The sequence below is a fragment of the Alteriqipengyuania halimionae genome (assembly GCF_009827575.1).
Classification (GTDB): domain Bacteria; phylum Pseudomonadota; class Alphaproteobacteria; order Sphingomonadales; family Sphingomonadaceae; genus Alteriqipengyuania_A; species Alteriqipengyuania_A halimionae.
In genome coordinates this window covers 281046-734522 of sequence record NZ_WTYR01000001.1, presented here as the reverse complement: position 1 = coordinate 734522, position 453477 = coordinate 281046, and the positions used below count along the sequence as shown (strand labels likewise).

At 63.6% G+C, this 453477-nt stretch carries 440 protein-coding genes, 10 tRNA genes, 2 other RNA genes, 1 pseudogene and 2 riboswitches (2 of these 455 running past the window's edge); of the genes and pseudogenes, 199 read left to right on the top strand and 254 right to left on the bottom strand.

Annotated features, from left to right (window positions below):
• A protein-coding gene (locus GRI68_RS03605; RefSeq protein WP_160615958.1) for a M20/M25/M40 family metallo-hydrolase crosses the window boundary here: on the bottom strand, positions 1–847 show its 5' end (the start). The gene continues 860 nt to the left of window position 1, outside the view; the window shows 847 of its 1707 coding nt (coding positions 1–847); it begins with the start codon at positions 845–847; the stop codon falls past the left edge of the window.
• Positions 848–1122: 275 nt separating this feature from the next.
• On the opposite strand from GRI68_RS03605, the gene rpiB reads away from it, so the two are divergent.
• The 5 genes from rpiB to GRI68_RS03580 are packed head-to-tail and all read left to right on the top strand — an operon-like array spanning position 1123 to position 4277.
• The gene (gene rpiB, locus GRI68_RS03600; RefSeq protein WP_160615956.1) at positions 1123–1557 is read left to right on the top strand and encodes a ribose 5-phosphate isomerase B; all 435 of its coding nucleotides are present in this window, start codon (positions 1123–1125) and stop codon (positions 1555–1557) included.
• A complete protein-coding gene (gene glyA, locus GRI68_RS03595; RefSeq protein WP_160615954.1) occupies positions 1554–2858 on the top strand; it encodes a serine hydroxymethyltransferase in 1305 nt (434 codons plus the stop codon). Before rpiB ends, glyA begins: the two co-directional genes overlap by 4 nt.
• A 2-nt stretch (positions 2859–2860) precedes the next feature.
• Positions 2861–3088 carry a hypothetical protein gene (locus GRI68_RS03590; protein ID WP_160615952.1) on the top strand — a complete coding sequence of 76 codons (228 nt, stop codon included), beginning with the start codon at positions 2861–2863 and terminating at the stop codon, positions 3086–3088.
• A complete protein-coding gene (nrdR, locus tag GRI68_RS03585; RefSeq protein WP_160615950.1) occupies positions 3089–3565 on the top strand; it encodes a transcriptional regulator NrdR in 477 nt (158 codons plus the stop codon).
• Positions 3549–4277, top strand: coding sequence for an RNA methyltransferase (locus tag GRI68_RS03580; RefSeq protein ID WP_160615948.1), 729 nt, complete (start codon positions 3549–3551; stop codon positions 4275–4277). Before nrdR ends, GRI68_RS03580 begins: the two co-directional genes overlap by 17 nt.
• Before the next feature lie 16 nt (positions 4278–4293).
• On the opposite strand, the gene GRI68_RS03575 is transcribed toward GRI68_RS03580, so the two are convergent.
• Positions 4294–4635 carry a chorismate mutase gene (locus GRI68_RS03575; RefSeq protein WP_407643323.1) on the bottom strand — a complete coding sequence of 114 codons (342 nt, stop codon included), beginning with the start codon at positions 4633–4635 and terminating at the stop codon, positions 4294–4296.
• A 202-nt stretch (positions 4636–4837) separates the two neighbouring features.
• On the opposite strand from GRI68_RS03575, the gene rpsD reads away from it, so the two are divergent.
• Entirely contained in the window at positions 4838–5452 is a 615-nt protein-coding gene (rpsD, locus tag GRI68_RS03570) for a 30S ribosomal protein S4 (RefSeq protein ID WP_160615946.1), read from the top strand.
• 161 nt (positions 5453–5613) lie between these two features.
• Complete coding sequence (locus GRI68_RS03565) at positions 5614–8184, top strand: sensor domain-containing phosphodiesterase (RefSeq protein WP_160615944.1); 2571 nt, start codon at positions 5614–5616, stop codon at positions 8182–8184.
• On the opposite strand, the gene tgt is transcribed toward GRI68_RS03565, so the two are convergent.
• From tgt to GRI68_RS03540, 5 genes are all read right to left on the bottom strand, one after another.
• Positions 8181–9302, bottom strand: a complete 1122-nt coding sequence (gene tgt / locus GRI68_RS03560) for a tRNA guanosine(34) transglycosylase Tgt (protein WP_160615942.1) — start codon at positions 9300–9302, stop codon at positions 8181–8183. The two genes, GRI68_RS03565 and tgt, sit on opposite strands and share 4 nt — an antisense overlap.
• 19 nt (positions 9303–9321) lie before the next feature.
• Entirely contained in the window at positions 9322–10086 is a 765-nt protein-coding gene (locus GRI68_RS03555) for an ABC transporter permease (RefSeq protein WP_160615940.1), read from the bottom strand.
• A complete protein-coding gene (locus GRI68_RS03550) occupies positions 10083–11015 on the bottom strand; it encodes an ABC transporter ATP-binding protein (protein ID WP_160615938.1) in 933 nt (310 codons plus the stop codon). The genes GRI68_RS03555 and GRI68_RS03550 overlap by 4 nt, the downstream gene beginning before the upstream one ends.
• A gap of 46 nt (positions 11016–11061) precedes the next feature.
• Positions 11062–11940, bottom strand: a complete 879-nt coding sequence (locus tag GRI68_RS03545) for a DUF481 domain-containing protein (RefSeq protein WP_234028702.1) — start codon at positions 11938–11940, stop codon at positions 11062–11064.
• An 80-nt stretch (positions 11941–12020) separates the two neighbouring features.
• On the bottom strand, positions 12021–13412 hold the full coding sequence (locus GRI68_RS03540) for a cryptochrome/photolyase family protein (RefSeq protein WP_160615934.1): 1392 nt from the start codon (positions 13410–13412) through the stop codon (positions 12021–12023).
• Positions 13413–13452: 40 nt separating this feature from the next.
• On the opposite strand from GRI68_RS03540, the gene GRI68_RS03535 reads away from it, so the two are divergent.
• Positions 13453–14232, top strand: coding sequence for a phosphatase PAP2 family protein (locus tag GRI68_RS03535; RefSeq protein ID WP_160615932.1), 780 nt, complete (start codon positions 13453–13455; stop codon positions 14230–14232).
• A gap of 37 nt (positions 14233–14269) precedes the next feature.
• On the opposite strand, the gene GRI68_RS03530 is transcribed toward GRI68_RS03535, so the two are convergent.
• The 3 genes from GRI68_RS03530 to GRI68_RS03520 are packed head-to-tail and all read right to left on the bottom strand — an operon-like array spanning position 14270 to position 18231.
• Entirely contained in the window at positions 14270–15262 is a 993-nt protein-coding gene (locus tag GRI68_RS03530) for a metal-dependent hydrolase (RefSeq protein WP_160615930.1), read from the bottom strand.
• A gap of 12 nt (positions 15263–15274) precedes the next feature.
• Entirely contained in the window at positions 15275–16309 is a 1035-nt protein-coding gene (locus tag GRI68_RS03525; protein ID WP_160615928.1) for a 2-oxoacid:ferredoxin oxidoreductase subunit beta, read from the bottom strand.
• Complete coding sequence (locus GRI68_RS03520) at positions 16306–18231, bottom strand: 2-oxoacid:acceptor oxidoreductase subunit alpha (RefSeq protein WP_160615926.1); 1926 nt, start codon at positions 18229–18231, stop codon at positions 16306–16308. The genes GRI68_RS03525 and GRI68_RS03520 overlap by 4 nt, the downstream gene beginning before the upstream one ends.
• Before the next feature lie 109 nt (positions 18232–18340).
• Here GRI68_RS03520 and GRI68_RS03515 point away from each other — a divergent pair, with 109 nt between their 5' ends.
• Together GRI68_RS03515 and GRI68_RS03510 are read left to right on the top strand one after the other, a co-directional pair.
• Entirely contained in the window at positions 18341–19300 is a 960-nt protein-coding gene (locus GRI68_RS03515; protein ID WP_160615924.1) for an alpha/beta hydrolase, read from the top strand.
• Complete coding sequence (locus tag GRI68_RS03510) at positions 19297–19794, top strand: RNA pyrophosphohydrolase (RefSeq protein WP_160615922.1); 498 nt, start codon at positions 19297–19299, stop codon at positions 19792–19794. The genes GRI68_RS03515 and GRI68_RS03510 overlap by 4 nt, the downstream gene beginning before the upstream one ends.
• Before the next feature lie 13 nt (positions 19795–19807).
• Here the strand turns inward: GRI68_RS03510 and GRI68_RS03505 are convergent, their stop codons facing one another.
• The 5 genes from GRI68_RS03505 to GRI68_RS03485 form a co-directional block, all read right to left on the bottom strand.
• Positions 19808–20305: a hypothetical protein gene (locus tag GRI68_RS03505; protein WP_160615920.1), complete on the bottom strand. Its 498-nt coding sequence runs from the start codon at positions 20303–20305 to the stop codon at positions 19808–19810.
• Positions 20306–20370: 65 nt separating this feature from the next.
• On the bottom strand, positions 20371–21549 hold the full coding sequence (locus GRI68_RS03500; RefSeq protein WP_160615919.1) for an RsmB/NOP family class I SAM-dependent RNA methyltransferase: 1179 nt from the start codon (positions 21547–21549) through the stop codon (positions 20371–20373).
• Positions 21550–21552: 3 nt separating this feature from the next.
• Positions 21553–23010, bottom strand: a complete 1458-nt coding sequence (gene guaB, locus GRI68_RS03495; RefSeq protein ID WP_160617829.1) for an IMP dehydrogenase — start codon at positions 23008–23010, stop codon at positions 21553–21555.
• Between the two features lie 98 nt (positions 23011–23108).
• Positions 23109–24566, bottom strand: a complete 1458-nt coding sequence (locus GRI68_RS03490; RefSeq protein WP_160615917.1) for a M28 family peptidase — start codon at positions 24564–24566, stop codon at positions 23109–23111.
• Positions 24567–24577: 11 nt separating this feature from the next.
• A complete protein-coding gene (locus tag GRI68_RS03485; protein WP_160615915.1) occupies positions 24578–25333 on the bottom strand; it encodes a 3-hydroxybutyrate dehydrogenase in 756 nt (251 codons plus the stop codon).
• A 90-nt stretch (positions 25334–25423) separates the two neighbouring features.
• Here GRI68_RS03485 and ypfJ point away from each other — a divergent pair, with 90 nt between their 5' ends.
• Positions 25424–26272, top strand: a complete 849-nt coding sequence (ypfJ, locus tag GRI68_RS03480; protein WP_160617828.1) for a KPN_02809 family neutral zinc metallopeptidase — start codon at positions 25424–25426, stop codon at positions 26270–26272.
• A 31-nt stretch (positions 26273–26303) separates the two neighbouring features.
• Here ypfJ and GRI68_RS03475 read toward each other — a convergent pair whose 3' ends face one another.
• Complete coding sequence (locus GRI68_RS03475; protein WP_160615913.1) at positions 26304–28829, bottom strand: penicillin-binding protein 1A; 2526 nt, start codon at positions 28827–28829, stop codon at positions 26304–26306.
• A 59-nt stretch (positions 28830–28888) separates the two neighbouring features.
• Positions 28889–29764: an N-acetylmuramoyl-L-alanine amidase family protein gene (locus tag GRI68_RS03470; protein WP_160615912.1), complete on the bottom strand. Its 876-nt coding sequence runs from the start codon at positions 29762–29764 to the stop codon at positions 28889–28891.
• Positions 29765–30232: 468 nt separating this feature from the next.
• Between GRI68_RS03470 and GRI68_RS03465 the strand changes: the two genes are divergently transcribed.
• Complete coding sequence (locus GRI68_RS03465; RefSeq protein ID WP_160615910.1) at positions 30233–33010, top strand: Rne/Rng family ribonuclease; 2778 nt, start codon at positions 30233–30235, stop codon at positions 33008–33010.
• A 104-nt stretch (positions 33011–33114) separates the two neighbouring features.
• Here GRI68_RS03465 and GRI68_RS03460 read toward each other — a convergent pair whose 3' ends face one another.
• Positions 33115–33813: an SDR family NAD(P)-dependent oxidoreductase gene (locus GRI68_RS03460; protein ID WP_160615908.1), complete on the bottom strand. Its 699-nt coding sequence runs from the start codon at positions 33811–33813 to the stop codon at positions 33115–33117.
• Between the two features lie 230 nt (positions 33814–34043).
• On the opposite strand from GRI68_RS03460, the gene GRI68_RS03455 reads away from it, so the two are divergent.
• The 5 genes from GRI68_RS03455 (at position 34044) to GRI68_RS03435 (ending at position 37635) form a co-directional block, all read left to right on the top strand.
• Positions 34044–34826, top strand: coding sequence for a succinate dehydrogenase iron-sulfur subunit (locus GRI68_RS03455; RefSeq protein WP_160615906.1), 783 nt, complete (start codon positions 34044–34046; stop codon positions 34824–34826).
• On the top strand, positions 34827–35300 hold the full coding sequence (locus tag GRI68_RS03450; protein WP_160615904.1) for a PaaI family thioesterase: 474 nt from the start codon (positions 34827–34829) through the stop codon (positions 35298–35300).
• Positions 35297–36412, top strand: coding sequence for a cell division protein ZapE (zapE, locus tag GRI68_RS03445; protein ID WP_160615902.1), 1116 nt, complete (start codon positions 35297–35299; stop codon positions 36410–36412). Before GRI68_RS03450 ends, zapE begins: the two co-directional genes overlap by 4 nt.
• Positions 36413–36447: 35 nt before the next feature.
• Positions 36448–36843: an NUDIX hydrolase gene (locus tag GRI68_RS03440; protein WP_325063753.1), complete on the top strand. Its 396-nt coding sequence runs from the start codon at positions 36448–36450 to the stop codon at positions 36841–36843.
• A 93-nt stretch (positions 36844–36936) separates the two neighbouring features.
• A complete protein-coding gene (locus GRI68_RS03435) occupies positions 36937–37635 on the top strand; it encodes a pirin family protein (protein ID WP_160615898.1) in 699 nt (232 codons plus the stop codon).
• Between the two features lie 21 nt (positions 37636–37656).
• On the opposite strand, the gene GRI68_RS03430 is transcribed toward GRI68_RS03435, so the two are convergent.
• The 13 genes from GRI68_RS03430 to GRI68_RS03370 form a co-directional block, all read right to left on the bottom strand.
• A complete protein-coding gene (locus tag GRI68_RS03430; RefSeq protein WP_160615896.1) occupies positions 37657–38613 on the bottom strand; it encodes a crotonase/enoyl-CoA hydratase family protein in 957 nt (318 codons plus the stop codon).
• Between the two features lie 162 nt (positions 38614–38775).
• On the bottom strand, positions 38776–40671 hold the full coding sequence (locus tag GRI68_RS03425; protein ID WP_160615895.1) for an XrtA/PEP-CTERM system amidotransferase: 1896 nt from the start codon (positions 40669–40671) through the stop codon (positions 38776–38778).
• 9 nt (positions 40672–40680) lie between these two features.
• A complete protein-coding gene (gene xrtA, locus GRI68_RS03420) occupies positions 40681–42228 on the bottom strand; it encodes an exosortase A (protein ID WP_160615893.1) in 1548 nt (515 codons plus the stop codon).
• On the bottom strand, positions 42225–43430 hold the full coding sequence (locus tag GRI68_RS03415) for a TIGR03087 family PEP-CTERM/XrtA system glycosyltransferase (protein WP_160615891.1): 1206 nt from the start codon (positions 43428–43430) through the stop codon (positions 42225–42227). The genes xrtA and GRI68_RS03415 overlap by 4 nt, the downstream gene beginning before the upstream one ends.
• A 6-nt stretch (positions 43431–43436) precedes the next feature.
• Positions 43437–44501: a FemAB family XrtA/PEP-CTERM system-associated protein gene (locus tag GRI68_RS03410; protein ID WP_160615889.1), complete on the bottom strand. Its 1065-nt coding sequence runs from the start codon at positions 44499–44501 to the stop codon at positions 43437–43439.
• Complete coding sequence (locus tag GRI68_RS03405; protein WP_160615887.1) at positions 44498–45385, bottom strand: XrtA system polysaccharide deacetylase; 888 nt, start codon at positions 45383–45385, stop codon at positions 44498–44500. The genes GRI68_RS03410 and GRI68_RS03405 overlap by 4 nt, the downstream gene beginning before the upstream one ends.
• Before the next feature lie 19 nt (positions 45386–45404).
• Positions 45405–46661, bottom strand: coding sequence for an XrtA/PEP-CTERM system-associated ATPase (locus tag GRI68_RS03400; RefSeq protein WP_160615885.1), 1257 nt, complete (start codon positions 46659–46661; stop codon positions 45405–45407).
• A 12-nt stretch (positions 46662–46673) separates the two neighbouring features.
• A complete protein-coding gene (locus GRI68_RS03395) occupies positions 46674–48350 on the bottom strand; it encodes a preprotein translocase subunit YajC (protein ID WP_160615883.1) in 1677 nt (558 codons plus the stop codon).
• 2 nt (positions 48351–48352) lie between these two features.
• The gene (locus tag GRI68_RS03390; protein ID WP_199799706.1) at positions 48353–49492 is read right to left on the bottom strand and encodes an AAA family ATPase; all 1140 of its coding nucleotides are present in this window, start codon (positions 49490–49492) and stop codon (positions 48353–48355) included.
• 14 nt (positions 49493–49506) lie between these two features.
• Positions 49507–51030: an XrtA system polysaccharide chain length determinant gene (locus tag GRI68_RS03385; protein ID WP_160615881.1), complete on the bottom strand. Its 1524-nt coding sequence runs from the start codon at positions 51028–51030 to the stop codon at positions 49507–49509.
• A gap of 37 nt (positions 51031–51067) precedes the next feature.
• Positions 51068–51685, bottom strand: a complete 618-nt coding sequence (locus tag GRI68_RS03380) for an XrtA/PEP-CTERM system exopolysaccharide export protein (RefSeq protein ID WP_234028845.1) — start codon at positions 51683–51685, stop codon at positions 51068–51070.
• Positions 51686–51885: 200 nt separating this feature from the next.
• A complete protein-coding gene (locus tag GRI68_RS03375; protein ID WP_160615878.1) occupies positions 51886–53106 on the bottom strand; it encodes a pyridoxal-dependent decarboxylase, exosortase A system-associated in 1221 nt (406 codons plus the stop codon).
• Positions 53103–54563: an acyl-CoA ligase (AMP-forming), exosortase A system-associated gene (locus GRI68_RS03370; protein ID WP_234028844.1), complete on the bottom strand. Its 1461-nt coding sequence runs from the start codon at positions 54561–54563 to the stop codon at positions 53103–53105. The genes GRI68_RS03375 and GRI68_RS03370 overlap by 4 nt, the downstream gene beginning before the upstream one ends.
• Positions 54564–55045: 482 nt before the next feature.
• Here GRI68_RS03370 and GRI68_RS03365 point away from each other — a divergent pair.
• The 4 genes and pseudogenes from GRI68_RS03365 to GRI68_RS03350 form a co-directional block, all read left to right on the top strand.
• A pseudogene (locus GRI68_RS03365) lies at positions 55046–55504 on the top strand (GNAT family N-acetyltransferase); the annotation flags it as partial.
• Between the two features lie 171 nt (positions 55505–55675).
• Complete coding sequence (locus tag GRI68_RS03360) at positions 55676–55996, top strand: acyl carrier protein (RefSeq protein WP_160617827.1); 321 nt, start codon at positions 55676–55678, stop codon at positions 55994–55996.
• On the top strand, positions 55993–56661 hold the full coding sequence (locus GRI68_RS03355; RefSeq protein WP_160615874.1) for an alpha/beta hydrolase family protein: 669 nt from the start codon (positions 55993–55995) through the stop codon (positions 56659–56661). The genes GRI68_RS03360 and GRI68_RS03355 overlap by 4 nt, the downstream gene beginning before the upstream one ends.
• Positions 56658–57428, top strand: a complete 771-nt coding sequence (locus tag GRI68_RS03350; protein WP_160615872.1) for a hydrolase 1, exosortase A system-associated — start codon at positions 56658–56660, stop codon at positions 57426–57428. Before GRI68_RS03355 ends, GRI68_RS03350 begins: the two co-directional genes overlap by 4 nt.
• A 9-nt stretch (positions 57429–57437) precedes the next feature.
• Here the strand turns inward: GRI68_RS03350 and trxB are convergent, their stop codons facing one another.
• A complete protein-coding gene (gene trxB / locus GRI68_RS03345) occupies positions 57438–58397 on the bottom strand; it encodes a thioredoxin-disulfide reductase (protein ID WP_160615870.1) in 960 nt (319 codons plus the stop codon).
• Between the two features lie 71 nt (positions 58398–58468).
• A complete protein-coding gene (locus GRI68_RS03340; protein ID WP_160615868.1) occupies positions 58469–59245 on the bottom strand; it encodes a tyrosine-protein phosphatase in 777 nt (258 codons plus the stop codon).
• A gap of 119 nt (positions 59246–59364) precedes the next feature.
• Here GRI68_RS03340 and GRI68_RS13610 point away from each other — a divergent pair, with 119 nt between their 5' ends.
• Genes GRI68_RS13610 through GRI68_RS03330 form a run of 3 tightly spaced genes read left to right on the top strand, consistent with a single transcriptional unit; the run spans position 59365 to position 63697 of the window.
• Positions 59365–59943, top strand: a complete 579-nt coding sequence (locus GRI68_RS13610) for a hypothetical protein (protein WP_199799705.1) — start codon at positions 59365–59367, stop codon at positions 59941–59943.
• A 56-nt stretch (positions 59944–59999) separates the two neighbouring features.
• Entirely contained in the window at positions 60000–62297 is a 2298-nt protein-coding gene (locus tag GRI68_RS03335; protein ID WP_160615867.1) for a TonB-dependent receptor, read from the top strand.
• Positions 62297–63697 (top strand): PepSY-associated TM helix domain-containing protein, encoded by a 1401-nt coding sequence (locus GRI68_RS03330; protein WP_160615865.1) that lies wholly within the window; start codon positions 62297–62299, stop codon positions 63695–63697. Before GRI68_RS03335 ends, GRI68_RS03330 begins: the two co-directional genes overlap by 1 nt.
• Before the next feature lie 17 nt (positions 63698–63714).
• Here the strand turns inward: GRI68_RS03330 and ligD are convergent, their stop codons facing one another.
• Positions 63715–66240, bottom strand: a complete 2526-nt coding sequence (gene ligD, locus GRI68_RS03325) for a DNA ligase D (protein ID WP_160615863.1) — start codon at positions 66238–66240, stop codon at positions 63715–63717.
• A 1-nt stretch (position 66241) separates the two neighbouring features.
• Positions 66242–67081, bottom strand: a complete 840-nt coding sequence (gene ku, locus GRI68_RS03320; protein WP_160615861.1) for a non-homologous end joining protein Ku — start codon at positions 67079–67081, stop codon at positions 66242–66244.
• 138 nt (positions 67082–67219) lie between these two features.
• Here ku and GRI68_RS03315 point away from each other — a divergent pair, with 138 nt between their 5' ends.
• Both GRI68_RS03315 and GRI68_RS03310 read left to right on the top strand, forming a co-directional pair.
• The gene (locus GRI68_RS03315) at positions 67220–67975 is read left to right on the top strand and encodes a Crp/Fnr family transcriptional regulator (protein WP_160615859.1); all 756 of its coding nucleotides are present in this window, start codon (positions 67220–67222) and stop codon (positions 67973–67975) included.
• Positions 67976–68082: 107 nt separating this feature from the next.
• Positions 68083–68838, top strand: a complete 756-nt coding sequence (locus tag GRI68_RS03310; RefSeq protein ID WP_160615857.1) for a Crp/Fnr family transcriptional regulator — start codon at positions 68083–68085, stop codon at positions 68836–68838.
• A gap of 4 nt (positions 68839–68842) precedes the next feature.
• Here the strand turns inward: GRI68_RS03310 and GRI68_RS03305 are convergent, their stop codons facing one another.
• The 10 genes from GRI68_RS03305 to GRI68_RS03260 all read right to left on the bottom strand — a co-directional run bounded on the left by GRI68_RS03305 (position 68843) and on the right by GRI68_RS03260 (position 76852).
• Positions 68843–69382 (bottom strand): DUF421 domain-containing protein, encoded by a 540-nt coding sequence (locus tag GRI68_RS03305; RefSeq protein ID WP_234028701.1) that lies wholly within the window; start codon positions 69380–69382, stop codon positions 68843–68845.
• A complete protein-coding gene (locus tag GRI68_RS03300) occupies positions 69369–69959 on the bottom strand; it encodes a DUF1989 domain-containing protein (RefSeq protein WP_160615855.1) in 591 nt (196 codons plus the stop codon). The genes GRI68_RS03305 and GRI68_RS03300 overlap by 14 nt, the downstream gene beginning before the upstream one ends.
• Positions 69956–70678 carry a guanitoxin biosynthesis heme-dependent pre-guanitoxin N-hydroxylase GntA gene (gntA, locus tag GRI68_RS03295; RefSeq protein WP_160615853.1) on the bottom strand — a complete coding sequence of 241 codons (723 nt, stop codon included), beginning with the start codon at positions 70676–70678 and terminating at the stop codon, positions 69956–69958. Before gntA ends, GRI68_RS03300 begins: the two co-directional genes overlap by 4 nt.
• Before the next feature lie 89 nt (positions 70679–70767).
• A complete protein-coding gene (locus GRI68_RS03290) occupies positions 70768–73008 on the bottom strand; it encodes a TonB-dependent receptor (protein WP_160615851.1) in 2241 nt (746 codons plus the stop codon).
• Between the two features lie 163 nt (positions 73009–73171).
• Positions 73172–73453: a UvrB/UvrC motif-containing protein gene (locus GRI68_RS03285; protein WP_160615849.1), complete on the bottom strand. Its 282-nt coding sequence runs from the start codon at positions 73451–73453 to the stop codon at positions 73172–73174.
• A 150-nt stretch (positions 73454–73603) separates the two neighbouring features.
• A tRNA-Met gene (locus GRI68_RS03280) sits at positions 73604–73680 on the bottom strand.
• A gap of 79 nt (positions 73681–73759) precedes the next feature.
• The gene (locus tag GRI68_RS03275) at positions 73760–74290 is read right to left on the bottom strand and encodes a 2'-5' RNA ligase family protein (RefSeq protein ID WP_325063752.1); all 531 of its coding nucleotides are present in this window, start codon (positions 74288–74290) and stop codon (positions 73760–73762) included.
• Positions 74277–75248: an endolytic transglycosylase MltG gene (mltG, locus tag GRI68_RS03270; RefSeq protein ID WP_160615845.1), complete on the bottom strand. Its 972-nt coding sequence runs from the start codon at positions 75246–75248 to the stop codon at positions 74277–74279. Before mltG ends, GRI68_RS03275 begins: the two co-directional genes overlap by 14 nt.
• A 4-nt stretch (positions 75249–75252) precedes the next feature.
• Entirely contained in the window at positions 75253–76515 is a 1263-nt protein-coding gene (fabF, locus tag GRI68_RS03265) for a beta-ketoacyl-ACP synthase II (protein WP_160615843.1), read from the bottom strand.
• A gap of 100 nt (positions 76516–76615) precedes the next feature.
• Positions 76616–76852 carry an acyl carrier protein gene (locus GRI68_RS03260; RefSeq protein WP_006834437.1) on the bottom strand — a complete coding sequence of 79 codons (237 nt, stop codon included), beginning with the start codon at positions 76850–76852 and terminating at the stop codon, positions 76616–76618.
• Positions 76853–77020: 168 nt separating this feature from the next.
• On the opposite strand from GRI68_RS03260, the gene GRI68_RS03255 reads away from it, so the two are divergent.
• Positions 77021–77452, top strand: coding sequence for a PA2169 family four-helix-bundle protein (locus GRI68_RS03255; RefSeq protein WP_160615841.1), 432 nt, complete (start codon positions 77021–77023; stop codon positions 77450–77452).
• Between the two features lie 55 nt (positions 77453–77507).
• Here the strand turns inward: GRI68_RS03255 and aspS are convergent, their stop codons facing one another.
• Positions 77508–79325 (bottom strand): aspartate--tRNA ligase, encoded by a 1818-nt coding sequence (gene aspS / locus GRI68_RS03250; RefSeq protein WP_160615839.1) that lies wholly within the window; start codon positions 79323–79325, stop codon positions 77508–77510.
• Positions 79326–79513: 188 nt separating this feature from the next.
• Here aspS and rnd point away from each other — a divergent pair, with 188 nt between their 5' ends.
• From rnd to GRI68_RS03235, 3 genes are all read left to right on the top strand, one after another.
• On the top strand, positions 79514–80704 hold the full coding sequence (gene rnd, locus GRI68_RS03245; RefSeq protein WP_160615837.1) for a ribonuclease D: 1191 nt from the start codon (positions 79514–79516) through the stop codon (positions 80702–80704).
• A complete protein-coding gene (locus tag GRI68_RS03240) occupies positions 80701–81597 on the top strand; it encodes a hydrogen peroxide-inducible genes activator (protein ID WP_160615835.1) in 897 nt (298 codons plus the stop codon). The genes rnd and GRI68_RS03240 overlap by 4 nt, the downstream gene beginning before the upstream one ends.
• Positions 81598–81904: 307 nt before the next feature.
• A complete protein-coding gene (locus GRI68_RS03235) occupies positions 81905–83404 on the top strand; it encodes a serine hydrolase (protein WP_160615833.1) in 1500 nt (499 codons plus the stop codon).
• Between the two features lie 409 nt (positions 83405–83813).
• Here GRI68_RS03235 and pgsA read toward each other — a convergent pair whose 3' ends face one another.
• Positions 83814–84407, bottom strand: coding sequence for a CDP-diacylglycerol--glycerol-3-phosphate 3-phosphatidyltransferase (gene pgsA, locus GRI68_RS03230; protein ID WP_160615831.1), 594 nt, complete (start codon positions 84405–84407; stop codon positions 83814–83816).
• A 123-nt stretch (positions 84408–84530) separates the two neighbouring features.
• Here pgsA and GRI68_RS03225 point away from each other — a divergent pair, with 123 nt between their 5' ends.
• Positions 84531–85892: an MFS transporter gene (locus GRI68_RS03225; RefSeq protein WP_160615829.1), complete on the top strand. Its 1362-nt coding sequence runs from the start codon at positions 84531–84533 to the stop codon at positions 85890–85892.
• Here the strand turns inward: GRI68_RS03225 and GRI68_RS03220 are convergent.
• Complete coding sequence (locus GRI68_RS03220; RefSeq protein WP_160615827.1) at positions 85886–86086, bottom strand: hypothetical protein; 201 nt, start codon at positions 86084–86086, stop codon at positions 85886–85888. The genes GRI68_RS03225 and GRI68_RS03220 overlap by 7 nt on opposite strands.
• A 128-nt stretch (positions 86087–86214) precedes the next feature.
• Between GRI68_RS03220 and GRI68_RS03215 the strand changes: the two genes are divergently transcribed.
• Positions 86215–87891 (top strand): thiamine pyrophosphate-dependent enzyme, encoded by a 1677-nt coding sequence (locus tag GRI68_RS03215; RefSeq protein ID WP_160615825.1) that lies wholly within the window; start codon positions 86215–86217, stop codon positions 87889–87891.
• A gap of 71 nt (positions 87892–87962) precedes the next feature.
• Here the strand turns inward: GRI68_RS03215 and GRI68_RS03210 are convergent, their stop codons facing one another.
• From GRI68_RS03210 to GRI68_RS03200, 3 genes are all read right to left on the bottom strand, one after another.
• Complete coding sequence (locus GRI68_RS03210; RefSeq protein WP_160615823.1) at positions 87963–88133, bottom strand: CsbD family protein; 171 nt, start codon at positions 88131–88133, stop codon at positions 87963–87965.
• A 110-nt stretch (positions 88134–88243) separates the two neighbouring features.
• Positions 88244–88993: an SDR family oxidoreductase gene (locus GRI68_RS03205; protein WP_160615821.1), complete on the bottom strand. Its 750-nt coding sequence runs from the start codon at positions 88991–88993 to the stop codon at positions 88244–88246.
• Between the two features lie 87 nt (positions 88994–89080).
• The gene (locus tag GRI68_RS03200; protein WP_234028700.1) at positions 89081–89521 is read right to left on the bottom strand and encodes an EVE domain-containing protein; all 441 of its coding nucleotides are present in this window, start codon (positions 89519–89521) and stop codon (positions 89081–89083) included.
• 59 nt (positions 89522–89580) lie between these two features.
• Here GRI68_RS03200 and GRI68_RS03195 point away from each other — a divergent pair, with 59 nt between their 5' ends.
• The 6 genes from GRI68_RS03195 to GRI68_RS03170 all read left to right on the top strand — a co-directional run bounded on the left by GRI68_RS03195 (position 89581) and on the right by GRI68_RS03170 (position 95909).
• Positions 89581–90519, top strand: coding sequence for an isopenicillin N synthase family dioxygenase (locus tag GRI68_RS03195; RefSeq protein WP_160615819.1), 939 nt, complete (start codon positions 89581–89583; stop codon positions 90517–90519).
• 80 nt (positions 90520–90599) lie between these two features.
• Positions 90600–92261: a putative bifunctional diguanylate cyclase/phosphodiesterase gene (locus GRI68_RS03190; RefSeq protein ID WP_234028699.1), complete on the top strand. Its 1662-nt coding sequence runs from the start codon at positions 90600–90602 to the stop codon at positions 92259–92261.
• Between the two features lie 84 nt (positions 92262–92345).
• Positions 92346–93173, top strand: coding sequence for a diaminopimelate epimerase (gene dapF / locus GRI68_RS03185; protein WP_160615817.1), 828 nt, complete (start codon positions 92346–92348; stop codon positions 93171–93173).
• Positions 93173–94342, top strand: coding sequence for a MiaB/RimO family radical SAM methylthiotransferase (locus tag GRI68_RS03180; protein WP_160615815.1), 1170 nt, complete (start codon positions 93173–93175; stop codon positions 94340–94342). Before dapF ends, GRI68_RS03180 begins: the two co-directional genes overlap by 1 nt.
• Entirely contained in the window at positions 94339–95259 is a 921-nt protein-coding gene (ftsY, locus tag GRI68_RS03175) for a signal recognition particle-docking protein FtsY (protein ID WP_160615813.1), read from the top strand. Before GRI68_RS03180 ends, ftsY begins: the two co-directional genes overlap by 4 nt.
• A complete protein-coding gene (locus GRI68_RS03170) occupies positions 95259–95909 on the top strand; it encodes an inner membrane-spanning protein YciB (protein ID WP_160615811.1) in 651 nt (216 codons plus the stop codon). The genes ftsY and GRI68_RS03170 overlap by 1 nt, the downstream gene beginning before the upstream one ends.
• A 23-nt stretch (positions 95910–95932) precedes the next feature.
• On the opposite strand, the gene GRI68_RS03165 is transcribed toward GRI68_RS03170, so the two are convergent.
• The 10 genes from GRI68_RS03165 to GRI68_RS03125 all read right to left on the bottom strand — a co-directional run bounded on the left by GRI68_RS03165 (position 95933) and on the right by GRI68_RS03125 (position 104045).
• On the bottom strand, positions 95933–97885 hold the full coding sequence (locus tag GRI68_RS03165; protein WP_160615809.1) for a potassium transporter Kup: 1953 nt from the start codon (positions 97883–97885) through the stop codon (positions 95933–95935).
• A 95-nt stretch (positions 97886–97980) separates the two neighbouring features.
• A complete protein-coding gene (locus GRI68_RS03160) occupies positions 97981–98643 on the bottom strand; it encodes a tetratricopeptide repeat protein (RefSeq protein ID WP_160615807.1) in 663 nt (220 codons plus the stop codon).
• The gene (locus GRI68_RS03155; protein WP_160615805.1) at positions 98640–99050 is read right to left on the bottom strand and encodes a cytochrome c-type biogenesis protein; all 411 of its coding nucleotides are present in this window, start codon (positions 99048–99050) and stop codon (positions 98640–98642) included. The genes GRI68_RS03160 and GRI68_RS03155 overlap by 4 nt, the downstream gene beginning before the upstream one ends.
• Positions 99047–99580, bottom strand: a complete 534-nt coding sequence (locus GRI68_RS03150) for a redoxin family protein (protein ID WP_325063751.1) — start codon at positions 99578–99580, stop codon at positions 99047–99049. Before GRI68_RS03150 ends, GRI68_RS03155 begins: the two co-directional genes overlap by 4 nt.
• Positions 99577–101514 (bottom strand): heme lyase CcmF/NrfE family subunit, encoded by a 1938-nt coding sequence (locus GRI68_RS03145; protein ID WP_160615803.1) that lies wholly within the window; start codon positions 101512–101514, stop codon positions 99577–99579. Before GRI68_RS03145 ends, GRI68_RS03150 begins: the two co-directional genes overlap by 4 nt.
• On the bottom strand, positions 101511–101966 hold the full coding sequence (gene ccmE / locus GRI68_RS03140; protein WP_160615801.1) for a cytochrome c maturation protein CcmE: 456 nt from the start codon (positions 101964–101966) through the stop codon (positions 101511–101513). The genes GRI68_RS03145 and ccmE overlap by 4 nt, the downstream gene beginning before the upstream one ends.
• Positions 101963–102103 carry a hypothetical protein gene (locus tag GRI68_RS13605; RefSeq protein ID WP_199799703.1) on the bottom strand — a complete coding sequence of 47 codons (141 nt, stop codon included), beginning with the start codon at positions 102101–102103 and terminating at the stop codon, positions 101963–101965. The genes ccmE and GRI68_RS13605 overlap by 4 nt, the downstream gene beginning before the upstream one ends.
• On the bottom strand, positions 102103–102822 hold the full coding sequence (gene ccmC / locus GRI68_RS03135) for a heme ABC transporter permease CcmC (RefSeq protein ID WP_160615800.1): 720 nt from the start codon (positions 102820–102822) through the stop codon (positions 102103–102105). The genes GRI68_RS13605 and ccmC overlap by 1 nt, the downstream gene beginning before the upstream one ends.
• A gap of 38 nt (positions 102823–102860) precedes the next feature.
• On the bottom strand, positions 102861–103916 hold the full coding sequence (locus tag GRI68_RS03130) for a Leu/Phe/Val dehydrogenase (protein ID WP_234028842.1): 1056 nt from the start codon (positions 103914–103916) through the stop codon (positions 102861–102863).
• A gap of 52 nt (positions 103917–103968) precedes the next feature.
• A tRNA-His gene (locus GRI68_RS03125) sits at positions 103969–104045 on the bottom strand.
• A gap of 207 nt (positions 104046–104252) precedes the next feature.
• On the opposite strand from GRI68_RS03125, the gene GRI68_RS03120 reads away from it, so the two are divergent.
• Entirely contained in the window at positions 104253–104885 is a 633-nt protein-coding gene (locus GRI68_RS03120) for a prolyl hydroxylase family protein (protein ID WP_160615796.1), read from the top strand.
• A 70-nt stretch (positions 104886–104955) separates the two neighbouring features.
• Here GRI68_RS03120 and rpmE read toward each other — a convergent pair whose 3' ends face one another.
• The 10 genes from rpmE to pyrH form a co-directional block, all read right to left on the bottom strand.
• Positions 104956–105192: a 50S ribosomal protein L31 gene (gene rpmE / locus GRI68_RS03115; protein ID WP_160615794.1), complete on the bottom strand. Its 237-nt coding sequence runs from the start codon at positions 105190–105192 to the stop codon at positions 104956–104958.
• 97 nt (positions 105193–105289) lie between these two features.
• Entirely contained in the window at positions 105290–105745 is a 456-nt protein-coding gene (fabZ, locus tag GRI68_RS03110; RefSeq protein ID WP_160615792.1) for a 3-hydroxyacyl-ACP dehydratase FabZ, read from the bottom strand.
• A gap of 35 nt (positions 105746–105780) precedes the next feature.
• Positions 105781–106458 carry an OmpH family outer membrane protein gene (locus GRI68_RS03105; protein WP_160615790.1) on the bottom strand — a complete coding sequence of 226 codons (678 nt, stop codon included), beginning with the start codon at positions 106456–106458 and terminating at the stop codon, positions 105781–105783.
• Positions 106458–109181 carry an outer membrane protein assembly factor BamA gene (gene bamA, locus GRI68_RS03100; protein WP_160615788.1) on the bottom strand — a complete coding sequence of 908 codons (2724 nt, stop codon included), beginning with the start codon at positions 109179–109181 and terminating at the stop codon, positions 106458–106460. Before bamA ends, GRI68_RS03105 begins: the two co-directional genes overlap by 1 nt.
• Before the next feature lie 166 nt (positions 109182–109347).
• On the bottom strand, positions 109348–110487 hold the full coding sequence (rseP, locus tag GRI68_RS03095) for an RIP metalloprotease RseP (protein WP_160615786.1): 1140 nt from the start codon (positions 110485–110487) through the stop codon (positions 109348–109350).
• A gap of 2 nt (positions 110488–110489) precedes the next feature.
• Positions 110490–111647 (bottom strand): 1-deoxy-D-xylulose-5-phosphate reductoisomerase, encoded by a 1158-nt coding sequence (locus GRI68_RS03090; RefSeq protein ID WP_160615785.1) that lies wholly within the window; start codon positions 111645–111647, stop codon positions 110490–110492.
• Positions 111644–112393 (bottom strand): phosphatidate cytidylyltransferase, encoded by a 750-nt coding sequence (locus tag GRI68_RS03085; protein ID WP_325063750.1) that lies wholly within the window; start codon positions 112391–112393, stop codon positions 111644–111646. The genes GRI68_RS03090 and GRI68_RS03085 overlap by 4 nt, the downstream gene beginning before the upstream one ends.
• Positions 112383–113054 (bottom strand): polyprenyl diphosphate synthase, encoded by a 672-nt coding sequence (gene uppS / locus GRI68_RS03080; RefSeq protein ID WP_160615783.1) that lies wholly within the window; start codon positions 113052–113054, stop codon positions 112383–112385. Before uppS ends, GRI68_RS03085 begins: the two co-directional genes overlap by 11 nt.
• A gap of 26 nt (positions 113055–113080) precedes the next feature.
• On the bottom strand, positions 113081–113638 hold the full coding sequence (gene frr, locus GRI68_RS03075) for a ribosome recycling factor (RefSeq protein ID WP_160615781.1): 558 nt from the start codon (positions 113636–113638) through the stop codon (positions 113081–113083).
• Positions 113639–113640: 2 nt separating this feature from the next.
• Complete coding sequence (gene pyrH, locus GRI68_RS03070) at positions 113641–114363, bottom strand: UMP kinase (RefSeq protein WP_160615779.1); 723 nt, start codon at positions 114361–114363, stop codon at positions 113641–113643.
• Between the two features lie 240 nt (positions 114364–114603).
• Here pyrH and GRI68_RS03065 point away from each other — a divergent pair, with 240 nt between their 5' ends.
• Complete coding sequence (locus GRI68_RS03065) at positions 114604–115833, top strand: MFS transporter (protein ID WP_160615777.1); 1230 nt, start codon at positions 114604–114606, stop codon at positions 115831–115833.
• 85 nt (positions 115834–115918) lie between these two features.
• Here the strand turns inward: GRI68_RS03065 and tsf are convergent, their stop codons facing one another.
• The 6 genes from tsf to GRI68_RS03035 all read right to left on the bottom strand — a co-directional run bounded on the left by tsf (position 115919) and on the right by GRI68_RS03035 (position 121382).
• Complete coding sequence (gene tsf / locus GRI68_RS03060; protein WP_160615775.1) at positions 115919–116842, bottom strand: translation elongation factor Ts; 924 nt, start codon at positions 116840–116842, stop codon at positions 115919–115921.
• A 114-nt stretch (positions 116843–116956) separates the two neighbouring features.
• Positions 116957–117697 carry a 30S ribosomal protein S2 gene (gene rpsB, locus GRI68_RS03055; RefSeq protein ID WP_160615773.1) on the bottom strand — a complete coding sequence of 247 codons (741 nt, stop codon included), beginning with the start codon at positions 117695–117697 and terminating at the stop codon, positions 116957–116959.
• 534 nt (positions 117698–118231) lie between these two features.
• On the bottom strand, positions 118232–119020 hold the full coding sequence (gene pssA / locus GRI68_RS03050) for a CDP-diacylglycerol--serine O-phosphatidyltransferase (RefSeq protein ID WP_160615771.1): 789 nt from the start codon (positions 119018–119020) through the stop codon (positions 118232–118234).
• 28 nt (positions 119021–119048) lie between these two features.
• A complete protein-coding gene (locus tag GRI68_RS03045; protein WP_160615769.1) occupies positions 119049–119798 on the bottom strand; it encodes a phosphatidylserine decarboxylase in 750 nt (249 codons plus the stop codon).
• A 63-nt stretch (positions 119799–119861) separates the two neighbouring features.
• On the bottom strand, positions 119862–120830 hold the full coding sequence (locus tag GRI68_RS03040) for a LytTR family DNA-binding domain-containing protein (RefSeq protein ID WP_160615767.1): 969 nt from the start codon (positions 120828–120830) through the stop codon (positions 119862–119864).
• Positions 120831–120902: 72 nt separating this feature from the next.
• Positions 120903–121382, bottom strand: a complete 480-nt coding sequence (locus GRI68_RS03035) for a hypothetical protein (protein WP_160615765.1) — start codon at positions 121380–121382, stop codon at positions 120903–120905.
• A gap of 145 nt (positions 121383–121527) precedes the next feature.
• Here GRI68_RS03035 and GRI68_RS03030 point away from each other — a divergent pair, with 145 nt between their 5' ends.
• Positions 121528–122985 carry an alpha/beta hydrolase gene (locus GRI68_RS03030; protein ID WP_160615763.1) on the top strand — a complete coding sequence of 486 codons (1458 nt, stop codon included), beginning with the start codon at positions 121528–121530 and terminating at the stop codon, positions 122983–122985.
• 15 nt (positions 122986–123000) lie between these two features.
• Here GRI68_RS03030 and GRI68_RS03025 read toward each other — a convergent pair whose 3' ends face one another.
• From GRI68_RS03025 to GRI68_RS03005, 5 genes are all read right to left on the bottom strand, one after another.
• Positions 123001–123783 (bottom strand): sulfite exporter TauE/SafE family protein, encoded by a 783-nt coding sequence (locus tag GRI68_RS03025; protein ID WP_160615761.1) that lies wholly within the window; start codon positions 123781–123783, stop codon positions 123001–123003.
• A 5-nt stretch (positions 123784–123788) separates the two neighbouring features.
• A complete protein-coding gene (locus tag GRI68_RS03020; RefSeq protein ID WP_160615759.1) occupies positions 123789–124205 on the bottom strand; it encodes a DUF6691 family protein in 417 nt (138 codons plus the stop codon).
• Positions 124205–124651, bottom strand: coding sequence for a YeeE/YedE family protein (locus tag GRI68_RS03015; protein WP_160615757.1), 447 nt, complete (start codon positions 124649–124651; stop codon positions 124205–124207). Before GRI68_RS03015 ends, GRI68_RS03020 begins: the two co-directional genes overlap by 1 nt.
• Positions 124648–125574 carry an MBL fold metallo-hydrolase gene (locus GRI68_RS03010; protein ID WP_160615755.1) on the bottom strand — a complete coding sequence of 309 codons (927 nt, stop codon included), beginning with the start codon at positions 125572–125574 and terminating at the stop codon, positions 124648–124650. Before GRI68_RS03010 ends, GRI68_RS03015 begins: the two co-directional genes overlap by 4 nt.
• Positions 125575–125764: 190 nt before the next feature.
• Positions 125765–125850, bottom strand: a tRNA-Tyr gene (locus tag GRI68_RS03005).
• 103 nt (positions 125851–125953) lie between these two features.
• Here GRI68_RS03005 and GRI68_RS03000 point away from each other — a divergent pair.
• Together GRI68_RS03000 and GRI68_RS02995 are read left to right on the top strand one after the other, a co-directional pair.
• Positions 125954–126796, top strand: a complete 843-nt coding sequence (locus tag GRI68_RS03000; protein WP_160615753.1) for a TrmH family RNA methyltransferase — start codon at positions 125954–125956, stop codon at positions 126794–126796.
• Between the two features lie 26 nt (positions 126797–126822).
• Positions 126823–127884, top strand: coding sequence for a hypothetical protein (locus GRI68_RS02995; protein ID WP_160615751.1), 1062 nt, complete (start codon positions 126823–126825; stop codon positions 127882–127884).
• A gap of 80 nt (positions 127885–127964) precedes the next feature.
• Here GRI68_RS02995 and GRI68_RS02990 read toward each other — a convergent pair whose 3' ends face one another.
• From GRI68_RS02990 to GRI68_RS02975, 4 genes are all read right to left on the bottom strand, one after another.
• On the bottom strand, positions 127965–128237 hold the full coding sequence (locus GRI68_RS02990; protein ID WP_160615749.1) for an HU family DNA-binding protein: 273 nt from the start codon (positions 128235–128237) through the stop codon (positions 127965–127967).
• Positions 128238–128397: 160 nt separating this feature from the next.
• Positions 128398–130788: an endopeptidase La gene (lon, locus tag GRI68_RS02985; RefSeq protein ID WP_160615747.1), complete on the bottom strand. Its 2391-nt coding sequence runs from the start codon at positions 130786–130788 to the stop codon at positions 128398–128400.
• 310 nt (positions 130789–131098) lie between these two features.
• Entirely contained in the window at positions 131099–131437 is a 339-nt protein-coding gene (locus GRI68_RS02980; protein ID WP_160615745.1) for a YbaB/EbfC family nucleoid-associated protein, read from the bottom strand.
• A gap of 1 nt (position 131438) precedes the next feature.
• On the bottom strand, positions 131439–133334 hold the full coding sequence (locus GRI68_RS02975; protein ID WP_160615743.1) for a DNA polymerase III subunit gamma/tau: 1896 nt from the start codon (positions 133332–133334) through the stop codon (positions 131439–131441).
• Positions 133335–133420: 86 nt separating this feature from the next.
• Here GRI68_RS02975 and GRI68_RS02970 point away from each other — a divergent pair, with 86 nt between their 5' ends.
• Complete coding sequence (locus GRI68_RS02970) at positions 133421–133909, top strand: DUF4188 domain-containing protein (RefSeq protein WP_160615741.1); 489 nt, start codon at positions 133421–133423, stop codon at positions 133907–133909.
• 20 nt (positions 133910–133929) lie between these two features.
• Here GRI68_RS02970 and ffs read toward each other — a convergent pair.
• The 4 genes from ffs to hrpB form a co-directional block, all read right to left on the bottom strand.
• Positions 133930–134024: signal recognition particle sRNA small type (gene ffs, locus GRI68_RS02965), an RNA gene on the bottom strand.
• Positions 134025–134081: 57 nt separating this feature from the next.
• Positions 134082–134984 (bottom strand): class A beta-lactamase, encoded by a 903-nt coding sequence (gene bla, locus GRI68_RS02960; RefSeq protein WP_160615739.1) that lies wholly within the window; start codon positions 134982–134984, stop codon positions 134082–134084.
• Positions 134984–135262 (bottom strand): ETC complex I subunit, encoded by a 279-nt coding sequence (locus GRI68_RS02955; protein WP_160615737.1) that lies wholly within the window; start codon positions 135260–135262, stop codon positions 134984–134986. The genes bla and GRI68_RS02955 overlap by 1 nt, the downstream gene beginning before the upstream one ends.
• 14 nt (positions 135263–135276) lie before the next feature.
• On the bottom strand, positions 135277–137772 hold the full coding sequence (gene hrpB, locus GRI68_RS02950; RefSeq protein WP_160615735.1) for an ATP-dependent helicase HrpB: 2496 nt from the start codon (positions 137770–137772) through the stop codon (positions 135277–135279).
• 68 nt (positions 137773–137840) lie between these two features.
• Here hrpB and GRI68_RS02945 point away from each other — a divergent pair, with 68 nt between their 5' ends.
• A complete protein-coding gene (locus GRI68_RS02945) occupies positions 137841–137999 on the top strand; it encodes a hypothetical protein (RefSeq protein ID WP_160615733.1) in 159 nt (52 codons plus the stop codon).
• Here GRI68_RS02945 and GRI68_RS02940 read toward each other — a convergent pair.
• The 6 genes from GRI68_RS02940 to GRI68_RS02915 all read right to left on the bottom strand — a co-directional run bounded on the left by GRI68_RS02940 (position 137996) and on the right by GRI68_RS02915 (position 143336).
• Positions 137996–139009, bottom strand: coding sequence for a polyprenyl synthetase family protein (locus GRI68_RS02940; protein WP_160615731.1), 1014 nt, complete (start codon positions 139007–139009; stop codon positions 137996–137998). The genes GRI68_RS02945 and GRI68_RS02940 overlap by 4 nt on opposite strands.
• Before the next feature lie 70 nt (positions 139010–139079).
• Positions 139080–139820: a hypothetical protein gene (locus GRI68_RS02935; RefSeq protein ID WP_160615729.1), complete on the bottom strand. Its 741-nt coding sequence runs from the start codon at positions 139818–139820 to the stop codon at positions 139080–139082.
• A gap of 114 nt (positions 139821–139934) precedes the next feature.
• A complete protein-coding gene (locus GRI68_RS02930) occupies positions 139935–141311 on the bottom strand; it encodes a sensor histidine kinase (protein ID WP_160617821.1) in 1377 nt (458 codons plus the stop codon).
• An 82-nt stretch (positions 141312–141393) separates the two neighbouring features.
• A complete protein-coding gene (locus GRI68_RS02925; RefSeq protein WP_160615727.1) occupies positions 141394–142074 on the bottom strand; it encodes a response regulator transcription factor in 681 nt (226 codons plus the stop codon).
• A 129-nt stretch (positions 142075–142203) separates the two neighbouring features.
• Entirely contained in the window at positions 142204–142503 is a 300-nt protein-coding gene (locus GRI68_RS02920; protein WP_160615725.1) for a PepSY domain-containing protein, read from the bottom strand.
• Between the two features lie 98 nt (positions 142504–142601).
• A complete protein-coding gene (locus tag GRI68_RS02915) occupies positions 142602–143336 on the bottom strand; it encodes an SIMPL domain-containing protein (protein WP_160615723.1) in 735 nt (244 codons plus the stop codon).
• A gap of 131 nt (positions 143337–143467) precedes the next feature.
• Here GRI68_RS02915 and GRI68_RS02910 point away from each other — a divergent pair, with 131 nt between their 5' ends.
• From GRI68_RS02910 to GRI68_RS02900, 3 genes are all read left to right on the top strand, one after another.
• Positions 143468–145054 (top strand): amidohydrolase family protein, encoded by a 1587-nt coding sequence (locus tag GRI68_RS02910; RefSeq protein ID WP_160615721.1) that lies wholly within the window; start codon positions 143468–143470, stop codon positions 145052–145054.
• A 138-nt stretch (positions 145055–145192) separates the two neighbouring features.
• Positions 145193–146992, top strand: coding sequence for an ABC-F family ATP-binding cassette domain-containing protein (locus GRI68_RS02905; protein WP_160615719.1), 1800 nt, complete (start codon positions 145193–145195; stop codon positions 146990–146992).
• A gap of 48 nt (positions 146993–147040) precedes the next feature.
• Positions 147041–147826, top strand: a complete 786-nt coding sequence (locus GRI68_RS02900; protein ID WP_160615717.1) for a CDP-alcohol phosphatidyltransferase family protein — start codon at positions 147041–147043, stop codon at positions 147824–147826.
• Here GRI68_RS02900 and GRI68_RS02895 read toward each other — a convergent pair.
• The gene (locus tag GRI68_RS02895; protein WP_160615715.1) at positions 147811–148284 is read right to left on the bottom strand and encodes a DUF6456 domain-containing protein; all 474 of its coding nucleotides are present in this window, start codon (positions 148282–148284) and stop codon (positions 147811–147813) included. The two genes, GRI68_RS02900 and GRI68_RS02895, sit on opposite strands and share 16 nt — an antisense overlap.
• A 79-nt stretch (positions 148285–148363) precedes the next feature.
• On the opposite strand from GRI68_RS02895, the gene GRI68_RS02890 reads away from it, so the two are divergent.
• Both GRI68_RS02890 and GRI68_RS02885 read left to right on the top strand, forming a co-directional pair.
• Positions 148364–148936, top strand: a complete 573-nt coding sequence (locus GRI68_RS02890; RefSeq protein ID WP_160615713.1) for a helix-turn-helix domain-containing protein — start codon at positions 148364–148366, stop codon at positions 148934–148936.
• Positions 148933–150120, top strand: coding sequence for a glycosyltransferase (locus tag GRI68_RS02885; protein ID WP_160615711.1), 1188 nt, complete (start codon positions 148933–148935; stop codon positions 150118–150120). Before GRI68_RS02890 ends, GRI68_RS02885 begins: the two co-directional genes overlap by 4 nt.
• Here the strand turns inward: GRI68_RS02885 and secF are convergent.
• The 3 genes from secF to yajC are packed head-to-tail and all read right to left on the bottom strand — an operon-like array spanning position 150117 to position 153101.
• A complete protein-coding gene (secF, locus tag GRI68_RS02880) occupies positions 150117–151094 on the bottom strand; it encodes a protein translocase subunit SecF (RefSeq protein WP_160615709.1) in 978 nt (325 codons plus the stop codon). The two genes, GRI68_RS02885 and secF, sit on opposite strands and share 4 nt — an antisense overlap.
• 13 nt (positions 151095–151107) lie before the next feature.
• A complete protein-coding gene (secD, locus tag GRI68_RS02875) occupies positions 151108–152721 on the bottom strand; it encodes a protein translocase subunit SecD (RefSeq protein WP_160615707.1) in 1614 nt (537 codons plus the stop codon).
• 35 nt (positions 152722–152756) lie between these two features.
• Positions 152757–153101, bottom strand: coding sequence for a preprotein translocase subunit YajC (gene yajC / locus GRI68_RS02870; RefSeq protein WP_160615705.1), 345 nt, complete (start codon positions 153099–153101; stop codon positions 152757–152759).
• A 240-nt stretch (positions 153102–153341) separates the two neighbouring features.
• Between yajC and GRI68_RS02865 the strand changes: the two genes are divergently transcribed.
• From GRI68_RS02865 to accC, 11 genes are all read left to right on the top strand, one after another.
• Positions 153342–153418, top strand: a tRNA-Pro gene (locus tag GRI68_RS02865).
• 287 nt (positions 153419–153705) lie between these two features.
• Complete coding sequence (locus GRI68_RS02860; protein ID WP_325063749.1) at positions 153706–154596, top strand: hypothetical protein; 891 nt, start codon at positions 153706–153708, stop codon at positions 154594–154596.
• A gap of 11 nt (positions 154597–154607) precedes the next feature.
• The gene (locus tag GRI68_RS02855; protein WP_160615703.1) at positions 154608–155072 is read left to right on the top strand and encodes a hypothetical protein; all 465 of its coding nucleotides are present in this window, start codon (positions 154608–154610) and stop codon (positions 155070–155072) included.
• A gap of 87 nt (positions 155073–155159) precedes the next feature.
• Positions 155160–156272: a hypothetical protein gene (locus tag GRI68_RS02850; RefSeq protein ID WP_160615702.1), complete on the top strand. Its 1113-nt coding sequence runs from the start codon at positions 155160–155162 to the stop codon at positions 156270–156272.
• A gap of 60 nt (positions 156273–156332) precedes the next feature.
• Positions 156333–161348 carry an isopeptide-forming domain-containing fimbrial protein gene (locus GRI68_RS02845; RefSeq protein WP_160615700.1) on the top strand — a complete coding sequence of 1672 codons (5016 nt, stop codon included), beginning with the start codon at positions 156333–156335 and terminating at the stop codon, positions 161346–161348.
• Positions 161345–163435: a proprotein convertase P-domain-containing protein gene (locus GRI68_RS02840; RefSeq protein WP_234028698.1), complete on the top strand. Its 2091-nt coding sequence runs from the start codon at positions 161345–161347 to the stop codon at positions 163433–163435. Before GRI68_RS02845 ends, GRI68_RS02840 begins: the two co-directional genes overlap by 4 nt.
• Before the next feature lie 67 nt (positions 163436–163502).
• Positions 163503–164861, top strand: a complete 1359-nt coding sequence (gdhA, locus tag GRI68_RS02835) for an NADP-specific glutamate dehydrogenase (protein WP_160615697.1) — start codon at positions 163503–163505, stop codon at positions 164859–164861.
• 69 nt (positions 164862–164930) lie between these two features.
• Entirely contained in the window at positions 164931–165344 is a 414-nt protein-coding gene (locus GRI68_RS02830) for a holin family protein (RefSeq protein ID WP_160615696.1), read from the top strand.
• A gap of 56 nt (positions 165345–165400) precedes the next feature.
• Positions 165401–165835: a type II 3-dehydroquinate dehydratase gene (locus GRI68_RS02825; protein ID WP_160615694.1), complete on the top strand. Its 435-nt coding sequence runs from the start codon at positions 165401–165403 to the stop codon at positions 165833–165835.
• An 83-nt stretch (positions 165836–165918) separates the two neighbouring features.
• On the top strand, positions 165919–166413 hold the full coding sequence (gene accB, locus GRI68_RS02820; protein ID WP_407643320.1) for an acetyl-CoA carboxylase biotin carboxyl carrier protein: 495 nt from the start codon (positions 165919–165921) through the stop codon (positions 166411–166413).
• Positions 166414–166416: 3 nt separating this feature from the next.
• Complete coding sequence (gene accC, locus GRI68_RS02815; protein WP_160615692.1) at positions 166417–167766, top strand: acetyl-CoA carboxylase biotin carboxylase subunit; 1350 nt, start codon at positions 166417–166419, stop codon at positions 167764–167766.
• Positions 167767–167814: 48 nt separating this feature from the next.
• Here accC and GRI68_RS02810 read toward each other — a convergent pair whose 3' ends face one another.
• Both GRI68_RS02810 and GRI68_RS02805 read right to left on the bottom strand, forming a co-directional pair.
• Entirely contained in the window at positions 167815–168315 is a 501-nt protein-coding gene (locus GRI68_RS02810; protein WP_160615690.1) for a hypothetical protein, read from the bottom strand.
• Positions 168315–168791: an Lrp/AsnC family transcriptional regulator gene (locus GRI68_RS02805; protein ID WP_160615688.1), complete on the bottom strand. Its 477-nt coding sequence runs from the start codon at positions 168789–168791 to the stop codon at positions 168315–168317. Before GRI68_RS02805 ends, GRI68_RS02810 begins: the two co-directional genes overlap by 1 nt.
• A 221-nt stretch (positions 168792–169012) precedes the next feature.
• Between GRI68_RS02805 and GRI68_RS02800 the strand changes: the two genes are divergently transcribed.
• From GRI68_RS02800 to GRI68_RS02785, 4 genes are all read left to right on the top strand, one after another.
• Positions 169013–171055, top strand: coding sequence for a histidine kinase dimerization/phospho-acceptor domain-containing protein (locus tag GRI68_RS02800; protein WP_160615686.1), 2043 nt, complete (start codon positions 169013–169015; stop codon positions 171053–171055).
• Positions 171056–171150: 95 nt separating this feature from the next.
• Positions 171151–172134, top strand: coding sequence for a polysaccharide deacetylase family protein (locus GRI68_RS02795; RefSeq protein WP_234028697.1), 984 nt, complete (start codon positions 171151–171153; stop codon positions 172132–172134).
• 63 nt (positions 172135–172197) lie between these two features.
• A tRNA-Ile gene (locus tag GRI68_RS02790) sits at positions 172198–172274 on the top strand.
• Positions 172275–172315: 41 nt separating this feature from the next.
• A tRNA-Pro gene (locus tag GRI68_RS02785) sits at positions 172316–172392 on the top strand.
• Positions 172393–172411: 19 nt separating this feature from the next.
• Here GRI68_RS02785 and GRI68_RS02780 read toward each other — a convergent pair.
• The 3 genes from GRI68_RS02780 to GRI68_RS02770 form a co-directional block, all read right to left on the bottom strand.
• Positions 172412–172963, bottom strand: coding sequence for a DUF421 domain-containing protein (locus GRI68_RS02780; RefSeq protein WP_325063748.1), 552 nt, complete (start codon positions 172961–172963; stop codon positions 172412–172414).
• A gap of 21 nt (positions 172964–172984) precedes the next feature.
• The gene (locus GRI68_RS02775; RefSeq protein ID WP_160615684.1) at positions 172985–174247 is read right to left on the bottom strand and encodes a GGDEF domain-containing protein; all 1263 of its coding nucleotides are present in this window, start codon (positions 174245–174247) and stop codon (positions 172985–172987) included.
• 82 nt (positions 174248–174329) lie between these two features.
• Positions 174330–175724 carry a M20/M25/M40 family metallo-hydrolase gene (locus GRI68_RS02770; protein ID WP_160615682.1) on the bottom strand — a complete coding sequence of 465 codons (1395 nt, stop codon included), beginning with the start codon at positions 175722–175724 and terminating at the stop codon, positions 174330–174332.
• Positions 175725–175843: 119 nt separating this feature from the next.
• On the opposite strand from GRI68_RS02770, the gene ettA reads away from it, so the two are divergent.
• The 4 genes from ettA (at position 175844) to GRI68_RS02750 (ending at position 180336) form a co-directional block, all read left to right on the top strand.
• Complete coding sequence (gene ettA, locus GRI68_RS02765; RefSeq protein ID WP_160615680.1) at positions 175844–177517, top strand: energy-dependent translational throttle protein EttA; 1674 nt, start codon at positions 175844–175846, stop codon at positions 177515–177517.
• Between the two features lie 171 nt (positions 177518–177688).
• Positions 177689–178000, top strand: a complete 312-nt coding sequence (locus GRI68_RS02760; RefSeq protein ID WP_160615678.1) for a GIY-YIG nuclease family protein — start codon at positions 177689–177691, stop codon at positions 177998–178000.
• A 230-nt stretch (positions 178001–178230) separates the two neighbouring features.
• The gene (locus tag GRI68_RS02755) at positions 178231–179994 is read left to right on the top strand and encodes a methyl-accepting chemotaxis protein (RefSeq protein ID WP_160615676.1); all 1764 of its coding nucleotides are present in this window, start codon (positions 178231–178233) and stop codon (positions 179992–179994) included.
• A gap of 75 nt (positions 179995–180069) precedes the next feature.
• A complete protein-coding gene (locus GRI68_RS02750; RefSeq protein ID WP_160615674.1) occupies positions 180070–180336 on the top strand; it encodes an acylphosphatase in 267 nt (88 codons plus the stop codon).
• 165 nt (positions 180337–180501) lie between these two features.
• Here GRI68_RS02750 and GRI68_RS02745 read toward each other — a convergent pair whose 3' ends face one another.
• On the bottom strand, positions 180502–181236 hold the full coding sequence (locus tag GRI68_RS02745) for a carbonic anhydrase (RefSeq protein WP_234028696.1): 735 nt from the start codon (positions 181234–181236) through the stop codon (positions 180502–180504).
• A 516-nt stretch (positions 181237–181752) separates the two neighbouring features.
• On the opposite strand from GRI68_RS02745, the gene GRI68_RS02740 reads away from it, so the two are divergent.
• Entirely contained in the window at positions 181753–182190 is a 438-nt protein-coding gene (locus GRI68_RS02740; protein WP_160615672.1) for an FKBP-type peptidyl-prolyl cis-trans isomerase, read from the top strand.
• Positions 182191–182258: 68 nt separating this feature from the next.
• Here the strand turns inward: GRI68_RS02740 and GRI68_RS02735 are convergent, their stop codons facing one another.
• Positions 182259–182648 (bottom strand): winged helix-turn-helix transcriptional regulator, encoded by a 390-nt coding sequence (locus GRI68_RS02735; RefSeq protein ID WP_160615670.1) that lies wholly within the window; start codon positions 182646–182648, stop codon positions 182259–182261.
• A gap of 99 nt (positions 182649–182747) precedes the next feature.
• Between GRI68_RS02735 and GRI68_RS02730 the strand changes: the two genes are divergently transcribed.
• A complete protein-coding gene (locus GRI68_RS02730; RefSeq protein WP_160615668.1) occupies positions 182748–183317 on the top strand; it encodes an FMN-dependent NADH-azoreductase in 570 nt (189 codons plus the stop codon).
• Positions 183318–183358: 41 nt separating this feature from the next.
• Here the strand turns inward: GRI68_RS02730 and GRI68_RS02725 are convergent, their stop codons facing one another.
• Positions 183359–183928, bottom strand: coding sequence for a pyridoxamine 5'-phosphate oxidase family protein (locus tag GRI68_RS02725; protein WP_160615666.1), 570 nt, complete (start codon positions 183926–183928; stop codon positions 183359–183361).
• A gap of 168 nt (positions 183929–184096) precedes the next feature.
• On the opposite strand from GRI68_RS02725, the gene GRI68_RS02720 reads away from it, so the two are divergent.
• Entirely contained in the window at positions 184097–184975 is an 879-nt protein-coding gene (locus GRI68_RS02720; RefSeq protein WP_234028695.1) for an RcnB family protein, read from the top strand.
• 82 nt (positions 184976–185057) lie between these two features.
• Here GRI68_RS02720 and GRI68_RS02715 read toward each other — a convergent pair whose 3' ends face one another.
• Complete coding sequence (locus GRI68_RS02715; RefSeq protein ID WP_160615664.1) at positions 185058–185624, bottom strand: cytochrome b; 567 nt, start codon at positions 185622–185624, stop codon at positions 185058–185060.
• 94 nt (positions 185625–185718) lie between these two features.
• Here GRI68_RS02715 and GRI68_RS02710 point away from each other — a divergent pair, with 94 nt between their 5' ends.
• Positions 185719–186420, top strand: coding sequence for a prolyl hydroxylase family protein (locus GRI68_RS02710; RefSeq protein WP_160615662.1), 702 nt, complete (start codon positions 185719–185721; stop codon positions 186418–186420).
• 22 nt (positions 186421–186442) lie between these two features.
• On the opposite strand, the gene GRI68_RS02705 is transcribed toward GRI68_RS02710, so the two are convergent.
• Entirely contained in the window at positions 186443–188071 is a 1629-nt protein-coding gene (locus GRI68_RS02705) for a lysine--tRNA ligase (RefSeq protein ID WP_160615660.1), read from the bottom strand.
• Between the two features lie 73 nt (positions 188072–188144).
• Positions 188145–189194, bottom strand: coding sequence for a sensor histidine kinase (locus tag GRI68_RS02700; RefSeq protein WP_160615658.1), 1050 nt, complete (start codon positions 189192–189194; stop codon positions 188145–188147).
• 136 nt (positions 189195–189330) lie between these two features.
• On the opposite strand from GRI68_RS02700, the gene GRI68_RS02695 reads away from it, so the two are divergent.
• Positions 189331–192096 (top strand): ATP-dependent DNA helicase, encoded by a 2766-nt coding sequence (locus GRI68_RS02695; protein ID WP_160615656.1) that lies wholly within the window; start codon positions 189331–189333, stop codon positions 192094–192096.
• A 7-nt stretch (positions 192097–192103) separates the two neighbouring features.
• Positions 192104–192625 carry a SixA phosphatase family protein gene (locus GRI68_RS02690; RefSeq protein WP_160615654.1) on the top strand — a complete coding sequence of 174 codons (522 nt, stop codon included), beginning with the start codon at positions 192104–192106 and terminating at the stop codon, positions 192623–192625.
• Here the strand turns inward: GRI68_RS02690 and GRI68_RS02685 are convergent.
• The 5 genes from GRI68_RS02685 to rpmF form a co-directional block, all read right to left on the bottom strand.
• Positions 192622–193017, bottom strand: coding sequence for a MerR family transcriptional regulator (locus GRI68_RS02685; protein WP_160615652.1), 396 nt, complete (start codon positions 193015–193017; stop codon positions 192622–192624). The two genes, GRI68_RS02690 and GRI68_RS02685, sit on opposite strands and share 4 nt — an antisense overlap.
• Positions 193014–193310: an integration host factor subunit alpha gene (locus GRI68_RS02680; RefSeq protein WP_160615650.1), complete on the bottom strand. Its 297-nt coding sequence runs from the start codon at positions 193308–193310 to the stop codon at positions 193014–193016. Before GRI68_RS02680 ends, GRI68_RS02685 begins: the two co-directional genes overlap by 4 nt.
• A gap of 108 nt (positions 193311–193418) precedes the next feature.
• Positions 193419–194381 carry a beta-ketoacyl-ACP synthase III gene (locus GRI68_RS02675; RefSeq protein ID WP_160615648.1) on the bottom strand — a complete coding sequence of 321 codons (963 nt, stop codon included), beginning with the start codon at positions 194379–194381 and terminating at the stop codon, positions 193419–193421.
• Positions 194381–195430 carry a phosphate acyltransferase PlsX gene (gene plsX / locus GRI68_RS02670; protein WP_160615646.1) on the bottom strand — a complete coding sequence of 350 codons (1050 nt, stop codon included), beginning with the start codon at positions 195428–195430 and terminating at the stop codon, positions 194381–194383. The genes GRI68_RS02675 and plsX overlap by 1 nt, the downstream gene beginning before the upstream one ends.
• 31 nt (positions 195431–195461) lie before the next feature.
• The gene (rpmF, locus tag GRI68_RS02665) at positions 195462–195644 is read right to left on the bottom strand and encodes a 50S ribosomal protein L32 (RefSeq protein WP_160615644.1); all 183 of its coding nucleotides are present in this window, start codon (positions 195642–195644) and stop codon (positions 195462–195464) included.
• Positions 195645–195859: 215 nt separating this feature from the next.
• Here rpmF and GRI68_RS02660 point away from each other — a divergent pair, with 215 nt between their 5' ends.
• Positions 195860–196258 (top strand): MAPEG family protein, encoded by a 399-nt coding sequence (locus GRI68_RS02660; RefSeq protein ID WP_160615641.1) that lies wholly within the window; start codon positions 195860–195862, stop codon positions 196256–196258.
• 10 nt (positions 196259–196268) lie between these two features.
• Here the strand turns inward: GRI68_RS02660 and GRI68_RS02655 are convergent, their stop codons facing one another.
• Positions 196269–196934: an MBL fold metallo-hydrolase gene (locus tag GRI68_RS02655; protein ID WP_325063747.1), complete on the bottom strand. Its 666-nt coding sequence runs from the start codon at positions 196932–196934 to the stop codon at positions 196269–196271.
• Positions 196935–197134: 200 nt separating this feature from the next.
• Between GRI68_RS02655 and GRI68_RS02650 the strand changes: the two genes are divergently transcribed.
• Complete coding sequence (locus GRI68_RS02650) at positions 197135–197497, top strand: cytochrome c family protein (RefSeq protein ID WP_199799701.1); 363 nt, start codon at positions 197135–197137, stop codon at positions 197495–197497.
• Between the two features lie 15 nt (positions 197498–197512).
• Here the strand turns inward: GRI68_RS02650 and GRI68_RS13860 are convergent, their stop codons facing one another.
• Genes GRI68_RS13860 through GRI68_RS02635 form a run of 3 tightly spaced genes read right to left on the bottom strand, consistent with a single transcriptional unit; the run spans position 197513 to position 199199 of the window.
• Positions 197513–197857, bottom strand: coding sequence for an alpha/beta hydrolase family protein (locus GRI68_RS13860; RefSeq protein ID WP_267902078.1), 345 nt, complete (start codon positions 197855–197857; stop codon positions 197513–197515).
• Positions 197769–198530, bottom strand: coding sequence for an alpha/beta hydrolase family protein (locus GRI68_RS02640; protein ID WP_160615637.1), 762 nt, complete (start codon positions 198528–198530; stop codon positions 197769–197771). The genes GRI68_RS13860 and GRI68_RS02640 overlap by 89 nt, the downstream gene beginning before the upstream one ends.
• A 42-nt stretch (positions 198531–198572) precedes the next feature.
• Complete coding sequence (locus tag GRI68_RS02635) at positions 198573–199199, bottom strand: S24 family peptidase (protein WP_160615635.1); 627 nt, start codon at positions 199197–199199, stop codon at positions 198573–198575.
• Positions 199200–199296: 97 nt separating this feature from the next.
• Here GRI68_RS02635 and GRI68_RS02630 point away from each other — a divergent pair, with 97 nt between their 5' ends.
• Both GRI68_RS02630 and GRI68_RS02625 read left to right on the top strand, forming a co-directional pair.
• Entirely contained in the window at positions 199297–199488 is a 192-nt protein-coding gene (locus GRI68_RS02630; RefSeq protein ID WP_160615633.1) for a hypothetical protein, read from the top strand.
• Positions 199478–199834, top strand: coding sequence for a hypothetical protein (locus GRI68_RS02625; protein ID WP_234028693.1), 357 nt, complete (start codon positions 199478–199480; stop codon positions 199832–199834). Before GRI68_RS02630 ends, GRI68_RS02625 begins: the two co-directional genes overlap by 11 nt.
• Here the strand turns inward: GRI68_RS02625 and GRI68_RS02620 are convergent.
• The 3 genes from GRI68_RS02620 to cysS are packed head-to-tail and all read right to left on the bottom strand — an operon-like array spanning position 199831 to position 202693.
• On the bottom strand, positions 199831–200769 hold the full coding sequence (locus GRI68_RS02620; RefSeq protein ID WP_160615631.1) for a D-2-hydroxyacid dehydrogenase: 939 nt from the start codon (positions 200767–200769) through the stop codon (positions 199831–199833). The genes GRI68_RS02625 and GRI68_RS02620 overlap by 4 nt on opposite strands.
• Entirely contained in the window at positions 200766–201245 is a 480-nt protein-coding gene (locus GRI68_RS02615; protein WP_160615629.1) for a hypothetical protein, read from the bottom strand. Before GRI68_RS02615 ends, GRI68_RS02620 begins: the two co-directional genes overlap by 4 nt.
• A complete protein-coding gene (gene cysS / locus GRI68_RS02610; protein ID WP_160615627.1) occupies positions 201242–202693 on the bottom strand; it encodes a cysteine--tRNA ligase in 1452 nt (483 codons plus the stop codon). Before cysS ends, GRI68_RS02615 begins: the two co-directional genes overlap by 4 nt.
• A 113-nt stretch (positions 202694–202806) precedes the next feature.
• Between cysS and GRI68_RS13600 the strand changes: the two genes are divergently transcribed.
• Positions 202807–203331, top strand: coding sequence for a hypothetical protein (locus GRI68_RS13600; RefSeq protein WP_199799700.1), 525 nt, complete (start codon positions 202807–202809; stop codon positions 203329–203331).
• A 5-nt stretch (positions 203332–203336) separates the two neighbouring features.
• On the opposite strand, the gene GRI68_RS02605 is transcribed toward GRI68_RS13600, so the two are convergent.
• From GRI68_RS02605 to GRI68_RS02585, 5 genes are all read right to left on the bottom strand, one after another.
• Entirely contained in the window at positions 203337–203996 is a 660-nt protein-coding gene (locus GRI68_RS02605; RefSeq protein WP_160617810.1) for a nitroreductase, read from the bottom strand.
• Complete coding sequence (locus tag GRI68_RS02600) at positions 203983–204561, bottom strand: hypothetical protein (protein WP_160615624.1); 579 nt, start codon at positions 204559–204561, stop codon at positions 203983–203985. The genes GRI68_RS02605 and GRI68_RS02600 overlap by 14 nt, the downstream gene beginning before the upstream one ends.
• On the bottom strand, positions 204558–206372 hold the full coding sequence (cobT, locus tag GRI68_RS02595) for a cobaltochelatase subunit CobT (RefSeq protein WP_160615622.1): 1815 nt from the start codon (positions 206370–206372) through the stop codon (positions 204558–204560). Before cobT ends, GRI68_RS02600 begins: the two co-directional genes overlap by 4 nt.
• Positions 206373–206391: 19 nt before the next feature.
• Complete coding sequence (gene fsa / locus GRI68_RS02590; protein ID WP_160615620.1) at positions 206392–207045, bottom strand: fructose-6-phosphate aldolase; 654 nt, start codon at positions 207043–207045, stop codon at positions 206392–206394.
• 115 nt (positions 207046–207160) lie between these two features.
• Positions 207161–207859, bottom strand: coding sequence for a DUF4197 domain-containing protein (locus GRI68_RS02585; RefSeq protein WP_160615618.1), 699 nt, complete (start codon positions 207857–207859; stop codon positions 207161–207163).
• Between the two features lie 71 nt (positions 207860–207930).
• Here GRI68_RS02585 and GRI68_RS02580 point away from each other — a divergent pair, with 71 nt between their 5' ends.
• The 3 genes from GRI68_RS02580 (at position 207931) to GRI68_RS02570 (ending at position 213377) form a co-directional block, all read left to right on the top strand.
• On the top strand, positions 207931–210099 hold the full coding sequence (locus GRI68_RS02580) for a primosomal protein N' (RefSeq protein WP_160615616.1): 2169 nt from the start codon (positions 207931–207933) through the stop codon (positions 210097–210099).
• Positions 210100–210193: 94 nt separating this feature from the next.
• On the top strand, positions 210194–211747 hold the full coding sequence (locus GRI68_RS02575) for a hypothetical protein (RefSeq protein ID WP_160615614.1): 1554 nt from the start codon (positions 210194–210196) through the stop codon (positions 211745–211747).
• A gap of 61 nt (positions 211748–211808) precedes the next feature.
• A complete protein-coding gene (locus GRI68_RS02570; RefSeq protein WP_160615612.1) occupies positions 211809–213377 on the top strand; it encodes a cryptochrome/photolyase family protein in 1569 nt (522 codons plus the stop codon).
• On the opposite strand, the gene GRI68_RS02565 is transcribed toward GRI68_RS02570, so the two are convergent.
• A complete protein-coding gene (locus GRI68_RS02565) occupies positions 213374–214129 on the bottom strand; it encodes a siderophore-interacting protein (RefSeq protein WP_160615610.1) in 756 nt (251 codons plus the stop codon). The genes GRI68_RS02570 and GRI68_RS02565 overlap by 4 nt on opposite strands.
• Before the next feature lie 126 nt (positions 214130–214255).
• Between GRI68_RS02565 and GRI68_RS02560 the strand changes: the two genes are divergently transcribed.
• The 3 genes from GRI68_RS02560 (at position 214256) to GRI68_RS02550 (ending at position 217059) form a co-directional block, all read left to right on the top strand.
• On the top strand, positions 214256–215635 hold the full coding sequence (locus GRI68_RS02560; protein ID WP_160615608.1) for an NAD-dependent succinate-semialdehyde dehydrogenase: 1380 nt from the start codon (positions 214256–214258) through the stop codon (positions 215633–215635).
• Between the two features lie 94 nt (positions 215636–215729).
• Positions 215730–216044, top strand: a complete 315-nt coding sequence (locus GRI68_RS02555; RefSeq protein WP_160615606.1) for a hypothetical protein — start codon at positions 215730–215732, stop codon at positions 216042–216044.
• A 178-nt stretch (positions 216045–216222) separates the two neighbouring features.
• Positions 216223–217059, top strand: coding sequence for a cation diffusion facilitator family transporter (locus GRI68_RS02550; RefSeq protein WP_325063746.1), 837 nt, complete (start codon positions 216223–216225; stop codon positions 217057–217059).
• Here the strand turns inward: GRI68_RS02550 and GRI68_RS02545 are convergent.
• On the bottom strand, positions 217056–218078 hold the full coding sequence (locus tag GRI68_RS02545; RefSeq protein ID WP_160615604.1) for a bifunctional transcriptional activator/DNA repair enzyme AdaA: 1023 nt from the start codon (positions 218076–218078) through the stop codon (positions 217056–217058). The two genes, GRI68_RS02550 and GRI68_RS02545, sit on opposite strands and share 4 nt — an antisense overlap.
• A gap of 80 nt (positions 218079–218158) precedes the next feature.
• Between GRI68_RS02545 and GRI68_RS02540 the strand changes: the two genes are divergently transcribed.
• From GRI68_RS02540 to GRI68_RS02495, 10 genes are all read left to right on the top strand, one after another.
• Positions 218159–219709: a S1C family serine protease gene (locus GRI68_RS02540; RefSeq protein ID WP_160615602.1), complete on the top strand. Its 1551-nt coding sequence runs from the start codon at positions 218159–218161 to the stop codon at positions 219707–219709.
• A gap of 121 nt (positions 219710–219830) precedes the next feature.
• Positions 219831–221369 carry a S1 family peptidase gene (locus GRI68_RS02535; RefSeq protein WP_160615600.1) on the top strand — a complete coding sequence of 513 codons (1539 nt, stop codon included), beginning with the start codon at positions 219831–219833 and terminating at the stop codon, positions 221367–221369.
• A 4-nt stretch (positions 221370–221373) separates the two neighbouring features.
• Positions 221374–221928, top strand: a complete 555-nt coding sequence (locus GRI68_RS02530) for a hypothetical protein (protein WP_160615598.1) — start codon at positions 221374–221376, stop codon at positions 221926–221928.
• A gap of 148 nt (positions 221929–222076) precedes the next feature.
• A complete protein-coding gene (locus GRI68_RS02525; protein ID WP_160615596.1) occupies positions 222077–222640 on the top strand; it encodes a F0F1 ATP synthase subunit delta in 564 nt (187 codons plus the stop codon).
• 25 nt (positions 222641–222665) lie between these two features.
• The gene (gene atpA, locus GRI68_RS02520; protein ID WP_160615594.1) at positions 222666–224195 is read left to right on the top strand and encodes a F0F1 ATP synthase subunit alpha; all 1530 of its coding nucleotides are present in this window, start codon (positions 222666–222668) and stop codon (positions 224193–224195) included.
• A 3-nt stretch (positions 224196–224198) separates the two neighbouring features.
• Entirely contained in the window at positions 224199–224501 is a 303-nt protein-coding gene (locus GRI68_RS02515; RefSeq protein WP_160615592.1) for a hypothetical protein, read from the top strand.
• Between the two features lie 13 nt (positions 224502–224514).
• Positions 224515–225396 (top strand): F0F1 ATP synthase subunit gamma, encoded by an 882-nt coding sequence (locus GRI68_RS02510; protein WP_160615590.1) that lies wholly within the window; start codon positions 224515–224517, stop codon positions 225394–225396.
• Between the two features lie 21 nt (positions 225397–225417).
• A complete protein-coding gene (atpD, locus tag GRI68_RS02505; protein ID WP_160615588.1) occupies positions 225418–226875 on the top strand; it encodes a F0F1 ATP synthase subunit beta in 1458 nt (485 codons plus the stop codon).
• A gap of 3 nt (positions 226876–226878) precedes the next feature.
• Complete coding sequence (locus GRI68_RS02500) at positions 226879–227136, top strand: ATP synthase F1 subunit epsilon (protein WP_160615586.1); 258 nt, start codon at positions 226879–226881, stop codon at positions 227134–227136.
• 147 nt (positions 227137–227283) lie between these two features.
• Positions 227284–229437 (top strand): prolyl oligopeptidase family serine peptidase, encoded by a 2154-nt coding sequence (locus GRI68_RS02495; protein WP_160615584.1) that lies wholly within the window; start codon positions 227284–227286, stop codon positions 229435–229437.
• Between the two features lie 60 nt (positions 229438–229497).
• On the opposite strand, the gene GRI68_RS02490 is transcribed toward GRI68_RS02495, so the two are convergent.
• Positions 229498–229776 carry an HNH endonuclease gene (locus GRI68_RS02490; RefSeq protein ID WP_407643318.1) on the bottom strand — a complete coding sequence of 93 codons (279 nt, stop codon included), beginning with the start codon at positions 229774–229776 and terminating at the stop codon, positions 229498–229500.
• Positions 229777–229990: 214 nt separating this feature from the next.
• On the opposite strand from GRI68_RS02490, the gene GRI68_RS02485 reads away from it, so the two are divergent.
• Positions 229991–231535, top strand: a complete 1545-nt coding sequence (locus GRI68_RS02485) for a CpaF family protein (protein WP_160615580.1) — start codon at positions 229991–229993, stop codon at positions 231533–231535.
• Between the two features lie 25 nt (positions 231536–231560).
• Here the strand turns inward: GRI68_RS02485 and GRI68_RS02480 are convergent, their stop codons facing one another.
• The gene (locus GRI68_RS02480; RefSeq protein WP_160615578.1) at positions 231561–231800 is read right to left on the bottom strand and encodes a hypothetical protein; all 240 of its coding nucleotides are present in this window, start codon (positions 231798–231800) and stop codon (positions 231561–231563) included.
• Positions 231801–231879: 79 nt separating this feature from the next.
• Between GRI68_RS02480 and GRI68_RS13945 the strand changes: the two genes are divergently transcribed.
• Together GRI68_RS13945 and GRI68_RS02470 are read left to right on the top strand one after the other, a co-directional pair.
• The gene (locus GRI68_RS13945) at positions 231880–232782 is read left to right on the top strand and encodes a DMT family transporter (protein ID WP_160615576.1); all 903 of its coding nucleotides are present in this window, start codon (positions 231880–231882) and stop codon (positions 232780–232782) included.
• Positions 232783–232842: 60 nt separating this feature from the next.
• Positions 232843–232974, top strand: coding sequence for an entericidin A/B family lipoprotein (locus GRI68_RS02470; RefSeq protein ID WP_160615574.1), 132 nt, complete (start codon positions 232843–232845; stop codon positions 232972–232974).
• 49 nt (positions 232975–233023) lie between these two features.
• On the opposite strand, the gene GRI68_RS02465 is transcribed toward GRI68_RS02470, so the two are convergent.
• From GRI68_RS02465 to GRI68_RS02405, 13 genes are all read right to left on the bottom strand, one after another.
• Entirely contained in the window at positions 233024–233617 is a 594-nt protein-coding gene (locus GRI68_RS02465; protein WP_160615572.1) for a DUF938 domain-containing protein, read from the bottom strand.
• Positions 233618–233625: 8 nt separating this feature from the next.
• Positions 233626–234096 (bottom strand): methyltransferase family protein, encoded by a 471-nt coding sequence (locus GRI68_RS02460; RefSeq protein ID WP_160615570.1) that lies wholly within the window; start codon positions 234094–234096, stop codon positions 233626–233628.
• On the bottom strand, positions 234083–234544 hold the full coding sequence (locus GRI68_RS02455; RefSeq protein WP_160615568.1) for an ABA4-like family protein: 462 nt from the start codon (positions 234542–234544) through the stop codon (positions 234083–234085). Before GRI68_RS02455 ends, GRI68_RS02460 begins: the two co-directional genes overlap by 14 nt.
• Positions 234545–234548: 4 nt before the next feature.
• The gene (gene gcvPB, locus GRI68_RS02450; protein ID WP_160615567.1) at positions 234549–236150 is read right to left on the bottom strand and encodes an aminomethyl-transferring glycine dehydrogenase subunit GcvPB; all 1602 of its coding nucleotides are present in this window, start codon (positions 236148–236150) and stop codon (positions 234549–234551) included.
• Complete coding sequence (gcvPA, locus tag GRI68_RS02445) at positions 236147–237517, bottom strand: aminomethyl-transferring glycine dehydrogenase subunit GcvPA (protein WP_160615565.1); 1371 nt, start codon at positions 237515–237517, stop codon at positions 236147–236149. Before gcvPA ends, gcvPB begins: the two co-directional genes overlap by 4 nt.
• A gap of 136 nt (positions 237518–237653) precedes the next feature.
• Positions 237654–238025: a glycine cleavage system protein GcvH gene (gene gcvH, locus GRI68_RS02440; protein ID WP_160615562.1), complete on the bottom strand. Its 372-nt coding sequence runs from the start codon at positions 238023–238025 to the stop codon at positions 237654–237656.
• An 11-nt stretch (positions 238026–238036) separates the two neighbouring features.
• Positions 238037–239173 (bottom strand): glycine cleavage system aminomethyltransferase GcvT, encoded by a 1137-nt coding sequence (gene gcvT / locus GRI68_RS02435; protein ID WP_325063745.1) that lies wholly within the window; start codon positions 239171–239173, stop codon positions 238037–238039.
• Between the two features lie 38 nt (positions 239174–239211).
• Positions 239212–239313: riboswitch (glycine riboswitch) on the bottom strand.
• A riboswitch (glycine riboswitch) is annotated at positions 239314–239418 on the bottom strand.
• 51 nt (positions 239419–239469) lie between these two features.
• Entirely contained in the window at positions 239470–240156 is a 687-nt protein-coding gene (locus tag GRI68_RS02430; protein WP_160615560.1) for an NAD(P)H-binding protein, read from the bottom strand.
• Positions 240149–241309, bottom strand: a complete 1161-nt coding sequence (locus GRI68_RS02425; protein WP_160615558.1) for a deoxyguanosinetriphosphate triphosphohydrolase — start codon at positions 241307–241309, stop codon at positions 240149–240151. The genes GRI68_RS02430 and GRI68_RS02425 overlap by 8 nt, the downstream gene beginning before the upstream one ends.
• Before the next feature lie 4 nt (positions 241310–241313).
• A complete protein-coding gene (locus GRI68_RS02420) occupies positions 241314–242006 on the bottom strand; it encodes an aspartate/glutamate racemase family protein (protein WP_160615556.1) in 693 nt (230 codons plus the stop codon).
• Positions 242007–242093: 87 nt separating this feature from the next.
• Entirely contained in the window at positions 242094–243056 is a 963-nt protein-coding gene (locus tag GRI68_RS02415; protein ID WP_160615553.1) for an alpha/beta fold hydrolase, read from the bottom strand.
• Positions 243053–244069: an SO2930 family diheme c-type cytochrome gene (locus tag GRI68_RS02410; RefSeq protein WP_325063744.1), complete on the bottom strand. Its 1017-nt coding sequence runs from the start codon at positions 244067–244069 to the stop codon at positions 243053–243055. Before GRI68_RS02410 ends, GRI68_RS02415 begins: the two co-directional genes overlap by 4 nt.
• Positions 244066–245280, bottom strand: coding sequence for a parallel beta-helix domain-containing protein (locus GRI68_RS02405; protein WP_160615551.1), 1215 nt, complete (start codon positions 245278–245280; stop codon positions 244066–244068). Before GRI68_RS02405 ends, GRI68_RS02410 begins: the two co-directional genes overlap by 4 nt.
• 76 nt (positions 245281–245356) lie before the next feature.
• On the opposite strand from GRI68_RS02405, the gene GRI68_RS02400 reads away from it, so the two are divergent.
• Positions 245357–245788: a DUF2147 domain-containing protein gene (locus GRI68_RS02400; protein WP_160615549.1), complete on the top strand. Its 432-nt coding sequence runs from the start codon at positions 245357–245359 to the stop codon at positions 245786–245788.
• A 16-nt stretch (positions 245789–245804) separates the two neighbouring features.
• Here the strand turns inward: GRI68_RS02400 and GRI68_RS02395 are convergent, their stop codons facing one another.
• From GRI68_RS02395 to GRI68_RS13845, 5 genes are all read right to left on the bottom strand, one after another.
• Positions 245805–247256: an NAD(P)(+) transhydrogenase (Re/Si-specific) subunit beta gene (locus GRI68_RS02395; protein WP_407643360.1), complete on the bottom strand. Its 1452-nt coding sequence runs from the start codon at positions 247254–247256 to the stop codon at positions 245805–245807.
• An 83-nt stretch (positions 247257–247339) separates the two neighbouring features.
• A complete protein-coding gene (locus GRI68_RS02390; protein ID WP_160615547.1) occupies positions 247340–247624 on the bottom strand; it encodes an NAD(P) transhydrogenase subunit alpha in 285 nt (94 codons plus the stop codon).
• 140 nt (positions 247625–247764) lie between these two features.
• Entirely contained in the window at positions 247765–248343 is a 579-nt protein-coding gene (locus GRI68_RS02385; RefSeq protein ID WP_160615545.1) for a fasciclin domain-containing protein, read from the bottom strand.
• Between the two features lie 93 nt (positions 248344–248436).
• Complete coding sequence (locus GRI68_RS02380) at positions 248437–249564, bottom strand: Re/Si-specific NAD(P)(+) transhydrogenase subunit alpha (protein ID WP_160615543.1); 1128 nt, start codon at positions 249562–249564, stop codon at positions 248437–248439.
• Positions 249565–249574: 10 nt separating this feature from the next.
• Entirely contained in the window at positions 249575–249697 is a 123-nt protein-coding gene (locus GRI68_RS13845; protein ID WP_267902077.1) for a hypothetical protein, read from the bottom strand.
• 170 nt (positions 249698–249867) lie between these two features.
• Between GRI68_RS13845 and GRI68_RS02375 the strand changes: the two genes are divergently transcribed.
• On the top strand, positions 249868–251289 hold the full coding sequence (locus GRI68_RS02375; RefSeq protein WP_160615541.1) for a sigma-54-dependent transcriptional regulator: 1422 nt from the start codon (positions 249868–249870) through the stop codon (positions 251287–251289).
• Here GRI68_RS02375 and folP read toward each other — a convergent pair.
• Positions 251286–252407: a dihydropteroate synthase gene (gene folP / locus GRI68_RS02370; RefSeq protein ID WP_160615539.1), complete on the bottom strand. Its 1122-nt coding sequence runs from the start codon at positions 252405–252407 to the stop codon at positions 251286–251288. The genes GRI68_RS02375 and folP overlap by 4 nt on opposite strands.
• A gap of 229 nt (positions 252408–252636) precedes the next feature.
• On the opposite strand from folP, the gene cls reads away from it, so the two are divergent.
• A complete protein-coding gene (cls, locus tag GRI68_RS02365; protein WP_160615538.1) occupies positions 252637–254070 on the top strand; it encodes a cardiolipin synthase in 1434 nt (477 codons plus the stop codon).
• Positions 254071–254100: 30 nt separating this feature from the next.
• Here cls and GRI68_RS02360 read toward each other — a convergent pair whose 3' ends face one another.
• Positions 254101–254295 carry a hypothetical protein gene (locus GRI68_RS02360; protein WP_160615536.1) on the bottom strand — a complete coding sequence of 65 codons (195 nt, stop codon included), beginning with the start codon at positions 254293–254295 and terminating at the stop codon, positions 254101–254103.
• Positions 254296–254433: 138 nt separating this feature from the next.
• Between GRI68_RS02360 and GRI68_RS02355 the strand changes: the two genes are divergently transcribed.
• Together GRI68_RS02355 and GRI68_RS02350 are read left to right on the top strand one after the other, a co-directional pair.
• Positions 254434–254601, top strand: a complete 168-nt coding sequence (locus GRI68_RS02355; RefSeq protein WP_160615534.1) for a hypothetical protein — start codon at positions 254434–254436, stop codon at positions 254599–254601.
• Positions 254588–254989, top strand: a complete 402-nt coding sequence (locus GRI68_RS02350) for a DUF983 domain-containing protein (protein WP_160615532.1) — start codon at positions 254588–254590, stop codon at positions 254987–254989. The genes GRI68_RS02355 and GRI68_RS02350 overlap by 14 nt, the downstream gene beginning before the upstream one ends.
• Positions 254990–255013: 24 nt before the next feature.
• Here GRI68_RS02350 and GRI68_RS02345 read toward each other — a convergent pair whose 3' ends face one another.
• Both GRI68_RS02345 and GRI68_RS02340 read right to left on the bottom strand, forming a co-directional pair.
• Complete coding sequence (locus tag GRI68_RS02345) at positions 255014–256093, bottom strand: site-specific DNA-methyltransferase (protein WP_407643359.1); 1080 nt, start codon at positions 256091–256093, stop codon at positions 255014–255016.
• 323 nt (positions 256094–256416) lie between these two features.
• Positions 256417–257046 carry a ribonuclease HII gene (locus GRI68_RS02340; RefSeq protein WP_160615528.1) on the bottom strand — a complete coding sequence of 210 codons (630 nt, stop codon included), beginning with the start codon at positions 257044–257046 and terminating at the stop codon, positions 256417–256419.
• Between GRI68_RS02340 and GRI68_RS02335 the strand changes: the two genes are divergently transcribed.
• The 5 genes from GRI68_RS02335 (at position 257045) to GRI68_RS02315 (ending at position 261172) form a co-directional block, all read left to right on the top strand.
• The gene (locus GRI68_RS02335; protein WP_160615526.1) at positions 257045–258220 is read left to right on the top strand and encodes a PQQ-dependent sugar dehydrogenase; all 1176 of its coding nucleotides are present in this window, start codon (positions 257045–257047) and stop codon (positions 258218–258220) included. The genes GRI68_RS02340 and GRI68_RS02335 overlap by 2 nt on opposite strands.
• A gap of 71 nt (positions 258221–258291) precedes the next feature.
• Complete coding sequence (locus tag GRI68_RS02330; RefSeq protein WP_160615524.1) at positions 258292–258804, top strand: GNAT family N-acetyltransferase; 513 nt, start codon at positions 258292–258294, stop codon at positions 258802–258804.
• A 57-nt stretch (positions 258805–258861) separates the two neighbouring features.
• A complete protein-coding gene (locus tag GRI68_RS02325) occupies positions 258862–259410 on the top strand; it encodes a DUF1285 domain-containing protein (protein ID WP_160615522.1) in 549 nt (182 codons plus the stop codon).
• Positions 259407–260012 (top strand): CoA pyrophosphatase, encoded by a 606-nt coding sequence (locus tag GRI68_RS02320; protein ID WP_160615520.1) that lies wholly within the window; start codon positions 259407–259409, stop codon positions 260010–260012. The genes GRI68_RS02325 and GRI68_RS02320 overlap by 4 nt, the downstream gene beginning before the upstream one ends.
• A complete protein-coding gene (locus GRI68_RS02315; RefSeq protein ID WP_160615518.1) occupies positions 260009–261172 on the top strand; it encodes a CCA tRNA nucleotidyltransferase in 1164 nt (387 codons plus the stop codon). The genes GRI68_RS02320 and GRI68_RS02315 overlap by 4 nt, the downstream gene beginning before the upstream one ends.
• A gap of 36 nt (positions 261173–261208) precedes the next feature.
• Here GRI68_RS02315 and GRI68_RS02310 read toward each other — a convergent pair whose 3' ends face one another.
• Entirely contained in the window at positions 261209–263308 is a 2100-nt protein-coding gene (locus GRI68_RS02310; protein WP_160615516.1) for a malate synthase G, read from the bottom strand.
• Positions 263309–263498: 190 nt separating this feature from the next.
• Between GRI68_RS02310 and GRI68_RS02305 the strand changes: the two genes are divergently transcribed.
• The 4 genes from GRI68_RS02305 to GRI68_RS02290 all read left to right on the top strand — a co-directional run bounded on the left by GRI68_RS02305 (position 263499) and on the right by GRI68_RS02290 (position 267346).
• Positions 263499–264707: a hydrolase gene (locus GRI68_RS02305; RefSeq protein WP_160615514.1), complete on the top strand. Its 1209-nt coding sequence runs from the start codon at positions 263499–263501 to the stop codon at positions 264705–264707.
• Positions 264704–265717 carry an arginine N-succinyltransferase gene (locus tag GRI68_RS02300; RefSeq protein ID WP_160615513.1) on the top strand — a complete coding sequence of 338 codons (1014 nt, stop codon included), beginning with the start codon at positions 264704–264706 and terminating at the stop codon, positions 265715–265717. Before GRI68_RS02305 ends, GRI68_RS02300 begins: the two co-directional genes overlap by 4 nt.
• A complete protein-coding gene (locus GRI68_RS02295) occupies positions 265717–266964 on the top strand; it encodes an N-succinylarginine dihydrolase (protein WP_160615511.1) in 1248 nt (415 codons plus the stop codon). The genes GRI68_RS02300 and GRI68_RS02295 overlap by 1 nt, the downstream gene beginning before the upstream one ends.
• 133 nt (positions 266965–267097) lie before the next feature.
• The gene (locus tag GRI68_RS02290) at positions 267098–267346 is read left to right on the top strand and encodes a hypothetical protein (RefSeq protein WP_160615509.1); all 249 of its coding nucleotides are present in this window, start codon (positions 267098–267100) and stop codon (positions 267344–267346) included.
• A 49-nt stretch (positions 267347–267395) separates the two neighbouring features.
• Here GRI68_RS02290 and ssrA read toward each other — a convergent pair.
• Positions 267396–267751: a transfer-messenger RNA gene (gene ssrA / locus GRI68_RS02285) on the bottom strand.
• Positions 267752–268038: 287 nt separating this feature from the next.
• Positions 268039–268539, bottom strand: coding sequence for a large conductance mechanosensitive channel protein MscL (gene mscL / locus GRI68_RS02280; RefSeq protein ID WP_234028692.1), 501 nt, complete (start codon positions 268537–268539; stop codon positions 268039–268041).
• Between the two features lie 130 nt (positions 268540–268669).
• On the opposite strand from mscL, the gene GRI68_RS02275 reads away from it, so the two are divergent.
• Genes GRI68_RS02275 through GRI68_RS02250 form a run of 6 tightly spaced genes read left to right on the top strand, consistent with a single transcriptional unit; the run spans position 268670 to position 273759 of the window.
• Positions 268670–269269: a LemA family protein gene (locus GRI68_RS02275; RefSeq protein WP_160615507.1), complete on the top strand. Its 600-nt coding sequence runs from the start codon at positions 268670–268672 to the stop codon at positions 269267–269269.
• Positions 269270–269291: 22 nt separating this feature from the next.
• On the top strand, positions 269292–270122 hold the full coding sequence (locus tag GRI68_RS02270; protein WP_160615506.1) for a TPM domain-containing protein: 831 nt from the start codon (positions 269292–269294) through the stop codon (positions 270120–270122).
• 13 nt (positions 270123–270135) lie between these two features.
• On the top strand, positions 270136–270810 hold the full coding sequence (locus GRI68_RS02265) for a TPM domain-containing protein (protein WP_160615505.1): 675 nt from the start codon (positions 270136–270138) through the stop codon (positions 270808–270810).
• Entirely contained in the window at positions 270807–271346 is a 540-nt protein-coding gene (locus GRI68_RS02260) for an NUDIX hydrolase (RefSeq protein WP_160615504.1), read from the top strand. Before GRI68_RS02265 ends, GRI68_RS02260 begins: the two co-directional genes overlap by 4 nt.
• A gap of 29 nt (positions 271347–271375) precedes the next feature.
• Positions 271376–272158, top strand: coding sequence for an SDR family oxidoreductase (locus GRI68_RS02255; protein WP_160615503.1), 783 nt, complete (start codon positions 271376–271378; stop codon positions 272156–272158).
• A complete protein-coding gene (locus tag GRI68_RS02250; RefSeq protein WP_325063743.1) occupies positions 272155–273759 on the top strand; it encodes a fatty acid--CoA ligase in 1605 nt (534 codons plus the stop codon). Before GRI68_RS02255 ends, GRI68_RS02250 begins: the two co-directional genes overlap by 4 nt.
• A gap of 41 nt (positions 273760–273800) precedes the next feature.
• On the opposite strand, the gene mmsB is transcribed toward GRI68_RS02250, so the two are convergent.
• The 9 genes from mmsB to GRI68_RS02210 all read right to left on the bottom strand — a co-directional run bounded on the left by mmsB (position 273801) and on the right by GRI68_RS02210 (position 281423).
• Positions 273801–274667, bottom strand: coding sequence for a 3-hydroxyisobutyrate dehydrogenase (gene mmsB / locus GRI68_RS02245; protein WP_160615502.1), 867 nt, complete (start codon positions 274665–274667; stop codon positions 273801–273803).
• Positions 274668–274778: 111 nt separating this feature from the next.
• Positions 274779–275561, bottom strand: coding sequence for an enoyl-CoA hydratase-related protein (locus GRI68_RS02240; RefSeq protein ID WP_160615501.1), 783 nt, complete (start codon positions 275559–275561; stop codon positions 274779–274781).
• Between the two features lie 99 nt (positions 275562–275660).
• Complete coding sequence (locus GRI68_RS02235) at positions 275661–276707, bottom strand: enoyl-CoA hydratase/isomerase family protein (RefSeq protein WP_160615500.1); 1047 nt, start codon at positions 276705–276707, stop codon at positions 275661–275663.
• A gap of 8 nt (positions 276708–276715) precedes the next feature.
• Positions 276716–277861, bottom strand: a complete 1146-nt coding sequence (locus GRI68_RS02230) for an acyl-CoA dehydrogenase family protein (RefSeq protein WP_160615499.1) — start codon at positions 277859–277861, stop codon at positions 276716–276718.
• Positions 277858–278268 carry a RidA family protein gene (locus GRI68_RS02225; protein WP_160615498.1) on the bottom strand — a complete coding sequence of 137 codons (411 nt, stop codon included), beginning with the start codon at positions 278266–278268 and terminating at the stop codon, positions 277858–277860. Before GRI68_RS02225 ends, GRI68_RS02230 begins: the two co-directional genes overlap by 4 nt.
• The gene (locus tag GRI68_RS02220) at positions 278265–278567 is read right to left on the bottom strand and encodes an I78 family peptidase inhibitor (protein WP_234028691.1); all 303 of its coding nucleotides are present in this window, start codon (positions 278565–278567) and stop codon (positions 278265–278267) included. Before GRI68_RS02220 ends, GRI68_RS02225 begins: the two co-directional genes overlap by 4 nt.
• Before the next feature lie 11 nt (positions 278568–278578).
• A complete protein-coding gene (locus tag GRI68_RS13595; protein WP_199799698.1) occupies positions 278579–279061 on the bottom strand; it encodes a hypothetical protein in 483 nt (160 codons plus the stop codon).
• Between the two features lie 29 nt (positions 279062–279090).
• Positions 279091–279903 (bottom strand): glutamate 5-kinase, encoded by an 813-nt coding sequence (gene proB, locus GRI68_RS02215; RefSeq protein ID WP_160615497.1) that lies wholly within the window; start codon positions 279901–279903, stop codon positions 279091–279093.
• A gap of 17 nt (positions 279904–279920) precedes the next feature.
• A complete protein-coding gene (locus GRI68_RS02210) occupies positions 279921–281423 on the bottom strand; it encodes a CoA-acylating methylmalonate-semialdehyde dehydrogenase (RefSeq protein WP_160615496.1) in 1503 nt (500 codons plus the stop codon).
• Positions 281424–281569: 146 nt separating this feature from the next.
• Here GRI68_RS02210 and GRI68_RS02205 point away from each other — a divergent pair, with 146 nt between their 5' ends.
• The 3 genes from GRI68_RS02205 (at position 281570) to GRI68_RS02195 (ending at position 283679) form a co-directional block, all read left to right on the top strand.
• A complete protein-coding gene (locus tag GRI68_RS02205; protein WP_160615495.1) occupies positions 281570–282328 on the top strand; it encodes a 3'(2'),5'-bisphosphate nucleotidase CysQ in 759 nt (252 codons plus the stop codon).
• A gap of 129 nt (positions 282329–282457) precedes the next feature.
• Entirely contained in the window at positions 282458–283150 is a 693-nt protein-coding gene (locus GRI68_RS02200) for an OmpW/AlkL family protein (protein ID WP_160615494.1), read from the top strand.
• Between the two features lie 136 nt (positions 283151–283286).
• A complete protein-coding gene (locus tag GRI68_RS02195) occupies positions 283287–283679 on the top strand; it encodes a four-helix bundle copper-binding protein (RefSeq protein ID WP_160615493.1) in 393 nt (130 codons plus the stop codon).
• A gap of 19 nt (positions 283680–283698) precedes the next feature.
• Here GRI68_RS02195 and GRI68_RS02190 read toward each other — a convergent pair whose 3' ends face one another.
• From GRI68_RS02190 to GRI68_RS02175, 4 genes are all read right to left on the bottom strand, one after another.
• On the bottom strand, positions 283699–284925 hold the full coding sequence (locus GRI68_RS02190; RefSeq protein WP_160615492.1) for a DUF819 family protein: 1227 nt from the start codon (positions 284923–284925) through the stop codon (positions 283699–283701).
• Between the two features lie 169 nt (positions 284926–285094).
• Positions 285095–286516 (bottom strand): efflux transporter outer membrane subunit, encoded by a 1422-nt coding sequence (locus GRI68_RS02185; protein WP_160615491.1) that lies wholly within the window; start codon positions 286514–286516, stop codon positions 285095–285097.
• On the bottom strand, positions 286513–289716 hold the full coding sequence (locus GRI68_RS02180) for an efflux RND transporter permease subunit (protein ID WP_160615490.1): 3204 nt from the start codon (positions 289714–289716) through the stop codon (positions 286513–286515). The genes GRI68_RS02185 and GRI68_RS02180 overlap by 4 nt, the downstream gene beginning before the upstream one ends.
• 2 nt (positions 289717–289718) lie before the next feature.
• Positions 289719–290873: an efflux RND transporter periplasmic adaptor subunit gene (locus GRI68_RS02175; RefSeq protein ID WP_160615489.1), complete on the bottom strand. Its 1155-nt coding sequence runs from the start codon at positions 290871–290873 to the stop codon at positions 289719–289721.
• A gap of 115 nt (positions 290874–290988) precedes the next feature.
• Between GRI68_RS02175 and GRI68_RS02170 the strand changes: the two genes are divergently transcribed.
• Positions 290989–291555, top strand: a complete 567-nt coding sequence (locus GRI68_RS02170) for a TetR/AcrR family transcriptional regulator (RefSeq protein WP_160615488.1) — start codon at positions 290989–290991, stop codon at positions 291553–291555.
• 3 nt (positions 291556–291558) lie between these two features.
• Here GRI68_RS02170 and GRI68_RS02165 read toward each other — a convergent pair whose 3' ends face one another.
• The 6 genes from GRI68_RS02165 to GRI68_RS02140 form a co-directional block, all read right to left on the bottom strand.
• Positions 291559–293196 (bottom strand): carboxylesterase/lipase family protein, encoded by a 1638-nt coding sequence (locus GRI68_RS02165; protein WP_160615487.1) that lies wholly within the window; start codon positions 293194–293196, stop codon positions 291559–291561.
• Positions 293193–294500 carry a hypothetical protein gene (locus GRI68_RS02160; protein ID WP_160615486.1) on the bottom strand — a complete coding sequence of 436 codons (1308 nt, stop codon included), beginning with the start codon at positions 294498–294500 and terminating at the stop codon, positions 293193–293195. Before GRI68_RS02160 ends, GRI68_RS02165 begins: the two co-directional genes overlap by 4 nt.
• Before the next feature lie 10 nt (positions 294501–294510).
• Positions 294511–295206 (bottom strand): TetR/AcrR family transcriptional regulator, encoded by a 696-nt coding sequence (locus GRI68_RS02155; RefSeq protein WP_234028690.1) that lies wholly within the window; start codon positions 295204–295206, stop codon positions 294511–294513.
• Positions 295207–295216: 10 nt separating this feature from the next.
• Positions 295217–296845: an AMP-binding protein gene (locus GRI68_RS02150; RefSeq protein ID WP_160615484.1), complete on the bottom strand. Its 1629-nt coding sequence runs from the start codon at positions 296843–296845 to the stop codon at positions 295217–295219.
• Entirely contained in the window at positions 296836–298401 is a 1566-nt protein-coding gene (locus GRI68_RS02145; protein ID WP_325063742.1) for a carboxylesterase/lipase family protein, read from the bottom strand. Before GRI68_RS02145 ends, GRI68_RS02150 begins: the two co-directional genes overlap by 10 nt.
• Before the next feature lie 115 nt (positions 298402–298516).
• The gene (locus tag GRI68_RS02140; RefSeq protein ID WP_160615482.1) at positions 298517–300862 is read right to left on the bottom strand and encodes a TonB-dependent receptor; all 2346 of its coding nucleotides are present in this window, start codon (positions 300860–300862) and stop codon (positions 298517–298519) included.
• Between the two features lie 159 nt (positions 300863–301021).
• Here GRI68_RS02140 and GRI68_RS02135 point away from each other — a divergent pair, with 159 nt between their 5' ends.
• Entirely contained in the window at positions 301022–301786 is a 765-nt protein-coding gene (locus GRI68_RS02135; protein WP_160615481.1) for an SDR family NAD(P)-dependent oxidoreductase, read from the top strand.
• 23 nt (positions 301787–301809) lie between these two features.
• On the opposite strand, the gene GRI68_RS02130 is transcribed toward GRI68_RS02135, so the two are convergent.
• A complete protein-coding gene (locus GRI68_RS02130; protein ID WP_325063741.1) occupies positions 301810–303126 on the bottom strand; it encodes a spinster family MFS transporter in 1317 nt (438 codons plus the stop codon).
• Positions 303127–303426: 300 nt separating this feature from the next.
• Complete coding sequence (locus GRI68_RS02125) at positions 303427–305079, bottom strand: carboxylesterase/lipase family protein (protein WP_234028689.1); 1653 nt, start codon at positions 305077–305079, stop codon at positions 303427–303429.
• 225 nt (positions 305080–305304) lie between these two features.
• Between GRI68_RS02125 and GRI68_RS02120 the strand changes: the two genes are divergently transcribed.
• The 3 genes from GRI68_RS02120 (at position 305305) to GRI68_RS02110 (ending at position 310772) form a co-directional block, all read left to right on the top strand.
• The gene (locus GRI68_RS02120; protein ID WP_234028688.1) at positions 305305–306882 is read left to right on the top strand and encodes a carboxylesterase/lipase family protein; all 1578 of its coding nucleotides are present in this window, start codon (positions 305305–305307) and stop codon (positions 306880–306882) included.
• Between the two features lie 135 nt (positions 306883–307017).
• On the top strand, positions 307018–309990 hold the full coding sequence (locus tag GRI68_RS02115; protein WP_160615480.1) for a TonB-dependent receptor domain-containing protein: 2973 nt from the start codon (positions 307018–307020) through the stop codon (positions 309988–309990).
• 92 nt (positions 309991–310082) lie between these two features.
• The gene (locus GRI68_RS02110; RefSeq protein WP_160615479.1) at positions 310083–310772 is read left to right on the top strand and encodes a TetR/AcrR family transcriptional regulator; all 690 of its coding nucleotides are present in this window, start codon (positions 310083–310085) and stop codon (positions 310770–310772) included.
• 18 nt (positions 310773–310790) lie between these two features.
• Here the strand turns inward: GRI68_RS02110 and GRI68_RS02105 are convergent, their stop codons facing one another.
• Positions 310791–312314: an MmgE/PrpD family protein gene (locus GRI68_RS02105; RefSeq protein WP_160615478.1), complete on the bottom strand. Its 1524-nt coding sequence runs from the start codon at positions 312312–312314 to the stop codon at positions 310791–310793.
• A 166-nt stretch (positions 312315–312480) separates the two neighbouring features.
• Between GRI68_RS02105 and GRI68_RS02100 the strand changes: the two genes are divergently transcribed.
• The 7 genes from GRI68_RS02100 (at position 312481) to GRI68_RS02070 (ending at position 321891) form a co-directional block, all read left to right on the top strand.
• A complete protein-coding gene (locus GRI68_RS02100; protein WP_160615477.1) occupies positions 312481–313650 on the top strand; it encodes a DUF3089 domain-containing protein in 1170 nt (389 codons plus the stop codon).
• 264 nt (positions 313651–313914) lie between these two features.
• Positions 313915–315210: an acyl-CoA dehydrogenase family protein gene (locus GRI68_RS02095; protein ID WP_160615476.1), complete on the top strand. Its 1296-nt coding sequence runs from the start codon at positions 313915–313917 to the stop codon at positions 315208–315210.
• Positions 315211–315215: 5 nt separating this feature from the next.
• Complete coding sequence (locus GRI68_RS02090) at positions 315216–316733, top strand: MFS transporter (RefSeq protein WP_160615475.1); 1518 nt, start codon at positions 315216–315218, stop codon at positions 316731–316733.
• A 13-nt stretch (positions 316734–316746) separates the two neighbouring features.
• Positions 316747–318222, top strand: a complete 1476-nt coding sequence (locus GRI68_RS02085) for an MFS transporter (protein ID WP_160615474.1) — start codon at positions 316747–316749, stop codon at positions 318220–318222.
• A 52-nt stretch (positions 318223–318274) separates the two neighbouring features.
• The gene (locus GRI68_RS02080) at positions 318275–319483 is read left to right on the top strand and encodes an acyl-CoA dehydrogenase family protein (RefSeq protein WP_160615473.1); all 1209 of its coding nucleotides are present in this window, start codon (positions 318275–318277) and stop codon (positions 319481–319483) included.
• Between the two features lie 19 nt (positions 319484–319502).
• Positions 319503–320573: an acyl-CoA dehydrogenase family protein gene (locus GRI68_RS02075; RefSeq protein ID WP_160615472.1), complete on the top strand. Its 1071-nt coding sequence runs from the start codon at positions 319503–319505 to the stop codon at positions 320571–320573.
• A 4-nt stretch (positions 320574–320577) separates the two neighbouring features.
• Complete coding sequence (locus GRI68_RS02070; RefSeq protein ID WP_160615471.1) at positions 320578–321891, top strand: MFS transporter; 1314 nt, start codon at positions 320578–320580, stop codon at positions 321889–321891.
• On the opposite strand, the gene GRI68_RS02065 is transcribed toward GRI68_RS02070, so the two are convergent.
• The 3 genes from GRI68_RS02065 to GRI68_RS02055 form a co-directional block, all read right to left on the bottom strand.
• Positions 321888–323117 (bottom strand): TetR/AcrR family transcriptional regulator, encoded by a 1230-nt coding sequence (locus GRI68_RS02065; protein ID WP_160615470.1) that lies wholly within the window; start codon positions 323115–323117, stop codon positions 321888–321890. The two genes, GRI68_RS02070 and GRI68_RS02065, sit on opposite strands and share 4 nt — an antisense overlap.
• Positions 323118–323181: 64 nt before the next feature.
• Positions 323182–324933: a class I adenylate-forming enzyme family protein gene (locus GRI68_RS02060; protein WP_160615469.1), complete on the bottom strand. Its 1752-nt coding sequence runs from the start codon at positions 324931–324933 to the stop codon at positions 323182–323184.
• Complete coding sequence (locus tag GRI68_RS02055) at positions 324933–326111, bottom strand: acetyl-CoA C-acyltransferase (RefSeq protein WP_160615468.1); 1179 nt, start codon at positions 326109–326111, stop codon at positions 324933–324935. The genes GRI68_RS02060 and GRI68_RS02055 overlap by 1 nt, the downstream gene beginning before the upstream one ends.
• A gap of 203 nt (positions 326112–326314) precedes the next feature.
• On the opposite strand from GRI68_RS02055, the gene GRI68_RS02050 reads away from it, so the two are divergent.
• Together GRI68_RS02050 and GRI68_RS02045 are read left to right on the top strand one after the other, a co-directional pair.
• Positions 326315–326497 (top strand): hypothetical protein, encoded by a 183-nt coding sequence (locus GRI68_RS02050; RefSeq protein ID WP_160615467.1) that lies wholly within the window; start codon positions 326315–326317, stop codon positions 326495–326497.
• A 115-nt stretch (positions 326498–326612) separates the two neighbouring features.
• Positions 326613–328649, top strand: a complete 2037-nt coding sequence (locus tag GRI68_RS02045; protein ID WP_160615466.1) for a 3-hydroxyacyl-CoA dehydrogenase NAD-binding domain-containing protein — start codon at positions 326613–326615, stop codon at positions 328647–328649.
• Positions 328650–328719: 70 nt separating this feature from the next.
• Here GRI68_RS02045 and GRI68_RS02040 read toward each other — a convergent pair whose 3' ends face one another.
• The 3 genes from GRI68_RS02040 to GRI68_RS02030 form a co-directional block, all read right to left on the bottom strand.
• Positions 328720–330336: a carboxylesterase/lipase family protein gene (locus tag GRI68_RS02040; RefSeq protein ID WP_234028687.1), complete on the bottom strand. Its 1617-nt coding sequence runs from the start codon at positions 330334–330336 to the stop codon at positions 328720–328722.
• Between the two features lie 94 nt (positions 330337–330430).
• Positions 330431–333433, bottom strand: a complete 3003-nt coding sequence (locus tag GRI68_RS02035) for a TonB-dependent receptor domain-containing protein (RefSeq protein ID WP_234028686.1) — start codon at positions 333431–333433, stop codon at positions 330431–330433.
• 48 nt (positions 333434–333481) lie between these two features.
• Complete coding sequence (locus tag GRI68_RS02030) at positions 333482–334900, bottom strand: carboxylesterase/lipase family protein (protein WP_234028685.1); 1419 nt, start codon at positions 334898–334900, stop codon at positions 333482–333484.
• Between the two features lie 161 nt (positions 334901–335061).
• On the opposite strand from GRI68_RS02030, the gene GRI68_RS02025 reads away from it, so the two are divergent.
• The gene (locus GRI68_RS02025) at positions 335062–335910 is read left to right on the top strand and encodes a TetR/AcrR family transcriptional regulator (RefSeq protein ID WP_160615465.1); all 849 of its coding nucleotides are present in this window, start codon (positions 335062–335064) and stop codon (positions 335908–335910) included.
• 9 nt (positions 335911–335919) lie between these two features.
• On the opposite strand, the gene GRI68_RS02020 is transcribed toward GRI68_RS02025, so the two are convergent.
• Both GRI68_RS02020 and GRI68_RS02015 read right to left on the bottom strand, forming a co-directional pair.
• Positions 335920–336513 carry a TetR/AcrR family transcriptional regulator gene (locus GRI68_RS02020; RefSeq protein WP_160615464.1) on the bottom strand — a complete coding sequence of 198 codons (594 nt, stop codon included), beginning with the start codon at positions 336511–336513 and terminating at the stop codon, positions 335920–335922.
• Between the two features lie 186 nt (positions 336514–336699).
• Positions 336700–337878 (bottom strand): amidohydrolase family protein, encoded by a 1179-nt coding sequence (locus GRI68_RS02015; RefSeq protein ID WP_160615463.1) that lies wholly within the window; start codon positions 337876–337878, stop codon positions 336700–336702.
• A gap of 240 nt (positions 337879–338118) precedes the next feature.
• Here GRI68_RS02015 and GRI68_RS02010 point away from each other — a divergent pair, with 240 nt between their 5' ends.
• Positions 338119–338913 carry an acyl-CoA thioesterase gene (locus tag GRI68_RS02010; RefSeq protein ID WP_160615462.1) on the top strand — a complete coding sequence of 265 codons (795 nt, stop codon included), beginning with the start codon at positions 338119–338121 and terminating at the stop codon, positions 338911–338913.
• On the top strand, positions 338910–339317 hold the full coding sequence (locus tag GRI68_RS02005; protein WP_160615461.1) for a VOC family protein: 408 nt from the start codon (positions 338910–338912) through the stop codon (positions 339315–339317). The genes GRI68_RS02010 and GRI68_RS02005 overlap by 4 nt, the downstream gene beginning before the upstream one ends.
• 101 nt (positions 339318–339418) lie before the next feature.
• Here the strand turns inward: GRI68_RS02005 and GRI68_RS02000 are convergent, their stop codons facing one another.
• The 5 genes from GRI68_RS02000 to GRI68_RS01980 form a co-directional block, all read right to left on the bottom strand.
• On the bottom strand, positions 339419–340498 hold the full coding sequence (locus tag GRI68_RS02000; RefSeq protein WP_160615460.1) for a cytochrome-c peroxidase: 1080 nt from the start codon (positions 340496–340498) through the stop codon (positions 339419–339421).
• 9 nt (positions 340499–340507) lie between these two features.
• Complete coding sequence (locus tag GRI68_RS01995; RefSeq protein ID WP_160615459.1) at positions 340508–343036, bottom strand: TonB-dependent receptor plug domain-containing protein; 2529 nt, start codon at positions 343034–343036, stop codon at positions 340508–340510.
• Between the two features lie 163 nt (positions 343037–343199).
• Positions 343200–343883, bottom strand: coding sequence for an energy transducer TonB family protein (locus tag GRI68_RS01990; protein WP_160615458.1), 684 nt, complete (start codon positions 343881–343883; stop codon positions 343200–343202).
• Positions 343884–344079: 196 nt separating this feature from the next.
• On the bottom strand, positions 344080–346020 hold the full coding sequence (locus tag GRI68_RS01985; protein ID WP_160615457.1) for a S9 family peptidase: 1941 nt from the start codon (positions 346018–346020) through the stop codon (positions 344080–344082).
• A 111-nt stretch (positions 346021–346131) separates the two neighbouring features.
• Complete coding sequence (locus GRI68_RS01980) at positions 346132–349137, bottom strand: TonB-dependent receptor plug domain-containing protein (RefSeq protein WP_160615456.1); 3006 nt, start codon at positions 349135–349137, stop codon at positions 346132–346134.
• A 165-nt stretch (positions 349138–349302) separates the two neighbouring features.
• Here GRI68_RS01980 and GRI68_RS01975 point away from each other — a divergent pair, with 165 nt between their 5' ends.
• Complete coding sequence (locus GRI68_RS01975; RefSeq protein WP_160615455.1) at positions 349303–350211, top strand: LysR family transcriptional regulator; 909 nt, start codon at positions 349303–349305, stop codon at positions 350209–350211.
• A 173-nt stretch (positions 350212–350384) separates the two neighbouring features.
• On the opposite strand, the gene GRI68_RS01970 is transcribed toward GRI68_RS01975, so the two are convergent.
• Positions 350385–351101 carry an IS6 family transposase gene (locus GRI68_RS01970; RefSeq protein ID WP_160615454.1) on the bottom strand — a complete coding sequence of 239 codons (717 nt, stop codon included), beginning with the start codon at positions 351099–351101 and terminating at the stop codon, positions 350385–350387.
• 82 nt (positions 351102–351183) lie between these two features.
• On the opposite strand from GRI68_RS01970, the gene GRI68_RS01965 reads away from it, so the two are divergent.
• The 8 genes from GRI68_RS01965 (at position 351184) to GRI68_RS13700 (ending at position 355801) form a co-directional block, all read left to right on the top strand.
• Positions 351184–351576, top strand: coding sequence for a lipid II-degrading bacteriocin (locus GRI68_RS01965; RefSeq protein ID WP_160615453.1), 393 nt, complete (start codon positions 351184–351186; stop codon positions 351574–351576).
• Positions 351573–351857: a hypothetical protein gene (locus GRI68_RS01960; RefSeq protein WP_160615452.1), complete on the top strand. Its 285-nt coding sequence runs from the start codon at positions 351573–351575 to the stop codon at positions 351855–351857. The genes GRI68_RS01965 and GRI68_RS01960 overlap by 4 nt, the downstream gene beginning before the upstream one ends.
• A gap of 78 nt (positions 351858–351935) precedes the next feature.
• Positions 351936–352832: an RHS repeat-associated core domain-containing protein gene (locus tag GRI68_RS01955; RefSeq protein WP_325063740.1), complete on the top strand. Its 897-nt coding sequence runs from the start codon at positions 351936–351938 to the stop codon at positions 352830–352832.
• 10 nt (positions 352833–352842) lie between these two features.
• The gene (locus GRI68_RS01950) at positions 352843–353202 is read left to right on the top strand and encodes a tetratricopeptide repeat protein (RefSeq protein WP_160615451.1); all 360 of its coding nucleotides are present in this window, start codon (positions 352843–352845) and stop codon (positions 353200–353202) included.
• Positions 353203–353552: 350 nt separating this feature from the next.
• Positions 353553–354605, top strand: a complete 1053-nt coding sequence (locus GRI68_RS01945; RefSeq protein WP_199799695.1) for an RHS repeat-associated core domain-containing protein — start codon at positions 353553–353555, stop codon at positions 354603–354605.
• The gene (locus tag GRI68_RS01940) at positions 354606–354914 is read left to right on the top strand and encodes a hypothetical protein (protein WP_160615450.1); all 309 of its coding nucleotides are present in this window, start codon (positions 354606–354608) and stop codon (positions 354912–354914) included.
• Positions 354915–355173: 259 nt separating this feature from the next.
• Entirely contained in the window at positions 355174–355311 is a 138-nt protein-coding gene (locus GRI68_RS13590) for a hypothetical protein (protein ID WP_199799694.1), read from the top strand.
• Positions 355312–355555: 244 nt separating this feature from the next.
• Entirely contained in the window at positions 355556–355801 is a 246-nt protein-coding gene (locus tag GRI68_RS13700; RefSeq protein WP_234028684.1) for a hypothetical protein, read from the top strand.
• A gap of 154 nt (positions 355802–355955) precedes the next feature.
• On the opposite strand, the gene GRI68_RS01930 is transcribed toward GRI68_RS13700, so the two are convergent.
• Positions 355956–356045, bottom strand: a tRNA-Ser gene (locus GRI68_RS01930).
• Between the two features lie 167 nt (positions 356046–356212).
• Here GRI68_RS01930 and hspQ point away from each other — a divergent pair.
• A complete protein-coding gene (hspQ, locus tag GRI68_RS01925; protein ID WP_160615449.1) occupies positions 356213–356596 on the top strand; it encodes a heat shock protein HspQ in 384 nt (127 codons plus the stop codon).
• Between the two features lie 33 nt (positions 356597–356629).
• Here the strand turns inward: hspQ and GRI68_RS01920 are convergent, their stop codons facing one another.
• Positions 356630–357508 carry an ABC transporter permease gene (locus GRI68_RS01920; protein ID WP_160615448.1) on the bottom strand — a complete coding sequence of 293 codons (879 nt, stop codon included), beginning with the start codon at positions 357506–357508 and terminating at the stop codon, positions 356630–356632.
• A gap of 76 nt (positions 357509–357584) precedes the next feature.
• On the opposite strand from GRI68_RS01920, the gene GRI68_RS01915 reads away from it, so the two are divergent.
• Positions 357585–358295 (top strand): GcrA family cell cycle regulator, encoded by a 711-nt coding sequence (locus GRI68_RS01915; RefSeq protein WP_160615447.1) that lies wholly within the window; start codon positions 357585–357587, stop codon positions 358293–358295.
• 65 nt (positions 358296–358360) lie between these two features.
• On the top strand, positions 358361–358894 hold the full coding sequence (locus GRI68_RS01910) for a DUF1993 domain-containing protein (RefSeq protein WP_160615446.1): 534 nt from the start codon (positions 358361–358363) through the stop codon (positions 358892–358894).
• Between the two features lie 3 nt (positions 358895–358897).
• On the opposite strand, the gene GRI68_RS01905 is transcribed toward GRI68_RS01910, so the two are convergent.
• From GRI68_RS01905 to pspF, 15 genes are all read right to left on the bottom strand, one after another.
• The gene (locus GRI68_RS01905; RefSeq protein ID WP_160615445.1) at positions 358898–359578 is read right to left on the bottom strand and encodes a DUF3142 domain-containing protein; all 681 of its coding nucleotides are present in this window, start codon (positions 359576–359578) and stop codon (positions 358898–358900) included.
• The gene (locus GRI68_RS01900; protein WP_160615444.1) at positions 359578–361713 is read right to left on the bottom strand and encodes a hypothetical protein; all 2136 of its coding nucleotides are present in this window, start codon (positions 361711–361713) and stop codon (positions 359578–359580) included. Before GRI68_RS01900 ends, GRI68_RS01905 begins: the two co-directional genes overlap by 1 nt.
• 69 nt (positions 361714–361782) lie before the next feature.
• A complete protein-coding gene (locus tag GRI68_RS01895; protein WP_160615443.1) occupies positions 361783–362460 on the bottom strand; it encodes a spermidine synthase family protein in 678 nt (225 codons plus the stop codon).
• Between the two features lie 3 nt (positions 362461–362463).
• On the bottom strand, positions 362464–363507 hold the full coding sequence (locus tag GRI68_RS01890; protein WP_160615442.1) for a sensor histidine kinase: 1044 nt from the start codon (positions 363505–363507) through the stop codon (positions 362464–362466).
• 111 nt (positions 363508–363618) lie between these two features.
• The gene (pnp, locus tag GRI68_RS01885; protein WP_160615441.1) at positions 363619–365883 is read right to left on the bottom strand and encodes a polyribonucleotide nucleotidyltransferase; all 2265 of its coding nucleotides are present in this window, start codon (positions 365881–365883) and stop codon (positions 363619–363621) included.
• Positions 365884–366062: 179 nt separating this feature from the next.
• Positions 366063–366332 carry a 30S ribosomal protein S15 gene (gene rpsO, locus GRI68_RS01880; RefSeq protein ID WP_160615440.1) on the bottom strand — a complete coding sequence of 90 codons (270 nt, stop codon included), beginning with the start codon at positions 366330–366332 and terminating at the stop codon, positions 366063–366065.
• 6 nt (positions 366333–366338) lie between these two features.
• Entirely contained in the window at positions 366339–367328 is a 990-nt protein-coding gene (gene truB, locus GRI68_RS01875; protein WP_160617794.1) for a tRNA pseudouridine(55) synthase TruB, read from the bottom strand.
• The gene (locus GRI68_RS01870) at positions 367328–368020 is read right to left on the bottom strand and encodes a site-2 protease family protein (RefSeq protein ID WP_160615439.1); all 693 of its coding nucleotides are present in this window, start codon (positions 368018–368020) and stop codon (positions 367328–367330) included. The genes truB and GRI68_RS01870 overlap by 1 nt, the downstream gene beginning before the upstream one ends.
• A 57-nt stretch (positions 368021–368077) precedes the next feature.
• Entirely contained in the window at positions 368078–368653 is a 576-nt protein-coding gene (locus tag GRI68_RS01865; protein WP_160615438.1) for a thymidine kinase, read from the bottom strand.
• A 51-nt stretch (positions 368654–368704) separates the two neighbouring features.
• Positions 368705–369103 (bottom strand): 30S ribosome-binding factor RbfA, encoded by a 399-nt coding sequence (rbfA, locus tag GRI68_RS01860; protein WP_160615437.1) that lies wholly within the window; start codon positions 369101–369103, stop codon positions 368705–368707.
• A gap of 40 nt (positions 369104–369143) precedes the next feature.
• Complete coding sequence (gene infB, locus GRI68_RS01855; RefSeq protein WP_160615436.1) at positions 369144–371726, bottom strand: translation initiation factor IF-2; 2583 nt, start codon at positions 371724–371726, stop codon at positions 369144–369146.
• A 4-nt stretch (positions 371727–371730) separates the two neighbouring features.
• A complete protein-coding gene (locus GRI68_RS01850) occupies positions 371731–372447 on the bottom strand; it encodes a DUF448 domain-containing protein (protein WP_160615435.1) in 717 nt (238 codons plus the stop codon).
• Positions 372428–374128, bottom strand: a complete 1701-nt coding sequence (gene nusA / locus GRI68_RS01845) for a transcription termination factor NusA (protein WP_160615434.1) — start codon at positions 374126–374128, stop codon at positions 372428–372430. The genes GRI68_RS01850 and nusA overlap by 20 nt, the downstream gene beginning before the upstream one ends.
• Before the next feature lie 2 nt (positions 374129–374130).
• Positions 374131–374697: a ribosome maturation protein RimP gene (gene rimP / locus GRI68_RS01840; protein ID WP_160615433.1), complete on the bottom strand. Its 567-nt coding sequence runs from the start codon at positions 374695–374697 to the stop codon at positions 374131–374133.
• 136 nt (positions 374698–374833) lie between these two features.
• Positions 374834–375859: a phage shock protein operon transcriptional activator gene (pspF, locus tag GRI68_RS01835; protein ID WP_160615432.1), complete on the bottom strand. Its 1026-nt coding sequence runs from the start codon at positions 375857–375859 to the stop codon at positions 374834–374836.
• 166 nt (positions 375860–376025) lie between these two features.
• Between pspF and GRI68_RS01830 the strand changes: the two genes are divergently transcribed.
• From GRI68_RS01830 to GRI68_RS01785, 10 genes are all read left to right on the top strand, one after another.
• Complete coding sequence (locus GRI68_RS01830; protein WP_160615431.1) at positions 376026–376184, top strand: hypothetical protein; 159 nt, start codon at positions 376026–376028, stop codon at positions 376182–376184.
• Positions 376181–377074: a phage shock protein PspA gene (gene pspA, locus GRI68_RS01825; protein WP_199799692.1), complete on the top strand. Its 894-nt coding sequence runs from the start codon at positions 376181–376183 to the stop codon at positions 377072–377074. The genes GRI68_RS01830 and pspA overlap by 4 nt, the downstream gene beginning before the upstream one ends.
• Positions 377075–377077: 3 nt before the next feature.
• Positions 377078–377383: an envelope stress response membrane protein PspB gene (gene pspB / locus GRI68_RS01820; protein WP_160615430.1), complete on the top strand. Its 306-nt coding sequence runs from the start codon at positions 377078–377080 to the stop codon at positions 377381–377383.
• Positions 377380–377757: an envelope stress response membrane protein PspC gene (gene pspC, locus GRI68_RS01815; protein WP_160615429.1), complete on the top strand. Its 378-nt coding sequence runs from the start codon at positions 377380–377382 to the stop codon at positions 377755–377757. The genes pspB and pspC overlap by 4 nt, the downstream gene beginning before the upstream one ends.
• Before the next feature lie 22 nt (positions 377758–377779).
• A complete protein-coding gene (locus tag GRI68_RS01810) occupies positions 377780–378094 on the top strand; it encodes a hypothetical protein (protein ID WP_160615428.1) in 315 nt (104 codons plus the stop codon).
• 21 nt (positions 378095–378115) lie between these two features.
• Positions 378116–378466, top strand: a complete 351-nt coding sequence (locus GRI68_RS01805; RefSeq protein WP_160615427.1) for a hypothetical protein — start codon at positions 378116–378118, stop codon at positions 378464–378466.
• Positions 378466–378732, top strand: a complete 267-nt coding sequence (locus tag GRI68_RS01800) for a hypothetical protein (protein WP_160615426.1) — start codon at positions 378466–378468, stop codon at positions 378730–378732. Before GRI68_RS01805 ends, GRI68_RS01800 begins: the two co-directional genes overlap by 1 nt.
• Positions 378733–378743: 11 nt before the next feature.
• Positions 378744–378998, top strand: coding sequence for a hypothetical protein (locus GRI68_RS01795; protein ID WP_407643314.1), 255 nt, complete (start codon positions 378744–378746; stop codon positions 378996–378998).
• Between the two features lie 77 nt (positions 378999–379075).
• The gene (locus GRI68_RS01790; RefSeq protein WP_160615424.1) at positions 379076–379483 is read left to right on the top strand and encodes a SufE family protein; all 408 of its coding nucleotides are present in this window, start codon (positions 379076–379078) and stop codon (positions 379481–379483) included.
• Positions 379484–379493: 10 nt separating this feature from the next.
• Positions 379494–379844, top strand: coding sequence for a YbaN family protein (locus GRI68_RS01785; protein ID WP_160615423.1), 351 nt, complete (start codon positions 379494–379496; stop codon positions 379842–379844).
• A gap of 21 nt (positions 379845–379865) precedes the next feature.
• Here the strand turns inward: GRI68_RS01785 and GRI68_RS01780 are convergent, their stop codons facing one another.
• Together GRI68_RS01780 and GRI68_RS01775 are read right to left on the bottom strand one after the other, a co-directional pair.
• The gene (locus tag GRI68_RS01780; RefSeq protein ID WP_160615422.1) at positions 379866–380384 is read right to left on the bottom strand and encodes a sterol desaturase family protein; all 519 of its coding nucleotides are present in this window, start codon (positions 380382–380384) and stop codon (positions 379866–379868) included.
• 21 nt (positions 380385–380405) lie between these two features.
• Positions 380406–380807 (bottom strand): acyl-CoA thioesterase, encoded by a 402-nt coding sequence (locus GRI68_RS01775; protein ID WP_160615421.1) that lies wholly within the window; start codon positions 380805–380807, stop codon positions 380406–380408.
• A 91-nt stretch (positions 380808–380898) separates the two neighbouring features.
• Here GRI68_RS01775 and GRI68_RS01770 point away from each other — a divergent pair, with 91 nt between their 5' ends.
• From GRI68_RS01770 to GRI68_RS01725, 10 genes are all read left to right on the top strand, one after another.
• Positions 380899–381390 (top strand): DNA-deoxyinosine glycosylase, encoded by a 492-nt coding sequence (locus GRI68_RS01770; protein WP_160615420.1) that lies wholly within the window; start codon positions 380899–380901, stop codon positions 381388–381390.
• 38 nt (positions 381391–381428) lie between these two features.
• Complete coding sequence (locus tag GRI68_RS01765) at positions 381429–381590, top strand: isopropylmalate isomerase (protein WP_160615419.1); 162 nt, start codon at positions 381429–381431, stop codon at positions 381588–381590.
• Positions 381590–382588, top strand: coding sequence for an NADPH:quinone oxidoreductase family protein (locus GRI68_RS01760; RefSeq protein WP_160615418.1), 999 nt, complete (start codon positions 381590–381592; stop codon positions 382586–382588). The genes GRI68_RS01765 and GRI68_RS01760 overlap by 1 nt, the downstream gene beginning before the upstream one ends.
• A gap of 70 nt (positions 382589–382658) precedes the next feature.
• Entirely contained in the window at positions 382659–382985 is a 327-nt protein-coding gene (locus GRI68_RS01755) for a DUF1476 domain-containing protein (protein ID WP_160615417.1), read from the top strand.
• A 4-nt stretch (positions 382986–382989) separates the two neighbouring features.
• Complete coding sequence (locus GRI68_RS01750) at positions 382990–383223, top strand: BolA/IbaG family iron-sulfur metabolism protein (RefSeq protein ID WP_160615416.1); 234 nt, start codon at positions 382990–382992, stop codon at positions 383221–383223.
• Positions 383224–383256: 33 nt separating this feature from the next.
• A complete protein-coding gene (gene grxD / locus GRI68_RS01745; RefSeq protein WP_160615415.1) occupies positions 383257–383586 on the top strand; it encodes a Grx4 family monothiol glutaredoxin in 330 nt (109 codons plus the stop codon).
• A gap of 271 nt (positions 383587–383857) precedes the next feature.
• On the top strand, positions 383858–384637 hold the full coding sequence (locus GRI68_RS01740; RefSeq protein ID WP_160615414.1) for an NUDIX domain-containing protein: 780 nt from the start codon (positions 383858–383860) through the stop codon (positions 384635–384637).
• A gap of 104 nt (positions 384638–384741) precedes the next feature.
• Complete coding sequence (locus tag GRI68_RS01735; protein ID WP_160615413.1) at positions 384742–385659, top strand: ABC transporter ATP-binding protein; 918 nt, start codon at positions 384742–384744, stop codon at positions 385657–385659.
• Positions 385656–387143 carry an ABC transporter permease gene (locus GRI68_RS01730; RefSeq protein ID WP_160615412.1) on the top strand — a complete coding sequence of 496 codons (1488 nt, stop codon included), beginning with the start codon at positions 385656–385658 and terminating at the stop codon, positions 387141–387143. The genes GRI68_RS01735 and GRI68_RS01730 overlap by 4 nt, the downstream gene beginning before the upstream one ends.
• 225 nt (positions 387144–387368) lie before the next feature.
• On the top strand, positions 387369–387653 hold the full coding sequence (locus GRI68_RS01725) for a 1-deoxy-D-xylulose-5-phosphate synthase (RefSeq protein ID WP_234028682.1): 285 nt from the start codon (positions 387369–387371) through the stop codon (positions 387651–387653).
• Positions 387654–387805: 152 nt separating this feature from the next.
• On the opposite strand, the gene GRI68_RS01720 is transcribed toward GRI68_RS01725, so the two are convergent.
• Positions 387806–387882, bottom strand: a tRNA-Arg gene (locus GRI68_RS01720).
• A 61-nt stretch (positions 387883–387943) separates the two neighbouring features.
• Here GRI68_RS01720 and GRI68_RS01715 point away from each other — a divergent pair.
• Positions 387944–388675 carry a queuosine precursor transporter gene (locus tag GRI68_RS01715; protein ID WP_160615410.1) on the top strand — a complete coding sequence of 244 codons (732 nt, stop codon included), beginning with the start codon at positions 387944–387946 and terminating at the stop codon, positions 388673–388675.
• On the opposite strand, the gene ubiA is transcribed toward GRI68_RS01715, so the two are convergent.
• Positions 388672–389589, bottom strand: coding sequence for a 4-hydroxybenzoate octaprenyltransferase (gene ubiA / locus GRI68_RS01710; RefSeq protein WP_160615409.1), 918 nt, complete (start codon positions 389587–389589; stop codon positions 388672–388674). The two genes, GRI68_RS01715 and ubiA, sit on opposite strands and share 4 nt — an antisense overlap.
• A 90-nt stretch (positions 389590–389679) precedes the next feature.
• Here ubiA and GRI68_RS01705 point away from each other — a divergent pair, with 90 nt between their 5' ends.
• Together GRI68_RS01705 and GRI68_RS01700 are read left to right on the top strand one after the other, a co-directional pair.
• On the top strand, positions 389680–390432 hold the full coding sequence (locus tag GRI68_RS01705) for a 16S rRNA (uracil(1498)-N(3))-methyltransferase (RefSeq protein ID WP_160615408.1): 753 nt from the start codon (positions 389680–389682) through the stop codon (positions 390430–390432).
• 38 nt (positions 390433–390470) lie between these two features.
• A complete protein-coding gene (locus GRI68_RS01700; RefSeq protein ID WP_160615407.1) occupies positions 390471–391841 on the top strand; it encodes a glutamate--cysteine ligase in 1371 nt (456 codons plus the stop codon).
• 3 nt (positions 391842–391844) lie between these two features.
• Here the strand turns inward: GRI68_RS01700 and GRI68_RS01695 are convergent, their stop codons facing one another.
• The 5 genes from GRI68_RS01695 to GRI68_RS01675 form a co-directional block, all read right to left on the bottom strand.
• A complete protein-coding gene (locus GRI68_RS01695; RefSeq protein WP_234028681.1) occupies positions 391845–393182 on the bottom strand; it encodes a methyltransferase family protein in 1338 nt (445 codons plus the stop codon).
• Between the two features lie 43 nt (positions 393183–393225).
• Entirely contained in the window at positions 393226–394566 is a 1341-nt protein-coding gene (locus GRI68_RS01690) for an outer membrane protein assembly factor BamB family protein (protein WP_234028680.1), read from the bottom strand.
• 43 nt (positions 394567–394609) lie between these two features.
• Positions 394610–395392: a tetratricopeptide repeat protein gene (locus GRI68_RS01685; RefSeq protein ID WP_160615405.1), complete on the bottom strand. Its 783-nt coding sequence runs from the start codon at positions 395390–395392 to the stop codon at positions 394610–394612.
• 139 nt (positions 395393–395531) lie between these two features.
• Complete coding sequence (locus GRI68_RS01680; RefSeq protein ID WP_160615404.1) at positions 395532–396665, bottom strand: glycosyltransferase; 1134 nt, start codon at positions 396663–396665, stop codon at positions 395532–395534.
• Positions 396662–397555, bottom strand: coding sequence for an alpha/beta fold hydrolase (locus tag GRI68_RS01675; RefSeq protein WP_160615403.1), 894 nt, complete (start codon positions 397553–397555; stop codon positions 396662–396664). Before GRI68_RS01675 ends, GRI68_RS01680 begins: the two co-directional genes overlap by 4 nt.
• 59 nt (positions 397556–397614) lie before the next feature.
• On the opposite strand from GRI68_RS01675, the gene GRI68_RS01670 reads away from it, so the two are divergent.
• The gene (locus GRI68_RS01670; RefSeq protein ID WP_160615402.1) at positions 397615–399036 is read left to right on the top strand and encodes a protein adenylyltransferase SelO family protein; all 1422 of its coding nucleotides are present in this window, start codon (positions 397615–397617) and stop codon (positions 399034–399036) included.
• A gap of 74 nt (positions 399037–399110) precedes the next feature.
• Complete coding sequence (gene astD / locus GRI68_RS01665; RefSeq protein ID WP_160615401.1) at positions 399111–400535, top strand: succinylglutamate-semialdehyde dehydrogenase; 1425 nt, start codon at positions 399111–399113, stop codon at positions 400533–400535.
• Between the two features lie 21 nt (positions 400536–400556).
• On the opposite strand, the gene GRI68_RS01660 is transcribed toward astD, so the two are convergent.
• Positions 400557–401276 (bottom strand): hypothetical protein, encoded by a 720-nt coding sequence (locus tag GRI68_RS01660; RefSeq protein WP_160615400.1) that lies wholly within the window; start codon positions 401274–401276, stop codon positions 400557–400559.
• A gap of 156 nt (positions 401277–401432) precedes the next feature.
• Positions 401433–401756, bottom strand: coding sequence for a DUF3297 family protein (locus GRI68_RS01655; RefSeq protein ID WP_160615399.1), 324 nt, complete (start codon positions 401754–401756; stop codon positions 401433–401435).
• A gap of 121 nt (positions 401757–401877) precedes the next feature.
• Here GRI68_RS01655 and GRI68_RS01650 point away from each other — a divergent pair.
• Positions 401878–401952, top strand: a tRNA-Val gene (locus GRI68_RS01650).
• Between the two features lie 81 nt (positions 401953–402033).
• On the opposite strand, the gene GRI68_RS01645 is transcribed toward GRI68_RS01650, so the two are convergent.
• From GRI68_RS01645 to GRI68_RS01630, 4 genes are all read right to left on the bottom strand, one after another.
• Positions 402034–402678, bottom strand: coding sequence for a glutathione S-transferase (locus GRI68_RS01645; protein WP_160617790.1), 645 nt, complete (start codon positions 402676–402678; stop codon positions 402034–402036).
• Positions 402668–403645: an oxygen-dependent tRNA uridine(34) hydroxylase TrhO gene (trhO, locus tag GRI68_RS01640; protein WP_160617791.1), complete on the bottom strand. Its 978-nt coding sequence runs from the start codon at positions 403643–403645 to the stop codon at positions 402668–402670. Before trhO ends, GRI68_RS01645 begins: the two co-directional genes overlap by 11 nt.
• 38 nt (positions 403646–403683) lie before the next feature.
• Entirely contained in the window at positions 403684–404025 is a 342-nt protein-coding gene (locus tag GRI68_RS01635) for a hypothetical protein (protein WP_160615398.1), read from the bottom strand.
• A gap of 122 nt (positions 404026–404147) precedes the next feature.
• Positions 404148–404840: a helix-turn-helix transcriptional regulator gene (locus tag GRI68_RS01630; protein ID WP_160615397.1), complete on the bottom strand. Its 693-nt coding sequence runs from the start codon at positions 404838–404840 to the stop codon at positions 404148–404150.
• 95 nt (positions 404841–404935) lie between these two features.
• Between GRI68_RS01630 and GRI68_RS01625 the strand changes: the two genes are divergently transcribed.
• The 4 genes from GRI68_RS01625 (at position 404936) to GRI68_RS01610 (ending at position 409956) form a co-directional block, all read left to right on the top strand.
• Complete coding sequence (locus tag GRI68_RS01625; RefSeq protein ID WP_160615396.1) at positions 404936–406696, top strand: alpha/beta fold hydrolase; 1761 nt, start codon at positions 404936–404938, stop codon at positions 406694–406696.
• Positions 406697–406875: 179 nt separating this feature from the next.
• On the top strand, positions 406876–407652 hold the full coding sequence (locus GRI68_RS01620) for a hypothetical protein (protein ID WP_160615395.1): 777 nt from the start codon (positions 406876–406878) through the stop codon (positions 407650–407652).
• A 67-nt stretch (positions 407653–407719) separates the two neighbouring features.
• Positions 407720–407959, top strand: a complete 240-nt coding sequence (locus GRI68_RS01615) for a hypothetical protein (RefSeq protein WP_160615394.1) — start codon at positions 407720–407722, stop codon at positions 407957–407959.
• 95 nt (positions 407960–408054) lie between these two features.
• Positions 408055–409956 (top strand): hypothetical protein, encoded by a 1902-nt coding sequence (locus tag GRI68_RS01610; RefSeq protein WP_160615393.1) that lies wholly within the window; start codon positions 408055–408057, stop codon positions 409954–409956.
• Positions 409957–410066: 110 nt separating this feature from the next.
• Here GRI68_RS01610 and GRI68_RS13585 read toward each other — a convergent pair whose 3' ends face one another.
• Positions 410067–410216, bottom strand: coding sequence for a hypothetical protein (locus GRI68_RS13585; protein WP_199799691.1), 150 nt, complete (start codon positions 410214–410216; stop codon positions 410067–410069).
• Between the two features lie 156 nt (positions 410217–410372).
• Here GRI68_RS13585 and GRI68_RS01605 point away from each other — a divergent pair, with 156 nt between their 5' ends.
• On the top strand, positions 410373–411353 hold the full coding sequence (locus tag GRI68_RS01605) for a glycosyltransferase family 2 protein (RefSeq protein WP_160615392.1): 981 nt from the start codon (positions 410373–410375) through the stop codon (positions 411351–411353).
• Entirely contained in the window at positions 411346–411783 is a 438-nt protein-coding gene (locus tag GRI68_RS01600; protein ID WP_199799690.1) for a GtrA family protein, read from the top strand. The genes GRI68_RS01605 and GRI68_RS01600 overlap by 8 nt, the downstream gene beginning before the upstream one ends.
• Here the strand turns inward: GRI68_RS01600 and GRI68_RS01595 are convergent.
• Together GRI68_RS01595 and GRI68_RS01590 are read right to left on the bottom strand one after the other, a co-directional pair.
• Entirely contained in the window at positions 411780–413333 is a 1554-nt protein-coding gene (locus GRI68_RS01595; protein ID WP_160615390.1) for an ArnT family glycosyltransferase, read from the bottom strand. The genes GRI68_RS01600 and GRI68_RS01595 overlap by 4 nt on opposite strands.
• Before the next feature lie 115 nt (positions 413334–413448).
• Positions 413449–414972: an alanine/glycine:cation symporter family protein gene (locus tag GRI68_RS01590; RefSeq protein ID WP_160615389.1), complete on the bottom strand. Its 1524-nt coding sequence runs from the start codon at positions 414970–414972 to the stop codon at positions 413449–413451.
• Positions 414973–415237: 265 nt separating this feature from the next.
• Between GRI68_RS01590 and secE the strand changes: the two genes are divergently transcribed.
• Together secE and nusG are read left to right on the top strand one after the other, a co-directional pair.
• The gene (gene secE / locus GRI68_RS01585; RefSeq protein ID WP_160615388.1) at positions 415238–415432 is read left to right on the top strand and encodes a preprotein translocase subunit SecE; all 195 of its coding nucleotides are present in this window, start codon (positions 415238–415240) and stop codon (positions 415430–415432) included.
• Between the two features lie 23 nt (positions 415433–415455).
• Entirely contained in the window at positions 415456–415992 is a 537-nt protein-coding gene (gene nusG, locus GRI68_RS01580) for a transcription termination/antitermination protein NusG (protein ID WP_160615387.1), read from the top strand.
• A gap of 34 nt (positions 415993–416026) precedes the next feature.
• On the opposite strand, the gene GRI68_RS01575 is transcribed toward nusG, so the two are convergent.
• From GRI68_RS01575 to GRI68_RS13990, 3 genes are all read right to left on the bottom strand, one after another.
• Positions 416027–416362, bottom strand: a complete 336-nt coding sequence (locus tag GRI68_RS01575) for a response regulator (protein ID WP_160615386.1) — start codon at positions 416360–416362, stop codon at positions 416027–416029.
• 24 nt (positions 416363–416386) lie between these two features.
• Positions 416387–417421 (bottom strand): sensor histidine kinase, encoded by a 1035-nt coding sequence (locus tag GRI68_RS01570; protein WP_160615385.1) that lies wholly within the window; start codon positions 417419–417421, stop codon positions 416387–416389.
• Positions 417422–417548: 127 nt separating this feature from the next.
• On the bottom strand, positions 417549–417725 hold the full coding sequence (locus GRI68_RS13990; protein WP_407643358.1) for an OmpA family protein: 177 nt from the start codon (positions 417723–417725) through the stop codon (positions 417549–417551).
• Between the two features lie 421 nt (positions 417726–418146).
• Here GRI68_RS13990 and rplK point away from each other — a divergent pair, with 421 nt between their 5' ends.
• Both rplK and rplA read left to right on the top strand, forming a co-directional pair.
• Complete coding sequence (rplK, locus tag GRI68_RS01560; RefSeq protein ID WP_160615384.1) at positions 418147–418578, top strand: 50S ribosomal protein L11; 432 nt, start codon at positions 418147–418149, stop codon at positions 418576–418578.
• A gap of 2 nt (positions 418579–418580) precedes the next feature.
• The gene (gene rplA, locus GRI68_RS01555) at positions 418581–419282 is read left to right on the top strand and encodes a 50S ribosomal protein L1 (protein ID WP_160615383.1); all 702 of its coding nucleotides are present in this window, start codon (positions 418581–418583) and stop codon (positions 419280–419282) included.
• 177 nt (positions 419283–419459) lie between these two features.
• Here rplA and GRI68_RS01550 read toward each other — a convergent pair whose 3' ends face one another.
• From GRI68_RS01550 to GRI68_RS13940, 6 genes are all read right to left on the bottom strand, one after another.
• Positions 419460–420917 (bottom strand): YadA-like family protein, encoded by a 1458-nt coding sequence (locus tag GRI68_RS01550; protein WP_160615382.1) that lies wholly within the window; start codon positions 420915–420917, stop codon positions 419460–419462.
• A 254-nt stretch (positions 420918–421171) separates the two neighbouring features.
• Positions 421172–421906, bottom strand: a complete 735-nt coding sequence (locus GRI68_RS01545) for an anti-sigma factor (protein ID WP_160615381.1) — start codon at positions 421904–421906, stop codon at positions 421172–421174.
• A 10-nt stretch (positions 421907–421916) separates the two neighbouring features.
• Positions 421917–422501: an RNA polymerase sigma factor gene (locus tag GRI68_RS01540; protein ID WP_325063739.1), complete on the bottom strand. Its 585-nt coding sequence runs from the start codon at positions 422499–422501 to the stop codon at positions 421917–421919.
• Between the two features lie 67 nt (positions 422502–422568).
• On the bottom strand, positions 422569–423330 hold the full coding sequence (locus GRI68_RS01535) for a competence/damage-inducible protein A (RefSeq protein ID WP_160615380.1): 762 nt from the start codon (positions 423328–423330) through the stop codon (positions 422569–422571).
• Between the two features lie 10 nt (positions 423331–423340).
• Positions 423341–424846 (bottom strand): flavin-containing monooxygenase, encoded by a 1506-nt coding sequence (locus GRI68_RS01530; protein ID WP_160615379.1) that lies wholly within the window; start codon positions 424844–424846, stop codon positions 423341–423343.
• Positions 424847–424906: 60 nt separating this feature from the next.
• Positions 424907–425572 carry a helix-turn-helix transcriptional regulator gene (locus tag GRI68_RS13940; protein ID WP_325063738.1) on the bottom strand — a complete coding sequence of 222 codons (666 nt, stop codon included), beginning with the start codon at positions 425570–425572 and terminating at the stop codon, positions 424907–424909.
• Positions 425573–425612: 40 nt separating this feature from the next.
• Between GRI68_RS13940 and GRI68_RS01520 the strand changes: the two genes are divergently transcribed.
• Complete coding sequence (locus GRI68_RS01520) at positions 425613–425819, top strand: hypothetical protein (RefSeq protein WP_160615377.1); 207 nt, start codon at positions 425613–425615, stop codon at positions 425817–425819.
• A 15-nt stretch (positions 425820–425834) separates the two neighbouring features.
• Positions 425835–426077 (top strand): hypothetical protein, encoded by a 243-nt coding sequence (locus GRI68_RS01515; protein ID WP_160615376.1) that lies wholly within the window; start codon positions 425835–425837, stop codon positions 426075–426077.
• Between the two features lie 52 nt (positions 426078–426129).
• Here the strand turns inward: GRI68_RS01515 and GRI68_RS01510 are convergent, their stop codons facing one another.
• Positions 426130–426774 carry a helix-turn-helix transcriptional regulator gene (locus GRI68_RS01510; RefSeq protein WP_234028827.1) on the bottom strand — a complete coding sequence of 215 codons (645 nt, stop codon included), beginning with the start codon at positions 426772–426774 and terminating at the stop codon, positions 426130–426132.
• A 374-nt stretch (positions 426775–427148) separates the two neighbouring features.
• Here GRI68_RS01510 and GRI68_RS01505 point away from each other — a divergent pair, with 374 nt between their 5' ends.
• On the top strand, positions 427149–427682 hold the full coding sequence (locus tag GRI68_RS01505) for a hypothetical protein (RefSeq protein WP_160615374.1): 534 nt from the start codon (positions 427149–427151) through the stop codon (positions 427680–427682).
• A gap of 21 nt (positions 427683–427703) precedes the next feature.
• Here GRI68_RS01505 and rimO read toward each other — a convergent pair whose 3' ends face one another.
• The 4 genes from rimO to serS all read right to left on the bottom strand — a co-directional run bounded on the left by rimO (position 427704) and on the right by serS (position 432424).
• Positions 427704–429068, bottom strand: coding sequence for a 30S ribosomal protein S12 methylthiotransferase RimO (rimO, locus tag GRI68_RS01500; protein ID WP_160615373.1), 1365 nt, complete (start codon positions 429066–429068; stop codon positions 427704–427706).
• A gap of 68 nt (positions 429069–429136) precedes the next feature.
• Positions 429137–430237: a potassium channel family protein gene (locus GRI68_RS01495; protein ID WP_160615372.1), complete on the bottom strand. Its 1101-nt coding sequence runs from the start codon at positions 430235–430237 to the stop codon at positions 429137–429139.
• Positions 430238–430244: 7 nt separating this feature from the next.
• Positions 430245–431009, bottom strand: a complete 765-nt coding sequence (surE, locus tag GRI68_RS01490; protein WP_160615371.1) for a 5'/3'-nucleotidase SurE — start codon at positions 431007–431009, stop codon at positions 430245–430247.
• On the bottom strand, positions 431009–432424 hold the full coding sequence (serS, locus tag GRI68_RS01485; RefSeq protein ID WP_160615370.1) for a serine--tRNA ligase: 1416 nt from the start codon (positions 432422–432424) through the stop codon (positions 431009–431011). Before serS ends, surE begins: the two co-directional genes overlap by 1 nt.
• A 120-nt stretch (positions 432425–432544) precedes the next feature.
• Here serS and GRI68_RS01480 point away from each other — a divergent pair, with 120 nt between their 5' ends.
• Positions 432545–432817 carry a hypothetical protein gene (locus GRI68_RS01480; protein WP_199799688.1) on the top strand — a complete coding sequence of 91 codons (273 nt, stop codon included), beginning with the start codon at positions 432545–432547 and terminating at the stop codon, positions 432815–432817.
• A 73-nt stretch (positions 432818–432890) separates the two neighbouring features.
• Here GRI68_RS01480 and GRI68_RS01475 read toward each other — a convergent pair.
• Positions 432891–432966 (bottom strand) — tRNA-Trp (locus tag GRI68_RS01475).
• An 87-nt stretch (positions 432967–433053) separates the two neighbouring features.
• Between GRI68_RS01475 and aat the strand changes: the two genes are divergently transcribed.
• The gene (gene aat, locus GRI68_RS01470) at positions 433054–433767 is read left to right on the top strand and encodes a leucyl/phenylalanyl-tRNA--protein transferase (protein ID WP_160615369.1); all 714 of its coding nucleotides are present in this window, start codon (positions 433054–433056) and stop codon (positions 433765–433767) included.
• Here aat and GRI68_RS01465 read toward each other — a convergent pair.
• The 4 genes from GRI68_RS01465 to GRI68_RS01450 are packed head-to-tail and all read right to left on the bottom strand — an operon-like array spanning position 433707 to position 435688.
• A complete protein-coding gene (locus tag GRI68_RS01465; protein WP_199799687.1) occupies positions 433707–434210 on the bottom strand; it encodes a DUF2155 domain-containing protein in 504 nt (167 codons plus the stop codon). The two genes, aat and GRI68_RS01465, sit on opposite strands and share 61 nt — an antisense overlap.
• Positions 434210–434608, bottom strand: coding sequence for an NADH:ubiquinone oxidoreductase subunit NDUFA12 (locus GRI68_RS01460; RefSeq protein ID WP_160615367.1), 399 nt, complete (start codon positions 434606–434608; stop codon positions 434210–434212). The genes GRI68_RS01465 and GRI68_RS01460 overlap by 1 nt, the downstream gene beginning before the upstream one ends.
• A 52-nt stretch (positions 434609–434660) precedes the next feature.
• The gene (locus GRI68_RS01455; RefSeq protein ID WP_325063737.1) at positions 434661–435143 is read right to left on the bottom strand and encodes a DUF192 domain-containing protein; all 483 of its coding nucleotides are present in this window, start codon (positions 435141–435143) and stop codon (positions 434661–434663) included.
• A gap of 5 nt (positions 435144–435148) precedes the next feature.
• Positions 435149–435688 carry a regulatory protein RecX gene (locus GRI68_RS01450; protein WP_160615365.1) on the bottom strand — a complete coding sequence of 180 codons (540 nt, stop codon included), beginning with the start codon at positions 435686–435688 and terminating at the stop codon, positions 435149–435151.
• Positions 435689–435821: 133 nt separating this feature from the next.
• Here GRI68_RS01450 and GRI68_RS01445 point away from each other — a divergent pair, with 133 nt between their 5' ends.
• From GRI68_RS01445 to GRI68_RS01420, 6 genes are all read left to right on the top strand, one after another.
• Positions 435822–437561 carry a fatty acyl-AMP ligase gene (locus GRI68_RS01445; protein WP_160615364.1) on the top strand — a complete coding sequence of 580 codons (1740 nt, stop codon included), beginning with the start codon at positions 435822–435824 and terminating at the stop codon, positions 437559–437561.
• 142 nt (positions 437562–437703) lie between these two features.
• Positions 437704–438912 (top strand): toxic anion resistance protein, encoded by a 1209-nt coding sequence (locus tag GRI68_RS01440; protein WP_160615363.1) that lies wholly within the window; start codon positions 437704–437706, stop codon positions 438910–438912.
• A 10-nt stretch (positions 438913–438922) separates the two neighbouring features.
• Positions 438923–439699 (top strand): hypothetical protein, encoded by a 777-nt coding sequence (locus tag GRI68_RS01435; protein WP_160615362.1) that lies wholly within the window; start codon positions 438923–438925, stop codon positions 439697–439699.
• Complete coding sequence (locus tag GRI68_RS01430; protein ID WP_160615361.1) at positions 439699–440022, top strand: polyhydroxyalkanoic acid system family protein; 324 nt, start codon at positions 439699–439701, stop codon at positions 440020–440022. The genes GRI68_RS01435 and GRI68_RS01430 overlap by 1 nt, the downstream gene beginning before the upstream one ends.
• Before the next feature lie 81 nt (positions 440023–440103).
• Positions 440104–440700 (top strand): biliverdin-producing heme oxygenase, encoded by a 597-nt coding sequence (locus GRI68_RS01425; protein ID WP_160615360.1) that lies wholly within the window; start codon positions 440104–440106, stop codon positions 440698–440700.
• The gene (locus GRI68_RS01420) at positions 440697–443249 is read left to right on the top strand and encodes an HWE histidine kinase domain-containing protein (protein ID WP_160615359.1); all 2553 of its coding nucleotides are present in this window, start codon (positions 440697–440699) and stop codon (positions 443247–443249) included. The genes GRI68_RS01425 and GRI68_RS01420 overlap by 4 nt, the downstream gene beginning before the upstream one ends.
• On the opposite strand, the gene GRI68_RS01415 is transcribed toward GRI68_RS01420, so the two are convergent.
• The 7 genes from GRI68_RS01415 to GRI68_RS01385 all read right to left on the bottom strand — a co-directional run bounded on the left by GRI68_RS01415 (position 443246) and on the right by GRI68_RS01385 (position 452548).
• Positions 443246–444064 carry a class I mannose-6-phosphate isomerase gene (locus tag GRI68_RS01415; protein ID WP_160615358.1) on the bottom strand — a complete coding sequence of 273 codons (819 nt, stop codon included), beginning with the start codon at positions 444062–444064 and terminating at the stop codon, positions 443246–443248. The two genes, GRI68_RS01420 and GRI68_RS01415, sit on opposite strands and share 4 nt — an antisense overlap.
• Positions 444061–445122: a mannose-1-phosphate guanylyltransferase gene (locus GRI68_RS01410; RefSeq protein ID WP_160615357.1), complete on the bottom strand. Its 1062-nt coding sequence runs from the start codon at positions 445120–445122 to the stop codon at positions 444061–444063. The genes GRI68_RS01415 and GRI68_RS01410 overlap by 4 nt, the downstream gene beginning before the upstream one ends.
• Positions 445123–445130: 8 nt before the next feature.
• Entirely contained in the window at positions 445131–445841 is a 711-nt protein-coding gene (locus tag GRI68_RS01405) for a TonB family protein (RefSeq protein WP_160615356.1), read from the bottom strand.
• Between the two features lie 89 nt (positions 445842–445930).
• Positions 445931–447103, bottom strand: coding sequence for a M14 family metallopeptidase (locus GRI68_RS01400; RefSeq protein ID WP_160615355.1), 1173 nt, complete (start codon positions 447101–447103; stop codon positions 445931–445933).
• A gap of 11 nt (positions 447104–447114) precedes the next feature.
• On the bottom strand, positions 447115–450201 hold the full coding sequence (locus tag GRI68_RS01395; protein ID WP_234028679.1) for a TonB-dependent receptor domain-containing protein: 3087 nt from the start codon (positions 450199–450201) through the stop codon (positions 447115–447117).
• Between the two features lie 23 nt (positions 450202–450224).
• Positions 450225–451157, bottom strand: a complete 933-nt coding sequence (locus GRI68_RS01390) for an alpha/beta hydrolase (protein ID WP_160615354.1) — start codon at positions 451155–451157, stop codon at positions 450225–450227.
• Positions 451154–452548 (bottom strand): dicarboxylate/amino acid:cation symporter, encoded by a 1395-nt coding sequence (locus tag GRI68_RS01385; protein WP_160615353.1) that lies wholly within the window; start codon positions 452546–452548, stop codon positions 451154–451156. The genes GRI68_RS01390 and GRI68_RS01385 overlap by 4 nt, the downstream gene beginning before the upstream one ends.
• 205 nt (positions 452549–452753) lie before the next feature.
• Here GRI68_RS01385 and GRI68_RS01380 point away from each other — a divergent pair, with 205 nt between their 5' ends.
• A protein-coding gene (locus GRI68_RS01380) for a sensor histidine kinase (protein WP_160615352.1) crosses the window boundary here: on the top strand, positions 452754–453477 show its beginning. Its footprint extends 944 nt past the window's final position; 724 of the gene's 1668 nt are visible here — the first part of the coding sequence; its start codon is at positions 452754–452756; its stop codon lies beyond the right edge, outside the window.

Below are 453477 nucleotides of genomic sequence, written 5' to 3'. Positions count from 1 at the left end.
GCGTGGCGAGCGGCGAGTGATAGAAACCCGACCGGCCGATGAAGGCGATGTTGTAAGCCGTGTAGCCGCCGCGTTCGAGAGCGGGGGTCAGATCCGTATCGTTGGGCAGTACCGAATAAATATAGGCCGATAGCGAGGACGTCGCGGGACGCGGCACTGCGCCCGCATATACGCGCGCGGCCGCCGCATTGTCGGGCGAGGTCTGAAACATGCTGGCAATGCCGCCGCCGCCGCGGGCTTCGAGGTTGACGATCGCGCCGACGCGATCGGCCAGCGGGTCGGCGGCATAGAATGCCCTTGCGCCTTGCAGCCCGAGTTCCTCGGCATCGGTCAGCACCACCACGATATCGCGCTCGGTCTGCCCGCGCGCAGCGATGGCGCGCACGGTTTCCAGGATCGCGGCGACCCCGGTGGCATCGTCGGCTGCGCCGGGCGACCCCCAGACGCTGTCGTAATGCGCTATCAGCGCCACGGCCGGAAGCGACGGATCGCGCCCCGGCAACACGCCGATCACATTGGTGAAGGTGGCGGGTTCCGTCGATACGCTACCCTGCCAATAGTCGAGCTTGCTTTGGGCTTGTTCGTCGAGCTTGCCTTCGACCGTCTTGACGTCCAGCCCCATCCCCTCGAGCTGATCGACCAGATAGGCGCGGACCGTGGCATTGGCGGCGCTGCCGGTGACGTGCGGCTCGCTGGCGATCCGTTCGACATGGACGAAGGCCTCGCTCGCCGACGGCCCTTGCGGATCGATCGGGGCCTTGTCGGGCCGCGGGGGCGTCGTCGCGAGGATCGCGAACCCCACCGCCACGGCGATCGCCGTCAGCAGCCACCATCCCTTATTCGCCATTAACCATCCCTCCCCTGCGCCCTTTCAATGCGCGAGGCAGGGGGAGTCAATAGCGGTAAAGTAATTGTCAGCGCTGACCTGCGACCCAAAACAGTATCGCGGCAAGGCTCTAGGCGCCCGCAAACAAGAATGTTGCGCGCCATACCGCCATCTGTTCGGGCTGGCCGATAATGGCGATGATCACCTGTGCGGCCGCGATCCGTTGCAGCGCAAGTCTGGGCATGAGGCACGTCGAGTGGGTAGAAAGGCGGCGACGCACGACCTATAGGGGCGCCATGCGTATTGCCATTGCTTCCGATCATGCCGCCATCGAGATGAAGGCGGCCCTGCGCGAGTGGCTGATCGAGGAAGGTCACGAAGTGGCCGACCTCGGGCCGGACAGTCACGACAGCGTCGATTATCCCGATTTCGGCTACAAGCTCGCCAGCGTCATCGCCGACGGCACGGCCGAGCGCGGGATCGCCCTGTGCGGCTCGGGCATCGGTATCTCGATGTCGGTCAACCGCAACCCGCAGGTCCGTTGCGCGCTCGTGTCCGAGCCGCTCTCGGCCAGCCTCGCGCGCCAGCACAACGATGCGAATTGCCTCGCGATCGGCGCCCGGCTGACCGGGCTCGACATGGCCAAGGCTTGCGTCACCGCATTCCTCACCACCGAATTCGAAGGCGGTCGTCACCAGCGCCGCGTCGACAAGCTAGCGGATCCCCAATGAACGTCGAACGGACCTCCACCGCCCCCACCGGTTTCTTCACCGAGCATCTCGAAAGCGCCGATCCGGCGGTCCATGACGCGATTCGCAAGGAGCTCAAGCGCCAGCAAGACAAGATCGAACTGATCGCGAGCGAGAACATCACCAGCCTCGCCACGCTCGAAGCGACCGGCAGCGTGTTCACCAACAAATATGCCGAGGGCTATCCCGGCAAGCGCTATTACGGCGGCTGCGATTACGCCGACGAAGTCGAGACGCTCGCGATCGAGCGCGCGAAGGAACTGTTCGGCTGCAACTTCGCCAACGTCCAGCCCAATAGCGGCAGCCAGATGAACCAGGCGGTGTTCCTCGCGCTGCTGCAGCCGGGCGACACCTTCATGGGGCTCGATCTCAATTCGGGTGGTCACCTCACCCACGGATCCCCCGTGAACATGAGCGGCAAGTGGTTCAACCCGGTTGCTTACGGCGTGCGCGAGGATGACGAGCTGATCGACATGGACGCGGTTCGCGCGACCGCGCTCGAGCACAAGCCGAAGATCATCATCGCCGGCGGCACCGCTTATTCGCGGGTGTGGGACTGGGCCGCCTTCCGCAAGATCGCGAACGAGGTCGGGGCCTATCTGATGGTCGATATGAGCCATATCGCAGGGCTGGTTGCGGGCGGTGCCCACCCCTCGCCCGTGCCGCACGCCCATGTCGTCACGACCACCACCCACAAGAGCCTGCGCGGTCCGCGCTCTGGCGTAATCCTGTGGAACGACGAAGAGCTTTCCAAGCCGCTCAACATGGCGGTGTTCCCCGGCATGCAGGGCGGCCCGCTGATGCATGTCGTCGCGGCCAAGGCCGTGGCTTTTGGCGAAGCGCTGCAGCCGAGTTTCAAGGCTTATGCCGACGCGGTCGTCGCCAATGCCCGCGCGCTGGCCGCAAGCCTCGAAGAACATGGTTTGCGCGTCGTGTCTGGCGGGACCGACAATCACTCGATGCTGGTCGATCTTTCCGCCAAGGAAGTCACCGGCAAGGACGCCGAGAAGGGCCTCGATCGCGCCTGGCTGACCTGTAACAAGAACGGCATCCCGTTTGACAAGCGCAGCCCCTTCGTCACCAGCGGCATCCGCCTCGGCACGCCTGCGGGCACCACGCGCGGCTTCGGTGAACAGGAATTTTCAACCATCGGTCGATTGATAGCGGAAGTGGTCGACGGTCTAGCGCATAATGGCGCAGAGGGCGACGCACAGGTGGAAGAACGCGTGCGCGGCGAAGTCGCCGAGCTGTGCAAGGCCCACCCGATCTATCCGGAGTTGTAATCATGAGCGAACGCGAACCCAAGAACCACCAGGATCACGACCTGATTCCCGATGCCAAGGAAGAGATTTCGGACATGGCCAAACAGGGCATGGAGCACCCCTCGACCAAGCCGGTGCTGATCGGCGCGGCAGCGGGTGCCGTGGCCGGCGCGATTCTTCCGGTCATCGGTCCGGTGATCGGCGGCGTCGCGGGCGCGGGCATCATGCTGTACAAGCGATTGCGTCCGTAAATGCGTTGTCCTTTCTGTGCCTTTGACGACAGCCAGGTAAAGGATTCCCGGCCGACCGAGGACAACACGGCCATCCGCCGCCGGCGCCAGTGCACCCAGTGCGGCGCGCGCTTCACCACTTTCGAACGCGTGCAATTGCGCGATGTGACCGTAGTCAAGAACGGCGGCGACGGCGATCGTGAGCGGCGCGAACCGTTCGATCGCAGCAAGATCGAACAATCGGTGCTGTTGGCCTGCCGCAAGCGCGACGTCGCGCGCGAGAAGATCGACCAGCTCGTTTCGGGCATCCAGCGCCAGGTCGAAACCGCGGGCGATAGCGAAGTCTCCTCGCAGCGGATCGGCGAAATGGTGATGGACGGCCTGCGCCAGCTCGATAGCGTCGCCTATATCCGTTTCGCCTCGGTCTATCGCGATTTCAGCGAAGCGCGCGATTTCGAGGAATTCGCGAGCACGGTGCGCGATGTCGGCGCCGAATAACCGGCCCGTCATCGTTCTCGTCCGGCCGCAGCTGGGCGAGAATATCGGCAAGGCGGCACGCGCGATGCGCAATTTCGGGCTGACCGAGATGCGCCTCGTGACCCCTCGCGACGGCTGGCCCAACCCGGCGGCCGGTCCTGCTGCCTCCGGGGCCGACGACGTGCTAGAAACCGCCGAAGTGTTCGACAGCCTGGCCGAGGCGGTGAGCGATTGCGCGCATGTCTACGCCACCACCGTGCGCAAGCGCGGTGTCACCAAGCCGGTCATTACGCCCGAAGAAGCGGGGCGCGCAATCCATGCCGAGCCGGGCCGCTCGGCAATCGTGTTCGGTCCCGAACGCTCGGGGCTGGAAACCGACGATGTCGCCGTTGCCCGCACCATCGTGACCGTGCCGATCGATCCCGATTTCGGTTCGCTCAATCTCGCCCAGGCCGTGATCCTCTGCGCCTACGAATGGTCGAAAGGCCGTGACCTGGTCCAGCCGACGCAGGAGGACACCCTGCCCCCAGCCCCGCAGGCGGAGTTCGAAGGGATGTTCGCGCAACTGACCGCCATGCTCGAGCCGCGCGGCTATTTCCTGCCCGAAAGCCGCGCCGATTCGACGCGCCGCACCTTGCGCACGATGCTGACCAAGCCGGGCTGGAATCACCTGGAGATGCGGACGTTGCGCGGTGTGCTGTCGTCGCTCGCACGGCCCGAACGACGCGATTGAGCGACCGAGCCCGCGCTTAGCCGCGGGTGCGGTCGAAAACGTCCATTTCGTAGGCGATCGACGCTTCGACGAGGCGATCCCAGATATCTTCCAGCGCGGCTTCGGGCATGCCCGCCGCGCGCGCATCGGCCACCACATTGTCGATAACCTGACGCTTGCGTGCCTCGTCGCGCACGGCATCGCGATTGGGTTTGATCCGGGCCGCGGCGCGCATGTAGCCGAAGCGCCGATCGAGCAGCTTCATCAACGCGCGGTCGGTCGCATCGACCCCCGTGCGAACCTCGGCCATGGTGGTGCAGTCGTCGGGCAGTTTGAAAGCGTCGTCCATCGCGCTCCCCTGCCCCGTGTCGAGACCCATGTCGAGTGGCAGTGTCGAGACTTGACCGACAGGGCTTTCCTGCTAGATGGGCGCCTCGCTTCGCGCGACTTCCATAAAGTCGAACGAATTGGCCCCGCACCCCGGTGAAGCGGTGGCCGCATCATGGAATAACGCCATGATGGTGCGATGCCGGGTTGAATGGCCGCCAGCGGGGTGGTCCAGCAAATCGAAGGAAAGACTTATGTCGAAGCGCAAGAGCGCCAAGTACAAACTCGACCGCCGGATGGGCGAAAACATCTGGGGTCGTCCGAATTCGCCGGTGAACAAGCGTTCCTACGGTCCGGGCCAGCACGGCCAGCGCCGCAAGGGCAAGATGAGCGACTTCGGTCTGCAGCTCCGCGCCAAGCAGAAGCTCAAGGGCTATTACGGCGACGTGACCGAGAAGCAGTTCAAGGCAACCTACAAGAACGCTGCCGCGATGAAGGGCGATACCGGCCAGAACCTGATCGGTCTGCTCGAGCAGCGCCTCGACATGGTCGTCTATCGCGCCAAGTTCGCGCCGACGATCTTCGCCGCGCGCCAGATCGTCAACCATGGCCACATCAAGCTGAACGGCGTGAAGACCAACATTCCTTCGGCCCGCGTCAAGGTCGGCGACGTGATCGCCCTGGGCGACAAGGCCAAGGAAATGGCCCTCGTCATCGAAGCGCAGAGCCTGCCCGAGCGTGACATCCCCGATTACGTCGCGCCCGAAGGCAACGACGCGGTGACCTTCACCCGCGTCCCGAAGCTCGACGAAGTTCCGTACCCGGTGACGATGGAACCGAACCTTGTGGTCGAATTCTATTCGCGCTGATCGATCGCCGGTCTACCGGCCGATCCAGTGCGATCGAGAGACGAAGGGCGGCCTTGCGGGGCCGCCCTTTTTCGTTGGTCCGGCAATGCCTGCTCACGCCGACGAGAGATAAATTCGTCACAGTAAACGACTCGATAACCGTTCTGTTCTATGAGTGGAGGATGGGCGCGAAGAGCAAGTCTGACGACGGGCTGACGAGTGGAGAGGCAGATCGCCTCGCCGCCCTGGCAGATCTTGCCATTCTCGACACCGCTCCTGATCCCGAGCTCGACACACTTTGCCGTATCGCAGCCGATACATTGGGCGCGCAAAGCGCCGGAATCAGCTTCGTTGCGCGCGACCGCCAATGGTTCAAGGCGCGCCACAACCTGACATTGCGGGAAACTTCGCGCGACAACGCTTTCTGCGCGCACACCGTTGCCGCACGCAAGCCGGTCGTGGTGCTCGATTCGGAGCAGGATGAGCGCTTCAGCGCCAATCCCCTGGTTACCGACGCCCCGTATATCCGTTTCTATGTCGGCGCTCCGATCATCCTGAAATCGGGCTATTGCGTGGGCAGCCTTTGCGTCATCGATCAAACGCCACGCAAAGAGCTTAGCCAAAACGACATCGATACCCTCGAACGCCTGGCCATGCTTGCCGCGCAACTTATCGAACAGACACGTCGCAGACGATTCAGTGACATCGCCGGCAAGGTCATCGAGAGCAGCCTCGACGCCGTCCTCGCGGTCGACAATGCCGGAACGATCATCTTCCTCAACCCGGCAGCGGAGCAGTTGTTCGGTTATTCACGATCCGAAGCGATCGGCAGCCATGTCGGTCTGCTGATATCCGAGAAGCATGGGTCGGAAGAGCGGCAGGTCTTTCTCGATGCCGCTGCCGGTCGTCCGACGCCGCTCGATGAAAGTGCGCTGGAAATCTTCGCTCGACACAAATCGGGCAGTGAATTCCCCGCCAGGCTATCGCTTGCCCCGTGGGGAACCGATCGCCCCGATGGCGGGTATGCCGCGATTATACGCGACGTCACCCGGGAAAAGGCGCTTGAAGACGAAAAGAATCGGTCTCGCGCTTTCCTTGACGGCATCCTGGAAAACCTGCCCGTCATGTTGTTTGTGAAGGACGCAAAGACACGCAAATACCGTTTCGTAAACACGAAGATGGAAAAGGTGGCTGGTCGCACAGCCGAGCAAATGCTCGGACACAGCGATGCCGAGCTTTTTCCCGACGTGGGGGATGGGTTCGAAAACCGCGACAAACTCGCCATTCAATCGCGCGAACCGTTCGTCCATGAAAGTCAGTTCGAACGCGACGACGGCACGGTCTCGCATATCCGCACCACTCGCGTGGTCATGGCCGGGCCGGAAAGCGACGATCAGTTCATTCTCGGCATCGGCGAGGATCTTACCAAGACCCGTATTACAGAGGCGGAAAACTATCGTCTCGCCCGCTACGATACGCTGACCGGCCTGCTGAACCGAGCCAAGCTCGCCGATCTGCTCCGGGACCTTGTCGCCTCGAACAAGACCTTTGCATTGCTCAGCCTCGATCTCGATCGCTTCAAGTCGGTCAACGACCAGTTTGGTCACCTGGTGGGCGATGCCGTGCTCAAACAGGTCGGCGGCCGAATCGAATCGCTCGTCGGAAGCGAGGATTTTGCCGCCAGAATCGGCGGCGACGAGTTCATGGCCGTCCTGATTGGCGACGATCTGCGCCATCGGGCTGAAGCATTTGCCCACCGCCTCATCAGCCGGATCGAAGAGCCGATGGTGACACCGCGCGCGACCGTTCATCTGGGCGCTTCGATCGGGATCGCGATTTTCCCCGACGATGCCACGACGACGGAAAAGCTGAGGGAAAATGCTGATCTGGCCCTCTATCGTGCGAAAAATCGCGGACGTGGGGTTCCGTGTTTCTTCGACGACGGAATGGATGCCGCGGTGCGCGATCGACGCAAGCTGGAGCACGATTTGCGCCGCGCGGTGGAGCAGAACCTGATCGGGCTCGCCTATCAGCCGATCATGTCCACCGCCAGCGGACGGATCACCAGCGTCGAGGCTCTCGCCCGCTGGACTCATCCCGCCCATGGTCTTGTGCCTCCCGATCACTTCATTTCGCTCGCCGAAGAGACAGGCCTGATCGATCGGCTTGGCGATCATCTTATCCGGCTGGCCTGCGAGGATGCCTGCCACTGGCCCGAGCATGTTCGTGTCGCGGTCAACCTCTCGCCGCTGCAGTTTCGAAACCCGAGCTTCGTCGCGAATATCGAGGCGGTGCTCGAAAAGACAGGCCTCGCCCCCAACCGCCTCCAGCTCGAGGTGACCGAACGCGTCGTCCTGCAAAACGTCGAAGAGACGTTCGCGCAACTCGAGGCCCTGCGCGCGCTCGGCATCCAGATCCTGATCGACGACTTCGGGGTCGGCCACTCCTCGCTGAGCTATTTCCAGCGTTTCTCGTTCGACAAGGTCAAGATCGACAAGTCGTTCATCGCCGAAATCGAATCGTCGCGCGCCGCGAGGGCGATCGTCGAAGCGGTGGTCGGCCTGGGCCGCAAGCTGGATATGGGCATCGTCGCGGAAGGCGTCGAAACGATGGACCAGCAAGAGATTTTGACCAAGATGGGCTGCACCCACTTGCAGGGCTACCTGTTCAGCAAACCGACCGATATCGTTACACTACGGCTCATGCTCGATGCGCAAACCAAACCGCACAAGAGCGAGCACCGGGCCGCCTAACCGAGATAGTCGCGCCGAAAATCGGTGGCGAAGGCAGCGAAACGCCCCTCCCCGATCGCATCGCGCATCGCCTGCATGAGCTGCTGGTAGAACGCGATATTGTGCTCGGTCATCAGCATCGCGCCGAGGATTTCCTGCGATTTGACGAGGTGGTGCAGATAGGCGCGGCTGTAGGTCGCGCAGGTGTCGCACGAACAGCGATCGTCGAGCGGATCGGTGTCTTCGGCAAAGCGTGCATTGCGCAGATTGATCGGTCCGTTCCAAGTGAAGGCCTGCCCGTTGCGGCCCGAACGGCTCGGCAGCACGCAATCGAACATGTCGACCCCGCGCTCGACCGCGCCGACCAGATCGTCGGGCTTGCCAACCCCCATCAGGTAGCGCGGGCGATCGTCCGGCAACTGGCCGGGTGCGAAATCGAGGGTCGCGAACATCGCCTCCTGCCCCTCGCCCACGGCCAGCCCACCGATCGCGTAGCCGTCGAACCCGATATCGGCGAGCGCGTCCGCCGATTGCCGGCGCAGCTCCTCGTCGAGCGCGCCCTGCTGGATCCCGAACAATGCCGAGGTAGCGGCATGTTCGCCGCCTTGATCGAAAGCATCGCGGCTTCGCTTGGCCCAGCGCATCGACATCTCCATGCTCGCCGCGATCTCATCGCGCGGACGGTCGGCGCGTGGGCATTCGTCGAACGCCATGACGATGTCGCTGCCGAGCAGGCGCTGGATTTCCATGCTGCGTTCGGGAGTCAGCATGTGCTTCGAGCCGTCGATATGGCTGCGGAACTCGACGCCCTTCTCGGTAAGATTGCGCAGGTCCGAGAGGCTCATCACCTGATAGCCGCCGCTATCGGTCAGGATCGGGCGATCCCAGTTCATGAATTTGTGCAAACCACCCAGCTTCGCGACACGCTCGGCACCAGGGCGCAGCATCAGGTGATAGGTGTTGCCGAGGATGATGTCGGCCCCGGTCTTGCGCACGGTCTCGGGTTTCATCGCCTTGACCGTTGCAGCGGTGCCGACCGGCATGAATGCCGGCGTACGGATCGTCCCGCGGCGCATGGCGATTTTGCCGGTGCGCGCGGCACCGTCGCGGGCATGAATGGAGAAGTCGAAGCGCGTCATCGCCTCGCCGCCTAGCCCGTCAGGCGCGCAGTCGCCAGCCCGTCTTGAAGATGTAGGCGACGATTGCGACGCAGATCGCCAGGAATCCGAGCGTGATCGCGAACGAAATGCGGATATCGACATCGGCGCTGCCGTAAAACGTCCAGCGCAGCCCGCTGACGAGATAGACGATCGGATTGGCCAGCGCGATCGTGTCCCACGGCTTGGGCAGCATCTCGATCGAGTAGAACGTGCCGCCCAGGAAGGTGAGCGGGGTCAGGAACAGCATCGGGATGATGCCGAGCTTCTCGAAATTGTCGGCCCAGATGCCGAGGATGAAGCCGAACAGGCTGAACGCCGCGGCGACCAGCATGATATAGATCAGCGCGAGCAACGGGTGCGCGATCGAATAGTCGACGAAAATGCGCGCGGTTACGAGGATGATTGCAGCAAGGATCAGGCTCTTGGTCATCGCCGCCCCGACGAAGCCGATCAGCGTCTCCGCGACGCCCACGGGTGCCGAAAGCAGTTCGTAAATTGTGCCGGTAAAGCGCGGCATGTAGATGCCGAAGCTCGAATTGCTGGTGGTCTCGCCCAGCAGCGTCAGCATCAGCAGGCCCGGCACGATAAACGCACCGTAATCGACGCCGTTGAGATCGGGCATGCGCCCACCGATCGCGGCACCGAAAACGACGAAATAGAGCGCGGTGGTGAGCACCGGCGCGAGCACCGACTGGAATGCGGTGCGCAGGAAACGCAGCAATTCGCGGGTGTAGATCGACCAGGTAGAGCGCCAGTTGATCATGCGTTCTCTCCCAAAAGAGAGACGAAAATGTCTTCGAGGCTGCTTTCGCGGATGTCGATGCCGATATAGTCGATTCCGGCCGCGATCAGCGCCTTGGTAAGGTCGGCAACCTCCGCCTTGCCTTTTCCGGTGCCGTCGCCGCCGCGATAGCACAGCTTGGTGCCGCCCTCGGTCAGTTCGACCGGGAAGCGCGCGATGGCAGGGGGTATTTCAGCCATGGGCTGAGCGAGTTCGATATGCGCCTCGGTCCGCCCGAGCCGCTTCATCATCGCATGCTTGTCGTCGATCATCACGATCCGGCCGCCATTGATCACGCCCACGCGGTCGGCCATTTCCTCGGCTTCCTCAATGTAGTGCGTGGTCAGAATGATGGTGACGCCGCGAGCGCGCATCTCGTCGATCACCGCCCACATGCCTTTGCGCAGTTCGACATCGACGCCCGCGGTCGGCTCGTCGAGAAACAGCAGGTCGGGCTCGTGCGCCAGCGCTTTGGCAATCAGCACACGTCGCTTCATCCCGCCCGATAGCGCCATGATTTTCGCATCGCGCTTGTCCCACAGGCTCAGGCTTTTCAGGATCTGCTCGATCCGCGCCGGATCGGGAGCGAGCCCGAACAGCCCGCGCGAATAGGACACTGCGCGCAAGACGGGGTCGAACATATCGGTCGAGAGTTCCTGCGGCACCAGTCCTATCCGCCGCCGCGCCGCGCGCCAGTCGTTCGAAAGATCGTGACCGAACGCGTGCATCGTGCCCGAAGTCGGGCGAACGAGGCCGCAAACCGCACCGATCAGCGTCGTCTTGCCCGCGCCATTGGGGCCGAGCAGCGCGAACACCTCGCCCTTGCGGATCGTTAGGTCGACATCGTCGAGCGCCTTGAGGCCACCGGGATAGACCTTGGTCAGCCCTTCGATTTCGAGAATGTCGCCCATTCACCCCGGCTAGCGCGCATCGCGCCGCCGGGGAAGCGGAATCGGGTCAGAAGTCGTAAACCAGCGTGAAGCGCGTGATCGTATCGGTATCGACCTTGCCGACTGGCGGATCACTTTCGAAATCGACCTGGTACGATACCCGCGTACGGAGCCGATCGGTCACGCCGAATTCCACGCCGGTAAGCGAGGACAGCGTGGAGTTCTCTGCCGCAAGCACCGCGCTGGCATCCTGGGTCATCGAAATGCGCTCGGCCAGCTTCCAGTCGAAATCCACCGCAGCAAGCGCGGCGAGCCGCTCGCGATCATCGTCGGTGATGAAGTCGGTGTAGCGATAGGCGGGCCCGGCCCGCAGTGCGAACGACACGCCGCCACTATCGATCGCGGTCCAGCCGATCCCTCCCGAGGCGATGTAGCGGCCCGAGAAGCCCGAAATGCGATCACGCTCGAACTGGCCGAGACCGTAGGCGAACAGATTGTCGCCCAGTTGCAGCCGCGGTTCGTAGGCAAGCAGGAAACGCTCGCGCGTCGTGATGCCGCGGGTCTCCTGGTAATCGACATTGCCGCGCAGGAGATGCTTCCAGTCGACTCCTTCGCGTTCGAGCCGCACGGCTGCGGTCACCCCGACGTTCTCGCTATTGCCGGTCGAACGGAAGGCCCCGATCTGGCCCTTCCCGCCCCAGCGCTCGAACATTCCGGCTTCCTCGATCGCGAGGCGTTCCTGCTCCGCCCTTTGTTGGGCGGCCGCTTCCTGACCGGTACGAAACGCGGTTTCGAGCGCATCGATCTCGGCCGCGCCTTCGGGATAGGTCCGGCGCGCCAGTTCGATCACTGTCGCGACCTTTTTGGGATCGCCAGTGTCGATCGCTGCTTCGATCATAGCGCGCACCCCCTCGGGCAGGTCGAGAGCGGCAACAGGGGAGGTCAAAACCGCTAACGCAGCGGCAAACGGGAGAATCGTGCGCATCACGCCGCTCTAGCCTCGACATGCCAGCTGCGTAAACCCGCCTATTTGGCTGCGTGATAGGCCCCCAGCGCGCGCTCGCGAGCTTCCTTGTGCCCGATCATCTTGACCGGATAATCGCCCCGCCGGTCGTCCGCCGGATCGTGAATCTCGTCGTCGGACAGGTCGGCGAGTTCGGCGATGTATTCGCGGATGTAGTCCGCAGCGTCGAATTTGTCGCTCTGGGTCAGCGGCGCCATGATCCGGCTGAACATGTTGCTGTCGACCCCGGTCCCTGAAATCCACTGCCAGTTTACGCCGTTATTGCCGTAATCGGCATCGACGAGGCAGTCCCAGTACCATTTCTCGCCGTACCGCCAATCGATCAGCAGGTGCTTCACGAGGAAGCTTGCGGCGATCATCCGCACCCGGTTGTGCATCCACCCGGTCTGCCACAGCTGTCGCATCCCGGCATCGACGATCGGGTAACCGGTCATGCCCTTCTGCCAGCATTCGAGGTCCTGCCGGATCAGCTTGCCCGCATTCGGATTGCGCCACAGCGTGCGCTCGTCGTAATCGCGATAGCTCTCGCGCGCATAGTCGGGGAACTGGCAGATCACGTTCTGCGCGTAATCGCGCCAGATGATTTCCTTCAGGAAGGTCTGCCAACCATCCGATCGCAGGTGTTTCATCCGGTGGTAGACCTGCACGGGGCTGATCTCGCCCCAATGCAGATGCGGGCTGAGGCGCGAGGTGGTGTCCTGCGAGGGCAGGTTGCGGCCCTCGTCGTATTCGGCCACCTCGTCCGCCCACCAGTCGAGCCGCTCATGCGCGGCGTCTTCGCCGACGGTCCAGAAATCGCGAATGCCCGCGGCCCAATCGGGATCGGTCGGGAGCAGATCCCAATCGGCAAGCTCGTCGCTCTCGGGCCAGCTGTCGGGAGAATGAAGCGTCTCGGGCGCGTCCAGTGCATCGCGCGGAGGAAGGACTTCGAGCATCGATCGCGCGAAGGGCGAGTAGATCTTGTACGGATCGCCCGAACCGGTCGTCACACTGCCCGGCGGCATCAGGTAATTGCCGTCATGCAGCACGAGCTCGCAATCCTCACCCAGCGCATCCCGCAATTCGTCCTCGGCCTCTTTCCACCAGGGCTCGTAATGGCGATTGGCATGGATGGTGCCGGCCCCAACCTCGTCGGCAAGCGCCGCGAGCACCTGCGGCGCATCGCCCTGGCGCAGAACGATCTGCGAGCGACGCGCACCGAGCGATTTGCCCAGACTTTCAAGCGAATGGTGCAGCCACCAACGCGAGGCACCGCCATAGGCGTGGTCGCCCGCACGCCCATCGTCGAGCACGAAGACGGGAACCACCGGGCCTTGTGCTGCGGCGGCATGGAAGGCGGGCTGATCGGCCAGGCGCAGGTCGCGCCGCAGCCACACTATCTGGGGTGAACTCATTGCTTCGGAACGGGAGGCCGCGCGCACGGTTCCGATTGTCATGGAAGTGAAACAAAACGCGCAAGGGCAATCGGCCGAAACCGACGCGCCCCCCTCCACCACTGCCGATACGATCCGCCTGCCCGAACGCGGCTTCGCGATCGACCGGCCCAAGGCGCTGATCGCCGCCGCGATGTGCTGGGCCGGCTGGGCGATCATGGTCTGGCTGGTCACCACCGGCCGGACGCTCGACATCGACCAATGGGTGCTGTTGTCGTTCCGCACCGGCGAGGATCTGGGACTGCACGGTTCAGAACGGGTCCTGGAGACCGTACGCGACATCACCGCGCTGGGCGGTGTGTTCCTGCGCAACCTTTTCGCGCTGGCGGCGGTGGTGGCGCTGCTGTTCCTCAAGCTGCGGCGCGAGGCGGTGCTCTATGCCCTTACCGTTGCGAGCGGGTGGGTCGCCAATACCGGCATGAAGCTGCTCGTCGGGCGCGAGCGCCCCGAAATCGTGCCGCACCTCACCCATGCCGGCGGCGAGAGCTTTCCCAGCGGCCACAGCTTCAGCGCGGCGGTGGTCTATATCGGCATGGCAATCGCCTTCGCCGCGCTCAGCCGTCGCCACTCGGTGCGCTATACGGTGATCGGCTTCGCGATGGCGGTGTCGGCGCTGGTCGCCTTCAGCCGCGTGCTGCTGGGCGTGCACTTCCCCAGCGATGTGATTGCGGGCTGGCTCGGCGGCGCTGGCTGGGCGTTTCTGGCGGCCGCGCTGTTCTACGCCCCGGCCAAGGCAGCGGCGGAGAGCGAGACGGTGAAGAAGATGGATCCGTCCGAATAGTCGTTGTCGTTGCGAGCCGAAAACGCGGCAATTACGCTTAGGGAAGCGGCTCGCATTCCACATCGGGCATGGCGACGGTGAAGCGATCGCGCGCGCGCGGATCGTAGTAGCGCGCGTCTCGAACGAGGATTTTGCCACCAGAGCTGCACTCGACGAACGGCGTTCTGGACCAAAATATGAAAGCGGCGAGTTGGCGATCACCAACAGCGAGCTCCACTGCAGAAACTGGCGGATCGGCGCCATCTTCGATCCAGACGACTTTAGCTTGGAGACTCGTCATTTCTTTCGAAAGCCCGCTAGCGAGTGTCCATTGACCGGACACTGGCGATGCTGTCTCGACATCGCTGCCCGGAGCATACCAGATGATCTCGCGTTTCCAGATCGCCAGTGGGACAGGGGAGCCGATTGCATCAATACCAGGGTAATTATCGTAGAATGTCAGCGCATCGTTTTCAGATTTGACAGCAATCGCTGCATTCATGCCGATATATGCCAGCCCCACCGCCCCCGCGATCTGCGCCGTCCTCCGCCAATTCCGGCCGCGCTTCTCCTGCCGCAGCGAGAGCCACAGGCCGATGCCCAAAATCGCCCACAGCCACACATCGATGATGAACAGCACGTCGCCGTAGAACCAGCGGTGCGAGAACGGCTCAAGCAGACGGATGCCGTAGACGTTGAGCCAGTCGAGCGCCGGGTGAGTGAGGCAGCCGATAAAGCTCAGCGCATAGAGCCAGCCGAAATGCACCGGCAGCCGCCCCTCGGGCCGTTTTCCGCGCCGTGCCTGCCAGCGATCGAACCACCAAAGCGCGCCCGCCAGCAACAGCGGCAACAGCACCCAAGCGATCGGCCCATGCGTGATCCCGCGGCGGAAGGCGAGGTGCTCCACCCCGTCGAGCCACAGAAAGCAGGCCGCATCCACATCGGGCAGGTTCGCGCCGATGATCAGAGCCGCCATGCCGAGCCCGGTCTTTTTCTTCAGCCCCGCCTGCCCGATCACCGCGCCGACGAGGGAATGGGTGAGATTGTCCACCCCTCTCGGCCCTTACTGCGGGTCCTGCGCCGTGCCGTTGACGGTCCAAGTCTGGCCCGAGCCGAGCAGTTTGGCTAGGTTCGCTTCCTTGCCCGCGGTCGATTTCTCGCGCTCTGCGATGACGGCGCTTTCGTAGGTTGCGGCCGGATCGTCGTAGAGGACGCCAAGCGGCATCGGGAACGGGCCGAACGGCAGTTCGGCCAGCAGGTGCGCCATCACGCGATTGGTGACGTCGTGGACGCGCACACCGGCGGCCTGCCAGTCGTCGTTCTCCACATCGACCACCGTGAAGGCGAGCTTGTCCGTATCGAAGGCGAGACCCTTGGTGCCGCCTGCGAACAGCATGGGTTCGCCGTTTTTGAGCCAGAGCTGGCGATTTTCGGCGCCCTTGGGGGCGGCGAAATCGTCGAACACGTCCTTGTTGTAGACGATGCAATTCTGGAAGATCTCGATGAACGCCGCGCCCTGGTGGGCATGGGCGGCGGTGAGCACCTCGGGGAGGTTCTTCGAGACATCGAACCCGCGCGCCACGAAGCGCGCGCCCGCGCCCAATGCGAAGGCGCAGGGGTTGGCCGGATGATCGACGCTGCCGATCGGGGTCGAGGGGCTGCGCGTGCCTTCGCGGCTTGTGGGCGAGTACTGGCCCTTGGTCAGGCCGTAGATCTCGTTGTTGAACAGCATGATCTGCATGTTCACATTGCGCCGCAGCACATGCATCAGGTGGTTGCCGCCGATGGAAAGCCCGTCGCCGTCACCCGTCACCAGCCACACGTCGAGCTCGGGGTTGGCGAGCTTCGCCCCCGTCGCCACCGCCGGCGCGCGGCCGTGGATCGTATGGAAGCCGTAGGTTTCCATGTAATAGGGAAAGCGGCTCGAACAGCCGATGCCCGAGATGAACACTGTCTTCGCCGGATCGCAGCCCAATTGCGGCAGCGTGCGCTGCACAGCCTTCAGGATCGCGTAATCGCCACAACCCGGGCACCAGCGGACCTCCTGGTCGGTGACCCAGTCCTTGAGCGTGGTTTCGATTTTAACGGGTGCGTTCATTGGTCGGCCTCCACACTCGGCAACTGCTGGTCATTGGCGGCGACCTCTCCGCCTTCATTGCCGTCCACACCATCGAAGAACTTGGCGATCGCCTCTTCCAGCTCGGCGATCTGGAAGGGCTGGCCGCTGGTCTTTGTGAGCGGAATTGCGTCGATCAGGAACTGGTCGCGCAGCACAGTCTTGAACTGGCCGGTGTTCATTTCGGGCACCAGCACCTGATCGTAGCCGCGGAGCAGCTCGCCGAGATTGGCGGGCAGCGGCCAGATGTGGCGGACATGGATATGCGCCACGTCGCAGCCCTTCTTGAGCGCGCGACCGACCGCCTGGTGGATCGGGCCGTAGGTGCTGCCCCAGCCGACCACCGCAAGCTTGCCAGAGGTTTCGCCGCGGCAAACCTCCTGATCTGGTACGTCCACACCCAGCACCTTTTCCTTGCGGATATCGGTCATGTGCTGATGATTAGCCGGATCGTAGGAAATATTGCCGGTCCCCGCGTCCTTCTCGATCCCGCCGATGCGATGCATCATGTCGGGCGTGCCGGGCTTGATCCAAGGGCGCGAGCCCTTTTCGTCGCGCTTGTAGGGGAGCAATTGCTCGCCGCGCGGCTCGGTCAGGAATTCGACCGGGAACGGGGTGTAGTCGGCAGGGTTCGGCACTTTCCACGGCTCGGCGGCATTGGCGATGTAGCCGTCGGTCAGCAGCATCACCGGGGTCATGTACTGCACTGCGATGCGGCAAGCCTCGATCGCGCATTCGAACGCATCGGCAGGGCTGCGCGCGGCGATCACCGGCATCGGCGCATCGCCATTGCGACCATAGACCGCCTGGTAAAGATCGCTCTGCTCGGTCTTGGTCGGCAGGCCGGTGGACGGGCCGCCGCGCTGCGAATTGACGATGACGAGCGGCAGCTCGGTCATGATAGCAAGGCCCATCGCCTCGGTCTTCAAGGCGATGCCGGGGCCCGAAGACGAGGTAACGCCCAGGCTCCCCGCCCAGCTCGCGCCGATCGCGGCGCAGACGGCGGCAATCTCGTCTTCGGCCTGGAAGGTCGTGACGCCGAATTCCTTCAATCGCGCGAGATGATGCAGGATCGCCGAGGCCGGCGTGATCGGATAGCCGCCGAAGAACATCGGCAGTTCGGCCAGTTGCGCACCCGCGACGAGGCCGAGGCTGATCGATTCCGCGCCCGTCACCGTACGATAGAGGCCCGGTTCGCTCGGCACCGGAGGCAGTTCGACCTGCTTCAGCGGGCCGGAAATCTCCGCCGTCTCGCCATAGGCGTGGCCGGCATCGAGCGCGGCGATATTGGCATCGGCAATATCGGGCTTCTTGGCGAATTTGGCCTTCAGCCAATCGTGGATCGGCGTGCGATCGCGATCGAACATCCACAGCGCAAGGCCCAGCGTCCACATGTTCTTCGAACGCAGCGCATCCTTGTTGCCGAGGCCGAACGGCGCGACCGCTTCAATCGTGCGCGCGGAAATGTCGAACGCCAGCAGATCGAACTTGGCAAGGCTGCCGTCTTCCAGCGGGTTGCTGTCATAACCCGCCTTGTCGAGATTGCGCTTGGTGAAGGCGCCGGTGTCGGCGATGATCAGACCGCCCGGCTTCAAGGCCGCGAGGTTCACCTTCAGCGCCGCCGGGTTCATCGCGACGAGCACATCGGGCGCATCGCCCGCGGTGTTGATCTCGCGGCTGCCGAAATTGATCTGGAAGGCCGAAACGCCGAACAGCGTTCCCTGCGGCGCGCGGATTTCGGCCGGAAAGTCCGGGAAGGTGGCAAGATCGTTGCCTGCCAGCGCGGTCGAAAGCGTGAACTGTCCGCCGGTCAATTGCATCCCGTCGCCGGAATCGCCGGCGAAGCGCACGACGATGGAATCGGGGGCCGCGGAGGTGTCGGATTGGAGTGCAGCGGTAGCCATGGATGTCCCGTATCAGATGGCCCGTCCCTATGCTCTCCCTTGCGCCGTCAAACAAGTCTTGTGCGGAACGCGACAATGCGCGAGCGGTTGAATTGATAAAGGAGATACCATGTCCGATACCGAACATTTCGTGCGCGACGATGTCGCCGGATTCCTCGCCATGCTCGAACAATTGGGGCGCCCCGGCGTAGAGGAACTCCCGCTCGACGAAGGCCGCGCGGGGATGCGCGCGATGGGGACGATCGCCGAAGCCGAACCGCGCGAGCTTGCCGTGATCCGCGACCTCACTTGCCCCGGCCCGGATGGCGACATCCCGCTGCGTTTCTACGATACGAAGGAAACACGCGAGCCAGGCCCGGTGGTCCTGTTCCTCCATGGCGGCGGCTTTGTGATCGGCGATCTGGAAGTCTACCACTCGCTTTGCACCGAGATTTCGGCGGTGCTCGATCTGCCGGTCATCTCGGTCGATTATCGCCTCGCGCCCGAGCACCCCTTCCCCGCCGCGCCCGACGACTGCGAAGCGGCAGCGCGCTGGGTGGCGAGCTCACCCAAGGAGTTGGGCCGCGACGTCACCGGGCTGATCGTGACCGGCGACAGCGCGGGCGGCAATCTCACCATCGTGACCACCAATGCGCTCGGCGCGGACAAAGCCGATGTGCCGGTGGTGCTTCAGGCGCCGATCTATCCGGTCGCGGGCGACGTGGCCGAAACACAAAGCTTCCAGGATTTCGCCGAAGGCTTCCTGCTCACCGGCGCGGCAATGAGTTGGTTCACCCAGCAATATCGCGGCGATCCGCTGAGCCATCGAGTCAACCCGATGATCGAGGAAGCGAAGGACATTCCGCCCACCGTCGTCATCACCGCGGGGCTCGATCCCTTGCGCGATTCGGGCCGCGAATATGCCCAGCACCTGATCGCGCGCGGAGTCGATACGACCTATCTCGAAGCGCCCGGTTCGATCCACGGCTTCGCCACGCTGCGCAAGGCGATCCCGAGCGCGCAGGGCGATATCCATGCGTTGCTCGATGCGATGAAGCTGATGCTGCGCCGCCACGGACATATCGCATGAGCGCGCCCGACACCCAAGAGTCCAAGGACGCCACCCAGTACCGCCCCTGCGTGGGCGTGATGCTGATCAACGGCGAAGGCCAGGCCTTCGTCGGCAAGCGGATCGACACCAAGGAAGGCGATTGGTGGCAGATGCCGCAGGGCGGCGTCGATGAAGGCGAGGATGTCCGCGAAGCCGTCTATCGCGAGCTCTACGAGGAAACCGGCATTGCCCGCGAGCATGTCGAGATTCTCGGGCAGACCGAGAACGAGCTGTTCTACGATCTCCCGCCCGAACTCCATGGCAAGCTATGGGGCGGCAAATATCGCGGCCAGCGCCAGACCTGGTATTGCGCGCGCTTCACGGGCTCCGACGACGACGTGAACCTCGAGGCGCATACGCACCCGGAATTTTCCGACTGGCGCTGGGTCGATCGCGCCTCGCTGCCGGAACTGATCATCCCGTTCAAGAAGCCGGTTTATCGCACAGTGGTGGAAGAATTCCGCGAGTTCTGAGCGCCGGAAGGGCTCAATTCTCGCTCGGGCTTTCTTCCGCCGGTGCGGCCGCCATTTGCGGCGCGTTTTCGCGGGTCTCGATCAGCGCTGCGAGGTTCGTCGCTTCGCCGCAATCGCCGCAGATGGCTTCAGCGCGAGCGAGCCGGTCGCGGGCGAGATCGAACGCGCCCTTGTCGGCCAGAGCCATGCCCTCGCCCGCCAGCGCGGTGACGTTGCGCGGTTCGGCAGCGAGCACGACACGGTAATAACGGATCGCGCGGCCCGGCAGGTCCTTGGCGCGCATAGCTTCACCGAGCGCCAGATAGCCGTCGAGATTGCCTGGCTGGATCGCCAGTCCCGCTTCGATCGCATCGACCGCCGAGGCAATTTCGCCCGCGTCGAGCGCCGCTCGGCCATCTTCGATAAATGCAACCGCGCGCGGATCGGCTTCCTCGCGCTGGGCAGCGATGAGCGAGCTGGCGGTAAGCGCGAAAGCGGCGGAAATCGCCAGTGCGGCGGGCGTGAAACGCATGATTTGCTCCCAAAGGGTCGGCGTGGGCGTGAGGGCGGGGTCCTCGGTCATTTGCCCGCTTGCTATCACGGCGAAACAAAACCTGCGATGAAAAATCCGTCGGTCCCGTCGCGATGCGGGGTGAGCCGCCAGCCTTGCCCCCGCGCTTCGCCCGCTGGCAGCGCCAGCGGCAGCGCCGACCAGTCGGGATGCCGCTCGAGAAAGGCAGTCGCGCGATCCTTGCCCTCGGCGTCGAGCAGCGAGCACGTGACGAAATGCACCCGCCCTCCGGGACGCACCAGCGCGGCGGCGATATCGAGCAGCGTGTCCTGTGTCTTGGCGAACGCCTCGATCCGTTCGGGGCTCAGCCGCCAGCGCGTATCGGGCTTGCGCCGCCAGGTGCCCGAACCCGAACACGGCGCATCGACCAGCACGAGATCGGCCTCGCCCGCGACATCGGCCAGCATGTCCAGTTCCTTGCCAGGATCGAGCAGGCGCGCGGCGACATTGGCCACCCCGGCACGTTCGACACGCGGGGGCAGGTTCGACAAGCGCTTGCGATCGACGTCGCATGCCAGGATCGCGCCTTCGTTTCCCAACCGCGCAGCCAGCTGGAGGGTCTTGCCCCCCGCCCCGGCGCACAGATCGATTACGCTCTCACCGGGCGCGGCACCGGCCGACAGGCAGGCGAGCTGCGATCCGGTATCCTGGATTTCGACCAGTCCATCGCGGTACTCGGCCCAGTTCTCGACCGGCGCGTGGGCTTGAAGGCGCAGTCCGTTCGGCGCGACCGTCGGCTCGGTCTCGACTGGAAGCGTCACGGCATCGCGCGTCGTCTTGAGCGTGTTTACTCGCAAATCGAGCGGCGCACGGTTGAGCATTGCTGCCCCCGCAGTCTCGTTGACGCCCGACGCTGCGAGTTCGGCAACCAGCCATTCGGATGCGAAACCGCCTTCCGCTGACTTTTCACCGTCTGCAATCGCCGCCGGGCCGTATTGCGAGCCGTCGAAGAGCTCGGCGGCCACGCCCCCCGTCTCGACCAGGCGCAACATCGCCGCGCGCCCGCTCTCGGGCACGGGGCCGCAGGCGCGGATCGCGTCATAGACAAGATCGCGCAGCGCGCGGCGATCCTTCGATCCGGCGAAACGGTGATTGCGAAACCACTCGGCGAGAATGCGATCGGCGGGCGCCGCGCCTGTGCGCGCGCCTTCGATTACAGCGTCGAGGATCTCGATCGCCGACTGGACGCGGGCGGCAGGTGTCATGCCTCAGCGCGTCGGATAATTGGGAGCTTCGCGAGTAATCGCGACATCGTGGACATGGCTTTCTGCAAGCCCTGCGCCGGTGATGCGCACGAAGCGCGCCTTTTCGTGCAGGTCGGGAATGGTCGCGCAGCCGGTATAGCCCATTGCCGCCTTCACCCCGCCCACGAGCTGGTGGACCACGTCGCCCGCCGGGCCCTTGTACGGCACCTGCCCCTCAATACCCTCGGGGACGAGCTTGAGCGCGTCGGACACGTCCTGCTGGAAATAGCGGTCGGCACTGCCGCGCGCCATTGCTCCCACGCTGCCCATGCCGCGATAGGCCTTGTAACGGCGGCCTTGGTAAAGGAACGTTTCGCCCGGCGCTTCGGCGGTTCCGGCCAGCAGCGAACCGACCATCACGGTCGAGGCACCGGCGGCAAGCGCCTTCGCCGCGTCACCGCTGGTGCGCAGGCCACCATCGGCGATCACCGGCACATCGGCGTCTGCAGCGGCTTCGGCGCTGTCCATCACCGCCGTGAGCTGCGGCACGCCCACGCCCGCGACGACGCGCGTGGTGCAGATCGAGCCCGGCCCGATCCCGACCTTGATCGCATCGGCGCCGGCATCGATCAGCGCCTTGGTCGCTTCGCCGGTGGCGACATTGCCCGCGACGATCTGGACCGAATTGCTGATCTTCTTCACCCGCTCGACCGCGCGGGCGACGTCCTTGTTGTGGCCGTGCGCCGTGTCGATCACGATCACGTCGACCTCGGCATCGAGCAGCGCTTCGCTGCGTTCGAAGCCCGTGTCGCCCACCGTGGTCGCCGCGGCGACGCGCAGACGGCCGTTCGAATCCTTGGTCGCGTTGGGGTAATTAACCGCTTTCTCGATGTCCTTGACCGTGATCAGTCCGACGCAGCGATCGGCATCGTCGACCACGATCAACTTCTCGATCCGGCGCTGGTGGAGGATCCTGCGCGCTTCTTCCTGGCTCACCCCGGCCTTTACCGTGGCGAGGTTGTCGCTCGTCATCAGCTCGCTGATCGGCTGACGCGGATTCTCGGCGAAACGGACGTCGCGATTGGTGAGGATGCCGCACAATTTGCCCGCACCGTCGACCACCGGAATGCCGCTGATCTTGTGCTGGTCCATCAGCGCCTGCGCCTCGCCCAAGGGCGCTTGCGGGGCAATGGTGATCGGATTGACGACCATGCCGCTTTCATAGCGCTTCACCGCGCGCACGGCGGCCGCCTGCTGCTCGACAGTCAGATTGCGGTGCAAAACGCCGATGCCGCCCAATTGCGCCATGACGATCGCCATGTCGGCCTCGGTCACCGTGTCCATCGCGCTGGAAACCACCGGAATGTTGAGTGCGATCTCGCGAGTAAGGCGCGTGCGCGTATCGGCCTGGGTCGGCAGCACCGAGCTTTCGGCCGGGCGCAGCAGCACGTCGTCGAAAGTCAGTCCCAGCGGTATTTCAATGGCCACGCGCGAATCCCCTAAGGCAGTTTGTAATGGGCGGTTGAGTGGCGGCCCATGTAACCGCACTCAACCTCCGCCGCTAGGGGTCGCCCGGGGAATTATTCTTCGTTGTCGAAGGTCCAGCCTTCGGGCTTGGAATAGAGCGCAGGCGTGGCCCAATGGCGCATCAGCGCGACATAGACCGGCACGTCGCTCGCGGCGCCGCCGATTTCGAAACCTTCCCAGATTTCGTCGCTGGCGGCGTGATAGCGGCTCGACATGTAGGTGTCGGTCGCCTCGGCATCACCGAACGAACTGCTTACGAGAACCGAGGGCACGCCCTTGTTCATCAGCGCCCAGCCATCCTGGCGGCGGACATATTTGTCCGACTCGTCTCCCACTTCGACCGTGCGCCCGAGCGAGGCGGCCACGCCTTCGATCGACGCATCGAGCGGCGTGCGTTTCCAGCCGATCACCGAGAGTGGCGCATCGGCCGGGGCAATCGCGACCGTGTCGATATTGAGCGCGGCATGGATCTCGTCGAGCGGGCGCGGCGGGTTTTCGGCGAAATAGGTCGCGCCGAGCAGGCCCATTTCTTCGGCGGTGGTGCCCATGATGTAGACATCGCGCTCGAGCTGCGGGCCAGCGGCCAGCCGACGCGCGGTTTCGAGCATGGCGGCGATGCCGGACGCGTTGTCCACCGCGCCGTTGCAAATCCTGTCTTCGGCGTCTGGCTCGCCGCATTCGCCGATATGATCCCAATGCGCCATCATCACGATCGCGCCGGCTTCGGGACGCGTCCCGGGCAATCTGCCGATCACGTTAGCGCTTTCGAACCGCGTGCCGTCGCTGGTGTAGGCGGCGGAGACCATGTCGGTATCGGCAGCCTTGAACGCCGCGCTCGCATCGTCGCCGAGCAAGACGAACACCGGCTCGGCATCCCCGTTATCCATGTCTGCGAGCTTCACCCGCTCGCGCTGGGCCCCACCCGCGAAATTGGCAAGCAAGGCATCGCCCGCCAGCACGATCGCACCGCGCGCACCCGCCTCGAGACCAGCCTGCGCCGCTTCTCGCATCAGCATCGGATTCTCGATCACCATCAGCTTGCCCGCGATGGTGTCGTTGATGTCGTCCGTCGATGCGATCCGGACCAGTTCGACGCCGTCGAAATCGGTCGACCCGGCTAGGGAGACAACCCCCTCGCCTTCGATCACGGTATCGCCCAGGAGCAGCGCAACCTTGGGTGCGGCGGAACGCTCGAACACCACTTTCTGCTCGAAACTGCCGTTGTAGCCCGGCTCGAAGCCGTATTTCTCCAATTCGCCAGCCAGATAGTCGATCGTCTTGCGACCGCCTTCGGTGCCGGGCTTGCGGCCCATGTAGTCGTCGCTGGCGAGGACCTCGATATGCTTCATCAGGATATCTTCGGTCTGTTCGAGCGTCGGTGCCGCTTCGCTGGTCGCGGCGACAATCGCCGTGTCGGACGCGCTGGCGGGATTCGCTGCATCGCTCGTCGCTGCGCACGCCGGAAGCGCCAGCGCCGCCAGCGGCAGCGCAAAAATCGAAAATCTCTTCATCGGAAAGTCCCCTATTCGGCGGTCCAGCCGCCATCCACGCTCCAGTTCGCCCCGGTCACGTTCCCCGCCTCTTCGCGGCACAGGAACACGGCCAACGCGCCGATTTCCTCCGGCTGCACGAACCGTTTGGTCGGTTGCTTGGCGAGCAGCACGTCGTTCATCACCTCGTCGCGCGTCATGTTACGGGCCTGCATCGTATCGGGGATCTGGTTTTCGACGAGCGGCGTCCAGACATAGCCCGGCGATATGCAATTGGCGGTCACGCCGCTTTCGGCGAGTTCCAGCGCAACCGTCTTGGTCAGCCCGTCGAGCCCGTGCTTGGCCGCGACATAGGCGGTCTTGAACGGCGATGCCGTCTTCGAATGCGCGCTGGCGGTGTTGATGATCCGCCCCCAGCCCTGCTGCTTCATGTGCGGCACGGCGAGCCGGATCGTGTGAAACGCGGCGCCCAAATTGAGCGCGAGGATCTTTTCCCATTTATCGACCGGGAATTCCTCGACCGGGGCGACATGCTGCATCCCGGCATTGTTGACGAGGATATCGATCGGTCCGTGCTCTTCCATCATCGCTTCGATGGCGGCAGTATCGGTCATGTCAGCGCCCGAATGTTTCGCGCCCAGTTCCTCGCACAATTCGGCGATTTCGCTTTCGTCACCGAAGCCGTTGAGCACGATCTCTGCGCCTTCGGCATGGAGGGCACGGGCGACGGCAAGTCCGATGCCCGAGGTGGATCCGGTTACGAGTGCGCGGCGTCCTTCGAGAAACATTTCGCTTCCTTGGCTGTTATTGTTGCTGACGGTCCATCGCGCGGCATACCCGCGCTGTCCACCGAAAGGACCGTGACAGGGGAAAATATCATGCGGCTCAATCCGTTCGACACCAACAAGATCGATGTGCGCGGAGGCGGCGGCGGAAGGGCCGGAAAGCTCGGCTGCGGTGCCATCGTCATTGCCGCGATCGGCTCGCTGGTGTTCGGGACGGATTTCGTCAGCACGCTGGGTACGGTGCAGAGCATCGACCAGGCGACCACCAGCAGCCGCGGTTCGGATATGTCAGAGCAGGAATTGTGCTCGCAGAATGAATATTCGCGCGAGGCCTGCAGCGCCCTGCAATCGCTCAACCAGACATGGGAGCCCGAATTCCGTGAAGCCGATATCGAGTTCCGCCAACCGAGCCTGACCTTCTATTCGGGCCGTGTGCGTTCGGGTTGCGGCACGGCGAGCAGCGCGGCCGGACCGTTCTATTGCCCCGCCGACATGGGCATCTACATCGACACCAGCTTCTACGACCAGCTTGCGCGCCTATCCGGCGAGCGCGGCGATTTCGCGCGGCTTTACGTGATGGCGCACGAATACGGGCACCACATCCAGAAGCTGACCGGCATCGCCGACCAGATCCGGAGCGCGCAGCAGCAAAACCCGCGCCGCGCCAACGATCTCCAGGTGCGCATGGAATTGCAGGCAGATTGCTATGCCGGCGTATGGGCGGCCAAGAACCGCGACAAGGTCGAGCAAGGCGATCTCGAGGAAGGCATGAACGCCGCCGCCGCGATCGGCGACGACACGATCATGGAACGCGCCGGCCAGCGCGCCAATCCGGAAAACTTCACCCACGGCTCCAGCGCCCAGCGCATGCAATGGCTGCGCCGCGGCTTCGCGACCCAGGACGAGGACCAGTGCGACACCTTCGCGGATCTGCGGAGCTGATCCCTCCCCACCCGGGGGAGGACCGCAAACCTCAGTAAATGCCGCCCTGCTCTTCGGCGAAATCGCCTTCGACCACCTGCTCCTCCTGAGGAGCCTCGGTGCGACGGGGCGGATTGCGGGCGGCGCGAACGGCGGCGATGATCGCCTTGCGGCGGCTGTCGAACACGTCGGCATCGCCGCGGCGGGGCGGTTCGGTATCGGCCTTAAAGGCTTCCCAGATCACCGAGGCGCGACGCTCCTCGCTCGGCGTGCCAGCGAAGACGCGCTTGCCCGACAGGCGATCGATCCGGATCATTCGCACGCCATCGGGTGCGACGAAGGGCTGGTTGCCCCAGCGCGGCTTGGTTTCGGAGATCAGCTGGCGCACGATCGGCGCGGCGAAGGTGCCGCCCTGGACATATCCGCCCAGGTTCCGCGGATTGTCGAAGCCGATATAAACCCCCGCGACCAGATCCTGCGAACCGCCGACGAACCATACATCGGTCGGGCCGTTGGTGGTCCCGGTCTTGCCGAACAGCGGAATGTCGAGGCTGGCGAGCGCCAGCGCGGTGCCGCGCTGGACCACGCCGCGCAGCATATGGACGGTCTGATAGGCGGTGGCCGGGTTCATCACCTGCCGCCCGCGCGGCGCGAGGCGCGGCATCGGTTTGCCGTCCCATTCGGCCATGTTGCAGCCATCGCAGCGGCGCTTGTCGGCACGCCAGATCACCTTGCCCTTGCGATCCTGGACGAGGTCGATCGGGCTCGCATCATATTGCACGCCGTTATTGGCGAGCGCGGAATAGGCGTTGACCATCCGCTCGACCGTGGTTTCGCCCGCGCCAAGCGCGAAGGAATAATACGGATCGTAGGTCCCGATGCCGAGCCGCTGAAAGGTGCCGGTGACCTTTTCCATCCCGACTTCATCGGCGATGTGGACGGTCATCAGGTTTCGCGATTGCTCTAAGCCCCAGCGCATCGTGTGGCTGCCGCCGCCCGAACGGCTGTAATTGCGGAAGCACTTCTCGCCGAGCGCCGCACCCTGCCAGACGCAGAACGCCTTGTCGTCGACCATGGTCGCGGGGGTCATCCCGTTGTCGAGCGCGGTGGCATAAACGAAAGGCTTGATCGTCGAGCCGGGTTGACGTTCGGCCTGGGTCGCGCGGTTGAACGAGCCGAGCCGCGCATCGAAGCCGCCCTGCATCGCGACGATCCGGCCGGTCTGCGGCTGCTGGACCAGAAGGCCGCCCGATACCGAGGGAACGACCTCGAGCCGGAAGCGTGACTCGCCCTGGCGCGTCGCGGCGACCACGTCACCCGGTTTGAGGCTCGAGGGCGCGCGAGTCAGCGCTCCGGCATCGCCATTGGCAAAGGCGATCCGCGGCGCGCTGCCGCCTTCGGTGATGACGCCGACGCGCCAGTCCTTGTAATTGACCCCGAGATTCGACGAGGCGAGCTGGGAAACGAGATCGCCATTGTCCGGGTTGAGCGTCGCGACCGGGGAGGAGAATCCGCGCCCGCCCTGATAGCGCATCAACCCTGCGCGCAGCGAATCGCGGGCCGCGTCCTGCACTTCGGTATCGAGCGCGGTGCGCACCCACAGTCCGCCGGCATAGACGCTGTTCGGTCCGTCTTCGGCCTGTTCGCCATATTCCTCGATCAGCAGGCGGCGGACTTCCTCAAGGTAGTAACCCGCATCGGCGGTGCGGATATTGGTGCCCCCGGCCACCAGGCCGAGCGGCTTGGCCTTCGCCGCGGCGACTTCTGCCGCCGTCGCCCAACCATTGCGCTCCATCCGGTCGAGCACGGTCGCGCGACGGGCGAGGGCCATGTCTTCATAGCGCGCACGGCCATAGCGTTCGGGCGCCTTGGGCAGGATCGCGAGGAAAGCCGCCTCGTGCAGTTCCAGATCGTCCAGGTCCTTGTCGAAATAGGCGCGCGCGGCGGCCTGCACGCCGAAGCTGCGGCGGCCGAGCGGAATTTCGTTGAGATAAAGCTCGAGGATCTCCTGCTTGGTCAGCACTTCCTCGATCCGCTGGGCCAGCACCATTTCGCGCAGCTTGCGGGTGACCGAATATTCGTCGCCCAGCAGGATGTTCTTGGCGACCTGCTGGGTGATGGTCGATCCGCCCACCGCGCGCTGATCCGATCCGGCCTTGCGGGCATAATCGAAAACGGCATTGAGCGTGCCGGTAATATCGACCCCGCCATGCGACCAGAACGTCTCGTCCTCGGCCGCGAGGAAAGCGTTGGTCACTTCCTCGGGGAAATCCTCGAACTGAAGCTGCACGCGCCGGTCGCGGGCATAGGAATAGACCACTTCGCCATCGATCCCGCGCACCATGGTGGGCAGTTGCGGCTGATAGGTCACCAGCGTTTTGGCATCGGGCAGATTGCGCATCAGCGCGATCCACAACGCCAGCGCGAGGATCAGCAGCGCGAGCCCGATCCGCACCAGCCAGCGGAACTTGCGGTTGTCCGCCCAGGTCTCGCGGAATCCCTCCCACACCACACCGGGATCGCGGCGCAGGCGGTATTGCAGGTAGGCGAGGAAAGGCTGCTGGGTCGCTTCGGTCATGTTCCTGCTGCTTTAGCGTGGCCAAGCTATCGCGCAACTGAATGTCGGTGGAGCGACGATCAGCCGCCCGATTGGCGTGCGAAGTGGATGCGGATGGTGCGGGCGAGCATGTCGGCGATGGCCGCCCGCCCCTCTTCGGTGGCGAGCCGCGCGGCGTCGGCGTCGTTGGAAAGGTAGCCGGCTTCGAACAGGAGCGAGGGCATGTCGGGCGAATGGAGGACGATGAAATTGGCAGACTGGATCGCGCGCCGCCGCATCGGCACCTTTCCTTCGGCCTCGCGCACGATCAGTTCGGCCAGTGCGCGGCTGCGCGACTCGGTATCGCGCTGCGAAAGATCGACGAGGATCGCGTTGATCGTGTCTTCCTGCTCCGAAAGCTCGACGCCGTTGACTGTCACCGAGCGGTTTTCGCGCGCGGCGAAAGCTTCCGCCTGCTCGCTCGACCCCTCTTCGGACAGGACGTAGGCGGTGGCCCCGGTTGCAGCGTCGTTTTCTGCCGAATCGGCATGGATCGAGACAAACAGGTCCGCCCCCAGGCGGCGGGCGATATTGGCGCGCTCCTCGAGCACGAGATAGCTGTCGTCGTCGCGCGTCATCGCCACGCGGATGCCGCCACCCTCGAGCAACCGCTCGCGCACCGCCAAGGCGATCGCCAGCGTAATGGTCTTTTCGCGCAGGCCGTGGCCGCTCGCGCCGGGATCGCCCGCGCCATGGCCGGCATCGATCACCACCAGCGGGCGCGAGGAATCGGCAGGGCCCTGGATCGGCGGCAACCCGATCTCGCCACCCGCCTCGGGCAGCTTGAGCCGCACGATCGGTTCACCGCGATCGCGCACCGAGGTCTCGCCGCCGCTCTGCCAATAGCCCAACCCGGCACCCGCCAGCAGGCCGAGCGGGATCGCAACGATCAGGGCAAGGATGACCCGGCGGTTCATTGGGCCCCGCCTTAGCGCCCCGTTCGAAATGCGCAAAACCCCTCCGCGCGGCTGTGAACAGTGCTTGTGGCGACGACGCAGCGCTGCTAACCAATTGTCCACCGGGGCAGTTTACCCCCGAAAAACGAGAATAATCCGCGCCGGATGTGCCCTCCCGCCCAGACAATACTGGGGAGAGATCAGAAGCTTTCCGCCGCAACAGGTTGATGCAGGTGACTTCAAACATTGCGCTAGAGAACAGCACGCAGGGCCACATGGCCCGTGCGGCGTCCGGCGCATGGCACACTGCAGACACGCACACCGCCGCCGACATTTCGCGCGGCCTGTACCAGAACGCCCGGCACCGCACGACGGCACTCGCCAGTTCGAAAGCGCCGGGCCCCTTAACAATGCGCCCCCCTGCCCCGCCCCTTGCCAGGCCCAGTGTCTGGTTGGGAGCGCCGCCGCCGGGTGCACGGAGAATATTCAATGCCCACGCGTATGCTCATCGACGCGCGCCACCCGGAAGAAACACGGGTCGCAGTTCTTAAAGGCAACCGGATCGAGGAATTCGACTTCGAATCTTCCGATCACAAGCAGATCAAAGGCAATATCTACCTCGCGAAGGTAACCAGGGTCGAACCGAGCCTCCAGGCCGCGTTCGTCGATTTCGGCGGCAACCGCCACGGGTTCCTCGCCTTCAGCGAAATCCACCCCGATTACTACCAGATCCCCTCCGAAGACCGCGCCGCCCTTCTCGCCGAAGAGCAGGAAGCGGCCGAGGAAGAAGCCCGCCTGCGCGCCGAAGAGGAAGAGCGCGGCGAAATGCCGGGTGACGAGTACGACGCCGATGACGAGACCGGGGAATCGCTGGTCGAGGAAATCGCCGAAGACGGGCTCGAGGAAGTCGACGACGACAAGGACAAGGTCGCCACGCTCGAAGAGGGCGAAGCGGTCGAAGACCATGACGACGATGATGACGACGAGGACCAAGATGGCGACGAGAAGCCCCGCAAGGGCCGTGGTCGCGGTCGCGGCAAGGGTGGCAAGCGCCGCCAGGGTCGCTCGCGCGCCAAGGAAGTGGACGAAGTCCGCGAACGCCGCCGTGCGCTGCGCCGCCGCTACAAGATCCAGGACGTCATCCAGCGCCGCCAGGTCCTGCTCGTCCAGGTCGTGAAGGAAGAGCGCGGCAACAAGGGCGCCGCCCTCACCACCTATCTCAGCCTTGCCGGCCGCTACACCGTGCTGATGCCGAACAGCTCCAGCGGCGGCGGCATTTCGCGCAAGATTTCGAACGCGGGCGACCGCAAGCGGCTGAAGAAGATCGTCGGCGATCTGAGCCTGCCGAAGAGCATGGGCCTGATCGTGCGCACCGCCGGCATCAGCCGCAACAAAACCGAGATCAAGCGGGACTTCGACTATCTCGCTCGCCTGTGGGACGAGATCCGCGAAAAGACGATGGGTTCTTCGGCCCCGGCGCTGATTCATTCGGACAGCGACCTGATCAAGCGCGCGATCCGCGACGTCTACAATCGCGAGATCGAGGAAGTGCTGGTCGAAGGCGAGGAAGGCTACAAGGCCGCCAAGCAGTTCATGAAGCTGCTGATGCCCAGCCATGCGCGCCGCGTGAAAAGCTATGCCGATCCGGTGCCGCTGTTCCAGCGCTATGGCGCCGAAGACCAGTTGCGCGCGATGTACGACCCGCAGGTGCAGCTGAAATCGGGCGGTTACCTGATCATCAACCCGACCGAGGCCCTGGTCTCGATCGACATCAACTCGGGCCGCTCGACCAAGGAACACGGGATCGAGCAGACCGCGCTGCACACCAATCTCGAAGCGGCGCGCGAGATCGCCCGCCAGCTTCGCCTGCGTGACATGGCCGGCCTGGTGGTGATCGACTTCATCGACATGGAATACAATTCCAACGTCCGTAAGGTCGAACGCGCGATGAAGGATGCGCTCAAGAGCGATCGCGCGCGCATCCAGGTGGGCCGTATCTCGGGCTTTGGCCTGATGGAAATGAGCCGCCAGCGCCTGCGCACCGGCGTGCTCGAGGCGACCACCCGCGAATGCCCGCATTGCGACGGCACCGGCCTCGTCCGCACCGCTTCCAGCTCCGCGCTTTCGGCGCTGCGCCTGATCGAGGACGAAGCGGCCAAGGGCAAGGGCACGGTGATCAAGCTCTACGCCAGCCAGGAAGCCACGATCTACCTGCTGAACGACAAGCGTTCGGACCTGGCCGAGATTGAGGAGCGCTACGGCGTCACCGTCCACATCATGCCCGAGGGCGAGGACGAAGGCGCCAAGATGCGTGCCGAGAGCACCGGCCCCAAACCGAGCTCGCGCCCCAAATTCGAGCCGATCGTCGAGGATGACGAGCCTGAAGACGAGATCGAGGATTACGGCGACGAAGACGAAGATGACGACGACGACGATCGCGGCGGACGCGGTCGCGGTCGCAAGAAGCGCAGCCGCCGTGGTGGTGGTCGCGGTCGCAATCGGAACCAGCGAGATCGCAATGACGACGATGGCGACGATTCGGACGATGACGACAGCTCGGATGACGACACCCGCAACGATGACAACCGCAATGATGGCGGTCGGAACGACGACGAAGACGAAGACGGCAAGCCCAAGAAGCGTCGCCGCCGGGGTCGTCGCGGCGGTCGTGGACGCGGCAAGAAGAAGGATACGCCAACGAACGAGGAAATCGGTGAAGAAGCCGAGAACCTTGAACAGGTAAGCGAGCAGCTCGACAACGACATCGCGGTCGTCTCCGGCCCCGAAGGCGAGCCGGTCGATCCCGAAGCCGCTGCCGAGCAGGACAAGCCGAAGCGCACCCGTCGTAAACCGGCGGCAAAGAAGGCTTCCGCCGCCAAGGATGGCGACGACGCCCCGGTCCAAGAAAAGGCCGAGGAAAAGACCGAGGAGAAGCCGAAGCGTACCCGTCGCAAGAAGAGCGACGACAGCGCCGAAGCCGCAACCGAGGAAAAGCCCAAGGGCAAGCGCGCCCCGCGCAAGAAAAAGGCCGATGCCGAAGAGGCTCCGGCAGACGAGGCGAAGGCCGAAGAAAAGCCCAAGCGCACCCGTCGCAAGCCGGCGGCCAAGAAAGCCGAAACCGAAGCGGCCGTCGAGGCCGCTCCGACGGCCGGGGAACCCGCTGCGCCCACCGGCGACAAGCGCGAAACCGAGGCTGCCAAGCCGACCGTCGAAGACAAGCCCGCCAAACCGCGCCGCGGTTGGTGGCAGCGCACTTTCGGCGAGTAATGCGGGATTAAGCCGCGTCGTCCCGGTGAGAGCCGGGACGACGTGGCTCCCACGCCTTCAAATGGTCATTGGATCAATGGTGTCTTACTGACCGCACAATCCGGTCAATACGGCAATCGCTCGCCATCATAGGCGAGCAGCGCGCCGCTATCGTCCGGCGTCACTTTATCGAGCACCGCCAGCAGATCGTGCGCCGCTTCCGGCGCTGGCCGCACTTGTCCTTCCGGCAGGCCCTGCTGGAATGGTTCGCTCAGCCCGGTATTTACCGTTCCCGGATGCAGGGCCACCACCGCAGCTTGCTTGTGCGTGCGCGCCAGTTCGATGGCGAAATTCTTCACCAGCATGTTCAACGCCGCCTTGCTCGCGCGGTAGGAATGCCATCCGCCGAGGCGATTGTCCTCGATCGAACCGACCTTGGCCGAAATCGCCGCGAACACGCCACGTTCCTTGCGCGGCAGGAGCGGCAGCGCATGCTTGGCAATCAGCGCAGGGAGCACCGTGTTGATCCGCAGCACTTCGGTCATCGCCTCGGCATCGAGCGCGCGGTAGGTTTTCTCCGGCCCCGTCCCGTCGGCTAGCGTGAGGATACCACTGGCCACCACAACCAGGTCCGCCTCGCCGATGCCTGCCAGCTCGCTCGCGAGCCATTCCTCGTCGAACGGATCGCCGATATGCGCCGTGACACCCTCTGGCGCTGCGATCTCGCTGCGCGCGAAGGCGTGGACGGTCTCGCCGCGACCAGCGAGCGCCTCGACCAGCGCCGCGCCGATCCCGCCATTCGCTCCGAAGATCACTGCCGTCATCGCATCGCTGTCCTACAGGTTCGCCTTGCCCTATAATGGGACTCATGGGACGCAGTTTCTATCCGTATGCGCTTGCAAATCAGGAAGATCGCTTCCGCCCGGAATCTTTATGGCCTGGACAGTGTAACACCCGGTCCATGTCTCGCGACGCCACTCTCGCGCCCCGCCCCCTTGCCGCGCGCGATCAAGCCGCTAGAGAGGGCGCACACAGACCGAACACCGGATAGATCATGGCCACTTTCACGCTCCCCAAGAACTCCACCATCCGCAAGGACGGCAAAACCCACCGCGCCGAGGGCGCGAGCCGGGTCCAGAAGTTCAAGATCTATCGCTACGATCCCGATAGCGGCGAGAACCCGCGCTACGACACGTTCGAGATCGATCTCGACGATTGCGGCCCGATGGTTCTCGATGCGCTGTTCAAGATCAAGAACGACATTGATCCCACGCTGACCTTCCGCCGTTCGTGCCGCGAAGGCATTTGCGGTTCGTGCTCGATGAACATGAACGGCAAGAACGGCCTCGCCTGCACCACCGCGATCGAGGACCTGAAGGGCGAAATCCGCATCACCCCGCTGCCGCACATGGAAGTGGTGAAGGACCTCGTGCCCGATTTCACCCATTTCTACGCGCAATACGCCTCGATCCGTCCGTGGCTGCAAACCGTCAGCCCGACGCCGAACGGCAAGGAACGCCTGCAGTCGCCCGAACAGCGTGAACAGCTCGATGGCCTCTACGAGTGCATCCTGTGCGCCTGCTGCTCGACCGCCTGCCCCAGCTATTGGTGGAACAGCGACAAATTCCTCGGCCCGGCCATCCTGCTCCAGGCCTATCGCTGGATCGCCGACAGCCGCGACGAGATGACCGGTGAACGGCTCGCCGAGCTCGAAGACCCGTTCAAGCTCTATCGCTGTCACACGATCATGAACTGCGCGAATGTCTGCCCCAAGGGCCTCAGCCCGGCCAAGGCGATCGCCGAGATCAAGAAGCTCGAGGTCGAGCGGACCGCCTAAGTGTCGGACGTCGTTCCGGAATTCATCGATTACCGACCCTTGCCCGAAAGCCATACCGGCGAACCGGGCTGGCATAGCTGGGGCCTGGAAGACACCAGTCGCTACAACACCGCGGTGCTGGGCGAGATGTGGGTCCGGCGCGAAGGCGACCACTGCCGCCTCCGCATGTTTCCCGAGCGCAAGCACACCAACCTGGGCGACAACATCCACGGCGCGACCACGCTCGGCCTGATCGACATCGCCCTGTTCGCGACCATGCACATGGTCGGCAGCGGGCATGGCGGTTTCGCCGTCACCGTCGAACTCTCGACCCAGTTCGTGGGCTCGGGCGATCCCGAGCGGCCACTCGACGCGCTCAGCGAAATCGTGCGCGAGACCGGCAGCATGCTGTTCGTCCGAGGCAAAGCGGTCCAAGGCGACGATGTGGTGGCGAGCTATTCGGGCATCGTGCGCAAGCTGAAGAAACGCTCATGAGCGGTTTGCTTGCGGAATACGATGCGCTCGTCGCGCGCGACGAATTGCGCCCCGATGCTGATCAGCGCGCCGCCGCCGAGCGGCTCGACCAATTGCAGCAGGAACTCGAAGCCAAGCCCGATACCGGCGGCTTCTTCGGCAAATTGCTGGGCCGCGAGCCCGAGCCCCCGCGCGGGGTCTATATGTGGGGCGGTGTCGGGCGTGGCAAATCCATGCTGATGGACCTGTTCGTCGCCACGCTTGATAGCGACCGCAAGCGGCGAGTCCATTTTCACGCCTTCATGCTCGAAGTCGACGCAATGATCCGCGAAGAGCGCGAGAAGCAGGCCGAGGGCCCGGTGGCACGCGTGGCCAAGCGCATCGCGACCGATGTGCGCTGCCTCGCCTTCGACGAGATGGTCGTCACCAACACCGCCGATGCGGCGATCATGGCCCGCCTCTTTACCGCGCTGATGGTCGACGAAGGCGTGACGGTAGTGACGACGTCCAATCGCCCGCCGAAGGACCTCTACAAGGACGGGCTCAACCGTTCGCTGTTCCTCCCCTTCATCGCGCTGGTGCATGACCGGCTCGATGTTTTGCCGCTCAATGGCCCCACCGATTACCGGCTCGACCGGCTCGGCGGGATCGATGCCTGGCATACACCGCTGAGGGACGACGCCACCGCGCAGGTGCGCGAGGCCTTCTTCCGCCTGACCGATTACGCGCCCGAGGATGCCGAGCATGTGCCCTCCGGCGATCTCGATCTCGGAGGGGGGCGCACACTGCACGTGCCCAAGGCACTCAAGGGCGTCGCGGTGTTCAGCTTCAAGCGACTGTGCGGCGAAAATCGCGGCGCATCGGATTACCTCGCGATTGCGCGCGCCTTCCACACGGTAATCGTGGTCGGCATCCCGCAAATGGGCCCCGACATGCGCAACGAGGCGATCCGCTTCACCAAGCTGGTCGACGCGCTCTACGAACAACACGTGAAGTTCTTCGCCACCGCCGATGCCGAGCCGGATGAGCTGTACGAGGCAGGGGACGGAAGCTTCGAATTCGATCGTACCGTCAGCCGTCTAATGGAAATGCAGAGCGAGCAATATCTCGCGCTGGGGCATGGTGAAGGTTGAAAGACGCCAGTCCCGCGTTTTCGGGAGCCAAGATCGTGCTCCACACGGGCGGCGAACTGATCGCCTATCTTCGCGACGATAAGCCGGACATACCCTTCCCCGGCTCGTGGGACTTGCCGGGCGGCGGGCGCGAGGGTCACGAAACGCCGGCCGAATGTGCGATGCGCGAAGTCGAGGAGGAATTCGGACTAAAGCTCCCCGTAGATCGCGTCAGCTACTGTCGACGCTATTCCAGCCCTCGTTCGGGCGGAGCCGACAGCTATTTCCTCGCCGCTCCGCTCGAGCCCGGCGAAATCGAAGGAATTGCATTCGGTAGCGAAGGCCAGCGCTGGCGTATGATGCGTTTCGACGCATTTCTCGAGGAAGATCGCGCCGTGCCCGATTTGCAGTTGAGACTAAGGGATTTTTGCTCGACCCTCCGAACCGGCTGATGGTCGAGCGGCTCCGTGCCTTGCGGACGCGCGATCGCTTCCCACCTTATCGACTATTCCGGCGATAACACCCCGCCGATGCAGGAAATACCGATGATCGAAGTCCGCCCCTTCGCCTCTCTCGGCCATGCCAACCATGGCTGGCTCGATGCGCGCCATCATTTCTCCTTTGCGAGCTATCACGACCCCGAACGGATGGGCTGGGGCCCGATCCGCGTCTGGAACGACGATACGATCGCGCCGAAGAGTGGCTTCCCGCCGCATCCGCACGACAATATGGAAATCGTCACCTTCGTCCGCACCGGCGCGATCACGCATAAGGATTCGCTCGGCAATCAGGGGCGCACTGCAGCGGGCGATGTCCAGGTGATGAGCGCCGGCACCGGGATCACCCACGCCGAATACAATGTCGAGGACGAGGCCACGACGCTGTTCCAGATCTGGATCATCCCGAGCCAGCGCGGAGATGCGCCGGGATGGGGCCAGCGCAAATTTCCCAAGGCGGCGCGCGATGGCGGGTTCGAGATCCTCGCCAGCGGTATGCCCGAGGAGGACGATGCCCTCCCCATCCGCACCGATGCGAAAGTGGTCGCAGCCACTCTGAAGGCTGGCCAGACCGCCGAATGGTCCACCGACGGATCGCGCTATCAGTACCTGGTCGCGCCCACTGGCAAAATCCGCGTGAACGGCACCGAAGCGCAGTCCCGCGACGGCGTGGCGATCACCGGCGAAGATACGATCAAGATCGAGGCACTAGAAGACGCCGAGATCGTGATGGTCGACGCCCGCTAAGGGTTGCAGACGACGCGCGCGTTAGGCGACGCGCGCCTTGTCCACCAGCCGTGTCTGGGCCGAAGCGAGACGCTTCATCAGTTTGAGATCGGTCGGCGACAGTTCGAGCGCCGCATCGGCCCACACATCGACGATCTGGCAGAGTTCGGATAGCTGCGTGGGCGAGGCTATGCGGGTGGCCTTCTTCGATGCGACCAGTCCGGAATGCTTGCGCTCGGACTTGGCCATGAACTCCTTCGCCGCCTCGATCCCCTCGCCATCCTCGGCCAGCTGATGCACCAGCCCAAGCTCGTACATCCGTTCCGCCGACCAGGTTTCCTGCGACAGGATCAGCCGATCGGCCATCGCCGCGCCAAGCTTGCGGGTGAGGATCGCATGCGCGCCCATGCCCGGGAACAGGCCGAACATAATTTCGGGCAGGCCGAATGTGGCGCTTTTCTCGGCGATGATGAAATCGAAGCTCAGCAGCGCTTCGAACCCGCCGCCCAAGGCTTGCCCCTGCACCAGCCCGATCGTGATCAGCGGCAGGTCTAGCGCGCGAATATTGCGTTCGAGGATGCGCACGCAACGATAGCCGTAATGGCGCAGACCGTCGCGATCGCCGCGCTCGATCAGCTGAGCGAACAGTTCCAGATCACCACCAAAGCAGAATACGCCGGGCGCGCGGCTGCCGAGAAGGAGGTAGCGCAATGGAACCTTGTCGGGGCCGAAATTCTGCCCGATCAGATCTTGCCAGCGCTCGAAATCGCCCAGCATGTGCGGTGTGAAGCTCGGGCGCCCGCTGGGCCGCATGAACGTCCAGATCGCCGAACGATCCTCTTCGTAGAGGACATCCAGCTCTTCGAGCGAGGTCAGCTCGCGCGGCACGGCGAGGCGACGGTGGGAACGATCGACCAACTCCTCGGCAGCGGTTCCGCGTTCCTGCGAACGGTCTCCCGCATATTCGATGTTGCGTCCGTGGTCCTGAAATCCGTCCATCGCGACCTCCATCAGCCTGGTTGTCCAACCAGACCGCACGAAGCATAAGAGCGCGATCGATCGGTTGTTAACCAAAACTATTCTGGTGGGAGTCCCGGTGGCAAGGGAATTTTAACCACGATCAAAACGAGTGTCCTGAAAGCGGACACGTTTCGGGGCAAACTATTGTGCGTCGAGCCGCGCGATACCTTTTTCGAGCATCAACATCTGCCATAAAACGCGGGAATTATCGGCTCGTCCCGCAATATGTTGTTCCGCAAGCCGTTCGAGCGCTGCTGGATCGAACCAATTGGTGCGCGAAAGCCACGATCCGCACGAAATCGCGCGCGCCTGGCCTGCCAGCGGCCCGCGCAGCCATTGCGCGATCGGCGTGACGAAGCCCTGCTTGGGCCGATAGAGGATGTCGTCGGGCAGGAAACGACGCATTGCCTTCTTGACCAACCACTTGCCCTCGCCTCCACGCAACCGCATCCGGCCGGGCAAGGTGGCAGCGAATTCGACCAGTCGATGATCGAGCAGCGGTTCGCGCGCCTCGAGGCTCACCGCCATGCTCGCACGGTCAACCTTGGTCAGGATATCGCCGGGCAGGAAGAATTTGAGATCGGCATATTGCGCGGCATCCAGCCCGGTCTGCGCGGGAGCTTCGCGCATCAAGCGTTCGACCTGCTCTTCCGCACGATAATCGCCGCGCGCCCGCTTGAACGCATCCGAATAAAGTCGCGCGCGCATTTCTGGCGAGGTAACTCCGACGGCCTGCGCATAAGCGCTCGCCCCGTCCTCGGCGAGGGAGAGCAGCGTCGCTTTGGCGCGCAGCGGGCGCGGCAGCCAATCGGCCTTGGGATAGATCGCGCCGAGCGTGCCGAACAAAGGCTGGCGGAGGCCCGATGGCAGCACGCTGCGCGCGCGCTCCTCGGCGGCGTGGAATTTGTGGCGGCGATACCCTGCGAACGCCTCGTCCGCCCCGTCACCCGAAAGCGCTACTTTGACGTGTTCGCGCGCGAGCGAGGACACGGCGAGCGTCGGCAATGCCGAAGCATCGGCGAACGGCTCATCGTAGATCCCGGCGAGACGATCGACCATTGACCATTCGTCGGGCGAGACCGTGCGGGCATGATGCTCGGTCGCGAACAATTGTGCGACCTGCCGGGCATGGGCGCTTTCGTCGAGCGCGGCGACATCGAAACCGATCGAGCAGGTCGCGACCGGTGCCGCGCTCGCCTCGGCCATCAGCGCGACGACCGAGGAACTGTCGACACCGCCCGACAGAAAAGCCCCCAGCGGCACATCGGCGACCATCCGGCTGGTCACCGCCTCCCGCATCAGATGGAGCAATTCGGCCTCGAGGTCCTCGGCGTTCGCTTGGGCGCGGGCCGCAAAACTCACATCCCACCATTGGCGCGGCGCAGGCAGCGGCATGTCGTGGCCGGCGAGCAGGAAATGGCCCGGCATCAACTTGCGCACGTTCTTCAGGATGGAACGGGTCTCGGGAACGAAGCCCCAGGCTAGGAAATCCTCCACCGCCAGCGGATCGACTTCGCGGCGCAATTGCGGCAGCGCGAGGAGGCCCTTCATTTCTGACGCGAAGGCGATGCTGCCGTCTGACAAGTCCGCAATGTAGAGCGGCTTCACTCCCAGCCGGTCGCGCGCGAGGAAGATCTGTCGCTTCTGCAGATCGTAGATCGCAAAGGCGAACATGCCGTCGAGCCGCTGGAGGCAATCGGGGCCCCAGCGTTGCCAGGCTGCCAGGATCACTTCGCTGTCGCCGTCCGTCCGGAAGCGCGCGCCGAGTTCTTCCAACTCACGCCGAAGGGCGCGGAAATTGTAGATCTCGCCATTGAAGACCAGCATCGCGCGGCCATCGGCTGAGGGCATCGGTTGCGGCGAGCCGGCAAGGTCGATGATCGAGAGGCGCCGGTGGCCGAGGCCGACGCCCGGCGCCGTCCAGACACCCGCGCCGTCAGGCCCGCGATGGACCAGCGCATCGCACATCCGCTCGATCCGCGCGGGATCGACCGGTTTGGGCGTGCCATGATGGAAAATCCCCGCGATCCCGCACATGCGGCGTGCCTACTCGCCGATCGCGATCCGGTCCAGCCACGGTCCGATCGGTCCGGTCGCAACGCGGAAGTCCTTGATCGTTTCCGCGCCCGCTTGCGGATCGCGCGTTTCGGGCGAAAGGATCAGCACCGTCACCGCGCGCGGATCGAGCAACAGCCGGTCGCGCATCGCGGCGAGCTTGATCGCGGTGCGACTGCCGGTGAGTGTCTCCCCGATGCGGTAGAAGGTCGCTGCAGCCCGCCCCGCCGTGCCGTTGCCGAGCAACATCTCGCTGCGAGCATCCGGCACAGCCACGCCTTCGCCATTATAGGCCCAGCCGGTCGAGGGGTCGAGCGCGCCCTGCCCGTATCCGCCCGGCTCAGCGCCTTCGGTCTGTTCGGCATAGACCGCGACGAACACGTCGATCGTACGGCCGTCGGCATTGCGATAGCGGCCCATCAGGCGATGGCGCGCACCTTCCGCCTTCGGCTCCCACACAAGCTGCGGATCATAGGCGACCCGCTCCCACCCGGGGACTTCGGGCAACAGCACGGTATTGGCCACGTCGGCTTCCTGCGCATTGGCTGCGCTCGCCCAGGCATGGGCGGCGAGGACCATGGCGGCGAACGTGGCGAGCAGGATCAGCGGGCGCGCGGTGCCGCGCTCCAAAGGGCCCAGATTCAGCCGCTCGATCGCTTCGGCATCGATCATCGGATCGTCTGCCGCGCGGTCGAAGAAGCGCCACGAGATACCCAGCACCAATGCGAGCACCACGGCGAAGAACACCCAGCCATAGACGATGTGATCGAACCCGGCGGCGAACTCCAAACCCTGCGACTGGGCGATGTAGATCGTCCCCCAGGCGCGAATGCCATTGGCGACGATCGAGGTGACGATGGCAAAGGCGACGAATACCACGCGCCGTCGCCAGCTCTTGAGAAACAGGTTCGCGACGAAGGCGGAGAAGGCGACCATCGCGACGAGGAATTTCACTCCCGAACACGCTTCGGCCACTTCGAACAGGCCGACCGGCGTTTCGATGAACACGCCGTCTATCACCGCCGGAACCCCGCTGGCATGAACCAGCGCGATCGAGATCTTGGCGGTGATCATCTGGAGCGCGGGCACAAGCTCGTCGCCGAACGGCACCAGGAACATCAGGTAAGCGAGCGGGAACAGCGCACCGAGCGCCACACGCGGCCCCAGCAGTGCGACCGCACTGGCGGGCAGCAGTGCCACCGCGCCTAATTGCCGCGCAAGGTTGAGCCCGGAAAAGGCCCCCAGCAGCCAGACCATTGCGGCGCCCACCACCAGGATCATACCCGGCCACCAGGCGCGCGGTACGAGCTTGCGCAATTGGGGCAAGCGCAGGCTGACGAGCCATCCGGCGATGAACGGCACGAACAGCACGTGGTTGTAGGTCGAGGCATTCCACCACTGGTCGGCCATGTCGGCCCAATCGGGCAGGAACAGCACGATCAGTGCGAGCCAGGCCGCGGCGAGCCGGATCGCGGGAGCACGCCAGGGTTCGGGCAGCGCGTCCCAGATCGTACGCCGGCGGGCGGTCAGCGTATTCATGCCGCGTCCTCCATCCCAACCAGTTTCGGGAGGTCTGCGAGGGCCGCTTCCCAGCTGGCGTTTTCTAGGGTCCAGCGTCTTGCGGCGCGGCCCATTTCGAGGGCGGCCTCGGTGTCGTTGGCCAGGGCGACGATTGCGGCGACGGTATCCTCGGCGCTGGATGCGACGAGAAAATCGCGGCCATTGCGCGCCGGGATGCCGGTGGCTGCGCCTTCGCTGACGACGCACGGGAGCGCCATCGCCATCGCTTCGAGCACCTTGTTCTGCACCCCCCGCGCGATTTCGAGCGGGACGACGGCGATGTCCGCAGCGCCGAGAAAGTCCCGCATTTCCCGAACCTTGCCCCACACCCGAACGCCCTCGGATTCGAGCGCGCGGACCGCATCGGTCGGATTGCGCCCGACGATATGGAGCGTGGCATCGGGCACGGTTTCGCGCACTTGCGGGAGGATTTTTGTCGCCAAAAGCTCGGCTGCCGCGATGTTGGGCGGGTAGTCCATCTGGCCGGTGAAGATCAGGCGCGGATGGTGATATAGCGCGAGCGGATCGCTTTCCGTGCCCGCCGGATCGAACGCAGCGGCATCGATACCATTGCCGATCACCTGCAGATCATACGTATGATCGGACGGCAAACCGACGCCGAACGCCGCCGCCTCCTCTGCCGAGATCAGGAGGCAGTGATCGGCGCGCGCGGCGAAGCGTTCTTCCATCGAGCGCACCAGATTGGCCTCGCGGCGATAGACCCAACCCATCGGCCCGCCATCGTCTGCATAGGCGGCGAATTTGGCGCTGTCGGCATCGACGAAGTCGATCACCAGCTTTTGTTCGAGATGCTCGGGCAGATAGGCCGTCATCTGGCCGGAAAAGACGTAGATCGCATCGATCGTCTTTTCGGCCAGCGTGCGGTCGACCCAGTCCTGCAATGTGCGCGAATAGAAACTCGTCTCGCTGACCGGGCGGCCGGTTGCCAATGCCTTGATCCCGTCGAACGGGAGATTGCCTTTGCGCGTCGCCAGGCAATGGCTCGCCGCTATCGCCGCAAGCTCGGGCTCGTGCGCGCGATCCTCGTCGCTTTCCGCCAGGCAGCCGACATGCACGGGGGCAAGTTTCGCCAGCGCCTTGAGCACGTGGTGCGAGCGGATCTTGTCCCCGCGATCGGGCGGAAACGGGATGCGATGCGCGAGGAAGAGGATTTCGCCCATGCCCGGTCAACCCAGACCGTTGGCGATCACGGGGCCGAGGCGGTTCGCGACCGGGAGCGGTAGCTTCTGCCACAGCCGGATCGCGAGCCCGTGCCTGTCGCTGGTCGGATCGGCGTCGCGCCCCTCGTGGCCCGGCGCGGTCCAGCTGGCATACGTCAGCGGCTCGGGCTCGAAACCCCAGTTCTTCTTGAACGCGAACGCACCGCTATGCGTCTTCGAGCGTCCGAAATCGAAGCGGGTGCAACCGCGCTCGCGGGCATGGCCCATCAGGCGGTAATACATCGCCTCGTTGGCCCGCAGCGCGCGCGCATCCCACACCCCGCCGCCCCAATAGGGCATGGCGGTGCCGCGATGGTAAAAAGTCAGCGCGCTGGCGACCGGTTCGCCTTTGTGGCGGACAGTGAGGATATCGGCATCCTCCCCGAACGCTTCGAGCATCGCGTCGAACAGCGCGCGGGGGAACACCGGCGTGCCCAGATTGCGCACGCTCGCGGCATAGACCGCGTAATGCGCCTCGCGATCGCGCGGGCCGCTTCCGGTCTCGACCGTCAGGTCGTTCTTCAATCCCTTGCGCACCTCGGCGCGCTGCTTGCGCGGGATGGCGAGCAGTTCGGCTTCGTCGTTTTCGGCGAGATCGCGTGCAAAATTGGCGTGGCTGTCGCTGCGAATGGCCCAGCCCTCGCGCCCCTCGGGCATGGCACCGCCGCGCAGTTCGATCGTCGGGCAGGAGCGGCGCTGCGCCAGTTCCTCCAGCGCCTCGAATAGAAAGCGCGAGTCGGCATCGTCGCGCAACAGGATGCCGCCACCGATACCGAAAGCCGATCCGGCGAGAAGCCGTCCGAAGATCGGCGAATGGACGATGTTGAGCGGGACCAGCGCGGCGACACCGCGCGCATCCTCGGCCACCAGCGTCAGCGCGCGATGCCCGGTCGCGCACTCGACTGCCTGCGCCCATTCGGGCCGGTGGAACAGCGTGGCATCGGGATGATCGGCGATGAAGCGCGCCGCGGCCTCGTCGCTTGGGTCAGCGATCCGCAAGGAGCAGCGATCGGGCGAAAACGGCATGTTCACGCAGCCAGCCCGGTTGCGCGAGCCGCCTCCCGTTCGGCGAGCGCATCCATCCGCCCCCAATGAAACTCGTTCACCAGCCGGCGCAGCTTGCCGCCCATCCGCTCCAGATTGGTGTAATGGCGCAGCTTCGATTTGAGCGGCGCATCGTCGACCCGCGGCTGATCGGGATCGACTTCCCACGGATGGAAATAGAACACCGCCGGACGGCCATCGCGCGCATTGACCTGCCGGATCGCCCAGCGTGAAAACGCATAGGGCAGCACGCGGAAGAACCCGCCCCCGCCGGCCGCGAGCCGCCTGCCGGCAAACTCGACGGTGGTGACCGGGATCTCGACCAGATCGGATGCGGCTTGCGGCGCGAACGCGAAGCGCGGCGCCTCGCGCCAGCCGTAATGATCGTGCACGATCGGCGCGACCGACGACGAATAGCGATAGCCCTGCTCGGCCAGCACCTCGTAGGCCCAGGGCGTGCGCGCATCGATCGAGAAGCTCGGTGCGCGATAACCGGTCACGCGAGTGCCGCTCGTATCTTCGAGCACTTGCCGCGTTTTCTTCAGGTCTTGCACGAATTCTTCAGGCGACAGGGTGAAGACCCGCGCATGCTCCCAGCCATGGCTCGCGATTTCGTGCCCCTGTTCCGCGATCCGGCGCATCATCGCGGGATGCCGCTCGGCCACCCAGCCCAGCGTGAAGAAGGTCGCGAGGACGCCGGCATCGTCGAACAATTGCAGGATAACGTCGATATTGCGCTCGACCCGGTCACCGATCCCGCCCCAATCCTGGCGGTCGATCACATTCTCGAAGGCACCGACCTGGAACCACTCCTCGACATCGACCGACAGGCCGTTGACGAGGGTGGATGAAGGGGGACGCGTCGTGTCCATATCCGCGACCATACCGCGATCAGGCGATCTTGCGCGAGTCTTCGCCGCCTTCGATCCATTCGATCAGCATGGTGAGCGTGTGGCGTAGCGTCTGCTCCTGCTCGGATACGCGTTCGGAGAGCAGCGCATTGGCGTGTTCGAGCCGCTCGAAGCGCAATTCGATCTCAGCGATGCGCCGCGCGATTTCGGGATCGGGCTCCGCGCCCGTTTCCGCCTGCCGCTCCTCGAGCTTTTCTTCGAGCCGTGAAATCGCGGCGCGGACATCCTCGTCGTCGCCGGACGGCGCGGGTTGGTTCTGCTGCCCGGCGGTCAGCGCGGCCAGCCGCTCGGCCAGTTGGGCGAGCACATCGGGCGATCCGACTGTGGCCCCGCCCAGCGGAGCATCGGCTGCGGCGGCCTTCTCGACCCGCGTCGGTGCCATGACCGGTCGTTCGCGGCGATCGGCATCGGCCTCGACCGCCGAATGGCCCTCATGCTCCATCTCGTCGATCACGTGATCGAGCAATTCGGTGTCGATCGTGTCGCGATCTTCCAGGGCGGCGGCGATCATCATGCGCTGGCAGATCATGTTGACGCGGCGCGGCACGCCTTCGCTGGCCTCATAAAGCGCGGGGAACACATCGCCGTCGAACGACGGGTTTCCGTCCCAACCGACCTTGCGCAGGCGGTGCAGGACGTATTCGCCGACCTCATCCTCGGTCATCGGGCCGAGGTGATGGGTGGCGATCACGCGCTGGCGCAATTGTTCGAGGCTCTGCGTCTCGATCTTCTCGCGGAATTCGGGCTGGCCCAGCAGCAGCGTCTGCAACAGCGGGTGCGCACCGAGCTGGAAGTTCGACAGCATCCGCAATTCTTCGAGCGCGCCGATCGAGAGGTTCTGCGCTTCGTCGACGATCAGCAGGCAACGGCGGCCTTCGCGCGCTTCGTCATGCAGGAACGCCTCGATCGCGCCGAGCGCGCGCGGCTTGTCCCCGCTCGGCAGGTCGAGGCCGAAGGCATGCGCCACGACCGACAGCAGGTCCTTGTCTTCGAGCGATGTGGTCACGATCTGCGCCGCGGTCAGCCGCGCCGGATCGATCTTCTTCATCAGATGCGCGACCAGGGTGGATTTGCCCGCCCCGATCTCGCCGGTGATCACGACGAAGCCTTCGCCCTGCGACAGGCCGTAGCCGAGATAGGACAGCGCCTTCTTGTGCGTGGTGCTCTCGAAATAGAATTCGGGATCGGGAGCGAGCGCGAAGGGGCGCCCGGTCAGTCCATAATGTTCTTCGTACATATTGCCCCCGGATCAGAACGTGTAGCGCAGGCCGAGCCGCGCCGATGCGGTCCAGATATCGACCGTGTTTTCGAATTCCGCGCCATCGATGCCAACCGCCGCCGTGGCGGAAAGGTTGTCGATCAGTTCGCGATAGTAGGATGCCTGCGCGCCGACACCGCCATTGAGGCCGACTTCGGGCCGTCCGCTGTCGAAGATCGACAGATAGGCATTGGCGCTGAAGCCCGACCGGCGATCGATGCGCTGGTTGTAATAGGCTGTGGTGAAATAGTTCTCGTCGACGATGCCGGCGATCGGTTCGAGGATCGTGCCGTCGGCGCCGATCAGCTCGCGGCGCTCGTAACCCGCCGCGATGCCGGTCTGCGCGGTGCCGAAATCGAGATTGTAGCTCGCCGAGACACCGCGTGCGCGATAGGCGGCAGAGCGCAGATTGCCGAATGCGGCGTTGACGCAATTGGCATTGCCCTCGCCCACCACGCAGCCGGTCAGCTCGCCGGTCACGGGATTGCGCACCACGCCGAAATTGGTCGGCAGCGCGGCCAGCGAATTGACGAGGCCGCCGCCGAAGCCGGTCACCTGGTCGTAGACAGACACATTGATCAAGGTGCGCGCGCTCGGCTGCCAGCTGAAACTGCCGGTCACGCTGAGCGATCCGTATTTCTTGCCGATCGAGGCCTGCAATGCGGTGCGACGGCTCGGCTTCCACAGCACGCCGACATCGTAGATCACGCCTTCGACATCGTAGGCGACCAGGCGCGGGCTGGCCGGATCGGCCTGATAGCGTCCGTCGGCCCCGATCACCGGCGCGCCGGTATCGTCGCGCAGCACGTCGCGGCCCGACACCTCGACCTGTTCGTATCCGGCCCCGGCGACCACGGCGAGCGTGGGCGACACCGGCACCGTCACATCGGCGCGCAGTCGGATATCCTCGACCCGCTGGTCGAGATTGGACACGTCTTCGCGGTAATAGGACCCGCCGACACCCACGCCCACGGGCAGCACGCCGCCCGGCGCCGAGCCAACCCGCGCGCTTGCCTGATGGGTGTAGCTTTCATCGAACAGGTCGAGCGGATCGCTCGCATCGGGCGCAACCACCACGCCGGGCGATTCGACCTTGGAATAGCCCGCGCGGTAGCTTGCCTGCACCGAAACGTCGTCGACCTGCGTCTGGAAGCTGGGCCCGACATAGACCGAATAGATCTGGCTCACCCGGTCGCCGATATCGAGCTGGCCGGGAATCGAGACGCCATCGGCGCGGGTGCGCGCGGCGAGGCCACCGACTTCGACCTGCAACGTATCGGGCACCACCGCGATCGCCGCGCGGCCGATGCCGCTCAGCGTATCGCTGTCGCCGATATTCTCGTCGTCCCACCGGATGCGGCGTTCGTAACGCAGCGACAGGCCGCCCTGCACGCGGCGGGTCGCAGCGGTCATGTCGACGCCCGCAGCGAGCACGCTGTAAGTGGCGAAATCGTCACCCGGGCGGATCTGGTAGAGCGCGACCTGCTGCGCCTCGATATAAGGCTGGACCGAATAGCGCGGACCGCTGCGGCCTTGGCTTGCGACCTCGCCATCACCGTCGACATTCTCGTCGACGACGCTCTCCGCACCGATCGTTTGCGCCGCCACCGGCGCGGCGTGCAGCGCGGCCACGCTCGCAGCGGTCAGCAGGAGACGAACGATATGCATGGTTACACCTCGTATCCGTAATAGGATCCGAACCGGCGGCCCGAGGGGCTGAATTGCACCGCGTTGAGCAGCAGTTCGATAGCCTTGCAGCCGGACAGCAACGACACCGTATCTTCAAGCGCGCTGCGCCCTGTCGTATCGGCACGGCACACCACCAGCGTCTGGCCGACCAGCTTGGCCAGTTCGGCCGCGGGCGATGCGGCCAGCGCGGGCGGGCTGTCGAAAATCACGATCCGCTGCCGCGCGCCGCGACCTAGGCTCTCGATCGTCTCGCGCGCATGGCGGGTGGTGAGGTATTCGGTGTCCGACCCGGTGCTCTGTCCGGCAGGCAGCACGAACAGGCCCGGAAGATCGGTCGGGATCACGCAGTCCTCGACCTTGATGTCGCGATCGACCAGCGCGTCCATCAACCCGCAATCGCTTTCGAGGCCGAGCGTCGAGAGGATCGACGGCTTGGCGAAATCTGCATCGACCAGCAGGACTTCGCTTTCCTTCTCCGCCGCGATGGCGAGCGCGAGATTGGCCGCGCAATAGGTCTTGCCCTCGCCCGGCAGCGGGGAGGAGATCAGCACGCGATTGGCCTTGTTGCGCGTCCGCGGATCGTCGCTGCCGCGCAGCAGGGTCGCCTTGGCGAACAGCTCGCGCTTGATGATGCGGAATTCCTCGAGCAGCGCCGACACGCTGCCATCGGGCACGATCATCCCGGTTTCCCAGAGATGGTCGCGATCGAGGCGCTGCATCTTGCCTCCGAAGACCAGCGGCGGACCGACCGGGGCGCGGTCGTTGCGCTGCGTTTCGGCGCGCTTCCTCGCCTCGTCCATCGCATTGCCTGCGGGAACGGGAGCGGGAGCGGGAGCCGGAGCCGGAGCCGGCTGGCGGACTTGTGGCTCGGGCGGCTCGGGTGCGCGCGGAGCGACGGGTTCCGGGTCGACCTTCGCTTCCGGTTGCGGCGCGCGGCGGCGCTTCTCAGGCACCTCGACCTTGGGCAGGCCGGGCGAGGCGAAACCGTCGAGGCCGAAGCGCTCCGAAGCGCGTTCGAGCAGCGAGGGACGGCTTTCCCTGCGCGGCGCATCGGACGCCGCGTCGGACTCGGCGTCGTCATTGGTCGCTTCGGGGCGGCGGATGGGAGTGGGATCGTTCATGTCGTCCTTGTCCTTCACGCCACCATGCCGCGCTGGATGAATTCGGCCACCATCAGCAGCGCGCACACTCCGCCCAGCGCAGCGCCACCGGCATAGAACAGCTTGAGCCGCTTCTTGCGCAAGGCGCGGGAAGCGTCGGTCCAGGTATGCGTGATCGCGCCCAGCACCGGCAGGCCCATTGATTTTTCGAGCTGGGCGGTCGTCGCGAAGGTCGAGCGCAGCTGGCCCAAAGCGAAGGCGATCGCGATGCCGGCGCCGATCCCGGCGATCAGCACGCCGACCAGCAGCAAGGGACGGTTGGGCGCGGCAGGCGATGCGGGCGTGGTCGGCGGATCGATCACCTGGAACTTCACCGAGCTGCGCTCGGTCTCGACCTGGCCGCGCAAACGCAGTTCCTCGCGGTCCTGCAAGAGCTTGTCGTATTGTTCCTTGAGCACGTCGTAATCGCGCCCGATCCGCTGCGCCTCTGCGGCAAGCTGCGGGTTGCTGTATTGCTTGGAAGACAGGTCGGCGATTTCCGCCTGCAGCCCGGCCTTGCGCGTCTGGAGGGCAAGCACGCTGGCCTGGCGATCGGCGCGCATGCTCTCGACCGCGAGGTAAGCGGGATTCAACTGACCCTGCGTGCTGCCACCGGCCGCCTTGGCCTGCGCTTCCATGCTCGCGATCTGGTTCTTCAGCGCGATGACGTCTGGATGGTTGTCGGTCAGCCCGCGCGCCTTCATCCCCGAAAGATCGGCCTTGGCCTTGGCGATCGCGCCGCCGATCGAATTGTCCGACCCGCTGCCGACGATCCGGCGCGGCGTGGCGGAAAGCTGCGAATTGATCGAGGTCAGCGCGCTCTGTGCCGCCTGCAGATCGGCGTCGACGCCGCGCAGTTCGGACCGCGCGGCTTCGAGCCGCTGGGTCAGCGCACCGCCGCCCAATGCGAATTCGGGGTTCGCGGTTTCGAATGCCAGACGACGCTGCTCGGCCGCTTCCAGCTCCTTCGAGCGATCATCGAGCTGCTGGTTCATGAAATCGAGCGATTCGGTCAGCTCTCCGCGACCGCCGGCGATGTTCTCCTCGCGGAAGATGTCGATCATCTTCTGCACGACATCCTGTGCGAGCAGCGCGTTCTCCGAATCCGACAGGCTCGGATCGCCGCTCTGCCCGGTGATTTCGAACAGATTGTCCTGATCTGCGGTCACCTTGATGTTGGCAGCCAGATCGAGGATCGCCCTCTCCATCTCGCGCGGCGTATCGACATTCTCGCCGAGACGGGTCGAACGCACGACTTTTTCTAGGTTGAGCGCACCGGTCAGCGTCTGGCGCACCCGCGCGACTTCGCGCTGGCGATCCTGCAACCCGATGCCGACCTGTTCGGCCAGCGGATCTTCGAGCTGGATCAGGATGCGGCTGCGCGATTCGTAACTGTTCGGGATCAGCGCGACGACGACCCAGCCCAGCACGCAGACCGCCCAGGCGACCGCCAGCGCGACCCAGCGCCGTCGCCAGACGGTGTAGGCCGCCGCGCGCAGCTCGTCGTATATGGAGGACATGCCGTTCATGATCGTGTGCGGTTCCCCAGGGCCGGCCTCAGAAGGCACTTTCCGGGATGATGATCACATCGCCCGGCATCAGCAGCACATTGGCACTGCTGTCGCCTTCCTTGAGCAAGTCCGACAGGCGCAGCGAGTATTCGGTCTGCTTCCCGCTCTGCTTTTCGAAGCGGATCAGCTTGGCCCTGTTGCCACTGGCATATTCCGACAGGCCACCGACCGCGATCATCGCGTCGAGCACGGTCATGTTCGCACGATAGGGGATCGAAGCGGGCTTTTCGGTCGCCCCGACGATGCGGATCTGCTGGCTGAACGTGCCGGCGAACTTGTTGACGATCACCGAGACCAGCGGATCTTCGATATATTGCGACAGCGCGAGCTTGATGTCCTCGGCCAGCATGGTCGGGGTCTTGCCCACCGCGGGCATGTCCTGGATCAGCGGCGTGGTGATGCGCCCGTCGGGCCGCACCTGCACCTTGGCGCCGAGCTCTTCATTGCGCCAGACGAAGATCGTCAGCTCGTCGAGCGGGCCGATCACATATTCCTCGCCCGGGCCTTCTTGCAGCGCAACGAAGCTCGCCGGCGGCAGCTCGGGCGCGCCCGATGTCGTGCTGCATGCGGCCAGCGCGAAGGGAGCCAGCAACACCGCGATCATGGCGGCAATTCGACGTTGGATCGTCATTCTTTCAAACCTCTTTTCCCGGCATTCCACGCGCCGCCCTGTCCAGGCGACGCTCCCCGCACCAGGTTCTGTCTGCCTGCCGTATCGGCGAAAATGGTGAACATAGCGTTAGCCGTGGGAGTTCCAGCGCCCGGAATCCCGCTAATTCTGCACCCAAGTCCCGGATCGGGACGCTATACCAGCATTTCCCGCGCCGGGCCATGGCCGAGGAAGTGCATCGGGCTGGCGGTCGCGCCATAGGCTCCGGCGCAGAAAATCGCGATCAGGTCGCCCACTTCAGCGCGGGGCAATTCGACCTGCGTGGCCAGGCGATCGAGCGGGGTGCACAGGCAACCGCAGATGTGGACCACCTCCTCGGGCGCATCCGAAGAGCGTTCGACCACGGCGACCGGGTAATTGCGCTTGACCACCGCGCCGAAATTGCCGCTGGCGGCAAGCTGGTGATGGAGCCCGCCATCGACCACCAAGAAGGTTTCGCCCTGGCTTTCCTTGCGGTCGACCACACGCGTCAAATAGACCCCCGCCTCGCCCACGAGATAGCGACCGAGTTCGAGCACCAGCCGCGTATCGGGCAGCACGTCCACTGCTGCGGTTTCGTGCAGACCCTCGCCCACCGCTTCGAGATCGAGCGGTTCGTCGCCCGCGAAATAGGGAATGCCGAACCCGCCGCCCAGATTGAGCTTGGGCAGCGGCACTCCCGCTTCGTCGGCCAGCCTGCTCGCCAGTGCGATCGTGTTGCGCTGCGCCTCGGCAATCGCCCCGGCATCGAGCGACTGGCTCCCGGCGAAGATGTGGAATCCCTGCCATTCGCACCCGGCATCGACGACGCGACGCGCCAGCGCCGCCGCCTTGTCGGCATCGACGCCGAACACCTTGGCCCCGCCCGACATCTTCATGCCCGAGCCGCGCAATTCGAAATCGGGATTGACCCGGATCGCCATTTTCGGCGCCGTGTCGAGGCGCTCGCCGATCGCCAGCGCACGACCGGCCTCGCCTGCGCTTTCGCAATTGAGGGTAACCCCGGCAGCAATCGCGATCTCCAGTTCCTCGTCCCGCTTGCCCGGCCCGGCGAAGCTGGTTCGCGCGGCGTCGATTCCGGCCTCGTCGAGCAGCGCCCATTCCCCGATCGAGGCGATGTCGAAGCCGTCGACCAAAGGCTCGATGAATTCAAGAAGATCGGGCCAGGGGTTTGCCTTTACTGCATAATTCACTTCAATCCTTGAAGGAATGGCGGACCGGAGCGCGGCGATGCGATCGGTGATGGCCGCCCGGTCGTAAACGAACAGCGGCGTCGCGCCCGCCTGCTCGACGAGGCTCGACGGTGTGGCACCTGCAATGCGCAAGCCATTGTCAGTGCTGGCATAATGCCCCGGTATCGGTCCTGTTGGCTTCATGACGTCAATTCGCCTTTCACGCGGGTCCGGTCGAGCTTCCCATTGGGCGTTTGCGGCAGTGCCTCGCGCCATTCCAGAACATGCGGGTGCATGAAATTCGGCAGTCCTTTTCGCAACTTGTCGGATAGTTCCGCGGTAATATCAGAAGGCGCGGATACGACCAGCGCAATGCGGTGGCCAAGCGCCTCGTCGGCAATTCCGAACGCCATCGCTTGCGACACCAGCCCGGTCGCCAGCGCCGCCTCCTCGATCTCCTGCGGGCTGATCCGGTTGCCCGACGACTTGATCATCGCATCGTCCCGCGCGACGAAATGGAGGTCCCCCTCGCGATCGCGCACCATCCGGTCGCCCGACCACACCGCCATCCCGCCGAATTCCGAAAATACAGGCGCGGCGCGGAAACGTTCGGCGGTCTTCTCCGGTGCGTTCCAGTAGCCCTGCGCCACCAGCGGCCCGCATTGCACCAGTTCGCCTTCCTCGCCCGCCTCGCACCGGCCGCCATCCTTGTCGAGAACGAACAGTTCGGCATGCGGCACCGCGCGCCCGACCGAGTTCGGCTTGGCGTCGATCTTCGCCGGATCTAGATAGGCGGCGCGGAACGCCTCGGTCAGCCCGTACATCGAATAGAGATCGGCCGCGGGAAAGGTTTCGCGCAGGCGACGAACGAGCTTTTCGCCCATCGCTCCGCCCGTATTCGTCAAGCGCCTGAGCGAAGCCTTGGCGCTGTCGCTCCATTCCACGCCGAGCAATTGGTGCCAGAGCGGCGGCATCCCGCCCAGCGTCGTGATCCGATGCTTCTCGACCGCCTTGGCAAGGTCGCGCGGAAACAGGTAATCGAGCGGAACGACGCTCGCCCCCGCATACCAGGCCGAAAGCAGCTGGTTCTGCCCGTAATCGAAGCTCAGCGGCATGACGCCAAGCACCCGGTCGGACCGCGCAAGATGCAGGTATTGCGCGACGCTTTCCGCGCCCAGCCACAGATTGGCGTGGCTCAGCATCACCCCCTTGGGCCGCCCGGTCGAGCCGCTGGTATAGAGCAGCGCGGCCAGATCGTCCGGCGCCGCTTCTCCCGGTTCGAGCCCGTCGCCGATCGTGTCGGCCTCGCCCAGTGCCGCTTCCTCGACGCTGACGATGCCGCCGAAATCTTCCGGGCCCAGCGTGGCCAACCGCGCCGCATTGCCGACCAGCAGCGATGCGCCGCTATCGCGCAGGATGTGGGCAACCTGCGCGCGCTTGAGCAACGGGTTGATCGGCACATGGACCAGGCCGGCGCGGGCCGCCGCCAGCGGCATCAGGCAGGTCAGCCTGCTCTTCGACGCCCAGCTTGCGACCCGCGCGCCTTTCCCCTTCACGCGTGACGTCAGCCAGGCGGCCAGACGCGCGACATTGCCTTCCAGCTCGGCATAGGTCAGCACGACGTCGCGCAGACGCAGCGCCACCGCATCGGGCTGGCCCATCAGAGCGAGGTGGTCGAGCGGGCGCGAAGGCGGTAGAGGTCGCAGGAAAGGGCCTTTCTGGCGGGGGAACGACAATCGAAATCGAGTATTTCGACGATATCGGCAAACTGCAAGCCGATCCACGCGCGGCTGCCGCTTTGGCACAGGCGCGCACACCCTTCGACCGGCCCGAATGGTGGGCATTGCTCGCCCGGTATTGCGGACTGACGCCATGTATCGCGCTCTATCCGGCAGGCGAGCGCGCGGTGGTCTGGCCACTTGCAAGTGACGGCAAGACGGCAATCGCACTGGCCAATTTCTACAGCTTCACCGCGCGGCCGCTGACCGCGCGACCGGAGGCGCTCTCCGAAGGATTGCTGGCGATCGCGCGCGACCTGCGGGGGCGCTTCGCCCGCGTGCGGCTCGACCACGTGCCGAACGAGTGCGGCGAGGCGGCGGCGGTGCATGCGGCGCTCGAACAGGCGGGATGGTCTGTTCGCGGCATGCAGGACGATACCAACCACGTGCTCGACCTCGCCGGGCGAAACTACGATGCTTATCTCGCCGCGCGCCCCGGGCGGCTGCGCACCACGCTGGCGCGCAAGGCTTCCAAACTTCGCACTCACGTCAGGCGCGCGCCGGGCGCCGGGGACTGGGAGCATTACGAGCGCATCTACGCCGCCAGCTGGAAGCCCGAGGAAGCCTCGCAGGCATTCTGGCAGGCATTCTGCCATCGCGAGGCCGACGCCGGCCGATTGCGCTTCGGGATGGCGTACAAGGACGATGAGCCGGTCGCGGCGCAGATCTGGACGGTCGAACATGGCACCGCCTTCATCCACAAGCTCGCGCATCTGCCCGGATTCGACCACCTGTCCCCCGGCACGGTGTTGACGGCGGCGTTGATGCGTCATGCGATCGACGACGATCGCGTCGCCATGGTCGACTTCGGTACCGGCGACGATCGCTACAAGCGCGACTGGATGGAGCGCCAGCGCCCGCGCTACCGGATCGATGCGCTCGACCCCGCCCGCCCCGCAAACCGGCCGCGGATCGCCAAACGCGCGGTCCAAGCGCGACTTGTCGGCGCCGAAAAGCCCCGTTACAGGCGCGCGGACACCGCTGATGGAGCAAGCATGGCCGCCACCACCGCCAACGATGTGACCCCGGTTTCGCCCAATACGGCGAGCGCCGATGATGCGATCGACACCAGGCTTCGCGCCGTGCTGGCCGATGTCCTTGGCCTCGATGCCGAGCGTGTGGCCGCCTTCGACGCCGATACCGGCCTGTTCGGCCATCTTCCCGAACTCGACAGCCAGGCCGTCGCCACGCTGCTGACCGAGATCGAGGACCGCTTCGGTATCGTGATCGACGACGAGGATGTCGATGGCGAAATGCTCGAGACTTATGGCGGGCTGCGCAGTTTCGTGCGCGCCAAGTGCGACGCGGCGGCTTGATCGCGAGCTACACCGCAGCGGGCAGCGAGACGCCCGAACACATCTTCGCTTTCGATCGCCGTCGCGAGCACCGGCTGCTGATCGTCCCGCCGCTGTTCGACGAGATGCACACGCTGCGCCGCCTGCTGGTCGAGACGATGCGGCGGCTCGACGGCGCCGGGGTAGACAGCTTCCTGATCGACCTGCCGGGCACCAATGAGAGTGCCGCCGACTTGGCCGAACAGGACGCTGAAAGCTGGCAGCGAGCCACCACGCACGCGGCGGAGGATTTCGGCGCGACTCATGTCCTGGGCGTGCGCGGCGGGGCGCTGCTCATACCCGTCCATCTGCCCGGCTGGATTTACGCTCCGATCCACGGCACCTCGGTGCTGAAGCGCTTGCTGCGCGCCCGCACCATCGCATCGCGCGAAGCCGGGCGCGAGGAGACGGCCACCAGCCTGCTCGAACGCGGGAAAAGCGACGGCCTCGACCTCGGCGGCTACCGGCTCGGGCCCTTGATGATCGCCGGCCTAGGCAGGCGCAACATTCCCGCTCGCCCCCGCCTCTCCACGATTGCGCAGGACGCGATCGGCGGCGGCGGAATGTGGCTGCGCGCCGAACCTGGCGACGATCCCGAACAGGCCGATGCCCTCGCCGCCTTCATCACCATGGCGCTGGCGTCATGAGCCGGACCCACCTCACCTTCCCGGTCGAAGGCGCGCAATGCGTCGCCACCATCGACGCGGCCGACGGCAGGACGGGGCTGCTGATCGTATCGGGCGGCAATGAAATCCGCTCGGGACCGGCGGGCGTTAATGCCCGGCTCGCGGCGCGGATGGCCAAACGCGGCTTCCCGGCATTCCGCTACGATCGGCGCGGAATCGGCGAGAGCGAAGGCAACCACGCTGGCTTCCGCGAAAGCGGGGCCGATCTGGCGGGCGCGCTTGCCGCCTTCCGCAAAACCGCGCCTCACCTCGATCGCGTGGTCGCCTTCGGCAATTGCGATGCGGCGAGCCTGCTGATGCTCGAAAGCGGCGGCGGGGCCGATGCGCTTGCGCTCGGCAATCCATGGACCTTCGACACCGAAGACGCCGCGCCGCATGCGCTGCGCGCGCATTACCGCAATCGTTTGAAAAGCGGCTCGGCGATCAAGCGGGTGCTGCGCGGTGAGGTGAACCTCGTTGCGGCGCTCAAATCGGTGATCGAAATGCTGCGCCCGGCCCCCAAGGCCAGCGGTGTTGCCGCCAACATGCGCGAAGGCCTCGCGCGGTTCGACGGCCCGGTCGCGATCCTCATTGCGGGACGCGACCGCACCGGCCAACAGTTTCGCGGATCGTGGCCCAAGCGCGACAAGCGGCTCATGACCTGCGCCAAGGCCACGCACGCCTTCGTCGAACCCGAGAGCCTCGAATGGCTCGAACGAAAACTGCTCAAGCTATTGGAAAGCCGATAGCTTCTTGACTTACTCCGCCGCTTCCTGAGCGGCGAATTCCACCGTCGCGAGGAACCGTTCGGCATCGAGCGCGGCCATGCAACCCGTACCCGCCGCGGTCACCGCCTGGCGATAGGTGTGGTCCATCACGTCGCCGCACGCGAACACGCCGGGGATCGAGGTTTTCGGCGTGCCCGGCTCGATCAGCAGATAGCCGCTGTCGTCCATCGGCAGCTTGCCCTTGAACAGCTCGGTCGCCGGCGCATGGCCGATCGCGACGAAAGCGCCATCGACGTCGAGCGTCGATTCCTCGCCTGTCTCGGTGTCGCGCAGCACGAGGTGGGTGAGCTTGCCTTCTCCCTCGAACCTTTCGACGACCTTGTTCCACATGGGCGTGATCTTGTCGCTGGCGAACAGGCGATCCTGCAGGATCTTCTCGCTGCGCAATTCGTCGCGGCGGTGGATCAGCGTGACGTCGTCCGAATGGTTGGTGAGGTAGAGCGCTTCCTCGACCGCGGTGTTGCCGCCGCCGATCACCGCCACCTTCTTGCCGCGATAGAAGAACCCGTCGCAGGTGGCGCAGGCCGACACGCCCTTGCCGCCCAGTTCGGCTTCGCCAGGGACCGAGAGCCACTTGGCCTGCGCACCGGTTGCGATCACCAGCGTATCGCCGACATATTCGTCGCCGCCATCGCCGATCGCGCGGAACGGGCTGCCTTGGTCCATCACCACTTCGGTGATCGTGTCCCACATCATCCGCGTGCCGACATGTTCGGCCTGGGCCTGCATTTCCTGCATCAGCCATGGGCCCTGCACCACGTCGCGGAAGCCGGGATAATTCTCGACATCGGTGGTGATGGTCAGCTGGCCGCCGGGCTGGATGCCCTGCACGACGATGGGCTTCATCCCCGCACGCGCGCCATAGATCGCGGCCGAAAGCCCCGCCGGGCCCGAGCCGATGATGAGCATCTTGGTTGTGTGAACTGCCATGTCTATCCGTCGATTTCGTGTGAGAGCCCCAGATAGGTGCGCCCGGCGGCGCACGCAAACCGGTGCGCGTCCTATTGGGTGAGGTGTCCCCGCATTTTGTCCTTCACCGCGCCGTCCACGCCCCAGCGCCGCGCGAGATAGGCATCGATCGAGCCTTCGGCGTCGACCATCGAGGCGCGCGCCGCCTCGAGGAACGCGGCATCCACGCCCATCAGCACCCGGCCCGCCGCTTCATTGGTGACCGGGTAGTGTTTCGCGATGCTCGACAGGCCTTCCTCGATCCGCCGTTCATTGTCAGGCGCGTGGTTGGTGAGGAGATAATCCTCCATCCGGTCGTCAGGATGGACGCCGAGCGCATGCAGCACGAGGTCGCAGGCGATGCCGGTGCGATCCTTGCCCGCCGCGCAATGGACGAAGCTCGCCCCCGCCCCTTGCGCCAGCGCGTGCATGTAGCGCGGGATCACCGCGTTGAGGCCCTCGCGATCGGGCAGATCGGCGTAGAGCCCCACCATCACGTCGCACGCCGCCTGCTCGTCGAGCGAATTGCCCGCCGCCTCGACATGCGGCGCAAGCCCGGCGGTCTCGCCGTCATATTCGAGCACTTCGCCATCGAACGAGGAAGGCCGGCGACTCGGATATTTGGCGCGCTCTTTCACCCCGCGAAGATCGACGACCAATTCGATTCCTAGCTCGTCCAGCACGGCAAGGTCGCTCGCGCTTGCATCGCATTGATGGCCGCCGCGCCACAGCAGGCCGCGCTTGACGGTGGTGCCGTTTGCAGCGGCGTAGCCACCGAAATCACGGACATTGTGGATCTTTTCGAGGTGACGGAAACGAGAATCGGTCATGCGCCAGCCCTAACCGTCGCCGCGCCCCGCGCCAATGCCGATCCACACCTGTCGAAATCGGGCGCGCACCCGGTATTGCGTGCTTTCGAAAGCCACTGCCAAGCGCTAGGGCGCCGTCCGTGTTCTTCCGCCGATCCTCGTCGCAGCGCTTCTTTGCGATTGCCGCGCTGGTTGCCATGCTCCAGCTCGCGATCCCGCATGGCTGGATGGTCGCTGCGGCAGCGAACGGCACCCCGACGTTGGTCCCCTGCCCGACGGTCTCGCCCGACCTCGCGGCGCTGGCTACGGGGAGCCCGTCGGCGCACGACCACACGCCCGATCCGCACGCCGCGCATGGCGAGATGCATGCCATGCCTTCGCACGATGCCGGGATGGCGATGGCCCACGGCGATCACGGCCCCATGGCCCACGCGATGGCGCACGGCGATCCCATGCCGATGGATCATGCGATGGCAGCGGAGGATTCGCCGGACGCCCAAGACGCGCATGGCGATCACGATCCGGAATCCGGCCTGGCGAAGGCGATGTGCGATTTGGCCGCGCTCGCCGCGCCCGCGACCTTGCCCGCGCCGCCCCTGCTCGACCTCCCGCTCCCGGCTTCGCCCGAGATCGTGCTCACGCCAATCCGCACGGTATTCCCGGGCCGTGGGCTGGCGGCTCCCCCGCCGCCCTCCACCGGACCTCCGACCCTTTCCTGACCCCACCGCTCATTCGCCGCACTTTTGCGGCCAAAGCCATTTGTCAGGATATTTCGATGAAATCCGAATTCTACTGCCGCGCGCTGTGCAGCGCGTCGGCGCTTGCACTGTTGTCCACGCCTGCCCTCGCCCAATCCGACGAGGCCTCTACCGAGCAGGACCCATCTGCCACCCAGGAAAGCGATGAAAACCGCGTCACGATCATCGGCACGCTCGAAAGCCGCGAGATGCGCTCGCTCGATACGCCCGCGCTGGGCGTGGCGATCGATGCCGACCAGATCGCGGCGATCAACACCATCAATGCCGAGGATGTGATCCGCTATGCGCCCAACCTGATCGTCAGGAAGCGCTATATCGGCGATGCCAACGCGACCCTTTCCTTCCGCAACATGCACACCACGCAAACGCCGCGTGCGCTGGTGACGGTCGACGGGTTCCTGATCTCCGATTTCCTCGGCGCGAGCTTCGGTACGGCGCCCAAGTGGGCGGTCCTCTCGCCGACCGACATCGCCCGGGCAGAGATCATCTACGGGCCCACGTCTGCGCGCTATGCGGGCAATTCGCTGGGCGGGACGCTGCGGCTCGAAACCGCGCCGATCGACAGCAATGCCATCTCGCTGGGCGCGCAACGCTTCTACCAGAACTACAAATATTACGACACGGACGAGAACCTGTACGGCTTTTCCGTGAACGGCCAGGCCGATATCGCAATCGGTTCGCGCGGGGGCGTGTCGGTCGCCTATCGGCACTTCGAGAACGAGGGCCAGCCGCAGCAATGGCGCACGGTTTCGCCGGGCACGCCCTTTGCCGATCAGGCGATCGTCGACAGCGAACTCGGCTTCCCGCTGCGCATCGCGGCGCAGGATAGCGTGGTCGACAGCGTCGAGGACCAGTTCCGCCTGCGCGGCAATTACGATCTGGGCGGCGGCTGGGAGCTGCGCGGCCTCGCAGCGCTGCTGATCGACGACGAGACGACCGACGATCCCAATAGCTTCCTGCGCGATGCCGACGGGGAGCCGACCTTCGTCGGCATTTCCGGCGTGACCCGCGGGCAGGCGCAAAGCACCGAACTGCTCGCGGGGCTTGGCCTTGCGGGCAATGTCGCGGGCTGGGATGTCGATCTCTCGGTCAGCCGGTTCGAACTGCTCGACGAGCGCGCGCGCCAGTCGAACGGAGTGGATGTCACCACCGGCATCATCCCCGACAGCGGCATCGTCACTGATGAGGACGCGCACTGGACCAGCGTGGAGACATCCGCCGAGCGGGCGTTCGGCGCGCATCGTATCGCGCTGGGCGCATCCTACGCGGGCTATTTCGGAGCGAGCGAAACCGGAGCCGTCGCCGACTGGCGCACCGGCGAGCCAACCGCGATCCGCAATGCCTCGGGCGGGGAAACGCAGCTGGCGGGCGTCTTTCTCGAAGACACGATCACGCTCGCCCCGATGCTCGAAGCGACGCTCGGCCTGCGCTACGAAAACTGGCGCGCGAGCGGCGGCTTCCTGCAGTACGGGCCAACCCGCGTGGACTACGCCTCGCGCAATGAAGACGCCTGGTCGCCAAAGCTGGCCCTGACCCTTCAGCCCGACGACGCGACAGAGATCGTGGCCTCGGCCGCCTGGGCAACGCGCTTTCCGACGATCGGCGAACTCTATCAGGCCGGGCTGATCAGCTACGGCCCGAATGTCGGCGAAATCGATCTCGACGGGTTCGATCCGAATCTCGCGCCCGAGCGTGGCTTCGATCTCCAGCTCACCGCGTCGCGGCGGTTCGACAATGTGAAGGTCACGCTCAGCGGCTTCCGCCAGGCGGTCGACGATACGCTGTTCAGCCAGACGATCCTCGTGCCCGGTGCCGACGATCCCTCGGTGCCGGTCAGCCAGTCGCTGATCACCAATATCGGCGAGGTCGAGACCTGGGGCGTCGATGCGATCGTCGCGGTCGAGGACATGTTCGTCGAGGGGCTCTCGCTCGACGCAAACGTCTCGTGGATCGACGCGATCATCACTGAGAACCCACTCAACCCCGCGCTTGAGGGCAATCGTTTCCCGCGTGTACCGAGGTGGCGGGCCAATGCCTCGCTGCGCTACGCGGTTTCGCCGATGTTCGATCTGGCGGCCAATTTGCGCTACCAGAGCACGCCCGAGCGCAATCTGGAGAACAATGCCAGCTCGCGCTGCGACACCTATTACTGCGTGTCGCCCTTCACCTTCGTCGATCTCAAATCGACCGTGCATTTCGACGGTTTCGACCTCGATCTGGGCATCGACAATGTGTTCGACGAGAAGGCCTTCGTGTTCCACCCCTATCCGGGCCGCACCTTCGTGATCGGCCTGCGCTGGAACGGAGGCTTCTGATGAGCGATGCCACCGCCGCAACCGGCAACTCCACCGCCCGGCAGGAACGATGGTACCGCTCGGTGTGGCGGTGGCATTTCTATGCCGGCCTTCTGACCGTGCCCTTCGTCCTATGGCTATCGGTTACGGGGGCGATCTACTTGTTCAAGCCGCAGGTGGAGAGCTGGATCGACCGGGCTTACGACAGCCTCGAAGTCACCGATGCGCCGCTCGCCCCCTCTGCGCTGGCGGAAAGGGCGGAGGGCGCGGTCCCCGGCTCGGTCCTCCATCGATTCATCCTGCGCGAGGAGGCCGATGACGCGCAGCGCATCGTGGTAGGCGTCGGCGCGGACGAGACGCGCGTCTATCTCCATCCCGACACCGGCGAAGTGCTCAAGACCGTGGGCGAGCAGGACCGCTTCATGCGCGTCATCTTCCGCCTGCATGGCGAGCTGACCATGGGCCGGTGGGGCTCGACGCTGGTCGAACTCGCGGCGAGCTGGACGATCATCATGCTGCTGACCGGCCTGTTCCTGTGGTGGCCGCGCGATGCGAAAGGCCTCGGCGGGGTGCTCTACCCCCGCCTGAGCCGCACGGGCCGCAACTGGTGGAAGGATGTGCACGCGGTCACCGGCATCTGGGTCGCGCTGTTCGCGGCCGTGCTGATTTTCACCGGCCTGCCCTGGGCCAAGACCTGGGGCAATTACTTCGCCACCATGCGCGAGGTAACCGGGCAGGTGGACGGCCCGGTCGACTGGTCGCGTGGATCGGATGTCGAGCGGCAGGAACGCGCCGCGCTCGATCGCCAGGCCCGCGCGGTGATGGGCGAACACGCGGGCCATGTGGGCATGGGCGGCATGGCCGGGCAGCCGGACGCGCCCTCCACCCCGGCGCTCCAGCTCGATCGCGTGGTGCCTAGCGCCACAGCCCTCGCGCTGCCCGCCCCGGTCGAGATCACCCCGCCCGCCGAATCGGGCGCGCCGTGGAAAGTTGTGTCGGACACGCCCAACCGGCCACAGCGAAGTACGGCGGAGATCGATGGTGAGACCGGATCACTCGTCGGCCGGGTCGACTTCGCCCAGCGCCACTGGATCGACCGCGTCGTCGGCTATGGTATCGGCTGGCACGAAGGCGCGCTGTTCGGTCTCGCCAACCAGCTGTTCGCCCTGGCGATCCTGATCGCGCTCGTCACGCTGTCGCTTTCGGGCGTGGTGATGTGGTGGCGGCGGCGACCGGAAGGCCGCCTCGGCGCGCCCGGCCCGAAAGGCGTTCTGCGCCACAGCTGGCTGCTCGTCGGCCTGACGATCGTGCTGGCGTTCGTCGTCCCGCTGTTCGGGATCAGCCTGGCGCTCGTCGTGCTGGCCGACCGCGTTCTGCTCAAATCCGCGCCAAGGGCCCGCACGGTGCTGGGGCTCAGATAGCCCAGCGCCGCATTCCATCAGAGGTCGGGGAGCTTCTGCGAGGCGGCTCCCCACCCTGCCAGCGTCTTGCCCGTGGCCCGCTCGACAAGCTTTTCGGCATCGTCGATCGAGAACGGCTTGGCGTCCTTCATTTTCTTGAGCTCATTCCACCCGATTGGCACCGCCACCGGTGCGCCCGAACGGGCCCGCGCCGAATAGGGCACCACGGCGGTGCTCCCGCGCTGGTTGCGCAGCCAGTCGATGAATATCTTCCCCTTGCGCTTGGCCTTGCTCATCGTCGCGATGAAGCGATCGGGCTCCGCAATGCTCAGCGCTTCGGCGAAGCGGCGCGCGAAATCCTTGTGCGCCTCCCAATTGTGTCCGGGCGTGAGCGGCACGACCACGTGGACGCCCTTCCCGCCCGACAGCATCGCGAAGCTGACGAGCCCGATATCGGATAGCCTGGCGCGAATGTCGCGCGCCGCCTGCTTCACATCGGCGAAATCGAGCCCTTCGTCGGGGTCGAGATCGAAGACCATCCGGTCGGGCGCCTCGACATCGTCGGTCCGTGCGCCCCAGCCGTGGAATTCGATCGTGCCCATCTGCACGCATTGGAGGATGCCGCGCGCATCCTCGACATAGAGGTAATCCTCGCTCCCCCCATCCTTCTCGCGGATCGGCACATGATGGACCGCGTCGCCGAATGCACCGCTATCGTGTTTCTGGAAGAAGCACTTCTTCGCGCGGCCCTGCGGACAGCGCACCAGGCTGATCGGTCGGCGTCCGGCAAATGGCAGCATCAGCGGCGCGATGGCTGCGTAATAGTCGGCCAGCGCACCCTTGGTCTGTCCGCTGTCGGGGAACACCACGCGATCGCGGCTGGTGATCTTCACATCCGGCTCGGGCACTGGTGAAGGCGCCGCTTTTTCGGGCACGACCGCGCTGGCGTCCTTGTCGCTGCGCAGGCCGAGATAGCTGCCGTGGCGCACATTTCCGTCGGCAGTGAATTCGGCAAAGGCGATCTCTGCGACGAGTTTGGGCGTCAGCCAGGTCACGCCCCGCGCGCTCGCCTTGTCGGTTTCGACGGGCGGCGTCTTGCGCTCGAGCCGCCGCATCTTCGCCGCCAGATCGTCGAGCTCGTCGGACGTAAAACCGGTCCCGACATTGCCCTTGTAGACCAGCTCATCGGCTTCGTGCTGGGCCAGCAGCAGCGACGCGAAGGGCCGTCCCTTCGCCTTGCTCGCCTTCCACCCGACCACGACGAATTCCTGCCGCCGCGTGCATTTCACCTTCACCCAGGCCTTGCTGCGCGAATTGCGATAGGGCGCGTCGATCTTCTTGGCGATGATCCCTTCCTGCCCCGATCGGCACATCGCGGCATAGAGTTTTTCCCCTGCGCCGATCACATGGTCGGCGACATGGATCGGCCCATCGGCCCCGGCCAGTAGCGCTTCGAGCCTCTCCTTGCGCTCGATATTGGGCAGCTTGGTCAGATCCTCGCCATCGAGCGACAGCAGGTCGAAGCCGTGAAAGGCCAGCGCATCGTCTTTCGACTGGCTGCCATGGCCACGTTTCAGCACTTTCTGCAGCGTCGAGAAGTCGGGGTTGCCCTTGCTGTCATAGGCGACGATCTCGCCGTCGATCAGGCATGCGGGCAGATCGAGCTCGGCAAAGGCACCGACCAGCGGTCCGAACTTCTCGCTCCAGTCCTTTCCGCTGCGGGTATAGACGCGCACCTCGGCGCCTTTCGCGGCGACCAGCGCGCGATACCCGTCGAACTTGATCTCGTGCATCCAGCCATTGCCGGTGGGCACATCGTCGACCAGCGTGGCCAGCTGGGGCTTGGCGAATTTGGGAAGCGGCGCCGCCTTGCGCTTGCGGCGCGGCTTGGTTTCGTTCGCATTGTGAGCCGAAGCCTTTTCCATCTGCGCGAGGAAAGCATCGTCCTTCTTCCCCGCCAGCGGGAATTCGCCGCCCTTGTCGGCCGCGATCTCCGCCATCGAGCGCCCGGTGAGCACGCTGGTGAGTTCGCGTTCGACCAGCGCATCGCCTTCATCGGCATGATCGTCCTGCAATTTGCGCAGCAGCCAGTTCTCGCGCTTCTCGCCAGGCTTTTTCTTCAGGCGGATGAGCAGCCATTCGCCCTTCATCCGTTCGCCCTCGAGGCAGAAATGCAGATGGCCCTCGTCGATATCCTTCGCGCTCTTGCCCTTTATCGGGGCCCAAGTCCCGCGATCCCACAGCATGACCGTGCCGCCGCCATATTCGCCCTTGGGGATGGTCCCCTCGAATTCGGCATAGGACATCGGGTGATCCTCGGTCCGCACTGCCAGCCGCTTGATATCGGGATCTGGCGACGGGCCCTTGGTCACCGCCCAGCTCTTGAGCACGCCGTCGATCTCCAGCCGCAAGTCCCAGTGCAGCCGCGTCGCATCGTGCTTCTGGACAATGAAGAGATTGCCGTCCGCGCTGGCCTGCGCCTTGCCCGATGGTTCAGGCGTCTTCGCAAAGTCGCGCTTGGCGTTGTAGGTCGCCAGTGGATCGGCGCGCTTGCGCTTCGCCATCTCAGGCGCTCTTCTTGCGCTTGGAGGAAGACTTCCCGCCCGAACCCTTCTTGTCGCCCACGGACTTCTTCAGCGCGGCCATCAGGTCGATCACATTGCCGCCCTCTTCGCCCTCGGGCGCGTCGACATCCTCGATCACGGCTGTCTTGCTCTTCGATTTGGCCTTCTTGTTGATCAGCTTCTTCAGCGCATCGACATAGCGATCCTCGAATTCGCTCGCGTCGAAGGGCGCGCTTTTTTCCTCGATCAGCGTGGTGGCGAGATCGAGCAGTTCCTTCTTGGGCTTCGCTTCATCGATGTCGTGGAAGAACGACTGCCCTTTCCGCACCTCATCGGCATAGCGCAGCGTTTCGAGCAGCAGGCCCTTGCCGCACGGCTTGATCGCGACGAGCTTCTCGCTCCCGCGCACCGACAACTGGCCAAGCGCGACCTTCTTTGCCTTGCGCAGCGCCTCGCGCAGCACGACGAAGGCTTCTTCGGCCAGATCGTCCTTCGGCGCGACGTAATAAGGTTTCTCGTAGTAGAGCGGGTCGATCTCGCCGGCATCGACGAATTGCACGAGTTCGAGCGTCTTGCGGCTCTCGATCTTGACCGCCTCGATCTCCTCGTCGTCGAGCAGGACGTATTCGCCCTTCGAAATCTCGTAGCCCTTGATGATGTCGTCGCGATCGACCGGGCCGACGCCGGGTACGGTCTTCTCGTATTTGACCCGCTTGCCACTCGGTTCGTGGATCTGGTTGAACGAGATCTTCGCGCCGGACTTGCTGGCCGAATAGATTTCCACCGGGATCGAGACGAGCGCCAGCCTGATCTGTCCCTGCCAATATGCCCGTGCCGCCATTCCCGTTCTCCTTGCAGCGAATGAGCGCACGACACCCGCGCAAGGTTCCGGCGAACGCCGAACGGGCGCGTGTCTGCCCACTGCTCCGCTCCGCCGTCAGAATTAGGAAAAGTCGGGGCAGCCCTGTAACGCCGCCCCATGTCCGAGCCTCTCGATTTCACGCGCTACCCCCTGACCGGACGCTTTCTGGCCGGACGCGCCCGTCATCTAATGACTTCGTCGCAAGAGCGCCGGCTCGAGGAAATGGTCGCGGAGACCCGCACGCTTGCCACGGGCGAGCGGATCATCGCGCGCGGCGATGTGTGCGACAATTCGACGATGCTCATCGAAGGTTTCATGCTGCGGTCTCTCGAAACCGGCGGAAAACGCCACGCCGTCAGCTTCCACGTGCCCGGGGATTTCGTCGATCTGCATTGCTTCGCGCTCAAGCGGCTCGATCACAATATCGACTGCGTCGGGCCGACCACGATCGGGCTGGTGCCGCACCGATCGCTCAAACAGGCCATGGCGGAAGACGCGGATCTCGGCCGGCTGCTGTGGTTCTCGACCCTGCTCGATGCGGCGATGCATCGCCAATGGATCATGAAGCTGGAACAGCTCACTGTGCCGCGCCGGATCGCCAACATCGTCGCTGAAATCTGGCGTCGGCTCGAAATGGTAGGCCTGGCCGACGACGGCGGGTTCGACACCCCGCTGACGCAGACCAATTTCGCTGAAATGTGCGGCTCGACACCGATCCACGCCAATCGCGCCGTGGGCAAGCTGAGAAATCTCGGGATCGCCGATTTCCGTCGCGGGCGCATCGACATACCCTCGCGCGAAGAGCTCGAGAACTACGCCGATTTCGAACCCGATTATCTCTACGGCGACGGCGACCTGTATTTGCGGGCCTGACCCGATCACGCGCGCAGCGAAAAGAACTTCAAGCTAACATCCGTCAATAGACCGTCTACGGGTGGTCGCCTACTCGCACAGCCAACCGATCACCGTGTGGGGGCACAATGACGTTAGACTACCCACTGACCGGCAATTTCCTCGCCGGCCGCTTGCGCGACAATCTTTCCAAAGACGATCTGGAATACATCGAACGGCTCATCGAAACCGTCGAAGAGCTTCCGGGATCGACCCGGCTCATCAAACGCGGCGACATCGCCAATCGCAGCACGCTCCTCGTCGAAGGGTTCGTTTTCCGGACGATCGAACGCGAAGACCGTCGGTACATCGTCGGCGTGCACGTGCCGGGTGACTTCATCGATCTGCACGGGTTTGCGCTGAAGCGGCTCGATCACAATATCGTCACGGTCGGCAAGGTCACGATCGGCTGCGTCAGCCATTCGACCCTGCAAGAGGTGATGACCGATCGCCCTGGCGTCGCGCGCGCGATGTGGTTTGCCACGCTGCTCGACGCGGCGATCCATCGCAAATGGATCCAGATGCTCGAACAGCTCGATGCGCCGCGACGCATCGCGCATCTCTATTCCGAAATCCGCACCCGGCTCGAACTGATCGGGCGAGAAGTGCCCGGTGCCTTGCGAACGCCGTTCACGCAAACCGATCTTGCCGACATGTGCGGGGTCAGCGCCATCCACGCCAATCGTGCCGTCGGCAAGCTGAGAGAAGCCGGCCTTGGCGAGATCAGGCGTGGCGACTTTTATCCCACCGACTGGCGGCTGCTGGCCGAATACGCACATTTCGATCCCGATTACCTCTACGGCGACGGACCGCTGAAGCTTCGCGGCGACTGGGGCGCGGTCTGATGCGCTAGCCGACGTGTTTGGGGGCGGGAACGTCGCTCAGACTGTCGACCTCTTCATAGGTCGTATCGCATTTCGGGATCACGCTCAGTTTGCCGTTGGTTTCGAGCACGACCCAGTTTGCGTCCTCCAGCTTGAGGCATCCGTTTTCGCGCAGGGCGGCGAGGATTTCCTCGCGCGAAATCCGGGTTTCTTCCATCGCGTCTTCGAGAAATTCGCCACGGTCAGTCAGTAGCGTCGGCTCGGCCTTCACCACCCTGCTGGCTAGGTCGCTCTGTTGAACCCAGCGTGTGGCAACATATTGGAGCAACGCCAGGGCGAGGATGGCGGTCACCGCATCGATCGTCGACACGTTCTTCAGCAGGATCCCGCTCGCGGCGAGGCTGCCGACCGCGACGGTGATTATCCAGTCGAAATTGTTGAGCTCACCGGTGGTCCGCTTGCCGCTCACCCTCACCATGCCGACGATCAGCAGATAGAAGATCGCTGCGGAAAGAACGATCTGGGCGATGCGATCGAACGACGACCAGAAGTTATCGATCGTCATGATCGGCACCCACCTGGTAGTCGATCGGCTTGAAGCTCCCCCCATTCGACGCATAGGCCGAGCACGCGGTGAGCCCCACGATCAGGTCCATTTCGGCGCGCAGCACGATGCGATCGCCAGCCTTGCTCAACGGAGGCTTCACTGCGACCGTGCCTCCCTCAGTCTCGACATTCATGAAGACATTGAATGCGGTCGGGATCGCGTCTTCCCCGATCCCGTAAGGCTGCAACGCCTCGGCAAGATTGCCGAAACAGCCGCGATGGACCGGCTTGTCCGGATAGAAATGTTCGAAGGTTGCCTCGCTGCACGGCGTCAGGAGGAAATCGTGGCACTCGCAGCTGTCCTCGACGATGGTCAGCATGGGGTGCGAGCGATTCGACCAGAGCCGGTTTCCCTTGCCGAGCCTGATCGTCTCTTCGTAATCGAAGGTCCGCCCGTTCGAGAGGACTTCGCCGACATCGTCTGCACTGTAGCACACGAGGTCGGAAACCTGCCCGCCTTCCGGATCGATCACGGTCAGATACTGCCCTTTGGCGACGCGAAACGCGGTGCCGCTGCGTTTTTCAATGCGTTTCATTTGTTCTCCATTCGCGGATCGGAAAAGGGACATTCCCAATTCTCGTCCACGGCCCGTCCGCTGTATTGTCGCGCTTCGCTCGCCGCGCCGTGACGCGCCAGCATGGGGTTGATCGAGCCCGAAAGCGCCTTGTCACGCGCCAGGATGGCTGCGCGAAGTTTTTCGTAACGCCCATCGTCGCGCAACCGCTCGAACTGGTCGTGCAGATTGAAGACGAGGGTGGGATAGGCAAACCGGCGCGCCTCCCGCGAAGCGCCCGGATGCAGCCCGACGATGAAAAAGGCCTCGCCACCGAAACTGAGCGAGAAATGCGAATCCTTTGGATCGCTGCTCACCCGATCGTCGAGCTTTTGTCCGCGCCAGTCATCCTTGGCGGTGAGCGACTGAATTCGCTCCCACATGAGCTGCTCGAATTCCACCTCACTGGTCTCACCGGGCGCTCCGAACACCACGGCGAAACTGCGCAGGGCATCCGGGTCGGTTCGATAGCCCTTCGCCCACGCCAGAAGCCGATCGTGGATCGCCAGATCGTCCCACGCGCTTCGCAGATCGCGGGCCTCGTAGACACGCAGCCAGTCGCGATTGAGCACGGCCTTCGCACCGACGCAGGGGAAGTCGGTGCGCTCGATAAAGCCCCGCAGTTTTTCCTCCAGGGCGACCGTTCGATCATGGTTTCCGGAAGTCTCTTCCGCCGCCGGGCAAGTAGTGGTTGTCGTCATAGCGACACACAGACGCGCGTCGGCGCGCGAAGTTGCAAACCACATATATGTTAGTGGAAATAAATACCCCGCGTCCCTGAAGTTGTCCCCTAGAACAGGAACGATACCGCCGCGCCGAACGTCCGCGGATCGGATCGGAACGTATTGTAGCCGATGAAGCCATAACCCGAGATCGCGTAATCGCGGTTGGTGAGGTTGCGGCCCCAGATGCTCAACCCGATGCCGGGGTCTTCGAGCGTAAGGCTGGCGCGACTGGCGAGCGTGAGCACGTCACCCTGGCTGCGCTCCGCCAAGCCCGCCGGGTCGAGATAGAACCGGCTGCGGTAATTGGCGTTCGCGCTCACGGCGAGTTCGGCGTCGCGGCTCACGCGCGTCTTGTAGAGAATACGCGCATTGGCCGAGAAATCCGGGGCGAAGGGCAGTGGCTTGCCGTCGTAAGCTTCCGCATTGCCGCCGATGGCGCTCTCTTGCCGGATCCGCGCACGGTTCCAGATCGCACCGAGGTCGAGGTCCAGACCGCGCACGGGTGTCCATCCCAGCTGCCCCTCGATCCCGTAGGATTTCGCCGCGTCGAGATTGGACAGCGAGTTCGAAACGATGGTCGAACCGTCGGGCAAGGCGAATTCGACGAAGATCCGCGCCTGCGGATCGCGATAGTCGCTGTAGAAGCCGGCGAGCGAGTAGCGGAGCCCGGCCCCCCTGCCCTTCAGCCCGGCCTCGATCGTGGTCACGGTTTCGGCGGCGAACAGACCTTCATCTGCGTAATGCAGCGCGTTGTTGGCGATCTCTCCGTTGAAGCCGCCCGACTTGTAGCCATTGGCGATCGAGAGGTAGGCGTTTGCAGCGCCCAGATCGTAGCTCAGCGCGGCATTGCCGCTCAGCCGGGTCGTCTGGATGACATTGCCACCCTTTGCCGGCCCCAGCCCATCGCGATCGTTGAGTGCGCGCACTCCGTCGCGGAAGACATGAATGCCCTCACCCTCGCCGCTGATATCTTCATGGGTCAACCGCATGCCCGCCGTCAGCGTCAGCCGTTCGGCCAGCTCGAAAATGTTGTAAGTGAACGCGGCGAGCGAGAGCCGCTCCTGCGCGATATCGGTGACGAGCGTGGCGGCAGGCGCAGGGCTCGCCGGTGTGGGGCCCACGCGTCCCGGTGCGCCGACATAGTTGCACGAGCCGACCAGCGTCTGCGGATCGAGTTCGCCGCACCAGATCGTGTAGCGCTGGCTGAAATCTTCCAGTGATGCCGCCACGCCGAACAGCACCGAACCGCCGGTGAACTGCCGGCTCAGCCGAGCTTCCTCCGAGAACTGGGCGAAATCCCGCGCGTAGGAGAGGTTGGCGTTGAGCGACGGATCGCCGAACGGCGCAGCCGTGCCGTCGAAATCGAAGCCGTAATTCTGGCGATACCCTTCGAACGCGGTGAGCGAGAACAGCTCCCACTCGCCCAGCGGCAAGGTCGCCTCGACCGAGAACCCGTAGAAGGCGTTGTCGCTGTTCTGGATCCCGTCCCCCACGGATTCGATCTGGTGCTTGTCCAGGTCGAGCGAATCGTTGCGCGGCATCGTATTGATGCCTGTGTCCTGCTCGTAATGGCCGCGCGCCAGCAGGTTTGCCCCGTCCCGATCCAGCAATGCGGACACACGGACACCGAACTCGTCGGTCTCTCCCCCCGCTTCGGCAGGCCCGGCGACATTTTCCAGCACCGGCGAACGCCGGACATAAGTCGTGGCAAGGCGCGCATAGGCCCCCTCGCCGATCCGCCCGCCCAGCGCGGCGTCCAAGTCGAGCCGGTCGAAATTGCCGTAGCCTGCCCGCGCATAATTGGCGCCCTCGGCATCCGGCCGGCGGCTGATGAGGTTGACCGCTCCCGCCGAGGCATTGCGTCCATACAGCGTCCCTTGCGGACCCTTGAGAACTTCCACCCGCTCCAGATCGTAGAGCAGCGCGCTGGTCTGCACGTTGGTCGCCTGGAAAACGCCATCGGCATAGACCGCTGCGGCGATCGGCGTCAGCGCCTGATGGTCGACCGCACCGATCCCGCGGATCTGGAAAGCGACCTGCGTGCCGTTGGCAATCGCCGCCTCGACCCCGGGCAGAAGGTCGGCAAGGTCCTCCGCGCCCGTAAAACCCTCCGCCTGCTCGAGCGCTGCGCCATCGAGCAGCAGAACCGACCCGGGAACCCGCTCGATCGTGAGGGGCTGCCGCGTGGCGGTGATAACGATGGAGTCCCCTTCGTCGCGCGCGCCTTCGTCCGCACCCTGCGCCATCGCGCCAGCAGGGATAGTGCAGGCGACCAGCGACATGGCCGCATAACCGGAGGATTTCATTCGGGATCTCGTCGATATGATACGCCGGAGGTGACGCCCGCGCGCCCTAAACGCTCGCCCCGGGCGCAGAAATACACGTTACCGGCTTCTCCACACCCTCTCCGCGCGCGACCCGCGCCAAAAGCGTCGGTGCAGCAAGCGCGCAATCCGTCATTTCAGGTTCTCACTTACGTTTCCGGCCCGACTTGCCGGACGTCTTGAGATCGGGCTTCGGCGGCGGCTTCCAGTCCGGTGGCGGAACCGGCCGCTGTCTGCTCGTGCCCAGGCCCATGGCGCCAGGCCGTTGCCGGATCAGACCCGACGTGTCGGCCTGTTCGGCACCCGCAGCATCCGCTCCGCCCCGCAGGAGATTGATCTGGTCACGAAGTCGCCGTGCCTCCTCGAAATCGAGAGCGTTCGCGGCGGCTTCCATTTCGCGCTGCAGGTCTTCGATCGTCTTTTCCATCACCCATCAACGCATCGGCCCGGGTTTCGGTGCCAATGCGCCTCGGCCCGAGCGCCTTGCGCGCGAGGCCGGGCGCGCGCTGACAACCCGACTTGGCACGACCAAGCTGGTCCGGACCATCTGTGCTCTCGCACTACAAACGTCTGGAAATGGTAGCGGAGGAGGGACTTGAACCCCCGACACGCGGATTATGATTCCGCTGCTCTAACCACCTGAGCTACTCCGCCCCAATCGGGCCTCGCGCGAGCCGTGGCTCGCGGGCGAGGCGCGCACTTAGGGTGCGTTGCGCGCCCGGTCAAGCACCGATCAGGCGCGCGACAGGCCGCGGAACGCGTAAGTCTGGACCAGTTCCCACGGACCGCCGCGGTAGCGGTGCAGTTCGAGCGCGGGAAACTGGAAATCGCGCGGCTTGAGGACCTTCTCGATCTCCTCCTGCACCGCGCTGGCGCGATTGTTGGAAACCTTGTTCTGGATCGTGATGTGGAGCTTCTTGCCGCCTTGGTCCTGCTGGGTGAGCAGGCCGTGAAAGCGATTCTGGAGCTCGTCGCGAATCCGGTCCATCCCTTCGCTTTCGACCTTGATCGCAGTGCCGCCCCCCAGGTTCATCACGCCCGTCACGCGGGCGTCGACGGGGCCGTATTGACCCGCCAGCACCGCGCAACAGCCCTTTACCTCTTCCAGCGCGAAGGGCGGCAGCGCATGGAACAGCGTCACATGCGCATCGAGGAAGTTCTGCTTGCGCGGGAAATGCGCGCGCCTGAGCCCTGTGGCCCATGCACCGACATCGCGCGACAATTGCGCGGTCATGATCAGCGGTGCGTCGTCAGAGTTCTCCACGTTCCCTCCTGATGGCAAACCATTTTTCGACATTATCGCGGTGTTCTTCGTAGGTGGACGCGAACACGTGCCCCCCGGTTCCGTCGGCCACCATATAGACCGCGTCGGTTGCTTCGGGGTTTAGCACGGCTTCGATCGAAGCGCGCCCCGGATTGGTGATCGGCCCGCGCGGAAGGCCCGCCATCGAATAGGTGTTGTACGCATTGACCGCGTCGATCTCCGATTGCTTGATCCGGCGGCCGAGCGGCTTGCCCTTGGTGATCGGATAGATGATCGTCGGATCGGCCTGAAGGCGGATGCCCTGCTTGAGGCGGTTCGAATAGAGCCCTGCCACCATCCGCCGTTCGGACGGTTTTGCGGTTTCCTTTTCGACGATCGAGGCCAGCGTGAGTGCTTCCTCGGGGCTCGTCACCACCAGATCGGGCGCGCGCTTTTCCCAGGCTTCGTGCAGCACGCGCTGCATCGCGGTCTGCATCCGGCGGATGACGTCCGCCCGGTTCTCGCCGCGCTCGAAACTGTAGGTCTGCGGCAGGATCGAGCCTTCTTCGGGAATCTCGATCTCGCCGGTCAGCAGCGGATTGGCCATCAAGCGTTCGTGGACCAGGATAGATGGCAGGCCTTCGGGGATCGTGATCTGGCGATTGATCACGTCGCCATCCTGCATCAGCCCCAACAGGTGCGACGGGCTGGCTCCGGCGGGAAAGGCGAATTCGCCGGCCTTGATCGGGGCGTTTCCGCCCAGGATCTTGGCCCGCAGCAGAAAGCCGGAGGCGGAGGAGAGCAGCCCCTCCTCCTCCATCTTGTCGGCGACGCTGGCGAGGCTCGACCCCTGGGGCACGATGAAGTTCGTGTCTTCGTCGAACGGGCCGCCCGCATACCACGGCACCAGCAGGTAACCGAGGATGGCGAGCCCCGCCGCGACCAGCGCCCCACCGAAAATGACGCCGCGGCGCTTCATGTGATCAGTCCCCGACCGCTTTCATGATCAGCGAGGCATTGGTGCCGCCGAATCCGAAGCTGTTGTTGAGCACCGCTTTCACTTCGCGCTTCTTGGCCGTGTGCGGCACAAGGTCGACGCCCTCGGTGCCTTCGTCCGGATCGTCGAGATTGAGCGTCGGCGGCACGATCTGGTCGCGCAGTGCGAGGATGCAGAACACCGCCTCCACCGCACCGGCACCGCCGAGCAAGTGGCCGATCGCCGATTTGGTCGAGCTCATCGACGCACCGCACAGATCGTCGCCCAGCACGCGCTTGACCGCGGCAAGTTCGATCGTGTCGGCCATGGTCGAGGTGCCGTGAGCGTTGACGTAGTCGATATCGCAGGGCTCGAGGCCGGCCTTCTTCAGTGCCATGCGCATGGCGAGTTCGGCGCCCCTGCCTTCGGGATGCGGCGCCGTCACGTGATAGGCATCGCCCGAAAGGCCATAGCCGACGACTTCGGCATAGATTTTCGCGCCGCGCGCCTTGGCGTGTTCGTATTCTTCCAGCACCAGCACGCCCGCACCCTCGCCCATGACGAAACCGGCGCGGTTCTTGTCGTAGGGGCGGCTCGCCTTCTCCGGCTGGTCGTTCATGTCGGTGTTGAGCGCGCGCGCCTGGGCAAAGCCTGCGATGCCGAGCGGGTTTACGGTGGATTCCGAACCGCCAGCCAGCATGATGTCGGCATCGTCGTCGCGAATCATGCGCGCGGCATCGCCGATCGAGTGCGCCCCGGTGGAGCACGCGGTGACCACCGCATGGTTCGGTCCCATCAGGCCATAGCGGATCGAGACCTGTCCGCTGATCAGGTTGATGATACGGCCATGGACGAAGTGCGGGCTGACCCGGCCGGGGCCGCGTTCGTGCAGGTTGACCGATTCCTTTTCGATCCCCGGCAGACCGCCGATACCTGCGCCGATCGACACGCCGGCGCGCTCTTTCGTGGCCTGGTCCATGTCGGTGAGACCGGCGTTCTCAAGCGCCTGTCCGGCGGCATCGAGGCCGTAGACAATGAAGGGATCGACCTGGCGCTGGATCTTGGGATCGACGCGTTTATCGGCGTCGAAGCCCCATTCGTGATCCTTGTCCTTCACCTCGCAGGCGATCGTCGCCTTCTGGTTCGAGGCGTCGAAACGGGTGATCTGACCCGCCCCGCTTTTGCCTTCGATGAGGTTTTTCCACGAGGTTTCGACATCGCCCCCAAGCGGGGTGACGAGGCCCAGTCCGGTAACGACCACTCGACGCATTCAACTTCTCCGAAAATACAACAGGCCCGGCCCGCAAATGGGGTCGGGCCTGTCAGGCCGCGCCGCCGTTCAGCGCGCGGTATAGAACAAAACGGCTGGCTTAGCCCTTGTGCTCTTCGATATATTTGGTCGCATCACCAACGGTGGTGATCTTCTCGGCAGCATCGTCGGGAATTTCGACGCCGAATTCCTCTTCGAACGCCATGACCAGCTCGACGATGTCGAGGCTGTCGGCGCCCAGATCATCGATGAAGCTGGCTTCCTGGGTCACCTTGTCGGCTTCGACGCCAAGATGTTCGACGACGATCTTCTGCACGCGGTCAGCGGTATCGCTCATTTACGGCCCTCTCTGAATTGGGGTGTTGTCAATTACCTTGCCACCTAGTGAACGACGGGGCGCAAGGCAAGGGCAACTCGTCCTGATTTAGGGCAATGTGTCGGACCTTGCACCCGGTTCGTCGGTTGAGAAAGCACACAACCACACGAACCCAAGGGACGCACAACCATGAGTACCACGACATTCAAGAGCCTCACCGACACCACGTTCGATTCGGTCGAAGGCTATCGCAAAGCGGCAGAGAAAGCAGACAGCGCACAATTGCAGCAGGCCCTGCAACAACGCCGTCAGCAACGCGAGCAGACCCTGCAGCAAATGAACGCCGAGCTTCAGCGCCAGGGCGACCAGCTCGTAACCGAGGGTACGATGACCGGCGAGGCACACCAGCTATGGGCCAGCATCACCACCGCCTTCGAAAACAACGACGAAGCCGCAGCCCAGCGGGTCGAGGAAGGCGAAGACTACATCGCCAAGAAGTTCAGCGAAGCGCTTGAAAGCGATCAACTCGAAGCACAGGAGCGCGCCGTCGTGCAGCAGTGCTATGACGAGATTTGCCAGGGCGAACGCTTCGGCGACGTGATCAAGCACCAGATGGACTGATCACCCCATCCGATACGATGAAAGGGCGCGGGACGATTCCCGCGCCCTTTTCATGTCATTCGCCGATATTGTCGACGCGCGCTGCTTCGGGCGCATCGGCTTTCGGCTGTTCGACGGTGCGGATATGCACATCGCGCAGCTGCGCATTGCTGACCACCGACGGCGCGCCCATCATGAGGTCCTGCGCCTTCTGGTTCAGCGGGAAGGCGATCACTTCGCGAATGTTCGGCTCGTCGGCCAGCAGCATCACGATGCGGTCGATCCCCGGGGCCGAACCGCCATGCGGCGGCGCGCCGAGCTTGAACGCCTCGATCATGCCGGAGAAGTTCGCGTCGACTTCTTCCTGCGAATAGCCGGCGATCTCGAACGCCTTGTACATAATGTCCGGGCGATGGTTCCGGATCGCGCCCGAGCTAAGTTCGTAGCCGTTGCAGACGATGTCGTACTGCCAGGCGAGGATATCGAGCGGGTCCTTGGTTTCCAGCGCTTCCATCTCGCCCTGCGGCATCGAGAAGGGGTTGTGGCTGAAATCGACGCGCTTCAGTTCCTCGTCATATTCGAACATCGGGAAATCGACGATCCAGCAGAACTTGAAGCAATCCTGTTCGATCAGGTCCAGTTCCTCGGCCACGCGGGTGCGCGCGGCACCGGCCAGCTTGGCGGCGTCCTTTTCCTTGCCCGCGGCAAAGAACAGGCCGTCATTCTCGCCCAGACCCAGCTCGGCATAGAGCTTTTCCATGCCTTCGGTACCGTGGTTCTTGGCGATCGGCCCGCCGAACTTGCCCTGCTTGCGGGTGACGTAACCCAGACCGGCGAAACCTTCGCGGCGCGCCCAGTCGTTCATCTCGTCGAAGAACTTGCGGCTCTTCTCATGCGTGTTGGGTGCGGGGATCACGCGCACGCGGCCCCCGCCGCCCACGATCTTCTCGAACAGGCCGAAGCCCGATTTCTCGAAGTGCGCGGTGACGTCCGAAATGATCAGCGGGTTGCGCAGGTCGGGCTTGTCGCTGCCGTATTTCAGCATCGCCTCGGCATAGGGGATGCGCCGGAATTCGCCCGCCGGGGTCACGCTCTTGCCGTTCGAGAATTCCTCAAACACGCCGGCCAGCACAGGCTCGATCGTGTTGAACACGTCTTCCTGCGTGACGAAGCTCATCTCGAAGTCGAGCTGGTAGAACTCCGGCGAACGGTCGGCGCGCAGGTCTTCGTCGCGGAAGCACGGCGCGATCTGGAAATAGCGGTCGAAGCCGGCGACCATCAGCAGCTGCTTGAACATCTGCGGCGCCTGCGGAAGCGCGTAGAAGCGGCCCGGATGCAGGCGGCTCGGCACCAGGTAGTCGCGCGCACCTTCGGGGCTGGAAGCACCCAGGATCGGCGTCTGGAATTCGGCGAAGCCCTGCGCGTTCATGCGATTGCGCAGCGACGTGATCACCCGGTTGCGCAGCATGATGTTGGCGTGGACGCGCTCGCGGCGCAGGTCGACGAAACGGTATTTGAGGCGCGTTTCTTCGGGATAGTCTTCCGCCGAATTGACGATCAGCGGAAGTTCGTCGGCACGGCTCTGCACCTCGACCGACTTGGCGAAGACTTCGATCTCGCCGGTCGGCAGGTTCGGGTTCACCGCGACATCGGCGCGTGACTTGACCACGCCATCGATGGTGACGACCGATTCCAGCCGGATCTTGTCGAGAATCGGCAACGCCGGGCTATCCTCATCCGCAACGATCTGGGTGATTCCGTAATGATCGCGCAGGTCGACGAACAGCACGCCGCCATGGTCGCGCTTGTTGTGCACCCAGCCGGACAGGCGGACGGTGTCACCGACATTGTCTTTGGTGAGTGCGGCGCAGTTGTGGGTACGATAGGCGTGCATGGGGACTCTTTCCATTGCGGACGTTATGGCGCTAAAGGCGCGCCCGTCATTTTGACATTCCATCCGGGCGTGATTTCGTGGAGAGCGCATAGGCGCTTTGCGCGCGCGTCAACAGGGGAAGCGGCGGCTTTTGTCAAGCCGTGCGGCCTCCGCCGGACGGTGAACCGTCCGCTGCAAACGGGAATACGATGAAGATCCATCCGCTGATTACCACCACCGAAGACCTTGCCGACCTTTGCGACCGGCTGGCGCAGCACGATTTCGTTGCCGTCGACACCGAGTTCATGCGCGAGAACACCTATTACCCGCTGCTGTGCCTGGTGCAGCTGGGGAACGAGGAGGAAGCTGCCGCGGTCGATCCGCTGGCGGATGACATCGACCTCACCCCGATGCTCGACCTGCTGTGCAAGAACGACGAGGTGCTCAAGGTCTTCCATGCCGGCGGGCAGGATGTGGAAATCTTCTACAACCTCACCGGCACCACCCCGCAGCCGATTTTCGACACCCAGATCGCGATGATGGCGGTCAGCCAGTCCGAACAGATCGGCTATGCCAATCTCGTTGAAAGCTGGCTCGGCACCACGGTCGACAAGGGCGCGCGCTTTACCGACTGGAGCCGCCGTCCGCTGACCGATCGCCAGCTCGAATATGCGATCGGCGACGTCACCTATCTCGCCACGATCTTCCCCATGTTGCTCGAAAAGCTGGTCAAGACCGGGCGCGGGGCATGGCTCAACGCCGAGATGGAAAAGCTCGCCGACCCGGCGAATTACGCGGTCGATCCCGATCAGAGCTGGAAGCGCGTGCGCGCCGGCGGGCGCAATCCGCAAATGCTGGGCCGGTTGAAGGCGCTGGCCGCCTGGCGCGAGCTCGAGGCGCAGGACAAGGATATCCCGCGCGGACGCATCGCGCGTGACGAGACGATCGCCGACCTTGCCAGCCATCCGCCCAAGAAGCAGAAGGATCTCGCCAAGGTCCGCGGCTTGTCGAAGACCTGGGCCGAAAACGAGATCGGCAAGCGGCTGATGAAGACCATCGCCAATGCCGAACCGCTGCCCAAGGACGAGATGCCCAAGCGCAAGATCGGCGCCCCGCTCGGCAAGGAAGGCGCGCTGGTTGCCGACCTGTTGAAGCTGCTGCTCAAGATCCGTGCCCGCGAGATCGAAGTCGCCTCGCGCCTGCTGACCAAGTCGGATGAACTCGAAGCACTCGCCGCCGGGCAGCGCAGCGACCTGCCGATCCTCGAAGGCTGGCGCTACGAAGTGTTCGGCCGCGACGCGCTCGAACTCGTCGAAGGTCGCACCGGCTTCGCGGTCGAGAACGGTCGGCTGAAAATGAGCAAGATCAGCGACGAACCGCCCGAGGGGCCGCAAGGGTGACCATCCACCTGCCGACCCTGCGCCAGTTGCAATATCTCGTCGCGCTGCACGAGCACGGCCATTTCGGGCGCGCGGCGGATGCCTGTGCGGTGTCGCAATCGACGCTGTCGGCGGGGCTGCGCGATCTCGAAACCGCGCTCGACGTTACGCTGGTGGAGCGGACGCGGCGCTCGACGCGGTTCACCCCGCTGGGCGAGAAAATCGTCGCCAAGGCGCATCGCGTGCTGCGCGAGGCAGAGGAATTGTCCGACCTCGTCCAGGCGAGCGGCAAGCCGCTGACCGGCGAGATCCGGATGAGCGTGATCCCCACGATCGCGCCCTTCCTGTTGCCGCGCATGCTCCCACGCCTGCGCAAGGAACGGCCCGACCTCAAGCTGTTCCTGCGCGAGGAAACCAGCGCCGATGCGATAGAATCGCTCCATCACGGGCGCGCCGATTGCGTACTGCTCGCCCTGCCCTTCCCCACCGGCGAGAGCGAGCAGGAAATCATCGAGCTCGACGCGCTCTACGTCGCCTTCCCGGCCGACGATCCGCGCGATCCCCCCGCCGAGATCAAGCCCGAACTGATCGACGAGGCGCGCCTGCTGCTGCTCGAAGACGGCCACTGCCTTAAGGATCACGCACTGGCCGCCTGCAACCGCCCCGAAATGCGCGCCAATGCAACCATGATCGGCACCAGCCTCCACACGCTGGTGCAGATGGTCGACAACGGCCTCGGCGTGACGATGCTGCCCGAAATGGCGATCGATGCGGGCATCCTCAACGGCACCAAGGTGGTCGCCCGCCCGCTCAAATCGGATTCGCCCAACCGCGAGATTGCTCTCGTCTGGCGCAAAGGCTCACCGCGGGCCGAGGAATTCCATCTGCTGGCCGAGGAATTGCGAGCCGGGTGAGCGGCGGCGGCGTTTGGTTTGCAAGCGGACAATCAGCGCAAGAGCCATTTGCAGACTTTGCGTGAAAGGTCAGCTTTGCGCCCCAACTTCAGCCATTCGGTGGCATGTTCGATCTACCCGAAAGCAGACGTCGCTAGGATGAAGATTGAATGGGTGATTGGTAAGATCCGGAACGACAAGTCTGGGGCAAGAATTGGGGTTGAAAGTGGCCAGACAGCTTGCAAATTGCCGATCCTGACGATGGTGTGTTGAGGCTGTAATACACCTCTGCTATAGAATGTGAACACCGCAAAAGGAAAGAATCCGAATGATCGGCAAAGTAGGCAGTCTTATCGCCACCGGCGCTCTCTTGGCACTGGCTGCGCCAACCCTCGCACAGGAACTGTCGACTGAAGATATTGAGGCAGCCGTCTTGACGATGGATGATGTCGTGTTCGACCAGGGGTTCAACAGATGCAATATCCCTGCCGTCGAAGCGGTGTTGTCAGACGATCTGGAGTTTTATCATGACGTGGGCGGCATCCAGGACCGGGACGCATTTCTGAAAGCGTTCACTAGCAACATATGCGGTGACAATCCCCTCAAACCCATTCGTAGGATCGTGCCCGACACCCAGCGCGTCTTTCCCCTTTATGCCGACGGCGTCCTTTACGGCGCGATTCAGGAGGGCGATCACAATTTCTACGAGCGCGCCGACGATGGTACGGAAACGCTCGCCGGATCGGCCGCTTTCACGACGATGTGGTTGCTGGAAGGCGAGGCGTGGAAGATGCACCGCGTGCTCAGCTATGACCATTCCGGCGCCGAAAGTGCCGGTTATCGCTCACCCCTGTTCGAGAACGAGCTGCATATTGAAGCGGCCATGGAGATGCTCGACATCCCCTCGATGGCGTTTGCGCGGATAAAGGGCGGCCAAATTCAGCAGATCCGGGTGTTTGGCGAACTGTCTGATGGTGTCGCCGCACCGCTTGATACGATCTACAACATCGCGTCTCTGACCAAGCCTGTCACAGCGATGACAACCCTGAAATTGGTCGATGCAGGCCTTTTTGACCTGGATGAACCTCTGATGCGATATTACGTCGATCCAGATGTGGCCGATGCGCCTGAATTGCGCGTCCTGACCGCGCGGCATGTCCTTACGCATCGCACCGGATTTCCCAATTGGCGATATCTGGCGGATGACAATGTTCTGAGGTTCCAGTTTCAGCCCGGCGCGCGCACGCAATATTCCGGCGAGGGAATGGAGTATCTTCGCAGGGCCCTAAAGGCGAAATTCGGCAAAACGCTGGAGGTCCTGGCGCAAGAACAGCTGTTCGGCCCTCTCGGCATGAAAGACACCCATTTCACTTTTGCCGATGGCGTGGACCGATCCCGGTACGCACAGCCGCATGACAGCGATGGCGAGCCGCTCGACGGAGAGACCCACACCCAAGCAAACGCCGCCGACAACCTGCTGACCTCCGCTCGCGATTATGCGACCTTCATGGTGTACGTTATGGACGGGATGGACCTCTCCCCGGAACTTGCACGCGCCATGGTAACACCGGTCGCTTCCGAGGAAGATGGCATACCTTTCGGCCTTGGATGGCAAATTATCCAGAACCTCGATGGCGGCGGATACGCGCTGCAGCATACCGGGGCCGATGTGGGCGCACGAAGCATCGCTGTCATGTATCCGGAAACCGGCGACGGGATCCTGTTGTTGTCGAACTCTGCGAACACCGGCGATCTGTGGGCGAAACTCATCAGCGAGAGCGTACAGCCCGGCGGTGAAACAGTTCTTCGGCGCAATCTGGGCAACTAACTTGGGTAAGGATCGACTCCTGCAATGATCATGTCACAAACTTATCATGGGAACCGTCCGCGATACGGTCGTTGACAGCCCCGGCGGATTTTCGGGAATTTCGGCCGAGAGCGGACATTCCGCTAGCGGCCCAAAGTCGGACGGTTACCTAAATCGGCGGAATTGTAGCGTTAACAATTGACCGCCATCAAGGCCATTTTCCTACATCATCGCAAACTGCCATCAACGCCGGATGGCCCCCATCGTCCTTCTTTGCCGGACCCCGGTCTTGTCGCGCATCCATGGTGTGGTCGCGGAGACACTCGCGTGGAAGGTTACACTCCCAACAGCAAAAGTGCTCCCAAGCGATTGCAATGGCTTGCATTTCCCGGTTGGCGCAGTTTTGCAAAGACCCCCGGTCGGTGGTCCATCAGTCCATGTGCTTGAGGCCGACGCGCAGGTAATCCCAGCCGGTGATCGCGGTCAGCACGGCCGCGGCCCACAGCGTCACCAGCCCCACGGTGTGCGGCACGTTGGCTTCGACCTGGCCGAGCATCACCGTCCAGTTCGGCAGGCCGCGCCCGAGGATCAGCGAGCCGAGCGCGAGAAGTTGAAACGTCGTCTTCCACTTTGCGAGGCGGCTGACCGGCATCGAGATCTGCAACGGCCCCAGGAATTCGCGCAGGCCGGAGACGGCGATCTCGCGGATCAGGATGATCAGCCCCGCGATCACATGCGCATCGCCCACATAGGGCCCGCGCAGCACGCCTTGCGCCGCGAGCGTCAGGATCACCGCGGCGACCATGATCTTGTCCGCGATCGGATCGAGGAACACGCCGAGTTTCGACACCGTCCCGCTCGATCGGGCCAGGTAGCCATCGAAATAGTCGGTGATCGCCATGACCGAATACAGGCCGAAGGCCAGCAGATAGCCGAAGTGCCAGTTCGGCCACCACATCAGGCCGACCAGCAGCGGCACCATCACGATGCGCGTCAGGGTGAGGATATTGGGGAGGGTCAGCATGTGGCGGGGAGGTTCCGTGTCCTTTGTGCGGCTGCCTTAACAGGGGAGCGCTCGCTGCAAAAGCCTTGTCGCGGCGGATCAATCCGCTACGGACGCCTGACCTCGCGGCAACTGGGAAGCAGTATGACGACAACGACGCACCTGGTGCGGCAGAGGCGGTTCGCCCCGCTCTTCGTCACCCAATTGCTCGGCGCCTTCAACGACAATCTCTACAAGAACGCGATGGTGCTGTTCGTCGTCTACAGCATCTACAATTCCGAAAGTGCCGAGGCGAGCTTCAGCGCGCTGGCATCGGCGATCTTCATCATCCCGTTCTTCCTGTTTTCCGCGCTAGCGGGCCAACTGGCCGACATGCGCGACAAGGCCAGGATCATCCGCATCGTCAAGGCGTGCGAGATCGGCATCATGCTGATCGGCGGGACCGGTCTGATCCTCGCCTGGCAGGAAATGCACGCGCCCTTCACCATCCCGCTCGGCGCGACCGAGATCGGCGTCACCTCGACCCCGATCGTGCTGATGCTGATCGCGTTGTTCGCGCTCGGCATGCATTCGACGTTCTTCGGGCCGATCAAATACGCAATCCTGCCGCAGCACCTGAAAAAGGACGAAGTGCTCGCCGGCACGGGGCTGGTCGAGGCCGGAACCTATATCGCGATCCTGTTCGGAACGATCCTGGCCGGGTGGATCCCGGTCGAAGTCGCCGCCATCGCCACGATGGTGACGGCGTTGGTCGGCTATGTCGCCGGACGCCAGGTGCCCGAGGCGCCGCCGCTGGTCGATCCGGACAAGCTCGATTACAATGTCTGGCGCTCGTCGAAGAACCTGATCGCCGCCACATTGGTCGACAAGCGGGTTTTTCTCGCCATCGTCGCGATCAGCTTCTTCTGGACGATCGGCACCGTGCTGTTCATCCAGTTCCCCCCGCTGGCCAAGAACGTGCTGACGGCCAGCAAGGAAGTGGCGAGCCTTTTCCTCGTGATCTTCTCGATCGGGGTGGCGATCGGATCGATGTCGATCAACGCGCTGCTCAAGGGCCGGGTCTCGGCGCGCTATTCGCCGATGTCGGTGATCGGAATGGGCGCCTTCGTCGTGATCTTCTATTTCGTGTGCCAGCTGTGGCAGCCGCTCGAAGGCGGCGCGCTGCTAGATGCCAGCGGCTTCGTCCAGCAGAGGATGGCGGTGCCGCTGATGCTCGCTTTGCTCGGGATCGCGGTGGCGGGCGGTATGTTCGTGGTGCCGCTTTACGCGTTTCTCACCACCTTCGTCGAAACCTCGCAGGCCGCGCGCACGATCGCCGCGAACAATATCGTCAACGCGCTGGCCATGTCGGTCGGTTCGCTGATTGCGATCGGGCTGAGCCACGCAGGCGTCGCGATCGTCGACCAGGTGCTGCTGAGCGCAGCCATGTGCCTCATCTCCGCCTGGCTGGGCGCGATCCTCTACAAGGCCGAGCAGCGGGCCGAGCTCGCCGAGCCCGTTCAGTAGATGTAGAGCAGCGTGGCGACGAAGAACGCCGCGTAGAAATGCACGAAAGTCCGCGCGTCCTCGCGGGTGAGCCATGGGCGGGTGGCCGTCAGGTGCGTAGGACTGGGCATGCGGCAGACATGCGGCGGCAGCGAGGCCCTGAAGGGATGGCGGCGGGATTCGTCGGTCAGGACCAGGGCGCGGCGATTCGTCATGGTCTCGTGTTAACCATTTGTTAGGCATAAAGTCCCGCGCGCTTTCGGGTTTTTCCCAACTGACCGATGATGGGACAAAACACGTCGGCAATTGCGCCTTTCGCCGGGATCGGTAGAGCGCTTGTCCCATGACTGACCACCCAACCCCCTCACCTTCCCATGCCGGCCGCCTGCTGGTCGATTGTCTCGTCGAACAAGGCTGCGATCGCGTATTCACCGTCCCCGGCGAGAGCTTTCTCGCCGTGCTCGACGGGCTCCACGACGTGCCCGCGATCGATACGGTCGTCTGCCGCCAGGAAGGTGGCGCGGCCTATATGGCCTGCGCCGACGGCGCGATGACCGGCCGCCCCGGCATGTGCTTCGTCACACGAGGTCCGGGTGCGACCAATGCCAGCATCGGCGTGCACGTCGCGCATCAGGACTCGCAGCCGATGATCCTGTTCGTCGGCGATGTCGATCGCGGCATGCGCGATCGCGAAGGGTTTCAGGAGCTCGACCTCCAGGCGGTGTTCGGGCCGATGGCGAAATGGGCCGCGCGGATCGACGATGCTGGCCGGATCCCGGAATATATCGCGCGCGCCTGGAGCACGGCGATCGCCGGTCGCCCCGGCCCCGTGGTGCTCGCCCTGCCCGAAGACATGCTGCGCGAAGAAGTATACGGCATCGTCCCTCGCCCCGCCGTCATGCGCCCGGCCCAGGCCGCCTGCCCCGATGCGATGGGCACGCTGATGGCGATGCTGACCGACGCCGCCGCGCCGATCGCGATTGTCGGCGGCGCAGGCTGGAACGCCAAGGCGCGCGAGCACTTCACGGCCTTCGCCGAACAGATCGGCCTGCCCGTCGCAGGAGCCTTCCGGCGGCAGGACGCTATTCCCAATTCGAGCGCGGTCTGGGCCGGCAATCTCGGCTACGGGCCAAATCCGAAGCTCGTCCAGCGGGTGAAGGATGCCGATCTCGTGATTGCGGTCGGCGCGCGGCTCGGCGAAGCGACCACCGACGGGTACGAGCTTATCACGCCCAATCATCCCGGACAGACGCTGGTTCACGTGCATCCCGATCCCGAAGAATTGGGACGGGTCTATCGCACCGATCTCTCAATCTGCGCTGACATGGCAGAATTTGCCGAAAGCGCCGCTCTGATGGCCGACGATGTGATCGATTTCGATGCCGGCAAGCAGGCCCACGACGAATGGCTGGCTTGGTCTACGCCCGACAGCAGCGGCGAGCGCGGGCTCGACCTCGCACTGGCGGTAAAGACCATGCGCGACCGTTTTCCGGCCGATACCATCGTTTGCAATGGCGCCGGCAATTTCTCGGGCTGGTGGCACCGCTACTGGCCCTACGAAGGCTATCCCTCCCAGCTCGCTCCCACCGCCGGGGCGATGGGCTATGGCGTCCCGGCAGCCGTTGCGGCCGCGCGCCGCTTCCCCGATCGCAGCGTGGTCGCGGTGGCAGGAGATGGCGATTTCATGATGAATGGGCAAGAACTGGCGACTGCCGCTGCGCTGGGCGTCGATCTGCTCGTGCTGGTGATCGACAACGGCGTGTACGGCACGATCCGGATGCATCAGGAGCGCGATTTCCCGGCGCGCGTTTCCGGCACGTCGCTCGCCAATCCCGATTTCGCCAAGTTCGGCGAAGCGTTCGGTGCGTGGACCGCCACGGTCGACGACAATCCGGGTTTCGATGATGCGTTGACCGTGGCCGCATCGCTCAAGGGCCTGCGCCTCATTCACTGCCGCACCGAGATCGAGAACCTCGCCGCTTCGGGTCTCAAGCTCAGCGCGCTACGAGACAAGAACTAGAGACCAATGAGCGCACACGAAAAAGGCCGCCTCCGATAAGGAGACGGCCTTTTTCGATTGATTGGCTTCGATCAGACGTCGTTGCCGAGCTTGCCTTCGACTTCGCCCTTGAACTGCTGGGCCTTGCCCTTGGTTTCCTGCTCGCGGCCTTCGGCGCGCGTTTCGGGATTGTCCGACTTCTGCTTCAGTTCGCCGGCGGCTTCGTTGACGTTGCCTTTCACTTTTTCGGTAAGTTCGCCCATGATAATTTCCTTCCAGATCAAACGGCTTGATTGCCGCGTTGTGAAATAGAAACGGGCCAACTAGGGGAAAGTTTCGCGATCAGCGCCAGAACGAGGCTGGCTTGCGCCAGTCAGCGTTTGGTTAGCCCGCCATCGACGAAATACTCCGAGCCGGTGACGTAACTTGCAGCGTCCGACAGCAGAAAGAGCGCGACATTCGCGACCTCGTCCGACGATCCGAAGCGACCGAGCGGGACCTGTTCCTTGATCTGTTCGACGAATTTCTCCTTCTTTTCATCGGACAGGCCGAGGCCTTCCATGAAATTGGTATCGATCGGACCGGGCGCGACCGAGTTCACGCGCACGCCGCGATCGGCCATCGCGCCGGACCAGGACCGCGCGAGCGCGAGGCAGGCCGCCTTGGTCGCTGCATACACAGCGCCATTGGCCTGCCCCAGGTAGGGAGCTACCGACGAGGTCAGCAGCACCGCGCCATTATCCGCCACCGCATCCATCAGCTGCGCCATCTGGAGCACCGGGCCGCGAACGTTGGTGTTCATGATTTCATCGAAGAATTCCGCGTCGTTCTTCTGGTTGGGGCGGAACGCGCCGTAACCGGCGTTGAGCCACAGCCCGTCGAGCGAGCCGAGTTCGGATTTCACCTTCTCAGCGAGCTCGGTCGCGGCATCGGGATCGGAGGCATCGTTCTTCAGCACCATTGTGCCATCGGGCAAGGCGTCGCGGGCATCCTGGAGGTGATCTTCGCTCATCCCCGTAACGGCGACGGTCCCGCCCTCTTCAGCGATGCTTTTTGCCGCCGAAAGCCCGAAACCGCTCGTGCCGCCCGTGATAAGGACGGTCTTTCCATCAAACCTGTTCATTCGAAAACTCCGTTGCTTGTTGCCCCGTCCAACGAAGCTTGCCGGAGTTCTGTCCCGAACGCAGGACGGATGGAGGCTATGGCGCGGTCAGATTCCGGCCAGCGCGCAGATCATCGACCATTCGTCGGGCTTTATCTCCGCCACCGAAAGCCGCGAATAGCGCACCAGTTCGCAATCGGCGAGCTTGGGCTCGGCCTTGATCTGCTTGAGCGAAACGGCATGCGGCAGTTTGGTTTTCGGCACGACCTTCACCGCCGCCCATTTGCCGGTCTCGTCGGTGGGATCGAGAATCCCGGATTCGCTGATTTCGCAAATGCCGACGATCTCGAGCCCCTCGCGCGAATGGTAGAAGAACGCCTGTTCGCCCACTTCCATCTCCGCGAGATTGTTCTTCGCCTTGTGATTGCGCACGCCGCTCCAAACGCCTTCCTTCTCCGCGACCAGATCGTCCCATGAATATTCGAACGGTTCGGACTTCATCAGCCAATAGCGCGGCCGCACGTTCGCATCGTCGGGCAAATTGCTCATGAATTTCCTCTCTGAAGTGCTATGGGGCCGAGCATAGCCAGTTGAATCGGACTTTTCCAATGCCCCTCACCTCCCTGCCCGTCCTCTCGCTCGAAGCGCCCGCCGAAGATTTCTCCCAGGATATCGGCAACAGTTTCCGCACTTTCGGCTTCGCCATGGTGAAGGATCACGGCATCGATCGCGAGCTGATCGACCGGGCATGGAAACTGACGGCGGAGTTCTTCGACCGGCCGCGCGATGAGAAGCAGAAGTATTTCCTCGAAGGCCTTGCCGGGGCGCGCGGCTACACCCCGTTCGGAACCGAGATCGCAAAGGACGCCAAGGCGCACGATCTCAAGGAGTTCTGGCATGTAGGGCGCGACCTCCCGGATGGCCATCCGCTGGCCGACGATCAGCCGAACAACGTCTGGCCCGAAGCCCCGGAAGGCTTCCGCGAAACGATGGAAGCGCTGTTCGCAGCCTTCGACGCGACCGGCGCGAAGATCCTCTCGCGCATCGCGGGCTATCTGGGGCTCGACGAGCATTGGTTCGAAGGCCCGATCGAGGACGGCAATTCGGTGATGCGCCTGCTCCACTACCCGCCACTCGGCGACGCTGCCGAGGAAGGTGCGATCCGCGCCGGAGCACATGAAGACATCAACCTGATCACGCTGCTGCTCGGTGCCGAGGAAGCCGGCTTGCAGTTGAAAACGCGCCAGGGCGAATGGCTCGACGTGTCGCCGCCCGACGGCGCGCTGGCGATCAATGTCGGCGACATGCTCCAGCGTCTGACCAACCATTATCTGCCATCGACCACGCACCGGGTGATCAATCCCTCGGGCGAACGCGCGCGCCACAGCCGCTATTCGATGCCGTTTTTCCTCCACTTGCGCAGCGATTACAAATTCGAAACGCTGCCCCAGTGCATCACCGAGGAAAACCCCGATCGATACCCCGTATCGATCACCGCCGACGACTATCTCAAGCAGCGTTTGCGGGAGATCGGGCTGCTCAAATAGTTCCCAGAGGTTGCCGGTGGTTAACCTAAATTCAACCGAGTTGCCCTAGCTCCCGAAATCGGAATTCAGGGGAGCTCGGATTGAGCGAAGAAACCAACCGGGAAGAGGCGAGCAATAGCCGCGCCGAGCACGATGTCGTCGCGCTGGGGATTGCTGTCGCGGCGATCATCATGTTCGTCGGCACGGGCAGCGCGGTGCTGCCCAAGATCGTGCGTGCGCGACTGTTCGGTCTCGAGGGGCCCGACGTCATTCTGGTCAATGCGCTGCTGCTCAACATCGCCTTGGTGATCTTCGGCTGGCGCCGCTATCGCGAATTGTCGGACGAGGTGAAGGTCCGTCGTGCGGCAGAGGAGCAGGCGCGCATCCTGGCGGAAACCGATCCGCTGACCGGGTGCCTGAACCGCCGCACCATTAACGAGCAGACAGACAAGCTGATCGCCGAAACCGCCGGACGCGGAGAAGCGGTCGCGTTCCTGATGCTCGATCTCGACAATTTCAAGAACGTCAACGATGTCAACGGCCATGCTGCCGGCGACACGGTGCTGCGCCAGACCGCGCGGCGGATTGCCGAACACCTGCCCGATCGCGGCCTCGTCGCGAGGCTCGGGGGCGACGAATTTGCCTGCGTCATTCCCTTCGATCGGGACCGGACCGACCGTGTCGATGCGTTTGCCAACAAGCTGATCGAAAGCATCGCGCAGCCGATCGAACATCGCAAGCTGACGCTCGATGTGACCACCTCGATCGGGATTGCCCGCAGTGACACCGGCCTCCCGGATTCGGATGAGCGGATCGATGCGCGCAAGCTGATGCATTTCTCCGATATCGCAATGTATCATTCGAAAAAGCACGGACGAAACCGCTTCTTCTGGTTCGAACACCAGATGGAAAGCGAACTGCGCTTCCGCAGCCAGCTCGAAGCGGGTATCCGCCGTGGCCTGCAGGAAGGCGAATTCGAACCCTATTACGAGCAGCAGATCGACGTCGAGACGGGAAAATTGCTCGGTTTCGAAATGCTCGCGCGCTGGAAGTCACCGCAGCTTGGTCTCGTCAATCCGGATGTCTTCATTCCGATCGCCGAAGAATTGGGCGTGATCGGCGAAATGTCCGAACAGCTGATCCGCAAGGCGCTGCTCGATGCCAAGGACTGGGATTCCAGCCTTACCCTATCGGTCAACATCTCGCCGGTTCAATTGCGCGATCCGTGGTTCGCGCAGCGCTTGCTCAAATTGCTGATCGAAGGCAATTTCCCGGCCAATCGCCTCGATGTCGAAATCACCGAAACCTGCCTGCACGAGAATATCGGCGTCGTGCGCTCGCTGGTTACCAGCCTGCGCAACCAGGGCGTTACGGTCAGCCTCGACGATTTCGGCACCGGCTACAGCTCGCTGTCGCAATTGCGTTCGCTGCCGTTCGACCGGATCAAGATCGACCGCAGCTTCGTCAGTAACCTCCCGCGTGACGAAGAAGGCGTTAAAATCGTGCAGGCGATCAGTACTTTGGGAGAAGGGTTCGGCCTTCCGATCACCGCCGAAGGAATCGAGAGCGAGGAAGTGCTCGACATGCTGCGCGGACTCGGAACGTTCAAGGGTCAGGGCTATCTCTACGGGCGCCCTGAGCCCTCCGAAGCGATCCGAGAACGTCTGCGCAAGCTCGACTTGCTGCGGGGCGAAGGGCCAGCCCTCGCGAAGCTGCCGCAGGATGACGACGGTGCTAGCGACGGGAAGTCGCGCGAGGCCTGACCGCGCGCGGCCTTGCCCCGTACTCTGCTGCCCCTTTCCATACGCTGGACCTGACCCGCGCGGACGCCTAGGACGCGCGCTGTCATGCGTGTCGATTTCACCAAGATGCACGGCCTCGGTAACGACTTCGTCGTGATCGATCATCGTGCGCACGAGAGTGTTGCGATCGATCGCGCGCTCGCCGCCGCGCTGGCCGACCGTCATACCGGGATCGGCTGCGACCAGTTGATCGTGCTCGAAGCCGCCCGCGACGAAGATGAAGACGCCGACTTCCGAATGCGGATCTGGAATGTCGATGGCGGCGAGGTCGAAGCCTGCGGCAATGCCTCGCGCGCGGTCGCCCTGTTCCACGGAGCGCAGGCACGGGTTGCAACGGCGGGCGGGATCATCGCGGTCACGCCCGAACGCGGCGGTGCAGCGGTCGCCATGGGCAAGCCGCGGTTCGGGTGGGAGGACATTCCGCTCGACTACGCAATGGACAGCTCGGCCCTGCCGCTTTCCTGGGGGCCGCTCGAACAGCCCTTCGCTGTCAACGTGGGCAATCCGCATGTCGTGTTCTTCGTCGACGATATCGAAGCGGTCGATCTCGCCACGCTCGGCCCCGAGATCGAACACGATCCGGTGTTCCCCGAAGGCATCAATGTCGGCATCGCGAGCGTCGAGGCGCGCGACTACATTTCACTGCGCGTGTGGGAGCGCGGCGCCGGACTGACCCGCGCCTGCGGGACCGGTGCCTGCGCCGCCCTGGTCGCCGCGGCCGAACGCGGCCTGACGGAGCGCACCGCGACGGTAAACCTGCCGGGCGGTCGCCTGACCATATCCTATGGAGAAGACGGCGCGATCGTGATGCGCGGCCCTGCCGTCGAGAGTTTCCGCGGAAGTTTCGATCCGTCCGCTTTCGGAGCCGCGTGATGGGCGCGCAAGTGATCACGCTGGGTTGCCGGCTCAATATCGCCGAGAGCGAGGAAATCCGCAGCCTGCTGGCACGCGAGGACGATCTCGTCGTCATCAATAGCTGCGCCGTCACCAGCGAGGCGGTTCGCCATACCCGCCAGGCGATCCGCCGCGCGCGGCGTGACCATCCCGAGGCGCGGCTGCTGGTGACAGGCTGCGCGGCCGAAACCGAACGCGAAGCGCTCGCCGCCATGCCCGAAGTCGACGGGCTCGTTCCCAATGCCGAGAAACGCGATCCGCGGCGCTGGAACGTCGCGCCCGAACGCGTGCTTGCGCCCGAGCACACCCGCGCCTTCATCGAAATCCAGAACGGCTGCGATCATTCCTGCACCTTCTGCATCATCCCGCAGGGCCGCGGTACGAGCCGCTCGCGCCCGATCGATGCGGTTGTGGCCGACATCGAACGGCACTTGGACCGGGGCGCGGCAGAGATCGTGCTGACCGGGGTCGACGTCACCAGCTGGGGGCACGACCTGCCCGATACTCCGCCCTTGGGCGCGCTTGTCCAGGCGATCCTCGACCGCCTTCCGCAAGTCCGGCGCCTGCGTCTGTCCTCGGTGGACGGGATCGAACTCGACGGGCTGCTGCTCGATCTCCTCGCGCACGAACCCCGGATGATGCCGCACGTCCACCTTTCGCTCCAACATGGCGACGACCTGATTCTCAAACGGATGAAACGTCGCCATTTGCGCCACGACGCCCTGAACCTCGCCGAATGGCTCAAGGCGCGTCGACCCGAGATAGCCTTTGGTGCCGACCTGATCGCCGGCTTCCCGACCGAGAGCGGGGAAGCGCATGCCGCCAACCTCTCGATCATTCCCGAAATCGGGATCGTGCATGGCCATATCTTCCCCTTCTCGCCGCGCCACGGCACGCCTGCTGCGCGGATGCCGCAAGTGGACAAGCCGACAATCAAGCAACGCGCCAAGGCGCTTCGCGGAGAAGTTGCGCGGGTTCGTCGGGAATGGCTGCAAAGCCGGGTCGGCGTTGCGCAGGATGTGCTGGTGGAAAAGGGCGGCGTCGGCCATGCTCCCGATTTCGCGCCGTTTCGCGTGGGCGATGCCCCCTCGCCCGGTGATGTGATCCGCATCACCCCCGAAGGAATCGAAGAAGGAATGCTGGTTTGAGCTTGAGCTGGTCCGAACGTCTTGCCGGCGGTTTCCGCAAGACATCCGAACGCCTGTCCGACAATCTCGCCGGGCTCGGCGGGGCGACGAAACTGACGCTCGAACAGCTCGACGAGATCGAGGATGCGCTGATCGTGTCCGACCTCGGCCCGCGTGCTGCCGCCCGGATCCGCGACAAGCTGGCCGAGCATCGCTTCGATGGTGCGGCCGACGGGCAGGCGATCCGCGAACAGGTCGCGGTGGAGATCGCCGAGATCCTGCGTCCGGTGGCCAAGCCGCTCGAGGTGACCGCCTTCCCGCGTCCGCAGGTCATCCTGGTGATCGGCGTCAATGGCAGCGGTAAAACAACCACCATCGCCAAGATGGGACACCTGTTTCAGGAAGACGATTACGAAGTGATGCTGGCCGCCGGCGACACGTTCCGCGCCGCCGCAATCGGCCAATTGAAAGTCTGGGGCGAGCGGCTCGGCGTGCCGGTGGTTGCGGGCGCCGAGGGCGGCGATCCGGCCTCGATCGTGTTCGACGCGGTCAAACATGCGACCGAAATCGGTACCGATGCACTGATCGTCGACACCGCCGGACGGCTCCAGAACAAGCGCGAGCTGATGGACGAACTGGCGAAGGTCCGAAAAGTCCTCGGCAAACTCAACCCCGAAGCGCCCCACGATGTGGTGCTCGTGCTCGATGCGACCAATGGTCAGAATGCGCTCTCGCAAATCGAAGTGTTCAAAGAGACCGCGGGGGTGACCGGACTGGTGATGACCAAGCTGGACGGGACCGCGCGCGGCGGCGTTCTGGTCGCTGCAGCCGAGCAATACGGCCTGCCTGTCCATGCGATCGGCGTCGGCGAGAAGATGGACGATCTGCGTCCGTTTGACCCCGATCTGGTCGCGCGCGTCATTGCGGGAGTGGCTTGATGGAACACGAACCGCGCATCGATCCGAAGGCGAAATCGGGCTGGGCCAACCTATTGGTCGATTACGGTCCGATCCTCGTGTTCTTCCTCACCTACAAATATTTCGCGCCCGACGAACCCAATCCGATCCAGAACGTCGCCGCCGTGGTCTGGGGTACGGGCGCGTTCATGATCGCGGCAGTCGCCGCGTTGCTCTATTCGAAGCTCAAGCTCGGCAAGGTTTCGCCGATGCTCAAGCTATCGACCGCCCTGATCATGTTCTTCGGCGGACTGACCGTGATCCTGCGCGATCCGGTGTTCGTGCAGCTCAAACCTACTCTGATCTATGCCGGGTTCGGAATCGCCCTGCTGGTGGGCGTGTGGCGCGGGCACTCGCTGTTGAGATACCTGCTCGAGGCGGCTTTCGAAGGGCTGGACGCTGAAGGCTGGCGCAAGCTGTCCCTGCGCTGGGGCGTGTTCTTCCTCGCGCTGGCGGGGCTCAACGAATTCATGCGGCTGGCTTTCGATTTCGAGACCTGGCTCGGCTCGAAACTCTGGCTGTTCCTGCCCGCGACCTTCCTCTTCACCTTCGCGCAAATCCCGATGCTGTTGCGTCACGGACTTGCAGTCGAGGGCGAAGCGGTGAGCGATCAGCCGCCCACCGGCGAGTAAGCCCCACCGCTACAAAGCTGGGATCAGATCTTCAGCTGGCTGCCCAGCTCCACCACGCGGTTGGTGGGAAGCTTGAAGAACTGCATCGGCGTTGCCGAATTGCGCAGCATCCAGGCGAACAGCTTTTCACGCCAGATCGCCATCCCCGGCCGGTCGGACGCGATCAGCGTTTGGCGCGAGAGGAAGAAGCTGGTCTTCATCATGTCGAACGGGCCGCCGCACACTTCGTGATTGGTCAACGCCTTGGGCAGGTCGGTTTCCTCGATGAAGCCATAACGCAGTACCAGGCGATAGAAGCCGTCTCCCAGATCGGAGATCGTGCAGCGGTCCTGCGGATCGACGAACGGCACATCTTCGATCTGCACCGTCAGCACCACGACGCGTTCGTGCAGAACCTTGTTGTGCTTGATGTTGTGAAGCAGCGCGCTCGGCACACCCTTACTGGCCGAGGCCATGAAGATCGCGGTGCCCGGCACCCTCTGGGCCGAGGACCGCGCGCTCTTGGCGAAGACTTCGAGCGGGAGCCCGCTTTCGGCCATGCGCGCGCGCATCAACTGGCGTCCCCGCGCCCAGCTGGTGAGCATGGTAAAGGCGATCGCCCCGATCAGCAGCGGGAACCAGCCCCCGTCGGGCACCTTGGGCAGGTTGGCCGCAAAATAGGCACCGTCGACGAACACGAACAGCAGCAGCACCGGAATGGCGAGCCACAAACGCCATTTCCACACCGCGATCAGCAGCACGCCCATCAGCAGCGTGTCGATGAACATCGCTCCGGTCACCGCGATACCATAGGCCGATGCCAGCGCGCTCGAGCTGCCGAAGCCGAGCACCAGCAGGATCACCGCCACCATCAGCGCATTGTTGACCAGCGGCATGTAGATCTGGCCGCGTTCGGAAACACTGGTGTGCTCGGTCGTCAGGCGCGGCACGAAGCCCAGCTGGATCGCCTGGTGGGTCACCGAGAACGCGCCAGAGATCACGGCCTGGCTGGCGATGAAGGTCGCCATTGTGGCGAGGAACACAAGCGGCAGCCGCAGCATTTCCGGCGCCATGTTGAAGAACGGGCTTTCCATCGCCACCGCCGCTTCGAGCGGTTCCATGCCGGACATCAACGCGCCCTGCCCGAAATAGTTGAGCAAAAGGCACGGCATCACGAAGCCGAACCACGACAGGCGCATCGGGCCGCGCCCGAAATGACCCATGTCGGAATAGAGCGCTTCGGACCCGGTTACTGCCAGCACCACCGAGCCCAGCGCGAGAAACGCGATGGTACCGTCGGTAATAAAGAACTGGATGGCGTAATAGGGGTTCAACGCCATCAGGATCGCCGGGTTCTGGAAAATCTGGATGATCCCCAGCACCGCGATAGTGATGAAATAGACAATCATGATCGGTGCGAACAGCTTGCCCACCGTGGCAGTACCGCGTCGCTGGATAAGGAACAGGAAGATCAGCAGCGCGAGCGCGATCGGGATTACCAGTGGCTGCAATCCGGCGTTGACGACAGTTAGGCCCTCGACCGCAGAGAGCACCGAGATCGCCGGCGTGATCATGCTGTCGCCGTAGAATAGTGCGGTCGCGAAAACGCCCAGCAACACCGTGATCCAGCCATAGCTCGATTTGCCGATATGCCGGGTCAGCAAGGCGACCAGCGCCAGCGTGCCGCCCTGCCCCTTATTGTCTGCACGCATCAGGATCGAAACGTACTGAATCGACACGATCAGCGTCATCGACCAGAAAATCAGGCTGACGACGCCGTAAATGTGAAGCTTGTCGATCGCGAGGCTGTGTTCACCGAGGAACGTCTCGCGAAACGCATAGAGCGGGCTGGTGCCGATATCGCCGAACACCACGCCGATCGCCCCCACGGCCAATGCCGTTTTGGTCGCGTTCTTGTGACCGCCGGCGGCGTGCGCCTGGTCGTCGGTTCCGTCGGCGGGGACGGGTTCGACCTTGTCTGGGGAAGTGTCGCTCATGCCTGGAGGCTAAGTCCCATGCGTCGGCGCGGCCCATCCCGCGCTGGCGAAGGCGCGCCCAGTAGCACTCACCGTGACGGGGGGCAATTCCCCGTTCACTGCGTCTCGGAAGGAGACAGCTCGCGCATCTGCTTCGCGCGCGCGATCATCGCGGCCAGCAGGCTGAGACGCGCGCCCATCTCTTCATGCACCGGTGTGCCTTCTTCGGTGCGCTCGTAAGAGAGCTGCCACAACGCTGCCGTGCGCTCGAAATCGCCGGAATTGAGCCATCCGAGGCCGAGGAAGAAATACGGTGCCGGGTCGGTTTCATCGGCCACCGCGCCGCGGCGATAGGCCTCGATCGCGGCTTCGGTGAGATTGCCCTCCGCCTGAGCGAGGATCGCATTGCCAAGCGCGGTCCAGGCTTCCGAATCGTCGGGGTTTTTATCGAGATAGCCGTTCAGCAGCGCCGCTGCGTAGTCGAACCGGCCCGAACGGACGAGACCATCTGCGGTGACGATCGTGCTGTTTTTCGAGACCGGTGACCCGTCGAACTGGCGCCGCACCTCGATCAGTGCCGCCCCGTCGAAGCCGCCGGCAGCATTCCGCTGACCCGGCGCACCTGCCTGTCCCGGGCTCGATTGCACGGCGTAGCCGGCCAGGCCGAGCATAAGTGCGGCCGCGACCGCTTCCCACGCCCCGCGCGGCAGCTTGAACAGCCATACCATCGCAACCAGCACCACCGCGACAAACAGGAGGATCGGAATCCAGGCCATCATGCTGCGCGCCTCCGGCGAATACGGCTCCAGGCAAGCCCGGCCACCGCCAGCAGGATCAGCACCGGGCCGACGAAGAGCGGCCATGTCGTGCTAGTCAGTTCGGGTTCGTAGGTCACATACGCGCCATAGCGCTCGACCAGCCAGCCGCGCACTTCCTGAGGCGTCTCGCCAGCCATGATCCGCTCGCGCACGAGACTGCGCATCTCTGCTGCCATCGGCGCTTCGCTATCGGCGATCGACTGGCTCTGGCAGGTGATGCAGCGCAGCGTATGCATCAGCTCGCGTGCCTGCGCCTCAAGCGCGGGGTTCTCCAACTGGGTATCGGCATAGGGGCTGGTCACCTCCGCTTCCTGCGCGGCAAGCGGCAGCGCGGCGACGGCCAGCAGCAAGGCGATCAGCCACTTCATTGCGAGGCCTCCCGCCACTTCGCGACGATATCGGCGACGTGTTCGGGACGTATCTCGCCAATATGCTGGTAGCGAATGATCCCCTCGCCATCGACGATGAAACTCTCGGGCACGCCCGAACTGCCGAGCATGACCTGGAAGCGGCCATTGGGATCGGCACCGATTGCGGCGAACGGATCGCCATACTGGGCAAGGAAGTCCTGGACCTGTTCGGGGGTGTCGCGCACCGCGACCGCATCGATCGGCACACCTGCCCGCGCGAGTTCGAGCATTTGCGGGCTTTCCACGCGGCACGGAATGCACCAGCTGCCGAAGACGTTGATCAGCCGCGCTTCGCCGCCCTTGTAATCGGCGCTCGCCATGCCCGGCTTGCCCGGGACCTGCGGATCGAGCGCAATGGCGGGCAGCGGCTGACCGATCATGCGACTGGGGACGTCGCGCGACGGCGGGGCGACGAGCGCCCAGATCGCGAGAGCGAGGAAGGCACTGAACAGCAGCAAGGGTGCAGCAATCGCCCATTTGCGCATCATACGGTCTCCCGCCGGGCCGCCGCGCGGCGCAATCCGATGCTCCGGCGCAGCGCGGAGCGCGCATGGCCCAGCAGCGCTAGGAGGCCACCGAGCGCCACGAGGAGCCCACCATACCAGATGAACGGAACGAAGGGTTTCCACCACATGCGCAGCTTGCGGGTCGAGCCATCACCCTTTTCGCCGAGCACAACATAGAGCTGGCCGTTCCAGCGCGTCCACAGCGCCGCCTCGGTGGTGGTTTGCGGCGGCGACCAGAAACTGCGGCGTTGGGGATGGAGCGAAACGTAATCGCGCTCGCCGTCCGAGATCCGCACATCGCCTTCAATCGCGGTCCAGTTCGGGCCGACGACCGGTCGGGTCTTTTCGAGTGTGACCGTCCAGCCGCCGACTTCGGCGGAGTCACCGGGCGCTACCGAAACCAGCCGCTCCTGGATGAAGGCCGATTCGGACGAAGAACCGAACAATGTGAGTGCCAGGCCGAAATGGGCGATCACCATGCCCCACAGTTGCAGCGGCGCACGCCAGGGCTTGCGCCCAGCCAGCGGCAACAGGCTGGCAACCGCGAGACCGCCTGCCAGTGCCAGCCCCAGAGCACTTAACCAGCCCGCCGTGCCTTCGATCAGGACGAAGACCAGAATGACCACGATCGTGGCCCAGGCCGGGGCGAGACGCTTGGCCACGGGCGCCCAATTGCTGTCTTTCCAGCGCAACATCGGGCCGACCATCATTGCCAGCACCAACGGGAAGAAGAAAGCCGCACCGACTGGGTTGAAATAGGGCGGGCCGACCGACACGCGCGTGCCGAGCGCCTCGGTCAGCAGCGGATAGAGCGTGCCGAGCAGGACAATGCCGAGCAGCGCCGTCAGAAGAACGTTGTTGACAACCAGCGAGGCTTCGCGGCTCTTCCAGCTGAATCGCGCGCCTTCGCTGATCCCGCCCGCCCGCAAGGCGAACAGCACCAGCGCGCCGCCAATGAACAGCGCGAGGAGGCCGAGGAGGAACGTGCCGCGCTCCGGATCGACCGCGAATGCATGGACGCTCGTCAATACGCCCGAGCGGACGAGGAAAGTGCCGACCATCGCCATCGAGAATGCGACCACGGCAAGCATGATCGTCCACACGCGCAAGGCATCGCGCGAGGCGAGCACGCTGGTCGAATGGAACAGCGCCGTAGCGGCAAGCCACGGCATCAGCGCCGCATTCTCGACCGGGTCCCAGAACCACCAGCCGCCCCAGCCCAGTTCGTAATAGGCCCACCAGGATCCAGCGGTGAGTCCGATGGTGAGGAATATCCACGCGCCCAGCACCCAACTGCGCATCGTGCGAGCAAAATCGCGGGTGACTTCGCCCGTCAGTAGCGCACCGACCGCGAAACTGAACGCGATCGAGAGCCCGACATAACCGATGTAAAGCGTGGGCGGATGGAAGGCGAGGCCGATGTCCTGCAACAGCGGGTTGAGGCCGTTGCCCTGCTCGGCAGGCACCGGCAGCCTTTCGAACGGGTTCGAACTGATCAGGAGGAAGGCGTAGAAACCGAGCGTGACGATCGCCTGCGCTCCCAGCGTCGCGCGCATTGTGGCGGGCGAGAGCCGCTTCTCCACCAGCGCGACCAGCGCGCCCGAGAGCGCCATCACCATCACCCACAGCAGCATCGAGCCTTCATGGTTCGCCCACGCACCCGAGAGCTTGAAGATCATCGGTTTGGCGACGTGCGAGTTCTCGACCACCAGCGCGACCGAAAGGTCGGTCCGTGCGAACAGCCACACCAGCATCAGGAACGAGAAGCCCGCGAGCAGCCCCTGCATCACCGCCACCGGGCGAGTCGCCTCACCCAGCACCGGCGCACCGCGCCCGGCCAGGATTGCGGCGACGAGCTGGAACGCGGCCAAGCCTGCCGCTAGCCACAGCGCCAGCAATCCAAGTTCGGCAATCATTCGCTTGTTTCCGCGACGGTGGCCTTCGCCTGTGCGGCAGTCATCTCTTCGAGTTCGCGCGGGACGTAATTCTCGTCATGCTTGGCGAGCAGCGTATCGGCATCGAACGTGCCATCGGGGGCGAAGCGACCCTCCGCCGTCACGCCCGATCCTTCGACGAATAGATCGGGCAGGATACCCCGATATCGCACCGGCACCTGGGCCTCGCCATCGTGGACGAGGAAGGTGATCGTCACCCCGTCAGCGGCCTGGCCGAGCGAACCTTCCTTCACCATCCCGCCAAGGCGGATGTTCTGGCCGATTTCAGGTGGATCGCTCTCGACCTGGGCAGGGACGTAGAAATAGCTCGCCTGGCTGCGCAGTCCCCACATTGCCAGCAGCACTGCGCCGACCAGCGCGACGAGAGCGACGCCCAGCAGGGCCATGCGTTGATGCTTGGGTTTGAGGTTCATTTCCGCCTGGAATCCTCGCGCCGCTTCTCAGCGCGTTTCATCGCGACCCAGCTCCACCCGACCAGCATCAACGTGCCGATCGCCGCGAGCACATAGGCGCCGATCACATAGGGCCATTGATCAATACTCTCGCGCATCATGGCTGCATCGCTTTCCGGCGCAGCCGCGCCTCTGCCTGTTGGGCGGCCAGGATGGCGCGCATCCGGGCCAGCAGCACGCCGCCGAAGATGCAGGTGAAGCCGATCACGGCGATGCCCAGCGGCCAAAGGAAGGCGCTGTCGATCGCGCTGGTGCCGGCGGTGATGCTGGCGCGCTGATGCTGGGTTTCCCACCATTCGACCGAGCGGTTGATGATCGGAATGTTGATCGCGCCGACGAGGCCGAAGATCGCCGGGATGCGCCGCGACGCTTCGGACTGCGAGGCGACATTCGAAAGTGCGATATAGCCGAAATAGAGAAACAGCAGGATCAGGAAGCTGGTCAAGCGACCATCCCAAACCCACCACACGCCCCAGGTGGGCCGCGCCCAGATCGATCCGGTGGCGAGGCATATCGCGGTGAAGGCCGCACCGGGCCAGGCCGCTGCACGCGCAGCGATATCGGCCAGCGGATGACGCCAGACCAGATAGGCGAAGCTCGCGCCTGCGATCGTGGTCCATCCCGCCATGCCGAGCCACGCAGTGGGCACATGGACGAACAGGATGCGCACGGTTTCGCCCTGCAAACGCTCGGGCGGGGCCTGCATCAAACCCCACGCCAGGGCACCGCCGGCAAGCAGCAGGCCAACGATCAGCAGCACCGGCGTGAGCCAGCGGGCGATCTTCAGGAATCGGGCAGGATTGGCATATCCGTGCATGGCGTCCCCCTAGCCACTTTGTCGCGTCAGCCCAATGCCTATCCGCGTCCAATCAGCGTCTGCGCGCGCTTATCCGCAACCTCTGCGGAGGTGAGGCCGCTATCCTTCGCTTCTTCCCAGATCGAGACGAGGCGATCGGGGATCTCGCCGATTCGCTCGCGCACATCGGAGACGTCGGCTTCGCGGCCTTCGGTCTTCGCGAAATACTCGTGCGCCACGGAGATGATACCGCCTGCGTTGATGACGTAATCGGGCGCATAGAGAATGTCGCGCTCCGCCAACACACGCCCGTGTTCGGGACGCGCCAGTTGATTGTTCGCACCGCCCGCAACGATCGGTGCCTGCAGCGCGGCGATGCTAGCATCGTCGAGAATGCCGCCAAGCGCATTGGGGCTGAAGACGTCGCAATCCACGCCCATGATCTCATCGGTCGAAGCGGTTTCCCCGCCCAGTTCGGCGGCCAGATCGTTCGCCGCATCGTCATTGATATCGGCGAGCGTCAGTTTCGCGCCGTCTTCGGCGAGCAGGCGCGCCAGGCGTCCGCCGACGCTGCCGGTGCCCTGGATCGCCACATGGACGCCGTCCATGCTGTCGCGATCGAGCTTGTGGCGCACGGCGGCGCGGATGCCGAGAAAGATGCCGAATGCCGTGAAAGGGCCCGGATCGCCGCCGGCATGATCGCCTTGGGCGGGAAGCCCGGAGACGTAGGAGGTCTGTTTGGCCACTTCGAGCATATCGGCGACCGAAATGCCGACGTCTTCGGCAGTGACGTATTTGCCACCCAGCCCTTCGACCGCACGGCCAAAGGCTTCAAGCATTTCGGGTGTCTTGGTGCGCGAATCGTCGGCCAGGATCACGGCTTTGCCACCGCCCATGGGGAGGCCCGCCATCGCGTTCTTGTAGCTCATCCCGCGCGAGAGACGCAGCACGTCCTTCACCGCGCCCATCTTGTCGGCATAGTGCCAGAAGCGGGTGCCGCCACCGGCCGGACCGAGATGGGTCGAATGCAACGCGATGATCGCACTGAGACCGCTATCGATGTCGCGGATGAAATGGACGATCTCGTGATCATCGTAATCGGGCAGGTCCCACATTGCGCTCAAGACGCCTCTCCCTAGCGGGCACGCTGCTGGAGGAAGGGGCGGATGGGGCGATCGAGGGGTCTCGAACCCCCGACCTCCGGTACCACAAACCGGCGCTCTAACCAACTGAGCTACGATCGCCATGCCGCCCGTAAAAGCGTGCCGAAGGGCGCGCTTAGGCAAGTCGCGTATGCCCTTGCAAGCAAGGAATCGCGAGCCGCGCGCCTGTTGCACACGATGCCGTTTTTGGGAAGCAAAAAGTGGTTTGAAGGCGATTTCGTGCAAGATTGTGTCGCGGCCGATTTCGCCTAGTTGGCGCGCGCGTTCCGATTCGTTAGGAATGCCGCCATGCTTTCACCCGGCGACACCACGCCCGATATCCTGCGTGCACACCCTGGCGTCAAACGCGTCCCGAGCCCCAAGCTCGAACTGTTCATGTGCGACGATTTTCTCCCGCCCGACCTGTGCGATCGCCTGATTGAATTGATCGAGGCCGATCGCCGACCCTCTACGGTCGCCGATTACAATGGCGACGCGGCGTTCCGCACCAGCGAAACCTGCGATCTCGATGTAAAGCACCCCGCCGTGATCGATCTCGAACGGCGGCTCCATACCTTCAATGGCATGGATCCCGCGCACGGAGAGACGCCGCAGGGCCAGCGCTATGCGGTGGGGCAGGAATTCAAGCAGCACACCGACTGGTTCAATCCCGGTGGCGCCGATTGGGAAAAATACTGCAGCACGGCGGGCCAGCGGACCTGGACCTTCATGATCTATCTGAACGAGGTCGAAGCTGGCGGTGGCACGCGCTTCAAGGTGCTGGGCAAGACGGTCCAGCCCAAGCGCGGCAAACTGCTGTGCTGGAACAACCGCAAGCCCGACGGCAGCGGCAACGTCAACACGCTCCACCACGGCATGAAGGTGCGCGCGGGCGTCAAATACGTGATCACCAAATGGTATCGCGAGAAACCGTGGGGCTGAACGAGAAAGGGCGGCCCCGTCGGACCGCCCTCCCCAGCCGATCTTGCGATCGGCGAACTGTGCGAAGGCCTTAGCCTTCCTTTTTCTTGAGCGACAAGCCGCCGAAACGCTTGTTGAACTTGTCCACACGACCGCCCTTGTCGAGCAGGCGCTGGCCGCCGCCGGTCCACGCCGGGTGACTGGTCGGATCGATTTCGAGCGTCAGCGTGTCGCCTTCGCTGCCCCAAGTGGAGCGCGTTTCGAACTCGGTGCCGTCGGTCATCTTGACCTTGATCGTGTGGTATTCGGGGTGCGTATCGGTCTTCATTTCATATCTCCGCGAACGGACCGGTTCCGACCGGTCCTCGGATGATGGAATTTCGGTGAAGCGCGCGGTTAGGCGCGGTCACGCGAAAACGCAAGCATTAAGCAGGCGGGTCCGCAATCATGGCGGTGAACTCGACATTGCAGGTCGTCTTGCCCTCGACGCTGGCCTCGCCCTTGAACTTGTAGACGCGGCTGCGCTTCTGGAGGAATTCGACCTTCAGATCGAGCAGGCAGCCAGGCTCCACGGGCGCACGGAACTTGGCGTTCTCGATTCCCATGAAATAGACGAGCTTGCCGGTCCCGGCGAGTTCGAGCGTTTCGATGCCGAGGATCGCGGCGGCCTGCGCCAGCGCCTCGACCTGCAGCACGCCCGGCATGATCGGACGGCTCGGGAAATGACCCTGGAAGAATTCCTCGTTGAAGGTCACCGCCTTCACCGCATGGATGCGCTCGCCCTTCTCAAGGCTACGCACCCGATCGACGAGGAGCAGCGGATAGCGGTGCGGAAGCGCTTCCAGCACCTTGATGATATCGAAAGACGTGTCGTCCGCCATCGCTGGCCCCTGTCGTCAAATGCCCGAAAGGGCGCTTACATCCGCGAATCGCTGCTCGGCTGCTGCTGAGGCTGCTGCTGCTGTTGGGCCTGCGCCTGCGCGGCCGCCATCAGGATCTGCTGAACCTGCTGGAAGACGGCCACAGCCTGACGCGAGGGCTGCCAATCGGCCGGCGGAACGGCGGCCACCGAAGGTGTCGATGCGTTGACGGCGTCGACGACCTTCTGTGTCATGTCGGCGCCAGGCTGCGCGAACAGGATGGCTTCGGGCGAAAGCAGGACCTGGACGTTGTTCTGGGTCAGGAGCTGCTGAAGAGCCGGGCTATAAGCACGCAGGAGCTGTTCGACGGCGTAGACGCGCGCGCGATCGATTTGGTTCTGCAGCCCAGCGATTTCTTCTTCGAGCTGCGCATATTGCTGAGCCTGGGGAGTGCCCTGGGCCGCGCGCTGTTCGTTCTCGTCGAGATTGCCGTCGCTGTTGGTGTCCAGCTGCTGAAGCAGGGTCTGCTGCTGCTGCTGGCGCTCCTGGATCGTGGTCCGCTGCGTCTGGTACGTCGTCGAAATCTGCTGATACGCTGACTGCAGAGCGGTCGTCTGCGCGATCGCCAGCGGCGAGTTCACCACGGCGATATTGCCCTGAACCTGTGCCGCTGCGGGCGTCGCGAGAGCGGCGACCGATACGGTCGCGGCGACGAGAAGTGCTTTGAATTTCATCAGAATTGCGTTCCTACATTGAAAGTGAAGGCCTTTGTGTCGTCGCCTTCCTGCTTCAGCAGGACGTGGGCGAAGTCGATCCGGAAGGGGCCGAAAGGCGAATTCCAGTTTACACCGACGCCGATCGCGATGCGGGGCGCGGCTGTGTCGCCGACATATTCCTCGACGAAAGGAGGAATTGTCGTGCCAAGCGCCAGGTTGGCGGTGCCGTCCGGCGCCAGCGGATTTGCGGTCACGACGGTTTCTACCGTGCCGTCATTATCAGTATCGTATGACTGGCTGAACAGGGGATTGCCGTCGGAGTCGCGCCTCGGGATGAGCGTGCCGCCGGGGAACGGGCTGGACTGCAAGATCGGATCGCGCAGGGCGAACACGGCGCCGATATCGGCGAAGATGGACGGCCGCAGCCCGAGTTCACGGGCCCCGGTGCCGAGCGGGATTTCGAGCTCAGCGCGACCGAGATAATACGCCTTGCCGCCGAGCGAGTCGTCGGTAATCCGCTCACGATCTTCGACGATGACGGGATTGCCATCCTCGTCGGCTACGATCGGCTTGCGCAGCACGCGCGGCCCGACACCTCGAATATCGAAACCGCGAATCTGGGGCTCACCGAGGAAAAACCGGTCCGTAAGCCGGACATTGTCGAGACCACGCGTATCGCGGTCGTCGAGCGAGCGGATCGCGCCGCCCTCCCCGCGAAGCGAAAAGATAAACCCGCTTCCAAGCGGGAAATACTTGGCCGCGTTCATCGACAGGCGCAGGTAGCTGACATCACCGCCAAGGCCGGCGAAACCGGCATTGAACGAGACCAGATGGCCGCGAGAGGGACGAATACGGTTGTCGAGCCGGTCATAGATCACGGACCCGCTGATCCGGGACGTGATCCGTTCGCCCAGTGCATCGCAAAGGTAACGGCCCGCCAGCAACGGCTCGCAGGTGGATACGCCGTCACCATCCAGATCGGCGAAGAACTGGTTTTCGTCGAGCGTCACGTCGTCGAAATTGATCGTGTAGCGTGCCAGCGCCGAGAGATACTCGGTGATCGGGATACCTACGCGCGCTTCGAGGCCAATCTGGTTCTGCGCATAGGTCGTGTTGCGCTGGTTATTGAAGAAGTTGAACGAGTTCAGATCGCGATAATAGACGTCGATCCCGGCCGAGATGTTGCGATTGAAGACATAAGGCTCGGTAAAGCTCAGCTGGGCGCTCTTCGAATAGCGAGAATAGCTGGCGCTTGCGCCGACCGTCTGTCCGCGACCACGGAAGTTCTTTTGCCGGATCGAGCCCTGAAAGATGAAGTTCTCGATCGACGAGAAGCCAGCCGACAGCTGCAATTCGCCGGTGGGCTTTTCCTCGACATTGGCTTCGAGGATGATCCGGTCGGGCGCGCTGCCTTGACGCTGCTCGACTTCGAACGCTTCCTGGAAATAGCCCAGTGAGTTGATCCGCGCATTGGTGCGTGCAATCAGGAAGGAATTGAAAGCATCGCCTTCGGCCAGTCGGAATTCGCGGCGGATGACCTTGTCCTGGGTCAGCGTGTTTCCATTGACGTCGATCCGCTCGACATAAACGCGCGGCGCTTCGTTGATGAGAAAGGTCACGTCCATCGTGCCGTCCTCCTTGTTCCGCTCGAAATCCGGACGGACATCGACGAAGGCGTAGCCAAAGGCACCTGCGGTTTCGGTGAGACGCTCGACGGTGTCTTCCACGTCCTGCGCATCATACCATTCGCCGGTCTTCATCGGCAGCTGGCTGGTCATCCGCTTCGAATCGAAATCGCGGATCTGGCTATCGACCTTGACCTCGCCGAACTTGTAACGCTCGCCTTCTTCAACAACGTAGGTGATAATGAAGTCGCGGCGATCGGGCGTCAGCTCAGCAACTGCCGAGACGACGCGGAAATCGACATAGCCATTGGTCAGATAGAATTTGCGAAGATTCTGCTGGTCGAACGCGAGACGATCGGGATCGTAGCTGGTCCCGCCTGACAGGAAGCGCAGCAAGCTGGCTTCCTTGGTCACCATCTCGCCCTTGAGGTCGCCGTCGGAGAAAACCTCGTTGCCGATAATGTTGATCTTGCGAACCTTGGACTTGGGACCTTCGTCGATTTCGTAGATCACGTCGACGCGGTTCTGGTCGAGCATGACCATCTTGGGCTCGACCGTGGCGGCGAAGCGCCCCTGCCGCTTGTAGAGTTCCACAATGCGATTGACGTCCGCACGCACTTTCGCGCGCGTAAAAATCTGCCGTGAGGTCAGTCGGATTTCAGGGAGGATCTTGTCCTGCTTGAGGCGATCGTTGCCTTCGAAGATAATGCGATTGACCACCGGGTTTTCGACCACGGTGATCACCACATTGCCCTGATTGTTGCGGATTGTGTAATCGGCGAACAACCCAGTCGCGGCGAGATCCTTCAGCGCCTGGTCCGCCGCCTCGGGCGTATAGGGCTGGCCGTTTCGCAGGCGGATATAGGAAATGATCGTATCGGGTTCGAGCCGCTGGGCGCCGACCACCGTGATCGAGCGGATCGTGTCGGCCTCGGCTTTCTGCGGCGCCATCTGCGCAGCCGGAGCGGACGCCTGGTCCGGCGCAGGTGTGGCCGGAGCCTCGTCCTGCGCGTGGGCCATGGCGGGAAAGCCGCCGAGCGCGGTTGCGGCGAGGAGCGCGGCAATCGAGCGCGATTTGAGGGTGAGAGTTGCCCGTCCGGAAACTGTTGCGGTCATTTGGGTCCCGATTGTTTTCGATGGTCCGGCGCCCCGGGCCGGTCGTTGGTTTCGTGCGCCATTGCCGACGGACAATGCGTGTCCGTCGCCCCTTGCCCGAAGCGTGTCAGAGTATCAAGTTCGCCTAACATCCGCGCACTCGCCCTCCCCGCTTTTCCGCCCTTGTCTATCCGCCGAAAACCGGCAGCTGGGCGATATCGTTTACGGTGACGAACAGCATCAGCATCAGCACGAATGCCAGACCGGTGCGGAACGCCCATTCCTGTCCACGGGGGCCGATGGGTTTCCGGCGGACCGCTTCGGCCGCGTAGAAAGCCAGATGCCCGCCGTCGAGCGTCGGAATTGGCAGGAGGTTAATGAATGCCAAGTTAATCGAGATCAATGCGATGAAATTGATGAAAGCCAGCGTCCCGAGCGTCAGCTGTTCGCCGGAATATTTAGCGATTTTTACCGGGCCGCCCAGCTCCTGAACAGAGCGTTTGCCGGTTATGATCTGGCCGATGCCGGAGATCATCATGTCGACGATCATCACGCTCTGCTTGCCCGCAAGAGCGACGGCCTCGACCGGTCCCGTACGCACGAGTTTGGGCGGCTGCGGGCGCGATTCGACACCGATCAGGCCGATATCGCTGGTGTTACCGAACTTGTCCGTCACGCTCATCCGTGTGGTCGTGATCGGAATGTCGATGTCCTGGCCGTCGCGCCGCACGGTAACGGTAATCGCCGTCGAAGGACGATAGGCGATCTCGCGCTGGACTTCGAAGAAGGTGCCGGTTTCCTCTCCGTCCACCGCAACGACCTGATCGCCGAGCCGGACGCCCGCTTCCCGCGCCGGCGAATCATCGGCAAACGCCGTCACCACGCTTTCCTGTTCGGCATCCTGCGAAACCGGCTTGCCGATCAGCATGAAGAACGCCGCAAAGATGGCGATCGCGACGAGCAGATTGGTCACCGGCCCCGCCAGCACGATCAGGGTGCGCTGCCACAGCGGTTTGAAATGGAATTGTTCGGCCCTCGATTCCGCCGTAACGCGGTCGAGCGCATCCCTGTCGGGAATGCTGGCGGGGTTCATGTCCCCGGCGAACTGGACATAGCCGCCCAGCGGAAGGAGCGATAGCTTCCACCGTGTGCCGCGCTTGTCGGTCCAGCCGGCGATTTCCTTGCCGAAACCGATCGAGAAAGCCTCGGCCTTCACGCCGAACCAGCGGCCGACGAGATAGTGCCCAAGCTCGTGCACCAGCACCAGCGGGCCCAGCACCAGCGCAAAGGCCAGCAGGTAGATCAGGATATTGGGGCTATCGAACAAGGTCAGATCGTCTCCAGGACGGCACGGGCACTCGCCCGCGCTTTTTCATCCAGCATCATAACGTCGTCGAGCGACTGTGGTGCCGGATCGTCCGAATGTCGTTCTAGCACGGTTTCATTAATCGTAACGATATCGGTGAACTTGCACCCGTCGGCGAGGAAACGCGCGACCGCAATTTCGTTTGCCGCATTGAGGACGCACGGGGCACCGCCCCCCGCCTCGGCCGCTTCGCGTGCGACGCGGGTCGCGGGGAACCGTGTCTCGTCGGGCGCTTCGAAGGTCAGCGTACCGAGTGCGGGCAGATCGAGCGGGGACATTGGCGTGTCCATTCGCTCGGGCCAGGCGAGCGCGCTGGCGATCGGCACCCGCATGTCCGACGGGCCAAGCTGCGCCAGCGTGGAACCGTCGCGGTATTCGACCATCGAATGGATCACGCTTTGCGGGTGAACGACGATATCGAGCTTGCTCAAGCCGACCGGGAACAGATGATGGGCCTCGATCAGTTCGAGCCCCTTGTTCATCATCGTCGCCGAATCGACGCTGATTTTCGCGCCCATGTCCCAGTTGGGGTGCGCGACCGCCTGCTTGGGCGTCGCCGCGTCGAGCGCGGCCTGCGACTTGGTGCGGAACGGCCCGCCGCTCGCCGTGAGGGTGATGCGACGGACGTCCTCGATCCGGTTGCCCTGAAGGCACTGGAAGATCGCGTTGTGCTCGCTATCGACCGGCAGCAGCGTCGCCCCATGCTGCGCGACGGCAGCGGTCATCACGTCTCCGGCAGAGACCAGCGCTTCCTTGTTCGCCAGCGCAACCGATCCGCCGCGCTCGATCGCCGCCATGGTGGGGCGAAGCCCTGCGCAACCAACGATTGCAGCCACGATGACATCGGCCGGTCGCGCCGCAGCCTCCACCAGCGCGGACGCGCCACCCGCCGCTGCGATCCCACTGGCCCCGAGCGCCTCACGCAGATCACCGAGGCATGCTTCGTCTCCGACGACGGCTATTTCGGCGGAGAACTCGATCGCCAGTTTGGCCAGCTCGCTCGCGCTGCAATTCGCGGTCAGCGCGACCACCTTCCAGGCGTCGCGATTGCGGCGAATAAGGTCGAGCGTCGAGGAGCCGACCGATCCGGTCGCACCGAGAATGGAAATCGACCGGGTCACGGATGCAGCGCCCACAGGAAATAGGCCGCGATCGTCACCGGCAGCAACCCGTCGATACGGTCGAACACGCCGCCATGGCCGGGGATCAGGCGCGAGGAGTCCTTCACCCCTGCCCGCCGTTTCAGCCAGCTTTCGAAAAAGTCGCCGCATTGCGCCAGGACCGCCAGCACCGCACCGATCGCAAAGGCGATGAAAAGCATCGGACGCAGCACGAATTCGCCGGTGTTGTACACAAAAGAACCCGCCGCGACCGCGCCAGCAAACACCATCCCGCCAAACAGCCCGGCCCAGGTCTTGGAAGGGCTGATCCGTGGGGCAATCTTGGGCCCGCCGATCGCCCTGCCGCTGAAGTAGGCACCTGTATCGGTCGCGATCACGACCGCCACCACCCCGATCGTCACGCCCAGGGGCAGGCTCGACAACGCCATCCCCGCGGCCGCGATGTAGACGAGGCCCAGCAGCAAGCCGATTACCGATTTGGCGGTGATCCCGAACGCCCGCATGACGAGTTGGGAAAATTCGAAGAAACACACTGCGGCGACCAGGGCGACGAAGATCGTCCATGCCCAGCCGCCCAGCCACATCGCCGTACCCGCGACCGCGATCATGACGATCGCCGAAGCCGCGCGCACGGGCAGATCGCTCGTGCGAACCGACAGTGGCACGCGCACATAGCGCTTCATTCCTGCCTTGAAGCGGTCGCGCTTGCGCATTCCATCGACCTTGCTGTCGGTTTCATCGACCACCAAAACGACGCTCCCTTCCCGTGAAATGCTCGAGCGCCTGTTCGAGGTGCTGCGGCGTGAAGTCAGGCCACAACGTATCGACAAACAGCATTTCGGCATAGGCCGCCTGCCACAGCAGGAAGTTGGACAGACGCACTTCGCCGCTGGTGCGGATGAGCAGGTCGAGCGGCGGAAGGTCGGCGGTGTCGAGATGGGCCGCGAGGCTTTCCTCGGTCAGGTCGCCTTCGCTTGCAGCCTGCTTCGCCGCGCGCACGATTTCCTGCTGCGACCCGTAATTGAGCGCCACCACCAGCGTACGGTCGCCATCGGCGGTCTGCGCCATCGCATCATCGAGCAGGGCGACGATATCGCCTTCGAGCGCGCGCCAATCGCCGATCACCTTGAGCCGGACACCGTTTTCGATGAATTCGGGCAGGTCCGATTTGATGAACCGCCGCAGCATGTTCATCAGGTCGGACACTTCCTCTTCGGGTCGCTTCCAGTTTTCCGAACTGAATGCGTAGAGCGTCAGACATTCGAGATCGATGTGCTTGACCGCACGGACGAGCGCCCGCACCGCTTCGACGCCGCGCTTGTGCCCCATCGCGCGCGGCAAGTGCTTGCGCTTCGCCCAGCGCCCATTGCCGTCCATGATGATCGCAACGTGTCTGGCACCAGCCATGACCGATTATCCGTTCGCGCCGAACGTCACTGCGAGAGGATTTCCTGCGTCTTTTTCTCCACCGCGACATCGGTTTCGGCGACGTATTTGTCGGTCAGCTTCTGGACCTCGTCTTCGAGCCGCTTGCGATCGTCCTCGGAGATTTCCTTCTTCTTTTCGTCCTCTTTCAGCATTTCCATGCCGTCACGACGGACATTGCGGATCGCGATCTTGGCCTTTTCGCCATATTCGCCCGCGAGCTTGGCCAGCTCCTTGCGACGCTCCTCGGTCAGGTCGGGAATCGGCAGCCGCACGGTCTGCCCGTCGGTCATCGGATTGAGGCCGAGCCCGGCCTTCGCGATACCCTTTTCGACCGCGTTGACATTGGCCTTGTCCCATACCTGCACCGCCAGCATGCGCGGTTCGGGCGCGTTGACGGTCGCAACCTGGTTGAGCGGCATCAGCGAGCCGTAGACCTCGACCTGCACGGGATCGAGCAAGGCCACATTGGCACGGCCCGTGCGCAGACCGGCGAGGTCGCTTTTCAGGGCCTCGACCGCACCATTCATGCGGCGGTCGATATCGGACTTGTCATACTTGGCCATCGTCAGCCTTCCTTTTTCACTATCGTCTGCACGCCTTCGCCCGCCAACACGCGTGCCAGATTGCCCTTCTCGCGGATAGAGAAGACGACGATCGGAATGTCGTTGTCGCGGCACAGCGCGACGGCGGATGCGTCCATGACCTTGAGGTTGTCTGCCAGAACGCGGTCGTAAGTGACCGTATCGAAACGTTGTGCGCCCGGATTGGTTTTGGGATCGCTGTCATAGACCCCGTCGACACTGGTGCCCTTCAGCAGCGCATCGCAGCGCATCTCGGCCGCGCGCAGAGCCGCACCGCTATCGGTGGTGAAATAGGGGGCGCCCACACCTGCCGCGAAGATCACCACGCGACCTTTTTCAAGGTGACGTTCGGCGCGGCGCCGGATCACCGGTTCGCACACCTGGTCCATCTGCACCGCGCTTTGCACCCGGGTTTCGACACCCAATTGTTCGAGCGCGTTCTGCATGGCGAGCGCGTTCATGACCGTGGCGAGCATGCCCATATAGTCGGCCTGCGCGCGGTCCATGCCCTGCGCCGCCCCGGCCATGCCGCGGAAAATGTTGCCGCCACCGATCACGAGACAAATTTCGAGGCCATTGTCCTTGGCCGCCTTAACTTCCTGCGCCAGCTCCATCACGAATGCCGGATCGATGCCGAAATCCTGCTCTCCCATCAGCACCTCGCCCGAGAGTTTCAGGAGGACGCGTTTGGCGGAACTGAGTGGCATGAAGGGATTTTCCGTTTGCTGGCAGGCTTGCGGCTCCTTAGCCATGATTGGCCGATGCGCAAAGGGAAAGGCCGGTGAGCGGTCTGTTGAAAAACGTGCCTTCCAAGGGCGCGCGCGCTCGAATCCCGAAAACAGCGAATGGCCGCAGAGGCAGGCACCATCCAGTAGCCGGTCGATCAACACGCAGCACTCGCCTCGCATCGCTGGCGGTCCTGCATCGCCGCTATTATAGGGCGCGTCATGTTTACGGCCTTCAACCAGGTTCGCACGTTCCTGCTCGCCATCTTCATGATCATGGCGGGAGGTGGATTCCTGTCCACGCTGCTGGCGGTGCGGCTCGAGAACCAGGGCACTGCCGCGCCGCTGATCGGCCTGGTCGGCACCGCATATTTCGCGGGACTGACGATCGGCTCGATGCGGATCGGGCGATTGATCGCGCAGGTCGGGCATATCCGCTCCTTCGCGGCCTTCGTTTCGGTGTTTTCGGCCAGCAGCTTGTCCTACGGCTTGTGGCAGGATGTCGGCTTCTGGACGGTGCTGCGCTTCATTGACGGTTTCGCGGTCGCAGGTGTCTTCGTCTGCCTCGAGAGCTGGCTTAGCGAGCGTACCGATACGCATACCCGCAGCCTCGCCCTCGCCGCCTATATGGCAGCGCTCTATCTCGGCCAGGCCATCGGCCAGTTCCTCCTCAACATCGGCCAAGACGCGCCGGTGCTGCCCTTCATGTTCTCGGCCATCCTGCTCTCGCTTGCGCTGCTCCCGGTTGTTCTCACCAAGGTACCGCAACCCGAGATCGGCGATCTGGAGCCACTCTCGATCCGGCGGCTCTATGCGATCTCCCCACTCGGTATGCTCGGCACTGCGGCGACCGGCCTCATGCTCGGCGCCTTCTATGCGCTTGCGGCGGTGTTCGTGCGACAGATGGAAATGAGCCTTTCCGATGTCGCTCTGTTCACGTCCTTCGCGATCGGGGGCGGCGTGCTGTTCCAGTGGCCGCTCGGCCTGCTGTCGAACAGGTTCGATCGGCGGCGCGTGATCGTGGCGATCTTTTTCGCCGCGGCGGTCGTCGCTGTCGCCATTGCGCTGTTCGGTGCCAATCGCGCGCTGCTGTTCGTTCTCGGCGGCCTGTTCGGCGGGATGGCTTTCGCGCTCTATCCGCTGTGTGTGTCGCATACCAACGACCACATCGAACCGCACGAGCGGGTGGGTGCGAGCGGCGGTCTCGTGCTGCTTTATTCGCTCGGCGCGGTGGCAGGGCCGCTGGTCGGCTCAATCGCCATGGCCATATTCGGGCCGACGGGATTGTTCGGAACGATCGGCGCAACCGCTTCCCTCGCGACCGGCTTCGGCCTGTGGCGGATCTATGCTGCCGAATCGGTCCCCGACGAAGACCAGTCCGCGTTCCAGAGCATTCCGCGCACGAGCGCCGTGGCACTGGGCGAGGACGAGCCGACCAGCGAAGATCGCTGAGCCGCTTCCTCTCCCGGGCGCAAAAACAAAAACGGCCGCCGGATCGTAACCCGGCGGCCGCTGATTTCGCAGAAGAGAGTGCAGCTTAGTCGCCGCGGGTCGCAGCCACTTCGGCAGCGAAGTCCTCGTCCTTCTTCTCGATGCCTTCGCCCAGCTGGAAGCGGACGTAGTCCTTGAGGACGATGTCCTTGCCGGCTTCCTTGGCAGCCTGCTTCACGACTTCGGCGATGGGCGTCTTGTTGTCCATCACGTAGATCTGGCTGAGCAGGGCGTTTTCCTTGGCGAACTTGTTGATCGCGCCTTCGACCATCTTTTCCTGGACCTGCTCGGGCTTGCCGCTTTCGGCGGCCTTTTCCTGAGCGATCGAACGCTCGCGCGCGATCACTTCGGGGTCGAGGCCATCGGCGTTGAGCGCCTGCGGGAAAGCCGCGGCGATGTGCATCGCAAGGCTCTTGCCCAGCGGTTCGAGCACTTCGGCACCGGCTTCGCTTTCAAGCGCTACCAGCACGCCGATCTTGCCAAGGTTCGGCGCGACTGCATTGTGCACGTAGGGGACGACCACGCCGTTATCGACGCTGACCGAACGGATCCGGCGGACCTGCTGGTTCTCGCCGATCGTGGCAACGTTGTTGGTCAGCGCATCGCCGACCGTGCCACCGCCCGGATAGGCAGCGTCGCGCAGTTCTTCGACATCGTCGCTGTTCGACTGCAGGGCAACCTGAGTCGCCTTTTTGACGAAGTCCTGGAACTGGTCGTTCTTGGCCACGAAGTCGGTTTCCGAATTGACTTCTACCGCAACGCCCTTGGTGCCTTCGACAGCAACGCCGACGAGGCCTTCGGCCGCCGTACGGCTCGACTTCTTCTGCGCGGCGGCGAGGCCCTTGGCGCGCAGCATGTCGACCGCGGCTTCCATGTCGCCATCGGTTTCGGTGAGCGCTTTCTTGCAATCCATCATGCCCGCGCCGGTGCGTTCGCGCAGGGCTTTCACGTCAGCGGCAGTATAAGCCATGAGGTGAATCCTTCTTGTCTGTGATGTGAGGCACCGGACGCGCCCCACTGGTGGGAGACGCCCGGCGCACTGGATTTGTTTTGTGACGGCGGGATGACCCCGCGCATCGGTCGCTTACGCGGCGGCTTCGGCCGGCGGGTTTTCCATGTTGCCCGCGTCCGCACCCTGCGAACCGCCCTTGCCCGAGCGGGCCGCTTCGGCGATCGCATCGCAATAGAGGCGGATCGCGCGCGCAGCATCGTCATTGCCCGGAACGGGGAAGGCGATGCCGGTCGGATCGGTGTTGGTGTCGAGCACCGCAACCACCGGAATGCCGAGCACGGCGGCTTCCTTGATCGCGAGATCTTCCTTGTTCGCATCGATCACGAACATGACATCGGGGATGCCGTTCATGTCGCGGATACCGCCAAGCGACATTTCCAGCTTGTCGCGTTCACGCGTTAGCTGGAGGATTTCCTTCTTGGTCAGGCCGCTCATTTCGCTGCCGAGCTGCTCGTCGAGCGACTTCAGACGCTTGATCGACTGGCTGATCGTCTTCCAGTTGGTCAGCATGCCGCCGAGCCAACGATGGTTGACGAAGTGCTGACCCGAAGAGAGCGCAGCTTCGCGGATCGGATCCTGCGCCTGGCGCTTGGTGCCGACGAACAGGACCTTGCCGCCCGAACGGACGGTCGATTCGACGAAATCGAGAGCGCGCGCGAAGAGCGGCACGGTCTGCGACAGGTCGATGATGTGGATGCCGTTGCGCGCGCCGAAGATGTACGGCTTCATGCGCGGGTTCCAACGGTGGGTCTGGTGGCCGAAATGCGATCCGGCTTCGATCAATTGCTGCATCGTGACGGTGGGAGCCGCCATAGGGAATTCCTTTCCGGTTGTGCCTCTGGGAAGCTGGAACCCGATTGCGGTTGTCCCGCGGCCGAGCACCGGTATGTCAGCGCTTCCCATGTGGATTTTCGCTCATGCCCGGATGCAGGATTGCGTCCGATTCACGTGCGACGACGCGCCGATAGCGTCACTCGGCGCCGATTTCCAGTTTAAATTTCGTCGCAAGCCGGATTCCACCGGACGCGATTTGTGTTGACATAACCGGAACAGGTGTGGAACAAACAGGAAACTGAAGATGTCAGAAGCGGAACATCGGACAAGATTTCGGCGTTCCATTTCCACAATCTTCAGGGGGAAACACTTGTTAGGCGAAGGATTTCGCGATGATTGCCATTCTGACGACCGCCCTGTTTTTTGCCGCCGGAGCTTTGGCATTCCGTGTTCTGGCACGAGATTCGGCGTACCTGCTGCGTCGCTACGGCGCATGGGACGCGGAAATGGCGCGGATCGATCGTGCAGCTCTTTGCGATCCCGCGGCGTTTTCCCTGCGTCGAAGCGACGACCTCAGGCGGGGCGTTCCGGCGCGCTCGACGCTTCCTTGTTCGCAGCGCGCTGCCGCCTGAACTTGCGATAGCGCAGGATGCTGTAAGGCACCGTTGCGAGATATCCGGCCGATACGATCGACAGCGCGATCCACGGTTCGAGGATCAGTGCAGCTACCAACAGCGCCCCGATCAGCAGCAATTCGAGCCGGATGTTCCGTCGCGGACGCAGCGATGTCCAGCTGAACGTGGCGACGTTGGAGATCATCAGGAAAGCAATAACTAGGAGCCAGATGCCGACGAAGAGCGGCTCGCGCAGTGCCGGATTGCCCGTCTCGAGCCACAGATACATTGGCAGAAAGGCTACCCCGGCGCCGACCGGAGCAGGCACGCCGGTCAGGAAACCGGCAGATTTGTGCGGCTGTTCGTCGAGATCGATGCGGGCGTTGAAGCGCGCGAGGCGAAGTGCACAGGCCACTGCCACCGCCAGCGCGGCGAACCAGCCGAGGCGATCGAGGAACTGTAGCGACCACAGGTAGATGATCAGCGCCGGCGCAACGCCGAAGCTGAGAGAATCGGCCAGGCTGTCTAGCTCGGCTCCGAATTTCGATTGCGCATTGAGGAACCGAGCGGTCCGCCCATCCAGCCCGTCGAGCACACCGGCCGCGAAAACGAGCAGAACGGCGGCGTCCCAGTCCTGCAAGATCGCGGCGCGAATGGCCGTCAGTCCGAGACACATGGCGGCTGCCGTGATCGCGTTGGGCACCAGCGTACGCAAGGTAAGCCCGCGCACCTCGCGTCGCTTGTTCATCGCATGCGGCTCTTTCATGGGCGAACCGTCATTGCGCGACGCCTTCGATCAATGGCTGCTCGCTCATTTCCGCAATCACCGTTTCGCCCGCGACCATTTTCTGGCCCAGAACGATCCGCGGCTGCGTATCGCGCGGGAGGTAGACGTCGACGCGGCTGCCGAAGCGGATCAGGCCGACGCGTTGGCCGCTCGCCACCGTGTCGCCCGGCTTGACGAACGGCACAATACGGCGCGCGACCAGTCCGGCGATCTGGGTGAAGCCGATCCGGCGCCCATCGGCCCGTTCGACGAGGATGTGCTGTCGCTCGTTTTCCTCGCTCGCCTTGTCGAGATCGGCGTTCAGAAACTTGCCAGGGATGTAAATCACCCGCTTGATCGACCCCGCAATCGGCGTCCGATTGATGTGAACATCGAACACACTCATGAAGATCGACACGCGCGTGACGGGTTCGTCACCCAGCCCTTCGCCGACCTGGCTATCGCCGGTGGCGAGTTCGGGCGGCGGCGGGACCTGCTGGATCAGCGTGACCAAGCCATCGGCCGGAGCCACGATCGCGTTCTCGCTTTGCGGCGTGACGCGGACGGGGTCGCGGAAAAATGCCAGCACGCCGAGCGAGAGGAATGCCAGCGGCCAGGCCAGCGTTTCCCAGGCGAACCAGGCGAACAGGAGACTGAGCGCAAAGACGGCCACACCGTATTTGCGGCCTTCGGGATGGATCGACGGCCAGCTCCAGCCGGCTTCGCCTTTCCCACGATTATCGACGAGTTGCGATGACATGCTCATGGCCTTAGGAGCGCGCGGGCCGCACCACAAGTTCCCGCACGCGCCGCATTATCCGCTTCAGCCGAGCGAGCGCCGCACTTCCGGCATAATGCGGCGGCTCACCGGGACCTCGCTGCTATCGTCCAAGACCAGCCTCCCCGTTCCCGCGGCATCACGCTCCAGGGCTGTGACATTTGCGGCATTGACGATGTGTGAGCGATGGGTCCGGATGAAACCCGATGGCAAGCTTTCTTCGAGGGCTGCCAGCGTATCGGACAGCAAACCGCTGCGCCCTTCGCCCCAATATGCTTCGACATAATCACCCGCGCCGGCAAAATGCCTGATGTCGCCCACCGAAACATATTCGGTGCGCCCCTTCTGCGAAACTTCGAGCATTTGCCGTTGTCGTTCCTGCCCGATCCGATCGAGCGTTCTGGCAAGTTCGCGCGCTCTCGCCTGCTCCCGGTGCCGCTCCCGCTGTTCGCTGGCGACCTGCTGTGCCTGCCTGACGAACAACGCCAGCAGCAGAGTTCCGAGCGCAAGATAGAGATAGAGATCGAGAAAGCGGTTGCTGGTGTAAAACATCACCGCGACGAATCCCAATGCCGCGACAGCGACCCAGGCGCCCGCTTTGTTTGCCTTGCGCCACGCAATCAATCCCGCAATGGCACCCGCCACCGCCACCAACGCGAACATGCCCAGCGTCTTGGCGTCGAAACCCGTCATCCACCACGCCAGCGCTGCCATTCCGCATGACGTCGCACCGATCGCCAGCAAGCGCGCTCGGTGGTGGTCGGGAAACAGCACTAGAAGGAGATAGGCTAGCAATGCCAGCGCCAGCGCGATCGCGAACGACAGGATCAGAGCCAGCCGTATTTCGTGAAACGGATAAGGATAGGAAACGAGATCCCGCATCGTTTCGGCTGCCAGTTGCAGCGCTGCGGCGAGCGATGCGACGGCAAGGATGGCGGACCCTTCGCGATCGTAGTCGCGCCAGGCGCTGACGCCGAAATACACCACACCGGCGATAAACAGTCCAAACGTCAATCATACCGGTACGAACAGCAGCAAGCGGTCGCTGGCCAAGCGGTACGGCGCTAGCGCAATCTGGTGTACGGGTTAGGAAAGTTTCATCCCGCCATGCAGGGCCGACATTCTGACGACGAGACGGTTTGCGCCGGGCCGCAACATATCTGGTGGGACGAAGAATACGACGTCCATCAAACCCGGGATTTCGTCGACCTTGGTCGCGGCAGGCAAGCCGTTGGTGCCGAGCGGCTCGCCGTTGAGCCAGATCGCGCTCGATGCCTTGGCCCGCACGAACAGTCCCAACGGTTCGGATCGCGAAAGCATCGCCCCAGGCACATGGAAAGGCAGCGCGATCCAAAGCTGGCGGCCCTGCGGATCGACTCGGCCCAGCGATTGCGTACGGCATTCATGCGACGCGAAATCCGGTTCGCTAGCAGCGCTGTCGACGCAAACTCGCGCCTCGGCCCCGTAAAGCGACACGACGAAGGGAGCGGTCGATGTCTCCTCGGCATTGGCCGGGGCGATGCATAACCACGCAAACAATAATGAAAGAACGATCCGCACTGCCATTTACCGTCTCATAGCGACCTTCGGCCAAGTCGTCGCTCCGCCCACCGATGGCTCCCTACCGCCGACCGGTAAATTCGCGATTTGTCCCCCAACGATCCGATATCGAATGCATCGAATGAAACCATCACAATGGAACGGATCGCCGATGAAAATTGCAGTCGCCTGCTTCGCCTTGCTCTTTGCCACGCCGCTCGCCGCTCAGCCTGCGGAAGAAGTTGCGATAACGTTCGAGGCGCAGGACGGGCAGCGTGTCGCGGCTTTCCGCGGAGAGGTGCAGGTCCCGGAAAATCGCAGCGATCCCGCGAGCCGGACGATCACCCTGTCCTATGTTCGCTTCCCGTCGACGAGCGACATCCCTGGCCCTCCCATCGTCTACCTCGCCGGAGGGCCCGGCGGATCGGGCAGCGGTACCGCCGAACGTGACCGGTTTCCCCTGTTCATGGCGATGCGCCGGCATGGCGATGTTATCGCATTCGACCAGCGCGGTACGGGTGGTTCGACGGCCTTGCCGCGATGCCAATCGTCGATCATCCCTTCGCAAACCGAAGCCCTGAGCGATGACGAATATGCCGAACTCCACCGGGCTGCCGCGCGCGAATGCGCCGCTTTCTGGCAGTCGGAGGGTATCGATATCGGCGGCTATACCACGCTCGAAAGCGTGCGCGACCTGTCCGCCCTGCGCCAGCATCTCGGCGCGGACCGGGTCGTCCTGTGGGGCATATCGTATGGCACCCATCTCGCACTGGCCGCTATCGACGCCATACCGACGGAGATCGACCGTGCGATCCTGGCCAGCGCGGAGGGCCTCGATCAGACCGTCAAGCTGCCCACCCGCACCGATGCATATTTCGCGCGATTGCAGTCCGCCATCGACACGCAACCGAATGCGAAGGCGCTATATCCCGATGTCAAAGCGCTAATGCGGAAGGTCCACCAGCAGCTCGAAAAAAAGCCGCTCATGCTCGATATACCCACCGGCGACGGCAGTGCATTTCCGTTTCTCTTTCAACGCCGCCACATGCAGCATCTTGCATCCAGCTTGATTGCCGATCCCGGCAATGCAGCGCTCCTGCTCGAGCTATACCGAAGCATCGGCCGGGGGGACGCGATGCCCATCGCACGTGTGATCGGCGCATGGCAACGCGAAGGGGAGGCCATTGCGCTGTCACCCATGTCCACAGCGATGGATGTGGCTTCGGGCATCAGCGCAGAGCGTCTGGCCCTGTTCGACATCGAGCGCCGCGATGCACTTCTGGGCGGCTATCTCAACTTCCCCATGCCGCAACTCGTCGGCGTTTGGCCCGAAATCGAACTCGATGATGATTTTCGCGACGGACCGGTGGGCGAAACCCCCGTCCTCCTGCTCACCGGCACGCTCGACGGTCGCACCTATCCCGAGGGGCAATACGAGGCCGTCGCCGGACTGACCAATGTTACCGCGATCACCGTGGAGGGGGCCGGACACAATCTGTTCATGACCTCGCCACAGGTAGAAGAGGCCATGCACCGTTTCATGCAGGGCGAAACGCAAGAGCGCAGGACGATCGAAGTTCCGCTACCCGACTTGGCGGCCTTGCCCGATTGGTTCGATGCTGGCGCTTAAACGACCGCCTCCGCGCTACAACCACAGCGCGGCGGCGCTTTGCCAAAACATGTAGGCGGCGACGACGAAAATCAGGATCGCGAAGACGGTTTTGAGCTGCCCCCCTCCCGACAAGCGCCGTGCAGTGATCGTGCCGAGATAGCTGCCCAGCACGCCGCCGATGACGAACACCAATGCCAGTTCCCAGTTCACCAGGCCCGAGAATGCGTAGTTGGCCGCGGTCGTCAGTCCGAAGGCCGTTACCGCGACGAGACTGGTGCCCACGGCTGCAATCATCGGCATGCGGGTTGCGGCGATCAGGCCGGGGACGATCAAAAATCCGCCGCCGATCCCGAAGAACCCGCTCACGAGACCGGCTCCCAGCCCGTAGGCTCCAACCTTGGGTGCGTTGCCCCGGGTGAGATCTGCGCCCTCGTCGCCCAAATCCTTGCGCGATCGAAGCATAAGCGCGCCCACCACGATCATCAGCAGAGCAAATAGAAACAAGAGCCCCTGCCCGTCGAAGTTCTTGCCCGCCGTCGATCCGGCAAACGCGCCGGCAATCCCGGCCGCTGCAAACACAAGCCCGGCTTTCCAGCGCACATTGGCCGCGCGGGCATGCTGGAACAGGCCGGTCGCTGCGTTCGCCGCCACCGCGAGTGCGCTCGTCCCGTTTGCGACGTGGGGCTGCGACACGCCGACGAGATAGACCATCAGGGGAACTGCGAGGATCGAGCCCCCTCCCCCGACCAGGCCGAGCGAGAAGCCTACCAGACCGCCGGACAGGGCGCCCAGGATCCATTGCATCGTATCGAGCATGGCGGTCAGCCCGGCTTGCGATCGACCAGTGCGTACACGGCCATCCCGGCAAGCATCGCAGCGACGAAAACCAGCGCAGGTTGCAGCGCCGTGCCGAGCGAAGCGATCGCCGGTCCGGGGCACAGCCCGGCCAAGGCCCAGCCGATGCCGAACAGAGCGGCGCCGCCCAGAAGCCGGCGATCGATGATCTGCGTCCCCGGCAGGTTGAAGCTGTCGTCCGCGATCGGTGCAGACATGCGTTTCTGCACCAGCCATCCGACCGCCATCACCAGCATCGCACCACCCATGACAAAGGCCAGCGTCGGGTCCCAGTCACCGAACAGGTCGAGGAAGCCGCGAACCCTTGCAGGATTCATCATGCCGGACAGCGCAAGGCCGAACCCGAAGATTGCACCCGAAAGAAGCGAGATCAGGGAGCGCATCACCAGGCACCTCCGAATGCGTTGACAAGGGCGACGGTCACGATTCCCGCTGCCATGAAGGTGAGCGTCGCGACGATCGAGCGCTTCGACAGGCGCGACATTCCGCACACGCCGTGCCCGCTGGTGCAGCCGCTGCCGAGGCGCGTGCCGAAACCGACCGCCAAGCCGCCCGCCACCAGCCAGCCCCAGCCGGGCGGGAATGTGGCTTCTACCGGGCCGATGGTCTGCGCGAACACGATCGCACCCAGAACCAGCCCGATCACGAACAGCGCCGCCATCGGCCAGGGAGTGTCCGACCGGCTGAGCGTCGCCGCGCGCGCCAGCATGCCCGAAACGCCGGCAATCCTGCCGAGCCCGAGCAACATGATGAGCGCCGCCGTTCCGATCAGCAGACCGCCGAGAAAGCCTTCGAGCGGGGCCGCGTTTGGAAATGCAGTCCAGCTCACAGCGCGTTCACCGGAATCTTGATGTAGCTCACGCCATTCTCCTCAGGTTCGGGCAAGTGCCCCGCCCGGATATTCACCTGCACGCTTGGCAGGATGAGTTTGGGCATCGCGAGCGTCTTGTCGCGGTCGGTCCGCATGGCGACAAATTCTTCCTCGGTCGTGCCATCCTTCACATGGACATTTTCTTCACGCTGCTGTCCGACGGTTGTTTCCCACGCATATTCGTCGCGACCCGGCGCCTTGTAATCGTGGCAAAGGAACAGTCGCGTTTCGTCGGGAAGTTCCAGCAAACGCCGGATCGAGCGATAGAGCTGGCCGGCATCGCCACCGGGAAAATCGGCGCGGGCGGTCCCGAAATCGGGCATGAAGATCGTATCGCCCACGAACGCCGCATCGCCGATGATGAAGGCCATATCCGCCGGGGTGTGGCCCGGAACGTGAAGAACGATAACCTCGAGTTCGCCGAGCGCGAAGCTGTCGCCGTCGTCGAACAGGCGATCGAATTGCGATCCGTCGCGCTCGAAATCGCTTCCGGCGTTGAAGATTTTCCCGAACACGTCCTGCACCCGGATGATATCGCGTCCGATCCCGAGCTTTCCGCCCAACTGTTCCTGAAGATAGGGTGCCGCCGAGAGATGATCGGCATGGGCATGCGTTTCGAGCAGCCAGGCGACCTTTAGCTCATTCGCCCGGACATATTCGATGATCCGATCGGCCGAACCGTTCGACGTCCGTCCCGATGCAGCCTCATAATCGAGCACCGAGTCGATGATCGCGGTTTGCCCGGTTGCAGGGTCGTGGACCACATAGCTGACCGTATTGGTCGCCTCATCGAAAAAGCCCGCGATACTCGGACGCTTCGCCTTGTCGGCACGCGCCTCGTCGATCTGCGCCTTTGCAACTGTGAGTGGCTGGTCGGTCATCCTCTGTCTCCTTCGCCCATGATATAGTGTATCCTTGGCAATGGTTCCAATCGGCGGTGCCGGTTTGTGTGATCGCCGAAAGCTTATAAAACAGAAAGACGTCGGCCGCTTCTCTTGGAACAGGCGGCGATACCCCCGGACTGGGAAGCCGTGCGGAGCCGTTCTTGATTGTCGATGTCGGGAAAGCCGGTGGTGGACAGGGCTGGATTCGAACCAGCGTACGCTTGCGCGGGCAGATTTACAGTCTGCTGCCTTTAACCACTCGGCCACCTGTCCATACCGGCGAATTGTGCGGGACGGGCCCGCTGGTTCGGCAAGCCCGCTGGGGGCCTCGCGCGACCGAGAGGCGCCCCATTGGCGAAGCGGCGCTTGCCTGTCAATGGCCTCGCTGGCAGGGACGCCCGACATATTCGGATTCGAGGACGACTACGTGGGTAAAAAGGGCAAGGAACGGGCACTGCGCGGGCGCGCCGGGCGAAACAAGCACGGACGCGGCAGCGGACGCGCCGGCAAGGGCGCGGTGCGCCTTTGGGGGCACCACGCCGTCGAAGCCGCGCTCAAGAACCCCGAGCGTCAGCATCGGAAGCTGTGGGCGACACGCGATGCGATCGAGGCGCTTGATGGCGAACTGCCGCAGGACTTCACGATCGAATATGCCGACAATCCCGATCTCGACAGGCTCGTCTCGCGCGATGCGCCGCATCAGGGGATCGTGCTCGATTGCGAACCACTCGAAACCGTGTTCCTCGAAGACGTGCTCGACGGCGATCCGAAGCGCCCGCTGGTGGTGCTCGATCAGGTTACCGATCCGCACAATGTCGGCGCGCTGCTGCGCTCGGCGGCGGCGTTCAATGCGTGCGCCATCCTGACGCAGGATCGCCACTCCCCGCCCGAAGGCGGCGCGCTGGCGAAAGCGGCATCGGGTGCGCTCGAAACGGTGCCGTGGGTGCGCGCGGTCAATCTCGCGCGCGCGCTGGAGCAGGTTGCCGATGACGGATACTGGCGTATCGGCCTTGCCGGAGAAGCGGAATCCACGTTGGGCGAGGCGCTGCCCGCCGGCCCTGTCGCACTCGTCCTCGGGGCGGAAGGACCCGGCATGCGGCACAATATCGCCGAGCATTGCGATGCGCTCGCGCGTCTTCCGATCAGCAGCGATATCGAAAGCCTCAACGTCTCGAATGCCGGTGCAATCGCGCTTTACGCGATAGCAGTACGCAGTTAGCTTCGCCCCCGTACAGAGGGGGATACATGACCGTATCGAAAAAGCGCTTCGGCGCGCTGGCCGCGCTGGCTGCAGGGTTCGTCGTCCTGGCCGGCTGCATGATGGTTCCGGGCAAGTTCGCATCCGAGCTGATCCTGCACAAGGATGGCCGCTTCACCTATCGCTATGACGGCGAAATCTATCTGCTCGCCATGAGTGAACTTGCCGAGGCCGGCGATTCGTTCGGGGGCGGAGGAGACGACGATGATGAATTCGTCGCCCAGCCCTGTTTCGAAGACGATTTCGGCGAGGAGATGGATGAGAGCGAACTCTCGGGTTTTCAGGATCAGACCACCGATGACGATGTGCCGGTCGTGACCGTCCGCATTCCCGATCCCGACACGACCGAGGAAGACCCCGATGAGGACGTCATGGTGGAAGTGGTCGTCGAAGATGGAGACGAGGACGAGGATTACGGCCTCCAGGAACGCGAATGCACGACCGAGGAACTGGCCGAGCAGCGCGAAGCCTTTGACGAACGGATGGAGCGCGCGGCCAAGCGCAAGGAACAGCAGGCGCAGATGATGAACCTGTTCTTCGGGGGCATCGATCCGTCCGACCCCGACGCGGCCGATGAGCTGGTCAAGCGGCTCGAGCGCCAGCGCGGTTGGAAAAGCGTCGTGCACAAGGGCAACGGATTGTTCGAAGTCAGCTTCGAGATCACGTCGGTGATGGGACACGACTTCGTGTTTCCGACCTTCGAACGCTTCCCGCTCAACAATTTCATCCTCACCGCCGCCGTGCGCGAGCCGGGACGGTTGCGGATTGATGCTCCGGGCTTTGCCGTCCAGGGCGGCACCGGGCCGATGGGCGGGGTGATGTCGGGCATGGTCGGCGCGATGCAAATCTTCGGCGACGACGAAGAGGCGGAAGCCGCGGAAAGCTTCCCCGAGCTCGACGGCACGTTCACGCTGGTGACCGATGGCGCCATCCTCGCCAACAACACAGACGAGGGCCCCGAAGAGGACGCCGACGGGATGCAGCGGCTGAGCTGGACGATCACCCCGCGCACCCGCACCGCACCGATGGCACTGATCGGGCTCGACTAGCGGGCGCCCATCCCTCTCACAAAGCAAAGGCCCCGCCGGATCGCTCCGGCGGGGCCTTTTCAGTCCCTGGATGGTGCGGCTTAGTTGACCGCATCCTTGAGGCCCTTGCCAGCCTTGAACTTGGGCTGGTTCGACGCCTTGATCTGCATGGTTTCGCCGGTGCGCGGGTTGCGGCCGGTCGAAGCCTTGCGATGCGCAACCGAGAACGTGCCGAAACCGACGAGGCGAACTTCTTCGCCCTTGCCGAGCGAATCCTGGATCGCATCGAAAACCGATTCGACAGCCTTGCTCGCGTCATTCTTCGAAAGGCCGGAATTGTCGGCAACGGTGCTGATCAGGTCATTCTTGTTCATGAAAGCTCCCCCTAGAGTGTCAATGGGTGTCGTGCCACGGTGGAATCACCGGTTGGCGAAGCGCCGAATTGAGACTGTTTTCCCTTCGGTGTCAAAGGCCAAATCGCACCGAAGCCGCCGAAATACGGCCATGTGTGCGATAAACCGTGACCGAGCGACCTCAATGAGCGGTCTGAGGTGCACCGGAGCCGGGCGCATGCGGCACCGGCTGGCTCGCCAGATCGTCCGCCTCGGTCCACTCGATCGCCTCGAGCTTCTCGACCAGCGCGCGCGCCAGCACTTCGTCGACATGCGCGACCGGGATAATCTCCAGCCCGTTCTTGATGTCGTCGGGAATCTCGGCGAGGTCCTTCTCGTTTTCCTCGGGGATGAGGACGGTCTTGATCCCGCCGCGCAGTGCCGCAAGGAGCTTTTCCTTCAGGCCACCGATCGGCAGCACCCGTCCGCGCAGGGTCACTTCGCCGGTCATCGCAACTTCGGGATCGACCGCGATGCCCGACAGCGTCGAGACGATCGAGGTAACCATCCCGATGCCCGCGCTGGGCCCGTCCTTGGGCACCGCGCCTTCGGGAAGGTGGATGTGGATGTTCTTGCGCTGGAAGATCGAGGGCTTGATCCCGTAAGCGGGCGCCCGCGCCTTCACGAAGCTGAAGGCCGCGGCGATGCTTTCGTTCATGACCTCGCCGAGCTTGCCGGTGGTCTTGATCTCGCCCTTGCCCGGCGTGGTCACGCTTTCGATGGTCAGCAACTCGCCGCCGACCTCGGTCCAGGCAAGCCCGGTGACGGCACCGACCTGCGGCTCTTCCTCGCCCATGCCGTGGCGGAACTTGCGCACGCCCGCGAACTCGCCAAGATTGTCGGCGTCGATCGTCATCGAGGTCGCTTCCTGTTCGAGGATCTTGCGCAGGCTCTTGCGCGCCAGACGCGCGATCTCGCGCTCCAGCGTGCGCACGCCCGCCTCGCGGGTGTAGTGACGGATCAGGCTGCGCAGGCCGTCTTCGGTCAGTTCGAACTCGCCTTCGGCCAGGCCGTGCTGTTCGATCTGCTTGGGGATCAGATGGCGACGCGCAATCTCGACCTTCTCATCCTCGGTGTAACCCTCGAGACGGATGATCTCCATCCGGTCGAGCAGCGGCTGCGGCAGGTCGAGGCTGTTCGCGGTGGTCACGAACATGATGTCCGACAGGTCGAGGTCCAGCTCGAGATAGTGATCCTGGAACTTCGCGTTCTGTTCGGGATCGAGCACTTCGAGCAGCGCCGAGGCGGGATCGCCGCGGAAGTCCTGGCCCAGCTTGTCGATCTCGTCGAGCAGGAACAGCGGGTTCCAGCTGCCCGCCTTCTTGAGGTTGGTCACGATCTTGCCCGGGAGCGAGCCGATATAGGTGCGGCGGTGGCCCCGGATCTCGGCCTCGTCGCGCACGCCGCCCAGCGACTGGCGCACGAATTCGCGTCCCGTCGCCTTGGCGATCGACTTGCCGAGGCTGGTCTTGCCGACGCCCGGAGGGCCGACGAGGCACAGGATCGGGCCTTTCAGCTTGTTGGTGCGGGCCTGCACGGCGAGATACTCGATGATCCGGTCCTTGACCTTCTCGAGCCCGTAGTGGTCGTCGTCGAGCACGTCCTGCGCGGCCGCGATGTCCTGCTTCAATTCGCTCTTTTCGCCCCAGGGCAGACCCAGCAGGACGTCGAGATAATTGCGAATGACCGTCGCCTCGGCGCTCATCGGCTGCATGCTCTTGAGCTTCTTGAGCTCTGATTGCGCCTTGGCCTTGGCCTCCTCGGTCATTTCCAGCGAGTCGATCTTCTCCTGCAGCTCGGCCAGCTCGTCGCCGTCCTCGCCCTCGCCGCCGAGCTCGTTCTGGATCGCCTTCAACTGTTCGTTGAGGTAGTACTCGCGCTGCGTCTTCTCCATCTGGCGCTTCACGCGCCCGCGGATCTTCTTTTCGACCTGCATCACGCCGAGTTCGCCTTCCATGAAGGAGAACACCATTTCGAGGCGCTTCATCGGGTCGGTCTCGGTCAGCAGCGCCTGCTTGTCGGCGACCTTGATGTTGAGATTCGCGCCCACCGCATCGGCGAGCAGCGAAGCGTCGTCGATCTCGGCCAGGTCTTCCCCGGCATCCTCGGTCAGCTTCTTGTCGAGCTTCGCGTATTCCTCGAACTGCTCGATCACCTGCCGCATCATCGCGGCGACTTCGGTGCCGCCGGCAGAGACGATATCCATCTCCTCGACTGCGGCAACGACCCTGTCGCCATCTTCACGCAAGCTCCCGAGCTTGGCCCGCGCCTTGCCTTCGACCAGCACGCGCACGGTGCCATCGGGCAGTTTGAGCATCTGCACGACTTCGGCGATCACGCCGACATCGTAGAGATCGTCGCCTTCGGGATCGTCGCAGGTCGGATCGAGCTGCGCGAGCAGGTAGATCAGCTTGTCGGCTTCCATCGCCGCCTCGAGCGCGGCAACCGATTTGTCGCGCCCCACGAACAGCGGCACCACCATGCCAGGCAGCACCACGATGTCGCGCAGGGGAAGGAGGGGGTAGAGTTTCATACTTGGCGTCCAGTGTCTGTCGCGGTGGCCTGATGACCACGCCTCTTGTCCGCAGATATGGGTAGGCCCTCCCGATGCTGCAATGCCGCAACACGGCCTAACTGTGGACGCGTGTTAAGCCTCGACCGCCGAAGCCTGAACCGTGGACCGGGTGTGACACGGTCCTGTGGAAGGAATCGGAGGGGCGTGGCGGGAAGCGTCATGGGATGAACCTGCCAGAGAGGATGTCTGTAGGACAGGTGATCCTCATTCCCTTATGCACGTTTCCCGTCATTCCAGCAGCCGCAGCAATGGCAGCCGACTGGTTTCCTCACATGCCCGGCATCTTGAAGCCCGGTGGCAGGCCCATGCCGCCCTGGATTTTTTCCATCTCGGCGGCGCTGGCGGCGTCGGCCTTCTGGCGGGCGTCGTTGAAAGCCGCGGCGACCAGGTCTTCGACCATCTGTTTCTCGGCCGGGGTCATCAGGCTTTCGTCGATCGTCACGCCGATCACGCGGCCCTTGGCCGAGCAGCGCACCTTGACCATGCCGCCACCGGCAACGCCTTCGACCTCGATTTCCTCGAGCTTGGCCTGGGCCTCGGTCATCTGCTTCTGGATCGTCTGCGCCGCTTCCTGCGCGGCTTTCATCATTTCTTCCATCGACTGCATGTCAGGCTCTCTTGCTCCAATTGGTGGGTCCGGTGCCGGTCTCTACACTTTCGTCGATCACCTCGGCATCGGGGAATGCCGCCAAGGTGGCTTTTACCAGCGGTTGTTCAAGCGTTTCGCGACGAGCCGCCTTGGCGGCGGCTTCGGCGCGCTCCTTGAGGCTCGGAGCGCCCTCGCCCTCTCCCAGCTCGACCTGCCAGCGGGTACCAGTAATCTTGTAGAGCGCATCGCGCAGTTCCGGGCCGAGATCGCCGGAAAAACCGGGAGCCAAGGCATAGGTGAGCGCGCCATCGGCGATATTGATCACCCGCACCCAGCCGCGCATGTTCTGCGCCGCGAGCAATTCGCCCGACGCCTCGACCTGGTCGACCAGCGCTTCCCACTCGGGAGCGGCGGCCTGCGATGTTTCGCTGGGCGCAGACGCGGATGTTCCCCCGGGCGGACCGGACGACGCGCCGCCTGCCGTCGGCACCGTGCCGCCGCCCTCGGCGATCATCTTCGCCAACTCGCCCGGATCGGGCATGTCGGCTGCATGGAGCACGCGCAGCAGCGCCATCTGCGCGCTGGCGAGCGGATCGGGCGCGACCCGCACTTCCTCGTACCCCTTGAGCAGGAGCTGCCACAGTCGATGCAGCTGTCCGGTGGGAATGTTCTCGGCATAGCCGGCGATCGCGGCGCGCTCTTCCTCGCTCGCCGCATCGGGCACGCGCCCGCCGACCTGCGCCACGGTGGCGCGATGGGCGAAATTCATCACCGCGCGCAGCATGGCGAGCGGTTCGACCCCCAGCGCGAACTGGCGATCCATCTCGTCGAGCAGCGTGTCGGCATCGCTTTCTAGCAAGGCATCGAACAGCGTGCGCGAGGCGGTGCGATCGGCCAGACCGAGCATTTCGCGTACTTGCGCAGCCGCGATGGTGCCCTTGCCCGCCAGATCGGCATGGGCGATCGCCTGGTCGAGGATCGAGAGCCCGTCGCGCACCGAACCTTCGGCCGCGGCGGCAATCATCGCCAGCGCCTCGTCTTCGGCCTCGACTTGCTCGGACTCGCAGATCTTCGCGAAATGCTCTTGCAGCAGGCCGGTCGATATCCGGCGCAGGTCGAAGCGCTGGCAGCGCGACAACACCGTGATCGGCACTTTTTCGACCTCGGTGGTCGCGAACAGGAATTTCACATGTGCGGGCGGTTCTTCCAGCGTCTTGAGCAAGGCGTTGAACGCGTTGCGCGATAGCATGTGGACTTCGTCGATGATGTAGATCTTGTAGCGCGCGGAGACGGCGGCATAGCGCACCGCCTCGATGATCTCGCGCACGTCGTCGACCCCGGTATGCGAGGCGGCGTCCATCTCGATCACATCGATATGGCGGCCTTCGGAAATCGCCACGCAGGGTTCGCACACGCCGCACGGATCGATGGTCGGCCCGCCCTTGCCATCGGGCCCGACGCAATTGAGCGCCTTGGCGATGAGGCGTGCGGTCGAGGTCTTGCCGACCCCGCGCACCCCGGTCATCAAGAAGGCGTGGGCCAGCCGGTCGCGCGCGATCGCATTGCCCAGCGTCTGGACCATCGCGTCCTGCCCGATCAGCTCGGAAAAGGTCTGCGGCCGGTATTTGCGCGCCAGCACGCGATAGGGCTGCGCGGTTTCCACCACGGGTGGAGCGGTCGGCGCGGGCGACGGCGCTGGCGCGGACGGTTCTGCTGGGGGAGGCGATGCCTGCTCGACCGGCGCATTCTCGGGCTCGGGCTCGGGCTCGGGCTTCGGCTCGGGCGTGGGTTCGGGAGCAGGCTCTCCGAACATTGAATTCTGCCCCGCCGCCTCGAGCTCCGCCGCGCTCGGCGTGTCGCTATCGGCCTCGGTTTCCCACGGCAGGCCCTGTGTATCGTCCGGTGAATCACCCATGCCGGGGATGGTAGGCGCACAAGCGCGCTTTGCGAAGCTTGACCTTTAGGTTTCATTTTGCAATCTATCTTGCGAAGGAGACCGCGATGAGTGTCGTCAAAGGGCGTATGACCGCCGACTTTTCAGGTCCGCTGGTGGTTTTCGTGATCGGAATGCGGATCAACCGTTTCCACAGGATTGGGAAATGGTGGCCGGTGCTGATGGCGATGCGCCCGATGCTGCAGGAGCTTGCGGCCAATCCCGACAGCGGTTTCCTCGGGACCGAATATTGCCTGCAGGGTCCGCGACAGGTGATGCTACTGCAATACTGGAGGGATTTCGATAGCCTCGAAGCCTATGCCCGCTCGCGTGACGACATGCACTGGCCGGCCTGGGTGGCGTTCAACAAGAATGTCGGAAACGACGGCACGGTCGGCATTTTCCACGAGACCTACACGGTCGGCGGCGGCGCCTACGAGAATATCTACGCCAACATGCCGCCTTTCGGGCTAGGCAAGGTGGGCGGGCTGATCCCGGCTACCAGCTCGCGCAACGAGGCGCGCAGTCGCATGCGCGAAAGCGCGCGCGAGGCCTGAGCCGTTTTTCCAGCGATGCATGAAAAGGAGCCGGGCGACCCGCCGCAATTCACCTGGGCTGCTTCCTTCCGGACCTGACCCGGTGAGCGAACGCTAACGTCCACCCGACTCCCAAGCGCCATATGGCGACATGGGCGGAGATTTTCAACAGGGGAAAATCGGCTCTTTGCACTTATGGCTGGCGGACGATCTCCGCCGCCAGCGCACCGACCTGTGCCATCGCGGCTTGCGCTTCCTCCGACTCCGCTTCGGGCCGGTCGTAATAGATCGACAAAACGTAGGGCCGGTCGCGTTCGGCCCAGAAGACCGCAACGTCGTTGTAAGCCGAACCGCAGGTCCCGGTCTTGTCGCCGACAACCCATCCCTCCGGAAGGCCGGCGCGGATTCTCGACATTCCCGTATCGGTGCGGATCATGTGCCTTACGAGGATCGCGCGCAGGCCGGGATGGACCGCGTCGCCGAGCATCACGTGCCGGATCAATTGCGCCATCGCGAGCGGGCTGGTGGTATCGCGCGGATCGCCCGGGCTGTTTTCGTTGAGTTCGGGCTCGCGCCGATCGAGCCGCGTCACGCCGTCGCCGTGGTTACGATAGAATTGCGTCATGCCTTCGGGGCCACCGATGCGATCGAGCAGGATGTTCGCGGCGCTGTTGTCGCTCGCGCGCATCGCCGCCAGCACGAGCCAGTCGACCGGGCGCGAGGCTTCGGTCTGCCCTTCGAGCGCGCGTTCGATCATCGGCGCATGCGGAACGACATCGGCCTGCGTAAACTCGATCTGCTGCTCAAGCGACAGCCTGCCCTGCTCGACCTCGAGCATGATCGCGGCGGCCAACGGAGCCTTGAAGGTCGAGCACATGGCGAATCGCTCGTCGCCGCGGTGGGTCAGGAGAGCCTGGCCCGAACCATCGACCAGCGAGACGCCGAGCCGCCCGCCCAGCCGTTCCTCGATGGCTTCGATCTGTTCGAGAGCCCGATCGGTCGCGGCGGTCGAAACCGCAGCCGCATTCTCGTGCGATTCAGCTGAGGCCGCACATCCGGCAAGACTTGCCACCGCAACAAGTGCGACGGCCCGCATCACCGGAAATTGTCGGCGTAGGCCTGGATCTTGAGGGTTTTGACCGGAGTCTTGTGAATGCGCGCGGCGATCCCGTGCTTCTTCGCGTATTCCTGCGCCGCGTCGCAATCGGGGAATTTCAGCACGACCTGCACCTGCGTGTCGCCACTGCCGGTCCAGCCCATCAGCGGATCGGCGCGACGCGCTTCGCTCGGCGCGAATTCGAGCACCCATTGATCGGTCTGCGCCTTGCCGGACTGCATCGCGCTTTTCGGACGTTGGTAGATACGTGCTGCCATGGGTTTCCCCTAATTCAACCTTCCGATTTTGCAAAGGCGTTCCTGGTCTTCAAACTCGGCTTTTCGGTCCAGGGTTCCTCTGGCCAGCGGTGTTTGGGATAGCGACCCTTCATGTCCTTGCGCACATCGGACCAGCTTCCGCGCCAGAACCCGGGCAGGTCGGCGGTCGATTGCAGCGGGCGACCGGCGGGGCTGGTGAGCTTGAGCAGCAGCGGCGTCGCAGCCTCGCCCTGCCCTATGACAGGATGGCGATCGAGCCCGAACAGCGCCTGCACCCGCACCTCGACACTCGGCCCGGCAGGATCGGCATAGTCGATCGCATGGCTCGTTCCGGCCGGGCTGCGGAATTCGCGCGGCGCGATCCGGTCGAGCCACTGGCGGTCGTCCCACTCGACGAGATTAAGTGCGGCCTCGACCAGCCGGCCCGGCGCGATGGCGAGGTCGCGGCGCTTTTCGAGCAAGGGTGCGAGCCATTGATCGGCCGTTTCGGCCAGCGATTCGGGGCGGAGCGCCTCGATCCCGGCATACCGCGCCCGCGCGAGCAGCGTGGCGGGGACGAGATCGGCCATCGTCTCACGCGCACGTTGCAGCAGCAGTTCGGCCATCGCGTCCTGGTCCGGCGCGGAATCGGGAGCGCTGGCTAGCGTGATCGAACCGAGTTTGCGTTCCAGCCGCGCACGCACCTTGGCCTCGTGCCAGTCGAGCCTGGTGCGGCGGGTAAAACGTTCGGGCAGCCATTGTTCGATATCGTCGAGCGTCAGCGCGGCGGCGGCCATGATCCGCGCTTCCTTGGCGTTGCCCTGCGCATCGCCGATCGCAATCCACTCGCTGCGCGCAACCGGGCTGGCCGGATCGAGCCGATAGCCCCGTCCGCCAGCGCTCAGCCAGTATTCTCCCGACGCATCGCGCCGCCGCGCGATGTTCTGCGGCAGGCCGGCGGCGAGGGTGATGCCGAGTGGAACCCCTCCCGCTTGAGGGGGAGGTTGGGTGGGGGTGTTTTGCGATTGCAGAGGCTTACCCCCCACCCCCAACCCCTCCCCCGCGGGGAGGGGAGATTTAACTCTCTTCGCCCATCCCTGCGCGAGCCGTCGATGCGCTTCGCCCTTACCGCCGCGCTGGGCGTTCCAGCGCGACAGGCGCTGCTCCAGATCCTCTCCGCGCCCGCCGAGCGTGCGATCCTGCAACAGCGCCACCAACTTCGCCGCGAGCTCGGCCGCACCATGCTCGGCGCCGAACAGCAGCATCGCGCCGTGCTGCGGGTCCATCGGCAGCTTGGCCAGCGCTTTGCCGCGCGCGGTGATCCGCCCCCCGCCATCGAGCGCATCGAGTCCCTGCAGACGCTCGCGCGCGCTCGCCATCGCAGCGGCCGGCGGCGGATCGAGCCAAGCGAGCTGCCCATCTGCCGCACCCCAATCGGCCATCGACAGCGCGAGCGGCGCGAGATCGGCGGTTTCCACTTCGGGCGGGTCATAGGCCGGACGCCCCGCATGCGCTGCTTCGTTCCACAGCCGATAGGCGACGCCAGGGCCTTGCCGCGCCGCGCGGCCAGCGCGCTGATCGGCGCTCGCGCGGCTGGCCTGGACCGTCACCAGCCGCGTCGTGCCGGCGGCAGGATCGAAGGCGGCGCGGCGCGACAGGCCGGCATCGACCACCACCGACACGCCATCGAGCGTGACCGAACTTTCGGCGATCGCACTCGCCAGCACGATCCGCCTGCGCCCTTCCGGATCGCGCCGGATCGCCGCGCGCTGTCCCGCCGGATTGACTTGCCCATGCAAAGGCAGCACCTGGACATCGGGCAGGCGCTTCTCGATCCGCTCGCGCGTGCGTTCGATCTCGCCAAGGCCGGGGAGGAAGGCGAGCACGCTCCCCTCCTCCGCGCGCCAGGCTGCCAGCACCGCTTCGGTCATTGCATCCTCGATCCGCAATTCGGGTCGCGCGCCGTGCCAGGCGATCCGCAGCGGGTGTGCCCTGCCCTCGCTTTCGACCACCGGCGCATCGTCCAGCAGCGCGGCAAAGCGCGCTCCGTCGATCGTCGCCGACATCACCAGCAGGCGCAGGTCCCCCCGCAGCGCCTGCTGGCTCTCGATCGCCAGCGCGAGGCCGAAATCGCTATCGAGATGCCGTTCGTGCGCTTCGTCGAACAAGACCGCCGAGACGCCGGAAAGCTCCGGATCGTCGAGGATCGTCGCAACGAAGATCGCTTCGGTCATCACCAGCACGCGCGTTTTTGCAGAGCGCCTGGTATCGAGCCGCGTCAGATAACCGATCGTCTCGCCCGGTTTCTCGCCTAGCAATTCGGCCATTCGCTCGGCCGCGGCACGTGCGGCGACCCGGCGCGGGCTCAGCAGGATCACCGTGCCGTCGCACCATTCCTCGCCAAGCAGCGCAGGCGCGACGCTCGTGGTTTTCCCGGCGCCGGGCGGCGCGACCAGCACGGCGGCATTGCGCGCGCGCAGATGCGCCAGCAGATCGGGCAGGACGTCATGGATGGGAAGGTCGTCGCTCATCGCAGACGGTTCCTTACATTCGCCCGCGCAGATTTCCCAATCGCGCGAAAAGTCCCTATAGCGGCGGCATGCGCGAATTGCTCGAGATCGTGGTGGGCCTGACCACCGGCATTCTGATCAGCGGAATGCTGGTCGGTGCAACGATTCTCGGCACCTGCGCGGTGGCAGGCGGCGGATGCTGGTATCTTTGGAAACGCCGCGCGTCGGGACGGATCCCGAAAGACTAGAACCGCCGCGAGACGGCGAACAAGGCCGCCTCCTCCATCGCATCGCGGGCCGCATTCTGGCGGAAACCGCCGATCGCATCGATCGCGCGCTGGGCGAAATGGCGGGCGCGTTCGCGCGTCGCTTCGACCGCATCGTGTTTTTCGATCAGGCGGACCGCTTCGGCGAGGTCCTCGTCCGATGTGCGTCGCCCGGCGATCGCGTCCTTCCAGAACGCGCGCTCGGCCTCGTCGCCGCGGGCATAGGCGAGGATCACGGGGAGCGTCATCTTGCCTTCGCGGAAATCGTCACCGCGGCCCTTGCCCATCTCGTCGGCGCTCGAATCGTAATCGATCGCGTCGTCGACCAGCTGGAACGCGATGCCCAGATTGCGCCCATAGGCGTCGAGCGCCTGTTCTTCGGCCTCGGCGCGTTCGGCTACCACGGCGGCAATCCGGCAGGCAGCGGCGAACAGCGCGGCGGTCTTCGCCCCGATGATGCCGAGATAGCGTTCCTCGCTGGTCTCGATCTGGCGCTGGGCCGTCAACTGGTCGACCTCGCCCGCCGCGATCACCGCGCTGGCGTTGGACAGGATCTTGAGCACTTTCAGGCTGCCATCCTCGACCATCAGTTCGAAGCTGCGGCTGAAGAGAAAATCTCCGACCAGCACGCTGGCGGGATTGCCGAAGATCAGGTTGGCCGGCTTCTTGCCCCGGCGCAGATCGGATCCGTCGACCACATCGTCATGCAACAGCGTGGCAGTGTGGATGAACTCGACGCTGGCGGCGAGCTTGTGATGGCGATCGCCCTCGTATTCGAGCAGCGCCGCACTCGACAGCGTCAGCATCGGGCGCATGCGCTTGCCCCCGCCCGAGATCAGATGTCCGGCGAGCGTGGGGATCAGCGGAATTTCGCTCTGCATGCGATCGAGGATGATCGCATTCACCGAATTCATGCCATTGGCGGTAAGCGCGAGCAGCGGGTCGAGCGACGGCTGCTCCTTGCGGCGGAGGGGAATAACGTCTGCAGACATGTCAAAGCCGCCATGCGGATGGCACGGCGGCTTTGCAAGAATTTAGCGCGAAATCGCTGTTGCAGCGCGATCAATCGTCCTGCTTGGCAGGCTTAGCGGAAACGCGGCGCTTCGGAGCCGGACGTGCGGGACGTTCCGTGCCGCGCTGGGGCTTTGCCACCGGCTGACGCGCAGCCGGTTGGGCCTGAGGCCGCTGGACCCGGGGCGCCTGCGCGCGCGGTTCGGCACGACGCTCCTGGCGACGTTCCTGCCGCGCTTCGCGACGGGCTTCCCTGCGGGCTTCGCGGGCGATCGGTGCCAGCGGGCTCTCGCCCCGACGGTCGCGACGTTCGGTGCGGCGATCCTCGCGCCGGTCGCGGCGACGCTCTGTGCGGCGCTCCTCGCGACGTTCCGCACGTCGTTCGGAGCGACGATCCTCGCGGCGTTCCGCCCGGCGCTCCGCCCTGCGTTCGGCACGCCTCTGATCGCGATAGCGACCGTCGGAGCCGCGCGAGTAGCCAGCCCAGTTGTCGCGGATTTCGCGCGCGACGCTGCGTTCGCGGTAATAGGCGCGGCGGCGTTCCCAGAAATAGCGATGACGGTCGGACCAGCGCGAGCGGGTTCCCCGGCGATCGTAGACGTAGTAGCCGGTTCCGGGATAGTAGTAGTCTTCGTACCAGCCGTAATAGTAATCGTCGTAATACGGATCGTAATAGCCGTCGTCGTAATAGCCGGCGTTGCCGACCGAGAAACCGGCCCCGAGCGCAGTGCATCCGCCGAGCGAGGCGACGGCCACGGCGAGCAATGCCGGCTTGATGATGGATGTGCGCACGATAGTTCCCCTGAAAAGTGTGGACTGTGATTCGTTAATATTAGTCCGCTGTTGAATGAACGCTGAATTTGGCGTGCGGCTTGCGACCGGTCGACGATCCCACCAGTTTAGGCATCAGCGGTCGCGCGTCGCCTTCGACCGCGGCAAGCGCAGAATCACCAGCAATCCGCCCAGATCTTCGCTTTCGCGCAGCTCGGCCTTGCCGCCGTAGATTTCGGCCACGTCGCGCACGATCGCAAGGCCAAGCCCGGTGCCCGGCTTGCCGGTGTCGAGCCGCGCGCCGCGATCGAAGATGCGGATGCGGTCCGCCTCGGGAATGCCCAGCCCGTCATCCTCGACCCAGATGTCGCAGAAATCGGGATCGTCGCGATTGGCGTCGACCGTCACGAACACGCTGCCCCCGCCGTATTTGGCTGCGTTCTCGATCAAATTGCCGAGGATTTCGTCGAGATCCTGCCGCTCGATCGCGACTCGCGCCGCCTTGTTGCCATCGAGATCGAAGCGGGTGTTCTCGTACAAGCGGGTCACTGCGCGCAGCACGCTCTCGGCGCTGGGCCAGACTTCGGCACGCGACAGGCCGGTGGCGCGGCGACCAACCGCGCGGGCGCGGGCGAGGTGGTGTTCGACCTGGCGCTGCATCACGCGCGTCTCGCGATGCACCAGGTTCGACAGCTTGGGGTCGCGCGCGGTCGCGGCGTTCACCAGTACCGTCAGCGGGGTCTTCAAGGCATGGGCGAGATTGCCCGCATGCATCCGCGCTTCCTCGGCTTGCTTCTCCGAATGCGCCAGCAAGGCGTTGAGCTCGGCGACCATCGGCTGGACCTCGTAGGGCAGCGGCTCGGTCAGCCGGTGTTCGTCGCCCCCTCGCATTCGCTGGATCGCACGGCGTACCCGGCGCAGCGGCGACAGTCCGTAATAGACCTGCAGCCAGGCCAGCAAGATCAGGCCGAGCCCCAGGATGACGAACGACCAGAACAGGATCGATCGGATGTCGGCGATCTCCGCCTCGAGTTCGGCGCGATCGGCCGCAACTGCAAAGGTCCAGTCGCTGTCGCTGCCGGGAATGCGGACCGAGCGTTCGACGATGCGCAGTTCCTCGCCCTGGAACTGTTCGCTGTTGTAATAGACCGGCTCGACCTTCGAATGGTCCCCGCGCAGTTCGAGCGTGCGGTCCCACAGCGAGTTCGACGGGAAAGGCTCCTGGTCGGAGCCGTTGATCTGCCAGTATAGCCCAGAATTGGGAACTAGGAAGCGCTGGTCGCCCAGCACCCGGTTGAACCAGACGTCGCCGTAGGAATCGATTTCGGCCGACCCGACCATGGCGGTGAGGATGTAGTTGAGCCGCTCGTCGAGGTTGTTCTGGAGCAGATTGGTGATCGTGCGATCAAGCGCCACGCCGCCGACCAGCAGCAGGATGGTGATCCACCCCGCCGCGATCAGCATCATGCGGCGCGCGAGCGAACCGGTATGTTCGGGCTTCTGATCGCGCATCGACGCGCCGCTTGCCGCCGCCTCGGCCTCGATCCGCGCTTCCTCGCGGGACGGCGTCACCGCCGCTCCGGAAGAGGCAGGATCAATTGGCCCGGGGCGCGTCGGCGGGGTCGTCGAGGCTGTATCCGAGGCCACGGATGGTGGTGATCACATCGGCACCCAGCTTCTTGCGGATGCGCGTCACGAAGACCTCGATCGTATTCGAATCGCGGTCGAAATCCTGATCGTAGATGTGCTCGATCAGTTCGGTGCGGCTGACGACCTTGCCCTTGTGGTGCATCAGGTAGGCCAGCAGCTTGTATTCCTGCGCCGTCAGCTTGACCGGCTCTCCGGCCAGCGTCACGCGGCCCGAACGGGTGTCGAGGCGCACATCGCCCGCCACCAGCTCAGCCGAGGTGTTGCCCGAAGCGCGGCGGATCAGCGCGCGCAGGCGGGCGATCAGTTCCTCGGTCTGGAACGGCTTGGCAAGGTAATCGTCGGCCCCGGCATCGAGGCCGGCGACCTTGTCCGACCAGCTGTCGCGCGCGGTCAGCACGAGGACGGGGAACTTGCGCCCCTCCTTGCGCCACATGCCGAGCACGGTCAGCCCGTCGATCTCGGGCAGGCCGAGATCGAGGATCACGGCATCGTATTCTTCGGTCGAGCCGAGGAAATGGCCGTCCTCGCCGTCGGTCGAAAGATCGACCGCATAGCCATTGCCTTCGAGCGTGGATTTCAATTGCTGGCCGAGCGTGGGCTCGTCCTCGACGATCAGGATCCGCATGGGTCTTGCAATCCCCTCTGGTGCCGTCGGCTCGTAGGCCGATGGGTGCTGGACGTGTGGTTTCGCGCCCAGATGGCGGTGCCGCGATGATAGGTCAATGGGAGCGCGCCCTGCGTCCGCAATCCGCAATCACCGGCGGATGCGCAGGATGCGCCCGGAGCGAGCATCGACATCGACCCAGACGACCTGGCGATCGTCGAGGAACTTGAAACGATAGACCCTCGCCCTGGGATCGAGCTCCACCGCGATGTACTCCATGCCCTTGCGTTCGAACTGGGGCACGACCCGGCGGTGGATTTCCTCGAGCGTGAGCAGGTTGCCCGCCCGCATTTCCTTACGCGCCTCGGCCTGTTCGTCACGCGTCTGGGCCTGCGCCGCCGACGGCAGGGCAAGCGTCAGCGAAAAGGAAAGGGCGAGAATGCGAAACATGATTGAGAGCGTTCTACCGATCAGGGCTTGAATGACCAGTGAATACAAGAAGGGGCGTCCCGTTCAGGAACGCCCCGCTTGAAATTAGGGCTGTAAAATCAGCGCGTCATCTCGAATTTGAGCAACAGCGAGGCCGATGTGCCGACCTCGCCCGGCTCCACCGGAACGTCTGCCGCCGCGTCCTTGCTTTCCGCGCGGGCCATCGCGACCGGCTGGGGAGGCGGCGGGCCGTAGCTGCTGAAGGATTCGGACACTTCGAGCAGGCGCACCCCGCTATAGCCGGCCATCCGGGCATATTCCTCGGCCTGGGCGCGGCCCTTTTCAAACGCGCCCTTGCGCGCGGCCTTCTTGGTCGCCGCATCGTCGTCGAGCATGAAATTGGGGCCGTAGATATTATTCGCGCCCGCACCGACCAGTGCATCGAGCACTTCGCCGGCACGCTTCAAATCGCGCAGCGTCACCGAGACCTGGTTGGTGACCATATAGCCGCTGAAGGTCTGCTCGCCCGTTTCGCGATTGTAATTGTACTGCGGGTTGAGATTGAAGTTCGAGGTCTGGATGTCCTTGCGCTCGATCCCCAGCGCACGAAGCCGTTCGACCAGCCGGTTCATCGCCTGCGAATTGGCTTGCACCGCCTCGCGTGCGGTCGGTGCCTGGGTCTGCACCCCTGCCCCGATCTGGGCCACATCGGGGGCCGAGCGGACTGTCTCGGTGATCGACAGTTCGACCACCGGATTGGTCGCCTGGATCTGGATTTCCCCGGCCTCCACCGGGCTCCCCGGCAGCACGATGGCAGCGGTGGTTGCGGCAAGTGCGATTAGCATGCGGTTCATAGAAGATCCTTGTGAATAATGATCGTTGGAATGCCGGTGTGGCCTTGTTCCCCTTACGCCCGACTGAACCGCCCGTTCCGCTTCACAGCAGCTTCCGTGCGCGTTAGGCACCGTCTGAACGGAGGGATTTCATGCACCTGTTTCGCCCGCTGTCTTGCCTGCTTGCCGCCCTTGCGGGGATGGCCCTGACTGCGCCTGCCGCCGCGCAGATGGAGCCCATGCCCGATCGCCCCGCCGGCGAAGGCGAAGGGCCGTTTGCCAGGCTTATTGTCAGGGGTGCGACGATGATCGAAGGATCGGGCGCGCCACCCGAAGGTCCGATCGATATCGAGATCGAGGGCAATCGCATCACCGCAATCACCGGCAGCAATCGCAGCGCAGACGCCTATGATGGCGCACGTGTGATCGAGGCAGACGGCATGTACGTGCTGCCCGGCTTCGTCGACGTCCATGGCCACAATGGCGATCCCGGCAAGGCACCACAGCCCTCCTACGGCTACAAGCTCTGGCTCGCCCACGGGGTAACGAGCGTGCGCGGCGTTTCGTTCTATTTCGGGCCCGGTGCGCCCGACATTTCCGATACCGAGCGCAGCGCCGCCAACACGATCACCGCGCCGCGCCTGTTCCCCTATGCAGCCTTCGGCGACAAATGGGGTCGCGGTACCCCCGATACGCCAGCAAAAGCGCGCGAATGGGTCCGCTGGATCAAGGCCAATGGCTACTGGGGCGTCAAATTCTTCAACACCGAGACTCCCGCCGTGATGGAGGCTGCGCTCGACGAGGCGGACAAGCTCAACCTCGGTTCGGTCGCCCATCTCGGGCAGCGCGGGCTCGGCGAGATCGACGCCCGCCGCGCCGTCGAACTGGGCTTGAAAGGCGTGACCCATTTCTACGGCCATTTCGAAAGCATCCCGGCCAATGGCCAATTGCCGCCCTATCCGCCTGACTACAATTACCGCGACGAGCAATCGCGCTTCGGCGAGGTGGCGCTGCGCGGCTACCAGTCGGTCGATCCGGGCAGCGAGGAGTGGGACGATTATGTCGACTTCCTCATCGAAAGCGGCGTCACTCTTAGCCCGACTTTCAACATCTACGTCGCCAGCCGCGACGTGATGCGGGCGCGCAATCTCGAATGGCATGAGCGCTACACCCTGCCCGCGCTGATGGATTTCTACGGCCCCAGCCTGACCAATCACGGCAGCTATTACCACGACTGGGGCACCGAGCAGGAAGTCGCCTGGCGACATTTCTTCGTCAAATGGATGAAGCTGACCAAGGAATTCCACGATCGCGGCGGACGGATCACCGCCGGGTCCGACCCGGGCTACATCTACCAGACCTGGGGCTTCGCCTATATCGGCGAGCTGGAAATGCTGCGCGAGGCCGGGCTCAACCCGCTCGAAGTGATCAAGGCCGCCACCCTGAACGGCGCGCGCGAAATCTACGGGCCGCGCGGCGAAGAACCACCGATGGGCCGGATCGCGGTGGGCAAGCTGGCCGATCTGGTTATCGTGCCGGAAAACCCGCTGGCAAACCTCAAGGTCCTCTACGGCACCGGCCACGATCGCCTCAACCGCGAGACGAACGAAATGGAAACCGTCGGCGGGGTGCGCTGGACGATCAAGGACGGTGTGGTGTTCGATGCCCCCGCCCTGCTCGAAGACATCGCGCGGATGGTTGAGGAAGAAAAGGCAGAGAAAGACGCCTCTGCCGACTAACTCGTCATTGCGACGCGACGCAGTCGCCGCGGCAATCCAGAGCCGGAGCTCGCCCTCTCCCTGGATTGCTTCGCTTCGCTCGCAATGACGAACAGCTCGGTTGCGCAAAGCCCCCCTTGCCCCTAATCCGCGCCGGCTATGGCCGAACCACCGATCCTCAGCTGGGAAGGACTCTCGCTCCAGCAGGGCGGGAGCTGGCTCTTCTCCGATATCGACCTGCATGTCGGTCCGCGCGACCGGATGGCGCTGATCGGGCGCAATGGCGCGGGCAAGACGACGCTGATGAAGCTCGTCGCCAACCAGATCGAGGCCGATAAGGGCAAGCGTACGATCCAGCCGCACACGCGCGTGGTAATGCTCGAGCAGGAGCCCGATTTCACCGAATTCGATACGCTGATGGACTTCGCGCTCCATGGCAAGAATGCACCGCAACCGCATGAAGTGGAAGCGATTGCTGGGCAGCTGGGGATCGACATGGCGCGCGAGGCGAAAACCGCGTCGGGCGGTGAAAAGCGCCGCGCGGCGATCGCCCGCGCGCTGGCGATGGAGCCCGACGTGCTGCTGCTCGACGAGCCTACCAACCACCTCGACCTCGGTGCGATCGACTGGCTCGAAAGCTGGCTGCAGCGCTATAAGGGCGCCTTCCTCGTCATCAGCCATGACCGCACCTTTCTCGAGCGGTTGACCCGCGCGACGCTGTGGCTCGATCGCGGTTCGCTGCGGCGTAAGGAAATCGGCTTCGGCGGCTACGATGCGTGGATCGAACAGGTCTATGCCGAAGAAGCGCGCGCGGCCGACAAGCTCGACGCGAAACTCAAGATCGAGGCCCACTGGCTCGAACGCGGCGTGACCGCGCGGCGCAAGCGCAACCAGGGACGGCTCGAGAAATTGTGGCAGATGCGCGCCCAGCGCGCCTCCATGCTCGCGCCCAAGGGCACCGCCAAACTCGCGATCGAATCCGACGATAACAAGACCAAGGCGGTGATCGTGGCCGAAGGGGTGGGCAAGCGCTTCACCACACCCGAAGGCGATCAGCGCACGATCATCCGCAATTTCGACCTGCGCGTGCAGCGCGGTGACCGGATCGGGATCGTCGGCGCGAATGGCGCGGGCAAGACCACGCTGCTCAAGATGTTGACCGGCGAACTTGAGCCCGACGAAGGCACCGTGACGCTGTCGAAAACGCTGAGCGGCGTGATGATCGACCAGCAGCGCGCCCTCCTCTCGCCCGAGAAAACCGTGCGGCAGGTGCTCGCCGAGGGCGGCGACTGGATCGACGTGCGCGGCACGCGCAAGCACGTGCAGGGCTATCTCAAGGACTTCCTGTTCGATCCCGGCCTGGTCGATGCCAAGGTCGGCACGCTGTCCGGCGGCGAGCAGTCGCGGCTGCTGCTGGCGCGCGAATTCGCCCGCATCTCGAACCTGCTGGTGCTCGACGAGCCGACCAACGACCTCGATCTCGAAACGCTCGACCTCTTGCAGGAAGTGATCGCCGACTACGAAGGCACCGTGCTGATCGTGAGCCACGATCGCGACTTCCTCGACCGCACCGTCACGCTCACGCTCGGTCTCGATGGCAGCGGCGATGTCGATATCGTCGCGGGCGGCTATGCCGATTGGGAAGAAAAGCGGAAGGTCCGCACCCAGAACAAGGCCAAGGCTGCAACGAAGGCCGCGCCGGCGCCCCCTCCTCCGCCCGCACCCAGATCGGACAAGCTCTCCTACAAGGACCAGCGCGATTACGAATTGCTGCCAGCGCGGATCGAGGAGCTGGAGAAAGCGATTGCCAAGGGCGAAGAAATTCTCTCCGATCCCGACCTGTTTGCGAGCGATCCCGCCAAGTTCGAACGCGTCAGCAAAGGCATCGGAACCGCCCGCGCGGAAAAGGAAGCGGCCGAAGAACGCTGGCTCGAACTGGCCGAACAGGTCGAGGGCTAATCTGCTCAATCGCTTGCGTGTTTGCCCGCGCTCCGCGATAGCGCGCGCATGAAATTGTCACAGGGCAAACCCGCCAAGGTCGAACGCATCCAGGAAACCCTGCTTACGCGGGGCGAACGCAAGGTGCTCGACTGGCTGTGCGCGCGGCTCCCGCAATGGGTCACGCCCGACAAGCTGACGCTGCTGGCGGTATTCGCGGCGATCGGCATCGGGTTCTGCTACGCCTTCAGCAGCGAAGCGCCCGGTCTGCTGTGGCTCGCGATCGGACTGTTCGCGATGCACTGGTTCGGCGATTCGCTCGACGGGAGCATCGCCCGCTTTCGCAAGGTCGAGCGACCCAATTACGGCTTCTTCATCGACCATAGCTCGGACATGCTGGCGGGGATGCTGATCCTCGGCGGACTGGGCCTGAGCGAATATGTGCGTATCGAAGTCGCGCTGCTGACGCTGGCGGGCTATTACCTCGTCTCGATCCACACCTTCCTGCTGGCCAAGGTCACCGGACAATTCCACCTTTCGCATGGTGGCATGGGGCCGACCGAGATCCGCGTCGCCTTCATCCTGCTGACGCTGGGCATGATCGTGTTCGGCACCGACGTGCCCGCGTGGCTCGGCTTTTCGGTGTGGGACGGCATCGTTGCCGCCTGCGGCCTACTGATGATCGGTATCTACGTCACGCTGACCATCACGATCGGAAGCCAGCTGTCCGACGAGGACGAGGAGCGACGCGAAAAGAAGATCCGCAAGCGCGAGAAAAAGGCCGCCAAGAAAGCGGCGAAGCTGGCGGCTCAGCAGCACAGCACCGCTCCCGCCGACGATCACGAAATCCGGTAATATCCCGCCACGCGGTCGAGCGCGAATTTGAGCACCAGTTTGCCGCTGCGGGCCGGCCATTCGAGTGCCTTTTCCACTCCCGCAAGCGCTTCTCCGGCGCACACGGTGCGCCACAGCACATCGGATAAACCGTCCCCCGCCGCCGCGATCGCTCCGTCGAAGCGTCGCTTCGCCGAAATCTGGCGCTCGGTGGGATTGAGGCCCTGGCCGGCTCCCGAACTCCTTATCCGCACAGGCTCCCACCGCATCGTCACGCTCGGCGCGAGCTGCGCGCGCTCGTAATCGGCGCGCAAACGCTCGCCCGCCACGAACTGACGATCGCTCAGATGCCCGCGCGCATGAAGCCAGGTCAGCGGCGATTCGGCGAGATTGACGGTCGCGCTGCGCCGTCCCCTGCGCGGTTTGCGCTGCGTTGCGCCCTCATTGGTCAGTTCACGCTCGGCCAGAAAACGGGTCATGCAATTCTCCTTCGAGCCGGGGATTGCCAAATTGGTTATCTTGTAGGAAAGTAAAAACCGAATTTGCGAGGAATGGCCGATGATCAACCGTATCCGCGACATCCGAAAGCAGAAGGGGCTGACACTGGCCGAAGTCGCCGCGGCTTGCTCCCCGCCGACCACCGCACAGACGATCGGACGGCTCGAAACGGGCATGCGCAATCTCTCGATCAAGTGGATGGACCGGATCGCCGCCGCGCTCGGCGTCGATCCGGATACGCTGGTGCGCTCCGAAAGCAGCGATCATCCGCAAGTAATCGCGCGCTTGGGCCAAAAGGGCGCTGACGCGCTGGAAAGCGGGCGCGACGCGCTGCTACCGAGCGATTTCAGTGCAGGCCAGCCGCTCGTCGTGATGGCGATCGAGCATTCCCAGGGCGAATACCGCGCGGGCGATCAATTGTGGCTCCGACAGATCGCTCCCGAAGACGCGCAGCAGGCGATCAATCGCGATGTGCTGGTCCCGCGCAAGGGCGGTCGTTTCGCCTTTGGCCGGTTGATCGACCGCCAGGGTTCGCTGATCGGGCTTCTTCCGCCCGGGGCGGGCGAGCGCCAAATCGTGGTCGACAGCCCCGAATGGATCGCGGTCGCCGATATGGTGGTGCGACGCTTGTGAAACGCGTTCTCGCCATCTCGACGCTGTACCCGAACGCGCACAAGCCCCGCTTCGGCGGCTTCGTCGCGCGGTCGATGGAAGCGCTTGCGCAACACACGGATTGGGACGTCACCGTGATCAACCCGATCGGCGTGCCGCCCATTGCGCTGGGGGAGTATGCGGCGCTGCGCGACGCGGCGATCGATAGTTTCGAAAATGGCGTGCGCGTGCTGCGCCCGACGTACCCGCTGCTGCCCAAGGTCGGCGCGCGGATCAATCCATGGGCGATCCGGCGGACCGTGCTGCCGCTGATCGAAGAGCTCCATCGCGACATACCGTTCGACCTGCTCGATGCCCAATTCCTGTTTCCCGATGCGCCTGCCGTGACACAGATGGCCGAGTCGATCGGCCTGCCCTTCTCGGCCAAGGCGCGCGGATCAGACGTGCATTACTGGGGCGCAAGCGGACATAGCCGACGCGCGATCCAGACTGCGCTGGCGCAGGCCGGTGGCATCCTTGCCGTGAGCCGCGCACTGGCGGACGACATGCACCGATCGGGACTGACCGACGCCGAGATCACGGTGCATTACACCGGCCTCGACCGCGACCTGTTCCGCCCGCTCGACAATGGCGCGATGCGCTCCATGATCGCCGAGGAGTTCGGGCTCGCCATGCCCGACGATGCGCCGCTGCTGGTGGGCGTCGGCAATCTCGTGCCGGTCAAGGGTTTCGACCTAGCGATCCAGGCGCTCGCGCTGCTCGATGACGCCCATCTGGCGATTATCGGGACCGGAGACGATCGCGCCGCGCTCGAGAGCCTCGCCAGCGAGCTGGGCCTTGCCGGGCGCGTGCATTTCCTCGGCGGAATCGCGCATGCGAAGCTGCCAGTGCTGTTCTCTGCCGCCGATGCGATGGTGTTGCCCTCCAAGCGCGAGGGGCTCGCCAATGCCTGGGTCGAAGCGCTGGCCAGCGGCACGCCGATCGTCGTGCCCGATGTCGGCGGGGCGCGCGAAGTGGTGCAAAGCCCGGCGGCCGGACGCATCGTCGCACGCGATCCGCAAGCCATCGCCGACGGTATCCGCGAGGTCCTTGGCGATCCGCACGATCCGCGCGATGTCGCCGAAACGGTCGCAAGATTCGACTGGCGGGCGCACGCCGAAGCGCTCGCCCGCCACTACGATTCGATTGTGGAGCCTCGCTCCTAGGCCAGGCCGCGCGCGGCCTTTTCCTGCTTGTCGAGCTCGGTCTCTTCGGGAACGAAGCTGTGCGAATCGACCCCCAGCCAGATCAGGATTGGCGCGGCCATATAGACCGAGCTGTAGGTCCCGACGAAGATGCCGAGGAAGATTGCCGAAGTAAGACCGAACAGCGCCGCCGGGCCGAACAGCAACAGCGGAAGCAGCGCGACCAGCAGCGTCAGCGAAGTCATGACGGTACGCGCCAAAGTCTCGTTGACCGACAGGTCGAGCAGCTCGGGGATCGGCATCTTGCGGAATTTCTTCAGGTTCTCGCGGATGCGGTCATAGACGACGATCGTGTCGTTCAAAGAGTAACCGATGATCGCGAGGATCGCCGCGATGGTCGTCAGGTTGAATTCCAACTGGAGGATCGCGAACATGCCCAGCGTCAGCGAGACGTCGTGGAACAGTGCGAACAGCGCCCCGACACCGAATTGCCATTCGAAGCGGATCCAGATGTAGAGCGCGATCGCCAGCATTGCGAACAGCAGCGCCCATTGCGCCTGGGTGAAGAACTCGCCCGAAACCTTGCCCGAGACGTTGTCGTTGCCGTCAAGCCTGAAATCGGGGAAATCGGACTGCAGCGCGGCGACCACCTCATTGGCGATACGTTGCGCAGCTTCCTTGTCGTCGGCCACCTCATCGGGCAGGCGCACGCGGATCGAGACCTGGTTGGGCTCCCCGAAGCGCTGCACCACAGGTTCGCCATAGCCGAGGTCGCCCACCACTTCGCGGACTTCGGCCACCGGAGCCTCCGCGCTCTCGGTGAAGGTCGCGCGGACTTCCTGGCCGCCGGCGAAGTCGACGCCGTAATTGAGGCCATTGGTCAGCACCAGCGCCCAGCTCGCAATGATCAGCAGGACGCTGATCACGTAGAAGGGCACGCGATATTTGAGGAACTTGATGTTCGTGTCGTCGGGGACGAGCTTCAAGAGTTTCATCGGTCCGTCTCCGTCAGATTACGAGTTCGCTGGGGCGCTTCTTGCGCAGCCACATCGCCACCCACATGCGGGTGAGAACGACGGCGGTGAAGACGCTGGTGAACAGGCCGATCACGAGCACCACGGCAAAGCCGCGCACCGGTCCCGAACCGAACAGGAACAACAACACGCCGGCGATGAAGTTCGTGATGTTCGCATCGTAGATCGCACGGCTCGCTTCCTTGTAGCCGTTCTCGACCGCGGCGACGACGCGTCGCCCGCGCTTTCGCTCTTCCCTGATGCGTTCGTTTATGAGCACGTTGGCGTCCACCGCTGCGCCGATCGTCAGCACGAAACCGGCAATACCGGGCAGCGTCAGCGTGGTGTTGAGGATCGCCATGATGCCGAGGATCATCAGCACGTTGAACGCCAGCGCAACGGTCGAATAGACGCCGAAGCGACCATAGGTGACGATCATCAGCACGATGACCAGCATCGAGCCGACGCCCATCGCGAGCATGCCGGCTTCGATCGAGTCCGCCCCGAGATCGGGTCCGACAGTGCGTTCCTCGATCACCGAGAGATCGACCGGCAAAGCGCCCGAGCGCAGCGAAATCGCCAGCTGGTTGGCGCTCTCGACGGTGAACCCGCCCGAAATCTGCGCGGTCCCTCCCAGAATCGGCTCGTTGATATTGGGTGCCGAAAGCACCTGATCGTCGAGGATGATGGCGAAAGGTCGGTTGACATTTTCGCGCGTCAGCTTGGCGAACCGCTGACCGCCCGAACTGTCGAACGTGATGGTGACCACGGCCTCGTTGGTCTGCGCATCGAAGCTCTGGCGAGCGTCTGTCAGCGTATCACCCTTGATCCCGCCGAGGCGCTTGACCGCGATCGCGCTGCCTTCGAAATCGCTGCCGGGCGCGCCGGGAATGATCTGGCTGCCCGGACGAGCGATGCCTTCCTGGATTTCCGAGGCCTGTGCCTCGACATCGACGAGCTTGAATTCCAGCTTTGCGGTCTGACCGAGCAGGTCCTTGAGCTCGCCCGGATCTTGCAGGCCGGGGACCTGCACCACGATCCGGTTATCGCCCTGACGGATGATCGTCGGCTCACGCGTGCCGAGCGCGTCGATACGCTTGCGGACGACTTCGACCGCAGTTTCCATCGCATTGTTGACCGCCTGGTCGATGCCCGCCTGGGTCGGCGCGATGACGAAGCGCTGACCGTCGACAACCTGGATCGTCCAGTCGCGCTGGCCTGTCAGCCCGGCGCCGGTGGTGAGCGGTTCGATCAGGTCCCGCGCGCGATCGACGTCGGCCGGGTTCTCGACCATGAAGGTCAGGCGACCCTCACGGCGCGAGATATCGCCGATGCGGATGCGCGGATCGGCGCGGCGCATCGCGGCAGAAACGCTTTCTTCCATCGTCTCGAGGCGCTGCGCGGCGACCTGGGTCGGCTCGGCTTCGAGGAGGATGTGGCTACCGCCGGCAAGGTCGAGACCGAGATTGACCGACTGGTCGTAAATCTTGGCCAGCGGTTCGGGATATTTCTGACCGCTGAGCGCGAACAGGCTGGGCACCGCGGCGAGGCAGAAGACCAGCGTCAGCCCCCATAGCCAGATGCGTTTCCACTGAGGAAAATCGAGCATGACGTTTCGTTTCCGTCCCTTAGTCGTTCGCGGGCTTAATCATTGGCCGCCTGGCCGCCGGGCGGGACGATGTCGGCGATCGTGCTTCGCACCGCCTTCACCCGCGTGCCGCCGCCCAGATCGATATCGAGATAATCGTCATCGGCCTTCACGACCTTGCCGACCAATCCACCCGCAGTGACGACCTTGTCGCCCTTCTTGACCGAGCTGACCTTCTCGTAATGCGCTTTCTGCTTTTTCATCGAGGGGCGCAGGATGAAGAACCACAGGATCACGAACATGAAGATCCACGGCACGGCAGCGATATACCAAGGCGGGCTTTCCCCTGCACCTGCGGCAACACCAGCGCCGGCAAGCAGCGTCAATTGATCGGAAAGCATGTAGTCTGGCCCCCTCGAGGAATGCAGTTCTGATGAACGCCGAAGCGATCGGGACGGATGTGGGCGGACATTCGCGCGCCAACAAGTCCGGTTCCCGAGAAAATTGCCCGGCGAAAATTCGAGCGCGCCGATTAGCAGCATTGGTTTTACCCTGCAACGCGCACGGCGAGATTGCACCCTCCTGCAAGCGCGCGCTTGAAAAGGTGCGAAGGCGCGGCTAGAGGCCCGCTCGTTCCAGGTCGGGACGTAGCGCAGTCTGGTAGCGCATCACACTGGGGGTGTGGGGGTCGCTGGTTCGAATCCAGTCGTCCCGACCATTTGGAACCCTTCCCCCCTTTTTATCGCCGACATCACATAATTTTCGGACGCTCCGTGTTCGGAAAGCCCCGAGATATGTGGCTGTATTCTCGCGACTTCGGCGAAATACTTACCGCCGCGTTAACCACTGTATCCCGCGCGTTTACTGGTTGGAAAGCAATTGCTAACCGGACGATAACCATTCCCGCTCATAACGATGGGCATGTGGGACGGAAAACTGACATGCGCGGCAAGCGCACTCGCTGTTGCTTGCCTGTTATCGCCGAGCGATGCTCACGCCGATGGCGTGCGGGCAGGAACGCTCATCAACAACACGGCTTCGGCTACCTATACGGACGGCACGGGACCCAAGACGGTCGATTCCAACACCGTCACGGTGACGGTCGACGAATTGCTCGACGTCGCGCTTGCCTGGCAGGACGGTGCGCCGCTTCCGATCGGCGGCGGTTCGGCAATCCTCGCCTATAAGCTGACCAATACGGGCAATGCGCCCGAAGCCTTCAACTTGCGCGCCGATCCGGCCGTGGCAGGCAACGATTTCGACACGACGCTCGATTCGATCGCGTACGACACCAACAATAACGGCCTATACGACGCCGGGGTCGACGTGATCCTGGCACTGGGCGATTCCACGCCCGAAATCGACGCCGACGAATCGCTCGTCATCTTCGTGCTCGTTTCCGGAGGTGCCAGCGCGGCGGACGGCGACACCAGCGACGTCAAGGTGAATGCCGAAGCAGTGACAGGAACCGGCAGCGTCGGGACCGTATTCGCGGGCAAGGGGCTGGATGGCACCGATGCCGTGGTCGGCACGAGCGGAGCCGATGCCGACATGCTCGGCGGTGTCATCGCCAGCATTGCCGGGCTCGATCTCGTCAAATCGGCCGCGATCGTCGATTCTTTCGGCGGCAACCAGCCGCTTCCGGGCGCTCGCGTGACATATACGCTGGTCGCGACGGTCAGCGGCAGCGGTTCGATTTCGAACCTGCGCATCACCGACGCGATCCCGAGCGGCACTTCCTACGCCGCCGGTTCGCTCACCCTCGATACCGCCGCCCTGACCGACGCCGAGGACGGCGATGCGGGCAAGGTCGATGCAAGCGGGGTCGACGTGCTCGTCGGCAATGCCGCTGCGGGCAACGCTTTCACCGTCACTTTCGACGTCATCATCGACTGAGGGACACAGCCATGAACACGATCTTCAAACATGCGATCTGCATCGTCGCGCTTGCCGCTGCCAGCGTGCTGACGCCCGCCCCGGCTGCGGCGCAGGACGCGGTCTCGCTCGATAGCGAGGTCCAAGTCGCCAAGGATGTCGATGGCGTGACGACCTATGTCGCGCCCGAACAGGTTTTTCCCGGTGACCGGCTCAAATTCGTTACCCGCTACGACAATAGCGGGGCCGAGCCGGCCGAGGATTTCGTAATCACCAACCCGCTTCCGGGCGCGGTGAGTTTGGCCGAGGACGGGGACTTTCTCGTATCGGTCGATGGGGGAGAGAGCTTCGGACGGCTCTCGGGACGGACGGTCGCTGCGGAGGACGGAACGCAGCGACCGGCCGAACTCTCGGACGTGACGCATGTACGTTGGATCATTCCCAGCATCGCGCCCGGGGAGTCCGGCGAAGCGATCTTCTTCGCACAGGTCAAATAACTGAAATAACTACAGCATTCTCTCATGGAGATACCCGCCTTGATCCGCGGGTGGGACGGAAATTGCGGATCGCCAAGGAGAAGAACCATGATGAAACGTAGCAGCAGACTGCTGTTTACGGTGAGTGGTGTTGCGCTTGCGCTCACTCCGATTCCGGCCCTGGCGGGTCCGATCGGAACGAAGGCGGGTGTCGACATCACCAACACCGTATCGGTGGATTACAAGGTAGGCGGGGTCAACCAGACCCAGCTGAGCGCCAACGACACGTTCAAGGTGGACCGCAAGGTCGATCTCGACGTGCAGACGCTCGATACGGGGGCCGTTTCGGTCAATCCGGGCCAGCTTTCGGCGGTTACCAAGTTCAAGGTCACCAACGAATCGAACGATATGCTCGATTTCCTGCTGGCCGGATCGAACCAGACCGGCGACGCGTTCAACGTGTCCAATATCAAGGTCTGGATCGACGTCGATAACAACGGCGTGTTCAGCGCCACCAACGACGCGCAGGTATCGGCCATTTCGGGCCTCGCCTCGGGCGATGCGGTGACGGTGTTCGTCGTCTCGGATATCGCCAGCGGCGGCGTCCTGCCGACCAACGGCCAGAACGCGGTGGTCGCCCTGACCGCCACGGCCGCCAGCGGCGTGTCCGCCAGCGGTAGCAATATCGCCGGCACCGGTGGCGGCGGCGTCGCCGCGGCCAAGGGTGGTAGCGGCGGCAGTGCGCTAAGCCAGACGCCGGTTTCGACCGTCAATGGCAAGGCCAGCATGGAAACGGTCTTCGCCGATGCCGCGGGCATCAGCGGTGATGCGGCCCGTGACGGCAAGCACTCGGCAACGAGTTCCTACACGGTCGCGGGTGCCGATCTGAGCGTCAACAAGCTCAGCTCGGTCATTTCCGACCCGACCGGGGGCGCAGAGCCGAAAGCGATTCCGGGTGCCGTGATCGAATACTGCATCCGCGTGACCAATGGTTCGGGAGCGGCAACGGCGGCGAACATCGCCATCAACGACCCGGTTCCCTCGCAATTGCAGCCTGCAGGCACGGTCAGCATTCGCGGACCGGTCGCCTCCTCGTCGGATGCGTGTTCCGCCACGCAGAGCGGCACGGGTTCGATCGCCGGTCAGAACGTGAGCGGCACCTTGCCGGACCTCGCGGCCGACCAGGAAGCCGCGCTCGTTTTCCGAGCGACGATCAAATAAGGAAAGCGGCCGGCGTCGGACGGGCGCCGGCCGCATTTCACCATGCCTTTTGCAACCTGCATGAAATATCTCGCAGCCGCGTTCCTAACGGCGCTGCTGTTGGTGACGGCTGCTCCCTTGCAGGCGCAGACGATCACCAATACCGCTCGCGCCAGCTGGCAGCAGGGCGGGATCACGCAGGCGACCTCCTCGAACGAGGTCGGGATCGAGGTCGTCGATTTCGCGGCCGAAATTACCACTTACCACCCCTCCCGGCACGCCGACCGAACCATATCGGTAAAGCGGTCCAGCTGCGCTGGCGAGATCATCCCGTTTTCCTCGGCCGACGCCGCGCCACCCACCGAGATGCCGCTCCAGCGCAGCGCGATCATCAAGGTGGGCGAGCTCCTCGTCTTCACCATCGTTGCCCCGCAGGGCAATCGCAATCCCGATGCGCGCGATGCGATCCTCGTCACCATCACTTCGGCAGGCGGCGACGAAGAAACGCTCACGATCTACGAGACCGGCAACGATACCGGAGAGTTCGCCGGCGCGATCCAGACCGTCGGCATCCCCCCGCAGCCCGTGTCGGGCGATTGCCGGTTGAGCGTGCATGCGGGGGAGACCGTGTCGGTCGAACTCAAGAACAGCGACGGCCGCGCCATGGTCCGGGCAAGCGTCTCGGTCCTCGCGGATCCGTTCGGGATCGTGTTCGACAGCCGCACCGGCGATCCGGTCGACGGCACGCGCATCACCCTCTTCGACAGCGCGACCGGCCTTCCCGCAACCGTTTTCGCCCCCGATGGCGTCACACCGTGGCCCTCGACCATCTTCACCGGCCAGACCATCCTCGATGCGAGCGGCAATGCCTATCCGCTCGACACCGGTGAATACTGGTTCCCGCTGGTCCCGGTCGGCACCTATCGTCTCGAGCTCGAGCCCCCGGCCCCCTATTCGGCGCCGTCGAAGCGCGCAGCCGAGGAAATGGCCGATCTGCGGCGGCCGAATGGGGTCCCCTTTACGCTTGTCGACGCATCCTTCGGCGCCGATATTCCGCTGCTGACGCTCGAGCCGGTGCGGATCGACATTCCGGTCGATCGCCCGATCGTCGACCTCGCACTGGAGAAGCGCGCCTCGCGTCAGGTCGCCTTGCCCGGCGACGCGGTGTTCTACACCGTCACGGCCCGCAATCCCGACACGATCGCCGCCAAGCGCAACGTGGTGCTGGTCGATACGCCGTCACCCTGGCTGCGCCTGCGGCCCGACAGCATCCTGATCGACGGTGCATCGGCGCCCGACCAGGTTAATGTTAGCGCCGACGGCCGCCGCCTCACGATCCGCTTCGAAGAAATCGCCGCGGGCGCCTCGCATGTCGTGCGCTATGCCATGGTCGTGCGCGGCGATGCGCCTCCCGGTGAAGCGCAGAACCGTGTCGAAGCCACCGATTCCGAAGGCGAAACCATTGCCACCGGCGCCTCGGTACGGATCGAGCGCGATACGCTGGGCAGCCGGATGACGATTATCGGACGCATTTCCGCAGGCGCCTGCTCGCTCGACGGCGACCGCCCCGGCATCCCCGGTGTGCGCGTGGTGATGGAGGACGGCAGCTTCGCGCTGACCGACGAGGATGGCCGCTATCATTTTGAAGGCGTGATGCCCGGCACCCATGTGATCCAGGTCCAGCGCCAGACGCTGCCCGAGGGCGGTCGTTTCATGGATTGTGCACGCTCGACCGCGAGCGCCGGTTCGCCCGGATCTCGTTTCGTGCGTGGCCAGGGCGGTAGCCTCGCCGTCGCCGATTTCCACGCCGCATTGCCCGAAGGCTGGGAAGCACCCGTCATTGCCGAAGCCGCCGAACAGGCACCCGTGCGCGACGCCGAGGCCGCAGGTGCCGAGATCGACTGGCTTTCCTATGGCGATGGCGAGCCCGCCTTCCTCTTCCCCGAACTCGGCCACAACCCCCGCGCCCCCTCGGTCCGCGTCGCGATCCGGCACGAGAAGGACCAGACGGTGGAACTGGCCGCCGATGGGCGCCAGGTCGATGCGGTGTCCTATGACGGCGCGCAGGCCGCTGCCGATGGCAGCTTCGCCGTAAGCGTGTGGCGGGGACTGCCGCTGCAGGGCGAAAGCACCTTGTTCCGCGCCGTCGTGCGCAATTCCGATGGGTCGGTCGCCGCCGAGCTCGAGCGGGTGGTCGATTTCGCCGCCGCTCCGGTGCGCGCCGAAGTGATTGCCGAACGCTCTCGCCTGATTGCCGATGGCGCGACCAATCCGGTGATCGCGGTGCGCCTGACCGATCGCAAGGGCTGCCCCGTGCGTGCCGGCGTTTCGGGCAGCGTCACGCTCAACGCACCCTATGAGAGCGCCCGCGCCATCGCGCAGTACCAATCGCAGCAGCTGGTCGGCGGCGGCAGCGTTTCGCCCACATGGACGATCGAGGGCGATGACGGCATCGCGCTGATCGAACTCGCACCGACCATGGTCAGCGGCCCGCTCAAGCTCGAATTCGCCTTTACACAAGGCAAGACCACGCGCCATCAGGAACTCGACAGCTGGGTGGTTCCGGGTGACCAGGAATGGACGCTGGTGGGTCTGGTCGAAGGTTCAATCGGCGCGCGCAGCGTGGCCGACAACATGGAACGCAGCGGTCGCTTCGACAGCGATCTGGGCGACGATGCGCGGGTCGCGTTTTATGCGAAGGGCCGTGTGCTCGGGAAATTCCTGATCACCGCCGCCTATGACAGCGCCAAGCAGCGCGACGAGGAGCAGCTGACCGGCGCGATCGATCCGAAGGCCTATTACACCGTGTTCGCCGATCGCTCGGTGCGGCGTTTCGATGCCGCCAGCCGCGACAAACTCTATATCCGCATCGAGACCGACACGTTTTACGCGATCTCTGGCGACATCGTGACCGGCTTCGATCAGACCGAGCTCGCCCGCTACAATCGCAGCGTCACGGGCGTTAAAGCCGAAGGCCGCTTCGGCGCGCTGCACGTGCAGGGCTTCGCCGCAGAGACCGAGACCCGCTATCGGCGCGACGAGATCCAGGGCAATGGCCTTTCCGGCCCCTACGCCCTGTCGAGCCGCGCGCTGGTGGCCAACAGCGAAACCGTGACCATCGAAGTGCGCGATCGCTTCCGTTCCGAACTGGTGCTCGAGCGGCGCGAACTCGAACGCTTCGTCGACTACGACATCGACCTCCTTTCCGGAACGATCAGCTTCAAGCAGCCGGTGCTGAGCCGCGACTTCGCGCTCAATCCGCAATTCATCGTCGTCGAATACGAAGTCGATGCGCTGACCGGCAGCGACGAATGGAACGCCGGCCTGCGTGCCGACGTGACCGTGGCCAAGGGCGCAGTGCGGATCGGGGCGACCGCGATCACCGACAAGGGTGACGACGCCCGCACCGAACTGATCGCCGCCGATGTGCGCGCCCGCGTTGGCACCGCGACCGAACTGCGCGCCGAGTTCGCAGCAAGCCGCACCGACGGCACCACGTCGAACGCCTGGCACCTTGAAGCCGCGCATCGCAGCGGCGCGATCGACGTGCTGGCCTATGCCCGCCGGATCGATGCTGGTTTCGGGGTCGATCAGCAGAATGTCGCCGAACGCGGCCGTCGCAAGATCGGCTTCGATGCGCGCTACACCGTTTCGGACGAAATTTCCGTGACCGGAAGCGCCTGGCGCGACGACAGCCTGATCGACGATGCCCGTCGCAATGCGGTGCAGGTTCAGGCCGGATGGCGCGGTCGTTCCACCGATCTGCGGCTCGGCATCTCCCATTTCGCCGATCGCACCGCCGACGGTGTGGAAGGCAGCTCGACCGTGCTCGAAGGCGGGGTCAACCAGCGCCTGCTGGGCGGGCGCCTCGAAATCGGTGCGACCAGCAGCATGGCGCTCGCCAACACCGACTCGATTGACCTGCCGACGCGTCACCGCTTCGATGCGCGCTATGCGATCAGCAATGCGGTGCGCGCGGTCGCGACCTACGAGATTGCCGAGGGCGACCTGATTAGCGCGCGCACCCTCAAGGGCGGCTTCGAATTCACCCCTTGGGCGGGTGGCCGGATGCTGACCACGCTGGGCCAGCAGGACATCGCCGGATACGGCAAGCGGAGCTTCGCGGCCTATGGCCTCGCGCAGAGTTTCGCGATCACCGAGAGCTTCACGGTCGACGCGACGATCGATGGCAATCTGACCCTCGGCGGCGTCGATGCCAGCAGGGTCATAAACCCGGACCAGCCGGTCGCAAGCGGCGGGCAGGTTGGCCAGGGCGGCACGCTGTTCGAGGATTTCACCGCGATCACGCTGGGCGCAGGCTGGCGCAAGGACCGCTGGGCGGCAACCATGCGCGGCGAATGGCGCGACGGCGAGCTGGAAGACCGGGTCGGCGCCACCGGAGGGCTGATCCGCCAGCTGGGCGAAGGCAGCGTGGTCGGTTCGGGCTTCACCTGGACGCATGCGCACGGGCTCAACGGCTCGGAAAGTTCGATCGTCGACGGGTCGATCGCCGCCGCTTATCGACCGGACAGTTCGCCCTTCGCGCTGCTTGCCAAACTCGAATATCGCAGCGACGAAGTGACCGGCGCGGTCGCCGGCGAGATCGGCGCTACCGGGCGCACCACCATCACCGGCGACGGCACCTCGCGCCGCCTGATCGCTAGCCTCTCGACCAACTGGTCGCCGCGCTCGCGTGAAGAGACTGAGACAGGTGCCTACGAGAGCTTCCTCCAGCGCACCGAGATCGGCGTCTTCGTCGCCGGTCGCTACAATGCCGACAGTTTCGAAGGCACCGAGATCGAAGGCTTCACCGCGCTCGGCGGGGTCGATGCCCGCATCGGTCTGGGCGAACGTTTCGAAATCGGCGGCCGCGCCAGCGTGCGCAGCAACCTGGCAGATGGAGCGACCGATTTCTCCTTCGGTCCGGAAGTCGGCTTTTCGCCGGTCGACAACGTGCTGGTGAGCGTGGGCTACAACGTCAAAGGCTTCCGCGACCGCGATTTCTCCGCTGCGCGCTACACCGACGACGGCGTTTACGCCGCAGTACGGATGAAACTCGATGCCGATACGTTCGGCTTCCTGGGACTGGGTCGATGAAAGAAACACATTTTTCGCTGAGCGCCCGACTGAAGATCGCGCGCAAGCAGAAAGTCCAGCCGGACCTATACACCACATTAACCATGTTTCCCTATCAGGAAGGGATGGACGATGGGGTTTGTAGCACGGCTTGGGACGGCTGGCAGGGCGCCGCTCTGCACGCGTGCCTGGTAGTCCTGTTCCTGCTGCTGCCAACGACGCTGTTTGCGCAGGCGGTCAACACCTACTCGAACCCGACGACCGGCACGATCAACAGCGGCACGCCCTGCTCCAACGCGCTTGCCCGAACGTTCAACGTCTCGGGCACGAACTACACCATCGCCGATGTCAATCTGGGCATATTGGTAACCCATAGCTGGCGCGGAGACTTGCGGTTCATCCTCCAGTCTCCAACAGGGACGCGCGTCCAGATGACCGAGGGCGATACTTCGAACGGCGGGATCAGCGGCAACAATTTCAACGTGCTGCTCGACGATTCCGCAGGCCAGTTCGTCAATACCGATGGCAATGCGAACAGCCATTCGACCAGTGCCCCGCCCTACCAGAACACGTTTCGACCGCGGAACCCGCTCTCGGCGTTCAATGGCGAAAATGCGAACGGCGTCTGGCGGCTCGAAATCTGCGACATGTATCCGCAGGCAGACGATGGCAGCTTCCGCCGCGCCGACCTCTACCTCACCGCGCTCCCGACCAATTACGCCGACTTGTCGCTGACCAAGACGCTGGTCAGCGCTACGCCCAGCAATGGCGGGAATGCGAACTGGCGTCTCACCGTCACCAATTCGGGATCCTCGCCGATGACGGCCAACGGCGTATCGGTGCGAGACGATCTGCCTGCCGGGTTCACATTCCAGTCGGCGAGCGGTGCCGGTTCCTACGATCCTGTCAGCGGTATCTGGACGGTCGGTTCGATCGCGCCCGGGCAGAGTCGCTCAATCGACGTTACTGGCTCGATCTCGGCCACCGCGGGCGTCAGAATTTCAAGCGCGGCCGAAATCATTTCCAGCAGCGTACCCGATAGCGATTCCACCGTGAATAACGGCCTCGCCAGCGAAGACGATTACGCTACCAACAGCTTCGTCGTCGCCGGAACCCGGGCGGCGGGCATTCCGCCCAACCTGACCTGCCCGGCCGGATCGGTGGTGTTCGATTGGGACACGCGTTCGTGGGCGGCCGGCAGCACCAACAACAGCTTCCCCCTCGCTTCGATCGGAACGATCGGATTCATGCTGAACAATCCCGGTTCGTGGCTGAACAACAACAGCCTCGGCGGCCAATCGCCCAACCGCCAGAACGCCATGGACGGCGGTACGAACGAGTACGCCTTGATCCAGGTCGTCAACCTCAACAACACGGACGAAGTCGTCACCACGACGATCAGCCTACCGATGGTGATGCGCGGCGCACGCTTCGCGGTGTTCGACGTCGATTACGGCGCCAACCAGTTCGCCGATCGCATCCGGGTCGAGGGGCGATACAAGGGCGCGACCGTGATCCCGATCCTGACCAATGGCGAAACCAATTACGTAATCGGCAACGAAGCCTTCGGCGATGGTGTGTCCGACACGCCCGACCCCGACGGCAATGTCGTCGTCACCTTCAATTCGCCGATCGACGCGATCGTGATCGAATACGGCAATCACCGAAACGTCCCCAGCCCGGTGATCAATCCGGGCCAGCAAGGGATCGCGATCCACGACATCACCTTCTGCCGTCCGACCACCGATCTGACGGTGCTCAAAACCAGCTCGGTGCTCAGCGATCCGGTGAACGGGACGAACAATCCCAGGGCGATCCCCGGCGCGCGGATGAAGTACTGCCTGCTGTTTAACAACACCGGCGACAATGCCGCGACCGACGTGATTGCGCGCGACACGCTGCCCACCGGGATCAGCTATGTCGCCGGGACAATGAAATCGGGCACCAGCTGCGCAAATGCGAACAGCGCCGAAGACAACAATGCCAGCGGCGGCGACGAAAGCGACCCCTTCGGCGCCTCGATTTCCGGACGCGAAATCACCGCGACCACCGCGACGCTTGCAGCCGGCGCAGCCTTCGCGCTTACCTTCGAAGCACTGGTCGACTAGGCGTTTTCCGGCACTTTGGCGCGGTTCGGCCATTGATGGGTCTCTCCCCCAGCCGAAGGAACCGCCGATGTCCGACCAGATGCCCAGCCTCGACACTTTCATGGAGGGGCTGCGCCAGCGCAATCCCGGCCAGGACGAATTCGTCCAGGCGGTTCATGACGTGGCGCAGGACATCTGGGGCTGGATCGAAGACAAGCCGCGCTATCACGAGGCCGAGATCCTCCGCCGCATCGCCGAGCCCGACCGGATCGTCTCGTTCCGCGTTTGCTGGGAAGACGACGATCACAATATCCGCGTCGAACGCGGCTGGCGGGTGCAGAACAACAATGCGATCGGCCCCTACAAGGGCGGCCTGCGGTTCGATGAGAGCGTGAACGAAAGCGTGCTCAAATTCCTCGCTTTCGAACAGACCTTCAAGAATTCGCTGACCGGTCTGCCGATGGGCGGCGGCAAGGGCGGATCGAACTTCAACCCCAAGGGCAAATCCGACGCGGAAATCATGCGGTTTTGCCAGAGCTTCATGACCGAGCTCTATCGCCATATCGGCCCGAACACCGACGTTCCGGCGGGCGACATGGGCGTCGGAAGCCGCGAAATCGGCTATCTGTTCGGCCAGTACAAACGCCTGACGGGCCGCTGGGAAGGCGCGCTCACCGGCAAGGCGCTCGAATATGGCGGCTCGCAGATGCGCCCCGAGGCAACCGGCTATGGCGCGGTCTATTTCCTACGCGCGGCGCTGAAGGAAGCGGGCGAGAAAATCGACGGCAAAACCGCGATCGTCTCGGGCTCGGGTAATGTGGCGCTGCATGCCGCGCGCAAGCTGGTCGATTGCGGCGCGAAGGTCGTCACCCTCTCGGATTCGGACGGTTTCGTCCACGATCCCGACGGATTCGACAATGACAAGCTCGACTGGATTTATGACCTCAAACTCGAACGGCGCGGTCGGATCAGCGAATATGCCGATGAATATTCGCGCGCCGAATTCCACGAAGGCAAAGCCCCTTGGGCGGTCGAGTCCGATCTCGCCCTGCCCTGCGCGACCCAGAACGAACTCGACGAGGACGACGCCAAGGCGCTGCTCGACAACGACGTGCTCGCCGTCTGCGAAGGCGCTAACATGCCGTCGACCACCGAAGCCGCCGACGCATTTCGCGAGGCCGGCATCATCTTCGCGCCGGCCAAGGCCGCGAATGCCGGCGGGGTCGCGGTGTCCGGCCTCGAAATGAGCCAGAACGCCGAGCGCGTGAGCTGGGACAGCGACACGCTCGACGACAAGCTCGTCGCATTGATGGAAGACATTCACGACAAGTGCGTCGAGCATGCAGGCGAGACCGGGGAAGACGGCGCGGTCGATTACGCGCGCGGCGCGAATATCGCCGGATTTCGCAAGGTTGCCGATGCGATGCTCGCCTACGGCGTCATCTAGAATAATTCCGCTTTCCTACAAGAACCTATATGGTTATCTGAATGTGCTCCAACTTTGCAGGAGCGGCACATGGGCATTCTCGAAACACTGATCGGACCGATCGCGAGCATCATCGACAAGGTCATCCCCGACAAGGAGGCGCGCGAACGCGCCAAGCTGGAGTTGCTCAAGCTCGAAGGCACGCAGGAGATGGACCTCATCCGCGCGCGGCTCGAAGCGATCGTGACCGAAGCCGCGTCGCGCGACCCTTGGACCAGCCGTGCCCGCCCGAGCTTCCTCTATGTGATGTACACACTGATCCTGTTCGCGCTGCCAATGGGCGTGTTGAGCGCGTTCAACGCGCAGATCGCCGTAGATATCGGCAACGGCATCACCGCCTATCTGCGCGGCCTGCCCGACGAGCTCTACGCGCTCTTCGGCACCGGCTATCTCGGCTACACCGCGGCCCGCCAGTGGGGAAAGGTCAAGGGCGTGGAGCGGTAGTTACTCCCCGTCATTCCCGCCTTCGCGGGAATGACGAAAGCGGCTAGGGCGTCCGCATGACCAACCTCGTTTACGTCCTCAACGGACCCAATCTGAACCTCCTCGGCCTGCGTGAGCCCGAAATCTACGGCTCCGACACGCTCGACGATATTGCCGGTCTGCTCGACGACCGGGCGCGGGAGCATGGGCTGGAGATCGACTTGCACCAGTCCAATCACGAAGGTCATCTGATCGACTGGCTGCACGAGGCGCAGGCCGAAGGCGCGAAGGCCGTGCTGCTCAATGCGGGCGGTTACACCCACACCTCGATCGCGCTGCACGATGCGATCCGGGCGATCGTTACGCCAGTCTATGAAGTGCACCTGTCCGATCCCTCGACGCGCGAGGAATTCCGCCATCGTTCCTATGTCGGCATGGCCGCGACGGCCTCGTTCTGCGGAAAAGGCGCGCAATCCTATGTCGATGCGCTGGATGCCGTAGCGGAAAGCTGACACGCCTCACCGCTCGCCCCCTTGCCAGCCGCGCGCTTGGCGCGCATAGCGCGCGGCTTACAGCAATGGATAACAGGGACTTCATGGCTTCTTCAAAACAGAGCGGCATGAACATCGACAGCAAGCTCGTACGCGAACTCGCCGAGCTGCTGGGTGAAACCGGCCTCACCGAAATCGAGGTCGAGGACGGCGAACGCAAGATCAAGGTTTCGCGCGGCGGCACGGTCGCAGCGCCCGTACATTACGCCCAGCCCGCCCCGGCGGCCCCCGCGCCCGCCCCGGCTCCGGCCGCCGCCCCCGCAGGAGCGCCGGGCGATGCGCCTGCCGAGGCCGCCGGCGCGCCCGCCAATGCGGTCAAATCGCCGATGGTCGGCACCGTCTACATGGCGCCCGAGCCCGGTGCGCCCGATTTCGTCAAGGTCGGCGACAAGGTCGAGGCCGGAGACACGCTGCTGATCGTCGAGGCGATGAAGGTGATGAACCCGATCACCGCGCCCGCTTCGGGCACGGTCAAGCAATTGCTGGTCGAAAACGCGCAGCCGGTCGAATTCGACCAGCCGCTCGTCGTCGTCGAGTAAGCCATGGCCATTTCCCGCATCCTGATCGCCAATCGCGGCGAAATCGCGCTGCGCATCCACCGTGCTGCCCACGAAATGGGGATCGAGACGGTCGCCGTGCATTCGACCGCGGATGCCGACGCGATGCATGTGCGCCTGGCCGATCATGCGGTGTGCATCGGCCCGCCGCCTGCGACCGACAGCTACCTCAACGTGGCCAACATCATCTCGGCAGCCGAGATCGCCGGGGCGGATGCGATCCATCCGGGCTACGGTTTCCTGTCCGAGAATGCCAAGTTCGCCGAGATCGTCGAAGCGCACGATATCGTCTGGATCGGGCCCAAGCCCGAGCATATCCGCACGATGGGCGACAAGGTCCAGGCGAAGAAAACCGCGGGCGCGCTGGGCTTGCCGCTGGTCCCCGGATCGGACGGCGCGGTTTCCGATGTCGAGGAAGCGAAGAAAATCGCCGCCGAGATCGGCTATCCCGTGATCATCAAGGCCGCCAGCGGCGGCGGTGGCCGGGGGATGAAAGTGTGCGAGGCCGAGGACAAGCTCGAAACGTTGATGAAGCAGGCCGGCAGCGAAGCGAAAGCCGCGTTCGGCGATGCGACGGTCTATATCGAGAAATATCTCGGCAATCCGCGCCACATCGAATTCCAGGTGTTCGGCGACGGACGCGGCGGTGCGATCCATCTGGGTGAGCGCGACTGTTCGCTCCAGCGGCGCCACCAGAAAGTGCTCGAGGAAGCGCCCTCGCCGGTCATTTCGGACGAAGAGCGCGCACAGATGGGCGAAGTCTGCTCCAAGGCGATGCGCGACATGGCCTATCGCGGCGCGGGCACAATCGAATTCCTGTGGGAAAACGGCGAGTTCTACTTCATCGAGATGAACACCCGCCTGCAGGTCGAACACCCGGTGACCGAAGCGATCACCGGCATGGACCTGGTGCGCGAGCAGATCCGCATCGCCGATGGCAAGGACCTGTCCTGCACGCAAGACCAGATCGAGTTCAAGGGCCACGCGATCGAATGCCGGATCAATGCCGAGGATCCGTTCACCTTCGCCCCCTCGCCCGGCAAGGTCACGCATTACCACCCGGCCGGCGGCATGCATGTGCGTGTCGATAGCGGGCTCTATGCCGGCTATTCGATCCCGCCCTATTACGACAGCATGATCGCCAAACTGATCGTCTACGGCCGCAGCCGCGAAAAGTGCATCATGCGCCTGAAGCGCGCACTCGAGGAAATGGTGATCGAAGGCGTCAATCACTCGGTCCCGCTGCACGAGGAACTGCTGCAACAGCCCGACGTGCTGAGCGGCGACTACTCGATCAAATGGCTCGAGGAATGGCTGAAAGAGCGCGAGGGGTGATCGGTCATTCCTCTCCGTTTCGCTGAGCCGAGCGGAGAGGATGGCCCCTTAATCCGGACTTGGCTCGGCGCTGCGGTGATTTCCCATCGCCGCTTCGACGAACTTTTCCGCCTCGTAATCGTCGCAGTTCCGCAGCCTGAAGCCGGGCCGGTCGTCCACGTCGAAATAGAGATCGGACTTCAGGGCGGAATCGTCGTGCCTGATCTCGCGGATATCCTCCCAGCGAACGGGTTTGCGCCGTTCGGTGGGATGGAAATGGATGCTGCGGTCGTCGCTGACGATCATCCGCGGATCGCGCAATCGTAGGATCATGCGCCACAGCTCGTAGAACATCCATACGGCAATCACTGCGAACGGAATGTTGAAGTCCCCGATCGCGAGCTCTTTCGTCCACGCGATCCAGCCCCCTCTTCTGGCTTCCGACAGATGATCGACAAGCGATGGGCGAAACGCCGCCACCGCGAGCAGGATGACGACCGGGAAGATGAACACGGTCAGAAACGACAGGCACCCGGTGCGATAGCGCACCGTGGCTACGGGGCCGCGCATCAATCCAGAGGAACGCCCGGTTCGTGCTTCGTCGTGCGGATCGTCAGGCTGGTCTTCACGCTCGCCACATTGGGGGCGTTGACGAGGTGGCTGGTGAGGAAGGTCTGGAAGGTCTGCAGGTCTTCGCTCACGACTTTCAGGATATAGTCGATCTCGCCATTGAGCATGTGGCATTCGCGCACTTCGGCCAGCGCGCTTACGTGATCTTCGAACGCTTTCAGCGCGTCCTCGGCCTGGCTCTTCAGGCTCACCATGGCGAACACCATGATGCCGTAACCCAGCGTGCCGGGGTCGAGATCGGCGTGATAACCGCGAATGACACCCGCATTTTCCAGCGCACGCACGCGCCGCAGGCACGGCGGTGCCGTCAGTCCGACCTTGTCGGCCAGGGAGACATTGGTAATCCGGCCGTTATCCTGCAATTCGGACAAAAGCTGGCGATCGATCGGATCGAGGTTGGTGACCGGCTTGGTCATGCACGATTTCCCCTATTGCTCGCGCGCGACACATAAACGCGTGGTGTCAGATTTTCCAGCAATAATATTATCGGCGCTTGTGGTTAATGTCCCGCACTGCAACGTAGGAAAAGCAATCTGCGCAGAAGCGAAACCTCGTGATAACCCTTGGCATGCCAGAGACGGCGCAAAGGGCGTGGATTCCGCCCCAAAGATAGCGTTTAGGATACCGCACTCTTTCCATGCATTTCGACGACCGCCTCGACACCGTCATGCGCACGCCGCTGCGCAGCGATGCCGGGCGTCGTACTCAATACCGGCAATTGCTCGATATTCTCGCGCAGAAGCGCGCCGCCGATATCGAAAAGGCCCAGCGCGACGAAGCCTTTCGCCTACTCGGCGAGTTGAGTCGCGATCTGCCGTTGGACCAGCGCGCCCGGATCATCGCTCAGTCGGATCTGCGCATAGAGTCGCTGCGCCTTCTGGGCATACTCGCTTTGCACGAACCCGAGATTGCGCGCCCGGCTATGCGTCAGGCGAAGCTCGCGAGCGATGAGTGGTTCGAGCTGATCCCGACGCTGCCGCCCAAGGTGCGTGGTTATCTCAAGGGTCGCGAGGATCTCGCCCCTGAACTGTGCCAGCGCCTCGCGCGAATCGGAGTGGAAGCCGATCCCAACTCGCCGCCTCGTGACGTCGGGAGCACGCCTACGCCGTCGCCCATAAACGAGGCCGAAGCAGAGCAGAACGCCCCGGCGCCCGTTCTGCTGCATCCTCGCATCAGGCCGGAGCCCGATATCGCACCGCCGCCCTTCATCTCGCGCAGCGCGCTGGGATTGCGCGACGATGATGATGCGATCGATGCTGCTTTCGATCAGGAAGCACCCGAGCCAACGCCGCCTGTTGACCCGGCGCGGGAGCCTGCATCCGATACGCCGCCACCGGTCGATGCCGCTCCGCACGAAGACCAATCGCTCGACCTGGTCGATCCCTACCAGGCGCTGATCGAAGATGCTGCTTCGCCGTCCGAGGCGGACGACGACGTCCCGGCGGAAGCTAGCCCCGATGACGATACCGTGACCGCAATTCCACTCGCGCCCACCGCGTCCGATCCGGCCCAGAAGATCGGCGACCTCGTGCGTCGGATCGAGCGGTTCCGCAAGACGCGCGACAGCGCCGCTCAAGCGCCCGGTGCGCCGCAAGCGCCGCGCCTGCCGCTCGACGAACGCCAGTCCGAGGAGACGCGCATCACCGCGATCGAATTCACCACCGATCGCAGTGGACGCATTGCAGAGGCTACCCGTGCCGTCGCGCCGATGGTGGTGGGCTTTTCGCTGTCGGGAGCAGGAGAGCGGATTGGGCGCGCGGTGCGCCGCCGCCTCCCGATCGTCGACGAACCGTTGACCATGCCCGGTGCCGCCGCGATCGAGGGCAAGTGGCAGCTCGACGCGATGCCGGTGTTCGATCCCGAAGGCGGACGCTTCCTCCATTTCCGCGGTCGCCTGCGCCGTCCGGGCCGGGTCGTCACCCATGCCGCCAAGCGCGCGGAAAAATTGCGCCAGCTGCTGCACGAACTGCGCACGCCGGTAAACGCGATCCAGGGGTTTGCCGAATCGATCCAACAGCAGATCTTCGGAGATGTGCCGCACAATTACCGCTCCTATGCCGCAACCATCGCCGCCGACAGCGCGGCAATGATGGCCGGCTTCGAGGAGCTGGATCGCTTCGCCCGCCTGACCGGCGAGGAAATCGACCTTGTCGGTACAGGGTGCGACCTTTCCCTTACCGTCAGCCGCACTCTCGACCAGCTGGCCACCTACACCCAGCCGCGCGTGAGTGGATTCAAGGCCAAACTGCACGAACCGCCAGTACCGATCGCCCTGAGCCAAAGCGACGGCGACCGCTTGCTGTGGCGTATCCTCGGCACGCTGGCAGGCGAAACCGCACCGGGCGAATACCTGTCGCTGCGCCTCACCGTGCAAGGCGACATGGCACAGTTTTCATCGACCCTGCCCCGCCGCCTGGTTGAGAGGGAAGACCAGAAGCTGTTCGAAGGGGGGCTCGCGAGCGGACAGAACGCGATCACCGCAGGAATGTTCGGCAGTGGCTTCGCGCTTCGCCTGGCGCGCGCCGAAGCCCGCGCGGCGCGGGGCGACCTGGTGCGCGACACCGACGAGCTCGTGCTCAGCCTGCCGCTGTTGACCCAGGGCACCACCGGCAATAGCGAAGACACTGACCAAGAAGACGAAAGCGCCGCATCCAATCGCGATTCAAAGGATGCCGCCTGAGGTTCGGGCCGCCCGTCAAATTTGACGGTCTGGTTGTTAAAGGCGTGGGTGGTAAGCCCGGCAGCGAACGGTCTGCAGCAAGGGGATGACTGGAATTGCGAACGGAGCACCTGACACCGGTTCGCTTTCGCGAAGGCTTCGGCCCGCGCTTCCTCGTCACTGTCGACGTGGAAGAGGAATTCGACTGGTCGCAGCCGCTCGCGCGTGAGAACGTCTCGGTCGAATCGGTCGCGCGGTTGCGCAAATTCCAGCGGTTCTGCGAAGCCGTCGAGGTGCGCCCCTGCTACCTGATCGACTTTCCGGTCGCCAATTCACGGATCGCACAGGACATTCTCGGCAAGGCTTTCAAGGCCGGCAAGGCGGATCTCGGGCTCCAGCTGCATCCCTGGGTGACGCCGCCCCATCGCGAAGAGGTCAACCAGTCCAACAGCTTCCCGGGCAATCTCCCGCCCGCACTCGAACGCGACAAGATCGCGACCCTCACGCGCAAGGTGCGCGACAGTTTCGATACCGATGCACTGATCTATCGCGCGGGCCGCTATGGCTTGGGTGAGGACACCGCGTCGCTGCTCGCGGAACAGGGCATCGCGATCGATAGCTCGGTGCGAGCCTATCACGATTACAGCGCCGCGGGCGGACCCGATTTCGGCATGGTCGACCCGAACCCGTTCTGGCTCGACCGAGACCACAGGGTGATGGAAATCCCGCTCACCACCGTGTTTGCCGGCGTGTTTGCCAGGAGCGGGGCATCGGGCTTCCGCAGGATCGAGAAAGTGCCAAGGCTTCCAGGCCTCGCGGCCCGGTTGGGACTGCTCGAACGGATACCGCTGACACCCGAGGGCACCACGGTGCAAGAAGCATTGCGCGGTATCGACATCGCGCTCCGTCAGGATGTGCCGATCCTCAACCTGGCTTTTCACAGCCCTTCGCTGGTGCCGGGCAATACGCCTTATGTGCGCGACAGTACGGATCTGGATGCGTTCTATGACTGGTGGCGCGCGGTGTTCGATCACCTCAAGGCTCGCAATGTGCGCCCCACCGGGATAGAGGAAATCATGGCTGCGGTGGAGCTCGAATAGCAGCCGTCTGACACAGGCGCTTGAATAGTGAGACCGCACGGGGTAACCGCCCCGCTCGGCGGAGGGCCTGTAGCTCAGTTGGTTAGAGCTGGCCGCTCATAACGGCTTGGTCGCGGGTTCGAGTCCTGCCGGGCCCACCACCGCCAGGACGACCGGCCATGTTTCGAGGCCACACAAGTGTCGGGGAGTAGCGCAGCCTGGTAGCGCATCTGCTTTGGGAGCAGAGGGTCGCAGGTTCGAATCCTGTCTCCCCGACCATTTGGACTGCGCGCCGATCCTAGTCGGTGTTGCGAACACCTTCGAGCAGCGCGTCGTCGAGCGCATCGCCATGGAGCACGGAAACGTCGCCGGTGGTTTCGAGCACCACGGCGCGGACTTCGGAAAAATCGAGCACATTAGCCTCGCGCAGCTTGGCAATGATATCGCTTTCGGTGACTCGTGTGGTGTCCATGGCATCGCGCCGGAATTCGCCGTCTTTCATCAGCAGGATCGGTTCGTTCTGGATCGCGGTTTCTACCATTTCCGACGACTTGCGCAGGCGCGAGGCAGTAAACTGGGCGAGAAACAGCGCCGCCATGGCGATCAGGGCCTGGAGAAAATCGAGCCATTTCGTGACCATCGCACCCGTGGCGACGAGGCTGCCGAGAGCGATCGTCATCACGAAGTCGAAACTGGTCATTTTCGAAAGCGATCGAAGCCCGGTGATCCGGATCAGCACCGTAACCCAGCTCAGTGCGATGGCGGCCAGGATCAGGCTGCGCAGGACGGTATCGAACAGGGGATCGGCAACAAGCATGGCGTGGCCATGGCCCTTGCCCGTATCGAACACAAGTTTTGTCGGCTTGATAATTCAGGCGCTTGCCGCGCGCGGCCCCTGCGGCTCGCTTTCGGGCCCGGATTCGAGCTGGCGGAAGGAGGCAATCTTTCGCTCCTGTTCGCCGAGAGCTACCTCGGTGTCCTCGTCCGCGTCCCAGCCCTCGCTGACCACCCGGTTCCGTCCGCTTTTCTTGGCCGCGTAAAGCGCCGCGTCGGCCCGGGCGAAGAGCTTGCCGTAACCTTCCTTGCGATCCCAGCCAGCGACGCCGAAGCTCGCGCTGATGCGAACATCGTCGGAAATGCCGGTAATCCTGAGATCGGCGAAACGGGCACGGATGCGCTCGGCCAGGCTCTTTGTCGGATCGATCGGGCAGTTCCACACCAGCAGGCAGAATTCCTCGCCGCCGATACGCCCGACGATGTCGGTCGGCCGGATCGCACCTTGCAGCAGCTTACCGAAACTTGCGATCGCATTGTCACCGACCTGGTGCCCCCATATGTCGTTGACCTGCTTGAAGTGGTCGATATCGGCGACAATCACGCTCACCGGCACGCCTTCTTCCTTGGCCTTGTAGAGCATCGCCACCGCCGCCTGTTCGAACGGGCCGCGCATTTTCAGCCCGGTCAGCGCGTCGCGTTCGGAATTTTCGCGCACGGTCTTCATCTGGTCGGTCAGGGCTGCAATCAGAAAAGCCATCGCCATCAGCAACGAGGCCAGCGCCAGCCATACGACCATCACCGCATAGAACGGTGTCTCGCGATATTGCTCGGCCGTCATCGCGCCTTCGACCATGATCGCCATCAGCGGGCGGAAGAAGAACTGGAAAGCCCCCATGCCGAGCAGGAACAGGATCGTCTTGTCGAGGAAGTCTTTTTCGACCTTGCGCGCAGCCGTTTGCGTGCCGAGCGCAAGGATCAGGCCGTAGCTGGCGTTGGCGGCGTACAGTCGGGCGTTGTATTCCACGCCATAGCTCGCTGCGATCATCATCGCCATACCGCCCGCAGCGATCAGCGTGTAGATGCCGAGATCGGCTTTCTGTCCGTTGCGTTCGCAAACGCCCCAGACGACAGTGATAGCGCTGGCCGAGTAGAACAGGTGCATCATCACGATCGAACCGACACCATTGGGGTCGCCGGTGAAGTGAAAAACGAAGAACCCGATGGCACGCGTAAAGTACGTCGCTGCAATGATGGCGATCCACTTTACGCTGCGCTCGCGCCACCAAAGAATGAAGAACGCAAGGGCGAATACCGTGCAAAGCATCGGATTCGCCAGTGCGAGAATCTTCTCGGTCATTGTCTACCCCGGTCGTCCGACTAATACCCCTAGTCGCGAATGGTTAAATCACTCTTAGGAGTTAGTCGAATCCGGAGTTTTTTCAGTCGCCGGTGCGCGGCTTTATCGGGCCCGGCTCATTGGCAAGAATTCCAACCACTTGCGTCCACACGGCAACGTTCTGACGCAATTGCGCCGGGTCGATTTTATCGAGAGTATCGTCGGGCGTGTGGTGCAAATCGAAATAACGCGTGCCGTCCTGCTGCAGATCGATGATCGCGGTGCCCTGGTCTCGCGCGATGTTGATATCTGCCCCGCCGCTGGCAACCGCGGTCGATGTCGAGACGCCGAATCGCGCCACCGCGGCAGCGATCTTGCCGTGCAATTCCGGGTTGCTCTCGCGGAAGTTGCTCTGGAACTGCCAGATCCTGTCCGCCCCGAAATCGCTTTCGAGACCGACCGCGATCGGCTCGTCGATATGCGCTTCGCTATAGGCTTCCGAACCATAGAGGCCGACTTCCTCGGCGCCGGCGAACAGGACGCGGATCGTGCGGAGCGGCTGGCCCGCAGCTTCGACGTTCAGCGCCGCTGCGGCGACGATGCCGCACCCTGCCCCATCGTCGATTGCGCCCGTCCCGCTCCACCAGCTGTCGAGGTGGCAGGCGACCAGCACCGGCGCCAGCGAGGGATCGCGTCCGACGATCTCGCCCACCACATTGCCGCTGGTGGTCGTGCCCAGCCATTCGGGCGTGAGCGTGAGCTTCATCATGATCGGGCGGCCGTCTTCGGCTGTGCGCGCGAACATGCGTTCAAGATTCTCGGCATCGGGCACCGACAGCGCACCCGCCGGGGTCGGCGCGACGCCTTCGGGGAAGCTGGTGCCGCCGGTATGCGGGGTGCGGTGATTGTCGGTGCCGACCGATTTGATCACGGTGGCCACCGCGCCCTTGCTCGCGGCGATCCCAGCCCCGACCCAGCGCGCCGGACCGGCAAAGCCATATTGCGAGCCGTCCTGCGTCGGCGTCATCGAGTGCGAGACGAAGGCGATCTTGCCCGCCAGGCTTCCGTCGGGTGCCGCCATCAGATCGGCCACGGTCGGGAAATAGACGACTTCGGCGGTGATGCCGTCGGGCCCGGTCGAAGCGGACGTCCCCAGCGGATCGACCGTCAGCGGCTGCGCGAACGGCGAAACGATCTCTGCCGAGCGGGTATCGCCGGGGATCCAGGTTTCCATCTGGTACGGCTCGTCGGCGACATTCTCGAAGCCGCGCGCATTGAGCCACGCCACCGCCCAATCGCGCCCGCGCTGCTCGGCCTCGGTGCCCGCCTGGCGCGGACCGACCTCGGTGGTGATCCCCTCGACGAAATCCCACGCGATCCCGTCATTCTCCAGCGCGTGATCGGCACGATCGGCCAGCGCATCGCCGGCGCCCTGCGCCAGTGCGGTGGTGGAAACGGAAAGCGAGAGCGCGGCCAGCGCTAGGAGCGTTTTGTTCATGGCGCGCACTGCTATCGCGCGCCTCCCCGCTTGCCAAGCGCGCGGTTGCCGAAACCGCGCCCAGCGCCTATCTGGCGCGCAACAATTTCCCCCATCGAATCCCAAAGGGACCGTTCGCCATGTCCGCACAATACGCCTTCGTCATGAAAGACATGACCAAAACCTTCCCCGGCGCCAACAAGCCGGTGCTCAGCAACATCAACCTGCAATTCTACCAGGGCGCCAAGATCGGCATCGTCGGCCCCAACGGCGCGGGCAAATCGACCCTGATCAAGATCATGGCCGGGATCGACAAGGATTTCACCGGCGAAGCCTGGCCGGGCGAGAACATCTCGGTCGGCTATCTGGAGCAGGAGCCCGAGCTCGACGAGAGCAAGACCGTGCTCGAAAACGTCAAGGACGGCGCGCGCGAAACGGCCGACAAGGTCGATCGGTTCAATGCGATCTCCGCCGAGATGGCCGAGCCCGATGCCGATTTCGACAAGCTGGGCGAGGAAATGGCCGAGCTCCAGGCCGAGATCGACGCGGTCGATGGCTGGACGCTCGACAACCAGCTCGAAATCGCGATGGAAGCGCTGCGTTGCCCGCCGGGCGACATGGGCGTGGAAAGCCTCTCGGGCGGTGAAAAGCGCCGCGTCGCGCTCACCCGCCTGCTGATCCAGAAGCCCGACATCCTGCTGCTCGACGAGCCGACCAACCACCTCGATGCCGAAAGCGTCGACTGGCTCGAAAACCACCTCAAGGAATATGCCGGTGCGGTGCTGATGATCACCCATGACCGCTACTTCCTCGACAATGTCGTGGGCTGGATCCTCGAGCTCGATCGCGGCTCCTACTATCCGTACGAGGGCAATTACTCGACCTATCTCGAGAAGAAGGCCAAGCGCCTCGAGCAGGAAAGCCGCGAGGAATCGGGCAAGCAGAAAGCGCTGCAGCGCGAACTCGAATGGATCCGGCAGACGCCCAGCGCGCGCCAGACCAAGAGCAAGGCGCGTATCCGCAAGTTCGAGGAACTGCAGAACGCGCAGGACAAGCGCCAGATCGGCAAGGCCCAGATCGTGATCCAGGTGCCCGAACGGCTCGGCGGCAAGGTGATCGAGGTCAACAACATCTCGAAGGCCTATGGCGACAAGCTGTTGTTCGAAGACCTCTCCTTCATGCTGCCCCCGGGCGGCATCGTCGGCGTGATCGGCCCCAACGGCGCGGGCAAATCCACGCTGTTCAAGATCCTCACCGGCAAGGAAGAGCCCGATACCGGCAGCGTGGACATCGGCAGCACCGTCCACCTCGGCTATGTCGACCAGAGCCGCGGCGACCTCGACCCGAAAAACAACGTGTGGGAGGAAATCTCCGACGGGCTCGATTACATGAAGGTCAACGGCCAGGACGTGAGCACCCGCGCCTATGTCGGCGCGTTCAACTTCAAGGGCCCCGACCAGCAGAAGAATGTCGGCAAGCTTTCGGGCGGCGAACGCAACCGCGTGCACATGGCCAAGATGCTCAAGCAGGGCGGCAACGTCCTCCTGCTCGACGAACCGACCAACGATCTCGACGTCGAGACCCTCGGCGCGCTGGAAGAAGCGATCGAAAATTTCGCCGGCTGCGCCGTGGTTATCTCGCATGACCGTTTCTTCCTCGACCGCCTTGCGACGCATATCCTCGCGTTCGAGGGCAACAGCCACGTCGAGTGGTTCGAGGGCAACTTCGAGGCGTACGAGGAAGACAAGCGCCGCCGTCTTGGCGATGCTGCGGATCGGCCGTCGCGGGTGAGTTATAAAAAGCTGACTAGGTAGCGACTATTGAGGTAGCCACGTCTTCCATATCGCTCAGCGGCCGGGATGACGTTTCGATAGGGTCGTCATCCCCGCGCAGGCGGGTATCCAGTCTGGCCTGGTGCTCACTTGCTCTGGATCCCCGCCTGCGCGGGGATGACGGGAGGGCGAGAGTTGGTTTAGCACCTGCCCATGCCGTTCGAACGTACGCCTTGCGTCTATATCCTCGCCTCGAAGCGCAACGGCACTTCGTATATCGGTGTTACGTCTGATCTTCCGGGTCGGATTCATCAGCATCGTAGCGGTACCTTCGAAGGGTTCTCCCAACGCCACGACGTCAAAACACTCGTGTGGTTCGAAGTTCATGCGACGATGGAAACGGCGATCCAGCGCGAGAAGCGGCTGAAGAAGTGGGAACGTGACTGGAAACGTCGGCTGGTCGAAGACGGCAATCCGGAGTGGCGCGATCTGGCGGAGGATGTAGGGTTTAATAACCTGGATTGACTGGTTTGTGCTCTGCACGTCTTCGGCTCACCGTCTGCGCGGGTAGAGCGACTTGGACGCCTGCAAAACATTGGGCCCATGACCGCCCGTTGCCAGCCTCTTCTCGCTGTCTGCGCCCGCGAACTTCAACCGATGAAATAGAAAACGCGCCCGCCGGTTCGGAACGGGCTCATATTGTCTAGAATGGGGACTTAGCGCCCCCGTCCTGCAATGTGAGAAGAGACTTCCGGATGACCCTCAAGCACAAGCTTTTCGCCTGCCTTGCCATTTTGAGCGCAGCCCTGCTGGCGCTCGCCGGTGCGTTTTATCACACCGTCCGCACCAATGAGACGGCGCTTTCGACCATCCTGGTGGACCGCGTTCAGCCGCTCCAGAACCTCAAAACTGTCTCCGATACCTATGCGGTGCTGATCGTCGACAACGCGGTCAAGGCGACGAACGGCAATGTCGGTTATGGCGAAGCGGCCGACAACATGCGCGAAGGCACCGCCGCTATCGAAGAAGCATGGAAGGCCTATCGCGCCACCAGCATCGATGGCGAGGAAGAGCGGCTGTCGCGGCAGGCCGAAGCGCAGATGTCGACCGCCGATGCGGCGATCCTGCGGCTGGAAGGCATTCTCGATTCGGGCAACACCGCAGCGCTGGAGCGTTTCGTCCAGCGCGAGCTGTTCCAGACCATCGATCCGCTGTCGGATACGATCACCGAACTTTCCGAAATGCAGATCGACATCGCCAGCTCCGTCACCGAGGAGGCATTGCAGGACAACGCGACCTCGCTGACCGTCGTGGTCGTGCTCGCCATTCTGGCAGTGATTGCGATCGCCGTGTCGATCTTCATCGTCACCCGCAAGGTCGTCCGTCCCATCACGAACCTGTCGAGCGTGGTTCGGGACCTCGCCAAGTCGGGAGACGGCGAACTGCCACACCTCGAACAGAAGGACGAGATCGGAGACATGGCTCGTGCGATCGACGCCTTCCTGAACGCGGTACTGGAAAAGGAACGGGCCGCCGCCGCGATCACTGCACGCGAGCAGAAGATGGTCACCGATACGTTGGCCGAGGGCCTCTCCGCATTGGCCGATGGCGATCTGATGGTCGAGGTGACCGCCGACTATCCTCCGGCCTATGCCAGCCTGAAGACCAATTATAACGATGCTGTCCAGTCGCTGCGCACTCTGATCGAAAGCGTGGCCAGTGGCACAGATTCGATCCGCACGAGCTCCAGCGAGATTGCGCAAAGCTCCGAATCGCTGGCCCGCCGTACGGAAGCCAATGCCGCCAGCCTCGAACAGACTTCAGCAGCGCTCACGCAGATGAACGACCGGATCTCGCGCGGGGCCACCGCTGCCAAGGACACCGCACAGAGCGCCAATGAAGCCAATGGCATCGTGCACGACGGGCGCTCTCTCGCCGAACAGGCGATGCAGGCGATGGGCCGGGTCCAGGAAAGTGCCGAGGGTATCGACACGGTGATCGAAGGGCTAGACAAGATCGCATTCCAGACCCGCGTACTCGCGATGAACGCGGCGGTCGAAGCAGGCCGCGCAGGCGAGGCCGGGCGCGGATTTGCAGTGGTCGCCGACCTGGTCTCCGCGCTCGCCATGCGGGCCGAAGAAGAAGCGGGATCGGCGCGCGAACAGCTTACCACGACGCAGGAAGAAGTCGGCAATGCGGTCGGCAGCGTCAAACGCGTCGATGCCGCGCTCGAACAGATTTCGGCGAGCGTGGGCAACGTGAACGAGTTGCTCGACACGATGGCGGCAGACAATCAGGCCCAGGCTTCCGCCATTTCCGAAATCGTCACGGCCGTGAGCGATATGGACAATTCGACGCAGCAAAACGCAGCGATGGTCGAAGAAACCTCGGCAGCATCGCGCCAGCTAGCGTCCGAAGTGACCGAGCTCGCCGATCAGGCAGGGAACTTCCGCACCCAGGCCGGTGCGACGGCGGCTCGCTCGCTTGAACAGGAGGCGACGCCCGCACTGATGCACTGACCGCGTTCCAGTGCCGCACGAAGGGTACGGCTCGCTCGACATGCAAAACGCTCGGTGTTGCGCTAGGTTGCCATAATGACCGCCCGTCACCTTATCATCTACGGCCGCGTGCAGGGTGTGTTCTACCGCGACTGGACGGTCGAGACCGCGCGCTCGCTGGGCGTGTGTGGCTGGGTGCGCAACCTGCCCGACGGGACGGTCGAGGCGCAGGTCGAAGGCGAGCGCGAAGCGGTCGAGCGCATGATCGCGGCGATGGAGGACGGCCCTCCCCGCGCGCGGGTCGAGCGGATCGAACGGCGCGCGGTCGAGGACCAGGGCTTCACCCGCTTCGCGCGACGCTAATCCAGGAGTCCCCGCAACAATAGACGAAGCCCTTCGACAGGTTCGGGGTAGAGAGCGACGTGGCCCCCGAATGAACATGTGAGAGGAAACGCGCATGACGGCGCGTCACCTCATCATTGCAATACCAAAGGGCAGGCACCATGCCCGCCCTTTTCGGAAAACAGGTCAGTCCTCCGGCCCGATGATCAACCGATTGTTAAGCGGCTGGAGCGACCGGTTGCTGGCGCCCAGGATGCGCGCCATCGCCGCGATCTGTTCTTCGCTCGCCTCGAGCACCTCGTCTGCAACATGCCAATTGACGCCTTCCGTGCAAGGCGGCGTCGTGAGCGACCCCATATAGCGATAGAGATCGGGCCGTTCGGGCACGAGCGATGCGATGTCGAGCATTACCTCTTTCCCCTCGCTTTCGAGGGCGTCGAGGATCGCAGCAATCGCCGGATTGGCATCGCCTTCCTCGAACATGACGCCGAGGACGGCGAATTCACCGTCGCGTGAGCCGTGAACCAGATGAACGACCAGCGGATAGCGCTCTCCATGCAGCATATGCTCGGCCGGGGTATGGAAGTGCATCTGCAAAAGGCTGAACAGCGTGTCGCCGCTAACCATTCCCATACCGGAATCGACATCGACCTGAACCTTGCCGCGCCCACGCTTCAGCTTGCCATCTGCCTCGCCATAGGATGCTGCGAACGCGATCGAGGCGCGCGCATTGGTGTCGGACAGGACGATCGGCGACTGCATTTGCCCCGTATCGCAAACCGCGTAGCTGTCGTTGTCGATCGACCATTTCTCCGGCAATTCGCCATCGCCATAGACCCAATCGGGGTCGGCGCCGGGGTCGGGAGCAAGTAGGTTTGGCAGCAACATGGCAGCAGAAGACAGGAACATTTCGATTAGCATGATCGCTCCTCACTTTGGTCGAGCGTCCGCTCGGCGAACGGCGGGCTTTGAAAAACAAGTGAATTCTATACCGCCCGCCGAGAGAATCAAGTTTGCGCGACATCGAGAAACGCACGGTTCGATAGCGGGCAAATCAACTGTGCTCGCCTCACGGCGGCGCGGATCGTCGCTGTCCTACACGCCGGTCGGCATGTAATCCGGCGGCATGATACGCTCACCCTCCCCGTCTCGTCGTTGTCGCGACGGAAGGTTACACTTCTGCTCCCCCGATCGCGCGCTAGGCCGCGGAATTGCGTGGATCGCGCAGGATCGTAGAGTTTTGCAAAACCCCGGCTTCGGTGGTCCATCGGACGGCACTTTGCAGGCCTTCGCGTGTGTCGCGCCAGACACCTGTCGGGGACTTTGTTTGACTCATCCCGCCCCGGTTCCCACATGGGTTGCGAGGCGCCCGGTTCGCGGGCGCATGTCCGGACGGCGCGTGTCCGCGCCGCACACACGAAATTCCAGAGGATTGTTATGAGCACTGCCAAGACCGGCGACACCGTCACCATCGACTACACCGTCAAGAAGAGCGACGGCACTGTCGTCGCCAACACCGCCGAAAGCGGGCCGCAGGACCTGACACTGGGCGGTGGCGAAGTGATGCCCGCGCTCGAAGAAGGGCTTGCCGGCATGGAAGTCGGCGCCGAGAAGACAATCACGATCCCCAGCGAAAAGGCCTATGGCCCGCACAATCCTGAGCTGGTGATCGACCTGCCGCGCGCCAATCTTCCGCCCGAACCCGCTCCCCAGCCCGGCATGCAGCTGCAGGCCCAGGCGCAGGACGGCCAGCCGATGATGCTGACGATCACCGAAGTGGGCGACCAGTCGGTCAAGGCCGATGCCAACCACCCGCTCGCAGGCGAGGACATCACCTTCAATGTGACCCTGCGCGAAATCAAGCAGGCGGCGTAAGCCAGACTGTGTATGAATCCGGAACCCGGCGCTGCACTGGCAGTCGCCGGGTTTCGCTTTTTCGGGGGCTAGGCGGCTTCCTCCTGGACCCGATCGTAAGCCGCGCGATTGGCATGGATCCGGGCCAGGTTTTCAAAGGTCCAGTCGGACAGCGCGAGGACAGGCACCGCGAGCGACTGGCCGAGATCCGTCAGCCGGTATTCGACCTGCGGCGGGACCGTCGGATGGACGGTGCGCGCAACCATCCCGTCGCGCTCGAGCGCGCGCAGGCTGCGGGTCAGCATTTGCTGGGAAATCCCGCCGATATCGCGCTTGAGCTCGTTGAAACGGCGCCCTTCCTCGGGCGCGGCTTGCAGGGCTTTGACGATCAGCACGGTCCATTTGTCGCCCACCCGGCTCAGCACTTCGCTGACGGCGCGGCAACCGGGATCGGCGTGCGGATGGTTCGGGGTAGTCATATCGGTGTGACCTGGTCAGTGAGTTTTGCGTTCTTGCCGGGCCAATGTGGTCACATATATGGCCTTGGTCAACAATCGTGACCCACAAAGGACGACCCCATGAAAATCCTCCATATCGACAGTTCGATTTCCGGCGATGCATCGGCCAGCCGCGACCTCACCGCAGCCATTGTCAGCCAGCTGAAAGACGCCGTGCCCGATGCAGAAGTGACCTATCGCGACCTCGTCGCCGAGCCGTTCGCCCACCTGACCCTGCCGGCGTTCGGCGAAGAGGATTCGCTTGAAGCATTGGCCCAGTTTAAGAACGCCGACACCGTCGTGATCGGCGCGCCGATGTACAATTTCACCATCCCCAGCCAGCTCAAGACCTGGATCGACCGCATCCTCGTTGCCGGCGAGACCTTCCGCTATACCGAAACCGGCGCTGCCGAAGGTCTGATGGGCAGCAAGCGCGTGATCGTCGCGATCGCTCGCGGCGGGCTTTACGGCGAAGACAGCGCGCAGCGCAGTGTCGAACACGCCGAACGCTATCTTACCAGCGCGCTCGGCTTCATCGGTATCGACAATCCCGAGTTCGTGATCGCCGAAGGCCTGAAGATCAGCGAGGAAGCGGCTGCCGAAGCCATGACCGCGGCGCACGAAAAGGCCCGCAAGGTCACCGCAGCGTAAAGCGCAGGGGATGGCGGGCGGCCTTGCTGCCCGCCATTTGCCTAGGGCGAGAGCCAGCGCGCGCCCTTCCCATCGAACAGCGCCCGGCGATGCCCGGTATGCGCGAGATGGAACCAGTCGAAGGCCTCGACTTCGACCAACAGCACCGCGAAGTTTTTGCGCGCCGGGATGAGCTCGGCATCGCTCGGCTCGACCCCTTCAAATTCCGGTGGCAGGCCCGAGGTCGGATCGTCGGCCACTGCGCCGGGCCCTTCCCCCAGATAGCAACGCCGTGCGAAATTATCGGCCGATTGCCACGCCGCATCGGCGATGGGCCCCTCACGCTCGATCCGACCCGTTCCGCGCATTCGGAGCTGCAGCTTGGCCTCCTTGTCGTAAGCCAGCACCGCGATGCGCGGATCATGTTCGATCACCGTCACCTTAGGAGCGCGAACATCTGTGTGGAACCGTAGTGTGCGGCTTTCCGCATCCCAATCGCGCAGCACCATGACCCGCGCATCGGCATCGGCGGTCGCGACCACCGGCGTGTGCATGGGCGATTGCCGGTCCGACGCCGCCTTTTCGAGGCAGCGGTCTATTTCGGTGCGAATGGCTTCGAAGCTGTTGTCCATGCCTGCGCGATTGGCCCCTTCGCGGCTTGAGCGCAACAGTTCAGGTTGCACGCCGCTTTTCTGAACATTCGACGACAGGGGAGTTCAGTTTCGTGTCACGCCGCGCTGTCTAGACCGAGTCCTGCAATCCGGCGCGAGGGGTGTCGGAAGAAGAACAGGAGATGGACAATGGCCGGAGCCAGCCTCTTCACCAAATCCGCACTCGCCGCGCTTGCCGCGGGCCTGGCTTTCGCGGCGCTGCCCGCAAATGCTGCCGAGGCCAACGCAGGCGTCGCAACCATGCACGCAGCGTCGTTCGTCGAGCAGGATCGCCAGGAGCGCCGCAAGGCTCGCAGCGAACGCCGCAAGGATCGCGCGACCCAGCGCACCCAGCGTCAGCGAACCGAACGCCGACAGGAGCGACGCACCGAACGACGCCAGGAACGCAGGTCAGAGCGTCGCCAGGAACGGCGCTCGGAGCGTCGGCAGGAAACTCGGCAGGAACGCCGCGCGGAGCGTCGGCAGGAAACTCGGCAGGAACGCCGTGCCGATGGCCGCCAGGATCGGCGCGTCCGTCAGCGGACCGAGCAGCGCCAGGCCTATCGCCAGGGTCGCCGCGATGAACGCCGTGCCGATGGCCGTCAGGATCGGCGCCAGACCCGCCAAGCCTATCGCGAAGGTCGCCGCGACGCGACGCGGCAGGCGTATCGTCAGCGCGACCAGCGCCGCTATCGCGATTATCGTGGCGGAGACTATCGTCGCTGGAACCGTCGCTGGCGCGATCAGCGGCGCTACGACTGGCAGCGCTATCGTACCCATAATCGCACGTCCTACCGCATCGGCCGGTATCACGTGCCCTACCGCAACTATCGCTATCGCCGGCTGAGCATCGGGATCTTCCTCGACAATTTGTTCTACGGCAATCGCTACCGGATCGTGAATCCTTGGCAGTATCGCCTGCCGCCGGCCTACGGCCCCTACCGCTGGGTTCGCTATTACGACGATGTGCTACTGGTGAACACCTACACAGGCGAAGTGCGCGACGTGATCTACGACTTCTTCTGGTAGTCGTCTTCCCTTTCATCCCCACCCAGGGTCCTTTGGGGGATGAAATCCTGCCCTCGCCTTCCTTAGGAGGCGAGGGCTTCTTTTAGTTCTTCGTCGCTGTTCCGAAGGGGAGCATCCGCCACAGTTGACCGTCCCTGTCGATCGCCATGTGCTTGACCACGCCGAGAACGTGCAGCGCGACGAGGATCAGCAATATGTTGGCACCGGTCCCGTGCAGCTCGAAGATTGTGCCCGCCGTTTGGCGGCTTTCGCCGACCGGAAGAGTTCCGATCGTGAACAGGCCGAAGAAATCGATCGTGCGGCCGGCAAACGAGTTGGCCAGCCAGCCGCCGAGCGGCAAAGCGATCAGAAGCAGATAGAAGATGAAATGCGTGATCTTGGCTAGCGTCTTTTCCCAGGCGGCAAGGTGGCTGGCGAGCGGCGGTCGAGGATGGGTCCATCGCCACAGCAGACGTCCGACAGTCAGCACGAGGATCGCGATCCCCAATGCCTTGTGATCGTTCATCAAGTCGCCGCGTGCGGCACCCTTCAGCCCATGCGCGTTCTCGACGATGCGCCAGTTGACGATGACCGCGACTGCAATCACCCAGTGAAATATCATCGCGCCATAGGAATAGCGCGTTTGCGAAGCCGTGTTCGTGTTGCTCATGCCGCTGTTCTGTCGCGCAAATTCGATCGCGACAAGATGGTATGGTCGACCAAGCGTCTGGAAATGCGCAGCGCTGCCGTATATCGCTGCCCGAATGGACAACACCGCACCGTCTACAGTCGCGCGCCCACGCATCGGCAAGCACGAGGACCGCAGCGCGCTGCGCAAGCTCGGTGCTGCGGTGCGCACCCGCTTGCAAGCCAATCCGCGGGTACAGACTCTCGTCGATGAAGGCGCCGAGCTCTATGCGGTCGGCGAATTTCTCAGCCCTGCCGAATGCGATCGCTTCATCGGGCTGGTCGACGAGGTCGCGCGCCCATCGAGCGTGTTCGACCTTGATTACGACGCGCAGTACCGCACGAGCTATTCGGGCGATGTCAGCTTCGCGGACCCGTTTGTGCGTTCGATCAGCCGGCGGATCGACGACCTGTTGGGAATCGAGCCGACCTACGGAGAGCACCTACAAGGCCAGCGCTATCTTCCGGGACAACAGTTCAAGGAACATTGCGACTGGTTCTGGACCAACGCCTCGTATTGGAAGGGGGAGAAGGCGACGGGCGGCCAGCGCAGCTGGACGGCGATGATCTATCTCAATGATGTCGAGGCAGGCGGCGCAACCAATTTCGTGCATCTCGGCCTGTCGGTGCCGCCGCAACGCGGCGCGCTGCTGATCTGGAACAACGCCCTGCCCGACGGCACCGTGAATTACGACACCATGCATGCCGGCACACCGGTCGAAGCCGGTGTAAAATACGTCGTTACCAAGTGGTACCGCACCCGCAAATGGGGCGGCTGACCGGCTCCATGCGGAGGCGCGCCTAAGCGAGCGCGGTCGCGATCAGCTTGCGGGTGTTTGCAATCCCGTAGAGATCGATGAAGCTGCCCATCCGCGGCCCCTGCGAAGAGCCGAGCAGGATCTCGTACAGCGCCCGGAACCAGTCGCGCAGGTTTTCGAAGCCGAAACGATCATCCTTGCCGATCTCGTACACCATCGTCTGAAGGTCTTCCGCACTCGTTCCCGCAGGCACCTCGGCCAGGCGCGCATCAAGTTCACGCAGCGCTTGCGCCTCGACCTCCGTCGGCGCACGCTTGACCAGCGTTGGGGCAACGAAATCACGGTTGTAGGCCAATGCATGGTCGATCATCGCATCGAGCTCGGGATGACTACCCGCGTCGGCATCTTCTACGTAATTGCCGAGATAGGACCAAACCTGGTCCTTGTCCGCCTCCGCTCCCAACACGCCGATCAGGTTGAGCAAAAGCGCGTAGCTGACCGGCAGGTTGTCCCCTGCGCCCGGTGCCTCGGCGCTTTCGAAACTGCCATTGGCGCGCAGCAGGTTCCACACGGGATTGCCAAGCTGCTTGTCGAGCGCCTGTTCGGTCAGCCGCTCGCGGAACGCCCAGTAATCGTCGACCGCGCGGGGGATCACGCCCGCATGCAATTGCTTGGCGCTCTTGGGATTGGGAAAGATGTAGAAGCCAAGGCTCTCTTCGCTGCCATATTGCAGCCACTGCTCGATCGTCAGTCCGTTGCCCTTGGACTTGGAAATCTTCTCGCCATTGGCATCGAGGAAGAGCTCGTAGATCAAACCCTCGGGCTTGCGGCCACCCAGCACCTTCACGATCCGACCGGATTGCACGCCGCTGTCGGTCAGGTCCTTGCCGTACATCTCGTAATCGACACCGAGCGCATACCAGCGCATGGCCCAATCGACCTTCCATTGCAGCTTGGCCTGCCCGCCCAGCGCGCTCTGTTCGACTGTGCTGCCATCTTCTTCGGTGAAACGGATTGTGCCAGCCTCGGCATCGACCACTTCCACCGGAACTTGGAGCACTTTGCCGCTGGTCGGCGAAATCGGCAGTACCGGCGAATAGGTCTGTCGCCGCTCCTCGCGCAGCGTCGGCAGCATGATGGCGAGAATGTCCTGGTTCTTGCGCAGGACCTGGCGCAGCGCATCGTCGAACGCGCCCGAATTGTAGCGATCGGACGCGGCGACGAATTCGTACTGGAAACCGAAGCGATCGAGAAAATCGCGCAGCATCTTGTTGTTGTGCGCGGCAAAGCTGCCGTGCCCGGAATCGAACGGGTCGGGAATTCGGCTCAGCGGCTTGTGCAGATTGGTTTCAAGCACGTCCTTGTTGGGGACATTGTCGGGCACCTTGCGCAGGCCATCCATATCGTCGCTGAAAGCCACCAGCCGCGTCTTGCCGTCTTCCCGCTTCGCGCCGATCATGGCTTCGAACGCGCGGCGAACCAGCGTCGTGCGAAGCACTTCCTGGAACGTGCCGATATGCGGCAGGCCGGAGGGGCCGTAGCCGGTCTCGAACAGCACCGGCGAACCGTCGGGCTTGGCGCCGTCGGGATAGCGTTTGAGCAGCCGCTGGGCCTCCTGGAACGGCCAGGCCTTGGACACGCGTGCGGCGGCGGTAAGTTCGGTCATGCTCATGCCATCGCCTCTTGCCGTTTCGCCGCCATGTTGCAAGTGCGAAGCCCCGCGACCGGCAATCCGGAGGCCGTTCTCAGTAGAGCGGGATTTCGATATCGACGCAGAAACCCTCGACGCCGTGGCGCTTCTCGAGCTTCGCCGATAGCGACGTCGTCAACTGCGAGATAAGAGCCTCGCCAATCCCGGTCGAACTCGCCGCCGGCTTGTCCTCCATGCCGCATCCATTGTCGCAATAGACGATCGACAGCATGTTCGAGCCTGCCATCATCTCCAGCTCGATCCGGGGTTTCTCCGTGTCGTTGAATGCATGCTTCAGCGAATTGAGAGTCAATTCGTTGAGAGCGAGCGCCAGGGTCGTTGTCTGGTCGGTCGAGAGTAAAGCGCGGCCATATTGCTTGATCACGAGCTCGACATCGCGTCCGACCGCCATCGAACGCAACGTCTCTCGCGTCAGGTGGGCTAGGAACGATACGACCTCGATGCTGCGATGAGTGTCGAGGGCGAACAGCTGGCTATGAATATCGACCAGCACACCAACCCGCGCCGATGCATCCGTAAAGGCTGTTTTCGCCTGAGGGTCATCCATCCGGCGGGCGTGCAGGGTCAGCAGCGAATTCACCAGGGAGAGATTGTTCTTCACCCGGTGGTTCACTTCGGAAAGCAGCGTGTCCTTGGTTTCGAGCGCATTGGCGAGCCTCCTCCGGTCGGCCATTTCAATCGTCCGATCCGACATGGTCACCACCGACGCGATCTGGTCTCCCTTCTTGTCGAGAACCGGCCGTGCGGAACCGACCGCATCGACGATCCTGCCATCGGGGTGGGCAATCTTCCAATGCGCATTACGAACCGTCTCGCCATGAAGCACCGCCCGCGACAACGGCAGATCTGCTGGCGGATACGGCTTTCCTTCGGACGTCAGCAGATGATACGTCTGAGAGTAATCCGCAGGACTGACATGCAATTCACCAACGCCGTGGATCGCTGCAGCGGCAGGATTTACATAGATCAGAAGACCGTCGGCATCGGCCACGATGACCCCCTCTGCCAGCTGATCGAGCGCGGCCAGAAGCAGGCTTTGCGCTTCCTCGTTCGCACGCTGAAATAACTGATCGATAAAAGACAAAAGTGGATCATCCCCGTCATATCGCAGGCGGCCTCGTGCCTGTGCGCACACCAAAGCACTTGATCTGAAACAATCGGTTAATACGCGAACTCGCGCACCTTGCGTCGCGTTCCACCTTCGTTCTAGCGTCGCCGCAGTGACTGCCCCCCTTCCCCTTTCCGCGCTGCACGCTTCGCACGCCGGCACCTGGCTGTGCGATCCCGATGGCTCGGTGCGGGAAGTGGCGAAAGGAGAAGCGGTGACGTCGGCTGCCGATACCCCGCTGCTGATGCTCAACGCGCCTTTGGTCGCCACGCGTCTTGGCTATCCCGATCTATCGGGGCTGGACCTGCTCGAACTGTTCGCCTTCGTCTATCCAGCCAGGTTTTGCGTCCCCACACCCAAGGGGCTGGCAGAGGCTTTGGGCATCACGCCTCCACAAGCGGATGGGGACGTGCCCGCCCTGCTTCAGCGCGCGGCGGGCGAGTTGCTGGCGCGCTGCGAAGCCGACGACTGGGCCGAGCGCGAAGGGGCCTGGTCCTCGCTGCAGTCGCTTGCCCGACTGCGCTGGCCCTGGGCCCAGCGCATCGCCATTCGCAAGCCCGAACGCGCAGAGAAGTGGCTGTTCTCCCGTCTTCCCCAATGGGAAGAAGCCGCCGACCGGCCCCAACCGCGCCAGGTTACCCTGGAGGGCGATGCAATCGCCGCGCAGCTCGACACCCTCACCGGCCACGGCTCCGAACGCCGCGAGGGCCAGCGCGACTATGCCCGGGTCGCGTCCCACGTGTTCGCCCCTCGCACCCGCCGCGACGCACCGCATATGCTGCTGGCGCAGGCGGGTACCGGGATCGGCAAGACGCTCGGCTATCTTGCCCCCGCCTCGCTGTGGGCAAAGGAAAGCGGCGGGACCGTCTGGGTCTCTACCTACACACGCAATCTGCAACGCCAGCTGCGCAGCGAAAGCGCGCGCGCCTGGCCCGAACAGCGAACCGACGGCACGCCGCCCGTGGTCGTGCGCAAGGGGCGCGAGAACTATCTCTGCCTGCTGAACCTCGAAGATGCCTTGCAGGGCGGCTTCGGCGGACGTCCCGCCATCCTTGCGCAATTGGTGGCGCGCTGGGCCGCCTATACCCGCGACGGCGACATGATCGGCGGTGACTTGCCGGGCTGGCTCGGCACGTTGTTTCGTCGCCGCGCGATCGCTTCGTTGACCGACCGGCGCGGCGAATGCGTGTATGCCGGATGCCCGCATTACCGGAAATGCTTCATCGAACGGGCCGCGCGCCAGTCGGTCGATGCGGACCTCGTCATCGCCAATCATGCGCTGGTTATGGTCAACGCCGCCCGCGGACGCGATGCCGCCAACCGCCCTTCCCGCGTAATCTTCGACGAAGGCCATCATGTTTTCGACGCAGCCGATTCGACTTTCGCTGCAGCGCTTTCGGGTGGTGAAGCGATCGAATTGAAACGATGGATCCTCGGGCCCGAGCGCGGCTCCAAGGGTCGCCGCCGCGGCTTGGCCGCGCGCCTTGCGGATATCGCCAGCTATGACGAAGCGGGAGGCAATGCGATCGACGCGGCGAGCGAAGCAGCCGAAGCGCTTCCTGCGTCTGGCTGGCTCGGTCGGCTGGCAGAAGGCGCAGCGTCGGGCCCGATCGAGGCCCTGCTCGCCGCCGTCCGGGCGACCACATATGCCCGCGACGAAAGCGGCGGAGTCGAAGCGGGCTATGGAATCGAAACCGAAGCGGCGAGCCTCGATGGCGCATTGATCGAACAGGCAGGCCATGCAGCCGATGCCCTCGCCGCGCTCCGCAAGCCCTTGCTGAAGCTAGCCGGGCGGCTCGAAGCGGTGATGGAAGACGCGCCCGACTGGCTAGACGCGCAGGGCCGCGCACGGGTCGACGGGGCGCGCCATTCGCTTGGGTGGCGAATCGATCTGATCGCAGCCTGGGAAGCGATGCTCGATCGCCTCGGCGGGGTCGACGGAGATAATCTGGCCGAACCGCAATTCGTCGATTGGCTCGCGGTCGAACGCTCCGACGCGCGCGAATTCGATGTCGCGATCCACCGCCGTTGGCTCGATCCGATGAAGCCGTTTGCCGCGACTGTGCTGGAAGGCGCGCATGGCGTTATGCTGACCAGCGCCACGCTGACCGAGCGTGACCGGGATGGCGAGCCGCAGTGGGACAGCGCGATTGCGCGCAGCGGGGCCGAGCATGTCGGCGTCCGGCCGGAGACCTTCGCCGCGCCCAGCCCGTTCGATTATGCAAATCTCGCGGAGATCCTGGTCGTCACCGATATCCGTCGCGGCGATATCCCGGCGCTGGCTGGTGCCTATGCACGGTTGATCGAGGCCGCAGGCGGCGGTGTGCTAGGCCTGTTCACGGCGATCCGGCGATTGCGCGCGGTCCACGGCCGGATTGCCGACCGACTCGCCCGGGCCGGGCTCCCGCTCTACGCCCAGCATGTCGATCCCATCGATACCGGCACGCTCACCGACATCTTCCGCGACGATCCGCGCGCCTCGCTCCTCGGCACCGACGCCTTGCGCGACGGAGTCGACGTGCCGGGAGATTCTCTGCGCTGCGTGGTGATGGAACAGGTCCCGTGGCCGCGCCCCACAATTCTACACCGCGCGCGCCGCCTCGCGGCCGCCGAAGCCGAAGGCGGTGCCCAGGCGCATGACGACCGCATCATCCGCGCGCGGCTCGCGCAGGCTTTCGGACGCCTTGTTCGGCGCGCCGATGATCGTGGCCAGTTCGTGATGCTCTCGCCCGCCTTTCCCAGCCGCCTGCTTTCTGCTTTCCCGCCCGGCACACCGGTAACTCGCTGCACGCTGGACGAAGCGATTGCGCGTGTCGCCGAGCGAGAGATTAACAAAAATCAACTTTCGGATGGAACTACGCCCGCAGCGCATGCGTAGCACAGGCATGAAGCGCCTCGCTCTCCTCCGTCATGCAAAGTCCGATTGGGATGCTGGCGCGTCGAGCGATTTCGATCGGCCGATCTGCGACGAAGGACGCACCGCAGCCCAGGCAATGGGGCGCTACATCAAACACTCTTGCGGCGAATACCGACACGCATTGGTATCCCCTGCCCGCCGCTGTTGCGAGACCTTCGATGCCGTGTGCTGCGAATTCGACGAGGCGCCTGAGAAAGTGCTCGAAGATCGCATCTACCTCGCCAGCGCCGGAACGCTGCTCGAACTTGTTCAGGCGCAGGATGACGGTTTCGACGAATTGCTACTCGTTGGACATAATCCGGGCCTGACTTTTCTGGCACTCGACCTTATCAGGCTCGACGACAATGTCTCGGATAGGGAGCGGATAGCCGCGAAATTCCCGACCGCTGGTTTCGTTCAGCTGGAATGCGACGTGTCGCATTGGAGCGATGTCTGCAGCTCGGGCTGCGACCTGAAGCTGCGGCGCTATCCGATAGAGGAATTGTCCTAGGCGTCGAGCGCCGACGCGAGCCGGTCACGAATCGCGCGCAATTGCGGTACCAAAGCGGGCGCTTCGATCTCGCGCGGCTCGCGTTGCTGGGGATGCGGCGCGGAAATCGCTTCGCCGACCGGCTGATCCTTGCTCGACAAAGCCTTTCGCGCGCCTTTCAGCGTATAGCCCTGACGGTTGACGAGATCGTCGATCCGCCGAACCAAGGCGATGTCGGCCGGACGATAATACCGTCGTCCGCCCGCACGCGTCGTCGGCTTGAGCATCGGGAACTGTTCTTCCCAGTAGCGCAGCACATGAGGCTTGATACCGAGCGCCTTGGAAACCTCGCCGATCGTTCGCAAGGCCTCGGGGTCCTTGCCATCGTCGAAGAGCGAGGCGTCGTCGCTCACGCGTCGGAAACCTTGTCGCGAAGCGTCTGGCTCGCGCGGAACGTCAGCACGCGGCGCGGGGTAATCGGCACCTCGACACCGGTCTTGGGATTTCGGCCGATCCGCTCCGCCTTGTCGCGAAGGAGAAAGGTTCCGAACCCGGAAATCTTCACATTTTCGCCCGAGACGAGTGCATCAGTCATCAGATCGAGGATCGCCTCGACCATGTCCTGCGATTCACTGCGCGGATAGCCGGTCTTCTTGTGAACGGCTTCACACAAGTCTGCTCGGGTAAGCGTATTCGTCGAACGCATGAGGTCTGCCCTACCTTTCGCGACCCACGACCGCTCCTAGAGGATTAGTCCGGAATTGCAACGGATTCACGGCGAACCTGCCTTGAGCCTCGACGAACTGCATATGATTTACATTCGCAAAAGGCTGGCGCCCCACGTGAAGCCGCCGCCCATTGCTTCGAGCATGACCAGGTCGCCCTGCTTGATTCGCCCGTCGCGGATCGCGGTGTCGAGCGCCAGTGGCACCGACGCTGCCGATGTGTTCGCATGCCTGTCTACGGTCACCACCACTTTTTCCGCCGGCAGACCCAGCTTGCGCGCAGTTGCATCGAGGATGCGGGCGTTGGCCTGATGCGGCACCACCCAGTCGATATCCGTCACCGATATGTCGGCCTGCTCGAGGACTTCGCCCAGAACCTCGGCGAGGTTGACGACCGCGTGGCGGAAAACCTCGCGCCCTTTCATCCGGAGCTTGCCGACGGTGCCGGTGGTCGAGGGACCACCATCTACATAGAGCAGTTCCTTGTGCTCGCCATCGGCGTGCAGCTTGCTCGCGATCACACCGCGTTCTGTCTCACCGTCGCGCGATTCCAGCACGACAGCACCTGCTCCGTCACCGAACAATACGCAGGTCGTCCGGTCCTCCCAATCGAGAATCCGGCTGAACGTCTCCGCACCGATCACCAGAGCGCGACTGCCCATGCCGTTCTTCAGCATGGAGTCGGCCACGCCCATTGCGTACAGGAAACCTGTGCAGACGGCCTGGACGTCGAACGCGATTCCGCCGCGACAGCCGAGCTGTTTTTGAACCTGGGTCGCGGTCGCCGGAAAAGTATTATCGGGCGTCGCGGTGGCGAGCACGATCAGGTCGATCGATTCCGGATCCACATTCGCCGCTTCGCACGCCTTGCGCGCGGCCGCAGTCGCGAGCGTCGAGGTCGTCTCGCCCTCCGCCGCGATATAGCGCTGGCGAATGCCGGTGCGTTCCACGATCCATTCGTCGGTGGTGTCGATCCGGGTCGCGAGATCGGCGTTGGTCACGCAATTTTCGGGCAGCGCCGAGCCCGTCCCAAGCAGTACGGAACGTCGCATCAGCGCTGGCCGCCTGTCCGCAGACTTTCTTCGCCCAGCCGAGCAAGGTCGGCTTCGATCCGTTTGGTCAGGTCTTCCTCCAGCAATCTTGCCGTCAGCGCGACGGCATTCGCCACGCCAATCGCGGTGGCGCTGCCGTGGCTCTTCACGACCACGCCGTTGAGGCCCAGGAAAACTGCGCCATTGTGGTTGTTGGGATCGAGCGAGTGCTTCAGCAACTCGGTGGCCGGTCGCGAGACGAGGAAGCCGAACTTCGATCGCAGCGAACTGGTGAAGGCACGTCGCAGCAGGTCGGTTACGAAGCGGGCCGCCCCCTCGACTGCCTTGAGCGCGATATTTCCGGAGAAACCGTCCGAGACGATCACATCGACTTCGCCGCGATTGATCTTGTCCGCCTCGACATAACCTTCGAACGAAATCGCGAGATCCTCCGAGACTTCCTTCAGCCTGGTCGCGGCATCCTGCAGCTCTCCGGTGCCCTTGGTCTCCTCGGTCCCAATGTTGAGCAGGCGCACGCGCGGCTCCTCGACCCCGGTGGCGATACGGAAATAGGCCGCGCCCATGATCGCGAACTGCACGAGATTGCGGGCGTCGCACTCTGTGTTGGCACCCAGATCGAGCATCAGCACGTCGTGATCGCCGAGCGTCGGCAACAGCGCGGAGAGCGCGGGTCGGTCGATCCCCGGCATCGTCCGCAGCGCGAGCTTGCTCATCGCCATCAGCGCGCCGGTGTTCCCGGCCGACACGGCTGCCCCGGCCTTGCCCTGCTTCACCGCATTGATCGCCATTCCCATCGAAGTGGTCTTGGCGCGGCGGATCGCCTTGCTCGGCTTTTCGTCGCCGGCAATGGCTTCGGGCGCGTGGAGGATTTCGGATGCGGCGGCGAGATTCGGGTGATCCTCGAGCGCGGCCCGGATCCGCTCCTCGTCGCCGACCAGCAGGAACTGGAAACGATCATGGCGGCGCCGCGCGAGCGCGGCACCGTCGATCATTACGCGCACACCTTCATCGCCGCCCATCGCATCGATGGCGATACGCGGCAGGCTCATGCGCTTATCTCCCGATTACGGGTAAGAGGGATCAGATGCCCTTGGGCTCGGCCACGAGGCGACCGTTATAATGGCCGCACGCCGCACACATATTGTGCGGGCGCTTCAATTCGCCGCAGTTCGAGCATTCGTGGAATGCTTCGACCTTCAGCGAATCGTGGGCGCGGCGATTGCCACGGCGATGCGGCGATACTTTTCTTTTGGGGACTGCCATCTCGGCACCTAACCTTCGCGTAAATCACTAATTTCGGATGCCGACCTAGGCGATGCCTCCCGCGCGCGCAAGAGCGCGGAGTGACGAAGCCTCGGATGCGGCGAAGGCGCGGCCTATAGCGCAAATTCCCTCCGTTGCAAGCGCTGTGGGCGCGCGCTAGCACCCTGATCGGCGCCAAAGCGCAATGCCGGGTCGCACCGCGAAGGAAGTACGATATGACGATCATCCTCCCGATTACGCTGAGTGCCTGCGCCGCCGCGGCGCTGGTCAATCTCTGGCTCGCGGTGCGCATCGGGCAGCTGCGCGGCAAGCAGAAGGTCCTCCACGGCGACGATGGGGGCGGCCCGCTGACGCGGCGGATGCGCGCGCAGCTCAATTTCGTCGAGAATACCCCGTTCGTTCTGCTGCTGGTCGCCGGCATCGAACTGGCCGGACGCGGAGGGACATGGCTGAGCGCGGTGGTGGGGGTCTATCTGCTAGCCCGCGTGGCGCATGCGATCGGGATGGATTCGGACAAACCGCACAAGGCGCGGATGGTCGGCGTGCTCGTCACCATGCTGACGCTGATCGGCCTCGCCGTTTACGCTGCGCTGATTGCCGCAGGTATCGTCTGAACCGATTCGTCTAGGCGAGCGCGGCATCGCCGACGAAGGGATTGCTCTGCCGCTCGTGCCCGAATGTGCTGACCGGGCCGTGACCGGGGATGAACGTGGTTTCATTCCCCAGCGGCCAGAGCTTCTGCACGATCGCGTCGAGCAGGTCCTGGTGGTTGCCCATCGGGAAGTCGGTGCGTCCGATCGAGCCCTGAAACAGCACGTCGCCGACCGCCGCAAACTGGCTGGGGGCGTGGTGGAACACGACATGGCCCGGCGTGTGTCCGGGGCAGTGATAGACGTCGAGCGTCAAATTGCCGATGGTCACCTGATCGCCATCGGCGAGCCAGCGATCGGGCTCGAACACCTGGCCGCGAATGCCGTATTTCTTGCCATCTTCGTCGAGCCGCGAGATCCAGAAACGATCGGCCTCGTGCGGACCTTCGATCGGTAGCGAGAGTTCTTTCGCGAGCGCGCCGGCCTCGCCGCAATGGTCGATATGTCCATGGGTTATAAGGATTTTTTCTAGCTCGACGCCCGCCTTGGCGACGCCTTGCTTGAGCTTGTCCAGATCGCCACCGGGATCGATCAGCGCGCCTTTCATCGTGTCGGTACACCACACCAGCGAGCAGTTCTGCTGGAGGGGCGTTACCGGCAGGATGGCGGCTTTCATCGGCGCTTTGGTCGTCTCGGTCATGCCCGACAAGTGGTCGACGCACCCGGCGATTGCAAGCTTGGCACGCGCAGACCGGAGAGCGGGACGTGGCCAATCAAGTCCTCGCAATCGGCATTCCGCTCGGCCCGAAGGTCGTACCGATCCGAAACTTGATACATGTCAATGAAGCGCTTGATCGAGCGTGTATAGCGTATGAAAACGGTGAGACAGAGGGACGGCGTATGATCGAATGGCGATGGATTGTCGCAGCAGGGGCGCTCGCAGCGGTTGCAGGCTGCGCAACGACGGCAGAGCGAAGCGCCGCGACCGCTGAAGCTGCCGAACCGCCGGTGCTGGTCCAGGCGACCTGCGCCGGGTGCCATGCGGTGACCGCCGGCGCCACCTCGCCGATCGCGCCCGCCCCCGGCTTCGAGGACATCGCCAATGCCGAAGGGCTGACGCGCGAAAGCCTGATCGTCTTCCTCGGCGATTCGCACAATTATCCCGACATCATGGATGTCGACCTGTCGCCCGAGGACGTCGAGCTCATCGCCGATTACATGCTGACCCTGCGGCGCGACGACTACCGCCGCTTCCCCTCCTGAGCGAGACAGCGGCCGTCATGGCGCAAACCAGCCGTCGATGAGCTTGCGCACATCGGCCCTGTGCTCGATCAACGAATGCGATCCGCCCTCATATACGCGGAGCGCGAAAGGTCGGCCGAGCGCTTGCCATTCCCGCGCGAGATCAAGGCTGTCCGTCACTTCAACGCGCTCGTCGTCCGCGCCGTGCAGCAGCAGCAGACGCGCATCGGGGTCCATGTCCTGCGGCCAGTAGAGCGCCGAGAGAGTTCGCAAAGCACGCTCCGGATCGGCCTCATAGCCTTCCGCGGTTCCCGGATAGACAAACTCGTCGAACTCGGCGCGTCTTGGGGAATTTACGAGATCGCTGGGCGCGCCGACCATCACCGCGGAATCGATCCGGTCGGTCGCGGCAAGCAGCCGGTAGCCGGTAGCCGAGCGCTCCGCCGCGCGAGAATCCGAGATAGTGGATATGCTCGCGATCTGCGCCGGGCAATTGATCGATCAGGGCGAGCAGGTTGAGCATGTCGGAGAGGTCGCCAGAGCCCATTGCAGGCTCGCCTTCGCTGCCCCCTTCCCCGCGCCGCAGGCTGGCCACGACGATAAAGCCCTGTTCGGCAAGGCGGGACATCTCGACGATATCGAAGAAGGTCAGGCGGCTCCACTCGCCCACGCCGCCTTGGGCGTAGATGACGACGGGCAGCGGACCTGTCGCATCGCGAGGCACAGCGATCACGCCCTTGATGCGCAGACCATCGCTGGCATAGGCGATCCGCTCTAGCCTGACTGTCTCACCCGAGCGGTAGCGGTCGAATTGCTCCGGCGTGAAAAAGGGCGATACGGCGGCTGCGCGCCATCGCTCCTCGGGCGCGCGATCCATGAAGCTTTGCCATTCTTCGTAGGTGTCGAACGGGAAGGTGTAGGCTTCGCGCGCCAGCATCTGCCCATCGGCAACGGCACGATCCTGCGCCGCTGTTTCAGGCGGGGCCACTATGAGCGACGCGGCCGGTGCGGCAGCTAGAATCAACAGGGCCAGCGCGGCACGTAAATGCGACATGATATCTCCTATCGTTCTCACCCTGTGCGACATTGAAGCGCATCACAACCGCCCGCTCTTCCACACCACGCGGCCGATCACCTCGACCTCTGCCGGATCGCGTTCGAGGGGCGGATAGATCGCATTGTCGCTGATCAGCGTGCCGGGGCGTTCGGGGGCCAGCCGCTTGACCAACAATTGCCCGTCGACCCGCAGCACATAGACCCCGCTGCGCAAAGGCGCGGTGCGGGTATCGACGAGGATCTCGTCCCCCTCGGCCAGCGTCGGCTCCATCGAATCGCCGCGCACCGCGATCGCCGAGCAATGCGCGGGGTCGAGCCCCTGCGCACGCAACCAGTGCGGAGCGAAGCCGATATGGCCGATCTCCTGCGAGCCACCTTCGGCCCCTGCCCCCGCCGCCGCCTCGGCATCGAGCCGGGAGATCTCGACATAGGGGCTGTCCACCGCGCGGGAAAATTCCTCCGGCGCGCCCAGCATCCCCTCATCCACCCCGAAGAACCGCGCCAGCGTCCGCCGGTCGCTTTCGTCGAGCCGCCGCGGGCTGCCCTTATTGAGATATTGCTGGAGGTACGATGCATTGCGACCGATCATCGCCGACAGGCTCTTCAGGCTCGCCTTTCGCTGCTCGGCAAGCCGGGCGAGATTGGCGCGGGCGTCGTCATCATGCATGAAATTTCCTTAGGCGAAAGATTTTTCCTAGACAAGTAGGATTTCGCGAGGGACAAATCCTTTCACCGATTCGCCGCCCGCCCGCTGGAGAGCGCCCATGCTGATTCGCAAGATCGAGATTTTCCTGCGCGAAACAGGAATGCCCTGGACCAAGTTCGGCCGCCTGGCCGCGCGCGATCCGCGCTTCGTCGAAGACTTGCGCAATGGACGCATCCCCCGCGCACGAACCGAAGAACGTGTAGAACATTTCATGAACAAATACCGCGCAGGAGCCGCCCATGTACATTGACCCGATCCGCCCCGCCCCCGTCTCCGTCGCCGCCGAACGCGCCGGAAAGCGCGTGGTCGCCGCCTTGCAGGAAATGGCCGGAGGCTGCGCGGAACTGCTTGCGATGGAGGAGCGGCCCTGGGCCAGTGCGACCTTCTCGGGGGCGCGGCACACCATCACCCTGCGCTTCCACGGCAGCGCGGATTGCGAAACCGCCGACGGCTTCATCGAAACCCTGCCCGAACACGAATTCACCCTCGCCGGCCTGCTGGTGGCCGACGCACAGGTGCGCGCCGTGACTTATGAAAACCGGCCCGAGCCGGTGATGACGGTGGAAGCCGAATTGCTGCTGCTCAACGAGGATTAATAGCCCAGCGACAGGTCGAATTGCGGCTGCACGTCTTCGCCGCGTTCGTAGCGGTCGAGGTTCTCGATAAAGCGGTCTGCCGAGCGCTGGAACATCTTGCTCTGCGCGCGTCCCGAAAGGTGCATCGTCACATGGGCGTTATCGAGCGTCCACAGCTTGTGGTCCTCGGGCAGCGGTTCGGGCGTGGTCACGTCCAGAAACGCAGCCCCGATCGTCTTTTCCTCGAGCGCGGTGACCAGCGCGTCCTGATCGACCACGGTCCCGCGCGCGATGTTGATCAGCACCGCGTCGGATTTCATCGCCGCGAGTTCGTCTGCCCCGATCATGTCTTCGGTCTCGGGCGTGGAGGGTACGGCCAGGATCACCCAGTCGAATTCGCCGAGCCTGGCCTGCCATTCTTCCGGGCCGAGGGCATTCTCGCCACCTGATCGCCGCACGATGGACACATCGACGCCGAATGCCAGCAGCCGCTCCTCGACCAGCTTGCCGATCGCGCCATAGCCCAGGAGCAGCGCCTTGCTTCCGCACAGTTCCACCTTGCCCGGACTATCGTGCAGCCATTCGTGCCGGTCCTGCGCGCGCACCACGTCGCGATAGCCCTTGGCCACGTTGAGCATGCCCATCACGACATATTCGGCGATGGTGATCGCGTTGATGCCCGCGCCGTTGGTCACCGTCACGCCCCGCTGGCGCAGCAGGTCGAGCGGCAGGAAATCGAGCCCGGCATAGATCGAGGTCAGCCATTTGAGGTTCTCGGCCGCCGTCACCACCTCGCACATCGGACCCGGCTCATTGAAATCGAACCACCCGATCTCGGCCTTCGGCGCCAGCTCCAGCGCCTCTTCCTTGCTCATGAACCACAGCGGCTCGACCCAGTCGGGCAGGCGCGGCTCCACCAGTGGGCGGATCAGCGAGGACAGAACGGCGGTGGTCATTTAGCAATCTCGTTTCGCAGAGCCCACTTGAGGCCATCCGGGAAGGAGGCATTGGTGATGTTGTCGACCAACCATTTGCCATCGAACTCGACGAGATCGAACCTAGTAATCTGCGCGTCGCCCCAGCCTGAATCCACACGAATGACCGCTCCATCGGCGCTGGTTTCCACCATATCGAATGTGAACGTCTCTGCCGACCAGTCCTGGCACTGGCACAGCCAGCCGAAGGAATTGAGCTCGTCCATCGGACCTTCGATCTGGTCCTGCCAGCGCTGGACGAGTGCCGCGGTCTCGGGGGAAAACGGAATCCGGTTCCAATCGGCTCCGGGCATGATCGCAGGATCGGTGAAGGGATGGTAGAGATCGTACAGGAGTTCATACTTCGCTGCGTCGTCGGCAGGCGGGGGTGCGGGACAACCGACGGCAGCGGTGCCCAGCAAGGCACATGCGCCGATGGCGAAAAGCAGTTTCATCATGATGTCAGTCTCCATTCCCAGCCGAGCCGGTCGCCATCCATCACCTCGACGCCCTTGGCGGCGAGGTCGTCGCGAATCGCGTCGGATTTGGCGAAGTCCTTCTCCGCCCGCGCGGCCTTGCGGTCGGATAGTGCCTGTTCGATGTCGGCTTCGGTGATTTCGGCATTCTTCGGACGCACGCGCAGGTCCTTGCGGGTCAGCTCCATCAGGCCGAGGCCGAGCACGGCGTCCATCCGCTCGATCACCGCGCGTTTGACGCCGGCATCGACCTTCTTGACCGCGAGCGCTTCCTCGAGCGCCGTCAGCGCGATCGAGGTGTTGAGATCGTCGCTGATCGCCGCGTCGAACTTTTCGAGCAGCGCCGCGAATTTGGGGTGCGACGGATCGCCCGCCTCCGCATCGGCGAGGCGCCCTGCCTGCATCACCATCCGCTTCAACCGCGTCAGCGCCGCGCCGAGGCCTTCCCACGAGAATTCAAGCTCGCTGCGGTAATGCGCCTGCAGGCACATCATGCGGTAGGCGAGCGGGTGATAGCCCTTGTCGACCAGCAATTGCAGCCGCAGGAACTCGCCCGACGACTTGCTCATCTTGCCCGATCGCTCGACCAGGAAGTTGTTGTGCATCCAGATGCGCGCGCCCGAATGCGCGGCATCATCCAGTCCGCCGCAGCCGCAGAAGGCCTGGTTTTGCGCGATCTCGTTGGGGTGGTGGATCTCGCGGTGGTCGATCCCGCCGGTGTGGATGTCGAACGGGAAGCCGAGCAGCTTGCCGCCCATCACCGAGCATTCGAGATGCCAACCCGGCGCGCCGCGGCCCCACGGGCTGTCCCATTCCATCTGGCGGGTCTCGCCTGCGGGCGTTGTGCGCCAGATCGCGAAATCGGCGGCGTTGCGCTTGCCCTCGACCGTCTCGATCCGGCCCTCCCCTTCGTCGGTCACCGCGCGCGCCAGCCGCCCGTAATCCGCGACCGTCGAGACATCGAAATAGAGCCCGCTATCGAGTTCGTAGCAATGCTTGTCGGCGATCGACCTGGCGAAGTCGAGCATGTCCTCGATGTAATCGGTCGCCACCGACCAGTGCGCAGGCTGCCGGATATTGAGCGCCTTCACATCGTCCCAATAGGCCTCGGTGTAGTGCTTTGCGATGTCCCAGATCGACTGCGCCTTTTGCGCCGCCATCTTCTCCATCTTGTCCTCGCCCGCATCGGCATCGTCGGTCAGGTGGCCGACATCGGTGATGTTGATGACATGGGTCAGCTTGTAGCCATGCCAGCTCAGCGTCCGGCCCAGCACATCGGCGAACACATAGGCGCGCATATTGCCGATATGAGGGTAATTGTAGACCGTCGGCCCGCACGTATAGACGCGCGCCTCGCCCTCGTGGACGGGGGTGAAGGTTTCGATTGCGCGAGTGAGCGAGTTGAACAGTTTTAGCGGCGTTTCAGACATGGTCGCGCAATGGCGCAGCGATTTGCGGAACGCAACAAGCCCGCTCACGTTTCCAGACCTCGCTCTCTCCTTTGAGAAACGCCGTATTCATTGCTGTTATTTCCGGGGCATACATGACCAATCGACTCGCACTTGTGCTTACTGCATCCATTTTCGTCGCCGCTTGTTCGAACCAGACTGACGTTGAGCCGCAACCCCAAAGCACTGACAATGTGGATAGTTCGACGCCGCAGGCCTCCGGTCAGGACATGGCTGAGACGGCGCCGGCTCCGACATCCGATCCCGCCGGCGAAATGCAAGACAGCGCGCCTGCGACGGCGGCGAACACGGCTGCGTCGCCGGAAACCGGCAAACGTATCGTCGATTGCAAGATCATCAGTGGCGGCAAGCAGGCGTTGGACGCTCCTTGCGAGTTCTCACCCCAGTCGAATGGCGGCTTCACCCTCACGTCAAAAACGGGCGGCGGTGCGCTATATGGCCGGATTTCAAGCGTCAGCGTTTCCAAGATCGACAAGACGAATGCAGAGGTCCGCGGCCTCACGTCCGACGGGATCAATTCGCGCTGGGGCGCAGCCACTCGCTCGGCTCAAGACCCGGCCTGCTGGAATGGAAACGACTTTTCAGTCTGCGCTTACTGAGCCGCCTACCAACCCTGCCAGCGAATGGTTTCGTCCAGCGGCACTCGGTCGCGCTCAAAATTGTTCACCGCCGCGTCCTCGTCGCGATAGCCGATGGCGAGGCCGCAGAAGAACATGTGCGTCTCGCGGCTGACGCCGATATGCTCCATGATCGGTTCGGCGAAATAGGCCATGTATTCCTGCGGGCAGCTATCGAGCCCCGCCTCGCGCAACAGCAGCATGACGGTTTGCAACCACATGCCGGTGTCGGACCACTGCGCCTCCTTCATCAGGCGCGGGAAATAGCATAGCAGGAGGGCGGGTGCGCCGAAACTCTCGGTGTTGCGCGCCATCGCCGCCATCCGCCCCTGCGTGTCCTCGCGCGCGACCCCCAGCGCCTGGAACATGCTGGCCGACAATTCATACAGGCGACGCTTGTAGCGATCCTCCTGCTTGGGCGCGTCCCAATCGTATTCGGGCTTCTGCATCTCGGACTGGCGTAGCTTTGCGCGCAAGGCCTCGAGCGGCTCGCCGGTCAGCACGGTCGCTTCCCACGGCTGGTAATTGCACCCCGACGGCGCCCAGCGCGCGGTGTCGAGCACCCGGCGCAGCGTTTCGAGCTCGACCGGCTGATCGGTAAACGCACGCACCGAGCGGCGCGATTGGACGGCTTCAGTTACTTTCATCATTACCTTCAGTCGTCTGTCCGATTGCCTCAGGGTTAGTGACCATCTCAGCCAATTCTTCCTCTGAAATCATAGCTGGATCCGGATTTAACAGCAGTTGGACAAGCTCGACAGCCGATCCTAGTTCACCTGCCGCGTCATCGACCGCACCAATCTGCGAGGCCGGAAATTCCTCTTGTTCACCGACAACTCTACCGATGACAAAAAGGAGGCTTTCAAGCCGTAATCCTAAATCGATTAAAGAGACGCTTAGAATCTCATTCTCTTGAGGCGACCTATCAATGAGTCTGGCGATGTATGGCTGAGCGACGGTCAATCGGGCTAGGTCAGCGACATTTTTGCTTTCATCCCAATCATTCAATTTCTCTGCCAAGAAATTGCAGACTGAAAATGACCCATGGAGAACTGCGCGAGACCTCTCTGCAGTGGCATCTCGCTCATCATTTTTCTTCCGGCGATAGTCGGTGAGATTACTAACTTGACCGAGAAGCCAAGTCAGAACACCACCTCCGATAGCAGCGCCGGCACCGATCATGGCGATTGATAGTTCGGTGTTCCCCGTCACCCCTCGTCCTCGAACAACCCAGCCAACTGCTCGATCATCGTGCCGCCGAGCTGTTCGACGTCCATGATCGTTACCGCGCGCTTGTAGTACCGGGTCACGTCGTGGCCGATGCCGATGGCGACCAGTTGCACCGGGGATTGCTTCTCGATCCAGTCGATCACGCCGCGCAGATGCGCCTCGAGATAGCCGGCGTGGTTCACGCTCAGCGTGCTGTCGTCGACCGGGGCACCGTCGGAGATCACCATCAGGATGCGGCGTTCCTCGGGCCGTCCGATCAGGCGGCGGTGGGCCCAGACCAGCGCCTCGCCGTCGATGTTCTCTTTCAGGATGCCTTCGCGCATCATCAGACCGAGATTCTTCTTGGCGTGGCGCCACGGCTGGTCGGCCTGCTTGTAGACGATGTGCCGCAGGTCGTTGAGGCGGCCGGGATGCGCGGGCTTGCCGTCCGCCAGCCATGCCTCGCGCGACTGCCCGCCCTTCCACGCGCGGGTGGTGAAGCCGAGGATTTCGGTCTTCACCCCGCAGCGCTCGAGCGTGCGCGCCAGCACATCGGCGCTGATCGCCGCGATCGAGATCGGGCGTCCGCGCATCGAGCCGGAATTGTCGATCAGCAGGGTGACGACGGTGTCCTTGAACTCTTGCTCGCGCTCGACCTTGTAGCTCAGGGACTGGCCGGGGCTGATCACGACGCGCGCCAGCCGCGCGGCATCGAGCAGGCCTTCTTCCTGGTCGAAATCCCAGCTGCGGTTCTGCTGCGCCATCAACCGGCGCTGGAGCCTGTTCGCGAGCTTGGTCACCACGCCCTGCAACCCCTGGAGCTGCGAATCGAGATAGGCGCGCAACCGGCCCAGTTCCTCGTTGTCGCACAATTCCCCGGCCTCGACGGTCTCGTCGAACCGGTCGGTGAAGACGCGGTAATCTAGCCCGCCGGGCGGTTCGTCCCACGGGCGGTTGGGGCGGACGGGCATCATGCCCTCCTCCCCGTCCTCGGCCGGTTCGCCCTCGCTCTCGGCGTCGGACATCTCGCCCTCGGCCTCGCCTTCCTGCTCCTCGCCGCGCGCGTCCTGCGCCATGTCGGGCGACGGCTGGGCATCGCCTTCGTCGGGCGCGTCGGTGTCCTCTTCGGACGTGTCTTCCTCGCCGTCCTCGTCCTCGCCCGTTTCGCCGTCGGGGTCGGCTTCCTCGGGCATGTCGAGCTGCAAGTGGCGCAACATGTCGAGCGAAAGCTGCTGGAACGCTTCCTGATCCTCCAGGCTCGAAGCCAGCGCGTCGAAATCCGCACCCGCCTGAGCCTCGATCCGCTCGCGCATCAGATTGACGCCGTGCTGCGCCACTTCGGGGATCGGACGCCCGGTCAGCTTTTCGCGCAGCATCAGCGATAGCGCGGTCGAGAGCGGCACTTCGTCGGGCGCATCGGCGCGGGTGATCGGATCGCGCGCCAGTCGCTCTTCGAGCGCGGCGTCGAGATTATCGCCGATCCCGGCATAGCTGCGCGCGCCCAGCGCTTCGTAGCGAACCTGCTCGACCGCTTCGTACGCCGCCCGCGCCAGCGGATCACGCGGCATCTTCGCGGCGTGAAGCGCATCGTCGTGATGGCGCAGCCGCAGTGCAAAGCCATCCGCCGCGCCGCGCGCGCGCCGGGCCGCCCGCGCCTCGATCTCGCGCCCCGGCATCGGAACGCGCATCGATTTGCCGCTCGCACTCGGCTGGTCCGAGGTCCAGGCAAGCTCGACCTCGTCTTCCTGCGCCACCGCACGCGCGGCCACGGCCAGCGCGTTGCGGAAATCGTCGAGAGGAGAGCGGTCGGTCATTTCAGCACAAATCGCGCAATTACAGGATCGATTGGCCGGTGGCCTTCCAGTCCTTGAGGAAACCCTCGATGCCCTTGTCTGTCAGCACGTGGTTGAACAGGCCAAGGATGACCTTGGGCGGCGCGGTCATCACGTCGGCCCCGATCAGCGCGCTTTCGAGCACATGGGTGGCGTGGCGCACGCTGGCGACGAGGATTTCGGTTTCGAAGGCGTAATTGTCGTAGATCGTGCGGATGTCGCGGATCAGCTCCATGCCGTTGGAGCCATTGTCGTCGTGACGGCCGACGAAGGGCGACACGAAGGTCGCGCCCGCCTTGGCCGCGAGCAGCGCCTGATTGGCCGAGAAGCACAGCGTGACGTTGACCATCGTGCCATCGTCGGTGAGCGCCTTGCAGGTCTTGAGGCCATCGACCGTCAGCGGCACCTTGATGCAGACATTGTCGGCAATTTTGCGAAGCTTTTCGGCTTCCTTCATCATCGTCTCGTGATCGAGCGCGACGACTTCGGCGCTGACGGGGCCATCGGTCAGCCCGCAGATTTCCTTCGTCACCTCGATGAAGTCCTTGCCTTCCTTGGCAATCAGCGAGGGATTGGTGGTCACGCCATCGAGCAGCCCCGTCGCGGCGAGTTCGCGAATGGCATCGGTATCGGCGGTGTCGGCAAAGAACTTCATTAAAGGCGCTCCGGCAGGGGGAATGAGTCGCGACGGCTATAGGGAGGGTGACGCGCGCATCCAAGGGCGAGAGGACACGCGTCCCCGCAACCAACCTCCGTTCCGTCCGGAGAATTTAACGCGTGCCGAGCACGCCGATGATCAACGGATCGCGGGTGGCATATGGATCGCGGCGGATCTCGGCTTCCTCGAAGCCCATCTGGCGCCAGATCGCATCGTCGACTTCGCGCGAGAAGCCTTGTGCGATCTGCGCCACATCGACACCCGTCAGCGCGTTGAGCGCCCGGCCGACCAGCGGATCGCTCGTTACCCGCAAAGCATCGCCCAGCGCCGGGATCATTGCATCGATCAGGCTCATGCCCATTTGGCCGCGCAGGAAACCGGTCGCCGCGTTCGGCCCGCCATTGATGAGATCGGCAGCATTGCGGATGCCGATCGTGCGGACCGCTTCGGTGACCAGCGGCGCGGCGCGCTCGGCCCCGTCATAGGCAAGATCGTTGAACGCGCGCTGCAGGCGATCCTTGAACACGACCGAGGTAAGGATGCCCGAAAGCACATCGCCGCGCGAGCCGATCACATCGGGCAGATCGAGCCGGGCCACCTGGCTGTTCCAGAACCCGTCATCGGAGAGCAGCTGCGCAAAGGCGCGCTCGCTCGACAGGTAGAGTATCCGCTGGATCGCATCGACGAGGCCGAAACCGCCGAAGCTCTGACAGCCGGACAGCACTGTCATCGCGCCGAGGCCCGCGCCCCCGACCAGCGTGTTGCGCATGAAATTGCGGCGGCCGATCGGCACGCTGAGGCTCTGTTCCATTTGTCTTCTCCCCGAATTCCGGACCGCGAGACTGGCGTTCCGGCTATTGCGACCAATATATCTGCACGAACATGAACCGCGTCCGTGTCCTCGTCTTCAATGCCGCTCTCGGCGCGCTCGATTACTCGGTGCGCGAGGGAATGCGGGTGGAACCGGGCGCGGTGGTGGAAGTGCCGCTGGGCCCCCGTCGCATCATCGGCGTGGTTTGGGAAGAAGAACGCCTCTTTGCCAAGGGCGTTCCGGTCGAAAAGCTGCGGCCGATCCTGGGGGTGGTGCCCGTCCCGCCGCTATCCGCACCGCTGCGGCGGCTCGTCGAATGGGTCGCCGATTACTACGTGGCGCCGATGAGCGCGGTCGCGCGGATGGTGCTGTCGAGCGGGGGCGCGCTGGCAGGCCCGCGCACGATGACCGAATACCGGCTGGTCGATGGCGCAAAGCCGCCCCGCCTCACTCCGCAGCGCAAGAAAGCGCTCGAACGGCTCGATGGCGAACAGGCGACGATCCGCGAACTCGCCGAGATCGCCGAAGTGTCCGAAGGCGTGTTGCGCGGGATGGTGGGCGCCGGCCTGATCGAGCCGGTCGAGGTCGATATCGATCGCCCCTATCGCTCCGCAGATCCGGATTTCGACGTTCCGACGCTCAGCGACGACCAGCGCGGCGCGTCGCAGCGGATGATCGAGCTGGTGCGCGAAGGGGCGTTCGCGCCGCTGCTGCTCGACGGGGTGACCGGATCGGGCAAGACCGAAACCTATTTCGAAGCGGTGGCCGAGGCGATCCGGCTCGACAAGCAGGTGCTCGTCCTGCTGCCCGAAATCGCGCTGACCGAGAATTTCCTACGGCGGTTCGAGGATCGTTTCGGGGCCAAGCCGGTGCTGTGGCATTCCTCGCGCAAATCGACCGAGCGTCGCCGTGCCTGGCGCGCGGTGGCCGATGGCGGCGCGCAAGTGGTCGTCGGCGCGCGCTCCTCGCTGTTCCTCCCGTTCCGCAATCTCGGCCTGATCGTGGTCGACGAGGCGCACGAGACCTCGTTCAAGCAGGAAGACGGGGTGCGCTACAATGCCCGCGACGTCGCCGTGATCCGCGCGCAGCTGGAAGGGGCGCCGGTGGTGCTGGCCAGCGCGACCCCGGCGCTCGAATCGATGCAGCTCGCCGCCAACGGAACCTATGAGAAGCTCGACCTGCCCAGCCGCTTCGGCGGGGCCACGCTGCCCGATATCGCGGTGCTCGATCTGCGCGAAACGCCGCCCGAACGCGGACGCTGGATCGCGCCGCCCCTGGTCGAGAAACTGGCCGAACGGCTGGACCGCGGCGAGCAGTCGCTGCTGTTCCTCAACCGCCGCGGCTATGCGCCGCTGACGCTGTGCCGCCATTGCGGCTATCGCTTCCAGTGCCCCAATTGCTCGGCCTGGCTGGTCGAGCATCGCCTCTCGCAGCGGCTCGCCTGCCACCATTGCGGGCACGAAGTGCCGCCGCCCGCCGCCTGCCCCGAATGCGGCGAGCCCGATTGCCTTGTCGCCTGCGGACCGGGGGTCGAGCGGATCGCCGACGAGGTCGCCGAACTGTTCCCCGATGCGCGCACCGCGCTGGTGACGTCGGACACGCTCACCAGTCCGGAAAAGATCGCCGAATTCGTCGCCGGGGCCGAAGGCGGGGCGATCGACATTATCGTCGGCACGCAATTGGTGACGAAGGGATACCACTTCCCCGAACTGACGCTGGTGGGCGTGATCGACGCCGATCTGGGCCTAGAGGGCGGCGATCTACGCGCGGCCGAGCGCACCTTCCAGCAGGTCGCACAGGTAGCGGGCCGCGCGGGCCGCGCGGCCAAGCCGGGCGAAGTGCTGATCCAGACCCGCCACCCGGATGCGCCGGTGATCGAAGCGCTGGCAGAGAACGATCGCGATGCCTTCTACGAAGCCGAGACCGAGGCGCGCCGCGACGCCGGTGCCCCGCCCTTCGGCCGCTGGGCCGCAATCATCGTCTCGAGCGAAGACGAAGCCGAAGCCCGCGACGCGGCCCGCGCGATCGGCGGCATTCGCCCCGATCATCCGGACATCGCGGTGTTCGGCCCCGCCCCCGCGCCGCTCTCTTTATTGCGCGGACGCTATCGCTATCGCTTCCTCATCAACGCGCGGCGCAGCGCCAAACTCCAGGATGTGATCCGCGAATGGCTGGGCCAGTTCGATTTCGCCAGCGGCATCCGTATCGGGGTGGATATCGATCCCTACAGCTTCGTTTGACCACGTCTCGAAACTGTCATACCTCTTCGATCAGGGAATCGTGGAGTCGGACAAGCCGTCCCTTCACGAATCGGGTACTTCAAGTGGGGATTTCATGCGCTTCATCGCATCTATTTTTGCCGCATTAGCGGCTGTCATTTCGCTGCCTGCAGCAGCGCAGGACTGGTATTACGCCGAGAGCGATCACTTCCGGGTGTATTCGGAAGGTGGTGCCGAAGCGGCAAGGGACATGGCGGTAAAGCTCGAGCGGCTGGACCAGGCCATGCGGCTGTTCACAGGCGTGCCGCTTGATACCGGGGCCATCTCGCAAGTTGCCAAGCCCACGCTTTTTCAGTTCGGCGAAACCAAGGATATCGGTGAACTGGCCGGGCAGAACGGCGTCGCCGGTTTCTTCATCCCGCGTGCGGGCAATTCGGTCGCTTTCGTGCCGCTGAAGGCCGACACGAAGAAGCGCCGCTCGCGCGGCATCGGTACGCGCGAAGGGTACGAATTCTACGATTACCAGATCGACCCCCAGAAGGTGCTGTTCCACGAATATTCGCACTATTTCATGTTCCAGCACAAACCGGCCGCCTATCCGCCGTGGTATATCGAAGGCCTGGCCGAACTGTTCGGCACGATGCGCCTGACCGAAAACGGCTTTGCCGTTGGCGATCCTCCCGAGCATCGCATGGCATCGCTGGCTTATGTCGATGTCGATCTGGACGAGATCTTCCTCAAGGACGATCGTACCGCCCGCTCGATCCGTTACCCGTATTACGCCCATGGATGGCTGCTTTCGAGTTATCTGACCTTCGCTCCGGAGCGCGCGGGGCAACTCGCCAAATTCCTGACGTCGATCAATCAGGGAATGAAGACGCGCGAGGCCGCTGAAGATGCCTTTGGCGATCTGAAGCAGCTCGAGCGTGAACTGAACAAATATCGCAACGAGCGAGCGCGTGGGATGAGCGCCGAGTTCAGTGACTCTTTCGATCCGCAAGTCGAGTTGCGCGCCCTTAAGGCCGACGAAGTCGCACGAATGAAGCCGTTTATCCGCTCCGTGGCTGGGGTCACCCCGAAGACCGCCAAAAAGGTCCTCGGCGAGACGCAGGAACTCGAACAGCGGTATCCCGACAGCGTCGCCGTGATGCGCACCGCGCTCGAGGCAGAGTTCGACGCCGGCAATTACAACGAGGCCGGAGACATCGCTCGCAAGCTGCTGGATACGGATCAGGCACTCGACGCGCATCTGTATCTCGCCAAGATCGCGATGAAGTATGCCGAGGAGGATCCGAACTGGCTGACCACGGCTCGCGAAGAATTTCTCAATGCCAACAACATCGAGCCGCACGAGCCGAACGCGCTGGCGGGATATTACCTGACCTACCGCCTGTCCGGCGAGGAACCGCCCGAGGACGCGCTGATCGCGCTTGAAACGGCCTATAGTTATGCGCCATTCGATCAGAACATCCGCATTCTCCTGGCTCATCTCCTGCTGCTGGAAAACCGCGACGCGAGCGCAATGAACGTTCTCGCCCCGGTGATCTATCAGCCTCATGGTGGCAAATACGCCGAGAAGATCCGCGACCTGATCGAGAGCACGTCGGAAGGCAATCGACAGCCGCTGATCGATGAACTTGCACCCTCGTTGAAGCCGAAGGACGACTGACGAATCACGACCGAGCGGAGTCTCGGCTGAACCAATCGGGCGGGGCCGCGTTGGAGCTTGCATGGCAAGTGACAGCGTCGGCCCCGTTCTCGTTCCCGTCCTCGGCGATCAGCTGACGCGCGATCTCGCGTCGCTTCGGGGACGCTCCAAAGATGACACCGTGGTGTTGATGATGGAGGTGTGGGACGAGGCGACGTACGTCCGGCACCACAAGCAGAAGATCGTCCTGATCTTTTCCGCCATGCGTCACTTCGCAGCCGAGCTGCGCGATGCCGGATGGACAGTGGACTATGTCAGGATGGACGATGAGGACAATGCCGGCAGCTTTACCGGCGAACTCGCCCGCGCGATCGAGGATCATGCGCCCCGCCTCGTCAGCGTGGTCGAGGCCGGCGAATGGCGCGTGCGCGAGGATATGGACCAGTGGGCCGACAAATTCGCCTGCGAGATCGAGATCCTGCGCGACGACCGCTTCATCTGCTCGCAGGCCGAGTTCGACGATTGGGCCGAGGATCGCGAGAGCTTGCGGATGGAATATTTCTACCGCGAGATGCGCCGCAAGACCGGGCTGCTGATGGACGGCGACAAGCCCGAAGGCGGCGAGTGGAACTACGACAGCGAGAACCGCAAACCGCCCAAGGACGGACTGTCGGCCCCGCAGCGTCCGACATTCGAGCCGGACGAGATCACGCAGGCCTGCCTCGACCTGGTCGAGGATCGTTTCGCCGACCATTTCGGCTCGCTCGACCATTTCGGCTGGCCGGTCACCCGCGATCAGGCGGAGCAAGCCGCCGACGCTTTCTTTGCCGAGCGGATCGAGCGTTTCGGCCCCTATCAGGACGCGATGGTCCACGGGCAGGACGATTTGTTCCACTCGATGCTTTCGACCAGCATCAATCTCGGCCTGCTCGATCCGCTCGAGCTCTGCAAACGCGCAGAGAAAGCCTATCGCGACGGGAAGGCCCCGCTCAATTCGGTCGAGGGCTTCATCCGACAGATCATCGGATGGCGCGAATATGTGCGCGGCTTCTATTTCAACCGGATGCCGCATCTGCAGAAGGCCAATGCGCTCAACGCCCAGCGCGGCCTGCCGGAATTCTACTGGACCGGCGAGACCGACATGCGCTGCCTAGCCGATTGCATCCGCTCGACCCGCGACAACGCCCATGCGCACCATATCCAGCGGCTGATGGTGCTCGGCAATTTCGCGCTATTGGCGGGCATCTCCCCACGCGAGGTGCAGGATTGGTATCTGGTGGTCTACGCCGATGCCTATGAATGGGTCGAACTGCCCAATGTGGCGGCCATGATCCTCTACGCCGATGGCGGTGCCCTCGCCTCCAAGCCTTATGCCGCTAGCGGAAACTACATCAACAAGATGTCGAATTACTGCAAGGAATGCCGTTACTCGGTGAGCAAGAAAACCGGCGAAGGGGCCTGCCCGTTCAACCCGCTCTACTGGCACTTCATGCACCGCCACCGCGACCGGCTGGCAAGCAATCACCGCATCGGCCGGATCTACCAGAACTGGGATCGCATGGGCGAGGAGCGCCAGCAGGAATATCTCGATAGTGCCGAGGCCTTTCTCGACACGCTGGAACCGGCCGCAAGTGGCTGGGCGCGCGGCTAGGCCGCCTGCCTGTCGGAGTCTTCCCGCTTGGCCAGCTTGTGCTCGTCCTCGATTAGCCCGTGTTTCCAATAGCTGGAGACGTAGAGTGACCCGTTCGGGAGCTTCAACTCGTCTCGCAGCAAGGCTCGCAAGCTCCGCATGGCACCGAATTCCGCTGCTGCCCATCCGGCGATCCGTCCCGAGGGAAGATCGGCTGCCCTCAGGGCATCCGCCAGCAACTCCGGCCGCTTGCCGGGTTCGGGATTGACCAGCCAGCAGATTGTCATGCCCGGCGGCGAAGCGAGCGCTACCCTGTCCGCCTCAACCTGCACTTCGATGGCGACCAGCCCGCGCGCATCGTCTTTGAGCCTTTCGAGATTGGCCCCGATCGCGGGCAGCGCTGTCATGTCGCCAGCCACCAGGTAAAAGTCGTGACCGCCCGGCAGGGGCTTGGCAGCCCCCGGACCACCGACCTCGATCGTGTCGCCTGGCCGCGCCGCCAGCGCCCAGCGCGTGGCCGGTCCCGCAGCGCTTCCCCCGTGAAGGGCGAAGTCGAGCTCGATCGCATCGGGGCGCTGGTTGCGGATCGTATAGGTCCGGACCGTCGGCTTTCCGCTCGCGGCGATCCCAAGATACAGTTTCACGTATCCGCCCGTTTGATCGGGCGGAAATCCGGCGAGGCCGGGACCTCCGAGCGTGACGCGACGCATCGACGGCGTCAGTTGTCTGGATTCGATAACGGTAAGTGTTCGCGCAGAAGGTCTTTTGGTCATTGGCACCATCTAGTGCGAATGCTTCGCAAATGCAATAATGTCGTCTTGGCGCGCCGGGCACCATTTTGGGAACGAGACGCATCACCGACAGCTTGGAAGGTGCAACCTCTTAATGAAAGAAGCAGAATGAACACCATCACCACCTTCAATCCCGCCACCGGCGAAGACATCGAAACTTATAATGAGCTTTCCAAGGACGAAGCCTTTGCCAAGGTCGATGCCTGCCACGAAGCCTTCACCCAGTGGAAGCTGCGCTCGCTCGAAGATCGCGCCGAAGTGATCAAGGCGCTGGGCAAGGGCCTGCGCGACAACAAGGAAGACCTCGCCCAGTTGATGACGCGCGAAGTCGGCAAGCTGATCGGCGACAGCCGCGACGAAGTCGAGCTGTGTGCCGGGATCTGCGACTACACCGCCGCCAACGGCCCCAAGGAACTGGCCGACGAACAGCGCGATCCGAGCAATGCCGATCGCGGCATCGTCACCTATTCGCCGATCGGCGTGGTCTACGGCATCCAGCCGTGGAATTTCCCCGCCTACCAGGTCATCCGCTATGCCATCGCCAGCCTGATGGTGGGCAATGGCGTGCTGCTGAAGCACGCCTCGATCTGCGTCGGCAGCGGCCTGATGATCGAAAAGATCTTCCGCGAAGCCGGCCTGCCCGAAAATCTCTTCACCGTGCTGGTGATCGATCACGATACGTCTGACCAGATCATCGCCCACGACAAGGTGCGCGGCGTCACGCTGACAGGGTCGGACGATGCCGGTCGCCATGTGGGGCAAAAGGCCGCCAAGGCGATCAAGAAAACCGTGCTCGAGCTTGGCTCGAACGACGCATATCTCGTGCTCGAGGACGCCGATCTCGACGTCGCGACCAAGGTCTGCTCGCAGGCGCGGCTCTACAATAACGGCCAAACCTGCATCAACGGCAAGCGCTTCATCGTGACCGACAAGGTCTATGAAGCCTTCGTCGAGAAGTTCGTCGGGCGTTTCGATGCCGTCGAGACCGGCGATCCGACCGACGAGAACACCGATATGGGACCGATGTCGTCGGTTTCGGGGCGCAAGGACCTTCACGAACAGGTCGAAAAATCCGTTTCCAAGGGCGCCAAGATCGCCTGCGGCGGCAAGATCCCCGATGGCCCCGGTGCGTTCTATCCGGCGACCGTCCTGACCGACGTCGAACCCGGCCAGCCGGCCTATGACGACGAATTGTTCGGTCCCGTCGCCAGCGTCATCCGCGCCAAGGATGATGAAGACGCGATGCGCATCGCCAATGACAGCCGCTATGGCCTCGGCGGTGGTATCCTGTGCAGCGACACCGAACGCGCGATCGAATTGGCGAAGAACCATTTCGATACCGGCATGATCTTCATCAACGTCTATGGTGTTGCCGATCCGGCCATGCCCTTCGGCGGGGTGAAGAATTCGGGCTACGGGCGCGAACATGGCGGCTTCGGGATCAAGGAATTCGCCAATGTGAAGTCGATCTTCATCGGCAAGCCCTGACGCGCTGATGCGAGACGGTGGGCGGAACCATTTGATTTTGCGTCCGTTTGCAACGCAACGACCCTGATAGCCAAATCACCAAGGGAGAGTCGCAATGCACATGAAGTTCCTGCCCGCCGCCATCGCCGGTTCCGTCATCCTCAGCGGTTGCGGAGCGCTCGGCGGATTGCTCGATCCGTTGGGTAACGATGGCTACAATCGCGACGCCAGCCCGTTCGAGCGGGACGCCGCTGCCGTCTGTTCGCGCGAGGCATCGCAATATGGCCGCGTGAACGTCACCGATGTTCGCCAGCGCGACCGCGATTATGTCGATGTGCGCGGCCGGATCGAAACCCGCGACACGCGCAGCGACGAATTCGACTGCACTTATCGGAGCGATCGCAAGATCGTGTCTTTCCGGATTTACTGATCGGTCTCCACCGTCCGGTGACCGATGAGAGCCGGCGATGGCAATCCGCGCGAAGCGGGTGGCGATCGCCGGCTTTTCGCGTATGACGGGCTGCCGAGAACCGGAGGACACATTGGCCGCGTCGACGCACGATCATTCCCACGGAAACGGGCATTCCCACGGACATGGGCACTCGCACGTGCCGAAGAACGAGCGCAAGATCGCGATCGCCGCGGCGCTGACCGGCACGTTCATGATCGCCGAAGTGTTCGGCGGCATCGTGTCGGGTTCGCTCGCGCTGATCGCCGATGCCGGGCACATGCTCACCGACTTTGCGTCGCTGGTCATGGCGTGGCTCGCCTTCCGCATCGCGCGCCGCCCGGCGGACTGGAAGCGCACCTATGGCTTTGACCGCTTTTCCGTTCTCGCCGCTTTTCTCAACGGCCTCTCGCTGTTCGTGATTGCCGGATGGATCGTTTACGAGGCGTTCCACCGGCTGGCCGATCAGAACGAGGTGATGGGTGACCTCATGCTGTGGGTCGCGGTCGGCGGACTGGTGGTCAATATCGTCGCCTTCATCGTCCTGACCCGCGGAGAGAGCGACAATCTGAACGTGCGCGCCGCCGCGTTGCATGTGGCGGGGGACCTGCTCGGTTCGATTGCTGCCATCGTTGCTTCGCTCGTCATCATCTTTACCGGCTGGATGCCGATCGACCCGATCCTGTCGGTGCTGGTCGCGCTCATCATCCTCAAATCGGCGTGGTCGGTCGTTGCCGAAAGCGGGCATATCCTGCTGGAGGGCGCGCCACCCGGGTTCGATCGGCGCGATGTCGCCCGGCAATTGGCCGAACTCGATGGCGTGAGCGAAGTCGATCACATCCACGCCTGGTCGGTGACGCAGGAAAGGCCGATGGTGACCATGGAGATGGAAATCGCGCCGGGTGCCGACCCGGAAGCGGTGAAGCGGCAGGCACGGAAACTGCTGCATGACAGCTTCCATATCGAACACGCGACGATCGAGACGCGCTCGGGCTAGCCCTCCGCCTCGCGGCGCAGCAGCTCTTTCTTGATCGCGGTGCCGTAGGCATAGCCGCCGATGCTGCCGTCGCTGCGCACCACGCGGTGGCAGGGGATCAGCACCGCAACATTGTTCGCTCCGTTGGCGCTGCCTGCCGCACGCGTGGCCTTGGGATTGCCCGCAGCCGCCGCGATCTGGGCATAACTGTGGGTTTCGCCCGGCGGGATTTCGCGCAGCGCCTGCCAGCAGCGCTGCTGGAACGCGGTCCCCTGCACGTCGAGCGGAATGTCCGCGCCCGTTCCAGGACGTTCGACCGCGTCGATCACCTGCTGGAGCAGCGCGCCGAATTCGTCTCCGCCTTCGACCAGATCGGCCTTGGGGAAACGCTCTTCGAGCGCCTCGCGCCCCTCGCCGAAGCTCAGGCGGCACACGCCTTTCCCGGTCGCGGCGACGAGCATCGGCCCCAATGTCGTCCCGACCGTTGCGTAGTGGATCACGGTCCCCTCGCCGCCCTTCGCCCATGCCGATGGCGCCATGCCTTGCCCTTTCATATCGTCGTAGAACCGCGACGGCGCTTCATAGCCCGCCGCATAGATCGCGTCGGTCACACTGCCCCCGCCCGAGAGCGCATCGCGCGCCCGCTCTTCGCGCAAGGCCCGGGCGTAAGCTGCCGGCGACAGACCGGTGGCGCGCTTGAAGACGCGCTGGAAATGGCTGGCGGAATATCCGGTCAACGCAGCCAGCTCGTCGAGCGTCGACCTGCCCTCGCCCGATTGGATCGCCTCGATCGCCGTGGCCACTGCCGCTTCGTCGCGCCCCACATCATCGGGCAGGCAGCGCTTGCAGGCCCGCAGGCCAGCCGCTCTCGCTGCGGCACCGTTGGCGAAAAAGCGCACATTGATACGCGCCGGATGGCGCGCGGCGCAGCTCGGGCGGCAATATATCCCGGTCGACAACACGCCGGTGACGAACCGCCCATCGAACGCGCGGTCGCGCCGTTGCACGGCTTGCCAGCATGTGTCGTCGTCATATTCCATGCCCCCGGCCTAGCGCAGCCGCCGACAGCGTGCATCCCGCATCTTGCGGTCAAACCCCGCTCCCCATAGACAAGGCCGCGATGACCCGCTTCTTCCTCGCATTGTCGTTCGTCTTTGCCGTGCTGTGTCCGAGCGCCCCGGCGCATGCCGACCAGTCCGATATCAACGCCGCCGCGCGCAGCGTGGTGCGGGTGGTGGTGATCGCCGATGACGGGGATACGGTCGAAGTCGTCGGCCATGGATCGGGCATCGTCGTCGCCCCCGACATCATTCTTACCAACGCCCATGTCGTCGAACCGCTGGCGCAGGATGCGGACCTCAAGCTGGGCGTGATCCCGAGCCAGGGCGAGACCGGCTATTTCGCGCGCGTGCTGCGTTATGCCCCGCGCACCGATCTGGCGCTCCTCAAGCTGACCGAGAAGGGGCGGCTCGTGCCGATGACCTTCACGCCTGTCGCCGTGTCGGACGGGGCGGAAGTCTTCGCGGTCGGTTATCCTGCCAATGTCGATATCGCGCAGGGCCTCGATTTCGGCGACCTCATCTCACCCATCACCCCGGTCAAGACCCGCGGGAACGTATCGGGCGGGCGTTCGGCCAAGAAGTTCGAGACGATCCTCCACACCGCTGCGATCGGCGGCGGCAATAGCGGCGGACCGCTGCTCGATGCCTGCGGCCGCGTGATCGGGGTCAACAGTTTCGGCACGCTGTCGGACGGATCGGACAGCGAGTTCTTCTTTGCCGTCTCGGTGCGCGAAGTGCTCAAATTCCTGCGGGAGGCCGATATCAAGCCGCGCCTGTCCTCCTCGGCCTGCCGCAGCCTCGAGGATTACGACGACAGCGAAGCCGCACGCGCCGCCGCGATCGAGCGTCAGCGCGATGCTGCGCGCCGCACTGCCGAAGGCGAACGGATGCGCGCGATGATCCGCGCCGAACGCCGCGCGCAGCTCGAAGTGATGAACGAGCGCGAGAACGGCATGGCACTCGCCGCGCTGCTCTTGCTGCTGGGCTTTGCCGGCGTCGGCGGCACCGCCTGGCTGATCGCTTCGGGTGCCAAGCGCGAATATGCCATCGGCGCGGGAGCGGCTTCCGCCTTCCTCGTGATCGGGAGCCTGCTCGCCTGGTTTTCGCGCCCCGAAATTTCCGACATCGAAGCGCGCGCCGAAGCGCTGCTGTCAGACAATGCAGGCGCGCCCGCCGAAGGACCACCGGGCGAAACACTGGTCGCTGGCGATCTGATCTGCACGCTCGACGCCGAGCGCAGCCGGGTCACCGTTTCCAACGGCGGCGACCTCGCCTTCGCCTGGTCCGAGCAAGGCTGCGTGTCCGAACGCACCCAATATGCCCGCACCGACCAGGGCGAATGGGCGCGCGTGCTGGTGCCGAACGAGGAGGATACGGTCAGCGTCAATCGCTACGATCCCGAGACCGGCGTCTTCCGCACCGAACGCTATTTGCTGCCGCTCTCCACAATGGAGAAGGCACGCGAGGCGCGGGGCAAATACTCCGCGCCCAAATGCGAGGCGGGGGAGGACAAGGTGCTCGAACTCGGATCGAACCAGCAAACGATCCTTGACCTGCTTCCGGCGCGGCCCAACGAACGGCTGGTCTATCGCTGCTCGATCAAGCCCTGAACCGTCGTCGCGAGCCCCCTCCTGACGTAATCTGACGATCGCGGCTTCGACCGTTGATCCACCGCCGCCGATCGTCGATGATGCACGGCGGGGTTGCGAGAATCGTGAGGGGACGATCGAGATGACGGCATACGCACGCCTGTTGATGGGACTTCTGGCCTTGCTGGCCGCAGTCGGGGCACATCCGGCCCGGGCCGACACCGGCGATATCGATGCCGCCGCGCGCGGCGTCGTCCGGATCGCGCTGATAGCGGAAACGCCGCAGGGCGAACTCCGCTTTGTCGGCCATGGCACCGGCTTTGCGGTAACCCCCACGATGATCGTCACCAATGCGCACGTGGTGCGCGATGCGATCCGCTATTCCGACGTGTCCGTGCTGGTCATCCCGTCCGAAGGCGATGAGCGTCTCGGCGCGCGGCTGATCGATATCGATCCGGGCAACGATTTGGCACTGATCGAATTGACCGGCGGCACCCGCCTGCCCGCGCTGACCCTGTTCAGCGATTTCGACATCGACGGAGAAGACGTGTTCGCGGTCGGTTATCCCGGCGTGGTCGATCGGGTCCTCAGCGCAAACGCGCGCGAAGTGATTCGCTCGCAGCCGCCAATCCGCTCGCGCGGCTCGATCTCGGGCCTGCGCAATGTGCGTGGCACCGACATGATCCTTCATTCGGCCGATATTGCGGGCGGCAATTCGGGCGGTCCGCTGCTCGACGATTGTGGCCGGGTGGTCGGCGTCAATTCCGCCTCCACCCTCTCTGATACCGGCGAAGGCGAATTCTACTTCGCGATCTCGAACCGCGTGCTGCTCCCCTTCCTGCGCAAGAACGATGTCGCACTGGCAAGCACCGCGGGTGCCTGCCGCAGCCTCGCCGATCTCGATCGCGAGGAAGCCGAGCGTGAACAGGCCGAACGCGAAGAAGCCGAACGCGAACAGGCCACCCGTCAGGCCGAGGCCGAGCAGGAGCGTGACCGGATCGAAGCCGACGTCGCCGAGGAACGCGAGAACGCCATGGCTTTTGCCGCGGTCCTCCTGCTTCTTGCTGCGGGCGGCGCAGCTGCAGCGTGGCAAATTGGCCAGAAGGAGGATCGACGCACACTCGCCTATGTCATCGGCGGGGTTGCGATCGTCGCGACAGCCGGCTCGGCCTATCTGTTCCTCACCCGGCCGGGCGCGTCGGAGGTGGAAGCGCGGCTCGCCGGATCCGACGACGTAGCGGGGCTCGAAGACGATTCGCTACCGGCGATCGGCGACGGCAGTGTGATATGTGCGCTCGATACAGGTCGCAGCCGGGTGACCGGCGACCCGGACGAGGAAATCGAATTCGCGTGGACCGGGCAAGGCTGCGTCAATGGCAAGACCCAGTATGGCCGCAGTGCCGAAGGCTGGGCGCGCGTGTTCGTGCCCAATGGCGAAGCCGCTGTTTCGATCAACACCTTCGATCCCGACAAGCGCGAATTCCGCATGGAGCGCTATCTGCTCTCTCGCACTGTCATGCGCGACCTGCGCGAAACGCGGCAATCCTACGATCCGCCCAGCTGCAACTCGCCCGACGCCGCAAGCCGCCTGGGCGACATGCAAGGCCGCGTGATCGATCGCCTGCCCGATCGGCCGAACGAACGGCTGGTCTATCGGTGTCAGCGCAAGTCCGGGAGCTGACCAGGTGGAACAGGCGCTCGTTTTCATTTCGATCGTGCTGGGCGTGGCGGTCGCTTTCGAGCTCGAGAATCTCAACCGCCTCATTCGCTCGAAGCAGGTGAAATGGCATTGGGCGCAGCCGCTGTTCGCCCTGTTCGTACTTATGACCATCACGTCCTTCTGGTGGATGGTCGCCGACCGAACTGACGAAGAGCCAATCTCCCTGGCGGCATTCATGCCGCTCATGTGGATTTTGGTGATCCTCAATCTCCTCGCGGCTGCTGCGCTGCCGGACAAGATTGGCGAGGACGGGGTCGATCTTGCCGCTTACTATCAGGACAATCGGCGATACCTTTGGGGACTCTATCTGCTCGTGTTTCTGCCGCTCGCGGCGAACTGGATAGCTGTCTCGGCAGCGCGGACGTCGAGCTTCGGCGAATTCTGGGGTATGGCGAGCGGCGAGTTCATCCCCCTGATCTTTATCATCCTGCTGTTCTTCGCCAAACGATGGTGGCTCGTCGGAGTAGGATTTGCCGGATTGTCGACCACACTCCTGACCTGGATGACCCGCACGCTCTGACTCTCAAATTGCGAACAACGCCGCGCCGCCTTGCAAAGAATCGGCATCGTTGCTAGGCGCGCGCCAACCTTGCCGGGGTACTTTCTCGTGCCCGAGATTCGGCAAAGGTGTCGCACTGATTTTCCGGCCCCAAAGAGGACCATACCGCGTGGAGATTTCCGCCGCACTCAAGGCCAGCCTGGCAGGGCGTTATGCGTCTGCGCTGTTCGATCTGGCATCCGAAGCGGGCATTGTGACCGCTGTCGAAACCGACCTCGACAAGATCGAGGGCGCGCTCGAGCAGTCGCCCGAATTCGCCGCGTTGACGACCAATCCCAAGGTCTCGCGCAAGCAGGCGGGGGTTGCCTTGCGCAATCTCGGCCCGCTGCTGGGCATTTCGGACCTGACCCAGAACTTCCTCGGCACGCTGGCCGAAAACCGCCGCCTGTCGAAGCTGCCCGAGATCATTCGCGCCTTCCGCGCGATCGCGGCCGCCCAGCGCGGAGAGGTATCCGCCGAAGTCGCGAGCGCCCACGCGCTGAGCGATTCGCAGATCGCCGACCTGCAGAAAAAATTGACCGCGCGCGAAGGTCGCACGGTCAAACTCAAAACCCGTATCGACCCCGACCTTCTCGGCGGGCTCGTCGTTACCATCGGATCGAAGCGCATCGACGGCTCGATCCGCACCCGCCTCAACTCTCTTGCTCACGCCATGAAGGCCACCGGACAGTAAGTCCGGACAGGAAAAGGTTACAGACATGGATATCCGCGCCGCAGAAATCTCCAAGGTCATCAAGGACCAGATCGCCAATTTCGGCACCGAAGCCGAAGTCAGCGAGACCGGCACCGTGCTGAGCGTGGGTGACGGGATCGCCCGTATCCACGGCCTCGACAAGGTCCAGGCTGGTGAAATGGTCGAATTCGCCAATGGCGTTCAGGGCATGGCGCTGAACCTCGAAGCGGACAATGTCGGCGTCGTGATCTTCGGCTCGGACGCCGAGATCAAGGAAGGCGACACCGTCAAGCGCACGCAGACCATCGTCGACGTTCCCGTCGGCAAGGGCCTGCTGGGCCGCGTGGTCGACGCGCTGGGCAATCCGATCGACGGCAAGGGCCCGATCGAAACGACCGAGCGTAGCCGCGTCGAAGTGAAGGCTCCGGGCATCATCCCGCGCCAGTCGGTCGATGAGCCGGTGCAGTCGGGCCTCAAGGCGATCGACGCGCTTGTTCCCGTCGGCCGTGGCCAGCGCGAACTGATCATCGGTGACCGTCAGACCGGTAAATCCGCCGTCGCGATCGACACCTTCATCAACCAGAAGGACGCGCATCAGGGCGACGACGAGAAGAAGAAGCTCTACTGCATCTACGTCGCCGTCGGCCAGAAGCGCTCGACCGTTGCGCAGATCGTCAAGTCGCTCGAAGAAAACGGCGCGATGGAATATTCGATCGTCGTCGCCGCGACCGCTTCGGAGCCCGCTCCGCTGCAGTATCTCGCACCCTACACCGGCTGCGCGATGGGCGAATATTTCCGCGACAACGGCATGCACGCCGTGATCGTGTATGACGACCTTTCCAAGCAGGCCGTCGCCTACCGCCAGATGTCGCTGTTGCTGCGCCGCCCGCCGGGCCGCGAAGCCTATCCGGGCGACGTGTTCTATCTCCACAGCCGCCTGCTCGAGCGTGCGGCCAAGATGAACGACAGCGAAGGTGGCGGCTCGCTGACCGCGCTGCCGATCATCGAAACGCAGGCGGGCGACGTGTCGGCCTATATCCCGACCAACGTGATCTCGATCACCGACGGCCAGATCTTCCTCGAAACCGACCTGTTCTACCAGGGCATCCGTCCGGCGATTAACGTCGGCCTGTCGGTTAGCCGTGTGGGCGGTGCCGCCCAGACCAAGGCGATGAAGAAGGTCTCGGGCTCGATGAAGCTCGACCTCGCGCAGTATCGCGAAATGGCCGCCTTCGCGCAGTTTGGCTCGGACCTCGACGCCGCCACGCAGAAGCTTCTCAATCGCGGTGCGCGCCTGACCGAGCTGCTCAAGCAGCCGCAGTTCAGCCCGATGCCGTTCGAAGAGCAGACCGTGTCGATCTTCGCCGGCACCAACGGCTATCTCGATGCGGTCGATACCAACCGCGTCACCGAATACGAAAGCGCGATGCTCAGCCACATGCGCAGCGAACACGCCGACGTGCTCGAAGAAATCCGTACCACCGGCAAGTTCGAAGACGGCACCAAGAAGAAGGTCGTCGACGCGCTGGACAAGTTCGCCAAGCAGTTCGCTTGATCATTGGAAACAAATGAACGCATCCAGCTGCTTCTCTCAGCCCAGCGCGCTCTGAACGGGAATATATGTAACGGTGTAAGGCAGGTCTGGGTACGCAAGGTAAAGAATAAAATTGAGATCAGATCACGATTAGCGCTGGAGCATGACGCAGAAGCAGAGGAATGCTTGCGAGTGGCTGCAACCGAGATGCTCGCAGATGATCCGGACGCTGAAATTTCGGAGCAGTTCGAAGTTTCGGATGATAAGTTGAAATTGCTCGGTGCAGAGAGTTTTGAGCTAGTTTTCGAGCGCTACGAACCAAGTTAGTTAGGAACCAGTTTTGGCAAGCCTGAAAGAACTTAAAGGTCGGATCAACTCGGTCAAATCGACCCAGAAGATTACCAAGGCCAAGCAGATGGTCGCCGCGGCCAAGCTGCGCCGTGCGCAGGCGGCGGCCGAAGCCGCACGCCCCTATGCCGAGCGGCTGTCGGGCGTGATGGCCTCGATCGCTTCGAAGGTTTCGGGTGACGGCGCGCCCAAGCTGCTGGCCGGCACCGGCTCCGATCAGCGCCACCTGCTGGTCGTCGTCAACACCGACAAGGGCCTGTGCGGCGGTCTCAACGCGAATATCGTGAAAGAGGCCAAGAAGCAGGCGCGCAAGCTGCTCGGCGAAGGCAAGGACGTGCAGTTCTACCTCGTCGGCAAGAAGGGCCGCGCACCGATCAAGCGCGACTATGAAAAACGCATCGAGAAGTGGTTCGATACGTCGGAAGTTCGCAATATCGGTTTCGAGGAAGCCGAAGCGATCGCCGACGATCTGCTGACGCGCTTCGAGAACGGCGAATTCGATGTCGCCCACCTCGTCTATCCGATCTTCCAGTCGGCGCTCGCGCAGGACCCGGTCACGCAGCAGCTGATCCCCGTCCCTGCGCCTGAAGCCGATGCCGCTCCCAAGGCATCCGACGGTGCCGTGGTCGAATACGAGCCCGACGAGGAAGCGATCCTAGAAGAGCTCCTGCCGCGCTACATCAAGACACAGATCTTCGGCTCGCTGCTCGAACGCGAAGCCTCGGAACAGGGCGCGTCGATGACAGCGATGGATAACGCCACGCGCAATGCCGGCGAGCTGATCGACAAGCTGACGATCCAGTACAACCGCAGCCGCCAGGCCGCGATCACCACCGAACTTATCGAAATCATTGCGGGCGCTGAAGCGCTCTAACCGAAGGCTAAGGAACACAACATGGCCACCGCACCTGCCCTCAACCAGACCACCAACGGCACCATCGCCCAGGTCATCGGCGCCGTCGTCGACGTTGCATTCGAAGGCGAACTGCCGTCGATCCTGACCGCGCTGGAAACCAAGAACGGCGACAAGACGCTGGTCCTCGAAGTCGCACAGCACCTGGGCGAAAACCAGGTCCGCACGATCGCGATGGACGCGACCGAAGGCCTCACCCGCGGCCAGGACGTCATCGCGACCGGCCAGCAGATCTCGGTCCCCGTCGGGCCCAAGACGCTCGGTCGCATCATGAACGTCATCGGCGAGCCGATCGACGAGCGCGGCCCCGTCGGTGCCGAGCGCACCATGCCGATCCATGCCGAGGCCCCGCTGTTCGTCGACCAGTCGACCGAAGCGGCCATCCTCGTAACCGGGATCAAGGTGATCGACCTGCTCGCGCCCTATGCGCGCGGCGGCAAGATCGGCCTGTTCGGCGGCGCCGGCGTCGGCAAGACCGTGCTGATCCAGGAACTCATCAACAACATCGCCAAGGGCCATGGCGGCGTGTCGGTATTCGCCGGCGTGGGTGAGCGTACCCGCGAGGGCAACGATCTCTATCACGAATTCCTCGACGCCGGCGTGATCGCCAAGAACGATGCGGGCGAAGCGATCTCCGAAGGTTCGAAGGTTGCGCTCGTCTTCGGCCAGATGAACGAGCCTCCGGGCGCGCGTGCCCGCGTGGCGCTGTCGGGCCTGACGATGGCCGAATATTTCCGCGACGAAGAAGGCCAGGACGTGCTGTTCTTCGTCGACAACATCTTCCGCTTCACCCAGGCGGGCTCGGAAGTGTCGGCGCTGCTCGGCCGCATTCCTTCGGCGGTGGGCTATCAGCCGACGCTGTCGACCGACATGGGCAATTTGCAGGAACGCATCACCTCGACCAACAAGGGCTCGATCACTTCGGTCCAGGCGATCTACGTTCCCGCCGATGACCTTACCGACCCTGCGCCGGCCACCTCGTTCGCTCACTTGGACGCGACCACCACGCTGAACCGCGCGATTTCGGAGCTGGGCATCTACCCGGCGGTCGATCCGCTCGATTCGACCAGCCGCGTGCTCGAACCCCGCGTCGTCGGCGAAGAGCATTACAACACCGCCCGCCGCGTTCAGGAAACGCTGCAGAAGTACAAGAGCCTGCAGGACATCATCGCCATTCTAGGCATGGACGAGCTGAGCGAAGAAGATAAGCTTACCGTCCAGCGCGCGCGCAAGATCCAGAAGTTCCTGTCGCAGCCGTTCCACGTCGCCGAAGTGTTCACCAACATCCCCGGCCAGTTCGTCCAGATCGAAGACACGATCAAATCGTTCAAGGCCGTCGTCGAAGGCGAATACGACCACCTGCCCGAAGCCGCCTTCTACATGGTCGGCGGGATCGATCAGGCGGTCGAAAAGGCCAAGAAAATGGCCGAGGAAGCCTAAGCAATGGCACTGCACTTCGAACTCGTCACGCCGGCCAAGCTGGTCCGCTCCGAAGACGTCCACATGGTGGTCGTGCCCGGTGCGGAGGGCGAATTCGGCGTGCTGGAGGGCCACGCGCCCTTCATGTCGACCATCCGCGACGGCAAGGTCCAGGTCTACAAGACCGAGGGCGGCGCCCCCGAAGAAATCGACGTGCGCGGCGGTTTCGCCGAAGTGGGCGACAATGGCCTCACGGTCCTTGCCGAACACGTCGAAGGCTAAGCGCCACAAGAGCGAACAAACGAGGGCGGCCCATCGGGTCGCCCTTTTCGTTTCGACCAACGCCCTACCCTACCCTGCCGAATCGCTTGTGATCGCGGGACATGCTGGCACTATGCGCGGCGTAACTCTGGGAAAGGGACGCTATCCATGAAACCCGTATCAACTCGCGCGCTGGCCGCTTCGCTCGCGCTCGCTACCTTTACCGCCACACCGCTGGCTGCACAGGACACCAACATCGTGGTCGAACCCGAATACGAAGCCGAAAACGATCCGTTCATCTGGCTCGAGGAAACCCGCAGCGAGCGCGCGCTCGATTGGGTCCGCGCCGAGAACGAGAAAACGATCGATGCGCTGCAATCCGACCCGCGCTTCGAAGAGCTGAAATCCGAGGCGCTGGCGATTTACAACGCCGAGGATCGCATTCCCGGCGTCTCGTTCACCCATTACGGCATGGTCAATTTCTGGCAGGACGCGAAGAACCCCAAGGGCATTCTGCGCCGCACCACGCTGGAAAGCTGGCGCACCGACAATCCGGAATGGGAAACCATCCTCGATGTCGACGCACTCGCCGCCAAGGAAGGCAAGGAATGGGTCTATGGCGGGATGAACTGCCTGCCGCCCGACGGCACGCGCTGCATGGTCTACCTGTCCGATGGCGGGAAGGACGCCAGCGTCGCGCGCGAATTCGACCTGGAATCGCTCGACTTCGTCGATGGCGGGTTCGAACTGCCCGAAAGCCAGGGCAGCGCGAGCTGGGTCGATCAGGACACGCTGCTGATCAGTCGCGATTTCGGCGACGATACCGTGACCGACAGTTTCTACCCCTTCACCACCCGCGAATGGAAACGCGGCACGCCGATCGAGGAAGCGAAGGAAATCTTCCGCGGCGAGAAGAGCGATGTCTCGGCAGGCGCTTATCTGCTCCGCGACGGCGAAGGCACGATCCACGGCCGGATGGCTTATCGCGGCGTCTCGTTCCACGAGCGCGAATATTTCGTCGAGCATGACGGCGAGTGGGTGAAGCTGGATCTTCCAGCGAAGGCTGGGCCGTACGGTATTCTGGACGGGCACATGCTGTTCACGACCGATGTCGATTGGGAGACCAGCGGTGTGACGTTCCCTGCCGACTCGATCGTCGCAGTGGATCTGGAGGAATGGAAGGCCGACCCGAACGGCGCGCAGAAGGTCCTCGTCTGGGCTCCGGGCGAGCGGCAGACCAAGCGCGGTGGCGGTTCAACCAAGAACAGCGGCTACATCTCCATCCTCGACAACGTGAAGGGCAAGGTCCTCAAGTTCGATTACGAGGACGGCGGCTGGGGCTGGACCGAAATCGACCTGCCGAAGAACGCCACCGTCGGCGTGGCGACAGCGTCGAACGAGACCGACCAGATAATGTTCACCTCGACCGACTTCCTCTCGCCGGGCACCTATTACTACGCCGAAGACGGCGTGAACCTCGAGATCGTAAAGGAAAGCCCCGAGCGCTTCGATGCGACCGACATGGAGATCGAGCAGTTCGAGGCGACCAGCGCCGACGGCACCAAGATCCCCTATTTCCTCGTGAAGCCCAAGGGCATGAAAATGGACGGGACCACGCCGACCCTGCTGTATGGCTATGGCGGTTTCCAGGTTTCGCAATTGCCGTCCTATCTCGGGTCGACGGGCAAGATGTGGCTCGAACGCGGCGGCGCCTATGTGCTCGCCAATATGCGCGGCGGCGGGGAATTCGGCCCCGGCTGGCACCAGAGCGCGATCCGCGAGAACAAGCAGCGCACCTGGGACGATTTCATCGCCGTGGGCCGCGATCTGGTTGCGCGCGGCGTCACCAGCCCCGAACATCTCGGCGTCCAGGGCGGTTCGCAGGGCGGGCTGCTGGTCGGTACCGCCTTCACCCAGGCGCCAGACCTGTTCAACGCCGCGATCGTCCAGATCCCGCTCTTCGATATGCTGCGCTATCAATATATCGGCCGGGGTGCCTCGTGGATCGGCGAATATGGCGATCCACGCATCCCCGAACAGCGCGCATGGATCGAAGGCTATTCCCCCTACCAGAAGCTGCTCGAGGAAAAGGACTACCCGCGCGTGTTCTACGTCACTTCGACGGCGGATGATCGCACCCATCCGAGCCATGGCCGCAAGGCCGCCGCGCGCATGGCCGCGCAAGGCGACGATTACCTCTATTTCGAGGACATGCAGGGCGGCCATTCGGGGGGCGTTGATAACGAACAACGCGCCAAGCTGCGGGCGATGCAGCTCGTCTACCTGATGCAGCAACTGTTCGACGACAAGAACGGCGGCTGAGTCCAAGTACGATCTCACGAGATGGGGCGGCCTCGCGGGGCCGCCCTTTTTTCCATCGAGCTAGCGCCGCGGCCTGCGCGTTGCTGCATGAAAGTCCGGTGGCTTGTCGGCGATCCACCGCAGGAAATTTGCCACTGTCTCGTTGTCCAGCAAGGGGTCTCGAGCGCTGTCGAACCGCGCCAGTTCTGCATTGGTGAAATTGGCGTGGATGGTGCGATGGCACATGGGATGGACGGGGACGGTCGCCCTGCCCTTCTTCGCCTTGGGAACGGTGTGATGCCACTGCACCCGCTTGCCGATCGTACGCTTGCACAGCCAGCAGGTTAGCGGCTCGGTCATGCCCATCGCCTTGCAGTGAGAAAGCCTCGCTGGCTCATCAATCCTGTACCGGTCCGATGACGTCGCATTCCCCTATCCTATCGGGCAGGCGAACGGTGCGCGAGGATTATAGCGATGGCATGTCGCGCACGAAGTTTCCGGAAAATTTACCATTAGCGCCCAGAACGGCACCCACACGAGGTGACAGCACCGCAGTGCATGGGAACGAGACGGCATGAGCGCATTCGGACGCAAGAACGGAACGAGCAGCAGCCCCGGCGGGTCGCGGCCCAGCTTCGGCGTCGCGCGTCCGATGAAAGGCAACGGCACGCCGCCGCCATCCAAATCATCGCAAGACAAGTCATCTTCGGGCGGAGACCAGTTTCCGCCCTTGCCCGACGACAAGGATGGATCGTCGAACACGGCCGTGCCGTCGGGCATGCAAAAGGGCGGCGATGCGATGGCGCGTCTCGCCGAACGATCGAACAACGTTCACGAGCCCCAAGAGCAGGACGGCTTCGAAGCCAGCGTTCACAAGATCAAGGAGCAGGTGCTGCCGCGCCTGCTCGAACGAGTGGATCCCGAAGCCGCTGCCACGCTGACCAAGGACGAATTGTCGGAGGAATTCCGCCCGATCATCCTCGAAGTGCTGGCCGAACTGAAGGTCACGCTCAACCGGCGCGAGCAATTCGCGCTCGAGAAGGTGCTGGTCGATGAATTGCTCGGCTTCGGTCCGCTCGAGGAACTGCTCAATGATGCCGATGTCTCGGACATCATGGTCAACGGGCCCGACCAGACCTACGTCGAAAAGGGCGGCAAGCTCCAGCTTGCCCATATCCGCTTCCGCGACGAGCAGCACCTGTTCCAGATTGCCCAGCGCATCGTGAACCAGGTCGGCCGCCGCGTCGACCAGACCACCCCGCTCGCCGACGCCCGCCTCAAGGACGGCAGCCGTGTGAACGTGATCGTGCCGCCGCTGTCGCTGCGCGGCACCGCAATCTCGATTCGTAAATTCTCCGAGAAACCGATAACGCTCGACATGCTCGAGGGCTTCGGATCGATGGACGACAAGATGTGCACCGCGCTCAAGATCGCCGGTGCCTGCCGCATGAACGTGGTTATTTCGGGCGGTACCGGCTCGGGCAAGACGACGATGCTCAATGCCTTGTCGAAGATGATCGACCCGGGCGAACGCGTGCTGACGATCGAAGACGCCGCCGAACTGCGCCTGCAGCAGCCGCACTGGCTGCCGCTCGAAACGCGTCCGCCGAACCTCGAAGGTCAGGGCGCGATCACGATCGGCGACCTCGTGAAAAACGCCCTGCGTATGCGCCCCGACCGGATCATTCTCGGCGAAATTCGTGGCGCGGAATGTTTCGACCTCCTCGCTGCGATGAACACCGGCCATGACGGTTCGATGTGTACGCTTCACGCCAACAGTCCGCGCGAGTGTCTGGGCCGTATGGAAAACATGATCCTGATGGGCGACATCAAGATCCCCAAGGAAGCCATCAGCCGGCAGATCGCCGAATCGGTCGATCTCATCGTGCAGGTGAAGCGCCTGCGCGACGGTTCGCGCCGCACGACCAACATTACCGAGGTCATCGGGATGGAAGGCGACGTGATCGTGACGCAGGAATTGTTCAAGTTCGAGTATCTCGACGAGAGCGACGACGGCAAGATCATGGGCGAGTTCCGCAGCTCGGGCCTCCGCCCCTACACGCTGGAAAAGGCGCGCCAGTTCGGGTTCGACCAGGCCTATCTGGAAGCCTGCCTCTAAGGCTCGTCCGGACGGACGCGGAGTTCTAACCCGCGCGCCAGCCCTTCACTGCCGCCAATGCCAAGCCCGCCGCGATGAAAAGCGAGGCGAGCGCGATAAAGGTCCAGGGCATAAAGCCGACCGCATCGGGTGTGCTGCGCTTCGTCCGCCGGCTTTCCGCCCAGATCGATAGTCCCGCGACCACCAACAGCGCTCCAGCCCAGAGCGCAGCCTGCGTGGCCGGGCTGGCAAAGCGGATATGGCTCCAGATCGCATTCCAATCCATGCGCGGGGATATGGGCGTTTGCGCGATCGCTGCAAGCGCCGTGCTTGCGTCATGCCCGTAGCCGCCTAAGGGAGAGCTCGTGGATTCGACCGTCGCCGCCCCTCGCCCGCAGCTTGCGGTGATCGTCCGCATCTTCGCCGCGATGGCGCTCGCGACGATGTCTGCATTGGTCAAGCTGGCGGGCGAAGCTGGCGTCCACCTTTCCGAAATCGTGTTCTGGCGTCAGGCGATCACCCTGCCGATCGTGTTCGTATGGACGCTGGTTGTGGCCGATATCGCAAGCCTCAAGCCGGTGCGCTTTTCCGCGCATCTGGTGCGCGCGCTCTACGGTATCACCGGCATGGCCCTGATCTATAGCGCGGTGACACTACTGCCGCTTGCCGAAGCGACCACGCTCAATTTCACAGCACCGATCTTTGCCGTGATTCTCGCCATGCTTCTGCTGAAGGAAAAGATCGGCAAATACCGCTGGAGCGCGGTGGGCATAGGATTTGCCGGGATCCTGATTGTGACCCAGCCCGGTAGCGCCGATGTCGATCCGTTCGGCGTGGCGATCGGATTGGCCGGCGCCTTCATGGTCGCGCTGGTCTCGATCCAGATCCAGGATCTCAATCGCACCGAGACGGCACAAGGCATCGTCTTCTGGTTCTGCCTGCTCACCCTGCCGCTGACGGCCTGTTTCCTGCCCTTTTTCGCGACCGCTCACGATACGACCGGATGGTTTCTGCTGTTGGGCGTCGGCCTGACCGGCGCGGCAGGGCAGTTGCTGCTCACGGCTTCGCTTCGGTTCGGATCGGCTGCGACGGTAATCGTGATGGACTACACTGCGCTGATCTGGGCGACGGGCTTCGGATGGCTGTTCTGGAACGATTTGCCCGGTCCGACCCTGTGGCTTGGTGCCCCGCTCATCATTACCGCAGGCACGATCATCGTCATGCGGGAGCGTTACCTGCGCCTTCGCAGGGCTTCGGCCGGAACCTAAATCTGCACCTTTCGTTTCCTTTCCACCGCGCGATCAGCGCCGAACAAGAAGGATAGCACCATGGTTCGCAAAATTCTCATCGCAACGGGCACCGTTGCCCTCGCCCTTGGCGCCACGGCCTGCAACACGGTCAAAGGCGTAGGCCAGGATATCGAGTCGGTCGGCGAAGCCGGAGAAGACGCGATCGATTGATTCGCTCGCAAATACACCTTCAAGAGGCCGGCCGCTTGTGCCGGCCTTTTTATTGCTTGCGATAGACCAGCAGCAGATTGTTGGCCGGCATCGCCTCGCGTCGCGTGCACTTGAAGCCTGTCTCTTCGGCCAGCGCGTCTATTTCCTCGCGGTGACGGATTCCCCAGCGCGGGTCGCGAGATTTGAGGCTGCGGTCGAAATCGAGATTGGAAAGCGCGGTCTCGACCTCGTCCTCGATATACGGACCGTAAAGGATCAACGGCGCATCGGCTCCGAGCACCTTCGATGCACCCTCGAACAGACCGGTCGTCGCAGACCATGGGCTGATATGGACCATGTTGATGCAAAGGATCGCATCAGCCTCGTGAACCGACCATTGCGCCAAAGCAGCATCGAGCACGATCGGTACTCGAAGATTCTTCAGCCCTAGCCCAGCCGCGCGCGCGCGGATCGCCTGGGTGGCCTCCGGCTCGCGATCGCTGGGCTGCCATCCCAGCATCGGAAACCCGGCGGCGAAAAAGGTCGCATGCTCTCCGCCGCCGCTCGCTACTTCCAGGATCAGCCCTTCATCAGGCAATTCTTCGGCAAGGATAGCGGCGATCGGCGCACGATTGCGCAGGGTCGCGGGAGAATCGTTATGCATAGACGCCCTCAGATCCAGCGACGCACGCGCTGGCGGTACGCCGTATACGCCTCGCCGAAAATCTGCGCCAGATGCCTTTCCTCGCGCACGATCACGAAACGATCGACGAGCACGATCGCCAGTGCGACGCCGCCCAACGCTCCGAAGCTACCCAGCACCAGTGCGATCCCGAAGCCGGCCAGCGCCATGCCCAGATACATCGGGTTGCGCGTGATCCGGTAGAAGCCCTTCGTCACGAGGGCATTGTCGCGCTTCCACGGTTCGGGGTTCGTACCGGCCGAATAGAACCAGCCGAGCGCCGCCCCGATGAACACTCCACCGAGCACCACCAGCACCCAGCCGAGCGTCTGCGGCCAGGTCCCGACCAGATAGGGAAGGCGAAGCAGTCGGTCGGCCAGCAGTCCCAGCAACAGGCTTCCCACGAAGATCAGCGGCGGCGGAAATCGGACCTGCGGGCTGTCTTCGTCAATGATCGGCATTGGCGACCTCGGGGCGAGTAGCACGATAGAAAAGGTAAAGCCCCAGGCCGAGCGGACCGGCAAGGAACGTCGCCAGCAGGACGCCAAGTTGCGACCAGCGCGGAATGCCACGGCTGTCGGCATCACCGGCGATCCACCACCCCACCATCAGGTCGAAGGCGAGGTAGTGCGTCCAGCCGACGACGATGCCTCCGCGCGACTGGAACAGCGCCATAAGACCGTCGACCGAATAATTGCGCACCAGTTCGCTCATCCCGCCCGCATTGCCGACCGGATCGAACAGGCCGGCTGTGAGGCCGATCAGCATCACCGCATAAAGTGCGCACAGCACCGCGATCGGGATAAGCAGGATCGCCGCGCGCATTCTCTTGGTGCGCGGGCCGAACAGCAACACCGCCCAAGCCGCCAGTGCGATCCCATTGGTCAGGCCGAACAGCGTATCCCACATGGCGCTAGCGGTCTCCCACTTCGCTCGGCGTCGGGATACGCGACACGCCCGGTTCACCCTTCCACACCAGAACCGGCTTCCTCGCCGCTTGCGTCTCGTCGAGGCGGCGGCGCGGTGCGTAATATGGCGCACCATGGAGCGCTTCATCGCCTGCCTTCGCGCGCTCGACCACATGCTGCAAGCTGTCGATCAGGCGATCGAGCCCGTCCTTGCTCTCGGTTTCGGTGGGCTCGATCAGCATCGCACCGTGGACGACCAGCGGGAAATACACCGTCATCGGGTGGAAGCCTTCGTCGATCAGCCCCTTGGCGATATCGAGGGTCGAGAAGCCTTCCGCCAGTCCTTCATCGCAGAACAGCGCCTCGTGCATGCACGGCCCGCTCGCCGCATAGGGCGCATCGAGCGTGGCCTCGAGGCGGCGCAACACGTAGTTCGCATTGAGCACGCTGTCCTCGGCCACCTGGCGCAGTCCGTCCGCCCCATGGCTGAGGATATAGGCGAGCGCACGGGTAAACATGCCCATCTGGCCGTGGAATGCCGCCATCCGGCCGAAGCTCTTCGCGTGGTCGAATGCCTTGAGGCTCTCTTCCTCGACGAGATGAACCGTGCCGTCCTCCATCCGCGCGGTGAAGGGCAGCGGGCCATAGGGAGCCAGGGCTTCGGAAAGCACCACCGGGCCGGAACCAGGCCCGCCCCCGCCATGCGGCGTGGAGAACGTCTTGTGCAGGTTGATGTGCATCGCATCGACACCAAGGTCGCCGGGGCGGACCTTGCCCACGATGGCGTTGAAATTGGCTCCGTCGCAATACACGTAGCCGCCCGCCGCATGCACCGCATCCGAGATCGCCTTCATGTCGCGCTCGAACAGGCCGCACGTGTTGGGATTGGTGATCATCACGCCCGCGACATCGGGACCCAGCCGTTCCTTGAGCTTGTCCAGATCGACGCGACCCTCGCTCGTCGCCGGGATCGCTTCGACCTTGTAGCCCGCAAAGGCGGCGGTGGCGGGATTGGTGCCGTGCGCGCTTTCGGGCACGAGAATGACTTCACGCGCATCGCCCTTCGCTTCGAGTGCGGCGCGGATGCACAGGATCCCGCACAACTCGCCATGCGCACCGGCCTTGGGGCTCATTGCGACGCCATACATGCCGGTCAGCTCGATCAGCCAGAACGCCAACTCGTTGATGACTTCCAGCGCGCCCTGCACCGTATCCACCGGCTGCAGCGGGTGGACATCGGCGAAACCGGGCATCCGCGCGACCTTCTCGTTGAGGCGCGGATTGTGCTTCATGGTGCAGCTCCCCAGCGGGAACGGCCCGAGGTCGATCGCGTAGTTCTGGCGGCTGAGGCGGGTGTAGTGACGCACCGTTTCGGGCTCGCTGAGGCCGGGCAGTTGCGGTGCCTGCTTGCGCGCGAACTTGCCGAGCGCTGGATCGATATCGCCGGCCTCTTCGTCGAAATCGACGCCTGTCGTGGCGCAGCCCGCGAGTTCGAAAATCAGCTTTTCCTCGAGCATCAGCGCGGCATCGCCGCTGCTGGTCGGGGCGGCGATGCCGCTGCCGTCACCCATGGCAGGCTTCCATCCGGATGCATTGGGGGCGTTCATGCCGCTTCTCCTTGCAGGACAGCTTCGAGCGTGGTGGCGAATGCCTCGATATCCTCGGCCGAGCAGGTCTCGGTGACGGCGACGACAAGGCCGTTCGCCAGCGCATCCTCGTCCGGGTAGAGGCGACCCAGCGAAACGCCGCCCAACACACGGCGGTCGGCCAATTCACGCACCGCAACACGCGCGTCTGAAGGCAGGACGAGGGTGAACTCGTTGACGAAGGCGGTGTTGAGTACCGACACCCCTTCGATCTCGCTTAGCCGCTGTGCAGCCAACCGCGCACGTGAATGGTTGATGCGGGCGAGCTTCTCCAGTCCGGTCCCGCCCAGCAGGGTCATGTGAATGCTGAAGGCCAGTGCACAAAGACCTGAATTGGTGCAGATATTCGACGTCGCCTTCTCGCGCCGGATATGCTGTTCGCGGGTCGAGAGCGTCAGCACGAAGCCCCGCTTGCCATCGGCATCGACGGTTTCGCCGCACAGCCGCCCCGGCATCTGGCGAACATACTTTTCGCGGCAACCGAACAGGCCCAGATACGGACCGCCGAAATTGAGACCGACGCCGAGCGATTGCCCTTCGCCCACCACGATATCGGCACCCAGCGCGCCCGGGGCCTCGATCAGGCCAAGTGCGACCGGCTCGGTAACAACCGCCACCAGTAGCGCACCCTTGTCATGCGCCGCCTCGGCAATCTTTGCGAGATCGGGAATACGGCCGAGGATGTCCGGGTACTGCACCACGACGCACGACGTCGTGTCGTCGATTTGCGCAATGATCGCGTCTTCCTCACAGCTCGCGTCGAGATCGGGCGCACCGGCGAACAGTTCGTCCTTGGTGAACTTCGCCATGGTCTGCGCGGTCGAGACGTAATGCGGGTGCAGACCGTGGGCGAGCACCGCACGCGACCGGCGCGTTACGCGGCCCGCCATCGTGATCGCTTCCCAGCAGGCGGTCGATCCGTCGTAGAGCGATGCATTGGCGAGATCGGTACCGAACAGTCGCGCGACCTGAGTCTGGAATTCGAACAGCACCTGCAACGTGCCCTGAGCGATTTCGGGCTGATACGGCGTGTAGGCGGTCAGGAACTCGCCGCGCTGGATCAGGTGATCGACCGAGGCCGGAACGTGGTGCCGATAGGCCCCTGCGCCGAGGAAGAACGGCACGTTACCCGCCGCGATGTTCTTGGCCGCCAGCCGCGCCATGTGGCGTTCGACGGCGAGCTCGCTGGCGTACTTGGGCAATCCCTCGATATCGCCGGTCAGGCGTGCTTCAGCGGGCACGTCGACGAACAGGTCGTCGACGCTGTCCGTGCCGATCACGCCGAGCATCTCGCGGCGGTTGTCGTCGGTCAGTGGCAGGTAACGCATCTTTTTCCCCAATCGCCCCTCCCGCGTGTGGGAAGGAAACGAGACTTGCGCCGCGCGGCGGTATTGATCGCAACGGGGCGAGCCTTGCGGCCCATGCCCACCCCCTGCCCCTCCCGGCTACGGGAGGGGAGTTTCGTCAGAGACCGTCGACGAAGCTCGAATACTTGTCCGCATCCATCAGGCCCGAAAGCTCATCCGGATTGGCGAGGCGGATCTTGAAGAACCAGCCCCCGTCTTCGGCATCGCTGTTGACCAGCTCGGGCTGCTCGTCGAGATCGCCATTGACCTCGATCACCTCGCCCGTGACGGGTGAATAGACGTCGCTCGCGGCCTTGACCGAATCGACCACGCAGGGTGCATCGCCCTTCTTCAGCTGATCGCCCTTTTCCGGCAGTTCGACGAAGGTAATGTCACCCAGCTGGCTCTGCGCGTAATCGGTGATACCGACGGTTCCCATCTCGCCTTCGACATCGATCCACTCATGATCTTCGGTAAAATAGCGGGGCATTCGAATTCTCCTCAGCGGAAATAGCGGTTGGGGACGAAAGGCATCTGCACGACCTTGGCGGAAAGCCGCTTGCCGCGCACATCGATCTCGAGTTCGGTGCCGGTTTCGGCGTGCTGGAGCGCAACGTAACCCATCGCGATCGGATGGCCGAGACTGGGCGCGAAGCCCCCGCTCGTGACCATGCCGACCTGCGTATCGCCCGCCATGATCGCATCGCCTTCGCGCGCGGCACGACGGCCGTCGAGCGCAAGGCCGACGCGCTTGGTTTGCGTTCCGTCAGCGAGTTCGGACTGGACGCGGCTCGCGCCGTGGAAGCCACCTTCGGCGCGGCGGCGTTTGTTGATCCCGAAGACGAGATCGGCTGCGATCGGGCTCGTTTCAGGCGAAAGATCATGACCGTAAAGCGGAAGCCCCGCTTCCAGGCGCAGCGAGTCCCGCGCGCCGAGGCCGATCGGCTTCACTTCCGGTTCGCCGCACAGAAGGTTCGAGATCTCCTCCGCCGCATCGGCAGACAGCGAAATCTCGAACCCGTCTTCGCCGGTATAGCCCGCACGGGCGATGGTGACGTCGTGCCCGGCAAGGGTGAAACGTCCGAACTTCATGAATTTCAGCGACCCAAGATCGTACTCGCCCTTGGCATGACGTGCCAGCGCCGCGTAAGCTTCGGGTCCCTGAAGAGCGAGCAGCGCGCGGTCTTCCAGGTGGTTGAGTGTGATTTCATCGGGCAGGTGCTCGCGCAAATAGGCAATGTCGTCCCACTTGGTCGCGCCATTGACCACGAGATAGAGGTCATTCGGCCAGCGCGAGACCATCAGATCGTCGAGCACGCCGCCATTCTTGTCGAGCAGCAGCGAATAGCGCTGGCTGCCGAGCTTCAAAGTCGACAGATCGATCGGCAGGATCGCTTCGACGGCGGCATCGAGATCGGGGCCGGACAGCAGCAGCTGGCCCATGTGCGACACGTCGAACAGGCCCGCATGCTCGCGCGTCCAGAGATGTTCGGCAATGATGCCTTCATACTGGATCGGCATATGATAGCCGGCGAATTCGACCATCTGCGCGCCCTGCTCGCGATGCCACGCATCGAGCGGCAGCGGCTGCACTTCGATCGTGTCTTCGGTGGTATCTTCGTTCGCTTCGATGCTCACGCGCAAGGCTCCTTCGCGGGGGCATACCCGCTTGAATCAGAGCCCCCTCTGTCATTTGAACCTGAGAGATTACGCCGGGCAGACCCCTGCGCTTACCCCTTCGGTGGCCGCCCGAAAGCGACGCTTTCCAGAGTTCGCATGCGCCCCGCGCGGTCCCTTGCGCCTGAGAGATTCCGGGGCGGTTGCTCCTTCGGCGTCTCTCGGTCCGGTGACCCGAATCGAGAGCTCTCTCCCGCGCGGTTCAGCGATGGCTTGCACTGACCGCAAGCGGACGATGAGTCAACGCGCCCGCGCGCCTAATTCCGGCGAAAACGCCCCGCCTCGCGCCGGATCGATTCGTTGTCATGAACGAATTTTCCGCGCGTTTTAGTCTGCGATAGCTGGAGCATCGCCTCGGCCACACAGGCGGCGGGGATCGAGCGGTATTTGCGCCAGCTCCCGTGCAACAGGAGATTGGTGAGCGGACTTGCCAGAATGCCGAGCCGCTCCATGACCCGGCGATCGCCCTGGCGCGGGCCGGTCAGCAGGCCGGGACGCAGGGTATCTAGCCGGGCAAACCCGATCTGGCCCAGCTCCTGTTCGACCTCGCCTTTGACCCGCAGGTAGAAGCTTTTCGCATGCCGATCGGCCCCGACCGACGACACGACCACCGCGCGCGTCGCCCCGGCTTCGAGCGCGGCTCGCGCGCTGGACAGGACCAGTTCCTGATCCACCGCCCGAAACGCCGCTTCGGACTTGCCCGACTTGTTCCAGGTCGTTCCCAACGCACAGACGAAAACCTGCGGCGCTGTAGCGGCGATGGCGCCGGGCCATTCTTCCGGATCGGCCAGCACCGCTTCCATCCGCGCGCCCGACGGAAAGGCGATCTCGCGTCGGGCGACCGCATTGATCCGCACACTCTCCCGCCCGACGGCAGCGGCCATCAGTTCGGACCCGACCAGTCCCGTGGCGCCAACCAGTGTCAGCCGCACCTGTTCAGACATTCCGCAATCCCTCCGGCACCAACCCGGTGATCCAGGTGTAGGCGTCGATGGCATAGCGATCGGTCATTCCCGCCAGGAAATCGGCAATATGGCGCGCGGCTGCGGCAGGTGGCTCCGGCAGGTCGCGCCAGCCCTTGGCCATCAGCGCCGGATCTTCGGCATAGGCTTCGTAGAGCGATGCGATCACCTGCCGCGCCGTGCGCGCCGCGGCGAGTTGGTCGCGATGGTGGTAGACGTTCTCGTACATGAAATGCTTGAGCGCGCGCTCCTGCGCCGCGACCTCGGGTGAGAAACCGACCAGCTGCCGATCCGCCGCGCGGACTTCGGCGACATCCTTCACGCCCTCGCACCGGCACCGCGTTTCTTCGAGCACGTCGTTGACCATCCAGCCGATCTGGCTGCGGACGAGCTCGCGCTGGCGAAGCTCGACCGGAGCATCGGGAAACCGCTTTTCGATCGCACGCCATCTGTCGGCGACAAAATCGAGGCCCAGCAATTGTTCGATATCGAGAAAGCCTGCGCGCAGACCGTCGTCGATATCATGATTGTCATAGGCAATGTCGTCGCTGATCGCAGCGACCTGCGCTTCGAGCGAGGGCCAGTGTTCCAGTGCCAGCGGGTACGCCTTGTCGAGCGCGGCGAGCGCGGGATCGGGGTCGGCGATCGGTCCATTGTGCTTGGCCAGACCCTCCAGCGTCTCCCAGGTCAGGTTGAGCCCCTTATGCTCGATATAGGGGCTTTCCAGCCGCATCAGCGTGCGCAGGGTCTGCGCGTTGTGATCCCATCCTCCGCACGTGAACAGGGCTTCGTCGAGCGCCTTTTCTCCGGCATGGCCAAACGGTGGGTGACCGATATCGTGCGCGAGGCTCTGCGCTTCGGTCAGATCCTCGTCGAGACCGAAAATGCGCGCGATGGTGCGCGCGATCTGCGCCACCTCGAGGCTATGGGTCAGGCGGACGCGGTAGTGATCCCCGTCAGGCGCGACGAAGACCTGCGTCTTGTGGCGCAGGCGGCGAAACGCGATCGAATGGATGATGCGGTCGCGATCGCGCTGGAACACGGTGCGCGGCCCGCGCTGCAATTGCTCGTCGGCAAGGAATTCGCGTCCGCGCGAACATGCAGGATCGCTGGCGAGATGAGCGAGGTCGCTCATGCGATCAGCCGCCCAGAATCCACTCCGCCCCGGCCTCGCAATGGATCGCGGTGCTGTCGAAGATCGGCATGATGTTGGCATCGACGTCGACAATCATTTCCAACTCTGTGCTGGCGAGGATGATCGCATTGGCGCCGCGCCGTTCGAGATTGGTGATGATCGTCTTCATGTCGCGCATCGAGTCTCGCGTGGCCTTGCCGACCATCAGTTCGGTGTCGATGATCTCGTCGATCTCTGCGACGACCGCTTCATCCGGTTCCAGCAGCTCCACGCCGTTCTCGATCAACCGGTTGCGATAGAAATTTCCGGTCATGACGTGCCGCGTACCGAGCACCGCGGCCGGGCCATCGACATCGGCTTTGACCCGTTCGGCGATTTCGTCGGCGACGTGGATCACCGGGATGTCGACCGCGTCCTGCACGTCTTCGTAAACCCGGTGCACCGAGTTCGCCGCGATCAACAGCGCCGTCGCGCCCGCCTGCTCGAGACGCTTGGCAGAGGGCGCGATGACATTGGCCAGCGTTTCCCAATCGGCATCCCGCGTCGCCTGCCGGGCAATCTGGAAATCGAGGCTTTCGATCAGCAACGGAGCGCTATGGTCCGTCCCGCGCGCTTTCTGCACGCGGCGATTGAGCTGCTCGTAATACATCCGGCTGGAATACCAGCTCATTCCCCCGATCAGTCCCAGTTTGCGCACGCCAGTCTCCGTTACCCGTATGTGCTTGCCCTAGACAGCAAAACGGCGCCGCGTCCAGCGCGTGGCGCTCGCACATGCACAACGCTGCTACGAGACAGGTTCCTGCGGGCCGAGCGTTTTCAACCAGCGGGTGAGATCGTCCAGGGACCGGGCGGGCGCTTCTTCCATCGGAAGGTGGCCGATCCCCGGATAGATCGCGAGCGTGCTGCGCGACAGGTGTGTGCCGTACCAACGGGCAGCTTCCACCGGGATCAGCGCGTCCTCTTCTCCCCACATCACAAGCGTCGGGATGTCGAGCGACGCGATATCCTCTGCGGTAAAGGCACGCCGCTCAGTCGAAAACCGAGCACGGGTGGCATCGCGATTGCCCGGATAGCGCGTGAGCTCCCAATAACGATCGACCGCTTCAGGCGTCACCACCGCCTGGTTCGACACACTTTGCGACAGGCTCTTTTCGACCAGCGAGCGCGGCAGCATTTGGCTCAGCACGGCCCCCAATCCGGGCAAACGTGCCAAGGTAAAAGCAAGGTTTCCGCCGCCCTCGCGCTCGATCGGAGCGCCGGCCGCGTCGACCAGTACCAGCCCATCCAGCCGCTCCGGATGTTCGATCGCATAGCCCGCCGCGATCCAGCCGCCCATCGAATTGCCGCCGAGCACGAACCGGTCGAGACCGAGCGCATCGGCCACTGCGTCGACATCGCCGACGAAGGCCTCAAGCGCATAGATATCGCCAGTGCCCGGTCCCGTCAGCCCATGCCCGCGCTGGTCGAACCGTATGACGCGATACCGTTCGCGCAGGGCCTCGACCCATGGCTGCCACGTATGGAGATCGGCGTTGGAGCCGTGCAGCAGGACGATTGCAGGTGCATCGCGCGGCCCTTCGTCGCGCAGATGCACGGTCATTCCATTGTCGAGCGTGACGAATTGCGATGGCGCGCCGCCATATTTGGCGCGCATGTCCCCAGGATCGGTATCGGGCGTGCGGAAAACGAGAAAGCCGATCACCCCCAACACGACCACCGCGCCGAGGATGCGCCAGACCCACTTCATCGGCCGGTTTCCGTCCCGATCCATTCCTCGACGACGGCCACGCCTTCCTTGTGGACGGTCGCGCGGCCGATTTCGGGCATGGCGATGCCGGGGTCGACGCTTTTCATCCGGTGAATGAGGATCGATTGCGACGGCTTGCCCGGGTCCACTACATATTCGAACCCGCCACTTGCCCGTCCCGCCGCCACGGGACGCTTGCGCCATCCGCTGACCGCATAAGGACCGAGCGCTTCGTCGTAGTAGAGTCCGCTATTGCTAGCCGCCCCTTCGCGGCTGTGGCAGTGCGCGCAATTGGCGCGGAGATAGGAACCCGCGCGGGCCGCGATCGGCGCGTCCGGATCGTCCCACCGCGCGCTTGGGCTCAAGGTGTTGGGCGGAAACGAGGTCCGCTCGGCGACCCGCTCACGATCGCCTTCGCGTGGGAAGACCATCTCCTGCCAAACCGGACCGATCGGCGCGATTACGCCGTTGCGACTGTGGCATTGCTTGCACTGGTTCTTGTTCGGCACGGCGTAGCTGATCCGGTGCGCTTCGCCCGAAGGATCCGTGAAGGCCACCGGGATCCGCGTGCCCGCGACTTTCAGCGCCGCGTCGCTGTGATCCTGGTTCCAGACATAGGGCAGCGCGAGCCAGCCATCCTCGCGCCGCAGCAGGACACGTGTTTCGATCACGTCGAGCGTGCCGCCCTCGCCGTCATAGCCGAAACTCTTGATCAGCGCCGTCCCGACCGGAAAATCGACCCGCCCGTCCGGACCGACCGTCAATCGCGCGCCGTCCGGCAAATGGATGAAACGATGCTTCTCCGCATAGTCGGAGAACAACGGATTGCGCAGCGCGTAGGGGATCAGCGTTTCGGCAGGGTGATCGGGTCCGCCGAGGAAAAATCCGTAATCGGAAAGCGAGCGCGGCATGCCTTCGAGGACGGCAGCCTGATCGACAGGCGCTGGCCGAGGCGCAGCAACCGCTGCGGTCGCCAGCGCCAGCGAGGCCGCGAGGGCAAGCCGTGCGATCACTTCAGCCGCGCCTCCAGTTCTGCCGGCGCACCCCAATCATCGATATTCCATCCCTGCCCATAGGCTGGCGCATCGAGCGGGCCGGGCTGCGCTTCCTCGAGCCGCTGCCCCTGACGCTGAAGATTGAGAGTCCAGCCCGCATAGTCGGGATGCACCATCAGGGCCGTCCGGTCGCCGCCCTCGCTCAAGCCGTCCCAAAGGATCGGCGGGAGCTTGCCGCCAAACGCCGCAGCGAGCATTTCACCACCCTCGATATCCGGATTATCGCTGCCTTCACCGAGCGTATTCGTGGCGACGACGACATCGCGCGGATAGGGATTGTAATCCGGATCGTCGAAGCTCAGCGGATAGGCGATCACCATCACTTCGGCGGTCGCATTGTCGGTCAGGACATTGTCCTGCAGCCAGACATTCTCGTTCGCCATCACCATCACCCCGGTGCCGCGCCGGACACTGGCGACGATATTGCCCTCGGGCGCGAAATTGTCGGTATCGTTGGCGATCACGAGGTTGTTGCGGATCAGCACATTGCCCCCGCCCATCACCGGCAGATTGGGCAGGTCGAACACCAGGATGCCTCCGGTATTGCGGGTAACGAAATTGCCTTCGACGATGGCATCGCGGCTGTTCTCGATTTCGATCCCCGCCACGTTTTCGCTCGCGACCGAGTTGCGCACGGTGATCTTCGACGACTGCCCGACATAGATACCCGCATCCGACGCGCCCGAGACTTCGCTCGCATCGACCAGCACGCCGGTACTTTCGACTGGGTAGATACCGTAGGCGCCGTTTGTCGCCGCCGGCCCGCCGGTCCACGTCACGCGGATGCGGTAATAGACGATATTGTCGGCATCCTTCGATTTGATCCCGTCGCCCTTCGGGTTCTCGACCGCGAAATCGCGCAGGGTGACGTCGTCGGAGGTGACCAGCAGCCCTTCTCCTGCCGCCTGCTGGGTGGAGAAATCGAGGATTGTCGCCGCCGGTCCGGCTCCCCGCACGGTCACCCCGTCGACATCGAGGCTGAGCCCGTCGGTCAGCGCATAGCGCCCCGCGTCGAGCAACACTTCGTCACCGGGTTCGGCCAGGATCAGCGCTTCCTGCAATCGCTCCTGCGCGCCCTCTCCCGGCGAGACGCGATGCGTTTCGGCCAGTGCGGGCGTGGCAGCGACAAGCGCGGTGAGCGCGGCGGCGGCGAATAGCGATTTGTGCATGGACCTCTCCCAAGGTTTTCATTTGCAATGCAACTTATCACGTGCCTTGCACGATTAGGCAAGTTACGGTGTGGGAATGAAGACGATCACTGCTGCATTCGCATTGGCTGCACCGCTCGCCCTCGTCGGCACTGCCGCCCCTTCCACCGCTTCCGCCCCGGCTGAATCAATCACGGGCGACTGGAAACTGGCCGACAGGCGGAGCGTGGTCCGTATCTATCGCTGCGGCGACGCAATGTGCGGCAAGATCCAGCGCATCCTCGTGGCCCAACCCGCCGGCGGTGCGCGCGACACCAAGAATCCCGACGCGTCCAAGCGCGATCGCAAGCTGGTGGGCCTGACCGTGTTCTGGAACCTCAAGCCGAGCGGAAATGCCTACAAGGGCAAGGGCTACAATCCCGATGACGGTCGCTACTTCAATGCGAAGTTCGACCGCAAGGGCAGCCAGTTGCGGCTCAAAGGCTGCGTTTCGATCATCTGCCGCACGCAAATGCTGACCAGGGCGTAGGCAATCCCGGGCCGCCTTAGTCGAGCGCCTTGACGATTTCCTCGACCATCTTCTTGGCGTCGGACAGCAGCATCATCGTCTGGTCCATGTAGAACACGTCATTGTCGACGCCGGCATAGCCCACCCCATTCATGCTGCGCTTGATGAAGAACACCTGCTTGGCCGCACCAACATCGAAAACCGGCATGCCGTAGATGGGCGAGGATTTATCGGTCTTCGCCGCCGGATTGACCACATCGTTGGCACCGATGATGAAGGCTACATCGGCCTGCGCGAATTCGCTGTTGATGTCCTCCAGCTCGAACACCTCGTCATAGGGCACGTTGGCTTCGGCCAGCAGCACGTTCATGTGCCCCGGCATGCGTCCGGCGACGGGGTGGATCGCGTATTTCACCTCGACGCCCTTCTCTTTCAGGACATCGGCCATTTCGCGCAACGCGTGCTGCGCCTGGGCAACCGCCATACCGTAGCCGGGGATGATGATGACCTTCTCCGCCTGTTCGAGCATGAAAGCCGCATCATCGGCGCTGCCCTGCTTGTAGGGCCGCTGCTCGCGCGCTTCGCCGCCGCCCGCCGCACTGTCGTCGGCACCGAAACCACCCGCGATCACCGAGAGGAAGCTGCGGTTCATCGCGCGGCACATGATGTAGCTGAGGATCGCGCCGGACGACCCGACCAGCGCGCCGGTGATGATCATCGCGGTGTTGCCCAGTGTGAAGCCCATCGCCGCCGCCGCCCAGCCCGAGTAACTGTTCAGCATTGACACCACGACCGGCATGTCCGCCCCGCCGATGGGGATGATCAGCAGGAAGCCGATGGCGAAAGCAGCGATCGTCAAGGCGATGATGAAAGGCAGGTTCGCTTCCGCACCCGGCGTATGCGCGAACATCCCCACCAAGACGAGAATTGCGACCAGCGTGCCGAGATTGATGACGTGGCGCGCGGGCAACAGGATCGGCGAACCGCTCATCCTCCCGGAGAGCTTGAGGAAGGCGATGACCGAGCCCGAAAAGGTGATTGCGCCAATCGCGATGCCGAGGCCCATCTCGACTTTGCTGGTCGGATCGATCGCACCCCCGGCATCGAGCAGGCCGAACGCCGCTGGGTTGAGGTAGGCCGCCCAGCCCACCAGCACAGCGGCGAGGCCGACGAGGCTGTGGAATGCGGCGACCAGTTCAGGCATCGCCGTCATCGCGATGCGGCGGGCAATAACGAACCCGATGGCACCGCCGAGCACAATCGCGGCGAGAATTTCGGGCAGCGAAGCGATCTCATGCGTCACCAGTGTAGTGATCACCGCAATGAGCATCCCCGCCATGCCGAAGCGGTTGCCCGTCTGGCTGGTCGAGGGGCTGGAGAGCCCGCGCAGCGCGAGGATGAAGAACACGCCCGATATGAGGTAGGCCAACGCGACCCACGGGTTCACGGGACCGTGCGATGTGGCCACCTCTGCGGTCTGCATCGCCATCTGGTCATAGGTCATCGGATTTGTGGAACTGCAATCGTCGCGAATACATTCGGCAACTGGCGCAGCAGCGAGGAGAGAAAACATCACTTCTTCTCCTTCTTCTTGTACATCGCCAGCATTCGCGCCGTGACCGCGAAGCCGCCGAAGATATTGATGCTGGCGAGCACGATGCCGAGTAGCCCCAGCCACTTGGCCCCCGGCACGTCGGCCGCCGCCGCCGCGATCAGCGCGCCGACGATGATCACGCTGGAAATCGCATTGGTCACCGCCATCAGCGGCGTGTGCAGCGCGGGCGTGACCGACCACACGACATAATAGCCGACGAAACACGCCAGCACGAAAATCGACAGGATCGAAATGAAGTCCACGTGCTCTCCCCTCGCTCGAACGCAGGGATTTATGACAAGCCGTTGTCCGCCTGTCGAGCGTAGACGCAAAAGGGGACCGCTCGCCAGAAAGGGGGTAGGTAGCGAACGGTCCCCGCAATGCCCCGGGAATGGGGCAAACTTTACATGGCGGGCATGAGCACGCCGTTGACGACATGGATCACGCCGTTCGATTGCATCACGTCAGCCTGTGTAACCCATGCCGAACTGCCGTTCTGCCCCATGATCATCACGTTGCCGTCCTTCAGCGTGAAGGTAAGCTGACCGCCCTCGACGGTGGTTACCATCGCTTTGCCGCCGCCTTCACGGATCAGCTTCACGAGGTCCGCCGAGGTGACGCTACCGGGCACCACGTGGTAAGTCAGCACTTTCTGCAGCAGCGGACGGTTCTCATCCATCATAACCGCGTTCAGCGTGGCTTGCGGCACGCGCGAGAAAGCTTCGTCGGTCGGGGCGAATACTGTGAATGGGCCGGGGCCCATCAGCGTATCGACCAACTGGGCCTGCTTCACGGCGGCGACAAGCGTGGTGTGGATCGGGCTCTCCATCGCGTTTTCGACGATGTTCTTGCTGGCATACATGGCGGCGCCATCGACATAGGCGACATCGTCATCCATCATGTCACCATCCATCGACATACAGCCGGTCGTGGCCATGCTGAGGGCGATGGCGGCTCCGGCGATCTTGATCGTATTACGCATGATAATCTCTCTCCTGTTGCGTTTGCAGGAGGAGATACGGGAGGCGATTGAATTCAGATGCGCGCTTCGTCGCGTGCCCAGACCGGACTGGCGCTAGAGACTCTCGTTCACCACTTCTCCGCCCTGCGTCAGTCGCACGGCGTCGCCGATTTCCTCGTCGAGCACGGGTCTGCCCTGCTCCGCGTCCCAGAAGGCCGATAGGAAGTTGTACAGATTGCGCGAATAGAGCGCGCTGGCATCGGCAGCGAGCTCGCCCGCCGTATTGGAGAAGCCGATGATGGTCACGCCGTGCTTTTCCACGACTTCATCGGGCGCGCTGCCTTCGACATTGCCGCCCTGAACGACCGCGAGATCGCAGATCACGCTACCGGGCTTCATGCTGGCGATCTGCGCGTCGCTAATCAGCTTGGGCGCGGGCCGGCCGGGAATCAGCGCGGTGGTGATAACGATATCCTGTTTGGCAATATGATCGCTGACAAGTTCGGCTTGGGCGGCTTTATATTCGTCGCTCATTTCGGTGGCGTAACCGCCCGAGCCTTCGCCCTCGATCCCTTCGACACTCTCGACGAATATCGGCTTCGCACCCAGCGACTTGATTTGTTCCTTGGTGGCTGATCGAACATCGGTCGCCGAGACCTGCGCGCCCAGCCGCTTGGCCGTCGCGATCGCCTGCAGCCCCGCCACGCCCACGCCCATCACGAACACCTTGGCCGGGCTGACCGTGCCCGCCGCCGTCATCATCATCGGAAACGCGCGGCCGAAGGTGTCGGCCGAATGAATCACCGCCTTGTACCCGGCGAGGTTCGACTGGCTCGACAGCACGTCCATCGATTGCGCTCGGGTGATGCGCGGCATGAATTCCATCGCCAACGCTTCGAGCCCGGCCTTGGCATAAGCTTCCACCCGCTCGGTGCGCTGGAAGGGATCGTGCATGGCGACGATCCACGCGCCAGCCTTCGCACCCTTCAATGCTGCCGGATCGGGCGCGCGCACGGCAAGCACGATATCTGCGCCGTCGAGCACTTCGAGCCGTGTGCCGACCTTGGCGCCGGCTTCGCGATAAGCCTCGTCCGACTGGCGCGCCCCATCGCCCGCGCCCTGTTCGACCGCGAGTTCAGCCCCCAGCTTGGCGAATTTCCCGACTGTTTCGGGCGTGGCCGCGACCCTGCGCTCGCCCTCCTCAGTCTCATTGAGAACGGCGATGCGGATCGTTTCGGCCATGCGGTGAGACTCAGTCGGCGATCAGAAGGACGACGAAGAGCACGATCAGCGCAATGACCGGCACTGCCCATTTGAGCAGACCGATGAAGCGGTCATAGGTGGATGTGGCGCTCTTCATATCGACTTTGGCCATGCGGCGGTGTTCCCTTGAATTTGTTTCGCAATCCCTATCGCGCCCATCGCGCTTGCTCAAGCCCATCCCTCGCGCCTCGAATGCACAATTCACCTGTCACTTAATGGCAAATTTACGCATTCACGCTATGAATCGTCCCGCACAGGGACAGTTTGAAGGCATTCCGCAGCATGGAACACGAAGATTCGCGACTGTTGATGATCATCGATCGCGACTGCAACCAGGCCCAGAGCGTTGCAAAGCAGGCCTCGCGCGAAGGTTGGCGAACGGTTTGTGTCGAGGATGCCGAGAGTGCCATTGCCACCCTGGGCACGCAGGAAGGCATGCAGCTTTCGGCGATCGTTCTCGATCAATCGGTCCCGGGTGACGATGTCTGCGAGCTGATCGCCGAGATGAAGACCCGCCGCCCCGCTTTGCCGATCATGATGTTGACAGCGAACACGTCGCCTCTGCTCGCGGTCGAGGCAATGCGCGCGGGGGCGAGCGACTATCTGGTCAAGCCCGTCGCGCCGGAAAAGGTGATGCAGGCGGTAAACGGCGCGACGCGGCGCGGCAGCCCGCAGAACGAGCTCGCTCCGTTGACCGAGAAGATCAAGGCGAGGGGCGACTTTGATTCGATGATCGGCGCCGCCCCCGCATTCCGCAATGCACTGGCCGTCGCGGCCAAGGCGGCGCGCGGGCACGGCTACGTCCTGATCGAAGGCGAGAACGGCACCGGCAAGGAAATGCTGGTGCGCGCGATGCAGGCCGCATCGCCGCGCGCGAAGGGGCCGTTCAAGCTCATCGATGTCGCCGATCTTTCCGCCAGCGCGATCGATTCGGCGCTGTTCGGGCATGAGAAAGGCGCTTTTGCCGGGGCGTTCGACAATCAGACCGGCGCGCTCCAGAATTGCGACGGCGGTACGCTCGCGCTCGATTCGATCGATCGCCTGCCGCTCGCCACGCAGGAACGGCTGGCCGAAGTCATCGAAAGCAAGACCGTGCGCCCGCTCGGCGCCACCTACGGCTTCCGTATCGACACGCGCATCCTCGCCTGCTGCGACAGCAAGCTCGAAGGGCTGGTCGAGGCCGGCCTGTTCAGCGAAGCCCTCTACGGCCAGCTTTCCGCGACCCGCATCGACGTGCCGCCCTTGCGAGAGCGAGCGACAGACATCGCCGCGCTGTCGCGCCATTTCCTCGCCCAGATCGCCGAGCAACCAGGCTTGCGCCAGCTCGGTATCACCGACGGCGCGATCGCCCTGCTCGCCGCGTTCGACTGGCCGGGCAATGTCCGCCAGCTCCAGGCCGTGTTGTTCCGCGCCGCCGTCTTCACCGAAGGCGATGCGCTGACCAGCGAGGACTTCCCCCAGCTATCGAGCATGGTGGTGCCCGATCGCGGTTCGAGCGGCAGCCGCCAGTCCGAGAGCGCGGGCGTGATGCTCTACGCCGAGGACGGCAATCTGCGCCCGCTCGAGGAGATCGAGGCCGACGTCATCCGCCTCGCCATCGGCCACTACCGCGGCCGCATGACCGAAGTGGCCCGCCGCCTCGGGATCGGGCGCTCCACGCTCTACCGCAAGCTCTCCGATCTAGGCATCGACAACGCGGCCTAGCCCGGCAGCTCCGCGAAGTCCGTCAGCGCGGCGTCGCGCAAACCGCGCCAGACGTTGCGCGCCTGCACCGTTTCGGCAACGTCGTGGACGCGCAGGAGCTGGTAGCCCGCCTCCATGCCTTTCATCGCCAGCGCGATGCTGCCGCCGAGGCGTTCGTGCGCGCGCGCTTCGTTCGAGAGCGCACCGATCATCCGTTTGCGGCTCACGCCCAGCATCAGCGGGTGGCCGAGCGCGTGGAACAGCGGGAGCGCGTTGATCAGCGCCAGGTTCTCGGCCAGCGACTTGCCGAAGCCGATGCCGGGATCGAGCAGGATCCTGCCCGCCGCGATTCCCGCCGCCAGCGCCGCATCGCGCCGTTCCTTCAACCCATCGAACACGTCGAGCACGACATTGCCGTAATCCGCGTCCTCGTGCGGGTTCGGCCCGTCGCCCGGCGCGTGCATCAGGATCACCGGCACACCGCGATCCGCCACGAACTCGAGCGCGCGCGGATCGTGGCGCAGGGCGGATACGTCGTTCACCACATGTGCCCCTGCCTGAAGCGCGGCTTCCATCACGCCGACCTTGCGCGTGTCGACACTGATCGCCGCGCCCATCCCGGATACAGTTTCGACCGCGGGGACGACCCGCGCAATCTCGTCGCCTTCCCACACTTCGCGCGCATCGGGCCGCGTGCTTTCGCCGCCGATATCGATCATCGCCGCCCCGCCCTCGCACATCGCGGCGGCTTGGGTGCGCATCGCGTCGGGATCATCCATGAACGCCCCGCCATCGGAGAAGCTGTCGGGCGTGACGTTGAGGATGCCGACCACTTGCGGCTGGTCCATCCGCACCGTCCGCGCGCCCATTTCGAGCGGCGGATGCGCGAGGGTGAGATTACCCCATTGCGCTTCGGCCTCTGCAGCCAGGTCGTCGGGCAGCGCGCCGAGCACATCTGGCATCGCCTCGACGCCGCACCGTGTGCGCGACACCACACGCCCCCCGTCCTCGGCGCTGTCGCGCACGATCACTGCGAAGCGCGAGGCATAGACCATCCCCCCCGCGAGCCGGATCGCCTCCCCCTCCTCGCTTTGCGGCGAGGCCGCGAGCGCGGTCGGGCGGATGTAGACGGCGCTCATCGTTCAGCCTCGTAGGCGGGAAGCTGAACCATGGACCGGGTGTTACACAGTCCTGAGGAAGGAATCTTCGGGGCGAGATAAAGCGCGTTCATGCACCCTTCGTAGCGCGGACGGCGACAGTAGGACAGAGCCACCGCTGCCCGACCTGGCCCGAAAAGCGGCTCGCTCTATCGGCCTGCCGGAAATACGGTAGAGAATAGGCCAACGTCATCGGCAGGAAGGAAAGCACTTGATCGATTGGAGCAAGGTTGCGGGCCTGGTGCTCGTCGCGATCCATCTCGCCGTGATCGTGCGCGCCGTGCTGTTCGACAAGCGCGATTCCGATGCGCGGGCGGCATGGGTGGTGCTGCTGATCGCCTTGCCGGTGGCGGGCGTGATCCTCTACCTCATCTTCGGCGAGCCATGGATTTCCAAAGCCTTTCGCGAGCATGCGCGCCAGGCCGAACAAGACCTGGTCCCCTTCGCACCGGACCCGTCACCGAAAGCGAGGCTGGACGGGCTGACCGGCAACGCCTTCCGAACCTTCGAGGCCGCGGCGGGATGGCCCACTGCCACGGGAAACAAAGCGATCCTCGCGCCGGATTCCGATGCCGCGATCGAGATGCTGGTGGCCGACATCGATGCTGCCCGACACGTGGTCCACCTGTCGTTCTATATCTGGCTCAAGGACCATAACGGCACCAAAGTGGTGGAGGCCGTCTGCCGCGCGGCGCGGCGCGGCGTGACATGCCGGATCGCCGCCGATGCGGTGGGCTCGCGCGGCCTGATCCGATCCGTCCACTGGCCTGCGATGCGCAAAGCCGGGGCACAGCTTTGCAGCCTGCTCGAAACGCCGCTCGGTCTGGGCTTTCTCGTCGGGCATCGCGCCGATCTGCGCAATCACCGCAAGATCGCCGTGATCGACGGGCGCATCGCCTATTGCGGCAGCCAGAACTGCGCCGATCCTGCCTTTCTTCCCAAGCGCACATTCGCGCCCTGGGTCGATATCCTCGCGCGCTTCGAGGGGCCGGTGGCGCGACAGGCGGACATCATCTTCGCCGCCTCATGGACGCTGGAGACGGGCGAGGACATGCACGCCGCGATGCAAGCGGACCCGCCGCGGCCCTTACCCGATGGTATCGCCGCCATTGCCAGCGGTGTCGGTCCGCTGTCGCCGCGCGGCACGATGACCGACATGTTCGTGGCCGTGCTGGCAGCCGCGCAGACCGGCATGACGATCACCACCCCCTATTTCGCGCCCGATCCGCCGCTGATCGGCGCGATCATGGCCGCTGCGCGCCGCGGGGTCGCGGTTCGCATCGTCTTCCCGCATCGCAACGACAACCGGATCGTCGGCGCGATCAGTCGCGCCTATTACCCGATGCTGGCAAAGGCAGGCGTGCGCATCTTCGAATATCGCGGCGGCCTGCTCCACGCCAAGACGATCGTGGTGGACGACAGGCTCGCGCTGATCGGCTCGTCCAACATGGACCGCCGCAGCCTTGAGCTCAATTTCGAAAACAACATCCTGCTCGAATCCGCCGCGCTCGCCACTCAGCTTCGCGAACGCCAGGAACGCTGGCTGGCAGACGCCACCGAGATCGACCGCGAAGAGGCCACCAGCCGACCGCTCCCCCGCCGCTTCGTCGACAATCTGCTGACGATCATCGCCGCGCCGTTTTGACCACGGCAGTCCTACCGGGCCAACCCCTCCTCACCCGCACATGACGAGCCTCGTCTCGCTCACCTCGATCACCGGCACCTCCCACGGATGCGCAGCGAGGATGGCGTCGATCGCGCGTGTGACCTTGTCCTGCGGGGCCTCCGACGGGATATAGATGGTGAGGACGGCGGTGGGCGATACGCTGGCGGCACCGGCCTCACCGAGAGTGGGGCTGGCATCGGGCACGGGTGTGATGGTTTCGAGCCCCGGCGCAATTTTCCTATAGAGGTCGGTACGGCCCTCGTGTCAATCCTGCGTCTTGAGCCTCGGCGCTCGGCCAGACCTATGGCCTCCGGGCCTGCAAGCCTCTAAAGCGCGTCCATCATGCCTGTCTTTATGATCATCGTTTCCATTCTCCTCATGGCGCTGTTCGTCGTGGTCGCGATTGCGGGGAACCGCGCGCAGGATCGCCAGAATGCCGAGATCGCGCGCCGGCGTCAGGAGCGGGTCGAATGCGACGAGACGGCGGGGGCTCTCGATGAATCGGAGTGAAGCCGAGACGGTGGAGCCGCAGACCGGCTTCACCCCCGCCTCGTCGAACTGGGAGGCCGTGTGGCGCGGGATCCGCAATCGCTGCCCCCATTGCGGTGAGGCAACGTTGATGCCGCGCTTTCTCAAGCCGGTGGAAGAATGCCCGGTCTGCGGCAAGGATTGGGACCGGCACCGGGCGGACGATTTTCCGGCCTATGTCTCGATCTTCCTGACCGGCCATATCATGGCGCCGATCATGATCGCGCTGGCAACGGCCGATATCCTCTCGACGCTCGGCCTCGTGCTGGCGCTGGTGATCCCTTTCGCGATCCTCTCGATCGGGCTGATCCAGCCAGCCAAGGGCGCGATCATGGCGCTGCTCTGGCGGCTGGGCGTCAACGGGAAGTAAGGCCCGAAGCCGCGATCCCTCGGGTTAATCCTCGGTGGCCAGCCGGTAGAGATCGCGCGCGGCGTCGAGCGGCTTGATCTCGTTTCCGTCCTCGAAATGCCAGAAGGTCCAGCCATTGCAGCTCGGTGCGCCTTGCAGCTTTGCGCCGAGTGCGTGGATCGAGCCGTCCTGCTTGTTCGAAACCAGCGAACCGTCGGCGCGGACGGTGGCTTCCCAGCGGCGTTTCTTGTCGAACACCACAGTGCCCGGCTTCACGTAGCCTGCCTCGACCAGCGCGCCGAACGCGACGCGCGGTGCGCTGCGCTTGGCCTGCATGGTGGTGATTGCGCTTTCATCGAGCGGGAGTTCCTTTTCGATGCGCGCGGTGGCAACCCGGCGATACTTGCTCTCGCGCTCGCAACCGATCCATTCGCGGCCCAGGCGCTTGGCCACCGCGCCGGTGGTGCCGGTACCGAAGAAGGGATCGAGCACGACGTCGCCTTTGTTCGTCGTCGCCAGCATCACGCGATAGAGCAGGCTTTCGGGCTTCTGCGTCGGGTGCGCCTTGTGGCCGTTTTCCTTCAAGCGCTCGGCACCCGAGCAGATCGGCAGCACCCAGTCGCTGCGCATCTGGAGCTCGTCATTGAGCGTCTTCATCGCGCGATAATTGAAGGTGTAGCGCGATTTCTCGCCCATCCCGGCCCAGATCAGCGTCTCGTGCGCATTGGTGAAGCGCGTGCCGCGGAAATTGGGCATCGGGTTGGTCTTGCGCCAGATGATGTCGTTGAGGATCCAGAAGCCCAGATCCTGCAGCGTCGCGCCGACACGGAAGATATTGTGGTAGCTGCCGATGACCCACAGCGAGCCGTTGGGCTTGAGCACCCGGCGCGCTTCGGCGAGCCAGCCGCGGGTGAATTCGTCATAGGCGCGGAAGCTGTCGAAGTGATCCCAATCGTCGGTCACCGCATCGACATGGCTGCCGTCGGGCCGGTTGAGATCGCCGCCGAGCTGGAGATTGTAGGGCGGATCGGCGAACACCATGTCGACGCTGTTGTCGGGCAGCGAGCGCATCGCCTCGATGCAATCGCCATCAAGAATTTCCCCGAGAGGCAATAGTTTACGCAGATCTTCTGCGGTAAGACGCGAAGCCGCCTTGCCCTTGTGCGCAACCTGCGCAGCCCCCTTGGCCTTCGTCTCGATCACCTGCCCCATCCTTACCGTCCTTTGTCCTGTTGCCAAGGTCGTTGGAGTCCCCACAGGTGCTCCGTCAAGGCATAAGAAGCTCGGCGTATATGGTTAACAAAACGTTACCGACACGATGGGAAGAGTCGCGCACAAGATGTTGAGTCACCGTAGAATCCGGCGACTCCATATCTGGGGGTGTGGCGCGGAAGACTCAGCCCGGGTGCCGTGCGGCGAGCCGTTAACCAATCGTGCCGTGCCTGCGATCAGAGCAGCGTGAGCTGGGCCACGGGCGCGAAACTGCGACGGTGATGCGGGGTCGGGCCATGGGTGCGCAGCGCCGCGATATGCTCGGCCGTGCCGTAGCCGGCATTCCGCTCCCAGCCGTAATGCGGATGGGCGGCGGCCAGATCGCGCATTGCGGCGTCGCGGTGCTCCTTGGCGAGGATCGAGGCGGCGGAGATGCACGGCTCCTTCGCGTCGCCCTTCACGATCGCGCGAGCGGGCCAGCGCCACTCCTCGCGCCGACCGGAGGGCGTCAGATTGCCGTCGATCAGCACCTCGTCGGGCTCGCGCCCAAGCGCGTCGACCACCCGGGCGACCGCGAGCGTCATCGCCAGCATCGTCGCACCGAAGATGTTGAGCCGGTCGATCTCGTCGACCTCGACCACCCCCAGAGCCCAGGCGCAACGCGCCCGTATCGGCGTGACGAGCGCGGCGCGCTGCTTGGCCGAAAGCACCTTGCTGTCCGCCAGGCCGGGCGGGCGCGGTTTGCACAAAACGCAGGCGGCGGCGACCACCGGACCGGCCAGTGGGCCACGCCCGGCCTCGTCCACGCCGATGACGAGACGATCCGCGTCGGAGCCGAATCCGGTATGGGGCGTTGAAGCAAACATGACCTATCTCAAAAGCGCATTCGCATTGTCCGCCGCCAGCCTTTTTCTCGCAAGCTGCAACGCTGCCGCTTCCGGGGATAGAGAAGCAACATCGACGCCCAGTCCGGCCGCGGCCGAGCAGGATTTCACCGTCACCGCGATCGGCACCTATGAAGAGCCATGGGCCGCCGCGTTCATTCCCGGCACCCCGCTGCTGTTCATCACCCAGAAGGCGGGCACTGCGCGGATCTTCGATACCGCTGCGGATACGCCGCGCCTGATCACGGTCAGCGGGCTCCCGGACGTCGATTATGGCGGCCAAGGCGGTCTTGGCGACGTTGCCTTCCTCCCGTCGGAAAGCGCGCCCAGGCTCGATACGCGTACGATCTATCTGAGCTGGGCCGAGGCCGGTCCGGGCGACACCAGAGGCGCGGCGGTCGGCAAGGGCACGCTGCGCTGCTGGGTTGCCGACGAATGCGCGGTCGAGGACCTCGAAGTGATCTGGCGACAGGATCCCAAGGTGACCGGACGCGGGCACTATTCGCACCGGCTCGCGATCTCGCCCGACGGCCAGTATCTGTTCGTCGCCTCGGGCGAGCGACAGAAAAAGGATCCGGCGCAGGATACAAGCAACAATCTCGGCTCGATCGTGCGGCTCAATCTCGACGGCACGCCTGCCGCGGGCAATCCGCTGGCAAGCGAAGGCGGCGTCTCGGCGCAATTGTGGAGCTGGGGCCATCGCAACATCCTCGGCCTCGAATTCGACAGCCAAGGGCGGCTGTGGGATCTCGAACACGGCCCCAAGGGTGGCGACGAGCTCAACCTGGTCGAACCCGGCACCAATTACGGCTGGCCGATCGTTTCCAACGGCGTGAACTATGACGGCTCGCCGATCCCCGACAACGACACCCGCCCCGAGTTCGAAAAGCCGAAAGTCGGCTGGACCCCCGTGATCGCGCCGGGAAGCATGCTGTTCTATTCGGGCGCCATGTTCCCCGCCTGGCGTGACAAGCTGCTGATCGCCAATCTCAAGACCAAGTCGATCTCCGAAGTTTCGTTCGACGGCACGAACGCGCAGGAAACCGCGCGCTACGATTTCGACAACCGCCTGCGCGAGATCGTGCAGGGGCCGGATGGTGCGGTCTATGTGCTGGAAGATGGCGACAACGCACGGCTGCTGAAGCTGACGCGCTGACACTAGGGCGACAAGGGTTGGACTCGGACGCTGCGCACGATTAACGCGCGGCGCCCAAGGAGCCAACGACAATGCCTGCGATCATCCCGCTCGATTCCGTCGACCCCGTCATGGTGGAGCAATTGCTCGACCGCGTGTTCGGGCCCGAGCGCGCGGCGCGCACCGCCTATCGTATCCGCGAAGGGCTCGAGCCGCTGGCAGGCCTCAGCTTCGCCGCGCTCGACGATGAAGACATGCTCGCCGCGACGATCCAGTGCTGGCCCATCGCGCTCACCGATCCGCGCGGCAAGACCTGCCCGCTGATCATGGTCGGCCCCGTCGCGGTCGTTCCCGAGGTCCAGGGTCAAGGCTATGGCCGCGCGCTGTTCGCCGCCTTGGCCGACGCGCTGGGCGAAGGCGCCCCGCCGCAAGTGCTGATCGGCGATCCGGAATATTACGGGCGCTTCGGCTATTCGGATCGCGGCACGATGAACTGGGACACGCCCGGCCCGGTGGAACGCCATCGCCTGCTTGTGCGCGGCGCCGATCCCGCCGTGCTGCCGAGCCACGCCATGCTGGGGCCGTGGCGGGCGGATCTTTTGTAGCGATCGTCATTGCCGCACAGGGATGACGAAGTGTGTCCGTTGTGGCATCGCTTTTTTATGCCCTACACCCCTCCCCCCGATCTCGCGGGCCTTTCGCTGATGGACGTCGCCAGGCTGATGGAAGAGCGCGGCCTGCCGCCGCTCGATCAATGGCAGCCCGAACATGTCGGCGACAGCGAGATGCGGATTGCCGCCGACGGCCGCTGGTATCACCAGGGCGGCGAAGTCAGGCGCCCCGGGATGGTCCGCGCCTTCGCCTCGCTGCTGTTGCGCGATGACGATGGGCAGCACTGGCTCGTCACCCCTCACCAGAAACTGTCGATCGAGGTCGAGGATGCGGCGCTGATCGCCACCGACGTGAAATGCGAGGATGGCGCGCTCGCCTTCCGGCTCAACACGGACGACCTAGTGATTGCCGGGCCGGACCATCCGTTGCGGGTCTCGGGCACGGCCGAGGAACCCGCCGCCTATGTCATGGCGCGTCACGGCATCGAGGCGCGGCTCGATCGATCGACCTGGCTGCAACTGGCCGAGATTGCGCTGGCGGACGGCGATGAGCCGGTGGTGTCGAGCAACGGCGCAAGCTTCTCGCTGCTCCCTGCATGAGCGAGCTGTTCAATCGCCTCCAGCAGCTCTTCGACGAAGGCCATCAGGCCGACCTCGACGACCTGCTGACCGACGAAGACTTCGCCGATCCCGATCCGCGCCCCGCAGCGGTGCTGATCCCGGTGGTCGAGCGCTCCGACAGCGAGGGCGGCCCGACCGCAATCCTCACCCAGCGCCCGCGCGATATGCGCGACCACCCCGGCCAGGTCGCCTTCCCCGGCGGCAAGATCGATGAAGGCGAGGATGCGATCGAAGCGGCCTTGCGCGAAGCCGATGAGGAGCTTGCGCTTGCCCCGCGTCATGTCCGGGTGATCGGCGCGACCGACGATTACGTCACCGGGACCGGTTTCTCGGTCACCCCCGTGCTCGGCGTGGTGCCGCCAGACCTGCCGCTGGTGCCCAATCCGGGCGAGGTCGAAAGCTGGTTCGAAGTGCCCTTGCTCACGCTGCTCGACCGCGCCAACTGGCGGCAGAACAGCGTATTGTGGCGCGGCGCCGAGCGGACCTATTTCGAAATGCAGTGGCACGATTATCGGATCTGGGGCGTGACCGCGGCGATCATCGTCAATCTGTCACGCAGGCTCGATTGGGTGAAGGTATGACGACGCTCCCCGAGACCGAATGGACCGGCCGCGCAGACCTCGCCGAACTGGTCGCCGCACTCGGCCCGGGCAAAGCGCGCTGGGTCGGCGGGGCGGTGCGCGACACGCTGCTGGGCCTCGATGTCAAGGATATCGACTGCGCGACCCCCCTCACCCCGCAAGACGTGATTGCCGCGTGCAGGGCGGCGGGCATTCGAACCGTGCCGACCGGAATCGACCACGGCACCGTCACCGCGCTGCGCGACAGCGGCAATGTCGAGATCACCACACTGCGCCGCGACGTATCGACCGACGGCCGGCGCGCTACGGTCGCCTTCAGCGAGGACTGGAAGGAAGACGCCGCGCGGCGCGATTTCACCATCAACGCGCTCTATGCGGATCCCGCGACCGGCGAGATCCACGACTATTTTGGCGGGCTCGCCGATCTGAAAGCGCGCACGGTGCGCTTTATCGGCGATGCGCGCGAACGCATTCGTGAGGACCATTTGCGGATCCTGCGCTATTTCCGTTTCCAGGCGCGGTTCGGCAGCCATCCGCCCGACGCCGAAGCCGAAGCCGCCTGCGCCGAACTCGCCCCGATGTTGAAGGGCATCAGCCGCGAACGGATCGCGAGCGAGCTGCTGCAATTGCTGGTCGCGCCGGGTGCGCGCGACACGTTGCAATGGATGGAGCGGCTCGGCGTGCTCGCCGTGATCCTCCCGGAAGCCGATGCTGCGGGTCTGGCTGTGACAAAGCAGGAAGCCGCCAATGGGCTCGATCCCGATCCGATCCGCCGACTGGCGGCGATCCTGCCCGCCGATCGCGACCTCGCGGGCAAGGTTGCCGGGCGGCTGCGGCTCTCCAACGCGCAAAAGAAGCGCCTGCAACTGGCGGCCTTGCGGGAGTCCGGCGATGCCGATGACCCGCGCGCGCTGGCCTACCGCGTCGGTCTGGAGACCGCGAACGACCGGCTCGCCATTCTGGGCGTTGGCAATGCCCCGCTGCACGATTGGGAGCCGCCGCGCTTACCGTTGAAAGGCGGCGCGATCGTGAAGCGCGGGGTCAAGGCCGGGCCGGACGTGGCGCGGCTGATGCGGACGGTCGAAGCCCGCTGGATCGGCGAGGATTTCCCGGGTGAAGAGCGGGTCATGGCGATGCTCGACGAAGAGCTCGCCAAGTAGCCGTCATCCCGGCCAAAGCCGGGATGACGGAATGCCTTACTCTCCCTTCGCCCGGCGACGCCAAGCGTGGAGCAACGGTTCGGTGTAGCCATTGGGCTGCTCGGCGCCCTTGAAGATCAGGTCGCGCGCGGCTTGGTAAGCCGGACCATCCTCATTGCCGATCAACGGGGTGTAGGACGGATCGCCCTCGTTTTGCGCATCGACCTTGGCCGCCATCCGCGCGAGCGAGGCATCGACCTGATCGGCGCTGACCACGCCGTGCATCAGCCAGTTGGCGATATGCTGCGAGGAAATGCGCAGGGTGGCGCGGTCTTCCATCAGGCCGACATCGTGAATGTCCGGCACCTTGGAACAGCCGACCCCGGCATCGATCCAGCGCACGACATAGCCGAGGATGCCTTGGGCGTTGTTATCGAGCTCGGCCTGCACTTCCTCGTCGGACCAGTTCGCGCCATCGGCCAGCGGGATCGTCAGCAGATCGGACAGCGGCGGCACCGGCTCCTGCGCCAATTGCTCCTGCCGTTCGGACACGTCGAAACGGTGGTAATGCATCGCGTGGAGCGTTGCCGCGGTCGGGCTCGGCACCCAGGCGCAATTCGCGCCCGCTTCCAGATGCGCGCCCTTTTCCTCCATCATCGCCGCCATCCGGTCGGGCGCGGCCCACATGCCCTTGCCGATCTGCGCCTTGCCTTTCAGCCCGCAGGCAAGCCCGATCGCGACATTGCGCTTTTCATAGGCCTGGAGCCAGGTCGACGCCTTGATCTCGGCCTTGCGCTGCATCGCGCCGGCTTTCATCGAGGTGTGGATTTCGTCGCCCGTGCGATCGAGGAAGCCGGTGTTGATGAACACCACCCGGTCCTTCACCGCATGGATGCAGGCGGCCAGGTTCGCACTGGTGCGGCGCTCCTCGTCCATCACGCCGACCTTGATCGCGTGGCGCTTCAGACCCAGCAGGTCTTCCACGGCGTCGAACAGGTCGTTGGTGAAAGCGCATTCTTCCGGCCCATGCATCTTCGGCTTCACGATATAAACCGAGCCGTGGATCGAATTGCGCCAGCGCACATGGCCTTCGATGTCGAACGCGCCGATCGCCGAGCTAACCACTGCGTCGAGCACACCTTCGGGCACCGGATCGCCGTCGGCGGTCAGCACCGCGTCGCTCGCCATCAGGTGGCCGACATTGCGCACGAACAGCACGCTGCGGCCCTGCATGGTCACCAGCTTATGATTGGTCGCCTTGTATTCGATATCCGAATCGAGATCGCGGGTGACGGTCTTGCCGCCTTTCTCGAAACTCGCGGTGAGATTGCCGCAGATCACGCCGAGCCAGTTGCGATAGGCCCGCAGCTTGTCCGACGCATCGACCGCGGCGACCGAATCCTCCAGGTCGACGATTGTGGTGAGCGCGCTTTCTAGCCGGACGTCCGAAACGCCCGCCGGATCGTCGCGCCCGATCGGGTGGTCGCGATCGATATCGACGATGATGTGCAGGCCGTTATGGCAGAACACCCAGCTGCCCGTTTCGGTCTCGCCGCAATAGCACGCGCCGTTGCGCAAACTCGGCTTGCCCGTCAGCTCGGTCCAGCTTCCGCTCTCGAGCGGAAGGGCATCGTCGAGGAACGCCTTGGCCGCGGCAATCACCGCCGCGCCGCGGTCGGGGTCGTAACCGCCCTGCTTGGCCGGCGGCGCGTCGAGCGCATCGGTGCCGTAGAGCGCATCATAGAGACTGCCCCAGCGGGCGTTGGCGGCGTTGAGCAGGAAGCGCGCGTTGAGCACCGGCACAACCAGCTGCGGTCCGGCACGAGTCGCGATTTCGGCATCGACATTCTCGGTGCCGATCGCGAACGGATCCGGCTCGGGCACGAGATAGCCGATCTCGCTCAGAAAGGCTTCGTATTCGGGCCCGTCATGCGGTTTGCCGGCGCGCTGTTCGTGCCAATCGTCGATCGTCGCCTGCAAGGCGTCGCGCCGTTTCAGCAGCGCGGCGTTGCGCGGCATGAACTCGGCCAGCAGGCCCGCAAAGCCCTGCCAGAAATCCCCGGCATCGCGGCCGAGCGTGTCCAGCACGTCCTGTTCGATAAATTCCGCAAGCGCCGCATCGACCTGCAACCCGGCCCGCTCAACTCTGTTCGCCATCCTTCACCCTATCGTTTCCATCGGCCGCTTGCGCAGCCAGTCCAACAATGCCTGGGGGAGGAGCAGGGGCGCTATGACCGACAGCAGCCACGATGACAAGCACCTGCATCACAGGTGCCGGCATCGCAAGCGTGGTTTTCCCGGCGCCACGCCTTGGCCTTCGCGGCACACTTGCCTAACAGGTGCCACCATGTCGCTTACCAATGCCGAAACCGCCCTGCTCGACGCGCTCGATGCCTCCCCCATGCTGGGACAGGTACAGGCGTGGAGCGCGATCAATTCGGGCACCCGCAACCTCGAGGGACTCGCCAGACAGGCCGAGGCGCTTGCCGAAGCGTTCGGCACGCTGCCGGGCGAGATCGACCTGATCGAACCCGCGCCGGTCACCGCCGTCTCCAGCGACGGGCGCGAAGTCGAACTTCAGCATGGCAAGCATCTGGTGCTGCGGGTGCGCCCTGGCGCCAATCGCCGCGTGATCCTGACCGGGCACATGGACACTGTGTTCCCCGCCGATCACCCGTTCCAGGACCAGGCCTGGCTCGACGACGACACGCTCAACGGCCCCGGGGTCGCCGATATGAAAGGCGGGCTCTCGATCATCCTTGCTGCGCTCACCGCGCTGGAAAAAACCCCCGAAGCCAGCGCGCTCGGCTACGACGTGCTGATCAATTCGGACGAAGAGACCGGTTCGCTGTCCTCCTCCGGCCTGATCGCCGAATTGGCCGAAGGCAAGCTCGCCGCCCTCACCTTCGAACCCGCCGCCCTGCCCGATGGCACGCTGGCGCACGAACGCGGCGGCACCGGCAATTATTCGATCACCTTCACCGGCAAATCGGCCCATGCCGGGCGCAACCCGCATGACGGCCGCAACGCCGTGCTCGCCGCCGCCGACCTGGCCCTGCGTCTCGAGAAGATGGCGCATGGCGAGATGACGGTGAACCCGGCCAAGATCGAAGGCGGTGCGGCCAACAATGTCGTGCCCGATCACGCCGTGCTGCGCTTCAACATCCGTCCCAAATCGACCGCAGCGATGGAGAGTTTCGACGCCGATCTCGATGCCGTGCTGCGCGAAGTCGAAGCCGAGCGCGAGGTCTCGATCCATCGCCATGGCGGCGTCACCCGTCCGCCCAAGAAAGTCGACCAGCCGGCGCAGAAACTGTTCGATCTCGTCAAGCAATGCGGCGCCCTGCTCGGGCAGGACATCGGCTGGAAATCGACCGGCGGGGTGTGCGACGGTAATAATATCGCCGCCTGCGGCGTCCCCGTGGTCGACACGATGGGCGTGCGCGGCGGGGCCATTCATTCGCCGGACGAATATCTGATCGTCCCCAGTCTCGAGGAGCGCGCAAAACTCGCCGCGCTCGTCCTCCACCGCATCGCCACCGGAGCGAAGTTTTGACCCACGTGATCCGCGCCGCCACCACCAAAGACGTGGAGGCAATGTACGAAATGGCCAAGCTGACCGGGGGTGGCTTCACCAATCTCCCCCCCGATCGCGACACGCTTGCGGCCAAGCTCGAACGCTCGGCCAAGTGCTTCGCCAAGAATGTCGATCGTCCCGACGACGATCTGTTCGTGCTGGTGCTCGAGGATCTGGAAAGCGGCGAAGTGCGCGGCACGTGCCAGCTGTTCACCGAGGTCGGGCAGCAATGGCCGTTCTATTCCTATCGTATCCAGACCCACAGCCAGCATTCGCAGGAACTCGAGCGGACGTTCCGCGCCGAAATGTTGAGCCTGGTAACCGATCTCGAAGGCTCGAGCGAAGTCGGTGGGTTGTTCCTCCATCCCAATAGCCGCGCGGGCGGGCTCGGCATGCTGCTGGCGCGCAGCCGCTACCTGTTCATCGCCATGCACCGCGACCGCTTCGGCGAGCGCATCCTTGCCGAATTGCGCGGGATCATCGACGACAAGGGCGGATCGCCGTTCTGGGATGGCCTCGCCGGCAAGTTTTTCGGGATGAGCTTCCAGGAAGCCGACGAGTTCAACGCGCTCAATGGCAACCAATTCATTGCCGACCTGATGCCCAAAAGCCCGATCTACACCGCGATGCTGCCCGAAAGCGCGCGCGCAGTGATCGGCCTGCCCCACCCCAACGGCCGCGCCGCGATGCGCATGCTCGAAAAGGAAGGCTTCGCCTATGAGGGCTATGTCGACATCTTCGACGGCGGGCCAACGGTGACGAGCCGCACCAATGCCCTCAAGACCATCCGCGAAAGCCAGCCCGCCGAAATCTCGCGCTGCGACCTCGATATCGGCGACCGCGTGCTGATCGCGACCGGCGCGAACGAGAATTTCCGCTGCTGCTACGGCATGATCGAGGCCGAGGGCGACACAATCGCGATCGACCACAATACCTGCAGGGCGTTGCAGGTCGAACCGGGCGATACCGCCTGGACCGTGGGTCGCTGATGGCGCTCGAGGAAATCAATTTCGACGGGATCGTCGGCCCTTCGCACAATTACGCCGGCCTGAGCCTAGGCAACATCGCCAGCGCGAGCCACAAGGGCGATCCCAGCTATCCGCGCGCCGCCGCGCTGCAGGGCGTCGCGAAGATGCGGCACAATCTGGCGCTCGGGCTGACGCAGGGTTTCCTGCTGCCGCTGCCGCGGCCCAATAGTACCTTCCTCGATGCGATCGCCGCCGATGCGAACACGCCGCGGGCGCTGATCGCCGCTGCATGGTCGGCCTCTTCGATGTGGACCGCCAACGCCGCGACCGTCTCTCCCGCCCCCGATACGGCGGACGGGACGTGCCACCTGACGCCGGCCAATCTCGTCACCATGCCGCATCGCGGACAGGAATGGCAGGACACCAAGGCCCAGCTCGACCTCGCCTTCGGCTCGGACGCCTTCACCGTCCACGACGCGGTGATCCCCACTTTCGGCGATGAAGGCGCGGCCAATCACATGCGCTTTTGCGAGCATCACGATGCGCCCGGCGTCGAAGTGTTCGTATGGGGACGGCAGGGCGGCGAGTTTCCCGCGCGCCAGCATGAACAGGCGAGCCGGATCATCGCGCGCCGCCATGGGCTCGATCCCGCGCGCGCGGTGTTCATCGAACAGAACCCCGAAGCGATCGCTGCCGGGGCCTTCCACAACGATGTCGTGTCGGTCGCCAACGAGCGCGTGCTGTTCACCCATCAACGCGCCTATGCCGATCAAGACGCCGCCTACGACGCGATCCGCGCTGCCTTCCCGGCGCTCGAAGTTGTCGAAGTACCCGAAGACGCCGTCAGCCTCGAAGAAGCGATCCGGACCTATCTCTTCAACGCGCAATTGCTGACCTTGCCGGACGGCGCGATGGCGCTGGTCGTGCCGAGCGAATGCCGAGAAAGCGAAAGCGTCTGGGCATTCTGCCAGAGCATGATCGAAGGCAATGGCCCCATTCGGAAGGTGTTGCCGGTCGACGTTCGCCAGTCGATGGCCAATGGCGGCGGGCCGGCCTGCCTCCGCCTGCGCGTGGTGGCCAACCCGGACACCGTGGATCCGCGCTTTCTCGTGGACGATGCGAAGGCCGAAACGATCGAGTGTGTGGTCGGCGAATACTGGCCCGACCAGATCGATCCCGGCGATATCGGCAGCGAGAAGCTAGCCACGACCGTCATCGCGGCGCGGGCCGCATTGCTCGATACCCTCGACCTCTCCGAACTGATCTGAATCGGGACGGCTGGCAAGAATCCCCGTCGCGTCGGGCACGTTTACACTTAGTAATGTGTTAACCATCCTGCCGACGCGATTCCGCGGATGGCACGATGCTTGCTGGTTCGTATGCGATAGGAGAACGCCACTCATGATCCGAAAAATCGGACGCCTGTTCACGATCAAGACCAAAGTCGAAGCGTATCTCATCATCTATGCGCTCGCCCTCGGCGCGGTCGAGCGCGGCTCGGCCTATCACGACCAGATTCCCGGCTTCGGCGGATGGCTCCTGTTCCTCGCCTGCACCTGCGCGGTCTTCCTGGCCGGCGCGAAGATCCTCGACTGCGTTGAACGCGAGCAGGCGGAACGCGCCGCTCTGGAAGCAGAGACGAACTCGTAGCCGGTAGAATGGAGGTGGGGGTTTCTGTTGCTAGCTACCCCCGGAGCCCCGTATCCGTTCTGTTGACCGGTCGGACCAACCGCGTTCTTAGCTTTGTAAATTCAGGCCGCTAGGCCGTCACATTACGCAGCGAGAGCAAGTGCTTCGTTATCGTTGGCACTTATTGGTTTTGAGCCTTTAACGGGTTACTCAGCCCGGACGAAAACAGCGCCTTTCAACACGCGTCGATCCTGGTTCGGCCCCAACAATGCGTCCGCCCACTTGCTCGGTGGAGGCGAACGCAATGGTGGAGCCGCCGGGTACTGCCCCCGGGTCCGCCGTGCCTATTGCACGCCGCAATTTATCGTCATAGCCCGCCGAAGCGAGCAGGCCCTATATAGGCACGCGAAGATTAATGTGAAGTGAGCAGAGTGTTTGTTTGAGTCCCTCAAACGCCGGGTGCGGGCCATCCGGCCCGCTTGGCTTCGGCCTACCGTCCGGCCTGCAGTCGCAGGCGTTCGCGCTACCGCGCGCAAATTTTTGGACGGATATTGCTGGCCTGGTGCCAAGCGGACACGACCGAGGCGGTCGCCCGCTGGCCGACCAGGCCAAGGCAAGGGCGACCGCCCGCCCGCAGGTGCGCCGTAGCGTAGCGAAGGGAATAGCACCGAGGATGGCCCCGCCGATGCGGGGCCGTAACCACTACGACTCTCCTATGCCCTCTGCGCACCGTCTGCAGGCGCATTCCCTTCCTCCTTCTTCAGCTCGGCCAGGATCTTCTTGAGGACGTCGAGCTGCGGGTCGGTCGGCACGTCGGGGCTCTTCGAGCTGTCCTCGGTCTGGCCGGCCAGTTCCTGCATCTCGTCCATCGCGCGATTGGCCGCGCGCACCAGCATGAAGACGGCGAAGGCGATCAGCAGGAAGTTGATCACCTGGGTGATGAGATCGCCGTAGCCGATCATCTGCACGCCTGCTTCCTTGAGCTCGGCATAATTGGACAGCGAACCCTCATAGCCCTCGGGAATTTCACTCAGGCGGATGAACTTGTTCGAGAAATCGATGTCGCCGAACAGCCAGCCGATCAGCGGCATGATGATTCCTTCTGCGAGCGAGGTGGTGATTTTCCCGAATGCCGCGCCGATCACCACGCCCACGGCGAGGTCGATCACGTTGCCGCGCGCGATGAATTTCTTGAATTCCTTGCCCAGGCTCATGGGTTTCTCCATTGTTGTAACAGGTCGCGCTTTGACACAGTCGGATAGTGGGTGCCAAGCGGCTCGCATCTTGAATACGCGGCGAGCCGTGCTATCTATGTAAGACACCATTCAACGGGGAGTTTGTCGCATGTCCTGGAAGTCCTTCCGCTTTGCCTTCATCGCCGTCGGGGCCGCCATGCTCGCCTCGTGCGGCATCAACTCGGTCCCGACCAAGGAAGAGGCCGCCAAGGCCGCCTGGGCCAATGTCGAAGACGCCTATCAGCGTCGCGCCGACCTGATCCCCAACCTCGTTTCGACCGTGCGCGGCGCCGCCGAGGCTGAGGAAGACACGCTGACCGGCGTGATCGAGGCGCGCTCGAAAGCCACCTCGATCCAGCTCAACGCCGACGATCTCAGCGATCCGGCCAAGTTCCAGCAGTTCGAAGCAGCGCAAGGCGAACTGGGCAGCGCGCTCAGCCGCCTGATGGTCACCGTCGAACGCTACCCCGACCTCAAGAGCCAGGGACGCTTCGCCGACCTCATGGTCTCGCTGGAAAGCTCGGAGAACCGCATCAGCACCGCCCGCACCCGCTACAACGAAGCGGTGCAGGACTATAACACCACGATCCGCACCTTCCCCGACATCGTCGGCGCCAAGGTGATCCACGGTGCCGAACCGATGCAGACCTTCAGCGCCAAGCCGGGTGCCGACGTCGCCCCGACGGTCGATTTCGGCGGTCAGGAATAATCGGCTGCATCGAGACCATCTGATGCAACGCATCGTCATCCTGCTGCTCGTCGCGCTGGCTTTCATCGCCAGCCCGGCGGCGGCGCAGGATTTTCCCCCTGCGCCCGAAGGCCCGGTCTATGACGGCGCCGACCTGATCCCGGCCAATCAGGAGGTTGCACTCGATCAGCGCCTGCGCGATTATACCAAGGCCACCGGTCGCACGATCGTGGTGGCCATCGTGCCCGATATGGGCGGTGTCGATGTCGATACCTACGCTTTCGAACTGGCCGAGGCCTGGAACATCGGCGTCTCCGGCTCGGAGGAAAACGCGCTCCTGTTCGTCTCGCGCGACGATCGCAAGATCGCGATCAAGACCGCGCGCGGGCTCGACGACCGGCTGACCGATATCACCTCGGGCCGGATCATCCGCGACACGCTGCGCCCCGCCTTTCGCGCGGGCGATTTCGGTGGCGGTATTTCACAAGCGGTCGATCAGATCACCGAGCGGCTCGACCTGGCACCGGTCGATGCGCGCGCCGCGGCCGAGGCCGAACGTGCGGCCGAGACCCGGCGGGCAGAAGAAGGCGGCTTCCCCATCGGGACGGTGATCTGGCTCGTCTTCATGTTCTTCTTCTTCATCGTGCCGATGTTCTCGCGCGGGGGATCGCGGCGCTATCGCGGATCGCGCGGAGGCAATGTGGTGCGCGACATCATCCTGTGGGAAGCTGGCAAGTCGATCGCGCGCGGCGCCGGCGGGCGCTCATCGGGCTGGGGCGGGGGCTTCGGCGGTGGTGGTGGCGGAGGTGGGGGCTTCGGCGGATTCGGCGGCGGCGGCGGTTTCACCGGCGGCGGTGCATCCGGCGGATGGTAAGCGGGGCTAGCAGATGAAATATCTCGACGCAGACGGACACCGGATCGTTTCCGACGCGGTCGCACAGGCCGAACTCACCACCAGCGGCGAAATCGTGACCGTGCTCGCGCGCCGGTCGGACGGGTATACCGACGTCATCCTCGTCTGGGCGGCAGTCATCGCGTTCACCGTGATGAGCGTGTTCGCCGTGTGGCCCGAAGCGCTGCTCGACACGATCGACTGGTTCCGCGGCGGCTGGACGCATGACTGGACTTTCGGCGAGGTCATCGCCTGGCTCACCGGTCTGGGCGTGGTCGCCTTCCTCGGCTTCTGGGCGCTGTTGAGCTGGGATCCCCTTACCTTCGCCGTCCTGCCCGGTCCGGTGAAGACCAGGCGCGTCCACGAACGTGCGATCGAGCATTTCAAGGTCGGGGCCGAACGCCGCACCCATGGCCGCACCGGCGTGCTCCTGTATCTCTCGATGAAGGAACACCGCGCCGAAATCGTCGCCGACGAACCGATCGCGGAGAAGGTCTCCGCCGAAGTCTGGGGCGAGGCGATGGCCGACATGCTTGTGCATGTCCGCGAAGGCCGGATCGCCGAAGGGCTGGCAGCAGGCGTGCGCGATGTCGGCGCAGTGCTGTCCGAACATTTCCCGCGGGCCGAGGACGACCAGAACGAGCTCCCCGACCGCTTGATCGAGGTGTGAGCGCGACCGATCACGACGCCCCCGAGGAAACCGTCTGGCAGGGCAGGTTCATCACCGCCAAGACCCGCGGCAAATGGGAATATGTCGGCCGCGCGCGTGGCATCCGCGCCGCGGTGATCGTCGCAGTGGAAGACGCGCACGTCCTCTTGGTCGAGCAGTATCGCGTGCCGCTGGGCAAGCGCTGCATCGAATATCCCGCCGGGCTGATCGGCGACGAAGACGGAGCCGAGGATGAAGACCCCCTCGTGGCCGCCGGGCGCGAGCTGGAAGAGGAAACCGGCTATCGCGCCGCGCATCTCGAGGATTGCGGAGAGTTCTTCTCCTCCCCCGGCATGGTGTCCGAAAGCTTCACTCTCGTCCGCGCGACCGGTCTCACCAAAGTCGGCGACGGCGGCGGCACCGATAGCGAAGACATCACCGTCCATCGCGTGCCGCTCGACGGGATCGAGGAATTCATCGCCGCCAGGCGCACCGACGGAATGGGTATCGACTCGCGCATAACGATGCTGTTAAGCACCCGATTAATAAGGGGCTGAACCCAGCGACAACATACAAGGGAGAGCGCATGGCCGGACGGGTCGAGGGCAAGCTTGCACTGATTACCGGGGGGGCACAGGGCCTCGGCGCGGCAACGGGCAGGCGATTGGTCGAAGAAGGCGCGCGGGTCGTGCTGTCCGACCTCAATGGCGATCGCGCCGCCGAAACCGCCGCTGCGATCTGCGCCGACCATGGCCAGGATGCCGCCTATGCCATCGCCCACGACGTCGCCGATCCCGAAGATTGGGAACGCGTCATCGCGTTCACGCAGGATACGCTCGGCGGGATCTCGGTTCTGGTCAACAATGCCGGGATCGGCATTCGCGGCGATATCGAAACCTGCACCCTGGAAGACTGGCGGCGCGGCTTTGCCGTCAATGTCGACAGCATCTTCCTGGGCTGCCAGCGCGCGCTGCCGATCATGGCGGACAATCAGCCCGGCTCGATCGTCAATATCTCCTCGATCGCGGGCCTGATCGCCAGCGAGACGATGCCCGCTTACAATGCCAGCAAGGCGGCGGTGTGGATGCTCAGCAAATCGATTGCGCTGCATTGCGCGAAGAAGGGCTGGAACATCCGCTGCAATTCGGTGCACCCGACTTTCGTCGACACCCCGATCCTCGATGGCATCGTTGCCAATACCGGTCGCGAGAAGGATGTCGTGATGGGCAAGCTCGCCCGCCAGATCCCGCTGGGCCGCGTGGGCGAACCGGTCGATATCGCCAATGGCGTGCTCTACCTCGCCAGCGACGAGAGCAAGTTCATGACCGGCGCCGAGCTCAAGCTCGACGGGGGGATTTCGGCCCCGTGACCGGCGGGGCGTGGCAGTTGCCGGACCCGGCCTCGTTCACCACCCTGGCGGAACTCGCCACCTTCAACCAACGCGACTACCCGGACCGGATCGCCTTTCGCGAAGGCGACCGTGCGCTGACCTTTGCCCAATTCGGCGATCGCACCGCGCAGGTCGCCAACGGTCTCGTCGATCTGGGGATCGAGCCGGATGAGCGGATCGCATATCTCGGCAAGAACACCATCGAGTTCTACGAATGCGTTGTGGGTGCTGCGAGGGCGGGCTGCGTGCTGACCCCCATCAACTGGCGGCTGGCCGTTCCCGAGGTCGAATGGATCGTGCAGGATTGCGCCGCCCGCGTACTGTTCGTCGATGCCGAATATGTTTCGATCGCGGCGCAGATCCGCGCCAGCCTTCCGAGTGTCGAATTCGTGGTCTGCCTGCAGGATTGCGGCGAGGCCTTCGTCGGCTTCGACACCTGGCGCAACGAGCAGTCGACCGACGACCCCGGGAGTGCTCGCACGGGCGACGATGCCGCGCTACAACTCTACACATCGGGCACCACCGGCTTTCCCAAGGGCGTGGTCCTGTCCAGCACCGCGCTGCTGCGAAGCGCGTTCGACTATAGCTCCGACACAATGGATTTGTGGGACGAATGGGAGGAGGACGATGTCATCCTGCTCGCCATGCCCAATTTCCATATCGGTGGCGTCGCCTCGGGCATTCGCGGGCTGAAAGGCGCGATCGAGAGCGTGCTGATCCGCGAATTCGAACCCGGTGCCGCACTGGATGCGATCGAGCGCCACCGCGTGACCAAGACCTTCATCGTGCCTGCCGCGATTGCTGTGATGCTGATGCATCCCAAATCGACCGAGAGCGATTTTTCGAGCCTGAAATTGGTCGGCTACGGCGCGTCACCCATCCCGCTCGACCTCCTGCGCGCGGCGCTGAAAGTGTTCGGCTGCGATTTCGCGCAAGTCTATGGCCTCACCGAAACCACCGGCACCGTCTGCGCGCTGATGCCGGAGGATCACGATGTCGAGGGCAATGAGCGGATGCGCGGTATCGGCCAGCCCATCAACGGCGTCGAGATGAAAGTGATCGACGAGAATGGTGCGGAAGTGGAACCGCGCGCCATCGGCGAAATCGCGATCCGTTCGACCGCCAACCTCACCAAATACTGGAAACGGCCCGATGCCACGGCGGAAGCGGTCGGTGGCGATGGCTGGTTTCGCTCGGGCGATGCGGGCTATGTCGACGAGGACGGGTATTTCTATCTGTTCGACCGGATCAAGGACATGATCGTGACCGGCGGCGAGAACGTCTATCCCGCCGAGGTCGAGAACGCCGTGTTCGGGTGCGAGGGCGTGGCCGATGTCGCGGTGTTCGGCGTGCCAGACGAAAAGTGGGGCGAAGCGGTCAAGGCCTGCGTGGTGCGCAAGCCCGGATCGGATGTGAGCGAAGTGGATATCATCGCCCATGCCCGCGAGCGGATTGCGGGCTTCAAATGCCCAAAATCGGTCGACTTCGTCGAGGCGCTGCCGCGCAACCCCTCGGGCAAGGTCCTCCGCCGCGAATTGCGCGCGCCCTATTGGGAAGGGCAAGAGCGGCAGATCAGCTGATCGCCGCCCTCACCACTCGAATCTGTCATCCCAGTTTTCGATCAGAGCGTGCGTCCGATCGCCGAGAAATCGAGCGAGCCGTGCTCGTCGGCGAATTTTGCGTACAAATCCTTGGCGTGCTTGCCGAGGGGTGTGCCGGCATTGGCGGTCTCCGCCGCTTCCATCGCCAGCTTGAGGTCCTTGAGCATCAACGCGGTGGCGAAGCCGCCCTTGTAGTCGTTATCGGCGGGGCTTTGCGGGCCGACGCCGGGGACAGGGCAATAGCTCGTCATCGACCAGCACTGGCCCGAACTGACCGAGGAAATATCGTAGAAAGTCTGCGGATCGAGGCCGAGCTTTTCGGCCATCCCGAAGGCTTCGCAGGTGCCGATCATCTGGATCGCGAGCAGCATGTTGTTGCAGATCTTGGCCGCCTGGCCGTTACCCGCATCGCCAGCATGGATCACCGCCTTGCCCATCGCCTCGAGCACCGGCTTGGCGCGGCCGAAAGCCTTGTCGGTGCCGCCGACCATGAAGGTCAGTGTGCCGCCATTTGCCGCCGCGATCCCGCCCGAGACAGGCGCATCGACCATGTCGTAGCCTGCCTTTTCAGCCGCTTCGATCACTTCGCGCGCAGTGGCGACATCGATCGTCGAGCAGTCGAGCAGTGCCGCACCCTCGGGCGCGTGGCCAAACACATCGCTTTCATAGACCGATTTCACGATCCCGCCGTTGGGCAGCATCGAGACGACTGCCTCGACACCCTCGACCGCTTCCTTCGCCGTCGCGAAGGTATTGCAGCCGTGATCCTTGGCGGCCTTGAGCGCCTCGTCCGAAAGATCGAACGCACGCACTTCGTGGCCGTTCTTGATCAGATTCGCGGCCATCCCGCCGCCCATGTTTCCGAGACCGATGAATGCGATTTTCATATTACTCCCCTCCCGCTTGCGGGAGGGGCCGGGGCTGGGCCTGCCTCCCATTAGATTTTGCGTGGGACGCGCCCACCCCGAACCCCTCCCGCAAGCGAGAGGGGAATGAAATCACTTACCCTTCCACTCGCCTTCCCGCTTTTCGATAAAGGCCGTCATGCCTTCGACCTTGTCCTCGGTTGCGGTGAGGATCTGGAACAGGCGGCGTTCGTGGAGCACGCCCTGGTCGAGGAAAGTTTCGTAAGCGGCGTTGACCATTTCCTTGTTCACCTTGGCCGCCATCGGGGGCATGCCGGCGATGGTCTTGGCGGTCTTCACCGCGTCCTCGACCAGATCTTCATGCGGCACGATGCGCGCGACGAGGCCGCTGCGTTCGGCTTCTTCGGCGCCCATCATCCGCCCGGTGAGGCACATTTCCATCGCCTTCGCCTTGCCCACCGCGCGGGTGAGGCGCTGCGAGCCGCCCATGCCCGGCGCAACGCCCAGCTTGATCTCGGGCTGGCCGAACTTGGCCTTGTCCGACGCGAGGATGAAATCGGCCATCATCGCGAGCTCGCACCCGCCACCAAGCGCGAAGCCGTTCACCGCCGCGATCCACGGCTTGCGGGTCGCCTTGACCAAATGACTGGTCCAGCGCGCGAAGAAATCCTCGTTGTAGAAATCCGCCGCGGGCTTGTCGGCCATTTCCTTGATGTCGGCCCCGGCGGCGAACGCTTTCTCGCCCGCGCCGGTGAGCACGAGGCAGCCCTGCCCGTCATCGGCTTCGAACGCGGCGAAGGCGTCGATCAGGTCTTCGAGCACGCTCGAATTGAGCGCGTTGAGCGCCTGCGGACGGTTGAGGGTGACCAGCGTGACATTGTCGCGCTGTTCAACGGTGATGGTTTCGTAGCTCATTCCATACTCCAAAATTTCGTCATTCCCGCGAAGGCGGGAATCCAGGATAACTTCGTGCGTGGCCGCTCTGGATCCCCGCCTTCGCGGGGATGACGACTATCAGAGCGGCTGCCACTCCTCGCCGTCGGGCAGCGGCGCGAAGATCTCGTCGAGCAATTCCTCGGTCACGCCTTCGGGCGTCGCCGGATCCCATTTCGGATCGTTCGACTTGTCGACGATTACTGCGCGCACGCCCTCGGCGAAGTCCGGCCGGGTCAGCACGCGGCTGGCGATGCGGTATTCATTGCGCATATTGTCGGCGAAATCGTCGAACTCCTTCGCCTCGGCCAGCTGGCGCAGCGCGACCTTGCACGTCTGCGGACTCTTGCTGCGCAGCGTGGCGAGTTCCTTCGCCGCCCATTCGCTGTCGTCGGCTTCGAGGCTCGCGATGATCTCTTCGAGACTGTCGGATTGGAAATGCCAGGCGATCCGCTCGGCATTGTCCTCGATCTTGGCCTTTGGCGGGGTCTCCGAGAGATCGGACAGTATGCCGCCGATCCGATCGGGATGTTCGATGATCCGCGCCTTGGCTTCGGCCAGCTTTTCGGACGGGATGTAATGCGTCGCAAGGCCGACCCAGAGGCATTCCGCGCCGTCGAGCCGCGCGCCGGTGAGCGCGAGGAATTGCCCCATCCGCCCGCCGAGCCGCGCAAGGTACCAGCCGCCGCCGACATCGGGGAACAGGCCGATCCCGCTTTCGGGCATGGCGAAGCGCGTGTTCTCCGTCGCGACGCGGTATTTCGCAGGCTGCGCGATCCCGACGCCGCCGCCCATCGTGATCCCGTCCATGAAGGCGACCACGGGCTTGTCGTAAGTGAATATCTGGTGGTTGAGCTGATACTCGTCGTGGAAGAACGCGCGGCCGCTTGTCCCGCCATCATTGAGCGCGGAATTGCGGAGGAAGGCGATGTCGCCACCGGCGCAGAAGCCGCGGCCCTCCGCATGGTCGATCAGCACCGCTTCGACCGTGTCGTTGCCGTGCCATTCGGTCAGCGCCGCGCTCATCGCATGACACATGTCGAGCGTCAGCGCGTGCAGCGCCTTGGGCCGGTTGAGGGAGATATGCCCCACGCTCGCGTGGGTGTGGGTCAGTACGTCTTCGGTCATTGTATCGCTCACTGTCGCAGAAGGTCCCGGCCCACGATCATGCGCATGACCTGGTTGGTCCCTTCGAGGATCGAATGCACGCGCAGGTCGCGCCAGAAGCGTTCGATCGGGTATTCCTTGAGATAGCCGTAGCCGCCGAACAGCTGCAGCGCCTTATTGACGACTTCGCTGCCGCTATCGGTCGCCAGCCGCTTCGCCATGGCCGAGAACTTGCTCTTGTCGGGCGCGTTGTCGGTAACCTTGGCGGCGGCGAGATAGAGCAGCGCGCGCGCGGCCTCCAGATCGGTCGCCATGTCGGCGAGCATGAACTGGGTGTTCTGGAAATCGGCGATCGGCGTATCGAATTGCTTGCGGTCCTTGGTGTAGGCGACCGCCTCGTCGAGGCAGCGCTGCGCCCCGCCGAGCGAACAGGCCCCGATGTTGAGGCGTCCGCCGTCGAGCCCCATCATCGCGAAGCGGAAGCCCTCGCCCTCGTCGCCGACGCGGTTTTCGACCGGGACCTTGGCATCCTCGAAGATGACCTGCGCGGTCGGGCTGGCATTCCAGCCGAGCTTCTTTTCAGGCTTGCCGAAGGAGACGCCGGGCGTGTCCTTGTCGATCACCAGGCAAGTGATGCCGCGCGTCTTGTGGTCGCCGGTGCGAACCATGGTCACATAAACGTCGTTGAAGCCGCCGCCGGAGATGAACTGCTTGGTGCCGTTGAGAACGTAGTGGTCACCTTCCAGTTTCGCACTGGCCTTGAGCCCCGCCGCGTCCGATCCGCTGCCCGGCTCGGTCAGCGCGTAGCTGGCGATTTTTCCCATCGTGACGAGCTGGGGTAGGTACTTCTCCTTCACCGCGGAGCCGCCGAAGCGGTCGATCATCCACGCAGCCATGTTGTGGATCGAGATGTACGCGCTGGTCGCCGGACAGCCATAGGCCATGGCTTCCATGATCAGCGCCGCTTCGAGCCGCCCGAGCGCGATGCCGCCCGATTCCTCGGACACGTAGATCGCCCCGAAGCCGAGCTCGCCCGACTGCTGGATCACGTCTTTCGGGAAATGCGCCTTCTCGTCCCACTCCGCAGCGTGAGGCGTGATGTTGTCGGCGGTGAACTTGCGCGCCATGTCCTGGATCGCAAGCTGCTCGTCTGTAAGTGCGAATTGTCCTGTCATGTGCGCGCCTCTAGCACCGCCTCGACTTCGATTTCCACCTTCCATTCAGGCCGCACGAGTGCGGGCGTGCCGGCCATGGTGGCAGCGGGAGGATACGCGCCGAACGCGCGGGCGTGTGCGGCGCCGATCGCGTCCTGATCGGCAAGGTCGGTCACGTACATGCGAGTGCGGACGACATCGGCGGCGCGGCCGCCCAATTCCTCGATCGCCGCGATCGCGATCGCGAAGCAGCGATCGGCCTGCGCACCTGCATCGCCCGGCGTGGTGGAGCCGTCTGGCTCGATCGGACCGGTGCCGGACACGATGATACGCTCGCCTACGCGGATGGCGCGGCAGAAGCCGAATGTCGTCTCGTAAGGCGAGGCCGAATGGACGCGCTGGCGCTCGTTCGGACCCGCACCACTCATCCGCAGCGGATCTTCGTTACGATCATGTCCTGATCGTAATGCACGTTCACCCTGTCGGGACGCATATCCATCGTGAAGACCGCGCCCGGCGGGCCCCAGCGCAACGTGGTCGCACCGGTGAGTTCGAGCGTTCGCGCGCCAAGCTCGCTGCTGGCCTTCTGGCCCAGCAATCCCTGCGCGGGCGCGGCATCGCAATCACCGCTGGGCGCGATCGGAGTCGGTTCGGAATCGGGCGTCTCGCCAGTGGTCGCGCATCCCGCCAGCAGCAGGCCCGTGGCCGTCATCATAGCAAATCGCATGTTCATTCTCCTCAAGCCTCGCATCGTTTGCGCGGCATCGCTTCACCGTCCGCGCCGATAATCGTGGGCACCAGCCGATCACCGCCACTTTCCAATTCGAGCCGCAACTCTTCGTTCCACGTTTCACCCTCTCCGCTGAGGCTCATCTGAACGGTGATCGAATTATCATTGGCGACGTCCACTGCAGTGACGTCTCCCACGCTCTCGTAAAACACGATCCGCCGCGGGGAGATTTCCATCCTCAAATCCGATGTTTCGTCGCAGGCGCCTTCGACATAGTCCCACACCCCGCGAAAGCGCATCGGAATCGCGTCGGCCATGCCCGCTGGCGGACCAGCGCCATCGCCGATTCCGCCATCGGGCTCGACCGGAATGGCAGTCTCGGTCGCCGCGTCGGGTGCGGGGGCTTCTTCGCGATCGCCGCACGCAGCAAGCGGCAGGCTGGCGATTGCCAGACCGATGATAAGCAGATGCCTGGAGTGTGTGAGTGTCACTGTCATTCTCCCTTTGACGTTGAACCGTACTACGTGCCGATCACGGTCGCGCGGACCTTGCGATCGCGCAGGCTGGCGAGCGCATGCATCGGACGCCCCGAGGCGATGATCGTGCCGCACCCGCGTTCGTTAGCGAGCTTCGCGGCGGAAAGCTTGGACGCCATGCCGCCGGTGCCGACACTTCCCTCGAGCGGCTTGCGGGCGAGTGCTTCGACCTCGGGCGTTACCTGCGGGACATGGCCGATATGGTGCGCGTCCGGCTGCGCCGGATCGCCATCGTACAGTCCGTCGACATCCGAAAGCAGCAGTAGCGCCTCGGCCCCCGCGAGCTCCGCGACGAGCGCCGAGAGCTGGTCGTTGTCGCCATATTGCAGCTCTTCGGTGGCGACGCTGTCATTCTCGTTGATGACCGGCAAGGCACCCATCTCGAGCAGCATGGCGAGCGTCGCGCGCGCATTGGCGCGCCGCCGATCGGATTCGGTGTCGCCGCGCGTCAGCAGCAATTGCGCGACCTCGACATGATGCGGGTCGAAGGCCGCGCGCCATGCATTCATCAGCAGGCCCTGACCGATCGCCGCGACGGCCTGCTTGCTCTCGAGCGATGCGGGCCGATCGATCCCCATGTGATGCCAGCCAAGCGCGACCGCGCCCGAAGAGACCACGATCACCCGTTTGTCGCTTTCGCGTAGCGCCGCAACGTCCTCCGCCAGCGCGGCGAGCCATGCGGCGCGCACCTTGCGCCGATCGCGGTCGACCAGCAGCGAGGAGCCTACCTTGATGACGATCGTGCGCGCCGCGTCGATCAGTTGCGCCGCATGGGGCGCGACAGGCTCCTCGCTCATTCCCGCTCGTCTCCATCCTATCCCATCGTAGGGATGATGAACGCGTCCTTGTTGTCCGCTTCCGCCGTGCCGTCAGGCCAGCGCTGGGTCACCGTCTTCACTTTGGTCCAGAACTTGAAGCCTTCGGTGCCGTACTGGTTGGTGTCGCCGAAGGCAGAGCGCTTCCAGCCGCCGAAGGTGTGGTAGCTGACCGGCACGGGGATCGGCACGTTGATGCCGACCATCCCGACATTCACGCGGCTGGCAAATTCGCGTGCGGCGTGGCCATTGCGGGTGAAGATGGCGACGCCGTTGCCGTACTGGTGCTCACTGGGCAGACGCACTGCCTCTTCGAAGTCCTTGGCGCGCACGATCTGCAGCACGGGGCCGAAGATCTCTTCCTTGTAGCTTTCCATGTCGGTGGTGACGCGGTCGAGCAGCGTCGGGCCGACGAAGAAGCCCTTCTCGTGGCCCTGAAGGCTGAAGCCGCGCCCGTCGATCACGACCTCGGCGCCTTCCTTCTCAGCAGTGTCGATCCACTGTTCGATGCGGCTCTTGTGCTCGGGCGTGACGACGGGGCCGTAATGCGCGTCGGGGTCGTTCGAGACGCCAATGTTGAGCGCATTGATCGCGGGGATCAGCTTTTCCTTGAGGCGTTCGGCCGTGTCCTCACCCACCGGGACGACAACCGGCAGTGCCATGCAGCGCTCGCCCGCCGAACCGAAGGCCGCGCCGGACAGGTCGTTGACCACCTGGTCGAGATCGGCATCGGGCATCACCACGCCGTGGTTCTTCGCCCCGCCCATCGCCTGCACGCGCTTGCCGGCGGCGACGCCGCGCTTGTAAACATAGTGCGCAATGTCGGACGAGCCGACGAAGCTGACGCCCGCGATATCCTCATGATCAAGGATCGCGTCGACCATTTCCTTGTCGCCATGCACGACCTGCAGCAGCCCCTCGGGCGCGCCGGCTTCGACGAACAGTTCGGCGAGGCGGACGGGCACGCTGGGATCGCGCTCGGACGGCTTGAGGATGAAGGCATTGCCCGCCGCGATCGCCATGCCGAACATCCACATCGGGATCATCGCCGGGAAGTTGAACGGGGTGATGCCAGCGCCGATGCCGAGCGGCTGGCGCATGGAATAGACATCGATCCCCGGGCCCGCGCCCTGCGTGTACTCGCCCTTGGCAAACTGCGGCAGCCCGCAGACATATTCGATCACCTCGAGCCCGCGCTGCACGTCGCCCTTGGCATCGTCGACCACCTTGCCGTGCTCGCTCGACAGCAGTTCGGCGAGGCTCTGCATATTCTGTTCGATCAGTTCCTTATATTTGAAGAACACGCGGGCGCGCTTCTGCGGGTTCAGCGCGGCCCATTCGGGCTGCACTTCCTTTGCCTTCGCCACCGCCCGGTCGAGCAGCGCGGCATCGCCCAGCGGCACTTCGGCCTGCACTTCGCCCGTCGACGGGTTCCAGACCTTGTGAGTGCGACCGGTCGGGCTGCCGGGGCCGCCGACGACGAAATGATCGATATTGCGCATGATTGTCCTCTCGTGAATTTTGTTGGCCGCGCGATGCGCGCGATGCCTCGTTTAATCAAGGCTGGAGCGGGCCAAGCGTTCCGAACCGGCGGCTGGAAACGGAGCGCCCTTGCGGTGCGCCGCTGCATAGTGGAAGGATGCACGCGATGAGCGACACCGCCCGCACCGATGCAGAACTGGCCGCCGCGATCGCCGAGGAAGCGGGCGATCTGCTGCGGGTCCTCCAGACCAGCGGCGAAAGCTCGGGCCGCGAGCTTGGCGACATTGGCGATCGGCGCGCCGACGAGCTGATCCTCGCCCGGCTGCGCGTATCCCGACCCGACGATTGCATCCTGTCCGAAGAATCGGCCGATATCGGCGATCGCCATTGCAGCACGCGTGTGTGGGTGATCGATCCGCTCGACGGGACGCGCAGCTATTGCGAGGGAAGCCCGCAATGGTCGGTCCATATCGCGCTGGTCGAGGACGGCGTTCCGACGCACGGCGCGGTCGCCCTTCCCACTCTGGGCGAAACCTGGCGCTCCGACCAGCCAGTAAAGCTCACGCCCGCCCACGATAGTCCGCGGATCGTCGTCAGCGGATCGCGCACGCCGGCCGAAGCGCCCGCGCTGGCCGAGGCTCTGGGCGGAGAACTCATTAAGATGGGATCGGCCGGTTACAAGGCGATGGCGGTGCTGCGCGGCGATGCGGATATCTATTACCATTCGGGCGGACAGCACGAATGGGACAATTGCGCCCCCGCCGCGGTTGCTTTGGCAAGCGGGCTACACTGTTCGCGGATCGACGGCGCGCCGTTCCGCTACAACTGCAAGGACACGCTGGTGCCCGATCTTCTGTTTACACATCCCGCCTGGGCAGACCGCGCACTGGAGGCGATTTCGGGCCTCGAAATCGAGCGCAGCTGAATTTCCTCATCGTTTGATCGACGTCAATGAGGGTCCGTCATCCCCGGGCCTAACCGCGATTGCACGAGGCGCGGCGTCGCACTGCCGACCTCCCCCCGATTGGAATGCAATGTGCGAAAAGGGATGACGATGAAAAAGACCATAGCAATCACGGCCGCAGCGGCAGCCATGCTCGCCGTTTCCCCGGCGGCAGCCCAGAGCACCGATGGCACGGCCGACCGCGCCGGCACGATGCAGGCCAAGGTTCTGATGACCGGCGTGTTGCCGGATGGCGAAATCGATACCGTCAACGTCGATGCGATCGGCGTTCCGGCCGGTACGCAGACCACCGCTTCGGACAATGTCGTGCCGACGCTGGCGATCGAGTATTTCCTGACCAACAACCTGTCGATCGAAACGATCTGCTGCGTCACGTCGCACACGGTGAGCGTCAATGCAGGTGCGCTGGATGGTGCCGAGCTCGTCGAGAATGCGCTGCTCCTCCCGGCCACCGTCACGGCCAAGGCACACGCCGATCTGGGCCCGATCAAGCCCTATATCGGCGCGGGCGTCGCCTATTTCATCTGGCTCGACCAGGATGTGGCTGCGGATGCCGCCGGTCTCGGAGCGACCGATGTGAACCTGTCGGACGAATTCGGCGCCGTGCTCCAGGCGGGCGTCGATATCCCGCTCGGCGATAGCGGCTTCGGCATTAGCCTCGATGCGAAGCGCTATTTCATCGACACCACCGCGACCTTCTATGCCGGCAGCGCGACCGCGCTCGAAACCGAACACAACCTCGATCCGTGGGTTGTCAGTGGGGGGGTGACGTTCCGCTTCTAAGCGACGGATAGAACGGAAACGTCACGGCCCCGCCGGGTTTCGATCCGGCGGGGCCTTTCGTTCTGGCTCAACCGGAACGGGCAAGCGTGGCAGTCATTGAAAAAGGCATACCCTCAATGACCCAAGGATGATTCCCATGTCGCTACCTGAAATGATCTCGCGCCACCCGCAAGTGACCGATGCCTCGCTCAACGAAGCGTTGATCGAAGCCAGCCGTCACGCCAATCTTTGCGCATTGTTCTGCACCTCATGTGCGGAGGCATGCGTGGTCGAAGACGGCGATATGGCGCAGTGCATCCGCAACTGCCTCGATTGCGCCGACGTCTGTACCGCCACCGCGCGACTGGGCGTGCGCCGCACCGCGCAGAATGTCGACGTGCTGCGCGCCCAGATCGAAGCCTGCATCCTCGCCTGCAACACCTGCGCCGACGAATGCGGGAAGCACGACGATCCGCATTGCGCCAAATGCGCCGAAATGTGCCGCGAAACCGCGCGCGATTTCCAGAAATGCCTCGACACGGTCGACTGACCGCCAACGGTGCGTGCCGTCAGCCTCCGCTGACGGCGCGCATCATCTCCGCGCACAGGATCGCGCCATAGGTGCCGACTGCGTAGCCGAGCACAGCCAGCAGCACACCGACCGGCGCGAGCGCGGGGTGGAAGGCCCCGGCCACCACCGGCGCGCTCGCAGCTCCGCCGACATTGGCCTTGCTTCCCACCGCCACGAAGAAGAACGGTGCGCGGATGAATTTGGCGACCGTCAGCAGCAGGACGGAGTGGAAGGTCATCCAGATCAGGCCGACCGCCATGAACAGCGGCGCATCGCCCAGTTGGAAGATGTCCATCTTTGTGCCGATCACCGCGACCAGCAGGAAAATGAACACGGTGCCGATTTTCGACGCACCGACGCCTTCGAGCTCGCGCGCAGGCGTGAAGGAGCAGAGCAGGCCAATCGTGGTCGCGTTGACGACAATCCAGAAGAACTTGCTCGCCAGGACCGCTTCAGGACCCATCATGTTGGTGAACCAGTAAGACAGCCAGCCCGCGCTCCAGTGGGAGAAGCCGACTGCGGCGAAGGCGAAGCCCGCCAGCATGATCATCTCGTTGGCCGTCGGTACGCGCGCGACCCGTTCGGTAAAACCGGCCATGGAGGTGCGCAGTCGTTCGATCGCCGAACTGTCCGCGCCGAGCCAGCGATCGACCTTTTCGTGCATGCCCGCACCGTAGAGCAGGAACGCCATCCAGATATTGGCGACCACGATATCGACCGCGACCATCGCGCCATATTGTCCGATGTTGTAGCCATAGACTTCGAGCATCGCCGTCTGGTTAGCCCCGCCGCCGATCCAGCTGCCCGCCAGTGTCGCGAACCCGCGCCAGGGTGCGTCCGCGCCGCCAGTGCCGAATATCTCCGGCGCGAACTGGCCCACGATCCACAGCGCGATCGGGCCACCCAGCACGATGCCGATCGTGGCGGTGAAGAACATGATCAGCGCCTTTGGCCCCAGCCCGATAATGCCTTTGATATCGATGCTGAGCGTCAGCAGGATCAACGCCGCGGTCAGGAAATAGTCCTTCGCGATCGGCCAAAGATTGCTCTCCGACACGTCGATGAAGCCGAAGCTCACCAGCAGCGAAGGGATCAGATAGGCCAGCAGGATGATCGGGACGAAGGTAAACACCCTGTTCCACACCCCGCCCCGCTCGCGCAGGAAGAACAGCACTCCGAGGATGCCGGCAAGAATGCCGAAAATGATGACGTCGCTGGTGATCACGTGAAAGCTCTCCCTTGGCGCTCAGCGCCCTTCCCCGGCGCCTTCTAGCCGGTGAAGAGCCGCATGCAAGGGCAGCGAAAGGGATGCGGGCCCCGCGCCAGGGGGGGGGGGGGGGGGGGGGGAGGACGGCGCGGGGAAGGCAGGTTCGGCGACAGGCTTGCGCCGGACCCTACCTTGCCGACCGGTCGGTCGGCCCCGCACCACCGCCGAGCGAGACGAACAGGGTCGTCCCGTTCTGCAGATAGGCGCGCTCGGTCGCGAGCAATTGCTGGCGCGCGGCAAACAGATTGCGTTCCGCATCGAGCACTTCGAGATAGTCGGCGACGCCTTCGCGATAACGCAGCCGCGCGAGCCGGGCGATGCGCTCCTGCGCGGCGACGCCCTGCTGTTGGGCAACGACCTGCTCGGCCAGCCAACGCCGTCCAGCCAGCGCGTCTGATACTTCGCGGAAGGCGACCTGCACCGCTTTTTCATACAGCGCGACCTGCTCGATCTCGCGCGCTTCGGCCAGATCGAGATTGGCTTCGCGCTGGCCCCAGTCGAAGATCGGCAGCGAGATCTGCGGTCCGAAGGACCAGGTGAAGCCGTCCGAACCGAACAGTCCGCCCAGATCGTCCGACGCAAAGCCGGCAGCCCCCGTCAACGAGATGCTGGGGAAGAAGGCGGCGCGCGCGGCACCGATATTTGCCCGGGCAGCACGCAGCTGCTCTTCCGCGGCAACGATATCGGGACGGACAAGCATCAGATTCGACGGAAGCCCCGGATCGAGGACCATGCCGTTGTTCTGATCCGCCATCGGCAGCGGCGCGGGCAGATCTTGCGGCAGCGGACCCCCGATCAGAACTGCAAGCTGGTTGCGCAGACGTGCCTGGGTCAGCCGCTGCGCTGCAAGCTGCTGTTCGGCCGTAGTCATCAGAGTTTCCGCCTGGCGGAACGGCAGCGCAGAGGTCACCCCGGCATCGAGCCGGAGTCGCGCAATCCGCAGGCCTTCGCGGCGGCTTTCGAGCGTCGCCTGCGCCAGATCGATCTGATCGTCCGCTTCGAGGATTGCGAAATAGGTCGAAGCGACATCGGCGATCAGCGAAAGGTAGAACGCGCGCTGATTGGCCTCGACCGCGAGATATTGCGCCCGCGCGGCGTCCGAGAGGCTGGCGACCCGGCCCCAGAAATCGAGCTCGAAGCTCGTCACGCCCACGCCGACTTCGAACCGGTCGGTCGTCACGCTGCCCGGGCCGCCCGGCGTGGTGGCCGGGAGCGGCGAGCGGCTGCGACTGGCGGCGGCATTGGCGACCGGGGTCGGCAAGCGGCGGCTGTCCTCGATACGGTACTGCGCCCTCGCCTGCTCGATCCGCGCGGTCGCCGCGAGCAGGTCGCGATTGCGCGCGACCGCCGTATCGACCAGCGCCACAAGCCGGGGATCGCGGAACCATTCTTCGTACGTCAGGCTGGAAGCGACCACCGTGCCATCGGGCCGCAGCGACGGATCATAGGAATCCGCCGTGCTCAGCACCGGGCGTTCGTGTTCGGGAGCCATGCTGGCGCACCCGGCCAGCGCCAGCGCCATCATCGACGTTGCGGCGAGACGTTTCATTCGGTTGGTCCTTCGAGGTGACCCGCAGGCTTGGGCTGACGCCCGCCGATCTTGGTACGGATCAGGAAATACAGCAGAGGGATGATGAAAATGCCGATCGCGGTCGCTGCGATCATGCCGCCCATCACGCCGGTGCCGACGGCGATCCGGCTGGCCGCACCCGCGCCCGAAGCCAGTACCAGCGGGACCATGCCGAGAATGAACGCCAGCGAGGTCATGATGATCGGGCGAAGACGCAATCTCGCGGCGGCCTTCACCGCCTCGAACGGGCTCAGCCCTTCGGCCTCTTCCTCGATCGCGAATTCGACGATCAGGATCGCATTCTTTGCCGCGAGGCCGATGATCGTGATCAGGCCGACATTGAAATAGATGTCCGCCGACAAACCGCGCAGCATCGTGAAGATCACCGCACCCAGCACGCCAATCGGTACCACCAGCAGCACTGCGAGCGGGACCGTCCAGCTCTCATACAATGCAGCGAGAACGAGGAACACGATGACGACCGAGAGAGCCAGCAGCAGGCCGACTTGGCCACCCGCCTGCTTCTCTTCATAACTTACGCCGGTCCATTCGAACCCGATCCCGTCTGGCAACTGGCTCGCCAGCTGTTCCATCTCGTCAAGCGCCGCGCCGGACGATTGCCCCGGCGCAGCCGTGCCCGAGAGCGTCATCGCCGGATAGCCATTGTAGCGGGCAAGGCTCGGTGGAGCGGCGGTCCACTCGGCTTCCGCGAAGGAACGGAACGGCACGAGCTCACCGGCCGCGTTCGGAATCCGCAGCGACAACACGTCCTCGGGCGTCATGCGGTGTTCGGCATCGGCCTGAACCAGCACCTGCAGCACGCGGCCGTCGAGATTGAAGTCGTTGGCGTAAGCCGACCCGAAGTTGATCGAGAGCGCATTGTTCACATCGTTCATCGAGAGACCCATGGCGCGTGCCTGGATGCGATCGACCTCGAGGTGGAGCTGCGGAGCCGGCGGTTGGTCCTCGGGGCGCACATTGGCGACCATCTCGCTCTGCATCGCCATGCCCATCAGCTGGTCGCGCGCCGCGACAAGCGCATCGCGACCGACGCCGCCACGGTCCTGCAGCTTCATCGTGAAACCGCTGGCCTCTCCAAGCGACTGGATGGACGGCGGCTGGATCGAGAATGCTTGCGCATTGTCGAGGCCGGCGAACATGCCGAATGCCCGGCCGACGAGCGCCTCCGCCGAACTGCCTGGGTCCGTGCGTTCGCTCCAGTCCTTGAAGGGGGTGAACATGATCGCGTTGTTCTGGCCCTGGCCGAAGAAGCTGAAGCCGCGCACCGCGACGATCCGCTCGACTTGGTCCTGCGAGGACCAGAAACCCTCGACTTCGGCGAGCGCCTCGTTGAGCTGTTCCTGGGTCGATCCGGTCGGCGTCTGGACGATCGTGATGGCATAGCCCTGGTCTTCGGTCGGCAGGAAGCCGCCGGGCACCCGGCCGAACAGCAGGACGGTAAGACCGGCAAGCAGGAGAAACACCGCCAGACCACGCATCGGATGACCGAGGATGGACTCGTTGGTGCGCCCGTATTTCTCGGTCATGCGGCCGAACCAGCGATTGAACCGGTTGAAAAACCGGCCACTGCCGTGCTGCAGGCGCTGGACCGATCCGCGCCAGCCTTCGGCGTATTCGGGCTCGACCGGCTCCTCTTCGCCATCATGCGACTGAATGTCCTTCAGCCGCAGGAATGTCGCGCACAGCGCCGGGGTCAGCGACAGGGCGAGCAGCGCGGAGAAGAAGATGGAGATCGCCAGCGTAACCGAGAACTGGCGATAGATTCCGCCCGTCGATCCGGGGAAGAACGCCATCGGTAGGAACACCGCGATCAAAACCAGGGTGATGCCGATGATCGCGCCGGTGATCTGATCCATCGCCTTGCGCGTCGCCTGCAACGGCGGAAGCCCTTCCTCGCGCATGATCCGTTCGACATTCTCGATCACCACGATCGCATCGTCGACCAGGATGCCGATCGCCAGCACCATGCCGAACAGCGACAGCACATTGATCGAGAACCCGAACAGCCAAAGGCCAAGGCACGCGCCGGCAAGGGCAATCGGAACAACCAGCGTCGGAATCAGCGTTGCGCGCCAGTTCTGGAGGAACAGGAACATCACGAGGAAGACGAGAAGCATCGCCTCCACGAGCGTTTTTGCCACTTCCTCGACCGAAATCTGCACGAACGGCGTGGTGTCGTACGGGATCGACCAGGAGACTCCGGGCGGCAAGCCGTCTCCGAGCTCTTCCATACGCTCCTTCACGCCTTCGGCGGTCGCGAGCGCGTTCGCCCCGGTGGCCAGCTGAACCGCCATGCCGGCCATGGGCTGGCCGTCGAGCGTGGTCGAGGTGGCATAGCTTTGCGCCCCGAGTTCGACCCGCGCGACATCGCCCAGCCGCACCGTCGCGCCGCCGCTATCCGCGCGCAGAATGATGGAGCGGAACTGGTCTTCCGTCTGGAAACGGCTCTCGGTCGTGATGGTTGCGGTTACCTGCTGCCCTTCCTGCAAGGGAAGGTCGCCGATCGATCCGCCCGCGGTCTGCGCGTTCTGCTCGCGGATCGCCGCTACGACTGCGCCGGGGGCGAGATTGTAGGACGCCAGCTTTTCGGGGTCGAGCCAGATGCGCATGGCATAAGGCGAACCGAACAGCTGCACGTCGCCCACTCCTGCGACACGGCGCAGTTCATCCGCTACCTGGTTCGAGGCGATATTGCCCAGATCGGTGCTGTCGAGCGTGCCGCCATCGGACGTCAGCGCTAGGATCATCAGAAACCCGGAATCGGCTTGCCGCACGGTGATGCCTTGTCGGCGGACTTCCTCGGGAAGCCGTGCCTCGACCGTGCTCAAGCGGTTCTGAACTTCGGTCTGCGCGATATCGATATCGGTGCCGGCCTCGAAGGTCAGCGTGATCGACGCGGTGCCGTTCGAGAGGCTCGAGGACGACATGTAGAGGAAGCCCTCGACGCCATTCAGCTGCTGCTCGATAATCTGGGTAACATTGTTTTCCAGCGTGGCGGCATCGGCCCCGGGATAGACGACACTGATCGTCAGCGAAGGCGGAGCGACTTCGGGATATTGCTCGATCGGCAAGGCACGCAGGGCGATAAAGCCCGACAGGAGAATGCCGAGGGAAATCACCCAAGCGAAGATTGGTCGATCGATGAAGAAACGGGCCATGTTCAGTCAGCCTTCTTGGCGGCTGCCGTAGGAGCGGGCTTCTGCCCTGTCTTGGCATTGGCAATCTGCACCGGTGCGCCCGGCTGGAGTTTCTGCAGATTCGAGACGATAACCTTGTCACCGGGCTTCAAGCCGCTTTCGATCACCCAGTTCTCGCCGACCATTTCGCCGAGCTTGACCGGCCGCAAGGCGGCCTTGCCGTCCTTGTCGACGATCATCACCGTACCGCCGTTCTTGGCAACGGTGACGGCGCGCTGCGGAATGGCGATCACATCGCTCATCTCGCCGGCATAGATCCGGGCCTTTACGAACTCACCGGGCAGAAGCAGCCCGTCAGGATTGGCGAATTCGGCGCGAAGCTGGACGGTGCCGGTCTCTTCATTGACCGAGAAATCGAGGAATTCGATCACGCCGGGCACGGCATAGTCGGTTCCGTCGGCGAAGCTCAGGCGCACCTCGACCGCGCCGCCGTCGGCCGAACCGCTCGCGATCGCGCGGCGAAGTTCGAGCACTTCGGCGGCGGATTGCGAGAACGAGACGTAGACCGGCGACATCTGCTCGATCTTGGTCATCAGCGTGCCTTCGGGCTGCGAGACCAACGCTCCCTCGGTCACGACGGCACGTCCGGCGCGTCCTGCGATCGGTGCGCGCACGGTCGTATAGCCGAGCTGGAGCGAGGCGGCGCGCAATTGCGCCTTGATCTGCGCCACGTTGGCGTTGGCCTCACGCGCGGCGGCCTGCGCGGCATCGAATTCCTGGCCGCTGATTGCATTTTCCTCAACCAGCGGACGATAGCGTTGGACGACGGCGTTGGCATTGGCGGCGGTCGCCTGGGCGCGCTCGAGGCTGGCCTTGGCCTGGGCATAGCTGGCGCGCAGTTCGGCAGGATCGATGCGGAACAGCGGCTGCCCCTTCGCGACATCGGTGCCTTCTTCATAAAGTCGCTGGAGGACGATCCCGGTCACCCGCGCCCGCACTTCCGCGATGCGGACGGGTTCGACCCGCCCGGGCAGTTCGATGACGTTTGCGACATCCTGCCGCGCAACGGTGAGCGTCTTGACCGGAACCGCCTGGCCCTGCGGCGCGGTTTCGGGCGACGAACAGGCCGCGATGGAAAGGGCTAGGGCTGCGGTCAGCAGCTTGCGAAATGACGTCATGACAAACCTCTGGGGAACGAATCGCCTAGCAATTCGTGTTGCAATCACTGGTCATTTGGACAGTTATCATACAAATGTAAATTGACATTTTTACAATTATCGTAAATTTAGGCATATGGATGAACGAGCACGACAAATTGCCGCGGCCGGTTATGCGGTCATCAACCGCTATGGCCTGAAGCGCGCCTCGATGGCCGATATCGCCGAAGAAGCGGGCGTTTCGCGGCAGACGGTCTACAACGTGTTTCCCAACCGCGAGGCGTTGCTGGTTGGGGTGGTGACGTATCACTTCGATTCGCGCTGGGAGGCCTTGTGGGCCGCTGCCAAGCCGGACGACGACCGCCGCCACCGCTTCGAAGCCCTGCTCGAACACCTGCTGATCCAGCCCTGGAAGCAGATGCAGGCGATGCCCAATTCCGAAGAGCTGGAGATCGAGGTCAAATCTGCGCTCGAGACCCATCTAGCTGGCGTCCAGGCCGAGACCCAACGGCGACTGTGCGAATTTCTCCTCCCTTACGAGGACATTCTCCAGGCGCGCGGCACGTCATCCCAAGGGCTTGGGCAAATGCTGCACCACTCGCTGATCGGCTTGAAGATGTGCTCTTCCTGCCCGAACGACCTGGAATCGACCACGTCGACCATGCTGGCATGCCTGATGGCGCTGACCGAAGACGCAGGATAGACGCTACTCTCCCGCAGCAACCCCAGAGACAAGGCCCCAGGCCTCACCTTCATCGCGGCGTTCCGCAACAAAGGCCTCGTGCAATTCGAACATGCCGGGGCGCGGCTGGATGACGGCCTGTCCGGTTTGCGCGAAGACCATCGTGTTGCCGACATCGCCATATTGGGGCCACTGAGTTCCGTCGGGCGCCTGCGGCCGGCCGGTACGTGCGAAGCTCGTCCAGAACGCGATCATCTGGCGCGATAAGGCGGCGGCCGAATCCGGGGCCGCCGGCCAGTTGGCGGGAAGCCGATCGTCGTCCCAGTGACCGAAGACGAACGGCAATTCGCCGGCGTGAAAAGCGCACAGATCGCGCGCCTCGGCGGCGGGATAGCAATAATCGAACAGATAGAAGTAAGCGTCCTGCCCGATCGCCTCCTGCTTGCGCGCCATCCGTTCCGCCGCCCAGCCATAGATCGCATCGGTCAGCACGCGGACCATCGATTTCGCCATGTCGTTCGACGGATACAGCCGCAGATACTCATCGGCGAGCGCGCCGTAGCCGCGCCGGATCGCGGCTTCATAGGCGGCGGCGCTTTCGGGCGTCGGGGGCACGAAGGCGCGCTGCCCTTTTACTTCGCCGCTATTGTAGCCGACGAGGATCGGGACCGGCGCCTGCTCGCCTGCATCGAAGATGTCGATGAGTTGATCGGGCAATACCGTCCCGTCGATTACGCCTTGCGCAGGAAAGCCGCCTTTCGTCGCCGCATCGACCAGCGCCTGCGCATCGATCCGGCGCGCATCCTTCAGCGATTTGATCTCGAGCCGCTGGAACACCAGCATCCCGATCCCCTGTGCGGCAGGCAGGCCATAAGCGCGCCGATCGAGCGCGGGAAACGTGCGGCTGTTGGGACTTTCGACGATCGCTTTGGCGAACAGGCCGCGCGCAAGTGGGCTCGCCAACAGATAGCTCGCGCTCAGCGCGCCGGCCGATTCCCCCATAATCGTGACATTGTCCGGATCGCCGCCGAAGCTCGCAATATTGGCCCTGACCCATTCCAGCGCGGCGATCTGGTCGAGCAGGCCGTAATTGCCCGAAATCCCGTCGCGATTCTCACGCGACAAGGCGGGATGCGCCAGCCAGCCGAGCACTCCGAGCCTATAGTTGATCGACACAAAGACGACGTTTTCACGCGAGAAGGTCGCGCCGTCATAGAGCGGTTCGGCGCTGCCACCGATCCGCAGCGAGCCGCCATGTATCCAGACGATCACCGGCTTGCTCCCCGCACGTGACGGCGTCCAGACATTGAGTGACAGGCAATCTTCCGATGTCTCCCCCGGCGCGACATAATAGAAGCTGGTCTCGGGCAGGCGCGGCTGAATGCAGGCCGGACCAAAATCGGCCGCTTCGCGCACGCCCTCCCATTGCGGCGGCGGCGCTGGCGGTCTCCAGCGCAATTTTTCGACCGGCGCGGCGGCATACGGAATGCCGCGATAGACCTCGATCCCGTCTTCGAGCTGTCCGCGCAGCGCACCCTGTCCGAGCACGACCTCCGGTCGTGTGAGCGTTTGGGCGGCGAGCGAGGTGCAACAGACCAGCACCACCATCGCACCGACGACCGCAAGCATCGCAAGCGAAATCCAGTCGATCGAGCGCTTCATTGCACACCCTCCCGCAGCAAGGCATGGAAGGCCTGTGTGGTTCGAACCACCGCGGCAGGCGAAACGCAGCGCTCGTCGTCGCCTTCGACATGGTGATAGCGGTGGACGCCGAAAATCCCTGCGACGCGCGCGTATCCTGCGGCCACGATATTGGCGAGTTCGCCAGCGGTGATCTCGTCGGTCGTATAGGGTGCCTCAAGCCCGGCGAGCCCGGCAAAGGCCTCTCGCGCGAAGTTTTGCAGCGGCGGACTGACGACGAGGTAGCGCTGTGAATCGGTGCCGGGCAGCGACACGGGTTTGCCGACCGTATCGTGCCAGTCTCGCGCCGCGAAATTCGCGCCGAGATGGAGCCAGAATCGCGTCCGCTCAGGCGGCGGCGCAACCTTCTCGATCAGTTCCTCCGCGCCCAGATACTGATACTCGTGACCGCTATTGCAGACGAAGGCGAGGTTGTGGCCGGGGAAGTCAGCTGGGGCGAGCCGCGCGAGATGCATCCACGCCGCCACGCCGCCACCCCGCTCTCCGGCGCACATCGTCCAGCCCGAACGCGGAGTCGAAACGACGATCCATTCGCGCGCGCCGCGATCCAGCTTGCCCACGAGGTTGAAGGCCTCGCGCCGTGCACCCGTCCCATCGAGCACAAGCGTCGCGGTCGCTCCCTCGATCGCAGCGGCGAAAAATGGTGCGGCATCCTCGGGCGCGAGCAAAGCGATCGGCCCGCCGTGCAACGGTCTGCGCCCGTCGGTATTGAGCCGGATGACCTTGCCGGTCGGCCCGTTGGTCACGATCACGCAGGCCGCTGCGCCACCTGCGAATGCCGCATCGACCGGACCTTTGACGCCCGGCCAGAACATCGAAGACCAGCGCGCATGGGCGAGATCGACCAGCGCGATCGCACCGCCAAGATCGCCCGCCGCGTTTCCACTCGAATCGACCCGCACCAGGCGTGCGCGCAATCCGCCCGGCCCCGTCGCGCGCACGATCGGCTGCGGCCAGACGTCAGCCGAGACCGCCCCGCTCGCAAGCGTTGCAGTCGCGCTATCGAAAAACGGTACATCGAAGGCCTGGCGCGTCGTTGCAAAGCCCGATTGCCGCAGCCGCTGCTCCATCCAGGCGCCGCAGGCCTCATCTCCCGGCCCACCCGACTGCTTGTTTCCGAAGCCGATATAACGCGCGAGATCGGCTGCGATCGTGTCCTGCACCCCCTCGTTCGAGAGCCCGGCATGCACACACCCCGCCGCGAGCGGTGCGCTCGCCGTCGCGGCGAGAAAGCCGCGCCTCGTAGCGGGGAGCGCGAGGGTCACGCGAGCCGTCTCACGTCGAGCGCGCGCTCTTGTCGCGGCACGCTGCGCGGAAGCCTGCGGCCATGAAATCGACCATCCGCGCCTTGATCGCGTCGAAATCGTCGGCCTTGCAAAGCCCGTTCGACAGCTTGTCGATACGACCGGTGCGGGCGAGCGTCAGCATCAGCGAGCCGGAAACGAAGTGATAGCCCCAGAACACGTCCTCCTCCGGACATTCGGGCATGGCGCGCTTAAGGAGGTCGATCAGCCGCAGCACGATCGGATCGAACCATTCGTCGAACAGTTCGGCACCCCATTCGGGCGTGTTCGAGACCGCGGCGGCCAGCGTGCCGGCATAATGCCAGCCCTGATCGCCCTGGTCGTAGAGGTCGAGATTGGTGTCGAGAAAGGCGTGGAGCGCACCTTCGACCGTGGGCGGTCCGTCGAGCGTAGCCTCATAGGCATCGAGCGCTTCCATCCGTACCTTGTTGGCGACTTTCGCGCGGCGTGCGAACACCTCGTCGAACAGGCTTTGCTTGTCGGCGAAATAGTAGTTCAGCAGCGTGTGGTGGACGCCGACTTTCTTGGCCACATCCTTGAGCGTGACGCCGTAGAAACCGTGGCGGGAAAACAGGAATTCGGCCGCATCGAGAATCTGCTCGGTGGTTTCGGCGCGTCGTTCGGCCTTCGTCTGGATCTTGCGTTTGGAGGGCTTGGTGGCAGGCAAGGTCATTCCTTCATGCAGCGGTCGATGGCGAGGGTTCGAGCTGGCCCGGCAGGGCCTGCTCCGCATATGCGATACGCAGGCGCTGCTTGTCGACCTTGCCCGTCGCGGCCAGCGGAATCGCTTGAAGACGCAGTATCTCATCGGGGAGCCACCATTTCGGCACGACACGGCGAATGGGACGTAGCAGGTCCTCGTCGCTGGGATCGGCCCCGTCGCGCAATTCGACGATAAGAACCGGGCGCTCGCCCCATCGAGGGTGCGCACACCCGATCACCGCGGCGAGCGCGACATCGTCGAGCGAGGCGACGAGGCTTTCGATCGCGACCGGGTTGATCCATTCGCCGCCTGACTTGATCAGATCCTTCGACCGCCCGGTAATGCTCAAGCTGCCGTCCTCGCCGATCTGCGCAAGATCGCCGGTGTCGAACCAGCCGTCGCGCGTTGCCGGATCGCGCTCTCCGAAATAGCGCTCCACCACTGATTGGCCTCGCACGTGCAGATGGCCCTCGCGTCCGTGCTGTTCGTCCAACGGCTTGCCATCGTGATCGGCCAGCATCAGGTCGATCCCGAGCGAGGGAACGCCTGAACCGGCACTTGGCTCGTCGCCCGCCCCAGGAACCGACGCCGTGCCGAGCGGTGAAAGCTCGGTCATCCCCCAGGTGGTCTGCACTTCGATCCCGCGCGCTTCGATCCGCCGCGCGAGGGCGGCAGGCATCGGTGCGCCGCCGACCATGATCCGCTCTAGCGACGGGAGTTCGCGACCCGTCGCATCGAGAAAATCGCACAGGGCAAGCCACACCGTCGGCACCGCAACGGCGATGGTCACGCGGTGCGTCGCAATCAGGCCAGCCAGCGCTTCGGGGCTCGTATCAGCGCCCGGCAGCACCAGCCGTGCACCGGTCGCGGGAGCGACGAATGGTAGCCCCCAGCCATTGGCATGAAACATCGGGACTGCGACGAGGATCGTATCGGTCCGTCCGATACCGCAGACGTCCGCCGCCAGCTGGCGCAGCGTGTGAAGATAATTGCCGCGATGGGTGTAAGTCACACCCTTGGGCCGCCCGGTCGTCCCGGAGGTGAAGCAGAGCCCGCAGGGCGCCCGCTCGTCGAAGTCGCCCCAGCTTACGGAAGCCGCCTCGAGCGCCAGAAATTCGGCGATGTCCTGTGTCGCGACTCCGCCGTGCGTGTGCGGTTCGGCCTCGCCATCGATCACGACGATCCGTTCGAGCGGCGTTCCGGATGCGGCAATCTCGTGCGCGAGATCCTGCAAATCCGCGCTCGCGAAAACCACTCTCGCCTTTGACTGGCGGAGCATATCGGCCAGAGTGTGCGCAGTCAGGCGAGGGTTGAGCGTGTGGCAGACCGCGCCCATCGCCATCACCCCATACCAGACCGCGAGGTGATCGCGCGAATTCCAGGCCAGCGTGGCGACACATTCGCCCTGCTCGACGCCGAGCGCGGCGAGCCTGGCGCTGATCGCGCGTGCCTGGCTGCGGATCGCGGCATAGGTGGCGCGATCGACGACGCCATCGGCGCGAGCGGAGACCGTCTCTACCTTGCTATGCCATTTCGCCGCGTGATCGATGATCCGGTCGAGCGTTAGCGGATGATCCTGGATCGCTCCGTGGTTTAGCGACATCGTCCCTCGCCTCCGGGTAACGGAGGTGCGATGATGCCGACATTCCAGTGCCACGGCAGTTCGCCTGCTGCGCGGCGGCGGCAGACGATCTCTTCATACAGCGCATAGGCATCGCCGATCCCCCCTGAACGAACCTGCGCACCGTCAGCAAACACCATCAGCCTGCCTGTATCGCCGAAGGTTGGCCAAGCCGGTCCGCCTTCGCTAGTCGGGGCGCCGCTGCGAGCGAAACTCGTCCAGTAATCCACCATAATATCGGAGAGCGCATATTGTTCGGGCGTGCGCGGAATGTGAGGCCAGTCAGCCGTCGTGCGGTCGATCGTCCCCAGCGCGAACGGGATTTCGGAGGCGTGAAAGGCGTGGAGCCCAGTCTCGTCCGTCGCGGGATAGCCGTGATCGAACAGGTAGATGTAGGCGGGTGCACCGATTGCGGCCTGTTTGCGGCCCATCCGTTCGGCGGTCCAGCCGTAGAGCGCATCGCGTGTCGTTGCGAGCATGCTCTCGTCGATGTCGGACGCCGGGTAGAGCGCAAGGTATCGATCGGCGAGCTCGCCATGTGTAGTGCGTATCCGTGCTTCATAGGCCGCCGCATCGGCCGGAGCCGGTGGCAGCAAGCGACGCAGCGAGCGGATCTCGCCCGCGTTGAATCCCGCCAGTAGCGGTACGTCGGCCTGCTCGCCCCGATCGAAGATGTCGGCGATCTGGCGCGGCAGCACCGCCCCGTCGATCGTCCCCCAGGTAAGGAACCCGGCGGCGGTCGATCGTGCAACCAGTTCGTCGGCGGGCATGGCGCGCATCGCCGCCAGATCGGGTGCTTTCAATTGCTGCTGGAGCCACGCGCCCTGTGCCTCGGCAGGAACATGCCCGTGTTCTCTGGTGGCGAGCGCCGGGCTCGAGATCATGTAGCCGCTTTCCGAGACTGCCTTTGCAAACAGTCCGCGCGCATCGGGCGATGCCATCAGGTACATCACGCTCAGCGCGCCGGCGGATTCCCCCGCCACGGTGACGTTGTCCGGATCGCCGCCGAACGATGCGATATTGCGCTGGATCCAGCGGAGCGCCTCGATCTGGTCGAGCAGTCCATAGTTCCCCGAGATGCCGCGCGGGGATTCGGCGCTCAGTTCGGGGTAAGCGAGATAGCCGAGCGCCCCGAGCCGATAGTTGATCGAGACGAAGATCACGCCTTCACGAGCAAATCTTGCTCCGTCATACATTCCACGGCGGGTCCCGCCCGAAACCAGCGCGCCACCGTGGATCCACACGAAAACCGGAGCGTTCCGCGCATCCCCCGGGGTCCAGACATTGAGCGAGAGGCAATCCTCGCTCAGTTCGCCGACATCGTCGCGATAGATCGAATTGGCGCTATCCCGCGCGACCGGCTGGAAGCAGGAGGGGCCGAATTCGCCCGCATCGCGCACGCCTGTCCAACCGGAAGCGGCCACCGGGGGCTTCCACCGCCGCTCGCCGGTCGGCGCGGCGGCGTAGGGAATGCCCTTGTAGCTCGCGATTCCGTCTTGGATGCGGCCCGCGACCTTGCCGACGGGTGCGGCGATCACGGGCCGGTTAGTGTCGGCACCGCTCGTTGCCGGCGCGCTCGCGCAAGCAGACAGTGCCACAGACGCGAGTGCCGCGAGACATGACGTACCCATGCGCGCGATCCAGTTCCGCCGATCAGAACACATAGCTGGTTCGCAGGCCGATGGTGCGCGGACGAAGCCGGGCGTAACGTCCGTCAAGGAAGGCTTCAGGGTGCACATAGGTGATGGCTTCGCTTTCGAACACGTTCTCGACATAGAGCGTTACCGAAAGGTCCGCGCCAAAGCGCACCCCGGCATAGGCGTTCACGAACACGTATTCGTCGGTCACGTCGTATTGCGGGGACGGCACGCCGGGCTGACCCGGGACGTTGGGCAGAAGGCCGGGATATGAGCCGACATAGGACACATTGCTTGTGACGAACGCATCGGCCTGGCTGCTCACCGGGAAGGTGTAGGTCGCCGTGGCCGAGCCCGAGAATTCAGGCGCTGCCAGCCGCACCCCGTCGACCGCACCAGAAATCGCGGCTTCCTGCGCCGAGAGGTCGTCGATCTTGGCGTCGATATAGGCGCCGTTGGCCGCCAGTCGCAGTCCCTTGGTGGGAAAGGCGACCAACTCGACCTCGATGCCCTTGCTCACCGCCCCGCCGATATTGGTCGCGAACTGGACCGTATCGGACACGCGGTTGGCCTGGACCTGGATATTGTTCCAGTCGATGTAGAAGGCTGCAATGTTGGCGGTGAACCGATTGTTGAAGAAGCTGCCTTTGAACCCGACCTCGTAATTGGTCAGCTTGTCCGAGGTTGCCCCGTCGGGGATCACGATGTCGTCCGGCGAACTCGCAGGCGGCGCGAGCCCTGCCCGCGCATTGACCACCGGCGGGCGAAAGCCTGTCGAAACGGTGGCGTAGGTGGTGACATTATCGCTCGGCTTGAACGACGCGCTCGCCTTCCACGATAGCTTGTCGTCCGACGCCAGAGCTCCCTTGGACGGCTGGACAGGCGTGATCGCGAGTGCGGGCACGAAGCCGCCGCATTGCGGGCGGAACACCGTGCAGAAACCCACCGTCAGGAAGTTGCTGGTATAGCCGTTGCCGCGCGTCGTGGTCTGAACGTCGACCTGGCCGTAGCGCAAGCCTCCGGTGACCCAGAAATTCTCGCTGAACCGATAGGTCAGTTCACCAAACACAGCCTTTTCGCCGATGTCGGTGTAGTTCTTGTAGCTCTGGTAATAGAGGTCGGGGAACGCGGTCACGCCGGTCTGAGCGAAGAATTCCGGCGTCGAGCGATAGTCGTAATCGACCTCGCGCCGCTTGTCGAAGTAGAAGCCCCCGACGATCCATTCGAACGGCCCACCATGGGTCGAAGCGAGGCGGATTTCCTGCACGATGATATCGTCGGCCCCCACCGCGTCGAGCGAGAACGGGACGAGCTGGTTATAGGTCCCCGCCAGATCGACGATGAAATCGCCGACGAGATCGGAATAGGTCGTCGAGCTGACCAGCTCGGCAAACCCAAGGTCGACATTGACCGTCATGTTGAGGGCCAGCAGGTCGCTGCTGAACAGGTCCGGCTTGGCCGTGCGGCGGACATAGGTGCCGAGATCGGGGTTGGTGAGCGAGGAATCGGCCGGATTGCTCACTTCCTTGTTGACCGAGAACTTGACCGAGAAATCATCGCTCGGTTCGATCAGCACGGCAGCGCGGATACCATAGGCCTCGATCGAATTGGCATTGTCGATCCCGGTGCCGATATTGTCGACCCAGCCATCCTCGTTGCGATAATATCCGACCGCGCGGAGGCCCATCACATCCTCGACCAGCGGCACGTTCACCATGCCGTTATAGCGCTGACGCAGACCGCCTTCTTCGGTGAACCCCAGATCGACCAGCGCCGAGGCTTCGAACGCATTGGGGTTCGGACTGTTGGTGATGATCCGCATCGCACCTGCAAGCGAACCCGAACCGAACAGCGTCCCCTGCGGCCCGCGCAGGAATTCGACCCGCTCGACGTCGTAAAGGTTGGGATCGAGGATCGTCGAATTGCCATTCGCCGAGATCGGCAATTCGTCGATATAGATTGCCACCGGGGCCTGGAGGCCGGCGCTGTAACCGTTGGTCGAGATGCCGCGGGCGGTGAAATTGTTGAAGTTCTGGGTCGGCCGGTTGATCACCACGCCCGGCGTTTCGCGCGCCAGCCGCTCATAGCCGACGATGCCCTGCTCGTTGAGGTCTTCCTGCTGGAACACGGTGACGCTGAGCGGCACGTCCTGCAGGTCCGTCTCGCGCCGCGTGGCGGTGACGACGATGCGGTTGCCAGTCGCCACTTCCGCCGAGGGCGACAGATCCTCGATCTCCTGAGCTTCCTCGGGATCGTTGTCGTCCTGCGATGCGGGTTCCGGGGTTTGCGACTGCGCCATGGCGGGGGCCGCCCAGATGGCGATAGCGAGCGCCGAGGTCGACGCAACGAGCCTGCGAATCATGTTCTCTCTCCCATGTGCCGCGCCGGTTTCTCCCGTCGTCGGCAGGTCGCGAACCTACTCCGGTAAATAGCCCTGTCAACCTTCACTATCGTGTGTGTGAATAATATATGTTCAACAACAATCCGCCTCTGTAGAGATGGCAAGAAGGAGAGCTAACGCATGGAAAAACATTCGAAACTTGCTGGCCGCACGGTGATGATCACCGGCGCTTCGGGCGGGCTTGGTGCACACTTTGCAGAATTATGCGCGGGCGCTGGTGCGGCTGTGGTGCTCGGCGCGCGGCGACTCGACCGGCTCGAAAATCTGGCCGCGGCCATCCGCGATCGCGGTGGACGCGCGCTTGCCGTGCCGCTCGATGTAGCGGAGGAAGCTTCGGTCACCGCGGCGTTCGATGCGGCCGAGGCGCAGTTCGGCCCTGTCGACTCGGTCATCGCCAATGCGGGGATCGAACGCTCGGGCCGCGCGACCGAGATTTCGGTCGAGGACTTCGATGCGGTTTACGCCGTGAATGTCCGCGGCGCCTTCCTCGTTGCGCGCGAAGCGGCGAGACGTTTGCGCGCAGCGGGCCGGACCGAGGACGGGCGCATCGTCATGATATCGTCGATCACTGCGGAGATCTGTGTGCCCGGACTGATGCCCTACAGCGTTTCCAAGGCCGCGGTTTCGCACATGACGCGGATGCTGGCGCGCGAATGGGCGCGTCGCGGCCCCAACGTCAACGCACTCGCCCCCGGCTACATGCCGAGCGACCTAAATGCGGAGTGGTTCGCTTCCGAAGCCGGCCGCCAGCAACTCGATCTTTTCCCGCGCCGCCGGCTGGCCGATTTCACGATGCTCGACGAGCCGCTGCTGTTTCTTCTCTCCAACGCCAGCGCGCAAGTCACCGGCTCGGTCATCAAGCTCGACGACGGGCAGACGCTGTAGCGCGTCCGCCCTACCTGCCTGGCTCAGGGCGCCTGGTAGCTGGGACTGTCGAGCAGGTCCTGCCGCACCGAGCGCGCCGCAATCACGTAGTGCAGCCCGCCCCACAGCGAAGCGATGCAGCCGGTGATGAGCATCGCGGTGCCAAGAGGCCCGTCCATGCCGTTCGCCGCAAAGCGATCGCTGAGATAGCCGGTGATCACCGGGCCGAGACCAAGTCCGATCAGATTGATGCAGAAGAAGAAGATCGCCGACGTAAGCGCGCGCATCCGCAGGCCGACAAGCGCATGCGATGTCGCCAGTGCCGGGCCGAGATAGGATGCGGAGAGGAAGTGGAATACGCCCGTCAGCGATAGCGCGAGGATCAGATTCCCCGTGTTGAGCATGATCAGCAGCAGGGGCGTGATCCCGAGCATCAGGATCGCCGGGGTCCACAAATACCAGCGCGCATCGCGCAAGCCCAGTCGATCGGCGATCCAGCCGCCGAAGAACGAGCCCGCACCCCCGCCGAAACCCGCGGTCAACGCCATCCACACGCCCAGTTCGCCCAGGCTGATGTCGAAGTTGCGCAGGAAATAGGACGGCAGCCAGTTGCCGATCCCGTAGATCACCAATGCCTGGAGACTGCCTGCAAGCGCAAGATTGCGGAACGAGCGACGCGACCAGAGGAACTTGAGCACCACCAGGAAAGGCGGCGGGACGGCATCCTTCTCGCGCGTGTTCTCGGCCCAGCCGCGCAACGGTTCGCGGACGGACAATCTCATTAGCAGCGCAACCGCGATGCCCGGCAGTCCGACGACGAAGAAGGCGACACGCCAGCCGAAAGTCTCGGCCACCAGACCGCCGAACGCGAAGCCCAGCAGGATGCCGATATAGATCCCGATATTGTAGATCGAGAACGCGGTCGCGCGCTCTTCCTTGCGGAAGATGTCGGAGATCATCGAGTGCGCCGGAGGGCTGCCCCCCGCCTCGCCCACGCCGACCCCGATCCGCGCTAGCAACAGGTGGGTGTAGTTCTGCGCCAACCCGCTGACCGCCGTCATCCCGCTCCAAACCGTGAGCGCGAGCGCCACGATATTGCGCCGGTTGCCGCGATCGGCCCAGCGCGCGATCGGAATGCCGCAAGCGACATAGAAGACCGCGAAGGCGAAGCCCGACAGCAGGCCCAACTGCGTGTCGGACAGGACGAGTTCCGCCTTGATCTGCTCCTGCAGGATCACCAGCAGCTGCCGGTCGACGAAATTGAGCGAATAGACCAGCGTCAGGACCGCCAGCACGAAATAGCGGTAACGCGGTCGTGTATAGGGGGTGTCGGCCACCCCGTCAGCTTGTGTCGATGTCACGATAGCCTCTCCCTGCAATCGCAAACTGATTTAACTCACTCGTGAGTGAATAAAACTGCTTGTGACAGTGTCTGGCTCGTTCTGCAAGCGTCCACGACGCCCTTCTGCCTTGAGTACTGCAGGCAGGCGGCAGGTTTGGCTCGCAACAGAAACCATCAGCGACCTGCCGCCCGGCCAAACTGGCTTTGCCGCAGGTCGCGTCGATCTATCGTCGGTGTTTGCGGACCGGTCTTACCCGGCCCTCCTTTGCCCGGCGGATCACCTCAACGCGGAAAGCCTGCGCCGAAGCCGCTCACGCCATTATTGAGACCGCCCTTCCGACAGGAGGCTCTGCAGGAGTTCGCGCTCCGCCTTGTCGGGATCGAGTACCACCTCGGGATCGGTGTCGAAGATCATCGTTGCACGGTTCGTTTGGGTATAGCGCGGCCATTGCGGCAGGACCGGCGTGTTGGGATTGCCCGTCTTGGCAAAGGCGATCCACGCTTCCGACATCAGATCGGCCATGCGCTGTTGGTCCGGCCCGGTCCCGGTGTAGGAGGTCGAACGGGCCACGTTGTCGAACACGAACGCGATGTCGAGCGCGTGCGGCGACTTCAGAATTCCTCCCGCGACCGGTGTCTCCCAGTCGAGCCGGTACATGTAGACCGGCGCCTGGTTCTGGGCGCTCTTGCGTTCGGCCTGCCGGAGCGCCGTGCCGCGATAGTTCTGGAACGTGGCGGTCTGGAAGAAGATCTCGCTCGCATCGGCATCGGGATGGGCAGCGCGCATTCCCGCGATGATCTGGTCTGCGTCGGCATCGCCTACCACACCTGCGATCTTCTCGGGAAGCTGGTCCCATGCCAGAGAGAAATTGCCGGGATCGGCGAGGCCTGCCTGCAGTCGCATTTCGGTGCGGTTCGTACCCACCAGCAGCGGGATATCGGCGGATACGGGCGTCGCATCGGGCGAGAACGGCTGCCGCGTCAGCGAGCTGCCATCGACGACCGGGCGGAAATAGGCTGCCCGCGTGCGCGATTTCATCAACACCTTGACGTAGTCTTCCATCGGTAGCGCAGCGAGACCCTCGACGTCCCCCGGCTCCAGCCCGGCGGTTTCGAAGATGTTCTTCGTTAGCGCGGTCGCGAGCCGCGGCTCGAAGCCTGCCAGCGACATCGAGCCTGACTGCGCAATGGCGCGGTCGAACAGGCCGTCGGCCGCCTCCATGGCCATGAGGGTAGAGACCTTCGCAGCCCCGCCCGATTCACCAAAGATCGTCACATTGTCCGGGTCCCCGCCGATCGCTGCCGCATTGTCGCGCACCCATTCCAGCGCCTTGATCGCGTCGAGACTGCCGAGATTGCCCGCATGGGCATATTTCGGATCGCCGGAGACACCACCGAGATAGAGATAGCCGAACCCGTTGAGCCGATGGTTGATGGTCACGACCACCACGTCGCCGCGTTGCGCCAGGCGTGTGCCGTCATAGCCGTGGCTGGAGCCCGACCCGGTCACGTAACCGCCGCCGTGCAGCCAGACCATGATCGGGCGCTTCTTCCCGTCATTGGTGCCGCGGGTCCAGACATTGAGGAACAGGCAGTCCTCGCTCTGCGGCAGGTCGTTTACCCATGACGCAAAAACCGGGACGTCACCGCTTGGCCGCTGCGGACAGTCGGGACCGAATTCGGTCGCATCGCGGGCCGCGCGCCACGGCTCGGGATCGGCGGCTTCCTGAAAACGCATCCCTTCAGTCGACGCGCCGTAACGCACGCCGCGGAAGATCATCACATCGCCTGCTTCGCTGGTGGTACCGCGCACGGGTCCAAGGCTGGTCGACAAGACCGGGCTGTCGCTGGCGACAGTCTCTGCCGCCCCCGCATCGACTGCGCCCGTGGTCGAGCAACCGGCAAGGGACATGCCCACCGCTGCCGAAATTACATACCCGAAATTCCAGATGCTTCCGGCTTTCGTCGCCATCTCGATATCCTCTTCCCTGTGAAAAAGGGCGTTTTCGCCCTGATTGTCTGCGCTGTCGTCTTGAAGTCCATACCCTAAGCACGAATTTACCGACAGTCACGATTGTTTTATTTTTCGTTACGCGTTACGCTGCCTGCGGATTTGGCAAAAGCCATACCGAATTTGGGAGAGTATCGAATGGGAACGCTGTTTTCGCCGAGTCGGCGGGGATTCCTTGGCGCGGCGATGGCGGGAGGCTTCCTCGCCATGACGGGCCCCTTGTCAGCCGCCGAGATTTTTCCCGTCGTGGAAACGACGAACGGTCGCCTGCGCGGGATGATGGCGGGCGGTATCGCGAAGTTCCTGGGCGTTCGCTACGGCGCGCCGACATCGGGGGCGAACCGCTTCATGCCGCCGCAACCGGTCGAGAAATGGGCCGGGATCCGCAGCGCCCTGCAATATTCCGACAGCGCGCCGCAGGTGCCGGGTGACCGGCGGCACGATTACGCCGATCTCATCATGTTCGAGAATCAGCCTGCCGGCCCGGGCGAGGACAATCTTGCCCTCAATCTTTGGTCTCCCACGCTCTCGAATACCGCCAGGAAGCCGGTGATCGTCGTGCTGCACGGCGGCGGATTCTACGGCGGTTCGGGTAACGGGCTCGGCATGGACGGTGAGGCGATGGCGCGCTTCTCGGACAGTGTGGTGATCTCGGTCACCCACCGCCTCGGGGCGCTCGGCTTCCTCCATCTCGCCGAAGCGGGAGGCGATCGCTTTGCCTCGTCCGGCACCGTAGGCATGCAGGATATCGTCGCCGCGCTGGCATGGGTGCGCGACAATGTCGAGGCGTTCGGCGGCGATCCGGCGCGCGTGCTCGTCTATGGCCAGTCGGGCGGCGGCGCGAAGACCAGCACGCTGATGGCGATGCCGAGCGGCAAGGGCCTGTTCCACCGCGCCGGCGTGATGAGCGGGTCCGCCCTGCGCATGATGCCCGAGGAGATGGCCAATGCGAACACCGCGCGGCTCCTCAAGGCGCTCGACATCGCACCGGGCGATACCGACGCGCTGCAGGCCGTGCCGTGGACCACGCTGCTGCAAACGCAGGCCAAGCTGGAGGCCGCCGCACGTGCAAAGGGCGAGGCACCCACATCCTTCGCGCCGGTCGTCGATGGCAAGGTTTTGCCGCGCCATCCCTTCGCCCCCGACGCGCCCGATGTGAGCCGCGATGTCCCGCTGATCGTCTCGACCGCGCTCGACGAGCGGTCCTACCGGATGGGCAATTTCGACATGACCGAAGCCGAATTGCTCGAATTTGCGCGCGGTCGCGCGGGAGAGCGGGCCAAGGAAGTGGTCGATCTCTATCGCGACGAAAGCCCGGAGGAAAAGCCGTTCCTTCTCGCGGCCCGCATGGACAGCGATATCTGGTTCAGGAAGGGCGCGTTCGCGCAGGCCGAACTGAAGGCCAAGCAGGGCGGCGCCCCGGTCTGGTCCTACCTGTGGACCTGGCCCAGCCCCGCCTATGGCGGGCGCTACGGCGCGGTGCACGGCATCGATGTCGCACCCAGCCTGCACAGTGTGCGCGGGGGCCTCAATGGCCCGAACGCCAACAGTCTCGCCATGGCCGATCGCATCGCGGGCAGCTGGGCTGCCTTCGCGGCGAGCGGAGATCCCAACAACAAGTACCTGCCGGACTGGCCCGCTTACGACAGCGAGAACAGGGCCACGATGATCATGTCGCAGGACCCGCATGTCGAGAACGATCCGCGCTCGCAGTTCCGCGATATTTGGGCCGAGATCGGCGCCTCGCGCGGCTCGGCCTCCTAATTCGGGCGGGCATCCTGGCGGCAGACGGTTTGCGCCGCGCCTGCCCGGATCGTCCGTTCGCGTGCCGACCGACAAGAATTCAAAATGGGCAACAGCCCCTCACCGCAAAAGCGGGTGTCAATCAGGAGAGAGATTATGCGTACTATCCGTTGGGTAGCCTTGTCAGGAGTGAGCCTTGCGATGCTCGCCACCCCGCTTCAGGCGCAGGAAGTGCCGTCATCGCAAAACGACGACGAGGTCGGGCTCGACGAGGCTGAGGACAATTCCGCCGGTGAAAAGATCGTGATCACGGGGTCACGGATCCAGCGACGCGACTTCACGGCCGAAAGTCCGATCACGACGATCGACGATGAGTTCATTCAGAACGGCGGCCCCGCCACGCTCGAGCAGTCGCTTAATGCACTGCCGCAGTTTCAGGCGACACAGGGCTCGCAGACCAATGCGGTTGCCGGTGGCGGCGGCGGCAGGGCCAATGCGAACCTTCGCGGTCTGGGGGCCGAGCGCACGCTGATCCTGTTCGACGGCCGCAGGCTTCAGCCCTCCGATACGTCGGGGGCGATCGATCTCAACACGCTTCCGTCCGCGCTCGTTTCTTCGGTGGAAGTCATCACCGGCGGGGCGTCGGCCGTCTACGGGTCGGATGCGATCGCGGGCGTCGTCAACTTCAAGTTCAACAACCGGTTTCGCGGGCTGGAATTGCAGGGCGACGTCGGCGTTTCCGAACTGGGCGACGCCGAAACCTACAGTGCGTCGGCGACCTATGGCGGCAGCTTCGCCGACGATCGCGCGCGGCTCTTCGTTTCGGGCTCGTATCTGGAGCGCGGAACGGCATCGCAGTTCGCGCGGCCATTTTTCGACAATGTCGATGGCACTTCGTCGCCCACCAGCGGCCTCATCATCCAGTCGGGCACCAATCCTTTCGGCTTCGGTCGCCCCGCCAATGTCGCTGCGTTCCGAAACCTGTTCGCCAATACCTACGGCACGGATATTCCCGGCGTATCGAGCAGCTATCTGGTCAATTCCGATGGGACGATCATCGGACGCAATGGCGGCTTGAATCTGCGCGATACGGAGACCACCGGCTATCTTGTTGCCGATGGCGTGGTCCGCCAGCGCGCGCTCAACGATTCCACCGTGCAGCTTCCTATCGAACGGTACACCGCATTCGCGCGCGGCGAATTCGATTTCACCGATACGATCACGGCCTACGCCCAGATCAACTACGCGACTTACAAGGTACGGCAGCGTTCGGCGTCCGGTGCACTGCAATCGGTCGTCGAGCCGATCCAGATTCCTTCGACCAATCCCTTCATCACCCCCGATCTGCGCACGCTGCTGAACGCAAGGCCCGTGCCGACGGCACCGTTCTCCTACTATTTCACCGGCACGCGCATCGCCCGCCTGGAGGTGGAAGAGGATTACGACGTCTATCAGGCGCTGGTCGGGCTTAAAGGATCGATCGGTTCGGCACTGAACTTCGATCTTTATGCCACGCACGGGAAGACGACGAACGATTCCACCACCTTCAACCAGCTCAGCCGCTCGCGTTTCAACGCGGTCGTGTCTGCGGCGGATGGCGGTGCAAGCCTATGCGATGGCGGCTACGATCCGTTCGGGTTCGCGCCCACCTCGCAGGATTGCGCCGATTACCTGACCCTCGACACAGTCGACCGCGCGGTCTTCGAACAAACGGTCGTGCAGGGCAACGTCACAGGCTCGCTGTTCGATCTCCCGGGTGGCCCGCTGGGCTTCGCTGTCGGTGCGGAATACCGCCGAAACGAATATCAGGCGACGATCGACCTGCGCAAAAGCCCCACGCCGACCGGCACGCCTGGCGTGACCTCCGCGCCAGAGGTGCTCGGCACATCGGGCGCGCTGTCTTCAGGCGGCGATGTCTCGGTGGCCGAAATCTATGGCGAACTCCTCGTGCCGCTGTTCGACGGTTTCGAGCTCGATCTTGCCTATCGCTATTCCGATTACGACACGATCGGCGGCGTCAGCACCTACAAGGCCGGCGCGAACTGGACGCCGATCAGCGACTTCACGCTCCGCGGCGGCTATTCTCGCGCGATCCGCGCACCCAGCCTCGGTAACCTGTATTCGCCGCGCGAGGGTGCGATCGGCATCATCGGGCGCGCAGCAAGCGGCGGCGGTGATCCCTGTGACGTCACGGGTGCGGCGCGCAATGGGCAGGTCGAAGGCGTCGATCCGGAACAGGTGCGCGCGCTATGTATCGCGCAGGGCGTTCCGGTATCGCTGGTCGATGGCTATACCTATTCCGGCAGCGCGAATGCGGCGTTCCGCATCGGCAATCCGGATCTCCAGGAAGAAACCGCCGACAGCTATACGATCGGTGCCGTGTTCCAGCCCGACTTCATGCTGGGCCTGCTTTCCAACTTCTCCGCCTCGCTCGATTATTACAATATCAGCGTGGATGACGCGATCGGGTATTTGACCAGCCCACTCGCCCTGAACCAGTGCTACAATTTCACCGGTCAGAATCCGGACTACGACCCGCAGAACATCAACTGCCAGCTGATCGAGCGCGATGCGTCCGGCCTCCTGGCCGAAATCGAAGAGCCGCTGTTCAACCTCGCCAGCTACCAGACCTCGGGGATCGACTTCCAGGTGGACGCCGCCGTCGATATCGGCGGTGTCGGCCGGATGTTCCTCAACAGCGCGGTCACCTACGTGATCGATTACAAGATCCAGTCGACCTCCAGCGATCCGGTCCTTGATTACGCGGGGACGGTGGGCAATGCGCAGATCGACGGGTTCTCGTCGACGCACCCTGCCTGGAAGCACGTCACGACGCTGGGCCTTGCCGGCGACACCGGTTCGCTGTCCTTGCGCTGGCGCTATATCGGGCAGCAGGACAATTCCGCGATCGTCTCCAATCCGGATAGCGAGGCCGATGGCGTTCCGTCGGTAAGCTATTTCGATCTGGTGGGCCGCTTGAACGTGGATGATCGCTTCGAACTGCGCGCCGGGGTCAATAATCTGTTCGACCGGCAGCCGCCCGAGTTCGGGGGGAATTCGGTCACGCCGACATCGACCTACGACGTAATCGGCCGGCGGTTCTTCGTCGGAGCGACGGCGCGTTTCTGATTCCCGCATCCATTGGGTTATCAACACGATGGAAAGGCCCATGCCCGGGAACTTGTTCGGCGCTTCTATCGGTTTTAGGGCTTTGAACCGAAATGACCGATAAAGCGCCGACCAACGCTCGCGAAACGAGCACGAACGACGAGGTACGCCCGAAGAAGGTTCGCCGAACCCAGGCGGAGCGCACCTCGTCGTCCCGTCGCCGTGCGATCGATGCCGCGATCATGAATCTGGCGGAAGAAGGCTACGCGGCGACGACAGTCATGCGCGTTGCGCAACGTGCCGGGATCAGCCGCGGCGGCATTCTCCACCATTTCTCGGGCAAGGCCGAGTTGATGGAAGCGGTTGGCTATCGCGCCGTGGAAACGCTGCAGACAAAGCGCAAGGAAGCGCTTCGCGACACGCCGCAAGGGGTCGAACGCTTCCACGCGCTGACCCGGGCGTCGTGGGAAACGATCCGCGAGCCGGAATCGATCGCCCTGCTGGAAATCCTGATCGGATCGCGCGGCGATCCCTTGCTCGCAGAGATCATGCCGCGTTTCCTGCAGCAGCTCGACCAGATCCAGCTGGCAAAAACGAAGAATGTGGCAAAAACGGCCGGCATAGAAAACGAGCAATTGCTCAAGACGATGAACAAGCTCCACACGGCGGCCATGCGGGGCCTGCTGCTTGAATCGATTTACGATGACGGTTCGACGGAAACGATCGCGGAATCGGTCAAGCTGCTCGAATGGTACAAGGAGCAGCTGACCCAGCGCCTGATTGCGGGAGACGAGGGCTCCTGACCCGGTTCCGGGCCCGCCTTACGGGCTATCGAAGCGCATCAGCTCGATAATCGGGTCCACCGTCTTCAACCCATCAAGATCGTCGCAAAGCGCGACCAGCTGCGCGGATTTGGCCTTCCCGATCACCGGCTCTATCAGTTCGCGCGCCTTTGTTTCGACGTCGCTTTTGCCCATAGGGTGCGTTGGGAAACCAGACACATAGGCGATATAGCGCGACTTCTTGCTGCCATCCGCCAGGGTAATGATGACCCGCGCGCTTTCGGTCCGGTCTTCACCCTCTCCCGTCTCCTGCGCCGTGTCGGCCACAACCTCGACCTTGCTCGCGAAAGCCTTCGCGGCCTGGTCATTGGTCATCCGGTCGAGCGATTGCGCGTCGACGAAATCGAGCCGGCCGTCGAGCATGATGATCGCGGCGAGATAGGGAATGTTGAGTGCGGGCATATTGGCCCTGCGGAAGGTCTCTGCCGCCCCCGGCATCTCCACCCGAATGGAGGCAATGTCCTTCGCGTCCACCTCCTTTTCCAGCTCCAGCAGTGCGCGCACCGCAGGTTGCGTCGGCCCGCCGACCGGGTAGCGCTTCATCGCCGCATGCGAGAGTTCGAATTCCTCGCCCAGTCCGTCGATCAGGCGCGCCGGGTCCGAACCCTCACCCGTAAGCGCGGGCCAGCGGAACCACGTCTTTTCGGTGTCGAAGCTCTCGGGGACGCCGGTGAACCCCAGATCGGCCATGATCGCCGCCTGCATCCCGTTGCGTGCACCCAGTCCTGCAAAGACGAAGGCCTTTTCGACGTGGCGCACATCGAGCATCCACTGCCACGAGCCCGAGGCCTGCTGCGCACAATAGGCCAGCATATGGTCGCATTGCTCCCGATCGAGGCCAAGCAGCGCGGCGCTGGCAGCGGCGGTCCCGAAAATCGGGCCGACCCCGTGATTGGCGAGGCCTGCGTACCACAAATTGCGCGTGCCGACCGCCTTGGGAATACGCCCCGCCAATTCGTACCCGGCGACGACCGCATTTACGAGGTCGTGCCCGCTGCGCCCGTTCGCGCGGGCGAGTTCCATCGCAGCGCTCACGATCGACGGACCCGGCTGGACATAGGCCGAGGGGATGAAATCGTTGATCTCGGCCGCATGCGCGGTCATCGCATTGGCGAACACGGCATCGATCGGGCTCGCCGTCTCGCGCGAGGCAAAGATCGGGCTGCCCCCGCCGCCGCTCATCGTGCTGGCATATTTCCTTCCGAGCCGGGCTGCCTCGAGCGGGTGGCATGCCACGATCGAGGCAAGCGTATCGAGAATATGGAGCCGCGCACGCTCGCGAATGGCGCTCGGGACCGTCGCGGTTCGCACGCCAGCCAGATAAGTCGTCAATTCGGGCACAACCGCCACGAAGCCGGGTTCGCCGGGCGCGGGAGGTTCGGCAGATGCTTCGACCTGTAATGCGGCACTGCCAGCAGCGCTCACCCTCGTACCGGCAAGCAGCGTCATCATTGCTGCGCCTGCCATCACACCGCGCCGGGACAGCGCCAGCCGATCATCCATTACACTCTCCCCTTATATTCTTCCCGCGAACCTACACCTCGAAAGCCAAAAAACAAACGCGTCTGTTTGTAAGTTGCCATTCCTTCTGTTCGTGTGCATTCTGGATTCAGAAAAGAATGTGCCCCGGCAGAAAGAACGGGAGCGCAGCAAACTTTGGGAGAGACGTATGAAAAGCCGCATTATCGGGGCCGCGCTCGGCTTGACGCTATTCGGAATCGCCGCGCCGGCAACCGCACAACAGGCCAAAGCGACAGCCGATGCGGGCGACGCTCTCTATGCCGATAAAGACAAGTGGCTTTGTCTTCCCGGGCGCGAGGATATTTGCGACCAGGACCTTGCAACCACCGTGGTGGCCGCCGACGGCACGATGACGCTCGAGCCCTTCGATCCGCCTGCCGATGCACCGGTCGACTGTTTCTACATCTACCCCACGATCTCGCTCGACCAGAGCGCCAATGCCAACTGGAACGAGGGAACCGAGGAAGGTCGCGTGATCCAGCAGCAGCTCGCCCGCTTCGCCGACGTCTGCCGGGTCTATGCGCCCAAGTACCGCCAGATCACCATGCTCGGCGCATCGGGCCAGCTCCCCCGCGCAGAGATCATTTCGGCTTTCCGCACGGCCTATGGCGATGTCGCGGACGCGTGGAAATATTACCTCGAAAACTACAATCAGGGGCGCGGCGTCATCCTGATCGGTCACTCGCAGGGCTCGCGCATGATGAACCAGCTCATCAAGACCGAGATCGACGGCAAGCCTTCGCAGGACCGGATCGTTGCCGCCTACCTCAACGGCACCAGCGTGCTCGTTCCCGAGGGCAAGGTGGTCGGCGGCGATTTCAAGTCAATGCCGCTCTGCACCAGCGCCAGCGAAACCGGCTGCATCGTCGCCTATCGCAGCTTCCGCGACACGATCGGCCCGGTGAACGACTATGCCGCCACGAAGCGCCCCGGCATGGAGATCGCCTGCGTCAACCCGGCAGCGCCGGGCGGAGGCGAGGCGCCCTTGCATTCCTACCTGACGACCGACGCGCTGATGGATGGACCGAAGCCCAAGTGGACAGACGATGGCAGGAAGGTGGAAACGCCCTTCGCATCGGTCCCCGGCCTGCTGACGGGCGAATGCGTCTCGAATGACAAGGGCCAGTACCTCACGATCCGCATCAAGCCCGATCCGAACGATCCGCGGACCGATGATATTACCGGCGACATCTATACCGACGGGAAGCTCAATCCGGACATGGGCCTGCACCTGATCGACATTAACCTGGTGATTGGCAATCTGCTCGACCTCGCCCGGTCTCAGAGCGCCGCCTGGCTCGCTCGCGACTCGCAATGACGCGCGGTCGGCAAATTAAAGCCGACCAACAAAACGCGGTTTGTGTCCGATAGACGGAGCATCCTCCGTCATGCGCAAAGATCGAAAGAAGTCGTACAGTCACCCGGTCGGTGCCGCCGGGTGGCGTCTTTCGCGCGCCTGCCTCCGTCTCAGGCCCAAAGTCGTGCCAGATCCCACATCGACGCGATCCCTTGTTCCTTTTTGAAAACTAGGTATGCTCGACTTCCGAACGCACAAAAGTGCGTCACGCGGGAGAGACAAGAGATGGCTTGGGATTTCGAGACCGAGCCCGGCTTTCAAGAGAAGCTGGATTGGATGGAAGTTTTCGTGCGCGAGAAGGTCGAGCCGCTCGGCCTGCTCGGCATTCATCCGTACGACGTCAAGAATCCGCGACGAAACGAGCTGGTTCGCCCGCTGCAGGATGAGGTAAAGGCACAGGGCCTATGGGCCTGCCACCTCGGGCCCGAACTGGGCGGACAGGGCTACGGACAGGTCAAGCTGGGCCTCATGAACGAAATTCTCGGCGGTGCGAGCTTCGCGCCGATCGTGTTCGGCTGCCAGGCGCCCGACACCGGCAATGCGGAGATCATCGCCCATTACGGCACGCCGGAACAGAAAACGCGGTATCTGGAACCGTTGCTTGAAAACAAGATCGTTTCAGCCTTCTCGATGACCGAGCCACAGGGCGGATCGGACCCGACCAACTTCGTCACCCGCGCCGAGCCTGACGGCGATGACTGGCTGATCAACGGCGAAAAATGGTTCTCCACCAACGGCAAGTGGGCCGATTTCCTGATCGTGATGGCTGTCACCGATCCCGATGCGCAGCGCCATCAGCGGATGAGCATGTTCATCGTGCCGATCGACACACCCGGCGTCGAAATCGTGCGCAACGTGGGCGTCTACGGGCAGGAGAGCGGCTCGGAGAGCTACATCCGATACACCGACGTGCGCGTTCCGGCGGATCATCTGCTCGGTGAGCGCGGCGGAGCCTTCGCCATCTCACAGACCCGGCTGGGCGGCGGGCGTGTCCACCATGCGATGCGCACTGTCGGTAGCTGCAAGCGCCTGCTCGACGCGATGAGCCGCCGCGCGGTCAGCCGCAAGACGCGCACCGGTACGATCTCCGATTACCAGAGCGTGCAGATGCAGATCGCGGACAGCTATATCGAGCTGGAGCAGTTCAAGCTGTTCGTTCTCAAGACCGCGTGGATGATCGACAAGCACCAGGATTATCGCAAGGTCCGCAAGGACATTGCGGCGATCAAGGCGCTGATGCCCAAGGTCTATCATGACATCGCGCAGCGCTGCATTCACATCCACGGATCGCTTGGCGTGTCGAACGAGATGCCCTTCGTGGGCAACCTGATCGGGTCGATGGTGATGGGCATCGCCGACGGCCCGACCGAGGTCCACAAGGTGACGGTCGCGAAGCAGCACCTGCGTGCCTACCGCGACATCGAAGATCCGACCTTCCCCGAATATTCGCTGATCGAGCGGCGCGCGCGGGCACAGGACATGTACGATCCGGTCGATGAAATCGTCGAGGCGGCGGAGTAGCGGCAATGGCCACCATAGCCCCCTCCCCCGCGACGTCTTCCACCCTCGCCCCCACCCCGCCGATGACGCGGGTCCATCGGCTCAGCTTCGGCTTCGGCGCAATCGCCAATGGCGTGAAGAATGCCGCCTTCTCAACCTATCTGCTGCTGTTCTACAATCAGGTTCTGGGCGTCCCCGCCGCGATCGTTTCGGGGGCCATCGCGCTCACATTGCTGGTCGACGCCTTCGCCGATCCGTTCATCGGGCGCTGGTCCGATATGACACGATCTCAAATCGGGCGGCGCCATCCCTTCATCTTCGGCTCGGCCCTGCCAACTTCGGCTTTCTTCGTCCTGTCGTGGTTTCCGCCGGACGGCCTCAGCGACATGCAGATGGGGTTCTGGATCTTCGCGCTCGCCTCGCTCACCCGCATGTCCATCAGCGCGTTCGAAATCCCAACCAGCGCGATGGCGGCGGAGCTGACAGACAACTATTCCGAACGCACCGGACTGTTCGGCCTGCGCTATTTCTTCGGCTATCTCGGCACCTTCGGTTTCGCCGCCTTCTCGCTCGCGGTGTTCTTCGTCGCCACGCCCGAGATTTCGCGGGGTCAGCTCAACCCCGAAGGCTACGTCAAGTTCGCCTGGCTCGGCGGGGCGCTGATCCTGATCGCCATCCTGGTGTGCGGCTTCGGCACCCTGAGCCGCGTGCCCAACCTGCGCCAGCGCGACGAACCGGGCGAAGGCGCGACCCCTGCCTCGCATTTCAAGGAAATGTGGGAGGCCTTCCGCAATCGCGGCTTCCTGGCGATCTTCGGCTTCGGCGTGTTCAAATATACCGCCATCGGCCTGTACGCGGCGACCACGGTCTATTTCAGCACCTACGTTTTCAAACTCGGAGCGGACGAGCTCGCACTGCTCACGTTCGACAGCCTGATCGCAGCCATCATTGCTGCACCACTCGCACCACGTTTTTCGCGTTGGCTGGGCAAGCGCAACACCTCGATGTTCATGGCGATCATCGGCATCACGCTGGGAATATCACCCCTGTTCCTCACGTTCATCGGCGTGTTCTTCAAGCCCGGCGATCCGCTGTTGCTGCCGACCCTGTTCGTGATCGGCGCGGTCTACGGCGCGATGATCGCAATCTCGCTGATCAACACATCTTCCATGCTGGCCGACGTGGTGGAAGACCACGCGGTGCGCACCGGCCAGCATACGGCGGGCGTGTTCTTCGCGGCGTCCAGCTTCATGCAACAGTGTTCGGCCGGCTTCGGCATCATGATGGCGGGCATCGTGCTTGAGCTGTCCGATTTCCCGACCAAGGCCGAGGTGTCGCAGATCACACCCGCGATGGAGCAGAGCCTGATCATCCACTATATTCCGTTCTCGCTCGGGCTGTGGGTGATCGGCGCGCTGTTCCTGCTGTTCTATCCCATCACCGAAAATACGCACCGCGAGAATGTCGAACGGCTCAAGGCACGCGAGGCCCAAGCGCGCGAACAGTCGATCCGCGACGGCGCATTCGGCTCGCCCGCAAGATAGGCAGGATGACGCTATGGTAACCGCCCCTACAGCCCCCAAGCTCGGCTTTGTCACCAAGCTGCTCTACGGCACCGGCTCGATCGGGTACGGGATCAAGGACGTCGCCTTCCGATCCTTCCTGCTGCTCTATTACAATCAGGTCATCGGCGTTCGCGCGGAGCTCGTCTCCTTCGCGATCCTGGTCGCGCTGGTGGTGGATGCGATCTCCGATCCCGTGGTGGGCCAGTGGTCGGATTCGATCCGCACGCGGCTGGGACGACGGCATCCACTGATGCTCGCTTCCGCCCTGCCCGCCTCGGCCAGCCTGCTATTGCTGTTCTTCCCGCCCGTCGGGATGAACGACACCCAGACCTTCTGGTACATCGTGGTGATCGGCTGCTGTGTGCGCACCTTCATCACCTTCTACGAAATCCCGAGCTCGGCCCTCGCGCCAGAACTGACCAGCAATTACGACGAGCGGACCTCGATCGCGAGCTACCGCTATTTCTTCGCCTATCTCGGAGGGGTCGGCATGGCCTTCCTGACACTGCTCGTTTTTCTCGCGCCGACCGCCGAATATCCGGTCGGCCAGCTCAACCCGGCCGGCTATGAAGCCTTCGCCATCGTGGGCTCGGCGCTGATGCTGGGTGCGATCCTGCTGTCGAGCTTCGGCACGCTGCACCGGGTCAAGCACTTCAAGATGCCGCCCGCGCCCGAGAAGATCGGTGTAGTCAGGACGCTCGGCCAGATGGGACAGACCTTCTCCAACAAGGGCTTCCTCGCGATCCTCGCCTTCGGGGTCCTCAAATATACCTCGGTCGGCATGACTTCGGCGCTGAGCATTTATTTCGGCACCTATTTCTGGGGCTTCAGTTCGGCTCAGCTGGCGATCCTGACGGTGGATTCGCTGGCGGGCGCATTCCTCGCGCTGTTCTTCGCGCCGCTGGTGTCGAAGCGGCTGGGCAAGCGCAATGCCGCCTTCTACCTCGCAATCGTCGCGGTCATTTTCGCCAGCGCGCCCTACCTGCTGCGGTTCGCGGGACTAATGCCTGAGAACGGAGATCCGCGGCTTGTCGCCAGCGTCTTCGCATTCTCGATGCTGTTCCAGCTGTGCGGGGTTTCCTCAGCCGTGCTGACCCACGCGATGATCGGCGATATCGTGGAGGAAAGCCAGTTGCGCACGGGCCGCCGGTCCGAAGGGCTGTTCTACGCGGCGAACACGCTAATGCAGAAATCGACCTCGGGCCTTGGCGTCTTCGCCGCAGGGCTGCTGGTCGCTTTCGTCGGCATCGTGCCCGGTTCAGACCCGCGCACCATCGATCCGGAAATCCCGCGCATGCTGGCGCTCGTCTACGTGCCAACGCTGATCGTGCTCTACATAGGCGGGGCCGGCTTCCTATTTGCCTATCGCATCGACCGTGCGAGCCACGAGGCCAACGTCGAGGAGCTTGCCCGGCGCGACCGCGCCAGCGCCGTCAATGCCGACGAGGTTCCCGAACCCGCCGAATAGCGACCGTACTCCCAACCCTTTCACGAACTATCGAACGACCAAGGAGCAGATCATGGCTACCCAGCTTGAACCAGAGGCGCGCGAGAACGCCGACGTCTTCCGCGAGGAAGTACGGCAATTCCTCGCCGAAAAGTTTCCTGAAGAGCTCAAGGGCAAGGGTCTCTCCATGGGCGGAATCGAAGGGAGGGAAAAGGAAACCCCCGCCCAGAAAGCGTGGCGCGAAGCGATGGGCGAACGCGGCTGGGGCACCCCCACCTGGCCCAAGGAATACGGCGGCGGCGGGTTGAACCGCAAACAGGCGGCCATCCTGAACGAGGAACTGGCGCGCGCCGGGGCCTACAACCCCATTGGCGGCATGGGCGTGATGATGTTCGGCCCCACGCTGCTGGAATATGGCAGCGAAGCGCAGAAGCAGGAGCATATCCCGCCGATCTGCCGCGGCGAAATCCGCTGGTGCCAGGGCTATTCGGAACCCAATGCCGGGTCCGACCTCGCCAACTTGCAGACGATGGCGGAGGACAAGGGCGACCACTACCTCGTCAACGGGCAGAAGACCTGGACCAGCGGCGGGCAATGGGCGGACAAGTGCTTCGCCATCGTCCGCACCGACCGCAGCGACAAGCACAAGGGCATTTCCTTCCTGCTGATCGACATGGATTCGCCCGGCGTCGAAGTGCGCCCGATCACAATGATCAGCGGCACCAGCCCGTTCTGCGAAACCTTCTTCACCGATGTGAAGGTGCCCAAGGAAAACCTTGTCGGCGAGGAAGGGCAGGGCTGGACCATCGGCAAGCGGCTGCTCCAGCATGAGCGCACCAACCTCTCCGGTGCAGCGCCGGGCGGGCGCGGAGGCGGAAGCCTTGCGGACATTGCCAAGAAGTACGGCAAGGTGAACGCAGACGGCACGCTGGCCGACCCCGTGCTGCGCGACCGGATTGCCGATTTCGAAATCCGCTGGACCAGTTTCCTGCACACCGCGCGCCGCGCGGTCGAGGAAAGCAAGGCGCAGGGCGGCGTCTCCGAAATCAGCTCCGCGCTCAAGAAGCTCGGCACTAAGCTCGGCCAGGAACGCGCCGAGATGACCATCGAGATCATGGGCCTGCAGGGGCTCGGCTGGGAGGGCGAAGGGTTCAGCCCCGTCGAGCTCGCGGGCGTGCGCGCCTGGCTCTACGGCAAGGCCACCACGATCTACGGCGGATCGACCGAAATTCAGAACAACGTTATCGCCAAGCGTGTGCTCGGCATGCTCGACCACCAGTAAGACGCAGGATCAAATAGACATGGCAGTTCTCAACGAAGAGCAGGAAATGCTGCGCGACATGGCGCGCGAATGGGCGACCAACGAAAGCCCGGTGACCGAATTTCGGAAAGTGCGCGCATCGGGCGAGCCGGAGGCTTTCGACCACACAGCTTACGGCGCGATGGCGGAAATGGGCTGGGCCGGGATCATCATTCCCGAAGAGCACGGCGGATCCGATTTCGGGTTCCTCTCCGCCGGTCTGGTGGTCGAGGAACTGGGCAAGACGCTCACCGCCAGCCCGCTGATCGCGACCACCCTCGCCGCCAGCGCGATCATGCTCGGCGGCAGCGAGGAACAGAAGGCCAAGTGGCTGCCCAAGCTTGCGAGCGGTGAGACGATCGCCACTCTTGCGGTGGACGAAGGCCCGCATCACGACCCCGCCGAGATCGCAACCAGCGTCTCGGACGGCAAGCTGGCCGGTACTAAGGGCTTCGTCGCCGAGGCACACGGGGCGGACCTGTTCGTGGTCGCCACAACCGATGGACTCTACCTGGTTGAGAAAGGCGATGGCGTCACCCTGACCACCCGCCGGCTGACCGACCAGCGCAGCCATGCCGACATCGCCTTGGAAGGCGCGGCGGCCGAGAAGCTGGAGAACGGCGGAGACACCCTGCTGGACGACGTGCTGAACCGTGCGCGCGCCCTGACCGCGGCCGAGATGCTCGGCATGGCGCAGATCGTGTTCGACACGACGCTCGATTACCTGAAGCAGCGCGTGCAGTTCAATCAGGTGCTCAGCTCGTTCCAGGCATTGCAGCACCGCATGGCCGACCTGTTCGCGGGTCTCGCGCAGATGCGTTCTGCGGTCGAAGCAGGGCTGCAGGCGGTGGACAGCGGTGTGGGGGCCGAACGTGCGGCGATCGTCGCCAAGGCCGAAGCCAACCGCGTGCTGCACACGATCAGCAACGAAGGTATCCAACTACATGGCGGGATCGGCATGACCGACGAATACGACATCGGCCTCTATCTCAAGCGCGCGCGGGTGCTCGAACCCACGTGGGGTGCCACCGGCTATCTCAAGAACCGCTTCGCAACGCTGGGCGGCTATTGAGACCTTGGATCCGCTCGAGGATCCCGCAGGACTGGAAAAGAAGGCCGGCGCGCGGCAACGCGCGCTGGCCGATCACGCGCGCTTCGTCGATGAAAATCTGAAGCGTAACTACACTGCCAATTTCATTCATGGCGTGCTGGGAATGACCGGTTTCCGGCTGATCTACGCGCCCACGATCATTCCCGCCTACCTCCTGCTGCTGACGGGCAGCACGGCCGCCGTCGGTCTGGGTGCCGCGCTGCTGCAACTGGGCGCAACGATCAGCCCGATCGCCAGCGGTTCGCGGATCGAACATCGCAGCCACATCCTGCCTTACGCGATCCGCGTTGGCTCGCTAATGCGGCTGATGATCCTGGGCTTGGCGCTGACCGGCTATTTCCTGACCGGCAACGCGCTGCTTTTCGGGACATTCGCGTGCTTCGTGCTGCTGGGCTTCTTCACTGGCGCGCAGCGGGTCGCGTTCCAGATGCTGATGAGCAAGCTCATCCCGATCCGAAAAAGGGGACGGTTGCAGGGCTATCGCAATTTCGCGGGCGGGCTGATCGCCGCAGTGCTTGCGTGGGCGGCGGGTAACTACCTGATCGAGGACAAGTGGCTGGGCAACGGATACGCCACGACCTTCCTGTTCGCCTTCCTGCTGACCAGCGCGGGGCTGGTCGTCCTCAAGACGATGATCCGCGAACCCGCCGCGCCGGTCAGCCGCCCGCAAATGCCGATGATGCAGCGCATAAGGCAGTTCCCCGAACTTCTGGAGGATCGCGATTTCGCCTGGTTCCTGTCGGTCCAGTGCTTCTCTACGATGGCCCGCGTGGGCGCACCTTTCTGGACGATCTACGCCGGGACCCGGCTGGGGCTGGACGGAGCGCTCATCGGAGGACTGAGCTTCGTTTTCCTTGGCTCGGACACGCTGTCCAACGTCTTGTGGGGACCGCTGGGCGATCGCTTCGGCTTCAAGATCATCTACGTGCTCGCGCTGTGCAGCTCGGTCGCCGGGGTGACGCTGCTGATCCTGGGGAGCACGGCAGTGCCGATCTACGCGGCCTTTGTGCTGCTAGGTGTCGGCGGCTCCGGCTGGATGCTCGCCTCCACCACGATGGTGCTGGAGTTCGGTGAGCCACAGGACACGCCGATGCGGCTGGCCTTCGTCACCACGCTGGAAGGCGCCATCGCGGCGATCGGCCCCGTGCTGGCCGGGTTGCTGGTGGCGGCGAGCGGTTTTCAGCCGCTGTTCTTCATCGTGCTCGCGGCGCAGGTAGCGGCGCTTCTACTGCTGATAGTCAAGGTGCGCGAGCCGCGTCACCGCGTGGCGCAAGTCTAGCGCTCGGCGAGCATCCCTTCGCTCAGCACCGAGAGGTAGGTTTCGACCGCCTCGCCCGGCGCGTCGAACCGGGCGGCCCAGCGCCGCGCCTCGTAGGCGCCATTGAGCGTCGACATGATGATCTGGCTGGCGACCAGCGGGTCGATCGCGCGCACCGACCCGTCGGCGAACCCGTCGATCAGGAAGCCGGCAAAGCGCCGTGCGAGCCGGTTGGACCGCATCACGACGTCGACCTTGGTCTCGCTGTCGAGCGCCTGCAGCGCGGTGGTGCGCAGCAGCGGTGTGGAATCGAAGAACTGCAGTTGCAGCAGCTCGTTGAGGATGCTCGCAAGGCGAGTCCAGTACGATCCTTCGATATCGTAGCCCGCCATCTGCACTTTCGAGAGGCGATCGTAGCTGCGCTGGAAGCACTCCAGCACCAGGTCGTCCTTCGCTTCGTGGTGATGGTAGAAGCTGCCCTTGGTGACGTTCAGCGCCTCGGCAATGCGGTTCACCGACGCCCCACGATAGCCGCGCTCGTTGATCATCACCGTCGCTGCCCGCAGGAAGGCGTCGTTCTGCTGCGGCTCCGTATCCTCGGAGGTACGCCAATCGCCATCTTCGAGGTGCACCGGCTTCCATTCCCCGCGATGGCAGGGGAGACCGAAGCAAAGGATATCGACGAGCTTGGCCTCGACCCGGGGGAAATCGAGCACCGAATAGCGCCGGGACCAGACCGGCCACCACAGCATCGCCTCGATCAGGATGTGGGCGCGCGCCGAATACAGCGCACGCTGCCCGTCATCCGCCGGATCGCCGAAGAAAGCACGCACGTCGTTGACCATCTCGCGATAGGCGAAGAGCAGTTCGTCCTGCTGTTCCTGATCGAGCGAGCGAATTTCGGACAAGGCGGTCATCAGGCCGCGCTCGCCACGGCGGATGCGGTCGCGCAAGGCTACGTGCAGCCGGACGAACTTGGCGATCCGTTTTTCGAGCGTCTCTTCGGCCAGCGCTTCCTTGGCCATCTGCTTCATCAGCGCAATGGTTTCGGCATAAACCGAGACGATCAACTGGTCCTTGCGGGGAAAGTAGTACGTGACGCTGGTCGCGTTGAGCCCGATCGCCCGCGCCACCTTGGTAAGCGTGGTGGCCCGAACACCGGTTTCGTTGATCAGAACCGAAGCGGCGTGCACGATGGCGCTGCGTTTCTCGCCGAACTTCTTCGTAACGTCAGGCTTCTTAGCCATCCGCTTCCCCCAACCATCATTACCCGGCCCGCATACCCGGGCTTCAGACGTGCGGTAGCAGGCTTCAGAAGAAGCTCGAAAGCTCTTTCTTCAAGATCTTGCCATTGGCATTGCGTGGCAAGGTCTCGCTCGAGAACGCAATCTTTACCGGCACCTTGAACTTCGCCAGTCTGGCAGCAACCCATTCCTGCAACTCGCTTTCGCTCGCGCTCGTGCCAGGCGCGAGGTGGACGACTGCCGCGGGCTCTTCGCCCAATTGATGGTGCGGCAGGCCGACCAGCGCCGCATCGGTCACCGCCGGGTGATCGTAGAGCACGTTCTCGACTTCCGACGAATAGATGTTTTCGCCGCCACGGATGATCATGTCCTTCGCGCGGTCGGCGATGTAGCACCAGCCTTCCTCGTCCAGCCGGGCAAGGTCGCCGGTCCGCACCCAGCCGTCGATGAAGGTTTCGGCAGTCGCTTCGGGATTGTCCCAATACCCTTTCACGATCATCGGACCGCGCGCCCACAATTCGCCGATCTCGCCGGTCGGCAGTTCGCGCGTGCCGTCCTCGCTCATGATCTTGAGGTCGGCCACCGCAACCGCAGGTCCGCAGCTGTCGGGCCGGTTGAGGTAATCCTCAGAGGAATGCCCGGTCACGGTCGCCATCGTCTCGGTCATGCCCCAGCCACTGCCGGGCAACGCGCCGAATTCCTGGTGGATGCGGCGAACCAGCTCGGGTGCGGCGGGCGCGCCGCCATAAGCGATCGCCTCTATGCTGGAGAGGTCGTAATTCTTGCGCTCGGGATGTTCGAGCAGTTGCCAGGCGATCGTCGGCACCCCGCCGGTGGAATTCACCTTCTCGCGCTCGATGATCTGGAACGCTTCGACCGGGTCCCACCGGTACATGAAGATCATCGTATTGCCCGCCGCGATCGCGCCCATCAGCCCGGCGGAACAGGCTGTGACGTGGAACAGCGGAATCACGGTCAGCGTGGTGCGCGGCTGTGGCAGCGGAATTTCCTCCCCCCGGCGCAGCACGGCGCAGGCGGCGCCGAAGCCGCTCGACATGATGTTGGTGCACAGGTTGCGATGCGTGCCGAGCGCGCCCTTCGGCTTGCCGGTAGTGCCGCTGGTGTAGAAGATCGTCGCATCATCTTCAGGCAGGATTTCGACTTCGGGTAGCGTTCGGGCAGGCAGGTCCTTGTACGCGCCGGGCGAGCCGAGGATCGCTTCGAGCCGCGATGCGCGGTCCAGCTCACCCTCGTGACGAGTGACGAGCACGGTCTCCAGCTCCGGGCACCGCTCGCGAAGCTCCGCGATCCGTTCCCAACGCTCCTCGTCGCACACGAGCAATTTGGTGCCCGAATTGGCGAGCCCATAGGCCAGCTCCCCTCCTGTCCACCACGCGTTCAGCGGAACGCAGATCGCGCCGATGGTGACGGCGGCGAAGAACACGACCGGCCACTCCGGCAGGTTGCGCATTGCCAGCGCAACCCGGTCGCCCTTGCCGATGCCCATCGCCTGGAACTCATGCGCCAGCGTGGCGACCGCACGGCCCCACGCATCGTAGGTCACCCGCTCGTCCTGGTAGATCACGAAGGTGCGGTCGCCGTGAGACGCGCCCAGCATGGCGATGGCGCGCAGGTTCGGCGGGGCATTCTTCCACACGCGAGTTTTGACCCCGCGAATGTCCACATCGTCCATTTCGAACCGCATTCCGCGCGCGGTCAGGATCGCCTTGCACTCGGCACGGCTGCGCGCGGGCCAGTTCGCAGGCGGGGTCCACCCGATAGCGAAAGCGAGGTCTTTTGGTTTCGCGGTGCTCGCCATCACAGGACCTCGAACAGGCCGGCCGCGCCCATTCCGCCCCCCACGCACATGGTGACGACCACATATTTGACGCCGCGCCGCTTGCCCTCGATCAGCGCGTGGCCGACGCAGCGCGCGCCGGTCATGCCGAAGGGGTGGCCGATGGAGATGGAGCCGCCATTGACGTTCAGCCGGTCATCCGGAATGCTGAGCCTGTCGCGGCAATAGAGCACCTGTACCGCGAACGCCTCGTTCAGCTCCCACAGTCCGATATCGTCGATCAACAGGTCGAACCGTTCTAGCAGCTTGGGGATCGCGAAGACCGGGCCAATGCCCATCTCGTCCGGCTTGGTGCCCGCAACAGCCATGCCGACATAGCGGCCCATGGGGGTGAGCCCGCGCGCCTTGGCGACCTCGGCCTCCATCAGCACGCTTGCCGCCGAGCCGTCGGCCAGCTGGCTCGCATTGCCGGCGGTGATCGTGTGCCCCTCGCCCATTACCGGATCGAGCTTCGCCAGCCCCTCCAGCGTGGTGGTAGGCCGATTGCATTCGTCCATCGCGATGGTGACTTCGCTTTGCGAGACCTCGCCGCTCTCACGGTCCTTCACGTTCATCACGGTCGAGACTTCGATGATCTCGTCCGCCAGCTTTCCGCTGTCCTGCGCGGCGGCAGTACGCTGCTGCGACTGGAGCGAATAGGCATCCTGATCCTCGCGGCTGATGCCGTAGCGTTTGGCAACGACTTCCGCCGTGCCGATCATCGGCATGAAGATATTGGGATGCATCTTGAGCAGCTCTTCATCGCGCTGCGGCTTGCCGGTGTTGTTGCGGATCGCGGTGATCGATTCCACGCCGCCCGCGACGCAGATGTCCATCCGGTCGACGATGATCTGCTTGGCGGCGGTGGCGATCGCCATCAGCCCACTGGAACACTGGCGATCGATCGTCATGCCTGCGACGTCGACCGGCAACCCGGCGCGCAGCGCGATCTGGCGGCCGATATTGAACCCTTGCGCCCCGCCCTGGCTGGCGGCACCGAAGACGACATCCTCGATCTCTTTTCCGTCGAGCCCGGCGCGTTCGACCGTGGCCTCGACAGACCATGCCCCAAGCTGGACCGGGTGGGTTGCGTTGAAAGCTCCGCGAATCGATTTCGCAAGCGGGGTACGGGCGGTGGACACGATAACGGCGTCGCGCATTTTTCCAGACATTCCTTATCCCTTGCGCCGACTCATGGCGGCTTGATTGCAATCTAGCCATGCTCAGCGCGATCAGGCAAGCCTCACAGAAATTTTTCTGAAAAAAGGGTATGAGCCTTCACATCGCCTGAAAATCCGTTACCCCTGTGCGGATAAAGATAAGGTACGGCATTCGGATGCCGGCCAAGAGAGGAGAGATCGCAATGGAACTGGGCAATCCGGAAGACCGGGGCGTCGACGGGGAGAGGCTGCAGCGGTTCGACCGCTTTTTGGACAACACCGACTTTGAGGCCGGACAGCTCGCGACGATGTCTATCTGCTGGCCTCGCGCGATGGTTACCCCTTGCATCGCCACCACGTCGGCACGCTGCTTGAGGATGCGCTAATCCGATCCCCCCGCATGACCCAGCTCTACCCATCTTCCGCCTATCCCATCCGCCGACAGCTCAAGACGCTGATTTATTCGGCGCTCAGCCAAAGCAACGCAGGAGCCTTGCCCAAATGACCTCACCCATCCGTACTGAACGCCACGACAAAGTGCTGGTGATCATCTCTGACAATCCGCCCGTCAACGCGCTGGGCCAGGCGGTGCGCGCCGGGCTGACCGATGGCATTGCGCAGGCGCTGTCCGACGATAGCGTGGAAGCCGTGGTGATCCGCTGCGACGGTCGCACCTTCTTTGCAGGGGCCGACATCACCGAATTCGGCAAGGCCCCGAAGGGACCGAGCCTGCCAGACGCGCTCGACAAGCTGGAGGCGAGCGACAAGCCGGTGGTCGCGGCGATCCATGGCACCGCGCTGGGCGGTGGCTGCGAAGTCGCACTGGCGTGCCATTACCGGGTCGCCGTGCCGAGCGCGAAGATGGGCCTGCCCGAAGTGAAGCTGGGCCTGATCCCCGGCGCCGCGGGCACACAGCGCCTGCCGCGTCTGGTCGGTGCCGAAGCCGCCCTCCCCCTCGTCGCGATCGGCAATCCGATTTCGGCGAAGAAGGCGAAAGAGATCGGCCTGCTGGACGCAATCGTTGGCGAGGACAGCCTTGCCGCCGATGCGATCGCCTTCGCCAAGTCGAAGATCGGCCAGCCCGTTCCGCGCACGAGCGAGGGCACGGCCAATCAGGACGGCGTGAAGAACCCCGACATCTTCGACGAATTCCGCGCCAAGAACGGCCGCAAGATGCGCGGCTTCGATGCGCCCAACGCAGCGATCGAAGCGGTGAAGGCTGCGGGAGAGCTATCCTATGCCGAAGGCGTGAAGAAGGAACGCGAGCTGTTCGGCAAGCTGATGACCGGCACCCAGTCAAAGGCGATGCGGCACTATTTCTTCGCCGAGCGCGCCGCGAACAAGATCGACGATATTCCAGCCGACACCCCGCTGATCGACATGAAGAAGGTCGGCGTCATCGGTGCCGGCACGATGGGCGGCGGGATCGCGATGAACTTCCTCTCCGCCGGCATCCCGGTCACCATCCTCGAGATGAAGCAGGAAGCACTCGACCGCGGGACCGGCGTCATGCGCAAGAATTACGAGAATACGGCCAAGCGCGGGCGCATGACTGCCGAGCAGGTCGAACAGGCAATGGGGCTGCTCACGCCTACGCTCGAATATGACGACCTCGCCGACTGCGATCTGGTGATCGAGGCGGTTTACGAAAGCATGGACGTGAAGAAAGACGTCTTCGGCAAGCTGGATGAGGTGGTGAAGGACGGCGCAATCCTCGCCTCTAACACCAGCTATCTGAACATCGACGAAATTGCGGCGACGACGAAGCGCCCCGGCTATGTGCTGGGCCTGCACTTCTTCAGCCCCGCCAACGTCATGAAACTGCTCGAAGTCGTACGCGGAGAAAAAACGCGCGACGATGTGCTGGCCACCGCGATGAAGCTGTCGAAGAAAATCGGCAAGGTCGCGGCAGTCTCCGGCGTGTGCCCCGGCTTCATCGGCAACCGGATGCTCTCGCAGCGCCAGGCGCAGGCGAACCAGCTGATCCTCGAAGGCGCGAAATACTGGGACGTCGACGACGTCCTACTCGACTTCGGCTTCCCGATGGGGCCGTTCCAGATGGGCGACCTCGCCGGGATCGACATCGGCTGGCATCGCGACCCGAGCAAGGTTACGACCATCCGCGAGGCGCTCTGCGCTGTGGGCCGCTTCGGCCAGAAGGCAGACAAGGGCTTCTACGACTACGACGAAGCGCGCCAACGCACCCCGTCGGACGAAGTGAAGCAGATCATCGCCGATTTCGCGGCCAAGGAAGGCAACGAACAGCGCGACATCTCGAAGGACGAGATCCGCGAGCGCTTGCTCTACCCGATGGTCAACGAAGGCGCGAAGATCCTCGACGAAGGCATGGCGCAGCGCGCCAGCGACATCGATGTGGTGTGGATCAACGGCTATGGCTGGCCGCTCTATACCGGCGGCCCGATGTTCTGGGCCGACACGATCGGGCTCCACACGGTCGTGGCCGGGCTGGAGAAGCACGGCCTGCCGGTGAGCGATTACCTGCGCAAGAAGGCCGAGGCGGGCGAGAGCTTCAACTAGGACTTCCCTCACCCGGACACGAAAAGGCCGGCGCCCCAGACGGGACGCCGGCCTTTTAATTGTCAGCGCCTCAGAGTTCGCTGGGCAGTTCGCGAATGTCCTTTTCGGGATCGTCGACCAGCTGGGGCTCGACATCCAGTTCCATCACATTGCGGCTGGCGGGCGTGTAGGCCTTCCATTCAGGCAGCAGCGCGCTCGACGGGGTGCCGGTCCTGGCGAAGGCGATCCACGCGTCGCTCATCATGTCGGCCATGGTCTGCGCATCCTCGCCGGTGCCAACCAGCGCCGCGCTTTCCGCCGCATTGTCGAACATCAGCGGGATATCGAGCGTATGCGGCGTGCGCAGCATGCCCCCGCCAATCGGCGTCTCCCACGTCAGGCGATAGACATAGACCGGCGCGCTCGCGGTCTTGGCCTGCTGGTCAGCGAGCAGATAAGTCCCGCGCACGAAGCGGGCGCCCATCGCGATGGCCGCAAGGTGCGTCGGCGAATAGTCGGGGTAGCGCGCGCGATAGGCCGCGACTGCCGCCACCGCCTGCTCGCCCATTGCGCCGGTCATCGCGGTGAGCGTATCCTCGGTCAGCCGCCCGAACCACGGCTGCGCGGCCATGAACAGCGTCATCTCGTCCTTGTTATAGCCGATCAGCACCGGGATTTCGCGCGACTGTTCGGGCGCGGCTGGCAGGAAAGGATCGCGCGGGACGATCGTGCCATCGGCGATAGGGCCGAACTGCGGCCCGCGTCCCATTGCGCTTCCCGCACGAGTGGCCTTGCGCACCGCTTCGACGATCTCGTCGCTGCGCATGTTGCGCAGGCCTTGGAGCGTTTCGACACCCGCCGTATCGAGGATCTTGTCCGCATAATCCGCCGCCTCGGCAGGCTTGCCGCTGGTCACGCCGGGGCCGGACTGAATCACCGCCTTGTCGAACAGGCCGTCGGCGGCAGGCATCGCCATTAGGTGGCTGACCTTCGATCCGCCGCCCGACTCGCCCATGATCGTCACATTCTCGGGATCGCCCCCGAAGGCCGCGATATTGTCGCGGACCCATTCGAGCGAGCGGACCAGATCGAGGTTGCCGACATTGCCCGATGCGGCAAATTCCTCGCCGAACTTTTCCGCCAGATTGAGGTAGCCGAAAGCATTGAGCCGGTGGTTGACCGTGACGACGACGACGTCGCCCTTCTCCGCCAGATTGCGGCCATTATAGGCGGGCCAGTTGCCCGACCCGTAGGCGTAGCCGCCGCCGTGGAACCAGACCATCACCGGGCGCTTGCCGCCATCGTCCGCCGCCGAGGTCCATACGTTGAGGAACAGGCAGTCCTCGTTGTCCATCTTCGCCTCGGTCGAGGTCGGGAAGATCGCCTGAATGCGGCGGGTCATCTCGGACTCGGTCGGCCCGCTTGCCGAATAGAGCTGCATGCACGGCGCACCATAGCCGGTCGCATCGGCCACGCCCTCCCAAGCGGCGGGCTTCTCGGGCGGCTGGAAGCGCAGATCGCCCAGCGGCGGCGCAGCGTAGCGCACGCCGAGGAATGCATCGATCCCGCCCTGTTCGAGGCCCTGGACCGAGCCGGTGTCGGTCTTCACCACAGGGGTTGCGGCCGGGAGTTCGGGATCTTGCGCAGCGGCGGGCGCGCACAGCGCGAGAGCGGTGATCGATGCGAGCATCATGGCATGTCTTGGCATTGAGGTTTCTCCCGTTGATATGTCGTTGCGCATGAAGGGGCGGAAAGCCGTCGCTCGGCCCGCCCCCTCGCGCGAATGGTCCACTCACTCGCCGTTAGAAGCCGACCTTCACGCCGACCTTGAAGGTCCGGCCCTTGGCGGTGCCGATGAATGGGTCGTAGCCATATTCGAGGCGCGCTTCCGGCGGATTGGTGTCGAACAGGTTCTCAACTCCGGCCTGCAACTCGGCCTCGACACCGCCAAGCGCGAGGTCGATCGACGCGAAGAAATCATGCGAGAAAAATGAGCCTATCTCGCGCCCGAAGTTGGTCCCCCCGAATTCGGGCGTCTCCGCGCAGAACTCGAGCCCTTCGCAGCGGTTGTCGGTTACGCCGCCGATATAGGTGCTCGACCAGGTCGCACTTACCGGATCCACTTGCAGATTGAGGTAGCCGCTCGCCCGCCATTTAGACACGGTGCCCGGCGCACGGTCGTAGTTCGAAAAGCCGGCCGCATCGTAGCCTTCGCTGAACAGCAGTCCGTTGAACTCGAAATCGCTGAACTCGTATTCCAGCGTGTAGGTCGCATTGGCTCCGAAATTCACCCTGACCGTTCCCAATTCCGTGCGGTAGTTGGCACTGAAATCGAGTCCACGCGTGGTAACGTCGGGGCCGTTGACGGTCTGCGTCTTCAGGCGGCTGATATCGTTGCCAATCGTGGTGCCTTGCGTGCAGACTCCGCCCGCGAAGACCACGTAGGCAACGAAAGGACTGGAGCAATCGACGGGCTGCGTCCCGTCCTGTCCGCCAGGCGCGACATTGGCCGCGATCGCTTGGATCGGGAGATTGGTGAAGCGCCCTTCGAACTCGTAAGTCCAGTAGTCGACGCTGAAGCTGAACCCGCCGACGTCGAGGATCGCTCCGATATTGTAGGTCAGCGCGGTTTCCGGCGCGAGAGCAGGATTGCCGACGGTGTCGGTCGCCTTGAAGTTTCCGCCCAGCACGTTGATCCCGGCCACGGCGCGAACCCCAGCGGTCCCGAGATCGGCGGGCAGCGGCCCGCGGAACGTGTCGCCCACTGACCCGCGCAGAGCAAGGAAATCGGTCACCTGCCAGCGCGCCGAGAGTTTGGGATTGATGGTCGATCCCACCTCGCCGCCATAATCCTCGTACCGGACGGCGCCAGTCAGTTCGAAACCGTCGACCACCTCCATCTGCGCTTCGGCGAAGACCGCGTACACGTCCTGCGACAGGCGCGCGCGCGGGTATTGGCCAAGGAAGGTAAAGGCGCCCACCGGGAAATTGGTGTCGTTCGGATCGTCGAGGCACGATGTGTCCCCGTCGATCGCGCACGGATAGGCACTCGGGTCGCTGAAACGATTGAGCGGATCGGTTGCGAAGTCGGTCCTGCGGAACTGGCCACCGAAGGCATAGCCCAGCGTCTTTCCGAACAGCGTGGCGTCTCCGCTGAATACGGCATCGAAAATAAATTGCTCTTCGGTGGCCCGCGTGCCGCTGCGCTCGGTAAGGTAATCGATCACCTCGAGCGAGTTCTCGTTGCCGGGAATGTGGGCCGGATTCTCCAAGCCCAGCGCTGGATTGCCGGGCGCGGAGTTTATGAAGGGGTTAAAATACAGACAGCCGTTCGCGCCCGGGGTCGCGCCCGTACAGTTCTCTCCGCCGAAGCCATTCAGCGCACGTTGCAGCCGGTCGCTCACGATGTCGTTGGAGAACGCAAGACGCGAACTGCGGATATAGGTCCCGTAGGTCTGCAGCGTCAGTTTATCGCTCAGGTCGAAATCGAACCCTGCCGAGACCCTCCAGGCATCGTTGACCGCCTGCCCATAGCCGGATCCGCCCGAGTTCATGGGATTACCGCCCAGCGCGAAAGGCCGGAACAGCACGATCGATGACAATATCGGCGTGAACAGTCGCGGTGGGGTGCCCGGTGCGAAGCTTTGCTCAAGATAGGCGGCATAGCCGGGGTTGCTGGCAGGCACGGTGAACGCGCTCACGCTGCCCGGACCGTTCGGCCCCTGGGTAATTGGGTTGCTGGGAGAATAGCCCAGATCCTTCAGCTCGGTATGCGAATAGAGCGCCTCCGCAGTGAAGCTGACGCTGCCGGAAAGATCGGCGGTAAACTGGCCGTAGACCTGGTAGCGGTCTTCTTTCTCGACCAGGTTCACGAACGGGATGTAGCTGTATCGGCACACGGGCAGCGGGGTCGCACCGGCGCGCGGGTATTGGCCGTCGATACCGCCCAGAGCCTCGCACGCACCGACCTGGCTTCCATCGACCCCCAGCCCAAGCGTGGTGACACCGACCCCGGGTATGAGGCCGACCGGCGCATAGAGGCCCGGACTGCTCAGGAAGGAATAGCCGGTGGGATTTTTCGCGTAGGGCACCTGTGTGAATTCGCGCGCGGTCGTGGGCAATTCGGACCGGTGCTGCCAGCCAGCGCCAATCATCAGATTGGCGGTGCCAAGATCGAATCCGGCCAGCGCGCTGACCCGATAATTGTCGTCCGACCCGTTTACGAACTCATAATCCCCCGCGATCTCGATCCCGTCGAAGTCCCGGCGGGTGACGAAGTTCGCGACACCGGCGATCGCATCGGAGCCGTAGGTGGAAGCCGCGCCGTCCTTCAGCACCTCGATCCGGTCGAGCGCGAACAGCGGGATCAGGTTGGTGTCCGCCGCGCCATCGCCCGGCTCGGTTGCAAAGCGGCGACCATTGAACAGAACCAGCGTGCGCTCTCGCCCGAGGCTGCGCAGGTTGATCGAGCCGACACCCAGGCTGCCGCCCGCGCCGTACTGGTTGGAATCGCCAAGCACGGGACCGACCGAAGGGAGGCTCTTGATAAACTCCAGCGGGCTGTCGATGCCGCGCGCCTCGAGCTCTTCCTGCCCGAATACGTCGACCGGCTGCGCGCCATCTTCGCGCTGGCCGCGAATGTAGGATCCTGTGACGATGATCGTCCGCTCTGGGTCCGATTCAATCTGGTCGGCCAGTTCCGGTTGGTTCTGCTCGTCAGCAACCGGAGCGGTCTGCGCCATCGCCGCAGGAGCACACGCGAAGGCGCACGCCGCCCCCGCCATGAAGTGCGGTTTACCAATCATCTCTCTCTCCCAACATCGCCGTTTTTTCCGGCTTCTTATTCGGTTCGACTAATCGTCTCGCGTCGTGGCATCCTCCTTCGGGCCGTCCCGCAGGGCATCTGCCGGGGCCATCTGCGGGCCAGTCATTTCAATCAGCGCGACCTCGCCGCCCGGGCGATAGGCTTGCCATGCGAAGCCGTCGGCGCATTCGAAGGAGCGTGCATCGGGCGCCATCTTGACGAAGGCGAGCCAGCACCTGTTGACCTGGCCGGCCAGCGCGCGATCAGCCACGTCGGCGCGCTCGCCGCCCCAGCTCGACCGGTCGATCGAATCGAAAGTGAACATCAGTTCGGCCGAGTGGATCGGCCCGTCGGTCCACTTTTGGGCGCGGAAGGCCGGAGTATGATCGAAGCGATAGAGGAAGGCCGGCGCGCCCGTCGTCCCCGCCATAGCTGCCAGCATGCGGGCAGCGGCGAAGCCCTTCTCTCCCGCATTCGCGCCCACCAATATGGGAACGTCACTTGCCGCTCCCGCCCGCAGCGCTGCAATCGTCGATGTCGGTTTGAACCCGTCATCCGGCGTGAAGAAGAACCCGGCACGCAGCGGCTCGGAGGCCGCGAAAGTCTGCGCGGAAATGCTGCGCAGATCGTGCGCCGTGGCATCCGGCCCGATGCCGATGGTCTCCAAAGCCTCGGCCGCCATGCGCTGCGCGACGGCTTTCGGTCGATCCGGAAGCAGCAGCGCGCCCGATTGCACGATCGCCTTGTCGAACAGGCCCTTGGCAGAGGGCAGCGACAGAAGATTGACGACAATCCCTCCACCGGCCGACTGGCCCGCAACGGTGATCTGCTCGGAGTTGCCTCCGAACGCCGCGATATTGTCCCTGACCCATTCGAGCACCGCCACCGCATCCTGCAAAGCGTAATTGCCCTGCGGCTCGTCGGGATGCAGTGCTTCGAGTGCGGGGTGAACGAAGTTCGCCAGTGCGCCGAGCCGATAGTTGACGCTTACCGTGATGACGCCCTGTTTCGCATTGGCCGTGCCGTCGTAGGAGCCAAGGCTGCCAGCGCCGAGAAAGAACGCACCGCCATGGAACCAGACCAGAACGGGCGCATCGCGCGCATCTTCGGGCGCGGTGATGGTGAGATAGAGGCAGTCTTCGGACTGGGCGCCATTGACGCCGCCGAAATTCGCGATCGTCGTGTCGGTATCGACCGGCTGCACGCAAGGCGGCTCATGCGCGGTCGCCGCGCGGACGCCTTGCCAAGGCTCGACTGGCTGGGGAGGACGCCATCGATTTTCGCCGGTCGGGGGAGCTGCATAAGGTACGCCTCGAAAAAACAGTACGCCGTTTTCGCGCGATCCCAGGAGGGTTCCTGCTTCGAGATCGACGGTGACTGCATCGATCGGGTCGGGCATTTGAGCATTGAGAGCTTGCGGCGCAAACAAGGTGGTGAGGACCACCAGAGCCGCTACAAACCGCGCCATTCTCCTCTCCTCATTCTTCCTGGCAAGGGGCATAGCGCACCATTTACAATCTAACAACAAGCATATTTGAATATAGGGTACGATCTGGAACCCGCTTTATCCGCAGCTGCGCGGACGCAACCCGGTGGACAGGAGCGGAGAGATCGGAATAGCGTCGCGCGATGGAACTGACGCGCACCGAACTGTTCGAGAGCATATGGTCAGAGCCGATGGGGGCGGTTGCCGCGCGCTACGGCCTTTCCGGCAACGGGCTGGCGAAGATCTGCGACCGCCTCGACATCCCGCGCCCGCCGCGATCGCACTGGACCCGCAACGCATCCACCCGCGAACCGCGCCCGGAACTGCCACCGGCACCGATAGGATTGAGCGAAACCTTCGCCCTAGGTGCGCGGCATGTCCGCAAGTCGCCCGGCACCCGCACCCGCATGTCGGCAGAAGAGCGGCAGGATCACCTGATGGACATGGCGAGTCGAATTGCGCTGAGCGACGGGCTTTCGGCGGTCACCATACGCGAAGTAGCACGCATAGCCGGGATCAGCGAAACCCAGGTCCACAATTGCTTCGGCGGACGAACCGAATTGCTGCTGGCCATGGCGCGGCGGGAAATCGCAACACAGGAATCGCTGCGGCGCAAGCGCATAGCGCGTGGCACCAACCATAGGACGCGCGTGATGCTTTCCACCATCGGCTACCTCCACGAAGCCGCCAGGCGCGGGCCGATGCTGCAAATGCTGCTCCGCACGCCCGAGGTTCGCGATGCCTTAAAGCCCGAACGGATCACACAAAGCGACAAGGCGCGGGCACCGATCCTCGACGAGCTCGTCGGCCATGGCAAGATGGACTTGCAGAACGCACGCGCATCGACCGCCGCGCTGACGGCGGTAAGTCTGAAGGCGGGCGGCATCGTCGCAAGCAAACGCGCGCCTTTCGCCATGGTCGAGGAAATCTGCCTGAATATAATCATGGCCGGCGTTGTCAGCGACGAAAGCCTCGCCGCGGGCGCAGACTAGTTTGGAAGGCTAACTGGTTGGGCCGACTGCAAATCCGTCGACCGCTGCCAAGACGAGGCGGTCACAGGTCGCATGCGCGGTTGCGCGATCGATCTCTCCAGCCCGCACCAACCGTGCGAGCGCTTCTGGTATCCCCGAGGTGAGTTCGAGCAGCACGAAGGCTTCGCGCGGAGCGAGGCGAAGCGCCTGTCGCGTCAGCGCTGCGACTTGCCGAAGCAGGAGGCGAAATCGCCGCTGGCTGTCGGGCCCTAGCGGGCTGTCCTGGTGTCGCTCGCGCAGGATAAGTTGCAGGATCGGACCGCTCTCGATCAAATAATCGAGATAGCTGGAATAGGCCGCGCCTGCGCGTTCCCGATAGGACGCGTCGCTAGCGTCGAGTGCTGGCAGGACACGCGAGCCAAGCCGTTCGAGATGCATGAGGAACAGGGCATCGATGATCTTCGGAACGCCATCGAAGTAAACATAGAGCAGGCTGCGACTGACACCGACCCGGTCGGCGAGCTCGCCGAGTGACAGATTGAGCGTCCGGCGCTCGCGGATCAGCGTCTCTGCAGCATCGAGCAATTGCTGCTTGCGATCGCCCTCTGTCGACTTGTCTTCCATCGGCCCGCTGTGCCGCTGGCCCGGAAAATGCGCAAGGTCGCCGGGGCGCCAGCCCACCACTCATCTCTATTGGATTTTCTGTCAGGTAACGCCCCGCCTCCAAGCGATCCGTGCACAAGGTACCACGGGCTAAAAAAAAGGGGAGCACCTCGTGGATGCTTCCCCGGTCTTCGCGATGCGTGCTTGCTATGCGGCCGCTTCGGCCAGCGCCTCGCTTTTGCGGAACATCATGTGGTCGTAGTTCGTGCGGTAGAACATGTCCTTGACGTCCTCGTCGAACCCTTCGAGCGAAGTCTCGAACTTGCCGTAGGGGTCCTTCGTACCCTCGGGGTGCGGATAGTCGCTGGAGAACAGGTACAGCTCGGGCGCGGAATCGCGGATCATGTGGCCCACGTCCTCATTCGGGAATGGCGTGAAGCGGACTGCGCGCTTGATGTACTCGGAAGGCATCAGGTCCATGTCCTTCAGGTACTGGTCGGTCCTGTTGAACGAGTACCAGCCGTGGTCGAGCATCCGCAAGAACTCGGGCACCCAGCCCGCCCCGCTTTCGATCACGCCGCCGCGCAGATCGGGGAAGCGCTGGAACACGCCATCATAGACCATCGCGGTGAGGAATTCCTGCGGCGCGTACCACAGGCACATGAAGTCCGGGAAACGCAGGTTCTCGCCCCCGCCGTGGAGATCGGCGGCACGCTCGCGTCCGTTATTGCGGAACTTGCTTGGCTGGGTTTTCGTGCCCGGCCCGATATGGAGCATGAAGGGGATCCGGCTGTCCTGCAGGAACTGCCAGAACGGATCGAAGTCCGGGTGACCGGGGCTCTTGTCTCCGGCAGGTCCGGCGCTGAACATCACCGCCTTCGCCCCCGCCTCGACCGCGCGCTTCGCTTCGGCGAGGCCGCGCTCGGGATCGTCGAGCGGGGTGAAGGCCACGCAGTCCATGCGCGCGTCGGCATCGCAGAAAGCCTGCTGCGCCTTGTTGAGCGCGGTCGCCGCAGCGTAGCGCTGGTCGTCCTCCTCGGCCCGGGTGATCGCGGCGAGACCGAAGGTCGGGAAAACGAGCTGGCGCGAGAATCCGAGCCAGTCGAGCGCCTCGACGCGCTCTTCCTTGTCGAAGCCGCCATAGCCGAGCCAGCCCTTGGCACCTTCGATCGGGTTTTCCCGCGCCTTGGCGCGCGCCTCGGGGTCCTTTTTGCGCGCCTTGGCGGCATCGATCATCTTCACGATCTTCTCGCCGCCTTCACGCTTCGAATACACCTCTGAATAGGTCTGTTTGTACTCGTCTTCCACATAGGGGGCGAGCCAGTCCTGCGTTTCCATCGTGTGCGAATCGGCGTCATTGACGACCCGGCCATTGGTATATGTCATCGTTTTCTCCTGCCTTGTCTGACAGACACTCTCACACTAGTTGTTATCATGTCAACGATCACATGGCACGCACTCTTCAAATCACAGTTTGCCTATTTTTAGCGGCGTGGCTTGCTATTTATAGGATCGCTGAATATCCGGTACGGCTCATCCGGGAGGGGCAGCATCGTCGATCTGGTCAAAATACTCGCGCTCGAGACAGCCGGCGACGCGACGTTCGAAGGCCGGTCCGGTCCGTCCATGGGCCCACGCCTTTTCGGCGGCCACGCGATCGCACAGGCGCTGCTTGCCGCTTCGGCGATGGAGAATGGCGACCGCCTTCCCCATTCGCTGCATGCCCATTTCCTGAAGGCCGGATCGAGTGCGCATCCGGTCCGCTACAGCGTGACTCCGCTCTCCGCCGGACGAAGCTTCGCGGTGCGCCGGGTCGACGGGCATCAGGACGATCGGCTGATCTTCACCATGACGGTGTCGTTTCATCTCGAGGAGCCTGGGTTCGAGCATACGAGCTCCCCACCCTTCTCGCTCGATATCGATGCCGCGCTCACACGGCTGGAGCACTGGCGCGCGAGCGATACCAAGGCAGCCAGCCTGCCGATCGTCGAGCGATTGCAGAAGCGCCCTATCGAGATCGTCCCGATCGATCCCAGTGGCCTGTTCGGTTCGCAGGGACGCGAGCCGAAAACCGCCGTGTGGATGCGGATGCGCGAGGCCACCGAAGCCAACCTGCTGATCCAGCGAGCGCTGCTCTCCTACGCGTCAGACATGATGTTCCTTCGCAATGCGCTGCTGCCCCACGGCATCCGGCCCGGCAGCGACACGATCCAGGCCGCCTCGCTCGACCATGCCGTGTGGTTTCACGAGACGCCCGACTTTGACCAGTGGCACCTCTTCGCGACCGAAAGCCCGTGGGCGGGGCATGCCCGCGGGCTCAACCGCGGCCACTTCTACGATCTCGACGGCCGCATGATCGCCACCGTCTCGCAGGAGAGCCTGATGCGACCGAAAAATCATGACCGGGAGGAGCACAAGTGAGCACGACCGAGCCAGCGCTCTTCACCTTCGTCAAACTGACCGTCGCGGATATCGATGCGGCAACCACCTTCTTCGAACAGGGATTCGGCCTGAAGCACGCCGATACGGTCGACACGCCGACCTTCCGCGAACACGTGATGACGGGCGCGAAGGGGGCGACGACGATCGTGCTGTTTCACTGGAAGGATGGCCGCGCGATCGAGACCGGCAACGGCTACGGACCAGTCGGCATGGTGTCGCGCGACCTCGAGGCAGACCTGGCACGGGCCCTCGCTGCTGGCGCGAAGCAGAAGGGCGAAACCGTAAGCTTCGGCCCTGCACGGATCGCTTTCGTTCGCACGCCCGAAGGGCACGAGATCGAGATCATGCAGATGGCAGGCTCCGCCAGCCGCGATCCGTCATAACCCCGGCTGACATCCAGTCCGATTTCACGAGCGCGTGCCCCTTAGCGGGAACCTCTCAGGCACGTACGCGCAACATCGTTCGCCAGTGCTGCGAGAGCGTCCTAGAGCGTTTCGAGAAAAGCGACGATCGCCGCGCGTTCTTCCCGCGAAAGATCCCGTCGCTTCAGCAGCGGATCAGGCTGCGGAGGTGGGGCGTCGGTCGTTTGGCTTTGCCCGGTTCGGTCCTTGCCCCCACCTCCTGCGTACAGGTTCACGACGCCGCGCAGGTGAGGCATGATGCCATTGTGCATATAGGGTCCGGTCCGCCCGACCCCGCGCAGCGAAGGCGTTCGGAACCGGCCGACATCGATCGGGTCGCCAGTGACCGCATAGCGGCCAACGTCTTCCAGCTTGCGACCATAAAAACTGAGGCCCAGATTGTGATAGCGCTGGTCGCTCAACAGTGCGCCGCTGTGGCAATTGGCGCAGCCTGCCGTGGTGCGGAAGACATGCAATCCGAGCAATTGCTGGTCGTCCAACACCTTCGTCCCCTGGGTAAAGACCCGGTCCCATCGCGTGAGAGGCAAGCGGATCGATCGCTCGAATCCGGCGATTGCCGCCGTGATTTCTGCCATGGTGACATTGTCGGAGCCATAGGCGCTTGCGAATGCCGCGCGGTAGTTCTGGTCGGCATTGACGCGTCGCTCGACGATCTCTGCTTCTCCCGCCATTTCGACCGGATCGGCGATCGGCAGGTGCGCCTGGTCCTCCAGCGATGGGCTGCGCCCGTCCCAGAACATCTCGTGCATGTAGGCGGCGGTGAAGAGCGATGGCGCATTGCGTTTCCCCTTCTGCCGATCATGGCCGAACGACACCGGCAGGCCATCGCCCCAACCAAGCCGCCTGTTGTGACAGCTTTCGCATGCGATCTGTCCCGAGCCGGAAAGGATCGGGTCCTTGAACAATCGCTCTCCCAGCGCCGCTCGCTCCGCAGCGATGCCTTCGGGCCGTTCGACGCGCGGCAGTGGCGCGAACTCGGCAAATTCCGCACCCGGTTCGAGCATCGGCGCAGGCCAGTACTCCGGCGGTCCGGCATAAGCCGTCCGTAGCCATTCGGTCGTGACTTCACCGGACTCGCCGCTTGCCGCAGCGACGACGAACAGGGCCGACGCCATGACGAGAATGCACCGCGCAACTTTCATCGGCCCGGCTCAATAACGGAATTTCAGACCGAACCAGAACGAACGGCCATATTGATAGGGCTGCGATATCTGGACCGAATTCCTGGCCGGGATCGTGTCGAGCAGATTGCTGGCGCGTATATCGGCCGTCAGCGTTCCGAACGAACTGCGCAAGACGTCGATCTGCGCATTGAGGTCCACATTGATCCGTTCGGGATAGAGCACGATGTCGTAGACGTCGTAGCGCCTGCCATCGACGGTCTCATTCACGCCGGTATCCTCGATCTGCTCGAACCCGTCGCGATAACGCAGGTTTACATTGGTCGTCAGCCGATCATCGAACCACAGCGCCGTCCAGCTCGCATTGATGAAGAACGGCGAAGCATATTCGAGCCGCTGGTTCTCATTCAGCAAGGCGACGAGATCGACCACCTCTCCGCCGTAGAAAACGAACTCGCCCTCTTCCTCGACGTCGAAACTGGTTTCCAGATAATTTTCGGTGTTGCTGCTGGTCTTGCTCAGATTGGTGTTGAGCGCGATGGTGTGTTTGCCGAAAGTGCGCATCCATTCGAGCGAAACCCCACGATATTCGCTGCGCCCGTCATTGGTCATGACGTAGAAACGCCGCGTGGCGGTGGCGCCGGTTTCGAGGACGTAATCCTCCACGCGCCGCAGGGACTTGGCAAATTCATCGCGACCGTCGCGATATATGCCCTTTGCTCTCAATTTTCCGCCGAGAAGCGGAGCGGTTACGGCTGCGGTCAGCTCGTCCGAATAGGGGGTGTCGAGATCGCTGTCGGAATATCCGGTCGAAACGCTGGTACGGTAGAGGTTCCAATCGTCCACGACATAATCGCCTCCGACATAGGTGCCGGTGCGGCGGTAGATGAAATTGTCGGGATATTGCTCGCGGATCGCGTAGGTCAGCATCGACCGACCGTAATACCGGTTCGCACCGCCCGTAATTTCCCAGCCGGGAGCGATGTTCCAGGTGGCTGCCAGCCGTGGGGCGACATTGTGATTGCCGAGGAAACTCTCGTAATCATACCGCACACCAGCGCGCAGATCGACGTCACCTAGGCTCATATCGTATTCGGCCCACAAACCGACACTGTCGATGCCGATATCGGCGGTGTAGGCGCGATACTCGCTGTATTGCCCCAGTGCATATTCACCCGTGACACAGGTTAGGCTATCGGGCTCTGAGCACACGATGGCCGAGGGCGGAACGGGGTTCTCGTCCGCATCCTCGACGAGCGCGCGCGAGAAGGCGAAGGCTGTTTCCGGCCGTTCGCGCAAGACATCGATGCGCTGCAAATCCAACCCGCCGCGCAATTCGCCGGGGCCGACATCGGTGCCAATCTTCGCGGTCAGTCCGTAGGTATCCTGCGTCTGGTCGAGATCGCCGAACCCGCCTTGCGTACAATTCGTGTTGCTGCACACGTTGCCGTTGGCGCTGAAGGAAGGGATGGAGTAGTTGGCCGGCGGTGCGGTGCGGCTGGTGTCGTTGTGGGCGAAGCTCGCCTTTATATCCCAGCGGACATCGCCCGTGGCAGTCAGGCGCAGATTGCTGGCGAGGCCACCTCCTTTCGATGTGATCAGATTGTCGATCCCGTTCTGGTTCGCCGCCTCGCTTTCATAGGGCGAGTAGCTGACCTGCCCCGACAGAACCAAATCGGGGGCGAGATCGTAGTTCCCACTCACCAGGAAACTGTCGCTTACGCTGCTGCGGAAACCCGGTTCGAAATCGTAACCGGCAGAGCGGAAATACAGCACATCGGCGCGCGAGCGATTGGCCGCCACCAACAGCCCGCCGCGGTCGCCGATCGGTGCATCGAGGCTCACACCGAACCGCCATTTGCGAAATTCGGGCGCGTCGGGAAGTGGATCGCCGCTCGCTTCGTATGCGGCACGCGTGCCGTCCGAAACGATGTAATTGACCAGCGCATCCGAGCTGTAATTCACATTGGCGCTGGCACCGAATGTGCGACGCGCCTCGCGGGTCTGGATATCCAGCGCGCCACCGGTGAAGCGGCCATATTCGGCCGATACGCTCGAATCGCGCAGTGTGATTGCACCGATCAGCTCGGAATCGAGCCACAGGGTCTGCGCGGAGGCGCCCGCCACTTCGTTGAAGTTGAACGGGTTGTCGTTCGATATATCGAGGCGGGAATTGGCATCGACACCGTCGATCGTGACCAGATTGTCGTAGATACGACCGCCCGAAATCGAGATATCCGCAGGCCGCAGATCCTGGATCGCCTCGCGATCGGCAATGCCTTCGTTTCGATCGAACTGGACCGACGGCAGGATCTTGAGAAGCTGGTTCACATCGCCCGAACCGGGCGTCCGGGCCTCGATCTCCTTGCGGGTGATGGTCGAGACACCGCTGTCGTTGCCGGTGCCGATTTCATACGCGTCATCGACCCGCTCGCCTTCCGCCACGGCTTCGGGCAGCGCTTCTGCCTCTTCCGCATCTTGGGCAGCTTGCGCCAGCGCCGGTGTCGACGAAGCCAGCACCAAAGCAATAGCGCCGAGCGATGTGGCGGAACATTTCATTTCAAGACCCCTGTTGAGCGTGCGTTCGGCGGGCAGCTAGCCGCTCGAAAACCTTATTGCAACTGCCTCGCAATATCTATTTGAGGTTCAAAGGTTCTTTTTTCTGCCCCCGACACGCGCCTCTGGTGCCGCCGAAGGTGATCCTGCCGCAGCAGCCCGTGGATCAATTATGCGGGCGATATGTCAGGGGGATTCGGAACGCCCGTGTGCGTCCCTCCGGCGGGCGGGGAAACGGCTGCGCGGCCACAAGTTGGCGGAGCGCAATGCGATCAAGCACCGGTTCGCCGGACGACACCGCGACGCGCCTGGAGCGTAACCGCCCTCGCCGGTCGATCGAAAACGCGAGCACGACGGTACCGCGCACCGAACGCCGCTTCAGCGCCCGATCATACGCTTGATTTCGCCTGATCTGGCGATAGACGTCTCTGCCGTATTGGTCTCGCACCGCGTCATCACCTGCCTCGCTCGGCGATGACTCCACCGATCGATTTGCGCCTGTCGCATTGCCTGCCGATTCCCGGGCCTCGGCAGAAAGCGTGCTCGCCGAGTCACCGAGACCCTGGTTAGCGAGTTCACCGCCGGCTGGGACAAGCCTACCCACCGTGACCAAGTGGAGTTCACTCACGGGCTCGACGAGTGTGGTTTCGTCGCTCGAAGCGAGGCCCGTTATTTCCGGTGGTGCTACGACTGGCTTGATCGCGGTTTTTGCCGATGCTTGCTCATCGGGCCGCGGCTTCGCTTTCTGGTCGACTTCGGGCGCAATCGAGAAGCTGACGATCCTGGCCTGGTCGCTCGCCGATGCACCGGATGACTCTTGCACGCTGAGCAACGTAAGCAGGAGCACCATTGGAAACGCCAAGGCCAAAGCGAAGGACGAGCCCCTCTCAACGGGGGACAATGACGATGCCGCACCATACATAGGAGCGCCCATCTAGCAGCGCCTTGATGCGATTGCGAATCGTTTTCAGTAGGCGCTGGCCGACTGCCTGCCGGTTTGGTGGCAGCTTTCCTGCCGATGGCCACGGCGCACCGCTCATGTCCGATCAGTCGAGCAGCATCTCGCGCAGGAAGGCGATCTGTGCCCCTGTGGATATGCGGCTGTTCTCGCTCTTGTCGAAGCCGTGCCCCTCGTCGGTGGCGAGCACATAAGACACACGCACGCCATTGGCCCGGATCGCCGCGATCATGTCCTCGGACTGCTGCTGCGGGACGCGCGGATCGTTGCCGCCCTGGATGAACAGGACGGGCACCGAGATCCGGTCAGCATTCTGCATCGGCGAGACTTTCTGGAAGAACGCCGCGACCTCGGGATCGCGCTCGTCGCCATATTCGCGGCGCCGGTTGTCGACCCGGTAAGGCTCGGTATTCGCCATGAAGGATGCGAAATCGGAGACGCCGAAGCGCGAAATCCCGCCCCTCAGCCGATCCGAATATTCGACCAGCGAGGCAAGCGAAACGAATCCACCGTAAGAGCCGCCCGCAACGACTACGCGTGACGCATCGAGATCGGGCTGCTCCTCGATCCAGTCGAGCAACGCGCCGATATCGCGGATCGCATCCGCCCGGCGGGTCGTTTCATCAAGTTGCTCGAAGGTCTTGCCGTAGCCATCGGATCCGCGAATGTTCGGCCGCAGCACGGCGATGCCCATCTCGGTCACGATATAGTGATAGAAGCGGCTGAAGCTGGGGCGCGACTGCGATTCCGGGCCGCCATGCGCGAAGATCACCACCGGAGCGGGGTTCTCGGCCGAGGCTGTCGAGGGACGATAGGCGAGCAGCGGGATGCGACGTGGCGCGTCGCCGTCCATATCGAAGGTCTTGTAGGTGGTCAGGTCCGGCACTAGCGACGTCATCTTCTGGTTCGGCTTGAAACCGCCCGTCCACGGCTCGAACGCTCCGGTGCGATAGTCGTAGAGGCCCGAACGCCACGGCACTTCCGGCTGCGACACACGCATCGCCAGCATCTCGCCATCGGGCGAAAAACGCATGCCGCTGACTACGCCGGGCGAGCGCTCGGCCGGACCGGCCACCAGCGCCAGCCCGTTCATGTCGATCACGACGATCATCGACAGACCGTCACGGTTGTACGAGACCGCCATCCGGCTGCGATCGGGAGAAACGGCAATGTTGTCGATGTCGTAGCCAACGCCGCTCAGCACCGGGATCAGATCACCGGTTTCACGATCGTACCGCATGAGCTCGATGAATTCGGAATAGGTGTTGCTCGTAAAAAAGACGTAGCGGCCGTCCGCCGAATAGGCAGAGTCTTTGACGTCTTCATCGGCACGCAGAAGAACCCTCTCTTCGCCGGTTTCCAGGTCGATCTCGGAGAGCTTGAAGCCATCCTCGGCCGGGCCCTCGGCTAGCAGGAAACGGCCATCGGGGCTGAAATCGTCGGGGTAGAAGGGTGCGTTGCCACGGTTGAGCACTTGCGGCGCTTCATCGGCGCAGCTTGATTGCACTATCAATTGCCACGCGCCGGTGCCCGCCTCGGCGCTGGCGTAAGCGATTTGGTCGCGCGTGTCGGATACGATGACCGAGACATTTCGCGACCGACCCGGTGACACCTTGTCCGCATCGAAGGAGCGACCATCGGTCAGGTAGACGGCGCTGTATTCATCGCCATCGCGATCGGAGGTGAAGACATAACCATCGCGCCCGCAGACCGAGACCGGCTTGGCGCTGGACAGGCTGAGTCCGGGCAGGTCGAGCAGTTTGACGTATTCGCCGTTGACGCTCGACCGGCGATAAAGGTCGCCGCGATACGAAAACAGCATGGCCTCACCGTCATGCGTCCAGCCGCGCACTGAATAGCTGTTCTGGGTGCGCATGTGACCGGCGACCTCGCGCCCGTCATACAGCACCGATTGAGGCACGTTTTCGAGATAGAGATGATCGCCGAACTGGCGTCGTTCCTGCGCGCCTGCAGGTGCGGCCAAGAGGAACAGGCTGGCGATGGACAGGCTGGCGAGGGACTGGGGCAATGGCAACCGCACGGCGGGCGCACCTCCATGGCAAGTCGGGATTGTGGGGCCAATGGCCGGAAAGGAAGAGAGCCGGACAACTGCTTGCCCGGCTCTCTCATCGTTCGATCGTCAGAAAACGATACGGGCGCCCAGGTAGAATTCGCGTCCGTCGAGATCGTTCAGCGACGTGGTGATGTTGCGGCTACCACCGTTGTCGAGGCCGCTGGGAAGGAACGGCCCCAGATCGTCGAACAAGTTGCTTACCCCGGCATAGAGACGAACCGTCGGACGTCGGCGCAGCGTGTAGCTTGCATAGATGTTGTGATAGGCCTGCGAACCGATGCTGAAGTAAGCGGGTTCGTCCGGGCCCACATCCCTGTCGTCCACACCGCCGCTCTTGAACAGCGTCGTCCACGTGAAACGGAAGCCCTCGTGGCCCCAGCCGATCTTGGCGCGGAATTCATCCTGCGGATTGCCGATGAGGCCGAGAGTGTCCTCGGTCTGCAGACCGTCGATTGCCTGGAACGTGTACGAATCTTCAAGGTAATGGCTGTAGATCACGTTGAGATCGAAATCGCCCGGAATACCGCCGATTTCCCAGTCATACGCCAGCGTGGCGTCGATACCTGAGGTCTTGTACTGATCGAGGTTCTCGGCCTGGTTGATGACCTCGCGGACTGCGCCGGTCGCCGGGTTCCGGGTGATCGTATCGCAGAACCGGTTGTTCGGAAAATTCTCCGCCGTGTAGCACAGCTCGGTCGCAAGCTGGGTCGAAACCGATCCGATCGCGTCCTTCACCCTGATGTCGTAATAATCGACGATCAGCGCCAGCCCGGGGATGAAACGCGGCGTCAGGATTACACCTGCGGTGAAAGTGTCCGCCGTCTCTTCCTGAAGGTTCGTATTGCCCGCGTTCGGCCCATAGACGCTACCGCCGGTATCGAACGGCTGACCCGCATTGTCAGGGTCGGCAAAATAGGCCTGAACGCCGGGCTCCGCCAGACAGTTTGCTGCGATGGTAGTCGCACTCGCATCGCTTCCGGGAGGCGGCGTGATACCCGTACCATCGGACAGCAGGCCGTTGCACGGATCTTCGAGCGAGTCATAGTCACCGCGCGGCGGGGAGAAGAACTCGGTCAGGGTCGGTGCACGCTGAGAGCGCGAATACTGCGCCCGGAAGCGGATGTCCGGGCTCGGGAAGAAGCTGCCGCCGGCATTGTAGCTGTAGACCGTGCCAACCGTCGAATAGTCGGCGATCCGGCCAGCAAGCTGGAGCGACAGCGATTCGAAGATCGGTATGTCCAGCTCGGCAAATGCCTCGACCACGTCGAAGCTCGCTTCGATATCGGGCACGCCCGTGGAGGTCGTCTGGAGGATCTTGTCTCCGCCCTGCCCCCAGGTGCGCTGGTATTCGTGGCGATATTCCACGCCGGCAGCGGCCTTGAGTGGCCCGGCCGGAAGCTCGAACAGCGTGCCGTTTGCACTGGCGAGGCCCGTCGTCTGCTCGCGCTTCTGTCGCAGATTCGCATCGTAGCGAATGTAGTTGGCCATCGCGTCGGTGATCGAACCTTCGCCGAAGATATTGATCGGCACACAGCCCTCGGCGCGCGCAGCCTCGCTGGCACAGACCACCTTACCGCCGATCGTCGTCACCTCGAGTGCATTCGCAAGGCGCTGCAAATCGATTTCGTTCTTGTCCCGCTGATGCTGGTTGTAGGTGCCGAAGGTGCCCCCGACATTCCACTGCCAGTCGCCCCAGGCATCGCCCGAAAGTGCGAAATTGGTCCGCACCGTTTCCCGGTCGTTGTCCTTGATATCCCAGCCGAGTTCAATGAACCGGCGGTACCAGCTCACTGAACCGGATCGGGTCTCTTCGACTTCGGGCGGAATGAACGGGTGGTTCGAAGCAATTTGCGGTAGCTCGGCTTCGATAAGATTGTTGTTGGCATCATACTGTGCATTCCCGTTCGCATCGAGCACGGCATAGGTGTCACCGTAGATCGCCGATTCCGACGAGCTGCGCGCAACGGTGTTGATGAAGGTATACATCACCCCCGCATCGAACGTGATTCCGGGTGTCAAATCGTAACGCAGCTGAAGCGCGGACGACAGCATTTCATATTCGGGCGAAAGCGTCTGTCCGGGACGATAATTATAACCATCGACGTTGCTTTCGAACGACTCCGACGATGTGCGTCCGTCGTCCGGCAGCAGCGATTTGTCGTTGTACCAGACACCGCCGATATTCCATGCGTCGTCGGACTCGAAGCGCCCGCCCGGCAGATACGAACTCAGGCTCGGCGTAAGGCAATAGGAGTCCGGGTCCTCGCAGCCTGGGATTAGCGTTTCATCGTTGAAGCCGCCGATGTCGCTGGGCTTGCCCCAGGAAACGGCACGGATCGAATCCGGACGGGTGGCATCGGCGTAAATCGGGTCCTCATGCTCATAGCTGAAGCCGACCATGATGTTGCCGCGCCCTTCGTCGAAATTGCGGCCCCACGCCAGATCGACGAGGAATTCCTGTTCGCCCGAACGCTCCGGTTTGGCGTAGCGCAAATTGGCGTCGAACCCGTCGAAGTCGTCTTTCAGGATGATGTTGACGACACCGGCGATCGCGTCCGAGCCATAGATTGCAGACGCGCCGCCGGTGGTCACTTCGATCGATTGCACGAAGCCAGCCGGGATCGTGTTCAGGCTGACGCGTTCGCCATTGCCTGCATTGGAGATGGCGCGGCGGCCATCGATCAGCGTCAGCGTCCGGTTGCTGCCCAGACGGCGCAGATTGATCGTGCTGATGCCCGAATTCTGGACACTGGTGTTGCTGGTTTCGGGGGAAATATCGGAATCCACGCCCGGAATTTCCGCGACGATCTCTGCCAGATCGACCGTACCGCTTTCATCGATGGTAGCGCGGTCGAAAATCTGGAGAGGAATGGCTGCGGTGGCGTTCGAGCGCCGGATGCGCGAGCCGGTCACCGTGATCACATTGTCTTCCGGCTCCGCCTGCTGGTCGGCCGTGGCCGGTGCCGTGACCGGATCTTCCTCCGGACCGGCATCCTGGGCGATGGCAGCGGATGGCAGCATGGCGAGCGCCAGCGCTCCTGTGCACGACGTGATGAGCAACTTGTTCTTCATTCGACCCCCCTTGGTCTTGATCGATAATCTGGCGTTGAACGAAATATTCGAGCGCTAGACGCGCCTCTGCTTGTAATTCCGTTTCGCGCCTTAAGGCCGGGTCGGTTTGCGGGGCGCAAATTCGAAATTTGCGATGGGCGATGACAAAAATGCAAGACGCTGATAATGGGGAGGCTTATGCACCTCAGATGGCTCGAAGACCTCGTTTGTGTTGCCGATGAGGGACACTTTGCACGCGCGGCGGAGCGGCGGCACATCACCCAATCCGCCCTCAGCCGCCGCATCAAATCTCTCGAATTGTGGGCCGGAGCCGAACTGCTGGACCGTTCACGGCACCCCATTCGCCTGACCGACGCCGGGACGGAATTCGTCGCCGCTGCGCACGATATCATCTCCCAAGCTTACGACGCCCGCCTCTCGGCAGAGGCGCTCTCGCGGGAGTCGCAGGACGAAGTCACCATCGCTTCACTTCACACGCTGGCGCTGTATTTCGTGCCCTCGCTCGTTTCGAGGCTCAGTCGGAGGATCGGAGCGTTCCCAGTCTCGGTCGTCGCAGAGACCCGCACGGTGGAGGAGTATCTTTCCTCCTTGAGCGAGCAACGGACCGATTTTTTCATCAGCTATGCGCTCCCCTCGGATTCGGAAGAGATCGACACCGATGCGTTCGAGCAAAAGGTGATCGGGCGTGACCGGCTCGTCCCCTATGCCCATAGCAGCATCGAAGATCCGCAACTCGAAAGCCCGGACGGCCCTCCGATCCCCTATGTCGGCTATTCCGGCACGGCGATGATGTCGTATCTCGTGAAGGAGCTCATTCAGGATGCGCCGTTTCGCTCGCGCCTTGAAACCCGATACCGGGCCACTCTGGCCGAAAGCGTGCGGACAGCTGTCTCATTCGGCCTCGGGATCGCCTGGCTGCCTGAGTCGACTGTCATCGCTCATGGCATAAACCCAGACCTGCGCCGCATTGCCGGCCCCTGGCAGACCGAATTCGAGATCAAGCTGTTCAGGTCGCGCAACAACACCAGGCCGGTGGTGAAACGCATCTGGGACGCTGCCGACGCCGAAGAGTGAGCGACTGTTCGTTCATCGGCCGATGACCAGCATGCGCATCGCCCCGCGCAACCGTGCGTGCCCTGATCTTGAAAGCGAGAGCATTGGTACGGACAGAACAGCCCATGGCGGTGCTGTCAGTCTAATCGCAACTTGTCTCCGGTCGACGCAGCTATCCCTTACCCGACAATTTCTCAGGCCAGCAGGTTTAGCCACTCAGCCAGTGCGGTCGAGCGGCGGGTCTTGTAGGTCCGTCGGTCGATCAAATGGCGTTCTGAGTTGAAGTGATTGTGGACGTTGGAATGGACCGAAGCGAACTTTTGTAACGACTTCATTTTTCGGAACCTGAGCATCGCCCGCTCTCTTCGCCGAAACGGCAGGTGGCTGTTCTCCACTCTGTTATTGAGCCACCGCCCCATCTCCTGCTTCTCGGCATTGCCGAGCTCGCTCATTGCAGCCTTATACGAGCGTAGGCCGTCGGTCGTTATCTCAGCGGGCGAGCCGTGGCGCTTTAGCGCCTTCTTCATAAACCGAAGCGGGGCCTTCTTGTCGCGCGTTTTGGTAACGTAGCTCTCGAGGATCTCGCCCTCCTGGTCGACCGCGCGCCACAGGTAATGCATCTCACCGTTGATCTTCACATAGACCTCGTCGAGGTGCCACATCCACTGCCGAAAGCCCCTCATCCGGTTCACCCGCTGACGCCGTACATCAGCCGCAAACAGCGGACCGAACCGGTTCCACCAATGCCGCACCGTCTCATGGCAGATATCGATCCCGCGCTCGGCGAGCAGATCCTCGACATTCCGCAGGCTCAGCGGAAAGCGGACATACATCATCACGACCAGGCGGATGATCTCAGGCGAGGAGTTGAAATAGCGGAACGGACTGGCCGGCTTGCGAGGTCTGGGCATGGCCTAGCCCTAGCTGATCACGCGTGTTTCGCTAGCCGGTGCATTTGGTCTGACAGAACCTATTGGAGATCTGGGAAGTGCGTTGCAAAAGATCGCAGCCAATCCTGATAGCAAGCTCGGAAAGGCGATCAAGGCAGCTCAGGAGACTGGTAAAGCCCAGCCATTTACTGCAAATGATATCAGAAATGGGGTTACCTTCGGTGAAACTTCCTTCAGCACACAAGGAGGTGTCGGCCGGATACCGCTGGATGTGGCGGGAACGGTCGCCATCAGTGAGAATGGCCGCTGGGAGCTTTCAGGAACCGTTACCGCACGAGGCGCGGACATCCAAGATTATCCGAATGATCCATCCAGAGGTATAGTGGGTAACTCAATTAACAATGCACTTGGTGCAGCCCAAAGGGTTTTTGGTGGCAAGGATTACAGAATCGATTTTTATGGTTCGCAGACAATCAGAGCATGGGAAGTGCCATGAGACTCAAGCTGATCGCGCTAACACTTCTAATTTTTGCCGCCACGGGGTGTGGAGCGGAATCTTCGGAATGTGCGAATATCACGGTTGAGCGAGCGGAAGAAATCGCCCTTGCTAGATACGAAGAATCTAAGGCGACTAATCCATCGTTCAATAAGCCCGCAAAAATAGCGCGAATTTCTTTAAACTCAGGTTCCTTACGCGATCACGCCGATGTTTTTTTTGAGTTAAATAATAATGAATTGGTAACATTAAAAATATACGGCGACTGCTCTTCGCACTGATATTACGAATAGAAATCTAGGTCTATGGAGGTGTATTAGGTCCCGTTCTGCAGATTTATTGCACAACCGGGGCGCGCGGTGAACAACTTCGCCTATGACGGCAATGCGATGATCGCCGAATACAATGCGAGCGGCACGATGCTCGATCGCTACATCCACGGCACCAATGCCGATGCCGACGATCCGCTGGTATGGTACACCGGCAGCGGCGTGTCGGAGGTAAACCGGCGCAATCTCTATTCCGACGAGCGCGGCTCGATCGCTCTGGTGGCTGATCGCTATGGCGGCGCGGTGGCACTCAACACCTATGACGAGTTCGGGATCAACGGTTCGACCAATCAGGGCCGGTTCCATTACACCGGCCAGGCCTGGCTGGAGGAGGCGGAACTCTATTATTACAAGGCCCGCGTCTACTCGCCCAAGCTGGGCCGGTTCCTGCAGGTCGATCCGATCGGATATGAGGATCAGTGCAACCTATATGCCTATGTCGGGAATGATCCGGTAAATAGGGTGGATCCGACGGGGTTAATAACGGAAGATCCTGAAGAGGAGGGCTGGCTTGCCCGCCAAGCTAAGAAACTGCAGGATAAATTTGATGGAGCCGTTGATGGTGCGGGAGATGTTTTGGAGTCGGGAGCCAACACATTGAGTGAAGGAGCAGATGCAATGGCTGATGCGACTGTCACCCTCGTAGAGGCTGGTAAAACGGTGCTGAGGGCAGTTGACAAAGTCACGATCGATCCGACTGAATATGGAGAGACCGGACGTGAGGTCGTTAGAAGGGCTCGTGAACTAGGTCGCCGCTTCACCCGTGAACATGATGCAGAACAGCAATATCAAGAGCTTGAAGCCGAGCGGGGCAGATATCTTAGAGGAAAGAGCGGTTCGATCATAGATGACACGAGTAAGTCTCGACAACGAGCGGATACGGCTTTGCGTCGTAGCGAGTTGCCGAAAGAGGATGATGAGGACTGATGCACGCCCAATGAAGAACGAAGATGATCAATTTCTGTACAATTTATCCTTTGAAAAGGAGGATGCTGGAGACGACTTTGGCGCGCTGTCGATAAGAAAACGTTTGTATGATAAGAATAACGAAGATATTTATTTTATTGTTGCTCTTGGAAAATCGTACGAAAAATTAGGACGGTATCAAATTGCCGAAAGCTATTACAGGAAGGCTATAGAACAGTATCCAAAGTCTGAGATGGCGTCTCTTCATCTTTATAACTTACTGGTGGATGATAAAAAGATGAATTTGGCGCTTGATGAGTTAGAGCGATATATGAGTGTATCTACATCCGAAATATATTTAGAAAAACTAGCGCGCTTTAAAAATTTATGAGTGCGTAGCTCACGAGCACGATAAAATACGCAGCCTAATTTCAGGAATTACGCTGACAGGTGCGTAAACCACCAAATTAAGTTTCGGGCCCACACGCCTTCAGAGATCCGCGCCGGATCAGTCCTTCATCTATGATGAGATCGGTCGCCTCGCGACGAGCGGCTGGGGTGGCGCGCAGGCGGTGAGCTGGGGCTACACCCGTAATGCGGCGAGCCAGATCCTCACCGAGACGCAGTCGAACGACGCCTATAGCTGGACGGGCTTCGCTCCGAAGGACGAGCTCTCACGATGCCAACGGCAATCTCACCGCCGAGGGGCAACACGTCTATCTCTACGATGTCGAAAACCGCATGGTTGAGATGCGCGCGCCAGCAGGGGGAACCTGCACCTCGCTCTCTTATGCCGGCCAGCTGAAGGCACAGCTACGCTACGATCCGATGGGGCGCCTGCACGAAGTGACCAAATTCGTAAACGGGGTGAGCCAGGGGCCCAGGCGGTTCCTCTACGACGGCGATGCGCTGGTAGCCGAGTTCGACGCAGCGGGAGCCGTGATCGCGCGTCATCTTCACGGACCGGCGCAGGGGGTGGACGATCCGCTGGTGAGCTATGAAAGCCCATATGTGGGGCTGGGCTATGCACGGTACCTGTATGCCGATCCGCGAGGCTCGATCGTCTACACCGCGACACCGGGCAACAACTCGCCCCGCGTCAACAGCTACGACGAGTACGGCCAGCCCGCCGCGACCAATGTGGGCCGGTTCCAGTATACCGGTCAGGTGTGGCTCGAAGAGCTCGGCATGAGCTACTACAAGGCCCGCATCTACTCGCCTCGCCTGGGCCGGTTCCTGCAGACCGATCCCATCGGCTATGAGGATGGGACCAACCTCTACGCCTATGTCGGGAATGATCCGGTGAATGCGGTGGATCCGACGGGGAAATGCTCGGCAAGAGCTGCAGCAACGGCGGCAACTGTTGCAGTAGCCGATGGGCCTGTCCCCGTTGGGGATGCGGTTGGCGCAGTTATCATTGGGGTCGATTGCGGAGTCAAAGGATACAGAGCTGTTAAAGCACTATTGGCTTGGGCATCAGCTGTAAAGAAGTGGGATGATCCCAAGTCGAAGGGTTTGTGGGACGACTGGAAAGGAAAGGGTCGGATCGCAGGAGATTTGCCGTCCGTCGACGATATCGGGAACAGGGAACTAGATGATGCGATCGACGATCTCGAACACAGCCTTGAGGTTAGATATGAGGAGCTACGAAATGCGGATGCCAAGAAGAGAAAGAGCGGGCGAGACCCTAACGATGGAGATAGAGAACGCCATGTGATGCGAATAAAATTGGAAAAATCTCTTTTAGAAAAGCTTGAAGGCCGACGGCGCTATAGGGATGCAATGAGGCGATAAATGATGGAGTATATACAGGTCGAAAAACTTTTGGATGAGGTATTTGTAACGCAGGGGCTAACCGGACGTTCTGAACGTGGGGACCATATAAATGTATTGCATATTATCCCGACCTCAGGGACGATGACTGCACGCCAATTTACAGAGTGGGCAATGATTTCTGACGATAGCAATCCAAATAACTACAGTTCAGGGCAGCAAAAAATTGCCTCAACTATAAAATCACGTTTTTTGGAAATTTTTGGAATAGGAGCAGTAGATTGTTCTCGATTTCACGAACTTGCAAAATCGAGGGGTGGGCACCCTTAGATTTCGATCTTAGGTGAGCGGCTATGCAAAATAGTCTGTTAGATTTTGAAATATAGTTCTCGGGCATTGAAAATTCCGGGGACATGAAAATTCCGGGGACACAATACCTAATTCGCGGCGAAGGACGAACTGTACGGCGAACAATCAGAACGAATACACCGCTGTCGGCAGAAACGAATTACGGTGACAGGTGCGTAAACCCCTAAATTGACTTTCGGCTGCGCCGGGATATTCTTCGGCAATGCCTCGTCTCCCACGAATGGTTCCCCCCGGCGTCCCGCACCATGTCACCCAGCGAGGCAACCGGCGCGAAAAAACCTTCTTCGAGGAAGGCGACTACGCACTCTATCTCGATCTCCTGGCTGACGCGGGCGAGCGATACGGTGTGCAGATTTGATCCTACTGCCTTTTGCCCAATCATGTGCACATCATCGCGGTGCCGCGCGATGAAGACGGGCTGGGCCGCACCTTCCGCCATGTCCACCGCCACTACACCGGCTATATAAACGCAAGGCTGCGGGTAACCGGGCACTTGTGGCAGGGTAGGTTCTCATCGGTAGCGATGGACGAGCAGCATCTTTGCGCCGCGCTGCGGTATGTCGCGCTCAATCCGGTGCGCGCACGATTGGCCATGGTCCAGCGTGCGCGCGCATTTCGCGGAAACCGACGATCGTGTCGTGCGCACCGCGCCTGCGCTCGAGCGGGCCGGCGACTTCAGGGCATTCCTGGGAAAGGATTTCGACGAGGCACTCACCTATGCTGCGCTGAGAAAGGCCGAAACGCTCGGGCGCCCGATCGGCTCGCAGGAATGGCTGGAGGATATGGCCGCAAGAACGGGCCTCCCTCTCCTCCCCGGCAAACGCGGGCCGAAACCGAAAGTCGATTAGTGTTTACGTACCTTTCAGCTGAATTTCTGCCTTCAATCGCGACGGAGCGAGGCGCCGCTGCGTTCTTGTGCCGGAGACAAGTCCTCGCGTGGAGGCGGATATTCCTGGCCGACGGAGGGTGGCGCTGACTGTGCCATACTTCGCTCAGAGCCGGTGGCGGAGAGGGTGGGATTCGAACCCACGGTACGGTTTCCCGCACACCGCATTTCGAGTGCGGCGCATTCGACCTCTCTGCCACCTCTCCGCGAAGGGCTCTGCCTGAAGCGCGAAAGCGCCCGGTCGAACGAAGCGGCGCGGTTAGCCCAAGGCGGCCTGCTTGCCAACCCCGTTTTGCGCCGGAATGCCGCTTTTCGGGGGATGGGCCGACCGGCTTCATTGTAGGGCGGCAGGCCCGTTCCTATATTCGCCCCCATGAGTGGTCGTTCCATCTTCTTCTCGCCCCAGGCCGGTCGCAGTGTCGACGCCCCGATGCGCAATGCCTCCCGCTACGCCATCGGTGACGTCCTGCGCCATCGCCTGTTCGATTTTCGCGGGGTTGTGTTCGATATCGATCCCGTCTTCGCCAATAGCGACGAATGGTACGAGGCGATCCCCGAGAACATTCGTCCGGACAAGGACCAGCCGTTCTACCATCTCCTCGCCGAGAACGAGGACAGCAGCTACGTCGCCTATGTCAGCCAGCAGAATCTGGTCTTCGATGGCGACAGCGGCCCGGTGGACCATCCCAATGTCGCCGAAATCTTCGAAGAATTCACGGGCAGCCGATATCGCCTGCGCCGTTCGATGACGCACTGATCAGACGTCATCGCGGATCCAAGCATCGGCCGATCAGGAGCGGATCTTCCAACCGCTCTTGAGCAGGCGATAGGTCACGTAACCCAGCACCGCATTGAACGCGAGCAGGCCCAGCGAAGCCCACAGAACATGCGCGGCGTCGCCGATATCGCTCTGCCCGAGGAAGCCATAGCGGAAGCCCGAGATTACGTAAAAGAACGGGTTCGCGCGGCTGATCCCCTGGAACAGCGGCGAGAGATTGTGGATCGTGTAGAACGTGCCCGACAGCAGCGTCATCGGCGAGATGATGAAATTGGTCACCGCCGCGTTATGGTCGAACTTCTCGGCCCACATGCTCGTGATCAGGCCGGCAAGGCTCAGCATCAGCGCGCCCATCAGCCCGAACCAGGCGATTGCCCACGGGTGTTCGGCCGATAGCTCGACGCCGGGATAGAACGCCATCGCCAGTGCAACAGCGCCGCCAACCAGAACCGCGCGCGTCATCGCCGCGCCCACGATCGCGACCATCATCTCGGCCTCGGACAACGGCGGCATCATGTAATCGACGATCGTGCCCTGGATCTTGCCTACCAGCAGACCGAAGCTCGAATTGGCGAAGGCGTTGTTCATCATCCCCATCGCGATCAGGCCGGGGGCAACGAAGGTGGCGAAGTTCACACCGAGGATTTCGCGGTCCGATCGGCCGAACGCCACGGTGAAGATCACGAGGAACAGCAGGGTCGTGAGCGCCGGGGCCCAGATCGTCTGCGTCTGCACCTTGAAGAAACGGCGCACCTCCTTCATATAGAGCGTCCACAGACCGCGCCGGTTCACCCGGCCGATCTGCGGGACTCCCCGCTCGGGAAATGCAGCTTGTGCCGCTTCTGGTCGATCGACGGAAACCGGCTGGGTTGTCGCGGATTGGGAGGACATAGGCACGCGACTAACCGCGCGCCGAGACGAACACAAGCTGCGCGCCCGATCGCGCAGCGCAGGATATGGGATTTTCATGGCAGTCAGTTGGACCGACGAACGCATCGCCACGCTCAAGAAGATGTGGGAGGGCGGATCGACCGCCTCGCAGATCGCCGACGAACTGGGCGGCGTGTCGCGCAATGCGGTGATCGGCAAGGCACACCGCCTTGGCCTCAAGTCGCGCCCCTCGCCGGTCAAGGCAAACGACAAGCCTGCCAAGAAGAAGGCGGCCGCCAAGCCAGCAGCCAAGAAGGCGGCTCCGGCGAAGAAGGCTGCGCCCACGACCAAGCAGCCGCCCAAACCCGATCCCGTGCCGGCCCCTGCCCCCGTGCCCACTCCGGCCCCGATTACCGCGAAGCCAACCGAGGGCGGCCAATCGCAGCCAATCCCCAATCGAGCGCCCGACCTGCCCAAGATCGTATCCTACGGCCCCGGCGGCTTCCTGCGCCAGGGTCCGGGCGACCAGCAGGCACCGATCCCGCCAGCCCCGCCCCGCCGCCGCGTTCCGGCCAAGCCGAGCCCTGAAATCGCCGACAAGACGACATTGCTCGACTTGAACGATCGCATCTGCCGCTGGCCGATGGGCCATCCCGGCGAGCCCGACTTCCATTTCTGCGGGACCAAGGTGAACCCGGGCTTCCCCTATTGCGTCGAGCACTGCGGTCGGGCCTATCAGGCGCAGCTGCCGCGTGGCGCGCGCCGGCCCCCGCCCCCGCTGCCGTTCGGCGGCCCACGGGTGCGCTGAGCCTAGACGGTATTTAGTGGCCTGCCGGTGCAGATCGGCGGGCCCTTTTTTTCTGGGAGAGAGCCATGTCCTTCACCCTCTACGACGCCATCGTTCCTACGCTTCGCCAATTGCTCGGCGCATTGCCCGGCGTGATCGCCAAGGCGGAAGAACTGGTCGCTTCGAGCGACTGCACGGACGCCAACCTGCTCGAAGCAAGATTGGCCGACGATATGTGGCCGCTACCCTGGCATATCCGCGCATGCTGGATGCACAGCGCGTATGCGCTCGACCAGCTGGCCGACGGAGCGTTCACGCCGGACTTTACCGCGATCCCGGAAAGCTGGGACGAAATGCGCAGTTTGATTGCTGATGCCGAAGAGAGGCTCGCCGCAGCGACTCCGCAGGAGATCGATGCGATCGCCAATCGCGAGGTGAATTTCGTACTTGGCGGTGAGACACGTTTTACTCTGCCAGGCGAACGCTTCCTGCTGGGCTTCAATATGCCCAATTTCCAGTTCCACGCGACGACCTTCTACGACATCCTGCGGATGAAGGGCGTGCCGCTGTCGAAGCGCGATTACATGGGCAATCCGGCCGGGCCGATGTTCGAGGGGTGAAGGCTAGTTCGCGGCGCGCGTGAGGAAAATCACCGTTCCGAGATAGTCCGGATCTTCGACAAGCCAGCCCGGCGCGATCCATTCGCCATCCTCGACCACGCCGATCCTGTAGGGGAGCGACAAATCCTTGAGGCTGGCGAGATAGCGCTCATAATCCGGGATCGTGCGTCTTCCTTGATAGGTCTGCACGACGACCTCATCGATTGTGTCGGCCAGATCAGCCAGTGCAGCGGGATCGCCGTGCGCGCTCCAGTCGAGCAAGCCCGTGATCGATAGGCGATAGCCCTCTGGGAGATGGTCACGGCGGAAGGTGCGCAGGAAATCGCCGTAGCGATCAAGTCTCTTCGTGCCCGAATCGAAATCGATTTGTATCCCAACCAGATTGCTGCTCCGGCTCCAACGCGCGATCTCCTGGTCGAGGCGGCGATAGACGTTCTCGCCCCAATCGAGCGTCTCGGCGCGCACGACCAGCCATATCTTCGGGCCGGCCACGCGCGGCGGCTCGCGTAGCATTACGAGATCATCGGGGCTGTCCCTGCGCACTTCCCCCGCCAAAACATAGACGCTTTGCGCGCTTTCGAGACGTAGCGGTGGCGGAACGCCAGCCCACAGGAAGTAGCTGTCGGGTTCGAGCGTACGGGGCTCTTGCGCCTCGCAGGCCGCGAGCCCGAGCACTGCCCACATTACCAATAGTATTTGAGCTCTCTGGCCCATCGACTGTCCGTATACCGTGTCTTGAGTTCGTGGAACCAGGCCCTGCGTTGGCTCTGTGCAACGTCCTTGCCGCCGCAATCGTTACTGCCGGTCGGCGCATAGCAGCGCACAGCGCGATACAGCGCATAGGCTCGGTCCGCGGACTTGGCGGAGCGATGGGCGATCACCTGCTGGTACAGCGCCTGGCGCGGGATAAGCGCGCCCGGAAAAGCGTCCGGCCCGTCACCGAGTTCGCGCGGTGCGCCTGGCGGGCTGTTTTCATAACGGCCTGCATCCATCACGAAGCCGTTGAGGCGATAGAAATCGCCGAGGCAGAGCATTGCGTGAACATCGTTAGGATTGCGCGCTAGCGTGGCAGCGGTTGTCACGATGGCCGGACATTCATACTCTTCCGACCATCTTCCAGAGCGAAACTCGTCCAACGGATAGCGCTCCCCGGTATACGTTTCCTCGTCGAACGGCGCGTCCTTCGCGAACCCTTGCAGCAGTTCATGGTCGGCGACGAATGCGGCGTAATGGCCGCGAGAAAGATCCTTCCATAGAAGTGCTCTGAGCGCAGTGCGTCGTTCCGACGCTGGCAAACTGGCATCGCGGACCGCTGCGCGCAGGATCTCCGGTCCGGCGCTATCGCGCAGCAAAGTCGTGCGGATGAAGCTATCGGTGATCGGCGATCTGGCGGCGAAGACCTTGTCGAGCTGTCCGTTACGTTCGTAGTTCAGTGCGAGGCCAAGTTCAGCCAGCGGTCGTTGATACACCGGCTCGGCCCCGTTGATGAGGTCGCGCCAGAAGGCAGCCTCGTTGCGATCTCCACGCCGAGCGAGCGCCTGTCCGCGCAGAACCTGTCGGCTGAATGCAAGCGCATCGTAGCTGTCCGGCCGCGCGGCATCGGGAATGAGCTCGAGCACGCGACCATCATCGCGCGCGACGTAATAGGCGTGATTGGCCTGGAGAAAGGTGAAGAGCTCTCGCCGCCCCTCGAAGAGCGGCGCTTGCGCGGCGAGCACGGCAGTGGAGATCAGATCGTCTCCCTCATCGCTCTCCGAGCCCGGGAAACGCCGCATCCGCATGAGATCGCGCGTGGCCAGGAGCAACGGATCGACCAACGCCTCTACCATCTCGCCATCCCGCAGAACGATATTATCGATCTCGTCGAGCATACGGGAGAAATCGCTGCTGGCCGGATCGAGCGTTGCCATCGCCTCGGCATAAGTATGCGTAAGCGCCTTGCGCTGGCCCGCCAGCCACATGCCGCGTCGTTTCAGGCCGCGCGCCGATTTCGCATAGCGGCCGTCCGGATAGGCCGAGAGATAGAGGTCGAACAACCGCCCCGCCCGCTCGGCTTCGGCAGTGTTGGCCTTGGCCGCCCCCAGGAAATCACCCCATTGGCCGAAGGCGCCATCCTGCGCTGCATTGATGTCGACGCGTCCGAGCATATAGAGCGCGGTTTCGCGCACCCACGGATCGTCGGACTTCGTCAGGCTGCGATAGGCGCGCCGCGCCAGGTTCCACTCTCCGGCGTAGAACGCGTTCGACGCCACGAGGTAACGATAGAACGCATTGGCAACGCCCCGCGATGGCACATAGAATTCCAGCCCTGCGCGGCCCGCCCTGGCGTCGGCAGCGCAGGTCGCACCAAGCGCGTCGCGACCTTTGATGAGTGAGCGTTGGACCGGTGCAAGTACGCCCCCTGCCGCCTCGAGTGCCGAAGTGAACGCGGCGGTGCCGCTTTCCAGGCTCTGGCAGCGCGAACCGCCAAACGCCCCGTATCTATCCCCGTCCTCTTCCTCCTTGCGTGGCCAATAGGCCTGCCAGATATCGTCGAGGCCGAAATGGGTCGAATCGAACTCGCTCCACGGCCCCGGCTCCGGGCGGCTTGTCGGCATCGGCCGGAGGCCGCGCGCATCACGGATCAGCAGGATGAGATTGACCCGGCTATCGTTGCCCGGCGCGATCGCAGCGGTGTTGCTGCACGTCGAAGTCGCGTTTTCGAGCGAGACGGAGAAGTAGCAGCCCATATCGCTGCTTGCGCTTACAGGTGTCGCTGCCAGCAAACCGGTAGCGATCGCCGCAGCACCTATGAGCTGCCCCTGTATACGTTTGGCCATCGTCCCCTCGCGCCGGATTGCTTTGCGGGGAGGCTAGGGAGATTTGCCCTTCGACGCCAGAGTGAAGGCCTATTTGCGCGCGAACCAGAGCGTGTGGCGCGGACCCTTATTGTTGGGCCTCGCCCGCACTTCACGCACGTCCACGTGAAAGCCGGCATCCTTCAGCCGCCGTGTAAACTTGTGATCGGGGGCGGCAGACCACACCGACAGGATTCCGCCGGGGTTGAGCGCCTCGCGCGCCTTGGCCAAACCCGTGCGGGTGTAGAGGCGGTCATTGGGATCGCGCACGATCCCGTCGGGCCCGTTATCGACATCTAGCAGGATCGCATCGAACTTACCGGTGGTGCCATCATTGGCATCGTCGATCAGCGCTGCGACGTCGCATAACACCACCTCTCCACGCGGATGGTCGAGGCTATCACCGGTGAGAGAGGAAAGCGGTCCTCTCGCCCAATCGAGAATTTCCGGCACGATCTCGGCGACCACCACTTCGCCGCTATCGCCCACGGCACCTAACGCGGCGCGATAGGTGAAGCCCATACCATAACCGCCGATCAACACGCGCGGAGCCTTCGCACCGAGCTCGGCCAGCGTCAGCACCGCGAGTTGTTCTTCGGAGAACTGCATCCGCGTGCCCATCAGCTCGTCGCGGCCGAGCATGATGATGAAATCGCGCCCGTGCGAAACGAGCGTCAATTCCTCGCCATCGGGGATGCGGGCGGTGGCCAGGGTCTCGCGCGGCAGCATGTCTCAGGTCTCCGGCGGGGCGGGAAATTCGGTCGCGATCTGGAGGCGCGCGATGGTGCCCTGCCCGACCGGGCCGGCGTCCATCGCAAATTCGCCGCCGAGCGACTGCGCAAGCGTGCGAGCAATCTTCAGCCCCAGGCTTTCGGACTTGGCAAGGTCGAAGCCTGTCGGCAGCCCCTTCCCGTTATCGCCGATGATCACTTCCATCCCGTGCTCGTGCGGCGCGACGGTGACCACCACCTGTCCGGCGTCGGCCGAACCGAAGCCGTGCTCGATCGCGTTGCTCAGCGCTTCGGCAACGACCAGTGCGGTGGGGATCGCCTTGTCGGGGGGCAGCACGGTGTCGGCCTGCGCGGTGAATTCGTAATCGATCCCCTCGCGCCCGGACGCGGCGATCACGTCACGGCAGATCTGGTCAATATAGGCAGCCAGGCTCACCTGCGCGCCCTTGGGATCGTAAAGCTGGCGCTGGATGCGCCCGACCAGCCCGAGCCGGCGCGATGCTTCGTCGAGTGCGTCGCGTGCGCTTTCGTCGGTCAGGCGGTTCTTCTGCAGGGCGATCAGCGAGCCGACCATCTGGAGGTTGTTGCCGACCCGGTGCTGCAGCTCGCTGAACAATACTTCGGTGTTTTCCTTCAGCGCCAGCGAATGGCGGCGCTCCTCGTCGAGCGCACCGTTGGCGCTCTGCATCCAGTGGATCAGCGAAATATCGACCGTGACGATGAAGGCATAGAAGGCCAGGGCGACCGTCGAATTGAAGCTAAGTGCGAAGCTTTCAAACGGAGCGATGAAAAAATACCACGCCAGCAACCCGCACAATACCGCCGCCAGGCTCCCGGCGCGCGCGCCGAAAAAGAATGCGGCGAAAATGACCGCCGGAAAGAAAGTGACGTAGGGAAAGCCGGGGGGCAGGTCGTTCCCGATTTCGTAGCGGACGAACCAAGCGACAAGCGTCAGCGCCAGTGCCGCGCCGTAGCCTATCCAGGGTCGATTCCGTGCGATCGGCAACCGACCGACAAGCCCCCGCAAACCCTTCTTCGAATTCATCGTCGTTTCATCCTTCAACCGCGGCGTCTGGCAAGGAAATCGTTCAACCGCAAAGAAAAAGGGCCGCGACGCTAACGCCGCGGCCCTCTCCTATTCGTATTCGCCGAAGGATCAGTCCTTCAGGAAGTCCGGAACGTGGCCTTCGCCACCGCTTTTGCCGCCGCCGTCGCGATCGCCGCGGCGTCCGCCACGATCGGGATTGCGATCGCGGCTGCCGCGCGGCCCGCGACGGTCACTGCCACCACGCGATTCGCGCGGCGGGCGGGTGTCCTCGAGCTCTTCGCCGGTTTCCTGGTCCACGACGCGCATCGACAGGCGGACCTTGCCGCGCTGGTCGATCTCGAGAACCTTGACCTTCACTTCCTGGCCTTCCGACACGACGTCGGTCGGCTTGTCGACACGCTCTTCCTTCATTTCGGAGACGTGGACGAGGCCGTCCTTGCCACCCATGAAGTTCACGAACGCACCGAAATCGACGATGTTGACGACCTTGCCGGTGTAGATCTTGCCGACTTCGGCTTCCTCGACGATGCCTTCGATCCAGGCCTTGGCGGCTTCGATCTGGCTATTGTCGGAGGACGAGATCTTGATGATCCCTTCGTCGTCGATGTCGACCTTGGCACCGGTTTCTGCGACGATTTCGCGGATGACCTTGCCGCCCGTGCCGATCACGTCACGGATCTTCGACTTGTCGATTTCCATGGTGACGATGCGCGGAGCATGCTCGGAAACCTCGGTGCGGGCCGAGCCCAGCGCCTTGGTCATTTCACCCAGGATGTGCGCACGGCCGGCTTTCGCCTGTTCCAGCGCCTTGCCCATGATTTCCTTGGTAATCCCGGCAACCTTGATGTCCATCTGGAGCGAGGTGATGCCATTCTCCGAACCGGCGACCTTGAAGTCCATGTCGCCGAGGTGATCTTCGTCACCCAGGATGTCCGACAGGACGGCGAAGTCGTCGCCTTCGAGGATCAGGCCCATCGCGATGCCCGAGACCGGACGATCGATCGGAACGCCGGCATCCATCATCGACAGACAGCCACCGCACACGGTCGCCATCGAGGACGAGCCGTTGGACTCGGTGATGTCCGACAGGATGCGGATCGTGTACGGGAAGTCCTCGTGGTTCGGCAGCACAGGGTGCAGCGCACGCCATGCGAGCTTACCGTGACCGGTTTCGCGGCGGCTGGTGAAGCCGAAGCGGCCCACTTCGCCGACCGAATAGGGCGGGAAGTTGTAGTGCAGCATGAAGGGCGAGTAGCTCAGGCCCTCGAGGCCGTCGATCATCTGCTCGGCATCCTTGGTGCCCAGCGTGGTGGTGCAGATCGCCTGCGTCTCACCACGCGTGAACAGCGCCGAACCGTGGGTGCGGGGCAGCAGGCCGACCATCGCTTCGATCGGGCGAACCTGATCGAGCTTGCGACCGTCGATGCGCTGGCCGTCCTTTAGGATGGCACCGCGAACGATTTCCGCTTCCAGCTTCTTGACCGCCTTGTTGGCGACCATCTGCGTCTGCGGCTCATCGTCGGCGAAGGCTTCCTTGGCCTTGGCGCGCGCGTCGTTGAGCGCATCCGAGCGGGCCGACTTGTCGGTCAGCCTGTAAGCAGCGGCGATGTCGTCACCGACGATACCGCGCAGCTTTTCCTTGATCGCCGAGGTATCGTCCGACTGGTCGATATCCCAAGGATCCTTGGCAGCCTGCTCGGCCAGATCGATGATCGCACCGATGACCTTGCGGCTTTCATCATGCGCGAACATGACGGCGCCGAGCATTTCCTCTTCGGTCAGCTCCTTGGCTTCGGATTCGACCATCATCACCGCGTCCTGCGTTGCGGCGACGACGAGGTCGAGACGACCTTCTTCATCAAGTGCAGACGAGAGCGACGGGTTCAGTTCATATTCGCCATTGCGGAATCCGACGCGTGCGCCGCCGATCGGGCCCATGAAGGGCACGCCCGAGATGGTCAGCGCAGCCGAGGCGGCGATCATCGCAACGATATCGGGCTCGGTCTCGCCATCATACGACAGGACTTGGCAGATCACGTTGATTTCGTTGTAGAAACCTTCGGGGAAGAGCGGCCGCACGGGGCGGTCGATCAGGCGCGAGGTCAGCGTTTCCTTCTCCGTGGCGCGACCTTCGCGCTTGAAGAAGCCGCCCGGGATACGGCCCGCAGCGGAGAATTTTTCTTGGTAGTGGACGGTCAGCGGGAAGAAGTCCTGCCCTTCGCGAACACTCTTGGCGGCGGTCACGGCGCACAGCACCACGGTTTCGCCATAGGTGGCCAAAACGGCGCCGTCTGCCTGACGGGCGATCTGGCCGGTTTCGAGGGTGAGGGTTTTTCCGCCCCACTCGATCGATACGGTTTTCTTGTCGAACATGTATTTTCCTAAATGACCCGCCGCGCCTGATTGCATCGGCGGGGCCTACTGCCGGGGATACCGTCCCGGTCCGGTGCGGGGCTTGTCTTGTCGCCCCAGAAAGCCACCCTTGCCGGATTGCAAAGGAAGCCGGATGCGAAAGAGGCGGCCCTTTGTGGGAGCCGCCTCTCGCGAAACTCTTATTTACGCAGACCCAGCTTCTGGATCAGATCGTTGTAGCGTCCCAGATCCTTGCGCTTGAGATAGGCAAGGAGGTTGCGGCGCTTGTTGACCATCATGAGGAGCCCGCGACGCGAGTGATTGTCCTTGTGGTGGTCCTTGAAGTGATCCGTCAGGTTGCGGATACGTTCGGTCAGGATCGCGACCTGGACTTCCGGCGAACCGGTATCGCCCTTGGTGGTGGCGTTATCCTTGATGATTTCGTTTTTCTTCTCGGCAGTGACCGACATTTCTTCTTACTCCGCGGTATCCGGTAGGTTGAAACCCCGAACCACTTTCATGGTCCCGCCTGCGAGTTCGACCAGCGCCACCGGCACATTGCGGTGGGTCGCACAGTAGAGCCCGTCGGCATGGGGCAGTCCGGAAACGACCCGGCCCTGGCGGGCCGCCTGCGCATCGTCCGGGTCGAGGGATAGGGCCGGGATACCGTCCAGCCCCGCCTCCAGCGGCAGGATCAGGTCTTCAAGGCTCGCGCCCTTAGAGATTTCGTCCAGTTTGTCCAGCGAAATCGCCTGCGTCTCGGTGAAGGGACCGGCCTTGATGCGACGGAGATAGGTAACGTGCCCGACCGTTCCAAGCGCATGCGCGATATCCCGTGCAAGAGACCGGATATACGTGCCCTTGGAGACATGCGCGACGAGCGTCACCGCCTCGGCAAATTCGATCGGCGCGCTAGGATCGAGCGCGTCGTGTCGCCCGGTACCGAGCGCGAACGCCGAGATCGCGAGCTCGTTATCGTCGCGCGCACCCCCGGCGAAAACGAGCGAATGCACCGTCACACTACGCGTCGCGAGTTCGACCTCCTCGCCTTTGCGGGCAAGGTCGTAGGCGCGCTGGCCGTCGACCTTGAGCGCCGAATATTTCGGCGGCACCTGCTCGATCGGACCCGTGAAATGCTCGAGCACCGCGGCCACCGCCGCCATGGGCGGGCGCCGGTCGGAGGTGCGAACCACCTCGCCCTCGGTGTCGAGCGTGTCGGTCTGTTCGCCGAACTGGACCGTGAACTCGTAGATCTTGTCGCTGTCGAGCATACGGCCGGCGAGCTTGGTCGCCTCGCCCAGCGCGATCGGCAGCACGCCTTCGGCCAGCGGGTCGAGCGTGCCGCCATGGCCGACCTTGGTCTTGGGCAGGCCGGCCTCGCGGATCGCGCGCTTGACCCGGCCGACCGCCTGGGTCGAGCCCAGCCCGCGCGGCTTGTCGAGAATGAGCCAGCCGTTGAGCGGCATCACGAGCCCAGGACCTGCGCGACGAAGGTCGCGACGTCCTGATATTGGCCCAGCATCCAGTTGAGCGGCGGATAGAAGATCGTCTCGATGATACCGGCATTGGGAAAGGCCCAGGTCGCCGCGATCAAGACCACCAGCACAAGAATGCCGTATTGCTGCAGCTTCGCGTAGTGATGGGCGAGCGAGCGCGGCAGCAGGCCTTGCGCAATATGCCCGCCGTCAAAGGGCGGTATCGGCAGCAGGTTGAACAGCGCGAGGAAGCTGTTGATCAGGATGAACGTGCTGAAGAACTGAGCCGTGAATTCCATTCCCGGGCCCTGCATGCCGGGAGAGAACGCAGCGATCGCGCCGAGCAGGACCGCCGCGATCCAGGCCAGAACGATATTGGTCATCGGCCCTGCGGCAGCCACCGCCACCATACCCCAGCGCGGATTTCTCAATCGCCGGAATTGCACCGGCACCGGCTTGGCCCAACCGAAGATCGGCCCGCCGAACAAGGCGAGCGCGCCCGGTACGATCAGCGTGCCGACCGGATCGACATGGCGGATCGGATTGAGCGACAGCCGCCGCTGCTCCTTCGCCGTCGGATCGCCGAGCGCCAGCGCGGTCCAGCCATGCGCGACTTCGTGAAACACGATCGCGACGATCAGGCACGGGACCAGGATCGCAATGAGGAGAAGGGTGTCTGTCATGCCAGGCTAGATAGGGAGTGCCGCACGATTACCAAAGCCAGTTCATCGAACGGAGGATCAGGACAGCGCCTCGACGAAATGCCTGCGGCACATGGCGACATAGCGGTCGTTGCCGCCGATCTCGGTCTGCGCGCCCGCCTTCACCGGCCGGCCAGTATCGTCGACGCGCAGATTCATGGTCGCCTTGCGCCCGCATTTGCAGACCGATTTCAGCTCCACCAGCGAATCCGCGATGCCCAGCAGCACCGCCGATCCCGGAAACAGCGCGCCCTGGAAATCGGTGCGCAAACCGTAGCACAGCACCGGGATATCGTGCGTGTCCGCTAGCCGCGCGAGTTGCCAGACCTGGGCTTCGGTCAGGAACTGCGCCTCGTCCACCATCACACAGGCGAGCGGCTCTTCCGCATGCTGTCGCAGCACGTGGGATTCGATATCGGTATCGGGCTCGAACCGATGGGCATCGCTCGCCAGCCCGATCCGCGAGCTGATCGCCCCGAAGCCCGGTCGGTCGTCGATCGCGGCGGTCCACAGCGACACCTTCATCTCGCGTTCGCCATAGTTGAACGCGGCCTGGAGGAGGTTCGAACTCTTCCCCGCGTTCATCGAGGCGTAGTAGAAATAGAGCTTGGCCATGCGCGTAGCCTATCCGATCACCGTCATTGCGAGAAGCGACGCAATGCCGAGCTAGTCATCCTCGTCCAGATCGCGCTTCACGCGCGGATCGTCGAGCAGGCTTTCTATGCGATCGGCCTCGTCGAAACTCTCGTCGGCGCGGAATTGCAGCTTGGGCGCGAATTTGAGCCCGAGGCGCTGGGCGACCTCCTTCTGGAAGAACGCCGTGTTTGTGCGCAGCGCCTTGAGCACTGCTGCCTCGTCCTCGCCTAGCAGCGGCTTGGCATAGACCTTGGCCTGCCGCAGATCGGGCGACATCCGCACCTCGGTGACCGAGATATTCGTCGCGCGCAGCGTATCGTCATGCGCCTCGCCGCGTGCGAGCAGTTCCGACAGGATATGCCGAACCCGCTCGCCCACCTTGAGGACGCGGACCGATTGCTGTTCGGGTGTGGATGGGTTCTTGGCCATAGATATCCTCCCCTCCCGACATCGGGAGGGGCTGTTCGGATTAAAGCGTCCGTTCTTCCTCGTTCACCTCGAACACTTCGAGCTGGTCACCCGGCTTGATGTCGTTGGTGTCTTCGAGGACCACGCCGCATTCGAGGCCCGAGCGGACTTCGTCCACATCGTCCTTGAAGCGCCGCAGCGAGGCGATGGTCGTCGCCGAGACGATGACGTCGTCGCGGGTGAGACGCGCATGGAGACCTTTGCGGATAACGCCTTCGACCACCAGCAGACCGGCTGCCTTGTCCTTCTTGCCGGACTTGAAGACTTCCTTGATCTCGGCACGGCCCATGACATTTTCGACCTTGAGCGGGCCGAGTTCGCCAAGCATCTCCTTGGTGATCTCGTCGGTCAGGTGATAGATCACGTCGTGATACATCATCCGCACGCCATCACGCTTCACCAGCTCGCGTGCCTTCGGATTGGGACGCACGTTGAAGCCGATGATCGGGGCCTTGGAGGCGCCGGCCAGCTGCACGTCGCTTTCGGTGATCGCACCCACGCCTGCATGCAGCACGCGGACCTTAATGTCGTCGTTCGAAAGATTGTGCAGCGCGGTGGTGATCGCTTCAACCGAACCCTTGACGTCGGCCTTCACCAGCACCGGGAATTCGATGACGTTCGACTGCATGTTGTTGAACATCGTGTCGAAATTGGTCGGCGCGAGTGCGGTGCGGCTTTCGGTGGCCTTGGCCTGGCGGAACTCGGCAACCTCGCGGGCACGCTGTTCGTTCTCGACCACGGTCATCTGATCGCCGGCATCGGGAACGCCGCCCAGGCCCAGCACTTCGACCGGGGTCGAGGGGCCAGCTTCCTTCACCTGCTTGCCATTGTCGTCGATCAGCGCGCGCACACGGCCGCTTTCGGTGCCGACCACGAAGGTGTCGCCACGCTTGAGCGTACCGCGGGTGACGAGCACCGTGGCCACCGGTCCACGGCCCTTGTCGAGCTGCGCTTCGATGACGGTCGCCTCGGCTGCGCGATCGGGGCGTGCCTTCAGTTCGAGCAGTTCGGCCTGGAGGTTGATCGCATCGACCAGCTTATCGAGCCCGGTGCCCTTGGTTGCGGAGACTTCCACGTCCTGCACGTCGCCCGACATCGCCTCGACGATGACTTCATGCTCGAGCAGGCGCTCGCGGATCTTCTGGGCATTGGCCTCTGGCTTGTCGATCTTGTTGATCGCCACGATGATCGGCGTGTTGGCCGCCTTGGCGTGATTGATGGCCTCGATCGTCTGCGGCATGATGCCGTCATCCGCCGCGACCACCAGGATCACGATGTCGGTCACGTTGGCGCCGCGCTGGCGCATTTCGGTGAACGCAGCGTGGCCCGGCGTATCGAGCACGGTGATCTTCGACTTGTCCTTGGCCGTGATCTGGTAGGCGCCGATATGCTGGGTGATGCCGCCGGCCTCGCCCTTGGTCACATTGGTCTTGCGCAAGGCATCGAGCAGCGAGGTCTTGCCGTGATCGACATGGCCCATCACTGCGACGACCGGCGCACGCGGCTTCAGCGTCTCTTCGGGGTCCTGATCCTCGGTCGTGTTGATATCGACATCGGCTTCGGAGACACGCTCGACATTGTGGCCGAACTGATCGACCAGCAATTCCGCGGTATCCTGGTCGATCGTCTGGTTGACGGTGACCATCATGCCGAGATTGAACAGTTCCTTGACCAGGTCGGCGCCCTTCTCGGCCATGCGGTTGGCAAGTTCCTGCACCGTGATCGCTTCGGGCACGACGACGTCGCGAACCTGCTTCTCACGCGGCTTTGAGGGGCCGCCCTGGGCGCGGCGTTCCTTTTCGCGCGCACGCTTGAGCGCGGCGAGCGAACGGGCGCGACGGCCCTCGTCCTCGTTGAGCGCCTTGTTGACGGTGAGCTTGCCCGAGCGGCGCTTGTCGTTGCCACCGCCGCCACCGGCTGCGGCGCCGCGCGCGGGCTTCTTCTCTTCCTTTTTCGCCGGACGCTTGGGCTCGGGCCGGGCGACCGGCGTGAACTTGCGCGGGGCAGGCGTCTTGGAATCGCTGTCCGCAGCGGCTGCGGCGGCCGACGCATCGGCAGCGGCTTCCGCTTCGGCATCGGCAGCCTTGGCTTCGTCCTTGGCGGCCTTGGCTTCGTCCTTCACCGCCTGCTTGGCGTCCTCGGAAGCCTGCTTTTCGGCCTCTTCCTTGGCCTTCTGCTTGTCCTCGGCGCGCTGCTTTTCTTCCTGCTCGCGTTCCTTGGCCTTGCGCTCATCGCGCTTGCGGGCTTCCTCGGCCATGCGCAGGCGATCTTCTTCGGCCTCGCGCTGGAGACGCGCGACGCGTTCCTGCGGCGTTTCGGCATCGGGCGCGGGCCGCTTGGGCGCGGGCTTCTTGGCCGCCGGAGCCGGAGCGGGTGCAGGCGCCGGTTCGGGCGTCGGGGCAGGTGCAGGCGTAGGGGCAGGTGCCGCTGCGGGCTCCTCGCCCGGCTTCACCAGCTTGCGCCGACGCTTGACCTCGACCGCGACCTTGTTGGTCCGACCGTGGCTGAAGGTCTGCTTGACCTCGCCCGGCTGACTCCCTTTGAGGGTCAGCGGCTTGCGGGCTGGTTTCTTCTCATCGCTCATTCGGTCAAACTTCCTTCGTCATATCTTCATCGTCGCCGAGCGAGGCTTCTGCCTCGCCGCGAAATCGGGTCAGGCGCGCCAGCGCCAATTCCACACGTTCGGCTGCGCCCCGATCGACCAGTGCCAAATGGACGACGTTCGCGCGGCCCAATGCCACAGACAGCGCCTCGCGGTCCAGCAGCAAGCGCACACCTTTGAGATCGGAGCCTTCCGCATCGCTGCCGACGCGCCAGGCCTGATCGAGTTTGGATGTCCCGTCCGCGGAGGCATCGGCGGCGTGGCCGAGCCAGTGAACTTCGCCTTTGCGCGCGGCAGTGGCGATCTTCTCTGTCCCCAAGATGAGGTGTCCGGCGCGCATTTCCAACCCCAACCGCTCGGTTAGGTTGCGGAAAAGCCCGTTATCGATCCGTTCGGGCAGATCGTCAGGCACACTCAGTGCCGCGCCCTTGAACGCGCGAGCCAGCGCGCCGCGCAATTTCTTCTTGGCAATCGCCTGTTCGAGCTCGCCGCGCGAAACGCCGAGCCACGCTCCGCGGCCCGGGGCCTTGGCGCGCGGATCGAACAGCACGTCACCATCGGGAGAAATGGCGAGGCGCAACAGATCGTCGCGCCCGCCATGGTTTCCGGACAGCACGCACTTTCTTTCGGGCCCGGAAGCGCTCCGGGCCTTGCGGTCTTCAGCGATGTCGGACGTCAGGCGCTCATTGGGTGGAGTCCGCATCGGCGGCCTCCTGTGCGGCGGGAGCTTCCTCGGTCGCTTCTTCGGCGGCCGGGGTCTGCTCTTCCTGGGTCTCTTCTTCGTCGTCGAACCAGTGGGCGCGGGCAGCCATGATGATCTCGTTGCCCTGCTCTTCGGTCAGACCATATTCGCCAAGCACGCCGCCCTTGTCCTGATCGCGCTGCATGCGGTCGCGACGCAGCGGCGGACCATCGGCATTGGCGGGGTTCTGGCGGCGACGCGGCGCTTCGCGCTTCTTCGCGATCAGCTCGTCGGTGGCGAGATCGGCCAGATCGTCGAGCGTCTTGATGCCCGCCTTGCCGAGCACGACCAGCATGCCTTCGGTCAGGTGCGGGATATCGGCCAGATCGTCCGCCACACCGAGTTCGCGGCGTTCGGCGCGATAGGCTTCTTCCTGGCGCTCGATCGCTTCCTTGGCACGGTTCTGGAGTTCCTCGGCAAGGTCCTCGTCGAAACCTTCGATCGCGGCGATTTCTTCCAGCTCGACATAGGCGACTTCCTCGAGTTCGACGAAGCCTTCGGCGACGAGCAACTGCGACAGCGTTTCGTCGACGTCGAGTTCGTTTTCGAACATCTTGGAGCGTTCGGCGAATTCCTTCTGCCGCTTCTCGCTCGCTTCCTCGTCGGTCATGATGTCGATCTGGTGACCGGTCAGCTGGCTGGCCAGGCGCACGTTCTGGCCGCGACGGCCGATCGCGAGGCTGAGCTGATCGTCGGGCACGACGACTTCGATGCGATTCTCTTCCTCATCGAGCACGACGCGGCTGACGGTGGCCGGCTGCAGCGCGTTGACCACGAAAGTCGCGGTTTCCTCGCTCCAGGGAATGATGTCGATCTTTTCGCCCTGCAATTCCTGCACGACGGCCTGGACGCGGCTGCCCTTCATGCCGACGCAGGCGCCGACCGGATCGATCGAACTGTCATACGAAATGACGCCGATCTTGGCACGGCTTCCCGGATCGCGGGCTGCGGCCTTGATCTCGATGATGCCGTCGTAGATTTCGGGCACTTCCTGCGCGAACAGCTTGCGCATGAAATCGGGGTGCGCGCGGCTGAGGAAAATCTGCGGGCCGCGATTGTTGCGCTCCACCTTGGTGATCAGCGCACGGATACGCTCACCGACACGTGCCGCTTCGCGCGGGATCTGCTGGTCGCGGCGGATGACGCCTTCGGCACGCCCGAGATTGACGATCACATGGCCGAATTCGACCGACTTGATCACGCCGGTGATGACTTCACCCGCGCGGTCCTTGAATTCTTCGAACTGACGCTCGCGCTCGGCATCGCGGACCTTCTGGAAGATCACCTGCTTGGCGGCCTGCGCATCGATGCGGCCGAGATCGACCGGCGGCAACGGGTCGACGATGTAATCGCCGAGCTGCGCGTCCTTCTCGAGCTTCTGCGCGGCCTTCAAATCGACCTGCTTGAAGTAGTCTTCGACTTCCTCGACAACTTCGACGACGCGCCACAGGCGCAGATCGCCGGTCTGCGGATCGAGCTTGGCGCGGATGTCGTTTTCGGCGCCGTAGCGGTTGCGCGCGCTCTTCTGGATCGCCTCTTCCATCGCCTCGATCACGATCGACTTGTCGATCATCTTCTCGGTCGCGACCGAATTGGCGATCGCGAGCAGTTCGGCGCGGTTGGCGGAAATCGGGCTTGCCATTGTCAGTCCTGTTCCTCGTTGGACGTATCTTCGACGATTTCGTCAGCGCCACTCGTATCGAGCGGCTGGGTGGCGGCGATCAGCTCGTCGGTAAGGACGAGCTTGGCCGCGTGAATGTTTTGCAGCGGCACGGCAATCTCGCCGTGCTTGTTATCCGCGATGGTGACGGTGCTGCCCTCGATCCCCACCAGCTTGCCGCGCAGATTGCGGTGGCCGTGGACTTTCTCGGACAGGCTGACCTTCGCTTCGTGACCGGCCCAGTCGGCGTAATCCTTGGACCGCGTCAGCGGGCGGTCGATTCCCGGCGAGCTGACTTCGAGGTGGTAGTGCCCCTCGATCAGGACGTCGCCATCGGCCTCGAGCTCGTCGAGCTTGGTCGAAATCCGGCGCGAGAGCGCGGCGCATTGCTCGATCACGAGCTGGCCGGTGGCGGGATCTTCCGCCATCACCTGCAGCGCATGGCCGCCGTCGCCGGCTTCGGACGGCATCATCTTCACGCGCACGAGTTCGAAACCCAGCGCTTTCGCTTCGGGTTCGATCAGATCGTGCAGTCGTTCAAGATCGGCCATTCGTTCTCCATCGGGTGGACCTTGTCGCGACAAACCGGTTTGGTGCCGGCCCCTTGCGGCGCCAGCCCTACAGTGTCGCGACAATGTCGGGATGCCAGCTAGATAGGCAGCACCGGGCGCAAAGGCAAGCGCTGAATCAGGCGTTCTCCGCCAGCCCGTGCTTCTTGATGCAATGGCGCAGCTGGTCATAGCTGAGGCCCAGCGCCTCGGCGGTCTTGCGCTGGTTCCAGCGATGTTTGCCCAAGGCGTGCTCGACGATCGCACGTTCATGCGTGTCGACCGCAGCGCGCAGATCGTCGATATTGTCATAGCGCGGCTTCGAGGTCGCCGGACGCGCTGGCTTGGCGGTCTCGACCTTCGGATCCTGCTCGCGCTCGCCAGTGGGCATCCACGGACTGTCGAACGGATCGAACTGGACGTGGCCGATCGGTTCGTCCCAATCGTCCCAGCGATAGACCGCGCGTTCGACGGCGTTGCGCAATTCGCGAACGTTGCCGGGCCAGCCATACTGCTCGAGCTCGGCAACGACATGGTCGGCAAAGCCGGGCCAATTGTCCCAGTGCAGCTCCGCCGCCATGCGCCGCCCGAAAAATTCGGCCAGCACCGGGATGTCTCCTTCACGCGCGCGCAGCGGGGGAAGCGTGATGACCTCGAAGCTCAGGCGGTCGAGAAGGTCGGCGCGAAACTTGTGCTCGGCGGCCAGTTTGGGGAGGTTTTCATTGGTCGCGGCGACGATCCGCACATCGACGCGCGTCGGGCGCGACGAACCGATCCGCGTCACCTCGCCATATTCGACCGCACGCAGCAGCCGTTCCTGCGCACCCATCGACAGCGTACCGAGTTCGTCGAGGAACAGCGTGCCCTTGTCGGCTTCCTCGAACCGCCCTTCCCGCGCCCGCGTCGCGCCGGTGAAGGCGCCAGCCTCGTGCCCGAACAGTTCTGCCTCGATCAGTGTCTCGGGCAACGCCGCGCAGTTCATGATGACGAGCGGCTCTTCCCATCGGTTCGACAGGCGGTGAAGACGCTCGGCGATCAGCTCCTTGCCGGTTCCCCGCTCCCCCACCACCAGCACGGGACGGCGCATCGGGGCTGCGCGGCTGGCGCGCTCGACCGCGTCGAGAAAGGCGCCGGACTGGCCGATAAACTGAGCTTCGCGTTGCATGGCTTCGCTTCATAGTGAAAATTCCCAACACTTGGCAATATCCCCCAATGGCATTTTCGATGAATGACATGGAAACGGCGGATTTCTGCCATAAATCGGGTTTGGCACGCTGCTTGCTATTATGTGAACAACACCAACTTACGAACCTTGGACGAAGGAAAACGCCATGAACACCCGCAAGCTTCTCCAATCGCGCAGCAAGCTCGATCGGGCCATCATTGCCAGCATCCTGGCGACACTGGGCGTGAACCTGCTTTATCTCGCCACCCAGCTGCAGGCGGCTCCCGCCCTTGCGGTGATCCCCACCGCAGGAGGCCTCGCATGAGCGATGAAAGCCCCCTCGGCCCGGTCGGCGATGGCACGCGCCGGAGCCGCATCGATCAGGAGATCGATCGCATCCGTCGCTCGCCAGAGCCGACCCGCGAGAAAATGTCCGCGACAGACTGGATGGATGGCGACAAGGTGCGCAGCAAGTTCAGTCAGTTTCAATCCTCAGGAGCCCCGCTAATGGGAATTTTCAACCGCGCGCGAGATATCTTCGCCGCCAATTTCAATGACATGCTCGACAAGGCGGACGATCCGTCGAAGATGATCCGCATGATCATCATGGAGATGGAAGAGACGCTGGTCGAAGTCCGCGCCTCGGCCGCCCGCACGATCGCCGACCAGAAGGAAATGCACCGCCACACGGTCAAGCTGGACAAGCTGCAGGCCGATTGGGGCGAGAAAGCGCAGCTCGCGCTGAGCAAGGATCGCGAAGACCTCGCCCGTGCGGCGCTGGTCGAAAAGAAGAAGGCGGTCGATATGTCCGCCCAGCTCAAGGAAGAGATCGCGGTGCTCGACGACGCGCTGCGCGCCTACGAGCAGGACATCCAGAAGCTCCAGGGTCGCCTGCGCGAAGCCCGCAGCCGCCAGTCTAGCATCGCCGCCCGGCTCGAAAGCGCGGAGAACCGCGTCAAGCTGCGCAGCCTGATGACCAATGAACGCGTCGACGATGCGCTCAATCGCTTCGACCAGCTCGAACGCCGGGTCGATTACGCAGAAGGCCGCGCCGATGCGCTGAAAATCTCCGACGGATCGGACAAGCCGAGTCTCGCCGACGAAATCGCCGCGCTCGAAGGCGCCGACGCGATCGACGACGAGCTCGCCGAAATGAAGAAACTGCTCGGTCGCGGCGACAGCGCCGCGGGCGAGGAAGAGAACAAGAAGGACTGACCCATGGACGAGATCGCCGGAATCATGATCGTAGCCACGCTCTTCATCGGGTTGCCTTGGATCATCCTCCACTACATCACGAAGTGGAAGACCGCTGCCACCATCACCACCGATGACGAGGTGCTGCTCGAAGAGCTCTACAACCTCGCCAAGCGCCTTGATGAGCGCATGGACACGGTCGAACGACTGGTCGCAAGCGACAATCCCGACTTCGAACGACCGAAACTGCTCGCCGACCGCGAGACCGACAACCAGCAGCTGCGCGAACTCGATCGCCTGCTGGCCGACAAAGAAAGGACCGCCCGATGAACAGCCCCCGCACCACGCTTTACCGCGACAAGCACAATGGCAAACTGATGGGCGTCTGCGCGGGCATCGCGGATTACACCGGGATCAATGCCTTCTGGGTCCGCATGGCCGTCGTCATCAGCTTCTTCGCCAGTTCCGGCATCGTACTTCCGGCCTATTTCGTCGCCGGGTTCCTGCTGAACAAGAAGCCGCCGCACCTCTATGTCGATCAGGACGAGAGCCGCTACTGGCAGCGTGTCCGGCAGAGCCCGAAGCGCACCGCGCGCGAGATCCGCGCCCAGATGCGCGACGTCGATCGCCGCCTGGCCAAGGTCGAGCATTTCTATGTCGATGGCAACAAGGCGCTGAGCGCCGAAATCGAACAGCTGCGCTGAGCCCGCAGGAAAGGACCGAACAATGGACGCTGGAACACTGGGCGTATTGATCCCGATCATCGGGGTTTCGATCCCGATCGTCGCGATCTGGTCAGCTCATCGCCAGAAGATGATGAAAATGCAGATCGAAGCGACCTCGAGCAACACTGCGGAAAAAGCGGCGCAATATGCCAGCCGCGTCCAGCAGCTCGAAGACCGGGTGCAGGTGCTCGAACGCATCGTCACCGACAGCGGCTACAATGTAGCGACCCAGATCGAAGCCCTGCGCGACCAGCGCCAGGTAGAAGACACAGACAGCGGCATGGCGCTGGATATCGACAAGCAGCCGGCCCGCTAAGCCAAACGAGAAGAGGGGAATATGGACAAGGAAACTATGATCATCGTCATCGTCGGCGTCATGACGCTGGGATGGCTGATCAACAACTGGATCCGCGCCAAGCACGGCTATCCGCTGGAAGACGAATGGGGCGGCAAGACCGAACCTGCGGCCACCGGTGAGACCAAGGCGCTGCGCGAGGAAAACCGCGCGCTCCATGAAAAGCTCGACGGGATGCAGGATCGCATGATCGTGCTAGAGAAGATCGTGACCGATCGCGGCTATGGCGTCGCCGAGGAAATCGAGCGGCTGCGCGACCAGCGCAAGATCGACGCCAACACCGCCGAAGGGGCCGGCGTTCCGCTCGACATGCGGCGCAAGGAGCGCGGCTGATGGGTTGGCCCGCCGCGATCGTCGTCATCGTCTCGATCATCGTGATCGGCAAGTTGATGAGCTCGCGCTATCGCGCCCAGGCAGGGATCATCGAAGACGAGCGCGGCAACCAGACCTATGTCGGGCAAGCCAGCCGCGATCCCGAAGCCCAGCGCGAAATCGAAGACCTGCGCGAGCGGATCAAGGTGCTCGAGCGGATCGCAACGGACAAGAACAGCGAGGCCGAACGTCTCGCCAGCCAGATCGAAGATCTGCGCAAGGATTGAGGGAAATTGCCATGGTGATGACCGAAACTTTGTTGATCGCCAGCGCCGCTCTGATCGGGCTCGTGATCCTCTCCAGCGCGACGCTTCGCGCCTGGGAAAGCTGGATCGCCCTGCGTCGCCAGGAAATCGAGCGCAGCGGCGGTAGCCGAAACCAAGCGCCAGAGATCGAAGGCGGCGCGCCTGAAGGCGCCGCGCGGATCGAGATTGCGGACCTCAAGGAGCGCATCCGCCGCCTCGAAGCGATCGCCAGCGGGGTCGATTTGTGAGTTGAACGGTTTCCGATCGGTCGCCACGCCGTGACGAAACCCTTTCAATCCCAAGGCCGAATGCCTATCCGCCGCCCATGCGCACACTCGACGATATCCAGGAAGAATACGAATTCCTCGAAGGCGACGAACGGTATCGCCTGCTGATCGAACTGGGCCGCGATCTGGAGCCCATGCCCGACGCCCTCAAGACCGATGCGACGCTGGTGCGCGGTTGTTCGGCGCAAGTCTGGGTCTATCCCACGCAGGAGGGCGAGCGGCTTCATTTCCTTGCCGACAGCAATGCCGCGATCACCAAGGGGATCGTTGCGCTGGTGCTCTCCGCGGTGCAGGACAAGCCCGCAGCCAAGGTCGCCGCGATGGATGTGACCGACGCGCTCGAACCCTTCGATCTCAAGAACCAGCTGAGCTCCAATCGCACCCAGGGCGTGCCCAACATGATCGCCCTGGTGCGCGAACATGCCGCGCGGATCGCGGGCGGATGACCGTGCGCCGATGAAACGGCATCTTTATCGCGTGCTCGGGTTCGCCGCCGTCGGCCTCGGCGCGATCGGGGCGGTATTGCCGATCATGCCGACCGTGCCGTTCCTGCTGCTGGCGGTGTATTTCTTCGCCCGCTCGAGCCCCGAGCTGGAGCAGAAAATCCTCGATCACCCCCAATGGGGTCCGCAGGTTCGCGACTGGCGCGAGCGGCGCGCGATCAGCCGCCGGGCAAAGACCATGGCGATCGGCGCGATGGCGACCGGCGCGGTCGTCACGTACTTCACGCTCGGCCATCCCTGGTACTGGATTTCGGTCGCGATCCTGGTGATCTGCGGCGGCTGGATTGCCACGCGCAACGAATAACGCTGCCGCAAATGCTTGGGATCAAGCCCCCGCGCTGTCCCTGACGACGGCTATGCCCGCTTCGCGCTGACGCTTGAGGTCTGCTTTGAGCCTGGCCGGATCGCGCGCGAAGACGAAGCCGAAGCTCACGCCGCCCTCCTTGCCGATCGTGGCGTGGTGCAGCTTGTGCGCCTGGACCAGCCGCTTGGCATAGCCGCGCTTGGGCACCCAGCGGAAATAACGCTGGTGGACCAAGCCATCATGCACCAGCGTGTAGATGATCCCGTAAAACAGTATGCCGAGCCCGATCCATGTTCCCGGCCACCAGGCCGAGGCGCCCATCACCAATGGACTGCCTAGCGCGAACATCGAAATGCTCATCGCCGCGCCGACAATCGCGTAGAGATCGTTCTTTTCGAGCAGATTGTCGTGCGGTTCGTGGTGATCGCGATGCCAGCCCCAGCCGAAGCCGTGCATGATGTATTTGTGGCTCGCCCACGCGACCCACTCCATCGCGATGACGGTGGCGAGAACGATCAGGGCGGGAACGAGAACCTGCATGACAGGCGCGACTATAGGCGCTCAGCCCTTGTTCGGGAAGAAGAAGCCCTTCACTTCTTCGCCGATACGCGCCGGGCGCAGGGTTTCGGCATCGATGCAGCACCAGCTCGACTGGACTTCTGCCAGTACCTCTTCCCCGCGCTTGATCACGGTGGAGTAGAATGCCCGCGCGCCTTTAACGCTTTCGAGTACGGTGTTGGCGAAGACCTCGTCGTCGAGGAAGGCCGGCTGGCGATAGGTAATCTCGTGCTTGATCGCGACCCAGGCGCGGCTCGCCAGCGCTTCGGCCGGGGCGAGCTTCTTCCAGTGCGAAAGCACCGCATCCTGCACCCATGAAAGGTAGCGCGCATTGTTCACATGCCCCATGAAATCGATATCATCGGGCTGGATCTGGATCTGATGGGTATGGTCGCGCCTGCTCATTGACACCAATGTAAGCAGGTACGCCTTACCATTCCATGACAAACTCTAGATTTTTCATGGAAAAATACGCAGCGAATTTCAGGATGGCCCCATGACTGTACGGAAAGCTGGCTTCGCGCCGATCGTCGACCGCCGCACCCGCGTCCTGTTGCTGGGGAGCCTGCCGGGTGAAAGCTCGCTCGAGGCGCAGCGATACTATGCCCATCCTGCGAATCGGTTCTGGCATCTGGTCGGCAAAGTGATCGAAGTCGATCTGACTGCGCTGGATTATGAGGCCCGCCTTGCCACCCTTCTCGATCACGGGATCGGACTATGGGACACCGTGGCAAGCGCGCGGCGAGACGGGAGCCTCGACGCCTCGATCCGCGATGCCGAGCCGACCGCGCTGGCGGATCTGGTTGCTACCCTGCCCGATCTCCAGGCAGTGGGCTTCAACGGCAAGACTTCGGCCAGGCACGGGCGCGCGGCACTCGGCGACAGCTCGCTGGCGCTGGTCGACTTGCCCTCCTCCAGTCCCGCCTATGCCGCGATGCCGCTAGCCGAGAAAGAAGCACGCTGGGCCGTGATCGGCGATTATCTCTAGCCTTGCGAGGGGCAGCGCACGCTTGCATATGCGCTTGCATGACAAAAAAACTCACTGGGAAGGCTGCCATCGGTGCCGCCATCGGATCCGCCGCGATTGCCGCGGCGATGCTCTATGCCAACAAGCGCAAGGCCAAAGGCAACACGCCCGAAACGCCTGAAGTAAAACGCCCGACCGGGCCGAAACCGGAGACCGATTGATGAAAGCCCTACGTAGCCACGAAACCGGTGGACCCGAAACGCTCACGCTCGACGAGGTCGACGCCCCCGCGCCCGGCAAGGGACAGGTCGTCGTCGCGGTCAAGGCCTGCGCGATCAATTATCCCGACACGCTGATCATCCGCGATCTCTACCAGTTCAAGCCCGAGCGTCCGTTCGCTCCGGGTGGCGAGATTTCAGGCGTGATCGAAGCCGTTGCCGACGACGTGACCGACTGGAAGGTCGGCGACCGAGTGATCGCAATGCTCGGCAATGGCGGTCTGGCGGAAAAGGTCGCGGTCGAGGCCGCGCGTTTGTTCGCAATTCCCGACGGGGTCGATTTCCCCACCGCCGCCTCGATCCTGATGACCTACGGCACCACGATCCACGGCCTCAAGGACCGTGGCGACATCGCCGAAGGACAGACCGTGCTGGTGCTCGGCGCTGCCGGTGGGGTCGGACTATCGGCAGTCGAACTCGCCAAGGCTTACGGCGCACGCGTCGTCGGCGCCGTGTCGACCGAAGAAAAGGGCGAAGTCGCGCGCAAGGCCGGGGCCGACGAAATCGTGATCTATCCCAAGGGCGAGATCGACAAGGACGCGTCGAAGGACCTGGCAGGCAAGTTCAAGGCTGCGGTCGGCAAAGACGGCGCGGACATCGTCTACGACATCGTCGGCGGGGCCTATTCCGAGCCGGCGCTGCGCTCGCTCGGTTGGGAAGGTCGCCACCTCGTTATCGGCTTCCCGGCGGGCATCCCCAAGATTCCGCTCAACCTCACCCTGCTCAAGAGCTGCGACATTCGCGGCGTGTTCTGGGGAGCGTTCACGGCACGCTCGCCCGAGAAGAACCGCCAGAACATCGCCGAGCTGTTCGACCTGCTGGCGGCGGGCAAGATCAACCCGCTGGTCTCGGAAACCTTCCCGCTCGAACGCGGCGGCGAAGCGATCGCCAAGCTGGAAAACCGCGAGGCGATCGGCAAGCTCGTCGTGACGATGGATTGAGTGCGGGATTGACTTGCAGCCCGTTCGGGCGCTGCTATGCGGCGCGCGACCCATTCGAGAGGATATTGCAATGACCGATTTCAAGGACCGCGAGCGCGGCGAAGAAACCAAATACGCTTTCGATCAGGAAACCCGGTTCAAGATCACCGCGCGGCGCAATCGCCTGCTCGGCAATTGGGCAGCGGGCAAGATGGGCCTGACCGATGAGGAAACCGACGCTTATGAGAAGGCCGTGGTGCAGGCGGACTTCGAAGAGGTCGGCGACGAGGACGTGATCCGCAAGGTCTACGGCGACCTCACCACCGCCGATTGCGATGTCGACGAAGCCGATGTCCGTGCCAAGCTCGAGGAATGCGAAATCGAAGCGCGTCGCCAGTTCATGAAGTCCGAGGACTGAACCGATGGCAATGCAGGCGGACGAGATCGAACGGCTGATCAAGGCAGCCATTCCCGATGCCGATGTCACGATCCGTGACCTGGCGGGCGACGGCGATCACTACGCCGCCGAGATCCGCTCGGCATCGTTCGCCGGCAAGTCGCGCGTGGCGCAGCACAAGCTCGTCTACGAAGCGCTCGGCGGACGGATGGGCGGCGAGCTCCACGCCTTGCAACTGACCACCGGCCTTCCCACCTGAAGCCTACACTCAGTTACAGATAAGGGCCGCGAAATGTCGGACACCAACCAGCGCATCAAGGACACCGTCGAAAGCAACGACGTGGTCCTGTTCATGAAAGGCACGCCGCTGTTCCCGCAATGCGGGTTTTCCAGCCGTGCCGTCGCCATCCTCGATCATTGCGGCGTCGGCTATGAAAGCGTCGACGTGTTGCAGGACATGGAAATCCGCCAAGGCATCAAGGCCTATTCGGACTGGCCCACGATCCCGCAGCTTTACGTCAAAGGCGAGTTCGTCGGCGGCAGCGACATCATGATGGAGATGTTCGAAGCAGGCGAGCTCAAGCAGCTGATGGACGACAAGCAGGTCGCCAAGGCCGAATAGAGGTTCGGCCCCCATAGACACAAAAAAGCCCGCCATTTCGGCGGGCTTTTTCGTTTGGGTGTCCGGGGAGGCAGGACCGCGGAGACTTGGGGTGCAGTCCTGCCTCTCGATAGACTGCTTGGGTATTGGTGAATATACAAGACCCGTGCCAAGTCTTGAAAATGTCTGTTTTTCAAGGAATCATGCCTCCACGAAAGGTTAAAGCGGCACCCGTGTGTTAAAATCTCCGACAGGCTTGGCAGCCGCCCGCCCATCGTCCACCAGAGACAATATGAGCCCTCCCCCTCCTCAGCCCTCGCGCCCTGCCGCAACCTGCGTGATCTTTCGACGTGCGGCCTCCGGCCCGGACGAAATTCTCATGCAACGGCGCTCGGAAAAACTCGAATTTGCGGGCGGCATGGTTGTCTTTCCCGGTGGCCGGGTCGACGAAGCCGACTTCGCCCTCGCCGAACGCTTTCCCTCGCTCGACAAATCCGACGCGGCCGCGCGCATCGCCGCAATCCGCGAAACGCTCGAAGAAGCGGGGCTCGCCATCGGGCTGGCCGACCCTATCGACGCCGACCAGGCGCGCGCGGCACGCGCGATGCTCGACGAGATTGGCGCGCTCGAGCCGGTGCTGGCGCATTTCGGGTGGATGCTCGATCTCGAAGCCCTCACCCCGTTCGCTCGCTGGCACCCGCGCCATGCCGCGTTCAAGGTCTACGACACGCGCTTCTACCTCGCCGATCTCGGCACCGGAGCGGTCGATATCGCACCCGATGGCGGCGAGACGTCGCGCCTGTTCTGGGCCAGCGCGAAGGATGCACTCGCCATGGTCGAAAGCGGCGAAATCGGCGTGATCTTCCCCACGCTGCGCAATCTGGAGCGGCTCGCGCTGTTCGAGACCTATGCCGACGCCCGACGTCAGGCAGAGAGCATTGCGATCCGCGAGATCTGCCCGGTCAGCGAAACCCGTACAGACGGTCGATACCTCACCATCCCGGCCGACCAGGGCTATCCGGTTACCGAGCAACGGTTCGACACCGTCGTTCGCGCCAAGGCGAAAGGCTAGCCCTCGTCCATCGTCTGGCCTTGTGTGTCGTTCGTCCACGACACCTTGTCCGCCCCGCACGCTCCGCTAGAAGGCATAGTGAACGGGGTCAGCGGGACAAATCCATGAGTATTCTGACGGTTGAAAACGTCACCAAAAGCTTTGCCGACGTCAAGGCGGTGAACGATCTGAGCTTCGCGGTCGAGCCAGGCGAAATCTACGGGTTTCTCGGCGGCAACGGCGCGGGCAAGACGACGACGCTTCGGATGGTGCTCGATATCATTCGGCCGACGAGCGGTTCGATCAGCGTGCTTGGCGGTTCGCCCGATCGCGACAATGCTGCGGGGATCGGCTTCCTCCCGGAGGAGCGCGGTCTCTACAAGAACATGACCGCGATCGACACGATCGTTTATTTCGGCCGCCTCAAGGGCATGGAAGCGGGTGCCGCGCGCAAGGCGGGGCTCGACCTGCTCGAACGCTTCGGCCTCGGCGACCGGGCAAAATCGAACATTGCAGATATGTCGAAGGGTATGGCGCAGAAGGTCCAGCTCGCAGCCTCGATCGTCAACGATCCGGAGCTCCTGCTGCTCGACGAGCCGTTCTCCGGCCTCGACCCGGTCAATCAGGGACTGCTCGAAGACGAGATCCTCCGCGCCTCAGAAGGCGGCGCGGCGATCGTGTTTTCCACCCATGTCATGCAGCATGCCGAGCGTCTGTGCGACCGGCTACTGCTGTTGAAGCGCGGCGAAAAACGCTTCGAAGGCACGCTCGAACAGGCGCGCGACATGCTGCCCTCGCAGATCGAAGCGGTAGCAAAACCGGGAATCGAGACCGTGCCCGGACTCGCCCAGGCCACGCGGGGCCGCGATGTCGGCGAGGGATGGTTCGAATACAGCCTGACCGTACCGCCCGAAGGAAATGCTGGCGCGGTGCTCGAACATTGCACCGCCACCGGAGTTCCGCTGCGCCGGTTCTCCGAACACCGCGCGAGCCTGCATGAAGTTTTCGTCGAACTGGTCGGTGACGAGGGAGTGAAGAAATGAGCAATATCCTCCTCGTCGCGCAGCGCGAATTCCGCCAGATCGTCCAGATGAAGAGCTTCTGGCTCACCCTGCTGCTGATCCCCGTCGCGCTCGGCGTCGGATCGGTGGTCGGCAAGCTGTTCGATGACGACGAAGCGACCAAGGTCATGCTGGTCGACCGGGCCGGCGGCGAAGTCGCCGAGCGGATCGAGACCAGCTTCGCCCTCGAAGACGATCGCGACGCTCTCGCGCGCCTATCGCGCTATGTCCGTCGGCACGGGCTCGAAGCCGCCGATCCCGATGCGCCGTGGACGCAATACGATCGCTGGTACACGCCCGCCGATATCGAAGCCTTTCGCCAGTCGGGAGGGCTCGAAGGAGCGCTGGAGAAGATCGACGCCGTGCGCGACAAGGACACACCCGAATTCGAGCCGCGCGAAGCCAGCTATGAATTCGTCGAACCCGATCCGTCTATCGCGACGGCCACCGGCGAAGCGCTCGACGAGGCGGTCGAACAGATCATCGATCCCAAGGACGGCGACGAGGAGGCTTCCTATGTCATCCTGATCGACAGCGATTACGCCGAACGCCCGGTCGTTCGCCTGTGGTCCAACGACACGCCGCGAAGCAGTTTCGTGACCACCTTGCAGGACACGCTGACCACCGATCTGCGCGGACGCTTGCTGGCCGAGGACGGGGTGTCGCCCGAGCGCGCCGCGCTGGTGCAGACCGCCCAGCCCGCAATCGCCGTGACCACGCCCGAACCCGGCGACGGTGCGCGCGAATCGATGGCGGTGCGCTCGATCCTGCCGCTGGCGCTGGCCTATGTCCTGCTGATGGCGCTGATGCTGTCGGGTGGCTGGATGCTGCAAAGCTCGGTCGAGGAACGGACCAACAAGCTGCTCGAAAGCGTGCTGGCCTGCGTCAAGGCCGAAGACCTGATGTACGGCAAGCTGATCGGCACCGTCGCGGTCGGCCTCGCGCTCGTCGCGAGCTGGGTGATCTTTGCCGCGATCGCCGCTTTCTGGTTCAGCGGCGCGGTCTCGGATTTCCTCCGCCCGGCGCTCGCTCCGCTGACCGATCCGGTGATCGTGATCGCGATCATTTACTTCTTCGTCGCGGGCTACATCTCGATTTCGGTGATCTTCCTCGCGATCGGATCGATGACCGATTCGATGAACGAGGCGCAGGGCTATTTCATGCCCCTCACCTTCGCGATCCTGCTGCCGGTCACCTTCCTGATCCAGGCGGTGCTGGCCGGTAATGACGGCCCGATCGTTCAGGTGATGACCTGGATACCCTTCATCACCCCCTTCGCGGTCCTCGCCCAGCTCGGCACGGGGATCGAGCTGTGGGTGCTGATCGGCACCGGCCTGCTGCTGGCCGCGTTCATCGTGGTGGAGTTCGTTTACCTGGGCCGCCTGTTCCGCGCGAGCTTGCTGGCGACGGGTCAGAAACCGGGGCTGAAAACACTGATCGAACGGTTCAAGAGCCAAGCGGGGTAATTGGCGCGCCCGGCAGGAGTACGTCGCCGCTTAGCGGCTGAGTCATCTACGCAGTTTCGCTGCTACGATTCCGAAAAGGCGTCATAGCAGTCAGACTTCGACGGCGACCGCTTTCAGCAAATTCTGATCGGCCCGCGAATGTCCAATTATGGGGTCAGAAATGGACGTTGCCCAAACCGTCGCTCTGGCTAAGATGGCCTCATGTCCAAGCCCAGAAGCCGCATCATGTATATCGAAGACAAGTCCGAAGGGTTGGTGGGGCCTGCGCGGATAGGTCGCGTAACGTTTTCGAAATCGGGACGATCCGTCAATTATCGGGGACGGTCATTCCTGAAGGTCGGGAATGGCTACAAATACAATCACATTGCGCACGATAACGGCGACCATTTTTGGATATCCGGTCCTCGCAAGGACGGACAAGATCGACTTTATCCTGAAAGCAGCCGTCCGGTTGAGATAGACGATGATATTGCTGAAGAATATTGGCGCGATATTCGCGGGGAAAGCTAGCGTCCGCAATGGGGTCGTTTGCCGACATTCCGCTTTCTTGCATTCAAGTTCCGAAAGCAGACAGACCGCATACGCTTGAGCAAACGTCCCAGGAGGCCTGCATGTTCGGCATGGCGTCCCGAGCATGCGCATTTCTATCCGTGAACGTAAAATGGCGCGCCCGGCAGGACTCGAACCTGCTGCCTCAAGATTAGAAGTCTCGCGCTCTATCCAGATGAGCTACGGGCGCGCGCCGTCTGCGCCAATAGCGTGCTTTGCGCGGCGCACAAACCGCGATAGCTAACGTTGCTATGGATCAAACGCCGCATCGCACAGACGCCGCCAGTGCCACCGGGTTTCGCTATTACCCGTATGTGATGGCCGCCTTCGTCGCGATCCTGCTGTTGTCGAACCTCATCGGCGCGGCCAAGCCGAGCTATGTTACCCTGCCCGGCGGCACCGAGTGGTCGTTCGGCGCGGGCGTGCTGTTCTTCCCGATCAGCTACATCATCGGCGACGTGCTGACCGAGGTCTATGGCTATGCCCGCGCGCGCCGGGTGATCTGGACCGGCTTCGCCGCGCTCGCCTTCATGGCGTTCATGGCATGGGTGGTGGTCGCGCTGCCGCCCGCCGAGGGCTGGGACGGCCAAGAGGCCTACGAAAAGGTCTTCGGCAACACCTGGCGCATCGTCGTCGCCTCGATGACGGCCTTCTGGGTCGGCGAGTTCGCCAATTCCTTCGTGATGGCGAAGATGAAGGTCTGGACCACGGGCAAGCATCTGTGGACTCGAACGATCGGATCGACGGTGGTCGGCCAGGGACTCGACAGCCTGATCTTCTATCCGCTCGCTTTTTATGGCCTCGCCGGATGGCCGCCCGAATTGCTGTGGCAGGTCGTCCTGTCGCAATGGCTGATCAAGACCGGGTGGGAGGCGCTGCTGACCCCGGTGACCTATGCGGTGGTCGGTTGGCTCAAGCGGCGCGAGGGCGTCGATGTCTTCGACGAGGACACCGATTTCTCGCCATTTGCGAAGGCGCGCTAGACCCCGGCGTTCCCCACCACCCAGCAGGCCAGCGCCATCAGCAGGCCTGCGAAGCGGTTCGAACGGAAGCGATCGAGCGCGCTTTGCCCGTTGGCAGTGTCGAGCGTGGCGACCTGCCAGAACAGATGCAGCGCCATAGGCAGCAATGCGGCCAGCGCGAGCCAGTCTTCGCGCAGCAGCCAAAAAGCCAATGCCCAGCAAGCGACTGCCAGCGCGTAGAAAGTGGCCACGCCGCCGATCACGCGACTACCCAGTGCCAGTGCCGAGGAGCGGATGCCGACCAGGGCATCGTCTTCGCGATCCTGCAATGCGTAGATGGTGTCGTATCCGATGACCCAGAAAATGCACCCGGCATAGAGCGCGGCGAGCACGCCGAGCCCGTCGTCGCGCAACGCGATCCACGCAACCAGTACGCCCCAACTGAACACCAGTCCAAGCCAGGCCTGCGGCCACCAGGTGATCCGCTTCATGAAGGGATAGGCCGCGACCAGCGCGAGGCTCGCCAACGCCACCAATTGCGCTTCCCAGCGAATCTGGAGCAGCACGACGAGACCCACCGCACACAGTGCGAGCAACCACGCCCAGGCGGCCTTCTTGCCCACCCGCCCGCTCGCTACCGGACGCGACGCGGTGCGCGCGACCTGCCGATCGAGATCGGCGTCGACGATATCGTTGTAGACGCAACCCGCCCCGCGCATCGCGACGCAGCCGAGCAGGAACCATGCGAGCAGGTCCCAGCGCCCCTCGCCGCCCGCCAGCAGCAAGCCCCAGCTGCACGGCCAGAACAGCAGCCACCAGCCGATCGGACGGTCGAATCGCGCCAATTGTGCCAGATCGCGCGGAAGCTGCGGCAGGCGCGCAACGAGGCCGCGATGCTCGGTATCGGGGACGATGTCGGGGGATGGAGTGCTCATGATGGGTCGTTCTCGCGAAAGCCGGAATCGACGTAAGCGTCAATGAATTCCCGCTTTCGCGGGGATGACGAGTGTGGTTAGGACAACCCCATGCCCGCCACCCCCGCCTGGCCACCCCGCAGCGCGCCGCGCCTGTTCGTCGAGGACGAACTGGCCGAAGGCCGCACCTTCGCGCTCGACGGAAATCGCGCGCATTATCTTGGCAAGGTCATGCGCGTTTCCGAAGGCGATGCGGTGATTCTGTGCGACGATACCACCGGCGAATGGGCCGCGCGGGTGACGCAGGTCGGCAAGCGCCGGGTCGATGTCGCGGTGGTCGAACGGCTGCGAGCGCGCGAGGATGTGCCCGATTTCTGGCTTTGTCCGGCCTTGCTCAAGAAGGACCGCTTCGACCTCGTTCTCGAAAAGGCGACCGAGCTAGGCGTTGGCCGGATCGCGCCGATGATCACGCGGCGCTGTGTGGCCGACAAGCTCAATCCCGATCGGGCGCGCACCATCGTCACCGAAGCGGCCGAGCAGTGCGCGCGCACCGCCCTGCCGGATATCGCCGCACCGCAATCGCTCGATGCGCTGCTGCGCGACTGGCCTGAAGATCGTGCGCTATTCTTCGCCGACGAGCTGGGCGGCGCCCCTGCTGCCGAAGCCTTCACGAAAGGCACAAAGGGCGCCGCAGCGCTGCTCGTCGGACCCGAAGGCGGGTTCGACGATGCGGAGCGCGAAGCGATTCGCGCGCATCCGCAGGCGGTCGCCATCACGCTCGGTCCGCGTATCCTGCGCGGCGAAACCGCGGCAATCGCTGCAACCGCGCTGTGGATGGGGGTTGCCGGCGACTGGTCCAAATGACCCTTCCCACCGGGCATCTTGAGTCCTAGGAAGCCCGCGTGAGCACGCGCAAGACTTCCGTCGAGGCCGAACCGGTCATCGAAAGCCGCGATCAGCTGATCGCCCCCTTCATCGGCGGCGAGAAGCCCAAATCCGACTGGCGTATCGGGACCGAGCACGAAAAGCTCGTGTTCCGCACCAAGGACAAGCGCGCCCCGTCCTATGACGAGCCCGGCGGCATTCGCGACATCCTGCTGGGCCTGCGCGACTATGGCTGGGAGCCGATAGAAGAAGGCGGCAAAGTCATCGCGATGGCAGGCGACGACGGGACCGTCAGCCTCGAACCCGCGGGCCAGCTCGAACTGTCGGGCGCGCAGCTCGAAAACCTGCACGATACCTGCGCGGAAACCGGCCGGCATCTCCAGCAGGTCAAAGCCGTCGCGGAAGATTTCGAGGTTGGGTTCCTCGGGCTCGGCATGTGGCCCGACAAGACGCGCGAAGATCTGCCGGTGATGCCCAAGGGCCGCTACGAAATCATGATGCGGCACATGCCGAGGGTCGGCAGCCTCGGCCTCGACATGATGCTGCGGACCTGCACGATCCAGGTCAATCTCGATTACGGGTCCGAAGCCGACATGGTGAAGAAATTCCGCACCGGCCTCGCGCTGCAGCCGCTCGCCACCGCGCTGTTCGCCAATTCGCCCTTCACCGAAGGCAAGCCCAACGGATACCTGTCCTACCGCAGCCATATCTGGTCGGACACCGATCCGCACCGCACCGGCATGCTGCCTTTCGTGTTCGACGACGATTTCGGCTACGAACGCTGGGCGGATTACATGCTCGATGTGCCGATGTATTTCGTCTTCCGCGAAGGCAGATATATCGATGCCGCGGGCCACAGCTTCCGCGATTTTCTGAAGGGTGAACTCGAGGTCCTGCCGGGCGAACTCCCGACCGAGAGCGACTGGTGGGATCACCTTTCCACCGCCTTCCCCGAGGTGCGCCTCAAGAGCTTCCTCGAAATGCGCGGCGCCGATGGCGGGCCGTGGAGCCGGATTTGCGCCCTTCCCGCCTTCTGGGTCGGCCTGATGTACGAACAGGATGCGCTCGATGCGGCGTGGGATCTGGTCAAGGACTGGTCGGTCGAGGAACGTGAGGAGCTTCGCAACGCCGTGCCCAAGCTTGCGCTCGATGCGCCGATTCCCGGCGGCGGGAAGCTGCAGGATCTGGCCAAAGATGTGATGGCGATCTGTCGCAAGGGCCTCAACACCCGCGCCCGTCTCAATGCGAGCGGCGACAACGAAGCCGGCTTTCTCGAAACGCTCGACGAAATCGTCGCGAGCGGCAAAGTTCCTGCCCAGCGCTTGCTCGACAAGTATCACGGCGATTGGAACGGCGATATCGAGCGGGTCTACAAATACAGTTTCTGAGCGCTAGCTCGCCCCGCCTCTCCGCGCGAGCGACTGGCCCAGCCGTCGCAGGCGCGATGTCACAAGACCGTATTCGCCCATCCAGGCGTAAAATTCGCGGTATTTGGCGTCTTCGAGCAGGAGATGCGCTTCCTCGGTGCGGGCGCGCCAGTAATAGATCGCGCTCACTGCGCCTAGCAGCAAGGCGTTACGCAAGCCTTCAACCACGCTTCCGCTGGTCACGAGAAACGGCAGCACCGCGCACCACCAGAAGAGATTTTTCGAAAGATAGGCCGGGTGGCGCGTCCAGCGAAAGGGACCGTTGGTGATGACGCCGCGATAGGTAAGGTTGGAAAAACGGAGGCCGAAGATCACCGTCGCCCAGGCGTAGATCGCGGTCAGGAATACCAGCCACACGGCCCAGACCAGCGCCAGCGCATCGTGCCCGGCGAACCAGTGCAGCCACCCTGGCGCATTGCTGCGATAATCGAGCACGTCGCCCGTATCCATCAGCATCAACGGCGGGTAGCACACCAGCGCCGCGATCCATCCGGCGAGGAATGGGTTGCCCGAGCGGATATGCGCATCGAGCGGTTTCATCGTGAGGAGGTAGCCGACCGTTCCGATCTGCACATCGAACACGAACAGCAGGCTGATGAGGAACAATGCCAGGCGCACCGGCCGATCGAGCATGCTGGAGAGATCGGCCTCGACCACATAGCGAAATCCATCGGGCAGGATCGCGATCATGAACGCCCCGAAGAACCCCTTGATAAACCAGGCACGCAGATGCCGTTTGACCGCGTCGCTCTCCCACGCCTCGCGCCCGACCAGCATCGCCCCGAAATGCCAGCACGCATCGCGCGGGTTCACGAGGTGCCGATCGAGCCAGATGACGTAGGGAATCGAACCCGCGAACAGCGGCACGACGAGCCATCCAAGCACCTGCATCGCGAAGCCATAGGGCGGCTGCCAGTACCAGGCACCGAGCCAGTAGAATGCGCAGAGCAGCGCCCAAGTCGCCCACAGCCCGGCCAGCTTGGTGATCGACCAGTCGATCGTCTCGTCCCATGGACGCTTCAGGCGCCAGTCGAGCCCGGTGCTGGCGCGCAGATGGACCTTCTCGACCAGCACCGACCACAGCACCATGGGCACCGCGCTGGCCAGCAGGCCGGCCAGCGCCGCCCGCGAACCGGACAGCACGCCGCGCCCGGCAGGCAATCCCAGCAGGTCGGCAATCGCAGGATATTGGCGAGCGATCACGATCCACGCGAGCAAACCGGCGAGGCCGACGAAGCCGACCGCGCTCGATACATCGCTTGGCGGGCGTTCCGCCGCCATCGTTTCGCCCCCCGCGCTCATGGCCGCGGCCATAGCACGCAATGGTTAAGGCAGCGAAAGGCGCTTAGCGGTAGGCGTGGATCACACCGTCATCGGCCAGCACGTAGAGCGTGCTGTTGGCAACGATCGGCGGCAGTGTGATCTTGGACTTGAGCTGGGTGAGATAGGTCAGCGAACCGTCGGTCACGCTGGCATAGCCGATCTGTCCTTCGGAGTTCGCCAGCCACAACCGGTCCCCTGCGAGCACCGGCCCGGTCCAGAAGATCGGGTCCTTCTTCTTCTCGACATTGCGGTAGCCGGGCAGGTCGACGACCCACTTCACCTTGCCACTCGCGCGCTGGATGGCGAGCAGCTGGCTGTCGCTGGTGAGGGTGAAGATCCACTCGCCGGCGACGGCAGGCGTCGAGATCCCGCCGAGATTCAGTTCCCAGATACGCTGACCGGTAACCAGTTCATACGCCGCCATGCGACCGCCCTGGCCCAGCGCATAGACGCGGCCCTGGTCGATGATCGGATTGGCATCGATATCGGTGATCGTGCCGACCGAAGTGGAAACCGACGTCCGTGCGAGGGCATCGCCCCACAGCTGGCGACCGTTTTCATAGCGATAGGCCGCCAGTTCGCCCGAGCTGTAGCCCGCTATCAGGGTGCCCTGCGCCGCTGCAGGAGCCGCAACGCCGAACACGCCGGCCTGGCCGACCGCACCCGATTCGAACCACTGGACGTCGCCGGTGGCTCCATCGAGCGCGTAGATTTCGTTGTTCTGGGTCGCGACGAAGACCGAGCCGAATGCCAGCGTCGGCGCACCGCGCAGCGGACCGGCAGGCTTGGCGCGCCAGACTTCGTCACCCGTCGCAGCATCGAGCGCAGCGACTTCGCCGGTCCCTGTCGTCAGGTAGACACGGCCCGCATTGTAGCTGACGCCGCCGCCGAACTCGGCCCCCGAACCGTCACCATCGACGCGATAGCCCTTGCGCCAGATCGGCGCGCCGGTGGTGGCGTCGAAAGCGCGAATCTCTGCGCTGGTGTCGTAAACGTAGAGACGGCCATCGCCGATCACCGGAGGCGAAGCGAGGCGTTCCTTGGTGCCGCTGCCGGCGATCTGGGCCGTCCAAGCCTCGACCGGGCTGGCGCCCAGTGCGAGGTGGCCATAGGCGTTCGAGGCGCCGCCGCTGGGCTGGGCGAATTCCGCATTCGCCGCGGCCGGGGGAAGGATCACGCTGACACTGGCGAGCGAAGGATCGGCCACCGCACCCGATTCGATCCGCGAGAGGATCGGCTGGCGGTCTCCCACCGTGGGGGTCTTGGGCTTGTCCGCGCCATCGAACAGGCCGCAGCCCGCCGTCGCGAGAGCCAGAAGCAGAGCCCCAGCGAACCGGGTGCGCGCGTGTGTCATCGTTTTCATCTTCATTCCTTGCTGCTGCGGCGCTAGGCTCATAGCGGAGGCATTATTGCGGGGGCGCAGCCGGAGCGCGCGAGCTAAGGCCGCTGCGTTTGAGCGCCTCGTCGGTATCGTCGATCGAGTCCTCGCCGAGGATCCCGGCCATCTGGCCCGCCCGACGGCGGATCGATTCGGGCACATCCTCATTACGTGCCAACTCCCCGAACAGCGGTCCGGCGAGATCGTCCTTGCCTTGCGCGAGATAGGCCATCGCGACCATCTCGCCCGCGCTGCCAAACCACGGATTGCCGGCAACGGCGAGCGGCTTCAACCGGTCGATCACGGCCTGCGGCTCAAGATCGTCATACTTGGCCGCGACACCGCGGACGGTGGCAAGGTCGCGCATCATTTCCGGCACGTCGCCATCGGCGGCGATCGCATCGTAGGTCTTGATCGCTTCGTCGGTCTTGCCGGCCTCCAGCGCGACGCCGGCCTGCGTCAGCCGCGCGAGCACCGCGGTGTCACTGGCTTCCTCGGTTGCAAGCTTGGCAAGGAGATCGTCGGCAGATTCGGGCTGACCTTCACGGATCCGGTCGAGCGCCATGGTGTAGCGTTCGCCGCGATCTTCCTGGGCGGCGGTTTGGGAACCGTCCCACCAGAGCCAGCCACCGACACCGGCAATGACGAGGACCACCAGAATGGTGATCGGCACGCCGTATTTCTTCGCCACATCCTGCATCTGCTGCTCGCGCAGCGCTTCATCGACTTCGCGCATGAAGCCGTCCTGCTCGGCGCCTTCGCGCGTCGGCTTGGTAGGGGCAGGCGTCGTGTTTTCCGGAGGAATGGCCAAGTTGGGTCTTTCGTATGGAATTTCGTGCGCGCTATTTACCGTGCTGGCCCGTCAATTCAACGGACAACCTGTGGACGCGCGCGTGAAGCACGGCTGAACATGCCCATTGGCGGTCCGCTACGCGCCGGTATGGTCCTGCTCAGGGGAAGCGCGGCAGCTTGAGTGCTCGGGCATAGATCGCGCGGTAATCCTCGATCATCGCCTTTTCGTCATAGAGATCACGCGCCCGATCGCGATTGGCCTGGCCGATTGCCGCGCGGGCGCCGTCGTCCCTCACCAGGGCAGCAAGGTTCTCCGCCAAATGCTTCCCGTCGCCCGCGGCGGCGATAAAATCGCGATTGGGTTTGGAAACCATGGTCCTGATGTCGCCGATATCGGGCGCGACCACTGCCAGCCCGCTTGCCATCGCCTCCACCACCGAGAGCGGGAATTGCTCGCTATGCGACGATAGCGCGTAGAGGTCGAACAATCCCAGCACTTGCGCCGGATCCTCGACATAACCGGGCATGTGGACGCGGTCCGAGACACCCAACCGGTCGGCCGCAGCGCGGATTTCCTCACGCTCCGCGCCCTCGCCCACGATCACGAGATGCCAAAACTCGGGCAGACCGACGATCGCTTCGACCAGCAACGGCAGATTCTTGACCTTACGGAGGCCCGCCAGCGTCCCGATGAAGAACTCGCCTTCGCGCTTGACCAGACCGGGCAGCGCATCGGGGCGCGAGCGCCGACCATAGCGCGCCGTTTCGATGCCGTTGATGATCCGCTGAACGCGCCATTCGGGCTGCTGCCATTCGGTCTTGGCGATCTCTTCGAGCCCGGTCGACGGAACCACCAGCGCCGAGGCGCGGCCCAGGCCGATCCGGCGATACCAGTTGCGCGTCCATTTGCGCTTGGCGATCTCGTCCTGGTTGAAGCCGTCTTCATGATGGACCAGCGGCGGCAGCGAATGGAGGTCGGCGAACAGCGTATGCGCCATCACCGCATCCATCGCGCCGAAATTATACGTCAGGATCAGGTCGTAATCGCTCATCGCCTTGGCGAGCTTTTGCAACCGCCCCGGCGTCGGCCGCCCCTTGAGCGGCGGGAAATCGGCCGGGTAGCGGACCGAAACCGACTTCTTCATCCCGTGGCCCGCACTCAGCGCGCCCGGCTCGGCGGACACGACGGTTTGATCGAGCTTGCGACCGAACGCCTCCATCAGCCGCACGGAGCGCATTTCCTTGCCCCCCACGTCGAAACTCGAATGAAGGTGCAGAACCTTGAGCGTCATCGGGCGGCAATCCGATCGAGCAGGCGGTCAAGCGCCGCGAGCGAGGCGTCATCCTCGAGATAGGGCGCATGGCCGACCTCGGGCACGATCACGACTTCGGCATCGTCTGCCTGATTGTTCATCCGCGCTAGGGTCTCGGGAGAAAGAATGTCCGACGTTTCGCCGCGCACAATCACCAGCGGCTTGGCCGCGAGCACCCCGAACGGCTCCCACAAATCGCCGCCGCCTTCGGCGCTTTCACCCCCGAATGGCTCGGCGATCTTGGCGTCGTAGTCGTAGCAGATGCGCTGGTTAGTGCCGACCGTCATCGCGCGCTTGGCCATCTTGATCCAGTCGTCCGTGTCATAGCCAGGGAAGATCGGGCCTTGGCCTTCCTCGATTGCGCGGGCGGCGTGCATCCAGGTGGGGAAGGAGCCGCCCTGCCCGACATAGGAGCGGATCCGGTCGAGCCCTTCATCCGAAATTTCCGGACCGATATCGTTGATCAGCGCACCAGCAATCAGATCGGGCTTCGTCGCTGCCATCAGCATGGTAAGGATGCCGCCGAGCGAAGTGCCGACGAAGATCGCGCGATCGATCCCTTCCTGCTCGAACAGCGCGAGCAGGTCGGCGACATATTGCGTCGGCACGTAGGTCGCGCTGTCGCTGGCATATTCGCTGTCGCCGCGTCCACGCAGCGAAGGGCAGATCACACGGGTGCGCCCGGCGAGATGTTCGGCCAGATCCTCGAAATCGCGGGAATTACGGGTCAGGCCGGGCAGGCAGATCACCGGCGGGAGAATGCTCGTCCCTGGCCCGGCCTCGGGTCCGGCATAATCCCGGAAATGCAATTTGAGCCCATCGGGGCTGGTCCAATAGCGTTCTTCGAAGCTGTCGTTTTCGTCGCTCATCGAGCTCCCGTCCGAATGCTGGCTTGCGCTTGTTGCGCTGCGTCCCCACCCTTGGCGATATGCGCCCATCAGAGCAACCCACAGCACATCAGCCCGCCCCTTACCGCCCCGATCCCCAGATCAATGCACTGGCCGATTGGCTGGCCTCGCCCGTCGCGGCGGCAGACTTCCCGCAAACGCGTCTTCGCTTCGCGAATCGGCGCGCGGCGGAGACGGTCGGGCTGCAAGGCTGGTCTGATGACGATTTCGTGCGCCATCTGGGCCGTTTCGAGCCGCTTGATGGCAATCTCGAACAGCCACTGGCCCTCGCCTATCACGGTCATCAGTTCCGGGTGTACAATCCCGATATCGGCGATGGCCGCGGGTTTCTTTTCGCGCAGTTGCGCGACCGGGATGACCGCCTGCTCGACCTCGGTACCAAGGGATCGGGTACCACGCCCTATAGCCGCAGCGGCGACGGGCGCCTGACGCTGAAGGGCGCGGTGCGGGAAATCCTCGCTACCGAAATGCTCGAAGCACTGGGCGTGAACACCTCGCGCACTTTCGCGGTGATCGAGACCGGCGAGCAGCTGGAACGCCATGACGAGCCCTCACCGACCCGATCCGCCGTGCTCACCCGGCTCAGCCACGGTCATATCCGCATCGGTACCTTTCAGCGCCTCGCCTTGCTCGAGGAGCGCGATCACATGGCGCAGCTGGTCGACTATTGCCTCGCGCAATATCCCGGCCCCTTGCCTCCAGATGATACCCCGGGGCGCGACGAGCCCGCCGTCATCCTGCTCCACCAGGTGGTCGAGCGTCTCGCCGATACGGCCGCAGGCTGGATGGTTGCAGGCTTCGTGCACGGCGTCCTCAATACCGACAACATGAACATTTCCGGCGAAAGCTTCGATTACGGTCCCTGGCGTTTCCTGCCGCGCTGGGATGCGAGCTTCGTCGCGGCCTATTTCGACCACGGCGGGCTCTATGCGTTCGGCCGCCAGCCCGAGGCGGTGCACTGGAACTGCATGCAGCTCGCAGTGGCCCTGCGGACGCTGAGCGATAGCGAGCCACTAATCGCCGCGCTCGATCGTTATGGCCAACTCTACGAAGCCTCTCTGCGCCGCCGCTGGATATGGCGGCTTGGCCTCGAACCGGGCGAAAAGGAGGACGACACAGCTTTAATCGCGGCGATGGAGCGGCGGATGGTCGAGGAAGGCAGCGCGCCCGATCGCGTCTTCGCACGCTATCGCCTGTTCGATGGCGAACCCGTCGACGATCTGGAGCGCCTTCTGGCCGCCCGTGCCCATAGGAGCGACGCCGCACCGCTGCCTTTCGCGCCCGACGAGGTGCCCTCGCTCGAAATCGAGCGGGTCGAAGAGATCTGGGCCGCGATCGATCGCGACGACGATTGGTCGGTGCTCGAAGGTGCAGTCGCGCAAATCCGCCGCCTCGGCGAGGCGCTCGGCCCAATTGCTTCGTCAGGGGACCGATCGCGCTGACCGGGCGTTGGTTTTGCGTTTAGTCCGCCGCTTTACTATGTCGCGGTCCAATCAGAAATAAGGCGGGGTCCTCTGTGAGTTCCGAAATCGTATCATTCGAACCGGCAACGGGCGAAGAAATGTGGCGTGCACCTGTCGGCGATGTCGACGAGGTGGTGGAAAAGGCGCGCGCCAGCTGGGCCGACTGGGCCTCGAAGCCGCTCGCCACGCGGATCGAGTTGATGCGCCGCTTCGCCAACGAAGTGCGCGCGATCGCCGACAAACTGGCGGAAACCATCGCGCGCGAAACCGGCAAGCCGCTGTGGGAAGCGCGGACCGAAGTCGACGCGGTGATCGCCAAGGTGGAGATTTCGATCACCGCCTATGCCGAACGCACGCCGCAGCGCTCGTTCGACAATGCGCTGCAGGGCAAGGCCGCGATCCGGCACAAGCCGCACGGTGTAATGGCCGTGCTCGGCCCCTACAATTTCCCCGCCCACCTGCCCAACGGCCACATGATCCCGGCGCTGATCGCGGGCAATTGCGTGATCTTCAAGCCGAGCGAGAAGACCCCTGCCGTCGGAGAAATGCTGGTCGGCGCGTTCCATGCGGCCGGCGTGCCCGATGGCGTTGTACAATTGCTGATCGGCGCGCGCGACGAAGGCGAAGCGCTGGTCGCGCATGACGGGATCGACGGCGTTCTGTTCACCGGCAGCGCCCATGCCGGGATTGCGATCAACCGTAAGCTTGCCTCCAATCCGGGCAAGATCGTCGCACTCGAAATGGGCGGTAACAACCCGATCGTGCTGTGGGACACCCCGTTGCTCGACGATGCCGCCGCGCTGATCGTACAAAGCGCATTCACCAGCGCGGGCCAGCGCTGCACCGCCGCGCGCCGCCTGATCGTGCGCGACACGCTGTACGATCCGATCATCGAGAAGCTGAAGAAGCTCACCGGGCGCATCATCGTCGACGAACCCTTTGCGGACCCTGCGCCGTTCATGGGCCCGGTGATCGACAACCAGACCGCCGACGGGTTGATGGAGAGCTTCGTCTACCTGATCACCAATGGCGGGAAGGCGATCCGGCACCTCAACAAACCGCGCGAAGGGCTTCCCTTTCTGACGCCTGCCATCGTCGACGTGACCGAGATGGAACAGCGCCCCGATGTCGAGCTGTTCGGTCCGATCCTGCAAGTGGTGAAAGTGTCCGAACTCGACGAGGCGATCGCCGAGGCCAATCGCACGCGCTTCGGCCTGTCGGCCTCGCTGATCGGCGGCAGTCCGGCCGATTACAAGTGTTTCTGGGCCAATATCCGCGCCGGAATCGTGAACTGGAATCGCCCGACCAACGGGGCGAGCTCGAAGCAGCCTTTTGGCGGGATCGGCCTGTCGGGCAATCACCGGCCGGCAGCCTTCTACGCGGCAGATTATTGCGCCTATCCGGTCGCCTCGACCGAGATGGACCAGCCGCGCGCCAATATCGGCGTGGGCCTCGAAGAGATCAATCCGGACCGCTGACCGCTACCGGCCCGCGCAGGCTCAGCTGCCCGCGCGCGCCATCAGCTGGACCAGCGTCAGCCCGTCTTCGCGCTTGTCGACGGCGATGTAATAGGCCGCGTCGCCCTTGCGCCCGCCGATCACGGTCCCACCCTCCTCGTCGCGCATCAGACTAGCCGAGAACCCGGCCTTGCGCGCCCGCGCATTATAGAAATTGACTACATCCTGTGCGGGCACGGCAGTGGTGAATTCGGTCACCCGCAAGGCACACCCCTGCTCGTCATTTCCAGCCGCCTCGAGCACGGCGCCGCGCGGATAGACGGTGAAGGGTTCGGGCATGCGATCGGCCCAAGTGGCCGAGTATTCCGCTCCGCTGGCGCAATTCACGCCGCTATTGCCACGCTGGATCGCCTGCGCGGCACCGACGAGCGTGTCGGTGAACCCGTCGCCCGGCGCGGGCGCGTCGGCAATGCGCCCGCCGCCCAGCAATTGCCGCGCTTCCTCGCGCGCCTTGTTCACCTGTTCGCGTGTTTCGGGATCCATCGGGATCGCCGCAGACGCCGGATCGCCACCCTTGAGAACGCCATCCTTGCCCGCCTGGTCGATCCGGTCGGGGTCGACCATGATATCCTCGCCCAGCGCGCCGGCGGTCGCAGGATCCTGCTCGCCTTGCGTATCGGCAGTATCCTCGTTGTCGCTGCAGGCGGCGAGCGCCAAGGCCAGCGTGGCCATCGGAGCATACAGGAACAGTCGGGTGCGCATCGGGTGATCCTCTCGATATAATTTGCCGCCGTATACCTCGCTCGAGCGATTGCGATAAGGGGGCACCCTCGCATGTGCCAAAACGAGAAACGGCGTCGCAGCCCACGCCGCGACGCCGTTTCTCGTTCTAGGGCCGAATATAGGCGCCGGACCGGTTCAGTCCGCCTTGGCGTGCGGAGCGTCCTCGCCCAGATCCTCGTACCAGGCTTCGACCGGGCCATTGAGCTTGATCGTCAGCGGTTTGCCCTTGCGGTCGACCGTTTTGCCGGCCTGTACGCGCACCCAGCCCTCCGAGATGCAATACTCCTCGACATTGGTGCGGCGCGCACCCTTGAAGGAAATCGCGACCCCGCGCTGCAGCTTGTCGACATCGAAAAATTCGCTGCCAGGCTCGACCGAAAGGTGATCGGGCGGCAGGTCCGGGCCGGACCCTGCGGTATCGGCGGCGTCGGTGGCGGGCTTTTCGGGCGTATCGTTCATGGCGCGCGCTGTTGGCTGCGCCCGCCCCCCTTGTCAATCGCCCCAATGAATGCGCGCGTGCAATCTCTGGCTTGTCATTCGCCGCGAGCAGCGGTATCGGGCCGCCTTCGCTCAAGCGAGCGGGCGCGTAGCTCAGTGGTAGAGCACACCCTTCACACGGGTGGGGTCGCAAGTTCAATCCTTGCCGCGCCCACCATCTTCTCGATGTTTCGACGTTCGACGTGGCCCATCGGCCGGGACAGTGCCGCTTGGATCGCGAACTGTTCCCGCGAACGCCTTACGATTCCACGGCATCCCCCGGAACGACAACAGCCGGGTCGCCCGGCGACCAAGGCGCGACGCGAAGCATTACGGTCTCGAACAATCGCGAGGCAAGATTGTCTGCCAGCCATTTCTGCAGATGCGGGATCGGCTGGGCCGCGAACCAATCCGAATCCACCGCTGCGAACTGGCGCACGAACGGCATGATCGCCGCGTCGGCGATTCCCCGCCTCGCACCGCACAGGTGCGGCTGGTCGGCCAATCGCGCGTCGAGAAGGCTTAAAAACTCCATCCCCCGCGCGCGGTGCGCCTCCGCATCGGAATCATGGCGATCGGGATATTTGTAGCGATCGAGATCGTGCTTGAACGCCCCGTCATTGCGCTCGATCAGCGCGACGTCGTCCCGCTCCAGCCACCCCTCGGGATCGTTGCGTTCGAGCGCCCAGCGCATGATCTGCGAGCTCTCGTCGATGACCGTTGCGTCGGCAAGGACGAGGACCGGCACCGTGCCCTTGGGCGAAGCTTCGAGCATCGCCTCGGGTTTTCGTGCCAGTTTGACCTCGCGCAGCACATAAGGTGTTTCGTTGATCGCAAGGGCGAGCCGCGCGCGGATCGCGTAGGGACAGCGGCGGAAGCTGTAGAGAATGCGCTCAGTCGCCATCATTGGCCCCCGTCTCTGCAAGCACCGCACCGACATGCGCGCGACCTTCGCTGGCGGCGCGCATTTCCTGGCGATGACGCTCGCGATAGGACGCGCGCTGTTCGTCGTCCCTTTCGCCATGGCAGGCCGGACAGCTCACTCCGGGTTCGTAAAGCGGCGACTGCTTGTCCGCCTCACTTACCGGACGACGGCAGGCGAAGCACAGTTCATGCGTGCCCTGCGAAAGCGCGTGGCCGACCGCGACGCGTTGGTCGAACACGAAGCACTCGCCTTCCCACCTGCTCTCCTCCTCGGGCATCGCCTCGAGGTAGGCTAGGATGCCGCCCTTGAGATGGAATACGTCCTCGAGCCCCTCCTTCTTCAGGAAGGCCGACGCCTTTTCGCAGCGGATGCCACCGGTGCAGAACATGGCGACCCTAGGCGGGTTTTCCGATCCGAGCAGGCGCTCGCGTTCGCGCGCGAACCACTCCGGAAAGTCGCGAAAACTGCCGGTCATCGGATTGATCGACCCTGCGAACGAACCAATCGAGACCTCGTAGTCGTTGCGCGTGTCGATGACGATCGTGTCGGGATCGTCGACCAGCGCGTTCCAGTCATGCGGATCGACATAGGTGCCCGCATCGACAGCCGGATCGATGCCGGGCTGCCCCATGGTGACGATTTCCTGCTTCAATCGCACCTTCATCCGGTGAAACGGCATGGTCGCCGCGCCCGAAAACTTCACATCGAGATCGGCACAGTCCAGCCAGCTGCGAATATGGTCCAGAACCCGGTCTATGCCGCCTCTGAACCCGGCGATCGTGCCGTTGATGCCTTCGCTCGCCAGCAGCAGCGTACCCTTGATGCCTTCGTCGTCGCACAACCGCTTCAGCGGTTCGCGCAGCTGCGCGATGCCGTCCAGGGAGGCGAAACGATACAGTGCGGCAACGCAGATCGGCTGCGCGTTTTCTTCGATCGGCATGGTCATGGGAATTTTCGTAGCATGTTTCACGGGGATGTCGGCCATCAGCGCTTTTTCCTGGCCGTGCTGGCGTGGAAATCGGGGTCCTTGTTCGCCACCCAGTCGACGAATTTGCGCATGTCGGGATTTTCCAGGATCGCCTCGGTGTCGAGCGCGAGGCGCTGCAACTCGGCATTGGTGAAATTGGCGATCAGGGTTTGCTGGCAGATAGGGTGCATCGGCACGACATCGCGCCCGCCCCGGCTCTTGGGAACGGGATGGTGGAGGACGATGGCCTTGCCCAGCGCGCGGCCGCAGAGCCAGCACGGCACGGGTGGTGAGGTCTCTTCGGCTTTGTCGCGAAGCCGTTCCTCATGGCCCCTACCCTTAGAATATTTGCGCGCCATGATACTGTGCCCGAATTGTCCGCTTGATCGGACCGCCGTTTAGCGGGCCGGCCGGGTCTTTGCGAGTGGCACGCTGTCCATGTCGCGGTGGCCCCTCGCTTGTCCACCGCCTACTCCAGGTATCAGCCCCTTGCAGCGAACCGGATTGCTTCGTTCTGCGAGCGGATACCCAGCTTGCGGTAGATCGCTTTCGAATGGGCGCCGACCGTGTGCGGGGAGATGCCGAGACGGTCGGATATGTCCTTGCGCGGCAGCCCCCGCGCGAGAAGCTCAAAAATTTCGCGCTCGCGCCCGGTGAGCTCCTCCAGAGGCAACGCAGCACTACCGTCCAGTACGCCCATTTCGTCGAGCCGCCTATGCGCGAGCAGGCACGCCGCACGCAACCGCTCGCGGCGTCCTTTGCAATGACGCTCGAAAGCATCGCGAGTCATATCCGACAACAGATTGAACCCGCCATAGCCGGCACGCAGGCGCAGCGCGACAGGGATAGCGAGGCCGGAAACCAGGCCCGATTGCGAACAGGTGGCGATGAACGCCCGCTCGGCCACGCTCAGGTAGGTGTAGGACTGCGCAAATTCCGGCCCGGTCAGTGTGACTTCGTGATTATTGCAGCAGAAGCGCAGGAACGGGTCGTCCTGGGGCCCGGGGTAGAAGGCCGGGTCGATGGTGGTGCGATGATAGAGCGTGCCGCCATTATGGTAGATATAGATGTAGTCGGAGAAGCCTTCTTCCCGCACCATCGCCTCGACGGCGGCCCACAATTCCCGCTCGGAATTGACCCGCTCGAGCCGGTCCAACATGTCGCCCCCCTTCATCAAGGAGAAGGAATATACCCTGTTGGGGGTATGCGCAATCGGGCGCCTTTGCCCAAGCGCGTGCGCATGCGATATCTCCTTCCCATGATTTCCCGATGATCGAACCGGACCAGTCGGACATTCGCCGGGCCGAACTCGATCTGGTCGCCGCGCTCTATCGCTCGCTCGGCGACGGGGCCGCGTTCGATTTGCTGATCCGTGCCTTGCAGGATCACATCGAGATATCCGACAGAACCGATCGATCGATCGCGGGCGACGAGGTGATCGATCGCCAGCTCGACGCGATCGGCGAGCTGATCGAAGTCGATCCCTCGCCGGTGACCGAAGATCCGATCCGGCGCGTGGTCGAAGATGTCGGCGCGGCGGCGATCGTCATCGACGACCGCGGGCGGCAAATCGTTGCCAACACGGCCGGTCGCGCGCTGTTTGGCCTGGCCAACGGACACCGTTTCCGCTCCGACCTCATCGATCCCACCTATCGCGCTTCGTTCGAAAACCTGCTCCGCAATCCGGAAACGCTGCCGCTCGATGAGGCGCTGGCGATGCGGCTCGACGACGCGATCGTCGACCCCCGGCACGGCCACTGCTTCGAGATCATCCGGTTGCGGCCATCGCGCACCAGGCGTTCGGTCTTCGCCTTGCGGATGCTCGACGTGCCGTGGTCGGACGATGTCGACCGGACCTTGCGCGAGAGCTTCGCCCTGACCGATGCCGAATGCGATGTCGCGCGCGGCCTGTTCGAGCGCGGCACATTGACCACCATTGCAGAAAAGCGAGGCACCTCCGCCGAAACGGTCAAGAAGCAGGTGCAGAGCATCCTCGCCAAGACCGGCGCCGGCAACCGGATCGACCTGGCGCGACTGACCGGATCGATCGCCGCGCGACGCGGCGCGCATCGCGGGTCGGCGCTATCGGCTTGGGAAGACCCGCTGGGCCGGCAGGAATTCTTCGTCCGCAGCGACGGCCTGCGGATGGCGCATACATGGATGGGGGCCGAACACGGACGGCGCGTCCTGATGCTGCACGGCCAGTCTATCGGCTTCCTCCTGCCCGACCGGGCCGAGGCGCTCCTGAAAGCGGCGGGGCTGAAACTGATCATTCCCTCACGCCCCGGCTTCGGCGAAAGCGATTTCGATCCCGCACGCGGCGCGCTAGAGGAGAACCTCGGCGTGCTGAGCCAGTTTTGCGATGCGACCGGCTTGCGCGATGTTGCGGTGGTGGGAACGAACAACGGTATTGCCATCGCGCTGGCGCTGGCCAGGCAGAAGCCCGATCTCGTGAAGCAGGTGATCGGGCTCAATTACCTCTGGCATCGCAGCTTCGCAGCACATTCCGCGCCGCCTACCCATCAGAAGATCATCTTCAGCCTGGCGCGCAATGCGCCGAAGCTGCTGCGCCTGTTCGTCGGTATCGCCTATCGCAATCTGATCCGCCACGGTCCCGACTGGTACCTTGCGCGCCTGCTCGATGCCGAGGAAGTCGACCGCGACAGCTTTCGCGACGGCCGGGACTTGCCGCTGATCCGCCAGGCGGCGCTCCACTTGCTGCGCCAGGGGCCCGAAGCCTTCGCCCGCGAGCTCCAGACGGTCTCGCACGACTGGCCGAAAGACCTGCACGATTTTCCCGGCGACGTGCATTTCCTGGTGCCCGAATCCGGCGTGATCCTCGATCGGCACTCGTTTGCCAAGGCGCTTGGCCCGACCAACCGCGTAACGATCGAGGCAGCACCGAAATCGGGCGAATTGCTGCTCTACCAGCAGGCGACACTGGTCGCGCGGACAATCGTCGATCGTGTGTGCGGGCCAGCATCCAGTCGCATGGAACGAGAAAAAATCCTTTATACCCCCCAAAGGTGATGCGCGTCCACGCCGTGCCGCCCTAGGCCAAGGTCATGCGATGCGCGGGGCGATCCAACTCCTTTTGCAAGGAGGGATCGGAGGGTCATCGATGGTGCAGGCGAGGCTGATTAGCCTCTCTGCCCGCTTGGCATGTGCCTGCCCCCGGCGTCCGTTCGACCAACACCGGAGGTACAATCATGTCCATCAAGCCGATTACCCTTTCGACCTGCGCCGCAATCCTGCTCGCAGCTGTCCCCAGCACCGTCCATGCACAGAGCTTCGGCGATCTCGTGCGCGATGTGAAACGCGCCGCCGATGCGCTGGAAGACGCGGTGGGCGACGATACGCGCCGGGGAACCGACGAGCGCGCCAGCCCGGGCGACCGCTCCTATCTCGGCGACGCATCCGTTCTCGACAGCGGCCCGATGCTGGCCGGCACCGAACATCTGATGCTGGTCAAGGTCGACCAGCCGATCGTCGAGAAGGGGACCTACAGGGTGATCCTCCGCCAGGCCGGAACGCGCGGCCAGCGGGGAATTCGCAGCACGACCTACCTGTCGGATACCGATCTCGACGAGGCCGACACGCATGTCGTGGTCCGCGTCGATGCCCCGGATACGCCGGGCCAATATCAATTGCAGGTGACGGCCGAAGACGTCGACAACGTGATCTCTTCGACGCCGGTCTCGGTCGAGCTGGATGCCCGTCCGATCATCGGCGACCTGCCCACGACCGCATCCCGCGGCGCGCGCGTGCCTGTCACGCTCAGGGGCCCGCGCTACTATTACAACCGCGTCAGTTTCGTTGAGAATCGTCGCACGGCGAAGACCGTCCAGTACGACGCGGTCATCTCCGACGAGGGCGAGTACCTGGTGATGCCGACCCGTGCGGGACGCTACGACCTCGTGGTCCATTATCGCGCAAGCGACGGCGAGGATTACCAGGCGAATGCCGGGCGCATCACGGTCAGGTGAGGTGCCATAGCCAGGCGACCACGCCCGGTCGTCTGGCATTCCATCAAGACTGCAAAGGGGAACTCCCATGAAGAAGCCACTCGCTTCCCTGCTCGTTTGCGCGCTTGCCGCATGCGGATCGGGCGACCGGAACACCGGCCTCCAGAGCCAGGCCGAAAAGGCCTCGCGCGGTGAGGACGTCGAGCTCGATATCGTCGATGAGAATGCCGACAATCTGAGTGCCGAACAGAAGGCCGAGCTCAAGGCGTGGGAAGAACGCCAGAACGAGGAAATTAACAGGCGGGTCGACGAGATGCGCGACCGCTGATCGGGGCGCGCGGAAAGCGCGCTCCCCTCACCCCCGACAATCGAATTCGTACCCGACGCGCGGCCCGTAAGCCGCGCAACAAAGGAGTTATTGCCATGATCGATCGTATTGCCCGACTGAAACTCGCCTCCAGCATGCTGGCCCTCACTCTCTCCGCGGCGTTCGTGACGCCCGCGCAGGCCGAAGACTGCCTGCTCGATCGCGACAATGACGGCGTGGCCGACGCCGGTACCGACAATGACGGCAATGCCGACAGCGAAGGCAATGACGCCCAGCTCGCCTGCGGCGCGAACGCCACCGCCACCGGAGATGACAGTACGGCAATCGGCAGCTTCGCTTTCGCCAATCAGAATGGCACGACGGCGGTCGGATACAGCGCCGCCGCCGTCGGCACCAATGCGACCGCGGTCGGCAAGCTGGCCTCGGCAACCGCGTTCAACAGCACCGCGATCGGTTACGACAGCCTGGCCAGCGAGACGACAGCCACGGCGATCGGATACAATTCGGAAGCGTCGGGTTTGTTCGGCGCAACCGCAATCGGCGCCAACGCCACGGCGAGCGGCGATGAAGCCACCGCACTCGGTGAAAATGCCAAGGCAACCGGCTTACAATCCTCGGCTTTCGGCGAAGGCGCACAGGCTTCGGCGCTGCAGGCTTCGGCCATGGGTGAAAGTGCCAACGCTGCCGGCGTCAGGGCGACCGCGATCGGACAAGCTGCTTCCGCGGTTGAAAGGGCTGCCACTGCATTGGGAGCATCGGCGCGAGCGGCTGCAATCAACACCATCGCCATCGGGGCGGACGGCGACGGGAATGGCGATGGCGCGCGCGCGGTGGGGGCCAATGGGACCGCTGTCGGGACGGACGCCTACGCAAATTCAGACGCTACTTCATTGGGTCATCTCGCCAGCGCCAATTTCAATGGCGTGGCCATCGGACGCTCAGCCTCTGCTTCGAACAGCAGCACGGCATTGGGTAAAAGCGCCAGCGCCTTTGGGCCAGGTGGTATCGCCATCGGTAGCGATGGTACCGATGCTCTTGAGATCGGTGCGGAAGCCAACGGCCCCAATTCGATCGCGATCGGCACGGATTCGCTTTCCTCCACACAGAATTCGCTCGCTTTAGGTTTGCGCGCGCAGGCGACGGGAGGCGCGAATGCGATCGCGATGGGGCGCGATGCGGTGGCCGACAATAGCGAAGCCTTGGCTCTTGGTGCCGATAGCACGGCTTCTGGGCTTCGCAGCACCGCCTTCGGCCATGGCGCCGTGGCGACCAATGTTCAGGCCACCGCTGCCGGATCTGGTTCGGAGGCCACTGGCGCGGGTGCGCTCGCCTTCGGTGCCTTTTCCGCCGCGCGCGGCCAGTTTTCGACCGCGCTCGGCTATCAGAGCTATGCTCCGGCGGCGCGGTCCACCGCCGTCGGCAATGGCGCCAAGGCGCAGCATGCCCGCGCCACCGCAATCGGCTTCGGCGCGGTCACCACCGCCAACGACCAAGTCACGATCGGCGGCACCGGCAGCGCGGTGCGGATCGGCGATATCGATGCAAGCACCGCCGCGCAGCAGGGCCCGGTCGATGTCGTGACGGTCGATGCCGACGGCGTGCTCGGCAGGCAGCAGGTTGCGACGGCAGCGTCGGTCGATGCGGTGCGCGCCGATGTCGGCTACATCGCCGCGGTCACCGACGCGCAGTTCGACGCGCTGAGCAGCGATGTTGCGGCGCTGGGCGGGCGGATCGACGACCTCACCTTCAGCCTAGAGGAGCTCGACGGTCGCGCGATCGGCGGGGTCGCCGCGGCGATGGCGATGGGCCAGGGCAAGATCGTACCGGACAGCGGCGTCTCGATGACGGTCGCTGCCTCTACATATGGCGGCGAACAGGGCTTTGCCGCGATGCTGACTGGCCGCATCGCCGAGAAGGTCTACGTCTCGGCCGGAATCGGAGGCAATACCGGCGACGACACCGTCGGCGGCACCGTCTCCGCCACCTTCGGGTTCTGACCCCCACCCCGCACACCCGGGGTCGGAACACGAAACGGGCCGGCAGGAGCGATCCTGCCGGCCCGTATTTTCATTTTACTGGCCGACCCTGAGGCCGGTATCAAAAATCCCTATCGCGTGCCGAACAGGCGGGCCCAGAAACCGGGCTGGCCCATCGGCTGGATGGCGCCGTATTTGCGGAACCGCGCCGAAGCATCGGAATGCGGACGCGGGGATACCCAGCCATCGGGTCGCGAGCTGCGAAAGCTTACGCTCGACATGTCTGTCTCCTTCATCTTCATTCCCGTCGTTGAAAGGGATAACCCGCCAGCCGATGATGCGGTTCCCGCCACGACCGATCGGCGCACCGGCCCCTTGACGCAGACGGCGATCGTGCCATGCGGTTGCGCCACCCTCACAGCTATCCGGCCGAGCCCATGACATCATCCCCCGAACCGCTCCCCAGCCCCCTCGTCCCGGCGCGGATCGCGGTCTTGCTGCCATGCTACAACGAGGCACAGGGAATCGCGAAAGTGGTCGCCGATTTCCGCGCCGCGCTGCCCGAAGCGACGATTTACGTCTACGACAACAATTCGACCGACGACACACGCCGGATCGCCGCCGAAGCGGGCGCGATCGTGCGGCGCGAGACCCAGCAGGGCAAAGGCCACGTGGTGCGCCGGATGTTCGCGGACATCGAGGCCGATATCTACCTGATGTGCGATGCCGACGACACTTACGAGGCGGCAGCCGCCGGAGGCATGGTCGAACTGCTGCGGCGCGACGGGCTCGACATGGTGGTGGGCACGCGCCAGCAAGGCGAGGTCAACATGTACCGGCCAGGCCACCACATGGGCAACAAGCTGCTGACCGGCCTGGTTCGCGGGATCTTCGGCGACCGTTTCACCGACATGCTGAGCGGCTATCGCGTGTTCTCACGCCGGTTCGTCAAATCCTTCCCCGTGATGTCGGGCGGGTTCGAGATCGAGACCGAGCTGACGATCCACGCGCTCGAGCTCGAAATGCCGGCCGACGAGGTGAAGACCAAATTCAGCGAGCGCGCCGCGGGCTCCGAAAGCAAGCTGCGCACCTTCCATGACGGGTTCCGCATTCTCGGCACGATCACGCTGTTGCTGAAGCAGGAGCGACCGTTCCTCACCTTCTCGGTGATCGGCCTCGTGCTCGCGCTGATCGGGCTGGGTCTCGGCATCCCGGTGGTGCTCGACTTCCTTCGTACCGGGTTGGTCGAGCGCCTGCCGACCGCAGTCCTTTCGAGCGCGCTGATGGTGCTCGCCTCGCTGTCTTTCTTCAGCGGGATGATCCTGCGCACGGTCACGCGCGGACGGCAGGAAGTGAAGCGCATGAGCTACCTGTCGGTCCCCGGCGTGCATGCGCTCGACGATCCTCCCCGTGGCTGAAGAAACGCGATCTGCGCGCCTGCTCGCCCATCCGTTCTGGCGCTTCGCCGTGGTGGGAGCGGCGGGCTTCTTCGTCGATATCGCCGCGCTCCGGCTCGGCCTGCTGGCGGGGCTGGGGCTCTATTTCGGGCGCATATTCTCCTATCTGTGCGCGGCGACATTCACCTGGTGGTTCAACCGTCGCCATACCTTTGCGATGCGAACCTCACCGAGCCTGCGCGAATGGGCGAAATTCCTTCTCGCCAACAGCGCGGGCGGGCTGATCAACTATGCGGTCTATTCGGCGCTGGTGACCTTCATCGCGTTCGTCGCGACCTATCCCGAGATTGCGGTGGCTGCCGGATCGGTTGCAGGGCTGGCGGTCAATTACCTCGCCAGCGCGCGCTTCGTTTTCCGCGAACGCGACGACGGAGACTCGGCTTCGCGCTAGTCCTCACGCAGCCAGTAGACCGCTTCGCGATCGCCGCTCGGAACCCTGCGATACCCGGCTTTTTCGGCATATTCGATGATCGGCCGCTCCAGTCCGATCCGGTCAACATGGTCGAAATTCTCGTAGCCGGTGACGATCACCTTGGGCCGCATGCGCGAAAGGTAATCCTGGACCGTGCCGAAGGACACGATCGGTAGCGCCTCTTCGAGCGGATCGGGCCGCATATGGCCGGTGCGATAGGCGAACGGACCGGACGAGAACTCCGGATCGAGCTGCAACCCGCTATCGATCACGATCTCGGGCGATAGCGACACCACCGTGGTGGTCTTGTCGGACACCAATTCGCCCAGCGCGTGCGCTTCGCGGGTGACGCTGAACGGCGTCGGCTGGTTCGATAGCAGGAACATGCCGAGATAGACAAAGGGGTGGATCAGCCCGATCAGGCCGAAGAAGTAGAACGAGCGCTTGGTATGTTCGCCCAGGAAGCGGCCGCGCTCTGCCCGCACCTGCCATTCGCGTGCGAAGGCGAGATAGAGCGGCGGTAGCAGCGGCAGCAGATATTGATGCCAGGTCGGCGTCGGCAGCACGAAGGCGAAGAAGCCCGCCCCTGCGATGCAATCGAGTGCGATCGTCACCGGATCCTGCGGGCGTTGCCGGCGCAGTGAGTTCCAGCGCCACCAGCCATAGATCAGGATCGTCGCCAGCGCCGGTCCGCGCACCAGCGCGACCCAAATGTCGAGTGCCTTGCCGCCCGCACTGAAGCGCCAGCTCATTCCGTTGAGGATGTACCAGTCGCGCGGGGCGTGGAGATGGTATCCGAACACGCCATAATCGAACGCATCGGGCGCCCAGTCGCGGAACAGCAGGATCGGGAGCAATGCCGTGGCCGCGCCGAACGCAAGCGTAAAGCTCTGCCCGATCATACGCGCCTTGCCCTCGCGCACGAACAGATAGGCGATCGCCGGGAACAGCACCATCGCGACCACCACCGGCGCATAGGAGAGCTTGATCCCCGTCGCGAGGCCGACCGAGAGACCGGCCACGAACAGTCCCACCGGGCCGGCAAATTCGCGGCGCGAGCGGAACAGGACGAAGAGCGCGAAACACAGCAGCAGCAGCGGCAGCGCATCGTTGCGGATCGCGGCGGTGGCAAAGGTGAACGGATGGCTGAAATAGAGGAACAGCGCGGCGATCGCGGCGCGCCAGCGCTCGATGCCTAGCCGTCGTGCCGCGCCATACAGCAGTGCCATCGAGGCAATGCCGAACAGGGCTGTCAGCAGCCGCGAGGCGATGAAGGAGTAGCCTGCGAATAGCTTGATGACCGGCGCGAAGACGTAGGGCTGGTAAGGCGTTTGCAGATAAAGGAAATCGACGAACGGGGTCAGCCCGCGCGACACCAGATAGGCCGCGGCGTGATACTGCGTCTCGTCATGGTTGACGATCGCGATCAGCGAGAGCGGGATCAGCGACAGCGCGCAAATGATAAGCAGCGGCATGGCGCGGCGCGGTGCCATGAAGGCATGCAGGCGATCGGCGAAGGATTGAGTCATGGTGTGGTGAAACAGCGCACAACATCAAGCGGCGGACAAAGGCAATAGCCGACACGCAAAAGGGGGGAGCGCGCCAGGCGGCTCCCCCCTCGTGTGTCCCGTCAGGATCGGAGGATCAGTACTCCTCCGGTTCCTCCGGCGTTTTCGCGTGGAAATCCTTGCCCGCCGTACGGTTGCCGCGCGCGAGCGCGAAGACCACTCCCGACAGCAGCAGCAGCGCGATCAGGTTCGGCAGGACCATCAGGCCGTTGGCGATGTCGCCCATCCGCCAGATAAGGTCGCTCTCGCGGCTCGCGCCGATATAGATCGCCACGCACCACAGCACGCGCCAGATCATGTGGAGGATCTTTTCACCCTTGATGTTCGAGCCCGGAAACCGGTCGTAGATGAAGGTGATCGCGCGTTCGCCGTAATAGCTCCAGGTGAGGAGCGTGGTGAACACGAACAGCAGCAACGCGATCGAAGCGATCAGCGTGCCGATCGGGATCGCCGCAATCTCGAACGGGAATGCGGCGGCAAAGGCACCGCTGGTCACCGCGAAGCCATCCAGATCGGCCTGCCAGGCATGCAGCACCGGCTGCCCGTTATGGGTGAAATTGCCTTCCACCGTCAGGATCACCAGCGCCGTCATGGTGCAGATCACGATCGTGTCGATGAATGTACCCAGCATCGCCATGCGGCCCTGGAACTGCGGATCGTCGGTCTGCGCAACGGCGTGGGCGATCGGGGTCGAACCCTGACCGGCCTCGTTCGAGAACAGGCCGCGGGCGACACCGGCGCGGATCGCGAGGATGATCGCCGCGCCCACGAAACCGCCGCTTGCCGCCTGCGGGTTGAACGCCCCGTAGAAGATGCGCTGGAAGGTTTCCGGAATGTCCCCGATGTTGAGGATGATCGCGATGATCGCCATCACGATATAGGCCGCGGCCATGAACGGCACGACGCTTTCGGCAACTTTGCCGATCGACTTGATCCCGCCGATGATGACGATGAACACCAGCACCGCGACGATCAGACCGCCGGTCGATTCCTCGATCCCGAAAAGCTCGTTGAGGCCGTCGGCCACCGCGTTCGACTGGATGCCGTTGCCGGTGACCAGCGCCGATACCAACGTGCCGATGCAGAAGAAGATCGCGAGCCAGGTCCATTTCGGCCCCAGACCCATCATGATGTAGCTCATCGGACCGCCGCGATAGGTGCCGTCCGACGTGGTCTCGCGATAGCGGATCGCGAGCGAGCCTTCGGCGAAGGCCAGCGCCATGCCGAACAAGGCCGTGATCCACATCCAGAAGATCGCGCCCGGCCCGCCCAGGGCGATCGCCGTGGCGACGCCGGCGAGGTTACCGGTGCCGACCTGGCCCGAAAGCGCGGTCGAAAGCGCGGCGAACGGCGAGATCTCGCCCTTGCCTTCGCTCTTGCGGCCAGCAAACAGGTTCTTCAGCGCAGGCCACAGATTGGTGACCGGATAGCCGCGCAGGCCGATCATGAACCACAGCCCCGCGCCCAGCAGCACGATCGCCAGCGGCGGGAACGGGATCAGTTGCTCCCCATTCCACATGCCGCCCCAGATGAATTCGGAAATATTGGTGACAGGACCGAGCATACGCTCGTCGAACGTCATAGGTTGACCAGTGGCCATGTAAGAATTTCCCCTTTGAACTCCCGTTATGCAACAAGTGCTAACGGCACTCTTCGGCGAATACCAGCGTTTGTGCGTATTCCGCGGCGGGACAGGCCGAACACCCGGCGGCTTGCCCCAACGCCGCTCTTGCACATCGCGAGACAGGCGGTTAGAGGCCAAGTCAATTCCGACATCGATGGAAAATAGCCCCTCCCGGACTTGAACCGGGGCGGCGCAGGCCCCATCCCGGAAGACACGCGATTTTGACTACGGAAGCGAGACGATGGCCAAGACCACTCCCGGAGAATTCATCCGCCAGGTGCGGACCGAGGCATCGAAGGTCGTGTGGCCGACGCGCGCCGAAACCATCCAGACCGCGATCATGGTCGGCATCATGATGCTGATCCTCGCGCTGTTCTTCTTCGGCATCGACACCCTGTTCCAGGGCCTCGTCGGCTGGCTCCTCCGCCTCGCCTGATCCCTCCTGACTACGGACGCATAATGGCCCGCTGGTATATCATTCACGCCTATTCCGGTTTCGAGAACAAGGTGCGCGACGCGATCATTTCGGAAGCCGAGCGCCTCGGCCTGTCCGATGCGGTCGAAGACGTTCAGGTCCCGACCGAAACCATCACCGAGATCAAGCGCGGCAAGAAGGTGCAGACCGAACGCAAGTTCATGCCCGGCTACGTGCTGGCCAAGTTGATGATGACGGACGACGTCTATCACCTCGTCAAGAACACGCCCAAGGTCACCGGCTTCCTCGGCAACAACAACAAGCCGCAGGCGATCTCCGAACGCGAGGCCGCACGCTATTTCGGCGGCGTCGAAGATGCCAAGGCCGCGCCCAAGCGCGAGATCAGCGTCGATTACGAAATCGGCGACCAGGTCAAGGTCCTTGGCGGACCCTTCGCCAGCTTCAACGGCGTGGTGGAAGAGCTCGATTTCGACAAGCAGAAGGTCAAGGTCTCGGTCTCGATCTTCGGCCGCGCAACCCCGGTCGAGCTGGACTTCGAAGAAGTCGAACTGGTCAAGTAAGCGCCGCGGCCCCGCCTTTGGCGGGCCCGGCCGTTTACCCGCTCACCGCATCGAGCAGGATGCGCACCGGCGTCGGCTTGGAAAAAACCCTGTGATCCGGGAAATGCTCGGCGATGTCTTCGCGCAAGGCATGGCCCGAATAGAACACGAACGGAATTCCGCGCCGCGCGAGGTCGTGCGCAGCGGGAAATACGTCTTCTCCGCATAGATCGATGTCGAGGATGGCGGCATCGAACCCGCCGCCTGCCACTTTGACTTTCGTTTCGTCGAGCGTGGCGGTGACCGCGGCGATGTCGCAGCCCAGCTCTTCCAGCTCGACTTCGAGCTGCATCGCAATCAGCACTTCATCTTCGGCAATCAGGAGGCGCAAACAGGGCCTCCTCGACATTTTCCACTACTCGCGCAAATTGGCTGCCGGGAAGCGCATGCTGATCCGCCAGCCGCCGTCGGCACGCTCATATTCGGGAACACCGCCGAGCTGCTTCGCACACCGACGCACGAGATCGCTGCCGAACCCTTCGTCGAAGGGCTCAAGCGCTGTCGCTTCAGCGATATGCTCATGCCATTGAATGCGTACATCGTGGCGGTTTTCCCGCTCGTCCTCGTCAGCTTTCCGTCCCACCAAATCCCATGCGACCTGAATGGTTCCTCCATCCTTCGCCCATGCGCCGTATTTTGTCGCGTTCGTGGCGAGCTCGTGACACACCAGTGTAAGCGGCGTAACGCTGTGGCTGCCGATCTGGAAGTCGGGGCCCTCCATCGTGAGGGCGTCGGCATTAGGGCATTGGGCCGAAAGAACGCCCGTCAACAACGTGCGCAAGCCAACCGAGAAATCCTCTTCCTCGATCGAGGCGACATGCGCCGCAGACAGGGCATGAATGCGCGAACGGGCGGCAGCGATCATTTCATCGCGATCCTCGATCTGACGCGCGCTGATCGAAATCGCCGCATCGACCACCGCGAACAGGTTCTTCACCCGATGGCGCAACTCGCGGTTGAGCAGCGCCAGGCGGTTGCGCTCTTCCTCGAGATCGGCCTCGTGCTGTTTCTGCAGGGTGATGTCGCTGGCCGACGCGATGATTTCGATCACCTCTCCCCGCTCGTTCACGATCCGGCCGAGCTGGAAATCGACCGGCAGCAGACTGCCATCGGTTTTCATCGGACGCGCTTCGCGCCGTATGGTTTCCCCTTGCGCAGCGCGGGCGATGTCACTGCGCATCTGCTCCTGGATGAAGGGGTCGTAGTTCCACCAGGCCGCCTCCCAGAAATGCAGTCCGATGACGTCGTCCAGCTTCAGCCCGGCCACCGCAAGCGCAGCCTCGTCGACATCCTTGATCCGCCCATCCCGATCGAGCACGGCGACGAACGCGACCAGCTGGTTGATCAGCTGTCGCAGGCGTTTTTCGGTTCTGAACGAATCCCCTGGCACAAGTGCACATTACGCCCCGGGCACTGTTTTGCTAGGATATTTTTCCGAAATGAGGGCAGTACAACCGAAGCGCTGCGAGACGATCAGCTGCAAGGCGATGACGCCCTGCGCGCCCTCCCCGGTTCGCCTAATGCCGAACCAGTTCCACGCGCCGATTGCGCGCGGCCGCATCGGGATCCCCATCCTTCGCCAGCGGCCGCGTCGCGCCATATCCTGCGGTAGTAAGCCGAGAACCGTCGATCCCCGCCGCCACCAGTCTTTCCTTGACCGTGCGCGCTTCGTCGTCATCCGCGGCGGGGCGCAGCGTCGCCTTGTCGAGATCGAATTCGATGAAAACCGCCGCAGAATTTTCCTACTCGAAGCGCATATGCGACGATGCGTCCATGTATAGTTTGGAGGCTCGGATTAGTCCGATCGATCGGAAGGTTACACTTGAAGCGCGATATTCGCGTACAAACCTTTGAAACGTAGCGAACAATCGGAGTTACGCAGTTTTGCAAAACCCCCGTGTCGGTGGTCCATCCTCGTCCCTCTTCCAAGCAGCGGAATCGCTTGCAAATTGTGCGAAAAACGCTATCTGCGCGGCTTCCCAAGCCCAGCTTTGGAAAACCCGCGCGGGAGAGGCGCCATCCATCAAGATGGGTCGCTTCGTTCGTACCGCTTAACATGAGCCCTGCCCCTCGGTCTGCCGAAGGTCCGGGCGACAGTGAGAAAAGGAAGCCATCATGGCCAAGAAGATCGAAGGTTACATCAACCTTCAGGTGCCCGCCGGCACCGCCAACCCCTCCCCGCCGATCGGCCCCGCGCTCGGTCAGCGTGGCGTCAACATCATGGAATTCTGCAAGGCCTTCAACGCCGCCACGCAGGACATGGAAAAGAACGCCCCGATCCCGACCAAGATCACGGTCTATGCCGATCGCAGCTTCACCTTCGTCACCAAGTCGCCGCCCGCCAGCTATCTGCTGAAGAAGGCCGCCAAGGTGAAGAAGGGCTCGGGCGAGCCGAACAAGAACAAGATCGGCACGATCAAGACAAGCCAGGTCAAGGAAATCGCCGAGACCAAGATGGCGGACCTGAACGCCAACGACATCGACCAGGCCATGAAGATCATCGAAGGCTCCGCGCGTTCGATGGGCCTCGACGTGGTGGAGGGCTGAACATGACCAAGATCACCAAGAAGCAAAAGCTCGTCGCCGAGAAGGTCGACAACGAAAAGCTCTACTCGTTCGACGAAGCGCTGAAGATCCTGCGCGAATTTGGCGAGATGACGAAGCTCGACGAAACCGTCGAAATCGCCATGAACCTGGGTGTCGATCCGCGCCACGCCGACCAGATGGTCCGCGGTGTCGTCTCGCTGCCCTCGGGCACGGGCAAGGACGTCAAGGTTGCGGTCTTCGCACGCGGTGACAACGCCGAAAAGGCGCTGGCCGCCGGTGCCGACAAGGTCGGCGCGGAAGACCTGATGGAAGACATGCAGAACGGCAATCTCGATTACGATCGCGTGATCGCCTCGCCCGACATGATGGGCGTGGTCGGCCGTCTCGGTAAGGTGCTGGGTCCCAAGGGCCTGATGCCGAACCCGAAGCTGGGCACCGTCACCCCGAACGTGGAACAGGCCGTAAAGGACGCCAAGGGCGGCCAGGTCGAATTCCGCGTCGAGAAGATGGGCATCATCCACTCCGGCCTCGGCAAGATGAGCTTCAAGGACGAAGACATCAAAACCAACTTCAAGGCCTTCACCGACGCGATCGTCAAGGCCAAGCCGAGCGGCGCCAAGGGCAAGTATGTCCGCAAGGTCTCGCTGACCTCGTCGATGGGCCCGGGCCTGAAAATCGATATCGCCGAAGTCGAAGGCGCGTAAACCCGCGCCAGGGAAACGCGGTTAGCAAACCGCTTTCCTACAGGCATCGAACAATGCGAAGGGCCGGGGGAGCAATCCTCCGGCCCTTTTGCGTTCGGCACTATCGTACAAACACGGAGAAAGGCCGGAATGCTTGCGCATCCCGGCCCCTCTTCCTGGTCCTACAGGACGAGCTGATTACCAAGCGATCTGGAAGCCGCCACGGGCTCCGACTTCGCCGCTGTCGAAGCCGACGCCGAGCCCGGCGGAGACGGTCGTGTTATCGCTGACCCTGGCACTGAAGGCCATCGTGCCAGCGCCCTGATCGGCGAAATAGCCGACCCCGCCCGAAAGGCCGAAATTGGTTCCGGCAGGCAGAGCCGGGCTTTCCATGGCGAGGCCCATCGCGACACCTTCATTGGCGCGGCGGATGTCGAAGGTATTCTGCGACGTGAGCGCCTCGAGCGAGCTGATGCGCCCGTCCTGTGCAATCAGCGACGACTGCAGCGCGGTGATGGCCGACGTGTTGTTGGCCACGGCAGCACTTGTGGCCAGCGCGGTGCGTCCCAGGGTACCACCGGAATCGGTGGTTACCGCGAAGATGGTGCCTGCCTGGCTGGTCGTGCTGGTATCGAGACCGGCGATCACCACCTGGCCGTCATTGGCGGCAACCGCGCCATTGCCGATCGCGACGGAGTTGGCCCCCGACGCGACGGACTGGTTGCCGATCGCGACCGAACCGTCGCCCGATGCGGTAGCCGCTTCGCCGAGCGAGGTCGACCGCACGCCGCTGGCCACGGCGAGATGACCGATCGCCGTGGCCCGTTCTGCGGTCGACATCGCGCGCCAGCCATAGGCGCTGGCACCCGGGCCCATCGCGTTTGCCTGTCCACCGACTGCAGTGGTCGAAGGGCCGCTGGCGATCGTGGCCATGCCAGACGCGCCGTCGCGATTGCCGCCGATTGCGATCGAATCGCCGCCCAAAGCCTGGGCGGTGTTGCCGATGGCGATCGAATTGGTGCCTTCCGCAATCGAATCCTCGCCGCCGGCAAAGCTCTGGTCTCCCGAAGCGGTCGACTGGTGCCCCACGGCCGTGGCCATCGCACCGGTCGCCTGTGCCTGCCAACCCAGCGCGGTCGACCCAGGCGTGCTCGCAACGCTCTCACCGCCGATCGCGGTGGTCGAATTGCCCGTCGCCATCGCTGCATCGCCCAGCGCGAGGGCGTCGATACCGTTGGCGATCGATTCATTACCGATGGCGGTCGAGAAATCGCTTTGCGCGTCGGCATTCTCGCCGATTGCAAGCGAGCGGACGCCCTGTGCGGTCGCGAGGTGGCCGAGTGCAGTCGCGCGTTCGGCACTGGCATCGGCTTGCCACCCGATTGCGGTCGCGCCGGGGCCTTCGGCATTGCTCTCGCCACCGACTGCGGTGGTTGAGGGACCGTTGGCGTTGGCATCTTCGCCGCACGCCAGCGCATCCTCGCCCTCGGCGGTAGCGTTGGCCGTGCCGGTGGATGCTCCGTCATTGATCTCGACGACACATTCCGCGCCATCGTCGCCGACGATTTCCTGCGCCTGCGCCGTCGCGGGCAGGACCGTGAATGCGGCACCTGCAAGCAGCGACGCGGTGACGGTTTTCTTGAATTCGATAGTCATAGGCAAACCTCTTCCTGTTTTGGACCAGAAAGCCGCCTGAATTCCCTGTTTCCCCGTCCGCGATAGTTCCGACCCGCGAGCCATTCTACGACGCCCGTCAGTTCAGAAACCTCGTATCCAAAGAAGGAAATACGTGCGGCTGCCATCCGGATCTTTCGGATGACAGGAGCAGCTACGGTAACCCGACCGGTCCGGATGCGGATCGCGTGACGTTATTTCAGATGGAGCGGAAGAACCCGCTCAGAAGCGGACGATCAGACTGCGTCGAGCGCGCCCGCAACGAGGGTCGGTGTGGTCGGTGCGGCGTAGGTCGTGGCGCCGCGATCTTCCATGGTCACCGCCAGCAACGCCCCTTCGACCAGCAGTGCCTGCTCCTGCGCATTCAGGCGACGGTCGAAATCCCCGGAGGCCGGAATTGCGCCCAGCGAAACCGGGGCACCGCCGTCGGGCACGACCCACAATACAGGGACCTGCCGGTCCGAAGGCTGGAACCCGTCCGTGTGAATCACCAGCCGTTCGGATGCCGGATCGATGCGTCCGGCGAGCCGGATCGCACCGTCTTCGCTCGTCAACTGGGCGATCAGTTGCTGGGCCTGTGCCGCAGCCGTGGGCGCAGGCGTGGCCGGAGCTTCAGGCGTACCCGGCATGGCGAGGAAGAATGCGCCAATCAGCGCAGCGACGCCGGTGCCTGCCAGCACCATGCTCCAGGCCGACGGTCCGCGCCGGTCGCGTTCGACGCTCAACTCCACCGGGTCGCGGGCGGAGCGATCGCGACCCGCAAGACGCAGCTCGATCGCCGGCCACAACCGTGCCGAAGGTTCGACCGGCAAGATGTCCTCGGCCATGTTGGCGAGCCAGGAGTGCCACCAGTCCACCATCTCGGCGAACTCGCGATCGGCCAGGACGCGGCGCTGCGCCTCTGCCAGCTCGTTGCCCTCGAGCACGCGCAGCGCATATTCTCCGGCCAGGATCATCGGATCGTCGGCCATGATGCTGTCCTCAGGCACCGAGACACGCTTTCAGGCCGTTCAGGCCGCGTCGGATCCAGCTTTTGAGTGTGCCGAGCGGGACTTCGAGCCGCTCGGACAATTCGGAATGGGTCAAGCCGTCGAAAAAGGCGAGGCGGATCGATCGGCGCTGATCCTCCTTCAGCTCGTCCATACAACGCCGCAGCTTCTCATTGTCTTGCTGGCGACATAGCAATGTGTCGGGCAGCGGATCGGTATCCGTCGGTTCGGGCATGGCATCGTCGCGCATCGGAGCGGGCACGCGGGCATCGCTGCGTAAAGCATCGATCGCGGTGTTGCGCGCGATGGTACACAGCCAAGTGATTACGCTGGCCTTCTCAGGATCATAACGACCGGCCCGGTCCCACACTTTGAGATACACATCCTGCAACACGTCTTCAGCGCGCTCGCGATCGCGCATGATCCGAACGACCACTGCATAGAGTTTGCCCGATGTAAGGTCGTACACGGTCTTCAGCGCGGTGCGGTTGCCCGCCGCTACTTGGCCAAGGGCTTCCTGCAGCATCTGGCGGCGCTGATCGGGCTGGGGCTCGGAAGGCGGAGTGGGACTGATCACAAGGCGACATCGCTCCACTTACGTATCCATCTTGATAAGGGATGCATCGCAAGTGGCAAGGGCGGGATCAAATTCCGCCGGGTGTGAAGTCGAACCCGGCCGTGGCGAGCGCGTCGCATAGTGTATCAATGGCGCTGGCCAATTCGTCGCGATCGGTCGAGCGGATCACGAAATTGGCGCCGACCTTGCCCTCGCGGAAGAACGGGTAAGAGCCGATCTGGCACTGGGCATGCGCCTTTTCGACTTCGCGCAGGATATCGGCGACTTCGCTTTCCGCCGTCCAGCAGCCGATCGTTTCGGCAATCAGCGGCGCGCCACCTTCGAGCGTGCCAGTCAGCGCATCGAGCATGCCGGCGGTGATGTGGGGCACGCCTGCCATCATGTGGATGTTACCGATCTTGATGCCCGGCGCTCCGCTCATCCGGTTGGGAATGAGATCCGCACCTTCAGGCACGCGCGCCATGCGCAGGCGCGCCTCGGTCAATTCCTTGCCGATGCTGGCGTAATAGCGCTCCAGCATCGCGCGCGCTTCGGGATGCACCACCACGGTCACGTCGAGTGCGGCGGCTACGGCATCGACGGTGATGTCATCATGAGTCGGGCCGATACCGCCGGTGGTGAACATGTAGTCGTGGCTGTTTCGCAAGGCATTGACCGCTGCAACGATCGTCTCCTGCACATCCGGCACCACACGCACTTCGGCGAGGCGGATGCCCTGGACCTGCAGCCAGCTGGCCACTTGTGCGATGTTCTTGTCGTGCGTGCGGCCCGACAGGATCTCGTCACCGATGACGATCAGAGCGGCGGTGTAGATGCGGTTTTCGGCCATGCCGAAGGGCCTACTCCGCAGGCTCCAGCGTGTCACGCTCGACCTGCGCGCTTGCCGCAGCCTTGCCGAACGCAAGCACTCCGTCCTCGATCCGCCCGGTTTTCATGTCCTTGCGATCGCGGACATATTCCTGATTCAGCCGCCACGGCATCGCGGTGGCATTGCGCGGCATGATCTCCTTGGCACGCTGGATATAGCCGGAGGAGAAATCGAAAATGTCGTCTTCCTCCAGCCCGTGATTCTCGGGCAGGACTGGGGTGGCGAGATCGGCGCCCTTGTCGTCCATCCGGTTGAGCACGCGGCAAGTGTATTCGGCCACGAGGTCGGCGCGAAGCGTCCAACTGGCATTGAGATAGCCGAACACCGCCGAAAGGTTCGGCAGGTTCGAAAACATCGCGCCCTTGTAATAGAAGCGGTTCTCGAAAACGACCGGTTCGCCCTCTACCGAAATGTCGATCTTGCCAGCCATGGCGAGTTTCAGCCCGGTCGCGGTGACGATGATATCGGCCTTGATCAAATCGCCCGAGTTGAGGCGAACGCCGCCCTCCTCGAAAGCCTCGATATGCCCGGTTTCGATGTTCGCCCGCCCTTCGCGAATGGCGCGAAACAAATCGGCATCGGGCACCAGACAGAGCCGCTGATCCCACGGATCGTAAGGCGGGGTGAAAGCCTCCTCATCGAACGCCTCGCCCAGCTCCTTGCGGACCCGCTTGAACAGGAACTGTTTGACCTTCTCCGGCTTCGTCCGCGCGCGCTTGAAGCCGATGTCCTGCATCTTCACGTTCTTCCAGCGGGTGAAGCGATAGGCGGTCTCTTCGGGCAAGACCTTGCGCAGGAAGTTCGCCAAACGATCCTTGGCCGGGCGCGAGAAATAATAGGTCGGCGTGCGCTGGAGCATGGTCACACGCGCCGCCTTGTCGGCCATCGAAGGCACGATCGTGACCGCGGTCGCGCCCGATCCGATCACCACCACTTTCTTTCCCGTATAATCAAGATCCTCGGGCCAGAATTGCGGGTGGATGATCGTGCCGCCGAACGCGCTGGTTTCGAACCCGGCATCGTGCGGTTCGTCGTAATCGTAATAGCCCGAGCCGAGATAGAGCCAGCGCGAGGTCAGCGTGTCGCCGCCCTCTAGCGTGACCGTCCAGCGCGCGCTGTCGATATCGAAATCGGCCGATACGACCTTGCTGTTGCAGCGGATGTGATCGCGGATCCCGCGTTCGTCGGCGATGCGGTTGAGATAGTCGAGGATCGCCGGCCCATCGGCGATCGATTTCTCGTGCTTCCACGGTTCGAAGACGAAGCCGAGCGTGTGCATGTCGCTATCGGAGCGTATGCCGGGGTACCGAAACAGGTCCCACGTACCGCCGAGCTGTTCGCGCCGCTCGAGCAGGGCATAGGTGCGATCGGGGCACATGCTCTCCAGATGCGCCGCCATTCCGATTCCGGAGATGCCCGCTCCGACGATCAGGACATCGTAATCGAAAGTGGTCTCGGCAATTTGGCTTGCAGTCATCTGGCTCTCCCTACTTACACAAATGTAAGCGAGGCCATGCTTGTTGGCCAGAGCCAAAAGTCAGACGTGGATCAGGCCGAATTTCAGTCCCTTGATCGTCGCGCCGATGCGGTCACGTGTCTCCAGTTTGGCGAAGAGTCGCTTTACATAGGTCGAAACCGTCTCGGGCGAGATCCCGAGCAGGCTGGCAATTTCGTTGTTCGAATGCCCTCTCGAGATGCCGAACAGCACCTCGCGTTCACGGTTTGAAAGCGCGATATGGTGGTCGACCGGCTGGTTAAGAAAATCAACGATACGGCGGTGAGTGGCACTCGCCACGGCGATCAATGTGCGAACACGCTTGTCGTCGATGCTGACTTCATCCACGAACCCGTAGGAGGCGTAAGCATTGCGGTAGTTGGGGCCGTACAACGGGATCGCGACACCATGTACAAGGCCCGCGGCATGCGATTTTTCGAAGTACTCGACCGTCTGTGGAGGGACATTGCCCTTGGCGAGTACCTCATCCTTTGCTTCCAGCCACGTCATGGTGCGCCCTTGCGCGATCACCTGATCCGGCAACGGATCGAATGCGCGGAAAGCCGGATCTCCGTAAAGCTTTAGCCATTCCTTCGGGAAACCATCCGCATAAATCTCCACGACTCCGGAAGAGTGCCGTGCGAAAGCAGGAGTCAGATGGTAGGACTGACACCACGTGCCTTGCGACCGGGCCGTCTCGATCATCACGTTTGCAACATCATCAATCGCGTCGATATTCGCGATCGCGATGGCGAGTTTCGCCTGGTCGCTGACGAAGATGGCCGAGAATATCTCGCAGCACCGCGCCGATACTCCGCATACGGGCCGCGGGCCGCATCGAACGAACCGGGTTTGTTACGAGCACGACCTCGTGCTGGACGCCCTTGCAAAACAGTCCCTGTGCGAACGCGCAAGGAGAAGTGCTTTATTCTCCGAGCGGATTTTCATCCGGTGAGGATGGGACAGCCTCATGATCCTCTATCGCAATCGGGTCAAAGGTCGCAGGACACCTCTCATCGCTCTAGTGATCGAGCTTGAATGCCCTGCGCGTGACATCGAAGATGCGATCGCCGTATTGGTGGACGTCAATTTGGTCACATGGTGCCCGCGACGACATTTCCTGCGCCTGACGGAACACGGAGCGGAACTGGTCCGTGAGTATTTCCTTGATGATGCGCCCCTCTCATTGCCTGAGCCGGATTGCATTGCGTAGGCAGAAGGAACCCGTCGGGTCAGGCCAGGCATCAAGAGACAATAAGGGTGGATCAGGCGTAAATCAGCCCAAGCTTCAGCCCTTTGACGGTCGCGCCGATACGGTCATGCGTATCCAGCTTTTCGTAGAGACGTTTCACATAAGTGCCGACGGTTTCGGGAGAGATACCGAGGCGTAACGCGATCTCGGCATTGGAGCACCCTTCTGCGATGCGCTCGAGGACCTCGTGTTCGCGTTCCGACAAGCCGATATTCGCCTGCTCGCAATCGTCGAGCAATTCGACGATCCGGCGGTGCGCGGTGTTCATCATCCGCACCAGTGTCTCGACCTTTTCGCCGTTAACATCGACCTCTTCGTCGAAGCAGAAGGCGGCATAACCATCGCGGCAATTGGGACCATAGAGCGGGATCCCGATCCCATGGACAAGTCCGTGGTCTTTCATCGCTTCGAAAAACCGCTCCGTGCCCGGCGGTGTGTCCGGTTTGGCCCGTATTTGCGCGATCGCGTCCGACCAGGTCATCGGCGCCCCGTAACCTACGACGAAATCCGGCATGGGATCACTCTCCCGGAACGCAGGATCCGAATAGATATCCGTCCACGTCTCGGGATAACCTTCCGAGCACATCTGGACGTTGGCCGAGTTTTGACGCTGGAACCTCGGTGTGAGGTGGTATGAATAGCACGTCGCACCAGACATTTTCGCGCCCGCGATTACGAGGGTGCGGATAGCGTCGATCTCATTCTGCTGGCTTATGGCGGTCAGGATATCCTGCATCGCATTGCCTTGTCCTTTCCCGTGTCCTGACGGGATCTTGAGAGAATTCGGAGCGCAGTTCGAGATACAGAGCCTGCCTCCCAGTAAAATTCGTCACAACTCCAACGAACGAAAAGAAATTTAGTTTCTATTTCAGCGACTTCTCGTCCTTGTCCCCAGATTGCGGGACTTTTCAGACAGATAAGCCTCGCTTAATTCGCCGTCCATCGATCGCACGAGACGAAATCGGCGAACTCGTCAAATAATTGTCATGAATGCGAACCCGGCATCATGTCCGGAAACGCAGCGGTGAAAAGATGTTGAGCAAAGTCGGAAAAGCAAACCACGTCGAAGAACTTCGCCGGCATGCGCGGCGGCTGTCGCGGCAGGCCTGGTCGCTGTTGCGCCTCGCCGACACGATGGCCGACGAAATGGTGGCGGAAGACGACAAGATCGCGCTGGCGGCCGATCCGTTCGCCTACGAGCATGAGCAATTGCTCGAAGCGATGGCGCTGCGCATGCTGCGCGAACGCTCGCGCCGGCGCAAACTGTTCCCCGCGCACCTTTTCGGCGAATGCAGTTGGGACATTATCCTGATGCTCTATCGCTACAGGGTGCAGGGCAGGCGTGCCGCGACCAGCAATTTCGCCGTCGACCTGGATTGTCCCGTCCGGGTCATCGAGGACAACCTGAAAGAACTGAAAGCAGAAGGTCTGGTCGAATGGTGCGACCGTACGCATTTCGTTCGCCTGAGCGATGACGGTGCATCACGCGTGCGCAGCTTCTTCGTCGAAGAGGATATCGCCAACGAAGCCGATAACGATACCGGCTCGCGTCTCGACTGCGCCTGACGCAGTCGAACGGGCGTCCGGTCAGGCCGGAGCTCCGTACAGATCGTGGGCGTCGGCATCCTCGACCTTTACGTCGATGATGTCGCCGGCCTGCAATTTTGCCGAGACATTGCGCAGATAGACCGCGCCGTCGATTTCGGGGGCGTCGGCCTGGCTGCGCGCGGTCGCGCCGATATCGCCATCCTCGTCCGGCTCGCCGACTTCGTCGACGATCACCGGAATGGTGCTGCCTACCTTTGAGGCGAGCTTGGCTGCGGAAATCCGTTCGGTGACCTCCATCAGCCGCGCATAACGCTCTTCCTTGACCTCCTCGGGCACCGCACCGGGCAGATCGTTGGCCTGCGCCCCTTCGACGGGTTCGAAGCGGAAACCGCCGACCCGGTCGAGCTGCGCTTCCTCGAGCCAGTCGAGCAGATAGCGGAAATCGTGCTCCGTTTCGCCGGGAAAGCCGACGACGAAGGAGGAGCGCACCGCGATATCGGGGCAGATTTCGCGCCAGCCCTTCAGCCGTTCAAGCACCTTGGCCTCGTTCGCCGGACGCTTCATCGCCTTCAGGACCGAAGGTGCCGCGTGCTGGAACGGGATGTCGAGATAGGGCGTCACCAGGCCTTCGGCCATCAACGGAATCACCGCGTCGACATGCGGATAGGGGTAGACATAGTGGAGCCGAATCCACGGCGGCGCGCCGTCGGCCGTGCGCAGGCCGCCCAATTCGCGCGCCAGATCGGTCATATGCGCCCGGACGTCGTGGCCCTTCCACTGGCGGGTCTCGTGCCGGATATCGACCCCATAGGCGCTGGTGTCCTGGCTGATGACCAGCAATTCCTTGGTTCCCGCCGCGACCAGCTTCTCCGCCTCGCGCAGCACCGCATCGACCCGGCGACTGGCGAGCTTCCCGCGCAGATCGGGGATGATGCAGAACGCGCAGGAATGATTGCAGCCCTCTGAAATCTTCAGATAGCCGTAATGGCGCGGGGTCAGCTTGATGTCGGGCTGCGGGATCAGATCGACGAACGGACCGCGCGCCGGCGGCGCAGCCTCATGAACCGCTTCGACAACCTGTTCGTATTGATGCGCGCCCGTTACCGCGAGGACTTGCGGATGGGCGGCGCGGATCGCGTCGGCATCCTCGCCCATGCAGCCGGTCACGATCACGCGGCCATTTTCGGCGATGGCCTCGCCGATTGCCTGGAGGCTTTCCTCCTTGGCCGAATCGAGAAACCCGCAGGTGTTGACCAGCACGACGTCGGCGCCGGCATAATCGGGGCTCATCGCATAGCCGTCGGCGCGCAGGCGCGTGAGAATGCGCTCGGAATCCACCAGCGCCTTCGGACAGCCGAGGCTGACCATGCCCACTTTCGGGGCGTCTTCGATCCGCGTTGCCATGATGGGGCGCGCCTCTACACCAGTAGAGGGCTTTGCGCTAGATCACGATTGCATGAGCCGGATGCGCCTCAGGAAGCGCCGGTGGCCTGCTCGTTCTCGATCTCGTTACCCGGCTTGTCTCCGAAGGCCTCGCCATCGGTGGTGGGAATGATCTCGACCACCACGTCGCCCTTGCGCAGCGACTGGCATTCATCTTCCCAGAAGCCGAGCGCGCGGCCGTCGCGATAAACGCGCAGGCCCCTGCCCCCGGTGTCGAGTTCGTAGATCGCCTTGCCGCATTCGTCCTCGGTCACTTCGCGCTCGACCAGCTGGACGCGTCCGGAAACCGAGGCGAGATCGGCGAGGTAATCGGCGATATGCGCGCCTTTGGCAGAGCCGGCGAGCAGCAGCCCGGTAAACCGCACCGGATTGATAACGTTGTTGGCCCCCGCCTGCCGCGCGAGCAGTTCGTTGTCGTCTGCGCGCACCACGACCGAGATCGGCACCCTCGGTGCGATATGGCGAACCGTCAGCACGATCAGGATCGAGGTATCGTCACGCCCGGCTGAAACGAGCACGGACTGCGCCTGCGTGATCCTGACCGCCTTCAGCGTCTCGTCACGTGTCGCATCGCCGACCAGCACGTTGCAGCCGAGGATCTCCGCCTCTTCTAACCGCTGCTGGCTGCCATCGACCACGACGATGCAATGCGGGTCGATCCCGCGCTCGATCAATTCGCCGACCGCCTCGGAGCCGGATATCCCGTAGCCGAGCACGACGATATGGTCGTCGAGCTGATCCTGGATACGTTGCATGCGGAATTTCTCCCAAGAGCGTTTGATGACGAAATTGTAGGCGGTGCCGACGAAGATGACGAAGACGAGGACACGGATCGGCGTCACGATGATCGCTTCGACCAGTCGCGCGCGATCGGACACCGGGGCGATATCGCCGAAGCCGGTGGTGGTGATCGAGATCATCGTAAAATAGACGACGTCGAGGAAACTGACCTCGCCATCGACCGCGTCGACCAGGCCGCCACGGTCCCACCAGTGCACCATGATGACGACGAAGACGAGGAACAGCGCGGCCAGCGTGCGGATGCCGATATCGGCCCAGACCGGCACCTTCACCGCGCGCTTCAGTGGCTGGAAGCGCGTACGCCCCTTGTTGGTCGAAGATTTGCTCACTGATCGATCACCGCGGGAACGTCTCCTCGAGCGCTTTCAGCTCCGCCTCGCATGTGAGGTCGAGCTGGAGCGGGGTGACCGCGATATAGCCATCCTCGATCGCTTCCAAGTCCGTTGCGTGGCCGGCCGTGTGTTCGATCCCGTGCAAGCCGAACCAATAGTATCGGAAACCGCGCGGATCGCGGCCTTCCACCACCGAGCCACGAGCGTAATCGTGGAAGCCCTGCCGAACCGCGCGCACGCCCTTCACTTCTTCGGGCGCGATCGCGGGAAAGTTGATGTTGATCAGTCCGCGCTCGCGCCGTGGCAGGGCGAACAGCGGCTCGAGCACCTTGGCACCCCATTCGCGTGCCGCGCCGAACGGCACATCGTTGCCCAAGCCCTCGCGCGAATAGACCTGGCTCAACGCGATCGAGCGCACGCCCGCCAGCGCACCTTCCATCGCCGCCGAGACCGTGCCCGAATAGGTGATGTCGTCGCCCAGATTGGCCCCGCGATTGACGCCGGACAGGATCACGTCGGGCGGCGAATCGAGCACCTGCTTCAGGCCCATCGTCACCGCATCGGTCGGCGTGCCGGTGACTGAGAAGCGCCGCTCGCCATGCTTGCGCAGCCGCACCGGGCGAGTGAGCGTGAGCGAATGTCCGGCGCCCGAGGCTTCCTCGGACGGGGCGACGATCCACACATCGTCGGTGAACTGGCGCGCGATATGTTCGAGCACTTCGAGGCCCGGCGCGTGGATCCCGTCGTCATTGGTGAGAAGAATGCGCATCAGGCAACGGCCTCCAGCTTGGTTAGCCCGCCCATATATTGTTGCAGCACGTCGGGCACGGTCACGCTGCCGTCTTCGTTCTGATAGTTCTCCAGCACAGCGACGAGCGTGCGACCGACCGCGAGGCCCGAGCCGTTGAGCGTGTGAACGAAGGCGGTCTTCTTCTCGCCCTCCGGCCGATAACGGGCATTCATCCGCCGCGCCTGGAAATCGCCGGTGTTCGAGCAGGAACTGATCTCGCGATAGGCCCCCTGCCCCGGCAGCCACACTTCAAGATCGTAGGTCTTGCGCGCGCCGAAGCCCATGTCGCCGGTGCACAGCAGCATCTTGCGATAGGGCAGGTCCAGCGCTTCGAGGATGCCCTCGGCACATTCGGTCATCCGCTCATGCTCGGCCTCGCTGTCTTCGGGCCGGCAGATCGAGACCATTTCGACCTTTTCGAACTGGTGCTGGCGAATGAATCCGCGCGTATCCTTGCCCGCCGCCCCAGCTTCGGAGCGGAAGCACGGCGTCAGCGCGGTGAGGCGCATAGGCTGCGAAAGATCGTCGATGATCTCGCCCATCACCGAGCTGGTGAGGCTGACCTCGGAGGTGGGGATCAACCACAGACGTCGGTTGTCTCGAGCATTGACTGCATCCCAAGCGACGTCTTTCTGACGTGCCAAGGTTTCAGCTGACCAAGGTCCGCCGGTTGAGACTTCTGAAGCCTCATCGATTATTTTGTCTATTGTTTCGCGTTTGATGGTCCAAGCGGTTTCGAAGCTATCTTCGGCGAACTTGGGCAACTTGTCGGTGCCATACATCGCCGCATCGCTCACCAGCACCGGAGGGTTGCATTCGCTGTACCCGTTCTCGTCCACCTGCCGGTTGAGCATGAATTGGGCGAGCGCCCGGTGAAGCCGAGCCATGCCGCCGCGCAGGAAGGTGAAGCGCGCGCCGGAAATCTTCGCACCGGTCTCGAAATCCATCCCCAGCGCGGGGCCGAGATCGGCGTGTTCTTTCGGCGTGAAATCGAAATCGGGCTTCTCGCCCCACCTCGACACTTCGACATTGTCGTCCTCGTCCGCACCATCGGGAACGTCGGCGGCGGGAATATTGGGCAGCATTTCAAGAATGCCGGTGAGCTGCGCGCCCAGTTCGCGCTCCTGCCCCTCGAGCGCGGGCATCGCCTGCTTGATCTCGGCGACTTCGCCCTTCAGCCGTTCGGCTTCATCCTTGTCGCCCTTCCCCATCGCCTGGCCGATCGCTTTCGACGAGGCATTGCGGCGCGACTGCATGTCCTGGAGCTTGGTCTGGACTTCGCGGCGGCGGGCATCGAGCGCGATCACCTCGTCGGCGACCGGATCGGCTCCCCGGCGGGCGAGAGCGGAGTCGAAATCCTGCGGGGCGGAGCGGATGGTAGCGAGATCGTGCATGCGCGGCGCTATGGCGGCTTTCGCCCTTGGGCTCAAGACGCCGCTACAGCGGGGCGATCGAGCGCGGCCTGCGGAACGCTCCCCCCGGCCAACCGTTGGTGAGGCAAAGGAGAATACCACATGATTGGCAAGATTATCGGAGCATTCGTCGGCGGCAAGGCCGCCCAGCAGTCGCGCGGGATTGACGGTCCTGCAGGAGCCCTGATCGGCGTCGCCGCCGCGTCGGCCCTGCGTCGCCTCAGTATCCCCGCCATGATCGCGCTTGGCGCGGGCGGGTATCTCGCGAAGAAGTATTTCGACAAGCAGCAGGCGGAAAACGACGCGCCTCCGGCACTCGAGAACCGATCGCCCAGCACCACCAAGGCGACCACGCGCGAGCCGGCAACGGTCTAACGCGACACCGCCATTTCAAACGCGAACGGGCCCGGACGATGCGAATCGTTCGGGCCCGTTTGCTGTTGCGCCATGGCAGGGGTGACAGGATTCGAACCCGTGGCCCTCGGTTTTGGAGACCGATGCTCTACCAGCTGAGCTACACCCCTGCAGGCGGATGCGCGCTCTAAGGCGGACGCGCGCGAATGGCAAGCGGATAGGCGCGCAGGGTTCGCGATGCTAGGGACAGGGGATCGATGCATGCCCCCCCGCCGCCTCCGCCGATTCCGGTCGATATCCTGCTCGCCGCCTATCGCAGCGGGATCTTCCCGATGGCCGATGCGCGCGATGAAACCGAAATCTTCTGGGTTGAACCGCGCGAACGCGCGATCATCCCGCTCGACGGCTTTCCCGCCTCGACCTCGCTGCGCAAGCTCCTGCGGCAGCAGCGCTTCGAGGTGACCTGCAATCGGGATTTCGCTGCCGTCGTCGACGGCTGCGCCGAGCCGCGGCCTGACGGCGAGGACAGCGAATCGGGCACGTGGATCAGCCATGGGATCGAAGCGAGCTACACGGCGCTCCACCAGGCCGGGCATGCGCATTCGATCGAAGTCTGGCGCGAGGGCGGACTGGTGGGCGGGCTCTACGGCGTCGATTTGCCCGGCACCTTCTGCGGGGAAAGCATGTTCAGCCGGGCCGACAACGCTTCAAAGATCGCGCTGGCGTGGCTCGTGGCGGCGATGCGCGAGTGCGGCAAGCAATTGCTCGATTGCCAATTCATCACCTCCCATCTGCGCTCGCTCGGGGCGCAGACTCTATCGCAGGACGATTATCTGACGCTTTTGCGCCGCGCGCTGAAAAGCGAATCGGTGACGCTGCCCGAAGGGTTCGGGGCGCTCGAAGCCCGCGCTCAGGCGTCGGGTGTTTCGCCCGGGAAGCTCATTGCGCAATCCTTCACCCACACATCGTAGACCGGGTGTTCGACCACGTTGACGCTGGGCGAGTTCTTGAACAGCCATCCCGAGAACACGCGCCGCCAGTCGACATCGCCGCCATCGGGCCCGCGTTCATTGACGAAGACCTGCGCAAAGGCGCCGGTTTCGGCGGGGCGTTCCCACGGCGGAGTCCGCTCGCAAGTGGCGAGGCGCACGATCACATTGCCCGCGCGCTTGGTTTCGCCGGGCTTGATCTCGATATCCTGTGTCAGATTGTTGCGCTTGTTAAGCAGGCCGAGCGTCGCAACGCGTTCTTCGCGCGGAGTCGCGCCCTCGATTTCATCGGCAGGTTCGACCGGCGGCGTATCGGCGCGCTCGATCTCGTCGGGAATCTCGTTGCGCGCGACGGTGTTTTCAGCCGGCTCGTCCTTGCAGGCGCTCAGCGCCAGCAGCGCCGCCAGCGGCAAAACCGCGCGCATCACGCGTCCGGCGACCACGCTTCGTAATCGCCCGTGGCGCGCGCGCGGTTGCCGCCGCGCTGGATCGCGCCCTGTGGAAGGTAGCGCGTTTCGGTGCCGGTGGCGTTGGGGGTGTAATCGGCTTCCCAGACCTTGGCCGGCGGCAGGAAGCTTTCCGGCACATCGTCGCCCGAACCGTGGAGCCAGCCGTGCCATTCGCTCGGCACGCGGCTCGCATCGTTGGCGCCCTCGTAGATCACCCAGCGACGCTCGCGACCGTCTCCGGTCTTCTTCTTCGAGCGATAATACTTGTTGCCCTGCGCGTCGGTGCCGACATGTTCGAACCCGCGCGATGCGGCGAGCATGGTGCCGATCGTAGCACCGTTCCACCAGGTGAAGATCTTGGAGAGGATTTTCATAGCGCGCTGCGCCTAGCCCAAGCGCCGCCCGGCTGCAATCGCTTGCTGGCCCTTACCACGACACCGTGTCGCCCGGTTCGATCTTCAATTCGGCCGCGCGACCCCCGGCAATCTCCAGCACTGCGATCACCGGCCCGTCCGACGGGATCGGATCGAGCGAATAGGGTTCGGCCATCGCGGCGATGTTCACGATCCGCTTGTCCGCCCCGATGAAGAGCAGATCGAGCGGAATGAGCGTGTTCTTCATCCAGAAACTACGCTCTTGCGGCTGTTCGGTGGGGAAAATCATCGCTTGATCCGCACCCAGTTCCGAACGGAACATCAGCCCCTTCGCCTGTTCCTGCGACGACCCGGCGACCTCGGTCGTGAACACATGCTTGCCTTCGCCCGTGTCGATCGTGACGTCGATCAGCTCGAGACCCGATTCGGCGTGGGTGCGCGCGGCGGTTTCCTGCGGCGGAGCTTCCTCTGTCGCGCTGGTCGAACAGGCCGCAAGCGCCAGTGCGCCAAGTATCGCCCCGATGGGAAAACGCACCGATTTCAGTCTTCTGTATCCGCCACCCATTCTTCCGCCTCGTTCTCGCTTCTTGCATCGACGATCGCGCGCGCATGGTGCGGCGCATGTCCGGCGCGCATCATCGCCGCCACCTGCTTCTCACGCAATGGCTGATCCACCGTCACGCGCGAAAACGGGCCGAAGCGTCGCCGCCGCGCCAGCGCCAGCGCCGCCATTCGGCGATCGCGTTCCTCCGGCGCATGCTCATCGCGGATGTCTCCTGACACGCCGGCATGGTGGAGCGCCTGCGAGATACGCTGCGCGCCATAGCCCCGCCGCAACAGCGCATCGGACTTGGCAGCGGCATAAGCTTCATCGTCCACGAAGCGCTGCTCGACGCATTTCGCAACGATCTCATCGACCGGCGGGTCGCCGTCGCCCGCCCAGCCACGCTCGCGCAATTTGCGGCGCAGATAATCCTCGAGTTTTTTCGCCGTGGTCATATAGCGCCCGGCATAATGCAGCGCGAGATCGCTGAGTTGCGCACGTTCGAGTGGCGGGCGAGGCTTGCGCGGACGGCTCATTGCCCTATTCATGCCACACTTGGCCCTAAACAGGGACCCCAGATTGCCAACGAGCCGTCCCTCAATGGCAGAGTAAGCGCAAAAGCGCCGCGAAAACAAATGCTTGGGATGAAGAGCGGGACATTTCACTGATATGACAGACTCGACCGGCACCCTCGTGCCGACCCCCAACGGGGATGCCCTCGAACGCCGTTTCGCCGATTTTCGCACTTTCGGAGAAGCCATCGATTATGCCGCTTCCGGCACGCGCGGGTTGAATTTTCACGATCCACGCGGCACGCTCGAAAGGGTGTATCCATATAGCGAATTGCGTGACGATGCCCTGGCCATGGCGCGCCGGCTCGTCGCGCACGGCATCGCGCCGGGTGACCGGATTGCGCTGATCGCGGAAACCAATCCGCATTTCGCGGCACTGTTCTGCGGCTGTATCTATGCCGGGGCGTGGCCGGTTCCGCTGCCGCTGCCGACCACGTTCGGCGGCAAGGATAACTATACCGATCAGCTCGCGGTCCAGCTCAAAAGCTGCGATCCCAAGGTCCTGTTCTTCCCGGAAGAGATCAGCGAATTGGTGGGCGACGCCGCCAAGGCCCGCGAGGTCGAAGCGATTTCCTGGGAAGAATTCACCACGCGTGACGCGGCCGATTGCGACCTGCTCGAATCCAGCCCGGACGATATCTGCTATCTGCAATATTCGAGCGGCTCGACCCGCTTCCCCCACGGGGTCGCAGTCACCCATGCTTCGCTGCTCAACAATTTGCGGGGCCATGGGCTCGGCATGAAGCTGGAGCCGAAGGACCGCTGCGTATCGTGGTTGCCGTGGTATCACGACATGGGTCTCGTCGGCTGCCTGCTTTCTCCGATCGCGAACCAGGTTTCGACCGACTATCTGAAAACCGAGCATTTCGCCCGGCGTCCGCTCGCCTGGCTCGATCTGATCAGCCGCAACCAGGGCACCACGCTCAGCTATTCGCCGACGTTCGGCTACGACATCTGCGCGCGCCGCATTTCCAGCCAGAGCAACGTCGCCGAACGGTTCGACCTGTCGCGCTGGCGCGTGGCGGGCAACGGGGCGGACATGATCCGGCCAGACGTTATGCAGAACTTCGTCAACGCCTTTGCCGACGCGGGATTCAAGGCCTCGTCCTTCCTGCCGAGCTACGGCCTCGCCGAAGCGACCCTGGCCGTCACCATCATGCCCCCGGGCGAAGGCATCCGCGTCGAACTCGTGGAAGAGGAACGCCTTTCGGGCTCCGCCCGCGATCTGTCACGCCCGGCGCGCTATCGCGCAATCGTGAACTGCGGCAAGCCGGTGACCGACATGGAAGTCGAGATCCGCGCCGAAGACGGCAGCGCCAAGGCGGACCACCAGATCGGCAAGGTCTGGTGCAAGGGTCCCAGCGTCATGCACTCCTATTTCCGCGATCCCGAATCGACCGAGGCCTGCATGGTCGATGGCTGGCTCGACACCGGGGACATGGGCTATCAGGCGGACGATTACCTGTTCATCGTCGGCCGGGCGAAGGACATGATCATCATCAACGGCAAGAACCACTGGCCGCAGGATATCGAATGGGCGGTCGAGCAACTGCCCGGCTTCAACCACGGCGATATCGCGGCCTTCGCGATCGAGACCGAGGACGGGGCCGAAGCGCCTGCCGTGCTGGTCCATTGCCGCGTTTCCGATCCGGAAGAGCGACGCAAGCTGCGCGACCAGATCCGCGACAAGGTGCAATCGGTCACCGGGACGCCATGCGTTGTCGAACTCGTGCCGCCGCGTACACTTCCCCGCACCAGTTCGGGCAAGTTGAGCCGCGCCAAGGCCAAGAAGCTCTATCTGACCGGAGAGATCGCGCCGCTCGATCTCGCAGCCTGATATCTTCTTTCGCCCGTACGAACGGGCGGCGAACCGACAGACTCCCCTTTCCGATCGATTTGCACGAGCATTTCGTGGAATCGCGCGCTAGGATGCTTGAACTACGTGTCCTGCATACCTAATACAGTGGGCGGAGGATTGAATGGCCGAAACGAAGACGACCACCGCAGTTGAAACCGATCTCGAACTGACTCCGCCCGATCCGGTGCCCGCAGTTGCACCCGAAAAGGCGGCGGGTCTCGTACCGGTTTCGGAAGAGAAGAAATCGAAGCTTGAGGAAAAGGTCGAAGGCTTCGTCACCGAACTGGTGTCGATCGACGCCAATTCGCCTGAATTCGGCAAGAAGGTCGACCAGATCACCAATATGGGCCGCCGGGAAATCCAGGCGGCGGCGCAGATGTCGAACCGCTTCCTCGATCGTCCGGTCCGCGCGATGGACCAGGACGAAGGCGTCGGCGCCAACCTGATGGAACTTCGCACCGTGGTCGAGGATCTCGACCCTTCGAAGCGCGGCAAGCTGACCACCGGTCGCAAGATCCTCGGCATCATTCCCTTCGGCAACAAGCTGAAGAGCTATTTCCAGAGCTACCAGAGCGCGCAGACGCATATCCAGTCGATCCTCGGCAAGCTGGCGAACGGCAAGGACGAACTGCAGATGGACAATGCCGCAATCGACGTCGAACGGCAGAAGCTGTGGGAGGCGATGGGCAATCTGGAGCAGATGATCCACATCTCCCGCGCGCTCGATGCCAAGCTCGAAGACAAAGCCGACGAGCTCGACGCGACCGATCCCGAAAAAGCCAAGGCGATCCGCGAAACCGCGCTGTTCTACGTCCGTCAGCGCACGCAGGACCTGCTCACGCAAATGGCGGTCAGTGTGCAGGGCTATCTCTCGCTCGATCTGGTCAAGAAGAACAATATCGAACTGGTGAAAGGCGTCGATCGCGCCAGCACCACCACGGTCGGTGCGCTGCGCACCGCGGTGACGGTGGCCGAGGCCATGACGAACCAGCGCCTCGTGCTGGGGCAGATTACCGCGCTCAACGACACCACTGCCGGGATCATCGATTCTACCAGCACCATGCTGCGCGAGCAGACCGGCAAGATCCATGAGCAGGCTGCCGCCTCGACCATCCCGCTCGAAACGCTGCAGCGCGCATTCCAGAACATCTACGACACGATGGACGAGGTCGACGAATTCAAGATTCGCGCGCTCGACTCGATGAAGCAGACGGTTGAAACACTGTCGGGCGAAGTCGAAAAATCGAAGGGCTATATCGCCCGCGCCGAAGGCCAGTCTCAGGCCCAGAAGCAGGTGTCCGACGGCGGCCTGCTGAGCCTCGAAGGGTAAGACAGGTCCGATGGGCGATTTGACCGATCAATCCGACCGTCTGATCCAGCAGGGCCGTGTCCTGCGCGACGACAATCGCGCAGGCGGACGGCACCGGCGCGAGGGTTCGATCGGCCAAGGTGCTGCACGCGCCAAGCGCTCGAACATCCTCGACCGCGTGAAGTACTTCGTCGGTGCCGTGCTGGCGATTCTCGTGGCCGGGACTGCTGCCGGCATCATTCTGAACGGAATCGGCTTTGTCGGCGTCATGCTGATCGCGCTGGCGGTGATTGTTGCCGCGTTTGTGTTCGGGAATTATCCGAAGGTGAAGACGCCGAAACGTGCCGACCTGACGAAGACGCAGGATGCAGGGCGTCTGGTCGCGCAGACCGAATTGTGGCTCGAAAACCAGGTGCCTGCCCTGCCCGCGCCTGCCGCGCGCGTGGTCGAGGACATGGGCGTTCAACTGGATGCCCTTGGCCTCCAGCTCGACAGTATCGACGCCGGTCATCCGGCCGCGCAGCAAGTCCGCAAGCTGGTCGGCGAGCACCTGCCCGAGACGATCGAGAGCTATCGCCGCATTCCGGCCCATTTGCGCAACGAAGAGCGCGCTGGATCGACGCCCGATGCGCAAGTGACAGAAAGCCTGTCGAAGATCTCCAAGGAGATCGATCATGTGACCCGCCAATTGGCCGCCGGCGATCTCGACGATCTCGCGATCAAGACGCGCTACCTCGATTACGCCTATGGCGATGTCGAGGCGCTCGAAGACAAGTCGGCCGATCGCCGCAATGGAGAGAACGGCTGATGCGTATTGCGATTCCCCACGAACTTACCCGCGAGGAAGTTCGCCGACGCATGGCGGGCTCGTCCGACCAGCTGAAGGACTATGTCCCCGGCGGCATGGCCGATGTGGAAACCGACTGGCCGAACGAGGACCGGATGCGGCTTTCGGTCGCGGCAATGGGGCAGGAGGTTACCGGGCATGTCGATATCGAGGACGCACAAGTCGTCTTCAATGTGACGCTGCCACCCGCTCTGTCTTTCTTCGGACCGATGATCGAAAAAGCGATCCATAAGGGCGGCACCAAGATGCTCGACCATCGCAGCGGTCGAGTGGCCGAGGATTGAGTCGGGATTTCGGGAACTTAACGTACCGCACACCATTTCTGTCCCAGCGACCCTCGCACGGCCCATGTCTTTGCGCTCGTCGTGGACGGGGATGGGATCGCAGAGTTGACCAGTAATTTGAATGAAGACGACGCAAGCCTGCGCAAAATTCTGCGCAGCGAGACACGGGATGCGCATGATCGGCTCGACACGGCAGTGACGAGCCTCGATCTGGCTGATCCCGATTCCTATCGAGATTTTTTGACCTTCCAGTACGCCGCCCGCTTGCCGGTCGAGCAATGGCTCGCCTCGCAAGCCGAAGCGCCGACGCTGCCGCCCACCACGCCGCTGATCGCGCAGGATCTTGCCGCACTGGGCGCTCCGCTACCCCTCACCCGCATGTTCGGGCGCAGTCTCGACAACGGGGCAATCGGGGTCGCCTGGGCCTTGGCCGGATCGCATCTCGGCAACCGGGCAATTCTTCACGGGCTAAAAAACGATTCCGCCTTTGCTGGGCCGACGGCGTTTCTTGCCGACGAGAGAATGCGCGACGCGTGGCGCGATCTCCTGCCGCACCTCGAAGCGCCCCCGCACGAAGCGTACGCCGAACGGGCCGTTTACGCGGCTTCGAAGGTGTTTGTGCATTTCAATGAAGCGCTTGATCTGCTTCGCGACTCCGGCAAGAGCCTAGCGGCATGAGCGAATATGACGTCGACCTAACCAATTGCGATCGCGAGCCGATCCACCTCATCGAGCGGATCCAGCCGTTCGGTGCGCTGATCGCGGTCGGCAGCGATTGGCTCGTCTCGCGCTGGTCTGCAAACGCACAGGACTTTCTCGAACTCGACCGTCCGCTCGAAGCCGGTTTCCCGATCCGCGAGATTTTCGCGCGTAAGGCGGTCGAGGAAATCCGCAGCGCAATGGGGCGGCTGAACGAGCAGGACGCTATCGAGCGCAGTTTCGGCATCGAACTACTTGGAGACGGCCAGCTCTACGACCTCGCCATTCACCTGAGTGGGCGCCAGCTGGTGATGGAAATCGAGCGCCACGATGCCCGGCGCCAGAACCAGTCGCTGAACAATCTTCGCCCCCTCACCCGCCAGCTCGAAGCAGCCGCATCGACCGACAAGCTCAGCACGATCGCCTGCAAGATGCTGCGCGACGTGCTCGGCATGGATCGGGTCATGTTGTACAAGTTTCACCGCGATGGCACAGGCGAAGTCGTGGCCGAAAGCCTAGGCGATGGAATCGATAGCTTTTACGGCTTGCGCTACCCGGCGACCGACATTCCGAAACAGGCCCGCGAACTCTACAAGCGCAATCTTCTGCGGATCATCGCCGATGTCGATGGCGAGACGATTCCACTCCTGCCGGAAAACCCGCCGCGTGGGCCACTCGATCTTTCGCTCGGCACCCTGCGCGCCGTGAGTCCGATCCATATCCAGTATCTGAGAAATATGGACGTGGGTGCGTCGCTGTCTATTTCCGTGATCGTCCGCGGCGAATTATGGGGCCTTTTCGCATGCCACAATTCAGAGCCGATATTGCTGCCGTTCTCGGTACGCACGGCCGGAGAATTGCTCGCCCAGATGTTCTCGCTGACGCTCGACCAGCGATTGGCCGATTCCGCCCGGCAGACGGCCGATCAGGGTCGGGAAATCCACGACCAGGTCATGATGCGTCTTGCAGACGAAGACGATATCGCCGGCAATTTGCCGATGATCATCGACGCCGTTAAAGGCCTGATCGACCATGACGGTGCCAGCGCCTATGTCGACGGGAAGTACGTCGCGCGCAATGCCGCGCCGAACGAGGAAGAATTTCTTCCCCTTCTACCCTATTTCAACAGCGAGCTTGCCGGCGAGATTCTGGCCGAGGCGAAGCTCGTCGACAAGATCCCCGAAGCGAGCACGTTTTCCGATCGCGTCGTCGGCGCGCTTGTGATTCCGGTGTCGCGCCGACCGCGCGATTATCTCGTCCTCTGGCGCAAGGAACTGCGCCAGACGGTCGAATGGGCCGGGAATCCCGACAAGCCCGTCGAACAAGGCCCGAACGGCGCAACGCTAACCCCGCGGGCCAGCTTCGAAAGCTGGAAGCAGGAGGTCGAAGGCACCAGCGCCGATTGGCACGACGACGAAATCCGCCTTGCGCAAATGTTGCGCGTGACCTTGCTGGAAGTCCTCCTGCGGCTTGCCGACAAGCAGATGGAAGAACGATCGCAGTCGCAGCAGAAGCAGGATCTGTTGATTGCCGAACTCAACCATCGCGTGCGCAATATCCTGACCCTGATCCGCGGCTTGATCGAACAGAGCCGCGGCCAGGCCGAGGACGTGCCGAGCTTCGCCGAGATCGTGGGTGGACGTATTCGTGCCCTGGCGAGCGCGCATGATGCGCTCACGGCGGAGAACTGGGCCCCCGCCTCGCTGACCAGGCTTATCGAAGTCGAAGCGGCCGCTTATTCGAGCAATAAGGGCCACCGCGTCCATGTCGAAGGCGACGATGCGCTGCTGCATCCGACCGCCTATTCGACGATGGCGCTGGTGATCCACGAGATGATGACCAACGCCGCAAAATACGGCGCGCTGTGCGACAGCAATGGCAGTGTCGACGTCACGCTCGAACGCGATGGCGATGGAGATCTGCACATTCGCTGGCGTGAAATGGGCGGTCCGCCGGTCAAGGCGCCCGAGCGACGGGGGTTCGGGTCGACGATCATCGAGCGTTCGATTCCCTACGAGCTTAAGGGCGATGCCAAGATTCGCTACAAGCTAGGCGGCGTCGAAGCCGATTTCTGCATTCCAAACGCTTCACTTGCAAAGCAGAGCGCTATCCGCTCCGCCAAGAACGAAGAGTCGGATCGAGCCGGCCAAGGAGACAACATGGCTGTACAAACGCCCGGACGGGTCCTCCTGGTCGAAGACAACATGATCATCGCGATGGATACCGAGGAAACGCTGCGCGATCTTGGCGTCGGCGAAGTGCTCGTGGCCGGCTCTATCGCCGAAGCCGAAAGGGCGCTCGCATCGGGAACTCCCGATCTTGCGATCCTAGACTACAATCTGGGTGACGAGACGAGCGAACCGCTGGCCCGAAAGCTGGCCGATAGCGGTGTGCCGGTGGCCATGGCAACGGGCTATGGCGAAGCAATGCGCGAGCTCGAGCAGATCGACCTGCTCGCCATCTTGTCGAAGCCTTACGACCGCGACGACATCGCTGGCGTTTTCCGGAAAATCGGCGAAGGCGCCTAGGCTTCGTCCCCGTCGCAAGGCTGTGCCAGCAAGGCGCGGCCCGATGGGACGAAATCGATATCCCGGATCGAATTGGCGACGGCGCATCCGCCCGGTGCGATCATCTCTCCCGCGACATCCAGTGGGCGATCGAGCGGAAGAACCAGCAGCGGCGTATCACCGAATGCAGAGGTCTCTTGCACATCGCCGTCGCTGCGAAGCAGACGGAAGCGCGGACCGTCGGTCAACCACCGCTCTCCTCTGTCGGGCACGTGGCAATAGCGCGGATCGGCATAGGGCTCGCCGTTTGCCACTTCGACCGCGCGATCGAGCTGCAGCTCGCGCTCTCGACCATAGTCGTAGAGTCGGTAAGTGATGTCGCAGTTCTGCTGGACTTCGATCAGACTCACGCCCGGGCCGATCGTATGCACCGTTCCGGCAGGGATGTAGAAGAAGTCCCCCGCCTCCACCGGATGCCAAGTCATCAATTGCTCGATGCTGCCATCCAGCGCGGCGGCGCGTATCTCCGCAGCCGTCAGCGGCGCATCGAAGCCGATGCCCAGCGTGGCCCCGGGATCCGCATCGATTACCAGCCAACATTCCTCCTTGCCGCGCTGGCCTTCCCCCAGCTTGCGCACCTGCTCATCGTCGGGATGGACCTGGACCGACAGTTTCTCGCTGGTGAAGAGGTATTTGACGAGCAGGCTGTCGAGCACAGCGGGGGGCTCGAACCAGATCTCGCCGATGCGTCGGCCTTCAGGCGCAACGAACGGTGCGGGCAGTGTATCGCGACCCCAGACCTTCTCGACCTGGCGGGTGGAAAGCGCGGCGCTCACTGACTGGCCGCGCCGGAGAGTTTGCCGACTTTTTGCGCGCCATCCGCGGTCGTGACGAGCACTTCGTCTCCATCGACCACCACGATCACATCCTCCAGCCCGATCGCGGATATGCGCGGTCCGTCACTGACGGCCATGACATTGCGGCAATCGACGAGTTCGGCACTTGCGCTGGCGACATTGCCTTCCGCGTCTGCGTCCAGAACATCGCGCAAGGCCGGCCAGCTGCCGATGTCCGACCAGCCCATGTCGACCGGCACCATTGCGGCGCGGGATGTCTTTTCCATCACCGCATAATCGATCGAATCGCCCTCGATCTTTGCAAATGGCGATGCGGCGGGATGGAACGTGCGGTCGCGCTCTGAGCCACCGGTGACCGCGTCGCGTACAGCGGCCAGCATTTCGGGCCGATAGCGCCCCAATTCTTCGAGGAAGGCGCCTGCGCGGAAGGCGAAGATGCCACCGTTCCAGGCATATCCTCCATCGGCGACGAACTGTTGCGCACGATCGAGATCGGGCTTTTCGACAAATTTTGCCGTACGGTAGGCGCCATCGCCGATCGGTTCACCGCGGCGGAGATAGCCATAACCGGTCTCGGGCGCGGTTGCGGCAATGCCGAAGCTCACCAGCCAGTCGTCCTGCGCGAGCGCGGCGGCTGTCATGGCCGCCTCCGCAAACGCATCCGGGTCGGCAATATGATGGTCGCTCGGACAGACCAGCATCACCGCGTCTTCGGGCAGCTGCAACGCCGCCAGAGCGATTGCCGGGGCGGTATTTTTCGCCGCAGGCTCCACGATGAGCCGAGCCTCGCTGCTGCCGTGCAATTGCGCTTCGACATGGGAAGCGTGATCCGCTCCGGTCACCACCGTTGGTGGCGCGAAGCGCGCAGGATCGTTGCAGCGGCCCAGCGTCTCCTGAAACAGGGTGGTCTTGCCGATCAACGGAATGAACGGTTTGGGCTTTGCCTGTCGGCTCTTTGGCCAAAGCCGCGTGCCGCTGCCTCCGCACAGGATCACCGGGGTTATCTTCGTTTTATGTGTCGGGGCAGTCGCGCTCATAGAACCTTCTAATCGAACCATCTCTGGTACCAGCGGAAGGTCGATACGACAGGATCACCGTCCGGGTCCATGGCCGGTTTGAAACGAAATCGCTGCATCGCCAGCTCGCACGTAATTTGGTCGGCTGCCGGATCGGGGCTGGAGCGTACGACACGGCAACCGGTCGGGCTTCCATCCACTCCCACCCTGATGTCGATCGCCACCGACTGGCCGTTGCGCAGATCGCGCGTCTCGCGCGGGTAATCGCGCGCCGAGGTGATGCCTCCAGCGATCTTGACCGGCTTGGTGACGAAATAGCCACCTCGTCCGCCACCGCCGCGTCCGCTGCCCGTACCGGTACCACTCCCGCCTGCACCGGTGCCGCTGCCCGCGTCTGCTCCGCCCGAGCGGTTTTGCGTGCCTGTGGAGGATGCACGCGGAGCCGGCGGAGCTTTCCGCGCGACCTTGGGCTCGACAGCAATGACTTCCCTTGGCGTCGCCCTCTCCCCCGCATCGCCCGATCCACCTTCGTCCGGGATGGGCGCTTGTTCGACCGGTGGAGGCGGCGGATCGGTCGACACTTCGAACGCGACCGCGTTCAACGTCCGTTCGACAGCATCCGGCAGGAGGCCTGGCGCGAAAGCACGAGCGAGGAAGAGGATGGCGAGGACATGCAGCAGCGCGACTGCGAGGGCGATGAGCAGCTTGCGCGAACGATCCGGGAGCGAAAAGGCAGGCATTGCGGGTCCAACGCGCGAAAGGGCCGAGGCGATCCAACGCCACGTAGCATGACCGCGGGCACGGCGAAACGTGCCCCGGGTTGTGTATCCTACTGCGGGGTTGGCAGGGTCGCTTCCTCCAGCGCCTTTGCGAAGGCATCGGCCGACCTTCGTCCGACCTTAGCGATCAATCGACGGTCGGTCTGATCGCCGATTTCGAAAGTGACCGCAGGAACGCCCCAAGTCTCGTAGAACCAGTTCTTTGCAACACCGCTGCCGTTCGAATGGCCCGGCGCAATGTTGATCGAGAATTCCGGCACGCTATCGCCGATCAATTCGAGCCAGCGCTCGGTGAAGCCCGCAGGCACGGTCGAGAGGTCGCGGGGGATCGTGTAAAAGACGTCGCGCTGAGTCGAATGAAAGTCGATCATCGCGACCGGTCGCGTCACAGGAGTCTGTCGATCGAGCCACGCCTTCACGGCACGGGTTTCGGGCTGGTCAAATTTGCCCCAGTCCCGATTGAGATCGGTGCCGCCCAAATTGGCGCGCCAATGGCCGCGCGCCACGCCATCCGGGTTGAGCATGGGGACGGCGAGAAACCGGAAACGCTCCGGATCGATCGTCCCCTCGTCGACCAGTTCGACCAGGCGATCGAGGAACGCCTCCATCGCGAGCGCCCCGGTCACTTCGGGCGGATGGGCGCGGCCCAGCAATACGACGAGATAAGGCGCGGCGGGGTCGCCGATCTCGAGCCCCTCGATCGGGCGATCGTCATGCGAGCGACCTAACTCCAGCCGCTGCACATGCGCGCTGGCGGATAGCCGATCCATCGTGCGGTCGTAGCGCTCCGAACCGAACAATTCCTGCCCTGCGACCACCGCCGAACCGGCCGGAACCGTGAACCGCGCCAAGCTGCCATCCTCCACCACATCGGCATCGATCAGTTGCCAGACATCGCCCGTCTGGCGCTTGGGCCGGTAGCGATGCTTGGCATCGAGATAGCGCAAGGTAAACGACACATCGGCACCGGGCGTCGCGTCATAGCGAAATGCGTACCACGCGCTGGGATTGATCGGCGGAGCGTGTTCGGGGGCGACGAGGATCGCGAAGGATCGCTCTCCCTCCACCACACAGCGGGAGGCCGAGGCCCCCTCGAAATCGAAGGACACCGTCACGCTCGCCGTGTGGCAGGAGGGTGCGCTGGGCGCTGAGGGCACCGGCGGGGGCGATGCAACGCACGCCCCCGCCAGCAGGCTCGCCAAGGCAATGGCGGGCCATCTCATGCCTGTTGCCATCAGAACTTCTTGCGCAGTTCGATATGGAACACTCGGCCGCGCGCGCTGTGGAGCTCACTGAAGTAGCCGTAGGTCTCGTCGGCCAGCGGCGGATCCCGATCGAACAGATTGTTGATCGCGAAACGCAGGCGCGTGTCGTCGAGCGCGGTATCGGTGTCCTCGATCGTGTAGGCAATCGAGAGGTTCATCGTGAACCAGTCGTCGACCGGATAGTAGTTCGCGTTCGGATCGTCGGATTCGATCAGATCGTCGCGGATCACGCTGGTATCGTAGACCTTGCCCACATACCGGCCATACAGTCCGATCGCGAGCGGGCCGTTATCCCAGTTGATCGAACCGCTGGCGCGCCATTTGGGACGGCCCTCGATCTCCAGCAATTCACCCAGCCCGCCAACGGTGACGTCGAGCGGCAGCGTACCAGCTTCCACGGCATCGAGGATTTCCTGCCCCTGCGGCCCGGCATCCTGCACGAAACCGAGCAGGCGCGCCGCGTTCAAGCGAAGTCGGAAATTTCCGAGGCCGAAATCGGGCACCCGATAGGAAAGGCCGAAATCGAGCCCCCTCGAGGTGCGGCTGTCGAGGTTGAGATACGGATCGAGCACAGTATCGATCTTGCCCGCGGGTGCGAGCCCGGTGCCTTCGAACAATGCGATCTCGTCCGCCGTCGGGTCGAGACGGATGACATTGGGGTTGCTGCCGCCATCGAGGCGACGCAGCAGGTCGAGCGCAATCGCATTGTCATCGCCGAACGTACCGACCAACCCGGTCTGCTTCACGCGCCAGTAGTCGGCGGTGAAGACGAGTCCCGGGATCATGTAAGGCTCGAGCACAATTCCGAGATTGATGCTGGTGCTTTCTTCCGGAACGAGATTCTCTGTACCCGAGCGCAGGCTGATGATGCCGGCCCCCGCGCAGGAAGCCAGCGTATCGATCTCGCCCTTGATCAATTGGGCCTGGCAGGTGACGAAATCGTCGCGCGTGTTGGAGCGCGTGGTGCCCTCGTCGTTGACCTGCACGAGGTTCGGCACACGGAAGCCGCGCGACCAGGCACCGCGGACCGTGATCCCCGGGATTGTCTCCCATGATGCCGCCACGCGGGGGACGGCGGCTGTCTCGTTGATGTCGTCGAAGTGTTCGACCCGGCCAGCCAGCTGGAGGTTGAGCTCCTCGACCAGCGGGATGTCCATGTCGCGGCTGACCAGCGGCACGAACACTTCCGCGAAGACCGAATAGACGTTGCGCGATCCGTTGGTGTCAGGTGACGGGCTGGTCCCGGCGACATCGCTGCCGTTGAAATTACCGGTCACGCTGTCGGTGAAGGTGATCGTTCCGTCGAGGCGCGGATCGCGATCGTCGTAGAAGGTCTCGCGACGCCATTCGATTCCGCTTGCCACGCCGACATCGCCGCCCGGCAGGGTGAAGAGATCGTCGCGGCTGAGTTTGAAGTCCGCCAGGGCCAGGCTGGTGCCGCCCTTACGGAACACGTCGATGCGAAAATTGTCGATTACCGATTGCGGATTGGGTGTGCAGTCGCCGTTGCCCGGGTCGCCCACCACGCAGCCGCCATTGAACGGATTGTAGGCATCGGGCGTGGTGCGGTTGATCGTTTCCTGCATCAAGGTGAGCGAAACGCGGTTGCGCGCAACGTCGACCGTATTGGCTTCGGAATAGAGGAAGCCGGTATCGTAATCCCATTCGCCCCAATTGCCGCGCAAGCCAGCGACCAGGCGATAGCTGTCCTTGTCGACCTCGATCCGGCGATTGCCCGCATCGACGAAGCGATAGCGTTCCATGATGAGATCGGCGCCATCGGGATCGATCGTGGTCCCCGGCAGGCGATTGGGACTGCCGACCGGACCGAACGGGTTCCAGTACGCGTCCGCAGCGATCCCGACGGGGACAGCACTGAGAATGGCCGAAGGTGTGATATTGCGCGCGTTCTCGGAGCGGTAATAGCTGCCCTCGAAATACACCTCGGCCGAATCCGACAACTCGTAATTCAGCAGTGCCAAACCGTTATAGCGGTTCTTCTCGCTGATGAGATTGTTGCCGAAGACACGATTGTAGCGAACTGCACGCGTCGGGGTGGTGCCGTTGCGCGCGCACAGCCCGTTCCCGAAATCGAGACGACACCCGGAAAACGTGCCGGGCTGAAGATAGAAATCGTCGTCGTTGATCGGCGTAGCACCCCGCGGTGCCTGGATATCGAACTGACCGAACGGACCAAACGTATTGCGATTGTTGAAAGAGACATCGCCTTCGAAATCGGTGCCTTCGACCAGCGGCAAGCGATTGGCGTCGGCTGAATAAACGCGCTCCGATGCCGACAGGCCGCTTTCGTAGAAATAATTCCCGTAAAGCGTCAGGTTCCCCCGCCCGCCGCCGAAATCGAATCCGTAGCCACCGCTGATCTGATAGCTGTAAAGGCTGGTACCGTCCGACATGCGGTAATCGGCTTCGAGGAAACCACCCGAGATATTGCCCTTGAGCACAGTGTTGACGACGCCTGCCACGGCGTCGGCGCCGTAGATCGCGGACGCGCCGTCGCGCAGCACCTCGATCCGGCGCACGCTGCCCGGAGATATCTCATTGGTATCCGCGCTGACCACCGGCACCAGCAGTTCGGTCTGGAAACCGGGATTGAGCGTCATCCGGCGACCGTTGATCAAAAGCAGCGTGTTGCCGGTGCCCAGATCGCGCAAATTGATCGAACCGACATCGCCGCGCGCGCTGTTCTGCGTGGTCGCGTTTTGCTCGTTGAATGCGACGGTGCCGGCCTGCGGGATCGAGCGGAACAACTCGTCACCCGAAGAGGCACCGGTGTTCTCGATCGATTGCTCGTCGAGCACGGTCACTGGCAGGACGTCGGTGATCTGGGCGCCCTGGATCTGGGTGCCGGTGATTACGATCTTGTTGTCCGCCGTGACATCCGATTCCTGGCCGTCCAGCGAGTCGTCGTCCTGCTGCTGCGGCGTTTCCGCGGCCTCGTCGGGAACACCTTGGGCGTAGGCGGCGCTGGTCGCGGCTAGCAGGCTCGTCGTCGCCAACAGCGCCAGACGGCCAAATCCCTGTTTACGCATCTTCATATTCTCTCTCCCTGTTTCCCGCCTTATCGGCGGGTCATCCACGCCTCGAAGATATCGGGCCATTGATTGATGATTTCCTCGGGCGCACCCAGCCCCCAGCCGTGGCCGCCTTTCTCGAAAATGTGCAGTTCCGCCGAAGCGCCATTGCCCATCAGCGCCTGGAACAGCGCGATGTTGTGGCCTGGCGGCGTGATTGGATCGTCCGCTGCCGAAAACAGGATCGTCGGCGGCGCGTCCTTGGCAGCGTACGTATCGAGCGACCACGCATCCTCGGCCGCGCGTGACGGGTTTTTCCCCACGATCTCGCGCCTGGTGCGCGTGGTGTCGTAGGGCTTGCGCAGCGACACGACGGGAAACAGCAGCACGGCGAAATCTGGACGCGCGCTGGCAGTCTCGTAGCGGTCCGCTCCTTCATAAAGCTCGCGATCCGGCTGCAATGCGGTGAAACCGGCCAGGTGACCGCCGGCGGAAAAGCCCATGATGCCGATCGCATCGGGCCTAATGCCGAATTCGTCGGCGCGGGTGCGCACGATCTTCATCGCTCGCTGCGCGTCGGCGAACGGGGCGCTTGCTTCCCACCCGTCATTGGGCAGCCGGTAGATCAGTTCGAACACCGTGTAGCCACGATTGCGCAGCCACTCGGCGGCGGGTGTGCTTTCCTTCCAGAGCTGGATCCGGAAATAGCCCCCGCCTCCCGCGATCACGATGGCGCGGCCATTCGGAATATTTGGGCGATAGACCCGCATTCGCGGGGTCGAGACATTCGATACCGCGCCATAGCCCTTGCCTTCGCCGCCAAGCCTTTCCGGGCCGCTGACCCCACCCTTCCCCGGAGGCGTGCCGGGCCACAGCAGGATTTCTTCAGGCTCGTGACCGCGAGCGGCACCGCCGAGGCGCGTTTGCGCCAGTGCAGCGAGTGCGATCCCGCCGCCCAGCACCGACCTGCGCCCGATCATGCCGCACCACCGGTCTCGCTGGCGGCAATCAGTCGCTCGCTTTGCGGCCCCGAACGCTCATGGCGCTCGATATCTTCCTCGGGCAGCGGCATCGGCGTGCCGGCAAGCGCGGCGGCAAGGCGTTCGCGATCGAGCGCCCCTTCCCACTTGGCGACGACGATGGTGGCGACCGAATTGCCGACGAAGTTCGTCAGTGCGCGGCACTCGCTCATGAAGCGGTCGATGCCGAGGATCAGAGCCATGCCGGCGACGGGTACGGACGGGACTACCGAAAGGGTCGCCGCGAGAATGACGAAGCCCGCCCCGGTCACGCCCGCTGCACCTTTCGAGCTGATCATCGCAACCGTGACCAACGCGATCTGCTCGCTCAGCGACAAGTCGATACCCACCGCCTGCGCAATGAAGAGCGCGGCAAGCGTCATGTAGATATTGGTGCCATCGAGATTGAACGAATATCCGGTCGGCACGACCAGCCCGACCACCGATTTCCGGCAACCGGCAATTTCCATTTTTTCCATGAGACTCGGCAGAGCCGCTTCGGAGGACGAGGTGCCGAGAACCAGCAGCAATTCCTCTCGAAGGTATTTGATCAGCGCGAAGATCGAGAAGCCCGTGAGCCATCCCACTATGCCCAGCACGACGATGACGAAGAGCAGCGATGTCAGGTAGAATGTCCCGACCAGTGCGGCGAGGCTCGCCAGCGAGCCCAGACCGAATTCTCCGATGGTGAAAGCTATCGCACCGAACGCACCGATCGGTGCCAGCTTCATCAGCATGTGGACGAGTTTGAAAACAACTTCGCTGAACGAGGAGAGTACGTCGAACACCAGATCGCTCTGCGGGCGCGTTGCGGCGATCGCGACGCCCGAAAGGATCGCGACAAGCAGCACTTGCAGGATCGACCCGCTGGTTACCGCGCTGAAGAAGGTCTTCGGAATCATGCCCAGAAGAAAACCGGTGAGGGTCTGTTCTTCGGCGGTCACCGCGTAATTCTCTACCGCGCTGGTATCGAGCGTCGCGGGATCGATATTGAGCCCGGCGCCCGGCTGCACGACGTTGGCGACGATCAGGCCGATAATCAGCGCGAGGGTGGAGAAAAACAGGAAATAGGCGAACGCCTTGCCCGCCACGCTTCCGACCGCGCCCATGTCTTTCATGCCGGCGATGCCGGTCGCCACGGTTACGAAGATGACCGGCGAGATGATCATCTTCACAAGGTTGATGAAGGCATCGCCAAGCGGCTTGAGCTGCGCGCCGAACTCTGGCGCAACAGTCCCGAGGACCGCGCCCAGGACGATGGCGACCACCACCTGAAAATACAGCTTGCGATAGATCGGCTGCCGCGATTCCGGCATGCCACCCGCCGCCTCCGGCGTGGGTACAATCGTCATATTCCTCTCCCCATGCCGCCTATTCCCTGCGGCATTTCGGCAAGCCTAAGCCAAGCGACCGACCAGCCAGACCATTTCTCGAAAATTCTTTTTCATATCATATTCAATGATTTAACCTTGGCATGCCTAAATTTTTTGCGAAAATCCGCAAAATTTCCTTCCCTCTTTTGCGATTTTCCGCACAACGTCTGGCGGGAGAATGAGGTTGGACGGCACGAAACGTCTGCATGGCTGGGCGATCGCTGGAGCTGCACTTTTGTTGTGTGGCCTGCTGGCGATGATGGCGGTCGATCGGGTCATGCGCAGTTCGGCAATCGACGATGCGATGGCGAGCGCGGATGGCAATGCGCAAATCCTGGCGAGCGGCCTCCAGAGCGAGTTGCAGAAGTTCAGCCTAGTCCCTCCGGTGCTGGCGGAGGACCCCGATGTCATCGCCCTGATGAAAGGCGACCGCAGCCGCGCCGCCATCCTTAACCGCCGGCTCGCGACCTTGGCCGAGCAGACGCAGGCGGCAGTGATCTATCTGCTCGACGCAGACGGACGGACCCTGTCGTCCAGCAACCATGCGAGCGACGATAGCTTCATCGGGTCCGTTTACGGTTTCCGCTCTTATTTCCGCGAGGCGATGGCACAAGGCGCAGCCACGCAATTCGCGCTCGGAACGGTCAGCCGCCGACCCGGCCTGTATATCGCGCGGCGCATCGGGAACCCAGGATCGCCATTGGGTGTCGTGGCCCTGAAAGTCGAATTCGACGCGTTGGAGAAAAGCTGGCGTGCATCAGGGCGGGGTGTCTTCGTAGTCGACGGAAGCGGTGTCGTGCTGATTACCAGCAATCCGGATTGGCGTTTTCACGCGCTGGATCCGGAGGCAGCCACCAATCGCAATCGCGAAGAAGATTTGCGAGCCTTGGGCGTGGCGCGCTTCGCGC

Excerpts from the sequence above, each read along its gene's own strand:
- rpiB (WP_160615956.1), top strand. The coding sequence starts at position 1,123 with ATGCGTATTGCCATTGCTTCCGATCATGCCGCCATCGAGATGAAGGCG.
- glyA (WP_160615954.1), top strand. The coding sequence starts at position 1,554 with ATGAACGTCGAACGGACCTCCACCGCCCCCACCGGTTTCTTCACCGAG.
- GRI68_RS03590 (WP_160615952.1), top strand. The coding sequence starts at position 2,861 with ATGAGCGAACGCGAACCCAAGAACCACCAGGATCACGACCTGATTCCC.
- nrdR (WP_160615950.1), top strand. The coding sequence starts at position 3,089 with ATGCGTTGTCCTTTCTGTGCCTTTGACGACAGCCAGGTAAAGGATTCC.
- GRI68_RS03580 (WP_160615948.1), top strand. The coding sequence starts at position 3,549 with ATGTCGGCGCCGAATAACCGGCCCGTCATCGTTCTCGTCCGGCCGCAG.
- GRI68_RS03575 (WP_407643323.1), bottom strand. The coding sequence starts at position 4,635 with ATGGGTCTCGACACGGGGCAGGGGAGCGCGATGGACGACGCTTTCAAA.
- rpsD (WP_160615946.1), top strand. The coding sequence starts at position 4,838 with ATGTCGAAGCGCAAGAGCGCCAAGTACAAACTCGACCGCCGGATGGGC.
- GRI68_RS03565 (WP_160615944.1), top strand. The coding sequence starts at position 5,614 with ATGGGCGCGAAGAGCAAGTCTGACGACGGGCTGACGAGTGGAGAGGCA.
- tgt (WP_160615942.1), bottom strand. The coding sequence starts at position 9,302 with ATGACGCGCTTCGACTTCTCCATTCATGCCCGCGACGGTGCCGCGCGC.
- GRI68_RS03555 (WP_160615940.1), bottom strand. The coding sequence starts at position 10,086 with ATGATCAACTGGCGCTCTACCTGGTCGATCTACACCCGCGAATTGCTG.
- GRI68_RS03550 (WP_160615938.1), bottom strand. The coding sequence starts at position 11,015 with ATGGGCGACATTCTCGAAATCGAAGGGCTGACCAAGGTCTATCCCGGT.
- GRI68_RS03540 (WP_160615934.1), bottom strand. The coding sequence starts at position 13,412 with ATGAGTTCACCCCAGATAGTGTGGCTGCGGCGCGACCTGCGCCTGGCC.
- GRI68_RS03535 (WP_160615932.1), top strand. The coding sequence starts at position 13,453 with ATGGAAGTGAAACAAAACGCGCAAGGGCAATCGGCCGAAACCGACGCG.
- GRI68_RS03525 (WP_160615928.1), bottom strand. The coding sequence starts at position 16,309 with ATGAACGCACCCGTTAAAATCGAAACCACGCTCAAGGACTGGGTCACC.
- GRI68_RS03520 (WP_160615926.1), bottom strand. The coding sequence starts at position 18,231 with ATGGCTACCGCTGCACTCCAATCCGACACCTCCGCGGCCCCCGATTCC.
- GRI68_RS03515 (WP_160615924.1), top strand. The coding sequence starts at position 18,341 with ATGTCCGATACCGAACATTTCGTGCGCGACGATGTCGCCGGATTCCTC.
- GRI68_RS03510 (WP_160615922.1), top strand. The coding sequence starts at position 19,297 with ATGAGCGCGCCCGACACCCAAGAGTCCAAGGACGCCACCCAGTACCGC.
- GRI68_RS03505 (WP_160615920.1), bottom strand. The coding sequence starts at position 20,305 with ATGCGTTTCACGCCCGCCGCACTGGCGATTTCCGCCGCTTTCGCGCTT.
- GRI68_RS03500 (WP_160615919.1), bottom strand. The coding sequence starts at position 21,549 with ATGACACCTGCCGCCCGCGTCCAGTCGGCGATCGAGATCCTCGACGCT.
- GRI68_RS03490 (WP_160615917.1), bottom strand. The coding sequence starts at position 24,566 with ATGAAGAGATTTTCGATTTTTGCGCTGCCGCTGGCGGCGCTGGCGCTT.
- GRI68_RS03485 (WP_160615915.1), bottom strand. The coding sequence starts at position 25,333 with ATGTTTCTCGAAGGACGCCGCGCACTCGTAACCGGATCCACCTCGGGC.
- ypfJ (WP_160617828.1), top strand. The coding sequence starts at position 25,424 with ATGCGGCTCAATCCGTTCGACACCAACAAGATCGATGTGCGCGGAGGC.
- GRI68_RS03475 (WP_160615913.1), bottom strand. The coding sequence starts at position 28,829 with ATGACCGAAGCGACCCAGCAGCCTTTCCTCGCCTACCTGCAATACCGC.
- GRI68_RS03470 (WP_160615912.1), bottom strand. The coding sequence starts at position 29,764 with ATGAACCGCCGGGTCATCCTTGCCCTGATCGTTGCGATCCCGCTCGGC.
- GRI68_RS03465 (WP_160615910.1), top strand. The coding sequence starts at position 30,233 with ATGCCCACGCGTATGCTCATCGACGCGCGCCACCCGGAAGAAACACGG.
- GRI68_RS03460 (WP_160615908.1), bottom strand. The coding sequence starts at position 33,813 with ATGACGGCAGTGATCTTCGGAGCGAATGGCGGGATCGGCGCGGCGCTG.
- GRI68_RS03455 (WP_160615906.1), top strand. The coding sequence starts at position 34,044 with ATGGCCACTTTCACGCTCCCCAAGAACTCCACCATCCGCAAGGACGGC.
- zapE (WP_160615902.1), top strand. The coding sequence starts at position 35,297 with ATGAGCGGTTTGCTTGCGGAATACGATGCGCTCGTCGCGCGCGACGAA.
- GRI68_RS03435 (WP_160615898.1), top strand. The coding sequence starts at position 36,937 with ATGATCGAAGTCCGCCCCTTCGCCTCTCTCGGCCATGCCAACCATGGC.
- GRI68_RS03430 (WP_160615896.1), bottom strand. The coding sequence starts at position 38,613 with ATGGACGGATTTCAGGACCACGGACGCAACATCGAATATGCGGGAGAC.
- GRI68_RS03425 (WP_160615895.1), bottom strand. The coding sequence starts at position 40,671 with ATGTGCGGGATCGCGGGGATTTTCCATCATGGCACGCCCAAACCGGTC.
- xrtA (WP_160615893.1), bottom strand. The coding sequence starts at position 42,228 with ATGAATACGCTGACCGCCCGCCGGCGTACGATCTGGGACGCGCTGCCC.
- GRI68_RS03415 (WP_160615891.1), bottom strand. The coding sequence starts at position 43,430 with ATGGGCGAAATCCTCTTCCTCGCGCATCGCATCCCGTTTCCGCCCGAT.
- GRI68_RS03405 (WP_160615887.1), bottom strand. The coding sequence starts at position 45,385 with ATGGACACGACGCGTCCCCCTTCATCCACCCTCGTCAACGGCCTGTCG.
- GRI68_RS03400 (WP_160615885.1), bottom strand. The coding sequence starts at position 46,661 with ATGTACGAAGAACATTATGGACTGACCGGGCGCCCCTTCGCGCTCGCT.
- GRI68_RS03395 (WP_160615883.1), bottom strand. The coding sequence starts at position 48,350 with ATGCATATCGTTCGTCTCCTGCTGACCGCTGCGAGCGTGGCCGCGCTG.
- GRI68_RS03390 (WP_199799706.1), bottom strand. The coding sequence starts at position 49,492 with ATGAACGATCCCACTCCCATCCGCCGCCCCGAAGCGACCAATGACGAC.
- GRI68_RS03385 (WP_160615881.1), bottom strand. The coding sequence starts at position 51,030 with ATGTCCTCCATATACGACGAGCTGCGCGCGGCGGCCTACACCGTCTGG.
- GRI68_RS03380 (WP_234028845.1), bottom strand. The coding sequence starts at position 51,685 with ATGATCGCGGTGTTGCTGGCTCCCTTCGCGCTGGCCGCATGCAGCACG.
- GRI68_RS03375 (WP_160615878.1), bottom strand. The coding sequence starts at position 53,106 with ATGAAGCCAACAGGACCGATACCGGGGCATTATGCCAGCACTGACAAT.
- GRI68_RS03370 (WP_234028844.1), bottom strand. The coding sequence starts at position 54,563 with ATGGGCCAGCCCGATGCGGTGGCGCTGCGTCTGCGCGACGTCGTGCTG.
- GRI68_RS03360 (WP_160617827.1), top strand. The coding sequence starts at position 55,676 with ATGGCCGCCACCACCGCCAACGATGTGACCCCGGTTTCGCCCAATACG.
- GRI68_RS03350 (WP_160615872.1), top strand. The coding sequence starts at position 56,658 with ATGAGCCGGACCCACCTCACCTTCCCGGTCGAAGGCGCGCAATGCGTC.
- trxB (WP_160615870.1), bottom strand. The coding sequence starts at position 58,397 with ATGGCAGTTCACACAACCAAGATGCTCATCATCGGCTCGGGCCCGGCG.
- GRI68_RS03340 (WP_160615868.1), bottom strand. The coding sequence starts at position 59,245 with ATGACCGATTCTCGTTTCCGTCACCTCGAAAAGATCCACAATGTCCGT.
- GRI68_RS03335 (WP_160615867.1), top strand. The coding sequence starts at position 60,000 with ATGAAATCCGAATTCTACTGCCGCGCGCTGTGCAGCGCGTCGGCGCTT.
- GRI68_RS03330 (WP_160615865.1), top strand. The coding sequence starts at position 62,297 with ATGAGCGATGCCACCGCCGCAACCGGCAACTCCACCGCCCGGCAGGAA.
- ligD (WP_160615863.1), bottom strand. The coding sequence starts at position 66,240 with ATGGCGAAGCGCAAGCGCGCCGATCCACTGGCGACCTACAACGCCAAG.
- ku (WP_160615861.1), bottom strand. The coding sequence starts at position 67,081 with ATGGCGGCACGGGCATATTGGCAGGGACAGATCAGGCTGGCGCTCGTC.
- GRI68_RS03315 (WP_160615859.1), top strand. The coding sequence starts at position 67,220 with ATGTCCGAGCCTCTCGATTTCACGCGCTACCCCCTGACCGGACGCTTT.
- GRI68_RS03310 (WP_160615857.1), top strand. The coding sequence starts at position 68,083 with ATGACGTTAGACTACCCACTGACCGGCAATTTCCTCGCCGGCCGCTTG.
- GRI68_RS03305 (WP_234028701.1), bottom strand. The coding sequence starts at position 69,382 with ATGACGATCGATAACTTCTGGTCGTCGTTCGATCGCATCGCCCAGATC.
- GRI68_RS03300 (WP_160615855.1), bottom strand. The coding sequence starts at position 69,959 with ATGAAACGCATTGAAAAACGCAGCGGCACCGCGTTTCGCGTCGCCAAA.
- gntA (WP_160615853.1), bottom strand. The coding sequence starts at position 70,678 with ATGACGACAACCACTACTTGCCCGGCGGCGGAAGAGACTTCCGGAAAC.
- GRI68_RS03290 (WP_160615851.1), bottom strand. The coding sequence starts at position 73,008 with ATGAAATCCTCCGGTTATGCGGCCATGTCGCTGGTCGCCTGCACTATC.
- GRI68_RS03285 (WP_160615849.1), bottom strand. The coding sequence starts at position 73,453 with ATGGAAAAGACGATCGAAGACCTGCAGCGCGAAATGGAAGCCGCCGCG.
- mltG (WP_160615845.1), bottom strand. The coding sequence starts at position 75,248 with ATGAAGCGCCGCGGCGTCATTTTCGGTGGGGCGCTGGTCGCGGCGGGG.
- fabF (WP_160615843.1), bottom strand. The coding sequence starts at position 76,515 with ATGCGTCGAGTGGTCGTTACCGGACTGGGCCTCGTCACCCCGCTTGGG.
- GRI68_RS03260 (WP_006834437.1), bottom strand. The coding sequence starts at position 76,852 with ATGAGCGATACCGCTGACCGCGTGCAGAAGATCGTCGTCGAACATCTT.
- GRI68_RS03255 (WP_160615841.1), top strand. The coding sequence starts at position 77,021 with ATGAGTACCACGACATTCAAGAGCCTCACCGACACCACGTTCGATTCG.
- aspS (WP_160615839.1), bottom strand. The coding sequence starts at position 79,325 with ATGCACGCCTATCGTACCCACAACTGCGCCGCACTCACCAAAGACAAT.
- rnd (WP_160615837.1), top strand. The coding sequence starts at position 79,514 with ATGAAGATCCATCCGCTGATTACCACCACCGAAGACCTTGCCGACCTT.
- GRI68_RS03235 (WP_160615833.1), top strand. The coding sequence starts at position 81,905 with ATGATCGGCAAAGTAGGCAGTCTTATCGCCACCGGCGCTCTCTTGGCA.
- pgsA (WP_160615831.1), bottom strand. The coding sequence starts at position 84,407 with ATGCTGACCCTCCCCAATATCCTCACCCTGACGCGCATCGTGATGGTG.
- GRI68_RS03225 (WP_160615829.1), top strand. The coding sequence starts at position 84,531 with ATGACGACAACGACGCACCTGGTGCGGCAGAGGCGGTTCGCCCCGCTC.
- GRI68_RS03220 (WP_160615827.1), bottom strand. The coding sequence starts at position 86,086 with ATGACGAATCGCCGCGCCCTGGTCCTGACCGACGAATCCCGCCGCCAT.
- GRI68_RS03215 (WP_160615825.1), top strand. The coding sequence starts at position 86,215 with ATGACTGACCACCCAACCCCCTCACCTTCCCATGCCGGCCGCCTGCTG.
- GRI68_RS03210 (WP_160615823.1), bottom strand. The coding sequence starts at position 88,133 with ATGGGCGAACTTACCGAAAAAGTGAAAGGCAACGTCAACGAAGCCGCC.
- GRI68_RS03205 (WP_160615821.1), bottom strand. The coding sequence starts at position 88,993 with ATGAACAGGTTTGATGGAAAGACCGTCCTTATCACGGGCGGCACGAGC.
- GRI68_RS03200 (WP_234028700.1), bottom strand. The coding sequence starts at position 89,521 with ATGAGCAATTTGCCCGACGATGCGAACGTGCGGCCGCGCTATTGGCTG.
- GRI68_RS03195 (WP_160615819.1), top strand. The coding sequence starts at position 89,581 with ATGCCCCTCACCTCCCTGCCCGTCCTCTCGCTCGAAGCGCCCGCCGAA.
- dapF (WP_160615817.1), top strand. The coding sequence starts at position 92,346 with ATGCGTGTCGATTTCACCAAGATGCACGGCCTCGGTAACGACTTCGTC.
- GRI68_RS03180 (WP_160615815.1), top strand. The coding sequence starts at position 93,173 with ATGGGCGCGCAAGTGATCACGCTGGGTTGCCGGCTCAATATCGCCGAG.
- GRI68_RS03170 (WP_160615811.1), top strand. The coding sequence starts at position 95,259 with ATGGAACACGAACCGCGCATCGATCCGAAGGCGAAATCGGGCTGGGCC.
- GRI68_RS03165 (WP_160615809.1), bottom strand. The coding sequence starts at position 97,885 with ATGAGCGACACTTCCCCAGACAAGGTCGAACCCGTCCCCGCCGACGGA.
- GRI68_RS03160 (WP_160615807.1), bottom strand. The coding sequence starts at position 98,643 with ATGATGGCCTGGATTCCGATCCTCCTGTTTGTCGCGGTGGTGCTGGTT.
- GRI68_RS03155 (WP_160615805.1), bottom strand. The coding sequence starts at position 99,050 with ATGAAGTGGCTGATCGCCTTGCTGCTGGCCGTCGCCGCGCTGCCGCTT.
- GRI68_RS03150 (WP_325063751.1), bottom strand. The coding sequence starts at position 99,580 with ATGATGCGCAAATGGGCGATTGCTGCACCCTTGCTGCTGTTCAGTGCC.
- GRI68_RS03145 (WP_160615803.1), bottom strand. The coding sequence starts at position 101,514 with ATGATTGCCGAACTTGGATTGCTGGCGCTGTGGCTAGCGGCAGGCTTG.
- ccmE (WP_160615801.1), bottom strand. The coding sequence starts at position 101,966 with ATGAACCTCAAACCCAAGCATCAACGCATGGCCCTGCTGGGCGTCGCT.
- GRI68_RS13605 (WP_199799703.1), bottom strand. The coding sequence starts at position 102,103 with ATGCGCGAGAGTATTGATCAATGGCCCTATGTGATCGGCGCCTATGTG.
- ccmC (WP_160615800.1), bottom strand. The coding sequence starts at position 102,822 with ATGCACGGATATGCCAATCCTGCCCGATTCCTGAAGATCGCCCGCTGG.
- GRI68_RS03130 (WP_234028842.1), bottom strand. The coding sequence starts at position 103,916 with ATGTGGGACCTGCCCGATTACGATGATCACGAGATCGTCCATTTCATC.
- GRI68_RS03120 (WP_160615796.1), top strand. The coding sequence starts at position 104,253 with ATGCTTTCACCCGGCGACACCACGCCCGATATCCTGCGTGCACACCCT.
- rpmE (WP_160615794.1), bottom strand. The coding sequence starts at position 105,192 with ATGAAGACCGATACGCACCCCGAATACCACACGATCAAGGTCAAGATG.
- fabZ (WP_160615792.1), bottom strand. The coding sequence starts at position 105,745 with ATGGCGGACGACACGTCTTTCGATATCATCAAGGTGCTGGAAGCGCTT.
- GRI68_RS03105 (WP_160615790.1), bottom strand. The coding sequence starts at position 106,458 with ATGAAATTCAAAGCACTTCTCGTCGCCGCGACCGTATCGGTCGCCGCT.
- bamA (WP_160615788.1), bottom strand. The coding sequence starts at position 109,181 with ATGACCGCAACAGTTTCCGGACGGGCAACTCTCACCCTCAAATCGCGC.
- uppS (WP_160615783.1), bottom strand. The coding sequence starts at position 113,054 with ATGGCTGGTGCCAGACACGTTGCGATCATCATGGACGGCAATGGGCGC.
- frr (WP_160615781.1), bottom strand. The coding sequence starts at position 113,638 with ATGGCCAAGTATGACAAGTCCGATATCGACCGCCGCATGAATGGTGCG.
- pyrH (WP_160615779.1), bottom strand. The coding sequence starts at position 114,363 with ATGCCACTCAGTTCCGCCAAACGCGTCCTCCTGAAACTCTCGGGCGAG.
- GRI68_RS03065 (WP_160615777.1), top strand. The coding sequence starts at position 114,604 with ATGTTTACGGCCTTCAACCAGGTTCGCACGTTCCTGCTCGCCATCTTC.
- tsf (WP_160615775.1), bottom strand. The coding sequence starts at position 116,842 with ATGGCTTATACTGCCGCTGACGTGAAAGCCCTGCGCGAACGCACCGGC.
- rpsB (WP_160615773.1), bottom strand. The coding sequence starts at position 117,697 with ATGGCGGCTCCCACCGTCACGATGCAGCAATTGATCGAAGCCGGATCG.
- pssA (WP_160615771.1), bottom strand. The coding sequence starts at position 119,020 with ATGAACAAGCGACGCGAGGTGCGCGGGCTTACCTTGCGTACGCTGGTG.
- GRI68_RS03045 (WP_160615769.1), bottom strand. The coding sequence starts at position 119,798 with ATGTCATCGCAACTCGTCGATAATCGTGGGAAAGGCGAAGCCGGCTGG.
- GRI68_RS03035 (WP_160615765.1), bottom strand. The coding sequence starts at position 121,382 with ATGGCAGTGCGGATCGTTCTTTCATTATTGTTTGCGTGGTTATGCATC.
- GRI68_RS03030 (WP_160615763.1), top strand. The coding sequence starts at position 121,528 with ATGAAAATTGCAGTCGCCTGCTTCGCCTTGCTCTTTGCCACGCCGCTC.
- GRI68_RS03025 (WP_160615761.1), bottom strand. The coding sequence starts at position 123,783 with ATGCTCGATACGATGCAATGGATCCTGGGCGCCCTGTCCGGCGGTCTG.
- GRI68_RS03020 (WP_160615759.1), bottom strand. The coding sequence starts at position 124,205 with ATGCGCTCCCTGATCTCGCTTCTTTCGGGTGCAATCTTCGGGTTCGGC.
- GRI68_RS03010 (WP_160615755.1), bottom strand. The coding sequence starts at position 125,574 with ATGACCGACCAGCCACTCACAGTTGCAAAGGCGCAGATCGACGAGGCG.
- GRI68_RS03000 (WP_160615753.1), top strand. The coding sequence starts at position 125,954 with ATGGCCTCGCTGGCAGGGACGCCCGACATATTCGGATTCGAGGACGAC.
- GRI68_RS02995 (WP_160615751.1), top strand. The coding sequence starts at position 126,823 with ATGACCGTATCGAAAAAGCGCTTCGGCGCGCTGGCCGCGCTGGCTGCA.
- GRI68_RS02990 (WP_160615749.1), bottom strand. The coding sequence starts at position 128,237 with ATGAACAAGAATGACCTGATCAGCACCGTTGCCGACAATTCCGGCCTT.
- lon (WP_160615747.1), bottom strand. The coding sequence starts at position 130,788 with ATGAAACTCTACCCCCTCCTTCCCCTGCGCGACATCGTGGTGCTGCCT.
- GRI68_RS02980 (WP_160615745.1), bottom strand. The coding sequence starts at position 131,437 with ATGCAGTCGATGGAAGAAATGATGAAAGCCGCGCAGGAAGCGGCGCAG.
- GRI68_RS02975 (WP_160615743.1), bottom strand. The coding sequence starts at position 133,334 with ATGGGTGATTCACCGGACGATACACAGGGCCTGCCGTGGGAAACCGAG.
- GRI68_RS02970 (WP_160615741.1), top strand. The coding sequence starts at position 133,421 with ATGAGTGTCGTCAAAGGGCGTATGACCGCCGACTTTTCAGGTCCGCTG.
- bla (WP_160615739.1), bottom strand. The coding sequence starts at position 134,984 with ATGCGGGCCGTCGCACTTGTTGCGGTGGCAAGTCTTGCCGGATGTGCG.
- GRI68_RS02955 (WP_160615737.1), bottom strand. The coding sequence starts at position 135,262 with ATGGCAGCACGTATCTACCAACGTCCGAAAAGCGCGATGCAGTCCGGC.
- hrpB (WP_160615735.1), bottom strand. The coding sequence starts at position 137,772 with ATGAGCGACGACCTTCCCATCCATGACGTCCTGCCCGATCTGCTGGCG.
- GRI68_RS02945 (WP_160615733.1), top strand. The coding sequence starts at position 137,841 with ATGCGCGAATTGCTCGAGATCGTGGTGGGCCTGACCACCGGCATTCTG.
- GRI68_RS02940 (WP_160615731.1), bottom strand. The coding sequence starts at position 139,009 with ATGTCTGCAGACGTTATTCCCCTCCGCCGCAAGGAGCAGCCGTCGCTC.
- GRI68_RS02930 (WP_160617821.1), bottom strand. The coding sequence starts at position 141,311 with ATGCGCGATCAGAAGCCCGAACATACCGGTTCGCTCGCGCGCCGCATG.
- GRI68_RS02925 (WP_160615727.1), bottom strand. The coding sequence starts at position 142,074 with ATGCGGATCCTGATCGTCGAGGACGAGCCCACGCTCGGCCAGCAATTG.
- GRI68_RS02920 (WP_160615725.1), bottom strand. The coding sequence starts at position 142,503 with ATGTTTCGCATTCTCGCCCTTTCCTTTTCGCTGACGCTTGCCCTGCCG.
- GRI68_RS02915 (WP_160615723.1), bottom strand. The coding sequence starts at position 143,336 with ATGAACCGCATGCTAATCGCACTTGCCGCAACCACCGCTGCCATCGTG.
- GRI68_RS02910 (WP_160615721.1), top strand. The coding sequence starts at position 143,468 with ATGCACCTGTTTCGCCCGCTGTCTTGCCTGCTTGCCGCCCTTGCGGGG.
- GRI68_RS02905 (WP_160615719.1), top strand. The coding sequence starts at position 145,193 with ATGGCCGAACCACCGATCCTCAGCTGGGAAGGACTCTCGCTCCAGCAG.
- GRI68_RS02900 (WP_160615717.1), top strand. The coding sequence starts at position 147,041 with ATGAAATTGTCACAGGGCAAACCCGCCAAGGTCGAACGCATCCAGGAA.
- GRI68_RS02895 (WP_160615715.1), bottom strand. The coding sequence starts at position 148,284 with ATGACCCGTTTTCTGGCCGAGCGTGAACTGACCAATGAGGGCGCAACG.
- GRI68_RS02890 (WP_160615713.1), top strand. The coding sequence starts at position 148,364 with ATGATCAACCGTATCCGCGACATCCGAAAGCAGAAGGGGCTGACACTG.
- secF (WP_160615709.1), bottom strand. The coding sequence starts at position 151,094 with ATGAAACTCTTGAAGCTCGTCCCCGACGACACGAACATCAAGTTCCTC.
- secD (WP_160615707.1), bottom strand. The coding sequence starts at position 152,721 with ATGCTCGATTTTCCTCAGTGGAAACGCATCTGGCTATGGGGGCTGACG.
- yajC (WP_160615705.1), bottom strand. The coding sequence starts at position 153,101 with ATGCTTTCCGATCAATTGACGCTGCTTGCCGGCGCTGGTGTTGCCGCA.
- GRI68_RS02855 (WP_160615703.1), top strand. The coding sequence starts at position 154,608 with ATGAACACGATCTTCAAACATGCGATCTGCATCGTCGCGCTTGCCGCT.
- GRI68_RS02850 (WP_160615702.1), top strand. The coding sequence starts at position 155,160 with ATGATGAAACGTAGCAGCAGACTGCTGTTTACGGTGAGTGGTGTTGCG.
- GRI68_RS02845 (WP_160615700.1), top strand. The coding sequence starts at position 156,333 with ATGAAATATCTCGCAGCCGCGTTCCTAACGGCGCTGCTGTTGGTGACG.
- GRI68_RS02840 (WP_234028698.1), top strand. The coding sequence starts at position 161,345 with ATGAAAGAAACACATTTTTCGCTGAGCGCCCGACTGAAGATCGCGCGC.
- gdhA (WP_160615697.1), top strand. The coding sequence starts at position 163,503 with ATGTCCGACCAGATGCCCAGCCTCGACACTTTCATGGAGGGGCTGCGC.
- GRI68_RS02830 (WP_160615696.1), top strand. The coding sequence starts at position 164,931 with ATGGGCATTCTCGAAACACTGATCGGACCGATCGCGAGCATCATCGAC.
- GRI68_RS02825 (WP_160615694.1), top strand. The coding sequence starts at position 165,401 with ATGACCAACCTCGTTTACGTCCTCAACGGACCCAATCTGAACCTCCTC.
- accB (WP_407643320.1), top strand. The coding sequence starts at position 165,919 with ATGGCTTCTTCAAAACAGAGCGGCATGAACATCGACAGCAAGCTCGTA.
- accC (WP_160615692.1), top strand. The coding sequence starts at position 166,417 with ATGGCCATTTCCCGCATCCTGATCGCCAATCGCGGCGAAATCGCGCTG.
- GRI68_RS02810 (WP_160615690.1), bottom strand. The coding sequence starts at position 168,315 with ATGCGCGGCCCCGTAGCCACGGTGCGCTATCGCACCGGGTGCCTGTCG.
- GRI68_RS02805 (WP_160615688.1), bottom strand. The coding sequence starts at position 168,791 with ATGACCAAGCCGGTCACCAACCTCGATCCGATCGATCGCCAGCTTTTG.
- GRI68_RS02800 (WP_160615686.1), top strand. The coding sequence starts at position 169,013 with ATGCATTTCGACGACCGCCTCGACACCGTCATGCGCACGCCGCTGCGC.
- GRI68_RS02775 (WP_160615684.1), bottom strand. The coding sequence starts at position 174,247 with ATGACCGAGAAGATTCTCGCACTGGCGAATCCGATGCTTTGCACGGTA.
- GRI68_RS02770 (WP_160615682.1), bottom strand. The coding sequence starts at position 175,724 with ATGAACAAAACGCTCCTAGCGCTGGCCGCGCTCTCGCTTTCCGTTTCC.
- ettA (WP_160615680.1), top strand. The coding sequence starts at position 175,844 with ATGTCCGCACAATACGCCTTCGTCATGAAAGACATGACCAAAACCTTC.
- GRI68_RS02760 (WP_160615678.1), top strand. The coding sequence starts at position 177,689 with ATGCCGTTCGAACGTACGCCTTGCGTCTATATCCTCGCCTCGAAGCGC.
- GRI68_RS02755 (WP_160615676.1), top strand. The coding sequence starts at position 178,231 with ATGACCCTCAAGCACAAGCTTTTCGCCTGCCTTGCCATTTTGAGCGCA.
- GRI68_RS02750 (WP_160615674.1), top strand. The coding sequence starts at position 180,070 with ATGACCGCCCGTCACCTTATCATCTACGGCCGCGTGCAGGGTGTGTTC.
- GRI68_RS02745 (WP_234028696.1), bottom strand. The coding sequence starts at position 181,236 with ATGCTAATCGAAATGTTCCTGTCTTCTGCTGCCATGTTGCTGCCAAAC.
- GRI68_RS02740 (WP_160615672.1), top strand. The coding sequence starts at position 181,753 with ATGAGCACTGCCAAGACCGGCGACACCGTCACCATCGACTACACCGTC.
- GRI68_RS02735 (WP_160615670.1), bottom strand. The coding sequence starts at position 182,648 with ATGACTACCCCGAACCATCCGCACGCCGATCCCGGTTGCCGCGCCGTC.
- GRI68_RS02730 (WP_160615668.1), top strand. The coding sequence starts at position 182,748 with ATGAAAATCCTCCATATCGACAGTTCGATTTCCGGCGATGCATCGGCC.
- GRI68_RS02725 (WP_160615666.1), bottom strand. The coding sequence starts at position 183,928 with ATGGACAACAGCTTCGAAGCCATTCGCACCGAAATAGACCGCTGCCTC.
- GRI68_RS02720 (WP_234028695.1), top strand. The coding sequence starts at position 184,097 with ATGGCCGGAGCCAGCCTCTTCACCAAATCCGCACTCGCCGCGCTTGCC.
- GRI68_RS02715 (WP_160615664.1), bottom strand. The coding sequence starts at position 185,624 with ATGAGCAACACGAACACGGCTTCGCAAACGCGCTATTCCTATGGCGCG.
- GRI68_RS02710 (WP_160615662.1), top strand. The coding sequence starts at position 185,719 with ATGGACAACACCGCACCGTCTACAGTCGCGCGCCCACGCATCGGCAAG.
- GRI68_RS02705 (WP_160615660.1), bottom strand. The coding sequence starts at position 188,071 with ATGAGCATGACCGAACTTACCGCCGCCGCACGCGTGTCCAAGGCCTGG.
- GRI68_RS02690 (WP_160615654.1), top strand. The coding sequence starts at position 192,104 with ATGAAGCGCCTCGCTCTCCTCCGTCATGCAAAGTCCGATTGGGATGCT.
- GRI68_RS02680 (WP_160615650.1), bottom strand. The coding sequence starts at position 193,310 with ATGCGTTCGACGAATACGCTTACCCGAGCAGACTTGTGTGAAGCCGTT.
- GRI68_RS02675 (WP_160615648.1), bottom strand. The coding sequence starts at position 194,381 with ATGCGACGTTCCGTACTGCTTGGGACGGGCTCGGCGCTGCCCGAAAAT.
- plsX (WP_160615646.1), bottom strand. The coding sequence starts at position 195,430 with ATGAGCCTGCCGCGTATCGCCATCGATGCGATGGGCGGCGATGAAGGT.
- rpmF (WP_160615644.1), bottom strand. The coding sequence starts at position 195,644 with ATGGCAGTCCCCAAAAGAAAAGTATCGCCGCATCGCCGTGGCAATCGC.
- GRI68_RS02660 (WP_160615641.1), top strand. The coding sequence starts at position 195,860 with ATGACGATCATCCTCCCGATTACGCTGAGTGCCTGCGCCGCCGCGGCG.
- GRI68_RS02655 (WP_325063747.1), bottom strand. The coding sequence starts at position 196,934 with ATGACCGAGACGACCAAAGCGCCGATGAAAGCCGCCATCCTGCCGGTA.
- GRI68_RS02650 (WP_199799701.1), top strand. The coding sequence starts at position 197,135 with ATGATCGAATGGCGATGGATTGTCGCAGCAGGGGCGCTCGCAGCGGTT.
- GRI68_RS13860 (WP_267902078.1), bottom strand. The coding sequence starts at position 197,857 with ATGGTCGGCGCGCCCAGCGATCTCGTAAATTCCCCAAGACGCGCCGAG.
- GRI68_RS02640 (WP_160615637.1), bottom strand. The coding sequence starts at position 198,530 with ATGTCGCATTTACGTGCCGCGCTGGCCCTGTTGATTCTAGCTGCCGCA.
- GRI68_RS02635 (WP_160615635.1), bottom strand. The coding sequence starts at position 199,199 with ATGCATGATGACGACGCCCGCGCCAATCTCGCCCGGCTTGCCGAGCAG.
- GRI68_RS02630 (WP_160615633.1), top strand. The coding sequence starts at position 199,297 with ATGCTGATTCGCAAGATCGAGATTTTCCTGCGCGAAACAGGAATGCCC.
- GRI68_RS02625 (WP_234028693.1), top strand. The coding sequence starts at position 199,478 with ATGTACATTGACCCGATCCGCCCCGCCCCCGTCTCCGTCGCCGCCGAA.
- GRI68_RS02620 (WP_160615631.1), bottom strand. The coding sequence starts at position 200,769 with ATGACCACCGCCGTTCTGTCCTCGCTGATCCGCCCACTGGTGGAGCCG.
- GRI68_RS02615 (WP_160615629.1), bottom strand. The coding sequence starts at position 201,245 with ATGATGAAACTGCTTTTCGCCATCGGCGCATGTGCCTTGCTGGGCACC.
- cysS (WP_160615627.1), bottom strand. The coding sequence starts at position 202,693 with ATGTCTGAAACGCCGCTAAAACTGTTCAACTCGCTCACTCGCGCAATC.
- GRI68_RS13600 (WP_199799700.1), top strand. The coding sequence starts at position 202,807 with ATGACCAATCGACTCGCACTTGTGCTTACTGCATCCATTTTCGTCGCC.
- GRI68_RS02605 (WP_160617810.1), bottom strand. The coding sequence starts at position 203,996 with ATGAAAGTAACTGAAGCCGTCCAATCGCGCCGCTCGGTGCGTGCGTTT.
- cobT (WP_160615622.1), bottom strand. The coding sequence starts at position 206,372 with ATGACCGACCGCTCTCCTCTCGACGATTTCCGCAACGCGCTGGCCGTG.
- fsa (WP_160615620.1), bottom strand. The coding sequence starts at position 207,045 with ATGAAGTTCTTTGCCGACACCGCCGATACCGATGCCATTCGCGAACTC.
- GRI68_RS02585 (WP_160615618.1), bottom strand. The coding sequence starts at position 207,859 with ATGGAACAGAGCCTCAGCGTGCCGATCGGCCGCCGCAATTTCATGCGC.
- GRI68_RS02580 (WP_160615616.1), top strand. The coding sequence starts at position 207,931 with ATGAACCGCGTCCGTGTCCTCGTCTTCAATGCCGCTCTCGGCGCGCTC.
- GRI68_RS02575 (WP_160615614.1), top strand. The coding sequence starts at position 210,194 with ATGCGCTTCATCGCATCTATTTTTGCCGCATTAGCGGCTGTCATTTCG.
- GRI68_RS02570 (WP_160615612.1), top strand. The coding sequence starts at position 211,809 with ATGGCAAGTGACAGCGTCGGCCCCGTTCTCGTTCCCGTCCTCGGCGAT.
- GRI68_RS02565 (WP_160615610.1), bottom strand. The coding sequence starts at position 214,129 with ATGACCAAAAGACCTTCTGCGCGAACACTTACCGTTATCGAATCCAGA.
- GRI68_RS02560 (WP_160615608.1), top strand. The coding sequence starts at position 214,256 with ATGAACACCATCACCACCTTCAATCCCGCCACCGGCGAAGACATCGAA.
- GRI68_RS02555 (WP_160615606.1), top strand. The coding sequence starts at position 215,730 with ATGCACATGAAGTTCCTGCCCGCCGCCATCGCCGGTTCCGTCATCCTC.
- GRI68_RS02545 (WP_160615604.1), bottom strand. The coding sequence starts at position 218,078 with ATGGAATATGACGACGACACATGCTGGCAAGCCGTGCAACGGCGCGAC.
- GRI68_RS02540 (WP_160615602.1), top strand. The coding sequence starts at position 218,159 with ATGACCCGCTTCTTCCTCGCATTGTCGTTCGTCTTTGCCGTGCTGTGT.
- GRI68_RS02535 (WP_160615600.1), top strand. The coding sequence starts at position 219,831 with ATGACGGCATACGCACGCCTGTTGATGGGACTTCTGGCCTTGCTGGCC.
- atpA (WP_160615594.1), top strand. The coding sequence starts at position 222,666 with ATGGATATCCGCGCCGCAGAAATCTCCAAGGTCATCAAGGACCAGATC.
- atpD (WP_160615588.1), top strand. The coding sequence starts at position 225,418 with ATGGCCACCGCACCTGCCCTCAACCAGACCACCAACGGCACCATCGCC.
- GRI68_RS02500 (WP_160615586.1), top strand. The coding sequence starts at position 226,879 with ATGGCACTGCACTTCGAACTCGTCACGCCGGCCAAGCTGGTCCGCTCC.
- GRI68_RS02495 (WP_160615584.1), top strand. The coding sequence starts at position 227,284 with ATGAAACCCGTATCAACTCGCGCGCTGGCCGCTTCGCTCGCGCTCGCT.
- GRI68_RS02490 (WP_407643318.1), bottom strand. The coding sequence starts at position 229,776 with ATGACCGAGCCGCTAACCTGCTGGCTGTGCAAGCGTACGATCGGCAAG.
- GRI68_RS02485 (WP_160615580.1), top strand. The coding sequence starts at position 229,991 with ATGAGCGCATTCGGACGCAAGAACGGAACGAGCAGCAGCCCCGGCGGG.
- GRI68_RS02480 (WP_160615578.1), bottom strand. The coding sequence starts at position 231,800 with ATGGATTGGAATGCGATCTGGAGCCATATCCGCTTTGCCAGCCCGGCC.
- GRI68_RS02470 (WP_160615574.1), top strand. The coding sequence starts at position 232,843 with ATGGTTCGCAAAATTCTCATCGCAACGGGCACCGTTGCCCTCGCCCTT.
- GRI68_RS02465 (WP_160615572.1), bottom strand. The coding sequence starts at position 233,617 with ATGCATAACGATTCTCCCGCGACCCTGCGCAATCGTGCGCCGATCGCC.
- GRI68_RS02460 (WP_160615570.1), bottom strand. The coding sequence starts at position 234,096 with ATGCCGATCATTGACGAAGACAGCCCGCAGGTCCGATTTCCGCCGCCG.
- GRI68_RS02455 (WP_160615568.1), bottom strand. The coding sequence starts at position 234,544 with ATGTGGGATACGCTGTTCGGCCTGACCAATGGGATCGCACTGGCGGCT.
- gcvPB (WP_160615567.1), bottom strand. The coding sequence starts at position 236,150 with ATGAACGCCCCCAATGCATCCGGATGGAAGCCTGCCATGGGTGACGGC.
- gcvPA (WP_160615565.1), bottom strand. The coding sequence starts at position 237,517 with ATGCGTTACCTGCCACTGACCGACGACAACCGCCGCGAGATGCTCGGC.
- gcvH (WP_160615562.1), bottom strand. The coding sequence starts at position 238,025 with ATGCCCCGCTATTTTACCGAAGATCATGAGTGGATCGATGTCGAAGGC.
- GRI68_RS02430 (WP_160615560.1), bottom strand. The coding sequence starts at position 240,156 with ATGTCTGAACAGGTGCGGCTGACACTGGTTGGCGCCACGGGACTGGTC.
- GRI68_RS02425 (WP_160615558.1), bottom strand. The coding sequence starts at position 241,309 with ATGAGCGACCTCGCTCATCTCGCCAGCGATCCTGCATGTTCGCGCGGA.
- GRI68_RS02415 (WP_160615553.1), bottom strand. The coding sequence starts at position 243,056 with ATGAAGTGGGTCTGGCGCATCCTCGGCGCGGTGGTCGTGTTGGGGGTG.
- GRI68_RS02405 (WP_160615551.1), bottom strand. The coding sequence starts at position 245,280 with ATGCACAAATCGCTATTCGCCGCCGCCGCGCTCACCGCGCTTGTCGCT.
- GRI68_RS02400 (WP_160615549.1), top strand. The coding sequence starts at position 245,357 with ATGAAGACGATCACTGCTGCATTCGCATTGGCTGCACCGCTCGCCCTC.
- GRI68_RS02395 (WP_407643360.1), bottom strand. The coding sequence starts at position 247,256 with ATGGCGATGCAGACCGCAGAGGTGGCCACATCGCACGGTCCCGTGAAC.
- GRI68_RS02385 (WP_160615545.1), bottom strand. The coding sequence starts at position 248,343 with ATGCGTAATACGATCAAGATCGCCGGAGCCGCCATCGCCCTCAGCATG.
- GRI68_RS02380 (WP_160615543.1), bottom strand. The coding sequence starts at position 249,564 with ATGGCCGAAACGATCCGCATCGCCGTTCTCAATGAGACTGAGGAGGGC.
- GRI68_RS13845 (WP_267902077.1), bottom strand. The coding sequence starts at position 249,697 with ATGGCCAAAGTCGATATGAAGAGCGCCACATCCACCTATGACCGCTTC.
- GRI68_RS02375 (WP_160615541.1), top strand. The coding sequence starts at position 249,868 with ATGGAACACGAAGATTCGCGACTGTTGATGATCATCGATCGCGACTGC.
- folP (WP_160615539.1), bottom strand. The coding sequence starts at position 252,407 with ATGAGCGCCGTCTACATCCGCCCGACCGCGCTCGCGGCCTCGCCGCAA.
- GRI68_RS02355 (WP_160615534.1), top strand. The coding sequence starts at position 254,434 with ATGCCTGTCTTTATGATCATCGTTTCCATTCTCCTCATGGCGCTGTTC.
- GRI68_RS02350 (WP_160615532.1), top strand. The coding sequence starts at position 254,588 with ATGAATCGGAGTGAAGCCGAGACGGTGGAGCCGCAGACCGGCTTCACC.
- GRI68_RS02335 (WP_160615526.1), top strand. The coding sequence starts at position 257,045 with ATGACCTATCTCAAAAGCGCATTCGCATTGTCCGCCGCCAGCCTTTTT.
- GRI68_RS02340 (WP_160615528.1), bottom strand. The coding sequence starts at position 257,046 with ATGTTTGCTTCAACGCCCCATACCGGATTCGGCTCCGACGCGGATCGT.
- GRI68_RS02330 (WP_160615524.1), top strand. The coding sequence starts at position 258,292 with ATGCCTGCGATCATCCCGCTCGATTCCGTCGACCCCGTCATGGTGGAG.
- GRI68_RS02325 (WP_160615522.1), top strand. The coding sequence starts at position 258,862 with ATGCCCTACACCCCTCCCCCCGATCTCGCGGGCCTTTCGCTGATGGAC.
- GRI68_RS02320 (WP_160615520.1), top strand. The coding sequence starts at position 259,407 with ATGAGCGAGCTGTTCAATCGCCTCCAGCAGCTCTTCGACGAAGGCCAT.
- GRI68_RS02315 (WP_160615518.1), top strand. The coding sequence starts at position 260,009 with ATGACGACGCTCCCCGAGACCGAATGGACCGGCCGCGCAGACCTCGCC.
- GRI68_RS02310 (WP_160615516.1), bottom strand. The coding sequence starts at position 263,308 with ATGGCGAACAGAGTTGAGCGGGCCGGGTTGCAGGTCGATGCGGCGCTT.
- GRI68_RS02305 (WP_160615514.1), top strand. The coding sequence starts at position 263,499 with ATGTCGCTTACCAATGCCGAAACCGCCCTGCTCGACGCGCTCGATGCC.
- GRI68_RS02295 (WP_160615511.1), top strand. The coding sequence starts at position 265,717 with ATGGCGCTCGAGGAAATCAATTTCGACGGGATCGTCGGCCCTTCGCAC.
- GRI68_RS02290 (WP_160615509.1), top strand. The coding sequence starts at position 267,098 with ATGATCCGAAAAATCGGACGCCTGTTCACGATCAAGACCAAAGTCGAA.
- mscL (WP_234028692.1), bottom strand. The coding sequence starts at position 268,539 with ATGAGCCTGGGCAAGGAATTCAAGAAATTCATCGCGCGCGGCAACGTG.
- GRI68_RS02275 (WP_160615507.1), top strand. The coding sequence starts at position 268,670 with ATGTCCTGGAAGTCCTTCCGCTTTGCCTTCATCGCCGTCGGGGCCGCC.
- GRI68_RS02270 (WP_160615506.1), top strand. The coding sequence starts at position 269,292 with ATGCAACGCATCGTCATCCTGCTGCTCGTCGCGCTGGCTTTCATCGCC.
- GRI68_RS02265 (WP_160615505.1), top strand. The coding sequence starts at position 270,136 with ATGAAATATCTCGACGCAGACGGACACCGGATCGTTTCCGACGCGGTC.
- GRI68_RS02255 (WP_160615503.1), top strand. The coding sequence starts at position 271,376 with ATGGCCGGACGGGTCGAGGGCAAGCTTGCACTGATTACCGGGGGGGCA.
- mmsB (WP_160615502.1), bottom strand. The coding sequence starts at position 274,667 with ATGAAAATCGCATTCATCGGTCTCGGAAACATGGGCGGCGGGATGGCC.
- GRI68_RS02240 (WP_160615501.1), bottom strand. The coding sequence starts at position 275,561 with ATGAGCTACGAAACCATCACCGTTGAACAGCGCGACAATGTCACGCTG.
- GRI68_RS02235 (WP_160615500.1), bottom strand. The coding sequence starts at position 276,707 with ATGACCGAAGACGTACTGACCCACACCCACGCGAGCGTGGGGCATATC.
- GRI68_RS02230 (WP_160615499.1), bottom strand. The coding sequence starts at position 277,861 with ATGACAGGACAATTCGCACTTACAGACGAGCAGCTTGCGATCCAGGAC.
- GRI68_RS02225 (WP_160615498.1), bottom strand. The coding sequence starts at position 278,268 with ATGAGTGGTGCGGGTCCGAACGAGCGCCAGCGCGTCCATTCGGCCTCG.
- GRI68_RS02220 (WP_234028691.1), bottom strand. The coding sequence starts at position 278,567 with ATGCGATTTGCTATGATGACGGCCACGGGCCTGCTGCTGGCGGGATGC.
- proB (WP_160615497.1), bottom strand. The coding sequence starts at position 279,903 with ATGAGCGAGGAGCCTGTCGCGCCCCATGCGGCGCAACTGATCGACGCG.
- GRI68_RS02210 (WP_160615496.1), bottom strand. The coding sequence starts at position 281,423 with ATGCGCAATATCGATCATTTCGTCGTCGGCGGCCCCGGCAGCCCGACC.
- GRI68_RS02205 (WP_160615495.1), top strand. The coding sequence starts at position 281,570 with ATGAGCGACACCGCCCGCACCGATGCAGAACTGGCCGCCGCGATCGCC.
- GRI68_RS02200 (WP_160615494.1), top strand. The coding sequence starts at position 282,458 with ATGAAAAAGACCATAGCAATCACGGCCGCAGCGGCAGCCATGCTCGCC.
- GRI68_RS02195 (WP_160615493.1), top strand. The coding sequence starts at position 283,287 with ATGTCGCTACCTGAAATGATCTCGCGCCACCCGCAAGTGACCGATGCC.
- GRI68_RS02185 (WP_160615491.1), bottom strand. The coding sequence starts at position 286,516 with ATGAAACGTCTCGCCGCAACGTCGATGATGGCGCTGGCGCTGGCCGGG.
- GRI68_RS02180 (WP_160615490.1), bottom strand. The coding sequence starts at position 289,716 with ATGGCCCGTTTCTTCATCGATCGACCAATCTTCGCTTGGGTGATTTCC.
- GRI68_RS02175 (WP_160615489.1), bottom strand. The coding sequence starts at position 290,873 with ATGACGTCATTTCGCAAGCTGCTGACCGCAGCCCTAGCCCTTTCCATC.
- GRI68_RS02170 (WP_160615488.1), top strand. The coding sequence starts at position 290,989 with ATGGATGAACGAGCACGACAAATTGCCGCGGCCGGTTATGCGGTCATC.
- GRI68_RS02165 (WP_160615487.1), bottom strand. The coding sequence starts at position 293,196 with ATGAAGCGCTCGATCGACTGGATTTCGCTTGCGATGCTTGCGGTCGTC.
- GRI68_RS02150 (WP_160615484.1), bottom strand. The coding sequence starts at position 296,845 with ATGTCGCTAAACCACGGAGCGATCCAGGATCATCCGCTAACGCTCGAC.
- GRI68_RS02140 (WP_160615482.1), bottom strand. The coding sequence starts at position 300,862 with ATGATTCGCAGGCTCGTTGCGTCGACCTCGGCGCTCGCTATCGCCATC.
- GRI68_RS02135 (WP_160615481.1), top strand. The coding sequence starts at position 301,022 with ATGGAAAAACATTCGAAACTTGCTGGCCGCACGGTGATGATCACCGGC.
- GRI68_RS02125 (WP_234028689.1), bottom strand. The coding sequence starts at position 305,079 with ATGGCGACGAAAGCCGGAAGCATCTGGAATTTCGGGTATGTAATTTCG.
- GRI68_RS02120 (WP_234028688.1), top strand. The coding sequence starts at position 305,305 with ATGGCGGGAGGCTTCCTCGCCATGACGGGCCCCTTGTCAGCCGCCGAG.
- GRI68_RS02115 (WP_160615480.1), top strand. The coding sequence starts at position 307,018 with ATGCGTACTATCCGTTGGGTAGCCTTGTCAGGAGTGAGCCTTGCGATG.
- GRI68_RS02110 (WP_160615479.1), top strand. The coding sequence starts at position 310,083 with ATGACCGATAAAGCGCCGACCAACGCTCGCGAAACGAGCACGAACGAC.
- GRI68_RS02105 (WP_160615478.1), bottom strand. The coding sequence starts at position 312,314 with ATGGATGATCGGCTGGCGCTGTCCCGGCGCGGTGTGATGGCAGGCGCA.
- GRI68_RS02100 (WP_160615477.1), top strand. The coding sequence starts at position 312,481 with ATGAAAAGCCGCATTATCGGGGCCGCGCTCGGCTTGACGCTATTCGGA.
- GRI68_RS02095 (WP_160615476.1), top strand. The coding sequence starts at position 313,915 with ATGGCTTGGGATTTCGAGACCGAGCCCGGCTTTCAAGAGAAGCTGGAT.
- GRI68_RS02090 (WP_160615475.1), top strand. The coding sequence starts at position 315,216 with ATGGCCACCATAGCCCCCTCCCCCGCGACGTCTTCCACCCTCGCCCCC.
- GRI68_RS02085 (WP_160615474.1), top strand. The coding sequence starts at position 316,747 with ATGGTAACCGCCCCTACAGCCCCCAAGCTCGGCTTTGTCACCAAGCTG.
- GRI68_RS02080 (WP_160615473.1), top strand. The coding sequence starts at position 318,275 with ATGGCTACCCAGCTTGAACCAGAGGCGCGCGAGAACGCCGACGTCTTC.
- GRI68_RS02075 (WP_160615472.1), top strand. The coding sequence starts at position 319,503 with ATGGCAGTTCTCAACGAAGAGCAGGAAATGCTGCGCGACATGGCGCGC.
- GRI68_RS02065 (WP_160615470.1), bottom strand. The coding sequence starts at position 323,117 with ATGGCTAAGAAGCCTGACGTTACGAAGAAGTTCGGCGAGAAACGCAGC.
- GRI68_RS02060 (WP_160615469.1), bottom strand. The coding sequence starts at position 324,933 with ATGGCGAGCACCGCGAAACCAAAAGACCTCGCTTTCGCTATCGGGTGG.
- GRI68_RS02055 (WP_160615468.1), bottom strand. The coding sequence starts at position 326,111 with ATGCGCGACGCCGTTATCGTGTCCACCGCCCGTACCCCGCTTGCGAAA.
- GRI68_RS02050 (WP_160615467.1), top strand. The coding sequence starts at position 326,315 with ATGGAACTGGGCAATCCGGAAGACCGGGGCGTCGACGGGGAGAGGCTG.
- GRI68_RS02045 (WP_160615466.1), top strand. The coding sequence starts at position 326,613 with ATGACCTCACCCATCCGTACTGAACGCCACGACAAAGTGCTGGTGATC.
- GRI68_RS02040 (WP_234028687.1), bottom strand. The coding sequence starts at position 330,336 with ATGCCAAGACATGCCATGATGCTCGCATCGATCACCGCTCTCGCGCTG.
- GRI68_RS02035 (WP_234028686.1), bottom strand. The coding sequence starts at position 333,433 with ATGATTGGTAAACCGCACTTCATGGCGGGGGCGGCGTGCGCCTTCGCG.
- GRI68_RS02030 (WP_234028685.1), bottom strand. The coding sequence starts at position 334,900 with ATGGCGCGGTTTGTAGCGGCTCTGGTGGTCCTCACCACCTTGTTTGCG.
- GRI68_RS02025 (WP_160615465.1), top strand. The coding sequence starts at position 335,062 with ATGGAACTGACGCGCACCGAACTGTTCGAGAGCATATGGTCAGAGCCG.
- GRI68_RS02020 (WP_160615464.1), bottom strand. The coding sequence starts at position 336,513 with ATGGAAGACAAGTCGACAGAGGGCGATCGCAAGCAGCAATTGCTCGAT.
- GRI68_RS02015 (WP_160615463.1), bottom strand. The coding sequence starts at position 337,878 with ATGACATATACCAATGGCCGGGTCGTCAATGACGCCGATTCGCACACG.
- GRI68_RS02010 (WP_160615462.1), top strand. The coding sequence starts at position 338,119 with ATGGGCCCACGCCTTTTCGGCGGCCACGCGATCGCACAGGCGCTGCTT.
- GRI68_RS02000 (WP_160615460.1), bottom strand. The coding sequence starts at position 340,498 with ATGAAAGTTGCGCGGTGCATTCTCGTCATGGCGTCGGCCCTGTTCGTC.
- GRI68_RS01995 (WP_160615459.1), bottom strand. The coding sequence starts at position 343,036 with ATGAAATGTTCCGCCACATCGCTCGGCGCTATTGCTTTGGTGCTGGCT.
- GRI68_RS01990 (WP_160615458.1), bottom strand. The coding sequence starts at position 343,883 with ATGGTGCTCCTGCTTACGTTGCTCAGCGTGCAAGAGTCATCCGGTGCA.
- GRI68_RS01980 (WP_160615456.1), bottom strand. The coding sequence starts at position 349,137 with ATGAAGAACAAGTTGCTCATCACGTCGTGCACAGGAGCGCTGGCGCTC.
- GRI68_RS01975 (WP_160615455.1), top strand. The coding sequence starts at position 349,303 with ATGGGGAGGCTTATGCACCTCAGATGGCTCGAAGACCTCGTTTGTGTT.
- GRI68_RS01970 (WP_160615454.1), bottom strand. The coding sequence starts at position 351,101 with ATGCCCAGACCTCGCAAGCCGGCCAGTCCGTTCCGCTATTTCAACTCC.
- GRI68_RS01960 (WP_160615452.1), top strand. The coding sequence starts at position 351,573 with ATGAGACTCAAGCTGATCGCGCTAACACTTCTAATTTTTGCCGCCACG.
- GRI68_RS01950 (WP_160615451.1), top strand. The coding sequence starts at position 352,843 with ATGAAGAACGAAGATGATCAATTTCTGTACAATTTATCCTTTGAAAAG.
- GRI68_RS01945 (WP_199799695.1), top strand. The coding sequence starts at position 353,553 with ATGGTTGAGATGCGCGCGCCAGCAGGGGGAACCTGCACCTCGCTCTCT.
- GRI68_RS01940 (WP_160615450.1), top strand. The coding sequence starts at position 354,606 with ATGATGGAGTATATACAGGTCGAAAAACTTTTGGATGAGGTATTTGTA.
- GRI68_RS13590 (WP_199799694.1), top strand. The coding sequence starts at position 355,174 with ATGGTTCCCCCCGGCGTCCCGCACCATGTCACCCAGCGAGGCAACCGG.
- hspQ (WP_160615449.1), top strand. The coding sequence starts at position 356,213 with ATGAGTGGTCGTTCCATCTTCTTCTCGCCCCAGGCCGGTCGCAGTGTC.
- GRI68_RS01920 (WP_160615448.1), bottom strand. The coding sequence starts at position 357,508 with ATGTCCTCCCAATCCGCGACAACCCAGCCGGTTTCCGTCGATCGACCA.
- GRI68_RS01915 (WP_160615447.1), top strand. The coding sequence starts at position 357,585 with ATGGCAGTCAGTTGGACCGACGAACGCATCGCCACGCTCAAGAAGATG.
- GRI68_RS01910 (WP_160615446.1), top strand. The coding sequence starts at position 358,361 with ATGTCCTTCACCCTCTACGACGCCATCGTTCCTACGCTTCGCCAATTG.
- GRI68_RS01905 (WP_160615445.1), bottom strand. The coding sequence starts at position 359,578 with ATGTGGGCAGTGCTCGGGCTCGCGGCCTGCGAGGCGCAAGAGCCCCGT.
- GRI68_RS01900 (WP_160615444.1), bottom strand. The coding sequence starts at position 361,713 with ATGGCCAAACGTATACAGGGGCAGCTCATAGGTGCTGCGGCGATCGCT.
- GRI68_RS01895 (WP_160615443.1), bottom strand. The coding sequence starts at position 362,460 with ATGCTGCCGCGCGAGACCCTGGCCACCGCCCGCATCCCCGATGGCGAG.
- GRI68_RS01890 (WP_160615442.1), bottom strand. The coding sequence starts at position 363,507 with ATGAATTCGAAGAAGGGTTTGCGGGGGCTTGTCGGTCGGTTGCCGATC.
- pnp (WP_160615441.1), bottom strand. The coding sequence starts at position 365,883 with ATGTTCGACAAGAAAACCGTATCGATCGAGTGGGGCGGAAAAACCCTC.
- rpsO (WP_160615440.1), bottom strand. The coding sequence starts at position 366,332 with ATGTCGGTCACTGCCGAGAAGAAAAACGAAATCATCAAGGATAACGCC.
- truB (WP_160617794.1), bottom strand. The coding sequence starts at position 367,328 with ATGCCGCTCAACGGCTGGCTCATTCTCGACAAGCCGCGCGGGCTGGGC.
- GRI68_RS01870 (WP_160615439.1), bottom strand. The coding sequence starts at position 368,020 with ATGACAGACACCCTTCTCCTCATTGCGATCCTGGTCCCGTGCCTGATC.
- GRI68_RS01865 (WP_160615438.1), bottom strand. The coding sequence starts at position 368,653 with ATGGCCAAGCTCTATTTCTACTACGCCTCGATGAACGCGGGGAAGAGT.
- rbfA (WP_160615437.1), bottom strand. The coding sequence starts at position 369,103 with ATGGCCAAGAACCCATCCACACCCGAACAGCAATCGGTCCGCGTCCTC.
- infB (WP_160615436.1), bottom strand. The coding sequence starts at position 371,726 with ATGAGCGATGAGAAGAAACCAGCCCGCAAGCCGCTGACCCTCAAAGGG.
- GRI68_RS01850 (WP_160615435.1), bottom strand. The coding sequence starts at position 372,447 with ATGCGGACTCCACCCAATGAGCGCCTGACGTCCGACATCGCTGAAGAC.
- nusA (WP_160615434.1), bottom strand. The coding sequence starts at position 374,128 with ATGGCAAGCCCGATTTCCGCCAACCGCGCCGAACTGCTCGCGATCGCC.
- rimP (WP_160615433.1), bottom strand. The coding sequence starts at position 374,697 with ATGGCCGATCTTGAACGACTGCACGATCTGATCGAACCCGAAGCGAAA.
- pspF (WP_160615432.1), bottom strand. The coding sequence starts at position 375,859 with ATGCAACGCGAAGCTCAGTTTATCGGCCAGTCCGGCGCCTTTCTCGAC.
- GRI68_RS01830 (WP_160615431.1), top strand. The coding sequence starts at position 376,026 with ATGAACACCCGCAAGCTTCTCCAATCGCGCAGCAAGCTCGATCGGGCC.
- pspA (WP_199799692.1), top strand. The coding sequence starts at position 376,181 with ATGAGCGATGAAAGCCCCCTCGGCCCGGTCGGCGATGGCACGCGCCGG.
- pspB (WP_160615430.1), top strand. The coding sequence starts at position 377,078 with ATGGACGAGATCGCCGGAATCATGATCGTAGCCACGCTCTTCATCGGG.
- pspC (WP_160615429.1), top strand. The coding sequence starts at position 377,380 with ATGAACAGCCCCCGCACCACGCTTTACCGCGACAAGCACAATGGCAAA.
- GRI68_RS01810 (WP_160615428.1), top strand. The coding sequence starts at position 377,780 with ATGGACGCTGGAACACTGGGCGTATTGATCCCGATCATCGGGGTTTCG.
- GRI68_RS01805 (WP_160615427.1), top strand. The coding sequence starts at position 378,116 with ATGGACAAGGAAACTATGATCATCGTCATCGTCGGCGTCATGACGCTG.
- GRI68_RS01800 (WP_160615426.1), top strand. The coding sequence starts at position 378,466 with ATGGGTTGGCCCGCCGCGATCGTCGTCATCGTCTCGATCATCGTGATC.
- GRI68_RS01795 (WP_407643314.1), top strand. The coding sequence starts at position 378,744 with ATGGTGATGACCGAAACTTTGTTGATCGCCAGCGCCGCTCTGATCGGG.
- GRI68_RS01790 (WP_160615424.1), top strand. The coding sequence starts at position 379,076 with ATGCGCACACTCGACGATATCCAGGAAGAATACGAATTCCTCGAAGGC.
- GRI68_RS01785 (WP_160615423.1), top strand. The coding sequence starts at position 379,494 with ATGAAACGGCATCTTTATCGCGTGCTCGGGTTCGCCGCCGTCGGCCTC.
- GRI68_RS01780 (WP_160615422.1), bottom strand. The coding sequence starts at position 380,384 with ATGCAGGTTCTCGTTCCCGCCCTGATCGTTCTCGCCACCGTCATCGCG.
- GRI68_RS01775 (WP_160615421.1), bottom strand. The coding sequence starts at position 380,807 with ATGAGCAGGCGCGACCATACCCATCAGATCCAGATCCAGCCCGATGAT.
- GRI68_RS01770 (WP_160615420.1), top strand. The coding sequence starts at position 380,899 with ATGACTGTACGGAAAGCTGGCTTCGCGCCGATCGTCGACCGCCGCACC.
- GRI68_RS01765 (WP_160615419.1), top strand. The coding sequence starts at position 381,429 with ATGACAAAAAAACTCACTGGGAAGGCTGCCATCGGTGCCGCCATCGGA.
- GRI68_RS01760 (WP_160615418.1), top strand. The coding sequence starts at position 381,590 with ATGAAAGCCCTACGTAGCCACGAAACCGGTGGACCCGAAACGCTCACG.
- GRI68_RS01755 (WP_160615417.1), top strand. The coding sequence starts at position 382,659 with ATGACCGATTTCAAGGACCGCGAGCGCGGCGAAGAAACCAAATACGCT.
- GRI68_RS01750 (WP_160615416.1), top strand. The coding sequence starts at position 382,990 with ATGGCAATGCAGGCGGACGAGATCGAACGGCTGATCAAGGCAGCCATT.
- grxD (WP_160615415.1), top strand. The coding sequence starts at position 383,257 with ATGTCGGACACCAACCAGCGCATCAAGGACACCGTCGAAAGCAACGAC.
- GRI68_RS01740 (WP_160615414.1), top strand. The coding sequence starts at position 383,858 with ATGAGCCCTCCCCCTCCTCAGCCCTCGCGCCCTGCCGCAACCTGCGTG.
- GRI68_RS01735 (WP_160615413.1), top strand. The coding sequence starts at position 384,742 with ATGAGTATTCTGACGGTTGAAAACGTCACCAAAAGCTTTGCCGACGTC.
- GRI68_RS01730 (WP_160615412.1), top strand. The coding sequence starts at position 385,656 with ATGAGCAATATCCTCCTCGTCGCGCAGCGCGAATTCCGCCAGATCGTC.
- GRI68_RS01725 (WP_234028682.1), top strand. The coding sequence starts at position 387,369 with ATGTATATCGAAGACAAGTCCGAAGGGTTGGTGGGGCCTGCGCGGATA.
- GRI68_RS01715 (WP_160615410.1), top strand. The coding sequence starts at position 387,944 with ATGGATCAAACGCCGCATCGCACAGACGCCGCCAGTGCCACCGGGTTT.
- ubiA (WP_160615409.1), bottom strand. The coding sequence starts at position 389,589 with ATGAGCACTCCATCCCCCGACATCGTCCCCGATACCGAGCATCGCGGC.
- GRI68_RS01705 (WP_160615408.1), top strand. The coding sequence starts at position 389,680 with ATGCCCGCCACCCCCGCCTGGCCACCCCGCAGCGCGCCGCGCCTGTTC.
- GRI68_RS01695 (WP_234028681.1), bottom strand. The coding sequence starts at position 393,182 with ATGAGCGCGGGGGGCGAAACGATGGCGGCGGAACGCCCGCCAAGCGAT.
- GRI68_RS01690 (WP_234028680.1), bottom strand. The coding sequence starts at position 394,566 with ATGAAAACGATGACACACGCGCGCACCCGGTTCGCTGGGGCTCTGCTT.
- GRI68_RS01680 (WP_160615404.1), bottom strand. The coding sequence starts at position 396,665 with ATGACGCTCAAGGTTCTGCACCTTCATTCGAGTTTCGACGTGGGGGGC.
- GRI68_RS01675 (WP_160615403.1), bottom strand. The coding sequence starts at position 397,555 with ATGAGCGACGAAAACGACAGCTTCGAAGAACGCTATTGGACCAGCCCC.
- GRI68_RS01670 (WP_160615402.1), top strand. The coding sequence starts at position 397,615 with ATGCGCCCATCAGAGCAACCCACAGCACATCAGCCCGCCCCTTACCGC.
- GRI68_RS01660 (WP_160615400.1), bottom strand. The coding sequence starts at position 401,276 with ATGCGCACCCGACTGTTCCTGTATGCTCCGATGGCCACGCTGGCCTTG.
- GRI68_RS01655 (WP_160615399.1), bottom strand. The coding sequence starts at position 401,756 with ATGAACGATACGCCCGAAAAGCCCGCCACCGACGCCGCCGATACCGCA.
- GRI68_RS01645 (WP_160617790.1), bottom strand. The coding sequence starts at position 402,678 with ATGGCGACTGAGCGCATTCTCTACAGCTTCCGCCGCTGTCCCTACGCG.
- trhO (WP_160617791.1), bottom strand. The coding sequence starts at position 403,645 with ATGACCATGCCGATCGAAGAAAACGCGCAGCCGATCTGCGTTGCCGCA.
- GRI68_RS01635 (WP_160615398.1), bottom strand. The coding sequence starts at position 404,025 with ATGGCGCGCAAATATTCTAAGGGTAGGGGCCATGAGGAACGGCTTCGC.
- GRI68_RS01630 (WP_160615397.1), bottom strand. The coding sequence starts at position 404,840 with ATGAAGGGGGGCGACATGTTGGACCGGCTCGAGCGGGTCAATTCCGAG.
- GRI68_RS01625 (WP_160615396.1), top strand. The coding sequence starts at position 404,936 with ATGATCGAACCGGACCAGTCGGACATTCGCCGGGCCGAACTCGATCTG.
- GRI68_RS01620 (WP_160615395.1), top strand. The coding sequence starts at position 406,876 with ATGTCCATCAAGCCGATTACCCTTTCGACCTGCGCCGCAATCCTGCTC.
- GRI68_RS01615 (WP_160615394.1), top strand. The coding sequence starts at position 407,720 with ATGAAGAAGCCACTCGCTTCCCTGCTCGTTTGCGCGCTTGCCGCATGC.
- GRI68_RS01610 (WP_160615393.1), top strand. The coding sequence starts at position 408,055 with ATGATCGATCGTATTGCCCGACTGAAACTCGCCTCCAGCATGCTGGCC.
- GRI68_RS13585 (WP_199799691.1), bottom strand. The coding sequence starts at position 410,216 with ATGTCGAGCGTAAGCTTTCGCAGCTCGCGACCCGATGGCTGGGTATCC.
- GRI68_RS01605 (WP_160615392.1), top strand. The coding sequence starts at position 410,373 with ATGACATCATCCCCCGAACCGCTCCCCAGCCCCCTCGTCCCGGCGCGG.
- GRI68_RS01595 (WP_160615390.1), bottom strand. The coding sequence starts at position 413,333 with ATGACTCAATCCTTCGCCGATCGCCTGCATGCCTTCATGGCACCGCGC.
- GRI68_RS01590 (WP_160615389.1), bottom strand. The coding sequence starts at position 414,972 with ATGGCCACTGGTCAACCTATGACGTTCGACGAGCGTATGCTCGGTCCT.
- secE (WP_160615388.1), top strand. The coding sequence starts at position 415,238 with ATGGCCAAGACCACTCCCGGAGAATTCATCCGCCAGGTGCGGACCGAG.
- nusG (WP_160615387.1), top strand. The coding sequence starts at position 415,456 with ATGGCCCGCTGGTATATCATTCACGCCTATTCCGGTTTCGAGAACAAG.
- rplK (WP_160615384.1), top strand. The coding sequence starts at position 418,147 with ATGGCCAAGAAGATCGAAGGTTACATCAACCTTCAGGTGCCCGCCGGC.
- rplA (WP_160615383.1), top strand. The coding sequence starts at position 418,581 with ATGACCAAGATCACCAAGAAGCAAAAGCTCGTCGCCGAGAAGGTCGAC.
- GRI68_RS01550 (WP_160615382.1), bottom strand. The coding sequence starts at position 420,917 with ATGACTATCGAATTCAAGAAAACCGTCACCGCGTCGCTGCTTGCAGGT.
- GRI68_RS01545 (WP_160615381.1), bottom strand. The coding sequence starts at position 421,906 with ATGGCCGACGATCCGATGATCCTGGCCGGAGAATATGCGCTGCGCGTG.
- GRI68_RS01535 (WP_160615380.1), bottom strand. The coding sequence starts at position 423,330 with ATGGCCGAAAACCGCATCTACACCGCCGCTCTGATCGTCATCGGTGAC.
- GRI68_RS01530 (WP_160615379.1), bottom strand. The coding sequence starts at position 424,846 with ATGACTGCAAGCCAAATTGCCGAGACCACTTTCGATTACGATGTCCTG.
- GRI68_RS01520 (WP_160615377.1), top strand. The coding sequence starts at position 425,613 with ATGGCGAGTTTCGCCTGGTCGCTGACGAAGATGGCCGAGAATATCTCG.
- GRI68_RS01515 (WP_160615376.1), top strand. The coding sequence starts at position 425,835 with ATGATCCTCTATCGCAATCGGGTCAAAGGTCGCAGGACACCTCTCATC.
- GRI68_RS01510 (WP_234028827.1), bottom strand. The coding sequence starts at position 426,774 with ATGTCTGGTGCGACGTGCTATTCATACCACCTCACACCGAGGTTCCAG.
- GRI68_RS01505 (WP_160615374.1), top strand. The coding sequence starts at position 427,149 with ATGTTGAGCAAAGTCGGAAAAGCAAACCACGTCGAAGAACTTCGCCGG.
- rimO (WP_160615373.1), bottom strand. The coding sequence starts at position 429,068 with ATGGCAACGCGGATCGAAGACGCCCCGAAAGTGGGCATGGTCAGCCTC.
- surE (WP_160615371.1), bottom strand. The coding sequence starts at position 431,009 with ATGCGCATTCTTCTCACCAATGACGACGGGATCCACGCGCCGGGCCTC.
- serS (WP_160615370.1), bottom strand. The coding sequence starts at position 432,424 with ATGCACGATCTCGCTACCATCCGCTCCGCCCCGCAGGATTTCGACTCC.
- GRI68_RS01480 (WP_199799688.1), top strand. The coding sequence starts at position 432,545 with ATGATTGGCAAGATTATCGGAGCATTCGTCGGCGGCAAGGCCGCCCAG.
- aat (WP_160615369.1), top strand. The coding sequence starts at position 433,054 with ATGCATGCCCCCCCGCCGCCTCCGCCGATTCCGGTCGATATCCTGCTC.
- GRI68_RS01465 (WP_199799687.1), bottom strand. The coding sequence starts at position 434,210 with ATGCGCGCGGTTTTGCCGCTGGCGGCGCTGCTGGCGCTGAGCGCCTGC.
- GRI68_RS01460 (WP_160615367.1), bottom strand. The coding sequence starts at position 434,608 with ATGAAAATCCTCTCCAAGATCTTCACCTGGTGGAACGGTGCTACGATC.
- GRI68_RS01450 (WP_160615365.1), bottom strand. The coding sequence starts at position 435,688 with ATGAGCCGTCCGCGCAAGCCTCGCCCGCCACTCGAACGTGCGCAACTC.
- GRI68_RS01445 (WP_160615364.1), top strand. The coding sequence starts at position 435,822 with ATGACAGACTCGACCGGCACCCTCGTGCCGACCCCCAACGGGGATGCC.
- GRI68_RS01440 (WP_160615363.1), top strand. The coding sequence starts at position 437,704 with ATGGCCGAAACGAAGACGACCACCGCAGTTGAAACCGATCTCGAACTG.
- GRI68_RS01435 (WP_160615362.1), top strand. The coding sequence starts at position 438,923 with ATGGGCGATTTGACCGATCAATCCGACCGTCTGATCCAGCAGGGCCGT.
- GRI68_RS01430 (WP_160615361.1), top strand. The coding sequence starts at position 439,699 with ATGCGTATTGCGATTCCCCACGAACTTACCCGCGAGGAAGTTCGCCGA.
- GRI68_RS01420 (WP_160615359.1), top strand. The coding sequence starts at position 440,697 with ATGAGCGAATATGACGTCGACCTAACCAATTGCGATCGCGAGCCGATC.
- GRI68_RS01410 (WP_160615357.1), bottom strand. The coding sequence starts at position 445,122 with ATGAGCGCGACTGCCCCGACACATAAAACGAAGATAACCCCGGTGATC.
- GRI68_RS01405 (WP_160615356.1), bottom strand. The coding sequence starts at position 445,841 with ATGCCTGCCTTTTCGCTCCCGGATCGTTCGCGCAAGCTGCTCATCGCC.
- GRI68_RS01400 (WP_160615355.1), bottom strand. The coding sequence starts at position 447,103 with ATGAGATGGCCCGCCATTGCCTTGGCGAGCCTGCTGGCGGGGGCGTGC.
- GRI68_RS01395 (WP_234028679.1), bottom strand. The coding sequence starts at position 450,201 with ATGAAGATGCGTAAACAGGGATTTGGCCGTCTGGCGCTGTTGGCGACG.
- GRI68_RS01390 (WP_160615354.1), bottom strand. The coding sequence starts at position 451,157 with ATGATCGGGCGCAGGTCGGTGCTGGGCGGCGGGATCGCACTCGCTGCA.
- GRI68_RS01385 (WP_160615353.1), bottom strand. The coding sequence starts at position 452,548 with ATGACGATTGTACCCACGCCGGAGGCGGCGGGTGGCATGCCGGAATCG.